Source organism: Paenibacillus sp. GbtcB18, from assembly GCF_019091125.1.
Taxonomy (GTDB): domain Bacteria; phylum Bacillota; class Bacilli; order Paenibacillales; family NBRC-103111; genus Paenibacillus_F; species Paenibacillus_F chitinolyticus.
The window spans coordinates 230,686-692,058 of the sequence record NZ_JAGXJX010000002.1 but is presented as its reverse complement, the minus strand read 5'-3'; the positions used below and the strand labels follow the sequence as shown (position 1 = coordinate 692,058).

General features: G+C 54.3%; 419 protein-coding genes, 4 tRNA genes, 1 other RNA gene, 3 pseudogenes and 2 other annotated features (2 of these 429 cut by a window edge). Of the genes and pseudogenes, 358 read left to right on the top strand and 69 right to left on the bottom strand.

All coding sequences use genetic code 11. The features are described 5' to 3' along the window. The 10 genes from alaS to KVT34_RS08385 all read left to right on the top strand — a co-directional run. A protein-coding gene (gene alaS / locus KVT34_RS08430) for an alanine--tRNA ligase (protein ID WP_217558134.1) crosses the window boundary here: on the top strand, positions 1 to 461 show its 3' portion. 2,167 nt of this gene lie to the left of the window's left edge; only the last 461 of its 2,628 coding nucleotides appear in the window; its start codon lies off the left edge, out of view; the stop codon is at positions 459 to 461. A gap of 114 nt (positions 462 to 575) precedes the next feature. Further along, entirely contained in the window at positions 576 to 836 is a 261-nt protein-coding gene (locus KVT34_RS08425; RefSeq protein WP_009676594.1) for an IreB family regulatory phosphoprotein, read from the top strand. Positions 837 to 888: 52 nt separating this feature from the next. Further along, positions 889 to 1,299: a Holliday junction resolvase RuvX gene (gene ruvX / locus KVT34_RS08420; RefSeq protein WP_217558133.1), complete on the top strand. Its 411-nt coding sequence runs from the start codon at positions 889 to 891 to the stop codon at positions 1,297 to 1,299. 12 nt (positions 1,300 to 1,311) lie between these two features. Then, on the top strand, positions 1,312 to 1,614 hold the full coding sequence (locus KVT34_RS08415; RefSeq protein ID WP_009676589.1) for a DUF1292 domain-containing protein: 303 nt from the start codon (positions 1,312 to 1,314) through the stop codon (positions 1,612 to 1,614). Beyond that, positions 1,611 to 1,907, top strand: a complete 297-nt coding sequence (locus KVT34_RS08410) for a DUF1292 domain-containing protein (protein WP_009676585.1) — start codon at positions 1,611 to 1,613, stop codon at positions 1,905 to 1,907. The genes KVT34_RS08415 and KVT34_RS08410 overlap by 4 nt, the downstream gene beginning before the upstream one ends. A gap of 84 nt (positions 1,908 to 1,991) precedes the next feature. After that, a complete protein-coding gene (gene mltG / locus KVT34_RS08405) occupies positions 1,992 to 3,071 on the top strand; it encodes an endolytic transglycosylase MltG (RefSeq protein WP_217558132.1) in 1,080 nt (359 codons plus the stop codon). A gap of 13 nt (positions 3,072 to 3,084) precedes the next feature. Continuing rightward, positions 3,085 to 4,017: a peptidase U32 family protein gene (locus KVT34_RS08400; RefSeq protein ID WP_217558131.1), complete on the top strand. Its 933-nt coding sequence runs from the start codon at positions 3,085 to 3,087 to the stop codon at positions 4,015 to 4,017. 11 nt (positions 4,018 to 4,028) lie between these two features. Continuing rightward, positions 4,029 to 5,315, top strand: a complete 1,287-nt coding sequence (locus tag KVT34_RS08395) for a peptidase U32 family protein (RefSeq protein ID WP_217558130.1) — start codon at positions 4,029 to 4,031, stop codon at positions 5,313 to 5,315. A 215-nt stretch (positions 5,316 to 5,530) separates the two neighbouring features. After that, positions 5,531 to 7,678 carry a methyl-accepting chemotaxis protein gene (locus tag KVT34_RS08390; RefSeq protein ID WP_217558129.1) on the top strand — a complete coding sequence of 716 codons (2,148 nt, stop codon included), beginning with the start codon at positions 5,531 to 5,533 and terminating at the stop codon, positions 7,676 to 7,678. Positions 7,679 to 7,813: 135 nt separating this feature from the next. After that, on the top strand, positions 7,814 to 9,769 hold the full coding sequence (locus tag KVT34_RS08385) for a peptidoglycan D,D-transpeptidase FtsI family protein (protein WP_217558128.1): 1,956 nt from the start codon (positions 7,814 to 7,816) through the stop codon (positions 9,767 to 9,769). Here KVT34_RS08385 and KVT34_RS08380 read toward each other — a convergent pair. Continuing rightward, on the bottom strand, positions 9,757 to 11,061 hold the full coding sequence (locus KVT34_RS08380) for an ATP-binding protein (RefSeq protein WP_217558127.1): 1,305 nt from the start codon (positions 11,059 to 11,061) through the stop codon (positions 9,757 to 9,759). The two genes, KVT34_RS08385 and KVT34_RS08380, sit on opposite strands and share 13 nt — an antisense overlap. A 294-nt stretch (positions 11,062 to 11,355) precedes the next feature. Between KVT34_RS08380 and KVT34_RS08375 the strand changes: the two genes are divergently transcribed. Beyond that, positions 11,356 to 12,180, top strand: a complete 825-nt coding sequence (locus KVT34_RS08375) for a lipoate--protein ligase family protein (RefSeq protein ID WP_217558126.1) — start codon at positions 11,356 to 11,358, stop codon at positions 12,178 to 12,180. Between the two features lie 92 nt (positions 12,181 to 12,272). Here the strand turns inward: KVT34_RS08375 and KVT34_RS08370 are convergent, their stop codons facing one another. Continuing rightward, entirely contained in the window at positions 12,273 to 13,001 is a 729-nt protein-coding gene (locus tag KVT34_RS08370; RefSeq protein ID WP_217558125.1) for an alpha/beta hydrolase, read from the bottom strand. Between the two features lie 229 nt (positions 13,002 to 13,230). Here KVT34_RS08370 and pdhA point away from each other — a divergent pair, with 229 nt between their 5' ends. The 5 genes from pdhA to KVT34_RS08345 all read left to right on the top strand — a co-directional run bounded on the left by pdhA (position 13,231) and on the right by KVT34_RS08345 (position 19,468). Continuing rightward, positions 13,231 to 14,298 (top strand): pyruvate dehydrogenase (acetyl-transferring) E1 component subunit alpha, encoded by a 1,068-nt coding sequence (pdhA, locus tag KVT34_RS08365; protein ID WP_217558124.1) that lies wholly within the window; start codon positions 13,231 to 13,233, stop codon positions 14,296 to 14,298. 139 nt (positions 14,299 to 14,437) lie between these two features. Continuing rightward, complete coding sequence (locus KVT34_RS08360; RefSeq protein ID WP_217558123.1) at positions 14,438 to 15,418, top strand: alpha-ketoacid dehydrogenase subunit beta; 981 nt, start codon at positions 14,438 to 14,440, stop codon at positions 15,416 to 15,418. 51 nt (positions 15,419 to 15,469) lie between these two features. After that, positions 15,470 to 16,813, top strand: a complete 1,344-nt coding sequence (locus KVT34_RS08355; RefSeq protein ID WP_217558121.1) for a dihydrolipoamide acetyltransferase family protein — start codon at positions 15,470 to 15,472, stop codon at positions 16,811 to 16,813. Between the two features lie 4 nt (positions 16,814 to 16,817). Next, positions 16,818 to 18,233 carry a dihydrolipoyl dehydrogenase gene (lpdA, locus tag KVT34_RS08350; RefSeq protein WP_217558120.1) on the top strand — a complete coding sequence of 472 codons (1,416 nt, stop codon included), beginning with the start codon at positions 16,818 to 16,820 and terminating at the stop codon, positions 18,231 to 18,233. Between the two features lie 206 nt (positions 18,234 to 18,439). Further along, complete coding sequence (locus tag KVT34_RS08345) at positions 18,440 to 19,468, top strand: diguanylate cyclase (protein ID WP_309244080.1); 1,029 nt, start codon at positions 18,440 to 18,442, stop codon at positions 19,466 to 19,468. Between the two features lie 114 nt (positions 19,469 to 19,582). Here KVT34_RS08345 and KVT34_RS08340 read toward each other — a convergent pair whose 3' ends face one another. Genes KVT34_RS08340 through KVT34_RS08330 form a run of 3 tightly spaced genes read right to left on the bottom strand, consistent with a single transcriptional unit; the run spans position 19,583 to position 22,773 of the window. After that, a complete protein-coding gene (locus KVT34_RS08340) occupies positions 19,583 to 20,965 on the bottom strand; it encodes an ABC transporter substrate-binding protein (RefSeq protein WP_217558119.1) in 1,383 nt (460 codons plus the stop codon). 45 nt (positions 20,966 to 21,010) lie between these two features. Continuing rightward, on the bottom strand, positions 21,011 to 21,832 hold the full coding sequence (locus tag KVT34_RS08335) for a carbohydrate ABC transporter permease (RefSeq protein WP_217558118.1): 822 nt from the start codon (positions 21,830 to 21,832) through the stop codon (positions 21,011 to 21,013). After that, complete coding sequence (locus KVT34_RS08330; RefSeq protein ID WP_217558117.1) at positions 21,829 to 22,773, bottom strand: carbohydrate ABC transporter permease; 945 nt, start codon at positions 22,771 to 22,773, stop codon at positions 21,829 to 21,831. Before KVT34_RS08330 ends, KVT34_RS08335 begins: the two co-directional genes overlap by 4 nt. A 364-nt stretch (positions 22,774 to 23,137) precedes the next feature. Here KVT34_RS08330 and KVT34_RS08325 point away from each other — a divergent pair, with 364 nt between their 5' ends. The 7 genes from KVT34_RS08325 to KVT34_RS08295 all read left to right on the top strand — a co-directional run bounded on the left by KVT34_RS08325 (position 23,138) and on the right by KVT34_RS08295 (position 31,876). Further along, complete coding sequence (locus KVT34_RS08325) at positions 23,138 to 24,469, top strand: ABC transporter substrate-binding protein (protein ID WP_217558116.1); 1,332 nt, start codon at positions 23,138 to 23,140, stop codon at positions 24,467 to 24,469. A 103-nt stretch (positions 24,470 to 24,572) separates the two neighbouring features. Further along, positions 24,573 to 25,460 carry a carbohydrate ABC transporter permease gene (locus KVT34_RS08320; RefSeq protein ID WP_217558115.1) on the top strand — a complete coding sequence of 296 codons (888 nt, stop codon included), beginning with the start codon at positions 24,573 to 24,575 and terminating at the stop codon, positions 25,458 to 25,460. Position 25,461: 1 nt separating this feature from the next. Further along, the gene (locus KVT34_RS08315; protein ID WP_217558113.1) at positions 25,462 to 26,304 is read left to right on the top strand and encodes a carbohydrate ABC transporter permease; all 843 of its coding nucleotides are present in this window, start codon (positions 25,462 to 25,464) and stop codon (positions 26,302 to 26,304) included. Between the two features lie 11 nt (positions 26,305 to 26,315). After that, the gene (locus tag KVT34_RS08310) at positions 26,316 to 28,103 is read left to right on the top strand and encodes a cache domain-containing sensor histidine kinase (RefSeq protein WP_309244073.1); all 1,788 of its coding nucleotides are present in this window, start codon (positions 26,316 to 26,318) and stop codon (positions 28,101 to 28,103) included. Beyond that, a complete protein-coding gene (locus KVT34_RS08305) occupies positions 28,073 to 29,698 on the top strand; it encodes a response regulator (protein ID WP_217558112.1) in 1,626 nt (541 codons plus the stop codon). The genes KVT34_RS08310 and KVT34_RS08305 overlap by 31 nt, the downstream gene beginning before the upstream one ends. Positions 29,699 to 29,721: 23 nt before the next feature. Beyond that, on the top strand, positions 29,722 to 31,359 hold the full coding sequence (gene nagZ / locus KVT34_RS08300) for a beta-N-acetylhexosaminidase (protein ID WP_217558111.1): 1,638 nt from the start codon (positions 29,722 to 29,724) through the stop codon (positions 31,357 to 31,359). Between the two features lie 238 nt (positions 31,360 to 31,597). Continuing rightward, the gene (locus KVT34_RS08295) at positions 31,598 to 31,876 is read left to right on the top strand and encodes a hypothetical protein (RefSeq protein ID WP_217558110.1); all 279 of its coding nucleotides are present in this window, start codon (positions 31,598 to 31,600) and stop codon (positions 31,874 to 31,876) included. A 21-nt stretch (positions 31,877 to 31,897) separates the two neighbouring features. Here the strand turns inward: KVT34_RS08295 and sda are convergent, their stop codons facing one another. Continuing rightward, a complete protein-coding gene (gene sda / locus KVT34_RS32715) occupies positions 31,898 to 32,035 on the bottom strand; it encodes a sporulation histidine kinase inhibitor Sda (RefSeq protein ID WP_009673311.1) in 138 nt (45 codons plus the stop codon). 401 nt (positions 32,036 to 32,436) lie between these two features. Here sda and KVT34_RS08285 point away from each other — a divergent pair, with 401 nt between their 5' ends. The 3 genes from KVT34_RS08285 to KVT34_RS08275 all read left to right on the top strand — a co-directional run bounded on the left by KVT34_RS08285 (position 32,437) and on the right by KVT34_RS08275 (position 35,604). After that, positions 32,437 to 33,210, top strand: coding sequence for a sporulation protein (locus KVT34_RS08285; protein WP_217558109.1), 774 nt, complete (start codon positions 32,437 to 32,439; stop codon positions 33,208 to 33,210). A gap of 351 nt (positions 33,211 to 33,561) precedes the next feature. Continuing rightward, positions 33,562 to 34,113 carry a cysteine hydrolase family protein gene (locus KVT34_RS08280; protein WP_217558108.1) on the top strand — a complete coding sequence of 184 codons (552 nt, stop codon included), beginning with the start codon at positions 33,562 to 33,564 and terminating at the stop codon, positions 34,111 to 34,113. Positions 34,114 to 34,155: 42 nt separating this feature from the next. Next, positions 34,156 to 35,604 (top strand): nicotinate phosphoribosyltransferase, encoded by a 1,449-nt coding sequence (locus tag KVT34_RS08275; protein WP_217558107.1) that lies wholly within the window; start codon positions 34,156 to 34,158, stop codon positions 35,602 to 35,604. A gap of 110 nt (positions 35,605 to 35,714) precedes the next feature. On the opposite strand, the gene KVT34_RS08270 is transcribed toward KVT34_RS08275, so the two are convergent. Next, on the bottom strand, positions 35,715 to 37,040 hold the full coding sequence (locus tag KVT34_RS08270; protein WP_217558105.1) for an MFS transporter: 1,326 nt from the start codon (positions 37,038 to 37,040) through the stop codon (positions 35,715 to 35,717). A 237-nt stretch (positions 37,041 to 37,277) separates the two neighbouring features. Here KVT34_RS08270 and KVT34_RS08265 point away from each other — a divergent pair, with 237 nt between their 5' ends. The 3 genes and pseudogenes from KVT34_RS08265 to KVT34_RS31715 form a co-directional block, all read left to right on the top strand. Then, a complete protein-coding gene (locus KVT34_RS08265) occupies positions 37,278 to 38,039 on the top strand; it encodes an NAD-dependent protein deacylase (RefSeq protein ID WP_217558104.1) in 762 nt (253 codons plus the stop codon). Between the two features lie 143 nt (positions 38,040 to 38,182). After that, positions 38,183 to 39,802 (top strand): phosphodiester glycosidase family protein, encoded by a 1,620-nt coding sequence (locus tag KVT34_RS08260; RefSeq protein ID WP_217558103.1) that lies wholly within the window; start codon positions 38,183 to 38,185, stop codon positions 39,800 to 39,802. Between the two features lie 226 nt (positions 39,803 to 40,028). Next, positions 40,029 to 40,109: pseudogene (locus KVT34_RS31715) on the top strand (histidine phosphatase family protein); the annotation flags it as partial. A 91-nt stretch (positions 40,110 to 40,200) separates the two neighbouring features. Here the strand turns inward: KVT34_RS31715 and namA are convergent. The 4 genes from namA to KVT34_RS08240 form a co-directional block, all read right to left on the bottom strand. Further along, positions 40,201 to 41,211 carry an NADPH dehydrogenase NamA gene (gene namA, locus KVT34_RS08255; RefSeq protein ID WP_217558102.1) on the bottom strand — a complete coding sequence of 337 codons (1,011 nt, stop codon included), beginning with the start codon at positions 41,209 to 41,211 and terminating at the stop codon, positions 40,201 to 40,203. Positions 41,212 to 41,299: 88 nt separating this feature from the next. Beyond that, the gene (locus KVT34_RS08250; protein ID WP_217558101.1) at positions 41,300 to 42,046 is read right to left on the bottom strand and encodes an amino acid ABC transporter ATP-binding protein; all 747 of its coding nucleotides are present in this window, start codon (positions 42,044 to 42,046) and stop codon (positions 41,300 to 41,302) included. 9 nt (positions 42,047 to 42,055) lie between these two features. Beyond that, positions 42,056 to 42,733 (bottom strand): amino acid ABC transporter permease, encoded by a 678-nt coding sequence (locus KVT34_RS08245; protein ID WP_217558100.1) that lies wholly within the window; start codon positions 42,731 to 42,733, stop codon positions 42,056 to 42,058. A 31-nt stretch (positions 42,734 to 42,764) separates the two neighbouring features. Then, positions 42,765 to 43,607, bottom strand: coding sequence for an amino acid ABC transporter substrate-binding protein (locus tag KVT34_RS08240; RefSeq protein ID WP_217558099.1), 843 nt, complete (start codon positions 43,605 to 43,607; stop codon positions 42,765 to 42,767). A 102-nt stretch (positions 43,608 to 43,709) separates the two neighbouring features. On the opposite strand from KVT34_RS08240, the gene KVT34_RS08235 reads away from it, so the two are divergent. From KVT34_RS08235 to KVT34_RS08185, 11 genes are all read left to right on the top strand, one after another. Then, entirely contained in the window at positions 43,710 to 44,111 is a 402-nt protein-coding gene (locus KVT34_RS08235) for a YvaD family protein (protein WP_217558098.1), read from the top strand. 378 nt (positions 44,112 to 44,489) lie between these two features. Beyond that, complete coding sequence (locus KVT34_RS08230) at positions 44,490 to 45,506, top strand: NAD-dependent epimerase/dehydratase family protein (protein WP_217558097.1); 1,017 nt, start codon at positions 44,490 to 44,492, stop codon at positions 45,504 to 45,506. A 2-nt stretch (positions 45,507 to 45,508) separates the two neighbouring features. Further along, complete coding sequence (locus KVT34_RS08225; protein ID WP_217558095.1) at positions 45,509 to 46,579, top strand: dihydrodipicolinate synthase family protein; 1,071 nt, start codon at positions 45,509 to 45,511, stop codon at positions 46,577 to 46,579. Between the two features lie 339 nt (positions 46,580 to 46,918). Continuing rightward, complete coding sequence (gene sdaAB / locus KVT34_RS08220; protein ID WP_217558094.1) at positions 46,919 to 47,599, top strand: L-serine ammonia-lyase, iron-sulfur-dependent subunit beta; 681 nt, start codon at positions 46,919 to 46,921, stop codon at positions 47,597 to 47,599. Continuing rightward, positions 47,596 to 48,483: an L-serine ammonia-lyase, iron-sulfur-dependent, subunit alpha gene (gene sdaAA / locus KVT34_RS08215; RefSeq protein WP_217558093.1), complete on the top strand. Its 888-nt coding sequence runs from the start codon at positions 47,596 to 47,598 to the stop codon at positions 48,481 to 48,483. The genes sdaAB and sdaAA overlap by 4 nt, the downstream gene beginning before the upstream one ends. Before the next feature lie 495 nt (positions 48,484 to 48,978). Next, positions 48,979 to 49,908: an ADP-ribosylglycohydrolase family protein gene (locus tag KVT34_RS08210; protein WP_217558092.1), complete on the top strand. Its 930-nt coding sequence runs from the start codon at positions 48,979 to 48,981 to the stop codon at positions 49,906 to 49,908. 81 nt (positions 49,909 to 49,989) lie between these two features. Then, positions 49,990 to 50,604 (top strand): hypothetical protein, encoded by a 615-nt coding sequence (locus tag KVT34_RS08205; protein WP_217558091.1) that lies wholly within the window; start codon positions 49,990 to 49,992, stop codon positions 50,602 to 50,604. A 30-nt stretch (positions 50,605 to 50,634) separates the two neighbouring features. Further along, positions 50,635 to 50,820, top strand: coding sequence for a hypothetical protein (locus KVT34_RS08200; protein WP_217558090.1), 186 nt, complete (start codon positions 50,635 to 50,637; stop codon positions 50,818 to 50,820). After that, positions 50,810 to 51,160: an immunity 51 family protein gene (locus KVT34_RS08195; protein WP_217558089.1), complete on the top strand. Its 351-nt coding sequence runs from the start codon at positions 50,810 to 50,812 to the stop codon at positions 51,158 to 51,160. Before KVT34_RS08200 ends, KVT34_RS08195 begins: the two co-directional genes overlap by 11 nt. Before the next feature lie 225 nt (positions 51,161 to 51,385). After that, entirely contained in the window at positions 51,386 to 52,066 is a 681-nt protein-coding gene (locus KVT34_RS08190; RefSeq protein ID WP_217558087.1) for a hypothetical protein, read from the top strand. A gap of 158 nt (positions 52,067 to 52,224) precedes the next feature. Then, positions 52,225 to 52,650 carry an SRPBCC family protein gene (locus tag KVT34_RS08185; RefSeq protein WP_217558086.1) on the top strand — a complete coding sequence of 142 codons (426 nt, stop codon included), beginning with the start codon at positions 52,225 to 52,227 and terminating at the stop codon, positions 52,648 to 52,650. Between the two features lie 94 nt (positions 52,651 to 52,744). Here KVT34_RS08185 and KVT34_RS08180 read toward each other — a convergent pair whose 3' ends face one another. Further along, positions 52,745 to 53,347: a copper amine oxidase N-terminal domain-containing protein gene (locus KVT34_RS08180; protein ID WP_217558085.1), complete on the bottom strand. Its 603-nt coding sequence runs from the start codon at positions 53,345 to 53,347 to the stop codon at positions 52,745 to 52,747. A gap of 504 nt (positions 53,348 to 53,851) precedes the next feature. Between KVT34_RS08180 and KVT34_RS08175 the strand changes: the two genes are divergently transcribed. Both KVT34_RS08175 and KVT34_RS08170 read left to right on the top strand, forming a co-directional pair. Beyond that, positions 53,852 to 54,442: a hypothetical protein gene (locus KVT34_RS08175; protein WP_217558084.1), complete on the top strand. Its 591-nt coding sequence runs from the start codon at positions 53,852 to 53,854 to the stop codon at positions 54,440 to 54,442. After that, complete coding sequence (locus KVT34_RS08170; RefSeq protein ID WP_217558083.1) at positions 54,435 to 55,037, top strand: hypothetical protein; 603 nt, start codon at positions 54,435 to 54,437, stop codon at positions 55,035 to 55,037. The genes KVT34_RS08175 and KVT34_RS08170 overlap by 8 nt, the downstream gene beginning before the upstream one ends. A gap of 1,113 nt (positions 55,038 to 56,150) precedes the next feature. On the opposite strand, the gene KVT34_RS08165 is transcribed toward KVT34_RS08170, so the two are convergent. Together KVT34_RS08165 and KVT34_RS08160 are read right to left on the bottom strand one after the other, a co-directional pair. Next, positions 56,151 to 56,918 carry a restriction endonuclease gene (locus KVT34_RS08165; protein ID WP_217558082.1) on the bottom strand — a complete coding sequence of 256 codons (768 nt, stop codon included), beginning with the start codon at positions 56,916 to 56,918 and terminating at the stop codon, positions 56,151 to 56,153. Then, positions 56,908 to 57,447, bottom strand: coding sequence for a hypothetical protein (locus tag KVT34_RS08160; RefSeq protein WP_217558081.1), 540 nt, complete (start codon positions 57,445 to 57,447; stop codon positions 56,908 to 56,910). The genes KVT34_RS08165 and KVT34_RS08160 overlap by 11 nt, the downstream gene beginning before the upstream one ends. A gap of 549 nt (positions 57,448 to 57,996) precedes the next feature. Here KVT34_RS08160 and sigK point away from each other — a divergent pair. From sigK to KVT34_RS08115, 9 genes are all read left to right on the top strand, one after another. Beyond that, complete coding sequence (sigK, locus tag KVT34_RS08155) at positions 57,997 to 58,698, top strand: RNA polymerase sporulation sigma factor SigK (RefSeq protein ID WP_009673339.1); 702 nt, start codon at positions 57,997 to 57,999, stop codon at positions 58,696 to 58,698. A 117-nt stretch (positions 58,699 to 58,815) separates the two neighbouring features. After that, a complete protein-coding gene (locus KVT34_RS08150; RefSeq protein WP_217558080.1) occupies positions 58,816 to 59,235 on the top strand; it encodes a helix-turn-helix domain-containing protein in 420 nt (139 codons plus the stop codon). 154 nt (positions 59,236 to 59,389) lie between these two features. Next, positions 59,390 to 59,803 (top strand): DUF2569 family protein, encoded by a 414-nt coding sequence (locus KVT34_RS08145; protein ID WP_309244079.1) that lies wholly within the window; start codon positions 59,390 to 59,392, stop codon positions 59,801 to 59,803. Positions 59,804 to 59,992: 189 nt separating this feature from the next. Beyond that, positions 59,993 to 61,429: an exonuclease/endonuclease/phosphatase family protein gene (locus KVT34_RS08140; protein WP_217558079.1), complete on the top strand. Its 1,437-nt coding sequence runs from the start codon at positions 59,993 to 59,995 to the stop codon at positions 61,427 to 61,429. A 72-nt stretch (positions 61,430 to 61,501) separates the two neighbouring features. Further along, positions 61,502 to 66,295, top strand: a complete 4,794-nt coding sequence (locus KVT34_RS08135) for a DUF6603 domain-containing protein (protein WP_217558078.1) — start codon at positions 61,502 to 61,504, stop codon at positions 66,293 to 66,295. Positions 66,296 to 66,309: 14 nt separating this feature from the next. Beyond that, positions 66,310 to 68,652, top strand: a complete 2,343-nt coding sequence (locus KVT34_RS08130; protein ID WP_217558077.1) for a hypothetical protein — start codon at positions 66,310 to 66,312, stop codon at positions 68,650 to 68,652. Positions 68,653 to 68,666: 14 nt separating this feature from the next. Further along, positions 68,667 to 72,632: a hypothetical protein gene (locus tag KVT34_RS08125; RefSeq protein WP_217558076.1), complete on the top strand. Its 3,966-nt coding sequence runs from the start codon at positions 68,667 to 68,669 to the stop codon at positions 72,630 to 72,632. A gap of 37 nt (positions 72,633 to 72,669) precedes the next feature. Further along, on the top strand, positions 72,670 to 74,319 hold the full coding sequence (locus KVT34_RS08120) for a DEAD/DEAH box helicase family protein (protein WP_217558075.1): 1,650 nt from the start codon (positions 72,670 to 72,672) through the stop codon (positions 74,317 to 74,319). A 279-nt stretch (positions 74,320 to 74,598) separates the two neighbouring features. Then, a complete protein-coding gene (locus KVT34_RS08115) occupies positions 74,599 to 76,692 on the top strand; it encodes a methyl-accepting chemotaxis protein (RefSeq protein WP_254634645.1) in 2,094 nt (697 codons plus the stop codon). A gap of 420 nt (positions 76,693 to 77,112) precedes the next feature. Here the strand turns inward: KVT34_RS08115 and KVT34_RS08110 are convergent, their stop codons facing one another. The 4 genes from KVT34_RS08110 to KVT34_RS08095 are packed head-to-tail and all read right to left on the bottom strand — an operon-like array spanning position 77,113 to position 79,143. Beyond that, positions 77,113 to 77,361 (bottom strand): sensor histidine kinase, encoded by a 249-nt coding sequence (locus KVT34_RS08110; RefSeq protein WP_217558074.1) that lies wholly within the window; start codon positions 77,359 to 77,361, stop codon positions 77,113 to 77,115. After that, complete coding sequence (locus tag KVT34_RS08105) at positions 77,358 to 77,663, bottom strand: sensor histidine kinase (protein WP_217558073.1); 306 nt, start codon at positions 77,661 to 77,663, stop codon at positions 77,358 to 77,360. Before KVT34_RS08105 ends, KVT34_RS08110 begins: the two co-directional genes overlap by 4 nt. A 52-nt stretch (positions 77,664 to 77,715) precedes the next feature. Beyond that, complete coding sequence (locus KVT34_RS08100) at positions 77,716 to 78,129, bottom strand: hypothetical protein (protein WP_217558072.1); 414 nt, start codon at positions 78,127 to 78,129, stop codon at positions 77,716 to 77,718. A gap of 12 nt (positions 78,130 to 78,141) precedes the next feature. Next, positions 78,142 to 79,143 carry a S1 family peptidase gene (locus KVT34_RS08095; RefSeq protein ID WP_217558070.1) on the bottom strand — a complete coding sequence of 334 codons (1,002 nt, stop codon included), beginning with the start codon at positions 79,141 to 79,143 and terminating at the stop codon, positions 78,142 to 78,144. 824 nt (positions 79,144 to 79,967) lie between these two features. Here KVT34_RS08095 and KVT34_RS08090 point away from each other — a divergent pair. The 12 genes from KVT34_RS08090 (at position 79,968) to KVT34_RS08035 (ending at position 90,513) form a co-directional block, all read left to right on the top strand. Beyond that, positions 79,968 to 80,699 (top strand): metallophosphoesterase family protein, encoded by a 732-nt coding sequence (locus KVT34_RS08090; RefSeq protein WP_217558069.1) that lies wholly within the window; start codon positions 79,968 to 79,970, stop codon positions 80,697 to 80,699. An 18-nt stretch (positions 80,700 to 80,717) separates the two neighbouring features. Next, positions 80,718 to 81,248 (top strand): HXXEE domain-containing protein, encoded by a 531-nt coding sequence (locus KVT34_RS08085; RefSeq protein ID WP_217558068.1) that lies wholly within the window; start codon positions 80,718 to 80,720, stop codon positions 81,246 to 81,248. 70 nt (positions 81,249 to 81,318) lie between these two features. Next, on the top strand, positions 81,319 to 81,669 hold the full coding sequence (locus KVT34_RS08080) for a VOC family protein (RefSeq protein ID WP_217558067.1): 351 nt from the start codon (positions 81,319 to 81,321) through the stop codon (positions 81,667 to 81,669). 69 nt (positions 81,670 to 81,738) lie between these two features. Then, positions 81,739 to 82,479, top strand: coding sequence for a YdcF family protein (locus KVT34_RS08075; RefSeq protein ID WP_217558066.1), 741 nt, complete (start codon positions 81,739 to 81,741; stop codon positions 82,477 to 82,479). A gap of 26 nt (positions 82,480 to 82,505) precedes the next feature. Then, positions 82,506 to 83,555, top strand: a complete 1,050-nt coding sequence (locus KVT34_RS08070; RefSeq protein ID WP_217558065.1) for a hypothetical protein — start codon at positions 82,506 to 82,508, stop codon at positions 83,553 to 83,555. Between the two features lie 22 nt (positions 83,556 to 83,577). Further along, positions 83,578 to 83,934 carry a glyoxalase superfamily protein gene (locus KVT34_RS08065; protein WP_217558064.1) on the top strand — a complete coding sequence of 119 codons (357 nt, stop codon included), beginning with the start codon at positions 83,578 to 83,580 and terminating at the stop codon, positions 83,932 to 83,934. 103 nt (positions 83,935 to 84,037) lie between these two features. Then, positions 84,038 to 85,117 (top strand): DUF418 domain-containing protein, encoded by a 1,080-nt coding sequence (locus KVT34_RS08060; protein ID WP_217558062.1) that lies wholly within the window; start codon positions 84,038 to 84,040, stop codon positions 85,115 to 85,117. Positions 85,118 to 85,197: 80 nt separating this feature from the next. Continuing rightward, positions 85,198 to 85,875 carry a cysteine hydrolase family protein gene (locus KVT34_RS08055; protein ID WP_217558061.1) on the top strand — a complete coding sequence of 226 codons (678 nt, stop codon included), beginning with the start codon at positions 85,198 to 85,200 and terminating at the stop codon, positions 85,873 to 85,875. A gap of 285 nt (positions 85,876 to 86,160) precedes the next feature. Continuing rightward, the gene (locus tag KVT34_RS08050; RefSeq protein ID WP_217558060.1) at positions 86,161 to 86,742 is read left to right on the top strand and encodes a DJ-1/PfpI family protein; all 582 of its coding nucleotides are present in this window, start codon (positions 86,161 to 86,163) and stop codon (positions 86,740 to 86,742) included. A gap of 141 nt (positions 86,743 to 86,883) precedes the next feature. After that, complete coding sequence (locus KVT34_RS08045; RefSeq protein ID WP_217558059.1) at positions 86,884 to 87,603, top strand: stalk domain-containing protein; 720 nt, start codon at positions 86,884 to 86,886, stop codon at positions 87,601 to 87,603. 316 nt (positions 87,604 to 87,919) lie between these two features. Further along, the gene (locus tag KVT34_RS08040; RefSeq protein ID WP_217558058.1) at positions 87,920 to 90,136 is read left to right on the top strand and encodes an NPCBM/NEW2 domain-containing protein; all 2,217 of its coding nucleotides are present in this window, start codon (positions 87,920 to 87,922) and stop codon (positions 90,134 to 90,136) included. A 200-nt stretch (positions 90,137 to 90,336) separates the two neighbouring features. Beyond that, the gene (locus tag KVT34_RS08035) at positions 90,337 to 90,513 is read left to right on the top strand and encodes a YHYH domain-containing protein (protein ID WP_309244072.1); all 177 of its coding nucleotides are present in this window, start codon (positions 90,337 to 90,339) and stop codon (positions 90,511 to 90,513) included. 175 nt (positions 90,514 to 90,688) lie between these two features. Here KVT34_RS08035 and KVT34_RS08030 read toward each other — a convergent pair whose 3' ends face one another. Together KVT34_RS08030 and KVT34_RS08025 are read right to left on the bottom strand one after the other, a co-directional pair. Continuing rightward, the gene (locus tag KVT34_RS08030; RefSeq protein ID WP_217558056.1) at positions 90,689 to 91,057 is read right to left on the bottom strand and encodes a hypothetical protein; all 369 of its coding nucleotides are present in this window, start codon (positions 91,055 to 91,057) and stop codon (positions 90,689 to 90,691) included. Between the two features lie 203 nt (positions 91,058 to 91,260). Beyond that, the gene (locus tag KVT34_RS08025; protein ID WP_217558055.1) at positions 91,261 to 91,647 is read right to left on the bottom strand and encodes a hypothetical protein; all 387 of its coding nucleotides are present in this window, start codon (positions 91,645 to 91,647) and stop codon (positions 91,261 to 91,263) included. A gap of 238 nt (positions 91,648 to 91,885) precedes the next feature. Between KVT34_RS08025 and KVT34_RS08020 the strand changes: the two genes are divergently transcribed. From KVT34_RS08020 to KVT34_RS07970, 11 genes are all read left to right on the top strand, one after another. After that, positions 91,886 to 92,914: a serine hydrolase domain-containing protein gene (locus KVT34_RS08020; protein ID WP_217558054.1), complete on the top strand. Its 1,029-nt coding sequence runs from the start codon at positions 91,886 to 91,888 to the stop codon at positions 92,912 to 92,914. Between the two features lie 85 nt (positions 92,915 to 92,999). Further along, entirely contained in the window at positions 93,000 to 93,449 is a 450-nt protein-coding gene (locus tag KVT34_RS08015; protein ID WP_217558053.1) for a transporter, read from the top strand. A 176-nt stretch (positions 93,450 to 93,625) separates the two neighbouring features. Further along, on the top strand, positions 93,626 to 94,639 hold the full coding sequence (locus KVT34_RS08010; RefSeq protein ID WP_217558052.1) for a phosphotransferase enzyme family protein: 1,014 nt from the start codon (positions 93,626 to 93,628) through the stop codon (positions 94,637 to 94,639). 66 nt (positions 94,640 to 94,705) lie between these two features. Continuing rightward, positions 94,706 to 95,215, top strand: coding sequence for a GNAT family N-acetyltransferase (locus KVT34_RS08005; RefSeq protein WP_217558051.1), 510 nt, complete (start codon positions 94,706 to 94,708; stop codon positions 95,213 to 95,215). A gap of 11 nt (positions 95,216 to 95,226) precedes the next feature. Continuing rightward, positions 95,227 to 95,706, top strand: coding sequence for a GNAT family N-acetyltransferase (locus KVT34_RS08000; protein WP_217558050.1), 480 nt, complete (start codon positions 95,227 to 95,229; stop codon positions 95,704 to 95,706). Positions 95,707 to 95,743: 37 nt separating this feature from the next. Then, positions 95,744 to 96,226, top strand: a complete 483-nt coding sequence (locus KVT34_RS07995) for a tetratricopeptide repeat protein (RefSeq protein WP_217558049.1) — start codon at positions 95,744 to 95,746, stop codon at positions 96,224 to 96,226. A 48-nt stretch (positions 96,227 to 96,274) separates the two neighbouring features. Further along, on the top strand, positions 96,275 to 96,478 hold the full coding sequence (locus tag KVT34_RS07990) for a hypothetical protein (RefSeq protein WP_217558048.1): 204 nt from the start codon (positions 96,275 to 96,277) through the stop codon (positions 96,476 to 96,478). 151 nt (positions 96,479 to 96,629) lie between these two features. After that, positions 96,630 to 97,151, top strand: a complete 522-nt coding sequence (locus KVT34_RS07985; RefSeq protein WP_217558046.1) for a DinB family protein — start codon at positions 96,630 to 96,632, stop codon at positions 97,149 to 97,151. Positions 97,152 to 97,333: 182 nt separating this feature from the next. Continuing rightward, the gene (locus tag KVT34_RS07980; protein WP_217558045.1) at positions 97,334 to 97,732 is read left to right on the top strand and encodes a hypothetical protein; all 399 of its coding nucleotides are present in this window, start codon (positions 97,334 to 97,336) and stop codon (positions 97,730 to 97,732) included. Between the two features lie 30 nt (positions 97,733 to 97,762). Beyond that, positions 97,763 to 98,335, top strand: coding sequence for a histidine phosphatase family protein (locus tag KVT34_RS07975; RefSeq protein ID WP_217558044.1), 573 nt, complete (start codon positions 97,763 to 97,765; stop codon positions 98,333 to 98,335). Positions 98,336 to 98,372: 37 nt separating this feature from the next. Next, a complete protein-coding gene (locus KVT34_RS07970) occupies positions 98,373 to 98,942 on the top strand; it encodes a GNAT family N-acetyltransferase (RefSeq protein WP_217558043.1) in 570 nt (189 codons plus the stop codon). A 187-nt stretch (positions 98,943 to 99,129) separates the two neighbouring features. On the opposite strand, the gene KVT34_RS07965 is transcribed toward KVT34_RS07970, so the two are convergent. Continuing rightward, positions 99,130 to 99,969, bottom strand: a complete 840-nt coding sequence (locus KVT34_RS07965) for a helix-turn-helix domain-containing protein (protein ID WP_217558042.1) — start codon at positions 99,967 to 99,969, stop codon at positions 99,130 to 99,132. Positions 99,970 to 100,196: 227 nt separating this feature from the next. Between KVT34_RS07965 and KVT34_RS07960 the strand changes: the two genes are divergently transcribed. From KVT34_RS07960 to KVT34_RS07855, 23 genes and pseudogenes are all read left to right on the top strand, one after another. Then, positions 100,197 to 101,828, top strand: a complete 1,632-nt coding sequence (locus KVT34_RS07960) for an alkaline phosphatase (protein ID WP_217558041.1) — start codon at positions 100,197 to 100,199, stop codon at positions 101,826 to 101,828. A 234-nt stretch (positions 101,829 to 102,062) separates the two neighbouring features. Further along, entirely contained in the window at positions 102,063 to 104,807 is a 2,745-nt protein-coding gene (locus tag KVT34_RS07955; RefSeq protein WP_217558040.1) for a hypothetical protein, read from the top strand. A 183-nt stretch (positions 104,808 to 104,990) separates the two neighbouring features. Then, complete coding sequence (locus KVT34_RS07950; RefSeq protein ID WP_217558038.1) at positions 104,991 to 105,320, top strand: DUF962 domain-containing protein; 330 nt, start codon at positions 104,991 to 104,993, stop codon at positions 105,318 to 105,320. 44 nt (positions 105,321 to 105,364) lie between these two features. After that, complete coding sequence (locus KVT34_RS07945) at positions 105,365 to 105,787, top strand: GNAT family N-acetyltransferase (RefSeq protein WP_483311430.1); 423 nt, start codon at positions 105,365 to 105,367, stop codon at positions 105,785 to 105,787. Further along, on the top strand, positions 105,781 to 106,305 hold the full coding sequence (locus KVT34_RS07940) for a GrpB family protein (RefSeq protein ID WP_217558036.1): 525 nt from the start codon (positions 105,781 to 105,783) through the stop codon (positions 106,303 to 106,305). Before KVT34_RS07945 ends, KVT34_RS07940 begins: the two co-directional genes overlap by 7 nt. Positions 106,306 to 106,539: 234 nt before the next feature. Further along, a complete protein-coding gene (locus KVT34_RS07935) occupies positions 106,540 to 107,136 on the top strand; it encodes a DUF1572 family protein (protein WP_217558035.1) in 597 nt (198 codons plus the stop codon). Positions 107,137 to 107,195: 59 nt separating this feature from the next. Beyond that, positions 107,196 to 107,972, top strand: coding sequence for a GNAT family N-acetyltransferase (locus KVT34_RS07930; protein ID WP_217558034.1), 777 nt, complete (start codon positions 107,196 to 107,198; stop codon positions 107,970 to 107,972). Between the two features lie 45 nt (positions 107,973 to 108,017). Further along, entirely contained in the window at positions 108,018 to 108,704 is a 687-nt protein-coding gene (locus KVT34_RS07925) for a DUF1361 domain-containing protein (protein WP_217558033.1), read from the top strand. Positions 108,705 to 108,753: 49 nt separating this feature from the next. Beyond that, positions 108,754 to 109,323, top strand: a complete 570-nt coding sequence (locus KVT34_RS07920) for a hypothetical protein (protein ID WP_217558032.1) — start codon at positions 108,754 to 108,756, stop codon at positions 109,321 to 109,323. A 66-nt stretch (positions 109,324 to 109,389) separates the two neighbouring features. Next, the gene (locus KVT34_RS07915; RefSeq protein ID WP_217558031.1) at positions 109,390 to 109,800 is read left to right on the top strand and encodes a RidA family protein; all 411 of its coding nucleotides are present in this window, start codon (positions 109,390 to 109,392) and stop codon (positions 109,798 to 109,800) included. Positions 109,801 to 109,916: 116 nt separating this feature from the next. After that, entirely contained in the window at positions 109,917 to 110,366 is a 450-nt protein-coding gene (locus KVT34_RS07910) for a hypothetical protein (RefSeq protein WP_217558030.1), read from the top strand. A gap of 148 nt (positions 110,367 to 110,514) precedes the next feature. Next, entirely contained in the window at positions 110,515 to 111,009 is a 495-nt protein-coding gene (locus tag KVT34_RS07905) for a GNAT family N-acetyltransferase (RefSeq protein ID WP_217558029.1), read from the top strand. 76 nt (positions 111,010 to 111,085) lie between these two features. Further along, the gene (locus tag KVT34_RS07900) at positions 111,086 to 111,775 is read left to right on the top strand and encodes a VOC family protein (protein ID WP_217558028.1); all 690 of its coding nucleotides are present in this window, start codon (positions 111,086 to 111,088) and stop codon (positions 111,773 to 111,775) included. Positions 111,776 to 111,929: 154 nt separating this feature from the next. Then, a pseudogene (locus tag KVT34_RS32580) lies at positions 111,930 to 112,253 on the top strand (alcohol dehydrogenase catalytic domain-containing protein); the annotation flags it as partial. A gap of 57 nt (positions 112,254 to 112,310) precedes the next feature. After that, a complete protein-coding gene (locus tag KVT34_RS32575; protein WP_309244078.1) occupies positions 112,311 to 112,919 on the top strand; it encodes a zinc-binding dehydrogenase in 609 nt (202 codons plus the stop codon). Positions 112,920 to 112,989: 70 nt separating this feature from the next. Further along, positions 112,990 to 113,538, top strand: a complete 549-nt coding sequence (locus KVT34_RS07890) for an SGNH/GDSL hydrolase family protein (RefSeq protein WP_217558027.1) — start codon at positions 112,990 to 112,992, stop codon at positions 113,536 to 113,538. Between the two features lie 137 nt (positions 113,539 to 113,675). Then, positions 113,676 to 115,031, top strand: a complete 1,356-nt coding sequence (locus KVT34_RS07885) for a TrkH family potassium uptake protein (protein WP_217558026.1) — start codon at positions 113,676 to 113,678, stop codon at positions 115,029 to 115,031. Between the two features lie 251 nt (positions 115,032 to 115,282). Then, positions 115,283 to 116,232: pseudogene (locus tag KVT34_RS07880) on the top strand (amidohydrolase family protein). Continuing rightward, positions 116,229 to 117,638, top strand: coding sequence for a sugar ABC transporter substrate-binding protein (locus tag KVT34_RS07875; protein ID WP_217558025.1), 1,410 nt, complete (start codon positions 116,229 to 116,231; stop codon positions 117,636 to 117,638). Before KVT34_RS07880 ends, KVT34_RS07875 begins: the two are co-directional and overlap by 4 nt. Further along, complete coding sequence (locus tag KVT34_RS07870; protein ID WP_217558023.1) at positions 117,635 to 118,504, top strand: carbohydrate ABC transporter permease; 870 nt, start codon at positions 117,635 to 117,637, stop codon at positions 118,502 to 118,504. Before KVT34_RS07875 ends, KVT34_RS07870 begins: the two co-directional genes overlap by 4 nt. A 13-nt stretch (positions 118,505 to 118,517) precedes the next feature. Continuing rightward, complete coding sequence (locus tag KVT34_RS07865) at positions 118,518 to 119,417, top strand: carbohydrate ABC transporter permease (RefSeq protein WP_217558022.1); 900 nt, start codon at positions 118,518 to 118,520, stop codon at positions 119,415 to 119,417. A 35-nt stretch (positions 119,418 to 119,452) separates the two neighbouring features. Next, on the top strand, positions 119,453 to 119,821 hold the full coding sequence (locus tag KVT34_RS07860; protein ID WP_254634644.1) for a hypothetical protein: 369 nt from the start codon (positions 119,453 to 119,455) through the stop codon (positions 119,819 to 119,821). A gap of 199 nt (positions 119,822 to 120,020) precedes the next feature. Continuing rightward, positions 120,021 to 121,007, top strand: coding sequence for a cation diffusion facilitator family transporter (locus tag KVT34_RS07855; RefSeq protein WP_217558021.1), 987 nt, complete (start codon positions 120,021 to 120,023; stop codon positions 121,005 to 121,007). Positions 121,008 to 121,112: 105 nt separating this feature from the next. On the opposite strand, the gene KVT34_RS07850 is transcribed toward KVT34_RS07855, so the two are convergent. Then, the gene (locus KVT34_RS07850) at positions 121,113 to 126,824 is read right to left on the bottom strand and encodes a beta strand repeat-containing protein (protein WP_217558020.1); all 5,712 of its coding nucleotides are present in this window, start codon (positions 126,822 to 126,824) and stop codon (positions 121,113 to 121,115) included. 420 nt (positions 126,825 to 127,244) lie between these two features. Between KVT34_RS07850 and KVT34_RS07845 the strand changes: the two genes are divergently transcribed. The 18 genes from KVT34_RS07845 (at position 127,245) to leuS (ending at position 144,289) form a co-directional block, all read left to right on the top strand. Further along, complete coding sequence (locus KVT34_RS07845) at positions 127,245 to 128,120, top strand: DUF421 domain-containing protein (RefSeq protein WP_217558019.1); 876 nt, start codon at positions 127,245 to 127,247, stop codon at positions 128,118 to 128,120. Positions 128,121 to 128,138: 18 nt separating this feature from the next. Further along, positions 128,139 to 128,615 carry a stage V sporulation protein AC gene (gene spoVAC / locus KVT34_RS07840; RefSeq protein ID WP_217558018.1) on the top strand — a complete coding sequence of 159 codons (477 nt, stop codon included), beginning with the start codon at positions 128,139 to 128,141 and terminating at the stop codon, positions 128,613 to 128,615. Then, positions 128,615 to 129,631 carry a stage V sporulation protein AD gene (spoVAD, locus tag KVT34_RS07835; protein ID WP_217558530.1) on the top strand — a complete coding sequence of 339 codons (1,017 nt, stop codon included), beginning with the start codon at positions 128,615 to 128,617 and terminating at the stop codon, positions 129,629 to 129,631. Before spoVAC ends, spoVAD begins: the two co-directional genes overlap by 1 nt. A 2-nt stretch (positions 129,632 to 129,633) precedes the next feature. Beyond that, complete coding sequence (spoVAE, locus tag KVT34_RS07830; protein ID WP_042230191.1) at positions 129,634 to 129,984, top strand: stage V sporulation protein AE; 351 nt, start codon at positions 129,634 to 129,636, stop codon at positions 129,982 to 129,984. 305 nt (positions 129,985 to 130,289) lie between these two features. Next, positions 130,290 to 131,255, top strand: a complete 966-nt coding sequence (locus tag KVT34_RS07825) for an AAA family ATPase (protein WP_009675380.1) — start codon at positions 130,290 to 130,292, stop codon at positions 131,253 to 131,255. Beyond that, positions 131,252 to 132,499, top strand: coding sequence for a DUF58 domain-containing protein (locus tag KVT34_RS07820; RefSeq protein WP_217558017.1), 1,248 nt, complete (start codon positions 131,252 to 131,254; stop codon positions 132,497 to 132,499). Before KVT34_RS07825 ends, KVT34_RS07820 begins: the two co-directional genes overlap by 4 nt. Next, a complete protein-coding gene (locus KVT34_RS07815; RefSeq protein WP_217558016.1) occupies positions 132,492 to 134,759 on the top strand; it encodes a DUF4129 domain-containing transglutaminase family protein in 2,268 nt (755 codons plus the stop codon). The genes KVT34_RS07820 and KVT34_RS07815 overlap by 8 nt, the downstream gene beginning before the upstream one ends. 265 nt (positions 134,760 to 135,024) lie before the next feature. Further along, positions 135,025 to 135,525, top strand: a complete 501-nt coding sequence (locus tag KVT34_RS07810) for a YqeG family HAD IIIA-type phosphatase (RefSeq protein ID WP_036739818.1) — start codon at positions 135,025 to 135,027, stop codon at positions 135,523 to 135,525. Between the two features lie 87 nt (positions 135,526 to 135,612). Then, on the top strand, positions 135,613 to 136,728 hold the full coding sequence (gene yqeH / locus KVT34_RS07805) for a ribosome biogenesis GTPase YqeH (protein ID WP_217558015.1): 1,116 nt from the start codon (positions 135,613 to 135,615) through the stop codon (positions 136,726 to 136,728). An 86-nt stretch (positions 136,729 to 136,814) separates the two neighbouring features. Continuing rightward, positions 136,815 to 137,684, top strand: coding sequence for a shikimate dehydrogenase (aroE, locus tag KVT34_RS07800; protein ID WP_217558013.1), 870 nt, complete (start codon positions 136,815 to 136,817; stop codon positions 137,682 to 137,684). 14 nt (positions 137,685 to 137,698) lie between these two features. After that, the gene (gene yhbY, locus KVT34_RS07795; protein ID WP_042230182.1) at positions 137,699 to 137,995 is read left to right on the top strand and encodes a ribosome assembly RNA-binding protein YhbY; all 297 of its coding nucleotides are present in this window, start codon (positions 137,699 to 137,701) and stop codon (positions 137,993 to 137,995) included. Between the two features lie 118 nt (positions 137,996 to 138,113). Then, entirely contained in the window at positions 138,114 to 138,701 is a 588-nt protein-coding gene (nadD, locus tag KVT34_RS07790; protein ID WP_217558012.1) for a nicotinate-nucleotide adenylyltransferase, read from the top strand. After that, the gene (gene yqeK, locus KVT34_RS07785) at positions 138,691 to 139,257 is read left to right on the top strand and encodes a bis(5'-nucleosyl)-tetraphosphatase (symmetrical) YqeK (RefSeq protein ID WP_217558011.1); all 567 of its coding nucleotides are present in this window, start codon (positions 138,691 to 138,693) and stop codon (positions 139,255 to 139,257) included. Before nadD ends, yqeK begins: the two co-directional genes overlap by 11 nt. Positions 139,258 to 139,390: 133 nt before the next feature. Next, the gene (rsfS, locus tag KVT34_RS07780) at positions 139,391 to 139,738 is read left to right on the top strand and encodes a ribosome silencing factor (protein WP_042230178.1); all 348 of its coding nucleotides are present in this window, start codon (positions 139,391 to 139,393) and stop codon (positions 139,736 to 139,738) included. After that, on the top strand, positions 139,735 to 140,619 hold the full coding sequence (locus KVT34_RS07775) for a CvfB family protein (protein ID WP_217558010.1): 885 nt from the start codon (positions 139,735 to 139,737) through the stop codon (positions 140,617 to 140,619). Before rsfS ends, KVT34_RS07775 begins: the two co-directional genes overlap by 4 nt. A gap of 1 nt (position 140,620) precedes the next feature. Then, positions 140,621 to 141,409, top strand: coding sequence for a class I SAM-dependent DNA methyltransferase (locus tag KVT34_RS07770; RefSeq protein ID WP_217558009.1), 789 nt, complete (start codon positions 140,621 to 140,623; stop codon positions 141,407 to 141,409). Positions 141,410 to 141,546: 137 nt separating this feature from the next. Continuing rightward, a complete protein-coding gene (locus tag KVT34_RS32345) occupies positions 141,547 to 141,678 on the top strand; it encodes a hypothetical protein (RefSeq protein WP_255246841.1) in 132 nt (43 codons plus the stop codon). 163 nt (positions 141,679 to 141,841) lie between these two features. Then, positions 141,842 to 144,289 (top strand): leucine--tRNA ligase, encoded by a 2,448-nt coding sequence (gene leuS / locus KVT34_RS07765; RefSeq protein WP_217558008.1) that lies wholly within the window; start codon positions 141,842 to 141,844, stop codon positions 144,287 to 144,289. A gap of 306 nt (positions 144,290 to 144,595) precedes the next feature. Here leuS and comER read toward each other — a convergent pair whose 3' ends face one another. Further along, positions 144,596 to 145,426 (bottom strand): late competence protein ComER, encoded by an 831-nt coding sequence (gene comER / locus KVT34_RS07760; RefSeq protein WP_217558007.1) that lies wholly within the window; start codon positions 145,424 to 145,426, stop codon positions 144,596 to 144,598. Positions 145,427 to 145,665: 239 nt separating this feature from the next. On the opposite strand from comER, the gene KVT34_RS07755 reads away from it, so the two are divergent. The 7 genes from KVT34_RS07755 to holA all read left to right on the top strand — a co-directional run bounded on the left by KVT34_RS07755 (position 145,666) and on the right by holA (position 155,186). Then, a complete protein-coding gene (locus KVT34_RS07755; RefSeq protein WP_217558005.1) occupies positions 145,666 to 146,373 on the top strand; it encodes a ComEA family DNA-binding protein in 708 nt (235 codons plus the stop codon). A gap of 165 nt (positions 146,374 to 146,538) precedes the next feature. Beyond that, positions 146,539 to 147,831, top strand: a complete 1,293-nt coding sequence (locus KVT34_RS07750; RefSeq protein WP_217558004.1) for a homocysteine synthase — start codon at positions 146,539 to 146,541, stop codon at positions 147,829 to 147,831. 8 nt (positions 147,832 to 147,839) lie between these two features. Continuing rightward, positions 147,840 to 148,352 (top strand): deoxycytidylate deaminase, encoded by a 513-nt coding sequence (locus KVT34_RS07745; RefSeq protein WP_217558003.1) that lies wholly within the window; start codon positions 147,840 to 147,842, stop codon positions 148,350 to 148,352. Between the two features lie 357 nt (positions 148,353 to 148,709). Further along, entirely contained in the window at positions 148,710 to 151,538 is a 2,829-nt protein-coding gene (locus tag KVT34_RS07740; protein ID WP_217558002.1) for a ComEC/Rec2 family competence protein, read from the top strand. 578 nt (positions 151,539 to 152,116) lie between these two features. Next, entirely contained in the window at positions 152,117 to 152,650 is a 534-nt protein-coding gene (locus tag KVT34_RS07735; protein ID WP_254634720.1) for an RNA polymerase sigma factor, read from the top strand. Next, a complete protein-coding gene (locus tag KVT34_RS07730) occupies positions 152,647 to 153,843 on the top strand; it encodes a zf-HC2 domain-containing protein (protein ID WP_217558001.1) in 1,197 nt (398 codons plus the stop codon). Before KVT34_RS07735 ends, KVT34_RS07730 begins: the two co-directional genes overlap by 4 nt. Positions 153,844 to 154,166: 323 nt before the next feature. After that, positions 154,167 to 155,186, top strand: a complete 1,020-nt coding sequence (holA, locus tag KVT34_RS07725) for a DNA polymerase III subunit delta (RefSeq protein WP_217558000.1) — start codon at positions 154,167 to 154,169, stop codon at positions 155,184 to 155,186. Positions 155,187 to 155,482: 296 nt separating this feature from the next. On the opposite strand, the gene rpsT is transcribed toward holA, so the two are convergent. Then, a complete protein-coding gene (gene rpsT / locus KVT34_RS07720) occupies positions 155,483 to 155,755 on the bottom strand; it encodes a 30S ribosomal protein S20 (RefSeq protein ID WP_042230156.1) in 273 nt (90 codons plus the stop codon). 204 nt (positions 155,756 to 155,959) lie between these two features. Here rpsT and gpr point away from each other — a divergent pair, with 204 nt between their 5' ends. From gpr to KVT34_RS07620, 20 genes are all read left to right on the top strand, one after another. After that, entirely contained in the window at positions 155,960 to 156,961 is a 1,002-nt protein-coding gene (gene gpr / locus KVT34_RS07715) for a GPR endopeptidase (protein ID WP_009675370.1), read from the top strand. Positions 156,962 to 157,149: 188 nt separating this feature from the next. After that, positions 157,150 to 158,361: a stage II sporulation protein P gene (spoIIP, locus tag KVT34_RS07710; protein ID WP_217557999.1), complete on the top strand. Its 1,212-nt coding sequence runs from the start codon at positions 157,150 to 157,152 to the stop codon at positions 158,359 to 158,361. Between the two features lie 87 nt (positions 158,362 to 158,448). Further along, positions 158,449 to 158,961 (top strand): hypothetical protein, encoded by a 513-nt coding sequence (locus KVT34_RS07705; protein ID WP_217557998.1) that lies wholly within the window; start codon positions 158,449 to 158,451, stop codon positions 158,959 to 158,961. Between the two features lie 91 nt (positions 158,962 to 159,052). Continuing rightward, positions 159,053 to 160,870, top strand: coding sequence for a translation elongation factor 4 (lepA, locus tag KVT34_RS07700; protein WP_217557997.1), 1,818 nt, complete (start codon positions 159,053 to 159,055; stop codon positions 160,868 to 160,870). Positions 160,871 to 160,999: 129 nt separating this feature from the next. Then, the gene (hemW, locus tag KVT34_RS07695; protein ID WP_217557995.1) at positions 161,000 to 162,151 is read left to right on the top strand and encodes a radical SAM family heme chaperone HemW; all 1,152 of its coding nucleotides are present in this window, start codon (positions 161,000 to 161,002) and stop codon (positions 162,149 to 162,151) included. Between the two features lie 200 nt (positions 162,152 to 162,351). After that, positions 162,352 to 162,813 (top strand): N-acetyltransferase, encoded by a 462-nt coding sequence (locus tag KVT34_RS07690; RefSeq protein ID WP_217557994.1) that lies wholly within the window; start codon positions 162,352 to 162,354, stop codon positions 162,811 to 162,813. Between the two features lie 137 nt (positions 162,814 to 162,950). Next, on the top strand, positions 162,951 to 163,976 hold the full coding sequence (gene hrcA / locus KVT34_RS07685; protein ID WP_042230147.1) for a heat-inducible transcriptional repressor HrcA: 1,026 nt from the start codon (positions 162,951 to 162,953) through the stop codon (positions 163,974 to 163,976). A 117-nt stretch (positions 163,977 to 164,093) separates the two neighbouring features. Beyond that, the gene (gene grpE / locus KVT34_RS07680; RefSeq protein WP_217557993.1) at positions 164,094 to 164,669 is read left to right on the top strand and encodes a nucleotide exchange factor GrpE; all 576 of its coding nucleotides are present in this window, start codon (positions 164,094 to 164,096) and stop codon (positions 164,667 to 164,669) included. Between the two features lie 67 nt (positions 164,670 to 164,736). Then, on the top strand, positions 164,737 to 166,581 hold the full coding sequence (dnaK, locus tag KVT34_RS07675; RefSeq protein WP_217557992.1) for a molecular chaperone DnaK: 1,845 nt from the start codon (positions 164,737 to 164,739) through the stop codon (positions 166,579 to 166,581). A 129-nt stretch (positions 166,582 to 166,710) separates the two neighbouring features. After that, positions 166,711 to 167,835 (top strand): molecular chaperone DnaJ, encoded by a 1,125-nt coding sequence (gene dnaJ, locus KVT34_RS07670; RefSeq protein ID WP_217557991.1) that lies wholly within the window; start codon positions 166,711 to 166,713, stop codon positions 167,833 to 167,835. 204 nt (positions 167,836 to 168,039) lie between these two features. Then, positions 168,040 to 169,383 (top strand): APC family permease, encoded by a 1,344-nt coding sequence (locus KVT34_RS07665; RefSeq protein WP_302695072.1) that lies wholly within the window; start codon positions 168,040 to 168,042, stop codon positions 169,381 to 169,383. Positions 169,384 to 169,521: 138 nt separating this feature from the next. After that, positions 169,522 to 169,695, top strand: coding sequence for a YfhD family protein (locus KVT34_RS07660; protein ID WP_217557990.1), 174 nt, complete (start codon positions 169,522 to 169,524; stop codon positions 169,693 to 169,695). Continuing rightward, complete coding sequence (locus KVT34_RS07655) at positions 169,692 to 170,063, top strand: hypothetical protein (RefSeq protein ID WP_217557989.1); 372 nt, start codon at positions 169,692 to 169,694, stop codon at positions 170,061 to 170,063. Before KVT34_RS07660 ends, KVT34_RS07655 begins: the two co-directional genes overlap by 4 nt. Positions 170,064 to 170,551: 488 nt before the next feature. Next, the gene (prmA, locus tag KVT34_RS07650) at positions 170,552 to 171,526 is read left to right on the top strand and encodes a 50S ribosomal protein L11 methyltransferase (RefSeq protein ID WP_217557988.1); all 975 of its coding nucleotides are present in this window, start codon (positions 170,552 to 170,554) and stop codon (positions 171,524 to 171,526) included. A 9-nt stretch (positions 171,527 to 171,535) separates the two neighbouring features. Continuing rightward, positions 171,536 to 172,240: a site-2 protease family protein gene (locus KVT34_RS07645; protein WP_217557987.1), complete on the top strand. Its 705-nt coding sequence runs from the start codon at positions 171,536 to 171,538 to the stop codon at positions 172,238 to 172,240. Positions 172,241 to 172,416: 176 nt separating this feature from the next. Further along, positions 172,417 to 173,247, top strand: coding sequence for a 16S rRNA (uracil(1498)-N(3))-methyltransferase (locus KVT34_RS07640; protein WP_217557985.1), 831 nt, complete (start codon positions 172,417 to 172,419; stop codon positions 173,245 to 173,247). A gap of 4 nt (positions 173,248 to 173,251) precedes the next feature. Next, on the top strand, positions 173,252 to 174,613 hold the full coding sequence (gene mtaB, locus KVT34_RS07635) for a tRNA (N(6)-L-threonylcarbamoyladenosine(37)-C(2))-methylthiotransferase MtaB (RefSeq protein WP_217557984.1): 1,362 nt from the start codon (positions 173,252 to 173,254) through the stop codon (positions 174,611 to 174,613). Positions 174,614 to 174,914: 301 nt separating this feature from the next. Then, positions 174,915 to 176,132, top strand: coding sequence for an LLM class flavin-dependent oxidoreductase (locus tag KVT34_RS07630; RefSeq protein ID WP_217557983.1), 1,218 nt, complete (start codon positions 174,915 to 174,917; stop codon positions 176,130 to 176,132). A gap of 67 nt (positions 176,133 to 176,199) precedes the next feature. Next, the gene (locus KVT34_RS07625; protein WP_217557982.1) at positions 176,200 to 177,273 is read left to right on the top strand and encodes an aliphatic sulfonate ABC transporter substrate-binding protein; all 1,074 of its coding nucleotides are present in this window, start codon (positions 176,200 to 176,202) and stop codon (positions 177,271 to 177,273) included. A 239-nt stretch (positions 177,274 to 177,512) separates the two neighbouring features. Further along, positions 177,513 to 179,978 (top strand): PBP1A family penicillin-binding protein, encoded by a 2,466-nt coding sequence (locus tag KVT34_RS07620; RefSeq protein WP_217557981.1) that lies wholly within the window; start codon positions 177,513 to 177,515, stop codon positions 179,976 to 179,978. A 187-nt stretch (positions 179,979 to 180,165) separates the two neighbouring features. On the opposite strand, the gene KVT34_RS07615 is transcribed toward KVT34_RS07620, so the two are convergent. Then, positions 180,166 to 181,143 (bottom strand): peptidoglycan-binding protein, encoded by a 978-nt coding sequence (locus KVT34_RS07615; protein ID WP_009675408.1) that lies wholly within the window; start codon positions 181,141 to 181,143, stop codon positions 180,166 to 180,168. 277 nt (positions 181,144 to 181,420) lie between these two features. Here KVT34_RS07615 and KVT34_RS07610 point away from each other — a divergent pair, with 277 nt between their 5' ends. Together KVT34_RS07610 and deoC are read left to right on the top strand one after the other, a co-directional pair. Further along, entirely contained in the window at positions 181,421 to 181,864 is a 444-nt protein-coding gene (locus tag KVT34_RS07610; RefSeq protein ID WP_217557980.1) for an NUDIX hydrolase, read from the top strand. Beyond that, entirely contained in the window at positions 181,861 to 182,538 is a 678-nt protein-coding gene (gene deoC / locus KVT34_RS07605) for a deoxyribose-phosphate aldolase (RefSeq protein ID WP_217557979.1), read from the top strand. The genes KVT34_RS07610 and deoC overlap by 4 nt, the downstream gene beginning before the upstream one ends. On the opposite strand, the gene KVT34_RS07600 is transcribed toward deoC, so the two are convergent. Beyond that, positions 182,504 to 183,772 (bottom strand): Na/Pi cotransporter family protein, encoded by a 1,269-nt coding sequence (locus KVT34_RS07600; RefSeq protein ID WP_217557977.1) that lies wholly within the window; start codon positions 183,770 to 183,772, stop codon positions 182,504 to 182,506. The two genes, deoC and KVT34_RS07600, sit on opposite strands and share 35 nt — an antisense overlap. Before the next feature lie 163 nt (positions 183,773 to 183,935). On the opposite strand from KVT34_RS07600, the gene KVT34_RS07595 reads away from it, so the two are divergent. From KVT34_RS07595 to KVT34_RS07580, 4 genes are read left to right on the top strand one after another with little or no spacing between them, the layout of a single operon-like run. Beyond that, on the top strand, positions 183,936 to 185,300 hold the full coding sequence (locus KVT34_RS07595) for a class I SAM-dependent rRNA methyltransferase (protein WP_217557976.1): 1,365 nt from the start codon (positions 183,936 to 183,938) through the stop codon (positions 185,298 to 185,300). A 46-nt stretch (positions 185,301 to 185,346) separates the two neighbouring features. Next, on the top strand, positions 185,347 to 185,517 hold the full coding sequence (locus KVT34_RS31710) for a hypothetical protein (RefSeq protein WP_254634642.1): 171 nt from the start codon (positions 185,347 to 185,349) through the stop codon (positions 185,515 to 185,517). A 44-nt stretch (positions 185,518 to 185,561) separates the two neighbouring features. Then, positions 185,562 to 186,011 carry a NucA/NucB deoxyribonuclease domain-containing protein gene (locus tag KVT34_RS07585; protein ID WP_217557975.1) on the top strand — a complete coding sequence of 150 codons (450 nt, stop codon included), beginning with the start codon at positions 185,562 to 185,564 and terminating at the stop codon, positions 186,009 to 186,011. A 54-nt stretch (positions 186,012 to 186,065) separates the two neighbouring features. Then, positions 186,066 to 186,341, top strand: a complete 276-nt coding sequence (locus KVT34_RS07580; RefSeq protein WP_217557974.1) for a hypothetical protein — start codon at positions 186,066 to 186,068, stop codon at positions 186,339 to 186,341. 65 nt (positions 186,342 to 186,406) lie between these two features. Here the strand turns inward: KVT34_RS07580 and KVT34_RS07575 are convergent, their stop codons facing one another. Further along, entirely contained in the window at positions 186,407 to 186,760 is a 354-nt protein-coding gene (locus KVT34_RS07575; protein ID WP_217557973.1) for a hypothetical protein, read from the bottom strand. A gap of 122 nt (positions 186,761 to 186,882) precedes the next feature. Between KVT34_RS07575 and KVT34_RS07570 the strand changes: the two genes are divergently transcribed. The 10 genes from KVT34_RS07570 to KVT34_RS07525 all read left to right on the top strand — a co-directional run bounded on the left by KVT34_RS07570 (position 186,883) and on the right by KVT34_RS07525 (position 205,992). After that, on the top strand, positions 186,883 to 187,806 hold the full coding sequence (locus KVT34_RS07570) for an AEC family transporter (protein ID WP_217557972.1): 924 nt from the start codon (positions 186,883 to 186,885) through the stop codon (positions 187,804 to 187,806). Between the two features lie 63 nt (positions 187,807 to 187,869). Beyond that, on the top strand, positions 187,870 to 188,304 hold the full coding sequence (locus tag KVT34_RS07565; RefSeq protein ID WP_217557971.1) for a GNAT family N-acetyltransferase: 435 nt from the start codon (positions 187,870 to 187,872) through the stop codon (positions 188,302 to 188,304). 222 nt (positions 188,305 to 188,526) lie between these two features. Then, positions 188,527 to 188,745: a spore germination protein gene (locus KVT34_RS07560; RefSeq protein ID WP_217557969.1), complete on the top strand. Its 219-nt coding sequence runs from the start codon at positions 188,527 to 188,529 to the stop codon at positions 188,743 to 188,745. Between the two features lie 122 nt (positions 188,746 to 188,867). Next, positions 188,868 to 192,452: a helicase-exonuclease AddAB subunit AddB gene (gene addB / locus KVT34_RS07555; RefSeq protein WP_217557967.1), complete on the top strand. Its 3,585-nt coding sequence runs from the start codon at positions 188,868 to 188,870 to the stop codon at positions 192,450 to 192,452. Continuing rightward, entirely contained in the window at positions 192,449 to 197,026 is a 4,578-nt protein-coding gene (addA, locus tag KVT34_RS07550) for a helicase-exonuclease AddAB subunit AddA (protein ID WP_217557966.1), read from the top strand. Before addB ends, addA begins: the two co-directional genes overlap by 4 nt. A gap of 80 nt (positions 197,027 to 197,106) precedes the next feature. Then, positions 197,107 to 198,294, top strand: coding sequence for an exonuclease SbcCD subunit D (locus tag KVT34_RS07545; RefSeq protein WP_217557965.1), 1,188 nt, complete (start codon positions 197,107 to 197,109; stop codon positions 198,292 to 198,294). Positions 198,295 to 198,309: 15 nt separating this feature from the next. Continuing rightward, entirely contained in the window at positions 198,310 to 201,927 is a 3,618-nt protein-coding gene (locus KVT34_RS07540; protein ID WP_217557964.1) for an AAA family ATPase, read from the top strand. 332 nt (positions 201,928 to 202,259) lie between these two features. Then, entirely contained in the window at positions 202,260 to 204,695 is a 2,436-nt protein-coding gene (gene nirB / locus KVT34_RS07535) for a nitrite reductase large subunit NirB (protein WP_217557963.1), read from the top strand. 55 nt (positions 204,696 to 204,750) lie between these two features. Continuing rightward, entirely contained in the window at positions 204,751 to 205,086 is a 336-nt protein-coding gene (gene nirD, locus KVT34_RS07530; protein ID WP_217557962.1) for a nitrite reductase small subunit NirD, read from the top strand. Between the two features lie 111 nt (positions 205,087 to 205,197). Then, positions 205,198 to 205,992, top strand: coding sequence for a formate/nitrite transporter family protein (locus KVT34_RS07525; RefSeq protein ID WP_217557961.1), 795 nt, complete (start codon positions 205,198 to 205,200; stop codon positions 205,990 to 205,992). 365 nt (positions 205,993 to 206,357) lie between these two features. Here KVT34_RS07525 and KVT34_RS07520 read toward each other — a convergent pair whose 3' ends face one another. Then, on the bottom strand, positions 206,358 to 207,083 hold the full coding sequence (locus KVT34_RS07520; protein ID WP_217557959.1) for a Crp/Fnr family transcriptional regulator: 726 nt from the start codon (positions 207,081 to 207,083) through the stop codon (positions 206,358 to 206,360). Positions 207,084 to 207,294: 211 nt separating this feature from the next. Next, entirely contained in the window at positions 207,295 to 207,822 is a 528-nt protein-coding gene (locus KVT34_RS07515; RefSeq protein ID WP_217557958.1) for a hemerythrin domain-containing protein, read from the bottom strand. Positions 207,823 to 207,987: 165 nt separating this feature from the next. On the opposite strand from KVT34_RS07515, the gene adhE reads away from it, so the two are divergent. From adhE to rnpB, 34 genes are all read left to right on the top strand, one after another. Beyond that, positions 207,988 to 210,597, top strand: a complete 2,610-nt coding sequence (adhE, locus tag KVT34_RS07510; protein WP_217557957.1) for a bifunctional acetaldehyde-CoA/alcohol dehydrogenase — start codon at positions 207,988 to 207,990, stop codon at positions 210,595 to 210,597. Between the two features lie 197 nt (positions 210,598 to 210,794). Then, positions 210,795 to 213,065 carry a formate C-acetyltransferase gene (gene pflB / locus KVT34_RS07505; RefSeq protein WP_217558528.1) on the top strand — a complete coding sequence of 757 codons (2,271 nt, stop codon included), beginning with the start codon at positions 210,795 to 210,797 and terminating at the stop codon, positions 213,063 to 213,065. A 39-nt stretch (positions 213,066 to 213,104) separates the two neighbouring features. Continuing rightward, positions 213,105 to 213,863: a pyruvate formate-lyase-activating protein gene (pflA, locus tag KVT34_RS07500; protein WP_217557956.1), complete on the top strand. Its 759-nt coding sequence runs from the start codon at positions 213,105 to 213,107 to the stop codon at positions 213,861 to 213,863. A gap of 327 nt (positions 213,864 to 214,190) precedes the next feature. Beyond that, positions 214,191 to 215,135, top strand: coding sequence for a polysaccharide deacetylase family protein (locus KVT34_RS07495; protein WP_254634641.1), 945 nt, complete (start codon positions 214,191 to 214,193; stop codon positions 215,133 to 215,135). Positions 215,136 to 215,310: 175 nt separating this feature from the next. Continuing rightward, complete coding sequence (locus tag KVT34_RS07490) at positions 215,311 to 216,720, top strand: hypothetical protein (RefSeq protein ID WP_217557954.1); 1,410 nt, start codon at positions 215,311 to 215,313, stop codon at positions 216,718 to 216,720. A 20-nt stretch (positions 216,721 to 216,740) separates the two neighbouring features. Next, positions 216,741 to 217,457 (top strand): response regulator transcription factor, encoded by a 717-nt coding sequence (locus KVT34_RS07485; protein ID WP_009675036.1) that lies wholly within the window; start codon positions 216,741 to 216,743, stop codon positions 217,455 to 217,457. Further along, a complete protein-coding gene (locus KVT34_RS07480; protein WP_217557953.1) occupies positions 217,438 to 218,844 on the top strand; it encodes a HAMP domain-containing sensor histidine kinase in 1,407 nt (468 codons plus the stop codon). The genes KVT34_RS07485 and KVT34_RS07480 overlap by 20 nt, the downstream gene beginning before the upstream one ends. A 281-nt stretch (positions 218,845 to 219,125) precedes the next feature. Next, on the top strand, positions 219,126 to 220,202 hold the full coding sequence (gene rsgA / locus KVT34_RS07475; protein WP_217557951.1) for a ribosome small subunit-dependent GTPase A: 1,077 nt from the start codon (positions 219,126 to 219,128) through the stop codon (positions 220,200 to 220,202). A 132-nt stretch (positions 220,203 to 220,334) separates the two neighbouring features. Continuing rightward, positions 220,335 to 220,655: a hypothetical protein gene (locus tag KVT34_RS07470; protein WP_217557950.1), complete on the top strand. Its 321-nt coding sequence runs from the start codon at positions 220,335 to 220,337 to the stop codon at positions 220,653 to 220,655. Between the two features lie 173 nt (positions 220,656 to 220,828). Next, positions 220,829 to 221,176, top strand: coding sequence for a histidine triad nucleotide-binding protein (locus KVT34_RS07465; RefSeq protein ID WP_009675046.1), 348 nt, complete (start codon positions 220,829 to 220,831; stop codon positions 221,174 to 221,176). A gap of 122 nt (positions 221,177 to 221,298) precedes the next feature. After that, positions 221,299 to 221,472, top strand: a complete 174-nt coding sequence (rpsU, locus tag KVT34_RS07460) for a 30S ribosomal protein S21 (protein ID WP_024094532.1) — start codon at positions 221,299 to 221,301, stop codon at positions 221,470 to 221,472. Between the two features lie 16 nt (positions 221,473 to 221,488). Then, the gene (locus KVT34_RS07455; protein WP_217557949.1) at positions 221,489 to 221,929 is read left to right on the top strand and encodes a GatB/YqeY domain-containing protein; all 441 of its coding nucleotides are present in this window, start codon (positions 221,489 to 221,491) and stop codon (positions 221,927 to 221,929) included. A 211-nt stretch (positions 221,930 to 222,140) separates the two neighbouring features. Then, entirely contained in the window at positions 222,141 to 222,911 is a 771-nt protein-coding gene (locus tag KVT34_RS07450) for an NfeD family protein (protein WP_217557948.1), read from the top strand. A gap of 52 nt (positions 222,912 to 222,963) precedes the next feature. After that, the gene (gene floA, locus KVT34_RS07445; protein WP_217557947.1) at positions 222,964 to 223,947 is read left to right on the top strand and encodes a flotillin-like protein FloA; all 984 of its coding nucleotides are present in this window, start codon (positions 222,964 to 222,966) and stop codon (positions 223,945 to 223,947) included. A 141-nt stretch (positions 223,948 to 224,088) separates the two neighbouring features. Continuing rightward, on the top strand, positions 224,089 to 224,583 hold the full coding sequence (locus tag KVT34_RS07440; RefSeq protein WP_217557946.1) for a hypothetical protein: 495 nt from the start codon (positions 224,089 to 224,091) through the stop codon (positions 224,581 to 224,583). Between the two features lie 316 nt (positions 224,584 to 224,899). After that, a complete protein-coding gene (gene yqfC, locus KVT34_RS07435) occupies positions 224,900 to 225,178 on the top strand; it encodes a sporulation protein YqfC (protein ID WP_042230050.1) in 279 nt (92 codons plus the stop codon). 25 nt (positions 225,179 to 225,203) lie between these two features. Beyond that, positions 225,204 to 226,394 (top strand): sporulation protein YqfD, encoded by a 1,191-nt coding sequence (gene yqfD / locus KVT34_RS07430; RefSeq protein ID WP_217557945.1) that lies wholly within the window; start codon positions 225,204 to 225,206, stop codon positions 226,392 to 226,394. A 6-nt stretch (positions 226,395 to 226,400) separates the two neighbouring features. Beyond that, on the top strand, positions 226,401 to 227,372 hold the full coding sequence (locus tag KVT34_RS07425; RefSeq protein ID WP_042230044.1) for a PhoH family protein: 972 nt from the start codon (positions 226,401 to 226,403) through the stop codon (positions 227,370 to 227,372). Positions 227,373 to 227,414: 42 nt separating this feature from the next. After that, the gene (locus KVT34_RS07420) at positions 227,415 to 229,631 is read left to right on the top strand and encodes an HD family phosphohydrolase (protein WP_217557943.1); all 2,217 of its coding nucleotides are present in this window, start codon (positions 227,415 to 227,417) and stop codon (positions 229,629 to 229,631) included. A gap of 33 nt (positions 229,632 to 229,664) precedes the next feature. Then, the gene (ybeY, locus tag KVT34_RS07415; protein ID WP_217557942.1) at positions 229,665 to 230,201 is read left to right on the top strand and encodes an rRNA maturation RNase YbeY; all 537 of its coding nucleotides are present in this window, start codon (positions 229,665 to 229,667) and stop codon (positions 230,199 to 230,201) included. Further along, positions 230,198 to 230,899 (top strand): diacylglycerol kinase family protein, encoded by a 702-nt coding sequence (locus tag KVT34_RS07410; protein WP_217557941.1) that lies wholly within the window; start codon positions 230,198 to 230,200, stop codon positions 230,897 to 230,899. The genes ybeY and KVT34_RS07410 overlap by 4 nt, the downstream gene beginning before the upstream one ends. A 62-nt stretch (positions 230,900 to 230,961) precedes the next feature. Continuing rightward, the gene (locus KVT34_RS07405; protein ID WP_217557940.1) at positions 230,962 to 231,366 is read left to right on the top strand and encodes a cytidine deaminase; all 405 of its coding nucleotides are present in this window, start codon (positions 230,962 to 230,964) and stop codon (positions 231,364 to 231,366) included. A gap of 17 nt (positions 231,367 to 231,383) precedes the next feature. Further along, positions 231,384 to 232,283 carry a GTPase Era gene (gene era / locus KVT34_RS07400; RefSeq protein ID WP_042230034.1) on the top strand — a complete coding sequence of 300 codons (900 nt, stop codon included), beginning with the start codon at positions 231,384 to 231,386 and terminating at the stop codon, positions 232,281 to 232,283. A gap of 110 nt (positions 232,284 to 232,393) precedes the next feature. Next, positions 232,394 to 232,540, top strand: a complete 147-nt coding sequence (locus KVT34_RS07395) for a YqzL family protein (protein ID WP_009671644.1) — start codon at positions 232,394 to 232,396, stop codon at positions 232,538 to 232,540. Positions 232,541 to 232,589: 49 nt separating this feature from the next. Next, positions 232,590 to 233,336 (top strand): DNA repair protein RecO, encoded by a 747-nt coding sequence (gene recO, locus KVT34_RS07390; protein ID WP_217557939.1) that lies wholly within the window; start codon positions 232,590 to 232,592, stop codon positions 233,334 to 233,336. A 228-nt stretch (positions 233,337 to 233,564) separates the two neighbouring features. Continuing rightward, positions 233,565 to 234,392, top strand: coding sequence for a pyruvate, water dikinase regulatory protein (locus KVT34_RS07385; protein WP_009671643.1), 828 nt, complete (start codon positions 233,565 to 233,567; stop codon positions 234,390 to 234,392). Between the two features lie 103 nt (positions 234,393 to 234,495). Continuing rightward, the gene (locus KVT34_RS07380) at positions 234,496 to 234,939 is read left to right on the top strand and encodes a YaiI/YqxD family protein (protein ID WP_009671649.1); all 444 of its coding nucleotides are present in this window, start codon (positions 234,496 to 234,498) and stop codon (positions 234,937 to 234,939) included. Positions 234,940 to 235,000: 61 nt separating this feature from the next. Beyond that, positions 235,001 to 236,827: a DNA primase gene (gene dnaG, locus KVT34_RS07375; protein ID WP_217557938.1), complete on the top strand. Its 1,827-nt coding sequence runs from the start codon at positions 235,001 to 235,003 to the stop codon at positions 236,825 to 236,827. A gap of 39 nt (positions 236,828 to 236,866) precedes the next feature. Beyond that, positions 236,867 to 237,991: an RNA polymerase sigma factor RpoD gene (gene rpoD, locus KVT34_RS07370; protein ID WP_009671652.1), complete on the top strand. Its 1,125-nt coding sequence runs from the start codon at positions 236,867 to 236,869 to the stop codon at positions 237,989 to 237,991. A gap of 59 nt (positions 237,992 to 238,050) precedes the next feature. Beyond that, a complete protein-coding gene (locus KVT34_RS07365; protein ID WP_217557937.1) occupies positions 238,051 to 239,037 on the top strand; it encodes an alpha/beta hydrolase in 987 nt (328 codons plus the stop codon). An 82-nt stretch (positions 239,038 to 239,119) separates the two neighbouring features. Continuing rightward, positions 239,120 to 239,947, top strand: coding sequence for a hypothetical protein (locus KVT34_RS07360; protein ID WP_217557935.1), 828 nt, complete (start codon positions 239,120 to 239,122; stop codon positions 239,945 to 239,947). Positions 239,948 to 239,950: 3 nt separating this feature from the next. After that, complete coding sequence (locus tag KVT34_RS07355) at positions 239,951 to 240,709, top strand: tRNA (adenine(22)-N(1))-methyltransferase (RefSeq protein WP_217557933.1); 759 nt, start codon at positions 239,951 to 239,953, stop codon at positions 240,707 to 240,709. After that, entirely contained in the window at positions 240,685 to 241,800 is a 1,116-nt protein-coding gene (locus KVT34_RS07350; RefSeq protein WP_217557932.1) for a Nif3-like dinuclear metal center hexameric protein, read from the top strand. Before KVT34_RS07355 ends, KVT34_RS07350 begins: the two co-directional genes overlap by 25 nt. A 79-nt stretch (positions 241,801 to 241,879) precedes the next feature. Continuing rightward, an RNA gene (rnpB, locus tag KVT34_RS07345) (RNase P RNA component class A) lies at positions 241,880 to 242,295 on the top strand. A 118-nt stretch (positions 242,296 to 242,413) separates the two neighbouring features. Here rnpB and KVT34_RS07340 read toward each other — a convergent pair. Further along, on the bottom strand, positions 242,414 to 244,492 hold the full coding sequence (locus tag KVT34_RS07340) for a S8 family serine peptidase (RefSeq protein WP_254634640.1): 2,079 nt from the start codon (positions 244,490 to 244,492) through the stop codon (positions 242,414 to 242,416). 192 nt (positions 244,493 to 244,684) lie between these two features. On the opposite strand from KVT34_RS07340, the gene KVT34_RS07335 reads away from it, so the two are divergent. The 10 genes from KVT34_RS07335 to KVT34_RS07290 all read left to right on the top strand — a co-directional run bounded on the left by KVT34_RS07335 (position 244,685) and on the right by KVT34_RS07290 (position 253,232). Then, positions 244,685 to 245,185: a YpuI family protein gene (locus tag KVT34_RS07335; RefSeq protein ID WP_042230013.1), complete on the top strand. Its 501-nt coding sequence runs from the start codon at positions 244,685 to 244,687 to the stop codon at positions 245,183 to 245,185. 179 nt (positions 245,186 to 245,364) lie between these two features. Continuing rightward, entirely contained in the window at positions 245,365 to 245,574 is a 210-nt protein-coding gene (locus KVT34_RS07330) for a DUF1540 domain-containing protein (RefSeq protein ID WP_016423477.1), read from the top strand. 44 nt (positions 245,575 to 245,618) lie between these two features. Next, positions 245,619 to 246,035: a DUF4190 domain-containing protein gene (locus KVT34_RS07325; protein ID WP_217557931.1), complete on the top strand. Its 417-nt coding sequence runs from the start codon at positions 245,619 to 245,621 to the stop codon at positions 246,033 to 246,035. Positions 246,036 to 246,176: 141 nt separating this feature from the next. Then, a complete protein-coding gene (locus KVT34_RS07320) occupies positions 246,177 to 247,100 on the top strand; it encodes an ABC transporter ATP-binding protein (protein ID WP_217557930.1) in 924 nt (307 codons plus the stop codon). Beyond that, positions 247,097 to 247,870 carry an ABC transporter permease gene (locus tag KVT34_RS07315; RefSeq protein ID WP_217557929.1) on the top strand — a complete coding sequence of 258 codons (774 nt, stop codon included), beginning with the start codon at positions 247,097 to 247,099 and terminating at the stop codon, positions 247,868 to 247,870. The genes KVT34_RS07320 and KVT34_RS07315 overlap by 4 nt, the downstream gene beginning before the upstream one ends. Before the next feature lie 123 nt (positions 247,871 to 247,993). Then, positions 247,994 to 248,779: a lytic transglycosylase domain-containing protein gene (locus KVT34_RS32340; RefSeq protein ID WP_217557928.1), complete on the top strand. Its 786-nt coding sequence runs from the start codon at positions 247,994 to 247,996 to the stop codon at positions 248,777 to 248,779. Between the two features lie 229 nt (positions 248,780 to 249,008). Continuing rightward, the gene (locus KVT34_RS07305) at positions 249,009 to 250,175 is read left to right on the top strand and encodes a cysteine desulfurase family protein (RefSeq protein WP_217557927.1); all 1,167 of its coding nucleotides are present in this window, start codon (positions 249,009 to 249,011) and stop codon (positions 250,173 to 250,175) included. Positions 250,176 to 250,177: 2 nt separating this feature from the next. After that, positions 250,178 to 251,395, top strand: coding sequence for a tRNA uracil 4-sulfurtransferase ThiI (thiI, locus tag KVT34_RS07300; protein WP_217557926.1), 1,218 nt, complete (start codon positions 250,178 to 250,180; stop codon positions 251,393 to 251,395). A 138-nt stretch (positions 251,396 to 251,533) separates the two neighbouring features. Beyond that, on the top strand, positions 251,534 to 252,205 hold the full coding sequence (locus KVT34_RS07295) for a TerC family protein (RefSeq protein ID WP_217557925.1): 672 nt from the start codon (positions 251,534 to 251,536) through the stop codon (positions 252,203 to 252,205). Positions 252,206 to 252,407: 202 nt separating this feature from the next. Continuing rightward, positions 252,408 to 253,232 carry an IucA/IucC family C-terminal-domain containing protein gene (locus KVT34_RS07290; RefSeq protein WP_217557924.1) on the top strand — a complete coding sequence of 275 codons (825 nt, stop codon included), beginning with the start codon at positions 252,408 to 252,410 and terminating at the stop codon, positions 253,230 to 253,232. Between the two features lie 308 nt (positions 253,233 to 253,540). Here the strand turns inward: KVT34_RS07290 and KVT34_RS07285 are convergent, their stop codons facing one another. Beyond that, positions 253,541 to 254,749: an MFS transporter gene (locus KVT34_RS07285; protein WP_217557923.1), complete on the bottom strand. Its 1,209-nt coding sequence runs from the start codon at positions 254,747 to 254,749 to the stop codon at positions 253,541 to 253,543. A gap of 162 nt (positions 254,750 to 254,911) precedes the next feature. Here KVT34_RS07285 and KVT34_RS07280 point away from each other — a divergent pair, with 162 nt between their 5' ends. The 10 genes from KVT34_RS07280 (at position 254,912) to KVT34_RS07235 (ending at position 265,579) form a co-directional block, all read left to right on the top strand. Beyond that, positions 254,912 to 256,645 carry an alkaline phosphatase gene (locus KVT34_RS07280; protein ID WP_483311429.1) on the top strand — a complete coding sequence of 578 codons (1,734 nt, stop codon included), beginning with the start codon at positions 254,912 to 254,914 and terminating at the stop codon, positions 256,643 to 256,645. A gap of 83 nt (positions 256,646 to 256,728) precedes the next feature. After that, the gene (locus tag KVT34_RS07275) at positions 256,729 to 257,505 is read left to right on the top strand and encodes an ABC transporter ATP-binding protein (protein WP_217557921.1); all 777 of its coding nucleotides are present in this window, start codon (positions 256,729 to 256,731) and stop codon (positions 257,503 to 257,505) included. Beyond that, positions 257,502 to 258,794, top strand: coding sequence for an ABC transporter permease (locus tag KVT34_RS07270; RefSeq protein ID WP_217557919.1), 1,293 nt, complete (start codon positions 257,502 to 257,504; stop codon positions 258,792 to 258,794). Before KVT34_RS07275 ends, KVT34_RS07270 begins: the two co-directional genes overlap by 4 nt. Positions 258,795 to 258,874: 80 nt before the next feature. Then, positions 258,875 to 259,720 carry a hypothetical protein gene (locus KVT34_RS07265; protein WP_254634639.1) on the top strand — a complete coding sequence of 282 codons (846 nt, stop codon included), beginning with the start codon at positions 258,875 to 258,877 and terminating at the stop codon, positions 259,718 to 259,720. A 228-nt stretch (positions 259,721 to 259,948) separates the two neighbouring features. Continuing rightward, positions 259,949 to 260,434 carry a hypothetical protein gene (locus KVT34_RS07260; protein ID WP_217557918.1) on the top strand — a complete coding sequence of 162 codons (486 nt, stop codon included), beginning with the start codon at positions 259,949 to 259,951 and terminating at the stop codon, positions 260,432 to 260,434. 359 nt (positions 260,435 to 260,793) lie between these two features. Further along, a complete protein-coding gene (typA, locus tag KVT34_RS07255; protein WP_217557917.1) occupies positions 260,794 to 262,635 on the top strand; it encodes a translational GTPase TypA in 1,842 nt (613 codons plus the stop codon). Between the two features lie 101 nt (positions 262,636 to 262,736). Next, entirely contained in the window at positions 262,737 to 263,033 is a 297-nt protein-coding gene (locus tag KVT34_RS07250) for a YlaH-like family protein (protein WP_217557916.1), read from the top strand. A gap of 45 nt (positions 263,034 to 263,078) precedes the next feature. Next, positions 263,079 to 263,354, top strand: a complete 276-nt coding sequence (locus KVT34_RS07245) for a hypothetical protein (protein ID WP_217557915.1) — start codon at positions 263,079 to 263,081, stop codon at positions 263,352 to 263,354. Between the two features lie 213 nt (positions 263,355 to 263,567). Then, on the top strand, positions 263,568 to 264,020 hold the full coding sequence (locus tag KVT34_RS07240; protein WP_042232411.1) for a pyridoxamine 5'-phosphate oxidase family protein: 453 nt from the start codon (positions 263,568 to 263,570) through the stop codon (positions 264,018 to 264,020). A 227-nt stretch (positions 264,021 to 264,247) separates the two neighbouring features. After that, positions 264,248 to 265,579 (top strand): PhoH family protein, encoded by a 1,332-nt coding sequence (locus KVT34_RS07235; RefSeq protein ID WP_217557914.1) that lies wholly within the window; start codon positions 264,248 to 264,250, stop codon positions 265,577 to 265,579. 80 nt (positions 265,580 to 265,659) lie between these two features. On the opposite strand, the gene KVT34_RS07230 is transcribed toward KVT34_RS07235, so the two are convergent. The 3 genes from KVT34_RS07230 to KVT34_RS07220 all read right to left on the bottom strand — a co-directional run bounded on the left by KVT34_RS07230 (position 265,660) and on the right by KVT34_RS07220 (position 268,505). Next, positions 265,660 to 266,247 (bottom strand): hypothetical protein, encoded by a 588-nt coding sequence (locus tag KVT34_RS07230; protein WP_309244071.1) that lies wholly within the window; start codon positions 266,245 to 266,247, stop codon positions 265,660 to 265,662. A 71-nt stretch (positions 266,248 to 266,318) separates the two neighbouring features. Continuing rightward, positions 266,319 to 267,416 carry a coiled-coil domain-containing protein gene (locus tag KVT34_RS07225; RefSeq protein ID WP_217557913.1) on the bottom strand — a complete coding sequence of 366 codons (1,098 nt, stop codon included), beginning with the start codon at positions 267,414 to 267,416 and terminating at the stop codon, positions 266,319 to 266,321. A 60-nt stretch (positions 267,417 to 267,476) separates the two neighbouring features. Continuing rightward, positions 267,477 to 268,505 (bottom strand): hypothetical protein, encoded by a 1,029-nt coding sequence (locus tag KVT34_RS07220; protein ID WP_254634638.1) that lies wholly within the window; start codon positions 268,503 to 268,505, stop codon positions 267,477 to 267,479. 91 nt (positions 268,506 to 268,596) lie between these two features. Here KVT34_RS07220 and KVT34_RS07215 point away from each other — a divergent pair, with 91 nt between their 5' ends. Next, on the top strand, positions 268,597 to 269,775 hold the full coding sequence (locus tag KVT34_RS07215; protein WP_217557912.1) for a class I SAM-dependent methyltransferase: 1,179 nt from the start codon (positions 268,597 to 268,599) through the stop codon (positions 269,773 to 269,775). A 112-nt stretch (positions 269,776 to 269,887) separates the two neighbouring features. Here the strand turns inward: KVT34_RS07215 and KVT34_RS07210 are convergent, their stop codons facing one another. Next, entirely contained in the window at positions 269,888 to 270,118 is a 231-nt protein-coding gene (locus KVT34_RS07210; RefSeq protein ID WP_009671348.1) for a DUF2626 domain-containing protein, read from the bottom strand. A 376-nt stretch (positions 270,119 to 270,494) separates the two neighbouring features. Here KVT34_RS07210 and KVT34_RS07205 point away from each other — a divergent pair, with 376 nt between their 5' ends. From KVT34_RS07205 to KVT34_RS07170, 8 genes are all read left to right on the top strand, one after another. Further along, the gene (locus tag KVT34_RS07205; protein WP_217557911.1) at positions 270,495 to 271,142 is read left to right on the top strand and encodes an RsfA family transcriptional regulator; all 648 of its coding nucleotides are present in this window, start codon (positions 270,495 to 270,497) and stop codon (positions 271,140 to 271,142) included. A gap of 162 nt (positions 271,143 to 271,304) precedes the next feature. Continuing rightward, positions 271,305 to 272,267: a ketopantoate reductase family protein gene (locus KVT34_RS07200; protein WP_217557909.1), complete on the top strand. Its 963-nt coding sequence runs from the start codon at positions 271,305 to 271,307 to the stop codon at positions 272,265 to 272,267. Next, the gene (locus KVT34_RS07195; RefSeq protein ID WP_217558522.1) at positions 272,267 to 272,668 is read left to right on the top strand and encodes a DUF3397 domain-containing protein; all 402 of its coding nucleotides are present in this window, start codon (positions 272,267 to 272,269) and stop codon (positions 272,666 to 272,668) included. The genes KVT34_RS07200 and KVT34_RS07195 overlap by 1 nt, the downstream gene beginning before the upstream one ends. 417 nt (positions 272,669 to 273,085) lie before the next feature. Then, positions 273,086 to 274,762, top strand: coding sequence for a peptide ABC transporter substrate-binding protein (locus KVT34_RS07190; RefSeq protein WP_217557908.1), 1,677 nt, complete (start codon positions 273,086 to 273,088; stop codon positions 274,760 to 274,762). Between the two features lie 108 nt (positions 274,763 to 274,870). After that, a complete protein-coding gene (locus KVT34_RS07185) occupies positions 274,871 to 275,803 on the top strand; it encodes an ABC transporter permease (RefSeq protein ID WP_217557907.1) in 933 nt (310 codons plus the stop codon). A 3-nt stretch (positions 275,804 to 275,806) separates the two neighbouring features. Next, positions 275,807 to 276,742 (top strand): ABC transporter permease, encoded by a 936-nt coding sequence (locus KVT34_RS07180; protein WP_254634637.1) that lies wholly within the window; start codon positions 275,807 to 275,809, stop codon positions 276,740 to 276,742. 14 nt (positions 276,743 to 276,756) lie between these two features. Beyond that, positions 276,757 to 277,803 carry an ABC transporter ATP-binding protein gene (locus KVT34_RS07175; RefSeq protein ID WP_217557905.1) on the top strand — a complete coding sequence of 349 codons (1,047 nt, stop codon included), beginning with the start codon at positions 276,757 to 276,759 and terminating at the stop codon, positions 277,801 to 277,803. Beyond that, entirely contained in the window at positions 277,796 to 278,752 is a 957-nt protein-coding gene (locus KVT34_RS07170; RefSeq protein WP_217557903.1) for an ABC transporter ATP-binding protein, read from the top strand. The genes KVT34_RS07175 and KVT34_RS07170 overlap by 8 nt, the downstream gene beginning before the upstream one ends. A 111-nt stretch (positions 278,753 to 278,863) precedes the next feature. Here the strand turns inward: KVT34_RS07170 and KVT34_RS07165 are convergent, their stop codons facing one another. Continuing rightward, on the bottom strand, positions 278,864 to 280,153 hold the full coding sequence (locus KVT34_RS07165) for an MFS transporter (RefSeq protein WP_217557901.1): 1,290 nt from the start codon (positions 280,151 to 280,153) through the stop codon (positions 278,864 to 278,866). Positions 280,154 to 280,422: 269 nt separating this feature from the next. On the opposite strand from KVT34_RS07165, the gene bshC reads away from it, so the two are divergent. The 31 genes from bshC (at position 280,423) to KVT34_RS07010 (ending at position 316,526) form a co-directional block, all read left to right on the top strand. Beyond that, positions 280,423 to 282,057, top strand: a complete 1,635-nt coding sequence (bshC, locus tag KVT34_RS07160) for a bacillithiol biosynthesis cysteine-adding enzyme BshC (protein WP_217557899.1) — start codon at positions 280,423 to 280,425, stop codon at positions 282,055 to 282,057. A gap of 51 nt (positions 282,058 to 282,108) precedes the next feature. Beyond that, positions 282,109 to 283,371: an adenosylhomocysteinase gene (locus KVT34_RS07155; protein WP_217557896.1), complete on the top strand. Its 1,263-nt coding sequence runs from the start codon at positions 282,109 to 282,111 to the stop codon at positions 283,369 to 283,371. A gap of 195 nt (positions 283,372 to 283,566) precedes the next feature. Beyond that, positions 283,567 to 284,700, top strand: a complete 1,134-nt coding sequence (locus KVT34_RS07150; RefSeq protein WP_217557894.1) for a DUF4349 domain-containing protein — start codon at positions 283,567 to 283,569, stop codon at positions 284,698 to 284,700. A gap of 184 nt (positions 284,701 to 284,884) precedes the next feature. Beyond that, complete coding sequence (mraZ, locus tag KVT34_RS07145; RefSeq protein WP_009671842.1) at positions 284,885 to 285,322, top strand: division/cell wall cluster transcriptional repressor MraZ; 438 nt, start codon at positions 284,885 to 284,887, stop codon at positions 285,320 to 285,322. Positions 285,323 to 285,366: 44 nt separating this feature from the next. Continuing rightward, positions 285,367 to 286,317 (top strand): 16S rRNA (cytosine(1402)-N(4))-methyltransferase RsmH, encoded by a 951-nt coding sequence (rsmH, locus tag KVT34_RS07140; RefSeq protein ID WP_217557892.1) that lies wholly within the window; start codon positions 285,367 to 285,369, stop codon positions 286,315 to 286,317. Positions 286,318 to 286,330: 13 nt separating this feature from the next. Further along, positions 286,331 to 286,753: a cell division protein FtsL gene (gene ftsL, locus KVT34_RS07135; RefSeq protein ID WP_217557890.1), complete on the top strand. Its 423-nt coding sequence runs from the start codon at positions 286,331 to 286,333 to the stop codon at positions 286,751 to 286,753. 35 nt (positions 286,754 to 286,788) lie between these two features. Next, positions 286,789 to 289,119 (top strand): penicillin-binding transpeptidase domain-containing protein, encoded by a 2,331-nt coding sequence (locus tag KVT34_RS07130; protein WP_217557888.1) that lies wholly within the window; start codon positions 286,789 to 286,791, stop codon positions 289,117 to 289,119. Between the two features lie 85 nt (positions 289,120 to 289,204). Beyond that, positions 289,205 to 291,157: a stage V sporulation protein D gene (locus tag KVT34_RS07125; RefSeq protein WP_217557886.1), complete on the top strand. Its 1,953-nt coding sequence runs from the start codon at positions 289,205 to 289,207 to the stop codon at positions 291,155 to 291,157. A gap of 100 nt (positions 291,158 to 291,257) precedes the next feature. Beyond that, the gene (locus tag KVT34_RS07120) at positions 291,258 to 292,745 is read left to right on the top strand and encodes a UDP-N-acetylmuramoyl-L-alanyl-D-glutamate--2,6-diaminopimelate ligase (protein ID WP_217557883.1); all 1,488 of its coding nucleotides are present in this window, start codon (positions 291,258 to 291,260) and stop codon (positions 292,743 to 292,745) included. Then, complete coding sequence (locus KVT34_RS07115) at positions 292,742 to 294,166, top strand: UDP-N-acetylmuramoyl-tripeptide--D-alanyl-D-alanine ligase (RefSeq protein ID WP_217557881.1); 1,425 nt, start codon at positions 292,742 to 292,744, stop codon at positions 294,164 to 294,166. The genes KVT34_RS07120 and KVT34_RS07115 overlap by 4 nt, the downstream gene beginning before the upstream one ends. Before the next feature lie 175 nt (positions 294,167 to 294,341). Continuing rightward, positions 294,342 to 295,304, top strand: a complete 963-nt coding sequence (mraY, locus tag KVT34_RS07110; RefSeq protein WP_217557879.1) for a phospho-N-acetylmuramoyl-pentapeptide-transferase — start codon at positions 294,342 to 294,344, stop codon at positions 295,302 to 295,304. 3 nt (positions 295,305 to 295,307) lie between these two features. Beyond that, positions 295,308 to 296,696, top strand: coding sequence for a UDP-N-acetylmuramoyl-L-alanine--D-glutamate ligase (murD, locus tag KVT34_RS07105; RefSeq protein WP_217557877.1), 1,389 nt, complete (start codon positions 295,308 to 295,310; stop codon positions 296,694 to 296,696). 109 nt (positions 296,697 to 296,805) lie between these two features. Further along, a complete protein-coding gene (spoVE, locus tag KVT34_RS07100; RefSeq protein WP_103993618.1) occupies positions 296,806 to 297,903 on the top strand; it encodes a stage V sporulation protein E in 1,098 nt (365 codons plus the stop codon). 5 nt (positions 297,904 to 297,908) lie between these two features. Then, complete coding sequence (gene murG / locus KVT34_RS07095) at positions 297,909 to 299,039, top strand: undecaprenyldiphospho-muramoylpentapeptide beta-N-acetylglucosaminyltransferase (protein ID WP_217557875.1); 1,131 nt, start codon at positions 297,909 to 297,911, stop codon at positions 299,037 to 299,039. 209 nt (positions 299,040 to 299,248) lie between these two features. Next, the gene (murB, locus tag KVT34_RS07090; protein ID WP_042232464.1) at positions 299,249 to 300,154 is read left to right on the top strand and encodes a UDP-N-acetylmuramate dehydrogenase; all 906 of its coding nucleotides are present in this window, start codon (positions 299,249 to 299,251) and stop codon (positions 300,152 to 300,154) included. A gap of 15 nt (positions 300,155 to 300,169) precedes the next feature. Continuing rightward, on the top strand, positions 300,170 to 301,456 hold the full coding sequence (gene murA / locus KVT34_RS07085) for a UDP-N-acetylglucosamine 1-carboxyvinyltransferase (protein ID WP_217557873.1): 1,287 nt from the start codon (positions 300,170 to 300,172) through the stop codon (positions 301,454 to 301,456). A gap of 93 nt (positions 301,457 to 301,549) precedes the next feature. Beyond that, positions 301,550 to 302,410 carry a cell division protein FtsQ/DivIB gene (locus tag KVT34_RS07080; protein WP_254634636.1) on the top strand — a complete coding sequence of 287 codons (861 nt, stop codon included), beginning with the start codon at positions 301,550 to 301,552 and terminating at the stop codon, positions 302,408 to 302,410. Between the two features lie 459 nt (positions 302,411 to 302,869). Then, positions 302,870 to 304,123, top strand: coding sequence for a cell division protein FtsA (ftsA, locus tag KVT34_RS07075; RefSeq protein ID WP_009671845.1), 1,254 nt, complete (start codon positions 302,870 to 302,872; stop codon positions 304,121 to 304,123). A gap of 222 nt (positions 304,124 to 304,345) precedes the next feature. Further along, entirely contained in the window at positions 304,346 to 305,494 is a 1,149-nt protein-coding gene (gene ftsZ / locus KVT34_RS07070) for a cell division protein FtsZ (RefSeq protein ID WP_217557871.1), read from the top strand. A gap of 204 nt (positions 305,495 to 305,698) precedes the next feature. Beyond that, a complete protein-coding gene (gene spoIIGA, locus KVT34_RS07065; RefSeq protein ID WP_217557868.1) occupies positions 305,699 to 306,622 on the top strand; it encodes a sigma-E processing peptidase SpoIIGA in 924 nt (307 codons plus the stop codon). Between the two features lie 29 nt (positions 306,623 to 306,651). Continuing rightward, a complete protein-coding gene (gene sigE, locus KVT34_RS07060; RefSeq protein ID WP_217557866.1) occupies positions 306,652 to 307,374 on the top strand; it encodes an RNA polymerase sporulation sigma factor SigE in 723 nt (240 codons plus the stop codon). A 271-nt stretch (positions 307,375 to 307,645) separates the two neighbouring features. Continuing rightward, entirely contained in the window at positions 307,646 to 308,428 is a 783-nt protein-coding gene (gene sigG / locus KVT34_RS07055) for an RNA polymerase sporulation sigma factor SigG (RefSeq protein WP_009671832.1), read from the top strand. Between the two features lie 188 nt (positions 308,429 to 308,616). Further along, complete coding sequence (locus KVT34_RS07050) at positions 308,617 to 308,913, top strand: YlmC/YmxH family sporulation protein (protein WP_042232476.1); 297 nt, start codon at positions 308,617 to 308,619, stop codon at positions 308,911 to 308,913. Between the two features lie 196 nt (positions 308,914 to 309,109). After that, positions 309,110 to 309,964, top strand: coding sequence for a peptidoglycan editing factor PgeF (gene pgeF / locus KVT34_RS07045; protein WP_217557864.1), 855 nt, complete (start codon positions 309,110 to 309,112; stop codon positions 309,962 to 309,964). A 48-nt stretch (positions 309,965 to 310,012) separates the two neighbouring features. After that, positions 310,013 to 310,696: a YggS family pyridoxal phosphate-dependent enzyme gene (locus KVT34_RS07040; RefSeq protein WP_217557862.1), complete on the top strand. Its 684-nt coding sequence runs from the start codon at positions 310,013 to 310,015 to the stop codon at positions 310,694 to 310,696. A 36-nt stretch (positions 310,697 to 310,732) separates the two neighbouring features. After that, on the top strand, positions 310,733 to 311,158 hold the full coding sequence (locus KVT34_RS07035) for a cell division protein SepF (RefSeq protein WP_009671786.1): 426 nt from the start codon (positions 310,733 to 310,735) through the stop codon (positions 311,156 to 311,158). A gap of 30 nt (positions 311,159 to 311,188) precedes the next feature. Further along, a complete protein-coding gene (locus KVT34_RS07030; RefSeq protein WP_042232483.1) occupies positions 311,189 to 311,464 on the top strand; it encodes a YggT family protein in 276 nt (91 codons plus the stop codon). Next, the gene (locus KVT34_RS07025) at positions 311,464 to 312,243 is read left to right on the top strand and encodes a YlmH family RNA-binding protein (protein ID WP_217557860.1); all 780 of its coding nucleotides are present in this window, start codon (positions 311,464 to 311,466) and stop codon (positions 312,241 to 312,243) included. The genes KVT34_RS07030 and KVT34_RS07025 overlap by 1 nt, the downstream gene beginning before the upstream one ends. A 109-nt stretch (positions 312,244 to 312,352) precedes the next feature. Then, positions 312,353 to 312,838, top strand: a complete 486-nt coding sequence (locus KVT34_RS07020; protein WP_009671797.1) for a DivIVA domain-containing protein — start codon at positions 312,353 to 312,355, stop codon at positions 312,836 to 312,838. A 70-nt stretch (positions 312,839 to 312,908) separates the two neighbouring features. Beyond that, positions 312,909 to 313,190 (top strand) — a binding site (T-box leader). Positions 313,191 to 313,277: 87 nt separating this feature from the next. Further along, positions 313,278 to 316,040, top strand: a complete 2,763-nt coding sequence (ileS, locus tag KVT34_RS07015) for an isoleucine--tRNA ligase (protein WP_217557858.1) — start codon at positions 313,278 to 313,280, stop codon at positions 316,038 to 316,040. A 69-nt stretch (positions 316,041 to 316,109) separates the two neighbouring features. Next, positions 316,110 to 316,526: a DUF5665 domain-containing protein gene (locus KVT34_RS07010; protein WP_217557856.1), complete on the top strand. Its 417-nt coding sequence runs from the start codon at positions 316,110 to 316,112 to the stop codon at positions 316,524 to 316,526. A gap of 37 nt (positions 316,527 to 316,563) precedes the next feature. Here KVT34_RS07010 and KVT34_RS07005 read toward each other — a convergent pair whose 3' ends face one another. Continuing rightward, a complete protein-coding gene (locus tag KVT34_RS07005) occupies positions 316,564 to 317,301 on the bottom strand; it encodes a TraR/DksA C4-type zinc finger protein (RefSeq protein WP_217557855.1) in 738 nt (245 codons plus the stop codon). A gap of 141 nt (positions 317,302 to 317,442) precedes the next feature. Here KVT34_RS07005 and lspA point away from each other — a divergent pair, with 141 nt between their 5' ends. The 3 genes from lspA (at position 317,443) to KVT34_RS06990 (ending at position 320,143) form a co-directional block, all read left to right on the top strand. Next, the gene (lspA, locus tag KVT34_RS07000; RefSeq protein WP_103993634.1) at positions 317,443 to 317,940 is read left to right on the top strand and encodes a signal peptidase II; all 498 of its coding nucleotides are present in this window, start codon (positions 317,443 to 317,445) and stop codon (positions 317,938 to 317,940) included. After that, positions 317,937 to 318,902 carry an RluA family pseudouridine synthase gene (locus KVT34_RS06995; RefSeq protein WP_217557853.1) on the top strand — a complete coding sequence of 322 codons (966 nt, stop codon included), beginning with the start codon at positions 317,937 to 317,939 and terminating at the stop codon, positions 318,900 to 318,902. Before lspA ends, KVT34_RS06995 begins: the two co-directional genes overlap by 4 nt. 77 nt (positions 318,903 to 318,979) lie before the next feature. Then, entirely contained in the window at positions 318,980 to 320,143 is a 1,164-nt protein-coding gene (locus tag KVT34_RS06990; protein WP_217557851.1) for an aminotransferase A, read from the top strand. A gap of 76 nt (positions 320,144 to 320,219) precedes the next feature. On the opposite strand, the gene KVT34_RS06985 is transcribed toward KVT34_RS06990, so the two are convergent. Together KVT34_RS06985 and dapD are read right to left on the bottom strand one after the other, a co-directional pair. After that, complete coding sequence (locus tag KVT34_RS06985; protein ID WP_217557849.1) at positions 320,220 to 321,485, bottom strand: N-acetyldiaminopimelate deacetylase; 1,266 nt, start codon at positions 321,483 to 321,485, stop codon at positions 320,220 to 320,222. Between the two features lie 175 nt (positions 321,486 to 321,660). After that, positions 321,661 to 322,371, bottom strand: a complete 711-nt coding sequence (gene dapD, locus KVT34_RS06980; RefSeq protein ID WP_042232501.1) for a 2,3,4,5-tetrahydropyridine-2,6-dicarboxylate N-acetyltransferase — start codon at positions 322,369 to 322,371, stop codon at positions 321,661 to 321,663. Between the two features lie 423 nt (positions 322,372 to 322,794). Here dapD and pyrR point away from each other — a divergent pair, with 423 nt between their 5' ends. The 7 genes from pyrR (at position 322,795) to pyrE (ending at position 331,636) form a co-directional block, all read left to right on the top strand. Next, complete coding sequence (pyrR, locus tag KVT34_RS06975) at positions 322,795 to 323,346, top strand: bifunctional pyr operon transcriptional regulator/uracil phosphoribosyltransferase PyrR (RefSeq protein WP_217557847.1); 552 nt, start codon at positions 322,795 to 322,797, stop codon at positions 323,344 to 323,346. Further along, positions 323,343 to 324,254 (top strand): aspartate carbamoyltransferase catalytic subunit, encoded by a 912-nt coding sequence (locus KVT34_RS06970; RefSeq protein WP_217557845.1) that lies wholly within the window; start codon positions 323,343 to 323,345, stop codon positions 324,252 to 324,254. The genes pyrR and KVT34_RS06970 overlap by 4 nt, the downstream gene beginning before the upstream one ends. Positions 324,255 to 324,382: 128 nt before the next feature. Next, positions 324,383 to 325,675: a dihydroorotase gene (locus tag KVT34_RS06965; RefSeq protein ID WP_217557842.1), complete on the top strand. Its 1,293-nt coding sequence runs from the start codon at positions 324,383 to 324,385 to the stop codon at positions 325,673 to 325,675. A 35-nt stretch (positions 325,676 to 325,710) separates the two neighbouring features. Beyond that, positions 325,711 to 326,889, top strand: coding sequence for a glutamine-hydrolyzing carbamoyl-phosphate synthase small subunit (gene carA, locus KVT34_RS06960; protein WP_217557840.1), 1,179 nt, complete (start codon positions 325,711 to 325,713; stop codon positions 326,887 to 326,889). After that, positions 326,876 to 330,085, top strand: coding sequence for a carbamoyl-phosphate synthase large subunit (gene carB / locus KVT34_RS06955; RefSeq protein ID WP_217557838.1), 3,210 nt, complete (start codon positions 326,876 to 326,878; stop codon positions 330,083 to 330,085). Before carA ends, carB begins: the two co-directional genes overlap by 14 nt. A gap of 120 nt (positions 330,086 to 330,205) precedes the next feature. Beyond that, complete coding sequence (gene pyrF, locus KVT34_RS06950; protein ID WP_217557836.1) at positions 330,206 to 330,940, top strand: orotidine-5'-phosphate decarboxylase; 735 nt, start codon at positions 330,206 to 330,208, stop codon at positions 330,938 to 330,940. Between the two features lie 54 nt (positions 330,941 to 330,994). Next, on the top strand, positions 330,995 to 331,636 hold the full coding sequence (pyrE, locus tag KVT34_RS06945) for an orotate phosphoribosyltransferase (RefSeq protein WP_217557834.1): 642 nt from the start codon (positions 330,995 to 330,997) through the stop codon (positions 331,634 to 331,636). A 393-nt stretch (positions 331,637 to 332,029) separates the two neighbouring features. Here pyrE and KVT34_RS06940 read toward each other — a convergent pair whose 3' ends face one another. After that, positions 332,030 to 332,539, bottom strand: a complete 510-nt coding sequence (locus tag KVT34_RS06940; protein WP_217557832.1) for a GNAT family N-acetyltransferase — start codon at positions 332,537 to 332,539, stop codon at positions 332,030 to 332,032. A 68-nt stretch (positions 332,540 to 332,607) separates the two neighbouring features. Then, the gene (locus KVT34_RS06935; protein WP_217557830.1) at positions 332,608 to 333,978 is read right to left on the bottom strand and encodes a dipeptidase; all 1,371 of its coding nucleotides are present in this window, start codon (positions 333,976 to 333,978) and stop codon (positions 332,608 to 332,610) included. Positions 333,979 to 334,242: 264 nt separating this feature from the next. Between KVT34_RS06935 and KVT34_RS06930 the strand changes: the two genes are divergently transcribed. The 4 genes from KVT34_RS06930 to KVT34_RS06915 all read left to right on the top strand — a co-directional run bounded on the left by KVT34_RS06930 (position 334,243) and on the right by KVT34_RS06915 (position 342,884). Next, complete coding sequence (locus tag KVT34_RS06930) at positions 334,243 to 336,375, top strand: hypothetical protein (protein WP_217557828.1); 2,133 nt, start codon at positions 334,243 to 334,245, stop codon at positions 336,373 to 336,375. A gap of 275 nt (positions 336,376 to 336,650) precedes the next feature. Beyond that, entirely contained in the window at positions 336,651 to 339,758 is a 3,108-nt protein-coding gene (locus KVT34_RS06925) for an efflux RND transporter permease subunit (protein ID WP_217557826.1), read from the top strand. Positions 339,759 to 339,789: 31 nt separating this feature from the next. Continuing rightward, positions 339,790 to 341,058, top strand: coding sequence for an efflux RND transporter periplasmic adaptor subunit (locus KVT34_RS06920; protein WP_217557823.1), 1,269 nt, complete (start codon positions 339,790 to 339,792; stop codon positions 341,056 to 341,058). Between the two features lie 26 nt (positions 341,059 to 341,084). Further along, a complete protein-coding gene (locus KVT34_RS06915) occupies positions 341,085 to 342,884 on the top strand; it encodes a hypothetical protein (RefSeq protein ID WP_217557820.1) in 1,800 nt (599 codons plus the stop codon). A gap of 123 nt (positions 342,885 to 343,007) precedes the next feature. On the opposite strand, the gene KVT34_RS06910 is transcribed toward KVT34_RS06915, so the two are convergent. Then, on the bottom strand, positions 343,008 to 343,520 hold the full coding sequence (locus tag KVT34_RS06910; RefSeq protein WP_217557817.1) for a 2'-5' RNA ligase family protein: 513 nt from the start codon (positions 343,518 to 343,520) through the stop codon (positions 343,008 to 343,010). Positions 343,521 to 343,684: 164 nt separating this feature from the next. On the opposite strand from KVT34_RS06910, the gene KVT34_RS06905 reads away from it, so the two are divergent. From KVT34_RS06905 to KVT34_RS06880, 6 genes are all read left to right on the top strand, one after another. Then, entirely contained in the window at positions 343,685 to 344,221 is a 537-nt protein-coding gene (locus tag KVT34_RS06905) for a phosphatidylglycerophosphatase A family protein (RefSeq protein WP_217557816.1), read from the top strand. A gap of 121 nt (positions 344,222 to 344,342) precedes the next feature. Further along, positions 344,343 to 344,510 carry a hypothetical protein gene (locus KVT34_RS06900; protein ID WP_009671780.1) on the top strand — a complete coding sequence of 56 codons (168 nt, stop codon included), beginning with the start codon at positions 344,343 to 344,345 and terminating at the stop codon, positions 344,508 to 344,510. A 74-nt stretch (positions 344,511 to 344,584) separates the two neighbouring features. Continuing rightward, positions 344,585 to 344,658 (top strand) — tRNA-Met (locus KVT34_RS06895). A gap of 47 nt (positions 344,659 to 344,705) precedes the next feature. Continuing rightward, positions 344,706 to 344,779 (top strand) — tRNA-Ile (locus KVT34_RS06890). Between the two features lie 6 nt (positions 344,780 to 344,785). Further along, positions 344,786 to 344,871: transfer RNA gene (locus KVT34_RS06885), tRNA-Leu, on the top strand. 160 nt (positions 344,872 to 345,031) lie between these two features. Then, positions 345,032 to 345,973, top strand: coding sequence for a lysophospholipase (locus tag KVT34_RS06880; RefSeq protein WP_217557814.1), 942 nt, complete (start codon positions 345,032 to 345,034; stop codon positions 345,971 to 345,973). Between the two features lie 173 nt (positions 345,974 to 346,146). Here KVT34_RS06880 and KVT34_RS06875 read toward each other — a convergent pair whose 3' ends face one another. Then, the gene (locus KVT34_RS06875) at positions 346,147 to 346,326 is read right to left on the bottom strand and encodes a hypothetical protein (RefSeq protein WP_217557812.1); all 180 of its coding nucleotides are present in this window, start codon (positions 346,324 to 346,326) and stop codon (positions 346,147 to 346,149) included. Positions 346,327 to 346,756: 430 nt separating this feature from the next. Between KVT34_RS06875 and KVT34_RS32335 the strand changes: the two genes are divergently transcribed. Beyond that, positions 346,757 to 346,888, top strand: a complete 132-nt coding sequence (locus KVT34_RS32335; RefSeq protein WP_302695070.1) for a hypothetical protein — start codon at positions 346,757 to 346,759, stop codon at positions 346,886 to 346,888. A 1,921-nt stretch (positions 346,889 to 348,809) separates the two neighbouring features. Here the strand turns inward: KVT34_RS32335 and KVT34_RS06870 are convergent. Beyond that, a tRNA-Val gene (locus tag KVT34_RS06870) sits at positions 348,810 to 348,882 on the bottom strand. Between the two features lie 209 nt (positions 348,883 to 349,091). Here KVT34_RS06870 and KVT34_RS06865 point away from each other — a divergent pair. Continuing rightward, positions 349,092 to 349,487, top strand: a complete 396-nt coding sequence (locus KVT34_RS06865; RefSeq protein WP_217557810.1) for a hypothetical protein — start codon at positions 349,092 to 349,094, stop codon at positions 349,485 to 349,487. A 167-nt stretch (positions 349,488 to 349,654) separates the two neighbouring features. Next, positions 349,655 to 349,855 (top strand): DUF4177 domain-containing protein, encoded by a 201-nt coding sequence (locus KVT34_RS06860; protein WP_217557809.1) that lies wholly within the window; start codon positions 349,655 to 349,657, stop codon positions 349,853 to 349,855. A 101-nt stretch (positions 349,856 to 349,956) separates the two neighbouring features. Here the strand turns inward: KVT34_RS06860 and KVT34_RS06855 are convergent, their stop codons facing one another. Continuing rightward, entirely contained in the window at positions 349,957 to 350,154 is a 198-nt protein-coding gene (locus tag KVT34_RS06855; protein WP_217557807.1) for a hypothetical protein, read from the bottom strand. 211 nt (positions 350,155 to 350,365) lie between these two features. Here KVT34_RS06855 and KVT34_RS06850 point away from each other — a divergent pair, with 211 nt between their 5' ends. The 6 genes from KVT34_RS06850 (at position 350,366) to KVT34_RS06825 (ending at position 354,895) form a co-directional block, all read left to right on the top strand. Then, a complete protein-coding gene (locus KVT34_RS06850) occupies positions 350,366 to 350,608 on the top strand; it encodes a hypothetical protein (RefSeq protein ID WP_217557805.1) in 243 nt (80 codons plus the stop codon). A gap of 206 nt (positions 350,609 to 350,814) precedes the next feature. Beyond that, entirely contained in the window at positions 350,815 to 351,201 is a 387-nt protein-coding gene (locus KVT34_RS06845; RefSeq protein WP_217557803.1) for a VOC family protein, read from the top strand. A gap of 286 nt (positions 351,202 to 351,487) precedes the next feature. Beyond that, the gene (gene glpK, locus KVT34_RS06840; protein ID WP_217557800.1) at positions 351,488 to 352,978 is read left to right on the top strand and encodes a glycerol kinase GlpK; all 1,491 of its coding nucleotides are present in this window, start codon (positions 351,488 to 351,490) and stop codon (positions 352,976 to 352,978) included. A gap of 249 nt (positions 352,979 to 353,227) precedes the next feature. Beyond that, a complete protein-coding gene (locus KVT34_RS06835; protein WP_217557798.1) occupies positions 353,228 to 353,869 on the top strand; it encodes a superoxide dismutase family protein in 642 nt (213 codons plus the stop codon). A gap of 29 nt (positions 353,870 to 353,898) precedes the next feature. After that, positions 353,899 to 354,522 (top strand): hypothetical protein, encoded by a 624-nt coding sequence (locus tag KVT34_RS06830; RefSeq protein ID WP_217557796.1) that lies wholly within the window; start codon positions 353,899 to 353,901, stop codon positions 354,520 to 354,522. A 190-nt stretch (positions 354,523 to 354,712) separates the two neighbouring features. Then, positions 354,713 to 354,895: a hypothetical protein gene (locus KVT34_RS06825; RefSeq protein WP_217557795.1), complete on the top strand. Its 183-nt coding sequence runs from the start codon at positions 354,713 to 354,715 to the stop codon at positions 354,893 to 354,895. A 153-nt stretch (positions 354,896 to 355,048) separates the two neighbouring features. Here the strand turns inward: KVT34_RS06825 and KVT34_RS06820 are convergent, their stop codons facing one another. Then, entirely contained in the window at positions 355,049 to 355,462 is a 414-nt protein-coding gene (locus KVT34_RS06820; RefSeq protein ID WP_217557793.1) for a CBS domain-containing protein, read from the bottom strand. 220 nt (positions 355,463 to 355,682) lie between these two features. Between KVT34_RS06820 and KVT34_RS06815 the strand changes: the two genes are divergently transcribed. Beyond that, the gene (locus tag KVT34_RS06815; RefSeq protein WP_217557791.1) at positions 355,683 to 356,120 is read left to right on the top strand and encodes a GNAT family N-acetyltransferase; all 438 of its coding nucleotides are present in this window, start codon (positions 355,683 to 355,685) and stop codon (positions 356,118 to 356,120) included. A 3-nt stretch (positions 356,121 to 356,123) separates the two neighbouring features. Here the strand turns inward: KVT34_RS06815 and KVT34_RS06810 are convergent, their stop codons facing one another. Then, positions 356,124 to 357,755 carry an ATP-binding protein gene (locus KVT34_RS06810; RefSeq protein WP_217557788.1) on the bottom strand — a complete coding sequence of 544 codons (1,632 nt, stop codon included), beginning with the start codon at positions 357,753 to 357,755 and terminating at the stop codon, positions 356,124 to 356,126. A 166-nt stretch (positions 357,756 to 357,921) separates the two neighbouring features. Continuing rightward, a complete protein-coding gene (locus KVT34_RS06805) occupies positions 357,922 to 358,665 on the bottom strand; it encodes an MBL fold metallo-hydrolase (protein WP_217557786.1) in 744 nt (247 codons plus the stop codon). Positions 358,666 to 358,865: 200 nt separating this feature from the next. Between KVT34_RS06805 and KVT34_RS06800 the strand changes: the two genes are divergently transcribed. Beyond that, positions 358,866 to 359,333 (top strand): CcdC family protein, encoded by a 468-nt coding sequence (locus KVT34_RS06800; RefSeq protein WP_042232568.1) that lies wholly within the window; start codon positions 358,866 to 358,868, stop codon positions 359,331 to 359,333. A 32-nt stretch (positions 359,334 to 359,365) separates the two neighbouring features. Here KVT34_RS06800 and KVT34_RS06795 read toward each other — a convergent pair whose 3' ends face one another. After that, positions 359,366 to 359,539, bottom strand: coding sequence for an aspartyl-phosphate phosphatase Spo0E family protein (locus KVT34_RS06795; protein ID WP_009671838.1), 174 nt, complete (start codon positions 359,537 to 359,539; stop codon positions 359,366 to 359,368). Positions 359,540 to 359,612: 73 nt separating this feature from the next. Here KVT34_RS06795 and KVT34_RS06790 point away from each other — a divergent pair, with 73 nt between their 5' ends. Then, positions 359,613 to 360,578 carry an alpha/beta hydrolase gene (locus KVT34_RS06790; protein WP_309244070.1) on the top strand — a complete coding sequence of 322 codons (966 nt, stop codon included), beginning with the start codon at positions 359,613 to 359,615 and terminating at the stop codon, positions 360,576 to 360,578. Between the two features lie 155 nt (positions 360,579 to 360,733). After that, on the top strand, positions 360,734 to 361,051 hold the full coding sequence (locus tag KVT34_RS06785) for a DUF1292 domain-containing protein (RefSeq protein WP_016423469.1): 318 nt from the start codon (positions 360,734 to 360,736) through the stop codon (positions 361,049 to 361,051). 102 nt (positions 361,052 to 361,153) lie between these two features. On the opposite strand, the gene KVT34_RS06780 is transcribed toward KVT34_RS06785, so the two are convergent. After that, a complete protein-coding gene (locus KVT34_RS06780) occupies positions 361,154 to 361,573 on the bottom strand; it encodes a DUF1885 family protein (protein WP_217557783.1) in 420 nt (139 codons plus the stop codon). 83 nt (positions 361,574 to 361,656) lie between these two features. Next, entirely contained in the window at positions 361,657 to 363,126 is a 1,470-nt protein-coding gene (locus tag KVT34_RS06775; RefSeq protein ID WP_217557782.1) for an aminotransferase class I/II-fold pyridoxal phosphate-dependent enzyme, read from the bottom strand. 185 nt (positions 363,127 to 363,311) lie between these two features. Between KVT34_RS06775 and KVT34_RS06770 the strand changes: the two genes are divergently transcribed. Both KVT34_RS06770 and KVT34_RS06765 read left to right on the top strand, forming a co-directional pair. Next, positions 363,312 to 364,688: an MFS transporter gene (locus KVT34_RS06770; RefSeq protein WP_254634635.1), complete on the top strand. Its 1,377-nt coding sequence runs from the start codon at positions 363,312 to 363,314 to the stop codon at positions 364,686 to 364,688. Positions 364,689 to 365,000: 312 nt separating this feature from the next. Then, positions 365,001 to 366,053 carry a right-handed parallel beta-helix repeat-containing protein gene (locus KVT34_RS06765; RefSeq protein ID WP_217557778.1) on the top strand — a complete coding sequence of 351 codons (1,053 nt, stop codon included), beginning with the start codon at positions 365,001 to 365,003 and terminating at the stop codon, positions 366,051 to 366,053. Between the two features lie 100 nt (positions 366,054 to 366,153). Here KVT34_RS06765 and KVT34_RS06760 read toward each other — a convergent pair whose 3' ends face one another. Together KVT34_RS06760 and KVT34_RS06755 are read right to left on the bottom strand one after the other, a co-directional pair. After that, positions 366,154 to 366,879 (bottom strand): hypothetical protein, encoded by a 726-nt coding sequence (locus KVT34_RS06760; RefSeq protein WP_217557776.1) that lies wholly within the window; start codon positions 366,877 to 366,879, stop codon positions 366,154 to 366,156. A gap of 153 nt (positions 366,880 to 367,032) precedes the next feature. Continuing rightward, a complete protein-coding gene (locus KVT34_RS06755; RefSeq protein WP_217557774.1) occupies positions 367,033 to 367,683 on the bottom strand; it encodes a YktB family protein in 651 nt (216 codons plus the stop codon). A 155-nt stretch (positions 367,684 to 367,838) separates the two neighbouring features. On the opposite strand from KVT34_RS06755, the gene KVT34_RS06750 reads away from it, so the two are divergent. The 13 genes from KVT34_RS06750 to gndA all read left to right on the top strand — a co-directional run bounded on the left by KVT34_RS06750 (position 367,839) and on the right by gndA (position 382,448). After that, on the top strand, positions 367,839 to 368,678 hold the full coding sequence (locus tag KVT34_RS06750) for a stalk domain-containing protein (RefSeq protein WP_217557772.1): 840 nt from the start codon (positions 367,839 to 367,841) through the stop codon (positions 368,676 to 368,678). Between the two features lie 424 nt (positions 368,679 to 369,102). Next, complete coding sequence (locus KVT34_RS06745) at positions 369,103 to 369,699, top strand: hypothetical protein (protein WP_217557770.1); 597 nt, start codon at positions 369,103 to 369,105, stop codon at positions 369,697 to 369,699. 195 nt (positions 369,700 to 369,894) lie between these two features. Beyond that, complete coding sequence (locus KVT34_RS06740; RefSeq protein ID WP_217557768.1) at positions 369,895 to 371,394, top strand: serine/threonine-protein kinase; 1,500 nt, start codon at positions 369,895 to 369,897, stop codon at positions 371,392 to 371,394. Between the two features lie 16 nt (positions 371,395 to 371,410). Beyond that, entirely contained in the window at positions 371,411 to 372,496 is a 1,086-nt protein-coding gene (locus tag KVT34_RS06735; RefSeq protein WP_217557766.1) for an SAF domain-containing protein, read from the top strand. 31 nt (positions 372,497 to 372,527) lie between these two features. Next, positions 372,528 to 373,235, top strand: a complete 708-nt coding sequence (locus KVT34_RS06730) for a hypothetical protein (protein ID WP_217557764.1) — start codon at positions 372,528 to 372,530, stop codon at positions 373,233 to 373,235. Next, positions 373,232 to 374,062, top strand: coding sequence for a CpaE/TadZ family protein (locus KVT34_RS06725; protein ID WP_217557762.1), 831 nt, complete (start codon positions 373,232 to 373,234; stop codon positions 374,060 to 374,062). Before KVT34_RS06730 ends, KVT34_RS06725 begins: the two co-directional genes overlap by 4 nt. Positions 374,063 to 374,068: 6 nt before the next feature. Then, entirely contained in the window at positions 374,069 to 375,973 is a 1,905-nt protein-coding gene (locus KVT34_RS06720) for an ATPase, T2SS/T4P/T4SS family (RefSeq protein WP_217557760.1), read from the top strand. Then, positions 375,960 to 378,041, top strand: a complete 2,082-nt coding sequence (locus KVT34_RS06715) for a hypothetical protein (protein WP_217557757.1) — start codon at positions 375,960 to 375,962, stop codon at positions 378,039 to 378,041. The genes KVT34_RS06720 and KVT34_RS06715 overlap by 14 nt, the downstream gene beginning before the upstream one ends. Before the next feature lie 21 nt (positions 378,042 to 378,062). Further along, positions 378,063 to 378,542: a hypothetical protein gene (locus tag KVT34_RS06710; protein ID WP_009672600.1), complete on the top strand. Its 480-nt coding sequence runs from the start codon at positions 378,063 to 378,065 to the stop codon at positions 378,540 to 378,542. An 8-nt stretch (positions 378,543 to 378,550) separates the two neighbouring features. Further along, positions 378,551 to 378,937 carry a hypothetical protein gene (locus KVT34_RS06705; RefSeq protein ID WP_217557754.1) on the top strand — a complete coding sequence of 129 codons (387 nt, stop codon included), beginning with the start codon at positions 378,551 to 378,553 and terminating at the stop codon, positions 378,935 to 378,937. A 29-nt stretch (positions 378,938 to 378,966) separates the two neighbouring features. Further along, positions 378,967 to 379,506, top strand: coding sequence for a hypothetical protein (locus KVT34_RS06700; protein WP_217557752.1), 540 nt, complete (start codon positions 378,967 to 378,969; stop codon positions 379,504 to 379,506). Continuing rightward, entirely contained in the window at positions 379,493 to 380,476 is a 984-nt protein-coding gene (locus tag KVT34_RS06695; protein WP_217557750.1) for a hypothetical protein, read from the top strand. The genes KVT34_RS06700 and KVT34_RS06695 overlap by 14 nt, the downstream gene beginning before the upstream one ends. A gap of 559 nt (positions 380,477 to 381,035) precedes the next feature. Next, the gene (gene gndA / locus KVT34_RS06690) at positions 381,036 to 382,448 is read left to right on the top strand and encodes an NADP-dependent phosphogluconate dehydrogenase (protein ID WP_042232609.1); all 1,413 of its coding nucleotides are present in this window, start codon (positions 381,036 to 381,038) and stop codon (positions 382,446 to 382,448) included. A gap of 104 nt (positions 382,449 to 382,552) precedes the next feature. Here the strand turns inward: gndA and KVT34_RS06685 are convergent, their stop codons facing one another. Next, positions 382,553 to 382,879, bottom strand: coding sequence for a hypothetical protein (locus KVT34_RS06685; RefSeq protein WP_309244069.1), 327 nt, complete (start codon positions 382,877 to 382,879; stop codon positions 382,553 to 382,555). A 186-nt stretch (positions 382,880 to 383,065) separates the two neighbouring features. Here KVT34_RS06685 and KVT34_RS06680 point away from each other — a divergent pair, with 186 nt between their 5' ends. Then, positions 383,066 to 383,614, top strand: a complete 549-nt coding sequence (locus KVT34_RS06680) for a shikimate kinase (protein WP_217557746.1) — start codon at positions 383,066 to 383,068, stop codon at positions 383,612 to 383,614. 25 nt (positions 383,615 to 383,639) lie between these two features. Here the strand turns inward: KVT34_RS06680 and KVT34_RS06675 are convergent, their stop codons facing one another. Then, on the bottom strand, positions 383,640 to 383,933 hold the full coding sequence (locus KVT34_RS06675) for a rhodanese-like domain-containing protein (protein WP_009672581.1): 294 nt from the start codon (positions 383,931 to 383,933) through the stop codon (positions 383,640 to 383,642). A 130-nt stretch (positions 383,934 to 384,063) separates the two neighbouring features. Between KVT34_RS06675 and crcB the strand changes: the two genes are divergently transcribed. The 12 genes from crcB to KVT34_RS06615 all read left to right on the top strand — a co-directional run bounded on the left by crcB (position 384,064) and on the right by KVT34_RS06615 (position 395,348). Beyond that, positions 384,064 to 384,441, top strand: coding sequence for a fluoride efflux transporter CrcB (crcB, locus tag KVT34_RS06670; RefSeq protein WP_217557744.1), 378 nt, complete (start codon positions 384,064 to 384,066; stop codon positions 384,439 to 384,441). Further along, positions 384,438 to 384,797 carry a fluoride efflux transporter FluC gene (locus KVT34_RS06665; RefSeq protein ID WP_042232618.1) on the top strand — a complete coding sequence of 120 codons (360 nt, stop codon included), beginning with the start codon at positions 384,438 to 384,440 and terminating at the stop codon, positions 384,795 to 384,797. Before crcB ends, KVT34_RS06665 begins: the two co-directional genes overlap by 4 nt. A gap of 57 nt (positions 384,798 to 384,854) precedes the next feature. Next, positions 384,855 to 386,153: a 3-phosphoshikimate 1-carboxyvinyltransferase gene (gene aroA, locus KVT34_RS06660; RefSeq protein ID WP_217558519.1), complete on the top strand. Its 1,299-nt coding sequence runs from the start codon at positions 384,855 to 384,857 to the stop codon at positions 386,151 to 386,153. Positions 386,154 to 386,187: 34 nt separating this feature from the next. Further along, the gene (locus KVT34_RS06655) at positions 386,188 to 386,982 is read left to right on the top strand and encodes a C39 family peptidase (protein ID WP_217558518.1); all 795 of its coding nucleotides are present in this window, start codon (positions 386,188 to 386,190) and stop codon (positions 386,980 to 386,982) included. A 52-nt stretch (positions 386,983 to 387,034) separates the two neighbouring features. After that, positions 387,035 to 387,460 (top strand): CoA-binding protein, encoded by a 426-nt coding sequence (locus KVT34_RS06650; protein WP_217557742.1) that lies wholly within the window; start codon positions 387,035 to 387,037, stop codon positions 387,458 to 387,460. 196 nt (positions 387,461 to 387,656) lie between these two features. Beyond that, positions 387,657 to 388,409 carry a hypothetical protein gene (locus KVT34_RS06645; RefSeq protein ID WP_217557740.1) on the top strand — a complete coding sequence of 251 codons (753 nt, stop codon included), beginning with the start codon at positions 387,657 to 387,659 and terminating at the stop codon, positions 388,407 to 388,409. 137 nt (positions 388,410 to 388,546) lie between these two features. Further along, positions 388,547 to 390,439, top strand: coding sequence for a glucose PTS transporter subunit IIA (locus tag KVT34_RS06640; RefSeq protein ID WP_217557736.1), 1,893 nt, complete (start codon positions 388,547 to 388,549; stop codon positions 390,437 to 390,439). After that, positions 390,432 to 392,162 (top strand): phosphoenolpyruvate--protein phosphotransferase, encoded by a 1,731-nt coding sequence (ptsP, locus tag KVT34_RS06635; protein ID WP_042232629.1) that lies wholly within the window; start codon positions 390,432 to 390,434, stop codon positions 392,160 to 392,162. Before KVT34_RS06640 ends, ptsP begins: the two co-directional genes overlap by 8 nt. Positions 392,163 to 392,193: 31 nt before the next feature. Next, complete coding sequence (locus KVT34_RS06630; RefSeq protein ID WP_217557734.1) at positions 392,194 to 392,739, top strand: type 1 glutamine amidotransferase domain-containing protein; 546 nt, start codon at positions 392,194 to 392,196, stop codon at positions 392,737 to 392,739. Between the two features lie 164 nt (positions 392,740 to 392,903). Beyond that, entirely contained in the window at positions 392,904 to 393,353 is a 450-nt protein-coding gene (locus KVT34_RS06625; protein ID WP_254634633.1) for a hypothetical protein, read from the top strand. Between the two features lie 237 nt (positions 393,354 to 393,590). Beyond that, positions 393,591 to 394,610 carry a catabolite control protein A gene (gene ccpA, locus KVT34_RS06620; RefSeq protein ID WP_009672618.1) on the top strand — a complete coding sequence of 340 codons (1,020 nt, stop codon included), beginning with the start codon at positions 393,591 to 393,593 and terminating at the stop codon, positions 394,608 to 394,610. A 39-nt stretch (positions 394,611 to 394,649) separates the two neighbouring features. Continuing rightward, on the top strand, positions 394,650 to 395,348 hold the full coding sequence (locus KVT34_RS06615) for a 5'-methylthioadenosine/adenosylhomocysteine nucleosidase (protein WP_217557733.1): 699 nt from the start codon (positions 394,650 to 394,652) through the stop codon (positions 395,346 to 395,348). A gap of 159 nt (positions 395,349 to 395,507) precedes the next feature. On the opposite strand, the gene KVT34_RS06610 is transcribed toward KVT34_RS06615, so the two are convergent. Further along, entirely contained in the window at positions 395,508 to 396,686 is a 1,179-nt protein-coding gene (locus KVT34_RS06610; protein ID WP_217557731.1) for an acetoin utilization protein AcuC, read from the bottom strand. Positions 396,687 to 396,723: 37 nt separating this feature from the next. Then, the gene (locus KVT34_RS06605; RefSeq protein ID WP_217557729.1) at positions 396,724 to 397,362 is read right to left on the bottom strand and encodes a GNAT family N-acetyltransferase; all 639 of its coding nucleotides are present in this window, start codon (positions 397,360 to 397,362) and stop codon (positions 396,724 to 396,726) included. A 207-nt stretch (positions 397,363 to 397,569) separates the two neighbouring features. Here KVT34_RS06605 and acsA point away from each other — a divergent pair, with 207 nt between their 5' ends. Both acsA and KVT34_RS06595 read left to right on the top strand, forming a co-directional pair. Further along, positions 397,570 to 399,294, top strand: coding sequence for an acetate--CoA ligase (gene acsA, locus KVT34_RS06600; protein ID WP_217557727.1), 1,725 nt, complete (start codon positions 397,570 to 397,572; stop codon positions 399,292 to 399,294). A 118-nt stretch (positions 399,295 to 399,412) separates the two neighbouring features. Further along, entirely contained in the window at positions 399,413 to 399,955 is a 543-nt protein-coding gene (locus tag KVT34_RS06595) for a 2'-5' RNA ligase family protein (RefSeq protein ID WP_217557725.1), read from the top strand. A gap of 84 nt (positions 399,956 to 400,039) precedes the next feature. On the opposite strand, the gene KVT34_RS06590 is transcribed toward KVT34_RS06595, so the two are convergent. Continuing rightward, positions 400,040 to 403,120 (bottom strand): transglycosylase domain-containing protein, encoded by a 3,081-nt coding sequence (locus tag KVT34_RS06590; protein WP_217557722.1) that lies wholly within the window; start codon positions 403,118 to 403,120, stop codon positions 400,040 to 400,042. Positions 403,121 to 403,263: 143 nt separating this feature from the next. Then, positions 403,264 to 403,580 (top strand) — a binding site (T-box leader). Positions 403,581 to 403,640: 60 nt separating this feature from the next. On the opposite strand from KVT34_RS06590, the gene tyrS reads away from it, so the two are divergent. Next, complete coding sequence (tyrS, locus tag KVT34_RS06585) at positions 403,641 to 404,906, top strand: tyrosine--tRNA ligase (RefSeq protein ID WP_483311428.1); 1,266 nt, start codon at positions 403,641 to 403,643, stop codon at positions 404,904 to 404,906. 97 nt (positions 404,907 to 405,003) lie between these two features. On the opposite strand, the gene rpsD is transcribed toward tyrS, so the two are convergent. Further along, positions 405,004 to 405,609 carry a 30S ribosomal protein S4 gene (gene rpsD / locus KVT34_RS06580; protein ID WP_217557720.1) on the bottom strand — a complete coding sequence of 202 codons (606 nt, stop codon included), beginning with the start codon at positions 405,607 to 405,609 and terminating at the stop codon, positions 405,004 to 405,006. Positions 405,610 to 405,926: 317 nt separating this feature from the next. On the opposite strand from rpsD, the gene KVT34_RS06575 reads away from it, so the two are divergent. The 5 genes from KVT34_RS06575 (at position 405,927) to KVT34_RS06555 (ending at position 410,784) form a co-directional block, all read left to right on the top strand. After that, the gene (locus KVT34_RS06575; RefSeq protein ID WP_217557718.1) at positions 405,927 to 407,942 is read left to right on the top strand and encodes a diguanylate cyclase; all 2,016 of its coding nucleotides are present in this window, start codon (positions 405,927 to 405,929) and stop codon (positions 407,940 to 407,942) included. Between the two features lie 193 nt (positions 407,943 to 408,135). Then, positions 408,136 to 408,840: a TVP38/TMEM64 family protein gene (locus KVT34_RS06570; RefSeq protein ID WP_217557716.1), complete on the top strand. Its 705-nt coding sequence runs from the start codon at positions 408,136 to 408,138 to the stop codon at positions 408,838 to 408,840. Positions 408,841 to 408,887: 47 nt separating this feature from the next. After that, entirely contained in the window at positions 408,888 to 410,003 is a 1,116-nt protein-coding gene (locus KVT34_RS06565) for an aminopeptidase (protein WP_217557714.1), read from the top strand. Positions 410,004 to 410,106: 103 nt separating this feature from the next. Next, positions 410,107 to 410,355, top strand: a complete 249-nt coding sequence (locus KVT34_RS06560; protein WP_042232655.1) for an HPr family phosphocarrier protein — start codon at positions 410,107 to 410,109, stop codon at positions 410,353 to 410,355. A 144-nt stretch (positions 410,356 to 410,499) separates the two neighbouring features. Further along, complete coding sequence (locus tag KVT34_RS06555) at positions 410,500 to 410,784, top strand: Fpa/YlaN family protein (RefSeq protein WP_042232658.1); 285 nt, start codon at positions 410,500 to 410,502, stop codon at positions 410,782 to 410,784. Between the two features lie 48 nt (positions 410,785 to 410,832). Here the strand turns inward: KVT34_RS06555 and cax are convergent, their stop codons facing one another. After that, complete coding sequence (cax, locus tag KVT34_RS06550) at positions 410,833 to 411,876, bottom strand: calcium/proton exchanger (RefSeq protein WP_217557712.1); 1,044 nt, start codon at positions 411,874 to 411,876, stop codon at positions 410,833 to 410,835. 197 nt (positions 411,877 to 412,073) lie between these two features. Between cax and KVT34_RS06545 the strand changes: the two genes are divergently transcribed. Beyond that, positions 412,074 to 412,460: an Asp23/Gls24 family envelope stress response protein gene (locus KVT34_RS06545; RefSeq protein ID WP_217557710.1), complete on the top strand. Its 387-nt coding sequence runs from the start codon at positions 412,074 to 412,076 to the stop codon at positions 412,458 to 412,460. Positions 412,461 to 412,573: 113 nt separating this feature from the next. Here KVT34_RS06545 and ftsW read toward each other — a convergent pair whose 3' ends face one another. Further along, positions 412,574 to 413,758: a putative lipid II flippase FtsW gene (gene ftsW, locus KVT34_RS06540; RefSeq protein WP_217557708.1), complete on the bottom strand. Its 1,185-nt coding sequence runs from the start codon at positions 413,756 to 413,758 to the stop codon at positions 412,574 to 412,576. A gap of 12 nt (positions 413,759 to 413,770) precedes the next feature. Beyond that, a complete protein-coding gene (locus tag KVT34_RS06535) occupies positions 413,771 to 414,115 on the bottom strand; it encodes a YugN family protein (protein ID WP_009672640.1) in 345 nt (114 codons plus the stop codon). Positions 414,116 to 414,251: 136 nt separating this feature from the next. Here KVT34_RS06535 and KVT34_RS06530 point away from each other — a divergent pair, with 136 nt between their 5' ends. Together KVT34_RS06530 and KVT34_RS06525 are read left to right on the top strand one after the other, a co-directional pair. Next, positions 414,252 to 415,490, top strand: a complete 1,239-nt coding sequence (locus KVT34_RS06530; protein WP_217557706.1) for a M20 family metallopeptidase — start codon at positions 414,252 to 414,254, stop codon at positions 415,488 to 415,490. 50 nt (positions 415,491 to 415,540) lie between these two features. Beyond that, positions 415,541 to 415,975, top strand: coding sequence for a CBS domain-containing protein (locus KVT34_RS06525; protein ID WP_217557704.1), 435 nt, complete (start codon positions 415,541 to 415,543; stop codon positions 415,973 to 415,975). A 63-nt stretch (positions 415,976 to 416,038) separates the two neighbouring features. Here KVT34_RS06525 and KVT34_RS06520 read toward each other — a convergent pair whose 3' ends face one another. After that, the gene (locus KVT34_RS06520; RefSeq protein ID WP_217557702.1) at positions 416,039 to 416,809 is read right to left on the bottom strand and encodes a thermonuclease family protein; all 771 of its coding nucleotides are present in this window, start codon (positions 416,807 to 416,809) and stop codon (positions 416,039 to 416,041) included. Positions 416,810 to 416,981: 172 nt separating this feature from the next. Between KVT34_RS06520 and KVT34_RS06515 the strand changes: the two genes are divergently transcribed. The 3 genes from KVT34_RS06515 (at position 416,982) to KVT34_RS06505 (ending at position 421,325) form a co-directional block, all read left to right on the top strand. Next, on the top strand, positions 416,982 to 418,667 hold the full coding sequence (locus KVT34_RS06515; protein WP_217557700.1) for a DNA repair helicase XPB: 1,686 nt from the start codon (positions 416,982 to 416,984) through the stop codon (positions 418,665 to 418,667). Next, on the top strand, positions 418,642 to 420,654 hold the full coding sequence (locus tag KVT34_RS06510) for a helicase-associated domain-containing protein (RefSeq protein ID WP_217557697.1): 2,013 nt from the start codon (positions 418,642 to 418,644) through the stop codon (positions 420,652 to 420,654). The genes KVT34_RS06515 and KVT34_RS06510 overlap by 26 nt, the downstream gene beginning before the upstream one ends. A 218-nt stretch (positions 420,655 to 420,872) precedes the next feature. After that, positions 420,873 to 421,325: a YlbF/YmcA family competence regulator gene (locus KVT34_RS06505; protein WP_217557694.1), complete on the top strand. Its 453-nt coding sequence runs from the start codon at positions 420,873 to 420,875 to the stop codon at positions 421,323 to 421,325. Between the two features lie 157 nt (positions 421,326 to 421,482). On the opposite strand, the gene KVT34_RS06500 is transcribed toward KVT34_RS06505, so the two are convergent. Then, positions 421,483 to 422,493, bottom strand: a complete 1,011-nt coding sequence (locus tag KVT34_RS06500; RefSeq protein WP_217557691.1) for an asparaginase — start codon at positions 422,491 to 422,493, stop codon at positions 421,483 to 421,485. 73 nt (positions 422,494 to 422,566) lie between these two features. Between KVT34_RS06500 and KVT34_RS06495 the strand changes: the two genes are divergently transcribed. The 7 genes from KVT34_RS06495 (at position 422,567) to KVT34_RS06465 (ending at position 428,726) form a co-directional block, all read left to right on the top strand. Further along, positions 422,567 to 422,830 (top strand): YlbG family protein, encoded by a 264-nt coding sequence (locus KVT34_RS06495; RefSeq protein ID WP_009672616.1) that lies wholly within the window; start codon positions 422,567 to 422,569, stop codon positions 422,828 to 422,830. 298 nt (positions 422,831 to 423,128) lie between these two features. Further along, on the top strand, positions 423,129 to 423,566 hold the full coding sequence (locus KVT34_RS06490) for a hypothetical protein (RefSeq protein WP_042232685.1): 438 nt from the start codon (positions 423,129 to 423,131) through the stop codon (positions 423,564 to 423,566). A gap of 114 nt (positions 423,567 to 423,680) precedes the next feature. Continuing rightward, positions 423,681 to 424,592, top strand: a complete 912-nt coding sequence (locus KVT34_RS06485) for a selenium metabolism-associated LysR family transcriptional regulator (RefSeq protein ID WP_217557689.1) — start codon at positions 423,681 to 423,683, stop codon at positions 424,590 to 424,592. 69 nt (positions 424,593 to 424,661) lie between these two features. Continuing rightward, positions 424,662 to 425,519 carry a PHP domain-containing protein gene (locus tag KVT34_RS06480; protein ID WP_217557687.1) on the top strand — a complete coding sequence of 286 codons (858 nt, stop codon included), beginning with the start codon at positions 424,662 to 424,664 and terminating at the stop codon, positions 425,517 to 425,519. Then, entirely contained in the window at positions 425,506 to 426,387 is an 882-nt protein-coding gene (gene galU, locus KVT34_RS06475) for a UTP--glucose-1-phosphate uridylyltransferase GalU (RefSeq protein WP_217557686.1), read from the top strand. Before KVT34_RS06480 ends, galU begins: the two co-directional genes overlap by 14 nt. Positions 426,388 to 426,402: 15 nt before the next feature. Beyond that, positions 426,403 to 427,719, top strand: coding sequence for a UDP-glucose dehydrogenase family protein (locus KVT34_RS06470; protein WP_217557685.1), 1,317 nt, complete (start codon positions 426,403 to 426,405; stop codon positions 427,717 to 427,719). Between the two features lie 74 nt (positions 427,720 to 427,793). Continuing rightward, entirely contained in the window at positions 427,794 to 428,726 is a 933-nt protein-coding gene (locus KVT34_RS06465) for a MerR family transcriptional regulator (protein WP_217557683.1), read from the top strand. 101 nt (positions 428,727 to 428,827) lie between these two features. Here KVT34_RS06465 and KVT34_RS06460 read toward each other — a convergent pair whose 3' ends face one another. After that, a complete protein-coding gene (locus KVT34_RS06460) occupies positions 428,828 to 430,585 on the bottom strand; it encodes an Rqc2 family fibronectin-binding protein (protein ID WP_217557681.1) in 1,758 nt (585 codons plus the stop codon). Positions 430,586 to 430,759: 174 nt separating this feature from the next. On the opposite strand from KVT34_RS06460, the gene KVT34_RS06455 reads away from it, so the two are divergent. From KVT34_RS06455 to spoVM, 18 genes are all read left to right on the top strand, one after another. Beyond that, positions 430,760 to 433,540, top strand: coding sequence for a calcium-translocating P-type ATPase, SERCA-type (locus tag KVT34_RS06455; protein WP_217557678.1), 2,781 nt, complete (start codon positions 430,760 to 430,762; stop codon positions 433,538 to 433,540). 160 nt (positions 433,541 to 433,700) lie between these two features. Next, a complete protein-coding gene (gene dapF / locus KVT34_RS06450; RefSeq protein WP_217557676.1) occupies positions 433,701 to 434,537 on the top strand; it encodes a diaminopimelate epimerase in 837 nt (278 codons plus the stop codon). A 109-nt stretch (positions 434,538 to 434,646) separates the two neighbouring features. Further along, entirely contained in the window at positions 434,647 to 436,539 is a 1,893-nt protein-coding gene (locus KVT34_RS06445) for a bifunctional homocysteine S-methyltransferase/methylenetetrahydrofolate reductase (RefSeq protein ID WP_217557675.1), read from the top strand. 32 nt (positions 436,540 to 436,571) lie between these two features. Beyond that, positions 436,572 to 437,456: a YicC/YloC family endoribonuclease gene (locus KVT34_RS06440; protein WP_217557673.1), complete on the top strand. Its 885-nt coding sequence runs from the start codon at positions 436,572 to 436,574 to the stop codon at positions 437,454 to 437,456. A gap of 31 nt (positions 437,457 to 437,487) precedes the next feature. Continuing rightward, positions 437,488 to 437,748 carry an extracellular matrix/biofilm regulator RemA gene (gene remA, locus KVT34_RS06435; RefSeq protein WP_009672664.1) on the top strand — a complete coding sequence of 87 codons (261 nt, stop codon included), beginning with the start codon at positions 437,488 to 437,490 and terminating at the stop codon, positions 437,746 to 437,748. Continuing rightward, entirely contained in the window at positions 437,738 to 438,370 is a 633-nt protein-coding gene (gene gmk / locus KVT34_RS06430; protein ID WP_217557672.1) for a guanylate kinase, read from the top strand. Before remA ends, gmk begins: the two co-directional genes overlap by 11 nt. 9 nt (positions 438,371 to 438,379) lie before the next feature. Beyond that, the gene (rpoZ, locus tag KVT34_RS06425) at positions 438,380 to 438,595 is read left to right on the top strand and encodes a DNA-directed RNA polymerase subunit omega (protein WP_042232842.1); all 216 of its coding nucleotides are present in this window, start codon (positions 438,380 to 438,382) and stop codon (positions 438,593 to 438,595) included. A gap of 165 nt (positions 438,596 to 438,760) precedes the next feature. Then, positions 438,761 to 440,038, top strand: coding sequence for a bifunctional phosphopantothenoylcysteine decarboxylase/phosphopantothenate--cysteine ligase CoaBC (gene coaBC / locus KVT34_RS06420; RefSeq protein ID WP_217557669.1), 1,278 nt, complete (start codon positions 438,761 to 438,763; stop codon positions 440,036 to 440,038). Further along, the gene (gene priA / locus KVT34_RS06415) at positions 440,023 to 442,599 is read left to right on the top strand and encodes a primosomal protein N' (protein WP_217557667.1); all 2,577 of its coding nucleotides are present in this window, start codon (positions 440,023 to 440,025) and stop codon (positions 442,597 to 442,599) included. Before coaBC ends, priA begins: the two co-directional genes overlap by 16 nt. Before the next feature lie 168 nt (positions 442,600 to 442,767). Then, complete coding sequence (gene def / locus KVT34_RS06410; RefSeq protein ID WP_042232709.1) at positions 442,768 to 443,250, top strand: peptide deformylase; 483 nt, start codon at positions 442,768 to 442,770, stop codon at positions 443,248 to 443,250. A 2-nt stretch (positions 443,251 to 443,252) separates the two neighbouring features. Further along, a complete protein-coding gene (fmt, locus tag KVT34_RS06405; RefSeq protein ID WP_217557665.1) occupies positions 443,253 to 444,224 on the top strand; it encodes a methionyl-tRNA formyltransferase in 972 nt (323 codons plus the stop codon). Between the two features lie 141 nt (positions 444,225 to 444,365). Next, positions 444,366 to 445,850: a 16S rRNA (cytosine(967)-C(5))-methyltransferase RsmB gene (gene rsmB / locus KVT34_RS06400; protein WP_217558515.1), complete on the top strand. Its 1,485-nt coding sequence runs from the start codon at positions 444,366 to 444,368 to the stop codon at positions 445,848 to 445,850. Between the two features lie 292 nt (positions 445,851 to 446,142). Further along, positions 446,143 to 447,210 carry a dual-specificity RNA methyltransferase RlmN gene (rlmN, locus tag KVT34_RS06395; protein WP_372007836.1) on the top strand — a complete coding sequence of 356 codons (1,068 nt, stop codon included), beginning with the start codon at positions 446,143 to 446,145 and terminating at the stop codon, positions 447,208 to 447,210. A gap of 15 nt (positions 447,211 to 447,225) precedes the next feature. Then, the gene (locus KVT34_RS06390) at positions 447,226 to 447,987 is read left to right on the top strand and encodes a Stp1/IreP family PP2C-type Ser/Thr phosphatase (RefSeq protein WP_217557663.1); all 762 of its coding nucleotides are present in this window, start codon (positions 447,226 to 447,228) and stop codon (positions 447,985 to 447,987) included. Next, entirely contained in the window at positions 447,984 to 450,149 is a 2,166-nt protein-coding gene (gene pknB / locus KVT34_RS06385) for a Stk1 family PASTA domain-containing Ser/Thr kinase (protein WP_217557660.1), read from the top strand. Before KVT34_RS06390 ends, pknB begins: the two co-directional genes overlap by 4 nt. Before the next feature lie 39 nt (positions 450,150 to 450,188). Next, positions 450,189 to 451,184 (top strand): ribosome small subunit-dependent GTPase A, encoded by a 996-nt coding sequence (gene rsgA, locus KVT34_RS06380; RefSeq protein WP_217557658.1) that lies wholly within the window; start codon positions 450,189 to 450,191, stop codon positions 451,182 to 451,184. 1 nt (position 451,185) lies between these two features. Then, positions 451,186 to 451,848, top strand: coding sequence for a ribulose-phosphate 3-epimerase (gene rpe, locus KVT34_RS06375; RefSeq protein ID WP_217557656.1), 663 nt, complete (start codon positions 451,186 to 451,188; stop codon positions 451,846 to 451,848). A 258-nt stretch (positions 451,849 to 452,106) separates the two neighbouring features. Beyond that, positions 452,107 to 452,187, top strand: a complete 81-nt coding sequence (spoVM, locus tag KVT34_RS06370) for a stage V sporulation protein SpoVM (RefSeq protein ID WP_036739476.1) — start codon at positions 452,107 to 452,109, stop codon at positions 452,185 to 452,187. 82 nt (positions 452,188 to 452,269) lie between these two features. Here the strand turns inward: spoVM and rpmB are convergent, their stop codons facing one another. Further along, positions 452,270 to 452,458 (bottom strand): 50S ribosomal protein L28, encoded by a 189-nt coding sequence (rpmB, locus tag KVT34_RS06365; RefSeq protein WP_009672666.1) that lies wholly within the window; start codon positions 452,456 to 452,458, stop codon positions 452,270 to 452,272. A gap of 283 nt (positions 452,459 to 452,741) precedes the next feature. On the opposite strand from rpmB, the gene KVT34_RS06360 reads away from it, so the two are divergent. From KVT34_RS06360 to KVT34_RS06340, 5 genes are all read left to right on the top strand, one after another. Next, the gene (locus KVT34_RS06360; RefSeq protein WP_009672588.1) at positions 452,742 to 453,101 is read left to right on the top strand and encodes an Asp23/Gls24 family envelope stress response protein; all 360 of its coding nucleotides are present in this window, start codon (positions 452,742 to 452,744) and stop codon (positions 453,099 to 453,101) included. Positions 453,102 to 453,119: 18 nt separating this feature from the next. Further along, positions 453,120 to 454,889, top strand: coding sequence for a DAK2 domain-containing protein (locus KVT34_RS06355; protein ID WP_217557654.1), 1,770 nt, complete (start codon positions 453,120 to 453,122; stop codon positions 454,887 to 454,889). A 15-nt stretch (positions 454,890 to 454,904) separates the two neighbouring features. Beyond that, on the top strand, positions 454,905 to 455,759 hold the full coding sequence (locus tag KVT34_RS06350) for a DegV family protein (RefSeq protein ID WP_217557652.1): 855 nt from the start codon (positions 454,905 to 454,907) through the stop codon (positions 455,757 to 455,759). Position 455,760: 1 nt separating this feature from the next. Then, the gene (recG, locus tag KVT34_RS06345) at positions 455,761 to 457,806 is read left to right on the top strand and encodes an ATP-dependent DNA helicase RecG (RefSeq protein WP_217557650.1); all 2,046 of its coding nucleotides are present in this window, start codon (positions 455,761 to 455,763) and stop codon (positions 457,804 to 457,806) included. Positions 457,807 to 458,132: 326 nt separating this feature from the next. Then, positions 458,133 to 458,420, top strand: coding sequence for a stage VI sporulation protein F (locus KVT34_RS06340; protein ID WP_042232734.1), 288 nt, complete (start codon positions 458,133 to 458,135; stop codon positions 458,418 to 458,420). A gap of 216 nt (positions 458,421 to 458,636) precedes the next feature. Here the strand turns inward: KVT34_RS06340 and KVT34_RS06335 are convergent, their stop codons facing one another. The 3 genes from KVT34_RS06335 to KVT34_RS06325 form a co-directional block, all read right to left on the bottom strand. Continuing rightward, positions 458,637 to 458,996: a YolD-like family protein gene (locus KVT34_RS06335; protein WP_217557648.1), complete on the bottom strand. Its 360-nt coding sequence runs from the start codon at positions 458,994 to 458,996 to the stop codon at positions 458,637 to 458,639. Next, on the bottom strand, positions 458,993 to 460,240 hold the full coding sequence (locus tag KVT34_RS06330; protein ID WP_217557646.1) for a DNA polymerase IV: 1,248 nt from the start codon (positions 460,238 to 460,240) through the stop codon (positions 458,993 to 458,995). The genes KVT34_RS06335 and KVT34_RS06330 overlap by 4 nt, the downstream gene beginning before the upstream one ends. A gap of 97 nt (positions 460,241 to 460,337) precedes the next feature. Then, positions 460,338 to 460,742: a YhjD family protein gene (locus tag KVT34_RS06325; RefSeq protein WP_217557644.1), complete on the bottom strand. Its 405-nt coding sequence runs from the start codon at positions 460,740 to 460,742 to the stop codon at positions 460,338 to 460,340. A gap of 210 nt (positions 460,743 to 460,952) precedes the next feature. On the opposite strand from KVT34_RS06325, the gene KVT34_RS06320 reads away from it, so the two are divergent. Continuing rightward, on the top strand, positions 460,953 to 461,373 hold the 5' end (the start) of the coding sequence (locus tag KVT34_RS06320; protein WP_217557642.1) for an HD domain-containing phosphohydrolase. It continues 1,121 nt past the right edge of the window; 421 of the gene's 1,542 nt are visible here — the first part of the coding sequence; the start codon lies at positions 460,953 to 460,955; its stop codon lies off the right edge, out of view.

Genomic DNA, 461,373 nt, shown 5'->3' with positions numbered 1-461,373 from the left:
CCGCGGACGTGCCGAAGCGTCTGGACTCTACGCTCCAGCAGATGAAAGAGCTGGCGCGCGAGAACGAATCGCTCCGGGCCAAACTGGGCCGCATTGAAGCGGGCGCGCTGGAAGGCCGCCTGAAAGAAGTGGCGGGCGTATCGGTCCTGGCCGCCCAGGTGAGCGCATCCGATATGGATTCCCTGCGGGGCATCGTGGATGAAACGAAAGCGAAGCTGGGCTCGGCCGTGATCGTGCTCGGCGCCGTCGCGGGCGACAAAGTCAACCTGGTTGCCGCGGTTACGCCGGATCTGATCGCCAAAGGGCTTCATGCCGGCAAGCTGATCAAAGAAACCGCGGCGAAATGCGGCGGTGGCGGCGGCGGACGTCCCGATATGGCCCAGGCCGGAGGCAAGGACCCGTCCAAACTCCAGGAGGCGCTGGACGGCGTCGAAGCGCTTGTGACCGGACAGATTTCTTAAATTTTCCTGCGGGAACAGGAATTTTCCGTCCCGCAGAGAATATATGACAATAGTGGGATTAGCAGCATTTGCAACCGATAGAGTTTGAAAAAGCAAACATTGGAGGTGCCTTTCATGGATTTTATGGATAAAACGGTGAAATTCAATGTCAAAGCCGATGAGATCGAAACATCCCCCAAAGAAGTGCTATTAACTGTCTATGACGCTCTGCAGGAGAAAGGCTACAATCCGATCAATCAAATCGTCGGTTACTTGCTTTCAGGGGATCCGGCTTACATTCCCCGGCACAATAACGCCCGGAGCCTGATTCGCAAACGGGAACGCGACGAACTGATCGAAGAATTGGTGCGCTCTTATCTCAAGGAGCATAAATAAACGGGCCTGCGCCGATTCCCGGCAGACGGGTCCGGCTTAGGAGTTCACACGTATGAGAACGATGGGCCTAGACTATGGCGACAAAACAATCGGCGTAGCCGTCAGCGATCTTCTCGGGCTTACCGCCCAGGGAATCGAGGTTATACGCAGAGCCAGTCCGCAACACGATTTAGACCAACTGCGGCGGTTAATTGGGGAGTACGAAGTAACGGAGATCGTGGTCGGCCTCCCCAAAAATATGAACGGCTCGATCGGGCCGCGCGGCGAGCTTTCTCAGGAATTCGCCGCACAGTTGACCGAGACGTTTAACCTGCCCGTCCGCATGTGGGACGAACGATTGACTACGGTATCCGCGACCCGCACTCTTTTGGAGGCGGACGTTAGCCGGAAGAAGCGCAAGCAGGTGGTCGATAAGATCGCCGCTGTGCTGATTCTGCAGGGATATATGGACTCTAAACGATGAGGTGATGGAACCATGGCTAAAGAAGAGGATTTTCAGCAAGAGGAAGCGGAAATTATTTATATCCCCGATGATGAGGGCAACGAGGAAGAATTCGAAGTCGTCATGAAATTCGAAGTGGATGGTTCCGACAAAAAGTACATGATGGTCGTGCCGGTTGAAGGCGACGAGGAATCCGACGAAGTGTACGCATTTCGTTACGAGGAAGACGAGAACGGCGACGATCTGAAGCTTTACACCATCGAGGACGAGGAAGAATGGAATATCGTTGAAGAAACGTTTAATACACTAATCGCCGAAGAGGAAGAAGAAGCATGAGTGTAAAACAGACGAACGAGTTGCGGAGTTCTTTCGGAGATGATATTATTTTATTCGACGAACAGGACGAATCCACCGTCTTTCGCATCTTGACGGAGATTCTCCACGAAGACCGCCACTACGCCGTTCTGCAATCGGAAGAGATGAAGAAAGAAGGCGAAGTGTCCGTGTTCCGGGTATCCCGGGATTCGGAAGGCACACTGGAGCTGGAAACCATCGAAGATGACGAAGAATGGGAAACCGTCTCCGAATTGTACGACGAACTCACGTTTCCGGAACACGACGAACCTTAAGAAATCTAAAGCAAACCAGAGCGGAGTCAAATCCGCTCTTTTTCATGCAGATGATTGACCAAGATGACTATTGTGGAGGAACTTATGCATCGTCCTAAATCACGAATAAAACGCTGGATGACCGGGCTGCTGGTGATTGTTCTGCTCTTGGCCGGCTGTGCCGCGGCCGCGGCTTATTATATACGGGGAGAACTTCAGCCGACCTCGGCTTCCGGTCAGGAAAAGAAGGTCGAGATCGTATCCGGCGACGGCATGAAAAATATCGCTTCCAAGCTTGAGCGGGAAGGTCTTATCCGCAACGCCTCCGTTTTTATGTATTACTTGAAATGGAAAAACGAAGGCGGCCGTTTCCAGGCCGGCGAGTATGCGATGAAGCCCGGGATCGGAACGGACGAAATCATTGCGATGCTGAACAACGGGCAGACGGTAAAAGCGAACCGCCTGACTATTCCCGAAGGATACACGGTCACGCAGATTGCCGACAAAGTCGGACAGCATGATGGGATGGAAGCGTCCGCCTTCGTTAAGGCGACGGAAGCGTACAAGCCGACGGCAGGGGAAGAGCTGCTTGCCGGAATTCCGGCGGATACCAAGCTCAAACATAGGCTGGAAGGGTATCTGTTCCCGGATACGTACGATATCCCCAAGGATGCCACCGAGCAGAAAATGATCACCCTTATGGTTGATCAGCTGGACAAGCGGCTGCAAAGCCTTCCCGCGGATTGGAAGGACAAGCTGAAGGCAAGCGGGCTGACCTTCCATCAGATGATGACGATCGCTTCCCTGATCGAGCGTGAAGTGGTTGTGGACGAGGAACGTCCGCTCGTGGCGAGCGTCATTTACAACCGGCTGAAAATCAAACAGCCGCTGCAGATCGACGCGACCGTGCAGTATGCGCTGGGCAAGCAGAAAGAAAGACTGCTCGAAAGCGATCTGAAGATCGAAAGCCCTTATAATACGTATAAAAATCCCGGACTGCCTCCGGGTCCAATCGCGAGTCCGAGCCTGGCCTCTATCAAGGCGGCGCTATATCCGGCGGAGTCGAAATACTTTTATTACGTAACGAAAAAAGACGGAAGCCAGGGACATTTGTTCGGGGAAACCTATGCGCAGCATCTGGCCAACATCGAAAAGAGCAAGCAAACCGAGAAAAACGCGAAATAAGAAGGTGACGAGGTTGATTCCAAAACCCGAGCTGCTTATAACGGCAGGAACAGTAGAGGAAGCGAAGCGATTCATAGAAGCCGGGGCGGACGCCGTACTGATCGGCGAAGCGGCATTCGGCATGCGCCTTCCGGGCGATGTGACGATTCAAGATCTGGAGGAACTGGTTCCTTACGTTCATGCTAAAGGCGCTAAAGTCTATGCGGCTGTGAACAATGTTTTTGATAATGAAGCGCTGCCTGAAGTTGAGAACTATCTTGCGGCCATCTCCGCTATCGGTGTGGACGGAGCCGTGTATGGAGATCCCGCCGTACTGCGGATGGTGAACAAAGCGGAATTGAAGCTCCCGCTTCACTGGAATGCGGAAATGACGACGACGAACTATGCTACCGCGAATTATTGGGCGTCCCGCGGAGCCGCGCGCGCGGTTCTGGCCAGGGAACTGAACCTTGAGGAAACACTTGAATTCAAGCGCCACGCCAAGCTGGAAGTTCAGGTTCAAGTGCACGGACTGACGAATATTTACCATTCCCGCCGCAGTCTGGTCGCCAATTACGTGGAGCATCTGGGGAAAGATGCAAGCAGTGTCGACCGCTCCATGGATAACGGGCTTTTTCTGATTGAGCAGGAACGCCAGGAGGAGCGCTATCCGATTTATGAGGACAGCAACGGCACTCACGTGATGAGCTCCGACGATATTTGCATGCTGGAAGATCTTCATGAGCTGCTCAAGGGAAACATAGACAGCCTTAAGATTGAAGGACTTCTGAAATCCGCCGAATATAATGAAACCGTGGTAAGGGCATACCGTCAAGTGATTGATGCCTACTGTGCGGATCCCGATTCTTACAAATTCAACGACGAAATGCTGGAGCCTATCCGACGCCTGCAGGATCCGGGCAGGGAATTGTCTTTCGGCTTTTTCTACAAAGAACAAGTATATTGAGGTGAACCACCATGAGTATTGCCGCAGCTGTTAACGAGCGTGCGCGCGGCAGACGCGTTCGTCTGGACAAGCCCGAACTGCTTGCCCCGGCGGGGAGTCTGGAGAAGCTTAAGTTTGCCGTACATTACGGTGCCGATGCCGTGTATATCGGCGGCCAGAAGTACGGTCTGCGCTCCAACGCCGACAACTTTACTTTCGAAGAGATGCGCGAAGGCGTCGAATTCGCTAACCGGTACGGCGCCAAAGTTTTCGTGGCGACGAATATTTATGCCCATAACGAAGATATCGAGGGAATTGAAGATTATTTGAGGGAACTGCAGGAAGCCGGAATTTCGGCTATCATCGCAGCCGACCCGATTATTATGGACACCGCCAGACGCGTGGCTCCCAAGCTTGAGGTGCATCTCAGCACCCAGCAGTCGGTCATGAACTGGCAGACGGTGCAGTTCTGGAAAGAAGAAGGCATCGAGCGGGTAGTTCTCGCCCGGGAAGTGAGCATGGGCGATATTGACGAGATCAAACGGCATGTCGATATCGAAATCGAAGCGTTTATTCACGGAGCGATGTGCAGCTCCTATTCCGGGCGCTGCGTGCTGTCCAATCATTTTACGGACCGCGACTCCAACCGGGGAGGGTGCTGCCAGTCCTGCCGGTGGAAGTACGATCTGTACGCGAAGGGAGCACCTCTGTCCGATCCGCTTGCACCCGATTTTCCCCTTTACGGGGAAGAGGAAGATGCGTTTATGATGAGCGCCAAGGATTTATGCATGATCGAGCATATTCCCGATATGATCGAGTCCGGCGTGGACAGTTTCAAAATCGAAGGCAGAATGAAAAGCATCCATTACGTGGCCACGGTCGTAAATGCTTACCGCCAGGCCATCGACAGCTATTTTGAAAATCCGGCGGCCTACGAGGTTAAACCGCTTTGGCGCGACGAGATCAATAAAGCGGCGAACCGACCGCTGAATACCGGATTTTTCTACGAAGCGCCGGGTCCCGAAGATCATATTTTCGGACCGGAGGACAAGGCGGCGAGCTACGATTTCGTCGGCGTGGTTATGGAGTATGACGAAAAGACGGGAACCGCCGTCATTCAGCAGCGCAATTACTTCAAACCGGGTGCGGAAGTGGAGTTTTTCGGTCCGGGAGGCACGCACTTCAAGCAGCGGGTAGATGTCATTCGAGACGAGGAAGGCGCCGAGCTCGATGCGGCTCGTCATCCTCTCCAGCTTATCCGCATTCAAACCGAACAGCCGGTTAAACCGCTGGATATGATGCGCAAACGTACCCGTTAAAGGAATTTAATACCGACTGGCTTAAGCCGGGCGGTATTTTTTTTTATTTCTAGGTCTGTGTAATCAAAAAAAGATGAATTTATAGGAAAAATGGCACAAATCAAAGAGGATAAACACAAATCGTCGTCGAACATTAAAACAAAAGTAGAAAATATTGGAGATATTTATTTTTTGCGTAAGACTTTCTTCCTAAAAAAAAGTGGATGGTGGTGCCCATGAACAAAAGACTTACACAGACAGCAACCCAGCTAAGAGAGCGTTTTCAAAAGAAACAAGCTCTGTCAGGGGGCGCTCCGAAGCCGGGAGGACCGGGCGGTTTTATTTCTTCTTCTATGGGGCTCAGCAATCCGGCGAAATCCGTAGGCATGAAACTGTTTCTTATTTTCATCGTCAGTATTTTATTTTTTGTTCTGACCGTCGGAATTACCTCGTACCAGCTTTCGAAAAGCGTCGTGCGCGGCAAAGTGAGCGAAGCGTCGAGGCAGACCATGATCCAGGCGAGCCAGAAGCTCGATCTGCTTTTCGGCGGCTTTGAAGATTTAACGATGCAGATGATGCTCGACGCCGATTTGCAGCGCCTGCTTGAAACACGCAACGAGGTTAAAGAAGGTACGTACGAGCAGCTCGAAGTCACTCGTAAAATTACGGAAAAAGTGAATTCTTATTTATTTTCCAACAAATCGATCAAAAGCATGACGCTGTTAAAAACAGACGGTCATATGATCAACTCCAACGGAGCTTCCTTGAACGCTACGACGGAAGAAATTACAAAAACGGACTGGTTCCAGGTGATTTCCAAAACCAGCGGGCAGCCCCTGTGGCTGGACACGAAACCGAAAGGTTATTTCAGCGGGGAACCGAGTGTCGCAATGGGCCGCTACCTGAACTCGACGAGCACTTCCACACCGATCGCGATGCTTCTGATGGAAATTCCTACATCGATTCTGGACAAAGAGCTCGGACTTATCCAGCTCGGCGATGACAGCACGATGTACATTTCGGATGCGTCCAACAAATTGATTTATGCGAAGGATCAGGAACTTCTCGCAAAACCGTCTCCGGTTACGATCAGTGAGGAGCAGCAGAAGACGGCTTCCGGCGACTTCCTCTCATCGGATAAACAGACACAGAACGTATATTCGAAGTTTGCCGGTACCGGTTGGTTCCTCGTAGGAAGCATGCCGGTCGGAGAATTGGTTAAAGACGCGAACGTGATCTTTAATCTGACGCTGGTAATGGCCCTTGTGGCGGCCGTTATCGCCGCTTTAATCGGCATTTTCGTGGCGAGAATGATCGGCAGGCCGCTGTCCGGACTGGCCGGGCTAATGAAGCAGGGTGCCCAGGGCAACCTGAAGGTGCGGGCGAATCTTAAGGGCCGGGACGAGATCGGCATGCTTGGAGAAAATTTCGATATGATGATGGAGCAGATTACGACGCTGGTCCGCCAGACGAACGAATCCGCCCAGGAGGTGCTGAACACGGCCTCCGAAGTCGCGAACGCCTCCAAGATTACGGCGACTTCCGCCAAAGAAATCGCAGTGGCGACCGACGAGATCTCGGGAGGAGCCGCAGGGCTCGCCTCCGAGTCCGAACGCGGGAACGAGCTGACGCATCATATCGGCGAGAAAATGAAGCAGGTGATGTCCGCCAACCTCGAAATGGGTACGGCAGCCTCCGGCGTCAGAAGCTCGGGCGAGCAGGGCACGAAGTACATGGAAGAGCTGATGGACAAAACCGGCCAGACGGAAGTGATGACCCGCTCCATGGTGGAGAAGGTCGACAACCTGAAAGAGAGCACCCGATCCATCCGCAAAATATTGGAAATGCTGCACAATCTGACGAAGCAGACGAATATCCTCTCCCTGAATGCAACGATCGAAGCTGCGAGAGCCGGAGCGGCAGGCAAAGGATTTATGGTGGTCGCCGATGAAATCCGCAAACTGGCGGATCAGTCCAAGCAGTCTATCGACGTTGTGGCTCAGATTACGGAAACGATTCAGCGCGAAATCGACGAGACCGTCCACGTGCTTCATCAAGCCTACCCGCTTTTCAATCAGCAAATCGGTGCCGTGAAAGAAGCGGACGGGATTTTCGCCCAGGTCCAGAATCACATGAGCGAATTTATCGAACGGTTGAACGCGGTGACGGAATCGATAAGCGAGCTTGATCAGTCGCAAGCCGTCCTGTCCGATGCGATGACGAATGTGAGTGCCGTGGCGGAGGAATCGCTGGCGACCTCCGAGGAAGTGGCTTCCCTCAGTTCCGAGCAGCTCAGCATCAGTCAGAATCTGGTGAAGCTGTCCGACAGACTGGAGAACCTCTCGAATTCCCTGAAAGACACGCTGTCTAAGTTTACATTATAATCCCGAAGAGCGCCTCGTTTCCGGAAAGCCGGAAGGAGGCGTTTTTCTTTTTTTCATCCCTGAATGGAAGGTTTGGGCGCATTCCCCCTTGTCTATACTGGAATCAAAAGAAGCGGACACGGGAGCGGTGAATGTATGGGCAAAGATTTACCCGGTACTGCCGGAAAAGAAAAGGCAGACGCCCGGGCGGGAATCTCGCTTGTGGAAAGTGGCATCGACGGTGGTAAGACCATCCATAGCATCCAAACGGACCCGCGCCGCAAACTCCTGCTGCTGCTCGGGTTGACCGGTATTCTGGCACTCTTGGCCGCGCGGTTATTTTGGATCCAGGTGCTAAGGCCCCACCGGTTTTCGTCTTATGAAGTAGATCTGGTCAAAAACTCCGTTTTACAGCGTCAGAAAAGCATTGTGCTCGATACGGGAAGAGGAGACATCTACGACCGGAATCTGAAGCCTCTGACCGGCAAAACAATCCGGACGGCCATTATTTTTCCGGTCCATCCCGATTACACGGGCTCGGCGGAACAGCTTCGGAAGGTCGGCGAAGCTTTCGGGGTGACGGCGGACGACTGGAAGTCTTTTGTAAAACAGGTGAAGGAGCCGTTTTTATGGACGGGAAGCCTGACGGCTCCTGGCAAGGGGAAGAACGGGGGCCAATCAGCTTCTTCGGAGTCCGGCGAGTCCGTGAAAGATCCGCTGGAATTAACGTCTTCCCAAATCGCTCTGCTTGAGGCGAGCGGGCTTTCTTACGTGCAGGTGACGGATTACAAAACCCGCTATCCGGATCATCCCGCCGCAGCGCAGGTGATCGGCTACATCGGGCAGAACCCGGAGCGGATCTCCGGCCTGTACGCCCGCGCACTTGCGGCCGGACATTTGACGCTCACCAGTGAGATTGGGGTGTCGGGTCTTGAGAAAACGTTCGAGTCCCGGCTGCGGGGCATCGGCGAACGTACTTTATCCGTGTTTACGGATGCGGGTAAACGGCCGCTGGACGCTCTAAACGCCAGACTGATTTCACCGGATCAGTCCCGTTATCCCCTGCAGTTGATGACTACACTGGATTCGGGTATTCAGCGGAGCATCGAAGAACGGATGACGAGACGGGGAATTACAAAAGGGGCGGTCGTCGTCCTGGATGCCGCCAATGCGGATATCGTGGCGATGGCTTCCAAACCGTCATTTCATCCGGGGGAGATCAACGCGATAGATGGAGACTGGGCCAATCTGGGTGTCAAAGCTGCCGTGCCGGGATCGATTTTCAAAACGGTTGTAGCCGCAGCAGCGCTCGAGAAAGGCGTTGTTAAGCCGGAGGAGACATTTGACTGCCACGGGGCATGGGGAAAATACGGGTTTACCTGCTGGAAGAAGGAAGGTCACGGAAAGCTTACGTTCGAAGAAGGATTTGCCCAATCGTGCAATATCGTTTTCGGCGAAGTGATGCGGCGTCTGGATTCGGACGAACTGGAAACGTATACGCGGAATCTGGGGCTGCTGACTCCCGTCGGATGGAAAGGGAGCCTCACGGGAGGGGCCCCGGTCGCTCAGCTCGACGGTGAGGAAGGCGGTCAGCTCTTCGGCGCCCAAACGCCGAGAGACGATGAAGGAGTCCGGCTGCAGACCGCCATCGGCCAGAGGGACGTCCAAGTGACGCCCCTTCAGGCGGCGAACCTTGTCGTAACCGTTCTGCACCGGGGAAAAGCGCGTTCTCCGCGCCTCGTGAAAGAAGTCCGGTTCCGGGACGGACTGACCCTGGACTCGTTTCCGCCGAAATTTCTCCCGGGAGCGAAGGAAGTTCTCTCTCCTAGGACGACAAGTGATCTCCTACGGGAGATGAGACTCGTCGTGCGGAGAGGAACGGCCGGACAGTTGGCTGCGGCGAAGTGGCCGCTGGCCGGAAAGACGGGCACGGCGCAGGTCCAGTCGGGAACTCAAGAAACCGTTAACCAGTGGTTTATCGGTTACGGTCCCGTCGATGCTCCAAAGTATGCCGTAGCTGTCGTCATCCGCGAAGCTGCGCCGGAAGCGCCTTCAGAAGCCGTTCCGCTGGCGCGTGAGATCATGGACATGCTGGCGGATCAGCCGAACTGATCCTGCGCGGAAGCGAGCTGGGGCGGTTTCGCCGCTTGGGGGAGTGTGACAAGCACGCGGGTTCCCCGGCCGGGTACGCTCGTCACCTGCACCTTTCCGCCGAAGGTTTCGATGATGCGGAACGCCACCATGACGCTGAGTCCGGTTCCCTTTTGCTTCGTGGAATAAAAAGGGGAGCCGAGGCGGGCGATTTCTTCCGCGTTCATCCCGATCCCGGTATCTTCGATGGAGATGCAGACGCTTTTCGGTTCGGGATAAGCCTCTATTCGTAAACGTCCGCCTTCCGGCATCGCTTCGATTCCGTTCCGTGACAGATTCACGAGGCATTGGATCAATTTTTCCGCGTTTGCCGTGATCCACAGAGACGGAGGAGCGTGCGTTTCCAGCTGAACCTTGCTGCCGCCGGCGTATCCTTGAATGCGCTGGACCAGGTTGACTAAGATGCCGCTTACGGATACCGGCTCGGTTATTTCGGCTTGTGGCTTGGCGAAGGCGAGATAGCTTGTAATGATTTGCTGGACGCGGTCCATTTCTTCAATCGCCATCGAGGTATACATTTTTTTCTTTTCTTCGTTGACTTCCGTTTGGGATAAAATTTGCAGAAAACCTCTGGCAACCGTCATCGGATTACGGATTTCATGCGCCACGGAAGCGGCCAACTCGCTGAGGACGCTCAGCTTTTCCGCCCGCTGCGATTCCATGCGGTTGATTCGGCTCTCCCGGATAAATTGAGACAAATAGATGATAATAGCCATCGAAATACCGTGCAATACAATAGAGAACGCATGAAAGGAAAAAAAATCGGACGGAAGAGGCAGTTGGTTCTTGCGGTGGAAAAAGACTTGAAAAGCCATAAACGTAAAACCCAAACCGGCGGATAGAAGGACGGGACATAAAAAAGCGGAGAATCGGCCGCCTGTTTTGTGAAATTTGATGTACAACCCCGCAAAACAGGTGCAAATCAGCAAAAACACCGCATCTGTCGGTAGTAAGGCCGGGAAAACGAATCCGCGCAGAAGCAGAAGGCTGGCCGAAACGGATAAGGCCGGAAGAAGTCCTCCGTGCAGAAAGCTGCTGACGAGGGGGAGCATAAACAAGCTTTGCTTGATCCCGCTGCCGGAGCTGTAGGGATAAGTCGCGAGTACGAGTGCAGCGAGAATGCTAACGAGCGTCATCATAGGTTTATACGATTTTTTGCTTAACGGATTGCTTTCATCGAAGAAAGGGGACACGATGACAGGTGAACACGCTATCACGACGTTAAACAATACCTCATGAAAACTGATCGACATACGGTTCGCCTACTATCTTTTAGGGTTTTGGAGGAAATCAGTCCCGTATTTCAGATAAGATCAGGACAGTCTGCCTAGGCATTATTTTCCACAATTGTTCAGCTGTGTATTACTTCGATAGAGTTATACAAATTTCCTACTTGGAAAATGCCACTCCTCACATCCTGATAGAAGAAAATGAACCCGTCCTTGCGGCAGACGCCGGTTTTCCCCTACAATAAACAAATAAACGGCTAAAAAGACGTGCCGAACCGCATCAGAGGATGGACCGATAGTCAGAAGGAGAATTGCCGAATGGAATCATTGCCGTTATTACCCGAAAAGATTACACTCATTGACCGCTCCGGGGACCTGGAGGCGGATTTGTTGTTTCCGTTTGCCCTCGAAGAGCTGCTCATCCGCAAAGTGGGAGAAGGAGCCGACCCCATCGTTCATTTGTGGAGGCATCCCCAAGGTCTGGTACTCGGGCTCCGGGACAGCCGGCTGCCTCATGCCCCCCAAGCGGCGGACAGAATAGCCGGGGAGGGAAGAGCGGTGATTGTGCGCAATTCCGGGGGAGCGGGCGTGCCGCTGGACCCGGGAGTAGTGAATGTAACGTTGATTACACCCAAACCTGTGGGCAAAATAGATTTTCACGATGATTTCGAAACCATGTACCGTTTTCTGGGCGGTGTCCTGGCAGACTGGAATACGGGCGTCGCCAAAGGGGAAATCGCCGGCTCCTACTGCCCCGGCGATTTCGATTTGAGCGTCGGCGGCCGCAAGTTCTGCGGCATCGCCCAGCGCAGGCAGTCACGCGCGCTGTCGGTGCAGGCTTTCGTCGTCGTCGAGGGCACCGGGGCGGAGAAAGCCGCCGTGGCGCGCTCGTTCTACGACGAAGCGGGGCAGGGCGCGGCGCCGGACAGCTACCCGGACGTGGAGCCCGGGCGCATGACGAGCCTCGCCGAGTACGCGGGCGCCGGGCTCACTTCGCCCGCGTTCTGCCGCTTGACGGGCGAATGGCTCGCCCGTCAGTCGCAGGTGCGTGCAGCGGAATACCGGGAATTCGCTGCGGACGAAGACATCGCGGCGATGATGCGCACGATGCGGGAGCGCTACGGCTTCAAGGCCGCGGACTAGAGCTTCGCCGGCGCAGTCGCCCGTACACAACAAAAAACCTCCGTGTCCACGTAATTTCATGGACATGGAGGTTTTTTTGTTCGTTCGGACGGTTAGCCGAAAAATTTTTCTAAAATCGCGGGAAGCTCTTTCTGCCAGAAGCCCCACACGTGCTTACCGGGCTTTTCTTCATAGAAGAGCCGGACATTTTTTTGTTCGAGAAGAGCTTTCGAGAGGCGGTTCGCCTCCACGAAGTCAAAGGTGCCGCGCTCGGTCTTAACCTCTTCCTCGTCCAGGCCGATCAGCATATACAGCTCCAGCCAGGAAAGATCCCCTTCGGACTGCAGCCGGCTGCGGGTCGGTTCCAAAAATGCGCCGGACAGGGATATAACTCTCGCGAAGAGGTGAGGATAAGTTAGGGCAAGATGCAGAGAAACCGTGCCTCCGAGGGAGTCTCCGGCCAAAATGCGTTCGCTTTTATCCGCACGCACGGCATACTTCGATTCAACGAAGGGGAGCATCTCTTCCGCAAAAAAACGGATGTAGGCTTCATGATTTTCGCCGTCCGGGGAGTACTCCGAGGTCCGGATTTTGACGTTCACATCGACGCCGACGATAATGGCCGGCTCCCAGCCGTGGTCGAGAATGCCGGCGGTCATGGTGGTCGCTATCCGGCCGAAGTTAAAAAATTCTTCTCCATCCTGACAGTAAATGACCGGGTACGACAGCACTTCGTTGTAACCCGGAGGCAGGAAAATGCGCAAGGAACGTGTCGAATCAAGGTGTTTGGAGCTGATCTCCTCTTTTACAATGGTTCGTTTATACAGTCTGGAATCGGTCATAACGAGCGTCCTTTCTTTACTCCTTTAAAGGGGAGGTTGTATTATAATAGTGTAAAGGTTTTGTTGATCTGTATTATATATATAAAGCAACTGTACTATCCCGAATCGATATACGGGCGTTATTACAGCAAGTTACCTGTTGATATTCCATACGAAACAGGTTTATAATAATTAGTATAACAGAAAGTCTTTTTCATGGCATGAAAATCATAGATGAGGTGACAATCACATGAGCAAGCCGTTGTATGAAGTAAGTTCCGAGCAAGTACAGCCCTTGACGATTATCGGGCCCGACGGAACCGTGGTTAACGAAGAGAAAATGCCGAAACTTAGTGACGATCAGTTGAAAGAACTGATGCGCCGCATGGTATTTACACGCGTTTGGGACGAACGCGCGATCAATCTGGGACGTCAAGGACGTCTTGGCTTCTACGCACCGGTTTCCGGACAGGAAGCTTCGATGATCGGCAGCGAATTCGCGTTAAACAAAGAAGACTTCATTTGCCCGGGCTACCGTGATATGCCGCAAATCGTATGGCACGGCCTGCCGATGTACCAGGCGTTCCTGTACTCCCGCGGCCACCAGCACGGCGGTCAAGTGCCTGAGGATGTGAACGTCCTGATGCCGCAAATCATCATCGGCGCTCAAATCCTGCACGCTACCGGCATCGGTATGGCGTTCAAGAAGAAAGGCGAGAAGCGCGTTGCCATTACGTACACCGGCGACGGCGGAAGCTCCGAGGGCGATTTCTACGAAGGCCTTAACTTCGGCGGAGCGTTCAAGCTTCCGGTTATTTACATGGTACAGAACAACGGTTACGCGATCACGACTCCGTTTTCCAAGCAGACCGGCGCTCAATCCATCGCTCACAAGGCGCTGGCAGCGGGTATCCGCGGCGTGCAGGTTGACGGCATGGACGTTCTGGCCGTTTACGCAGCCGTATCCGAAGCGGCCGAAATCGCCCGCAACGGCGGAGGCCCTACTCTGATCGAATCCCTTACTTACCGTTTCAAGCCGCACTCCATGGCGGACGATACGACGAAATACCGTACGAAGGACGAAGAAGGCGAATGGGCGCCTAAGGATCCGATCGTACGCTTCCGTACTTACTTGACGCAGAAGGGCCTCTGGAGCGAAGAAGAAGAGGCGAAAGTAAAAGAAGAAGCGAAAGCGACTGTAGCGGAGCAAATCAAAAAAGCCGAGCAAACCGAGAAAATGACGGTAGCGGGCCTGATCGATTCCATGTTCGAAACGACTCCGAAGCACCTGGAAGAGCAAAAAGCGCAGTTCTCCTAAGCGAAACTGCGGACGCACCAGACTTAACCAGCAGACGGTCAGCGGCCTCTTTGGACGGCCGCCAGCCCTTTTTACACTAAATATTCCGGTCTAAGGCCGTGTTCTCTATAGAAGAACGATATGGGAGGCAGTAGATGTCATGGCACAAATGACGATGATTCAGGCGATTCAAGACGCTATGCGCGTAGAGCTTGCAAGAGATAAGAACGTTGTGTTGTTCGGTGAAGACGTAGGCCACGTGGGCGGCGTGTTCCGTGCAACGGAAGGACTCCAGAAAGAATTCGGCGAGGATCGGGTATTCGATACTCCGCTGGCCGAATCCGCTATCGGCGGTCTGGCGGTAGGGATGGCGACTCAGGGCTTCCGTCCGGTCGCGGAAATCCAGTTCGTGGGCTTCATTTACGAAGCGCTGGACCAAATGGCTGTACAGGCAGCCCGTATGCGCTACCGTTCCGGCGGCAGCTACCAGGCTCCGATCGTATTCCGTACGCCTTTCGGCGGCGGCGTTAAGGCAGCCGAGCTTCACACGGACTCCCTGGAAGGTTTGATGATCCAGACACCGGGTATTAAAGTAGTAATTCCTTCTAACCCGTACGATGCGAAAGGCCTTATGATCGCGGCGATCCGCGACAATGATCCGGTGTTCTTCATGGAGCACCTGAACTTGTACCGTTCTTTCCGTCAGGAAGTTCCGGAAGGCGAGTACACGGTAGAGCTGGGCAAAGCGAACGTCGTTCGCGAAGGTTCCCACGCTACGATCATCACTTATGGCGCCATGGTTCACACGTCCCTGAAAGCGGCGGAAGAGATCGAGAAAACCCGCGGCGTGAAAGTGGAAGTTATCGACGTCCGTACCCTGATGCCTTTGGACATCGACACCATTGTCGAATCCATCAAGAAAACCAACCGTGCCATCGTGGTGCAGGAAGCACAGAAAACATCGGGTGCTGCTGCCGAAATCATCGCACAAATCAACGAAAAGGCTATTCTGCATCTGGAAGCGCCGGTTCTCCGCGTTGCCGCTCCGGATACGGTTTATCCGTTTGCTCAAATCGAAGATCAGTGGCTTCCGACACCTGCCCGCATTATCGACGGGCTGAACCAAGTGCTGGATTTCTAATCCTGCCTGCGGCTCCACGATTTTACTACTCAATATAGGAGGTTGTTCTTCTTGGCACGTTTTGAATATAAGTTCCCGGAACTTGGCGAAGGCATTCATGAAGGCGAGATTGTCAAAGTCAATGTTAAAGCGGGCGACAAGGTTGATGACGATACGATTCTGATGGAAGTTCAGAACGACAAAGCGGTCGTGGAAGTTCCTTGCCCGGTTAACGGCCAGATTCAGGAAGTGCTGATCAAGGAAGGCCAGGTTTGCCACGTCGGCGAAGTGGTCATGATCATTGATGCGGAAGGCGAGATTCCGGAATCGGAAACCTCCGCCGCGGCTCCTTCACCGGAAGCGGCTGCTCCGGCTCCTTCCAATGCGCCGTCGACCGAGCTTCCTAAGAAGGAAGATCAAGGCGCTCCGACAGCTCCGGCTCCGGAAGAAGCGAAAAAATCCGAAGGCGGCAAGCCGTCGGCTGCTCCTAAAGACATTCTCGCTACGCCTAGCGTCCGCAAATTTGCGCGCGAGAAAGGCATCAACATCGCGGAAGTGTCCGGCACAGGCAAGAACGGCCGCATTACCCGCGAAGACATTGAAGGCTTCGTTTCCGGCGGCGGCACATCCGCAACCGCGGCACAAGCCGATCAGTCCGCTCAGGAGAAAGCGGCTCCTTCCAAGGCGGCCTCCGCACCTGCGGCACAAGGCGAGCTGGAAGAAGAGCGCATTCCGTTCAAAGGCATCCGCAAAGTGATCGCCAATGCTATGGTGAAATCCAAGCACACGGCTCCTCACGTGACGCTGCTGGACGAAGTCGACGTGACGCAGCTCGTGGCGCTCCGTACCAAAGCGAAGCCGCTTGCCGAGAAGAAAGGCGTTAAGCTTACTTACCTGCCGTTCATCGTTAAAGCGCTCGTGGCAGCCTGCCGCCAATTCCCGGTCATGAACGCCATGATCGACGAAGAAAAGCAGGAAATCGTGTACAAGAAATACTTCAACGTCGGTATCGCAACCGATACGGACAACGGACTTCTCGTACCTGTCATTCATCACGCGGACCGTCAAAATATCTGGATGATTGCGGATTCCATCCGTGATCTGGCTACACGCGGCCGCGACGGAAAGCTGACTCCGCATGAAATGAAAGGCGGCACAGTCACGATTACCAACATCGGCTCCGCCGGCGGCATGTTCTTTACTCCGGTGATCAACTATCCGGAAGTTGCTATCCTCGGCACCGGCCGCATTTCCGAGAAGCCGGTCGTGAAGAATGGCGAAATCGTCATTGCTCCGGTAATGGCTCTGTCTCTCAGCTTCGACCACCGTCTCGTTGACGGCGCAACAGCTCAAAATTTCATGAACTATATCAAGCAGCTGCTTAACGATCCCGAGCTGCTCGTGATGGAGGTATAAAGCGATGGTAGTAGGAGATGCTTCTTTAGATATTGACGTTCTGGTAATTGGTGCGGGTCCCGGCGGCTATGTGGCTGCCATCCGCGCTGCACAGCTTGGCAAAAGTGTTCTGATCGTAGATAAATCCGAGTGGGGCGGCGTCTGCTTGAACCGCGGCTGTATCCCTTCCAAGGCTCTTATTTCCGCAGCGCACCAATACGAAGCGGCCCAGCATTCCGAAGTAATGGGAGTAAGCGTAGAGAATGTTAAGCTGGACTACGCGAAAACCCAAGAGTGGAAAGCTTCCGTTGTGAAAAAGCTGACCAGCGGCGTTGCCGGTCTGCTCAAAGGCAACAAAGTGCAAATGTTCCAGGGCGAAGCCATGTTCATCAACGAAAACGAAGCACGTGTTTTCAATGAGCAGGAAGCTCCGCGTTACCGCTTTAAGCACTGCATCATTGCGACCGGTTCCCGTCCGATCGAGCTGAAGCCGTTCCCGTTCGGCGGACGTATTCTTTCCTCGACGGAAGCTCTGGAATTGAAAGAAATTCCGAAGAGCATGGTCGTGATCGGCGGCGGATACATCGGTATCGAGCTGGGTCAAACCTTCGCGAAATTCGGAACGAAAGTAACGGTACTTGAAGGTTCCGATACGGTTCTTCCGGGCTTCGAGAAAGAAATGTCCCGCCTGGTTGCCAAAAACCTGAGCAAGCTGAACGTGGAAGTGTTCACGGAAGCTCTTGCTCAAAGCTCCGAGCAAACCGAGAACGACGTAACGGTAAGGTTCACGGTTAAAGGCGAAGAGAAGAAAGTAACCGCCGACTACGTACTCGTAACCGTCGGACGTCGTCCGAACACGGACGGCGAGCTTGGCCTCGACCTGATCAACGTGAAACTGACCGACCGCGGTCTGATTGAAGTTGACGAGCAGGGCCGCACGAACATTCCGCACATCTTCGCTATCGGCGATATCGTTCCAGGCCTGGCTCTGGCGCACAAAGCTTCTTACGAAGGTAAAGTGGCGGCGGAAGCCATTGCCGGACAGCCTAGCGTTGTCGATTACAAGGCCATCCCGGCCGTAGTGTTCTCCGATCCGGAAATCGCTTCGGTAGGCCTTAACGAAACCGAAGCCAAAGAGAAAGGCATGAACGTTTCCGTAGGCAAGTTCCCTTATGCCGCTAACGGCCGTGCTCTTTCCCTGAACGCAACCGAAGGTTTCGTTAAAATCGTAGCGAACAAGGATACCGGTCTTGTTGTCGGTTCCCAAATCGTAGGTCCGGAAGCATCGAACCTGATTGCCGAAATCGGCCTGGCGATCGAAATGGGAGCTACGCTCGAAGATATCGCGCTTACGATCCATGCTCACCCGACGCTTGGCGAGATCGTAGCTGAAGCCGCCGAAGGCGCGCTTGGCCACCCGATCCATATGCTTGGCAAGTAACATCCATGATTTCTTCTTAAAATAGACACAATTAGACATGCGCCGGAGATAATTCTCTGACGCATGTCTTTTTTTACAGGAATTTGAACTAGGCCCGCAGTATTAAAAAAGCAACAAATAATAGGTACACTGGCTTATCAAGTCGAGTCAAACCTCTATGGAGGTGCCTCTACATCGTAAAGGAACTCATCGTCAATTTTGCTCTCCTGCTTGCTTTTCTGTTCGCCGTTAGTCAGCTCTACAAAGATGAACGGCTGGATTTCACGCAGCCATGGACGCGTATAAAAACCGGTCTGGCAACAGGGGCGTTCGGAATCGTCTTAATGTATTTCAGCATTCCGATCGCCCCCCAGACCATTGTTGACTTTCGGGGGTACGCCGTCTTGCTGGCCGTACATTTCGGAGGCATTTATTCGGGCTTTATCGCCGCCGTTCTCATTGCCGCGGCGCGCATCGCCTTGTTCGGCGGTCCCAACTTGTCCGCCTTCATCGGCGCGGCGAATGTGCTTTTTATCGCTCTTGCCGGAGGCCTCGTGTTAAGAAGTACGGACAAGCGGTACTGGTCTCGCTGGACGAGAATGATGGCGGTCGTCCTGGTCACGACCGGAGCCGCTATATTTTCCGCCATAGGCACAACGAGCCTGCCGATGATGCCGGTTATTCTCGGCACATTGGCGGTAGGCGGATTTTTTATCGGATACATGGTCGATTACATTGTTAGAGCCCATCAGCTTTTTCTGCTGATGAAAGAAGCGTCGCATGTCGATTTTTTGACGGGCCTGAACAATCACCGTACCTTCGACAGGCTCTTTAACGAGCTTGTTCAAGCGGCGGATCGTAAACAGGAGGAGCTGTCCCTGCTGACGCTGGATATCGATTATTTTAAAAAAATCAACGATACGTACGGTCATCCTGCAGGGGATGCGGTTCTCCAGCAGATTGGGGGGCTGCTGAGAGATTCATCCCGCAGGATGGATGAAGTGTGCCGGACCGGAGGGGAAGAATTTGCCGTCCTGCTTCCGGACTGCGGCCGGAAAGAAGCTCTGCACTATGCGGAGCAGATCCGTTCCAGAGTAGAGCGCCATTTTTTCCTGCTCGGAGAAGGCAAGGCGATCCGCCTGACGATCTCGATCGGGGCGGCTACTTTTCCGCAGGTTTCCCCCGATCTTCTGATCGAGGAAGCGGATAAAGCGCTGTACCGCGCCAAGCACAACGGGCGCAATCAAGTTGCCTGAGCGACGCACGGATGCAAGAACACAAAAAGAGCACGGCCCCGCGGGGCTGTGCTCTTTTTTGCCGGGACCGCAGGTTCAACTTGTTATCCTGTCCGCTTCTATCCCGCTTTTAAATTATTTAACTGTCTGATTGTACTTGCCGATCTTTTCCGTAATCGACTTGGCGGCTTCATCCAGAGCGGCCTGAGGCGTTTTTTTGCCGTTCAGGGCTTCTTCAATGGCTCCCTCCACGATTTGTCTGGCTTCCGGGAAAACGCCCATTACAGCGCCTTGTGTGGCCGTGTTGGCCTTGCTTCCGTGCAGCTGGTCGACCGCTGTTTTAAACTGCGGGTATTTAACGAGGTTATCTTTCACGATTTGCTCGTCATAGGCTTTTTTCGTGATCGGGAAGTAGCCGGTATTCACATGCCAGTAAGCTTGGGATTGCGGGGAAGTCAGGAATTTGATGAACTCCCAAGCTCCTTTCTGCTCGGCTTCCGATTTGTTGTTCGTAATATAAAGGCTGGCGCCGCCTACGACAACTCCGCCTTCTGCGGCGTCCGCCGGTTTCGGCAGGGGAGCCGTGCCTACCTGGAACTTGCCTTCCGCCGTGGAAACGATGCCTTTCAGGGAGGCGGTGGAATCGAGCATCATGGCGATTTGACCCGCCGCGAAAGCTTTTTTGGTATCGTCGGTTTTACGTCCGAGGTTAAGCGCGGTTTTGTTGTCGATCATGGATTTCCACCACGTTAAAGCTTTGAGGCCCGCTTCTTTGTTTACATAGGATTCCGTCGCGGGAGCCGTGCGTCCGTTGCCGTTGTTGACATATTCAGCTCCTTGTTTGGCGAAAAACTGCTCCATAAACCAGCCGTAAATGGCGAACGAAGCGCCTGCTTTACCGTCCTTGGAAAGAGCCTGTGCCGCTTTGGTGATTTCATCGAACGTGACGGGAGGCTTCTCCGGGTCGAGACCGGCGGCTTTGAACATATCTTTGTTGTAGTAGAGGATCGGGTTAGACGTGTTGAAAGGCATGGAATTCAGCTTGCCGCCGATGGTGTAGTACTGGGTAATGTTTTCTTCCAGTTGGGAGAGATCGTATTTATCGGCATCGATGAACTTTTGTACGGGCGTAATGGCTTTCGAGTCGATCATATAACGGCTTCCGATTTCATAAACCTGAATAAGCGACGGTCCGCTTTTGGAATCCATGGACGCTTTCATTTTGTTCAGGCTCTCGTCATAAGTTCCCTGGAAAATGCCTTCTACCTGAACATCTTTCTGGGAAGCGTTAAAGTCGGAAATCAGCTTATCCGTCACGGTTCCGAGCTCGCCGCTCATGGAATGCCAGAAGGTGATTTTTACCGGCGAGGCTGTGTTTTCTTTTGCGGAAGAACCCGTTGTTTCTTTGTTGGAAGATTGAGCGGTTTCGTTTGCGCCACCGCAAGCCTGCATGAGCAGAGCGGAAGCCAGAAGCATAGCCGTTACGGAAGTGCGGCGGGACGGTTTGTACGAAAACATGTGGAATGTCTCTCCTTTTTATCAATCAAAATGGTGGATAAACGGTTAGCCTTTGACGGCCCCTACCGTGAGGCCGCGGACGAGCTGCTTAAGCCCGAGCACGAGCAGAAGCAGAGAAGGAAGAAGAACGAGCGCGACTCCGGCGAGCACCAGGTTCCATGACGTGAACTCTTCGAACTGGAGCATGGAGATGCCGATTTGCACGGTGCGTTTCGCGGGATCGTTCGTGACGAGCAGCGGCCAGAGATAGCTGTTCCAGGCGCTGAGGAAACTATATACGCCCAGGGTAGCCAGACCGGGCTTTGACAGCGGGAACGCGATGGAGAAAAAGCATCGGATATGTCCGCAGCCGTCGATCTTGGCGGCTTCGAACAGCTCGCCCGGAAGCTGCATGAAAAACTGGCGCAGCATAAACGTGCCGAACCCCGTCGCAAGGAATGGGACGACAAGCGCCGCATAAGTATCGGTCCATCCCCAGCTGCGGATCGTCAGGTAGTTGGGAATCATCGTCACTTCCCAGGGGATCATCATGGTGCTCAGAAACAGTAGGAACACGAATTTTTTGCCCGGAAAACGGACGAAAGCGAATGCATAAGCCGCCAGGCTTGCCGTAAACAACTGCCCCGCCATAATAAGCAGAGAGACGGTAAAACTATTGGTCAGAAAAGCCCCGATCGGCACTAGCTCCATCACCTTCTTCAGATTGCCCAAGTACAGGCTTTCGGGAAGCAGGGGCGGAGGAAATCGGCCGGCTTCTCCGGCTGTCATAAACGTGGACGCATACGTAAAGAACAGCGGGTAGAGAACGAGTGCGGCAGCCGCGGTCAGAAATACGTAGACAGCCGTTTTTTGTAAGGACCGGATCATGAGTAGTGCACTTTCCTTTCCAGAACGCCGAACTGCACGAAGGTGAAGAACAGGACGATCACGAATAAAAGTATGGCCTGTGCGCTGCCGGAGCCGAAGCGGAAGTTGACAAACGCCTCCTGGTAAAGGGAATAAACCATGACATTGGTCGTATCCATGGGACCGCCTTTGGTTAAAATCTGGATTTGGCCAAAAGACTGAAACGCCCCGATCAGGGAAACCACGCCGACAAAGAACAAGGTGGGGGAGACGAGGGGGAGGACGATTCTAAAGAACGTCCGCATCGGACCCGCGCCGTCGATTTTGGCGCTGTCGTACATATCCTCCGGCACGCTCTGCAGCCCGCTGAGCAGGACGATATAGGCGAAGCCGAGATTCATCCACACGGTCATCAGCGAGACCGAGATGAGCGCCCAGCTCGGGTCGGAAAGCCAAGCGACCGGCGCCTGTCCGAGCAGGCCGAGCCAGTAGTTGAGCATACCGGCGGTCGGATGGAAGAGCAGGGCCCAGATCACGGAAGCGGTGCCGACCGATAGGGCCATGGGCAGGGAAAAAATGAACTGGTAGACTCTCTTTCCCTTCAGCCCCCTGTGTGTCAGTGCGGCAAGGAGCAGAGCCGCGGCGATCGTTGTCGGGATCGTCAGCAGAGCGAACTGGGCCGTAACGCCCAGGCTATGATAAAATTTCTCCGAGGTAAGCAGTTCCCGGTAGTTCTCGAAGCCGACATATTCGGCAATTTTCCCCCGGAGATTCGTACTGTGCACGCTTAAATACAAGGACTGGAAGAACGGGTAAAACAAAAAAATCCCGAACCCTGCGAGTGACGGCAGCAGGAACAAATAGCCGACCCCCGCTTCCCGGATGCGGTTCCACCAGGAGGCGGTCCGGATGCCCCTCGCGTTTCCGACCGGGATTGGCAATGATTCATCGACGGTATTCATCGATTTTTTATCCCCCTCTCTTTCAGAGTTAAGTGTACGTACGGACTATTTTGCTCAGATCAATTGGGCTTGAAGGTTTTGTAAAACCGGCCGGGCAGCGCTAAACCTGTCGAATCAAGGAGGGGAATAAGACAGGAGCAAGGAGGAAGACCCATAGGTTCAGTTGGATTACTTCCTTATAAAATGTAAAACGAATCATTAATTTCCATAAATAGGATCAAGGACTAAGGGCCCACTATTTTCACCCTCAAGTGAGAGGATTTTATCCCTGTATTGTTGAAATGAGGACCTGCCGTAAGAAGGTCAACGTCCCTATAATCAAACTTGTAAGACACAAATTCAAACGTTTTGGGGAGGTCTACAAATGAAAAAGAAACTGGCGACAATCATGGCCGTAGCCGTGGGACTGACAACCGTTCTTTCCGCTTGCGGCAAAGATGGAGGAAATACTGGAGCAACAACAACTCCGGGTGGAAGCGCTGCTCCGAAAGAATTTACCGTTTCTTTCCGTCATACGCAAATCAAAGACACAGCCAAGAAAAGAAAGGCTATGTTCGAAGATGCGCTTAAAGAAGTGGAAGCTAACGTTCCCGGCCTGAAATTCGAGTCCGAGGGCGTGGACGAAGTTGTTAACCGCGATACGAAGCTGAAAGCCGAGATGGCAGCCGGTAACCCTCCAAAAATTTTCGAACTTTTCGGCGGTACGGATACAAAGAACTATGCGAAAACAAACAACCTGCTTGACCTGACTCCGATCCTTGACGAGCTTGGCCTTAAAGACAAATTCGTTGACCTTTCCGAGTTCACGCTTGACGGCAAAGTTTACGGTCTTCCGATCGCGGGTTACCTGGAAGGCATGTTCTACAACAAGAAAATCTTCAAAGATAACGGCGTAGAAGTTCCGAAAACTTACGAAGAGTTCCTGAAGGCTTGCGAAACGTTCAAATCCAAAGGCATCACGCCGATGGCGCTTGGCGGTAACGAAGCTTGGGTACTGAACATGCTGCCTAACACCCTGTATGTACGCGTCGGCGGTCAATCTGTCGTAGACGGCCTGCAACCCGGCCAAAGCAAGTGGACCGACGAAGCTTTCGTCAAAGGCCACACGATGTTTAAAGACCTGATTGACAAAGGCTACTTCAACAAAGACGCTCTTGCGCTGAAATATTCCCAAACTCAAGACCGTTTCGCTAACGGCGAAACCGCTATGATCTTCGACGGCGGCTGGGCGAACCAGAAGTACTCCAACCCGGATCAATCCAAAATGGCTGCTGACCTCGGCTTCTTCAACTTCCCAACTGTAGAAGGCGGCAAAGGTAACGATTTGATCAACGGTTCGTACTCCAACGGCTTCGGTTTCTCCGCTAAGCTGAACGAGAACGAGAAAAAAGTAGTAAAAGAATTCATCAAAGTCTTCTTTACTGAAAAATATCAACTTCGTCAGCTGAAAGAAGAAGGATTCTTCCCTTCCATGAAGCTTAGCTCCACTGGCGACAAGCCGATCATTGCCGAAATGCTGAAAGCTTCCGAAGGCAAGAAAACATTCCCGGCTTTCGACTCCCTGATCCAGCCTAAAGTGAAGCTTGATCTTGAATCCGGAATCCAAGCTTTCGTCGGCGGCAAAAAATCCGTTCAGGACCTGCTGGCTGATGTTCAAAAATCCCAAGAAGCAGAAAACAAAAAGACTGCAAAGTAAGATTAGTAACGTAATCTAAAATAAGCAGATAAAAAAATAACGGGTATCACACCGAGTGGTGGTACCCGTTCTTATTCGCATAGTGTGAAGGATGGAGGCTGCTATGAACAAGGTTTATCGAAATCCTCTAGCATACCTGGTGTTCATTATTCCAACCCTGTTTTTCTACTTGACATTTTATATGTTCCCGCTTCTTACAACATTCAGATACGGGTTTACTAGCTGGGATGGTCTGACTGCACCTGTTTTTAACGGATTGGATAATTTTAAAGAAGCATTTACCGATGAGTATTTCTGGATCTCTGTCAAAAACAACCTTTACTTTATTTTGTTTTCCGTCTTTATTCAAGTTCCGGTAATTGTCATTTTTTCAGTGTTAATTTCGGAAGTCAGAAAATTACGCGGTTTTTATAAAACGACCGTTTTCTTGCCGAGTATTTTGTCGACTGCCGTCGTGGGGGTACTTTGGACTGTTGTCGTATTTGACCCGACAGTAGGTTTGCTGAACAAGCTGCTTGAGTCTATCGGGCTGGATAAATTGATCCATCTGTGGCTGGCTGACGAAAGCACAGCTATGCTTTCCATTCTTCTGACGAATGCTTGGCAGTGGACCGGATTTTACATCGTTCTCGTCCTGGCTGCAATCTTCGGAATTTCCAAAGAAGTCTACGAGGCTGCCGAAATCGATGGAGCCACCGGGTTTCAGCGTGCGCTTCTCATTACGGTTCCTTTGATCCGTCCGATCCTCGCGGTTATCGTCCTGTTGTCTATCACGGGTGCGATGAAAGCGATGGATATCGTCATGGTTATGACCAAAGGCGGACCGTACGGAAGCACGGAAGTTATGGCCTCTTACATGTATAAAGTGGGTATGACGACAGGAAATTACGGTTACGCGAATACAATTGCGATCCTGATCTTCGTCTTCACCTTGATTATTACGCTGCTCAGCAACCTGCTTACAAAAAAATTAGAGGATGTGGAGAACTGATATGTCCAAATTGAAAAATGGATTTCTCCATGCCTTTCTTTTGCTATACGTTTTTGTAACCTTATATCCTTTGTTCTGGGGTTTTCAAAACTCATTCAAAAGGCATGTTGATATTGTCGCGAGTCCTTTCGCTTTAATCAAAAACTTCACGCTGGATAACTATGCGAACGCATGGACCAGCGCGAACATCGGCCGGTATTTCGTCAATAGCTTATACATTTCCGTTGTGGCCAGTGTCGTGACGATTGTGCTCGCAAGCATGACGGCTTACGCGCTGACGCGGATGTACTTCCCGAAAATGAATAAAATCGTGACCGGGGTATTTCTTCTGGCCATTATGATTCCGGCGGGTTCTCTGCTCATTCCGCTGTACCGTTTCATTTTGAACGTTACAAACGACCTGCATATTCCGCTGTACGATACACACCTTGCGTTGATCCTGCCTTACATCGCATTCGGTTTGTCTCTCTCCATCATCATTATTATGGCGTTCATCAAATCTCTTCCGAGAGAGCTTGAAGAAGCCGGAGTTATGGACGGACTGACGATTTACGGACTGTTCTGGAAAATCGTTTTGCCGCTCATGACGCCTGCCATCGTCACCGTGTTTATCATCAACTTCCTCGGTCACTGGAACGAGTACGTTCTCGCTAACGTGATGCTGTCCAAAGAGGCGCTGAGAACACTGCCTGTAGCGATGGCGGCGATGAACAACGGAATGGCGATGAACTACGGCGCTCTCCTGGCGGCGACTATGTTTAGTATCGTGCCGGTCGTTGTCATCTATGCTATACTACAAGAAAAGATTATCGAAGGCTTGGCTGCAGGTAGCGTCAAGGGTTAAGTTGAAAGGAAATGGGAGTAATGATGAATTTGCGGAAAAAAGTATTTCTAGCTTTCATGGGATTCATCATTATTCCCTTATTGTCTATTTCGATTTTCACTTATAAGATTTTTCAAGATATTACCCAAGAGAAATATATGGAACAATCCGAGCTGACGATCAAGTCGATCGGGCGTAACATTGCAAGCCTTTTTAAGGAAGCTAACTATTATTCGGATTATTGGATGCTGGGGGACAATTTACAGTCCCAGCTCGTTGAGTTAAACGAGAGCCCGCCGTCCGACGAACAACTGAATAATGTAACGAATAGCTTAAGAAAAATATTTCTTACCTATGAGCCGCTTGGGACTTTTTCCGTATACAATTTATATGGAGAAAATTACTCAAGCGGTGTTATTCCATTTGCGCCGATTCCTTTTAAAACGTTAAAAGACCATCCGATTTATGAAGAAGTCAAAAATTTGAATGGATTTCCCCGGTGGATCGGGCCCTATGAAAATCCCGAATTGACCGGTGATAACAATTTGTTTAGCCAGGTCCGCACAGTCAATTATTATGAAACTCCCGGTTCAGGTAGAATCGGAACTATGTTTCTTCAATTTGACTTCAAAGAAATGGATAAAATTTTCAATTTCTATAATCAAAAGAACAGCCACTTCCTTTTAGTAAACGAGCAAGGGGTTATTTTGTACGACAATCGCAAGCTTACAAATGGCTCCAATTTAAATAAATTTTTATCTCAAAAAGTGGATTTGACGGAGTCGTATGCCACGAGCAGAGTCAAATTCGACGGCATAGAGAGTTTGGTAACCGTATATGATATAGGGCTGGAAAAATACGGAACCCCCAAGTGGGCGCTCGTATCCGTTACTCCTTGGGATTATTTGTCCGGCGAAATGTCCGTTATTCTGAAATGGGTCGGAACGATCATGTTCCTGTTCCTCATATCCGCCCTTCTCTTTAACTTGTTGTTCGTCAACCGGTATATCCGGGCCATCATCCGGATCGTCAGTTCGATGAAGCAGGTGGAGCGGGGAGACTTGGATGTCCGGGTTAAGGTACAGGGCAACGACGAAATGACCATCCTCTCCAGAGGCTTTAACAGCCTGGTGTCCCGTATCCACGACCTCGTGGAAGAGGTCAAGCAGGAGCAGGAGCATAAGAACAAAGCGGAGCTTTCCTTGCTGCAGGCGCAGATCAAGCCACACTTCTTGTTTAATACGCTGGAGTCGATTAATGCGCTTGCCGTACAAAATCAAGGGAAAAAGGTCAGCCAGCTCGTCTACAGGCTGGGCACGATCTTACGGATTTCGTTCCACCATAAGGAAGAAATCGCGCTCGGTTTGGAAATCGACTATTTGAAAAATTACATGGAAATTCAGAAGTATCGTTTCGAAGAATTGTTTGATTTCGAGATTCACCTTCCGAGAGAGCTGGAAAATCACTCTATTCTTAAACTGACGCTGCAGCCGCTTGTTGAAAACAGTATTCAGCACGGATTCGAAGGGATTACGTACCAGGGGATTATTACCATTCGCGTTGAAGACGGCGGGGATCACATTATTTTGTGGGTTGAAGATAATGGCATCGGCATCCCCGAGGACGTTCTTGTCAGGTTCCAATACCGGAAAAAGAATCCTAGCCTCGATACGAATGAGCCAAGGGTAGGATTAGGTGTACTCAATGTAGCCGACCGTCTGCGGATTCATTACGGAGAGGGCTACGGGCTCTATATTTGCAGTGAGCCGAATAAAGGGACACGGATCAAATGTATCATTCCCAAAACGACAGCAAGGTGATGAAGATGAACTTAAAAGCTTTATTGGTGGACGATGAAATCAATATTTTGCGCAACCTGCAAACCGTCATACCGTGGGAGAAGCACGATATCGAAGTCGTTGCACTCGCATCGAACGGAGTCAAGGCTCTGGAGATGGTTCAGGAGCACCAGCCGGACCTTATCCTTAGCGATATCCGCATGCCTTTGATGGACGGAATCGCACTGCTGGAGCAGGTTAACAAGCTGGAAAGGGATATCCAGGTTATTCTGCTGACAGGCTTTCAGGAATTTGAATATGCGCGGTCGGCGTTAAAATACGGGGCCAAGGATTATATTCTGAAGCCGATCAACTACGAAGAGCTGGAAGCGGTCGTGGAGCGGGTCGCTTTTGATATCCGGGAGAAGCGCAAGGCGGAGCTGGATGAGCAGAAAAGATGGAGCCGGGTCAGGCACTTGGCGTACGAGAAATTTTTATTCGATATTTTGCTTGATTATACGAACGTGACGACCCGGCATTTTTTCGAGGATGAAAACAGTCTGGAAGAGACGGAGTTTACCCTTCTGCTCATTGACCTGGACAATTATTCGCAGCTTTCCCGTTCATGGAACGAGAAAGAGCGCAAGCTCAAAAACTTCGCTGTCCGCAATGTGCTGCAGGACGCGCTGGAGCCGTACGAGCTTCTATACTCGGTCCTGCAAACCCGGGAAGGGGAATGGTGCGTGCTTATCCGTCATCAGCGGGAAACGCCATTCAATCTGGGGACGGCGAGAGGATGGAGCGATGCCCTTCAGTTGGCGGTGAAGCAGCACGTTAAACTGACGGTCAGCCTGGGCATTTATCCCGAGCACATGTCCGTTCTCCAGCTTGCAGACGCTTACAAAAAACTTCAGCGCGCGCTTCAGCTATCACCAAACGTCGAACAGATTCTACTCCTGGAAGAAGTGAATCCCGGCCGGAACGAATGGAACAACTCCATGTGGGAGCTGGTCGAAGAAATCGTATCCAGCTTGAAGCGGCGGGATAAAGCACAGATGGAGCAAACCTTCGAAAAGCTCAATCAGAGCCTGCGGGTTATTTCCGAGCATTCCTATGTGCGTGTGGAGCAGATTTTGCACTTCCTGGTCCTCCATCTCATCCGGGAGATGCGGGAGATCAACATCATGTCCGATGAGGAAGAACGGGGCCTCTGGTCCAACCTGGAGCGCAGTGTCGGAGTCAAGGATCTGCTTGCGACGATCCATCAGCTTATTCAAGATTGCATGAATGCGGGGATGAACCGTAAGCCGAGCGAGCTGCTGATGGTCAACGCCAAAGAATACATTGCCAAGAACTTGTCCAACGATTTCGGCGTAGAGGAAATTGCCGATCATCTAGGGATCAGCTGCAGCTACTTCAGTCTGCTCTTTAAGCAGCACTTCGGGGAGACCTTCCTGGAAAATTTGACTCGTCAGCGGATCGAATTGGCCAAGTCTCTTCTTCGCATGAGCGACAAGAGCATTACCCAGATTGGCAAGCAGGTGGGTTATGCGGAACGCCGGTATTTTACCCGGGTGTTCTATAAGTTTACCGGCATGACGCCTTCCGAATACCGTGAACAGATTACAAACGCTTAAATTACCGATAGGGGATGAAAAGAATGAAACAACGGTCAGAAATGAGCCTCCGGCAAAAAATCGGACAAATGATGATGTGCGGTTTTTCCACATCGAATGAGTTCGACTCGGCGATGAAACCCAATAAGAAAATTATCGACTTGATTCAGAAGCACGAAATCGGCGGCGTTATCCTGTTCCGCCGCAACTTGGACAATCCGAAGCAGGTGAGCGAGCTCAATCACGAACTGCAAATGTTTGCCAAGGACTCGGCGGGAGGCCCCCTTCTGATCAGCATCGACCAGGAAGGCGGCATGGTCGCCCGTATCCACGAAGGTATCGCCTGTATGCCGGGCAGCATGGCAATCGGGGCGACAAGAGACGCCCAGGCGGCTTATGAAACAGCGCGGATCAGCGGTGTGGAACTGCGCGCGATGGGCATCAATCTGAATTTCGCGCCGTGTCTCGACATCAACAACAATCCGATGAACCCGGTGATTGGTGTCCGTTCTTTCGGCGAAACCGCGGAAATCGTCGGCGAGCTGGGAGCTGCGGCCGTGAAGGGCTACCAGGCGGCGGGCGTGGCTCCGACGATCAAGCATTTCCCGGGGCACGGGGACACGCACTCGGACTCCCATCATGCGCTGCCCATGATTCCCCACGACCTGGAGCGTCTGCGGAAGCTGGAGTTCGCTCCGTTCGTAAAAGCGATTCAAGAAGGAGCCGAAGTACTGATGTCGGCGCACGTTATTTTTCCGGCGCTGGAGCCCGATGGCCTGCCTTCGACTTTGTCCAAGCGGGTGTTGACCGATTTGCTGCGCGGAGAGCTCGGTTACAATGGCGTCATCGTGACAGACTGTCTGGAGATGAAAGCGATCGCAGACCATTACGGGACGGCTGAAGGAGCGGTAATGGCGGTGGAGGCGGGCACCGATTTGCTGCTGGTCAGCCATACTTACGATACCCAGGTTCAAACGATTGAACGTCTCGTGGAAGCGGTAGAATCCGGCCGCATCAGCGAAGAACGGATCAACGAGTCGGTGGACCGCATCCTCGCGTTGAAACGCGGCCTGAACATTACGGTGGGCAATAAGGCTGGCGATATCTCGTCTGTGGGATCCCCCGAGCATATCGAGCTTGTGCGCGAAACCTATAAGAAAAGCGTAACGCTCGTTAAGGACGAAGGGCAGCTTCCGCTCGCCAATGACAAAAGAACGTTTGTCATCTGGACGGAAGTCCGGGAATGGACGCAAATCGACGAAGTGGTGGAGCAGAAGGAGACTCTCGGAGCTTTCCTGGCGGAAACCGTTCATGAGGTAACGGAAGAAAGAATCCACACGAATCCTTCGGAAGAAGAAGTGGAGCGTGTACTGAAGGCAAGTCAAGGCTACGACCAGGTTATCGTGGTCACCTATAATGCAAGCTTTTCGCCCAACCAGGTGCGTATCCTAAAAGAACTGGCGGCCAGAGACAGCAAGCTCGTCGTTGTGGCGGGACGCAATCCGTTTGACTTGAAAGAGTTTCCGGAAGTGAAAACTTTCCTGGCGAGCTACGAAAACCGTCCTTATGCCATGAACGCGGTTGCCGGGGTATTGACCGGCCAGTTCCCGGCCGGCGGCAAGCTGCCCGTTACGGTAACGCCTGAATACGCGTACGGCTGGTCTGCTTCTCCCCGGAGCTAACCGGAGAATAATCGAAAAGCCCCGTAAGTTAACTTCCGTTAGCTTGCAGGGCTTTTTTTGCCGTACGTTTTTATTGGGTATTTTTTTTAATATGTACTTGTAAAACGGCAATTTCCTCTTTTACCACAGCCGCTCCATTAACGTATGAAATGTGAATCTCGGCGCATATAGTGATAATGGTCTTCGCATAAGCCGAAGACCCGGCGCTCGTCATTTTTCGTTATTAAGGAGGAGAGGTATGGGATCGAATAGGTTGGCCGGCATACGCAAATTTATTACCAATGAAAAAGAAAGGACATTATCGAATATCCGAAATGGAACGATCGGTAAAGAACAGGCAACCGGAAGCCTCAATACCTTGTATCAATTGGCTGCAGATATTCAGGATATTCACTATATGAAGGAAATAAGCAGTACGATTGCGCTGCTTCGTTCCGCTTCCGACAATTGGCAAAGACAGGGAGCCTTACTCAGTCAAACGATAGATTCTGCGGTGTATCGGCCCGGTATAAAATAAACGAGGCCGGCAAGCCGCCGATTAATATAAATTGCGGCGTCTAATCTCAGAGGCAAGTTGTTGAAGAAATTCGGCACCCAACTTCATTTGTAGGGCTTGTACGAAACAATCAAGCAGCTGATAATCACTAAGCAGCTCTACAGCTGATTTTTTTAACATGACATTCATCCTTTATGAATAAAATGGTAAACGTGGGTACAATCCTATAATAAAAGATTCAAATCGTTTCGTCAGCGCAAATTGATTACGCAATTGCGCGTTTATCATTACACTTTCATGCACATTATTCTTCCAAAAAACAATAAAAATGACCTGTTCCTTTCCATCTGATAGAGGCTTTCGTCCTACTGTTAAATGAAGGAAGGTCCCGAAACAGGGTAGAAGGTCCGAGATTTCAGTAAAAAAGCAAGTGAAACCGGCTTTTCCGCAGGCTCCGGCTCCTTTCGCAAGGAGCCTTTTTTTTGCGTGCGGCCCGAATTGTTCCGAAGACATGATGGTTCAAATCGTGTATAATTTCCTCAAAAGATTTCTATTTTTTAGCAGGTCCAGGAGGATGAAGAATGACGTTTTTCCAACGGATGCTGGCCAGTATCGGTTTTGGCGCCGCTCAAGTGGATACACGCCTCAGCAAGAATGCCTATTACCCGGGTGAAGAGGTCGAAGGTGTCGTTCACATCCGCGGCGGCCAGGTCGAACAACGCATCGAGGAAATTTATGTTTCGCTGGTCACCGAATACAAGCGCGAAGTCAATAACAGCCGTGTGAAGGAAACGAGAGAAATTGCCAAATACCTCGTCTCGGACCCGTTCACGCTCGGACCGAACGAAGAGATGGAGGTGCCGTTCCGGTTCAGGCTGGCCGAACATACGCCGCTTACGCTGGGGCATACTCAGGTCTGGTTCTCAACGGGGCTCGATATTGCCAGCGCAATCGACCCGAGCGACTCCGACCGGATTGAAGTCATTCCCTCCCCGGAGATGCAGGTCGTGTTCGACGCCGCGGACCGGCTCGGCTTCCGGCTCCGGGAGGCGGAGGTGAAGCAGTCGCCGAGGTTCGGCGGTCGGATCGGCCTGCTGCAGGAATTCGAATTCGTCCCGGCGGGCCGTTTCCGCGGCGATCTGGATGAGCTGGAAATCAGCTTCCTGCCGGCAGCGGAAGGTCTGGAACTGCTGATACAGATCGACCGCAAAGCAAGAGGCTTAGCGGGCTTTATCGCAGAGGCTGTGGACGCGGATGAAACGCTCCTCCGGCTCCGTATTCATCCGGCAGATCTGGGCAAAGGCTCCTCCTACATGGCCGGTCTGCTTGCCGAATTGATTCAAGATCATTTGTAAAACACTCAGGAGGGCGGGTATTGGTTCGTGTCTAATTAATACGGAGCTCTTCCGCATGACAGCAATGTACGGGAACGGCAGCGGCAGCGGGAGTTCTTGTTTTTGCCGTGCCGGGGGCTGCTGCTATCATGGACGGAGACTTATCTGGAACAGAAATTCGGAGCTGCTTAAGGGAAAACAGCCCAAAAAAGAAGGCAGCGAAGGATAAGAGAATCAGGACTGCCGCATGTCTGGCGCAGCGGTCTTTTTTGTTGTCTGGAAAGGGCGGAGCCCGTTTGATTTTAGAGGGGCGCAGTGATATGATCGTTACAAACTTTTAAGCCTAAGATTCGGGGAAGGGGTTGTCGGGTTATGAAAGCTTTGATCGTCATTGATTATACGTATGATTTTGTCGAAGGCAAGCTTCCGGTAGGGGATCCCGCCATTGCCATAGAGGAGAGAATTACGGCGCTCACGGAGGAATTTCTGGAAGAGGGCGGATTTGTCGTCATGGCCGTCGATTTCCATCGTTTGAACGAGCCTTTTCATCCGGAAACGAAGCTGTTCCCCCCTCACAATATAGAGGGCACGAGCGGACGCGAGCTGTACGGCCGTTTAAACACCCTTTACCGGGAAAAGGAAGGCCAGATCTTGTGGCTGGATAAAACGCGTTACAGCGCGTTCTGCGGTACGGATCTGGAGCTGCAGCTGCGTGCGCGCGGAATCCGGGAAGTTCATCTGGCCGGCGTCTGCACGGATATTTGCGTCCTGCATACGGCCGTGGATGCGTATAACAAGGCTTTCGAGCTGATCGTCCACGAGGATGCCGTGGCCAGCTTTAACCCGGACGGGCACACGTTTGCCCTTAACCATTTCCGTACTTCGCTGGGCGCTCAAGTCGTGAGAGGCAGCGAACCGGTCTAACAGCAGGACTACTACATTGTCAGGAACAGGTGAGACGAATTCATGAGCAGCATACCGAATTTAACCTTACATACGGATAAGTATCAGATCAACATGATGTACGCCCACTGGAAGAACGGTTCCCACCGCCAGAAAGCGGTATTCGAAGCGTTCTTCCGGAAGCTTCCTTTCGGGAACGGATACGCGGTCTTTGCGGGTCTGCAGCGTCTCATCGACTATGTGCACCGTCTTAATTTCGACGAGCCGGCTCTGCGCTATTTGAGCGAGCAGGAAGAGAATTACGACGAAGGATTTCTGGAAGAATTAAAAGCGTTCCGCTTCGGCGGGTCGATCTACTCGATGGAGGAAGGAACCATCGTTTTTGCGAACGAGCCGCTTGTACGGGTGGAAGGCACGATTTTTGAAACCCAACTGATTGAAACGGCACTGCTAAATTTCATCAACTACCAGACGCTGATCGCGACGAAAGCTTCCCGCATCAAGAATGTGTCTCCGGACGACACGTTCCTGGAATTCGGCACGCGCCGGGCCCAGGAAGCGGACGCCGCGGTATGGGGAGCGCGGGCCTCTTATATCGCCGGCTTCGACGCCACCTCGAACGTGCTGGCCGGCATGATGTTCGGCATCCCTTCCAAAGGGACTCACGCCCATTCCTGGGTGCAGGGACACGCTACGGAGCAGGAAGCGTTCGATACATTCGCCGAGGCGCTGCCGAACCAGGTTACGCTGCTTGTGGACACGTACAATACCCTCAAAAGCGGCGTTCCTCATGCGATCCGGACGGCGAAAAAGATGGAAGAGCAGGGGAAACGGATGCAGGCGATCCGTCTGGACAGCGGCGACCTTGCCTATCTGTCCATTAAGGCCCGTAAAATGCTCGACGAAGCGGGCCTGGAGTACGTGAAAATCGTGGCGTCCAACGACCTCGACGAGAACACGATTTTGAACCTGAAGGCGCAGGGAGCCCGGATCGACACGTGGGGCGTAGGCACCCAGTTAATTACCGCGGCCGACCAGCCTTCGCTCGGCGGCGTTTACAAGCTTGTGGCGATCGAGGAAAACGGCGTCATGGTGCCGAAGATCAAAATCTCCGGTAATCCCGAGAAAGTATCCACGCCGGGCTGGAAGGATGTTTACCGGATTATCGGCTCCGATACGGGCAAAGCTATCGCGGATTACATCGTGCTGCATGACGAGACGGATGTCCAAGAGGGCAGGAAGATCAAGCTTTTCGACCCCGTTCATCCGTATATTTATAAATATGTGGACGAGTATGAGGCGGTCAAGCTGCTGAAACCCGTCTTTGAAGACGGCAAGCAGGTATACGAGGTGCCTTCTCTGGAAGAAATGAGAACCCATCACCGGAAGCAGCTCGACCTGTTCTGGCCTGAATATCTCCGCAAACTGAATCCGGAGAAGTATGCGGTCGATCTCAGCACCAAGACGTGGGAAATGAAAATGAAAATGATTGAAAACTTCAATTTCGGCTGATTGATCAAAAAGCCCCGTACCGGGAGACGAATGCTTCGTCCGCCGGTATGGGGCTGCTTTTTGCATGCGGGGAGAAAGTCGAACGGAGAGACGGCCGGGCTTTCTGCCGGTCAAACCGTTTCGTGCCGTTCCGGGATGCGTTTATGCACTATGAGGCCGATGACGACCATAACCAGAAGGGAACCGAGCGCGACCCGGCTGGCCAAGGTGCCCTGATCCTGGAGCAGGAAGGTAATCGTCCCGTAAAGGAGGGGGCCCACAATCGAGGACACTTTGCCGGAGAAGGCGAAGAGGCCGAAGAACTGGCCGCGTTTGTCCGGGGGCGAGAGCTCCACGATCAAGGTACGCGAGGTCACCCACATGGAGCCCATGGAAATCCCGTAGATGACGCCGGCCGCCCAGAACATAGGCTCGTTGACGGCTGTCGTTCCCAGACCGATGGCGACGATCAGCAGCAGGGCGACATAGACTACCGCGCGCTTGGCTCCGTATTTCCGGGTCAGGTAACCGAAGACGAAGGAACCGAATATGCTCGAAACGGTCGCCACGAGATACAAGATGAGAAACCTGACCGTTGAAAAACCGACCACGGTTTTGGCGTACACGGCCATCACGGAGATGGCGGTCTGCAGGGCATCGTTGAAAAAGAAGTAGGCCACCATGAAAAGAAAAATAGGCCGGTATTTCTTCATTTCTTTGAAAGTTGCCGCAATTTCCTTATAGCCGCTTAAAAATCCGGTCTGTACGCGGGAACGGGGTGCGGTAGCCGCCTCTTTGTAGAAGAGGATAAGCGGCAGCGCAAAAAGCAGATAAAGCAGCGCGCTGGGCAGGAAGGTCTGCTCATACTGCTGCCCGCTTGCCAGCGGGTAAACGGAGAGCCCGATCAGGGTACCGATATAGCCGAGCGCGACGCCGAACCCCGAGATGAGAGGAATTTCCCTGGAATTTCCCAGATCGGAAATCATCGCGTCATAGAACACGACCGACGAGCTGAAAAAGAACTTGGCGATGACGAAAAAAAACAGGACGCCCGCCACGGCAAGGGGAAGCCCCAAAAACGAGGTGCTGCTGTGCCAGTTGGCGGATAATGCCATGAGCAGCGTAAATCCTATCGCGAGCAGTGTAAACGGGACCATAAGGCTTTTTTTGCGGCCGGTGCGGTCCATCCAGACGCCGTACAGCGGACTGAGCAGGACGATGAGCAGGCCCGAGAGGGCGTTGGTATACGTAATGAACGTGCTGGCCACCTGATCCATCCGCGCATCGCCGCCGATCACCTGGGTCAAGTAAAACGGGAAGAACAACGTGACGATGTTGGAGGAGAAAATTGTGTTGGCGACATCGTTTAATCCCCAGGAGAGAACGGGCCTGGACAGAAAAAGCTTGCGTCCTTTCGCAGGGAGGGGCGCCGGTGTGACCGGGTTCGATTGAGACATGAGGCACCTTCCTTTTCACGGGTTAAAAAATGTTAGCGCTGGTTTAAATCGGATTTTTTTCTTGTACACACTTATTCGCCCGGCTTTACCGGAATTCCTCTCCTTTTACCTAATATTTGCAATCGCTTTCTGAAAGGTGCTTGAAATAAGGTACAATGGGGAGGAACCTTTTTGCAAAATTCGGGGGCGGGCGAAAGGCCGGGCTTCTACTTATTCCAAATTCAGGGAGGGCTCAAAATGAGCGATCTGCCATCGTTTGAAACCCATACGGAGAATCTCCGCCGTTTGATCGATGAAAGCGAGCGCATCGTGTTTTTCGGCGGCGCGGGTACTTCCACGGAAAGCGGGATTCCCGATTTCCGTTCTTCAAGCGGCTTATACAACAGCGGGGCGGAGTACGACTATCCGCCGGAAGTGATGCTGAGCCGCAGCTTTTTTATCCGCGAGCCGGAGAAGTTCTACGCCTTCTACAGGGGCGAGATGCTTCACCCGGCGGCCAGGCCGAATCCGGCCCATCTGGCGCTTGCGGAACTGGAGCGCAGCGGCAAGCTTACCGCCGTCATCACACAGAATATCGACGGACTCCATCAGCTTGCCGGAAGCAAGCACGTTCTGGAGCTGCACGGCTCCGTGCTCCGGAACAAATGCCTCTCCTGCGGCGAGGGCTACGGACTGGATGCGATCATGGAAAGCATCGAGACGGTGCCCCACTGCACGGTGTGCGGAGGCATCATCAAGCCGGACGTCGTCCTCTACGAGGAAGGGCTGGATGCGCATGTGCTGGGGAAAGCGGCGGCTCAAATCGCCGCGGCCGATTTGCTGATCGTCGGCGGCACCTCGCTGACGGTTCAGCCTGCCGCAGGCATGGTAGGCCGGTTCCGCGGCGGCCGTCTGGTCCTGATCAACCTGGACCCGACCCCATACGATTCGCACGCTTCCTGTATTATCCGGGAGCCGATCGGAGAAGTACTGGCGCCTTTTGCGGAAAAAAGGGCATAAAGGGCTTTTTCGAGAAGAGAAGGACTGATTCGGGAAGGAATCCGGCGGGGCGGGCAGCGAATTTCTTTCGACAGGCGCGAAACGCGGTTCGACGGTTGAACCGGACGGAGCCGGATTCCAAAAGTCAAAGGAGACATGACAGCATGAGACGCGGTCTGGATATAGCAGGATACGCTTTCTCCCGGTTGGGTAAACGGGGGAGTTTAACGGAAGGCGCCGGCAAGCGGAAAGCGCAATCGGATGCTGCAGGAGCGAAGGCTTTGAATGAGGGCGGTGGCCGCAAGGGTCACGGGACGCATGCGATGTACGCCAGAGCCAAGGGAGCTTTGCGTACGGGAGCGGCGGCGCTGCTGATCGGCGGCATTCTGTTCGCGGCGGGCCCTGCCCGTCAAGCTCTTGCCGACGATGCGGTCACAAGCGGCAGCAGGCAAATAAACGCGGGCGGGAAAAGCTTCTCCGTCAAGTGGGTGCGCGTCGATGTGACGGACCCTTATCTCGAGGTTGTGCCCGTTACGGCCTCGCGCGGCATCGGGTATGACGAGAGCTTCTCGTCCATGATCGCCAGGACGGGGGCGGTCGCCGCGGTGAACGGGACTTTTTTCAATGCGTATGAAAAAGACGCTTCGATCCGTTACCCGAACGGCCTTATGCTGAAAGACGGGGAGCTGCTGCATTCCGGGGAGAACCAGTCCCTGGTTGTCGATGCGGACAAGACGGTAGACATCCGGAAGCTGAAAATGTCCTATACGATTACGGCGACTCACGGGGGCAAGGATTATACGTTTTCTCCATGGGGGACCAATAAAGATTACGGCGATTCCCAGCCTGACCAGGTCGTCTGGTTTACGCCCGAATACAAAGCAGCCGTGAGCAAGAGCGGAACGACGAAAGTGGTGGTGCGGGACGGCGTCATCACGGCCATTACCGGCGATGCCGTGTACGTACCGTACGACGGGTACGTTTGTCTGATCGGAAACAGCTCGAACAACAAGAACAACCTGCTTCCTCACCTCCATGTGGGCGATACCATCCAAACGAAGCTGGATGTGACGGAGAACGGCCAGCGCGTTCAAGGAGCGGAGTTGTGGCAGAGCGCCACGGGGGTCGGCCCCAAGCTCGTGACCGGCGGCAAGGTGGATATCGACCCTGCCCGGGACGGCTTCACCGATCCGAAAATCACGAAGCAGGCCGCTATGCGCAGCTTTGTGGGTGCGGATGCCCAAGGCAGACTCGTTATGGGGACGGTTAACGGCGCAACGATGAACGATCTCGCACAGATTGCGCTTTCGATGGGCTTGACCGATGCCATGAACATGGACGGCGGGGCCAGTTCGGGGCTGTACGCCAACGGAAGCATGCTGACGGCCCCCGGACGGGCTCTGAGCAACGCGCTTGTGGTGAAGAGACACGCGACCCCGCAGGTGCAGGTTGCGGTGAACGGCCAGTTGTCCGCAGGCTTCAAAGGATTTATCGGCGGCGAGACGACGATGGTCCCCATGCGCCCTTTGCTGAACGCGATGAATACCGAATACAAGTGGGACAACGCGGCGCATTCCCTGACCTTGAAGAAGGGGGACGTCGAGATGGTCATGACCGTCGGCAGCTATTATATCCGCGTCAACGGCACGGATTACTGGGTGCCTGCCGCGCCGCAGCTGCTGGATAATTATTTGTATGTCCCTTTGCGTTTCACGGCCGAGAAGATCGGGGCGGAGGTCAAGTGGAATCAGAGCTTGTACCGGGCCGACATTGTACTGCCGTGAGGCTGTAAGATGGGGTCCCTGCCGGGAGGCGGGGGCTTTTTTGTGCTCGATTGGCATGAGTGGGTAGGTGTGGGAGTGGAGGTGGGTAATTTTTCATGGCCTCTTGGAAAGCAAGGCCTGAATCAGATGAGCATCGGGAAATTTGGCAAGGACTTTGAAATAATACGGTTTAATTATTGACAATAGCCCTATGGATGGATACTAAGCTGATTGGTTGGTGACCTAGTTGATAACAAATCTATATTTTGTACGGCACGCTCATTCTACTTATTCTCCCGATGAATTAAATAGACCCTTATCAGAACGTTGTCCGTTGCACAGCAATGCTTGCACACAAAAAAAGCCGGGCCCGGCAGACGGACTCTTCATGAGTCCGGTGCCGGCCGGCTTGAGCCGCGTTACCAGGCGCGCGTGTACTGCTTCGGGGCAAACGCGGGCTCGAATTCGAGCTCGCGCGCTGCCGTGCGGGGCCAGTACGGATCTCTCAGCAGCTCGCGGCCGATGAAGATGAGATCGGCCTGTCCGCGCTCCAGAATATCCTCGGCCTGCTTGCCGCTAGTAATAAGACCCACCGCCCCTGTCGGAATGACGGCCGTGTTCTTGATCTGGTCGGCCAGGGATACCTGATAGCCCGGATAGACGTCGATCTTGGCGGGAACGACGCCGCCGGAGGAGCAGTCGATGAGATCGACGCCCTGCTCCTTCATGAGGGAGGCGAAGAACGCGTAATCCTGAATGCTGTTCCCGTTCGGGTCGTACTCATCCGCGGAGACACGGACGAAGAGCGGTCCGTCCCACTGCTCCTTAACGGCGTTGATGATCTCCTGCAGGAAGCGGTAGCGGTTCTGCCTGCTTCCCCCGTATTCATCCGTCCGGTGATTGGAGAGGGGCGAGAGGAATTCGTTGATAAGGTAGCCGTGAGCGCCGTGAATTTCAATCACGTCGAACCCGGCGGCTTTCGCTCTCCGGGCCGCGTCGGCAAATGCCCGGACGGTCTCGGAAATCTGCGCCGCCGTCATTTCCTCCGGCGTCTTGCCGCCGGGAAAAGGGATGGCGGACGGAGCGACGATCGGCCCGTCCAGCTCCGCTTTGCGTCCGGCGTGCGCGATCTGGATGCCCGCCTTCGATCCGTGGCTGCGGATCAGCCCGACCAGCTCGCGCAGCCCCTCGACATGGTCGTCACTCCAGATGCCCAGATCCTGCGGAGAGATGCGGCCCTGCTCCGTCACGGCGGAGGCTTCCAGGATGAGCAGGCCGGTGCCGCCGACCGCTCTGGAAGCGTAATGGGTCCGGTGCCATTCGGTCACTTTGCCGTCCCGGTTTTCGCAGGAATACATGCACATCGGCGACATGACGATCCGGTTGGGAAGGGTAACGTTCCCGATAGTAAACGGTTCGAACAATTTCATGGAAAATCCCGCCTTTCCGACAAATTTATGTACGCTGCTCGTTCCATTATACTCCTCACCCCATACTCCGATCAAAAAACGGCGAGGACTAGCCTCCGGAAATGCGATGCAAAAAGCGCCGGGTCCGCTCTTGGGACGGCGAGTCCAGCACCTGCGCCGGAGTTCCTTCCTCGACGATGACCCCGCCGTCCACGAAGACGATGCGGTCGGCCACGTCGCGGGCGAACTTCATCTCGTGGGTGACGATGACCATTGTCATTCCTTCGCGGGCGAGCTGCCGGATGACCTCAAGGACATCTCCCACGAGCTCCGGATCAAGCGCCGAGGTCGGCTCGTCGAACAGCAGGACGAGCGGGTTCATCGCCATGGCGCGGGCGATCCCGACACGCTGCTGCTGGCCCCCGGACAACTGGTGGGGGTACAGCCCGGCTTTATCGGCAAGCCCGACCTTGGCGAGCAGTTCCTGCGCCCTGTCCCGCGCCTCGGCGGCCCGCTTCCCCTGTACCGTGACGGGCCCCTCCATGACGTTGGCCAGCGCGGTCATGTGGGGGAACAGCTCGTACGACTGGAACACCATGCCCGTCTGCCTGCGCAGGGTCAGGATGTCCTGGGAGAACGGCTTCCTGCCGCCGGTAAAGTCCAGCCCGGCATCGCCGATCCGAAGCTTTCCGGCGTCCGGCACCTCCAGGAGATTGATGCAACGGAGAAGCGTCGTTTTGCCGGAGCCCGACGGCCCGATGACGACGACGGTCTCGCCCCGGGCGACGTTCAGGCTGATGCCGCGAAGCACTTCCTGGGACTGAAACTGTTTTTTCAGGTGGGAGAGTTCGATCATAAGAGCCTCCTATCTGGCGGCGTAACGGTCGAAGCGCCGTTCCAGCCGCCGCTGGGCGTACGTGAGTACCGTGCTGAACACCAAATACAGAAGAGCCGCCTCGCAGTAGAGCAGCATGGGCTCGTAATACATCGCCGTCCTCTGCTGGGCAATCTGGAACAGCTCCGTCAGCGTAATCGTAGCCGCAAGCGACGTGTCCTTCACCAGAGAGATGAAGGAATTGGACAACGGGGGGACCGAAACCCTTGCGGCCTGGGGCAAAACAATCCGGCGCAGAGCCTGCCGGTGGGTCATCCCGATGGAATAGGCGGCCTCCCACTGTCCCCGCGAAATGGACAAAATGGCGGCGCGGATGACTTCGGAGTTATAAGCGCCCACACTCAGTGTAAAAGCCAGCACGGCGGCCGGGAACGCATCAATGGTCCAGCCCAGGCTGGGCAGGCCGTAATAGATGATGAACAGCTGCACGAGAAGCGGGGTCCCCCGGATGATCCAAACATAGAAAGCCGCGATCCCCGCCAAGAGCCTCCAGCGCGAAAGCCTCGCCAAGGCGGTCCCGAACGCGAGGACTAGACCGAGCGCAAAGGAGATCAGCGTCAAGGTGACCGTGTACTGCAGTCCCGCTTTCAGCATCGGCCAAAGCGATTCCATAAAAATGTGAAGCAGCCGTTCGCTGCGCTCGGACATACGATTTCAACCCCGTTTCGTCATGTGCTTGTTACTTGGACACGTCCGTTCCGAACCATTTGTTCGAAATGCTCAGGTAAGTGCCGTCCTTTTTCATGGAAGACAGCGCTTCGTTGACGGCTTTAACCAGATCGTTGTTGTTTTTATTAAAGAGGAAAGCGCTCTGGGACGCTTCCGTCGTTTCCGCAACGACCTTGATCGGCGCATCGGGCTTCTGTTTTTTGAAATCGAGGTAGGACAGGTTGTCGTTGATGGTCGCATCGATCCGTTTGGAAATGAGCAGCTCGATCGCCTGGTTGAACCCTTCGATCGCGACGATCTCCGCTCCGTTCTTCTTGGCGATATCCGCGAGGTTGCTGGTGAGCGACTGTCCGGATTTTTTGCCTTTCAGGTCCGCGAGTTTCGTAATGTCCTTGTTGTCTTCGCGCACGATAAGAACCGCTTTGGAGACGATGTACGGATCGGAGAAATCATACTTTTCTTTGCGGTCTTCGCGGATGGACACCTCATTGGCTACGAGGTCGAAACGTTTGGCATCCAGCCCGGCGAGCATGCCGTTCCAGTTCGTTTCCTGAAACTCCGCCTGGACGCCGAGTCTTTTCGCCACTTCTTCCGCGAGTTCCACGTCGAATCCCGTCAGTTTGCCGGATTTATCGTGGAATGTGAAAGGAGCGTAGGTGCCTTCCGTGCCGATGCGGATTTTTCCGGCGGATTTGATCGCGTCCAGTGTGCCCGCACCGGCGGAAGGAGTGGCGGCTCCGGGCGAGGGCGAAGGAGATGGCGCGGGGGTAGCGGTTTTGCCGCACCCGCCGAGCAGCAGGGTACAGGCGAATACGGCGGTCAGAGCGATGCCGCCTTTGCGGAAAGAGTTCATTTGTCAGGGCCTCCAGTAACTTGTTATATTTTGTATAGGTTTCCTTAACCGCTCGGAATTATGAATGAGATTCCCAAAAGTTTTCGTCACGGAGGTTGTATCATGAAAGGGCTGAAGCCGTTTTTTTTCGTTACGGACATCGGATTTATCGTGTACTGGCTGGTTACGTTTTTCCATCTGCTCCCGGATAGCGCGTTGTTCAAAGATTACGACAATCCCGTTATCGTCGCGTGGAACTGGTCGTTCTTTCCTCTGGATCTTCTTATTTCGTTTACGGGGCTGCTCAGTATCTATCTTCAACGGAACAAAAGGGCGGCATGGCGAAGCTGGGCGCTCGTATCTCTGGTCCTGACGTTCTGCTCGGGGCTGCAGGCGATCGCATTCTGGGGATTCAGCGGCGATTTCGACGCGGCCTGGTGGGCCTTCAACTTGTATTTAATGATCTATCCGCTGTTCTTTCTGCGGTACTTTATCGCGCGGGAGCCATCTTCGGCTTCGGCGTAATCGGGCAAGGGAAAAAGAGGACAAGGCAAAGCCCCCGGTTTTACGCCGGAGGGCTTTTTTGCTGTCATCAGAAGTTCATCTCGTGGGTTATCGTCTATTTAGACCGACTAGAGAGGTTTGTCTCTAATTCATCCGTCCAAGCAGAAGAAGCGCAGCGGCGAAAAAATAGACAAAGTAATCAAAAACTTTTTGAAATAATTTGATGAATTTGTAATTAATAATTGTTTATAGTCTTTTTCGACTTCCTTAAGATATTCTTGACGCGTATCCGATTTAGAGACAAATTATCGTATTTATAAGACGATTTAAAGACCTTGTCTTTATATAATCCGGCATGAAATACTGGAACTATCTTGGGAAGCAGAAAGGGAGACCTATATGAAAACCGTTCAAGAACTGGAAGCGAAACTGGCGCAGCCCTCTGAGGCGCTTATCAACGATATGGCCAATCTGGAGGGGGATATTATGCTCCTCGGGATCGGGGGTAAGATGGGGCCGAGCTTGGCTAGGCTGGCGATGAACGCCATTAAAGAAGCGGGCGTGGACAAAAAAGTATACGGGGCTTCCCGGTTCTCATCCGGCGGGTTGCGAGAAGAGCTTGAGGGAGATGGGGTCAAGACGTTTGCAGTGGACCTTCTTGACGACGAACAGCTCCGTGGACTGCCGGACGTGAAAAATATCATCTACATGGCGGGCAACAAATTCGGAACGACAGGCAACGAGCATTTTACCTGGGCGATGAATTCGTATTTACCGGGACGCGTAGCCGAGAAATACCGGGATTCGAGAATCGTCGTGTTTTCAACGGGGAACGTTTATCCGATCACACCGGTTCACCAAGGTGGCGCCACGGAGAGCACACCGCCCGCATCCGTCGGGGAATACGGTCAGTCCAGTCTGGGACGGGAGCGGGTGTTCACGTACTTTTCGCACAAATATAACATTCCGATGGCGATCTACCGGCTGAATTACGCCATTGATATGCGCTATGGAGTGCTGCTCGAAATCGCCAAATCCGTCAAATCGGGCAAGCCGATCGACATTACGATGGGGCACGCGAACGTGATCTGGCAGGGAGACGCGAACGAAATCGCCATCCGCTGTCTGAATCATTGCAGTACGCCTCCTGAGGTGTTTAACGTCACGGGGCCCGAGACGCTTTCGCTGCGCTGGGTCGCAAATGAATTCGGCAGCAGGCTAGGCGTGGAGCCGGTCTTTGAAGGAAGCGAGTCGGATACGGCGCTGCTGAGCAATTCGTCGAAGGCAAGCCGGACGTTCGGCTATCCGAAAGTGTCCGTTCTGCAAATGATCGACTGGATTGCGGAGTGGGTGGAGGCGGACGGCCATACGTGGAACAAACCGACCCATTTTCAGGAGAGAGAGGGGAAATTCTGATCATGGCAGCCCGTAAAAACTTAAGCCCCGACATGCTGGCCGCGCTGCATGACGGCGTGGCGATTCCGGCCCATCCTCTCGCGCTCGACGAGAATAGGCAGTTCGATGAAAAGCACCAGCGGGCGCTGACCCGCTACTATATCGCATCGGGAGCCGGCGGAATCGCCGTCGGCGTCCACTCCACCCAGTTCGAAATCCGCGACGAGGAGGTCGGACTGCTGGAACCGGTTTTGCGGCTTGCTGCGGAGGAAGTGGAAAAAGCGGACCTCCGGCGTCCTTTTTTCAAAATCGCGGGAATCTGCGGCCCCACGGAGCAGGCGGTCAGGGAAGCGGAGCTGGCCGTAAAGCTCGGCTATGATATCGGATTGCTGAGCATGGGCGGCTTGACAGGATACGACGAAGCTCAAATTCTGGAGCGGACCCGCGCTGTCGCCGAGCTTATTCCGGTGTTCGGATTTTACCTCCAGCCTTCTGTCGGCGGACGAATTTTCAGCTTCGATTTCTGGAGGCAGTTTGCGGACATTCCGGGCGTCGTGGCGATCAAAATGGCGCCGTTCAACCGCTACCAAACGATTGACGTCGTACGGGCGGTCTGCTGCTCGGAGCGCAGGGACGAAATAGCGCTGTATACGGGCAACGACGACAACATTGTCACGGATTTGCTGACGACTTACCGGTTTCAGGTGAACGGGCAGCCGGTAGAGAAAAAAATCGTCGGCGGCTTGCTGGGGCACTGGGCCGTCTGGACGCATAAAGCGGTGGAGCTGCTGGAAGCGGTCAAAAAAGTCAGAGACAACCGCGATATTCCGGCGGAATGGCTGACGCGCAACCTTGAGGTGACGGACGCGAACGCGGCGTTTTTCGATCCGGCTCATCATTTCGAGGGCTGTATTCCGGGCATCCACGAAGTGCTGCGCAGGCAGGGGCTTTTGCAGGGCCGCTGGTGCCTCAACCCGAGCGAAGAACTCTCTCCGGGGCAAATGGAGGAAATCGACCGCGTATACCGGGATTATCCCCATTTGAACGACGACGAGTTCGTAAAGGCGCACCTCAGTGAGTGGCTTGCGGACTAATCGTTTATGGAACTCGTGAGTATGCGGGCGCAATCCAAGACAAGCTTCCGATAGCTGTTTGTTGGCCGTTTTATCTCATTCGGCCCTTTATGGCGCCGTTCTTCCGGCAGTCTGCCGACAGTTCTGCTATCCGTTCCGCCACCCGTTCTGCCGACAGCTAAACCCCGCTTTGAAAATGTGCGGCCCGTTACAAGATCCGGCAGTTGAATAGAGACGAGAATCGCAATAGAATAGGAATTAGGTGCTGGTCAATTAATTAGGGAGATCAGCCCGGCCGAGCGGAAAAGCGTGTAAACGCTGCCGCCCTGCTAAAATGATTAGGACAGGGAGGAATACTGGGTGCGGTTCAAAGATGTTTTTTCGATTATCGGTCCTTCGATGATCGGCCCATCGAGCTCCCATACGGCCGGAGCCATCCGTCTCGGGCGGGTGGCCAGGCAGCTATTCGGTCAGCAGCCGGACAAAGCCGAGCTGACTTTCTACGGGTCTTTTGCCGATACGTACCGCGGCCACGGGACAGATTTGGCGATTGTCGGCGGCCTGCTCGACTATGAGACGGACAACAGCCGGATTCCGGATTCACTGGAGGATGCGGAAGCGGCGGGAGTCGAAATCGTTTTTCATACGAGCAAAGGACTGACCGTTCATCCGAATACAGCGAAAATCGTTCTCTATGCCGGCGGCCAGGAATTGAGCATGGTCGGCGCGTCGATAGGCGGAGGCAATATCGAAATTCTCGGAATTAACCAATTCGATCTTAAGTTCACGGGAGAATTCCCGACGCTGGTCGTTTCTCATCATGACCGGCCCGGAATGATCGCCGATATTACCGCTATTTTGCAGAAACACAATGTCAATATCGGCTATATGGATCTGGACCGCAAAGGCCGCGACGGCGATGCCATGACGGTGATTGAAGCGGATTCCGTGATTACGGATGACCTGATCGGAGAGATTTTGCGGCTGAGCGAGGTAGACGGAGTGAAGATCGTGGATCTGAAGGAAAGAGGGCAATCATGAGATTTCGGACGCTTAAAGAACTGGCGGATATTTGCACGGCCGAGAACAAATCGATTTCCGAGTTTATGCTGGAGGAACAGGCTAAGGAATCCGGCCGCAGCACGGAGCAGGAATTCGGCAAGATGGCCGCTTACTACAAGATCATGAAGGAAGCGGTACAAAAAGGCCTCACCGAGGACACGACGTCCCGCAGCGGACTGACCGGCATGGACGCCCAGCGCGTCATGAGCTACATGTCCGGCTCCGTTCCGTCCGTGGGCGAGGAAGCGTGCCGGGCGATGGCCTACGCGCTTGCGGTGTCCGAAGTGAACGCGTCCATGGGCCGCGTCATCGCGACTCCGACCGCAGGCTCCTGCGGCATCATCCCCGGCGTGTTCGTCAGCGCCCAGCAGCGGTTCGGCTGGGAGGACGACCACCTCGTGATGGGCCTGTTCAGCGCCGGCGCCATCGGCTACATCATCGCGAACAACTCGTTCGTGTCCGGCGCCGAGGGAGGCTGCCAGGCCGAGGTCGGTTCCGCCATCGGCATGGCGGCGGGCGCGATGGTCGAGCTGCGCGGCGGAACGCCCGCGCAGGCGGTGCACGCCGTCGGCCTGGCGCTGAAAAACACGCTCGGGCTCATCTGCGATCCCGTCGGCGGCCTCGTGGAGATTCCGTGCATCGTCCGTAACGGCTTCGGCGCCGTCAATGCGCTGGCCGCCGCGGACATGGCCCTTGCCGGCGTGCGCAGCGCGATTCCGTCCGACGAAGTCATCCAGGTGATGTACGAGGCCGGGTCCGCTATGCCCGAGAAGTACAGGGAAACGGCCAAGGGCGGTTTGGCCCAGACGCCGACGGGCAAGAAAATGATGCAGGAGCTGAAGCTCAGCCGCAAACGTACTTAGAGGTTGTGAGCGGGTGAAAGAGCCGTTGCGATACATGCTCGTTTGGGCAGGGGCCATCTCCGACTAGAGGGGATGAAAGTAGTACGCCTCGCGCATGGTGAAGCATTGTAATGCAGCGCCTCACCGTGCGCCGGAGGCTTGCATGGTGCGAAAAAGACACGTCCGGACTGCCGGACGTGTCTTTTTTTGATACGTGCGGAAGCCAGGGGGAAGGCGCAGAGCATCACGGAAGGGACGAGGCCGAGAATGAGCATCGTCATGTGGACCTCTCACTGTGGCACCGCGCGCAGCTCCCGGCGCGCCGTGTAGCGCCGCAAGACGGCGGGCACCTGCGACGGAACTGCGAGCGATGTGCCACAAGACGGCGGGCACTGGCATCGAACTGCGCGCGATGCGCCGCAATGCACAGCGGGCTTGTTTTAAAGCGGAGAAAGGAGATCGGCCGTCCGCTGAAGAATTTTTATACATACAACTAAGCTGGGAGGCTGAAACGTTATGGAATTTACCCTGGATCGATTTCACGGCTGCCTGGCCGGCCTCGCCGTCGGCGATGCGCTGGGAACGGCGGTGGAGTTCAGCAAACCGGGGACGTTCGAGCCCCTTCGGGACATGGTCGGCGGGGGCGTGTTCGGCCTGAAACCGGGTCAGTGGACCGACGATACGTCCATGGCGCTGTGTCTGGCCGAAAGTCTGCTGGCAGCGGGCGGCTTCGATCCCGTTGATCAGATGAATCGGTATGTAAGCTGGTTCAGAGAAGGATATATGAGCAGCACGGGCACGTGCTTCGACATCGGAAACGCGACGCGGGAAGCGCTGCTGCTCTTCGAGCGCACCGGAGAGCCCTTCTGCGGCTCGCTCGACCCGTATTCCGCCGGCAACGGCTCCATTATGAGGCTGGCTCCCGTGCCGATGTTCTATGCCGCCGATCCGGCTGCGGCCGTGGGCTTCGCGGTGCAGAGCTCTCGCACGACCCACGGGACGGCGGAGTGCCTGCAGGCGTGCGGGCTGCTCGCCTGCTACCTCCTCGCGGGCCTGCACGGCCGGAGCAAAGCGGAGCTTCTTGCGCCGGATGCTTACCGCGAATGGATGGAGGCGGCGGGACTGGAGCTGTCCGGCGGCCTCGCCGAGATTCTTGCGGGTTCTTACCGGCGCAAGGAACCTCCGGCGATCAAAGGCTCCGGCTATGTCGTCCAGTCGCTGGAAGCCGCTTTGTGGGCTTTTGACAAGTCCTCAAGTTTTGAGGAAGGGGCGCTTCTGGCCGTAAATCTGGGCGACGACGCGGATACGACAGGAGCCGTTTACGGGCAGATTGCCGGGGCTTACTACGGCTATGGCGGCATACCCGAGTCGTGGCGGGAGAAGCTGGCGATGCGCGGGAAGATTGAGGAGATAGCGCGAAATCTGCACGGTTTGCAGCGTGCTTAATGCTTGTTGAATCATGTGTGGTGTCAGAATTAACTGCAACGCAGAAGGTGGTATAAAGGAAAATGGGGATGATAGAACGATATGGACACTAAAAAAAATATTGAAAATATCAGCCTATTAAAAGAGAAAATATCTGATTGGCATAAATTGAGTGACGAAGAGCTTTTTCTTGCTGTAAAAGAGTTTGAGAAAACGCCCAGGTTAGAGGTTTCCATTTATTATCAAGATTTATTTAAGGATCCGAAATTTTCTAACACCCTTCTTGATATCTATAATAAACATAAGGATAATACTAAACTTGTGGTTCTGCTTGTTTCAGCAATTGGGAATATGATTCAGAGATATGAGCTTCCGGAAACGAAGGAAATTTACGAATTCATGCTGGAAAACTCCGATAAAAGCAAGATAGGACCTTATGTCGCAATATTCCTGCCTAGATTGAAGAATTTCGAAAATTACGATAAAAAATGGGAATATTTTATGAATATTAAAAAAATGTCACCCAAAAAAGTAGCCGAAAGTTCTTTTGAAACTATAATGGATTTGTATTTAGAAGAAATTCCGGAACCATATAAAAATGAGGCCCTACAATATTTCAATAAAAAAGCAGAAGAGTCTAACAATGAATACGGTAAACAATACTATGAGGATATCGTTAATAAAATCAAGAATTGCGAAACCTTGCAGACAGAGTGACAAGCATGACAAGCCGACCGAGCATCTATAATGATTGCTCATAAATATACGACAGATGCTAATTTGTTGTTAGAAAAAAGAAAAATACAAGAATGGAAACAGGTTTTTAATGATTGGTTTGCACGCTGTGAAAGCAAAATACCTGCTAAATATAGAGAGGGTATAAAAGAAAATGGCGATGAACTTTTCAAGGAGTTAGAACAATATGGACACTAATAATTTTGAAGAAACCATTAAACCCTTCTTCTGGGTAGCCCATGAAAGTAGTTTTTCTGTATGTTTGAACGCGGGAAGCTATAAACCGGAAATTTTTGAAACAAGAGAAGATGAAGGCTTTGAGGGAAATGGTTATGATTGGGGATCTTTAGCACAAGTTTTTTTAGATGAAAGAAAACCGCATCTGGCAGAAGCTATCGGATTTGATCCTGAAGCAGGAATGTTTTGTGCCTATTCTTCAAATCCTGAAAGCTTAAAAGAATTTATTGTAGACTTTAAAAAAGCCTGTGAAGATGATGCTGTAATAAAGGATTTATTTTCAAGAGCAGAGCTGGATTAATACTTATCTAATACAAAAAGCGCGAGTCTCGGCTTCGGGAGAACTCGGAGCGTCACACCGATATCCATTGAATTTGGTAAGCTAAAAAAGAAGCCGGGAAGGCTTCTTTTTCTTTTTTACGGCGGGCGGAATGTGCAGCGAAAAAGTGCAAAATTTTCCCTCTAAAACGAACCGGATTCTGCTATACTAAAAGTCTTGAAACTACACGGGAGGCTGTATTTTTTTATGTGGAATTCGATTGGCATGTTAAGTTTACTCGGTTGTGTCGTTTTGTTCGTATGGGCCGTTGTCGCCGTTATCCGGAAGAACGGAAAAGCCAAAAATATTTTTATGGGGTCCGGGGCCTGTTTCGTGCTGATGATCGTGGGCGCGGTAAATGCGGGACCCGAGAAGCCCTTAAACGTGCCGGTGTCGACGCCGGTGGGAGCAAAAGCTCCGACTGCGGACCAGACCCCCGTTGTAACGCCTGAGCAGGGGACGCAGACGCAGCAGGGCGGCACATCTACCGACGATAACCGGGAAGACGATGCCGATACGGACACCACGGTCATCGTACCGTATAAGACGGTAAAGCCGACCGTGACGCCCAGGCCGACCGTGACACCCAAGCCGACGGCAAAAATATCGCCCTCACCGTCCGCTTCCCCAACGGTTAAACCGGCGGCAACGAACACGTCAAAACCGACGGCGTCGCCAACGGTCAAACCTGGGACCACGCTGTCGCCCAAGCCGACCACAACTCCACCGCCTAAGCCTGGGGTTTCCGCTTCACCGAAACCGACTGTAGCGCCCCAGCCGACACCACGACCGGAAACCGCGAAGCCGACTCCGACGCCGGCGGCCAAACCGTCTACACCTTCGCCGCCTTCCACACCGAAACCGACTCCGAAAACGTCGAAAGGATGAGGACGGATCGGGGGCTCTCTTTTATAGAGTAGGCTTTTAATCTATTTTTCGTATGAATCATCGGTAATAGTGGGTGTTTTTTGAATTATCATTTTCCATTTGCACAGTGGTATAATTATCGATAGTACAAAATCTATTATAGTGGGGCGGTAATTAGAATGGAAACCGGCGATAAAGTAACAATCACAGTAGAAGCTACAGTTCATGCTCCCGTTGAAAAAGTGTGGGAATATTGGACAGAACCACAGCATATAACGAAATGGTCTTTTGCTTCTGATGACTGGCATGCCCCGAAAGCCGAAAACGATTTAAGGGTTGGCGGAAAATTTCTCACAAGAATGGAAGCGAAAGATGGAAGTTTTGGATTTGAATTCGGTGGAGAATATGACGAGATCAGAATAAACGAATTGATTTCTTACACGCTTGGAGATGGAAGAAACGTTACGATCACGTTTATTGGTCAAGAAAATAACACCAAGGTAATTGAAACTTTTGAAGCGGAAGCCGCCAATTCCGTTGAGATGCAGAAAGCGGGATGGCAGGCGATTCTGGATAATTTCAAAAAATATAGTGAATCTGTTTAAAGAAAATTAAAAATTCGTTCAAAGCAACGGAATCGTTTGTAAGAATATAGAAGAAAGGGGTCCTCAACCGAGGATCCCTTTTTTAATACTTGTTTTATGAATCCAGCTCGCTCTCTTCTTCTATATCCTCTCTAATAAGGGTATCGAAAAACTGAGTTTCCGTTAGTTTACCGTTATAAAAAGCACGAGCATTCTCTGTAGTTCCGGCTACGGATTGATTAAGCATATCAGCGAAAATAAAATCAGTAGTTCCCAGAGTGATTGCTTGCTTTGCTATTTCCTTGACTGCCTCATTATATTTATTTTCGTTCCCCATAAAGAATAGACCCTCATAGATAGCAATGAATTCCGTGTGGCCGGATCCATCCGTATGGTAATCAACCGAATGAATATTGTAGTTCTTTAAATGTCTCGCTACCTCATCCAGGCTTTTAAAAGTCGGCGATGATTCTATTTCCGCCGTATAAGTATTCTGATCCCACTTCACTTCTGCCCCCAGCGCCTCAGAAACGGCTCTCACAGGAAGCATGGTGGTCCCGTCCAAATTGATTCCAGGTACTTCGCTTTTGACTTCATTGCCGTTAACCGTGACCTTGACGATGGCATTTCCTTTGTAAACTCCATTGATGCTGGATGCAGATACGACCCCTGCGAACACACTAAACACAGCGACAAGCATGATAATTTTCTTTTTCATCTTCTATCTCCATTCTAAAAGTAGGTACAAACCCCATTTAGCATATATTTCCAGTGTTCGAAATGGGGGTATTTTGTCGAATTAGTGGTTTGTCAGTTCAATATCGTCCAAAGTTAATAAGAATTCCTTTCCTAATGGCGCCGAGCTGTGGAAATAAACATTTTCTCATTCATGAAATCATCCGTGAGGGGGCAAAATGGAGATTTGGAGCTTAGCTGTACTACTGTATAATCGAGATACTACTGACAGTAACATAGCGTAAGAAATTTACATTAAACAAAAAGCCGCTCGTCAAAGGGTCTTTTTTATGGGTTGTATTAGGCTGACTTTCTTTTACTCAGATGTACATACAGTATATAGAATATGTAAGTGAGGGGCTGTTCTTATATCTTGCGAATAAAAGCTTAAGAATACACAAAATGTGACATTTAAAAGAGGACTTAGTCTCTATCCAGAGAAATTTTTACATGGTAAAATTAACCTGAAGGGCGAGTTGGTGTTTACATGAGTGTTGAAGAAGAAATATTTGTGACGTGGACAAAGTTGGATCACTATTTAAATGAGCATCCCCAACGGGCTGATCTAATGACTGACATACTTAAAACGTATATCATCTTAGGTGACACCAACAGGAGTTTTGGGAATAAGTTTAATGAAATTACGGGTTTAGATATTGGTGATGATTTAGAGGTAGCTCTGGCATTGAATGAAATATCGTATAATGTTTTTAGTATTAGGGAATTTAAGAACGAACCTTTTTTTAGATTTTTGGTAGGCATGTTTGGCGAATTTTTTATGAATATGGTAAACCGGTTTGCCGATCCATACGCTATTTCATCAATATATTCAACTCGAAATACTATTAGATTAACTAGAAATGACAAAGAACACTTTGATTTAACATTGTCTACAAACACATTACTATTTTCGGTGTCTCGAATGTTGAGAATACTCCAAACAACTTATGAGGAAAATGATTCAGAGTCAGTTTTTGATTTTTGCAACAAAATGATTATGAATCTCAATGATATAAAAAGTACAATTCGTCCTGAACTTACCGATAATGATTCTCTAGGAGAAGTAAGAAATGAATAAGGCGGATCTGGTCATTAAATATTTTAATTACTTTAAAGAACACACACAAACTGAAGATAACATATTCGATGAGGATGCCTTAATTCAAAATATAAACTCTAGACAAAGAAGATTACAATTTAACGATACTCCCTTTATTAATGATTCAACACCGAGTATTTACGAACTAAGAAGTGTGGTAAATGAATTAAAAGAAGCAATTCAGCAAATGGCATCATATATTGAAGGTGGTGGCGGTAGCATGGATGATATAAAAAAATTAACACAAACTGTTTCTGACATAGATAAGCGGCTAGTTAAAACTGAAACTCATGTTGATTCGATTGTAAGTACTTTAAGTCGTTTGGAAGCCAAAATAGATGCATTGCCATCAAAGGATTATGTCAGTAAGCTTGTTACAGATATTTACGTATCAATTGAAGGTACTAAAACGCTAATTGAAGGAAATAAGACGTTAATTGAGGGGAACAAAACTTTAATAGAAGGAACTAAGACTTTAATTGAAAAAAAACACTCGACAATAATTAAATGGGTAGTGGGCACTGGGCTTGTTGCAGTTGGTGCGATATTTACTATAATGAAATATTTCAAGTAAAAAAGACCCTCTATTGTGAGGGTCTTTATCATTTTTTAATCAAACTTTGTGTAAGAAACCATCACATCTTCAATTCCCATATATAGACAACTGTTTTATAATCAATTTGAGACATAGAAAGGAGGAGTGAGGATTGACAGAAATTCATCTGTTACCCAGTAATCTAACGCTTGCTGACTACTTGCCGAGTTTATACCCAATCTTTTTGGGCGTGGGTATAATGTTAATTGCAGTGTTTGGCAGAAAATTGTGGAATTATTTAAGCAATCAGTTCTAATAAAAAAGACCCTTCACCTAATGAGGGTCTTTTTTTATTAATACTTTGTATTATGGATTAAATTTTATGGTACATTGGTAATAACAAATGCGGCGCTACTGTTACCAGAAACCATGACCTCTTCGGTCGTGCGGAAATCCTTTTAGGATAAGGAACAGGGCGCTGCTTTTTTTTGCTTTGTATTATGGATTAAAATTCTAAATGGAGCCTTGTTGTAAATAAATGTCGACTGGAATAATATTCATTGTTATAATAATTTTGCGGTCCTTGGCCTTTGCAGTGAGAAGGGAGGATCGATGGTACCGTTACTAGCGTTAATTTTTACGGTTATGTTTGGCGTTTTAGGTCTTGTAGTACAACTGCTCATCGCACTCATTAACAAGAAATAACCTTTCTACACAGTAACTATTCTATCCGACTGAAGTAACGTCAGACTACATAATTTAGGTTTCGGGGCAGACTAGTCATCTGCTAGGCCATACATACTGTTCTATTCCGAAAGGGGACCGTGTGGTTAACGTTATGGATTAGGCATGAAATTACGAAAGTAGATACAAAAGAGGGACCGTACTGGCAGGTACGTGTCCCTCTTTTGTAATCAAATACTGGTTGTTGCGCGCGAGGATCAATGATCCTAATACTTGAAACTGTTTACTTGCGAGGATCAAAGATCCAATTCTTGAAACTATGTACGATAGTCAGTCGTACAGCTAGAAGGTGTCGATTCGCATGGCGCGTTATCAACGTGTTTCTACGGTTAATTCTATTTTACAGGAATTTACTTGGTAAAACAACGGTTTTATCGTATTTACAATACGGTTTTTCGTTACTTTTTATTATGGATTAAAATATCCTTTAGGCAATTGTTTCTTCACTACGTGACCTTTACTACAAATTCTGTCCTCGCCGTTTCTAATGAAAAATGAAACAATGTCCCCGCACTCCAAACACATTTGATCAAATTCAACTTCCTTTTCAGAATCAGGAATCGCCTCGGTGAGCATCTTGGAGAGAGTAGAGAAGCTGATGCAAGAAATATTGTACTTCTTTCCATATTCATAGGCACTATCGGTAAAATAACAAGTGGCAACAAAGATGCCCTTGTATGCTTTCTCTTCCGTCATCGCGGCGAATAGTTTTTGTAATAATGGCCTGCCGATTTTCTTGTCCGGTCCATATTTTTTACACTCAATCAAGTACTTCTTACCATTTTTCCAAGCTATAATGTCTTTTCCTCCATCGTTAACGTATGGGGTCAACTGAACATCATAACCTAATTTTTTATATAGGTTTGCAATAGCTTGTTCAAACTCGCGGGGAGTGAGTGAATAAAAATCTTCAGCTCGCTCTTTTCGTAATTGGTGTATTCTTCGTGCTTCCTGATCTTGAAGTTCTATTGCTCGTTGAAGAATTTCGGCTTTTAATTTCTCTTCTTCTTCTCGTCTAAGTGCATTGGAACATTCGATACATCTTCTTTTTCTATAACCGTTAAAAACTTGATGCTCACAGAACCTATCCAGGTAAAAATAATCAGCTGCTTTATATACGATAATAAAAAGTATAAAGATGATCGCCAATGAGATTATCGTAGAGTCATTTATCATGTTGGGTGCTCTTTTGATTTAAGTTGTTCAATAGATCATTATATACCGGAAAAACTGTGTTATGGCGCATGTAATCTACTTCTTCAATTTGTTTCTCTAAATGATAAAGAATTCGATTTGTTTTGGGGCTATCGCAAGTCTGCAGTATACGTTTGTAGTTATAAAGCGTATAAACAAATTCTTCTGGGTTATCAATCGGTTGGTAGATATACTTCGTTGTACCGTCTTCGGTTATAGTTGCATTCCTGTAAAGACCTCTTTTGCCCTCTAGAACACTATAACGTGACAAGAATTTAGAAACTTCATCCCCAATATCATCAGCTAACAATAACGGGTTAGTTTTTGAACCAGGCGGAATGACTGAAGCAATTGTGAAGACGATGAAAAAGATAATAACATAGCCGGCAGCTTCTAATGCGTCATTAGACAACGTGCCTTCATTCCCTGCATACCAATTACGAAGATAAAAAAAGATAAAGCATATTAAAAACATTTTTAAGAGTATGAACATAGGTGATTTAGTAAACATCCATTGCATCCCTTTCATTACCAAATACCTTTATTAGATCATATTTTTTGTAGGTATTGTGTCGTTTCATGTCGCTAGATATTTATGAATATTGGGTACGCTTTCCTAGTTGCTGCGTCTGTTTTGTTATATTATTAGAGTATCAATCAAGTCAAGTAAGAAGCAAGCACTCATATTCTTTTTGATATCCTTGATCTTTTCGCATTCTTCTCATTGTCCTTCAAGATTTACAGTTTCCATTTTGCTTACCTGATTTCTTTTTAATCTACAAGGTTCAATTAGGACTTATAAATTTATGAGACCGCCTCACGACTTTCTAATTGAGGAAAACATCATCCTCGGTCAGCCACAGCCGGCGAGTTCCTGCACAACTCCTTCCAAGTAGACAAGGAAGGGAATGAATTCACCTTTTTATCGCTGTTCATTCCTTGAATCCCCCTCACCAATTCCGCCCGTACAGGCACAATTAGGCACCTGCCCTCATACAATGAGAAGACCGCAGCCGTTAATCCATGGTTGGTACGGGAATTGGAGCAGGAGGTGTCCTCTTTGCCAGGATTGTTTAGCGCCATTGCTTTTTTCATCAAAGAACTGACACTGCTGGTATCGTACGTCAAGAACAACGCGTTCCCGCAGCCCCTCACTGAGGCGGAAGAAAGCAAGTACTTGCAAAAAATGGCGGAAGGCGATGCCCACGCCCGCAATTTGCTCATCGAACATAATCTTCGGCTTGTTGCACATATCGTCAAGAAGTTTGACAACACCGGCGAGGATCTGGAAGACCTCATTTCGATCGGGACGATCGGCCTCATCAAAGCGATCGAGAGCTTTTCCCCGACCAAAGGAACCAAGCTGGCGACTTTCGCGGCAAGATGTATAGAGAATGAGATCCTGATGCACTTGCGTTCTCTGAAAAAGACACGAAAAGACGTTTCTCTACACGATCCGATAGGAACCGACAAGGAAGGAAACGAAATCACCCTCATAGATATCCTAGGCACGGAAGCGGATGACGTTGTCGACAAGGTGCAGCTCAAGATCGAGAAAAGCAAGATTTACCGCAACCTAGATATTTTGGACGAACGCGAAAAAGAAGTGGTGGTCGGACGGTTCGGGCTGGAGCACGGCGGGGAAGAGCGGACCCAGCGGGAAATCGCGAAAGAACTGGGAATCTCCCGGAGTTATGTTTCACGCATCGAAAAACGCGCGCTGATGAAGCTGTATCACGAGTTTTACAAAGCGAAGCGGTGAACCGGACTTTTCTGCAAAGAATGATCCCCTCGTGATGAGGGTTTTTTTATGTTTCGCTTGTAAAACATGTAGCACATAGTGTGCTATATGAGAAAAGAGGTTGGGAGGCGTTCCAGATTGACGACTTTAGGAGAAGTACTAAAAAATCTTCGCGGTAAAGAAAGCCTGAGAGAGGCTGGGCAGCGTGCCGGTGTCAGTCACAGCTATTTGCGCTATGTCGAGAAAGGGGTCGATCCCAGAACCGGTGCCGCATTGAGACCTTCTCCGGAAACGTTAAAGCGTCTGGCCAAAGCATACACTTATCCCTATCAGCAACTGATGAATATGGCGGGGTACTCGGGTACGGAAGCCGGTGAACCGGAAAAGAACTACCTCTACCTTTTTGACCAGGAAACGCTGGAGCGTTTTGATGAACTGAGCGAGGGAGATAAGCTGTTTATCGTATCGCAGTTCGAAAGTTCCGTTAAGTACTTTTACAACAACCATCTTGCTTCAAAAGAAACAGCTTCCGCTAACACTGCCGTGGAACGTACCTAAATCATCTGTCAACATAAGATCTTCAGCATGCCTGCGCTCCATACCCTATTTTGAAAGACCTTGCATGAGGTCTTTTTTTTCTTTAGCATTTTCGACAAAATAACCCCATATTCAATGGCTGCAAAATATGCTTGAATGAACGAGGAAGTAATTTATAGGAAAAGAGCGGATCGGAATATTTATCTACGCCGCCTATAGCTTGGTCGATTATGTATGGCCCATGTATGAGTCGGGGGAAGTTGCCGCTTATTTCAGCGACTATCCGGCTTTGGCCGCGGCTGTTTTGGTGGAGACGGTTTCGCATCTGTTCTATGCGGTATGTCCATTGGTTCTCGGCTACTTATGCTTCAAACAAAAACGGCTTTTTAAAACGATGTCCATCGCTTACCTGCTGCTAAGTTTAGTGCTTTCTACCGTTGCTTATTTCGCTTACTTGTCCGTTTCCGAATTGGCTTCCGATTTTGTGGATGGGGCCTTGAGAGATTTGATAAAAAGCGGGATCATCTGTCTGATTTGGACTTTGTATTTTGTAAAATCGGAACGTGTTAGAAATACGTATGTCGCTTGACGTTTAACGAGATTATCCAAGGTTATGCCCTGTCTACACGATGACCCTTGACAATTTGTCAGGGGTTTTACTTCTTCACAAAATTCAGCTCCTTTACAGGAGGAAAATGGCAATTATAGTAGAAATGTATAAGTGATCCAATTCCTTGTTTCTATTTTGAAGCGGGATTCAAGACGGGAGGCATGGGCAGTGCCAGGTTCACTCAAACTTTTATCGTGGAACATCCAAAAATTCGGGGAGGACAAGATGGACGACACGTCGTTTATCGAGTACGTCGCCCGGGTCATTCAACTGACCGAAGCGGATGTCGTCGGAATCATGGAGCTGGTCGGCTGGCTCGGCAACGAGATCCGGGACACGCTCGTCACTTGCCTCAACAACCTGGAGAAGAAAAAGAACAACGGCAAGGGCAGCGGAATCACCTGGACGGGAGAAGCCAGTGAAATGACGCCGGCGCGACCCAATGAGCAGTATGTGTTTTTATGGAAAAGCGGGCTGTTCAGCAGGCAGGCCAGCCTTCTATGGAACGTTGTCGGTGAGAACATGTTCGACACTTATTTCAAAACCTACAAAGTGAGCAAAAGCAATCAGGAGTTGTTTTGGAAAAGTCTCTTTAAGAACGGTTGGCTCGATGCGGCCTTTATGATTCCTTACAAAAAGTTCGAGCTGATGCTGAAAGATTACAAAAAGTTGGATTTAACGAAGAAAGCCCCCACGATCGCGTTGACCGACGCCCAGAAAAAAGACATCGTCGATCTGCTCCTGGCCGATTCGCCGGAAGCGTTCCCGCTTCGCGGTTCCCGCCCGCCTTTCGTGCTTCGCGCCCTGACGAGCGGAACGAATGTCGACCTTACCCTCGTCCTTTACCATGCACCCGGACCCGGAGACAGCCTGCCGATTATCGCCAGCAACCAGTTGAACCCCACCATCGAGAACGCGGCCGTCGGCGTCATTATGGGCGATTTTAACGTGAGCGCGACGGACGCGGCCAAGCAATGGGCGCTCAATTATTTTGACATGAGCCTCGGTAGACTCCAATATGTGCGCGATGCCCAGAACGCTTACATCCTTGCGCATCCTTTTCAGCGTATTACCGGCCCCGATTTCCCTAAACCCGCCAGCAATCCGGCCTTGTCTACCGTACTCAATTACGGAAAAAGGCTGTGGAGCAGCAAAACGAGTCTCACTTCAACGCTTGTGAATCCTTCCACCACAGTTGCAAGTCCCACCAATATCGAAAGTGTGCTGTCCAGTGAGTATGATAAATTTTTCGTAAAAGCCCCCAAAGCTGATCCTTCGGCGGCCTTTGTGGTCAATCTGATGGACGTGATGATACCCAAAAGCGTACAAACCGGCGTTCAGCTGGATGGCACTCCTATTATGGTGACGCGGTCTACCACGACGGCTTCTTATTCTTTGGAACTGGGAACTCTGGCCCAGACAATCTACAACAACTGGTGGGACCGGCAAAACGCGAAGAAGCGCAAATCGAAAGCGCTTACCGATATGCTTAACGCCGCGCCTAAACTGACCGGACCACCGTCTTCCATGTTCGAAGCGCATTATGTGTACCATCATGCCATCAGCGATCATTTGCCGATCCGGATGGAGCTTCAATATGTGTGAGGCTCGCGGGCAACGAAGCTTGCGCTGCAGGGTGTTTTTGAACTTGCGTAAAAAAGAGAAGGAGGAGTACGCGTGAGCTTTCTGTCCGATCTTCAAACTATGTACGAAGCGGGAAGCCGGACGCTTACGCTGGATACGGCTAAGCTGGGCCCGACGGGCGAGACGCTCCGGCAGTTGACGGGAAGCGGCGCGCTGACCGTAACCGGGGTACAGGAGGCTCCTGCGGAAACGGGGGGGATCATTACTTTTGCAGGCGCGGGTCTTCAGCTGGCCGGCAGCCCGCCGAGGATATTTTTCCCGCCGAACAAGACGGTTTCGGTTCACGGCGCCGTTTACGGGGCGGATTCGGAACCGGTGCTCGTGCTCTCGGTTTCGGTAACGCCGGACTGGCGCTTCGGAGATGCGCTGCCTTGGCTGACGAACACGTTCTGGCAGGGTCTGGCGCTTAAGTCCGGTACGGACGGGAAATCTCCGCGATGGCTGATCGCCGCCGGGAAGGCCGCGGAACCGGAACTGGGCCTTGAATTGAACGGCGCCGTTTATTTCTATGGCGCGCTCGACGAAACAAAAGGACTGCTGCAGGAAGCGGATTGGGTGATCGGCGAAGGCCCGCTCGCGTTCGGTCCCGCGGTTTTGCGGGACGTGGGGGCCCCGGGGTTGTCGCTTGCTCTGAAGCTGCCGGATGATGGCGGCGGGTTATCCGGGCTTTTTCAGGCGATGAAAGTGCCCGTCGACGCCAGGCTCGTCCATGACCCTGCGGCAGCGGGAGCGCCGTCCGGGCTGGAAATCACCGCGACGATTCAGTGGAACGGGAAGCCGGCGCGGATCATCTCGCTCATTCCGCCCGCGGGTGGAGGAATTGCCGAGCTTTCCCTGGAAGGCCCGGTGGATCTTCCTTCCCCTGACGACATCGCTCATTGGTTCGGCGGCGTCAGCATCACGGAGTATCTTCCTCCGTCGTTCGAAAACATGCTGGCGTCCGTCAAGATCGGGCGTCTGGCGCTCGGTATAGGCCTTGGCTCCAGAAGCGTGGAGTACGTGAAGGCGTCGCTTATCGCACTGGACGACAAGATGCTTACCATCGTCCCCAAGTGGGTCGAAATCGGCGATATCGAGGCGGCCGTCGCCGTCCGGAACCCGTTCGATCACCCGAGCGCTTCCTACAAAATGTCCGGCATTCTGGACATCGGGGGCGTCGATCTGCTCGTTTCGGCGAATTTGGTTCCCTCGCCAAGGATTCCCGATCTGTCGGTCGTCGTGCGGATGGAACCGTGGAGCGAAATCGACCTCACGATGATCGCCGCCAAATTCGGCCTGCCGACGGGCGCGTACAAAATAGCGGTGGAGGAGTTCCAGATGGGCGGCTCCACGGCCGGAACGTACTTTATCCGGGCCGGATTGGCCCAACATCCGCTCGGAACGGGCCCGAACACGTTTGTGATGAACAATCTCGTGTTCGAACTGGATTACGACGGCCAGCCGAGCTTCAGCCTGGAGGGGACGATGACCATCGCCGGAGTGGATGCTCATCTGTCGCTCGCGGCCGGTTCCGGCGGCACCGCTGCGGGTGGCTGGGACATCCGGGTGGAGGCGGGGAAAGAGAACCCGATCCCAATGGGGGAATTGCTGGACGATCTCGCCGCCAAATTCAATGTGGGCATTCCTGCTCCCATACGCAGTATGACGCTCAAAAACGTGGAGCTGACGTACGCTTCCTCCGCTTCCCGGAACAGCTTCTTTTTTACCGTGGAAAGCGATTTTAAAGTCGACTCCGTGCCCGTTGCCGTTACGCTAAGCATTCGCGTCGATTCGAAGCGGGACGGAGCGGGCGAGCCGGACCAAGCCAGGTATGAGGCTTTGTTCGGCGGTCAAATCGTCATCGGTACGCTGGAGTTCGACCTGTTGTTCGACCGGCAGGACCTGACGTCGCAAACCTTTATCGCGACGTACAGCCGGAAAAGCGGATCACCTCCCGCCGTTTCCATCCGCGATCTGGTCGCTTCCCTGTCACCGGAGCTGGCGGCGGAAATCCCGCAGAGCCTGGCGATCGATCTTCGGGATGTGAAATTCGTTTTTTATAAAGACGCAAAAGAGGGCAAGTTTGCGCTTGGGCTTGACCTTGACGCGCATGTAAGCTTGACTGATCTGCCCCTTATCGGCAAAGAGCTTCCCGCCGACGATACGATTGCCGTTCAGCAATTGCAGATTTTGTATGCATCCGCTCCATTCACGCCGGTCCAGGCGGCGCAGATCAACAAGCTGCTGCCGGAATCGGTTCATCCGCTGCCGTCGGGAGTGGAGGCGGGGCTGACCGCGGGCGCGGATCTTCGTTTCGGCGGGACGCCGCAAACGTTGTCTTTCGCGCTTATACCGGGGGGAGGGCAGAAACCGCCCGCTCTCCGGGAACCTTTGGCCGCAGAAGCGTCCGGACGGCCGGACCTCGCAAGCTCGGACGCCCTTTCGCAGCCCCCGGCATCCGAGGCGGTGTCCGCTCCGTCCGGCGACCCGCCTGTCCGGGCTGTCTCGTCCGTATCCTCCGCATCCTCGGCCAAGTGGTTCCTTGTGCAGAAAACGTTCGGCCCCGTCGCGATAAACCGCCTCGGTATCGGTTACGCGGACGGGACCCTCTGGTTTATGCTGGACGGCGCTTTAACCTTATCCGGCTTAACGATCAGCCTGACGGGGATGGGCTTCGGCTCTCCGCTTGATCGTTTCGAGCTTAAATTCCAATTGCTCGGCATAGGCGTGGATTACGTTCAGGCGCCTCTGGAGATCGGCGGGAGCTTTATGGAAGTCGTGCCTCCGCCGGCGGGCACCCGGTTTATGTATGACGGTGCCGCCACGATCCGGACGGCCGATTTTGCCCTGGAAGCGCTCGGCTCGTACGCGCAAATGCTCGATGGACAGCCGTCCCTGTTCGTGTTCGCGAATGTGGATACGCCGCTTGGCGGTCCGCCCGCACTGTTTGTTACGGGTTTGTCTGCCGGTTTCGGCTATAACCGGGACGTGGATATGCCCGCGCCGGAGGAAGTGTTTGAGTTCCCGCTGCTTGCCTTGACCAGGGACACAGGCCCCAAACTGTCGATGAACGAAGTGATGGCGCAGTTGGAAGGAACTCAAGAATACGCGCCTGGCAAGAGAAAGGCATGGATCCGTCCTCAAACCGGCGAGTACTGGCTGGCCGTGGGCGTCGATTTCTGGTCATACGAGCTGCTTCATACCCGCGCCCTGCTTATCGCGAAATTCGGCAGGGAGCTGGAGCTTGCCCTGCTCGGGCTTTCCTCCATTCGTCTTCCCCAGGCGGGAAGCGCCATGTACGCTTATGCGGAGCTGCAGCTGGAAGCGGACTGGAAGCCGTCCGCTGGTTTCTTCGGGTTGACAGCCCTTTTAACTCCGAATTCTTTCCTGCTCGATCCGAACTGTCATTTGACGGGAGGCTTTGCCTTCTATCTGTGGTACGAAGGGGAGAAGGAAGGACAGTTCGTCGTCACCTTCGGCGGCTACCATCCGAGCTTCAAGCCTCCGTCTTACTACCCGGCCGTGCCGCGGATCGGCTTCAATTGGGCGGTCAGCGATAAGGTGAATATTCGCGGCGAAGCTTATTTCGCCCTGACTCCGGCAGCCGTTATGGCCGGCGGGGGGTTGGAAGTTCTTTTTCATGACGGCGACTTAAAAGCCTGGTTCACCGCCCGCGCGGATCTGCTGATTACCTTCCATCCGTTCCATTTCGAGGCGGATATCAGCGTGAGCATCGGCGCTTCGTACCGTCTGGACCTGCTGTTCGTAACCAAAACGATCAGTGTCGAGCTGGGAGCCTCTCTAGAGCTGTGGGGACCGCCGACGGGCGGAAAAGCTCACGTGCACTGGTGGATCATCTCGTTCACGGTCGGCTTCGGTGCCGACCGTTCGGACGGGGACGAAAGCCCGATCGAGTGGAACCAGTTCAAATCGCTGCTCCCTTCCCTGGAAGACGTTTGCAAAATTACGGCCGTGACCGGTTTGACAGGCTCTCTTTCTCCCGGCGGTCCGGATGCGGCTTTGAAGTCAGGCGGGGAAGGTGCAGCGGGGAGCGGGCAGGAGCATACAGCGGTGCCGCCGGTCGAGACGTCTCAATCGTCCGAATCGTCTCACCCGACCGCAGGGTCCCAGACATCCAGACCGCCTTCCCCGTCCCAGTCCCAACCTGGGCCGGATATTTGGCTGGTTCGCGCGGGCTCCTTCAGCTTTACGACACAGACGGCGATTCCGGCCAGTCATTTCACGGCGGGCCAAGCGATGAGCCCCGTGACGGACCCGAAATACCCCGAAGCCTATCCCGTACAAATCCGGACGATGAACAAAACGAACGTCTCGTCCGAGCATCACCTGACGGTCGAAAAAGACGGCTCGGATCACGACATTTCGGGATGGCAGCTCGTTCCGTATTACCGGAACATGCCGACGGCGCTGTGGGGAGAGCCGCTGAAGGACGCGGACGGCCGTTTTATGCGCAATCCGCAAGTGCCGGGCAGCGATACCACGCGGAATACTCCCGCGGGCTTAACCGTTACCCCTCCCGGGTCCAAGCTCGGCTATTCGGCGGCAGGGCTGCCAATGGAGCTGCTCGCTTACGATGACGTGGTGCCGCAGGGGCGGCTTCCGTTCGAGCCGGGGGGAGCCGTAAATTCCGATTATGTTCCCGTTCCGTCAGATACGACGCCGGGGGACATCGCGGGAATTATGGGGTCTTCCGCCGCCAATCGGGCCGCCATTTTTGCGGTACTACAAGACTTGCAGGCCTATAGCGGCACGAATGGACCTTTGCCTCGTCTTGCCGAAGAAGCGGGAGACCTCTTTGCCGATTCCCCCATGCAGGTGAAGCCGTGAAAGGAGCGGAAAACATGAGTGACGAACCCCAGCAGGGTCAAATCCGGTTTTATGATTATGATTTACCCGGCTTGCCGGCCGGAAATTACAAGGTGACCGTGAAGCAGTCCGTGAAGGATATCGGAATGACTGCTCAGGAACAGGCTCTTCTGACGGCCGAGCAGCCCTTTATCGTCCACGCCCCGCAGTTTACGATCGACCCTTCGGAGATACACAGCCTGGTGCCACCCGCAGGTAGCACCGGCAAATTTGCCGACGAGCTTCCGCACCTGGTGCTGAATACACGGGTTCTGCCGTGGGAGCGTGAAATGAGCGGGCCGAACATCCCCTGGCTGGCCCTGCTTCTTTTCCAGGAAGGGGAGCTTCTGGCTGGCCCTGCGGACCGGACGGATGCCGAGACGCTGGCCATCCGTTCGACGGCCGGCGAATTTATGGGGCTGAAAAACAGCCCCGACGTATATGTCCCCCCGGCTCTGGTCCGGGAGGCGGACGTAACCGACGGCCAGACCTGTTTTTACATTCAAATGGATGCCGGGGTGTTCCAGGCGATCACTCCCCAACTGAATGAACTGCCTTATTTGACGCACGTGCGGCAATTAGATACGCAGGATAAGGCAGCCGGACACGAGGAGGACGGATGGTACAGCGTCGTGACGGGGAACCGGTTTCCTTACGCCCAGGAGTCCGATGAAGGCGGCACGAAAAACATTGTTCATCTCGTATCGCTGGAAAAATTCGACGATCTTCTGCAGCCCGGCGCAAAACCGCCTAAAAATAAAATCGCCCTGTTGTCTCTGGCCAGGTGGACGTTCCGCTGCCGTCCCGACAGCAAGGAAGATTTCGCGGGTCTTATGCATCGCCTGGTGGCTGAGGAAATGTCCGGATCCGCGTATGATCCAGACCTTCTGCTGCTCCGGCTGCCTCAAGGTGCAGCGGACGGGGGAAAGGAGCCGCCGGGCGACGCGGCCAGTGCCGAAGCGAGGAAGCGGCTGCGCAGCGGTTACGTGCCCCTTCCGTTTCATATCCGGAGCGGGGAGGATACCTTCGCCTGGTACAGGGGGCCGCTCGCTCCGGTCCGGCCGGCTCCCTTCCAGCCCGCGGAGCCGCTGCGCACGGCGGACGCGGCCTTGATTTACGACAAGGCGAACGGCTTGTTTGACGCCTCTTTGGCGGCCGCCTGGCAGATCGGACGCAGTCTCGCCTTGTCCGACGCCACGTTCGGCTCGCTGCTCCTGGATTACCGCCGCCGCTGTCACCGGCTGACGGATCTGCTGTATCACCGGCTGGAGGCGTTGGGGCTGACGGACGCCCCCGATTTGAAGGAGCTGGCGCAATCCGGCTTGATGCGGGAGGCGCTGCTCGACGCGGTGAAGGAGGATTTGCTGGAGCAAATCCCGGAGCCGCCTCTCTCGGGTTTGCCGCAGGACGACCCGCCCCGGAATCTTTCCGCGCGCCGGAAGCTGTCCCAGGCAAACTCCGGCATGAGTCCCGTCGCCGCGCTCCAGCAATTTTTGGCCGGGGATGAGGTTAAAGAGGCGGTCGCGGAGCTGACGAAGGACGATCTGGAGCCGATTGCGGTGTGGCTTGCCCACAAGCTTCTGCTGTACGACGTACCGTTCTATTACCTGGTGCCGGAAGAGCGAATGCTGCCGTCCGAATCCATCCGTTTTTTTTACTTGGATTCGAACTGGCTGGACGCCATGCTGGATGGGATGCTGGCGGTCGCGATACATTCCAGCCGTGATTCGTTTACGTACGGGATGACCAAAGGAACGATCCGGGCCGCAGCCGAAGCGGCCGTGCAGACCGTTCGCACCCGTCCCGGAGATGAACGGAGCGCGGCGTCGGACGGGGAAGCCCTGCCGTTGGCCGGTTTCCTGCTCCGGTCCGCTGCGGTCTCCGGATGGCCGGGACTTGCGGTGCGCGCTTTCGACGCCGGGGGCCTCCCGCTCGGGATCGCCCGTCTGGAGAGGCTTTCGTCCAGTGTGCTGATCGCCTTATTCCGCGGCATTCCGGACCGGATTGAGCTCAGCGAGCCTCAGGAAGGGTTCCAGTTCGGCCTGAACGAGGAAGGGGAGATCAATTTGCGCAGCGTGCTTCAGGACCGTTCCGGCTCTCCCTTCGGTTCGGAATTGAATGTGCATTTGCCGGTTCGTGACCGTCATTTGAGACCGGGACGCATTTTGGACCTGAGGCCCGGAGAGGCGGACGGACTTGTGCAGCAGTCGGCCGATGCGATCAAGCAAGCGCTGAAATTGGAACAATTGACGCTGCACCCTTCCGATTTCGCCCTGCAGATGGTTAAATCTCCGGAGCGGATCGTGTTTCAACCGGGCATGACAGTCGAACCGCAGTAGAGTGGAGGTAAATCATGGATAATTCAACCTTATTGGTTCCCATCGAGGTCAGTGCTCTTGCGGTAAACGCGTATGTTTGGGCCAACCAGCCTTTCCGGCGCTGGGAGCACAATTATAACCAGGTCAAAAGCTTCGGAAGTTCCGAACCCGATCCGACGGACCGGGGCGGGGGCTTCGCGGGAAATCCGGACGATCACACGGGCGTTTACGTACACTGGACGCTTCCCGATGCGTTAAAACACGGTGTTCAGGACCCTGTCACACGGCGAGTGGAATTCCCTCTGGTCCCGAACCGCTGGCTCATTGTGCGCTTCGCCGGAACTTCCGCCGGACGCGTATCCAAAGCGTATCTCGTGGAAAGCGACGCCCCCGGCGGAACCGGTTCCGCGGCTTATGTTTTTGATCCGGCCGTTATAGAAGCGTGGAAAGGAAGCAAAGACCCCGTGCGCCGGGAGGCCGGCGGGCGGTTAGGCGGCAGCGGCGCGCAAATCGCGGATGTGCTCGGACAAGTATTCGATCTGAGCGGCTGGACGGAAAAAGGCATCGAGCAGCTGTTCGTTAAAGCGGTCGCTCCGGGCAATCCGCTTTTCAGCGCGTTTCAAAGCCACTGCAGCCAGGTGTTTTCCTTCCGGGACCCGCTGGATGATGCCGAGCCGGAGTGCGCGGTCAGTTATTTGGTGACCGGCTGGTATTCCAATCATGCGGAAGATCCCCTGCAAAAATGCCAAAGTGCCAAGCCTTCCGGAAGCTCTCCTGCCGACGCTTATAAGCGGCAGCTTGCCGCGTTCTCGTGGACGGTCCCGGATAGTGCTTCCGCGGGCAAAGGGCCGGCAGGCGACGCTGCCCCCGGCGATGCTTCCGCCGGAGACGGCAAGGCCGCGCCGGACGGCGACGTCCCGCAGACCAGCTTGTACCATGGAATGGTGCTTGGCGTGAAGTGGAGCCGCGCGGGCGCGCTGCCGACGGTCAAGGACAAATACAAAGATCCCGGCGGCAAAGGGATACATGTGGCCGTCGGCAATACGTCGGCCGATGCCTTTAAAGCGATGATCGAGCGCCAGCTGAACGATCGCGCCAAGAACGGCGACGCCAAAGCGCAGCAGCTGCTTGCGAAGATGCCCAACGCGGCCGGACTGCTCGAAGCGTTTCAGTACGATATGCTGCATCTGCTCGACCAGCCGAGCTGCTGGGATCTTCTTGATCTCCGCATCCGGCAGGAATGGTTCGGCTCGAAGCCGGGCGGATACCGGTGGACGGTCGTGGATGCGGAGTCCGACCGGCCGGAAAGCCTCGGAGAACGTCCGCCGGAACAATGGCTAACGGCGCTGAACGGCACGCAGGCCGCGCTGGACGACAAGCTGAATGAGTGGAAAGCCGCCCGGAGGCGGCTCTACGACACGTGGTGGAAGCGGGGGAAATACGAATCCTATCCGGTATTCGCGCGGCCGGACGGTTTGACGGAAGATCAATTCGCCAAGGCGCTCTCCGCCGAAAACGATCCGTCCTACGATCCGTCCAAGCCTGAGGGGCCGGACAACATCCCCAGCCTGCCGAGGAAGATCATGGATCTCTTCAGCGAGATCGGCTCATTGGCCGGCCAAGGTGTGCCCCGCCCGGCGGAAGGGGACGGCCGGACTCCGGAAGAGGCGCTGGCGGCCGGGATCGAAGCTTTCGAGCGGACGAAGCGTGCCCAAGGGGAGCTGGACGCCGACCGGAAGCTTAAGCCGGTGGCAGGCCCACGCTACTGGCGGGCCGGCGACCCCGTCGTCTTCATCAGCGGGGCGGGCAGTACGGGCCGGATCAGCGGGCCCGACCGGCCGTTGCCCTGCCGCTTGCCGGCGCAAATCGTCGGCGGGATCGTGAGCGGCGCCGACAGCGTGACGGCGGATGAGCTGGCGGCCGCACTGCCCAAGCTCCCGCTGACTCCGCCGGAGCTGGCCTCCGCTCTTCAGGGCGATTACATCCCGCCGGGCATTGCCTTGCAGCTTGCCGGGGCTGTCGGATTGCTGCTGGCCGAGTTTTTCCTGCTCGATCCGGACAACGCTCCGGCCATTTCCGCGAGCAATCCCGCGGTTACCCGGGAAATAATTGCGGAGCACGATCCCGCCCACTTTCAAGGCGTGCTTCCCGCTTTCGTTCCGGGAGGCTGGCAGCAGCCCTGGAATCCGCTCCTGCTGAAATGGGTGGCGGACTGGTACCCGATCGGGCATGCGAACTGGACGTTCGACGGAACCGATTACCGGTACGACGGCAAAGCCTCCGGTTCGAACGACCGGCAGATCGGAGGAGATATTTTGCTGACGCCGCAGACAAGCTTTATTTTCCGGGACCGGTTGAAAAAACTTGTCCGTACCAGTTCAAGCTCAGTGGAAGATCCGGACGAAGCGCTGTTGAATCAGCTCGACGACTTAATCGCGGATATCGACGGATGGGATTTTATCTCGCAAACGCTTGGCGGTTTCGGCAGCCAACTGGCTGTACGCGATACGCGTGTAAACCGCTCGCCCGATCCCGGATTGACCTTTACGTTCAAGGACGGCGGGCAAAAAACGCTAGCGGATCTCATCGGCGACGACTATCACGATCTTCCCTACATCCGCTCGACGGGGGACGCGATTGGCTTTCAGGGAGTGCGGCAGGGACAGTTCGCCTTCGCCTACTTAGCCGTGTACGATGCGTTCGGTCAAGTGCTTGAGGTGATCGGCGATTCGGGGCTCAGCCGCTCCGACGTGTTCGAGCCGATTTTGTCGGAAGGGCTTGTACCGGACACGCCGATCGAGGCGCAGAATGCCCAGCGGTTCATCCAGCTGCCGCCGAGGCCGAACCAGCATGTCCGCCTCGAATTCCGCCTTGTGGACGCGCGGGATGCGGCGAGGTTTGCCGATATTGACAGCGCTGCGAACCCCGTTGCGGGCTGGCTGCTCCCGAATCATCTCAACGGCTCGGTATCCGTATACGACGCGCAGGGCGGCGCTGTCGGGGATGTCGGCCTGATCACCGGAAGAGATGGCGTCAAGCGGGTTCATCTGTTCTATACGCCGACGGGAGCTTACGGCAATTTTGCGGATATCGAGAAGCGGGCGCCCGAGCTGGCCAAAATGCTGCAAAGCTTGACGGCTGCGGACAAAGATGCTTTCGGCCGCTTTCTTGAAGTGATCGATGCCTCCTTGTGGACGATCGATCCTCTTGCCTCAAGCAGTGACCGGAACGTGTCGGTTCTGGCCGGAAGGCCGCTCGCGCTCGTGCGGGCCAATCTGAAGCTGGCGCTGGACGGCCCGGCCGCGAGGGCTGCGGGATGGGCGGCCACCTTCAACCCTCCGCCATCCGATTTTACCGGGAACGATTACGAGGTGAGACTGGGCGACACGGAAATCCGGAAAGACGGCTTGATCGGCTATTTTCTGGACGGCGTTTACGACCGGTTTAACAGCGTCCATCCGCCGGAAGCGGGAGAGGAAGCGGCCGATTATGTCCGGCCGATCGGCCCCGGCAATTACTTCTCGCTGCGGTTCGACGGCACCCGACAGGCCGAAGTGATGCTGCTGCTGGATCCGCGCGCTTCGGTTCACGCGGTCACGGGCATCGTTCCGGTACAGGCTCTGGAGCTGCCGGCCCGTTTTACCGATCCCGCGCTGAGCGCGTTAAACCTCCAATTCCGGACGGGGCCGCTCCTGACCGTGCTTCAGTCGGCCCCGGATAAGACGGCCGAGGGGGAGAGCGGGCCGGCCGGTGTTATCACGATCCCCGTTCCCTCGGATAACGGAGGAAGGTGGGAATGGCTGGAGCCGCAATCCCGGGAAGGCGGCCCGCCCGCTTTTCTGACGTATGCTTTGACCGAAATCGACCAGCAGGCCCGGTTGAACTCCCGGTCCCTGTCGCTGCGCGAAGGCACGCTGCAATTCCGGAGCGGGCCCGCTCAAGAGACCGGAACCGAACCTTCGAAGCCCGGCAAGAGAGACACATCCGAATCCGAAAGCTAGACCGTAAAAGTATTTTATCCTATGGAGGTTTCAAACGATGAGTAGAGCTGATCTTCCCGTACTTTTAAATTACAGTGTATTGACGTCACCGAGTCCCCTGCAGGCGAGTACGCAGACTTCTTCCGCCTCCGGCACTATAACGCTAGTCGTGGCCCCTCCCTCCGGCAAGGAAGTTTATTGTCAGGAAATCGATCTGTATATCCCCTCGGGGGCGCTAAGCCGGAAGGATATCTTTTATCCGGGAGTCAATACGGATAAGTGGCAGTACGCGGTCGGAAAGATCGTCGAAGGCGCCGAGGTGGGGCTGGCCGTCGGTATATCCTACATCCCGCTTAAATTTACGGCCAAGTCTTCGCAGGATTACTTGATCAACTACCCGCTGATCTTGACGGTCGGCGTCGGCTCGGTCTCCGCCGCTCTCGGCGACATCCGCAACCTGCACATTCTGGAGACGTCTTCTTCATTCTCCGGAGATTATCAGCAGCGCGACCTGCCGTTCAGTTTGACGATCGGACTTCCGGAATTTTACGTACGTAATTTTGTGGCGGGCGCTTACGACAGCTCCAAACCGGACATCGTGCCTGGCGGCAGCTTCGCAAACGGCCAGGCGTTCAAGCTGAGCTGGGAAGGCAACGCCAGCCAGTATCAGATCGTCACAACGGCAGGCTCCGCTCCGCTGTACAGCGGAACCGATAATTCTTTCGTCGTGACGAAGGGCCTTAGTCAGACGACGACCTTCATTCTCATCGCAAGCCGGACCGATGGGGTACGCGGCGAAACGCTGTATGTGTACGAGGCGGTGACCGTACACATCACGAATCCGGACGAGACGCCGAACACGTTATCCGCAGCGGGAAACATAACGACGGCCGCCGGATTGAACGGCAAAACGCTCCAGGTGTCGGGTTCCGCTTCATTGAAAGGCGGCGCGGAAGTAACCGGTCAGATAAACGCCAACGGTGCGTTGAACGTAACCGGCCCGCTGAACGTAACCGGAACCTCAACGTTGTCCGGAGGGACGGTTACAGGCCCGTTTACGGTGCAGGGCGCCGCCTCGCTGGGAAGCTCGTCCGTACAGGGCGCACTATCCGTCGGCGGCGCGTCAACCTTGTCCGACACTACGGTTAAAGGAGCTTTAAGCGCTGCGGGCAGCGTGGGGATGATCGGCTACTACAAGCGGATCGGCACCGGTACGCATGTGGCGGGAACGGACGGATTTGTGATCGGTTACGTTTACCTCCCCTGGAAGCAGGTTTTATCGGTGGGCTGGATTTACGGAGGGACCGACGGATATATGATACAGGCCACCGGCGGGAATACGGGGGGCTTTACCAGCGACTGGACAAAGTACAATTACTCCAATCCGAACAGCTTTATGTTTCCGGTCCGGAGGGGAGCAAGCTACTGGGTCGGCGAAACCTTTTTCAAAGACAATCAGGCGAATCCGACTACGGTCTATTATTTTGTTCCATCAGGAAGCGGTTCGAGCGGGGGAGAGGCGACGGTACAAATCTCCAATGAAATTCCCGATGGTATCGTTCTGCCGCACGGCGGCCTGGAGAAGACGAACGGCGCGGAACGGGCCGAACGGGCGGAGTACTTGACTCGGCTGCTGGAGGAAATTTTGGAGAAACCAATTGGGGAAGATAAGAAGAAAGCACTGCTCGACGTGCTCGGAACCCTTTAGCAAAACGGATCATTAGCCTTCTATTCTCGTATAAGAAGAGCAACCCAAGTTTGAATGCCTTTCGAAGTAAATCCGACATTTCCATAAAAACCGTCGAATAAAAACAGCCTCTTTGCGGAGAGGTTGTTTTTTATTTCTTTTGTCCTATTGAAAATAGTTCAAAAGGAACAATTTCTTTTGAATATATGTCGAATTGAATAAATTTAATATTAACTTTTTGTCTGTTTTTGTCGATAAAATAGGTATCTATTTGGCATACGCCGCTATATGAGGGGGAGCATGATGTTAAAAAGCAAGACAAAACGAATACGAGGCATATTCGGCAAAATCAACCTAACCGGCTTATTCGCCAAGATCATGCTGATATCGGTTGCTTGTATGATCATTCCGATGTTAATCGCGTTGTGGTATGCAAGCAGCACATCGGCCGATTCGCTTGAAGGTGAAGCGAGAAAGTCCATGATGAACATCGTTTCGGAGAAGGTGAACCAGATGGATATGGCCTTCACCAACTTATCGTTAAGTTCTTCGATGATCGCGAACAATCCTTTTTTGGTCAACACATTCAAGGAAATTAAGAAAACCGGCAATCCGAAATCGGAAAACGCCGCCACGGCATCCGCTTATCTCGGCAAGCTCATCACGGACGCGAACGGCTTGTACGAAAATATTTATGCCGCGTACAACAGCGCGATCGTATCGGACGGCATCGGCGGACAATCCGTCGGCATGGATATCGGCGTGGCCGATCTCGACAAGTCCCTCCTGGAAGGGATGAAGAAAGGGCCCGTCTTGTTCGGCCCCGTTCAATCTCCCGTAACCGGAGGACCGATTATGGCGCTGCTGACGCACATTCCGGACGGAAGTACCGATGCGATGCCTTCCATCGTAGGTACGGCGGTTGATCTGACCAAGTTGTCGGCGAATATCGTCCGGTCCACGGAGGAGGGCAACGTTAAAACGTTTATGATTAATGTGGCAGGAGTTCTCGTCGCTTCCGAAGACGGCAAAGAAGTGTTGAAATATGATATGACCAAAGCGGAAGGAGACGTTCCCGCTTTTTTCAAGGAGATAAGCGCCAACAAGAAGGGAATCGGGTATTTCACGCTGAACGGACAGAAGCAAATCGCTTCCTACGCTAAATCGTCCCTGCAGGATATGTTCGTTGTTTCCTTTAAGCCGGTCGATGAGTATATGCATGATGTTGCGGCCCTGAAAAAAGGTCTGGTCTTCGTCATCATCGGAAGTATTCTCGTGTTTGCGGCTATTCTCGTACTGCTTTCGTACCGGATTACGACGCCGATTAAAGTGGCGACCGGGCACTTGAAAGTCATCGCGGGCGGAGACTTTTCGCATCCGGTTCCGCAGAAATATATGAAGTCCAAGGATGAGACGGGCGTTTTGATGCAGTCCATGCATACGATGCAGGCCTCGATCAGCGATACGATCCGCACCGTTGTGGAAGAGTCGGATAAGCTCGGCAGTTCGGTAACGGCGGTGAGCAGCCATTTGACAGATCTGAACGGCCAAATCCAGAACGTGTCCGGCACGACGCAGCAAATGGCCGCCGCCATGGAAGAAACGGCCGCATCGACGGAAGAAATGAACCATTCGTCCTCGAGCATCCGCCAGTCCGTCGACCGGATCGCGGACAAAGCGAAACAAGGCGAAGAGGCTTCGAAGGAAGTCAGCAAGCGGGCGGAAGTTTTGCGCGAAACCGCGGTCGCATCGTCCGAGCGGGCCGTTGAGATCGGCCGGCAAATGCGGGAGAGCGTAGAGAGCGCCATCGAGCAGTCCAGAGCCGTCGAGCAGATCCAGGTACTGGCGAACTCCATTCTGGAGATTACGGCTCAAACCAATCTCCTGGCCTTGAACGCCAATATCGAGGCGGCGAGAGCGGGGGAGGCGGGCAGAGGCTTTGCCGTTGTGGCCGGAGAAATCCGCAAGCTGGCCGAGGTATCCGGACACTCCGCGAACAAAATTCGCGAAGTCGTTCAAATCGTCACCTCTTCGGTGCAGAATTTGAAAGCGAACTCCGAAAGCATGCTCACCTTTATTGATACGACCGTCATCAACGATTACAACGCGATGGTCGAAACGGGTCAGCAGTACTACCAGGACGCGGAATTTTACGAAAAATTGCTGGGCGACTTCAACGCGACCGCGCATGAGCTGAGCCGGGCGATCGAGGATATGGCGCTCATGATCAACGAAGTTTCGATTGCCAACAACGAGTCTGCCGCCGGAACGGGAAGTATTTCGGACCAAGCGAGCGTTGCGATGGACAGTTCGGACAAAGTGCTGAACATCGTGGAAGGAACACGGGAAAGCGCCGAGCAGTTGAAGCAAACGATTGCCAATTTCAAAATATGACGGGAGGGCCGGAACAGCCCTTCGCACCACACGCAAAAAAAGCCTGCCGCTCCCGGCAGGCTTTTTGCATGTGGGTCGCCCCAAGGAGCGGGCAGAGGAGGGGGCTATCGGCAGCAGAGACTCGCGGGGGCCTGCCCGGCGTCCCAAGCGTCAGGCATGCCGGGATATCCCCGGCAGCATAAGGCATGGGCTACGGGCGTATCGCATTCGCACGGGCATACGTCATTCGCATGCGGTACAGGCTTGAGCTGCGGGCACCCGCCACGGCCCAACGACTCACCGATCCGCCCACGACCCACTGGCCTATCGGCCCCACGGCCCGCCCGCCGCGCATTCCCGGCTCGGCAGCCGGATGCTGGCGACCGTGCCTTCGCCGGAAGTACTTTCCACCGTCAGCCCGTACGGTTCGCCGAAGTAGAACTAGATGCGGTCGTGCACGTTCTTGATCCCGATGCGCGGCTGTTGCAGTGTATCCGAAGGCTGCTTTAGCCGTTCGCGCAGCTTGACCAGCTCGCCGGCTTCCATACCCGCGCCGTCATCCCGGATCGTGATAGTCATCTCGTGCCCGGCAAGCAAGGAACCGATCTCCAGAAGCCACGGGCTGGATTTACGCTCCAGCCCGTGAACGAGGGCATTTTCGATCAGCGGTTGGAGCGAGAAGTGCATCACTTAGACGGATTCGCTTCCCGTTGCGAGATTTTCAACGTACCGGATTTTATCGCCGAACCGTATCTGATCGAACTCTTCCCGCAGGGAGATGGTCTCTTGCCGGTCTGAATATGAATTCGGAACAGCTTGCCGAGGATGCCGACCATTTCCGAAATGTCCCGCTGGCCGTTGATAATGGCTTTCATCTGGACCGTTTCAAGGGCGTTGGCGAGGAAATGGGGATTGATCTGGCTTTTAAGCGCCTCGTACTGGGCGATTTTCTGCTGGGCTTTGGGAAGAGCGCTCGATATAATTTTGTACAACAAACAAATACGCTGATCATGTGAGAAAAACATGATCAGCGTATTTGTCATTTTATTTAAGTATGACACCATATTTTTCGAATAGTTCCGTTGCCATGACTTTGGAGGAATCTTCGGGCATGTATATGAAGTCTAAATTATGATTGAAGGCAAAGCGCAGATCCTGGAAAAAGTTAATGACAAGAGCATTGCCGGAAGTTTCTGTAATGCTAATTTTAAATGCAGGTCCTATTGCGGTTTTGTCTTTTTTGTTACTAGTCAAAACTCCTGATTTACAAATCTTTACTAGGGACTTGATATCTTCTTGACTCATTTCTTTTTCTATTCCAGAAGCGTTAATAACTGCAGTCTTAATCATGTCTTCACTAGGAAAAGTTAACTCGTCTTTCTTTGTTTCTTGGCAACCAACAATTACAAATACAGTGAGCAATAGAAGAAATAGCTGCAGATATTTATAAATTTTCATATCGGACCCACTTTAATTTAGTTTTATTTGAAAATCATTACCGAATAAAGAGGGGACATAGGAGATTTTTGCGGCATAGGTAAAAGTTCCAACACCCGATATAACTCCTAACAATGTCTCTCCACTCCAAACAGTACCTCCGCTGTCACCGGGCTTAGCTAATGTTTCGCCTGATTTAAAGGAATCTAATTGAGCTACGTCTTTATACGTATATCCATCCGTATATTTTGCATCACGACTCACTGATCCAACCAATCCACACGTATAATCTGTGGTAATGCCTGCCTTACATATATTTTGGAATTCATAAAAATTGCCTGTAGAATTGAAGTTAGCATCATATCCACTTGTACCATTTTTCAGAACGTAATTTGACAATGTTCTTGCGGTGTCAGTAATTCTAACTAAGCCGAGATCGATGCCGTAACGGTCACCATGTGAGTTGCGCGCGTCAAAATGTTGTACACCCACAAAATTTTCCGACAAATTTTCGAATTGCCATACTGCCCCTCCGTTATTTTTGACACAATGACCAGCGGTAATTATGAACCGTACTCCATTTTTTGTGCCTGTAGCAGCAGTTGAGCAATCACCAGAACTTGAACTAATTCCTATACCCCCTCCCAGCGTGTTCCATTTTTTAAAACGTGCAGCAGAACCGGAAGGTTGCGGGATAACGAATTTTTCATCTATTTCAAATTCAATATCTTTACCGTATTTTAATTGAACTAATTTCTTTAAATTCTCCGGGAACTTTTGTGCGGTTAAAATGACCTTATTTTTTGAAGTGCTGATGCCCGTTGAAATAATTATGGCGCCTTGGGCTTCGTACACTGGCCATTGAAGTCTGATGTCTTCTTTAATAGTTTCTAAATCTTTATAAGAATTTTTTACTCTTACTACTTTAACTTTTGGCATTGTTTCTTTTAAGCTCGCTACAAAGTCATCTGAATTTTTATCCTGCTTGGCTAAAGCGATAACAAAAGTGGGTTCTGTTTCTTGGCTGTTTTCCAAATAAATAGATCCGTAATCTTCTTTTGCTTAGCATGTACATAAAATAATAACTATTGAACTGGAAAAAGAAAGAGAATAAACATATTAATTACAATTCTGGACTTTAGGTGTAGTTTTAATAGGTCAAAATATGACCCCGTAAAGTAAAGAGTAAGGGATCGTACTGCCAGCTTGCGGTCGTGAACTTTCCCGACCTTGGGGATCGAAAAAGCCGCGTCTTGTTTGCCAATCCGGCCAGATTTTGTTCACCCGCTTTAATCTGGACTGGGTTAAAAATCCGTAAGCCTGCCGTGGAGGTACGACCAGTTCATAAAAGCGGCTAAAGCCGTGACGGACCCCGGCAAGCAGGTTTACGGGCTACGGAACCTGGGTGTGGAACACGAAGAACGAAACGAAGATGAGATGGGCGCCCACACATCCATGTAGCCTGGAGTCCGGCGGTTGATTACAGCTATGCGGCGCTAAACCGTGGGCAGGGAAGCCGCGCACGCCGCTGCGGAAGAAGAACGGTTACGGCTGACCTCTGGCATGTACACCGTATTCTACCGAAAGACACCCTCCGGCCCGGTCTGAGGAACGAAGACGGGGAACCTGCTTCTCCGATCCGCAAAGTGGTGTTTCAAAATCCGTACAACCTTATTTGAAGAAGCCTGAACGAAGAGACTGCGATGAGTCATCATTGCAGTCTTTTTTTCGTCTATTTCGTCTAAGGAGTGAAGATTGTTTAGGAGGGAAAAGAAGGAAGCTGCCTCGGGCGGATCGAAAGTAAATACGACCCAATACAGAGAGCAGGTTAACCTGCCGGACTTACGGAGGACAAACGTGTGGACAAAATAGCGATCCTGTCAGACATTCACGGAAACATACCGGCGCTGGAAGCCGTGCTGGAGGATATCCGGCGCAAAGACATCTCGAGAATCTTTTGCCTGGGCGACCTGATCGGTAAAGGACCGCATGCCGATCAGGCGGTCGATCTGATTCGGAGCCACTGCGAAGAGGTAGTCAGCGGGAACTGGGACGATTTCATCACCCGGGAAACGGAGATCGAGGACCTGAAGTGGCATCAGAACGTGCTCGGGAAAGAACGACTGGAATACTTGGCGGGGCTGCCTTTTTCGCTCGAATTTTATATGAGCGGCAAATACGTCCGGCTGTTCCATGCCTCGCCCCGCAGCCTGTACGAGCGCGTGCAGCCGTGGGACGAGCCGGAGAAGCGGCTTTCCCTCTTCGAATCGTCGGAAAAATGCCGGGAGCGGATTCCCGCCGATATCGTCGGTTACGGCGATATCCATAACGCGTATCTCCAGCATTTGTACGGCAAAGTGCTGTTCAATGTAGGAAGCGTCGGAAATCCGCTCGATCTGACCCAGGCGTCCTACGTCGTTCTGGAGGGCAGCATCGATTGCCGGACGCCGGCCCCTCTTGAAATCCGGTTCGTAAGAGTTCCTTACGACATCGAGCGCTCAATCAGCCAGGCCGTGGAGTCGGGAATGCCGGCGCTGGATGCTTATATCAAAGAGCTTCGTACCGCGAGATACCGGGGCATCAAAGACTAGAATAAACAGGGGGAGCCTATGTTCTTCGATGATTATTTTTCGCTGAACGCGGTCGTCTGGCTGTTCCTCGCGGCGTTTATGATTCACGATTTCGAAGAAATCATTTTTGTGGAGTCTTGGATGAACAGAAACTACGAGAGGGTCCGGCCGTTAATCCCGAGAGCGGGACAAAAATGGTTCAAGGACATGTCGAACGTGAAATCCTCGCAGTTTGCCGTGGCCGTGTTTGTTGAATTTATTCTTTTTGTCCCGGTTACGTATTTGGCGGCCGAGAAGGGAATTTGGGCCTTGTTTATCGGGTTCAATGCGCTCCTGTTCGTACATGTATTTACCCATCTGGGACAGTCGATCCTGCTGAGATCCTACACACCGGGCGTGGTGACTGCCGTCGCCGTAAGCCTGCCCTATTCGGTTTATTTCTTTTACAGGCTGCTCCGGGACGGAGCGGCAACTTGGCAGGACCTGCTAACCTATGCGCCGCTGGGGCTGCTTTTGGTGCCGATCGTGCTGGCCGGGCACAAGCTCGGAAAGAAAGTCGTGCCGGATTAAGAACGGGATACGGCTTCAAGTAAGCTGCCGCCATCTCAAATCAAATGCCGGATCGAATAGGAGGAACGAAATGAGCAGTCCTATCCAAAATAAGATTCTCACCGTCTTTATCCCGGTAAGCGATATTGAACAAGCGGCGAGCTGGTACTGCAAAATACTGGGCCTCCCTGCGGACGGCGAAGTGCTGTTCGGCCACCTGTATATCCTGCCGATGCAGGGGGCGGGAATTGTGCTCGACAGTAAAATCTACTCGCCGGAGGCGGTATTTAAAGCGCCGGTGGTTCAGTTCGCGACAGACGATATCGAACAGTCCTATGCCTACATGAAAAGCCTTGGCGTCCGGCTGGTCACGGAAATCGAGAACGGGCACTGGTTTAACTTTACGGACCCGGACGGGAATCTGCTTATGGTATGCAAGTAAACGTAATCGGAACAGATTTCGTCCGAAAATCGCCGGTTACCGGCGGGGAAGATTGAGGAGAACCGCGACATGAAGAGATGGTCTGGAATCAGGAAAGCGAAAGTGGCGGACGTGTTGTTGGTTCTGACAATTTTAAGCTCTCCTTTTTTGTTTAGAGGACGGTTCGGGATGATGCTTTTTGGCATCATAGTCGTTCTTCTCCTGATCATCAGGAGGATTGATTTTAGCAAGCGCGTGAGGCTGCGAAAAACGCTGTGGGCGGGCTCGCTGCTGATCGCCCTTTCTTTTGCGGTCGTGGAATCGTTGGTGCTCTCGCAAATGGGCGCCAACGAAGCCGAATCCTCGGGAGCGGACACCGTCGTTATATTGGGATCGGGCCTGAAAGGATACGAAGTGTCGCTTACGCTTCAGCAGAGACTAGATGCGGGGCTCGCTTACGTTTCCGGGAAGAAAGACATCACCGTGGTCGTTTCGGGCGGTCAAGGCCCGGGCGAGAATGTGCCCGAAGCGGTGGCTATGAAGGACTACCTGGTGAAGAAGGGGATCGCGGAGAACCGGATTCTTCTCGAAAGCAGATCGACAAGCACCCTTGAGAATTTGAGGTTTACCAAAACCGTTTTGAAAGAAAAGGGCATCAACGAACCGAAGATTCTCATCGTCACAAGCGACTATCACATGTATCGGGCCAAGCTGCTGGCGAAACGGGAAGGTTATGAAGCGTACGGCCTTTCGAGCCCGTCACCGGCGCACCTCAAACCGATTAATATGATCCGGGAATACTTCGCCATGATCAAGACATGGGTAAGCTGATCCGGAGAAAGGAGGCGGGACAACAGGTGTTCGAAGTCAAAACAAAGAAGCTCGGTTTACGGCTGGATGAACGTATAATGGATACGAAGCCTTTGTTAAAGTCGATGAAATTCATCGTTGTCACGGAAAAAGGGAATCTTTATACGCTGGATACCGTATCGGATTCCATTGAACAGATTTGTTCCGTCCAGTGCCCGGAAATAAATTTCGAGGAACGCGTGACACTTGCGGTTTCCGTTCAAGAGGAATTCATTTCGGTCGTCAACACTTATGGGAAAAACGGAGTAATTGTGGACATAATACAAAAAAAGATTCTCCGTCCGTTTGAAAGAGACGACTATCATTTCGAACAGTCCATATTTCCCGCGGTTTTTCTGGAAGACAACAATCGGACCCTGTTTGTGCAGGGTACAAAATGGAACCGGCTGGACATTACCGATGTACGTACCGGAGAATCTGTAGTCCCCAGACCGGATCCTTATTGTAGTACCGATGAAGACGATTCTAGTGAAGCGGAGCATCGCCTGGATTATTTTCATGGACAACTGCTTGTATCGCCCGGGGGCGACTGGATAGCGGATAACGGCTGGATATGGCATCCTACCGGTTCCGTTACCGCGTGGAACGTTCAGAAATGGGTAAAGGAAAATGTTTGGGAATCGGAAGACGGGGAAAGCAGAACGACGCTTTGGTGGGGCAAGTACGACTGGAACGAGCCTATTTGCTGGATGGGGGAAACAAAAATCGGAATCATCGGACGTTACGATCCCGACTTCTTGGCGGAAGAGGAAGAAACGCCGCTTTCCGAAGATTATCTTATAAGAGTTATGGATGTCCGCGACGGGAAGGAGTCGATTTCCTTTAAGATTGCTTTTGGCGACCTGTATTATGATGACTATTTGTACTGCACATCCGCTGAGAGCGGCTTTAGAATTTACGATTCCGGTACGGGAGAAGAATTGTACGCCAATTCGGACTTATCCGCATCGGCCTATCATCCCGGAAGCAGACAATTTCTGAGTTTCATCGACCGGGAAATCACCGTTTTTTCGGTTACGAAACGTCGTTCTGAATAACACTTGCGGAGGTGCCAGTGAAATGACCTTAACGGGAATCACTCCTATTTTGCGCATATTCGATGAAAAGAAAGCCAAACAGTTTTATGTGGAATTTCTGGAGTTCACGGTGGATTGGGAACACCGGTTCGAGCCCGGCATGCCTTTATACGTGCAGATTTCCCGGGATGAAATCGTTCTTCACCTCAGCGAGCATCACGGAGATTGCAGCCCCGGGACGGCGCTCCGGATTGCGGTTTCCGGCGTAGAAGATTTGCAGAAGACGCTGATCGGCAAAAATTATCCCTACGCCAGGCCCGGGATCGTACGTACGCCCTGGGAAACAAAAGAATGCACGGTAACCGACCCTTTCGGGAATAAACTAATTTTCTTCGAATAAGTAAACAGGCCGCGCATTAAAAAACGTCCGGTTGCAGACCGGTCTTTTTTTGGTTATTATTTTACTTACCGGTAGGTAAAATAATAACCTGGAGGATTTTATTATGATGGTCGTGAAAAAAGAAGCGCGAGTTTTCGGGCTGGATTTGGCCCGGGCTTTATCCATCTTCGGGATGATTGTGGTGAACTACAAAATCGCGATGATGGCGGACGGAAGCGGGCCCTCGTGGCTGGCCGGATTCGCCGGCTTGTTCGAGGGGAGAGCCTCCGCGGTATTTGTCGTGCTGGCGGGGATCGGCATTTCCCTCATGACCCGGAAAGCTCGGCGGGGTGACGAGCCCGAGCTGGCAAAGCAGAAACTCGTCCTCCGCAAAAGGTCGGCGTATCTGCTTGCGCTCGGACTGTTTCTGCTGGCATTGGGATGGACGGCGGATATTTTGCACTACTATGCCTTGTTTTTGTTTGCGGCATCGTTTCTGATCCGTTCATCCGACCGCTTCCTTGCGGGTGCGGCCGTTACCGCCGCATTGGCGGGTCAATGCGCACAGCTCGCGCTGAATTATGGGGCGGGCTGGGATGCCGCTTTTCATGCCTACACCGATTTTTGGACGGTCGGCGGCTTTATCCGGAATCTGTTCTTTAACGGGTTCCATCCCGCGCTTCCCTGGTTTGCTTTTTTTCTGATGGGGATGCTAATCGGCCGTCTGGACCTTACCGATCCGTCTGTGCGCGCCAAGCTGGTGACCGTCTCCCTGATCGTGTTCGCCGCATGCGAACTGATCTCACGGCTCGCCATGAAACTGAGTTCTGCTGCCATTGGAGAAGCGGGGGGGCGCTATCTTTTTGAGACGAAGCCTATGCCGCCCAATTTGCTCTATATGATTTCCGCGACGAGCACGGCGGTGCTGGTAATCTTTGCGTGCATCTACGTGATGGAAAAATTGCCGGGAAGGCGTATGCTCACGGCTCTTGTCCATACCGGACAAATGGCGCTGAGCCACTATATATTGCACGTCGTCGCGGGCCTCGGACTTCTGGAGGCGCTTGGGGTGCTGGAAAACGGCTCCCTGCCTTTCTCCGTTGCGTATTCGATCGGTTATTTTGCCGCTGCGGTCGGGGCGAGTCTTCTTTGGAGGCGCAAATTTAAGAGAGGACCGCTGGAAGCCTTAATGAGAAAGCTGTAAGCGGTGAACGTACTTTTTGTTAGACGAAGGACGGAAGCGAATGTATAATTGTGGAAAAAGAATCGGGGAGACGAGTAAGAATGAATCCGTATATCCAGCCGAATTTGGTAACATCCGCGTTGTTGACGATCGACACGCAAAACGATTTCAGCCTGCCCGGAGCTCCGGCCGAAATTCCGGGTACGAGCGAGGTGCTGCCCGTCATGGGCCGCATCCTCGAACAATGCCGGGCCCATGGCATCCCGGTTATCCACGTGATCCGGATTTACGAACGGGACGGCTCCAATGCGGATCTGTGCCGCAAAGAAATGATCGAGGCCGGGGCGGCTATCGCAGCGCCGGGGACTTGGGGCGCGGATCTCGCGAATGCGATAAAACCGCCCCATGCGGAGGAGCTGCGGTTCGAGGCGCTGCTCGGCGGAGAGATCCAAGCGATCGGCGAGCGGGAGTGGGTCCTATACAAATCCCGCTGGGGAGCTTTTTATAACACGCGATTGGAAGATTTCCTGAAGGAGCGGGGCATCGACACCCTAATTTTCACGGGCTGTAATTTCCCAAACTGTCCCAGAACGAGCATGTACGAGGCGAGCGAGCGCGACTTTAAAGCGATCATGGTGGAAGATGCCGTTTCCGGCGTGTATGAGAAGGGGAAGGAGGAAATCCGAAATATCGGAATTTCGATTTATGATTCGGCTTCCTTAATCAAAGACATGAATCAAGCTTTCGCACAAAGTCAGGACCTTCCGACGGGGCGTTGAACATTCGAACTATAGTAAAAAAACAGGGCCATCCTTCCACAGATGGCCCTTCAGCTTGATTAGACTACCAGTTAAAACGATTGTATAATTGTGGGAAATAGGAAATAAAAAGCAGGATCAGCACCTTTATTGGCGTACGGCGACGAAACTTGCGGAAGACTGCTTTTAAAAGAAGAAAACATTCGATCTTAATCATTTAAATACTGAAATGTTCCGGTAAGCTTGCATAAAACAAATAACGGAACCACTAAGCTCAAACGAATTTTTCCGTCAGGAGGTTTAGGAATGAAAATCGCATTTATCGTGTTTGACGGGATCACTTTTCTGGATTTTATCGGCTTCTACGATGTGGTCAACCGGCTTCACCTATTCGATAAGACGAAAGGAACGACATGGGATATTTGTGCGCTTGCGCCGGAGGTAAAGGACGAGCAGGGCTTGACGATTCGTGCCGGCAATATAAAACCGGACCTGTCAGAATATGACTTGCTGTTTGTTCCGGGCGGTCTGGGGACGAGAAAGCTCAGGTTCCAAACGGAGTTCGTGGATTGGCTGAGGCAGGGACTGGAAGTCAAACACGTGGTTTCGGTGTGCACGGGTTCGCTTTTGCTTGGGGCGGCCGGATTTCTGGAGAACCGGAAAGCAACCACGCATCCGAAAGCCTATGAGCTGCTGGAACCGTACTGCAAGGAAGTGGTCCGGACCAGGATTGTCAAGGACGGCCATGTCGTCACGGGCGGAGGGGTATCGGCTTCCATTGATATAGGTCTCTATGTGGTCGAAATGCTCGCCGGGCGGGAAGCAGCGGATCAAGTGAAGGAACAGATCGACTACCCATACGAGCGAATCGGGATGGTAGAAGTTTAAGAAGGTGTTGTTTAAAGACCAGATTTAGACAACTGATTTTACAATTTTGTTAATAATATACAACGCAGTTATGCTACACTTATTTCTGGAATGTTTAAGGAAATGGTTATTTCAGAAAACCAAGGAGAAGGAGAGAAAAGGATGAAAAAGAAGTACATGACTCTATTGGGCGCATGCGGATTAGCCGCCGTGTTGGGGGCAACGAGTTACGCCTCCGGCGGAATAGAGAAAATCGAAGCTTATCTGAACCCGGATATCAAGTTTACGCTCAACAATGAAGCCTGGACCGCGAAGAACGGGGAAGGGAAAGCGCTGGCCCCGGTCATTATCGACGGCACTTCCTACGTTCCGGCCAAAGCGGTCGTGGAGGCGATGGGTGGACAAGTTCAATGGAACAATGATACGAAAACGATCGCGATCACATCTGTTCCCGGCAAAGAAACTCCTGTTCCTACACCGCAATCCGGCGAGACGGACAGAGACAAGCAGATCGCGCAAAAAATTGCCGAGATCAAAGAGAAACTGAAGCCGGGTCTGACCCGGGAAGAAGTGGCTGCCAGGCTCCAGGTAAAACTTGAAGATGCCACTGACAACGGCGATGTTGAAAACGGCAGCGATTCTTTCTCCAAAGTGTATTATTTCAAAGAGGCCGGATACGAGCGTCCCGAAGGAACACCGGACCACGTAATCGATTACGAAGGCTTGAACAACAAAAAGGTCGGAGCGAGTTTATTTATCGGCTGGAAAAAAGATAAGCTGCACTTTTATTCCATTTCCTACGTGAACCCGGCCGATAAGAAGGTACATTTATTTGTGGTGGGTCTCGACGGGACATCGGAAGACAGTCCTGCCGCCAACTAGAAGAGCTCGGCAGGCTCCGCAGGCTGTAGAGGACTACCGTTATGTGTGGTGCTCATCCTCTTTTGTTTATAAGGATTCCAACATCTGTATCTCTGAAAGAAACTCACAGCTTATGTTGTGAGTTTTTTTATTTTTGAAAGAAGAATAAAGAGGAGATTGAAGAAATAGAGATAAATGGTGTTATTTTACAAATGGTAAAAAGTGGAACGTAATCGCGTTCTATTAGTCTGAAATCTATTTAATACCTACCAAGATGGATATGCCGGCATTTAAATGCTGGCTATGCATACATTTAATTTATTTTGGGAGGGATTTGATGAGAAAATTTAAGAAGTCACTTCAGATTTTATCTCTAATGGTGGTAACAGCAGCAACAGTGGTAGTACCTGTCTCGCCATCCGGGGTACTGGCCCAATCTTCAGAGGCAGCCGTCACACAGCAAAGTAATCTTGTTGTTCAGCGAAATTTTGAAGTAAAAGCCCTTGGAGATATATGGGCGGAAGGCGAGCGTGAGCGTAGAGCGAAGGGGTATGCAGATGCCCGAAAAATATTTCAGCCAACAGGTCTATATGCAAAAGCCAATGAACAAATTGAGATTGAAGTCTCAGGTGACAAACCAATTACAGCGGTTATTGGGACACATCGTCATGATAAAGAGTGGGCGATCAGGTATCCGTTAAAAGCAGGTAAAAACATCATTTCCTCACCAAATGGCGGTTTGTTGTCTTTTGATAACAGCAACAATGAAGGTAGTATTCATGTAAATGTAGTGAGCGGGGGCAGTCCTGTTCCGTTCTTTGTATTAGGCAAGAATACAAAAGCGGATTGGCAGGCAATGATGAGTGCTTATCCTAATGCACCTTCTGTTGTTCTTCAATCAGAAAAAGCTCTCTTAGTCTTCACATATGCTTCTGCTAAAGACCATATCTTGAATCAAGATCCGGTTCCTGTTTTACAGACTTATGATAAGTTAATTGGAGCACAGGATAAAATCTCTGGATTATCAGATTCTGATTCTGATCCTAGACATCGTTTAGATAAACATTTGATTGGCTTTATTGAATCACCATTTGACACAGGATCGTATTATGCAATGGCAACTTGGGATGGGGCGATTATGCCTACAAGGAATGGGGCAAATGCGGATGCTTTAAACCTTACAAGAATGGGTTGGGGTCAGTATCATGAGGCAGGTCATTTGAGACAACAAGGACCTTGGACTTGGGGTGATTTGGGTGAGGTGACAGTAAATCTATATTCTATAGTTGCTAAGAAGGCCCTTAAACCTACTGAGCCTGCAAGGTCACAAGGCGAGTACTTAGCCGCTTTCACGTTTGTAGATCAGCCAACCAAGAATTTTAAAGACTCTGATTCAAAATTAGAAATGTTGTGGCAACTTAATCTTGCTTTTGGGGATAACTTCTACCCGGATTTACATCGCTTATATCGTGAGACGGCAATAACTGATCTGCCAACTACGGATGATCAGAAAAAACAGGCATTTATTCTAAACACTTCAAAAGTAGCTCACTATGACTTGACGCCTTTCTTTGATAAATGGGGTTTACCTGCAACAAATGAAACAAAAAATAAGATTAATTCATTGAATTTACCTCTTCTGACAGCACCGATTTGGTATGGGTCAGAGTATAACATCATTAAACCGACTGATGGAATAGATAAGGTAAAAGGTATTGGGGGTATCATTGCGGCAACAACGAACAGCCAAGAGACTTCAGGTGAAAATAATGCGGCAGCATATGCATTTGACGGAGATCCAAATACTTTGTGGCACAGCGAATGGAGTAAACCCAATCAGTTTCCTTACAACATTACAGCAAAGTACCTAAATCCCTCAACATTCACCAAACTAACCTATCTGCCGCGACAAACTCAAGAAAATGGCATTATTACAAAATATAGAATCCTAACTAGTCTTGATGGGGTATCCTTCACTGAGGTTGCCACAGGCACTTGGGCAAAAGATAAATCAGAGAAGACAGTAACTTTCCCACCCACGCTTGCTAAATATGTTCGACTTGAAGTACCTCAAGGTGGTGGAACAAATGGTTTTGCATCTGCAAGTGAAATTAAAATCTTTGAAACAGCGCAACCAGTTACAACGTATCTCAGCGATATGGATTGGTTTTCTGCCACAATAGGTTGGGGAACCATCCGAAAAGATCGTAGTGTTGATGGAAATACACTTAAGTTAAATGACAAGGCCTATACAAAAGGTTTGGGCACACATGCTAACAGTGAAATTGTCTACAAACTGGATGGGAAGTACACATCCTTTTCCGCGCTAGTTGGGGTAGATAGTGAGGTAGGTTCTTTAAGTGCAGTGGAGTTCCAAGTTCTTGTAGACAATCAAGTTGTATTCTCTAGCGGTAAAATGAATAAAACTACAGAGGCAAAAGAGGTAAACGTTAATCTTTCCGGAAAGAATGAGCTAAAACTTAAAGTAACAGATGGTGGAGATGGTGTTGATAATGACCACGCCGATTGGGTAAATGCTCGTCTTATCAAATAGTATAGTAAAGTTAAAGCGCGTTAAAAAGAGAGGGGTCATTCCCTCTCTTTAGTTTTAGGAATGATTGACAAACTGAACGCTGGGGCGGTATACATTCTAAAGAATTGATAAATTGTGGGGTCAAATCGTATCCCGATTTTTGAAACTGGTTTAGAATGGGATAGAATTCCAATAAGCCCTGCAAATAGGGTGTACCTAAGGTGAGAACATTGAAAAAAACGGTTATTTTTATCGTCGCTCTTGTAGTCGTTATGGCTACATCCGCTTCGGCTTACGCGCATCCCGGAAGATTGGACAAAAACGGGGGCCACAACTGCTCCGCGAAATCTAAACAAAAAGGGTTATGCAGCGGGTATCATTACCACAAAAAGAAATAGCAGGCCCATTTGTGTAGAAACCTAACCGGTTTCCGTGAAGGCCAACCCATTAAGTAAGCAACGAAAAGAAACCAAACAAGCCGGCACCGTAAAGGGGCCGGCTTGTTTGGTTAGACTGCCGAGACTATCACGACAGTATGAGCGCTCTTCCAATGGAAGAGCGCTCGCGTGTGTATTACTCGTAGTTTTGAATGGTGCCGGATACCGGAAAATACTTTCCGCTCGTAATGTGCAACTTGAACTTGCAGTTGGATGGCATTGCCACAAGTTCATCAATTGAACCGCCGTCAGCCGGGATATAGAGAGCAGGGCCATATGTAATCTCCGATCCTGAACAAGCTTGTTCATAGAAGCCCCAGCCACCGCCGGATGAATTAAATTTTATTCTGCCGAATTGACCTTGACCGTTAATATATGAGGTTTTGGCGTCATATCCTCCGCTCGTGGCGTAAGCGGTACTTTCTTCGTTGGCTGCATATGCAGTGGTTGCAGTCATAACTAAGATCAATGCAGTAAGTCCGTAGATACGAAATACTTTTTTCATAAAAAAACCTCCTAATGGGATATTATTGGAATACGATTAAATTTTACATATATTAGGATATTTCTTCAATGAGTCTAATTATCCATTTTATGGGTTTGAAAATTTCTCGAAAAATACCATAAAAGCGCTTGGAGCTTTGTCAACAATGTTTCTCGTCAGCCTGAAGACCATCAAATGAAGGGCCTCTTTTATTGAAAACAATATTAATAATTCCGGATAAAACCTTGGCCAGTATTGCCGCCGGCGTCTAATGTTAATTTATATTCACAAGAGGAATTCATATAGATGGAAGCTTCACCATCTGAACTTGGAAGTGTGATACCGTGATAAAGAGTTTTCTTTTCAAACCAGTCTGGTTTTCCGCATCTCTCCCAAACGGTGCCATGTACCCCGGTGTTGCCTTCCCATAGTAATACACCTACTTTGCCGTAAGCATCTCGTCCGGAAATAATTTTGCTTACCGCATATTGGTTAGGCTGATAGTTCCTAAATGTGTCAGAATCTTTTGCAGGCAAAGCGAATGCGAATGAAGCGGCACTTGTGGTAGTGAGGCAGAGAGCGAAGAACGAAGAGAGCAGTTTCTTTTTCATGGTAAAACCTCCTAATAGGAATTTAGATTACAAGTTTAGTATAAGGGGAATTAATTTCCAAAACAATACAAAACAGTAAAAATTAAACAAAAAATTAAACGAGATTTAAACTTCCTCTCAAACTAAAAAGCTTCTCCGCGTGGAGAGCGACAATGTTCCTAGTTGCCGCAATCGTTTTGTTATATGATCGGAGCATCAATCAAGCAAGAGGCTGAAAAGTCCGGGAAGGAGATGAACCGTGGACAACGAACAGAGTCTTGAACTTCACCGCAGCGATGCATTTTCTCCGCTGAATCAATATGTGCTTGGCGTGCAGGAAAAGATTGCGGCATCGGCCGCCGCCGTCTATGTGCTGCATCGCGGAACCGTCGTTAACGAATGGTACTCGGGCACACACGGCTTCTCTCCAGGCAGTCGTGCGGTCGGGCCGGATTCCCGATTTAATGTCGCTTCGGTAAGAAAAACCTTCCTGGGCTTCGCTGTCTCTCTGGCCCTTTACGAGGGACGGATCGGCGGCCTGGATGATCCGGTTTCGGACTATTTGGCCGATCCCGACGGCGCCTTGCTGGCGGGCACGACGATCCGGCATCTGCTCACCCACACGCACGGTCTTGCGAGTCCGCAAAAGCGGGTATTTCCTCCGGGGACAGGCTGGGCCTACAACAATGTGGGCGTCAATCTGCTGATCCGCATGATCGGAGAAGTGTTCGAAAAGCCTCTTGCGCAGCTATTGAACGAAAAGGTATTCCGTCCCGGCGGATTCACGGAAACGGGTTGGCGCAAACACCAAACGGACGGACTCGTTTGGCTGAATGAAGCTTATTCAAGTGAAGAAGGCACAGACATAAACCTGTTCGTCAGCGCCAGAGAGCTGGCTTCCTGGGGGCAGCTTCATCTGTCCAAGGGCATGTGGAACGGGATACAGCTGATCCCTCGTCCGGTATGGGAGCAGACCGCCAAAATCATCAGTCCGGAAGGGCTCGGGGATGCTCTGCCGCGAAACGGATTTTTCTGGTTCGTGCAGGACCGGCCGCGATCCTTGACGGAACTGGGGCACGAGCTTCCTGCGGGTTCGTATCAATCTCTCGGAAGTACGGGCTGTGCCTGTCTCGTTATTCCCGAGAAGGAAGCCGTCGCGGTTCGGATGTATAACCAGACAGGACCGAATCCGGGCGGCTACAGCTACCTGGATGACATACGGACGTTCGGAAACACCGTATATGGCTGCCTGAATGATATGAACCTGCAGGCAGACCGATCTCCGTAAATTTTAATCCGCTTCCGCCCAGTCCCCGGCATTCGTCCCGGCATACAGTATAGGAGCCTACTTAAGGAAGAGGAGTGAATGCAGCATGGGATTTTTCTTCCCTCAAGGATCGTTTACACAGCCGCAAGGAAGTCAGGGGACTCAAGACGTCCAGAGATCGTTCGGTACGCCGGGACCGTTCTTTCCGTCACCGGGAGGCGGACCGGGTCAAGGGCCGTTCTTCCCGTTTCCGGGACAGCAGGGGCCGGGCATGCCGCCTCCTCCGGGATTCCCGGGGGGCAGCACCGGCCAGCAGGCGCCGACGGCGCCCCCTCCGCAGTTCGAGCCGCAGGTGGCTCCCTTTGCGGTTGACCCGGGCGGCATCGTCGGCTGTCTGTTCCGCAACACGTTCATCTGGTTGAACGACGGCACGCGGTTCTGGTACTTCCCGACTTTTGTCGGCCGCACTTCGATAGCCGGCTTCCGGTGGACGGGATTCAGTTGGATCTTTTTTGGAATCGATCTGCGGCGGATCAGCTCGTACACTTGTTTCTAAAACTAAGCGGGCCGCTCAGACTATAGGTACAATGGAGAAGGATATGCGAACTTTTACCGGTTCGGATATCCTTTTTTTTATGATCCGGAAAGAGGAAGGCGAATGTGCACATCGAAGGTATATAAGACATATATGGAAGGGACATACAGAAGAACCGATGGAAAGGGAGAACAGTCATGAATGAAAAGATTCCCTTGTCCGCTATTCTGTCCGCTTACCCGGTCCGCGAACCGTCCATACGGTTTATCCGGCACAACGAAAACATGACCTACCGGGTAACGGACGGCACCACGGGGCAATCGTACCTGCTCCGGATACATAAACCGGTTACGGACAAGCTGCACGGCCTGCAGCATTCCCGGGAAGGGCTGCATGCGGAAATGCAGTGGCTGGCGGATCTTGGCGCCGCTGCGGAAGTGCGGGTGCAGAAACCGGTCGCAAGCCATGAGGGCGAGTGGGTAACGTCTGTGAACCTTGATGCGGAATCCGAAACCCAGGCCGAAGCCCGATCCGGCATTTTTTGTACCCTTCTCGAATGGATCGAAGGCCGGGATGTCGGGCAGGGAGAGTCATTTTCGCGCGAGACGGTTAACGGGCTCGGCCGGCAGCTTGGTGCGATGCACCGCTTCTCGCAAACATACCCCGGGGCTGCCATAATGAAGAGACCCCGGTATGCGGGTGCGGAACAGAATGAGGAGATGCTTGCGCGGATCCGGTCGGGGCTGTCCATGGACCTTTTCAGGGAAGAGGATCTTGAGATCGTCGGGCGAACGTTTACGCGCATAGCGGACAAGCTTGAACGGCACAGCCGGTCCGAAAGTTCCTGGGGACTGATTCACGCCGATATTAATAAAGGCAATCTGATCGTGACGGATCAGGGCTTGTCGCTCATTGATTTCTGTCTGTTCGGACACGGGTATTACGGATATGATCTGGCGGGCTGCGCGCTCACCATGAAAACGGAATTAAGGGATTCCGTGCTGGAGGGTTACTCGCTTGTCCGGCCCGGCGCCGTTACGGAGCGGCTCGATCTGTTGGAAGGGTTTATGCTTCTGTCGATTTTCGGTTTTTATTCGTTTCACCTGCATAATCCCGACAAGCATCCGTGGATGAAAGAGAGGATGCCCGCTTTTTGCAAAAACTACTGCGTTCCTTTTCTAGAGGACCGTAGCCTTTTTTATACCATGTAGAACAACGGACATACGCATGCATCACGCCTAAATATACGGCCTTAGGCCGCAAGGAGGTTCACGACTATGACACATGGAGTGACGATTCATGAGCTGGAATCAATGGACGCGGGCGTTCTGAACGATTTGACCGAGCTGCTGATCCGGGTAGTGGAGGATGGAGCTTCGATCGGATTTTTGCCGCCGGTAAGCTGGGAGGACGCGAATACTTACTGGAAAAAAGTGATAGAGCCCGGCGTATTGGCCTGGAACGCCGTATGCGACGGCAAAATCGTCGGGACTGTCCAGCTTCACTTGGCGATGAAAAGAAATGCCACGCACCGGGCGGAAGTCGTCAAGCTGATGGTTCATCCCGAATACCGCAGAAAGGGCGTCGCTCATATGCTGATGCAGGCTTTGGAGAAAACGGCGGCGGAAGAGGGAAGGTCGCTTCTGGTGCTGGATACCCGTGAAGGGGACGCGTCCAACAAGCTGTACAAGTCTTTCGGGTATGTGGAGGCGGGCCGCATCCCGCATTTCGCCAAATCGTCGGACGGAAGCCTGCACACGACGATCTTTTATTACAAGCTGATCTAGGAGACGCCTACATGACCGAACATGATGCTTTTGTAACAATCAGCGGGGACGTGGTCTACAGACAAGCGGTTGTCTCCGACGCTCCCGGTATGGCCCGGCTGTCCGCTCAGCTTGGCTATCCCGCCGGCGAAAACCGGCTTGCGGAGAGGCTCGGTCACATCCTGACTCTGCCCGATCACGTCATCCTCACGGCGGAATACGAAGGAGGGGTCATCGGCTGGATTCACGCCCATGCCCGCTGTCTGCTTGAGTCCGAGCCCTTCGCCGAAATCGCGGGATTAATCGTGGACCGCAAATTTAGGGGGCAGGGGATCGGGCGGACACTCGTAAAACGATGCGGGGAGTGGACAAGCTCCGCCTCGCTCGGCAGGCTGCGCGTCAGGATGAACGTAAACCGGCAGGAGGCGGTTTCGTTCTATGAGCAAATGGGATTCGAGCCGGTCAAAACCCAGCGCGTTTTCGATAAAAGCATCCGGCCCCGGCTTAAATAGCCGGCTTGTTCAAACCACAACCGGGAGGAAGAGAACCATGACTAAGCTGGAAGAAGCCGTCCGGCTGAGAGAAGCGGGACGGCATGCGGAAGCGAAGACTTTGCTGCTGGATCTTGTCCGGGAAGAGCCGCTCGTTCCGTCCAATTGGTACCAGTGCGCCTGGATTCATGACGCCATGGGACTGGAAAAGGAAGCCGCGCCTTTCTACGCGAAGGCGCTGGAGCTTGGCCTCGCGGACGAGGAGAGACGGGGCGCCTGGCTCGGTCTCGGCAGCACTTACCGGACGCTGGGCGAATACGAATCGGCCCGGACGTGCTTTCGTCAGGCAATCCGGGAATACCCGGAAGCCCGGGAATTTCAGGTTTTTTACGCGATGACGCTGTATAACCTGGGGGAACACGCGCAGGCCATGGAGCTTATGCTCCGTCAGTTGGGCGAAACGAGCGGGGACGAAGGAATCGCTTCTTACAAAAAAGCCATTCTTTTTTATGCCGACAAATTAGATCGGGTTTGGAAGTGAATCGCTGATTGAAATAGAAGAAGCATACAACAGAAAGAAGTTGGCAGCTTGGCGAACAACGTGATCAATAGCGTTCTTGTTGTCGTGCTGGCCATCGTTTCTTTTTTTACCGGGGAAGTCGTCACGTTCATTATGCTCGGGTTTATTCTGATGAGCCTGATCACGATTACGGCCTATTTGCGCAAAATATACGAGACGCTGAGCCGCATGGCTTCGGAGAAGGACCGGCCACCCGGACCACCCGGGGAATAAAAGGCGCGAGCCCCGACATCGGACCGTTCCTGCGGAATTATAGGCGGCAGCGAAACAAATGCCGCAGATTTGCGTACGATCCTAGTACAGGTGCACGGCTGCCGATTTGTCAAACATTTGATCAAGCCGGAGTTCAAAAAGGAGTGAGTTCATGCTTATAAAACCGCCGCTTGAGGAATATCCGGCGTACTACGAAACGTACGTTAAGCTGGTTCAGGAGGGCAATCTTGCCGAAATTCTAGTCGAACAGCTTCAAACCACGACCGAATTGATACAGTCCCTTACGGAAGAAACCGGGGACCACAAGTACGCTCCGGGCAAGTGGAGCATCAAGGAAGTATTGGGCCACGTGGCCGATACGGAACGGATCATGGCCTACCGCATGCTCTGCATCGCGAGAGGGGATCAGACGCCGCTTCCGGGTTATGACGAGAATGAGTATATGGCCGGGGCGTCTTTCGCGGCAAGCGGCCTGTCCGACATTCTCAAGGATTACTCCGCCGTCCGCTGCTCCACGCTTACATTACTGCGCGGCATTACGGAGGAAGCCTGGCTCCGGACCGGAACGGCCAATAACGGCCTCATGTCCGCCAGAGCGCTCGCCGCGATCATAGCCGGACACGAGCGGCATCATATTCACATTATTCAAGAGAGATACCTGAATACCGTGTAAGCTTACCCGCGGCAGGATTACTTCATCGCACGAATGAAGGGCTTCCGGGCAAAGACCAGACGACTAAACCTAAGACAAGGCCGGTTTTCTCGTCTTTTTTTATTCCCGGCAAGTAGGATGAAAGGTATAGGCCGGAAGCGCGGGATGACTCATGAATACGACGAACAGAAGGAGGCGGCGAAATGTACAGCATCAAATCGCCGGGAGGTTCCCTTTTTCCTTATTACTATAAAGGGGGCGAGATTCACTGCTTAAAGTACGGAAGCTTCTTCCAAGACGAAGTGCGACTGTTCAGGCTGATGCTGGAGGAAGAACAGTTTATCGGGCAGAGGAGCCAGGAACTGAGAATTTGGGTCGATTTCTATGAAACGCGGCTGAGCGATGACGTTATCGCGGCTTTTGTTGACCATGTCGGCCGTCTTAACGCGCATATTTACAAGCTGACCCTCGTGGGCTGTTCCTTCGGAAGCAAGCTCAAATTAAAGAAAAGGCTGAACAGGCTCGATCCGCCGCTAAAACGCCCTGTCTCGTTTTTCAGCGATCCCGAGGTTGCGAAGACATGGCTGGTCCGGGAAGGATAGTTTTTTCGAATGATGAAAGGAAGCGGTACCATGACGACAATCGGATTTATAAGGCACGGGAGCACACATTGGAACAAAGAAGGAAGAGCGCAGGGAAGCTCGGATATTCCGCTCGATGAAGACGGGCTGGCCGAAGCGGCAAAGCTGGCGGAACGGATCGGGTCGGAGAAGTGGGACTTTATATATTCGAGCCATTTACTCCGCGCCAAGCAGACGGCGGACAGAATCGGCGGCCGGGCCGGAATTCCGGTGTGGAGCGATGAAAGAATCCGTGAAGCGGGCGGGGGAGAAATCGAGGGGACGACCGAACAGGAACGTATCGCGAAGTGGGGTGCGGGCTGGAGAGAGCTTGATTTGGGCATAGAAAAGCCGGAAAGCGTCATAGCCCGGGGCCGCTCTTTTCTGGATGAGGTTTTGAGCAGGCACAAGGGGAAGCGGATACTGATCGTCAGCCACGGCTCTTTTATCCGGACGATGCTGAACCATTTGCTGCCGGGTTCCGAGTACGACGGACATTTAACGAACACATCGGTCACGACTTTAGTTCTGGAAGACCGTGACTGGACTTGCGGATTATACAACTGTACGAAGCATCTGGAATAAAGAGGACAGAAGCAATGGATACCGAAAGGGTGGGGGCATGAATATTTTAGTCAAGCCGCTCGACAACGAGGAGCTTAAAGAGATCTGGATGCAGGCTTTCCGCAAGCACGGGCTGCACCGGGAGGCCGCCTACTACGATCAGTGCCTTCATGAAAATGTGCTGGGTACCCGCGTCACCCTGCTCGCTTTTGTGGAAGAGACGCTGGTCGGCTGCGGCCATTTGAAGGTGGAATCGGAGTATGCGTATTTCCGGGACCGGCGGATTCCCGAAATCAATGATTTGAATGTTTTTCCCGACTACCGCCGCAGCGGAATCGGAACCAAACTGCTGGAGCGGTTCGAAGCGCTGGCAAGCGAAGATTTTCACCAGATCGGGCTGGGAGTCGGACTGTACAAAGACTACGGGGCGGCGCAGAGGATCTACTGCAGGAGAGGCTACGTCCCGGACGGCAACGGCCTGATGTCGGGCAACCGGGAGGCGGCCGCCGGTGAGATGGTCCGCGTGGACGATGATCTCCTCCTGTATCTGGTCAAGGACCTGCGGCTGGATTCGTTCTATAATCTGCACGCCAGCAAGGCGGAAATCCAGCCTTTTTTGAATCACTGATTATTTCCGGAAAAGCGGTCCGCCCGTCGCCGCATGGCTCCGTCTTTGCGATCCGCCGACATCCTCGGCGGACTATGGGCCGCATCCGCCCGGAAACCGCCGCCCGTGGGCAACGGGCCCGCTCCAATCCGCCGCTAGCCCGGCGGATTATTTGCGTTTCGCGCCGCATGGGCGCCCGTCTCGCCGCTCACGGCTGCCTGCGGCGGTATCGGACGGGGGAGCAGCCGGTCATCTGCTTGAAGGTGCGGCCGAAATGGGTCAGGCTGTCAAAACCGACGCGCTCGCAGATTTCAAGCACCTTCCAGCTCGTTTCCCTGAGCAGGGCGCACGCTTTTTTGATCCGGACGTTATTGATGTATTCGATCGCGGTATAGCCGGTCACTTCCTTAAAGGTGCGGCTGAGGTGGGAAGGGCTGATTTCGAACGTATGCGACAGATCTTCCAGTGTAAGCCGCTCGTAAAAGCGGTTGTTGATGTACTCCACGAGGGCGTAAATTTTTTTGTGGGTGGGCGATGCGCCGCTCCCCGCCTGCTCCCGGTCCGCTTCGCGCACCTTGCGGTTCATAAACAGCAGCAGCTCCATCAGCAGCACCTTCTGATACTGCTCGAACCCGATCTGCTTGCGGACGCCTTCGTGCAGCATTTTATGAAAAAGCTCCTCCGCAAAGGTCTGCTCATATCCGGAAAGGTGGACGGCATGGAAGTCCGCAGAGAAAAAGGACAGAAGCTCCCCGCCGTCTTGCAGACGGAAAAAATCGTGAAGAAACTCCTCTTTGAACAGCAGCGTAACCCGCTCGAAGACGGCGTCGCCCGCGTTGACCAACTGATGCGGCACATTGGCGTTGATGAACAGAAGTACGCCGCCTACGACCTGGTATGTTTTGTCCCCGATAAAATAATACAATTGTCCGGATACGAGATACATCATTTCGAAAGCATCGTGGGTGTGGCGCGACGGCATACTCGTGTAAGCGAGCTCCTTGCGGCTGATATGCAGAGAATCGCAGTCATAGCAGACGTTTTTCAAAATAAATTCCTCCTCGCCCCTCGGGTGTCCCATTCAGTTTAGCGCGTCCTCCGGCTTTTTTTTAACCCCTTCGGTCTAAATCACATAAAAAAACAAAAATAGAACGGAAAAAGAACCGCAAAATAAGGTGGCTTTTTCTTCTTGTTGGAAGATATGTGCAGAAAACGGAACGGAATTCGCTTATAATGAAAGAGTGAATTACTACATAACGGTTCAGGAGGTAAAAAATGGCTAAAAAAATACTTGGGATGCTTCTGACTTCGGCTCTGGTGTGCGGCAGTCTGGGGGCCGGTACGGGACATGCGCAGTCAGGCCGCGCTTTGCCGGCGGAGAAGAAAGAAGTCAAAAACGTGATTTTATTTATTACGGACGGCATGAGCTTGTCGGACGTGAATTTGACGAGATGGGTCCAGGGCGGCAAGCCTTTGGAGATGGACGCTTATTTCAAAGGGCTCGTCCGGACGTACGCGTCGGATTCGCTGACGACGGACTCGGCCGCGGGCGCGTCGGCTTACGCGACCGGTCATAAAGTGAAGAGCGAGACGGTATCCATCTCGCCGGACAAGGTCACGATGCCCTTCATCGACAAGCCGAGCGAACGGGAAGCGGCCAAGCCTCTGCCGACTCTCCTGGAAGCGGCCCGTCTGAAGGGCAAGGGCACGGGGCTTGTGTTCACGTGCGAGCTTACGGACGCTACGCCGGCAGTCTTCGCCAGCCACGCGGAAAGCCGGGACAACGCTCATTCCATCGCGGAGCAGATGGTGTACAGCGGCGTGGATCTCGTGCTGGGAGGCGGATCGGGTTATCTCGTGCCGGGCGATAAAGAAATCAACCGCAAGGACGGGGAAGACCTCACCAAAGTGCTGAAAGCAAACGGCTACGAATATGCGACGAGCCGAATTGATCTGCTCAGTTCGCAGACGAACAAGATTTGGGGCCTTTTTAACGAGGGGGCGCTCGACGCCGATCTTGACCTGGACCCGCAGAAACAGCCTACCCTGGCGGAAATGACGACGATCGCGGCCAACAAGCTTTCTTCCAACGAAAACGGCTTTTTCCTCATGGTAGAAGCGAGCCAGATCGACTGGTTCGGACACGACAACGACCCGGTCGGCATCGTTACCGAGACGCAGGCTTTTGACCGTGCCCTGAAAGCGGCGATTGACTTTGCCAAGAAAGACGGAAACACCGCCGTTATTTCGGTATCCGATCATGCCACGGGCGGACTCAATATGACCAACTATGACACGATGAAGGATCTTGAGCCTATCTTTACGAAGGCCAAACATACGAGCTACGGGCTGGAAGGCAGAATTAACGAGTCCAACTACAAGAAGATGCTTGAGGAGGAATACGGGCTCTCCGATCTGACGAAGGAAGAAGAGGAAGCCGTCAAGAAAGGACTGAAAGACAATCTCTCCCCGGTTATCGGAGGCATACTGGGTGAGCGGGCAGGCGTTTCGTTCTCCACGGGAGATCATACCTCGGAAGAGGTCGGACTGTTCGCTTATCACCCGAATGATTTTCTTCCTACAGATTATGCCGGAAGCGGCGTGGTCGAGAACACCGACGTCGGCAAATACCTCCAACTGATTCTGGGACTGGACCTGCCCGCGCTGGAAAACAAGCTGTTCCTTCCGGCAAGCGACCTGGAGGCCAAGGGAGCCAAAGTGACCGTAGACAAATCGGATAAGGAAAACCCGGTCGTCGTGGTGACGAAAGGAACGAAGACGATTAAGCTCCCGGTGGACAAAAATATCGCTTTGACGGACGGCAAAACGATCAAGCTTAGCACGCCGACCCTGCTGATCAAAAATAAAGTTTGGGTGTCCGGCGACGCGGCGGCTTTGATTCAATAAACGGGCACAGTTAGTTGATGATAATCGGCCTTTTAGGTCGATTATTTTTTTGTTTAGAGAGAGAGTTATATAAGAGGTGATTTCTGAAATAATAGCGCCATATCTCTATTTCGTGCGGTATCCGGAAGCTATTCACGCCTGAAGAGCACGTTTATTTTCCCTCCAAAATGGTATAGTACAAAAGATCGTTGCCATAGGAATAAAAAGGGAATTTATTCTATGGAGGTGCTATCGTTGCCGTTTGATCCAAATCTTCAGATTTTTAAATCGGAAACATCGACGCAAAGCTGGGGGAATATAAAAGGCCAGGGCATTCTGACGGCTAAAAGCGAACAGCGCAGAGGAGTGGACTATGCACTAGGTGCCGAGTTCAGGAAACAAATCAATGAACTTCTCAACAAATGGGCCCAGTTGAAAATACTTGTCGAAGCTAAAGTTTCTGCAACTGCGCAGGTTAAAATCCAAACACCACTCGATTTGTTTGACGAAGCAGGCTTCGCCGCCAGGCTGCAAATTGTTTTGGAGGCGGCAGTCGCCGCCGGGCTGAATATGAATCTAACCATGGGACAGCTGGCGGAAATTTTGAAAGCAAGACCTGAGGGGAAGGGCTTGTCGGGTCAATTATTAGAACTTTTATTAAATGAAACCAAACTTGAGGCCGCATTATTCGGTCAATATGCAATTGGCTTCATGGCATACGCCAATTTTGTCACGGTTGGTTCTTTGCATAAAAACGAAGAATTTCCGGAGCCAAGCTTTCAGTTCTTGTATGAAGCAGGCATGGGCTTTATCGTTGGGGGAGGATACCGGAGCTATATCCATATGAAAATGCCCGATCCAAGGCATTTGGTACAGATTTTCAGTGATCTATTGATCGATGGGGTAGTCAATAAGGTCATCACTACACAGCAAGATCAGGCTCTTATGTTGGGTTCGATGCTTAAAATTGCCGTAAAAGCGTCCTATGAGGTCAGTGATCGGTTGAGTAACGAAACGAATCCAAATAAGGATGAAATAGCCCGAAAAGTACTCCTAATCATATGGGACCAATTTCAAAAAGTCGTTTTCCTGCAAATGGGCTTGTTCTACCGGGCACAAGTTGTTGACTTGCTGAATCGGTCCAATCTTCCAAGTGACGAGTCTGCTGCACTCGTCCAAAAGCTTCAAGCTGTCAAAGCGAACCAATTTCCAACCTATTCGGATGAACTATTCCGTTCATTGTCTTTGCTTATCACTTCTATTCAGGATGAACATACAAAAAGGGAATTTGTCGAGGCATTGTCTGTCCTATGGGTTTCCTCTTATTTTATTGCATTTCCTTATGAATCATCACCAACAGACGATTTTCATTCATTTACGGGTTCGTTGCCTTTCCAATTTCATCCTGAAATTAAAAATTGGATCAATACCAGTCTAAAAAGAGATAAGGACGCTAATTTAAACGTGGAAGAGATCTTGGGATTCTTGCTGGATAGGCCGGTGGCAAGTGCTGTTCAAGGAACTGAAAACCTCCGGCATGTCGGAAGAATCCTTTCACCTGCACTTGGGAACGACTTGCATCTGGTTATTCAAAAGCTTTTTCATCCGCAAGAAGTGATGGCCTCAATCGGAAGTTTTCAATCGATTCTTAGTGCCATAAGCCAATCGTTCGACGATTATGTGGATCGGGAAATCAGCGGCAGATCTGCGGCGATTTCAAATACCTTATCTGATGAACAGGAAATTGCTCTCTTGTTTAACCGTGCACTTGTTCCGTCCATTCAAATCGTTTCGGATATTTTGCTCCCGGAGACAGTCAACGGGTTTCAAAATTTTGACCGGAAAACGATGTTGGAAGTACTCTCCAGTCCGCTCTTAACGATGCTTGGCAGAAGTGTCGTTCATATTGTAAGTACCTTATCCTCCATCGTAAATAATCGGATTGAAGGCATTTTGAGAGACGGAGTACAAAATGTAACCAACGCTCTGAAGCCACTCGGTGTTCAAGAGATCGTTAAAAAACCGCTTGAGGAAGCCGCCAAAGCGATTGCGGATCTAGTGGCTCCCTTACCTGCGAATGTACAGAACGAACTTTTCGACAGAACCGCTAATTTGATGTCCCCGATCGAAGGTAATGCCGTGGATTATGCGAAACGATTGAAAAATGATGTTCTATACATGCCTCAAGGAGACGAGATCGAGGAAATCGTCAACCTTCTGCTTCAACACCTTTGGGGAAAAATGACTGATTTTGCAGGTAAGATCATTCCGGCTTTGTTTCAGGCTTTAATCGATGATCTGTTAAAAAAGATCGATGATTTTCTAAAAGCGCTTGCGGCACGCCTTGAGAAAATTATTAATGACATTAAGAAAATCGTTGCGGATAAGATAGCAGCTCAGCTTGTTGACCCCTTCATTGATGTTGCCAAGACGAAGGCTGTTAACACATTGAACTTTAATGTCTTAGATGTTATTGGAGCGGGTGAGGTCAAAGAAGCCTTTTTTAACGCATTGAAAGGAGCTGTACAAAAAGCTGTCGGGCCCCTATTACCTGTCGTTTTACTGCCATTCGAAGAATTAAAAATAGCTCCGCTCAAGGTTGTTGAGGTATTTAAAGGGGTAACTGATTTTTCTTTTGATCATTTTCAACGTCTGTTTACTAACCATCTTTTTGACGAGATTCAAAAGCAGGTTGGCAAATCACTCCGCATGAAAAAAATAGGTATTGATCTCGAAGTACCCGTCTCCTTCAAAATCGATTTGCCTGACCCTCTACCAGATATTACGAAGTCTCATACGTTCAGGCTTTATGATTTGAATTTGCCTTCTTCTACAGTTCTGGATTTAATCATGAAGGTTATCCGCGACAATTTCCGACTGAGCGACGATCAATCCTATTACCAGCTTGTGAGTGCGATTTGGCAGGTTCTCAAGCTGCAGGAGCAGATTGTTCAGCTTCAGCAGGAGAAGCTTCAGGCCATGCAGAAATACGTTGGCTAACTACATACACCCTAAAATTAATTGAAATCCGCACCCGCTGCGGATTTTTCTTTTTGCCGCTAATCGTGCGTAGGACAGGCGGGGAAGGAAAATATACCCTAACGGGACCGTTCAATGGTAAAGTAGAAAGACAGATGCGGAAACAGCAGCGGAGAACAACCGGAAACGGAGGACAGTCGCGGGATGGGCATGGGGCGCATTAGACGGGATATGAAGGGTTATTTGGAAGAGCACCGGAATCCGGTTAACCGGACGCTGCATTATTTTGCGTTCCTGGCCGCATTTCTGGCTTGGATCTTTCTGTGGATCGACATCCGGCTTACCTTGGCGCTTGCCGTCCTGCATTATGCGTTAGCCTGGACCGGACACTTTTATTTCGAAGGCAACAAGCCGGCGTCTTTCCGCTATCCGCTGGTCGGTTTTTATGCGGGGTTTCTCTGGTTTTTTCTGAGGACGGCGGAAGTCGTGACGCGGACCGATCTAGTCGACGCGTGGGTGAGCAAGTCCGAATGAGAATGGACGCGGCCGCCGTATGGAAAATCACGGCCGATTGAGGAGTGAAACCATTGAACATTGTGTATTCGGACGAAATTCCTTCGGGTGAAGACATCTATGATCTGTATGAGCAATTCGGCTGGAACGAATTCCTTAAGCTGTCGGCACGGCAGCTCCACGATACGATGCGGGGAAGCTGGTATGTGGCGAGCGCTTATGATGGGGGCCGCCTGATCGGCACGGGAAGAGTCGTGTCGGACGGCGTGATGACCGCGTTTCTATGCGGCCTCGCTGTCCATCCAGACTATCAGAAGAAGGGAATCGGAAGCGAGCTGTTGAAGCGGCTTATGCAGCGGTGCATCAGTTGTCAATTACATATGGAGCTTTTTTGCTCGGAATCGACAATCGGTTATTACGAACGGTTCGGTTTCGAGGTGTTTGCCAGCGGCATGAAATACCGGAAGGAGGGACAGTCCCCGTGTTGAATAAAACGAAAGAAGTCCGGATAGTTCCTTATGACCCGGCGTGGAAAACCGCTTTCGAGAGCATGCGGGCCGAACTCGAACGGCACATCGGCGACCTCCTTCTCGCCATTGAACATGTCGGCAGTACGTCGGTGGAAGGCTTGGGAGCCAAACCGATCCTGGACATCGATGTCGTCATGGACAGCTACGAAGTGTTTCCCGCCATCGTGGAGCGTCTCGGGGAAGCGGGCTTCCGGCACGAGGGCAATTTGGGCGTGGAGGGCCGGGAAGCGTTCAAACGGACTTACGAGGACGGTTTCATGGCTTATCATCTCTACGTGTGTCCCAAGGACGGGCGCGGCTATTTGGAGCATATCGCTTTTCGCGATTATTTGCGTGCCCATCCTGAGGCACGGGAGAGGTATCAGCGGCTTAAGGAAGATTTGGCTGCCGAATTCCGCTATGATAGAGATACATACTGTGAGAGGAAAACGGGTTTTGTCCGGGACATTTTAAACAAGACCCTTTACAAGGATTAAAACAGCCGGGCATCATTTGCATCCAAGGAGCCGACGGGGGAGACCGTGGAGGCGGACGACGATGGAGACGTTTATACAGAGGTTGTCTGTCTATTATTATGGGTATAGTGGTTCTTATGGTTTTCGCTTTTGTTTGCCGGAGGGACGGTTACGATTCCGTGGAACACCGTGATTCCGCCGGTCGTGCCGGCTTTCTGGGCCGCGTCGAAAAAATAAATAACCGGGGTGACCGAAATGAGTGCGAATCAGACTTATCTGGAAAGTGTGCGCAAACAATTTCTCTACTACAAAACACTCGGGGAGAAAGCGATGGACCAGCTGGAGCCGGAGCAGTTGTTTACGGCTTACAACGAAGACACGAACAGTATTGCGGCGATAGTGGCTCATTTAGGCGGGAATATGCTTTCCCGCTGGACCGATTTTCTTACGACGGACGGGGAGAAAGAGTGGCGCGACCGCGACGCCGAATTCGGGCACAGCCTTTTGGACAAAGAGCAGCTTCTGGACAAATGGAACGAAGGCTGGAACTGCCTATTCCATGCCCTGGATTCCTTGAGTCCCGATCAGTTGGAACAGATCATTTATATCCGCAACGAAGGCCATACCGTGATCGAAGCCATTAACCGGCAGCTGGCCCATTATCCTTACCACGTTGGGCAGATCGTCTATGCGGCCAAGCTGCTCAAAAAAGAAGAATGGAACAGCTTGTCCATTCCGAGAAACAAATCCGCGCAATTCAACAGCGAAAAATTCGCCGAACAGAAATCGGTCCGGAATTTTACCGATGAAGAGATGAAAAGATTGTCCGCCAACACGGACAGCATGCAATAGAACGGCTCCGGCAACCGGAGCGGCATCACGACGGACACAGACTGGAGACATTCAAGGCCATGCATACGATGACAAAAGTAAACGCCGCCATAAGGCCGCATCTGACAAAACTGTTTGAAGAGGTCCGCCGGGTGGACGTCTGTATAGACAGCGTGCTGGAAGGCCAGGCCGGCGGAGAGATCCGGATCTACGTCGATTCCTTGACGAATCCTTCGAGCGTGCAGATCAATCAGGGGAGCTTCGCTTATTTTGCCGGTGATTCCGCATGCCCCTCCGCGGGGCAATGGCTGGAAGAGCTTCCCGCCCACTGCTATATCATGCCTTCCTCCCCAGGCTGGGTGCAGCGTGCACGGCACATTCACGGCGCCAAGCTGATCCGCGGCGAACGGTACATGTTTTCCCCGGAGTCGCTGCGGCCCGGCCCTTTGAAGGAGCTGACGGAGCATCCGGATTACAAAGTGGAGAAGATCACGCCGGAGCTGGCCCGGGATATGTTCGGCGACCCGCTCCAGCATTATCACTTCGTGAATTACGACACGGCGGAACAATTTATGGAGACCGGGTTCGGCTACTGCATCCGCGCGGAAGGCGAAGTCGCGGCCGCTTGCACGACCGCGATGGTATGCCGTACGGGCGTGGAAATCGGCATTATGACACATCCGGACTACCGGAAGTTCGGCCTGGCGACCCGGGTTGCGGCCGCATTTCTGCTGCACTGCCTGGAGCACGATCTGTATCCGAGCTGGGATGCGGCAAATTTGAAGTCCAAGGGGCTTGCGGAGAAATTGGGGCTGACCTACGCCGGATCTTACGAGGTTTTCTCCCTGCAGGATTAGGCGGAGGAGAGTACCGCCGTTGTCCCCGCGGAAGAAGGAGCATGAATGATACACCTGTCTGCGTGGAAATCGGCCGCGTTTATGGCGGCTCTGTCGGCACTTACGCTGCTGGTCTATTCCGTTTTCCGGAACAAGACGTACTTCGATTTTTTGACTTGGAATTTATTTCTGGCGTGGGTTCCGTTCGTGTTCTCGTTTATCGCTTATGAGATCGGGCGCGGGGCACAAAGCCGGACGAGAGCCGCTATCATCGTATTTCTGGGGGCAGGCTGGCTGCTGTTCTATCCGAACGCTCCTTATATCGTGACGGATCTGGTTCATTTAACCGCGATGAAGGGGCTTTATGCCTCCGGTCAAGGAACGTTTGCGTTCCGGTACTGGTACGATCTGCTCGTTCTCGTATTATTTGCGTGGAACGGTCTGCTGCTCTGCGTCTATTCCCTATATCAGATTCATTCGCTTATCCGGCTTGCCGCAGGTTCCCTGCTTGCCTGGAGCTTTGTGGCGGCGGCAGCGCTGCTCGGCGGATACGGCGTACTGTTGGGCAGAGTATACCGGCTAAACAGTTGGGACGTGCTGAGAGATGTAAGCCTAATTAAACGGATCGCCCTGGAGAGCCTTCATGCGCCGGCGATGCTTTTCTGCCTGTTGTTCGGCCTTATGATCGGGATTGTTTATGTGTCGTTTTATTTTGTTCTTCATCAGGCGGTACGGGCGGCTAAGCGTGCATAAGAAGCTCCCATAGGCAGCTTGTTCAGAGCGGAGAGGAGAGGAGAATCTCATGCTATTTTCGAAAAAAGACCCGGCCGATCCAAGGACGGACTTCGAGCGGGATCTGCTGCGTCAGGCAAGGCGTCTGACTCCGGGAGAACCGCCGCCGCCCTGGTGTCTGCAGACGGTTATTGAGGCTGCGGGAGTAACGGCCGGCGGCTGGGACGGGGACGGCCGGATCGTCCTGATCGGCAGCGGCTACAGCATTACGGATGCCTATACCGGGCAGCGCCTTGTCAGAGAACGCGACGAGGCGAAGACCGAACAGCATTTACTCGCCGGCGGGTTAAAATTCGCCGTGCCGGAGACGGGGGAAGAGATCGGCGTCTTCGGGCTGGACGGGGGAGACGGCATTCAGATGAACGCCGAAGGCTGGAGGCTGGAGGTCATTTACCCGTGGTGGCCGAGAGCTTCCGTGATCCTGGAGAATGTATTCTCCGGGGAGTACCGGTATTTGGCCGGAGCTGTTATGCTGGAGATTCCACGGCTCGACGGCTGGCTGAAGGGCGGTTTTTCACCGTCCGGAGAAGCGTTTATGGTGCTCGGGTCGGGCGGAGCGGCCGTTTTTGCCAAGCGTTAAATGCCGGTCCGCGAAAGAATAAAGAACGGACGGCAATCAGATTTATCGGAGAGGAAGAGAGAAACCATGACCAAAAGAAAAAATATCTCATCCGGTTCGCCGTGGGAGCCTGTTGTCGGCTACAGCAGAGCGGTTAGGATCGGCAATATCGTGGAAGTAGCGGGAACGACCGCCATGAAAGATGGAGCCGTTGTAGGCATTGGAGATGCGTATGCCCAGACCCAATGCGCACTGGGCATTATTGAAGAGGCGCTTAACAAGGCGGGAGCCAAACTGGCCGACGTCGTAAGGACGCGCATGTTCGTAACGGATATCGGCCGGTGGGAAGAGATCGGCAAAGCCCACGGGGAATTCTTCAAAGATATTCGTCCGGCATCCACGATGGTGGAGGTGCGCGCCTTAATCGACCCCGAGCTGCTGGTGGAGATCGAAGTTCAGGCCATTGTGAAGGAAACCTCTTCCGGTTTCGGAGATTGACCGCCTCAGGGCCTCCTTCTTTCTAGAGGGGGGCCTTTTTTAGTTGCGGAGTGGATAGACCCCCATGGTATAATCAGGAAAATAACGGCTGTGCGGCAAAAGGGATTTGAACAGGCGTGAACGTTTTTCTCAAATTGAACGGAATCAGCGCGGGATATGCGTGTGTCTGTTTCGTGTTCGGGCAATGTCTGCTTTACGGAATGAGCGTCGTCAAGCCTCTAGGTGTGTCCCACTCCGCTTCGTTGAAGATTGTGGTCGGGGGTGCGTTCTTTTTAGCCGCTTTGCTCACTTTGCTGTGTATGCGGATGACCAAGATATGGATGAAAGGGCGGATGCTTGCCTTCTGGGCGGTAGTTCTGTGGTTTCCTTACTGGATTTTGTTCAGTGCCGTTATGGCAGCTTTGTTTCCAGGTGAGGATCATGTCTACGTGATTTACGTGATGACGCTAATATTAACGCCCTTTTACCCGATTTTCACCGCTACAGCGATCGGAATCAGCGCACTATGGTATCAATCCTCTGAAAAAAAGCTGAACCGGCGTACAGGCGGTACTAACACTCCGTAACTGCCCAGGCAAGATCAGCCCCGTAATCAGCGCCAATGCCGTCTTTTGCATAAGTAAGCCAATGATCGGCCGGAATTGTACCGAAGCTGCTGCAATAGGCACGTCTGGGTGCTGCCGCAAATCCATAATTAACGGGAGGCATTCACTTATGATCCGAATTTGTACCGAACAAGATATCCGCGCTATTTACGACATTATTAACGATGCGGCCGCCGCCTACAAAGGCATTATACCGGCCGACCGGTTTCACGAGCCTTACATGACGATCGAGGAACTGCAGAGCGAAATCGATAGTGGCGTAGTGTTCTGGGGGTATGAGGATGGCGGGCGTCTGATCGGGGTGATGGGCATCCAAGACAAAGGCGACGTTTCCCTCATCCGGCACGCCTACGTGAGGACGGACCAGCGCAAAGGAGGCATCGGCAGCCGGCTGCTGGCTTATTTGACGAACCTGACGGAGAAACCGTTCCTGATCGGTACGTGGGCAGACGCTTCCTGGGCGATCGCCTTTTATCTCAAAAACGGCTTCTCTCTCGTGCCCGAGGCGGAGAAGGAGCGGCTGCTGCGCACGTACTGGACCATACCGGACCGGCAGATCGAAACGTCCGTCGTGCTCGGCGACCGCAGACGCGAAGCGGTTTAGGGGAAGAAGAAGGGCTTGAATCTCTCTCGGTCAGGGGCCTTCCGGGCCCGAGGATGAATTATAAGGAGTGAACAGCATGAAAATAGTAGAACTTACCCTCCATGCTTTGAATCTATCCGAATTAAAACAATTTTACGGGGAGCGGCTGGGACTGCCGGTGACCGGAGAGACCGACGCCTCCTTTTCATTCCGTGCCGGGAACACGAACGTGACGTTCGTCCGCACGGCTCAGGATGACGATAGCTTCTATCACTTCGCCTTTAACATCCCGGAGAATAAGATCGAAGAAGCGGCCGGCTGGCTCCGGGACAGGGTGGAACTTCTCGGCGAGGAGGGAGACCCTGTCGTTCATTTCGAAAGCTGGAACGCGCATGCCGTATATTTCAAAGACCCGGCCGGCAATATTGTCGAGCTGATCGCCCGGCATAATCTTGATAATGCGTCGCAGAAACCGTTCAGCGAGGAAGATTTTCTGTGCGTCAGCGAAATCGGAATGCCGGTGGACGATGTGTCGGCCGCTTTGCGGGCTTTGAAGCGGGAAGCGGGCCTGGAGGCCTGGATGACACCGAGCGATACGTTCGCGCCGGTCGGCGACGAGCACGGGCTTTTTATCGTGGTGAAGAAAGGCCGGGTCTGGTTCGCGGGCGAGAGAAGCTCGCAACCCCACCCGCTGGCCGTCCGAACGGACGCGGGTCCGGTGCGCCTGGACGAACGGGAAGGAATCTCGTTCGGAGAGCCCGGGGAGAGCACGCCGGAAAGGCCGTAAACCGGGGCGGCAGTTGGCGGAGGAACGGTACCGGGTTGACGGCCCGGGCGCTGCACGGGGCAGGAAGCCCGTCCGCACGTTGGCCGCAGATCCGTCCACTGTACGCCGCCTCTGGTCCGGCTTCGGAAAAATTGACATCACGGGAGAGAACAGCGTGCTTAACAAAAGCGTCTATTACGACCGGTTCGGCCCTCCGGCTGAAGTGCTGGAGATCCGCCGCACCCCCGTCGTCCCGCCCGGACCGGGCGAGATCCGGGTGCGGATGCTGGCCCGGCCCATCAATCCGTCGGACTTGATCCCCGTGCGCGGAGCCTATGCCCACCGGATCGCCCTCCCTGCGGTGCCCGGCTACGAAGGCGTGGGCATCGTCGAGGAGACGGGCCCTTCCGTGCCGCCGGAGCTGCTCGGCAGACGGGTTCTCCCGCTGCGTGGCGAAGGAACCTGGCAGGAATCGGTCCTCGCGCCCGCCGGGCTGGCCATTCCGGTTCCGCAAGGCATTCCCGACGAGACGGCCGCCCAGCTCTACATCAACCCGGTGACCGCCTGGGCGGTTTGCGGGACGCTTCGCCTGAAGTACGGCGATACGCTCGTCGTCAACGCCGGCGGCTCGGCGATCGGCCGCGTGTTCGCGCAGCTGGCGGCGGTTTTCAACTATGAGCTTATTGCGGTTACCCGCAGCGCGGCTCATACGGAGGAGCTGCTGCGGCTCGGCGCGGCTCACGTCATCGTCACCGGCGGCAAGCCGCTTCGCGAGGCGGTGCTGTCCAAGACAGGCGGCCGGGGAGCGACAGCGGCCGTGGACAGCATAGGCGGCCCGGACGGAGCTGCTCTCGCCGGCTGCGTGCGTCCCGGCGGCACTGTGTTCAGCATCGGGCTGCTGTCGGGGGGGCCGGCGGATTGGGCGGCGTTGTCCCGGCGGCACCGGGTGGACGCCCGGCCGTTCTGGCTCCGGCAGTGGATTCGCCACGCTTCCCCGGCGGATTGGTTTGGGGCGTTCGAGGAGATTATGGATCTTGTCCGGGACGGAAGGCTGAGCCTGATGAAGATCGCCGCCGTCTACGGACTGGACGAGGTGCATGCCGCCGTGGCGGCTTTCGAGTCCGGGCGGGCCGGGAAGATCTTGCTGACAGGCGGGCGCGGATGAAGGCCCGGCGGGGAACAACGGCTGTGTGCCGCTGCATGTTCATCATGGAATAACAGGAGGCTGCGCGAAGATGAAGAAAGTAATGCTGCTGGGGGATTCGATCCGGATCGGCTATCAGCCGCTGGTGAGGGCCGCGTTAGAGGGACAGGCCGAGGTTGTGGGACCGGAGGAAAACGGCCGTTTTGCCAAGCATACGCTCTGGGGGGCAAACTTGTGGATCAGAGATCTCGGGACGCCGGATATTATCCATTGGAACAACGGGCTTTGGGATCTTCACCATGAGGCGCCCATGGTCGAGGCACTGACCTCCCTGGATGAATACATTGTGACGCTCGGACGAATTCTCAATGAGCTGCAGAGAACGGGAGCGGCGGTTATTTTTGCGACGACTACGCCCGTTCCGGTCGATGCCATAGGCAGAAGCAATGCGGAAATAGACGCATACAATGCGGCCGCAGCGAAGCTGATGCGGCATCACGGCGTGGAAATCAACGACTTAAACGCCGTCGTCAAACGCGATCTGCAAAGCTTTATCTGCGAAGATAATCTGCACCTCAGCGAAGCGGGCAACCGGGCCTGCGCCGATAGAGTGATAGAGGCCGTCCGCAAATACATATGAGAAGGAAGAAATAGACGAGCGCGTGCTTGTGAAGGGCTTCGTCCCTTAATCTCGGGAAAGCTCACCGATCGGGTGGCTTTCCTTTTCTTTTTTGGGTAGGATAGAGGGGAATGTGTTGTGAGAAGGAGATTAGGAACATGGGTAAAAAACGAAGGATTCTGATCCGCTTTACGCCTCCGCAAATTTTGGCGCTCGGAATCCTGGCTATTATTTTAATAGGATCGGTGCTGCTTTCGCTGCCTGCCGCCTCCTCCACCGGAGAGCCGATCTCTTACTTGGACGCTTTTTTTATGTCGACTTCGGCCGCATGTGTGACGGGGCTTTCCGTGCTGAACGCAGGCGTGCATTTTTCGCTGTTCGGCCAGATCGTCATCCTTATGCTGGTTCAGGTGGGCGGTCTCGGATTTATGACGATGGCGACCTTGATCGCGCTCGTGCTTCGCAAGCGGATTACCCTCAAGGAGCGGCTTCTTTTGCAGGAAGCGATGAATCAAGGGTCCGTGGAGGGCATCGTGCGGCTGATCCGCAAGGTGCTGACCTATGCGCTTGCCATTGAGTTGGCGGGAGCGGTTCTCCTGACGGTACGCTGGGCTTTCGACATGCCCTTCGGACAAGCGGTTTACTTTGGCGTGTTTCATAGTATTTCCATTTTCAACAACGCCGGCTTCGATTTGTTCAGCAGTCTGCCCGGAGCGCAGGGAAGCCTGATGGCTTATGTGAACGATCCTTACGTGAATATCGTAGTTATCGGGCTTATGATTCTGGGGGGGATCGGATTTATCGTCATAGCGGACTTGCTTGACTTCAAGCGGACCCGGAAGCTGACGCTTCACTCCAAAGTTGTGCTTACGACAACGGGCCTGCTGATTCTGCTGGGTTCCTTCGTGGTTTTTATTTTCGAATACACGAACCCGCTGACGATGCAGCCGCTTAGTCTTCCGGGCAAAATCTTCGCCGCTTTCTTCCAGTCGGCAACGACCCGGTCGACGGGTGTAAATACGCTCGATATCGAATCGTTCCGCCAGGCAACCCAGTTCTTCGTTATTATTCTTATGTTTATCGGGGCGGCGCCCGGGTCAGCGGGCGGAGGGATCAAAATCACGACGTTCGCGATTCTCCTAGGCGCTGTCATTACGATGGTCCGGGGCAAGGAGGATATCGTGTTTTTCCGCAAAAGACTCCCGGAGGAACGCATCTATAAAGCGACGACGCTGACGCTGATGTCCCTTATTCTGGTCGTGGCGGGTACGATGATTCTGTCGGTTCTGCAGGACGGTCCTTTTATCAAAATCTTGTTCGAGGTCACGTCCGCTTTCGGTACGGCGGGCATTTCCCTGGGGCTGACGCCGGAACTTACTTCCCCGAGCAAGGTGCTGATGGCGATCCTGATGTTTGTCGGCCGGCTGGGTCCGCTTACACTTGCCTACGCGCTGACACCGAAGGGGACGAAAGAGCTGTACCGCTACCCGGAAGGAAAAATTACGATCGGGTAAGGTGCCGCGTCTTCGCCGGAATCTGAAAAAAGGGTTTGACAGTTTTTCGGCGGCGTTTTATAATTCCTAGTATTCTCATTGGATAAAAGAATAATTTGTTGACCAGACCACTGGAGACACTATTTCGCTTAATGCGGATAGTGTCTTTTTTAGTTGGCGGGCACTTGTCCGGCGAAGGAATCCTGATTCCTTCAGGGGATGAATGGTGCCTGAGGATTCAGGGAGAACAGCAGGAGAAGGAGGAAGGGACCATGTTCAAAGACGGGTTCAAAGTCTTCGATATTCACGGACACTTGCCTTACGCGCAGCAGTTTGTCAAACACGATGCCGTGATCGACGGCGCCCAGGCCGCACGGGGAGAGCGGATGCGGCTCACCTGGGATTTTCCGTCGGGACCGGATACCGGTCCCGACGCCGGGCGGCCGGTTATCGACCGCTGGGCCGATGAGCTCGACAAGTACGGAATCGGGGGATTGAATTTTCTTACCGCCAGGGGAAACGACGATCTAAAGGAGCAAATTTCCAAGTATCCCGGCAAATTTACGGGCTTCGCCCATCATTCCATCGAAGCGCCGGATGCGGTGGAGGAGCTGCAGCGGGCCGTAGACGAACTGGGGCTCCGGGGTTACAAATTATTCGGCCCGCTTATCCAGACGTCGCTGGACGATCCGTCGCTCCGGCCGGTTTGGAGCTTCCTGGCGGAGCGCAAGCTGCCCGTACTGATCCACTTCGGGCTTCTGGGGCATACGGGCGGCATCGTGCAGCACCGGAACATCAATCCCTTGGCCATTTTTAACGTGGCCCGGGAGTTTACGGACATCCCGATCCTCATACCGCACTTCGGAGCGGGCTACTACCAGGAGCTGCTGCACCTATGCTGGGGATGCCCGAACGTGATCGTCGACACGTCCGGCTCCAACCAGTGGATGCGGTGGGCGCCCTACGACCTGACGCTGGAAACCCTCTTCCGCAAAACCGTGGAGCTGATCGGTCCCGAACGCGTCGTGTACGGATCGGATTCCAGCGGCTTTCCCGCGGGTACGTCTACCGCTACTTGCAGGATCAGGTCCGCGTATGCAGGGAACTGCGCTTCCATGAAACGGACATACAGAGCATTTTCGGCAATAACGCGAGAAGGCTGCTCCGTCTTCCGGAAACGGCCGCTAGCGTTCAAGAACATAAAGGGGTTGAAATCTTATGAGCAGCAAATTGGAAAAAGACAACGAAAAAACAGAGAAACGCCAAAAAGGCAAGCCGCAGCCCGCGCTTTTCCGTCTTGCGGCGTTAACGCTGGCCGCCGCGCTGAGCGCGGGTTTGATGGCCGGCTGCTCGGGGAGCAAGTCCGCTTCCGGGGACGGCGTCAAAGACGCATCCGGGCAGCAATCCGGGAACGCGGGCAAGGACGAGAAAGTCACGATCGAGTACTGGCAGTACCAGTATCCGGTCAAGGTGGATCTCATCAATTCGCTTATTAAAGAATTCGAGAAGACGCACCCGAACATTACCGTCAAACAAACCAATTTTCCTTACGACCAGTATAACGAAAAGGTGGCGACACTGATCCCGGCCGGCAAAGGACCGGACGTAATCAACCTGTACTACGGCTGGCTTCCGAAATACACGGCATCGGGTTATTTGCAGCCTTTGCCGAAGGAATTGTTCCCGGATTCGAAGATTAAAGAAGAATTTTTCCCGTTCGTCGAAGCGGCTAAAATCGGCGGCAGCTACTATGCGATTCCGACGGCCGTCCGGACGCTGGGGCTGTACTACAACAAGGATTTGTTTGCAAAAGCGGGTCTGGACCCGGCTAAACCTCCCGCGACATGGGAGGAACTCGTGGACTATTCGAAGAAGTTGACCGAGAAGGACGCCAAAGGCGAATTTGTCGTCGAAGGCATGGCCTGGCAGCCCAATTCCCAACTGCATCACTGGTACCGGGATGCGCTTGTGTATCAGGCCGGCGGCAAAGATATCAGCGAAGACCGGAAGCGCGTCTTATGGAACGAGACTCCTGCAGGACTCCAGGCGTTCAAGTATCTGCTTGATTTTGCCACCGTACATAAAGTCGGAACAAAAGATTTTTACAACGATGATATTACCGCGTTCAAAGGCGGCCATGCGGCGATGAATATCGACGGCTCGTTCCAGCTCGGCGGACTCAAGAAGGATGCGCCGAATCTGAATTTCGCCGTGGCTCCGCTGCCCGCGTACAAAGGAAAAGCCACGCAAGCATCTTTCTGGGCCAACGGAATCACCAAGAACGCCAAAGGGAAAAAGCTTGAGGCGGCAACCGAATTCCTCAAGTTTTTGACGAGCAAAGAGGTGCAGGAGCAGTGGGTGGAAAAAGTCGGCGAGCTGCCGGCATCCAAAGCCGTCGCCCTTCAGGATAAGTACGCCAAGGACGAGAAAATCGGCCCGTTCATCCGCCAGCTCGGCGATGCCAACGCCCACTTCTTCGTGGATGAAAAGCTGGAGCGGGACTATTTCGTGCAGGCCGCGGACAGCGTCGTGCTGAACAAAGTTCCCGCCGAGAAAGCTTTCGAGGAACTGGTGGCCAAAACCCAGAAGCTCTACGACGACTATTGGGCGAAGCAGGCTAAAAAATGAAGCGGCAGCGGCTCTTTTTCGTCTACGCCTGCCTGCTCGTGCCGCTGCTGTTTTTCATCGGCGTCCGGATCGTCCCCATCGTGTATTCCTTTCTGGTCGGCTTCCGCGAATGGGACCTGCTGTCGGAGGAGAAGCCGTTCGTCGGTTTCTCCAACTACGTTGCTTTATACCATGACCCGGTATTCCTGACTTCGCTCCGAAATACGGTTACTTACGTCCTGATCGGGGTACCCGGGCAGCTTGCGGCCGGGCTTGCCGTTGCTCTGCTTCTTCGTCGGATTATCCGGTTCAAAGCTTTTTTCCGGACGGTATACTTCCTGCCCTACGTCACCAGCGTCGTAGCCGTGAGCTGGGTGTTCCGCTGGATCTTCATGAAGAACGGCATCGTTAACGGCCTTTTGCTCCAATTGGGCCTGCCGTCCCAACTGTTCCTGGGCTCGCCGGACCAGGCTATTTTTATCGTCACCGCCGCTATGATCTGGCAGAACCTCGGCTTTCAAATGCTGATTTTTCTCACGGGACTGGAAAATATCCCGAAAGAATACGAGGAAGCGGCCGCGATTGACGGGGCGGGTGCGTGGCGGCGGTTCCTGCATGTGACGCTGCCCCTGCTGAACCCGGTCCTGCTGTTTTCCGTCATTATTGCAAGTATTTCGTACCTGCAATCTTTCACCCAGATTTTGAATATGACGTCGGGGGGCGGGCCGCTTAACTCTACGAAATCCGTCGTGGTGTATATTTACGAGCTCGCGTTCAAGCAGTTCAATATGGGGCAGGCGACCGCAGCGACCGTCGTCTTGTTCCTCCTTATTCTTCTCTTGTCCCTATTGCAGCTTAAAACGTTGAACCGAAAAGTCGAGTACTAAAAGGAGAACGGCCATGAGCAAATATGATTGGGCCGCGGAGCATGCCGGATTCCGGAGGCGGGGCAGCGAACAAGCAGTTAAACGTACAGCCCGGTATCGTATCCGTGCGTCCGCCTTTTTCGCTTATTTTCTTCTGGGCGCGGGCGCGATCGTGATGCTGTTTCCTTTCCTATGGATGATCGCGACCACGCTAAAAACGCCGCAGGATGTGTTTTCTCTGAGCCTGATTCCGCCGGAGGCCACCTTGGACAACGTCCGGACGCTTTTCGCGGAGACGCTGTATGCGACCTGGATCGTCAATAGTCTGGTCGTTGCCGTCATTACGACGGTCTCCGTCTGCTTTTTCGATACGGTGGTCGGCTACATTCTGGCGAAATTTACGTTTCCGGGTAAAACCGTCATTTTCGTCGGCATCCTAAGCACGCTGATGGTCCCGACCGAAATGCTGATCCTCCCCTGGTATCTGCTTGCCGCCAAGCTGGAGCTGGTCGACACTTACCTGGGTGTTCTTTTCCCGGGCCTCATTTCCGCGTTCGGCATCTTTCTTATGAAGCAATTCATGGAATCCATTCCGCGCGATCTGCTCGATGCGGCCCGTATCGACGGGATGGGCGAGTGGGGAATTCTGCTCCGCGTGGTCGTGCCGCTGGTCAAGCCGGCGCTGGCCACGCTGTGCATTTTAACCTTTCTGGGCAGCTGGAACGCGTTTATCTGGCCGCTGATCGTCACGCAGACGCCGGAGCATCTGACGATCCCCGTCGGGCTTGCGTTCTTCTCCAGCGAATCGGGCGACAGCGGAAGCTGGACGCTCATCATGGCGGGAGCCGCTATCTCTATCCTGCCTCTGCTTGCGGTGTTTCTGCTGTTTCAGAAGCAGATTATCCGCGGCATCGCCATGACCGGCTTTAAATAAGCCGGGTAAGGAGGGGCGGAAGGAGCGGGAGTAGCATGTCCGGCAGTCGGGAAACCTATCATCGGAACCTTTTCCGCGAGGATAGCGACGACGATGACGAGGAGGAATGCGCAGTGAACAAGCAGACCGAGAGCGGCAGGCAAGCGCCGACGCCGGCAAAGGCCGGACCCGGAGCCGAAGGCTTAACGGATTCCCGCGGCGGTGAAGTCCGCCAGTCCGCTTTTGAAGACGTGACGACAGGCGGCAAGTCCGCCGACGATACGATTCCGCTCAAAATATTCGAGGATGTCAGCGCCCACGAGCGGATCGGGCTGCGGGCCGACGATTCGGCGGCCGACAGCGAAGTGGATCTGGATCCGTCAGGCGCGATCCAATCCAAAGAAAGACAGAACGTCTGGAGCTGACCGGTCCGGACGCGCGAATCCCCTTTCTATTGCGCGACTGAAGGCAAGGATGACTTGCCCGATGCGTGCAAACGAAAGGGGATTTTTCGGGTTGGAAATGAAACCGCTCTTACCCGTCCCGCGTATGGATGATTTGGCGGAATGGTTTCGTGGTAACCTATCCCTAAACAACCTTTTACTTAGGAGGATTTATTTTCTTATGAGCCCGGATGCTGAACGCACGAATTGGCTGGAATTGATCAAGAAAGGCAATATGTCTTCGGCTACGGCGGCCTTGGGCAATACGATAATTGCCATCGTAAAAGGTATCGCCGCATCGCTCACGGGCAGCGGTGCCATGTTCGCGTCCACCATGCACTCCATTGCGGATGCCGTCAATCAGATGTTCGTATTTACCGGAAGCGTACTTGCGGAGAAAAAGGCGACCCGCCGATTTCCGACGGGTTTCGGACGCGTCATCAATATCTTCTGCATGATTGCGGTTCTCGTCGTCACCTTCATGGCCTACGAAACGATAAGAGAAGGGCTGCACCTGCTGCAGTATCCGGCCGAATCGCACGGATTTTGGCTGAATCTTTCGGTTCTGATCCTGTCGATCGCAATTGACGGCTTCGTGCTGGTCAAGGCGATGAAGGAGGTCATCAAGGAGTCCAGGGCGGATGCGTCCGGTTTTGGAATCGTCAAGGCTTCCTTCAAGCATGTGAAACGTGCGGCGCCTCCGACGCGGCTCGTCTTCTACGAAGATTTGGTTGCGACCACGGGTGCTCTGCTGGCACTTATTGCGGTGGTAGTTACTTCGCTTACGAATTTCAGTGCCCTTGACGGATTGATGACTGTCCTGATCGGGTTGCTTATGATATTCGTCGCATTCCGCGTCGGCTACGACAATATGGTCGGCCTAATCGGCGTATCCGCGCCTCCGGACGTGGAGGACAAGGTGTCCGCCCTTATCTTTTCCGAATCGCTGGTGACGGACATTTATCAGCTGCGCGTTCTACAGGAAGGCCGGTACTACCATGTGGAGGGCTTGATCGAACTGAAACCGGGCCTGACGCTTGCCGAAGCGGACGATATCAAATTCCGTGTGCGCGACAAGCTGCTGGGAGATCCCGATATCGCGGACGTTACCCTGGGGATTCTCGAAGACAACGGCGTGAAAGACTGGGTGCCCGCCGCCGACCGGTAACCGGTAACGGCCTCCGATCGAATCGTTTAAACCTTTTAAACCGTGGAAAAGATCACCAAAAAATCCCGGCCGGAGAAATCCGGCGGGGATTTTTTGGTGATTCGTTTATTCTTCCGTATCGTCTTCCAGGACGACGTTTAGAACGGTCGTTTCATTTGCGGCGATGATCAGTGTGCGCACGGCCGGTTGTTTGTCTTCGAGCGTATAGTGCGCGGAATAGAAACCGGGGGCCAGGTTAGTGGCCGTATACACGCCATTGGTACTGGTCGTCACGCTTCTCAGGAAGAGCCCGGATGGATCGAAGAGCTGAACGAACACGTTGGCTAAGAGCCGTCCGCTCCTGTCCGTTACCGTGCCCGTCAAAGTGCCGAACAAAGGGTTCAGCGCCACGGCTACAGGGGGAGGCGGAGTTCCGGCAGCCAGGGAGACCGCGGCCGACCTGGAGCCGAAGAGCTCGCTCGATACGGTGACCGTGTAACTTCCCGGGCGCAGGCCGCCCAGCAGGAACAGACCCGTTCCGTCGGCTAGCGTCCGGACGACCGGCGTTAAATTCTCGTTCACGATCTGGACGGAAGCGCCCGGAACCGGATTGCCGGTCGATTCGTCCAGAACGGCACCCGTAACGGCAAACGGCGAGTTCCCCGGAGAGAGAACGACATTCGGGGTAAAGCCGGGGACCACCGTTACCACCTGCTGGCTGTACGACAGGCCGGGCTTCTGCGCGATGACCGTGTAGTCCCCCGCGGCTATTCCGTCAGCCGTGAACTGCCCGGACGGGTCCGTGGGGACCGTCACGACCGGCGTGTTCCGGTCGTCGTAGACGTCCACCGCCGGAGGAGGCGGAAACACGGGAACGGTTGGCGGCGTCACGACTGTCCCGTTCAAATCGTTTGACGTCGGAGACAGCCGGGCGCTTACGCCCGTATTTTGTCCGGGGGCGGCAGAAAAGGCGTCCGTCTGCTGGCCGAAGCCCGCTAGGCTGAACACGACCGTGTAATTGCCGGCCGCAAGGCCGCCCAGTGTATAACGGCCGGCCGCGTCAGTCGTCGTATCCGTCAAGACGGTGCCGTACGTGTTGAGCTGGCGGACTTCCACAAGGACACCGGCAAGCGGTCTGGCGCCGGCGGCGCTAGTCACCGTGCCGGATAGAGAAGCAGGCAGCGGACTCAAGGCAAAGCTATAGTCGGTGTTCCGTCCGGGCGCCACCGGAGCACCGCCGTTTTGCGAGCCGAAACCGGCCGCTTCGGCTGTCACTTTATAATCTCCGGAACTGAGATTATTGAAGAGATAAAACCCGCTGCTGTCGGTTTGAACCGTATTAACCGGCACACCGGCCGCATCTTCGATCCGGACGTCCGCTCCCCTCAGAGGGGCCGAAGTAACACGGTCGATGACGAAGCCGCTGACACTGCCGGGTGACGGCTCCAGCGGGACGGTGACGGCCGTCGTCTGCTCGGGACGGAGCACGACACCGAGGGAGGTGCTGCCGAAATCTTCACCGGTAACGCTCAGCGTATAGGCACCGGCGGTTACGTTGTCGATCGTAAAATTTCCGCTTAGTTCGGCAACCGATTGATCGACCGTCTGGCCGGCCGCATTCAGCAGAGTGACCATGCTTCCGGGTACGGGAGCGAATCCGTTCCGGTTAATGATATTGCCGGTCAGGAGCGAATTTTGCAGGGTCAAAACGAGCGTAACGGTGTCCGCCGAACCGGCAGTAACCTTGACGAGCACGGAGGCGGAAGCGAAGCCCGGAGCGGATGCCGTAAGGACATAGCTGCCGGGAGCCAGTTCCGGCGTTGTAAAGCGCCCGTCTGCGTCGGCCAAGTAAGCGAACAGGAGAATCCCCGCTTCGTTGAAGATCTTGACCTGGGTTTCCGAACCGGTCAGGATAGCGCCCGAGAGGTCCGTTACGCTGCCCGTCACTACGCCGCTTAGGGGCCGGAGAGCCAGGCTTGCTGCGGTTTCCCGATCGCTGACTACGACGGCTCCGGCCGTACCTGCCGCGAATCCCTTCGCTTCCGCCACCACGGTATAAGCACCCGGAGAAAGACCGCTTACGAAGAAATTTCCGAATAGGGAACTCGTAGCTGTCGCAATAAGAAGGTTGCTCACGTCGGCGCTGCGGATCAATACAGTCGCGGAAGGAAGCGGGCTTCCGTCCGAAGCGTTCGTGATTTGACCGCTGACGGACCCTGGATCGGGGACGAGGCGGATGTCGATTCCCGTCAAATCCACACCGGGAAGGGATGCGACGCCGAGGACTACGGTCGAGAATCCGGGAGCCGAAGCCACAAGAAAATGATTGCCTGCGGGAATGTTGTCGACGACATAAGCGCCGCTTGCATCGGCATAACCCGTTCCCAGCAAGGTTTCATTCCCGTCCAAAACCCGGATGACCGCCGTATCCACAGGGCTGCCCGCGGTATCTGTGATGCGGCCCGTGAGCACCGACAACAGCGGCGATAGAGTAAGCGTCACGCTTGATTCCTGTCCGGCTTCCACGACTGCGCCCGCTTTCGCGACGGCGTAGCCCGGCGGTGTTGCCGTCACGATATAGGCCCCCGGTGCGAGGGAGTCGAATCGGAATGTTCCGTCCCCCGCGGTCACCAGCTCTTCTGCGATCAGCAAATTGTTCCGGTCGTAAATTTGGATCACGGTCCCGTCCACGGCGGGGAAGATCGCACCGTTGACCGATCCTGGAAGCGGGAGAAGACTGAGACCGGTAGTCGTCGTTTGACCGGAGCTCACAATGGCCCCGATGCTGCCCTGCTGAAAACCCGTTTGGGAGGCGGTGACGATGTACGTGTCGGGTGCCAGGCCCTCTGCCCTGAAATAACCGCTGCTGTCGGTAAGAACGGTAGCGATCAGCGTCCCCGTATAGTTGCTGATCCGGATGGAGGCGCCGGAAATGCCCGTGTCCGTCCCGGCGGCTGTTACCGTTCCGCTGATCTGTCCGGGGCTCGGAATCAGACCCGCGCGGATCGTCGTTGTCTGTCCGGCGGCGATCAGGAAGCTGACGAGATTCGTCTGAAAGTCGGTGGAGGACACGATCGCCGTATAACTGCCGGGTGCCAGGTTAGGAGCCGTAAATGTGCCGAACTGGTCCGTAAACAAACTCTGGATCACAAGTCCGTTCGTGTCCACAATGCGTACCGCAACGGGAATATCCGCGAGGAGCTGGTTAGTGGAGGCATTGTATACCGTTCCGGCAACAACTCCCGGTAAAGGCTCCAGGTTAAAGGAAACGGTGGTCGTCTGTCCGGCGGTCGTACTGAAACCTTTAATCTGAGTCTGGAGCCCGTCGGCAAAAACGGCAGCCGTATAAGTTCCCGGCGCCAGCTCCTCCAGTACGAAAGTGCCGTCGGCGGAAGTAATCGTCCGCCCGATCACACTGTTGTCCGACTGACGCACCACGAGGACCGCTCCCTGTACGGGCGACGTCCCCGCTGTAACGGTTCCCGTTAAAGTGCCGGGCTGAGGAGTCAGGGCGAAATCGACCTCGACAATTTGTCCGGGCTGGATAAAGGCACCGATCAGTTGGCGCTGGTAACCCGGTGTTTCGGCTCGGACCATGTAGGAACCGGGAGCGAGTCCGTGAATGTCGAACCGCCCGTTCTGGTCGGTATTCAGCGTGGCGACGACAAAACTGTTCATGAAAATGTGGATTACCGCATTTTCCAAAGGGTTCCCGTTCAGGTCCGTCACAATTCCGGTAACGGAACCGGCCAACTGCTGCAGCGCGATATCCAGCACGCTTTGGGCGCCGGGCGCAATCGAAACACCTGTCGTCTGGCTGGCATACGCGGTTTCGCTGAATGTGACCGTATAATTGACCGGCTGCAGACTGTTGATGACGTAAGTTCCACCGGCATCGGTTACCGCGGTTGCCGCGGTTATCCCTTCTATCGTGACGACACGGACGATGGCGCCGGTTAGCGGTACACCGGACAAAGCGTCCGTTACCTGGCCGGTAAGCGTGCCCGGCGCGGGGTTTAAGCCGATATTGACGGTTGCCGTCTGACCCGCACGGACCGCTGCTCCGGCAATATCCGTCGTGAAGGAGGGCTCGCTTGCGCGGATGCGGTAATTGCCCGGCGCGAGGCTGTTTATCGCATACGAACCGTCCGCGGCGCTGACAGCGTTAGCGATCTGCTGGCCTCGTTCGTTCAACGCTTCCACGAGCGCTCCGGCAAGTGGAGCTCCCGACCCCGAGACGGTGATCACTCCGCTTACGGTACCCGGCAGAGCCGCGAGGTTAAACGAAGCGGATACGCTTTGCGCCGGCTGAAGCTGCAGGGTATCCACCTGGGATTGGAAGCCATTCGCGGTCGCGATTACGGTATACGTTCCGGCGGGAACCGAGAGCTGGTATTGTCCCGCCGCGTCGGCAGTCGTTTCGGTGACGATGGCGCCGAACGGGGATTTGACGCGGATACCGGCTCCGGGAAGAACGTTTCCCGCTTGATCGGCAACGCTGCCGCTCAGAGCGGCCGGCTGCGGCCGCAGGGTGATGTCCAGCGGAGTGACGGTCCCGGCTTTAACCGTTACAGGTACGGTTTGGGCAGCGAAACCGGCAAAAGAAACCGTGAGAGCGTAAGTTCCCGGTGCCAGATTGGAAAAACCGTACGCCCCTCCGGTTCCGCTCGTTTGGTTGACGGGCGCCTGATTCTGGGCGTTTGTAAGCTGCAAGGCGGCGCCGGCAAGGGGCAGTGCGGTCATCCCGTTGTATACGGTGCCGGTGACGCCTCCCGCCGTTACGACCGCAATAGAGTTTGCTGCCGGTCCGGCTGCTATCGTCTGTCCGGTCAGACTGTCGAATCCGGTTCCCGCGGCTGTATTCAGGATGCGGCTGCCGTTTCCGGCGGTCAGGAAAGCTCCCTGCACGGTGAAAGTCAGCGTCACGGTCTGACCGGGCGCAATATTTCCCGCGTTCCAACTGATTGTGCTGCTCAGCGGATTCACTGTGGAGAGGCCCTGTGTAACGCCGGAGACGGTCAGGGAGGACACCGTGTCGAGTCCGAACACATCGGTAACCAGCACGGCGTTGGCCTGGCTTTTCCCCTGGTTCGATATCGCGAGGGTTCCCGTATAGGAGCCTACCTGTCCGGCCTGGACGCTTGATCCCGGGGTAGAAGTCAAGGTTTTGGTCAGGACGAGTCTGGCTTGCGCGTTAAACCCTTGGGGCGCAACAGGGTCGCTGAACCCCGAGGTGAACGTGCTGCCTACGGGAATCAGAAAATCCTTGTTGAAATTGTTATTGTTCGCGGAGCTGAAAAAAATAAACTGGAGAGGCGTCTGGCTCGTAATCCCGAGCGCTCCGAACAGAACGGAAGCCGGTATGAAAAAGTCGAGAAAATAATTTTCATTTCCGCCGAAACGGGACCCGTCTCCGGTCGGTTTCACCCGCGCCAGATCGAAATTGATAATCGGGCGCGTATAGGCCGGCGTCCCTTTTCCGTCAATGCCTTCGGCCGGGTCGTTAAAGGTGTTCGGCACTTTAATTTTATTTTCGATGAGATCGATACTGGCATTCTGGCCGTTGACGGCAAGAACCCATTCGTAAGTGGCGGGATCGCCGTCGGTATTGAAAAGAACCCCCCAGGCAAAGTTATCGAACCCGGTTTTGGCGCGGGGGTCTCCGTTCAGCCTCAAACGGAAATAGACATAAGTCGTGTCGTATGAAACATAAGCGGCGGGAAACTGGGCATTCCCGACGATATCCGTGCTGGCCGGACTCACATCCGCAACCGGATCGCTTACGGGAACGCCGTTTAAAGTCACCGGGAAAAATTGACTGTCGTTGGGAAAAGACAAGAGGAAATTCCTCCTTCTGATTTTTGGATGTCCGCCTTTTATCTTATGTACGTCTGTGTGTTTGCGCTGGGGAAAAGCCTCCTTTTCTTATAAAATAGGCGGATCGGCCTTCACCTTTCGAACAATCATTTGCTTGACTGGACGCATATAATGGGGTATTCCTGAATATTCCATGTTCGAAATCTCGCTTGAAGGAGAAACGGCTGTGAACCTGAACTTGCTGATTGTAGTACTCGTTTTGTTTGTACTGCTTGTGGCGATTTTGTTTCTTATCTGATAACGGATCACCTGAAAACGGCTTCTGCGAAGAAGGCCGTTTTCTTGTTTTTCCAAGGCCTTCCTTTCATACCTATGCCCTTTGCGGACATGCTAAAGAGAGTCATGCAATCAACTGCTCTGGTTAAGAGAGGAGGCTAAGCCGTGGAAGGTATTGGTGTCATTGTGCTGCGGTCGCTCGGTGCGATCGCCATGCTTTTTGCCATCACCCGTATTTTGGGCAAGAAGCAAATTTCCCAGCTTTCTTTTTTTGAATATGTAACGGGTATCACCCTTGGAGAATTGGCAGGCTTCTTGTCGACCGATATTGAAGCCCATTACTTGCACGGAGTGGTCGCGCTCGGGATTTGGTTTGTGGTTCCTTTTCTCCTTGAACTCACGACGCTGAAAAGCAAATGGCTCCGCCATTTTTTTGAAGGAAAAGGAACGGTCGTCATCCGTAACGGACGTGTTCTGGAACATCATTTGAAGAAGGAGCGGTACACGGCCGACGAACTGATGGAACAGCTCCGCACGAAGAGTGTTTTTCAGGTGGCGGACGTCGAATTCGCCATGCTGGAAGCGAGCGGGGAACTCAGCGTCCTGCTCAAAAAAGAAAAGCAGCCGCTTACGCCCGGCGACCTGGGGCTGAAGATGGGCCCGGACAAGCTTCCCCACACGGTCATTGTGGACGGGGTTGTGGACGAGAGCGAACTGGCAGCCTCCTCGCTTACAAGGGAATGGTTAAATAAACAATTGGCTAAAATAAACGCGACCGCGGATAATGTTTTTCTCGCTCAGATAGGCGATCAGAATAAGCTGTACGTCGATTTGTACGATGATTCAAAAGGAATCAGCCTGGAGAAGCCCCAGGTGGAACTGATCTCCACACTCCGCCAGTGTACGGCAGATCTCGATTCATTTGCGAATTCCGCTACCGATCTCAACGCCCGGATTAAGTACGAGCAGACGGCTTCGGCCCTGCGGGATGCGCTAAAGCAGCTGTCCGGCGGCGGGAAAAGTACAAACGGAACGGAATAAGAAGAGGGGGACAGGCAAGTGGCCAATCAGAAAAAGAAAAACGCGACATTAACCCAGCAGCAGTACCAGGCTATCGCGAAAAAAAACGAACCGAAGAGACCGGTCGTCGCCAACTGTATCCGCGCCTTCGTTGTGGGCGGTTTTATATGCATTATCGGTCAGGCGCTTATGATGCTGTTTGAGAAAGTGTTCGGCTTCAGCAAGGAAGCCGCTTCGAACCCTACGGTGTCAGTCCTGATTCTCATTTCCGTTATCCTGACCTGCCTCGGCGTGTACGACAAAATCGCCCAGTGGGCCGGGGCGGGAACGGCCGTGCCGGTAACGGGCTTCGCCAACTCGATGTGTTCGGCTGCCATTGAGCACCGTAGCGAAGGACTCGTTCTCGGCACCGCCAGCAATATGTTCAAGCTGGCCGGCTCCGTTATCGTGTTCGGCGTGGTGGCCGCCTTCTTCGTCGGCATTTTCACTCTGATCTTTGGAGGCGGGGCACATTGATTATTCGAAAAGGTCAATCCTGGGAGTTCCGGAAGCCTCCGGTTCTGATCTCCACCGCCACGGTTGTCGGGCCGGATGAGGGCGAGGGGCCCCTCGCCCTCGATTTCGATCTCATTCACCACGACAACACCTTAAAGCAGAAGAGCTGGGAAAAAGCCGAGAAGGCGCTTATGGAAGACGCGGCCAATCTCGCGATCAAGAAAGCCGGTCTGCAGAAGGATCAGATTCAGTTCTACGTCGGCGGCGACCTCATGAACCAGATTATTTCCAGCAGCTTCGCCGCCCGGACGCTGGCCATTCCTTACCTGGGCGTCTTCGGCGCTTGTTCCACCTCGATGGAAAGCCTGGCCGTGTCTTCGCTGATCGTAGCCTCGGGAGGAGGAGACTACGTCCTGAGCGGCACGTGCAGCCACAACTGCACCGTGGAGAAGCAGTTCCGTTATCCGACGGAATACGGCTCCCAGAAGCCCCCCACGGCCCAGTATACGGTAACAGGCGCGGGAGCAACCGTCGTGGCCGAGAAAGGCACGGGGCCCGTCGTTACGTCCGCCACGATCGGCAAGGTGATCGACATGGGGATTACGGACCCGTTCAACATGGGCGCCGCGATGGCGCCGGCGGCAGCCGATACGATCACCGCTCATTTCCGGGACTTAAAGCGATCCCCCGACTATTACGATCTTATCGTAACGGGCGACCTCGCCACCGTAGGCTTTCAGATCGTGAACGAGCTGCTGAAGGAGCAGCGGATCGCGATGAACAGCACCACGTTCAGCGATTGCGGCCTCATGATCTACGACATCGAGAAGCAGGGCGTGCAAGCGGGAGGCAGCGGCTGCGGCTGCTCGGCCGTCGTCACTTACGGCCACCTGCTGAAAAGAATGGAGCAGGGCGACATTCGCCGCCTGCTGGTCGTCGCCACCGGCGCCCTGTTGTCCCCGCTGTCGTATCAGCAGGGGGAATCGATTCCCTGCATAGCGCATGCCGTTGCGATAGAAAGACAGGAGGGACTCTAATCATGCAGTTTTTATGGGCATTTCTCGTCGGCGGGGCCATCTGCGTCATCGGTCAGCTGCTGCTTGATCTGGGCAAACTGACACCGGCTCATACGATGACGACGCTCGTTGTGGCCGGAGCGATCCTTGACGGCTTCGGGCTGTACGAGCCTCTCGTCCGTTTTGCGGGAGCCGGCGCCAGCGTACCTATCACCAGCTTCGGCAACGCGTTGGTGCACGGCGCCATCAAAGAAATCCAGACAAGCGGCTGGATCGGCATCGTAACGGGGATTTTCAAAGTCACGAGCGCCGGTATTTCGGCGGCGATCATCTTCTCGTTTCTCGCCGCATTGTTTGTTCGTCCCAAAGGCTGAAACGAAAGCCGAAATCGACACTCCGTTTTTCTGGAAACGGGGTGTTTTTTCGTTGTTTGGGAGTTGCCGTTTCCTCTCTCATCTCTCTGTCATCCGCCTGTCATTCATTCGTAATCCTGCCGTCACTGCACCGTCATCCTCCCGTAACAAAACTCGGAGACGTTTGCTCCTTTTAGCTTCTTTTCCACCAACTGTCGGTTTTTTAATAAATTTAGAAGGGGTTTTGTTGTACTCGCTTTCTACTTTCCTGTAATATAAAAAATAGGACTTCAAACCCTTTTTATCCGAAGGAGGATTCGTACCGAATGGCTGCTGTGTCCCAACCTCATATGAGTGAGATTTCCAGAATCAGATCCAATTTGGATTCATGTATATTAGGCAAAAGCGAAGAAATCATGCTGCTGTTAACCGCACTTCTTGCCGGCGGTCACGTACTTCTCGAAGATGTGCCCGGGACGGGGAAGACGGTTCTCGTCAAATCCCTCGCCCGCTCCATACAAGGCCAATTCCGCCGGATTCAGTGCAATCCGGACCTGCTGCCGACGGATATTACCGGCGTTTCGATCTATCATCCGAAGAATGAAGCTTTCTTTTTCCGCCCCGGTCCCGTTATGGCCAACATTCTGCTTGTCGATGAAATCAACCGCGCCACTACCAAAACCCAGTCGGCTCTCCTGGAAGCGATGGAAGAGCATCACGTGACGGTAGACGGCGAGATGTACCCGCTTCCGCGTCCGTTTATGCTTCTTGCGACCCAGAATCCGATCGACTTCGAAGGCACGTATCTGCTCCCGGAAGCCCAGCTTGACCGGTTTATGATCAAATTCAGCCTGGGGTACCCCGACAGCGCGACGGAGCTTCAAATGATCGCTTCGCAAAGCAAGGAGCACCCCATGGAACAGCTGCATGAAGTTGTCGGTGCGGAACAGATTCTCAGCATGCAGGAAGAAGTGCGATCGGTCTACCTCGACGAAGGCATCGCGAAGTATCTGGTGGATATTACACGCAGCACCCGCGAGCATCCGGCCGTTGAGCTGGGAGCCAGCCCGCGCGCTACGCTGGCCCTCGTGCAGGCTTCGAAGGCTTACGCGTACTTGAACGGCCGCGACTATGTCCTCCCGGACGATGTGAAATATTTGGCCCCTTATGTTCTGGGGCACAGGATTATTCTTTCTTCGGAAGCCCGGATGGAAGGAGAAACCTCCCGTTCCGTCTTCGCTTCGATACTGGCGCATACGAAAGTGCCCGTCAGGCTGGAGAAAGCGAAATGAGGCTTTTCAAACCTACCGCGGCTCAGAGGGGAAGACAGGCTACCCTGATTTTATCCTTCCTGTTCTTTGCCAGCCTGATGTTCCTGCTCTTTCAGGGCGGTAAGCTCGCATCCACGCTGTTTGCAGTCGTATGCCTGCTCTCCGCTTATCTGGTTCTCGGCAAATGGAGCGGCATCCGCCGGACGCAGGCGGTGCGTGAAATATCGGCGGCGGACGGAACCGGTAAGGTTCAGGCGGGGCAGTCCCTGCAGATCAAGCTTAAAATCCAGGTTCCCGGCGTATGGCCCATCCCGTACCTGCTCATCGAAGACGAGCTGGTGCGAAGCAGCGGGGAGCGAACCGTAATGAAAGGTTCCGTGGTCTTGAACTGGATGCGCAGAGGAGAGTTCGTTTACAAAACGCCGCCCTTGCGCCGGGGCCATTATTCCCTGGAACGCGCGGAGTTCGCGACGGAAGACGTCTTCGGGCTCTACGAGCACAAAGGCAGCGTTCACCTGCCGTACGGCTTTGTCGTGATGCCCCAAATGATCGAGATCCGCCACTGGGCGCAGTTTTCCCAATCCCCGCGAGGGGCAAGGCATCACTCCGTAACCGCTAGGATGCAGCGGGAAACGACGCAGATCAACGGCGTGAGGGAGTACATTCACGGGGACAGGCTTTCACGGGTCCACTGGAACGCCACGGCGCGTACGGGCACGTGGAAGTCGAAGGAATTCGAGCGGGAAACGCTCCCGAAGATGGTCATCGTACTCGACCGGAGCAAGCAGAATTACGGCAGTCCCGCCGAATTCGAACTGGCGGTTTCCGTCGCCGCTTCCCTGCTGCATTTCGGCACCCGGAGGAACATTGCGGTAGGGCTCGTTTCCTCCGGCCGCGAATCCCTGATGGCCGTGCCCAAGACGGGTGGCCGCCATGAGGACGCCCTGATGGATCACCTGGTGGAAGTGGAGCCGGATGGCTTCCGTCCGCTGCAGCAGGCGGTCAACAACGCGGACGGCATGTTCTCGCCGGGAGCTTTGGTGGTGTATATCACGCCGGCGAAGAACTCCGATCTCCTGTCGCTGCTCCACTGGTCCGACAAACAGCGCATGCTCGCCTGTCACCTGTGCATCTGCGGCGCCAAAGGGAGCCCTGCGGACGTGTGGGTTCGCCGCCTGCAGAGCCTCGGTTTTATGGGCTACGGCGTGCACACGCTGGCGGAGCTGCCGGCTGTGCTGGGAGGAGGGACGAAGATCTATGCGTAGCATCTGGAACGTGATCCGGTTTATGGCCGGCGAAGACGGAACGAAGAAATGGATGGCCCTCTTCGTCCTGCTGTTTTTATTCCAGTTCACCGGATGGATTTCCCGCGAGGACGGATTGTGGCTGCCCGAAACTCTGAAAGCCGTAAACTGGACGCTGATTACCGTCTGCGCGACGTTCTTCATCCCGCGGATTCACCATCTGGTCAGGGAACTTTTGCAGATCGTCCTGGTATTGGTCGTTCACGCGGTTGTGCTCCAATACCGGTTTGTCCCCATGTCTCAGATGGGCGGTCCGATGGAGTGGTTTCAGGCCAACGTTTCGCAATTATTCCCTTATTTATGGTTCGGACTGGCCGCCTGGTGGGTGTTCCTGATGGCCATGTGGGCGTCCCGGTCGAAACTGTGGATTTCTTTTATCGTCATTTTGGCCATTTTGTTTTTCGGGGTCCGCGATTCGTTCAGCACCCTGCAGTTATGGCCGCAGGTTGCGGCGGTTATATTTAGCGGATTGTGCATGCTAGTCGTGCGTCATTTATCCCAGCTCAAAAATAAAGCGCCCGAGAGCTGGAAGCGGCTCTCGGACAATCCCGGCCCGCTGATCGTGCCGGTCGTGCTGATTATCGCCCTAACGCTCACCCTGGGTGCGCTCGTACCGGCGGTCGATCCGGTTCTCACCGATCCGTATACGGCCTGGCGGCAGTATAACGGCGAGGCGGTGACCTTCCTGCCGAGCAGCGACGATTCCGGACGGACGATGGTGCAGGACCCCAACGATCCGCTGCTGAAATCGTCGGGTTACAGCCGCAACGACGCGCAGCTCGGCGGACAGTTCCAATACGATTACACGCCCGTTTTCACAGTCGACACGACGAGCCGCACGTATTACCGCGGGGAAACCCGGGCGCTTTACACCGGCAGCGGCTGGGAAGCGAGTCCGGCGGACAGACGTGCCCGCCAGACCTCGGTAGATTCGAGCGGCAAACTTCCCGCGGATACCGGCATCGACACGTCCAAGCTGAAGACCGAAGAAGTGAAGCAGACGGTCAAAATGCGCAGCAACGAAGTATACCCGGTGCTGTTCGGGGCTTATCCGATGTCGAAGGTCGACATTCAGGAGGAAGGTTCCGACGGCACACGCACCGATCCGGCGCAGCTGGGATCTCTCCGGTGGTCCGCTCGTCAGGCGGAGCTGCGGTTTAACGCGAAATCGAACTACCCGAAGCAGTACGAGCTCGTATCCAACATCCCGCTGCTCGATTTAAGCGGGCTCAAGAAAGTCGATATGAGCAGGCTGAACCGGTCCGAATGGAACGATTATCTCCAGCTTCCCGACCGGCTGCCCGAGAGGGTAACGGAGCTTGCCAAAGAAGTGACGAAGGAAGCTCCGAGCGCCTACGAGAAAGTGCATGAGCTGGAGCTTTACTTGTCCAGCAAGTATCCGTATACGAACACCCCCGACGTATCCAAGGGGAAAAGCAAAGATTTCGTCGACCGCTTCCTGTTCGAAATCCAGGAAGGCTACTGCGACTACTATTCGTCGGCGATGGTCGTGATGACCCGGTCGCTCGGCATTCCGGCCCGCTGGGTCAAAGGCTACGCATCGGGTTCTTCCGATAACAGCCGTCCGGCCGGTATCGGAAACCTGAGGGGCGGCATGTCCGATCCCGACGCCGAGGGCACCTACACCGTCCGCAATTCAGATGCCCACTCCTGGGTGGAGGTATATTTCGAGGGCTACGGCTGGCTGCCGTTCGAGCCGACCGCCGGATTTTCGCTGCCGCAGTCATATGCGCCCGAAACGTCGACATCCACCGAGATGCCGACTCCGGCGCCGGCCGAGACGAAGACGGCCCAGGCTCAGTCCGGCGCGGCCCCTTGGGTCCGTTACGTGCTGTATACACTCAGCGGCCTCGTTCTGCTCACGGCTGCCGTCGTAACGGCTATCCGGCTGAGCGGCGGCAAGAAACTGCTGCCCCTGCTTGGACGTGATCCCAAAGCGGTCAATTACGCGCAGGGGGTTATCCAGGAGGTCAACCGGCTTCTGCGGTACGGAAGGCGCAAAGGGTACGAACGGTTCGAGCATGAAACGTTCCGGGAAGCCGCTTCCCGCTGGATGACCCAGAGCTACTGGCTGGCCGGCGAACTTTCGCCGGTTCTCGCGATGTTCGAGAAGGCCAAGTACAGCCGGTCGTCCGTGACCGAGCAGGATCTGGAGGCCGTCCAGGGCCATGTGAAACGACTGCGCGAGCAGATGAAATAAGACCGGCACGCACCGATGGGCCGGATTCACAGCATAAGCTGCAGGCTGTTTTCCGATAACCGGAAGACGGCCTTTCTTTTTTCCGGCAGAGAGAATTTCGGGCCGGCTTTCGCAGGTGAATGGAACGGGCGGCCGCAAGGGAATGCTGAGAATACGGGATTTTCCCGTACGGGCACGCCCTGAAACGCTTCCTTTTTCTTTTTGCAAGGAATTGGGCATGTATGGTATAGTTCCTATAGATTCGAAAGAGGTTGGGGTGACGCTGTTGTTTAAAAAACTGGTGCCGAAACAATTCGTGCAGACGATTTACGATATCAATCTGGAGGAGCTTTGGCAGAGCGGAATCCGCGGAATCATCACGGATCTCGACAACACGCTTGTCGGTGCCAAGGTGGCCGATGCGACACCGGAGCTGGTGAATTGGCTCGGGCATGTGAAGCAGCTCGGTTTCAAGGTCGTCATCGTATCGAACAACCAGGAAACAAGGGTATCCACATTTGCCCTGCCGCTGTCTATCCCGTTCATTCATGCCGCGCGCAAACCGACGAACACGGCCTTTCGCAAAGCATTGGCACTGATGGATACAACTGCAGAGCAGACGGTTGTGATCGGTGATCAGATGCTGACAGACGTGCTGGGAGGGAACCGGCTCGGTTTATATACGATTCTTGTTGCGCCTATCTCCATCCATGATGAAGGTTTCTTTACACGAATCAACCGGCGCATCGAGAAGCTGGCCAACAATTACATCTCGAAGAATAAATAAAGCTTTCCTTCACGGGAAAGCTTCACTTTGCTTGCGGGGGAACAACGCTTAGCGGAAAGCTCCCGCCGTTTATTTTAAGGAGGATTCATGACTCAGGAAGAAGTTATTCATTGCGGAGGCTGCGGTGTCAAGCTTCAGCTCGAAGATCCTCATGCGCTCGGGTACATCCCGGCGCAGGCTCTCGAGAAAGAACCGGTTATTTGCCAGCGCTGTTTCCGCATCAAGAATTATAATGAAGCGTCGAGCATTACGCTCAACCAGGACGATTTTCTGAAACTGCTCGGGCACGTGGGGCACAAAGAAGCGCTCGTCATCAATATCGTCGATATTTTCGATTTCGAGGGCAGTTTGATCAGCGGTCTGGCCCGTTTCGTCGGAGGCAACCCGATCATACTGGTCGTCAACAAAATCGACCTGCTACCGAAAGTGACCAACTGGAACCGGATCGTGAACTGGGTCCGCAAGCAGGCGAAGGAACAAGGATTGAAGGTTGTGGAGGTTGTTCTGTGCAGCGCCAAGAAGAACATGGGATTCGACCGGGTTCTTCAGGCGGTGGACGAACACCGGAACGGCAAAGACGTCTACGTCGTCGGAGCGACTAACGTGGGCAAGTCCACGCTCATCAACCGGCTTATTTCCGATTACAGCGATCTGGATTCGGAGCTGACCACCTCCCAATATCCGGGCACGACGCTCGATATGGTGGAGATTCCGCTGGATGACGGACATTTCATCATCGATACGCCGGGAATCGTGTACAAGCACCGCCTGACGGAGCTTGTTTCCAAGAAAGACCTGGGGAAGCTGATGCCGGGCAAGCCGCTCAAACCGATGGTGTATCAATTGAACGAAGGACAAACTCTGTTTTTCGGGTCGTTGGCCCGGTTCGATTTTGTCCGCGGCGAGCGCCAGTCGTTTACGATTTACTCTTCTGGCGCCATACCCATCCATCGCACGAAGCTGGAAAAAGCGGACGAGCTGTACGCGAACCACAAAGGGACTTTGCTTACCCCGCCTGTGGTGAAAGATCTGGAAGAGCTTCCGCCTCTCGTTAAACAAACGATTCACATTTCGAAAGGTAAAAAGCTCGATGTTCTGATCTCCGGCCTCGGCTGGATCAAAATTAACAGCGAAGCGGGCGCGGAACTGGCCGTTCATGTCCCGAAAGGCGTTAAGATCGTCCAGCGCGATTCGCTTATTTAAACCGGACCGGCCCTGGCATGCCGGGCGTTTAATGTTTTGGCAGGCAGGTCTGGCACCTAAACGATTGCACGGGGGAGAAACCGACCATGGGTAACAAGCCGTCTTTGGACAGCGGTACGATTTTGTACGGAGTATTCGGAGATCCGGTGCGGCACTCCCGCTCTCCGATTATGATGAACCGGGCCTTCGGCGAAACGGGGATCAACGGAGCGTATGCCGCGTTTCACGTGCTGCCGGAGCAGCTGGAGAAGGCCGTTGCCGGTATCCGAGCGCTCGGTTACGGCGGAGTCAACGTGACGATCCCGCATAAAGTCAACGTGATGAAGTATCTCGACGAGATCGATGCGGATGCGCAGGCCCTCGGCGCCGTGAACACCGTCGTCAACCGCGACGGTAAACTGATCGGCTACAACACGGACGGAATCGGGTATGTCCGTTCGCTTAAAGAAGAGACGGGCATAGATCTCCGCGGCAAAAAAGTGCTGCTGATCGGAGCGGGCGGAGCGGCCCGGGGGATTTCATATGCCCTTGCGAAGGAAGGTCCTTCGTTTATCGCCATCGCCAACCGGACGGCGGAGAAAGCTCAGGAGCTCGCCTCTACCGTTCGCGCCGAAACAAGCGCTGTCGGCATGGGGCTTCACGAATTAGGAAACATTATCAGTGACGCGGATCTGATCATCAACTCGACTTCATCGGGCATGTACCCGAATATCGAAGAGATGCCTTTGGATCTGGACGGTCATTCTCTCCGGGAAGGCGCGGTTGTCAGCGATCTCGTTTACAACCCGCTGGAAACCCGTTTTTTGAAAGAAGCTAAAGCAAAAGGCGCCGTCATTCACGGCGGACTCGGCATGTTTATTTACCAGGGGGCCTACGCGTTCGAATACTGGACCGGCGTCCCTGCGCCTGCAGCGGCGATGCGGCAGGCCGTAGAGCAATCATTTATCGGGAATTGAGGGAATCAGAAGTTATGCTAACAGGAAAACAAAAGAGACATCTGCGCTCACTGGCGCACCATTTGAATCCGGTCTTTCAAGTAGGAAAAGGCGGAGTAAACGAGCATCTGATCCAGCACATCGTGGAAGCGATCGAGGTTCGGGAATTGATGAAAATCTCGGTGCTCAACAACTATGAGGCGGACTGCAAGGAAGTTGCCAGAGAACTGGCGGAAGGCGCGGGCGCCGAGGTGGTTCAGGTTATCGGACGTACGATCGTCCTCTATAAAGAATCGCGCGATAACAAACAGATCGAACTGCCGAAGTCCTAGACTGATCAGGGGTTTGTTTCAGTAAGATACCGGGCATGAGCGGCCGGTTTTATAACGGCTTGCAACCAGCTTTCGGATCTGTGGAAAATAACGGCGGACCGCCGGAGGAGGTGGCGACATGCGGATAGGAATCATGGGCGGGACCTTCGATCCTGTGCATACCGGCCACCTGGTGGCGGGGGAATGCGCGCGTGCCGCCTGCGGGCTGGACGAAGTATGGTTTATGCCCGCCAACGTGCCGCCGCATAAACCGAACGCCCCCAAGGCTTCGGCTGAGCAGCGCTGGGAGATGGTGTGCCGCGCCGTGTCGGACAATCCCGCTTTCCGGCCGTTCGATCATGAGCTCCGAAAAGGCGGGGTTTCGTACTCCGTCGATACGATCCGGGAACTGAAAGCCGGGTACCCGGAGCACGAATTTCATTATATTATCGGGGCCGACATGGTCGAGTATCTCCCCAAATGGCGCGAAATCGGAGAGATCATGAAAATGATCGGCTTCATCGGTCTTCAAAGGCCGGGCTTCGAGCTTCAACCGGAGGCGCTTCCGGCGTTCATCCGGCCGGGCGTCCGTCTGGCTCCGATGCCGCTGCTGGACATTTCCTCCACGGATATCCGGACCCGGAGGCGGGAAGGCCGTTCCGTCCGCTATCTCGTCACGGCTCCCGTACACGATTATATCGAAGGGATGGGTTTGTATGAATCGTGAAGAGATGATGAAGACTGTAAAAGAGGAAATGCCCGAAAAACGGTGGCGGCATACACTCGGCGTCATGGAAACGGCCGTTATCCTGGCCCGGAGATTCGGCGCGGATGAGGAGAAGGCGGAACGGGCCGCGATTTTGCACGATGTGTGCAAATACTGGCCCGTTGAGAAGCAGGCCGACGCGATTCGCGAGAGCGGATTTCAGACGGACGTTCTTTCCTACGATAAAGAACTTTGGCATGCTCATGCCGGGGCTTGGATCGCTTCCGCCCGGTTCGGCGTGAAGGACGAGGATGTGCTGAACGCGATCCGCTATCATACATCCGGTAGGGAAAACATGTCCATCCTGGAGAAGGTCGTCTGTCTGGCCGATTATATGGAACCCGGAAGGGATTTTCCCGGCGTGGACAAGATCCGCGAGCTGGCGGATACGAGTCTGGAACGGGCTTTGCTGGCCGGATTGGACTCTACGCTTTCGTTCCTTTTGCAGAAGGGAAGACGCGTTTACCCGCTCACCGTGCTTACGCGCAACCGTTTAATCCTCGATTTAGACGTGTAATATTGGGTGATAAGAGCATTTGATTAACGGAATGAACGAACCGAATGATAACGAACGGAATTAAATAGAGGGTGTACATGCTGGTTAACGTGAACGATTTTCGATCCCGTCCAGCAAGAAGGAGGATGATGGAATGACAGTAAATCCGGAACAGTTGATGAATCTGGTTGTGGATGCGGCAGAAGACAAGAAAGCCATTAACGTGGTGGCTCTGGACCTTCAGGAAATTTCCCTGGTGGCCGATTATTTCGTGATTTGCAACGGTAACTCGGAGACGCAGGTGCAGGCTATCGCTACGGAAATCCGTAAAAAAGCGGATGAGCACGGTGTAACCGTCCGCGGCCTGGAAGGCTTTGATACCGCACGCTGGGTGCTTGTGGATCTGGGAGACGTCGTGGTCCACGTGTTCCACCGGGACGACCGGGAATACTACAACATTGAGCGTCTCTGGTCCGACGCAAGGGTTGTGGAACGCGTATGAGTCTGGAAGCGGGAACTCTCGTCACGCTTGATGTAACGAGAGAAGTATCGCCGTACGGTTACTTCGTAACCGACGGGGAACGGGAAGTTCTGCTCCCGTATGCGGAAACGAACAGGAAACTGAAAGCCGGCCAGCAGGCCGAAGTTTTCATATATTACGATTCGGAAGACCGTATGGCCGCGACGATGAACCGGCCGATGCTGCTTCTCGGAGAATTGGCGCTGCTTGAGGTCGTGGACCTGCATCCGCGCTTTGGAGCCTTTCTGGAAATGGGCATCGGCCGGAATCTTCTGCTGCCGTTCAAGGAAATGCCGGAGCTTCACGAACTTCGCCCTCAAGTAGGGGACAAAGTATTCGTGACGATGGATCATGACCGCCAGGGAAGATTGGTTGCACGCCTTGCCGGTGAAGATGTTCTCTCCGAACAATGTTTTCCGGCCCCGCAGGCCTGGAGAAACCAGTGGCTGAACGCGCGCGTGTACAAACCTCTGCAAATGGGCACGTTCGTCGTCTGCGACGGAGGCGTCGTCGGCTTCGGAGTCATCGGACTGATCCCCTCGACGGAGCGTTCTCGCCTTCTCAGAGTCGGGGAGGAAGTCAGCGTAAGGGTTACGTACATCCGTGAAGACGGACGCGTGAATCTGTCGATGCGGCAGCCGAAGGAAAAAGGACGGGACGAAGACGCCGAGCGGGTTCTGGCGGTTCTCCGCGAACGTCCGGGCGGCGCCATGCCTTATTCGGACCAGACCGAGGCGGATTTGATCAAATCCAAGTTCGGCATCAGCAAGTCCGCTTTCAAACGCGCGCTTGGCAAGCTGATGAAGGATGGCCTGGTGTACCAGGAGGAAAACTGGACGTATCTCAAGCAAGAGGAGAACTGATATGTCGTATCGTGATTTTGCTTATACGTACGACCGGTTGATGGAAGACATGCCTTACGAGGCGTGGATTTCTTATGCCCGGCAGGCTTGGGAGTCTTACGGCATCCGTCCGGAAACCGTTGTCGATCTCGGCTGCGGTACGGGAAACATTGCCGTCCCCCTTGCGAAGCTCGGCTGCAAAGTCGTCGGAATCGACTTGTCCGACGACATGCTGGCCGTTGCCCGGCATAAAGCCGAAGAAGCGGCCGCGAGCGGAGCGAAACCGGACATCCTGTGGCTGCAGCAGGACATGCGCGACTGGGAGCTGCCGGAGCCGGCCGACACCGTCATCTCCTTCTGCGACTGCTTCAATTATCTCCTCGAGGAAGAGGAGATAATTGAAGCTCTGGAGCAGGCGTACCGGGGGCTGCGGGGCGGCGGCGTACTGCTGTTCGATGTCCACGGCCCGGCCCAGTTCGAGGAGTACGCTTCCCTGCAGCCTTTCGTCTTCGACGAAGAGGATGTGGCGTACCTGTGGACCTGCGAGCTCGACGAGGAACGCACGGAAATCGAGCATGCGCTGACGATTTTCGTCCGTGAGGACGCTTCGTCCGCTCGCGGCGGGGAGCCGCTTTTCCGGCGCATCGAAGAGACTCACAGACAGCGTGCGTACGATCCGCGCTGGCTGAAGGAAAGGCTGGAGGCGGCGGGCTTCGAGGGCATCCGGATTTCCGCCGATTTCGACTGGAATGCGGAGTTTTCGCCGGATTCCCGCAGACTTTTTTACGCGGCCCGCAAGCCTCTTGCCTAAAAACAGCGCTTTACTTGACAAAGAGCTTCAATATTGCCTATAATCATTACAAATTTGTGTAATCGCACCAGCTATGAAGAGGATCAACCCTTTGCACGCATGTTTCCAGAGAACCGGCGGTCGGTGGAAGCCGGTACATGATGAAGGCGAGCTCACCTCCGAGCCGGAAGGCGAACCGCAGTACGGCCGTTTCCTTGCAGCTGTGCCTGTCATCCGGCAGGAAGCCGGACGGAAGCGAAGATGTACTGCCCAGTAACCGGACCGTCTAGCCCGCGTTAAGGGACTTGAGTGAACAACCGGCAAAGCATGCCGTTTGTTAACTAGGGTGGTACCACGGGGAATATACAACCTCTCGTCCCTAGCCGTAAGAGCTAGAGACGGGAGGTTTTTTGGTTGCGATGATAGATGATAACGTCAGGAGGACCTACACACATGGCACATGAAAAAGAACAGCAGGGCTATAACCCTCAGGTAATCGAGCCTAAATGGCAGAAATACTGGGACGACAACCAAACCTTCCGGACATCGGAAGAAGCGGGTAAACCGAAATTTTACGCGCTCGATATGTTTCCGTATCCGTCCGGCGCAGGACTTCACGTAGGCCACCCGGAAGGGTACACGGCTACCGATATCGTTTCCCGCTTTAAGCGCATGCGCGGCTTTAACGTCCTCCATCCGATGGGTTGGGACGCCTTCGGTCTGCCGGCCGAACAGTACGCGCTCGACACAGGCAATGACCCGCGCGAGTTTACGAAGCAGAATATCGAGAATTTCCGCCGCCAGATCAAATCGCTGGGCTTCTCGTACGATTGGGAGCGCGAAATTTCCACGACGGATCCCGAGTACTACAAGTGGACCCAATGGATTTTTATCCAGCTGTACAAAAAAGGCCTCGCTTACGTGGACGAAGTTCCCGTGAACTGGTGTCCCGCGCTCGGAACCGTTTTGGCCAACGAGGAAGTGATCGACGGCAAAAGCGAACGCGGAAACCATCCTGTCATCCGGAAGCCGATGCGCCAGTGGGTGCTGCGGATTACCGAGTACGCCGAACGCCTTCTGGAAGACCTCGAGGAGCTGGACTGGTCCGAAAGCATCAAGGATATGCAGCGCAACTGGATCGGCAAATCCAAAGGGGCGGAAGTCACTTTCGCTATCGACGGGCATGAAGGAGACAGCCTGACGGTCTTTACGACGCGTCCGGATACGCTTTTCGGAGCGACCTACTGCGTCCTGGCTCCGGAGCATGAGCTGGTTGCCAAGATTACGGCGTCCGGGCAGGAAGCCGACGTGAAAGCGTACCAGGAGAAAGCCGCACGCAAAAGCGACCTGGAGCGTACGGACCTGGCCAAGGAAAAGTCCGGAGTGTTTACCGGCGCTTATGCCGTTAACCCCGTGAACGGCGCCAAGCTGCCGATCTGGATCGCGGACTACGTGCTGGCCGGTTACGGAACAGGCGCCATCATGGCTGTACCGGGACACGACGAACGTGACTGGGAATTCGCCAAGCAGTACGACCTGCCGATCATCGAAGTCGTACAGGGCGGCAACGTGCAGGAAGCCGCTTATGACGGCGAAGGTCCGCACGTGAACTCCGGCTTTATCGACGGAATGGGCAAGGAAGAGGCTATTGCGTCCATGATCGCTTGGCTGGAGGAGAACGGCAAGGGCAAGGGCAAAGTAACGTACCGCCTGCGTGACTGGCTGTTCAGCCGTCAGCGCTACTGGGGCGAACCGATTCCGATTCTCCATCTCGAAGACGGAACGATGAAAACCGTGCCCGAAGACCAGCTTCCGCTTCTGCTTCCGCAAGTCGAGCACATCAAGCCGTCCGGAACCGGCGAATCTCCGCTTGCCAACGTGGAAGAATGGGTAAACACGGTCGATCCCGAAACGGGCATGAAAGCCCGCCGCGAGACGAATACGATGCCGCAATGGGCGGGAAGCTGCTGGTACTACCTGCGCTTTATCGATCCGCGCAACAACGATGCAATCTGCTCCCCCGAGAAGCAGAAGGAATGGCTGCCGGTCGATCTGTATATCGGCGGAGCGGAACATGCGGTTCTTCACCTGCTTTACGCGCGCTTCTGGCATAAAGTGCTTTACGATCTCGGCGTGGTCCAAACGAAGGAGCCGTTCCACAAGCTCGTCAACCAAGGGATGATTCTTGGCGAGAACATGGAGAAAATGTCCAAATCCCGCGGCAACGTTGTGAATCCCGACGATATCGTCAATGAATTCGGTGCCGATACCCTGCGCATGTACGAAATGTTCATGGGGCCGCTTGAAGCGACGAAGCCTTGGAACACCAACGGCGTGGAAGGCTCCTACCGCTTCCTAAACCGCGTATGGCGTCTGTTCGTGGACGAGAACGGGGCATTGAGCAGTAAAATTTCCGAGGACGAAAAGGCCGGCGGAGACGCGTTCAAACGCACATGGCACCGTACGGTGAAGAAAATAACGGAAGATTTCGAAGCGCTCCGTTTCAATACCGCTATCAGCCAGTTGATGATTTTTGTCAATGAGGCTTATAAGACAGAAGCTTTGCCGAAAACAGCCGTGAAGCATTTTGTCCAAATGCTTTCTCCGCTCGCTCCGCATATTGCCGAAGAACTGTGGCAAAAGCTCGGCGGAACCGGTTCTATCACGTATGAAGCGTGGCCGGTTTACGATGAGGCCTGGACAGTGGACGACGAGGTGGAGATTGTCGTTCAAGTGAACGGCAAAATCGCCGATCGCGTAAAAGTCGCCAAAGATCTCGACGAAGCGGGCATGCAGGAGCTCGCGCTTGGCCTGGATAAAGTAAAAGAGCTGAGCGCCGGCAAAACCGTCCGCAAAATCATTGCCGTGAAAGGCAAGCTCGTCAACATTGTAGTCGGATAAACAACCCGACATTTAGGGGACCCGGCAGGTCCGCTCCCGTGAGGGAAACGGGAACTGCCGTCGGCCCTCCGGACAGCCCGAAACGGCGGAGCCGCCTTTCTTTTTCAGAAAAGCGGTCTTCGCCGTCGGACGGCCCCGGGAAACCGATTATGGTTCAACTTTACTTCGCATTTATTCGCTTCAACCGTTCCGCATCAGTCAATTAACCCCGATCTGCCAAGCGCTCTTTCCTACAAGCTTTTAAGTCTGATTGCCCGCTAATCCTACTGTTTTATCCCTCTCTATTTTACCGCTTTTTTCCACCCTCTATTGTTTTTTTGTCGTAAACACCGCTTCCACCTTTTCCAGATCCTCTTCGTATTTCGCATGCGTGATCCCGATTAACCGTTCAAACATGCCGTCCAGATCTTGCTCCATCAATTGTAATCCCTCTGCCGTAATTCCTCCCGGAACCCGCACCTTTTTTTGAAGAGAAACCGGATCGAACCCGCCCGTCGTCAGAAGCTTGCCCGTGCCGAGCGTCATTTCGGAAGTAAGAATCGTTGCTTCTTCGGGAGATATCCCTGTCTCCTTCACTGCGGCTTCGATATATTTTTGGAGAAAAAAGGACAGGAAGGCCGGTGCGCAGCTCGATAAATCGGAACTGATCCGGGTGTATGCCTCGGAGACTCTGACAGGTGTGGAAATGTGAGTCAGAAGATTTTCAATCCATTCCTTATCCTCAGGGTACATGCGCTCTCCGTGAATACACAGAGTAGATCCGCAGAGAACGTAATTGGTGATGCTTGGTATAATCTTCGTTACCTTGCAGGGAAGCTGATCTTCCAGATGCTTGAGCAGGACCGGGCTCGTAATGGATACGACGATTTGAGCCGGCTCCAGGACCGGTCGGATTTCGTCAATGACTTCCATATAATCAAGGGGCTTCACGCATAAAAAAACGACATCACGGCCCGCTGCGGCTTCCGCATTGCTGGAGGCGGCGGTTAGTCCGGCGTAGGTTTCCGCCAACCGTTGTACTTTGCCGGGAGTGCGGTTTGCGGCGCAGATTTGCTCTGGATTGAGCGCTCCCGAATGGATGAGCGCTTCGATCAGAATACTTCCCATGCTGCCTGTACCGATAAATCCCGCTTTCATCGACAACCCTCCTCATGAAATAGTCGGACAGGTCTCCTTCCGGCAATAGGACCGGTGCCGTATACCGGAACGGATTCAGTACACCCGACTCATTAAAGAAGCGGGCGCCGACAAGTTTACCTTTTTATGCAGAGACAAAAAACTCAGGAACGTTTTCTTAACGGTATGAACATTCTCACACAATTATGCCGGTTTCCTGTGTGTAAAATCGTTTATTCAAAAAATCAAAGGAGTGTTTCATGTTGAACTGGAATTTTCAGAGTTGGAAAAGCCGCGGCGTTCTTGCGGGCATTACTGTCGTAATCGCGGCAGGATTGGGAATCTGGCTGCTAGTGAGCCCGCGAGGCACCGTACCGCAAGGGTTTACCGCGTTGAACGCGGCTATGGAGCAAACGATAGAAGCGACCAAACCGGCACGGCCTTCGGAGAAACCTGCGTCATCGCCTGCGAAGGCGGAGGCGAAGGAAGAGACCGGCGCCGGGAGTAAGCAAGCGGGGACGGAGGAATCCGCGGCAGGCGCGGCTGGAGGCGGCCTGGGGCAGGCCCCGGACTCAGCCGGGAAAGAGGCGGTTGCCGATGACAAACCTGCGCAGGGGGATCAACGGCAGCCCGTCAGCGGAGGAAACGGACCGGCTTCAGGGCTGCAGGAATCCGGGAAACTCGGGAGCGGGGCGGCCGTTCCGATTCCGGAAACAAGTGCGGGAGGAGGAACGAAAGGGTCCACAGCAGACAAAAAAATCCCGGCGGGTCCCAAAATCGATATTAATACAGCCAACCTGCAGCAATTGATGGAACTGCCGGGAATCGGGGAAAGCAAAGGAAAGGCGATCCTTGCTTACCGGGAACAGCATGGGAAGTTCAGAAGGGTCGAGCAGCTGCTGGATATAAAGGGAATCGGGGAAAAAATGCTCGCGAAGATGAAGCCTTACCTGCAAATTAATCCTTGAGGGGGATTTTGGAAAGCGATAAGAAGAAAAGAAGAGCATGCGTAAATGTCGGAATTGAGAAAATCTACTAAACTTTCTTTCATTTTAGGAGGAAATATGAGAAAATAGGCCCAATCATACAGATTCATTCATTGCCACGTAAATGCGATAAAGGAGGAAAGAACCATGTCCGAACAACGTCCTTATGCTTTGGAAACCTTGGCCGTACACGCCGGCCAGCAAATCGATCCAACCACGCTTTCCCGCGCGGTGCCTATTTATCAGACGACCTCTTACGGGTTCCGCGACGCGGACCACGCAGCAGATCTGTTCGCTCTGAAGGAATTCGGCAACATTTATACCCGCATCATGAACCCGACGAGCGATGTTTTCGAGCAGCGGATAACCGCGCTTGAAGGGGGAGCGGGGGCTCTCGCGACCGCATCCGGTCAAGCAGCCATTACATACTCGATCCTCAACATAGCCGGAGCCGGTGACGAGATCGTATCGGCGTCCAGCTTGTACGGAGGAACCTATAATTTGTTCTCGACCACCCTGGCGAAGCTTGGCATCCAGGTGAAATTCGTCGATCCTTCGGATCCGGAAAACTTCCGTAAAGCGATTACGGATAAAACAAAAGCTTTGTACGCCGAAACGGTAGGCAACCCGAGAGGGGACCTGCTCGATATCGAAGCCGTAGCCGCGATTGCGCATGAGAACGGCATACCGTTGATCGTTGACAATACGTTCCCGACGCCTTACCTGCTTCGCCCGATTGAGCACGGTGCCGACATCGTCGTGCATTCCGCGACGAAGTTTATCGGCGGACACGGGACTTCCATCGGCGGTGTGATCGTAGACGGAGGCAAATTCGACTGGAAAGCCAGCGGCAAGTTCCCCGGTCTTACGGAACCGGACCCGAGCTACCACGGCGTCGTTTACGCCGATGCCGTTGGGCCGATCGCTTATATCATCAAGGCGCGTGTCCAGCTTCTCCGCGATATGGGGGCATCCATTTCGCCGTTTAACTCCTTCATGCTTCTGCAAGGCCTGGAGACGCTTCATCTCCGTATGGAGCGTCACAGCTCCAATGCTCTTGCGGTGGCGCGTTTCCTCGAAGCCCATGAAGCGGTCGAATGGGTCAGCTACGCCGGTCTGGAGAGCCACAGCTCTTACAAACTGGCGCAAAAATATTTGCCTAAAGGCCAGGGGGCTATCCTGACCTTCGGTATTAAAGGCGGGTTGGAAGCCGGCCGCAAAGTGATCGAACAGGTTAAGCTGTTCTCTCATCTTGCCAACGTGGGCGATTCCAAATCCCTGATCATTCATCCGGCAAGCACGACTCATCAGCAGCTTAGCGAGGAAGAACAGTTGAGCGCGGGAGTAACGCCGGGCATGATCCGTCTGTCTATCGGTACGGAAGCGATCGACGATATCCTGCATGACCTGGAGCAGGCCATTCTGGCCAGCCAGCAGTAGGTGCGGCGATGACGGGGCGCAAAGACTGGGACACTTACTTCATGGATATCGCCTATATGGCTTCCACGCGCTCGCAGTGCAGCCGCCGGCATGTCGGGGCCGTGCTCGTGCAGGGCAAGAAGCTTCTCGGCACGGCATACAACGGGGCACCCATGGGAGTTCCGGACTGCTCCGAGGAAGGATGCATGCTTGTCGAGGAGTACGAACTGCACGTCGCAGACGGTAAGGAAGAAATGATCCGCAAGCAGCGCTGTATCCGTACGATTCATGCGGAGCAGAACCTTCTGCTGTTTACCGACCGCGAAGACCGAGAGGGTTCCAGCGTCTACGTGACGGACCAGCCGTGCTGGACCTGCTCGAATATGCTGGCCAACAGCGGGGTGAGGGAGATCGTGTTTCACCGCCCGTATCCGAAGGACAGTGAAAAGGTGAACACCTTGATGGCTGCGAGGGGAATCGCCTTCCGCCAAATACAGGGATACGAGCCGCCCGAGGGAACGGACCACCGGATTGTCAACTGAACGAGTTTGGCGAACGGATCGTTGTCTGTGGGATGCGTTCCCCGGCAAGCTGTTAGACTGAACGGAATACATCTAGCGTGAGGAAGAACCTCCGCCGCTCCAGTAGAGCGACGGGGGTTATTTTTGTTGTCCGGTAGAGTAAAAGGACTCGGGTTGTGGCCGCCGCATGAGGGATGCGATTACTTAGTGCGGATGGGAAGGATCAGCGATTACGCGGTTTCCCTGTCTAAGCAGGAGCGGAATGATCTGGAGTCTTGGCCGCCCGGAATCCAGAAGACTCAAAAGACTAAAAGACTAAAAGACTAAAAAACTAAAAAACGAATGAGCTTATCACGCATACAGGGAGAGATATGACAAATGCGTTTAAACCGTAATGACATAGTAGGTTTGGCGGTTTTGTGGGTCATCGGCTATGCCGCGGCCATATACGCGTCCAAACCGTGGATGACCGCCTGGAGCGGCGCAGCTTTCGCCGCCGCGGCCGCGGGTGTCATGGCGCTTCGTCTGCCGAAGCGCCGATGGATCGCTGCGGCGCTTGTCGCCGCCGCAGCCTGCTGCTATTACGCCGATACGGACCGGCGTAACAGCACCGCTCTGCCCGCCGCAGCCGCGGCTGCCGCCCACGGCAGCCAGGTGAGCGTGGCGGGCACGCTGGCCTCGCCTGTCGCCGTCGACGGCGACAGAGCCTCCTTCGAGCTGCGCGTCTCGCAGCTCGGAGAGAGCGGCAGCGAAGCGGTCGCTGCCGCAGGAGCTCCGCCGGAGGAGCGGGTGCAGGTGTCCCTGCGCCTGCTGAGTCCGGCGGAGCAGACCGCCGCCGCAGCCTGGCGGCGGGGAGACCGGCTCGCCATGCAGGGCGAGCTGCAGGAGCCCGCTGCCGCGCGGAATTTCGGCGGATTCGACTACCGCAGCTATTTACGCCAGCAGGGCAAACACTGGCTGCTGGTCGTCAAAGGCGCCCAGCAGGTACAGCACGGTCCGCCGGCGCCTATATCCGCCGCTCTCACGAGTCCGCGGCTGGCGGCCGATCGCCTCCTGCGGACGACGGATGCCCTCCGCGGCTATCTGGGAAGCCGCATCGACGAGATTTTCACGCCCGAGCAGGCGGGCTTTATGAAAGGCATGCTCATCGGATTAACCGATGATATGGACCCCGGCCGGTACGGCCAATTTTCGAATCTCGGGCTGACTCATATTCTCGCGATTTCGGGGCTGAACGTGGCCGTTTTTCTGGGCGTTCTGATCTGGGTACTGAAAAGGCTGGGGCTGCCCAAAGAAACGTATCTGCTCGTTGCCGTCTTTCTGCTGCCTTTCTACATCCTTCTGACGGGAGCTTCTCCGTCCATTGTGCGGGCGGGTCTGATGACGATGATCGGTCTTCTCGCCGTCCGTAAAAACCGGATAAAAGATATATTGCAAATCGCCTGCCTCGTGGGGTTGGGGCTTTTGATCTGGAATCCCTATTATTTGCTGGACGTCAGCTTTCAGCTTTCTTTTCTGGTGACGATCGGATTGATCGTCGGCGTTCCCCGCGTTACCGCCCTTTTGCCCCTTAAGAACGGCATACTCCGCAATACTGCCGCCATTACACTTGTGTCCCAGCTTGTTTCATTTCCTGTCTCCATTTATTATTTCAATCAATTTTCACTGCTTTCCTGGCTCGCTAACGCGGCCCTCGTGCCGATTTTCAGCCTGCTCATTTTCCCGGCGGGTTTGATTGCGACATGTCTAGGACTGGTGTATGTTCCGCTCGGCCGTTTGGGTGCTTGGGTCACCGAAATGGGGACCGGATTTGTTTTCCGCATCGTCGAATGGCTGGATCAGTGGGAGGGATTCCGGACGATCTGGCCGTCCCCTTCGGTTTTTTGGATTGCGGTTTACTATCTTCTGCTTGCCGGCATTTGTGTGGGCCTCGAACGTTTGGTGCGGAGCCGCCATGTTCAAAATGAGGACGGCATTCCACAGCTTGATGTGCCTGCCCCCGGACGTAGTAAGTTTATCCGGTACGGAACGTCTTCAGCAGCCGTAATCGCGCTGGGTCTCAGCTGGTTCGGGCTTCTTTATTACGGCTACACGCCCGATCGCTGGAGCTCGGAGGCCTACGTGGATATGATTGACGTCGGACAGGGAGACAGCATCCTTATACGGACACCGGCGCATAAGTATATACTGGTAGACGGGGGAGGAACCGTATCTTTTCGCAAGCCCGGAGAGGAATGGAAGCTGCGCAGAGACCCTTACGAGGTAGGAAGGAAAACGCTGGTCCCCCTTCTGAAAAAAAGAGGTGTCCACAAACTCGATGCCGTTATCCTGACCCACGAAGATGCCGATCACAGCGGGGGACTCCAGGCTGTCCTGGAGGATATTCCGGTGGAGGCGTTCATTTTCAACGGCACCTACAAGTCCGGTCCCCAAGTAGAGAAGCTTTTCCGTACCGTTATCGATAAAAAAATACCGCTTATTTCCGCCGCTTACGGAAAAACACTCGAGATGGACAACCGGACACGGCTCGATTTTCTTGCCCCGCTGCCGGAGAACGGGCAGCTTACCGCGGGTAGGGACTCGTCCCCTGACGCATCCGGATCCGGACAACCTGCAATTCCCGATCAGCGCACGGCCGGAAAAACCGGAGCCGGGCTTGCGCCGCCAGCCGCACAGGATAATTCCGGCTCCACCGATAACCCCATTGTTCTGGAAAAGGAGCAGAACGGCGTTTCCGTCGTTTTTCTGATGGAAATGGAAGGGACGAGGTGGCTTTTTACCGGGGATATGGATGTGAAAGCGGAGCGCCGTGTCATGGAGCTTCTGCAATCGCGGAACTCCGTTCCAGGAATGCACGGAACGAAACTTCCGCAGTCCGGCACCGGCGCAAAAGAACCGGATGGTACGGAAGACGGTACTCCGCAGACTCCCGGAATCGATGTTCTTAAAGTGGCTCACCACGGCAGCAAAACGTCAACCGGAAGCGACTGGCTCGGCTACTGGAAGCCGCGGACCGCGCTTATTTCCGCAGGGGTCAAAAATATGTACAAGCATCCTTCGCCGGACGTTGTCGCAAGACTGGAAAGAAACGATATCCGGGTCCTCCGGACGGATTTACTGGGGGAGATCCAGTTGCTGCTAAAAAACGGGGAGATTTACGTCCGTTCGGTATTGTCCGGTAAGCCTGCGGTTTCGGGGGATAGTTGATCGGCGTGCCCCTAAACAGCGACGGATGTGCGCGCTCCCGTGAGAGTTTGGGATTCCGCACTGCGCAAGGCTCCCGGCGCACGGTGTTTGGCGTTACAGGGAGTGCGGCTAATACGCGCAAGCTGCACATTATACGGTGCATGACGGGGTGCTGGCGGTTTTTCATTAGCGTATGGCTGATAAGCCGTTATGCGCTGCCGCACTGCGTGCAGAGCTTTTTCCCGGTGCGAATGGAACGCGTGCCCGAATTCGCGGGGTATTGGAACTTTTTTACGGGCGGCAGGCCATTTTAAGATTGTTTTCAGCGGAAAGAAACATTTTAGCAACAATCTTGTGCTATTGTTAAGGGACGGAGTTTTTTAATGCGAAAAGGTTCGACCGGGAGTTGGGAATTGTTCGCTTATTACGCGTACTTTCCCCATTTTGTTAATAATCTCCGGCTTAAGTGTACCTGCGGAAAAATTTTTGATATTCTTATAGAATGAAAGTCCTAAATTTGATGATAAGTTGCAACATTCATGTACATAAATGCGTCTGTATAGTTGCAAGAGAGGGGGATTCTTGTGGTAGCGCCCGAAATGGTAAAAGCGGCACAATCGGGTGACCGGGAAGCGCTAGTTACCTTATTAAGACAAATTGAAACCCATGTCTACCGCACGGCTTATTACCTGCTGGGTAATGAGCAGGATGCCCTCGATGCCTCGCAAGAAGCGCTTATTCGTATTTATACGAAAATCCAGTCTTATGAAGAGAAGGCTCTTTTTAAAACGTGGGTTCAGCGTATTGTGACCAATATCTGCATCGACAAATTCCGCAAGACGAAGCCGACCGTATCCATTGAAGAACACGAACTTACGTTCACTACCCCCAAGGACGTTGAGGACGAAGTGATGATCGGTTACTTGGCGCAGGATATTCAAGAGGCTATCGAGAAACTGCCCGAGCACCACCGATCGGTCGTTGTTTTGCGGTATTTGCAGGATTTCTCCTATCACGAGATTGCGGATTGCCTGGGGCTTCCGCTGAACACGGTTAAATCCTATCTTTTTCGGGCGAGACAGCAGCTTCAAGGGTTACTTCATGAATATCAGAAAGGAGGTGTTCGGGGATGAATTGCAAAGAGGTGAAAGAGCTGATGCAGAGAGATCTCGACGGAGATTTGAACGATCTGGAGCGGCAGCGTCTCAATCAGCACGTCCAGGAATGTTCGGAATGTGGCGCCATGCTGCAGCGGCTGCGCCTGCTGTCCAAGGAATTGGAGAACCTTCCGAAAATCATGCCGCCATTCAGTATCGTCGATTCGATTCTTCCGCAGCTTGAACGGCTGGATGAAGAAAAGTCCAACCGGCGCGAAGAAGCCGCAGGTCTGTCTCCCGCAGTCGGCCGTTCCCCGCGTTCCCCGGAACAGCTTCCTTGGACTCGCCGCATAACCGCGCATGTCTCCTGGAAAACAGTCAGTGGCGTTGTGGCTGCCGGCTTTGTACTCGGGTTTTTCGCGTTCAACATGGACCGTCCGGCTCAATCGGGTCCGGCAGGCATGTTTTCGGCCTTGACCGGAACAAACACGGAAAACGCAGATACGGGGGCAAAATCGGTGCAGCCTGCCATCATTCCGAATGAGAACGGATCGGGCAAGCAAAGCGGCGGTACGGCGACGGCGCCACCTGCGTCCCATACGCCCGCAGATTCCAAAAGCACCGGCAAGTCTCAGACGGATTCAAACGGCGAAGGGAATCAGACGGATCGCACCGCATCGACCGGAGATGCAGACAAGGGAAGCGGTGCGGTACAGCAGAAATCAGGTGCCGATTCTCCGAAAGAAGAAGGGTCCCGCAAGGAACAGCCGGGAACGACTTCTACCCCGCCGCCGAATAAACAGCCGGTGACTTCTGCGAACGAAGGCAAGGCCCCGGTCGGTACCGACAATCCGACAGTGGACCGTGGGGTATCTCCAAGCCCCGGCGATACGTCCGGCGGTACTTCGGGATCGGGAGACGGACAGACGGGCGGCAAGATCGCCACGACCGATCCGGACAAGAAAGATGTCCACACGTTCACTGCCGCAGGTACCGGAGGAACGTCTCCCGACGGCAAGCTGAGCGCGAAGATCGAAGAGCGCAAGCTTACGATTGTCAAAACGGACGGAACTTCCGTTTACGTATCCGCCAAGCAGTGGAAAGAGACCGATACGCTGCGGCTTGTCGGCTGGAACGGAAACGACGAGTTCGTTTACGAAGTAAGCAGCGGCAACACGAAGCAGGAGTATATCGTCTCCTTGAAAACAAAGCAGGAGCGTGCCAAATAAGGCATGCTTCTTTTTGTGTCTGACACGCACCTTTGGCGGCTTAGCGCGTATGCTGTATTAACAATCGGTCAAAGAGAAATTATCGCAAAGCTGAGGAGAATGACAGGAGAAAACGCGGGTTTACTGTCACTCGGTCAAGAGTTTCTAGAGCTCTTCTCCGGTGTTTAAATAGATGCTGCTCGTACGGGTAATATGCGGTGGCAGCGTATTCTCTTTCTGCTCAGGCAAAGGGATTACGGCAAGACGGTGGGATTCCGTTTTGACGTAATCCCTTTGTCATTGGTAAGATGAGAGCAGGGATTTATGCAGAGGGGAACGAACGAATGGATTACAAACAAGCGATGAAAAGCATAGATGAACAAAAATTCGCTCCGGTGTACGTCACCTATGGAAGCGAATCTTATCTGATCGAGCAGTTTATCCGGAAACTTACCGACAAAATGATCGAACCGGAACATCTCGATTTTGCGGTAAGCAAATACGATTTGAATGAGGTTCCGGTGCAGAACGTCATTGCCGACGCCGAGACGCTGCCTTTTATGGTGCCGCGCAAACTGATTATCGCCGGGAATGCCCAATTTCTCACAGGCAGCAGGGACAGCGGCAAGGTCGACCACCAACTGGACCGTTTAACGGAATATTTAGGGGCTCCCGTCGATTTTACCGTCCTTGTTTTTACGGTTTCCGTGGACAAGCTCGACGAGAGGAAAAAGCTGGTGAAGCAGCTCAAAGAAAAAAAGGCGCTCGTGCCCTGCCTTCCGCTGACGGCCGAAGAGCTGCAAGCCTGGGTGCGCCGGCAGGCGAAACGGGAATCCTTCGAGCTTGCGGACGGAGTCGTCGACCAGCTCGTACTGTACACGGGCGGGCACCTTCAGTCGCTGGCCGCGGAGATCGAGAAAATTTCTCTCAACGTCGGGCGGGGAGGAACAGCGACCCCCGAGCTGATTGATTCTCTCGTGGTTCGCAGCACGGAGCAGAATGTGTTCATTCTGATCGAACAGGTGGTCCAGCTGCGGCTGGACCGGGCGTTTGCGCTCCTGGAGGAGCTCCTTAAGCAGAAAGAGGAGCCGATCAAGATCGTGATGCTGATGGCCCGTCAATTTCGGATCATGCTCCAGGTGAAGGAACTCTCCAAGCAGAGCTATTCGCACCAGCAAATCGGAGGGCAGCTTGGCCTGCACCCGTACGCCGTGAAGATAGCGGAGGGACAAGCCCGGGCTTACGATGCCGAGAAGCTGGGCCGGATCGTGTCGCAGTTGGCCGATCTCGATTTTAAAATGAAGAGCGGCGGCATCGACAAGGTACTCGGCCTCGAACTCTTTCTTCTCGGCCTGGCGGCTTAAGCCGAGCGGAGAAGCCGGCCGGAAGCGGAGCTTGCCCGGCACGAAGAGGGGATATGGGGCCGGGCAAGCTCCACACGGCGGTGCCAAAATCCAAGAGCCGATTCCCCGGGACCGGCCGCTTAGGCCGATCTTTTGGTACGGCGGGATCATCAGCGGGACGCGGGTACTCGCGTACGGCAGTCCAGCCCCGTATAGGTTGCGTTCCTTTGCGGACGGTCAGATTCGCTATGTACGCAAAAAAAGACCGGAGCCAGGGGCTCCGGTCTTTTTTATCACCTATGTGTAGGTCCTGCTTATTAGCCTTGTGCGGAAAGAGCGTTGAGCTTCTTCGCTAAACGGGACTTTTTACGGCTAGCTGCATTTTTATGGATTAATCCTTTAGAAGCTGCTTTGTCCAATTTTTTGGTAGCGTTGATCAGAGCTTCTTTAGCGGAATCTACGTTATTGCTGGCAACCGTTGTTTCGAAAGCTTTAACAGCTGTACGAAGAGCGGACTTCGCGGAAGCGTTGCGCAGGCGACGTTTTTCACTTACTTTCACTCTTTTGATCGCGGATTTGATGTTTGGCATTGACATTCACCTCCTACTTCAGGTACACAATCGAACGTTTTCCATGATTGTTGACAACTCTAAGTATTTTAACACGCTGACTTTTAAAAATCAATAGCTGACGGGGAGGCTTTCGGCACACGCTCTCAGGGAACTTAGATCGGTATAAATTAGGGTCCGTGTCCGCAAACTAGGGCCATACAGAATGGACAGGAGGAGATCTTAATGGCGGATCTTAGCGCGTATACGGTCCGGACCGATCTTGCGCTCGAGGCGAGAGAACTGGCGTCCGAAGCAAGGAAAAGCCCCGAAATACCGGGAGTGGTCTCGGATATATGGGAAGACGGCGGCATGCGCATTACCCAGATTCAGGTTTTAAACGATGAAGGAGCGCAGGCCATCGGCAAGATGCCGGGTCAGTATATGACGATCGAAGTGCCTGATTTGAGAAAAAAAGATACGCAGCTCCAAGACCGTGTAGCTACAAAGTTCGCCCAGGTGTTTGAGCAGTATTTGCAAAAAGCGGGGATCGGCAAAGATTCCAAGGTGCTCATCGTCGGGCTGGGCAACTGGAACGTGACTCCCGATGCGCTCGGTCCGCTCGTGGTTGAAAACATCCTTGTCACGCGGCACTATTTCGAATTGATGCCGGGCCAGGTCAGCCCCGGCTACCGTCCCGTCAGCGCGGTTGCTCCGGGCGTACTGGGGACGACAGGCATTGAGAGCAGCGAAATCGTCGAAGGGATTGTCGAGAAGTCGAGACCGGATCTTGTGATCGCCGTGGACGCTCTTGCTTCGCGCGCGCTGGAGAGGGTGAATACGACGATCCAGATCGCAGACACCGGGATCAATCCCGGTTCGGGGATCGGCAACAAACGCCGCGGTTTGACCCTGGAGACACTTGGCGTGCCGGTCATCGCAATCGGCGTTCCGACAGTCGTGTATGCATCCACGATCGTAAATTCGTGCATCGACATGATGCAGCATCATTTCCGCACCCAGACGTCCAATACGCATGAGATTCTCGGCATGCTGGACGATTTGCCGGAACAAGAACGGCTGTCGCTTGTCCGCGAGGTGCTGAATCCGCTCGGGCACGATCTTCTCGTCACTCCGAAGGAAATTGACGAATTTATCGAAGATATCGCGAATATCATCGCTTCCGGGCTGAATGCGGCTCTGCACGAGGCGGTAGATTCGGCGAACGTTGCCGCCTATACGCATTAAGCGGCGGCGTCTTGCGGCCGGTTCCTCAGGGAACCGGTTTTTTTGCGCGCGGGGCGGCGGATTTTTTTCAGAGAGAGTTCTAGTGAAAGAGTGAAGTTCATAGATTGGGAGTAGATAGATTCGCCGCCGCGAGGCGCGAGCTGCCTAAATCCGGACATGTACAAGCCCATTCGCTAGGAGGAATCCCCATGAAAAGGAATGCCGTCACCTTCAATCTCAGCAAAATCCGCCAAACGTTCCAGAGCGCCGGAGTCATCGGAAAGACCACGATATCGCTCAGTTTGTTTACCCTCTGCCTGTTTATCCTGCTTGGGGTCGGGAGCATACTGCAATCGAGGCTGTCCACATCTCCCGTTTCATCCATGAAGGGGCTGGCGGCTTCGGTCTCCAATCAGTTTTTTCTCGACATGCTCGGATTGGAAGTCCCTCATTTGAGGAACGACAGTCGTAAATTCACTTTTTCCCAGCAAAATATGATGAGCTTTGCGGTCCGGTTCCTGACCGATGTGAATCCCGGCGATCCGAAAAGTCTGATTGCCCAGGAGGTCCCCGGCCTGAAAGCGGACAAGAGCACCGTGCTGCGCTCGGGCAAAGACGGAGATGCAAGCGGTCCGGTCGAATACACACCCGCGGAAGGAGCGGTCAACGGGACAACCGGAGGCACGGCCCCGGAAGCATCTTCCGCCCCGTCACCCGCGCCAAGCCAGGCACCCGCGGATCAGAAGCCCAAAGGACCGGGCCGGAACATCGCTTTTATTTATCAGTCTCACAGCAACGAATCGTTCCTCCCCGAGCTCAAAGGCATCACCGATCCGGATAAAGCCTACGATGCCAAAACGAACGTGACCATGGTCGGCAAGAAACTGGCGGAAGCGTTGGAAAAAGAAGGGGTAGGGGCCGTTCATTCCGATGCTATATACCCGAATACCATTAAAGATTTCAAATATGCCTACTCTTATAAATATTCGCTCCAGACGCTGGAAGCCGCCGCGAACGCACATCCGGACCTGAAGTTTTTCTTTGATATCCACCGCGATTCCCAGGAACGCAAACGCACGACGGTTACGCTGAACGGCAAAGACTACGCGCAGGTGTATTTTATTCTGGGAGGAGACAATCCCAAGTGGAAAGAAAACGAGGCTTTTGCGGGGAAAATCCACGAGGCGCTGGAAGCGAAGGCGCCCGGCGTTTCCAAAGGCATTCACGCCAAGACAGGCCATGAGGTAAACGGGGTCTACAATCAGAACTTCTCGCCGAACAGCGTGCTGATTGAAGTGGGCGGTCCTTACAACTCTCTGGAGGAGTGCTACCGGACGGTGGAGCTGCTGGCAAAAGCGGTATCGGAAGTGATTCTCGATGCGGAAAAAGTAACGGCTCCCGCGCAAGGCAAAAAGTCGTAAGCCGCCGGCCGGTTAAGGCTGGAAGCGGAACGGACAAGGGAATGCTCCATTCAAGTGAAATTTAAATCAAGAACTGGAGGGATCATCATGCCGCGCTGGTACTGGAAGCTGTTCGTATACGGAATTATTCTTTGCTTCTGCATCATGTTCGGGGTGGACCTGGCCTCGCGCGGCATGAACCGCATCGAGGGCCCGGGAGGCGGCTCCGGGGGAGCGGCGCGAACGGGCGGGAGCGGTCCCGCCACATCCGGCTCCCTGCCGGAGGAGACGACGATCCGGACCGGAGGCGGCCGGAGCGGGGAGCGGCAGCCCGCCGCACCGAACGGGGCGCCGGGAACCGGGGCAGCCGCGCCAGAGCAGACGGCAGGCTCCGATGCGGCGGCCGGCAGCGCCGGGTCCGCCCGGGCGGCGGAAAGCGCGAACCCGCCCGCGGAAAAGCCGGCTCCGCCGAAACCGACGCCCCGTCCGCTCGGGACGGGAGATCCGCTTGAAGCCGGATCGATGAACCACCTCGGCAACAAGCTGGGAGATTTGCTGCAAATGACCGCGCAAAGCGGAATGGACGGCGTGGTTTCGATGTTCGAATGGGTCGTCAAATAAGGTAAAACGCCCCATAACGGTTTAGCATTGCCGCAGCCCCGCCGGACTGATATAATAAAAGGTACTGTATGTAACTGTGTGGGGGTTAGGCATGACTGACATTCGGCAAAGACAAAAGCAAATTCGAAACTTTTCGATTATCGCACATATTGATCACGGTAAATCTACGCTCGCGGACCGCATCCTTGAATTCACAGGAGCTCTTTCGTCCCGTGAAATGCAGGAACAGGTTCTCGACCAGATGGACCTTGAGCGGGAACGCGGTATCACCATCAAGCTTCAGGCGGTACGCCTGAACTACAAGGCCGATGACGGTCAGGAATATATCCTGAACCTGATCGACACTCCCGGACACGTCGACTTTACGTACGAGGTTTCGCGGAGTATGGCGGCCTGCGAAGGCGCGCTGCTCGTTGTGGACGCGGCCCAGGGGATTGAAGCCCAGACGCTGGCCAACGTATATCTGGCCCTGGACAACAATCTGGAGATTCTCCCGGTCATCAACAAGATCGACCTGCCGAGTGCCGATCCGGAACGCGTCAAGCAGGAAGTGGAAGACGTGATCGGGCTGGATGCGAGCGACGCGGTTCTGGCTTCCGCCAAAGCCGGTATCGGCATCAAGGAAATTCTGGAGCAGGTGTGCCAGAAGGTACCCGCCCCGCAGGGCGATCCGGACGAGCCGCTCAAAGCGCTCATCTTCGATTCTCACTACGACCCGTACAAGGGCGTTATCGTGTACGTGCGTGTCGTGGACGGCGCTATCAAGGCCGGCACGAAAATCAAGTTCATGGCGACGGGCAAAGTCTTCGACGTGATCGAAGTCGGCGCCTTCAAGCCGCGCATGTCCATCGTGGACGAGCTGAACGTCGGCGATGTCGGCTTTATCGTGGCCGGGATCAAGAACGTCGGCGACACGCGCGTCGGGGATACGGTCACGAACGCGCTCAAACCGGCGGCGGAACCGCTGCCCGGCTACCGCAAAATCAATCCGATGGTATTCTGCGGGCTGTACCCGATCGAAACATCGGATTACAACGATCTGCGCGAAGCGCTCGAGAAGCTGGAGCTTAACGACGCGTCGCTCACTTATGAGCCGGAGACGTCCTCCGCGCTCGGCTTCGGTTTCCGTTGCGGATTCCTGGGCCTTCTCCATATGGAGATCATCCAGGAACGCATCGAGCGCGAATTCAACATTCCGCTGATTACGACGGCGCCAAGCGTTATTTACCGCATCACGATGACGAACGGCGAGATTATGGAGATCGACAACCCGTCGAACTATCCGGACCCGCAGCGCATCGACTTCATTGAGGAGCCTTACGTGAAGGCGTCGGTCATCGTGCCGAACGACTTTGTCGGCGCGATCATGGAACTGTGCCAAGGCAAGCGCGGCGAGTTCATCAACATGGAGTACCTGGATACGAACCGGGTAACGCTGTCTTACGACATTCCGCTTGCGGAAATCGTGTATGACTTCTTCGATCTGCTGAAATCCCGGACGAAGGGTTACGCCTCGTTCGATTATGAAATTTCCGGGTACAAGAAATCCAACCTGGTCAAAATGGACATTATGCTCAACGGCGAGCAGGTGGATGCCCTGTCTTTCATCGTTCACCGGGACGGCGCCTACAACCGGGGCCGAATTATTTGCGAAAAGCTCAAAGAGCTTATCCCGCGGCAAATGTTCGAAGTGCCGATTCAGGCTGCCATCGGACAGAAAATCATTTCGCGCGAAACCGTCAAGGCGATGCGGAAGAACGTTCTGGCCAAATGTTACGGCGGCGACATCTCGCGGAAACGGAAACTGCTGGAGAAGCAGAAGGAAGGCAAGAAGCGGATGAAGCAGGTCGGCAGCGTGGAAGTGCCGCAGGAAGCGTTCATGGCGGTACTTCGTATCGACGACAATTAATTTGAGTGTATGACCGAGAAATAGGAGCCGCGCGCTCCTATTTTTATTGCCTTCGATCTTTTCCGCTTTTCATAGTACAATGAAGGAACGGCTTCATGCCGGACCCTTTTTGGAAAGGAACTACCCGCAATGAACACACGTTATACCGCCCCCGAGGCGGTTTATATTCATATCCCTTTTTGCACGAACAAATGCTTTTACTGCGATTTCAATTCTTATGTCCTTAAAGGACAGCCCGTCATGGACTATCTCGATGCCCTTGAGCGTGAGATGGAGCGTACGGTGCAGGCGCAGCCGCCCGGAAAAATCGCGACGATCTTCGTGGGAGGAGGCACGCCGACGGTTCTGCTGCCGGATCAGATGGCGCATTTTCTGAAACTGGTGAGAACATATTTCCCGGATCAACATGAGACTCTGGAATTTTCCATGGAGGCCAACCCCGGGACAACGGACCTCGAAAAGCTGACAGCGATGAAAGAAGGCGGCGTCAACCGCATTTCATTCGGTGTCCAGTCGTTCGACAACGGCCTGCTGGAGACGATCGGCCGCATTCATAACACGGACGACGTTTACCGGAGCTTGGAAAATGCGGCGAAGGCGGGCTTCGACAACATGTCGATCGACTTGATGTTCGGGCTGCCTAACCAGACGCCGGAAATGATGGAGAAGACCCTGGACGCGGCACTGGCCCTCGATCTCAAGCATTATTCGATCTACAGCTTGAAGGTGGAAGAGAACACTTTGTTCCACACGATGTACCACAAAAATCAGCTTCCGCTCCCGAGCGAGGACGACGAGCTGGACATGTACCTGCTCATTATGCGCCGTTTGAAAGAAGCGGGCTACGGGCAGTATGAAATCAGCAATTTCGCGCGCCTCGGTTACGAAAGCCGGCACAACACGACGTACTGGCGCAATCAGCCTTATTACGGCCTTGGCGCGGGGGCTCACGGCTATGTCGAAGGACACCGTCATGTGAATGTCAAAGGCGTTCAGCCTTATATTGACCGGACGAAAGAGGGCCTCCCGCATCTGGAAAGATTCCCTGTGACGGAACAGGAGGCGATGGAGGACTTCATGATGGTGGGCCTGCGTCTCTTGGAAGGAATCAGCGAAGACGATTTTACCGCTCAATTCGGTGTTCCGGTGGAGGAGAAATTCGGGAAGATTCTGGATGACCTGATTAGACGGGGGCTTCTGGAACGCACCGGAAACAAGATCCGTTTGTCGGAACAAGGAATTTTGTTCGGCAACGACGTGTTTGCTTCCTTCCTCGAATAGCGGCAGGAAAGAGCGTGGCTGCGCTCGTCCTTTACAGATCAACATCCCTTCAAAATTTTACAAAAATCCACTTGTGCGATTATGCATGCTGATGTATATTTATTCAATATACCTATTCCGCATAACAAATTGTACAAGTGGTTTTTTTGTTTTATTTTTATTTTTCATATATTTTCAGCAGGCGAATGGTGGGATGCGAGATGACAGTGGCTTGCCGCAGAGCAACGGAAGACGATATAGAAGAACTCGTACATATTATACAAGGATATGCACGCCAGGGGATTATGCTCCCCCGAGACCGCGAGATGGTGCGGCAGCATTTGGATACTTTTATAGTGGCGGAAGACGAAGGCGCGCTGATCGGCTGCGGGTCGCTGACGAGACTCGGCGAGAATCTGGTGGAAATCCGCTCGCTGGGCGTTTCCGAGGATTACAAGGGGCAGGGCGTCGGTACCAAGCTGGTGGACTCCTTGCTGGAGGAGGCGCAGCGCCTGTCCGTTACGAAGGTAATGGCCCTCACATACGAAGTGAAATTTTTTCAGAAAAACGGCTTTAGAATCGTGCCGAAACATATCTTTCCGGAAAAAGTGTGGACCGATTGCATCCACTGTAAAAAACAGTACTGCTGCGACGAGATTGCGGTACTCCGGGAGTTGGATTGAACTTGACAACAGGCCGAAAGGTCTGTTATTTTTGTAATAGGAATTAGCACTCGTTAAGGTTGAGTGCTAACGAAGCGGATCGTGCCTGTGGGGCACATTCATGCGGCGGTCTACCCATATGCAAAGGAGGAGTTACTATGTTGACGGAGCGTCAGCGGATGATTTTGAATGCCATTGTAGATGATTATATCCGTTCCGCGGAGCCGATCGGTTCCCGAAGCATTTCCAAACGGGGCGATGTCGGATTCAGTCCGGCCACGATCCGCAACGAAATGTCGGATCTCGAAGAATTGGGCTTTCTGGAGCAGCCGCATACGTCAGCAGGCCGTATTCCTTCTCATAAAGGGTACCGTTATTACGTAGATCACCTGGTGCGGCACGGTACACTGGACGCTCACGAGCTGGAGACAGTGAAGCTTTTCTTCGCGGAGAAGGTCCAGGAGATGGAAGAAGTCATCCAGCATACGGCGAATATGCTGTCCGGTTTGACCAATTACACATCGATTGTGCTGGGCCCCGAGGTTTTTACCAATACGCTGAAACATCTGCAGATTATTCCGCTGAACGACAAGACCGCCGTTGCGATTATCGTGACGAATACGGGGCATGTCGAGAATAAAACCGTTGCGATCCCCCCGGGATTGCCGATGAACGAAATCGAGAAGGTCGTCAATTTGTTGAACGCGCGCCTTCAAGGGGTACCGCTGCTGCAGTTCAAGTCGAAGCTGTATACGGAAGTGGCCGGCGAGCTGAACAAGTATGCCGTGGGCTATCACGAGCTTCTGACGATGGTCGAGAGCGTGCTTGAGAATGACGAGAAAGACCGCATTTTCCTAGGCGGCACGACCAATATGCTGACACAGCCGGAATTTAAAGATGTGGATAAAGTTAAAAATATTTTGGATCTGCTGGAGCAAACTCCGGTTTTATTCAAATTAGTGACTTCCTCGCCTACAGGACTCCAAATCAAGATCGGTTCGGAGAACAGTCTGGCCGCCATGAACGATTGCAGCCTGATTACGGCGACCTATTCGTATGACGATCAGCCGCTTGGAACGATCGGGATACTCGGGCCTACGCGAATGGAATATGCCAAAGTGATCCGGCTTCTCGAGCATTTGTCCGCCAATATGGAAGTTCTTCTGTCAAGGTGGTACAAATAAAGAGACCGGTTTACAATGAGATTTTACACGAAGTTTAAGCGGGAACAGCTGGGGCAAACTTAAACGTGGCCGGCAGGCGCCGGCCCGTCCACTCTTTCAAGGAGGTGAACACGACAAGTGAGTACCGAAGAAACAAAGAACATCAACCCGGATACGAACGCCGCGGAAGCAGAAAAAGCTACATATGACGCGGAACAAGCAGAAGCTGCCGAAGCAGCGGCTCCTGAAGCGGAAGGCGCGACGAACGCGGAGCTGGATGAGCTTCGTAAAGCGGCCGAGGATAGCCAGCAGCGTTTGCTGCGCGCTCAGGCCGATTTCGACAATTTCCGCCGCCGCACACGCCAGGAGAAAGAAGAGTTTGCGAAATACGCTTCTCTTAAGCTGATCGAACAAATGCTGCCGGTCATCGATAATTTCGACCGTGCGCTGGTTTCCAGCCGCGAGACGCAGGATTTCGAAGCTCTTACCAAAGGGATCGAAATGGTGTACAGACAGCTCGAACAGGTGATGACCCAGGAGGGTCTGACGCCGATCGAAGCGGTAGGCCAACCCTTTAACCCGGAATTTCACCAGGCGATCATGCAGGTGGAATCGGATGAGCATGAAGAAGGCATCGTTGTGGAAGAAGTCCAGAAGGGCTACATGCTGAAGGATAAAGTAATTCGTCCTTCGATGGTTAAAGTCAGCATGTAAGCCGGAAGGGCTTAAGACCCGGCGAATTCATATATACGCACCCCTAATAAGGAGGAAATAGATTATTATGAGCAAAGTAATCGGTATTGACTTAGGAACCACCAACTCCTGCGTAGCCGTAATGGAAGGCGGCGAAGCCGTCGTTATCCCTAACGCCGAAGGAAACCGCACCACTCCATCCGTAGTGGGCTTCAAGAAAGACGGAGAGCGTGTTGTGGGCGAGACGGCAAAACGCCAGTCCATCACGAATCCGGACCGTACGATTATCTCCATCAAGCGTCACATCGGTACAAACCACAAGGAATCCATTGACGGCAAGGACTACACGCCTCAAGAGATTTCCGCGATCATTCTGCAAAAGTTGAAAGCCGACGCGGAGGCTTACCTGGGCTCTCCGGTAACGCAAGCGGTCATCACGGTTCCCGCTTATTTCAACGACAGCCAGCGTCAAGCGACTAAAGACGCGGGTAAAATCGCCGGTCTTGAAGTGCTCCGTATCGTCAACGAGCCTACCGCGGCCGCACTTGCTTACGGTCTGGAGAAATCCGAAGATCAGACGATCCTCGTGTATGACCTGGGCGGCGGTACGTTTGACGTATCTATCCTTGAACTCGGCGACGGTTTCTTCGAAGTTAAAGCGACAAGCGGCGACAACAAGCTGGGCGGCGACGACTTCGACCAAGTCATCATCGACCACCTGACGGCTGAATTCAAGAAAGAGCACGGCATCGACCTGAGCAAGGACAAAGCGGCTGTACAGCGTTTGAAAGATGCGGCCGAGAAAGCCAAGAAAGAGCTTTCCAGCGTCCTGACAACGACCGTTTCCCTGCCGTTCATTACCGTTGTCGACGGAGTGCCTCAGCACTTGGAGCTTAACCTGACCCGCGCCAAGTTCGAAGAGCTTTCCGCTTCTCTGGTTGAAAGAACACTGGGCCCGACTCGCCAGGCTCTGAGCGATGCAGGCTTGTCCCCAAGCCAAATCGACAAAGTCGTACTGGTCGGCGGATCGACTCGTATTCCGGCTGTTGTCGAAGAAATCAAAAAGCTCATCGGTAAAGATCCTCACAAAGGCGTTAACCCGGATGAAGTCGTTGCTCTGGGCGCTGCCGTTCAAGCAGGCGTTCTTACCGGCGACGTTAAAGACGTGGTCCTTCTGGACGTAACTCCGCTGTCCCTCGGTATCGAAACGGCCGGCGGCGTGTTCACCAAAATGATCGACCGCAACACAACGATTCCTACGAGCAAATCGCAAGTGTACACCACTTACGCGGACAACCAGACGAGCGTGGAAATTCACGTTCTGCAAGGCGAGCGCACGATGGCTAACGATAACAAGACACTCGGACGCTTTATGCTGGGAGACATTCCTCCGGCTCCGCGCGGCGTTCCGCAAGTCGAAGTTACCTTCGATATCGACGCGAACGGGATCGTTAATGTGTCCGCTCTCGATAAAGGTACAGGCAAGAGCCAGAAGATCACGATCACTTCTTCCAGCGGCCTGAGCGACGAAGAAATCGATAAAATGATGAAGGATGCGGAAGCGCACGCCGAAGAAGACCGCAACCGCAAAGAACTCGTCGAAGTCCGCAACCAGGCTGACCAGCTTGTTTACAGCACGGACAAAACGATCAAGGAACTGGGCGACAAAGTAGACCAGGCCGAGATCGACAAAGCGAACGCGGCGAAGGAAAAAGTGAAGCAGGCGCTCGAAGGCAACGACCTGGCTGCAATCAAAGCGGCTACGGAAGAGCTGACCGAAGTGGTCCAGCAGCTTTCCGTGAAGCTGTATGAGCAGGCTGCCCAGCAGCAGGGAGCGGGCGACGCGGCAGGCGAAGCGTCCGACGCCGGCAAGAAAGACAACGTAGTCGATGCGGATTACGAAGTAGTTGACGAGGACAAAGACAAGAAATAAGGGAATTTCACACCGGGAACTGTCTGACACAAAGAGAAGTCAAAGCCGTCCGAAAACGGCTTTGACTTTCCCTATGTTTCGACATGACCGTCCGGTTGGGGTTGCCGTTAAAGCAGCGGGGGTGGAGCGATGAGTAAACGGGACTATTACGAAGTACTGGGCGTCGGCAAGGACGCGTCCGCGGAAGATGTCAAAAAAGCGTACCGGAAGCTGGCGCGCCAGTATCATCCGGACGTAAATAAGGCAGACGATGCCGAAACGAAGTTCAAAGAGGCCAAAGAAGCGTACGACGTATTGAGCGACGATCAGAAGCGTTCGACGTATGACCGTTTCGGGCATGTCGATCCGAATCAGGGAATGGGCGGCGGAGGTATGGGCGGCGCCGATTTCGGAGGATTCGGGGACATCTTCGACATGTTCTTCGGGGGCGGAGGCGGCGGCCGACGCAATCCGAACGCGCCTCAGCGCGGAAACGATCTGCAGTATAACCTGCAAATCGAATTCAAGGAAGCGGTATTCGGCAAGGAGCTTGACCTGCAGATTCCGCGCACGGAAAACTGCGACAAGTGCTCGGGTTCGGGCGCCAAACCGGGCACACACCCGGAGACTTGTACCACCTGTCAAGGTTCGGGCCAGCAGGAAGTGGTTCAGAATACGCCGTTCGGCCGTATCGTGAACCGCCGTCCTTGCTCGACCTGTAACGGCCAGGGCAAAATTATCCGTCACAAGTGCGGAGAGTGCGGCGGCTCCGGAAAGGTCAAGAAACAGCGTAAGATACACATCAAAATCCCGGCCGGCGTAGACGACGGCGCTCAGCTGCGCGTCAGCGGTGAGGGCGAAAGCGGTACGCGCGGAGGCCCGGCGGGTGATCTGTACGTCGTTATTCACGTAAAAGCGCACGAATATTTCGAGCGCAGAGACGACGATATTTATCTGGATATGCCGCTGACCTTCGTTCAGGCGGCGCTCGGCGCGGAAGTGGAAGTGCCGACGCTGACGGAGAAAGTGAAGCTCAAGATTCCCGCGGGCACCGATACGGGAACGTATTTCCGCCTGCGCGGCAAAGGCGTACCGAAGCTTCGCGGCTACGGACAGGGCGACCAGCACGTGCGCGTCGTGATCGTAACGCCGAAAAACATGACCGAAGAGCAAAAGGATCTGCTCCGCGAGTTCGCGAAAGTAAGCGGGGAAGATACGAAAGAGCACGAGGAGTCCTTCTTTGACCGGATGCGCAAAGCGTTCCGCGGAGATTGATTTCCTGGACAGAATACCGCATGGCGCATGCCTGCGAAGCAAGCACCTTTCCCTGGCGGAGAGGTGCTTTTTCTTGTGCGAATGGTTAAAATTTCGGGCTGGAACATCATGCAATTTCCTGTATAATAATTCGTTGTGCCCTTATAGAGGCGCTCCGGCACGGGAGCGCGGACGGCAATTTTCAACGCAAAAGGAGAATCTTACTTGAAATCCAACATGGAATTGCAGCGGACGCTGAAGCTTTGGCATATCGTGGTCATCGGCCTCGGATATATGGCTCCTATGGCGGTGTTCGATACATACGGAATCGTTTCGGAGGAAACGGGAGGGCACGTCCCGGCCGCATATGCGCTGACTCTGCTGGCGATTCTTTTCACCGCGTCCAGTTACGGCAAAATGGTGAGAGTTTACCCGACGGCCGGCTCCGCTTACGCATACGCGCGGAATACGATTCATCCGTATGCGGGCTTCCTGGTCGGTTGGGCGGCGCTGCTGGATTACTTATTCCTGCCCATGATCAACGCTCTGCTGACCGGCATTTATTTGTCCGCGGTTTTCCCGGAAATTCCCGCCTGGATCTGGATCGTCGGTTTTGTGCTCTTTATTACGGCGCTGAACCTGCTGAAGGTGAAAATAACGGCTTCGGTCAACACGTTTCTCGTGCTTTTCCAGATCGTCGTTGTCGTCCTGTTCGCGGCACTCGCCGTAAAAGGTCTCATGAACGGGCAGGGAGTCGGAGAGGTGTTTACCGCCCAGCCTTTCTACGCCCCGGATATGTCCATCCCGGCCCTGCTCGTTGGCGCCTCGATTCTATGCTTCGCCTTTCTCGGATTCGATGCGGTATCGACGTTGACCGAAGAAACGGTAGATCCGGAAAAGAACACGCCGCGGGCCATCATTCTCGTCGCGATGATCGGCGGACTCCTGTTTATGACGGCTTCCTACTTTACCCAGTCGCTGTTCCCGGACGTTTCCGTGTTCGAAGATCCGGAGGGGGCTTCGCCGGAAATCGCCCTGTTTATCGGGGGCAAGGTGTTTCAGCTCGTGTTCCTGGCCGCGGCGCTTTCGTCCACACTGGCTTCGGGCCTCGTTTCGCTGACCAGCGTTACCCGGCTTTTGTACGCCATGGGCCGCGACAGCTATTTGCCGAAGAAATTTTTCGGATATGTGCATCCCAAAACGGGGACGCCGGTCTATAATGTCCTGTTTATCGGCTGTATATCGCTGATCGCGTTAAAGCTCGATCTCGTGACGGCTACCTCGTTTATTAACTTCGGGGCGCTGATTGCGTTCACGTTTGTGAACCTTTCCGTCATTATCCATTATATTTTCAAAAAGAAGCAGAGAAGCTTCGGCGATTATATGCGGTATCTGGTCGCCCCTCTGATCGGAGCGGGATTTGTGGCGTACATCTGGACGCATTTGGACCGTCATTCGATGACGCTGGGGTTGGTCTGGACGGCTGTCGGCGTTGTATATCTGATTTATCTGGTTGCGGTCGCGAAACGGGACGTGAAAAAAATCCAAATGGACGATTCCGGCAGTTAATGAAAGCTGGCGGACACATCCAAAGAAATCCGGCTCAAACGGTAGGACGATAGGCCCGAGCGAGCATGTTGCCAGCCGCATAAAAAAAGCCTCTGTAAAGCATGCTAATTTCTAGCTTGCATAAGGAGGCGCAAAACGATGAGTGAAAACCGGAACGAACACGAAGAAATCTCCGAGCAGATTTCGCAGCTGATTCCGATCGGCAAAAACGAAGATGTGGAGTTCAGCTCGGAAGAAGCCGACGCGGAGGATCTGGAAGCCCTGCAGCGCGCGAATGCCGCAGACAGACGTCAGGAGCGGCAGGGTCCATGAGCGAGAAGAGCATACTCGCGACTTTCCGCTCCCCTGAGGAAGCCCAAGGGGCGGAAGCCAAGCTGAAAGCGCTGCGGGTGATCGACATGCAGATCGCCAGATTCGACCGCTTTCAGGGAGAAGACGTTCAGCGGCAGATGAATCCGCTGACCGGGGATTTCGCCAGCCTCGGCAACTTGACGCAGAGTGCCGAGTGGTATTCGCACGACGCCGGCATTCTCGCGGCGGCGGACCCTACCGCCAGCGGAATGAGCGACGGCGGCTCGGGGATGCCGACCGGCCGCGATATTTTGCTGACGGTCGTGGTGGACGAGAGCACGCATCACCAGGCGATGCGTGTGATCCGCGAATGCGGGGGCGAGATCTGACGTCCGGCCTGTAACCGGGCCGGACGCCGCGAGCGCTTCCCCGCACAGCGGCCAGCCGTGGCCGAGTACGCGGCGTATGGCGGCAAAGCCCGCGGCGCCACGCGCCGTCTGCGCTACAGCGAGGCAGGCCGTCCCGCATCCGCAGCGCGGCTGGTTGTCCCGCGTCCGCCGCGCGACTGGCCGCTCGCATGCCGTGTGCGGCGCTTCGATGGGCGTCGGCTCAAGAGCGGACCGGTCAGCGCGGATAACGCGCAACCGACGTGCGCCCCGGTGAAATCGCACGGCCGATCAGCCGGAAGCCCACCGGCAGCGGCAAAAGCTCTCACCTCCGGTTTCACAGCGGAGAGTGAGAGCTTTTTTGCATGCTCCGCGTGAGCCGGTATCGCGGCCGGTGCCGACGGTTTTACCGGACTTGTAAAGTATAGTACAATAACAAGATATGTGAGCGGATAAGCAAGGCTAAAATCCGCAAGGGGGAACAAGTTGCGATGCGTTGGCATGAAATTACGGTAAACACGACGGAACAAGCCGTTGAAATGATTTCTAATTTTCTTCATGAATTTGGAGCCGGAGGGGTTTCCATCGAAGAATCCGGCACGTTGAATAAGAAACGGGATACTTCGCTCGGACAGTGGTACGAGCTGCCTTTTAACGATATTCCGGAAGGCCGCGCCGTTATCAAAGGGTACTTCGTCGAAGGAACCGAGCTGGAATCCATTATGACTACGCTCAAGCAGTCGGTCGAAGGGCTGGCCGAATTCGGCATCGATACGGGGAATCCGTCTTACGAGCTGCGCGAGGTGGACGACGAAGACTGGGCGAACGCCTGGAAGCAGTACTTTAAACCTGTCCGCATTACGGAACGTTTAACGATCAAACCGACATGGGAAGAATATACGGCATCGGAAGGCGAGATTATTTTGGAGCTCGATCCGGGAATGGCTTTCGGAACGGGAACCCATGCCACGACGTCGTTGTGCCTCAAGACTCTTGAAGAGGTCATCCAGGGCGGCGAAGATGTGATCGATGTGGGCACGGGCTCCGGCATCCTGTCGATCGCTGCGGCCAAGCTCGGAGCCCGGCGCGTTCTTGCCGTCGACCTTGACCCGGTTGCGGTTTCGAGCGCAAGCGAGAACTCCAAGCTCAACGGCCTGGAGGATCAGATTCACGTGAAGCTGAGCGATCTCCTGGGCGTTTTCAAAGAAAGCGAAGCGGGCGGGGGCGAGGATCTCGGCGTGAAACTCCCCGTTCAGGTGGTCGTCGCGAACATTTTGGCGGAAATTATTCTGCTCTTCATTGACGATGTATACAAAGTGTTGGCGCCGGGCGGCTGCTATGTCGTGTCCGGGGTCATTGTAAGCAAGCAGAAGGATGTGGAAAACGGCCTTCTCGCCGCAGGCTTCGAAGTCGAGGACGTGCGCCGCGACGGAGAGTGGGTCGTGCTGATCGCGCGGAAACGGTAGGCGGGCGGCATGGGGGATTTCAACGCCATTTTACAGCTGCTGCCGTTCACGCTGCTCGTACTCATCATCGCCTTTACGGTGCATGAGTTCGCGCACGCCTACTCGGCTTACAAATTCGGGGACCCTACCGCTTACAAGGAGGGCCGGGTGACGTTGAATCCCCGCGTTCACCTCGATGTGCTGGGGACGCTGCTGTTCGTCATCGCCGGGTTCGGCTGGGCGAAACCCGTTCCCGTCCGGCGCTCGAATTTCAAAAAGCCCCGCCTTATGGGCGTCATCGTCAGCTTCGCCGGGCCTTTCAGCAATCTGGTGCTCGGTTTTCTCGGCCTTATCGTGTTCTATGTGCTGCTGAATTACACGGGAATCGTGGGCTGGTCCGCCGGCGTTCAGAAGGCTGTGCTTATTTTTATGATTCTGTTCGTGAAAATGAACGTGCTGCTGTTCATCTTGAACTTGCTTCCGGTTCCTCCGCTCGACGGATACCGGATTCTGGAGGATGTGCTTCCGGTCGCCGGGCGCGAAAAGCTCAGGCAATATGAGCAGTGGGGAATGCTTGTCCTGCTGCTGGTTGCGTTTGTCCCGCCGTTGTACCGGGTGACGCTGGGGCCGATTTTCTCGCTGCAGTACGATATCATTTACGCGTTTAACGATCTGATCGGTTCGCTGTTCGGCCAGCGGCTGCCTATCGACCAGTTTTTCAGACTGATCGGATAAAAGGTGCTGCGCTGCTCCACGGACGGGGCAGGCCTATCTCATAAATGGTGCAGAAGGCCGGGCAGCCCCGGCCGGTTTTGTGAAAATTTGTGCCAGCGGTAGCTTTTGAGACCAGAACATTGTAAGATGAAATGTACGCGATTTTTAGCATTTTCGACAAAGAAAGAGTGGCCGCAATGCAAAGATATTTCATCCCAGCCGGAGATTTCGGCGCGGATTCCGTCGCGATTACAGGCGACGATGCCCATCATCTCGTGCGCGTCATGCGCGCCGAAGAGGGCGACCGCTGCATTTGCAGCGACGGCGTCAGCCGTGAAGCGATCGTTGAAATTACGGCGGTCGACAAAAACCGCGTCGAAGCGAAAATCGTCGAGACGCTGGAAATGAGCGCGGAGCCTGCCGTCGAGGTATGGATCGCGCAAAGTCTGCCGAAGGGCGACAAGATGGAGACGGTCATCCAGAAGGGGACCGAAATCGGAGCCGCGCGTTTTCTGCCGTTCGTGTCCGATCGGACCGTCGTCCAGTACGATGCGAAGAAAGAAGCCAAGCGCGCCGAGCGCTGGAATAAAATAGCCAAGGAAGCGGCGGAGCAGGCGCACCGGAACCGGATTCCGGTCATCGAGCCCGTGCTTTCGTGGAAAGCTCTTTTGAAGCTGGTTTCCGAAGCCGCGGACGGCGCCTGGATCTGTTACGAGAAAGAAGACGGATTCGGCATCGGAACGGCGATCCGCCGTTATTTCGGATCACGGGACAGCCGGACGGCCGAAATCGGAGCTTCGCGGACAGCGGCGGCGGGAGCAGGTGCGGACGGCCCAGCGGACGGCAAGCCGTCGAAGCTGCTGCTTCTTGTAGGCCCCGAAGGCGGATTCACCGAGCAGGAGATCCGCGAGGCCGAGGCGGCGGGCTGCGTGTCCGTGTCGCTCGGACGGAGAATTTTACGCACGGAGACGGCCGCTATGGTCGGGCTTGCGTGCATCCTATACGAATCCGGAGAGATGGGAGGATAACATCATGTCAACTGTGGCATTTCACACCTTGGGGTGTAAAGTTAACTTTTACGATACCGAAGCGATCTGGCAGAAGTTCAAAGGCGAAGGGTATGAACAGGTCGATTTTGAACAGACGGCGGACGTTTACGTGATCAATACGTGTACCGTTACGAATACCGGCGACAAGAAAAGCCGCCAGATGATCCGCCGTGCCATTCGGCGCAATCCGGAGGCCGTCGTGGCCGTGACGGGTTGCTACGCGCAGACTTCGCCGGCCGAAATCATGGCGATTCCGGGCGTCGATCTCGTCATCGGGACGCAGGACCGCGACAAAATCATTTCCCTGGTGAAGCAGTTCCAGCAGGAGCGCCAGCCGATCAACGCCGTGCGTAATATCATGAAAACGCGCCAGTTCGAGGAACTGGACGTACCGGATTTTGCCGACCGCACCCGCGCGTTTCTGAAAATCCAGGAAGGCTGCAACAATTTCTGCACCTTCTGCATCATTCCGTGGTCGCGCGGCCTTATGCGCAGCCGGGAGCCCGAGAGCGTCGTCAAGCAGGCGCACATGCTCGTTGACGCGGGCTACAAAGAAATCGTGCTGACGGGCATTCACACCGGCGGCTACGGCGAAGATATGGAAGATTACAGCTTGGCCCGCCTCTTGTGGGACCTGGACAAGGTAGACGGTTTGAACCGCATCCGGATCTCCTCGATCGAAGCGAGCCAGATTACGGACGAAGTATTGGAAGTGCTCGGCGCCTCCGATAAAATGTGCCGTCATCTGCACATTCCGCTCCAGGCCGGCAACGACCAGGTTTTGGCACGGATGCGCCGCAAATATACGACCGCCGAATACGGCCGGAAAATCGAGCTGATCCATAAAGCGCTGCCGGGCGCGGCCATCACGACGGACATCATCGTCGGCTTCCCGGGCGAAACGGACGAAATGTTCCGCGAAGGTTATGCCTTTATGGAACAAATGAAGTTCGCCGAAATGCACGTATTCCCGTATTCCAAACGGACGGGAACGCCCGCCGCGCGGATGCTGGACCAAATCGACGAAGAGATCAAGAACGCACGCGTTCACGAGCTGATCGACTTGTCGGAGAGAATGCAGCTGGAGTACGCCAAGCAATATGTGGGCAAACAGCTGGAAGTCATTCCGGAGCGCGCCTACAAAGGAGCCGCCGAAGACAGCGGTCTGCTGATGGGCTACAGCGACAACTATATGCAGATGGTATTCGAGGCGCCGGAAGAGATGATCGGCCGGGTATGTACGGTCGAAGTGCAGGAAGCCGGCGTGAACGAATCCAAAGGCAAGCTGATTCGCGTGGCGGAAGAGCAGTCCGCGCCCGCGAACCGGATCAAAGCGATTGTCTGAGAAACGTTTTATACCGGGTTGACAGACCCTGGGCACGGTGTTAAGATGGGGTACAATTCCATTGATTCCCATCTACCGGACAGCCGGAGACATAAGCGAGAGCTTATTGTTTCCGGCTTTTTTGCGTAGCCGAAAGGAGTGGAGCGTAGGGACCGCGGGAAGAAGAGGCGGCGTTTTTTAAGGATGGGGGGTCTGAATGAGGAAGGAGTCTAGTGGCTAAACACACTTTTTATTCCGACTAAAAACATGTGAAAAGTTTAATATTCAGGGTGTGAAATACGAATATGAAGGAGCGTGAAGCATGGGAAACGCAGTTTCGGAAGTGGAATTTGGCTGGTTTATTCCGACCACGGGTGACGGCAAATATATCGGAGTCGAGCCGGAAAGGGAATCATCCGCCGACTATATGATTCAAGTGGCGCAAACGGCGGAGGAAGCGGGCTTTACGTTCGCCCTTATTCCGACGGGTGGATCGTGCCTGGATGCCTGGATTGTCGGCTCCATCGTCGCTTCGCATACGAAGACGCTTAAGCCTCTGGTGGCGATGAGGCCGGGACTGATCGCGCCCGTGCTTGCCGCCAGGATGGCCGCCACGCTCGACGTTCTGTCGGGCGGCCGGGCGCTGATCAACGTCGTAACGGGCGGATCTCCGTCCGACTTGTCGGCTGCGGGAGATCCGCTCGCGGGGGATCATGACGAGCGGTATGTGCGTACCCGGGAATTTCTGCATATCGTCCGCAGCGTGTGGACGCGCTCGAACGACGGCGGGGAGAAATTTCTCGCCGGCGGCGGGTACAAGTACGGCGATTCGGAGAAGGTCGAATTCAGCGGGAAGTATTACCGGCTCGAAGGAGGGGCGGCGCTTCCTCTGCCCGTGCAGAAGCCTTATCCGCCTCTTTATTTCGGGGGCAGCTCCGAAGCCGGGAAGCGGACGGCCGTCGAAACCTCGGACGTCTACCTGATGTGGGCGGAGCCTCTTGACTGGATACGGGAGCAGATCCGGGAAGTGGAGGAGATCCGGGCCGAAGTGAAGGCGTCCACCGGGAAAGAGCGCGAGCTCCGCTACGGGCTGCGTGCGCAGGTGGTCGTCCGTGAAACGGAGGAGGAAGCCTGGAAAGACGCGTGGGAGATTATTTCCAAAGTGGACGACAGCGCGATCGAATGGTCCAGCCACCGCTTTAAGGAAACGGATGCGACCAATCAACAGAGGCAGAACTCGCTGCGGGAAAGCTCCCGGGCAAACGGATATGTGATCGGCCCGAATTTGTGGGCGGGCATTTCCATCGTGCGCGGAGGCGGCGCCATGACGTTCGTCGGCAGCGCCGAGCAGGTGGCGGATCGTCTGCTGGAATTTACGGCTATCGGCATTTCTTCGTTTATTCTTTCGGGGTATCCGAATCTGGAAGAAGCCCGGATTACGGGAGATTTGCTGCTGCCGGTTTTTAAAAGAAAGCTGGCGGAGCGCGGAGCCGCAGCGGACCTTGCTTTTTCAGGACATGAGGAGAAGATTGAGGTATAGATTGCGTCGTAGGCTGACTCGGGGTGGCCGCATAGGAGACTCGAACCGGAACGAAAGGGGAGAAAGAATGAAAGCTGCACGTGAAACGGCTCCGGCGGCGGATAAGGAAAAGCGTCGATACAGGTGGGCGATACCCTTTGCGTTCCTGATGATTCTGCTGCTTTCGGGCTGCATCGGCAAAGGGGAGCAAGCGTTAACGGAAGGGGCGGCCCCCGCCGGACAAAACGGGAAAGACAAAGTGACGGTGAGCATCGGAATCCAGCAGAGCCTGGGACCGCTGCTGATCGCCCGGGAGAAGAAATGGTTCGAGGAAGCATTCGCGAAAGCGGGGGCGGAGGTCAAGTGGCAGGAGTTTCAGAGCGGCCCTCCCCATTTCGAGTCCATTACGGCCGGACGGCTCGACTTCGGGATCGTCGGAAACGGGCCTGTCATTGCCGCCCAGGCGGGCAAGGTGGAGTTTAAAGAAATCGCCGTAAGCGGCGACGGGAAGAAAGGGAACGCGATTCTCGTTCCGAAAGGCAGTCCGCTCCAAACGGTGCGGGATCTCAAAGGCAAAAAAATCGCCGTGGCCAAAGGCAGCAGCGGCTGGATTTTCCTGTACAGGGCAATCGTCCAAGCCGGTTTAAAGCCTGACGACATTAAAATCGTCCAGCTTCAGCCTGATGAGGCGAGGCCCGCATTCCAGACGGGGGCGGTGGATGCCTGGGCGGTCTGGGAGCCGTTTATAACGAGCGAAGTCGTGACGGGAGGCGCATCGGTGCTGGCGGACGGAAAGCAGCTCGATCTGCTCGGACCGGGCTTTATCGTCGCGCGCAGCGAGTTTACCCGGGAACACCCGGAGTTGACGGTGCTTTTCCTGAAAACGTACGAGGAAGCCAGGCTGTGGCTGACGGAACATCAGGAGGAGGCGGTCGGTATTTTGGCCAAGGCCAAAAAGCTGGACCCCGAGATTGTGCGGAAAGTGCTGAGCAACCTCGAACCGCTGAACGCGGTCATTACGCCGGAATTTGTGGAGGCGCAGCAGTCGACGGCGGATTTTATGCTCTCCCAAGACGCGATCAAGCAGAAAATCGACGTGACCAAGGTGGTGGATAATTCTTTTATCGAGCAGGCGCTGAAGCAGGCTGCCGCAGGCAAATAACGGCTGGCGGAGCACAGGGCGCATCAAAGCAGGTTGGCTGTACAAGTTTTTCGGAGAGCGGTCGCACACTTTTTTTATCGGATAGGAAAATAGAGAAAAAAGAAGCTGCGGATCGGCTGCCTGCAGAGGCGGGGGTCCGTTTTTTCATGGGCAAAAACGCGCCGTGTGTTTAAAACTCGTTTTCCCGGTGGTAATAGGTAGCAGGCATGTTACATACACAGCTGGATGGAGGGGGACGCATGGCCGACACCGAGCAGACGGATAAGCCCGGAAAAAAGGACCGAACGACACCGAAGAAGAAGAGAACAGCGCGTAAAATCGCCGGTTTTGTCGTTCTGGGAGCATTAGTCGTTGTACTTGGTGCAGGAGCGTGGGCAGCGAAGACGGGAATCGAGATGTACCGGCAGACGGATCTTTCGAAGCTGGCGCAGGAACCGCCGATGCCGCTGCGGATTTACGATGTGAATAAGGAGCTGATTACGGAGCTGACCAATTCCAGAATGGAATATGTTCCGTATTCGGCGTTTCCGAAAGCGCTCACGGATGCGATTGTTGCGGTGGAAGATTCCCGGTTTTACGAACATGACGGGATTGATTACAAGGGTCTGAGCCGCGCGTTGTTTACAAATGTGAAGAACGGGGAGGTTGTGCAGGGAGGGAGTACGATTACCCAGCAGCTTGCCAAAGTGAAGCTTTTCAGCTCGGAGCAGACGCTTGAGCGCAAAATAAATGAAGCGGTGGCTGCGCTTAAGATTGAAAACAATTACGGCAAAGAGCAGATTTTGGAGCTGTATCTCAATTATATTTACTACGGGCGCGGCGCCTGGGGGATTGAGCGGGCTTCGCAGATCTATTTCGGTAAAAAGACACAGGAGCTTACGCTGGCGGAGGCGGCGCTGCTTGCGGGGCTGCCCAAGTCGCCGAATGCGTATTCGCCGCTTAACAATCCCGATAAAGCGAAAGAGCGCCGGGACCTCGTGCTCGGCATGATGGCGTCGCAGGGGAAAATTACGGCCGAGGAACGCGACCTTGCCCAGAACGAACCCATTAAGCTGACGGAGAATACGTCTCTTTCGGCAAGCAACAAGTACCCCACTTACGTGGATTATGTCATTCAGGAGACGCTGGATAAAACGAAAATGTCCGAGCAGGAAATTTTATCGGCGGGGCTGGAAATTTACACGAATTTGGACCCGAAAGTGCAGGATGCGGCGGAAGCCGTTTACTGGGACAAGAAAAATTTCCCCGGAGACAAAGGCGGGTTGCAGAGCTCCGTCGTCGTTCTGGATGCGAAGACGGGCGCGGTTAAAGGGCTGGTCGGTTCCCGCAGCGAAACGAAGGAGTTCCGGGCGTTTAATTACGCGACGCAGCTTCAGCGCCAGCCGGGCTCGACGATCAAGCCCCTGGTCGTGTACACGCCGGCGCTGCTGGCCGGCTTCAAGCCCGGCGATCTGATCAACGATGTGGAAACGGAATTCGCCGGAGGCTACAAGCCGAACAATTACGGCCACCGGTTCCACGGCTGGGTGACGATGGAGGAAGCCCTGGCCCAGTCCTATAATGTGCCCGCCGTGGCGATGATGAAGGAAGTGGGCATCGAGAAGGCGCTGGCCTTCGGACGCAAAGCCGGTCTTCCGCTGGAAGACGACGACCGGGTTTACGGCCTTGCCCTTGGCGGCATGAAATACGGCACTTCTCCGCTAGTTATGGCGCAGGCTTACACGATGTATGCGAATGGCGGCAGCCTGGCTCACGCTTACGCGGTTACCCAGGTGAAAGACCGAAACGGCAACGTCATCCTGGAGCAGAAAACGAAAACGGAGCGGGTGATCGATGCCGATACGGCCTACACGATGTCGGAAATGCTCCAGAAGGTTATTACGGAGGGCTCGGGCCGCAACGCAAGGCTTAACCGCGATGTGGCGGGCAAAACGGGAACGACGCAGCTTCCTGATGTGGCCGAGTTCCGCACTTCATCCGGGGGCGTTATCGACGGCTCCAAGGATGCGTGGTTTGTCGGCTATACGCCGGAACTGGTGACGGCCGTGTGGGTCGGTTACCCGGTGACGAACCGCGAGCATTACCTGACGACAGGCGGCGATAAGCTTCCGGCCGCCATTTTCCAGAAAATCATGAGTCAGGCGCTCAAGGGACAGCCGGTCACCGCTTTCAAAGCTCCCCGAGGCTACCGCCTTGCCGGAGGTAAAATCCAGCGGATCAACGGGGAGAGCGGCAAAGCTTACGCCGCCGTTGATTCGGGAGAGCGCCGAAGCGGAAGCCACACGCGGACGGAGGACTCTACGGCGGGGGAACCGCCCGTGACTCCGCCGCCATCGCCGTCGCCGTATCAAACGCCGGCGGATGGGACGATCACCGCTCCCGGAGGGGAAGCGACCCCGGCGGCGGGTACCGGAAGCCCGCCGCCCAAGGACGGGACGGGAAGCGTGAAGCCCCCCGTCGCGGGCAAAGAGCCGCCGGAAGGTACAGAGAAGCCTTCAGGGGAGACGACCCCGCCGCCATCGCCGGGAGTAAAGCCGCCGAAGGGCGAGACTGCGCCTACGGCCTCCGCGCAGCCGACTGCGAAGCCTCCGGCGCCGGCGAAGCAGGAGGAAGGCGGCACTGCGGGGTCCGGGGTGAGCGCCTCCCGGCAGAGCCCCGTCCCTTCGTCTTCGCCGGCGGGTGACGAGGCAGCGGTCGGCAACTGAACCGGCGGGTGCTTGGCCGGAGACGGGGAAGGGACGCGTGCGTTCCGGTTCGGACCCGCACGATAAGCTTGCCGTAAAACGAGAACGAACACCGAGGAGCTTAAGAAGAACTGGAAAAGCCCGCTCACCTTAATAGGGAGCGGGCTTTTTTTATAAATAAATAGGAAAAATCATATGAGTCCGGAATTTACTGTCTTAATTTAGACCAAGTAGCGGAACCGACGATTCCGTCCGAAGTAAGCGAGTTAGCCGTCTGGAATTTCTTCACGGCCGTATCCGTTCCGCTGCCGAAAATTCCGTCGGCCGTGACCGTGTAGCCTTTTTTGGTCAGCAGACGCTGAAGAACTTTCACTTCGTCGCCGGAGCTGCCCGAGCGGAGTACGGTCGTCGTGGTGGAAAGCGTGTCCAGCTTGGCGTTGGTCGCCACGCCTACGATTCCGTCGGAAACCAGGCCGTGCGCGGACTGGAACTGTTTCACCGCGGTATCCGTGCCGCTGCCGAAGATGCCGTCCGTGGAAACCGTGTAGCCGACTTTGTTAAGCTGCTGCTGCAGTTCCGTTACTTCCGGACCTTGGTCTCCGAGCCTGAGCACGCCGTCGTCCGGTGTCGTGGATCCGCCGGCAACAATATGGTGAACGCCGTCGGTCGTCGGAAGCGGGAAGCTGAGGCCGGCCTGCGCCGCCACGTCTTTCAGCTGGCTGTTGACGAACGTTCTGCCGTTCAGGGCGTTGCCCGCCGAGTCCTTTACGATGGCGTCGAACGCGATGCCGCGAGTGTGCGGAGCGGTATTGCTGGGTTTCGCGACTTCCGTGCCGAGTCCGTGCGCCGCTTTTTCCGCCGCCACGCAGGACGATTTGGAAGCATTCTGCACGATTTCATACAAATGCCGCTGATACTGGTACGGACGGTAAGCCGAGTTGAAGGTGATCGTCCAGTTTTTCTGCTTCAGCAGGCTGACGTACTTGTCCCGTTTTTGAATCAGGACGGGGTCTACATTGTCCCAGATTACTTTCTCTCCGTTTTCCATTCTGATTGCGAGAGGGTCCGTCATATTGGACAAATACCCTCCACACGTCTCGGTTGCGGATGCGGAGTTGGCTATCATCAGGGAAGAGAACATGAGGCCCGTACATGTGACTGCGATCATTGATTTTTTACCTAACATAAGTTACCTCCTGTAAAATGTAAATTTGGGCAACATACCCAACTATAATTAAACAAAATAAATGATTTTTAAGCAATATATTCCAGATTAAGATTTTATAAACATAATTTTATAAGTCTCTAATCTAAAGAAAGTCTCTAAATTTTCCACTAACCGGAAAGCTTCGAAAATCTCATACAAAAAAAGAAGCGCAGCTGCCTTCTTTCCGTTGCTTGTCTCCCTGTTTATTCGTTAGAATGTAAAGAATGACCCCGGCTCAGGCCGGAGGCTGGAAAGGATGGTTCCGATGAAGGAGATTTCGGGAGGCGGCGTAGTGTTCCGCAAGCAGGAGGGACGCACGGAGGTGCAGCTGATTCAGGACCGTTTCGGGAAAATGACGCTGCCCAAAGGAAAGATGGAGCCGGGCGAAACGATAGAGGAGACGGCGCTGCGGGAAATCGCGGAGGAAACGGGCATTGCGGGCCGGATCGTGGAACCGCTGGATGTGATCTCATACCGTTACGAGCATTCGGAGCATGGCACCGTGGATAAGGAAGTTCATTATTATCTGGTGGAAGCGGTCGGAGGCGATCTGCAGGCTCAGATAGAAGAAATCAGCGGAGTGGAATGGATGAGTCCGGAAACCGCTTGGAAGAAGCAGGCGGAATCGGGATACGATAACAACGACGGGGTTGTGCTTGCGGCTTTGCAAAAACTCGGATACGAGGTGAGGCTCGTATGACAGGGATTAGCGATCTGGCGTCTTATATCGATCATACGCTCTTAAAGCCGGAAGCGCAGAGCGGCGCTATCCGTAAGCTTTGCGGAGAAGCGAAGGAGTTCGGCTTCTACAGCGTGTGCGTGAACAGCGGATGGGTGCCCCTGTGCAGAGAGGAGCTTAAGGGCACCGCGGTGAAAGTATGCGCGGTTGTCGGTTTTCCTCTCGGCGCGTCTCTGCCGGAGGTCAAAGCTTTCGAAGCGGCAAAAGCGGCGGAGTCCGGAGCGGAAGAGATTGATATGGTTCTGGCGGTGGGCAGCCTTCTGGAAGGAAACGCCGAAGCGGTGCGGGACGATATCCGGCAAGTCGTGGATGCCGTGAAAGGCCGGGCGATCGTGAAGGTGATTCTGGAGACGGGATTTCTGAGCGACGAGCAGATTGTACTTGCCTGCCGTCTTGCCGAAGAAGCCGGCGCCGCTTTCGTGAAAACTTCTACCGGGTTCGGACCCGGAGGAGCGACTGCCGAGCACGTGCGTCTCATGCGGCAATCCGTATCCGCAGCCGTTCGTGTCAAAGCTTCCGGCGGTGTCCGTGATCTGGAAACGGCCCGCAGCATGATAGAAGCCGGAGCGCAGCGTCTGGGCACAAGTTCCGGCGTCGCTCTTATGTCCGGGGCTGCAGGTTCTTCTTCCTACTGAAAGGGAGGTAGCAGAACGGCAGCGCAATAAGTGAACTGGCCACGTTAAAAAGAGTTTGGGCGCGGGCGATTTGCGCCGACGGATCGGCGGTCATCCAGGACGAGACCTCTTGAAGCAGGCCGATCATCGGGAAGAAGAGCACCGTGCCTCCCACGTTGAGCAAAATATGCGACCAGGCTACGAACACGCCAGCCCGCGTGCCCCCGATGCTGGCGAGCCAGGCGGTTACGCACGTCCCGACATTGGAGCCCAGGGTGACGGCGATGCCGAGTTCAGGCGATATGACTCCGCTTGCCGCAAAGCCCATGGCCATCACGATGACCGCGCTGGAGCTGTGGATCAGAGCGGCGACGGCCGCGCCGGCGATGACGCCCCACAGCAGGCTGACCCGGGCCTGCTCGAGAAACCAGGCGAACAGGCCCTGATGCTGAAGGGCCGGGCCGATGCTCTGCATGATCCGGATGCCGATCAGCACGAGGGCGAAGCCGGCCGCGGCCAGCGCGGCATAGCGGACGGCGTGCAGCCAGCCGCGTCCGGCGGGCGGTTCCTGCGCAGGGCCTTGGTTGCCGGCCTGCCTCGAATCCGGACGGAAATCATCATGCGCGTGGGAGGAACCGGGCGCCTCCGTGCGGACCGGCGGACGGGCGCGGTCCGGCGCCGGGCGAGAACCGGCTGCGGGGCCGTCGTCTGTACACGCCGAGCCGGCAGGCCGCCCCGCCCGGGTGCCGCCGCTTCGAAAAGCCGGCGCCGGAGTAACGGCGGGGCCCGTCTTTGCGTCGCCGGGAGCGAAGCCCCCGGGCCTGCTGCCGGCGACGGCTGCCCCGCCCGCGCCCGCTTGACGCCGGCCGGGACCCGGCAGCCAGCTGGCGAGCCACACGGCGCTGGACGCCAGCAGCAGCGGCAGCGCGGCTGCGCCGAGGTTCAGCCCGATCAGCTCGGTCGTCAGGCACGTGCCGATGTTCGTGCCGAGAATGATGCCGAGCGTTCTCGGAAAAGTCAGGACGCCGGCGTTGACCAGGCCGATCGAGATCACCGTGACGGCGCTGCTGCTTTGGAGCAGCGCCGTCAGCGCGGTTCCGGTGACGAGGCCGTGGGCCGGCGTCCGGGTGGCGGTTTCGAGAAACCGGTATATATGGGGCCCGGCCAGCTGGTTTAAGGCCAGCTCCATCATTTTCATCCCGAATAAGAAGACAGACAGCCCTGCGAGTAGGGGGAGAGCCAGTGATAGCCACATAGGTCCTGCTCCTTTAATCGTTATTCCGCGTAGAACGGGGTTGTCTTAGCAGTATATGAGCGGGCGGCGGAGGGCATGACAAGCACCCCGCTCGCCCCGATTGATTTGATGTGCTTCCCGTCCAGGCAGGACGGGGGTTTTGGCAGGAGGAAGGAGCCTTACAATGGCAGCAATCGTTTTACAGAAAAAAAGAAAAAAACGGCTTGAACAGGGCCATCCCTGGATTTTCGCAAGCGAAATCGAACGCGTGGAAGGCGAGCCCGTTCCCGGACAGGTCGTGGAAGTGCGGACCCATGCCGGGCAGCCGCTCGCGTCGGCTTACTACAATCCGAAGTCCCAGATTACCGGACGGGTAGTCAGTTATAAACCGCTTGAAGCGATGACGAAGGAGTTTTTTGTCGAGCGTTTCGAACGCTGCGCCAGACACCGGGCACGGTTTTTGCACGATTCGGATTCTTACCGTCTCGTGTACGGGGAAGCGGATTTTCTGCCCGGGCTTACCGTCGATAAATTTGCGGACGTCCTCGTGGTGCAGATTTTGACGCTCGGCATGGATGTGTGCCGGGAAGCGATCACGGCGGCTTTGGTGGAAGTGTTCGCGCCTCAGGGCATTTACGAGCGCAGCGACGTGCCGGTGAGAGAGCTGGAGGGTCTGACGCAGACCACGGGTGCGCTTTATGGGGAATGTCCGCGTTACGTCCGCATTCTCGAGAACGGTCTTCATATCGAAGTCGATATCGAGCAGGGACAGAAGACGGGCTATTTCTTCGACCAGAGGGAAAACCGCGCGGCAACCGAGCCGCTTATGAAGGGCTGGGGAGCCGAAAGCGGCATCGCCGTCCGCGAGGTGGACCACGAGGGACAGATGCGGCGGCTGCCGGTTAACGCGAACGGCAAAGTCGTCACGTTTCCGTACTGGGACGGGGCCACGGTGCTCGAATGTTTCTCGCATACCGGCAGCTTTACGCTGCATGCGTGCAAATACGGGGCGAAGAAAGTGACCTGCCTGGACATTTCCGAGCATGCGGTGGAGAGCGCACGTACGAACGTCAAGCTGAACGGATTCGAAGACCGGGTCGAGTTCGTCGTGGCCGACGCTTTCGAATACCTGCGCAGACAGGTGAAGGGAGTCGAGGAACGGCGCCAGAGAGCGCTGGCCGGACAAGGCGCGAAGGTCGACACCTCCAAACCCGTCGGGGAAGGACGGACGTGGGACGTTGTCATTCTCGATCCGCCGGCCTTTGCGAAGACGCGCAGCGCCGTCGAGGGCGCCTGCCGCGGCTACAAGGACATTAACCTGCACGGGATGAAGCTGGTCAACGAAGGCGGCTATCTGGTGACGGCTTCCTGCTCGTACCACATGGCGCCGGAGCTGTTCCTGGAGACTGTCCATGCGGCTGCCGTCGATGCCGGGAAGATACTCCGGCTGGTCGAATTCCGCGCCGCGGGCAAAGATCATCCGCGCCTGCTCGGGGTCGACGAAGGAAATTATCTGAAGTTTGCCATTTTTGAAGTACGGAGCCGCTGACCGCGGTCTCCGGCTTTTTTTATTCCGGCATCCGGCGGGTTTTGAAATGAACGCCGCCCAGTGGGCGCATTTTATCGCCATCCACGAGACGCCCACGTCAATCAGCTCAAAAGAATCCGCGCAGCCAACCGCCGATAAGCGGCGGCTGACGGGATTAAACCGCGCGGGGCGAAGCCCTGCGGCGGTTTTTTTGCGTCCGGAAAGCGCGTTTGTATGATACAATGGCAAGGATAGCCACTACATAGAATACGGATGGACACCATGAACAAAAAACGAAAAAAGAACAAGAAAGCGGCCTCGATTTTTCTTTTTCTGCTGATTGTACTCGTTTCGGTCGTCGCTAAAAGCCTCGGTTTGTTCGACGGCGAGACGGGCAAGAGCACTTCTGCCGATCAGACGATCTATTTCCCGAGCGACAAGTATCCCGAAACCGCCAAGCACATTAAAGATGCGATTGCAAAAGGAGCTTCGTCCGTCTGCACGATCGACCGGAAGGGAGCCGAGGAGAACCGCAGGCAGTCCCTGGCCGGTGTCGCGACCAAAAAGAATTACGACCGCGACGAATGGCCGATGGCAATGTGCGCGGAAGGCGGCAAGGGAGCGGATATCGCTTACATCAAACCTTCGGACAACCGGGGGGCCGGATCTTGGATCGGCAATCAGCTAGATAAACTTCCCGATGGAACGCGGGTCGAGATCGTGGTAAAGTGAAGAGTCGGAATATCATTGACGGATTTCAATTTGCACACAGGGGAGTTAATGAAGATGGGTAAAAGAAAGAACGCAGATAGCGAGTCGCTGGACAAGCTGGATTATCGGGTTAAGGTCCTTTTGAAAGAATGGGCCGGACTAAGCGGCTTTTACGGATATAAATCCATGAGCCTGGACGAGATTTTAGAGCTGGTGAATACGGACGGCTGGGAAACGAAAGTCGATAAATCGGATCCCTCGGTCAGAAGAGTGATAATGGTCAAAGAAGATACGGTCCGGAAGGCGAAATTTTTTCTCGATGACAAGGGAAGAGCGCTGAAGGCCGACTAAAAACAGCGAAAACAAAAAACAACCACTGAGAATGATCAGTGGTTGCTGCGTTTTCACATGCCTGTTTAAAAGGAGGGATAAAGACTGACGGGACCCAGGCTGCCGTAGCTGCCTTGGAACTCTCCTTTAATAACGTACGTTCCCGGGGATAAGTAACCTACGGAAATTTCTACCGGGCTTGCCACGGCCGGACCGATAGCTACGTTTTTGGAGTAGAGGGGGCTGAGTTGTCCGTTCGGGCTCTTCGAATAAACCGTTATCTGAACGACCTCGTTCGTTGTGCTCCACAGTCCTATGCTCGCTTTGTGCGGCGCGGCTTGGCTGACGTACAGGTCTTGGGAGACGGCCGTATAGGCTGCCGACGCGTTGGCGGAAAAGGCAAAAAAAGCGGCAAAGATCAGGACGACGATTTTTTTCATTCGTTTACCTCCTTTCTCGCTTATAAGGGAACCGATTTCGATTGTACTTGTCCATTTTACCATATATAGGTTTGGTTGTCTGATATTTCTTTCCCGACTAACTGACGAGAAGTGATGAAAGCATGACCTATTTTATACATATCTTTCTCAACAATATCGTGCCGCTGGCGGTAATGATTCTGATCGGTGCGGCGATGTTCCGTGCGTTCCGACTGGATATCAAGACGTTGTCGAAGTTGAATTTTTACGTATTTGCTCCTGCGCTGGTTTTCGTTAAGCTGTACGAATCGGAGTTATCCGTGGCGATTCTCGGTCAGGTGCTTTTGTTCTTCCTGCTGTTTTTTACGGCCATTTCCGTGATGACCGAATTGTTCGTGCGCATCCGCAGGTACAAGGGCGGAATGAAAGGAGCCATGCGCAACAGCATTATTTTTTACAACAGCGCCAATTACGCGATTCCGCTCAATCAGATGGTATTTGTCGGGGATGCGTTCACCTTGTCCGTGCAGATGATCGTGATGATGATGCAGAATCTGCTGCCCAATACGCTCGGTGTTTACAACGTTAACGCCCATAAGAGCAGTTGGAAAGATATATTGAAAACGGTCGCTTACCTGCCGACGATTTACATGATTCCGCTCGCTTTCGTTCTGCGGCATTATCAGATCGCGGTGCCCCAGCCGCTTAGTATTCCGCTGCATTATATCGCGGACGGCTTTATGGCGACGGCTCTGCTTACCCTGGGCGTCCAGCTCGGCGGCATGAAGTGGGCTTTCCGGTTCTCCGACGTGCTCTGGTCGAATTTCCTGCGGCTGTGCATGGGCCCGCTGATCGGTCTGGGCGTCGTCTGGCTGCTGGGACTTCACGGCGTGATGGCGCAGGCGCTTGTCTTGTCCTGCGCCGTGCCGACTTCCCTCAGCAGTGTTCTGCTGGCGGTCGAGTACGACAACGAGCCGGAGTTTTCTTCGCAGGCCGTGTTTATGTCTACCGTGCTCAGCATGTTCACGGTCACGCTTGTCATCTACCTCCTGCCTTACATCGGGTAAGCGGATGGGCCTTATATACAGAATGTTATGGCATGATTCGGACTACAAAATGGAGGGATTTCCATGCTCAAAAATATAAAATCGCAAACGGACCAGGAAAAAGTCAGAGAACTGCTCGGCTATGCGGTGTTTCCGGACCCTGAATCCGTGGAAGATGCGGTGCGGTTCTACGGGCAGGCACCGGAGCGCGAGCTGTACGGATACGAATCGGAAGGAGACCTTATCGGGCTGGTCGGATTTTCGGCGGATGCGGAAGGAACTTTGACGATCCACCACTTGGCCGTGCATCCGGAGTGCAGAGGGGCCGGTTACGGCCGGGGACAGATCCTGGAGCTAATCCAGCTGAAAAAGCCCCGGGAAATCGTGGCGGAGACGGACGAGGACGCCGTCGATTTTTACCGCAGCATCGGCTTTACGATAAGTTCGCTGGGAGAGAAATACCCCGGCACGGAAAGATTCGTCTGCCGCTATGAGGCAGAGGCGGAAGAGGAAGAGTAAGCGAAAGCGAAAGTGTTCCTTACGGGAAACGGGACGCGTGCCTAACGTTTCTCCCGGCAAACGTAATGAGAAGGGCGGTCCTCGGACCGCCTTTTTTGGTGCAAAAAAAACCTATCCGTCAAAGCGCCTCTCCATCCGGAAGGGAATAAAGCGGGAAAGTGACACTTGGGCCCTCTTATACATAGAATGAAACACGGTCAGTCTGGTTTGGAGGGGGTTCGGATGGTGGGTTCAATTATCGGGAGTATCAAAATCAACAGTGTTTCTAACAGTTCCAACGTTCAAATCGGAAATGCCGCTTGTATCGTGATGTCAAGCAACAACAAAATGAGCGGCGGAGCCGCAGCGTTTTCGCCGGGTGACAGCTTCGGAAGTTTAACCAACAATCCTAACAACGTGACGTCTGAACCGAACGTGGGCACGCGGGCTTTGAACGGCTAAAAATGAAAATAGTCCCATGCCCGCCGCTTGCCTCCCCTCTCGCAACTTATGTTACAATAGAGCGATAGAGAACATAGATTCCCCACGGGGACAAGTAACATGGCGAAAGGGGCGTACCCGACATGCCCGTACGTTTTATAACCGGCCGTGCAGGGAGCGGCAAAAGCAAGCTCTGCATGGATGAAATCATAGAGAACTTGAAACAGCGGCCGGAGGGGCCGCCTTTGATTCTGATCGTACCCGAGCAGGCGACTTTTCAGACGGAGCTGGCGCTTGTCGATCATCCCGATGTGGGCGGAACGATACGCGCGCAGGTGCTCAGCTTCCGCCGTCTGGCCTGGAGGGTGATGCAGGAGAGAGGCGGAACGGCCCGCCAGCCTATCGACGACGTAGGGAAGAAGCTTCTTCTGCACAAGCTTTTGCATAAGAGGAAAGGCGATCTGCGTTTTTACCGGTCGGTGTACGAGCAGACAGGCTTCGTCGACCGGCTGAACGATCTGTTCGCGGAGTGGAGGCGCTACTGTGTGACGGGAGAGAGTCTCCGCGAACATGTGGACATGTACGACGATTTTCTCGGCAGCAAAAAGCAGCTCCTGCGGGATAAAATGCGGGATCTCCAATTGATTTACGGGGCTTTCGAACACGAAATTTCGCTCCGGTATCTCGACGGGGAAGGAACGCTGGCCAAACTGGCCGAGGAGCTCGGACAGTCGTCGCTTGTTCGGGACGCGCAGATTTGGATCGACGGGTTCCACGGTTTTACGCCCCAGGAGCTGATGGTGGTAAAGGGGCTTTTTGAGCACGGAGCCGTGACCACGGTGTCGCTCTGCGTGAACCGGCCTTATTATGCCGGAGAGATTCCGGACGAGCTGGATCTGTTCCACCCGACGGCGCGTACGATGGTGCAGCTCCAGGAGCTGGTGGATGCCGTAGGCGCCGGGCCGGCTGAGACCGTGACCGTTCAGCCTGTTCTGTCGCCCCGGTTCGCCGCCAGTCCGATGCTCGCCCATCTGGAGAACTCGTTTGAGCAGCGCATCGGCCGGTACGGCAGCCCGTATCTTCCGGCCGGACCCGGCGAACGGGAGCAGCTTTCGCTTTACGCCGCCGTCAACCGCAGGGCCGAAGCCGAAGGTGTAGCCCGGGAAATGACGAGGCTGGCCCGCGAACAGGGAGTCCGCTGGCGGGATATGGCCGTGATGGTCCGCAACATGGCGGACTACGAGGATCTGCTGGAGACCGCTTTTACCGATTACGGGATTCCTCACTTTTTTGACCAGAAAAGAACGGTGCTGCATCACCCTCTTGCGGAATTCATCCGCTCGGCTTTGGAAACGGTGCTGCATAACTGGGGCTACGATGCGGTATTCCGCTGCGTAAAAACAGACCTTCTCCTGCCTTGGAACGGGGACGCCGAAGAAGCGGGAGCGAAGACGCTGACAGAGCAGAGGGCGGCGATGGACCGCCTCGAAAATTACGTGCTCTCCTACGGAATCCAGGGGAACAGGTGGACCGACGGCAAGCCGTGGACTCACCGCAGCAGGGCCTCGCTGGAAGACGAAGAGACGGCGGCGAATGAGGCGGAGGAGCGTTATCTGCAGGAAATTCAGCAGACCCGGGAATGGGTGGCGGAGCCGCTGCTCGCTTTCCAGAAAAATCTCAAGCGGGCCAAAACGGTCCAGTCGAGAACGCAGGCACTGTACGAGCTTCTGGAAGTCGTGCATGCGCCGGAGCGGCTGGAACAGTGGTATGCGGAGGCGGCTGCAAACGGCCGGCCGGAGAAAGCCCGGGAGCACAGCCAGATCTGGGGCAGCCTGATGGATCTGCTCGATCAGCTGGTCGAGCTGATGGGCGACGAAGAAATATCGGCCGAGCTGTACGGCGAGCTGCTGGAAACCGGGCTGGAGAGCATCAAGCTCGGCCTCGTTCCTCCGGCGCTCGACCAGGTGCTCGTCGGCAGTATGGACCGTACCCGTTCCATGAAAATCCGGTACGCCTTCATACTCGGCGTCAGCGACGGGGTCATTCCGGCGTCGCCGACGGAAGACGGCGTTCTGGCCGAAGCGGAACGCGAGCTGCTGCTTCAGACGGGGCTGCCGATGGCGGACGGAAACCGACGGAGGCTGCTGGACGAGTCTTTCCTGATTTACTCTTCACTGGCCGTTCCGAGCCGCCGGTTGTCCTTGTCTTACCCGCTTGCCGATGAAGAAGGCAAATCGCTGCTTCCCTCGGAACTGATCCGCCAGGTGAAGGGACTGTTTCCCGAGCTGCGCGAGGTTCAGTGGATGGGCGAGCCTTCGCCGCTTATGTCCGCAGAGGAACAGCTTTCCTATATGCAAAACCCCTCGCGGGCGATGTCTTACCTCGGCGTCCAGCTGAAGCAGTGGATGAGAGGAGCGGCCATCGGCGATTTGTGGTGGGGCACATACAACTATTTTGCGGGAGAGCCGGAGTGGAAGGGCAGCATGAACCGCCTCGTTCAAGGGCTGCTTTATGCCAACCGGGAGGACAGGCTGCCACGGGAAACGAGCCGTCTTCTGTACGGCCGTCATCTCCGTGCGAGCGTATCCCGGATGGAGCGCTATGTCGCGTGCCCGTTCGCTCACTTCCTGACACACGGCCTCAAACTCAAAGAGCGCCGGGTGTTCCGTCTGGAAGCTCCGGATATCGGGCAGCTGTTTCACGGCGCGCTCAACTTGTTCGTGCGCGGTCTGCAGGAGGACAAAGTCGATTGGGCGAGCCTGAGCACGGAAGAAACCTACCGGCGGACATCCGACGTCGTCGACCGGCTTGCGCCACGGCTCCAAGGCGAAATTCTCCTGAGCTCCAAGCGGTACCGGTATATTTCCCACAAGCTGAAGCAGGTTGTGGGCAAAGCGGCCGTCATGCTGGGCGAGCACGCGAAGCGCAGCCTGTTTTCACCGGTGGGGCTCGAAATCGATTTCGGGCCGGGGGGCATGCTGCCTTCTCTGACGTTCCAGCTCGACAACGGATGCACGATGGAAATTATCGGACGGATCGACAGAGTGGACCAGGCCCGGGGAGACAGCGGTCTGCTGCTTCGCGTGATCGATTACAAGTCAAGCCCGACTGCGCTGGATTTGTCCAGCGTCTACTACGGTTTGTCTCTTCAGATGCTCACGTATCTGGACGTGATCTTAACTCATGCGCCCCAGTGGCTCGGCATGAGCGCCACACCGGCAGGGGTGCTGTATTTTCATGTGCACAATCCCCTGCTTCAGTTCACGAACGGCATGACTGTCCAGGACGTAGAGAAAGAACTGCGTAAGCGGTACAAGATGAAAGGACTCCTTATGGCCGATCCGGAAGTCGTGAAAATGATGGACAGCGACCTTGCGGGCGCAGCGGGCCACTCCCAGTTGGTACCGGCCGCCTTGTCCAAGGATGGAGGCTTTTATAAATCGTCCTCCGTCGCTTCGGAAGAGCAGTGGGATACCCTGCGCGGTTATGTGCGGGACCGGATCCGCGATATCGGCACGGAGATTACGGAGGGACGGGTGGATATCACCCCTTACCGCACGGGCAATAAAACGGCTTGCCAGCACTGTTCTTACAAGGCGGTGTGCCAATTTGATCCCGCGCTGGACGGCAACGAGCCCAAACATCTGGCCAAAATCGGACGCGACCGCGTCTGGGCCGAACTGACCAGGAAAGAGACGGGAAGCGGAAAGGAGGAGCAAGACCGATGACAACGACACCTAGAATGAAACCTTCGGGAACCACCTGGACGGATGAGCAGTGGGACGCCATCGCCCTGCGGGGGCAAAACATGCTTGTGGCCGCAGCGGCCGGCTCGGGGAAAACGGCCGTACTGGTCGAGCGGATTATCCGCCGCATTTCCGACGAGTCTTCTCCCCTGGATGTGGACCGTCTGCTGGTCGCGACCTTTACGAAGGCGGCCGCAGCCGAAATGAAGCAGAGAATACGCGAGGCGCTGGAAAAAGAGCTGACGTCAAACCCGGACTCTCAGCACTTGAAGCGGCAGCTTGCCCTGATGGGGCGGGCTTCCGTGACGACCCTTCATTCCTTCTGTCTGGAAGTTATCCGCAGACACTACAGCCTGATTCGGCTCGACCCCGGGTTCCGCATCGCCAACGAGACGGAAGCGGAGCTGATGCGGCACGACCAGCTCGAAGAAATGATGGAGCAGTATTACGGGGAAAGCGGGGAAGACAGCCCGTTCTGGCGGCTGGTCGATACGTTCGGCGGCGAGCGCAGCGACGTTCCCCTCCATCTGCTGATTCAGAAGCTGTACGACGAGTCGCGCAGTCATCCGTGGCCGGAACATTGGCTGCGTGAGATGGCGCTGATGTTCGGACCGAAGAACTACGAACTGATCACGGGCAGCGGTTCTTCCGGTGAGGATGAAATGACGGCCGCCTTGGCGGAAGTAAGCGAAGGCTATGCGGAAGCGGCTGCGGCTTCGGCTGTTGTCAGAACTGTGGAGGAAACCGCTTCGGTAAATGCGGCGGAACCTGCGATAAACCCGGAAGCGGAACGGACGAGTCCGGCCGATTCAAGCGACAAGGAAGCGATCGCAGGAATATATCCGGCAAATACACCGGAGGATACCGGAAGTGCCGATTTCGTCCTTACGGCGGAGAATGCGGATAAGGCCCCAGAAGCCGGGAATGAAGGCGAAGGCGCGCCGGCGGAGTTCTGGCTCAAGGGCCTCACCGACGATGTCCGTCTGGAACTCCGGGGGACCGCCGAGCTCTTGAGGCAGGCTCACGAAATTACCGGGCAGCCGGGCGGCCCGCTTCCTTACGCGACAGCCGTACAGGATGATCTGACCATGGTCGAGGGACTTACGGACATAGCCGAGAACTATCCGTGGGACATTCTGTTCAGTGCGTTTCAGTCCGTGTCTTTCGGGAAGCTCAAACCGTGCAAGAAAGACGAAGTGGACCCGCAGCTCCAGGAGCAGGTGAAACAACTGCGGAGCCGGGCCAAGGAACGCATCACTTCCCTTCAGGAAGAATTGTTCGGGCGGCCGCCGGAGCGGTTTCTGGAGGAAACGCGGGAAATGGCGCCCGTCATTCACGCGCTGGTCGATCTCGTCATCGACTTCGGGGGGCGCTACAGCAAGGCCAAGGCCGCCAAAGGTCTCGTTGATTTCGCCGACCTGGAGCATTTCTGCCTGCGCATTCTGCGCGCCGAAGAGTCTGAGCCGGATCGCCTGATCCCTTCGCGGGCGGCGCTCGAATACAGGGAGCAGTTCGCGGAGGTGCTGCTTGACGAGTACCAGGACACGAACCGCGTCCAGGAAGCCATCGTCGAACTGATCGCCGAACCGCTCCCGGGCAACCGATTTATGGTCGGCGACGTGAAGCAGAGCATTTACCGCTTCCGGCTGGCGGAGCCCGGGCTTTTTCTGGAGAAGTACAAGAGCTTCACCGGAGACGGCAGCGGTCCGGGAAGACGGATCGACCTGGCCCGGAACTTTAGAAGCCGGGCGGAGGTAGTCGATGCCGTCAACTTTATTTTCCGGCAGATCATGAATGAGGGCGTCGGCGACATTGCTTACGACGAGCGGGCGGAGCTGGTGAACGGCGCGTCTTATCCGGCGGCCGAAGGCCAGGACCTGTCCGTTGAAATGATGCTCATCGACCGTGCGGCAGCCGGACAGGCGTCTGACGGAGAAGAGACCGATGCGGAGGAGGCGGCCGGGGAGATTTCAGCCGAGGAGCAGGAGGGCGAGCTGGGCGGCATCCTGGAAGGCCAGGAGCTGGAAACCGCTCAGATGGAAGCCCGGGCGATTGCCCGCAAAATACAGGCCATGCTCGATCCGCTGGACGGACAGCCTTACCTCGTGTACGATAAACGGTCCGGCTCCATGAGACCCGCCACGTACCGGGATATGGTCATTCTGCTGCGCGCTACCCAGCAGTGGTCGCCGATTTTTATTGAAGAATTAAGGCAGCTTGGCATTCCGGCTTACGCCGATTTGAATACCGGGTATTTTACGGCGACGGAAGTCGAAGTCATGCTCGCGCTGCTGAAAGTGATAGACAACCCGTATCAGGACGTTCCGCTTGCGGGTGTCCTCCGTTCGCCGATCGTCGGCTTGACGGCGGATGAACTGGCTTCCCTGCGCATTTCCGGCAAAAATATCCCGTTCTACGAGGCGGTCCGGGCTTACGCCCAAGGAATCCGCCCCCTGGGCGGCGCGGAGGGCGGAAGCGATTTACAGGAGGCCGGGGAGTGGAAGCCGGATGAGGAACTCCGCGGCAAAATCACGGATTTTCTGCGACGGCTGGAAGAGTGGCGGAGCGAAGCCCGGCAGGGAGCGCTCGCCCGTCTCATCTGGAAGGTGTACGGGGACACCGGCTACTTCGACTTCGTTGGAGCGATGCCCGGAGGGCAGCAACGCCAGGCGAACCTCAGGGCGCTTTATGACCGGGCGAGGCAGTACGAGAACACTTCGCTGCGCGGGCTTTTCCGGTTTCTCCGCTTTATCGAGCGGATGAAGGACACCGGTGGCGATCTCGGTACCGCCCGGGCGCTGGGCGAGCAGGAGGACGTCGTGCGGATCATGTCCATCCACAAGAGTAAAGGGCTCGAGTTTCCGGTCGTTTTCGTGGCCGGACTCGGCAAAATGTTCAACCAGCGCGATCTGCTCGACCCGTTCCTGATCCATAAGGAACTGGGCTTCGGTCCGCGCTTTGTGGATACGAAGCTGCGGGTCGGCTATCCGACCCTACCGCAGCTTGCGATCCGGCGCCGGATGCGCATTGAGACGCTTGCCGAGGAACTGCGCGTCCTGTATGTGGCGCTCACTCGGGCACGGGAGAAGCTGTTCCTGCTCGGCACGGTCCGCTCGCTGGACAAGCAGCTCCAAGGCTGGGGCAGGCACCTGGAGAGCGACAACTGGCCGCTTCCGGACGACGAAGTCGCGCGTGCGCGCAGCTACCTGGACTGGCTGGGACCCGCACTCATGCGGCACCGGGATGCGTCTTTGTGGAGAGAGAAAGCCGGTCTTCAGGAACACAGTCCTCCGGCGTTGGCGGCAGACGGCTCCAAGTGGAGCTTCGAAGTGATTGCGCCCGAGGAGCTGGCGGCCATGGGGAAAGCCGACGAATCCGTCACGATTCAGGCGGACCGCCTGGAGGCGCTGAAACACTTGAACAAGGTGCCGACTTTTACCGGGGAGTGGGACGTTGCGCTTGCGAAGTCGCTGTCGTGGACGTATCCGTTTGCCCAGGCGACCGCTTATTTTTCGAAAACGTCCGTTCATGAAGAAATTCCGTCGGCCGAGCTGATGCCGAGCCCGGGGAGCGGGCTCATTTTGCCCACCCGGCTGCTGAAAATGGCGGGGGCGGCGGAAGCTTCCCGGCTGAACGCGGAGCATTTTCCCGGCACGCCTGCTTCTCCGGGCGATACGGAAGGAATTCGCAGCGGAGGGAATCCGGTTTTTGATCTGACGACTTTTATGGACAGCCCCGCGCTCGTGCAGGAAGAACAAGAGCCGGAAAAGACGCAGGACGCACTGGACGCAGAAGACACGCAAAAGGCAGAAAACGTACAGGACCCGGAAGTAGGGTCACAGGGCACACAAGACGCAGGGGACACACAGGAATCGCAAACGGCGCAAGGCACGCAAGGAGCGCGCGGGCCGGTTGATCCCCCTGATGAAGCGGGCGGGGAAGTTCCGTCCGGTGCTTCCGTACCCGGTACACCTTCGGCGGGTTCCTCGGCAAGAACGTCGCTTCTAAGGCGTCCCCGTTTTATGGAAGAGAAGAAATTGACCCCTGCGGAGCGGGGAACCGTTTTTCACGCCGTCATGCAGCATATGCCGCTGAAGGAAGTGACGCCGCAAGCGGTGGAAGTTGTTATCCGTGACATGATCGACAAGGAACTGCTTACCCCCGCTCAAGCAAGAGCGGTGGATACGGAAATCCTTGCGGGCTTTTTCCGGACGCAGATCGGTCTGAAGCTTGCCGCCGCTACCCGGGTATGGCGTGAAGTGCCTTTCAGCTTGGGGCTTCCCGCCGGTCGTGTCTACCCGAAAGCGGATGCGTCGACCCGCGAGGAGACGGTGCTTGTGCAGGGGGTGATCGACTGCCTGTTCGAATCGGACGGCAATCTGATTATGCTCGATTACAAGACGGACCGTGTCAAAGGCGTCGGCCTCGAAGCGCTTCGCGAAAGATACAAGATCCAGCTCGGCTTGTACGGACAGGCAGTGGAAAAAATCTGGAAGCGCAAGCTGGCGGGAACCTACCTGTTTTTCTTTGACGGCGGGCACGTGGTGGAAATTTAAACGGAAGAGGCCGGACCAAAACCGCTTGATTAAGGCGGGCCGGCCGTTTTTACAGATACAATCAGATTTGGGGGATAGGTATGCGCATACTGCACACCGGTGACTGGCACTTGGGGAGAACCCTGGAAGGGCGGAGCCGGTTTGAGGAACAGGTTGCTTTCGTGGACGAACTCGTCCGTATTGTCAGAGAAGGGAGTATCGATCTCGTGCTGCTGGCGGGAGATGTGTACGACACCGTCAATCCGCCTGCCGCTGCGGAGCAGCTTTTTTACGACGCTCTGTCCAGGCTGGCCGAGGACGGCCGCAGGGAAGTTGTCGTCATTTCCGGCAACCACGATCATCCGGACCGTCTGGGGGCGTCTTCCCCACTTGCCAAGGCGCAGGGAATCTCTCTGATCGGGCTGCCGAAAGCGGGCCTGATGGAGATCGGAATTCCGAGAACCGGCGAGACGGCCAAACTGTTTGCGCTGCCGTATCCGTCCGAGTCGCGGCTGGGCGAGCTGCTCAGCGACGACGCCGGCGAAGAAGTGCTCAGGAGAGCTTACTCTGAACGGGTAGGCGAGCTGGTCAAGGCTCAAACGGCGGGCTTTCGTCCCGATACCGTAAACCTGATCATGAGCCACATTTACGTGCTCGGGGGAAAAGAAAGCGAATCGGAGCGTCCGATTCAGGTCGGCGGAGCGTACACGGTCGATACATCGGCACTCGATGTCGGCGCGCAGTATGTGGCGCTCGGCCACCTGCATCGTCCGCAGACGCTTAAAGCGCAGAGCCCCATCCGCTACTGCGGTTCCCCGCTTGCCTACAGCTTTTCCGAAGCGGGCCAGGCCAAGTCGCTGACCGTGCTGGACGTCAAACCGGGAGAACCGGCCTCGATTGAAGAAATCTATTTGACATCCGGCCGCCCGCTGGTGAACTGGAAAGCAAAGGAAGGACTGGCGGAGGTGCACCGCTGGCTGGATGAAGGGCGGGACGCAAACGCGTGGATCGACCTGGAAATCCACATTGCGGAAGCGATGTCGCTGCACGACATTCAAACCCTGCGCAAGGCGCACAGCGGGTTTATCCATATCAAACCGGTCTATCCGCAGCAGCAGCCGGCCGAGGAAGAAGCGGCCGCACTGTCCAGCGCGGGTCTGCCGGTGGACGAGCTGTTCCGCCGGTTCTACGAACGGCAGACGGGCGGGGCGAAGCCCGAGCCCGAGCTCGTGCAGCTCTTTATGGAGCTGCTGCAGGATCATTCGGACGGCCCGGAGCAGGCCGAATAAAGGGAGGCGAAACGTATGCGTCCGATACGGCTGCAAATGTCCGGTCTGCAAAGCTACCGGGAATCACAGGAAATAGATTTTACGCAATTGTGCGATGCCGGGGTGTTCGGTATTTTCGGACCGACGGGAAGCGGGAAATCGTCCATTCTGGACGCCCTGACGCTGGCGCTTTACGGCAAAGTCGAACGGGCCTCCGGCGGTACCCAGGGGATCATGAACCATGCCGAGAATACGCTGGCAGTCTCGTTTACTTTCGAACTCAGCCATCCGACGGGCGCCGTCCGGTACCGGGTGGACCGTCAGTTCAAGAGAGGCTCGGACGTCTCGGTTACGAATACCGTAAGCCGTTTTGTCCGCCTGAGCGGGGAGGAGCCGGTCGTACTGGCCGATAAATCGACGGATGTAACCAACCGGGTCCACCAGGTGCTCGGGTTGTCCATGCAGGATTTTACCCGCGCCGTGGTGCTTCCTCAGGGGAAATTCGCCGAATTTCTTTCGCTGACCGGCAAAGACCGGCGGCAGATGCTTCAGCGGCTGTTCCACCTTGAAGCTTACGGCGATCATCTCAGCGCGCGCGTAAGCGGACGGCTGAAAGAAGCCGACGGCCTGCTTAAACAGATCGCCGCCGAGCAGCAGGGACTTGGAGACGCATCCGAAGAAGCGCTGGCCCAGGCCGGCGAGAGGCTGAAAGAGGCGGCTGAGTATGCCGTCGTCCAGCGCAAGCTTTTTCAGCAGGCATCCGCTCGCTACGAGGAGATGAAGCAGATTGTAAGCGTGCAAAAGGATGAGCGGCAGACGGAGCTGGAACTCCGTAAAACCGAGGAAGAAGAGCCGGGAATCCGTCAGCGCGAAGATAACCTGAAGCGCGCGGAGGAAGCGGAGAAGCTGCGTCCTTATGTCGAGCACGCGGAAGCTTCGGCGAAAGCAGAGGCGGAGCACCGGGGGCGGATCGCTCAGGCAAAGGACCGCTCCAGCCAAGCCGAAGTGAAATTAGACACGGCTTTGCAGGCGTCCGAGCAGGCCCGGCAGGAGCTGGCCGGAAGCGAAGAGCCGCTGCTGATCCGGCTGGAGCATTTGAACCAGGCACTGGATCAGGAGCGTCAGCTTGCCGACCTTCACAAGCAGTGCGAAGGTCTCAAAACGAGCGAGGAACAACTGCTTTCGCAGCTTTCCGCGGTGAAAGAAGCATTCCGCAAGGAGCGGGAGACGAAGGAAAAGGCGCTGGGCAAGCAGGCGGAGCTGAAAGAAACACTGAAAAGCGTAGAGGTCGGCTACGAGCAGCGCAGCCTTCTCCAAGAAGCGTGTGACGCCAAAAGGGAGCTGGACATGCAGATGCGCCAGCTTCAGGAGCTGCGGCAGGAGACCGGCGTCAGACGCCGGTCGATGGAGGCCGGAGAGCGCGAGCTGGCGGTCCGTGCCGGGGAACTGACCGCTTGGACGGAACAGTTTGCCCGCTGGCTCGGTGAACTCGGCGCGGGCAGGACGGAAGCTCTGCAGCTGCGTCAACGGCTGGCGAAGCAGGAAGAAGCGGCGGCCGCAGTACTTCAGATCCGCAAACGGGAAGATCGCGAGCGCGAGCTGCGGAATCTGGCCGGGAAGCTGGCACACGAACTGCACGAAGGGCAGCCCTGCCCCGTATGCGGCGCTGTGGAGCATCCGGCTCCATACCGCGAAGAAGAAGAGGAGGCGGAGAAGGCTTCCCCCAGCGCAGAGGAATGCGAAACGCTCCTTCGCGCCATCCGGGAAGCCGGAATGGAGACGGACCGTCACGTTTTCGGCCTTGATAGTCTCGCCAAGCGGGCGCTTGAGCATGAGCGCGCCGGAACGGATCAGGCAAGCAAGCCTACCGCCGAATCCGCTTCCGGGGACGAGACCGACCATGCGGACGTCGAAGCGGCTCTCATGCTGGCGGAAGCGGCTGCGGCGGTTGGGGCGGATCTGGAGCTGCCGCTTGATAAGCTCACGGTAGGTACCGCGGATCTGACAGACGGCAAAGACGGCATATCGGCTGCGTCCGCAGAGGCGGCAGAATGCCTCGCCGCCACCGCTCGTATCCTGCAAGGCGAAGCCGGAATCTCTGAGGGCGAAGCGCTGCGGAATCTGGCCGCTTTCGAAGGGCCCCAAGCGGAGACCGCTCGTGTAGGCCGTTTGGCGGCAGAGCTCGAAGCGGGCTTCCAAGCCCTCCTGAAACGGCTGAAGCCGCTTGAAACCGGCATGCAGGCCGCCGAGGCGGAGCTGCGTTCGCAGCGCGCGGCCCTTCAGACCGACGAAGCCAAAGCGCAGGCTTTGGAGCAGAGCATCCGCGGCCGGGAAGACGCCTGGCGGAAGCGGTTCGGCGCCCGGGGCCTGGAGCTGGACACCGTGGAGGCTCGCCTGAAGCAGCTGGGCGAGCAGGAGCGCCAGGCGGAGGAGCTGCGCGGCCGCATCGAGAAGAGCATCCCGTTCATCGACGGGGTGCTCGCGAAGATCGAGCAGCTCCGCACCGAGGCGGCGGAGCTCGACAAAACCGCCCTGCAGCTCGCGACCAAGCTGCAGGGGCTGTCCCAGCTCGCCGCCGAGAAGGCGCAGCAGCTGCACGAGCGCGTCGGCGGGGAGCCGGTGCCGCGCCAGATCGCGGCGGCTCAGGCCGAGCTCGATGCGCTGCGCACCCGCGCGGAGCAAACCCGGCTCGCGCACGAGCAGGCCCGCCGCGAGCAGCAGGAGGCGGCCCGGGCGCTCAGCGCGGCCGAACAGGCCGCCGCATCCGCGGCCGGGCAGCTCGCAGAGGCGCGGGAGCGGCTGGACCGCGCGCTGAAGGCGTCCTCCTTCGCGGATGCCGACGCCGTACGGAGCGCGTACGTCGCCGAAGCGCAGCGCGCCGAGTGGAGCGCGGAGGCGCGGCGTCACCGCGAGCGCGAGCAGACGCTCCGCTCCCGGCTCGCTCAGCTGCGGGAGCAGCTTGCCGGGCGGACGGTCGGCGAAGAAGACTGGACCGGCATGCTGCACGAGCTGCGCGAAGCCCAGGAGCGCGACGAGGCCGCGCTCGCGGTCCGCGCCAAGGCGGAACGCGACTGCGAGGAGCTGCAGGCGAAGCACGAGCAGTGGCGCCGGCTGGAAGAGCGGCGCAGCGCGCAGCAGACCTTGCACGGCCGTCTGGCGAAGCTGCAGTCCGTGCTGAAAGCGAACGCCTTCGTCGAATTCCTCGCGGAGGAGCAGCTGATGCAGGTGAGCCGTGCCGCTTCGCAGCGGCTCGGGCAGCTCACCCGGCAGCGCTACGCGATTGAGGTGGACTCCGGCGGCGGCTTCGTGATCCGCGACGACGGATCCGGCGGGGTGAAGCGCCCGGTCGGCACGCTGTCCGGCGGCGAAACGTTCCTGACGTCGCTCGCGCTCGCGCTTGCCTTGTCGGCGCAGATCCAGCTCAAGGGCGAGGTGCCCCTGGAGTTTTTCTTCCTGGACGAAGGGTTCGGCACCCTCGACCAGGATCTGCTGGATATGGTGGTCACCTCTCTTGAGAAGCTCCATATGGACCGGCTAGCGGTCGGCGTTATCTCGCACGTGCCGGAGCTGAGGGCCCGGCTGCCGCGCAAGCTGATCGTCGAACCGGCCGAACCGTCCGGGCGCGGCAGCCGGGTAAGGCTGGAGCTGCTCTAAGGCCGGAGATCCTTAAACGGCCGCACCGCGAGGCCTGCCTGCGTTTTCAGGCCCGCGGGAACGCCCCTTTTTCATATAAACGCGATAACGGTATTCTGGTTTGTCCAAGAAACCGGCCAAGAAAGCACATTCCCCGTTTAACGGTGCGAGTGTGCTTTTTTTTGTAGGGTGGCCGGATCTGTTCACATTTCCTTCAAGTGATGATCACATCTGTTTCCTGTCCTGTGACTTTTCTCACATCTGACCGATACCGAAGACGTTTATACTAAGTATGTGCTTAATTTCACAAGTGGAACTTTTCAAAGAGCGACCAAGGTAGGGGGCGTTAGGTAATGAATCGCAGAAAATTGGTGCTTATCGGAAACGGAATGGCTGGAGTGGGTGTGATCGAGCAGATTTTAAAAATCAACACCGGCTTGTTTGATATAACGATTGTGGGGAGCGAGCCTCACCCGAATTACAACCGGATTCAGCTCTCTTATGTGCTTGAGGGCAGCAAAACGACGGATGAAATCGTCCTGAACGATTGGAACTGGTACCGGGAAAACGGCATTGAGCTTCTGACGGGGACGACAGCGACTGCGCTGGATACGACGGCCAAAACGGTTACGACCGACCGCGGGGATGTTCTTCCTTATGACGTGCTGATTTTGGCGACGGGCTCGAAGCCGTTCATTTTGCCGGTTCCGGGTGCGGATAAAGAGGGAGTCGTCGGTTTCCGCGACATTGCGGATTGCGAAGCGATGACGGAAGCGGCCCGGACTTATCGAAAAGCGGCCGTCATCGGCGGCGGTCTTCTCGGACTCGAAGCGGCCAAGGGCCTTTCGAAGCTGGGCATGGAAGTGACGGTCGTTCATCTGATGGACGATCTGATGGAACGCCAGCTGGACCCGGCTGCTTCGGGGATGCTGCGGGCGGAGCTGGAACGCCAGGGACTGCGTTTCGCGATGGGGAAACAGACGAAGGAGCTCACCGGCGGCGTGCGCGTCGAAGGGCTGTCGTTTACGGACGGAACCGTGCTGGAAACGGACTTTGTCGTCATGGCGGCGGGAATTAAGCCGAACAGCGCTCTGGGCGCGGCCGGAGGCCTGGAGGTCAACCGCGGAATCGTCGTGGACGATTTCATGCGGACCTCGGCGCCGGACGTGTATGCCGTCGGCGAATGCTGCGAGCACCGCGGCGTGTGTTACGGGCTTGTCGCCCCGCTTTTTGAACAGGGCAGCGTGCTCGCCAAGCATTTGTGCGGGACGCAGACGGCTCCTTACGAGGGAACGGTGCTGGCCACCAAGCTGAAAATATCGGGGGTGGACGTATTCTCGGCCGGCGAGTTTCTGGATCAACCGGATCTTACGATCGTCAAAATGCAGGATGACTGGAGAGGCGTTTATAAAAAAGTGCTCGTCCGCGGCAGCCGGATCGTAGGCGGCGTGCTGTTCGGCGATGTCAGCCAGGCGACCCAGCTTCAGCAGTGGATACGAAGCGGCCGCGAAATGACCGAAGATGTGCACGCCGCCCTGATGGGAACTACCGCAGGAGAGGAAAGCGGCGGCGGGGCGGAGCTTCTGGCCGACGATGATATCGTATGCGGCTGCAACGGGGTGACGAAAGGAACCATCGTGGAGGCAGTCCGCGAACAGGGTCTTAAGACAGTCGACGAAGTGAAAGCCTGCACCGGAGCTTGCCGCTCGTGCGGAGGCTGCAAGCCGCTTGTCGAGCAGATTCTGGCCGGCGTGCTGGGAGACGGCTACGAAGCGGGCGCAGCGGCCCATGGCATCTGCGGCTGCACGCAGCTCGGCCGGGATGAAATTGTCGCCGCCATGCGTGAGCGGAAGCTGACGACGACCCGGGAGACCATGGCCGCTCTCCAATGGAGCAACCCCGAGGGCTGCTCGAAGTGCCGGCCTGCGCTCAACTACTACTTGACGATGCTGTGGCCGGAAACCTACGTGGACGAGAAAGAATCGAGATTCGTCAACGAGCGTCTGCATGCGAACATCAACAAGGACGGCACGTATACGGTCGTACCGCGGATGTACGGCGGCTTAAGCTCGGCGGAAGAGCTGAAACGGATCGGCGATGTCGCCGTGAAATATAACGTCCGTGCCGTCAAAATGACCGGCGGGCAGCGGATCGACCTGATGGGCGTCCGCAAGGAAGATCTGCCGAAAGTCTGGGAAGAGCTTGGTATGCCATCGGGCTACGCGTACGCAAAAGCGCTCCGGACGGTCAAAACGTGCGTAGGCTCGACCTTCTGCCGGTTCGGCACCCAGGATTCGATGGGGATGGGTCAACTGCTGGAGAAGAAATTCGAACGGATCGACATGCCCGCCAAGTTTAAAATGGCCGTGAACGGCTGTCCGCGCAACTGTGCCGAATCGTGCACCAAGGATATCGGAATCGTCGGCAATGACGGCGGCTGGGAGATTTACATCGGCGGTAATGGGGGAATCAAACCGCGGCTTGCCGATCTTGCGGTAAAGGTGAAGACGGATGAGGAACTTCTGGAGATTACTTCGTCGCTGATCCAGTTTTACCGGGAAACCGCGAATTACTTGGAAAGAACATCGGATTGGGTTGAGCGGCTGGGATTGGCTTATATCCAAAACCAAGCGATCACGGATGAAGCGAACCGGCGGGAGCTTGTAAACCGCATGGAGATCGCCCTGACCCGCGCCCACGATCCTTGGCAAAAAGTGATCGGCGACCGCCAGCTCCGTCAGGAACTGTATGAAGGCGTCAATGTGCCGGTAGGGCCGCCGGCGGAATAAAGCGGATCTGACATACAGGGGCTGCCGAGCAGCCCCCCAAAAGGAGGAGAAATCGATGAACCAACAGCTTCAGGAAAAACCGGAAACCTACGTTTGCATCGGCAGACAGGGTGATTTTCCGGCCCGGCTGGGAAAGACCGTTTTCGTGGGAGAAGAAGAAATCGCCGTGTTTCATTTGACGGACGGCCGTCTCTTCGCACTCCAGAACCGGAGTCCTCACCGCAAAGGGGGGCCTCTCTGCGAAGGGATGGTATCGGGGGACCTGCTTTACGATCCTCTGTATGACTGGAAAATCAACCTGCTGGACGGTAAAGTGCAGGCGCCGGATACGGGACAGGTGAAAACTTATCCGGTGAAACTCGACGGGGGGCATGTCTGGATCGGGCTGTAATGCCCCTTCAGGCCGTAGTTCCGCCCTGCCGGCTTGTACGTACAAGAGGCTTGCACGGAACATCCTTCGTCCGGATTAACACGCTTTCAACCCGCGAGGAGATGACGCATAATGTTTACTGAAACCGTGGAAAAAATGGCCGCCGCGGCCGCGCAGAAAAAGAACTTTCTCTCCGAAAGTCTTCTTCGCTACCTGACGGCGGCCGGTCTGGCTGGCGCTTACGTGGGACTCGGTATCGTCCTTATCTTTTCCGTAGGGGCCCCGCTATTTGCCGCAAAGTCGCCGGTTACGACAACGGTTATGGGCCTGTCGTTCGGAGTCGCGCTCACACTGGTGATTTTTGCAGGATCGGAGCTTTTTACGGGGAATAACATGTATTTCACTATCGGGACGCTTTCGCGCAAAGTCACGTGGAAGGATACGCTCGTCAACTGGTTCTGGTGCTACCTGGGAAACCTGACGGGGGCCATGGTCCTCGTTCTGCTCGTCGTCGGTGCCGGGGTGTTTGCCAATATTAAGCCGGATCACTTGTTAATGACCATCGCCGCCAAAAAAATGAACATGGACACCACGCAGTTGTTTTTCCGGGGCATTCTTTGTAACTGGTTCGTCTGCCTGGCGATCTGGACTTCGATGAGAGCCAAGGAGGACACGGCGAAGCTGATCCTCATCTTCTGGATGCTGTACGGGTTTATCGCATCGGGATATGAGCACAGCGTGGCGAATATGACCGTGCTCGGGCTGGCCCTGATTCTCCCGCATCCCGAAACGGTTACCCTGGCCGGCTGGTTCCACAACATGATCCCGGTAACGCTGGGAAACATTGTCGGCGGGGCCGTGTTTGTCGGGCTGCTGTATTACTTCATTTCGCCTGCGAAACGGGCGGACGGAAAGCTGAAAGCTTAGGGCGCAGGCATAACAGCCCTGCAAGCGCAGAAAACTCCCTGATTCCAATCGGGGAGTTTTTTTTTTGCGGCCCGCCGCCGCGTGACAGGGGGCGTTCATCCCGCTTAGGGGATGGCCTTTCGCCGCCATGCGCCCGCGCTTGCGATTGCGCCTTGCCGTGTCGGACCACGCCTCCGGGCTCTCCGTCCCCATGCTTCCGCTATCCGCCCGCACCATGTCATGCCGGACCACGCCTCCGGGATTCCCACGCCCAGGCTACCCCGTGCCGGCAGAGTTTGGCCCCGCTCGCGGGGGCGCCCGGATAGTTCAGCGCCGCACGACACGGGGAGCCGCCTCGTCCGGCCCAAATAAAAAAAGTGTGCCGGTTACATCCGGCACACTTCTATGGGGCAGTTTTCGCAGTGGCAAATGCCCCTTAAATAATTCAGGTCGCGAATGACGATATAGCCGTTGTCCATTTCAATGGCCTGGGCTTTGCGCAGGTCGCTGAACATGCGGTTCACGCTTTCGCGGGTGGAGCCGATCATATCCGACAGCTCCGAGTGGGTGAGCTTCTTCGTAATGCGGATCGTCCCGTCTTCTTCGGGCCGGCCGTACGTGTTCGACAAGCGGATGATAGTGGAGCACAGGGCTCCGGGTTTTCCGTACAGCATCATATCGCGGTATTTCGTCTGCGTCATCCGGTGGCTGAGCCCCATCCAGCGCATAAATTCCAGAGCGAATTCGCCGCTCTGCCAGATCAGCATTTCCACGTCTTTCTTGTGCGCCACGCCGATCAGGGTTTCTTCCAGCACTTCCGCGCTGTACCAATGCTTCGTGTCGTCATAGGGATCGATCATGCCGATCAGATCGCCCTGCTGGTATAAGTAAAGCACGAGATCCTTGCCTTCGTCCGTAGACTTCGTAGCGCGTACCCGGCCGTTTTTTATAAAATAAAGCTTGTCAGCCGTATCGCCTTCCCAAAACAAGTAGGCGCCGGGTTGGAGCTTCTGCTCATGCATAATATCCGTCAGCTTCTGCAAATTTTCCGTCTTAAAGGCAGCCGTGTTGCGGGGATTCGTATAGTAAACGGGATTTGTGCCGGTGTTCATGATGGCTTCCCTCCTCTTTGACTTCTACTTCCAGTATACCGGATATGACGTAGATCATATATGACAAAAATCACATTTTCCATACAATGTTGTTACCACGCCTGTCCGTATACAACGCAAACCTTCCGTTTTCAGGAAAAAGGACGCAAAAAACCGGAGTTCCGTCTGCATTCGGCGGCTCCGGTTTCTTTTGTTCGGGAAAAGCGGCTTTCTACGAATAAAACTGTTCGATATCGGTCAGCATCTGCTCGGCTAGAGGGAATACCCATTCTTTTTCTTTCCGCATATGCTCAAGAAGAATGAAGCACGACTGGAGCACGTGGGATACCGAACGTTTGGCGCAAAGGGGATCGAGAGTATGACTGTCTTCTTTGAATGCCTGAAAGAACAGGCGCAGATTGTGGACGGCCATGTTGTATTCCTGCTTCATCACGGCGGTAGGGCCCATTTTGTCGCCCGTGTACAAATCAACGATCGGGAAAAGCGTTTCCTGCTCATCCTGCTGATACTGCTGGAAAAACTTCAGGAACCGTTCGGCGCGCACCTTCAGCTGGTTTAAATCGGTTTTGAGCGAATCCCGGCTTCCGGCCGTTCCGATTCCGCGTGCGAGCATTTGCAGCTCCAGCAGATCGGCCTCAAGAAATTCATGCTGCTGCTTCAAATAATATAGGGCGTCGGACAACTGGCTGCCTGGGTCCATTGCGGCATACGGCAGACGTTCCACGGTTATTGTGCTCATCGTCATTTCCTCCTGTCGGGTCCTGCGGATGATGGTAAAGCGCGCGCGTGTTTCTTGTCTTCACCATAAGGCTAAGCCGCTCTTTTTGTCTGTGAGAAATGTCATAGTGAAAAAATTCACAAACTCCTATAATGAAGGTGTAGAAAGAACAGAGGAGGCGGAGAGATGGCTGTACAGGAAAATGAGACCGTAAAACCCGCAGCTGCGGCGGCCAAAGAACAGGTAGACCGGCTGGTGCAGAACGCGAAGAAAGCGCAGGCCGCTTTTGAAGGCTTGGACCAGTCCCAGGTCGACCGCATCGTACAGGAAATGGCGCTGGCCGGCGTAGACCGGCATATGTACCTCGCCAAGCTTGCGGTGGAAGAAACGGGGCGCGGCGTATATGAAGACAAGATCATCAAGAACTTGTTCGCGACCGAGTATATCCATAATTCCGTGAAGTACGACAAAACGGTCGGCGTGATCGACGACGATCCGACGACCGGCCTTACGTCCATCGCCGAACCGGTCGGAATTATCGCCGGCGTCACCCCGGTAACGAATCCGACCTCGACGACGATGTTTAAGGCGTTGATCGCGATGAAGACGCGGAACCCGATTATTTTCGCCTTCCATCCGTCCGCGCAGAAATGCAGCTCCGAAGCGGCCCGCGTTCTATACGAAGCGGCGGTGAGCCACGGGGCGCCGAAAGATTGCATCCAGTGGGTGGAGAAGCCTTCCATGGAAGCGACGCACGAGCTTATGCACCACGAGGGAGTGGCCCTGATTCTGGCTACCGGCGGCTCGGGCATGGTCAAATCCGCCTACAGCGCCGGTAAACCCGCTCTCGGCGTCGGCCCGGGCAACGTGCCGTGCTTCATCGAGAGAACCGCGGACCTGCGCCAGGCAGTCACGGATCTGATTCTCTCGAAGACGTTTGACAACGGCATGATCTGCGCATCCGAGCAGGCCGTTATCCTGGACGAAGCGATCGCGGCGGAGGCCAAGGCGATGCTGAAGGCGCAGGGCTGCCATTTCCTGAGCGCCAAGGAAACGAAGAAGCTGTCCCAGTTCGGCATGAACGCCGGATGCGCCGTGAACGCGGCGATTGTGGGCCAGCCGGCGGCACGCATCGCCGAAATGGCGGGGTTCGAGGTTCCCGCCGGGACGAAGATCCTGATCGCCGAGCTGGACGGCGTCGGTCCGGCCTACCCGCTGTCCGCCGAGAAGCTGAGCCCCGTGCTCGCCTGCTACACGGCCGCCAGCGCTCAAGCGGGCATCGCCCGGGCCGCGGAGATCGCGGCATTCGGCGGACTCGGCCACACTTCGGTCATCCATTCGAACGACGAAAGAGTGATCGCCGCTTTCGCCAAGGAGCTGCCGACCTGCCGCATTATCGTAAACGCGCCTTCGACCCATGGGGCGATCGGGGATATCTACAACGCGAATATCCCCTCGCTGACGCTAGGCTGCGGCTCGTACGGCCGCAATTCCACTTCTTCGAACGTGACGGCGGTCAACCTGATCAACGTCAAAAAAGTCGCACACCGGACGGTGAATATGCAGTGGTTTAAAGTACCCGAGAAAATTTATTTCGAGAGAAACGCCACCCAGTACCTGGCGAAAATGCCGGACATCACCCGTGTTTTGATCGTGACCGACCCGATGATGGTGAAGCTCGGCTACGTGGAACGCGTGGAACATTATTTGCGCCAGCGCCGGATGCCGGTAGCCATCGAAGTTTTCAGCGATGTGGAACCGGACCCTTCGGTCGACACCGTGGATCGCGGTACGGACATGATGAACGCCTTCCAGCCGGACTGCATCGTGGCGCTAGGCGGAGGGTCGCCGATGGATGCGGCCAAAGCGATGTGGCTGTTCTACGAGTATCCCGACGTCACGTTCCATTCGCTGAAGCAGAAGTTCATGGACATCCGCAAGCGGACGTTCAAATATCCGAAGCTCGGCCAGAAAGCGAAGTTCGTTGCCATTCCGACGACTTCGGGAACCGGTTCGGAAGTGACATCGTTCGCCGTCATCACGGATAAAAAGAACGGCCACACGAAATATCCGCTCGCCGATTACGAGCTTACGCCGGATGTGGCCATCGTCGATCCCGAGTTCGTTTACTCGCTTCCGAAAACAGCCGTGGCCGATACCGGCATGGATGTGCTCACACACGCGATCGAAGCTTACGTCTCCGTCATGGCGAACGACTATACGGACGGGCTCTGCCTGCAGGCTATCAAGCTCGTGTTCCGCAACCTGGAGCAGTCCCATGCGACGGCCGACAAGCTGGCCAGGGAGAAAATGCACAATGCGTCCACGATCGCCGGCATGGCCTTTGCGAACGCCTTCCTGGGCATCAACCACAGCCTGGCTCACAAGTGGGGCGGGCAGTACGGAACGGCGCACGGACGGACCAACGCCATCCTGATGCCGTACGTCATCCGGTATAACGCGACCAAGCCGTCGAAATACGCGTCGTTCCCGAAATACTCGCACTACTGCGCCGACGAGCGTTACGCCGAAATCGCCCGGTTCCTGGGGCTTCCCGCCGCCACCACGGAGGAAGGCGTCAAGAGCCTCATCGACGCCATCCGCGAGCTGAATCAGAAGCTGGGCATCCCCGCTTCGTTCAAAGAACTCGGATTCGACGCCGACGATTTCGAAAGCCGTGTGGAGTACCTGGCGGATAAAGCTTTCGAAGACCAATGCACGACCGCGAATCCGAAAATGCCGCTCGTCAGCGAGCTGGCCGAAGTGTACCGGGACGCTTTCTACGGCAGAATCTGAGCAAGCGGACCGGAACTTACCTGCTGCCCGAATAAGCGTGAAGCAGCGTTAAGGCAGCCGGTGCGGTGAAACGGGCACAAGGACGCAAAGACAGTGACAATGACGGCGCGTGCAGGATCGTTTGCGCCGCAAGCGAAATCAGCTTTGCCGGGCGGCCGCTCCGCGGCCCGTCCGTTCATTCCAAGGAGGGAACAAAAATGGCTATCGAAGAGCGCGAGATGCGCATGAAGTCTGCTGAAGAGGGAGTATACCGCGGGTTCCGTAAAGGAAAGTGGCAGCACGGGATCGACGTCCGTGACTTTATCGAGCTTAACCTGACGCCTTATGAGGGAGACGAGGCTTTTCTTGCCCCTCCGACGGAAGATACGAAGGCGTTGTGGGAAGTCGTCAAGGACCTGACCCGGCGCGAAAGAGAGCATGGAGGCGTGCTCGATGTGGACGTGAACACCGTGTCCACGATCGTTTCCCACGCACCGGGCTATCTCGACAAAGACAAGGAACGCGTAGTCGGGCTCCAGACGGATGAGCCGTTCAAACGCTCCGTGCAGCCGTTCGGCGGCATCCGGATGATGGAGGACGCCTGCGAAGCATACGGCTTCAAGCTGCCGCAGGACATGGTCCGGTTGTTCACCGATATCCGCAAGACGCATAACCAGGGCGTGTTCGACGCCTACACCAGCGACATGCGGGCCGCCAGAAAAGCCGGCATCATCACGGGCTTGCCGGACGCTTACGGGCGCGGACGGATCATCGGGGATTATCGGCGGGTAGCGCTGTACGGCATCGACGCCCTCGTGGCCGACAAGAAGAAGGATCTCCTTCTTCTCGAAGTGGATGCGATCACGGAGGATGTCATCCGTGCCCGCGAGGAGCTGTCCGAGCAGATCCGGGCGCTCGGCGAGCTGAAGAAGATGGCCGCCGACCACGGTTTTGACATCACGAGGCCGGCCTCCGATGCCCGCGAAGCGTTCCAGTGGCTGTACTTCGCCTACCTGGCGGCGATCAAGGAACAGAACGGCGCGGCGATGAGTCTGGGACGGGTGTCCTCTTTCCTCGATATTTATATCGAAAGAGACCTCCGCGAAGGAACCTTGACCGAAACGCAGGCGCAGGAGCTGGTCGACCATTTCGTCATGAAGCTGCGGATTGTCAAATTCCTGCGTACGCCGGATTATAACGAGCTGTTCAGCGGCGACCCCACCTGGGTGACCGAGTCCATCGGCGGCATGTCCCTGTCGGGCCGGACCCGCGTGACGAAGAACTCCATGCGGTTCCTTCATACGCTGTATAACCTGGGTCCCGCTCCCGAGCCCAACCTGACGGTACTCTGGTCCGAACAGCTTCCGGAGGCGTTCAAGAAGTACTGCGCCAAAGTCTCGATCGAAACGAGTTCCATCCAGTACGAGAACGACGACCTGATGCGTCCTTTCTACGGCGACGATTACGGAATCGCCTGCTGCGTATCCGCCATGAGGATCGGCAAGCAGATGCAGTTCTTCGGAGCGCGGGCCAATCTGGCCAAAGCTCTCCTGTATGCCATTAACGGGGGCGTGGACGAAAAACTCGGGGTCCAGATCGGACCCGAAAGCGTGCCGATTACGTCCGATGTGCTCGATTACGACGAGGTTATGCATAAATTCAAGGGTGTCATGGAATGGCTGGCGAAGCTGTATATGAACACGCTGAACGTGATTCACTATATGCACGACAAATACTGTTACGAGCGGATCGAAATGGCGCTGCACGACCGGGAAATCGTCCGTACGATGGCCTGCGGCATCGCAGGATTGTCCGTAGTCGCCGACTCGCTGAGCGCGATCAAATACGCCCAAGTGCGCCCGGTCCGCAACGAGAAAGGAATCGCCGTCGATTTCGAAATCGAAGGGGATTACCCGATGTACGGCAACAACGACGACCGCGTCGATTCCATCGCCGTTTCTCTCGTCGAAGCGTTCATGGGTATGATCCGCAAGCACAAACCTTACCGGGATGCGGTTCCGACCCAGTCGGTCCTGACCATTACGTCCAACGTCGTTTACGGCAAAAAAACCGGCTCCACGCCAGACGGGCGCAAAGCGGGCGAACCGTTTGCGCCAGGGGCGAACCCGATGCACGGACGCGACCGCAAAGGCGCGCTGGCCTCGCTCGGCTCCGTCGCCAAACTGCCTTACGAGCACAGTCTGGACGGCATCTCGAACACGTTCTCGATCGTGCCCAAAGCGCTCGGCAAAGAGCCGGAGACGCGTAAGGATAATCTCGTCCATATGCTGGACGGATACTTCGAAAGCGGAGCGCACCATCTCAACGTGAACGTATTCGACCGGCAGCAGCTTCTGGACGCGATGGAGCATCCCGAGCAGTATCCGCAGCTCACCATCCGGGTTTCGGGCTATGCGGTCAACTTTATCAAACTCACCCGCGAGCAGCAGCTCGACGTTATTAACCGGACGTTCCACGGCGCCATGTAAAAGGGACCGGGGCACGCCGAAGCAAAGGACGTGTTAGTCATGAAAGGCAGAATCCATTCCATCGAAACGTTCGGCACGGTAGACGGCCCCGGTATCCGGTTTGTTCTCTTCATGCAGGGATGCGCCCTGCAGTGCGGCTACTGCCACAACCCCGATACGTGGGACACCTGCGGAGGACGTACGGTGACCGTCGATGAAATCCTCAGCGAAATGGAGCCTTATCTTCCATACTACCGGAAGTCAGGCGGGGGAATCACCGTAACGGGAGGAGAGCCGACGCTGCAGGCGGCGTTTGTCGCGGAGCTTTTCAAAGCGTGCAAGGAACGCTTCGGCGTGAACACGGCGCTTGACTCTTCGGGCTTTTGCGAAGTGGGCCACGAGCATGTCCGCGAGCTTTTTGAAGAAACGGACCTCGTTCTGCTTGATCTGAAAATGATGGACCGCGACAAGCATATCGCGCTGACGAGCCAGCCCAACGACAAGATCCTGCGCACGGCGCGCTGGCTTTCCGATCACGGCAGGCCGATGTGGATCCGGCGGGTGCTCGTTCCCGGAATGACGGATACGGAAGACGAACTGGAGCGGTTCGGTTCATTTCTGGCCGGTCTGGCGACCGTGGAAAAATTCGAGCTTCTTCCTTATCACGAGATGGGGGCTTACAAGTGGGATCTCCTCAAAAGAGACTATCCGCTTAAAGACGCCCGCACGCCGACGGAAGAAGAAGTGGCGAGAGCGTATGAGCTTATCGAGCGTGCGCGAAGCCAAAACGTTTCGCAGCCGACCTGCCAGTCTCTCTAAAAATTGGTCTTTACAGGAAATAAAACTTCCACTATATTTAAGCTTTCGGCCCCTGTGCCGGAAGCTTTTTTCGTCATGCTTGTACATTTTTTTACAAATGGAACGGCAGCGTAACGGCTTCTTTGTTTAAATGTAATGGTTTCGTAACTACTTGTGTCGAAAGATGGAGTACACTTAGGATAAGGTAATACGTTGAAGGGAACGGACCCGGGGAAGTCAGGAGAGGACGCCTTGCCGCGTCTGTCGTTCCTATGTGTTGGAAATCATAGACAGGCTGGTAGGTTCATAGACATCAGCCGACGAAACAAATGGGAGATGGAAGGAATCATGAAAAAAAGAAAAGTATTCAGACTGCGCTATGTCCTTATGATAGCGCTGGGGTTGTTTATTGCATACAATGTCAGCCATGCATTGTTGACCAAAGAAACGGCTACCGGCCCCTCCAGTGGAGAGACGGCGGCTACGCCAAGTCCGACTCCGGTCCCGACCGCGAATGAACCGGAGAAGAAGCCGGAGAAGAGTGCGCATCCCGATCCTACACCGACGCCCGATCCGACTCGGAAGCCGGACCCTACGCCCGATCCTACGGCCACGCCCGATCCTACGCCGACGCCGCAGACAACGAAAGCCCCGCAGGGCGGCGGGACGGCAAACACGGCTTCGCCGATTTATTCGGTTTCGACCAAAAATAAACTCGTTGCGCTTACGTTCGACGACGGTCCGGACCTGCACTGGACGCCGCAGGTTTTGGAAGTGCTTAGCAAGTACAATGCGAAAGCGACGTTCTTCCTGGTCGGTCGCCAGGTCGATAAATATCCCGATATGGTGAAGCGGATCGTGGACGAGGGCCACGCGGTCGGCAACCATACCTGGAGTCACGCGCAGCTGCCTAAGCTGACCCCCGAGCAGGCCCGCGAACAGATGACGAGCACGGACGAGGCGCTGAAGAAGGCGCTCGGCAAGGGAACCTATCTGTTCCGTGCCCCGTACGGCGCCGTCAACGATAACGTCAAAGCGGTAGCGGCCCAGCAGGGGCAGCTGATCATCGGCTGGTCGATCGACACGAAAGACTGGGCCGGTAATACGCCGGATCAGATTATGAACAATGTGAAACAGCATATTCATCCCGGCAGCATCATTCTGCAGCACAGCTTCGGCGGCAAAGGCGGGGACCTCAGCAATACCGTGGAGGCCACCCGCAGAATTTGCGAATATCTGCAGGCGCAGGGTTACCAGTTTGTTACAGTGCCGGAATTGTTGGCTGCGAAATAATGGAGTGTCCCGGTACCGGCTTAGCGAAAGGCTGCCGAACCGGCGGAAGCGAGCCGTCCATGCCGTATTTGCCGGCATCGGACGGTTTTTTCGTTCGCGTCCATGCAGAATTTTCAGGTCCTGCTTCCGGGGCGACTTTGCTATAATGGAACCAGCACTAGAAAAGGGGAATGTCATGAAGAGAAGAATCAAATGGATACCGCGACCCGCAGCGGCCCTGCTGACGGCCGGGCTCTCCATGCTGCTGCTCAGTGGCTGCCAGCTCATATCTTCTTCTCCAGCCGCTTTGCTGAAGGCTCCGGCTATGAGCTCGAGCCTGTATCAGCTCAAAGAGGCGGTGACCCACTATCTGCCTCCGGGCGCGGTGCTCAACACGCCGCTCAAGCTGCCCGACAACTCGGCGGCCGGCCCGATTTACCAGGTGGACCTTAACGGGGACAACCAGAAGGAAGCCGTCGCCTTTTACAGGTTGCAGAAGAACGAGTTTGAACTGGGGGCCCTCATTCTCGAACAAGTCAACGAAGAATGGCGGAAGGTCACCGATATCCATGAGCTGGGCAGAGAAATCGACCGCGTCGACTTCGTGGACGTTACGGGAGACGGGGCTCCGGAAATGCTCGTGGGCTGGAGTGCCGGAGAGGCGGTTAACCTCAACAAGGAATTGTTCGTTTATTCCATGAAAGGTTCGGTGGTAAGCCAGATGGAGAAAATTCCGTACACCGAGATCGCGATCGGCGATCTGACCGGCGACGGAGTGCCTGAGGTGGCCGCCCTGCTTCTCGACCGCGACAAGCTGGACGCTTCCGCTTCTCTATACTCGTTTAAGAACGGGGAGAAGAAGCTGATGCAGAAGCTGCCTATGGACGGCGGCGTCAACGGCTACTACCAGGTCGTGATCGGCAAAGCGACAGACTCGCAGAACGGAATTTTCGTGGACGCAGGGCTTGGCGCCAATACGTCCTATACGTCTCTCCTGGTCTGGAACAACGGCAAACTGAAAGACGTTTTCAGCGTCAAGGACGAACAGGGGAACGTTCAAACCTTCAAGGAATACAAAGGAAGGTCCCAGGACGTCAACGGAGACGGTATTATGGAGATCGAGCTGCTTAAGATCCCTCCTTTTATCGAAAACAGCAATCCGACCGATATGCCCTGGATCCACCAGTGGTATCAATGGGACGGCGCGAACGGGCTCAAATGGGTGCACGAAAATTACTACGACAACAATGTCACGTACCGGTTTGATTTTCCCGAATCGTGGAGAGGCAAAATTACGCTGGAACGGTCCAAAAGCGATCGTGCCGACGGGTACACGACTTTTTATTATTTAAGCGCGAACCGCAAGGAAAAAGCCGAGCTGCTGACCATCCGGTATTATCCGACGGAGCAGTGGGAGAACATGAAGAACGAGCTGCAGAAGAAGGAAATCGACTTCGTGGAGCTTGATACGTCTTACGGGCGCAAAACCGTAGCGTTTTTGCCGGAGAAGCCGACGAACCTGTCCGTCAAATCCTTGCAGGAATATAACCAGATGAAACTCGGATTGAAAGATATACAGGAGCGGCTGAAGCCGGTCTATTATTAAAGAAGGGGAGGGAGACCGGAATGAGAGTACTGATTTTGGAAGATGAAGAATCGATCCGCGGATTTATCCGGATCAATCTTAAACGCAACGATATTGATGTTACGGAGGCGGCGACGGGCGAGGAAGCCCTCCAGCTTGTAAAGGATGAAGGCCCTTTTCACATCGCCATTCTGGACGTTATGCTCCCGACTCAATTATCGGGATTCGACGTATGCGCGCAGCTGCGGAAAATGTACCCGAAAATGGGCATCATCATGCTGACCGCGAAATCGCAGGATACGGACAAAGCCGAAGGTCTGGAGATCGGAGCGGACGATTACGTCACGAAGCCGTTCAGCCCGGTGGAGCTCATCGCGAGAATCAAGGCTCTGTACCGAAGGCTGGAAATTCCTGAGCAGGAGTCGGCCAAACAAAGCCTGAGCTCCGGCATCTTTACGCTGCAATTGAAGGAACGGAAACTGTTTAAGGGACGGACCGAAATCGATATCACGCCGACCGAGTTCGCCATTCTGAAGCTGTTCATGGAACAGCCCGACCAGGGAATTTCCCGGGATGAAATTTTGGATGCCGTATGGGGCAAGCATTTTGTCGGCGATTTGAAAATCGTGGACGTCAACATCCGCCGTATCCGCCAAAAAATCGAGGTAGATCCGTCGCACCCTGCACATATCGAAACCGTTTGGGGTTATGGGTACCTCTGGAAGAAGGAATCCGCCCTTGAGCAGCATAAGGAGTAAAGTTGTCTGGAATTTTCTGCTGATCATCGTATTTATTGTGCTGCTTCTCGGAGGCTTGTTTCTGGGGACCATCTATCAATATTATTACGGAAGCGCCCTTCAGGCCTTAAGTGAACGCGCCAAATTCACAGTCGACTACAACAACCGCTACAATTCGCTTTCTCCTCTTCAGGAGAGGGCCCGCAACATTTTAAAAGAGCTTGCGAAGGACGAAATCAGCCGGGTCGAGGTCGTGGACCTTGAGGGGAATCTGATCCGGGATTCGTACGGGTTTACCTCCAAACGGAAAATCGATACGTCGGACGTCCAGTCCGCTCTGCTCGGAGAGCCCGGCAAGTGGATCGGGTTGAACACCGACACCAAAGAGAGGATCATGGCGCTTTCCTATCCCCTCAAGAACGGGGATCGCGTCGTCGGCGTCCTGCGCTACACGACTTCGATCGAGCAGGTAGACCGGATGGTTATGAGGACAGCCTGGATCATCATCGGCATCGGCGTGGCCGTCATTCTCGTATCGCTGGCGGTCAGTCTGCTTCTCGCCAACCGGATCGTGAGACCTATCCGCGAAGTCACGGATGTCGCCCAGAGCATGGCCCAGGGGGACTTCCACAACAAGGCCGTCAAACGGCATGACGACGAGGTCGGACATCTGGCGGATACGCTCAATTACATGGCGGATGAAATTCTCCGCAACGACCGATTGAAGAACGAATTTATTTCCTCCATCTCCCACGAATTGCGGACGCCGTTGACATCGATTAAAGGCTGGAGCGAGACGCTGGTTTCGGGTGACCTGAACGAGAAGGAAGAAACGCTTACGGGTCTTTCCGTCATTTCCAAAGAAACGGACCGTCTGATCGGGCTGGTCGAAGATCTCCTCGATTTCTCCAAGCTCCAGTCCGGCAATATGAAAATGCACCGCGAACCGGTGGACGTCAACCGCCTCGTGAAGGACATTTACCAGCAGTTTGCGGGGAACTGCCAGCGGCGTAGAATGGAGCTGCAAATTTCCCTTGCGGAGAACAGCCTCTACGTTTTCGGAGATCAGAACCGGCTCAAACAGGTGTTGATCAACTTGCTTGACAATGCGATGAAATTCACGCAGGAAAACGGGGTGATCCGCATCATGACCCGCGTGGAAGGCAGTCTCGTGCAGCTGATCGTGGAAGATGAGGGCGAAGGGATTTCTCCGGAAGCGGTGAAGTATGTGACAGAGAAGTTTTACAAGGCCGACAACCGGCAGCCGGGCAGCGGCCTAGGTCTGTCGATTTGCCAGGAAATCGCCCAACTGCACGGAGGTACGCTGCAGGTCACGAGCGAGCTCGGCCAGGGAACGACCGTAACCGTCGAGCTGCCGCGTATGCCGGAAGAGGAGAAGGTCCTGTAAACGGAATACCGCACGGCCTGCCATGAATGTTGGGCGTTCAGTCCGACGGGAAATCGCTTCAGCCGGCGGCTTTTGACAGCCTATTTGCAGCTTGCCTTTTCCCGTCACGTGGTGAGGCGTTACATAACGCTCAACTGAGAGACCCGATGGAAATTTCGTCGGGTCTTTTTTGCGTTTGCGGCTGAGATGTAAAAAACAGCTATGAATGATTGTTTCCCGGTTAATTCGGTCCTTTTCCTGCTAGACTGGGAATCAGATAGGATGAAAGGTGTGTTCACGGATTGAATTTAACTGAATTAGGCTGGAACGAAGAGCTCCGGCAAGCTTTGACGGGTATGTCGGCGGAAGGTCTCACGGCAGGCCGCGTCGCGCTTGAACATAAGAGAATGTACAGGGTCAAAACCGAATCCGGCGAAGTGCTCGCCGAGGTGTCGGGCAGTATGCGCTATCAGGCACGCAGCCGGGGAGATTATCCCGCAGTCGGTGACTGGGTGGCTGTAAGCGTGCGCGAAGAAGAGGGCCGCGCCACTATTCACGGGGTCCTGCCGAGAAAAAGCATGTTCGTCCGCAAAGTGGCGGGCAACGTGACCGAAGAGCAGATTGTCGCCGCGAACGTCGATGTCATCTTCCTCGTTAACGCGCTCAATGCGGATTATAATCTCCGCCGGCTGGAGCGCTACCTCGTCATGGCATGGGAGAGCGGCGCCTCTCCCGTCATCATCCTCAGCAAGGCGGACCTGTGCGCCTCGCCCGAGGAAGTGGCCCTCCGGGTCGCCGAGACGGAGGCCATAGCGCCGGGCGTGCCGGTCCATGCCGTCAGCTCGCTCCTCGGCGAAGGGGTGGAGGGCCTCCGCGCCGCTTACCTCGGCATCGGCCGGACGGCCGCAGTCGCCGGGTCCTCCGGAGCGGGGAAGTCCACGCTCATCAACGCGCTGCTGGGCCGCGAGGCGATGGACACCGGCGCGATTCGGGAGGACGACGCCCGGGGCCGCCATACGACGACCCACCGCGAGCTTCTTCTGCTCCCCGGCGGGGGCGTGCTGATCGATACGCCCGGCATGCGAGAGCTTCAGCTGTGGGAGGCGGACAGCGGGCTCAGCCAATCGTTCGACGATGTCGAGACGCTGGCGGCCTCCTGCCGCTTCCCGGACTGCCGCCACAGCAGCGAACCGGGCTGCGCCGTGAGAGGCGCCATAGAAGACGGGACGCTGGACCGGGCGCGCTATGACAGCTACGTCAAGCTCCAGAAGGAGCTGGCCTTCCTGGCCCGCAAGGAAAGCAAATCCCTCCAAACTGCGGAGAAGGACAAGTGGAAGAAAATCCACAAGGAGATGAGGCGCAAGCCTTCCAATCCATAAAAGCGGCGGAGCCGTGTTTCGGGCGCGAGTGCGGACCCGGCTCCGCAGATTCGCCTCCCCTTCAACATAAAAGCGCGAAACAGTGGCCTTTTGCCCAGCCGTGCATACGTTGAAGACAGGAGGTGTTCGTTGATGCAGAAACACGAAGCGAAGTCCTTGTGTCAGCAGCATAAATACCGGTATGTTCTCATCCAGCTGACCGACGGTACGGTGCATGACGGAATTATAGAAAACTTCGACGATGATTATGTATACCTGGCCATTCCCGTGGGCGGCAGAGCGGGCGGTGAAAACGAGACACGGGCGTTCGGCTGGGGATACCCGTATTACGGCTACCCTTACTACGGCTATTTCCCGTATGGCGGGTACCCTTATTATCCGCGGCGCCGCTTTTACCCGGGGATCTTCCCTCTGGTGGCTCTTACGGCCCTTTCGCTGCTTCCGTATTATTGATGCAAACCCCATAACCGCTTGGGAGGGACAGACGCCTTCCGGCGGTTTACTTTTTTCCGGAACGGCGCTAACTTTTTATTTTCTTTTTGACCCGTTATTCAGTATGATAAATAATATACATACCAACCTATGCACACGAGCATGTACGATTCGATAAAGGAGGAGACGAAACAGTGGATTGCTTATTCTGCAAAATCAGAGACGGACAAATTCCTTCCAAGCAGGTATACGAGGACGAGCAGGTTCTGGCTTTTCACGATATCCAGCCGGCCGCTCCGGTTCATATCCTGATCATTCCGAAGAAGCATATCGCCTCGATGAAAGACGCGGGAGAAGAAGACTGGGCGCTGATCGGTTCGGTTCATAAGGCCGCACAGCAAATCGCCCGGGATTTCGGCATCGAAGAGAGCGGCTACCGGCTCATCAACAATTGCGGTCCCGACAGCGGACAAGTGGTTTTCCACATCCATTACCACCTGCTCGGCGGCACGAATTTGGGTCCTCTAGTAGCCCAAAGATAATTCATAGAATTTATTGTCATAGGAGTAAAGCTTTTAGGTTGACACCTAGAAACGTTTTCCCCTATAATGAAGTTTGATGAACCGCTTTGATTGGACGGTCTGTTCGGAGGGAGGGAAAACTGGTGTCAGAAACTCGAGTTCGCAAGAATGAAACCATAGATGCTGCACTTCGCCGCTTTAAGCGTTCCATTGCTAAGGATGGCGTATTGGCGGAGATTAAAAAGCGCAAGCACTACGAGAAGCCGAGCGTTAAGCGCAAAAAGAAATCTGAGGCTGCTCGTAAGAGAAAGTTCTAGGAGGCAACCCAAGTTCATGAGCTTAAGCGAACGTTTGAACGATGATATGAAGCAAGCGATGAAGAGTCAAGACAAGTTTACACTCTCCGTAATCCGTATGGTAAAAGCATCTATCAAGAATATCGAGATAGACCAGCGACGAACCTTAGATGACAATGAAGTGCTTGATGTTCTGAATCGCGAAGTCAAACAACGCAAAGATTCCCTCCAAGAATTTAAAAACGCCGGCCGGGACGATTTGGCCGACAGCCTGCACGCTGAGATCGACATTCTAATGAAGTACCTGCCGCAGCAGTTAACAGAGGAAGAAGTAAGCGCAATTGTAAAGCAGACCATCCAAGAAGTTGGCGCTTCCTCCAAAGCGGATATGGGAAAAGTAATGGCGGCGCTCATGCCGAAAGTTAAAGGTCGGGCTGATGGGAAATTAGTTAACCAACTGGTGCAACAAAACCTGTAATAAACCGACGGGGTCGGAAGCAGTGATGCTTCCGGCCTTTTTTCATAGTCGGAAACAATAAAACGATGGAGGCTGCTGCGCAAACAAGCTAAGCGATTGCCCCGGTTTGTCAGCGGAATCTGCCGCCAACTTATGAACGTTTAGTGAAACGTTTTTCATTCCGTTACGTAAAAAAGACTATAAGACAGTTACAGGGTTAGGAGGAGAAGCCATGATCAGCTTACGGAGGACATTTCTGGGCTGCGCTACGGTCCTCGGATCAATCGGCTGCCTGCCCGGTTTGGCGGCGGCATCAGCCGGAACTGCGGCGCAGCAGGGCGTTACGAGTGCGCTTGGCGGATTCCTGACACATCCGGCCGTTGCCGCGATCCTGCTTCTGATCGGGATTGTCGGAATCGGGCTCGAGCTGCTTTTCTGGACGTTCGGTCTTCTCGGATCCATCGGGGTTATCGGCTTCGGGCTGTATTTCCTCGGCAATTATCTTGTCGGGGGAGCGGGGTCCGGAGATATCGGACTGTTCGTTTTGGGCGTGCTGCTTCTGCTGCTTGAGCTGGTCATCCCGAGCTTCGGCATACTCGGTATAGCCGGTAGTATCTCCTTGTTCAGCGGAGTGATTCTAGCGGCCGACAACCCTCAGACAGCGGCGCTTTTGCTTGTCATCGCTTTCGTTGCGGCGGCTGTTCTTCTTTTTATCGCCGTCAAGAAGTTTCCCGCGAGGGGAGTATGGAACCGTTTTATCCTCAAGGAGGAGCTGACAACCGAACAAGGCTTCGTGTCCAGTTCGTTCAAGCTGCATCTTATGGGGCAGACGGGAACTTCGCTTACGCCGCTTCGTCCGTCGGGTACAGCCCAATTCGGAGAAGACCGGGTGGACGTGGTAACGGAAGGCGGATTTATTCCTGCCGGCCGTCTGGTTAAGGTCGTTCTCGTGGAAGGCAGCAGAGTTGTGGTGCATGAAGAAGAAGCCGGCGCAGAAAAATAAGGTACAGCCGGCAGAGCGCCATTTAATTTCGTAAAGGGAGGTTTTTTGACACATGGAATCTTATTTTTATCTGTTAATTGCCGCAGTAGTTCTGATTTTGTTAATGGTATTTTTCACGTTCGTTCCGGTTATGCTTTGGATTTCCGCTCTGGCATCGGGGGTACGTATCAGTATTTTGACGCTGGTTGCGATGAGGTTGCGGCGCGTTATTCCGAGCCGGATCGTGAATCCGCTCATTAAAGCGACGAAAGCCGGGCTGGGACTGAACATTAACCAGTTGGAAAGCCACTATCTGGCGGGCGGTAACGTTGACCGCGTTGTCAACGCCCTGATCGCGGCACACCGCGCGGATATCCAACTGCCGTTCGAACGGGCGGCTGCCATCGATCTGGCCGGTCGTGACGTGCTCCAGGCCGTTCAAATGAGCGTAAACCCGCGTGTCATCGAGACGCCGACCGTTTCCGCGGTTGCTAAAGACGGGATCGAAGTGAAAGTTATCGCCCGGGTAACGGTTCGGGCGAATATCGACCGCCTCGTCGGGGGTGCCGGAGAAGAAACGATTATTGCCCGTGTCGGCGAGGGGATCGTTACGACTGTCGGATCCAGCGGCTCTCATAAGGACGTTCTCGAAAATCCGGATATGATTTCCCGGACCGTACTGGGTAAAGGTCTTGATGCAGGTACCGCTTTTGAGATCCTGTCTATTGATATCGCGGATGTCGACGTAGGCAAGAACATCGGGGCGCACCTTCAAACCGAGCAGGCCGAAGCCGACAAGCGGATCGCGCAGGCCAAAGCGGAAGAACGCCGCGCCATGGCCGTTGCCCAGGAACAGGAAATGAAAGCCCGCGTCGTGGAAATGAGAGCAAAAGTCGTCGAGGCCGAATCCGAGGTGCCTCAGGCAATGGCGGACGCTATGCGTAACGGAAAGCTCGGCGTAATGGACTATATGAATTATAAAAATATCGATGCCGATACGCACATGCGCAGTTCCATCGGCAAAATGTCGGAAGAGGGCAAAGAAGGCAAAGAATAAAGGGGGCTAAACATCTCCGGGCTTTGCCTGGCAGATGGTCGGGTTCTACCCCGTCTCGGAGGGAATCGGCATCCCTTTATTAGTTGCTTCACCGAAGGTTACCCGGGCATCTCATGTTGAGACTGCCCAGGGGAAGGGGGCGTGATGATGGAGCGTCTGATCGAACTGATCGCAAACAATTTCTTTTTCGTTATAATGATCGGGATTTTCCTGGTTTCCATGCTGTCGGGCAAGCGCAAAAAGACCGGCAATCCAAACCGGATGCCGGATTTCAGCGGCCAGGGCCTTCCTCGCCGTCCGGCTGCATCTACCCGGCCTGCGTCCGGGAGCGGCCGGGAGCCCGACCGGCGCGGTGATTGGTCCGCCGAAGATGCGGCGGCCGATTGGACCGCGGCCGAGCCTGCAGCGGCCGGTCGCGGGCGCAGCGGCGGCTTTGCCGCCAGCGATGCCCGCGGAAGCTCCGCTGTGCGGGCGGAGACGCCGCGCAAGCGTGAAACGCGCGCCGTGCGCGAAGAGACTGCCGGCAGCGGGGGCCCCGCTGCCGGTGTCGACCTGCACCCGCGCCAGGCGGTGCAGGGGGTTATCTGGGCCGAAATACTCGGCCCGCCACGGGCTAAAAAGCCGTTCCGCCGGTAATACCGGACGGAACGGCTTTTTTTGTGCCTGAGCGAGCCGTGCCGCCCCACTGGCGTCCCAAAGACCGTAGAATGCCCGTAGAGGCATTCTACGGTCTTTTCCATTCTATTACTCATCAGAAAAATAGTAGTCTCCCAAGGGTGTTTGGAGGCGTCTTGCGCGTGGGAATCTTCCTCTGTCGCTTCGGGACGAAACACCGCTCATAAATCACGCACGGCCCGCATAGATTGGAAAAAGCAGCGTCTATACAAGAAGCGCCTGAATTTGCGCCTGCGTGCTGAAAGCATGGGGCAAAGGCTGGGAGGGACGAGAGAGAATGCGCCGGCTCACGCAAAAGTGGAAGCAAATGACTGCTAATATGCTCGACCTTCCGCAGGATGTCGTACAAGATATTCCCCGGATCACGATGATCGGCAACGTCCAGCTTTATGTGGAGAATCACTGCGGGGTTTTGCATTTTTCCAGCGAGATGCTGCGTCTGCAGCTTACACGGGGGAAGCTTGAAGTGAGCGGGAAGGAATTGGTGATCCGCGCCATTTTAACGGAAGAAGTACTTATCGAGGGTATTATCGCGGATATCAGATATATGCCATAACGGGTCCGGAAAGGGGAGTTTCGGCGTGCAATCGGCGGTGTTAAAGTGGATACAAGGATATGTGAAGATCGAAGTGAAGGGCGAGAGAGCGGCGGAGTTTATCAACCGTGCACTTTCCAAAGGGCTTTCGTTATGGGACATAAGGGTGTCGGGAGACAAGCTGGTCGAGCTCTGCCTGCCTTGCCGGGATGCGCTGCGTCTCCGGCCGCTTTTGAAAGAGACAGGCTGCCGGATGCATCCGCTAAAGCGCGAGGGATTGCCCTTCGCTGCCCGGAAATTGGCCAAGCGTAAAACTTTTTTGGCCGGCGGCGTCGCTTTTATCGCATCCCTTTTCATTCTGTCCTCATTCGTATGGTCGATTAAGGTGGAAGGCAATGTAAAGATCGGGACTCAAACCATCCTGGATGCCGCCCGCAAAGAGGGGCTGTACCTACATCAATGGAAATACCGGATGGGCGATTCCGAGAAGCTTTCGTTCGGCCTGCAAACCCATCTGCCCGGCACATCGTGGGTCGGGGTGGAGATTAAGGGCACTCAGGTTACGATTAAAATCGTCGAAGCGGACAAGCCGGAAGAAAAACCGCTCGTCAGCCCTCGCAATCTTGTGGCGTCCAAACACGCTGTCGTGACGGAAATCCAGGCGAAAAGAGGCCGTCCGCTCGTCCAGCCCAATGCCTACGTCCGCAAAGGGGACGTGCTTATTTCCGGTACGCTTGGCGACGAAGCGAATCAGAAGATCGTCGTAGCGGACGGATACGTGAAAGGCATGGTCTGGTACACCTCCAAAATAGAGGTGCCGATTGTCCAAACGTACGAAACGTATACGGGCGAGTCGAAGACGCGGAATTATCTCGTGTTCGGCTCCAAAGGGCTCCAGGTAAGCGGCTACGGAAAGCTTCCATTCGAACACTATCAGACGATTCCGGAGCAGAAAATGCTCCAGTGGCGCTCTTTTAGGCTGCCTGTCGGTTGGCTGAGCGAGAAGCTTATGGCTTCCGAAACAGTAGAGCGGAAACTGGACCCGGCGGAAGCGAAAGCCATCGGTCTGGAGCGGGCCCGGGCCGATCTTATGAGCGAAGCGGGGAAGGACGCGCGCATCGTAACCGAAAAAATTTTGCATGAAAAATCAGAGAATGGTAAAGTTTATATGGAAGTGCATTTTGAAGTGGAAGAATTTATCATGGAAGAGCAACCTATCGTACAGCAAGGAGAATGAGGCCTTTTGGGAGAAAACGCTAAGACTATTAAAGTAGCACTTGCAGATACTTCGGTAGCGCAGGCCGTATTCGGTCCGCAGGACCGCTTTCTGCATCTGATCGAGCAGGAAACGAACGCGCGTATTTTTACCCGGGACGCGGAGCTTACGATTCAGGGGGATGCGGAGGAAGTCCGCAAGCTGGAACATTTATTCGAGGTGCTGCTGGAGCTGGTCCGCAACCAGTATCCGCTTTCGGAACGCGATGTGCTGTATGCCGTCGAGCTAGCCAAGCAAATGAAAGCGGATCAACTGCTGGAGCTTTTCAAAGGGGAGATTACGACCACCCACAAAGGAAAGCCCATTCGCGTTAAAACGATCGGACAAAAACAGTACGTCTCCACCATACAGAAGAAAGACATCGTGTTTGGAATCGGACCGGCAGGTACGGGGAAAACGTACCTGGCGGTTGTTCTTGCCGTTACGGCTTTGAAGGAAGGCAAGGTCAAACGGATCGTTCTGACCCGGCCCGCGGTTGAAGCGGGAGAGAGCCTAGGCTTCCTGCCGGGAGACCTCCAGGAAAAGGTTGACCCCTATTTACGTCCGTTGTATGATGCTCTTAACGATGTTCTGGGCCCCGAGCAGGTCGTGAAATCGCTGGAGCGGGGGCTTATCGAGATCGCGCCGCTCGCTTATATGCGCGGCCGTACGCTTGACGATTCCTTCATTATTTTGGATGAAGCGCAGAATACGACCCCGGAACAAATGAAAATGTTCCTGACCCGTCTAGGATTCGGTTCCAAAATGGTTGTAACGGGTGACGTGACGCAGATCGACCTTCCCCGCGGCAAAACGTCGGGCCTGATCGAAGCGCAGCGCATTCTGAACGGCATTGAAGAAATCGGATTCATTACATTTGCGGAGCAGGATGTCGTCCGTCATTCCTTAGTTCAAAGAATCATCGTCGCTTATAATGAGGACTCGCTAATATCGGGTTGAGTTACAGGGAACGAAGAGGCAAGAGAGGGATGACCTTCCATCATGAAAAAAGAAGTTGCGGTACAAGATATGCAAGCCAACACGAAGCTAAGCGGCTGGAAAACGAGTTTTCCGGTTCGCTTGCTTCTGCTTTTCGCGCTTATGCTCATTATCTGCATGAGTTTGTTTTCCAGGCTTATTCCACAGACATTTGACATCAAATTGGGCGCGGTTGCGGAAAAGAACATCTATGCCCCTTTTCAGATCGAGAACTCTGTGGCGACCGAGAAAGCGAAGGAAGACGCGGCCAAGAAACTTCAGCCTGTCTATAAAATCGTGAATCTTCGGAACGAAGCGATGATCGATGCGATTTACGACCGGATTTTGCAGATCAATGGGGATCCCGACGTAAAGTTCGAAGATAAGGTAAGCGTCTACCGGACCGTTATTCCGGCGATTATTTCGGATACGGAAAAAATGGCGATCCGGACGATCGGCGAAAATAATTTCGGTAACGATACGCTTATCGATGAAATCAATTCCAAAGTCAGCGACCAAAAATACCGGATTCCGGAAGAAATTTATTACAAATTTCCGCGCTTGACCAAGGAAGATGTAGCTGCGATGGCGCCCATTACCCGGGAAATTGTTTCCAAGCTGATGAGCGACCAGATTTCGGATGCCCAGACGGCCCGGGCGAAAGTAGCCGAGCTTGTCAATTCGTCCGACTTGTCCAAAAATACGCTGCGCGAACTGGTTCAAGAGATTGCCAGAGTCGTCATCACGCCGAATAAATTTTTGGATCAGAAAGCGACGGACGATGCCAGAGGCGAAGTCCGCGAGAACGTCAAACCCGTTTATATCAATCAGGGGGACATTATCGTCAACGAAGGCGACGTCATTACCGATGAGATCTATAAACGTCTGAAAGCGGCCGAGCTGCTGAAGGAGAAAGCGAACTATTGGCCTCACGTCGGACTCGTGCTGCTGGGCCTGCTGTTCGTTGCGATGATCTATCTGTTCGTTAGGCAGAGTACGCTGCCGATACGGACGAACAATTCGCAGCTTCTGATGTTCGTTCTTATTTTCGCCATTAACATGATCGGCATGAAAGTGGTGGCTCTAGGGCAAAATCCGGAATATCCGTTCATCGGATATTTGGCACCGGCAGCTATCGGCAGCATGCTCATTACGATTCTGCTGAATCCGCAGCTCGCTTTTATCGCCAGTGTCCTGTTCAGCATTATGTCCAGCATTATTTTCAACATGCACGGGACTCAGCTGTTCGATTACAGATACGGGCTGGTCACACTCGTCACGTGCTTCGCTTCGGTCTTCGTTATTCAGAAGGCCAGCCAGCGCTCTTCCATTCTGAAAGCGGGAATTCTCATCTCGTTTATCGGCATGATTACGATCGTTTCGCTGATGCTTCTCGACAATGTGACGCGCCAAGACATGCTTTACTCGCTGTCTTTTTCGGCCGCGAGCGGAATTCTTACCGCCGTGTTTGTAATCGGGCTCCTGCCGTTTTTCGAGACGGCGTTCGGGATCTTATCCCCGCTCAAGCTCGTGGAGCTCTCGAACCCGAATCATCCGCTGCTGCGCAAGCTGCTGACGGAGACACCCGGGACGTATCACCACAGCATCATGGTCGGCAATCTCGCGGAATCGGCGGCCGAATCCATCGGAGCGGACGGTCTGCTGTGCCGGGTCGGTTCTTACTACCATGACATCGGCAAAACGAAGCGGCCGAGCTATTTTATCGAAAATCAGACGAATATCGAAAATCCGCACGATCGTATCGATCCCGCGCTAAGCAAAAGCATTATTACCGCCCACGCCCGTGACGGGGTGGAGATGCTTAAGGAATATAACATTCCGAAGCCGATTCGCGATATCGCGGAGCAGCACCACGGAACGACGCTGCTCACGTTCTTTTATCACAAAGCAAGGAAGCTGGCCGAAGAAGAAGGTCGTGAGGTGCGGGAGGAAGATTTCCGTTACGAAGGTCCCAAAGCGCAGTGCAAGGAAGCGGCCGTGGTCGGAATCGCCGATTGCGTGGAGGCGGCGGTTCGTTCCCTTCGCAATCCGACCATCGAGCAGATCGATACGATGGTCCGCAAAATCATTAAATCCCGTCTGGATGACGGCCAGTTTAACGATTGCGATTTGACGCTGAAAGAACTGGACACCATCGCGAAGACGCTGAACGAATCTCTGCTGGGTATTTTTCACTCCAGGATCGAATATCCGAGTGAACTTCCCGCCAAAGCGAAATAACCATTTGACCTATACATCTAGGAGGAATTAAACGTGGCCCTGATTTTAGCCTGGAACGACGAGCAGGACATCCTGCCGATCTCCCCTAAATTCGCCGAGAAGCTGGAAGAGCTTCTGAAGCTTGCAGGAGAAGAGGAAGGCGTGGAGGACGGAGAAGTCGCCCTTACGTTTGTAGACGACGAGACGATTCACGAGCTGAATCGTACGTACCGGAACATCGACCGTCCGACGGACGTTCTGTCTTTTGCGATGCTGGAGCAAGGGGAGGACGAGCCTGCTATTCTCTACGGCGAGGAAGAGCCGGATGAAGATACGGCAGAAGGCGATGCCCACGCTGACGGGGACGGGGAAGAAAGCTTTGAGGAGCCGCTCGGCGATATCGTCATCTCGGTTCCCCGGGCCGCTGCTCAGGCCGAAGAGTACGGCCATTCCGTGGAGCGTGAACTCGGATTTTTATTCGTTCACGGATTTTTGCATCTGATCGGATACGATCACGACAACGAGGAGGCCGAACGGGAAATGTTCGCGAAGCAGGAACAGATCCTGCAGAAAGCGGGGCTTACCCGTTGAGTTCCTTTCAGCGTTTTTTGCGGGGCTTCCGCTTCGCTTACGAAGGAATTAAATACGCTTTTGATACTCAGCGCAACATGAAATTTCATTTCGTTGTTGCCTTTCTTGTATTTCTGGCTGCCGTTATTTTGGGACTGCCGCATTGGGACGTGCTTTTCCTGCTGCTGGCAGTCGTTCTTGTCATCATGACCGAACTTATTAACACGGCGGTGGAAAAAGCAGTGGATCTGGCGATGCCCGAGCTGCATCCGCTGGCGAAGATCGCGAAGGATACGGCGGCCGGGGCCGTTCTCGTGGCTGCCCTGTTCGCGGTCGTCGTCGGCATGGTCGTGTTCTACGGACCGGCGGACCGGTTGCTTCGCAAAGCGCAGGAGGCGGCCGCAGCCAACATGCCGGGCATGGTATGGACGCTTATCGCGCTCGTCGCTCTTGTCACGATTGTAATCGAGACAAGGTTCAGCGATCGCGGGAAGCTGGTCCGTCCCAGTCTGCTGGCGGCGGTTCTGGCGGCGCTTGCGACCTTGATCGCGGTGATCGCCGGCCAGACGATCGTGACGCTGCTCTCCGGCACGCTTGCGGCGCTTGCCCTGATGGTTTTGGCCGAGCGGAAGCACCGGGAGCTGTCGTCCCTGCTGCTCGGTTCCGTTATCGGAGCGGCCGTCACCCTTCTTGCCTGGTTGTGGAGAGGCTGGGGGTAGATGTCTGACCGGCCGGCCTGAATGGTTACATTACGTGGGTTAACGGAAAGGAAAGATGCCTTGTGAAACCGGAAGAACTGCTCGAACATGCGCGGCAGGCACGCCTGAAAGCCTACATCCCATACTCGAACTTCGGGGTGGGAGCCGCCCTGCTGGATAAAGACGGCCATGTCCATCACGGCTGTAATATCGAAAATGCGGCTTACGGGCCGACGAATTGCGCCGAACGCACCGCTGTTTTCCGTGCCGTCGCAGACGGGCACAAGCCGGGCTCTTTCCAAGCGATCGCGGTTATCGGCGATACGGAAGGACCGATTTCACCGTGCGGGGTATGCCGGCAGGTTTTAATCGAACTCTGCGGACCGGACATGCCCGTTATTTTAGGTAACTTAAGCGGCGATTATACCGTAACGACAACGGGTGAACTGCTGCCCGGCGCGTTTACGTCGAAAGATTTGCAGGACTAGGAGGAAGTAATTACAGCATGAACAAAGAAAAATTCAAATCCGGATTCGTTTCGATTATCGGGCGCCCCAACGTAGGGAAATCCACCCTGATGAACCAGGTAATCGGTCAGAAGATCGCGATTATGTCCGATAAACCGCAGACCACGCGCAACAAAATTCACGGCGTGTATACGACCGACAATTCCCAAATTGTATTTTTGGACACGCCGGGTATTCACAAACCGTCTTCCAAGCTGGGCGATTACATGATGAAAGTTGCCCACAGCACCTTGGGGGAAGTCGATGCCATTCTGTTTCTTGCCGACGTTTCGGAAGGAATCGGCGGCGGTGACCGCTATATCATCGAACAATTGAAGAACGTTAAAACACCGGTCATTCTGGTCCTGAACAAAATCGACCAAGTGCATCCCGAAGAATTGCTGCCGATCATTACAACCTATAAAGATCTGTACGAATTCGCGGAAATCGTACCGGTTTCGGCTCTGCTCGGCAACAATGTGAACACGATGCTGGAGCAGGTCGTTAAATATTTGCCGGAAGGCCCGCAGTACTATCCCGCGGATCAGATAACCGACCATCCCGAGCAGTTTGTTTGCGCGGAGCTTGTCCGCGAGAAGATCCTCCATATGACAAGGGAAGAAATTCCCCATTCCATTGCGGTAGCGATCGAGGATATGAAGGTCGAAAAAAACGGCGTGGTTCATATTTCAGCCGTCATTTACGTAGAGCGTGATTCGCAGAAGGGCATTATTATCGGCAAGCAGGGCTCGCTGCTGAAAGAAATCGGCAAGCAGGCGAGACATGATATCGAAGCGCTGCTCGGCTCCAAAACGTTCCTTGAGTTGTGGGTGAAAGTCAAAAAAGACTGGCGCAATCAGGAACGCGTGCTGCGGGATCTGGGCTTCCGAAACGAATAGCCGCAAGGCTTTCCCCGCCGTTCCATTAATTGCCGGGCATAGACTGCTTCAACGGGTACATCCTAAGGGTAATCATCAACACGAACATCTTACGGAGAGGATGATCCAGAATGAGAGATTTTACCTGGCACTATTTTTGGTCGACGGGGGAAGTGGACGCTTACCTGCTGTACAAAGATTTAGCGTCTGATCCCGAACTTGCAGGAGAAGAACTGATGCAGCAAGAGCAGGAAGCCGTGCATTCGGTCGAAGCCTGAGAACACATGGAGACTGATCCGGCGTTTCCGGAAAGGAAGCGCATAAGAGATGCTGCACCGGGTACAAGGAATTGTTCTCCGTAGCGTCGATTACGGGGAAGGAAATAAAATCATTACGCTTTATACCCGTGAACTGGGTAAAGTAGGGGTGGTCGCGCGCGGAGTGAAGAAGGTGAAAAGCCGGCTCGGCGCCGTCACCCAGCTGTTCACGTATGGGGATTACGTTTTTTATAGACAGGGGAAGCTTGGAACGCTTAACCATGGGGAGATCATAGAACCCCATCACAAATTGAGAGAAGATCTGTATAAATCTGCGTATGCCTCTTACCTGGTTGAAATGGTTGACCGGATGCTGGGAGAGGAGGACCGCAGTTTATTCTTGTTCGATCAGTTGGAAGCGGGACTCATGGCCATCGAGCAGGAGAAGGATATGCAGATCGTCGCGCATGTTTTCGAGCTTAAGATGCTGGCAGCCTCCGGGTATACGCCGGTTCTCGATAAATGCGCGTCATGCGGGCGCACGGAGGAACTTGTCGCTTTCAGCGCAGCGGCGGGCGGCGCAATGTGCAGCCGATGCAAGCACCTCGACCCTTATGCCGCGGCCGTGACGGAAAGTACGCTGAAGCTTATGAGGCTTTTACAGCAGGTGGATCTTAGTCGGCTCGGCAATGTTAACGTAAAACCCTCTACGAAATCCCAGCTGAAGCACAGCATGAGACTGTATATGGACGCCCACGTGGATATCCGCTGGAAAGCCAGAAGCTTTTTGGACCAGATGGATAAATACAATATGTAAGTTTATAGGTTTGACAAATGTAAGCTGGTTCCTTATAGTAAGTGATTGGAAGCAGTAACTGGTTCGGATAACTGGAAGAACAGAGTACTACAATGTTGCCGTGGTGACAAACCGCCGGGACCTTAGGGTCGTACGTGGCGGCCGCTTTGATTTTCGAAGCTACCACGGTCCTTTTGTCTTCGTTTCCGCTTAAGTATTCCCGAATAGCTACAGGGAGGAAGAACTTACATGAATCCTTCAAACAATCCGGTTATCGTTTACGTGGTATCGGATGCGATCGGAGAGACGGGAGAATCTGTCGTCAATGCCGTCGCGCTGCAATTTTATCCCGCCCCGATCGTGATCGAGCGGGTTCCTTTTGTGCATGATACCGAGGAAATCGACCGCCTTCTCGCTAAAGTCGCCCGTCAGCAGGGAATCATCGCGTTTACGCTGGTCATTCCCGAGCTTCGCGATTATTTGACCCAGAAAGCGGAACAAGCGGGTTTCGCTTACGTCGATTTGCTGGGACCGCTTATTCAGACGTTTGAAAAAGCGTTTAACCGCAAGGCCCGCCATCAGCCGGGAGGAAATCATCCCCTGGATGAGGATTATTTCAAAAAAATGGAGGCGATCGAGTTCGCCGTCAAATACGACGACGGCCGCGATTTCAGCGGGATCGTCAAAGCGGATATCGTCCTCGTCGGCGTATCCCGAACGTCGAAAACTCCTCTTTCCATGTACCTGGCGCACAAAAAATACAAAGTCGCCAATGTCCCCCTCGTTCCGGAAATGCAGCCGCCCGATGTGCTTTTCAAAGTGCCTAAAAATAAGGTGATCGGCCTGCTTATCGACCCGGACAAGCTCAACGCTATCCGCCGGGAACGGCTGCGCACTCTCGGACTCGCGTCTAATGCAACTTATGCCAAAACGGAACGTATTAAACAAGAGCTGGAATTCGCGGGAACGGTGCTTTCCCGGATCGGATGCCATGTCATCGACGTATCCAACCGCGCCGTCGAAGAAACGGCCAGCCTCGTTCTCGAACAAATTCGGCGTCATCCTCATTTATCCTGAACATGCAGGATTTTTCGAGAGATGAGCGTATATACTAGTACAGCAGGACTATTAGCTGGTATCGGGGGCATTATCCATTCAACATTCATCCTTTCAAATTGTTGTGGATGCGGATGCGTGTCCGGTTAAACCCGAGATCATCCGGGCGGCCGCGCAGTATTCGGTTCACGTGCTTATGGTGGCTTCGTTCGACCACCGGCTGAAAGGGCAGGAAGGGATCGAGGTGATCCAGGTCGACCGTTCGGACCAGTCCGTCGATTTGTTTATCGCCAATCATATCCGGCGCGGAGATATCCTGGTTACGCAGGATTTCGGTCTGGCCGCCATCGGTCTGGGCAAAGGGGCGGTATGCCTCTCGAACCGCGGGCAGGAATATACCGACCGGACCATTGATTTTCTTCTTGACCGTCGTCATACACAAGGGAAACTGCGCCGTGGAGGCAAGCATTCCAAAGGACCAAAGCCTTTTACGGATGAGGATCGGGAATTTTTTCTACATGGTTTGACAAAAGTTTTACTTCGTTTGCAGGAGAATAGGCCTGTTTAGCGAATACGTATAGTTGTTTACCGCACATGAAGCTTTTTTATAAGGATTGAAGGTGGGGGAAATGGGTTACGGACGCATTCCGGATGAAGTGATCGAAGCTGTTCTGCAGCGTCATGACATTGCCGATGTGATAGGAAAATACGTCCATTTGACCAAACAGGGCCACTACCTGAAGGGGCTTTGTCCGTTTCACTCGGAAAAATCGCCCTCGTTTACGGTGACGCCCGAGAAACAGATTTACCACTGCTTCGGATGCGGAGCGGGGGGCAACATGTTTCAGTTTCTCCGGGAAATCGAAGGCTACACGTTTGCCGAAGCCGTCCGGCACCTGGCGGAGGAAGCGGATATCCCCGTTACGTGGGAGGATTCAATATCCGCGGACAACCCGCAGCAGAAGGACCGGTCCCAAATGCTGGAGGCCAACGAGAAAGCGGCCAAACTGTACCGTTATATTCTAATGAATACCGATCAAGGCAAGAACGCACTCGATTATGTGCGCAACCGGCAGATGTCGGATAAATTGATCGACACTTTTCAGATCGGATATGCTCCCGCCATGTGGGATACGCTTGTACAGCAGCTTCAGAAAGCGGGCTACGATCTTCCGCTGATGGAACGGGGAGGGCTAGTTTCGGCCCGTTCCGAGGGAGACGGTTATATCGACAAGTTCAGGGACAGAGTGATTTTCCCGATCTGGGACGCGCAGGGCAAAGTCATTGCCTTCGGCGGCCGGGCTCTCGGGGATGTGCAGCCTAAGTACTTGAACAGTCCTGAGACGATGCTCTTCAACAAAAGCCGTGTGCTGTATAATTTTCACCAGGCACGTCCACAAATCCGGAAAACGAATACCATGGTATTGTTTGAAGGCTATATGGATGTGGTAAAAGCTTGGGAAGCTGGGGTGAGAAACGGTGTCGGTACGATGGGTACCGCGCTTACCCCCGAGCATGCGGAACTGATCCGGCGCAACGCCGGACGGGTCGTGATCTGTTACGACGGAGATTCGGCCGGACAGAATGCGGCTTACAAGGCAATCCCCCTGCTTGAACAAGCAGGCTGCGAAGTGAAAGTGGCTATGCTTCCGGATGCCAAAGATCCGGATGAATACATTACCGCATACGGCTCCGAGAGATTTGTACGGGAAATCATTGATTACGCCGTACCCTCGATCAAATACAGGCTGCACTACATTCGCCGGCATTTCCGTTTGCAGGAGGAAGGCGATCGGATACGCTACCAGCAAACGGCTTTGAAGATGATTGCGGACTTGAGCTCGATCGAACGGGAGCATTATCTGAAACAGCTCGCCGGGGAGTTTGAGACCTCTTACGAGTCGCTCAAGCAAGATTTGGCCAACCTCCGGATGAAATCGGAAAAAAACCGGACAGTCAGGGATAATATCGACGTTCCGTGGAATAATGGTAGGCATAATAGGAAAGAAACGCCAAAAGCGCCGCTTTATCCGGCTTATCATAACGCGGAACGGCAGCTTCTAGCCGTCATGATGCACGATCGGGATGTTAGCGCCTATGTGGAAGAACGGTTAGGCGACGAATTTAACGTGGATGCTCATGCCGTTCTGGCGGCTTATTTATATGCTTTTTACGCCCAAAATTCCACACCGAGCGTGAGCCGTTATATGGCGATGATTCAGGACGACAAGCTTGAAAATCTGGCGAGTTCCATCGCGATGATGGGCGCGCACCACGGTGTGAACGAAGTCGTCATCGACGATTTCATCAAAGAAATCAAAAAATATCCGAAGCAGCAGGAAATATCCAGAAAAAAAGAAGAAATGATCCGTGCGGAACGCTCAGGGGATCCTTTGCGGGCTGCGCAAATTCTTAGTGAAATTATTGCCCTAGAGAAACAGCTTAAATTTTCGTAACGCAGGTTCCGGATAATCTAGGGAGGAGGGAGTTGGATTATGGCGAACGATCAACATACTGAGATCGAAACCGAGTTGACCCTGGAGCAGGTAAAGGAGCAGCTTATCGAGTTAGGCAAGAAGCGCTCCTCGCTCACTTATAAAGACATCACAGAACGGCTGGCTCCTTATGATCAAGATCCGGAACAGATTGACGAGTTTTTCGAACAATTGTCCGAAATGGGAATTGACGTGGGGAACGAGTCCGATGAGGACGAAGGAAGAATGCGTCCGGAGGGCGATCAAGAGAACGACGAATTCAGCTTTGAAGATGATCTGACTCTCCCGCCGGGCATTAAAATCAATGACCCGGTGCGGATGTATTTGAAAGAGATCGGGCGTGTTCCCCTTCTTTCGGCAGAGAATGAAGTGGATCTGGCGAAAAGAATCGAGCAGGGCGACGAGGAAGCGAAGCGCCGTCTGGCCGAAGCGAACCTCCGTCTCGTCGTCAGCATCGCCAAACGCTACGTTGGACGGGGCATGCTGTTTCTGGATCTGATCCAGGAAGGAAACATGGGTCTGATCAAAGCGGTGGAGAAATTCGACCATACCAAAGGGTATAAATTCAGTACGTATGCCACCTGGTGGATTCGTCAAGCCATTACGCGCGCCATTGCCGATCAGGCGAGAACGATCCGGATTCCGGTTCATATGGTGGAAACCATCAACAAGCTGATCCGGGTATCCCGCCAACTGCTGCAGGAATTGGGGCGCGAACCGACGCCGGAAGAAATCGCGAAGGAAATGGAACTGAGCACGGATAAAGTCCGCGAAATCATGAAGATCGCACAGGAACCGGTATCTCTGGAAACTCCGATCGGTGAAGAAGACGATTCCCATCTGGGAGACTTTATTGAAGATCAGGAAGCGCTGGCACCGGCGGATGCGGCGGCTTACGAACTTCTTAAAGAACAGCTTGAAGATGTTCTCGATACGCTGACCGAGCGTGAAGAAAACGTGCTTCGTCTTCGCTTCGGTCTGGATGACGGGCGTACCCGGACTCTGGAAGAAGTGGGCAAAGTTTTCGGGGTTACCCGTGAACGGATTCGTCAGATCGAAGCCAAAGCGCTTCGCAAGCTGAGGCACCCGAGCCGCAGCAAACGGTTAAAAGATTTCCTAGAATAGAATCCGAATGCCCGCCTCCGGCGGGTTTCTTTTTTTCAAATAGAAGGAGGAAGGTTGAAATGTCAAAGACCCTGTTGATCGGTTTGTGCATACTTGCGGTTCTTGCTGTGGTTTTGACAGCGGCAGCCTTCTATATGTTCGGGCTGGGAATACGCCGCAGCAGCAAAGAATTTCTTCAGAGCAGCCCGGATCTTGCGGGTCACATGGAAGAAATCGCGGTAGACCCGTCCCCGGCTTCGGCGGATAACTGGCTTGCCCGTCAGACGCTGGAGCAGGTATCTATTCAATCGGCGGACGGCCTTCGTCTAAACGGCTGGTATCTGGAGGCCGAGCGGCCTTCGGACGTAACGGCGCTGCTCGCGCACGGGTATTCCGGGCAGGGCAGGGACATGGCCAGCTTCGCTCAAATTCACCATGAGCTCGGGTATAACGTGCTGATGCCGGACAACCGCGGGCACGGACAGAGTGAAGGGGAGTATATCGGCTTCGGCTGGACGGACCGATTGGATTACGTTAACTGGGTCCGGTATATTTTGCAGCGGAGCGGCGAAAACGCCCGGATTCTGCTCCACGGCGTATCCATGGGCGGAGCTACCGTGCTGATGGCAAGCGGCGAAAGGCTGCCGGAGCAGGTGAAGGGAATCATCGCGGATTGTTCCTATACGTCCGTCAAAGACATCCTGAGCTACCAGCTCAAGCGGATGTTTAAGCTCCCCGCGTTTCCGCTTATTCCATTGACCAGCCTGATCTGCAAATTAAAAGCGGGCTATTTTTTCGGGGAAGCTTCGGCGCTGCGTCAGGTAAAACGTACGGAAAAGCCGATTCTGTTTATACATGGAGAAGCGGATACGTTCGTTCCGTTTTTTATGGTGCACGGCTTGTATAAGGCGGCTCCCGCGGGCAAAGATCTGTTCATGGTGCCCCGTGCGGGACACGGGCTTGCTTTTATGACGGACAAGGACGGCTACCGGAGCAGGGTGACCGATTTCGCCAAGCAATGCCTGGAAGAAAAGCAAAAGGTCTTGCAGGCACGGTCGGAAGCTTGAATCCGCAAATGCGGAATCAGCGGATTTCCTTCTCAAATTCGGAAGGCGGCGAACCGATAAAGTTCTTGGGAAGGTGAAGCTAATGGATGACGAGAAACGAACGGCTATTATTAAAGAAATCGAACACTGGCGGAGATCTAAGCTTCTGCCCGCGCAGTACTGCGACTTTCTGCTCAATTTGTACATGGAAACGGGTGCGGACCATTCCAGAAGGGTTTTGGGCATATCGACCAAATCCATCCGGGCCAGCCACTGGAAATTCTGGGTTGCAGCCGTCGTAATTATTATTGCTCTATCACTAACGCTCCTCAATTTTAACTCTTTTGGAATTTCTTTGCAAATTGGCGTTTCGGCCGTATTTGTTGTATCTTGGTATATAATCGGCTTTCGGCAAAAAGAAGAACAGCCTTTCAGGGCCCAGCTTTCGACGGGCATCGCTTCGGCGTCCCTGATCGGTTTCGGAGTCTGGATTCTTTATGGAAACGGCTTGACCGCGCAGTTGTACATCGGGTCCTTCGTAGCTCTTTGCGGCCTCGTCTGGCTGCTTGTCGGCCTTCTCGGGCGGATTCCGCTGCTTCAATACTGCGGATGGCTGGCACTGCTTATTACGTACGGATTCGTACTAAGCCAGCGTCTGGAGCCCGCTACCTGGTACAAGCTGCAGCTTGCCTGGCTTCCGCTCTCTTTTATCCTCATGTGGATCGGGTGGCTCATTCAGCACCGCTGGAAGAAACCGGGCCTGGTTCTGCTGCTCGCGGGAGCGACCGTATGGATCGCGCCCGAGCTGTTCGGACTGGCCTGGGGCACCTCGGCGCAGCAGCTTCTTCAGCTATCGCTTGCCGGTAAAGTGGCGGCGGCGGGAATCGCGTTGTTTGCCTATCGTAAAAATTGGACGGAATGGGTTGCTTAAAATATGGTGAAATTGTCTCAACGTTTATTGGAAATTGCGAAAAAAGTCCCTCAAGGGGCAAAACTTGCGGATATCGGATCCGACCATGCCCTGCTGCCGACCTTTCTGGTGCAGCAGGGCACTGTTCCGTCTGCGGTTGCGGGCGAAGTGAACCGCGGTCCGGCGGATGCGGCGCAGCGCCAGGTCCGCGATGCCAATCTGAGCGGGCAGATCGAAGTCCGGCTCGGGGACGGCCTTTCCGTGCTGCGGCCGGGCGAGGTGGATGCGGTGACAATCGCCGGAATGGGCGGTGCTTTGATAGCGTCCATTCTGGATGCCGGCGAGGACAAGCTAACAGGCGTGTCCACGCTGATTTTGCAGCCGAACGTAGGCGAGGACATTGTCCGTAGATGGCTGCGCAGTCACGGCTGGCACCTGGCCGGCGAGACCATTCTCGAGGAGGACGGCAAAATTTATGAGATTTTGACAGCCGTTCGGATGAAACCGGAGGATGAGGGAGACGCCGCGTTATATGAGGATCGCCTTCTTGACGGACTTCGGGTAACGGGAGACACACTCCTGCAGATGGGACCCTACCTGATCCAGAATCCTCCGCCGGTCTGGTTTGCGAAGTGGGAGTATGAACTCGATAAACTGGCCATGATCCGCAGACAGCTCGACCGTTCGGTTTCCGGAAATGCGGAAGAGAAGCGGTCCGGGCTGGAGGCGGAAATCTCGCGTATCAAGGAGGTCTTGGAATGTTTGCGAAAGGACAAACCGTAATTCAATTGTTCGAAAAGCTGGCGCCCAAGCACTACGCCGTGCCTGACGATAAAATCGGCCTGCAGCTCGGTACGCTGCAGAAGGAAATCAAAAAAATCCTCGTGGCGCTGGACGTAACCGACGAGGTTGTGGATGAAGCGATCCGAACGGGGACGGATCTGATTATCGCGCATCATGCGATCATTTTCAGACCTCTGGCCCACCTGCAGACGGACACGCCGGCCGGAAGGCTGTACGAGAAGCTCATCAAGAACGATATCGCGGTCTATATCGCGCATACGAATCTGGATGTGGCGGAAGGAGGCATCAACGACCTGATGGCCGAAGCTCTAGGCTTAAAGGACCTGGTGCCTCTGGACGAGGTTCACACGGAGAAGCTCAGCAAGCTGGTCGTTTTCGTGCCGGAAAGTCATCACGAGAAGGTGCTTCAGGCGCTGTTCCAGGCCGGAGCGGGCTGGATCGGCGACTACAGCCACTGCTCGTTCAACATTTCCGGCACGGGGACGTTTATGCCCCGCGAGGGCACGAAGCCCTTCCTGGGCGAGCAGGGCAAGCTGGAGCGCGCGGATGAGGTGCGCGTGGAGACGATCGTGCCCGCGGGTATCCAGCGGGCGGTGGTGCAGGCGCTGCTGAAGGCGCATCCATACGAAGAGGTCGCTTACGACCTCTATCCGATGGACCTCAAAGGCCGTACGTTCGGCCTTGGACGCGCCGGCAAGCTGCCGGAGCCTCGTACGCTGCGCGAGCTTGTCGAAGCCGCGAAGCAGGCTTTCGACGTGCCGACGGTGCGCGTCGTCGGCGATCTGGACCGCACCGTCCGCAAGGCGGCGGTGCTGGGAGGCTCCGGCGGCCGGTATGTGCGCAGCGCGATGTTTGCGGGAGCAGATGTCCTCGTGACCGGGGACATCGACTACCACACCGCGCACGACGCGCTGGCCGCCGGCATGTGCCTGATCGACGTGGGGCATAACGTCGAGAAAATCATGAAGCGCGCGGTGGCGGATTACATGAACCGCGCGCTTGCGGAAAAGAAATACGAAACGGTCGCGGCGGCATCGGAACCGAGTACGGAACCGTTCCAATTTGTTTAAAAACGCGAATTGGCTGCATTCCCAATCATTCGTTGTTGAATTCGGCGCCGATAACCTGTATACTAGCAAATGTTCTCGGAAAGTTTGACAGACAATCGCTGGTGATGCTTGCATCACGAGAGGAAAGTCCGGGCTCCATAGGGCAGGGTGCTGGATAACGTCCAGTCAGCGCGAGCTGAAGGATAGTGCCACAGAAATGGACCGCCGATGGCGTCGCAAGACGCACAGGCAAGGGTGGAACCGTGGTGTAAGAGACCACGAGGGGTACTGGTGACTTTACCCCTGGTAAACCCCACTTGGAGCAAGACCTAATGGGACGCGGTCTGCAGGCTTTGCCTGACAGACAGCCTTAGCCCGAGGCGCGTCCGGGTTGGTCGCTTGAGCTGTATAGCAATGTATGGCCTAGATAGATGATTGTCACTTCAATGGTGGGAGGGTATCGTAGCCCGCTGCACCACCGGAAGTACAGAACCCGGCTTACGGCAAGCTTTCCATCCTTACGACATCGAAAAACCGCCCGTTATCTTCGGATAACGAGGCGGTTTTTGAGTTGTGCGCAGAGACGCGTATTTTTTCTGCGTATTTTAAAATGTACCCAGGCCGGACAGCATCGTTAAGGGGCTACGTGCGCCGGTTTCGTTCCGGGAAGGCCGGCCTGTACGGGGCCCCGGCCAAGGGCGGCTTCCACGGCTTTGTCCACATTGATGAGGCCGTACCCGAAGGAAGCGTCGCGGCCTTTGTCTCCGATATCCGTAGCGGTCTGGCGCATCAGCTCCATCACTTCGGTATTCTTGAGGGACGGATTCGCCGAACGGAGCAGGGCCGCCAGAGCCGTCACATGCGGGCAGGCCATGGAAGTGCCGGAAAGCGCCGCATATTGGTTCTGCGGGTAGGTACTGGCGATGCTGACACCCGGAGCGGCGACGTCGATATAGTCTCCGTAATTGGAGAAAGACGCCCGCCCGTTGCTGGAATCCGTGGCGGCGACCGCGAACACTTCAGGATAAGCTGCCGGATAGCCCGGCCGTTCCGTGTTGTCGTTGCCGCTGGCGGCGATCAGTACCACGTCGCGGTCGTACGCGTATTTGATGGCATCGTGCAGGAAATCCGAGCTGGCATAGTTGCCGAGACTAAGGTTAATCACCTTGGCACCGTGGTCTGTAGCCCAGATGATTCCCTGGGCAACGGCATACGTGCTGCCGACTCCGCTGCTGTCCAGAGCTTTGACCGGCATAATTTTGTTATACCAGGTCATACCGGCTACTCCCAATCCGTTATTAACCTGCGCGCCGATAATTCCGGCTACGTGCGTGCCGTGTCCGACATCATCCATCGGCTGCGCGGTCGGATCTAGGACGTTGTAGCCTTCGATGAGTTGACCTTTCAAGTCCTCATGGTTGACGTCGGCTCCCGTATCCACGATCGCCACCTTGACATCCTGAGTGCCTTTGTTGAAATTCCAGCCTCTCAGCGTATTCGTGATTGGAAGGTTCCACTGATATTTGTTGAAAAGAACGTCATTGGGAATGACGTCCGGCTGCTCGGCCGCCTGCTCCCCGGCCCCGGAGCGACCCCGTCCCGAATTATCGTTTCGGCTGCCGGGCCACCAGTCAAAAAACCAGCTTAGCGGTTTGGTGCCGCGGGACAAGTCATTCGTTTCGTAAATATAATGGGGCTCCGCAAAGCGAACATCCTGGCGTTTGCGGAAATAATCCATTAGCTGCTTGGCTTCGAGGCTGCGGGCGGTAATAATATACGTATTTCCGATAAGCTTGACCTTGGTGGCGCCGATTTCGGTCCGGATACGGGATAGCTCGGCTTCGTGCAGAGGACGGTTAAACTGGACCACGACGTCATGGCGCTCGTAATGGCTCGTGCCTTCATGATCGTCGGGATGAGTCACCCGTTTGCTGCGCAGCGTATCGGTATCTACGCTTTCGATTTTCCAGCGGCTTTTATCGGAATGGAAAGATTGCAGCCGGAGATTTTTGCGCTGATGATTGGAAACCTCCTGCAAAATATGCTGGCGTACGACGGCGACGACTGAGCTTTTCTTGTCGGGAGCGGGCACGTTCAGGACAAAATACGGTTTATCCGCTACCGTGAAATTAGGCGACTGATAAGCCTTTCCTTGTAAGGCCGATTTTTTTGCTTCCTCGATATAAGGCTGGGCGCTCTTGGCAAGTTCTTTGGACAGTTTGCCGGAGACGATTTCGCCGGAGGAAGCGGAAGGCGAGGTGCCCGCACCGGACGGAGCCGAAGACGCGCCTGAAGGCCCTGGGACGCCGGCATTGCCGGAATTTCCTGCGGCACCCGCAACAGGATCGGACGGAACCGGGGTTCCCCTTGGAGCGGCCGGAGAGGAACTGCCCGTGGCTCCACTGGTTTGCACGGGTATCCAGCTCAGGCTAATCATGTGGCCGTGCTTGCTCTGCATTTCACGCATCGTTTCTTTGATCTGCTTGGGATCGGCGTGGTTCAAGGAAGCATACATCTGGTTAACATGGAGCAGGCACTGGTTCCGGCACAATTGGTCGGTTACGGCGACATCCTGTTCCAGAACCGATTGTTTATATTTCAGCTCGGCTTCCGGCTGTACGGGCCTGGCTTCGGGTTTCGTCTGACAGGCGCTTGTTACGACAAGCAGGCTGCCGAGTATCATGCCGCCTAAGGCGGCAGTAGGGCGTCGCATGGGTCGGAGGCCTCCTTTCCTTCGTCTGATCTACATAAAAGTAGGGTGGGAAAGGGGCGCATTTTTTATACCGAAACCGGACATTTCCACTCAAGAATCGGGTACCTTTTCCAGAGAAAGTGTGATACTATATGGATGGGCTGAGCCGGGTGCGAGTTCCCGCTCTGTTAACTAGAGGAGGTCATAACCGTAATGGCAATGGATAATGTTAAGAAGGCGTGCGAGACAACGAGAAAGAAACTGAAGGAAGCGGCGGACCGTATCGAGTCGTTTCTGAACACCTACTCTCTTCCGCAGTTGAATGCAGAGTCCGATCCCGAAATGGAAGATTTTTACCGCGGCTATTTGCAGGATACTCGTCACCTGCTCGTTTTTTGTGAGGTGGCTTACGAGAAGCTCGGAGTCAGCTTGCGCAGACCGACCTTTAATGTGGATTTTACCGAAAAAGTGCTGTATGAAGTGTATCACAACTGTATCAGCCCTTTCTTTTACCCGAAGAACGAGTGCTATTCCGAAGACGGCCGTTACGCGTATACCGGACAGGATGCCATTCGTTTCCGCAAAAAACCGAATCGTGAAGTACGCGATCTGACGATCGAATTGTCCAAGATTTTCGAAGAGCTCCGTGAAGAATTGTCTTACTATGAAAATGACTACATTACCCAGCGCCGTATGCAGGGCGAACGGGTTTAAAATAAGAGATACGAAGCCTCCGCGCGCGGGGGCTTTTTTGTTTGCGATCATGATGGTTTCACGATGAGGGTCATGGCTGCGGTCAGGGTTGCGATCAAGTCCGTTTGTCAGGTTGTGACAGGACTCCTTGCGGATATCCCCATAGCCTTCGTGAGACCCTATGCTTGGGGGTGATCGATATGCCAGAAGTCAAATGCGCCGTTTCGAACTGTGCCTACTGGGGACAAGGGAACAACTGCCGCGCGGATATCATTATGATCGAAGTGGACGAGCATGCGAATGCCGACCTGTCTTCCGAATTTGCCGGTGAAGAATTTGATACGCGTCATAAGGATCAGGCTGCGGACCGTGCCAATACGTGCTGTCACACGTTCAAAGAGAAGAAGTAACAGCACACTCGGAATTCCTCAACAACAAGAGGAGGTCTTCATGTATGACTCACCACAAAAATCGCAAGAAGCGGGAGCACACGCGGGAACATTCTCAAAAGCTTGACCCGGCCGAAGCGAATTCTTCTGCGGGGCAGGAGCACACCGGGCGTTCGGGCCGTGAGGAATATGCGGGCGAACTGGCCCCGGGGCTTGCGGGACGCAATGTGGAAGACGCAGGCGCCCGAAGCAGGGAGAATGCCGACTCGGATGCGTGGGTAAGCGCCCGTGCGCTCGGAATAATGGCGCTCGTGTCGTCCGTTCTTTCTTTTTTTCTGCTCCCGTTTGTACTCGGTCCCCTTGGGGCGATTCTCGGGTACATGGCGTTGGCGGACGGAAGCAGGAGAGCCGGCGGCTGGGCAATCGCGATCGGACTGATCAGTTTTTTTTCCAATTTGTTTTTCGTCCCGTTTGTGATCTAGCGAACGGCGGAAAAGGGCCTCCGGGCCCTTTTTTTATAGGGGTCATAGAAGAAATGGGGCGGACGAAATTAGACGAAACCCCTTTAAACCGTTATAATTTGCTCAGACATGCTATGCTGGATAGGATTGGAGGATAATCCAATGGAAACCGAACACGCTATGGAACTGGTAGGCGTATCGAAAACGATAGGCGGCAAACCGATTATCAAGGACTTGTCCTTTTCCGTCCGGCGGGGGGAAATTTGCGGTTTTCTGGGACCGAACGGTTCCGGTAAAACGACGACGATCCGCATGATGGTCGGCTTGATGTCTATGAGCGCGGGCGAAATCCGGATTGCGGGCTTTCCCGTAAGGACGCGTCGTTCCGAAGCGCTTGCCCATGTGGGCGCTATTGTCGAGAACCCCGAGCTGTACCCGTATATGTCGGGCCATAAAAATCTCGTCCACTTTGCCCGGATGGCGGCCGGACCCGTACCGGCGGGACGGATGGAGGAAATCGTGGAGCTGGTCGGGCTGACCGACGCGATTCACGACAAAGTCAAAACGTACTCGCTCGGCATGCGGCAGAGGCTGGGAATCGCCCAGGCGCTTCTTCACCGGCCGACGGTGCTTATTCTGGATGAGCCGACTAACGGTCTTGATCCGGGCGGCATACGGGAACTCCGCGATTATTTGCGCAATTTGGCCAAAACGGAATCGATTGCGATTCTAATCTCTTCTCACCTCCTGGCGGAGGTCGAGCTGATCTGCGACCGTGCCTTGATCATCCAGGAAGGCCGGCTTGTCGGCGAACGTATCGTTCGCGGCGGAGCGACTGCAGAGGACGAGCTGGTGCTAGTCGAATTCGAACTGAAGGGAATCGAGGCGGGAGAGCACACGGCCGGGGAATACGGGCTGCTGCGGCGCGAGAACGGGCTGTATACGGCCAATTTGTCCAAGTCGGCGATTCCTGAAATCGTGTCCCGGCTCGTCGGGCAGGGGATAGACGTGTATCAGGTGGCCATCCGCAAGCCGACGCTTGAAGACACCTTCCTCCAACTGACGAAAGGAGAGGACAGCCGATGAAATTCCTTTCGCTCGTACAAAATGAAATCATGAAAATCACAAGCAAAAAATCGACTTGGATTTTCTATATCTTTCTGCTGCTGCTCAGTCTGTTTGTCGGTCTTCCCATTAAACTGTGGATTCCCGGTTTTTCGGACGGCCACAATTATATCAGCTTTGCCGGCACCGTTTTTTTGGTCTGCTCGCTGTTTGTAACCTTGTTTGCCCTCGTTCTTGGGGCGCAGACGGTGACGGAAGAGTACAAGGACGGAACGATCAAGCAGCTGCTGATCCGCCCGGCCAGCCGGACAGCCATTCTGCTGTCAAAGTATATCGCCTGCGTAATTATGGTGCTCATCGCTTACGCGGTTCTTTTTCTGAGTTCCGTAGCGGTCGGGGCCGCATTGTTCGGGACGGCCGAGCTGCCTAACGAGCATTTTATCGTGCTGTCCAGCTCGTATTGGTATTCGCTGCCGGACATGCTCTTTATGTTCACGCTCGCCTTCTTTATCGCGACGGTATTCCGCAGCAGCGCGCTGGCGATTACGGTGGCCATTGTGATGAATCTGGCGGGTTCGGCGTTTGCCGCCCTGCAGTACAACTGGGCACGGTACCTCATCTTCAACAATACGAACTGGAAGATCTATGATCCCGATCCTCTGATCAATCAGAGTACGCCGCCTCCTTTCCCGGGAATGACCCTTGGATTTTCCCTGACGATCTATGTGCTGCATCTGGTCATTCTTCTGGGCGTCACGATCCTGGTTTTCCGGAAAAGAGACGTGGCCTGACCGGGTAATTCCGGTTATGGAGCCGGATTTTCGGCGAATTTGGCAAAAGGGTTCAAAACGGGCCGCATTGTGCCGATATAAGGTTTATAATTTGCTTAGGGGCTTACAAACGGGGATGAGAAAATGGTATCTATTGATCCGCGATTAATGAAAGAGCTTTTAAAACTGGAGATGCTGAACAAATCGACGCTGTTTTCCGGCGCCGGCGGAGGAGTGTCGGGGGCTTCCGAACCGGGCGAGGAATTCAGCTCGCTCCTTAACACGCTTCTCATGCAGCAAAGCGGCCTGTCCGCCGATCCGGCCGGGGAGAATGCACTCGGCATTCTGCCGCTGGAAGCGCTGCAGGGCACGTGGACGGGCTCGGCTGGCGCGGTTCCTGTTGCCGCCGGCACAGGCTTAAGCGTTCAGCGGCAGGCGAAGGCGCTCCGGTCCTACGAAACGGCCGCCGGAGCCGTACAAGCTTCTTTGCCCGCTTCCGCACGCGAAGCGGCTTACGACGCTTACATCGTTCAAGCAAGCGAGCGTACGGGCGTAGATCCCGCCCTGATTAAAGCGGTGATCCGCCAGGAGTCCTGCTTTAACCCGAATACGGTTTCGAGAGCGGGAGCGAAGGGGCTCATGCAACTGATGGACGGCACGGCAAACGGACTGGGCGTCACGAACGCTTTCGATCCGGAGCAGAATATCCAAGGCGGAGCGCAGTACTTGTCCTACCAGCTTAAGCGTTTCGACGGAAATGTCGGCGTCGCTCTGGCGGCCTATAACGCGGGACCCGGCCGGGTCAACAAGCTGGGTATCAAAAACGATTCCGATTTACTAGAGAAAATGCATCTGCTGCCGAACGAAACCCAGCAGTATGTGAAAAAGGTTATGAATGCCAAGGAACGGTACGACCGGGAGTTTACTTAAGTCTAAATAACGTTGGAAAGAAGCGGTTTCTCCGGCTGGAGAGGCCGCTTCTTTCTGTTTTTTTCAGAATGTCCGGCAAGGTGCGGAAGCAATCTTGGAAATGGCAATCGGCTTACGTCGAAGATAAGGCGGCTTGTGTTCGGGGTGGTTTTGCGATTTAATGAGGAATATGCACGTGACAGGCACAACCCTTAACGCGATCTTTTTCTATTAGAAAGGACAGAGATAGATGCTTTATTTGGATAACGCGGCAACAACCCAGCCTTACAAGGAAGTGGCGCAGACGGTTGCGGACGTGATGCTCCAGCATTTCGGCAATCCGTCTTCGATTCATAAATTCGGTCTGGACGCCGAGAAACTAGTGAAAAAGAGCCGCGAGGTGATTGCCTCCGCTCTTAAGGCCCGGCCGGAAGAAATTATTTTTACGTCGGGAGGGACGGAGAGCAGCAATCTGGCCATCAAAGGAGCGGCTTACCGGTACCGCAGCCGGGGCCGTCATCTGATTACAACAGCGGTCGAGCACGCTTCCGTAACGGAGGCTTTCCGTCAATTGCAGGCGGAAGGTTTTGAGGTGACGGTGCTTCCCGTAGACGAAACGGGCCAAGTCCGTCTGGAGGATGTGAAAGCGGCCGTCACCGGGGAAACCATTCTCGTCAGCATCATGCATGTGAACAACGAGATGGGGCGGATACAGCCGGTCGGGGAGATCGGCCGGTGGCTGCGCGAGAAGCAGACCGTGCTGTTTCATGTGGACGCCGTACAGGGAGTAGCTAAGCTGCCCCTTTCTCCGGACGAACTGGGCATCGACCTGATGAGCGCGTCTGCCCACAAGTTCAAAGGTCCCAAAGGAGCAGGCTTCCTCTATAAGCGGACGGGCATCGACCTCCAGGCTCAGCTTGTCGGGGGAGGCCAGGAGCAGGGAATACGCTCGGGCACCGAGAACGTGCCCTTGATAGTCGGGATGGCCAAGGCGCTTCGGATCGCCACCGATAATCTGGCGGAAGACATCCGGCGTAAGCGGGCTTTCCGCACAATTGCGGTCGAAGGGATTCTCGGGCTTCCCGAATTGACTTTGACAGGCTCCGGCGATGAGGAAGACATGGCGCCTCATATCGTTCATTTTACGTACCCGGGCATGAATTCCGAAGTTGTCGTACATGCTTTGGAGCAGCGCGGCATATATATATCAACGAAGTCGGCTTGTTCATCGGGTGAGCCGGAGCCCAGCAAAGTGCTGCTCTCCATGGGGCTGGACCGGGCGCATGCTTCAAGCGGCCTGCGGGTGAGCTGGACCGAAGAGCATTCGGAAGCGGATGCCCGCCGGTTCGTAGAAGCGCTCCGCGGCGTAATCGCCGATCTCGTCCCGGTGTCTGAGCGGACGAAAGGGGGACGCTGATCATGATGTCTCCTTTAAAGCCTGATCTGCTGCTCGTCCGTTTCGGAGAAATGATGCTGAAGGGCAAAAACCGCTCGCGCTTTGAAAAAAAGGTCGTCAGCCAGCTCCGCGGCGTTCTTGCGTCCTTTGCCCAAGTCAAGCTGGTGACCGAATACGGCCGGGTGTATATCCAGCTCTCCGATGCTTCCGCCGAAGATGTAGGCAAAGCCGTTTCGAAAGTGTTCGGTATTGAAACCTACAGCCCCGTGTACACGGCTCCATCCGACAGCGAAGCGATTCAAGCGGTGGCGGTCGCGCTTATGAAGAAAGTCGTGAAGCGTCCGCAGACGTTTAAAGTGGAAGTCAAGCGCGTGGATAAAAGCTTTCCGTTCGATACGCTGGAAATGAACCGGATCGTCGGCGGCGCCGTGCTCCGGGCTTGTCCGGAGCTCAGCGTAGATGTGCGCAGCCCCGAAACGACACTCCGGGTGGAGCTTCGGGAGAAAGGGGCGCTGCTGTTCGTGGAGACCTTCGAGGGAGCGGGCGGTTACCCGCTCGGCACGAACGGCAAAGCCGTGCTCCTGCTCTCCGGCGGGATCGACAGCCCGGTGGCGGGCTGGCAGGCGATGCGCCGGGGGCTTGAGCTCGAAGCTGTGCATTTCCACAGCTTCCCGTATACGAGCGAGCGGGCCAAGGAGAAGGTGATCGAGCTGGCCCGCAAGCTGTCCGCGTACAGCGGCGGAAGCATCAAGCTGCACCTCGTGTCTTTCACCGAGGTGCAGACGTCGATTTATGCCGCGTACAAGGACAATCTGCTCGTCACCATTCTCCGCCGCGCCATGTACCGCATCGCGGAGACGATTGCGGAGCGGGAGAAGGCGCTGGCGCTGGTGACGGGAGAAAGTCTCGGACAGGTGGCGAGCCAGACGCTGCCGAGCTTGAATGCGATCGGCCGGGCCGTATCGCTTCCTGTTCTGCAGCCTTTGATTGCGACGGACAAGAAGGAGATCATCCGCATGGCCGAGCAGATCGATACGTACACGTTATCGATTCAGCCTTATGAAGACTGCTGCACGCTGTTCCTGCCGCCGTCGCCGAGCACCAACCCGAACCTCCGGGTCATCGAGGCGATCGAAAGAGGCCTTCCGCAGCTCGATGAATGGATTCTGCGGGCTGCGCAGGAGGCGGAAACCGTCGTCGTGACTCCCGAGGATCAGTCGGAGGAGGACGCCTATTTCTGATTCCTTCTGTCGCGGACGGTAGAGGAGAAGGATCCGGGAATGTAAGGCGGCGGCCGGCTGGGGGCAGCTTTAAGCTCTGGGTCTGGGCGGCTTTGCTTTGACTGCAAGTGGAGCCTGAAGCGGAAGGGGAGAAGCGGTGTGCTCGAACAGCTGGGACTGTTTCTGCAAATCATGCTGATCAACATCGTACTCAGTGGAGACAACGCCGTCGTCATCGCGATGGCAAGCAAAAATCTGCCGGCCGCGCAGCGCAGGCAGGCCGTCTGGTGGGGAGCGTTCGGCGCGATCGCCCTGCGGCTCATTTTGACCATTATCGCCGTGGGCGTTCTGAAAATCCCCTTTATCCAGGCGGCAGGCTCGGTATTCCTGCTCTGGATTGCCGTGAAGCTGCTGATGGACAACGATGCCCATTCGTCCGTCCCGCAGGCCAGCACCCTGTCGAAGGCGGTCTGGACGATCATCGCGGCCGATTTCGTCATGAGTTTGGACAATGTGCTGGCGATTGCCGCCGCTGCCGGGAATAATCTGACCATTCTGATCCTGGGGATCGGCCTGAGCATCCCCATCATCATCTGGGGAAGCGCCGTTGTCGTGGAGCTTCTGGAAAAGATGCCGGTACTCATTTACATGGGGGCGGCCGTTCTGGGTTTTACCGCCGGAGAGATGTTCCTCAGCGATGCGAAGCTGAGCGGCTGGCTTCTCGGGGAATGGCCGCATTGGCCGGTTCCGTGGCTGGGGGCCGTTCTGGTCGTAGGCATCGGTCTCTTGAAAAAATGGCTGCTTCCGGCCAAAAGAAAAACCGTGTTCTGACACGGCATCGCAGTCCGGCCTGCTTTTCTAAGGCGTCTGCGGAGTCTGATCATTCTATCGGCCGGTCCTTTGGGGCCGGTCTTTTCATGCGGGATGCGATATGGTAAGATGGACACAATTGATAACGGTTCTCATTTTCATGAAAATAGTGAAGACAAGGCACTGCCGACCCGGCAGGCTGATTTTACAGGCGGTGAGAGAAATGCAGACGGAAAACAGTCACGTATGGACGGAAGATCCGGCAAAATTCCGGGAATTTTATGCCAAACAGTTTCGTGTCCTTCTAGGCGGAGAGAAACTCCTTGAGAATACGACCGGAGGAAGCGATTTTTTGCAGGAAGGCTTGGAGGAAATAATCGGGCATTACAAGGACGTATATAAAAGCGAACACCTTCGCGCAATCGGCGCCACTCTATCGAGCTACCTGAGCCTGATTCCGGCCGCTTTTCTTCACGCCATGTCGCACCATAACATCGCATTGCCGCTGGATCCGGCTTCAACGTCCATCCAGTATGACGGAGAATCGTTCTACCTACATCTGCAGGGAAGCCCCTCAACCTTTTTGGTGCCGGAACTTTCGCGGGAAGAGAGGCGGGCACAATTGGTCGGCAGCCTGTTCGATTTTTACATGAAGCCTGTTTTTCAGCGGCTCCGGGAACTGACCGGGATAGATAAACACTCCCAGTGGTCGTACGCGGCATTAACCCTGCAAAGAAACTATGATACTTGGATGGATAAGGCTTCCACGGAAGAACTTAAATATCTTCTCCGGGAAGACTATGAATATGTCGTCGGGGGCTCGGACCCCGTCTGGTTCGAACGTTCGGGAGTCCGGGACCGGCATCCGCTGGATCTTCCTTTCAAGCTTGTGCCCGACGTTTATAACGAAGGCAAAACGGTGCGCATGAAATACCGCTGCTGTCTGTATTACAAACTGACGGGCACCTACTGTTACACATGTCCGGCCATTACGGAAGAACATCGCTCCCGCCGAGCGGAAGAAATTATTTCGGCCCGAAGCAAGTAGACTGCGGGCAAGCCTGCTGCATTTGCATCCCGGCCGCTGAACCCGCCTCGCGCACCAAAAACCGCCGTTACTCCCGGAGTAGCGGCGGTTTTTATTTGGGCTCGAGTAATCTGGCAAGCTTGCAGCTTGCGGTGAACGTAGCGTCAGCTTGCGGTGAACGTAGCGCACATGGTGGACGGACGGCATGTGACCTCGCATCGTGGACCGGGGCCCTGCCTGCGCGGGATTGTGAGGTGTTTTGTTTTTGCGCGGCGTGCGTCCGGTGCCGGGTGTCTGGGTTAAGCTGCCTTGAGCCGCCTTGAGCTGCTTTAAGCCGCTTTAAGCTGCGCGCTTTTGCGCCGTGTCAGCAGCAGATAGACGCTGTAAATGACGATCAGCAGCACGATCAGCAGAACGGACCAGCGGTAGGCGGCCCCGTAGCTGCCGACAAGGGAAGCGAAGGCGCCGAGCAGGATCGAGCCGGTCCCGATGCCCAGATCGTTGGCGGAGTAGAACGTGCCGTTGGCCGCTCCCCTCCTGGACGGCGCCGTCCGGTCGATCGTCCACGCCAGCAGGGCCGGCTGCACGGAGCCGAACCCCGCGCCGAAGACAGCCGCGGCTGCGGCAAGCGACGAGGCGGAATGGGCGTAGGAGAGCAGCCACAGACCCGCGCCGGTAAAGAAGGCGCCCGGAAACAGCACCCACGCGGGCCCCTTGCGGTCATAGACCAGTCCCGTCAGCGGACGGGTGATCAGCAGCATCGCCGCATTGCAGACGAAGAACCAGCCGACGTTGCCGATACCGGCTTCTTTACCGAACAGGGTGAGGAAAGTGACGATTCCGCCGTAGCAGACGGCCGTACAAAACAGCAGAAGGGAAGGAAGCAGCGCCCCCGGTTCGATCAGCCCCTTGCGGAACCCGCGCCAGGAGAAGGGGCCGGAAGAGGCGAGTGTTTTTTTACGCTCCGAACGGATAAAAAGGGAGAGCAGCAAAGCCGAGAAAGCGAGGACGGTGGAGAAAATGAACAACGGGTGAAAACCGTACTCCGCGGCGATCCAGAGGCCCGTCAAGGGGGCCAAGGCCATTGCCATCGTATTGGACAATCCGTAAATGCCCATCCCTTCGCCCCGGCGCTCGGAAGGGACGATATCCGAAATCACCGTCCCGAGCGAGGTGGTGGAAATTCCCCAGCCGATTCCGTGAATAAAACGGAGCGCGAGCAGCATAGCGACAACGGCGGCTGTCGAATAACCGAGCACGGCCAGCCCGCACAGGGCGAGCCCCGCGGAAAGCACATGCCTCCTGCCGATCATGTCCAGCGCTTTGCCCGCGAACGGGCGAGTCAGCAGAGAGGCGACGGTAAAAGTGCCCATGGCAAGCCCGATCTGGGCCTGCCCTCCGCCGATGCCGGCCGCATAAAGCGGAATGGTCGGGATGAGCAGCTGAAAACTGAAAAATAAAAGCAGGTTCGAAAGGGAGGTCACCGCAAAGTCTCGGGTCCAGAGCGGTTTTTTCTTGGATTTCCGGTTCGTAGCCATCTCCGTTCTCCTGTCCTTCTGGTTACCGGTAGTATCCCCTTTTTACATCGGCTTAATAGTATCCCCTTAATTTAACAAACTTGCGCGCTTTCTTTTAACTGTCGGAAATAATAAAGCCGTACGATGAAACTTGTTGGGAACTTAAAGTCGGAGGGGATTCTTTTGAAAAAGATCATTCATCGTTCGATGATTGCCGGAACGGCAATCGCACTTCTTCCACTCACACTGGCAAGCGGCGCACTGGCCGCAGGAACAACGGCAGCAGAGAAAGAACAGAAGGCGGCATCCAAGAATGTGATCGTGCTGATCGGCGACGGAATGGGACCGGCCCAGGTGTCGGCCGGACGTACGTTTTCCAAAAATAAGCTGGGCAAAGATCATTTGGAGCTAGACTCCTACTTCGTCGGACAAGCCACTACATATGCGGACCGTGGGGAAGACGGCGGCACAATCGTTTCCGGTGAAGTGACCGACTCCGCTTCGGCGGGAACGGCTTTCGCAACGGGCAATAAAACATACAACGCCGCGATCAGCGTTTCGAACGAAGATGTGTCCAAGCCGTTCGCTTCCGTGATCGAAGCTTCCGAGCTGGCGGGCAAAGCGACGGGACTCGTCACCACCGCTCGTATCACTCACGCTACACCGGCCGTATACGCTTCTCACGTGCGCAACCGCGACAACGAGAGCGCCATCGCGTCCCAATATTTGAACGACGGAAATGTGGACGTGCTGTTCGGCGGCGGCAAGCAGTTTTTCTTGAGCAAGGAAGAGAAGGGCAAGCGGACGGACAAAACGATCATTCCGGACTTCGAAAAAGAAGGCTACAAAGTCGTGTACGACAAGCAGGGGCTGGCATCGCTGGACGGCAAAACCGGAAAAGCGCTCGGCCTGTTCGGAAACTCCCACGTGGATTATGTGCTGGACCGCACGAATACCGTCCCTAATCTCGCGGAAATGACCAGCAAAGCGATCGACATTCTTTCAGCGAATCCGAAAGGGTTTACGATGATGGTGGAAGGCGGACGCATCGACCATGCGGGACATGCGAACGATCTGCCGTCCGTCGTGCAGGAAATGCTCGATTTCGACGCGGCCGTTAAAGTGGCCATGGATTTTGCGAAAAAAGACGGCAACACATCCGTCGTCGTAACGGCGGATCACGAAACCGGCGGCCTGTCGCTTTCCCGCGACAATATTTATGAGATCAACGTGGACGCTTGGGACGACCAGCAAAAATCGTCGGAACTGATCGGCGGAGAACTTAAAAACGCCAAAACCGTCGAGGACGTAAAAGCACTCGTAGCCAAATATACCGGCCATACGGATCTGACCGACGATGAAGCGAAATTCATTCTCGCCGGAGACGGCTCTTCGTACAAGCAGGAAGGCGCATTTAACGCCGTGATGTCCAAGCGCTATCTCGTAGGCTGGTCGGGACACGGACATTCCGCTGTCGACGTGGGCGTATGGGCGTACGGTCCTATCGCCGAGAAGGTCAAAGGCCAGATCGACAACACCGAGATCGCACGCGCCGTAGCTTCCGTGGCGGGTATCGATCTGAAAGCGGCGACAGACAAGCTGCAAAGCGAATATGTGTACCCGAAATTCAAAGTGACCCGCGAAGGTGCGGTTCTTTATCCGGCCAGAGCGCTGGCTGAAACGCTGGGCGCCCAAGTGAAATGGAACGGAGATTCTCGCGAAGTCGTTCTGAGCGCGGGCGGCACCAATCTTTCCGTAAATATCGATACACAGGCAGCGGCCTTGAACGGCCAGGCAAGCGGCTTCCAAGCGAACATCGACAACAACGTGCTCTATCTTCCGCTGGAAGCATTCAACAAGCTTACGGGCAAAAACTTGACATGGGACGCGCTCTCCGAGCGGATCAAGCTGAAATAATCGGCCGGGGCGGAGCAGTGCCGGCATCATCCGACGGACAGGGGCATAAGCTCCTGTCCGTTTTCAATGGAGGCTGATACAAGATGATTAAGCTTACAGGCGTTAAAAAACAGTTCCGGCTGCCCGGCGAAGGGAAGCTCCCCATTTTATCCGTTCCGGAATGGGAGGTGGAGGAAGGTGAGCAACTTGCGTTAATCGGCCCCAGCGGGAGCGGCAAAAGTACGCTGCTCCATCTACTCTGCGGCGTACTCGCTCCGGACGAAGGGCAGATAACTGTCGACGATGTGCCTCTTCATGCCGAATCCCAGGCCCAGCGCGACCGCTTCCGTTCCGAGAAGGTCGGAATCATCTTTCAGGATTTTCACCTCATGTCCTCGCTGACGGCCAGGCAGAACGCGGAGCTGGCCCTGCCCGTGAAAATGCCTAAATCCCGCAAACGGGAACTCACAGCGGAATGGTTCGAACGCGTCGGGCTGGCCGACCGGATGAACCATCTGCCCGGTCAGCTGTCCCGCGGACAGCAGCAGAGGGTGGCGATGATCCGGGCCCTGATCCGCTGCCCGAAAATCGTGCTGGCCGATGAGCCGACGGGAAGCCTGGACCGGGAAACGGCCGAGGACGTGATGCGGCTTCTCCTTGAGCTTACCGCGTCCTCGAATGCGACGCTGCTGGTCGTAACCCATGATCTTGAGCTGGCGGCCGGTTTTCGGACGCGGACGCATATCGGGGAGCTTAACGAGTGGTACACGCCGAAGGGAGCGGTCCGTTCGGCAGGCGGGCCTGGCCGTGACTCTATTTTGCAAGGGAATATGGCTGAACCTTCGGGGACGTCCGGCTGGAAAGGGGAGAAGCTGGGATGAGTGTATTTCAGGTTATCTGGCGCAATGCGCTTCACCGTAAAACGTTATCGATCTTAACGATGATTTCGGTCGCCTTGACGGCCGCTTTGCTGCTCTTCGTGCTGATGTGGAACGAAGGCGTGGAGAAAGGCGCCGAGAAAGGATACGGTCCTTTCGAGATTACGGTGGGCGCGGAGGGGAGCAAGACCCAGCTTGCGATGAGCACCTATTATCACATCGGGGCGCCGACCGGGAATATTCCGAACGCCATATACGAGCAGGTGAAGAAAGAAGCCGAGGCGGAGGAAGTTTTCGCCATAACGACGGGAGATAATCTGAACGGGTATCCCATAGTCGGTGTAGATGCCGGGTATTTCGCCGTCCGGTACGGAGATAAACAGCTCGCGTCGGGAAGCCTGTACGCCGGGCTAGGCGAAGCGGTTATCGGCTCGCATGCCGCCCGCACGCTCGGCTTGAAAGCGGGTGATACGTTCAAGGGCGGGCACGGCCTCGTCCATTCCGCCGAAGCGGCGGGAGAGCATGCGGAGGAGCACCATGAGAAAGAGAGCGGGGAGCGTGCGGGCGCGGGCCATGAGGGCGCACAAGGCGATCACAATGAGCATGAGGGGCATGACGAGCACGACGGGCATGAAGCTTTCTCGTACAAAGTCGTCGGCATCCTGCCGCCCCTGCACTCTCCCGACGATCGTGCCGTGTTCACGACACTGGACTACGCCTGGGCGGTCCACGGGGAAGAGGCGCAGCACGACCGCGAAGTGACGGCGCTCATGGTGAAGCCGAAATCGCTTCTCGGCGCCCAAGCGCTCAAAAACAAATACGACGCAATGACGGGCCTTCAGGCCATGTATACCGGCAAGGCCGTAGCGGATGTCGTCAATGTGGTGGATAAAGGAACCCAGGTCGTGCAGATCGTTACGTACCTTTGCGTCCTTCTGGCCGCTTTGACTCTGCTGCTGTCTTTGCTGGCGGCGGCAAGCGAACGCCGCAAAGATGTCGCGCTGCTTCGCCTGATCGGCAAGCCGGGACGATACGTGTGGACGGCGCTTGTCGGCGAAGGCGTTTTTCTGACCGCGGGAGGCCTGCTTATCGGCCTTCTGCTCGGCCATAGCGCCGGAGCGGCCGGAAGCTCTCTGCTGTTTGACTTCGCGGGAATCCAGATCGATCCGTGGTCGCTTGCGCCCGGCGAGCTGCTTCTGGCGGGAGGAGCCGTTCTGCTCGGCATAGCCGCTTCGGCGATTCCGGCTTGGCAGGTTTACCGGGTGGACCCCCTGTATCTGTTCCGTTCCTGAACCGGCAGCAAGCAGCGCCGCAGACAGGCTGTCCGTAAAGGCCGGACAGCAATCCCATTCAAATATATAGGAGGAGATTCATGATGAACTATACCCGCACGGTCTTGACGATTCTCGCCGCCGCGCTCCTGACCGCCGCTTGCGGCAAAGAAGAGGCGCCGAAGCCTGCCGCGCAGTCGTTCGGCTCCGCAACCGCCGCGCAGACGCCGGCAGACGCCGCCGCATCCCCGGCCGCGGCAGCGTCTCCCGCGGGAAGCGCCGCCCCGGAGGCGACGCCCGCCCCGACCGGCGCAGGCGTCCAGCAGCCGGCTTCCGCCGATGCGGACGGAGCGGCCGCCCCGTCCGCATCGCCCGGCACGGCCCCGCGGCAGAGTCCCGCGGCGGGCGCGGCAGCCGCAAGCGGCTCCGTGCAGCCGGCAGCGGCCCCCTCCGGCGGCACGGCCGCCGGGACCGCTCCTGCGGCAAGCGCGCCGCCGCAGAAGAATGCGTCCGCCGGGACCGGCGCCGCGGACAAGACCTCGGCCGCCGCGAAGCCGTCGGCGGCCCCGGCCAAATCTTCGTCCCCCGTGCTGAAGTGGACGGAGTTCTTCGACGACGAGAAGCAGGCGACGCCGTCGAACAAATTCTGGGATCTCAACGGGAAAAGCGTAGAGATCCGGGGGTTTATGGGCGAAGTCCTGTCCTTCGACAAGCACTGGTTTCTGCTCATTCCCGCGCCCGGGGCGGAATGCCCTTTTGACAACGGGGACGAGACGTACTGGAACAAGATTATGATCGTATTCGTGCCGAAGGAGACGAAGCTGCGCTACACGTCAGGTCCCCTTAAAATCAAGGGCAGACTCGACGTGGGCATTAAAGTCGACGAGTCCGGCTACAAAACGATGTTTCGGCTCTACGACGCCTCTTTTGAATCGATAAAAGAATAGCTTGGCCGCATTTCCGCCCGAGGATTGGCTCTAGCCAGCATTTCCCGTTTGCGATAAACTGGAAATAAAAAGCGTGTCGATACCGGGCGGAATTGTCCGCGGACGCGGAGGATCGGGCTGCCGGACTTCCAAGATACGGAGATGGCGATAAGGAAACCTCCCCGCTATTCCGGCAATCCGCAGATCCGCAAGCCGCCAAGGTATCGTCCGAATACAGGGGGATCGCAGATGTCGAACAAACCGTTATCTATGGGAATCATTCTTGTCGGGGTGGCTCTAGTTCTGCTGCTCGGAAAAATCGGCTTTTTCACGTTCATCGGAGCGCTTTTGTGGCCGCTTGTGCTGCTCGTGCTGCCCGGCCTTGTGCTGCACGCTCTCGTCTTCAACCGGACATTACCGTCCGCGGCGGTTTTTCCGGGCGGCGTTCTCGTTACGTACGGCATCCTCTTTTTTCTGTGCAGCCTGTTCGGCTGGGGACTCATGTCCATTCTATGGCCGGGGTTCATTTTCGGGATCGCGGTCGGGCTCTATGAACTCGTTTATTTCGAAAAGAGCCGGGATAACGGACTGCGGATGATTGCCATCGGACTCGCGCTCGTCTCCGTCGTGCTGCTGCTCTTCAACCTGGTGTTTACGGTGAGCATCTACGTGTTTATCGTACTTCTGCTGGCGGCCGGCGCCGTACTGATCGTATCGGGTAAAAGAATCTGGTAGCATGTAAAGAGCGGAAAGAGGAGAATAAAACCTCTTTTGCTGCCGAAAAATCTTGCTTTTAGAAGTTCAATCGCGTATAATCGGAACGTTGTAGCGTCGGAATGCATCCGGCGCTTATTTTGAAACAGATCCCGGTCGGGTGCTTCTGCGGTTCTCGCAACTGTCCCGGCAGACCGCCCGGTTTACAAAGCTGTCAAAGCTGTCAAAGCAGTCCCAGACAGGCATGTTCCCCGGAACGGCCGAAGCTCCGGCTTGCGGCTTTCCGCGTCACATACGGTACCACAACGTTTTTGCCAAGTTTCATGGCTTTGCCTATTCAATAAAAGCGCTTTGCGCCCAAGGAGAGAGGACCTACCTTTATGTTTCCCAGAGAAAAAATCCGCAACATCGCGATCATTGCACACGTTGACCACGGTAAAACCACGCTAGTCGATAAGCTGCTTCAACAGTCCGGTACATTCCGCGATAACGAAGCCGTTCAGGAACGCGCCATGGATTCCGGCGATTTGGAACGGGAACGCGGCATTACCATCCTTGCCAAAAATACGGCTATTAACTATAAAGACCACTTGATCAACATCATGGATACTCCCGGACACGCCGATTTCGGCGGAGAAGTGGAACGGATTATGAAAATGGTTGACGGTGTTCTTCTGGTCGTCGATGCTTTTGAAGGAACGATGCCCCAAACGAAGTTCGTGCTTCGTAAAGCACTCGAGCAGAACCTGACTCCGGTTGTCGTCGTGAACAAAATCGACCGTCCGAACGCTCGCCCGCTCGAAGTTATTGATGAAGTGCTGGATCTGTTCATCGAACTGGGCGCCAATGACGATCAACTGGAATTCCCAGTTGTTTACGCATCCGCCCTGCAGGGCACGTCCAGCTTGGATCACGATAATCAAGGCGAGAATATGCTGGCTCTTTACGAGACGATCGTCAGCCATATCCCGCATCCGACGGAAAGTGTGGACGAGCCTCTTCAATTCCTCGTTACCCTGATGGACTTCAACGAATACCTCGGAAGAATCGGGATCGGCCGTGTGAACCGCGGTATCATCAAGCAAGGGCAGACCGTGGCCGTTATGACCCGCGAAGGCGGAATGAAGCAGGCGCGCATCGAGAAACTGTTCGGTTTCCAAGGCTTGAAGCGTGTTGAAATCGAGCAGGCGGGCGCCGGTGACATTATCGCGATCGCCGGTATTAAGGACATTAACATCGGCGAGACGATTGCCGATCCGGCTAACCCGGAAGCCCTGCCGGTTCTGAAAATCGACGAGCCTACACTGCAGATGACGTTTATCGTCAACAACAGTCCTTTTGCAGGCCGCGAAGGCAAATGGGTGACATCCCGCAAGCTTCGCGAGCGTCTGTTCAACGAGCTGGAAACGGACGTTTCCCTGCGCGTGGAAGAAACCGACAGCCCGGATATGTTTATCGTATCGGGACGCGGTGAGCTTCACCTCGGCATTCTTATCGAAAATATGCGCCGTGAAGGCTTCGAACTTCAAGTTTCCAAGCCGGAAGTCATTATCCGTCACATCGACGGTCAGAAAATGGAGCCGATCGAGCGTCTTCTGATCGACGTACCGGAAGACAGCATGGGCGCCGTAATGGAAAGCCTCGGAACGCGCAAAGCCGAAATGGTGAACATGGTGAACCACGGCAACGGCAACGTTCGTCTGGAGTTCCTGATCCCGGCCCGCGGCTTGATCGGTTACCGGACGAACTTCCTGACGCTGACACGCGGTTACGGCATCATGAACCATGCTTTCGACAGCTACGGCCCTTATGCCGGTGCGGGTGTCGGCGGCCGTCACGAAGGCGTGCTGGTTTCCATGGAGAACGGTGTAGCTACCACATACGGTCTGATGTCGATCGAAGACCGCGGTACGCTCTTCGTAACGCCGGCTACTGAAGTGTACGAAGGCATGATCGTTGGCGAGCATACGCGCGATAACGATATCGTCGTTAACATTTGTAAAGAAAAACAGCTTAACAACATCCGTTCCGCAGGGAAAGACGATACCGTTAAGCTGAAAGTTCCGAGAATCTACTCTCTGGAGCAGGCTCTTGAATATTTGAACGATGACGAGTATTGCGAAATCACGCCGAAATCGGTCCGTCTTCGCAAGAAGATTTTGAACAAGAACGAGCGTGAACGCGCGGAAAAGCAACGCAAAACCGCTGACGCCAACGCGTAATAACTGAATCCATCTTTTCCACGAAGGGAAATAAGCGGGAATTTGTGTTCCTTCGCCTTATTTCCCTTCTTTTTTAACTATACAAAGGGGGTTGCAGCGTAATGTACCAATGGTTTGCCGAAAATTTTTGGCTGACGTGCCTCATTATCTTCATCATGATGTCCTTCGTGTATAACAAAGTTTTCCGGACACGCAGACTGCCGGTATTGAAAGCGCTGATCGTTTACGTCCTGCTTGCGCTGGGTTCGTTTATGCTTACGTTTTTCCAAGTGCTCGGGCCGCAAATTCCGATTGTCCCTTCGCTTGCCGTTGCGATTTTGCTTATGCTGATTTTGCGGATCCGTTATTTTGTCGAGGGACGGCGCAAGAAGAAAGATTCCGGACCAACAGGACAGTAAGGATATGCTGGCTGACATCTGATTACAAACCGGGGGGCGAATTCTATGACGCTTCAGGACGCTTTGTTCAACTGGCTGCAAATCCGCATTGTGGCCGATGCAAGACCTCTTGACGAGGCGGCAGGGAAAACGATCGACTTCTTTGAAGAGATTTTGCGGGAAGATCATGGTGTAAGCGAATTTGAGAAGACCGAGGCGGATGAGTACCGTCTGCGGATCGACTATGTGCGGCAGGGGGAGAAGTATTCCGTCTTTTTCGACCGTGAGCATGCCGAGCGCCTGCTTGCCGATATCGGTTCCAACCCCAAATATAACGAATAACGGGCGGTCTTTTCATGCCGGGATAGACAGGGGTGACATATCTTCCTTGTGAAGACGAATACAATGGTTGTATCTGTCGCTAAAGGAGTGTGAATCCGTGTCTGACCGCTGCTGTACATAGCGTGAAGCTTTTTCCATATGATATAATGAAATCAGGCGGGCCTTGGTTCGCTAACAGCACTTATTTAAAATGATGCAGGAGGCGCTGCAGGCATGGCGGAAGAAATTACAGCTCTCTCGGAACAATTGATTGCGGAATTTCAAAAGGAAAAGCTCGTCCTGCTGCATACGATCGACTCGGAAACGGGAGCACCTACGGCTAATGCCATTTCGTGGGTATATGCGCCGGACCCGGGAAGAATACGCTTTGCTGTTGACAAGCGCTCCCGTCTGATTGCTAACTTGGAGAAGAACCCGTCGGCTACCGTTACGATGATTGCCGCGGGGACTGTACACGCTATTTACGCGGAAGCCGCGCCCGCGGCCGAAGTTCTTGAAGGGGTTCCCTTCAAGCTGGCCTGCTATGATCTGAATATCCGTGCCGTTCGCGACGCGATGTTCTACGGCGCCCGTATTTCCGTTGACCCTGAATTCGAGAAAACGTATGACAAACGTGCAGCCGACAAGCTGGACGGACAAGTATTTGAAGCGATGAAAAAAGCCTAGGCACTCTTGTGCCCGGGCTTTTTGTCACTTTGGCGCTTTGTCTGAAAATGCCGTTTTCTGCGGAATCGGCGTATGCGGGCGAACGACGGAAAGACACTGAGAGCTGGCGTAACCGCTGTAACCGCCGGGTACCGATCCGCAGAAAGGATGTAAACCTGTAGCTTTTCCCCAGGGGCCGTATCGTGGTAACCCCGTAAACATTACAGATTCGGGAGGGAATTTCGGGAATGAAAAAAATTTTCGTGCTCGATACCAACGTACTGCTGCAGGATCCCAACGCGATGTTTTCTTTTGAAGATAACGAAGTCATCATTCCGGCCGTGGTGCTGGAAGAGATCGATTCCAAGAAGCGCAATGCCGACGAAATCGGACGCAACGCCCGGATGGTATCCAGACTGCTGGACGCGATGCGGGCACGGGGACGGCTGCATGACGGAATTACGCTCGACAGCGGAGGCAGCCTGAAAGTGGAGCTTAATCACAAGAGCTTCAATAAAATGCAAGAAGTCTTCGCCGAGGTGACGAACGATAACCGGATTATAGCGGTGGCGCTTAATTACCGGACGGAGGAACAGACGAAATCCGAGCCGCGGCCCGTCATCCTGGTCAGTAAAGATACACTCGTCCGTATCAAGGCGGATGTGCTCGGTCTGACTGCACAGGACTACTTGAGCGACCGTGTCGTTTCCGATCACGAAATGTACGCGGGCTGCACGACGCTTCATGTCCATCCGTCCGTCATCGACGAGTTTTACTCGTTCCGGTTCCTGAGCGTGCCTACGCTGAATCTGGGCTACCGGCTGAACCCGCACGAATTCGTTATTCTCCGGGATGAGCTGGGCACCTCGAAATCGGCGCTGCTCAAAACGTCGTCCGACGGCAAAAAGCTGGAACCGCTCTTCATGTCGAATGAGCCGGTATGGGGAATAGCCGCCCGCAACGCTCAGCAGCGGATGGCACTGGAACTGCTTCTGAACGACGACGTTTCCTTCGTCACTCTTTCGGGCAAGGCCGGCACCGGCAAAACCTTGCTGACGCTGGCAGCGGGGCTGCTCAAAGTGGAAGACGAGCGTAAATACAAAAAATTGACGATCGCGCGTCCTGTCGTTCCCATGGGGAAAGATATCGGCTACCTGCCGGGTGAGAAGGACGAGAAGCTCCGGCCTTGGATGCAGCCGATCTACGATAACCTGGAATTTCTCTTCGATACGAAAAAAGCGGGCGATATCGAGAAAATACTCGCCGGGCTCGGCAGTATTCAGGTGGAGGCCCTGACTTATATCCGCGGACGCTCCATACCGGGACAGTTCATTATTATCGATGAAGCGCAGAATCTCTCCAAGCATGAAGTGAAAACGATCGTATCCCGGGTAGGCGAAGGCAGCAAAATCGTTCTGCTGGGTGATCCCGGCCAGATCGATCATCCTTACCTGGACGCGGCCAGCAACGGTTTGACTTATGCGGTCGAGAGATTCAAGCAGGAAGAAATCAGTGGGCACGTAACACTGGAAAAAGGCGAGCGCTCTCACCTCGCCCAATTGGCGGCCGATTTGCTGTAGCGCACGAAAAAGCGGCGGGCATACAGCCCCGCCGCTTTTTCGTTATGCCTGCCGGAGGTTTCCGGTACGGCATTTATCAGTCAAGAGATGATAAATTCCACCGTGCAGCCGTAAGCCCGAGCCGTCCGGTCCATCAATTCGTCATGCTGGCGGTCAACCACGAAGTGAAGACCGTCCGCTTCGTGAAACCGGGCGATCACGTATTCGTCCATTTGCCGCTGGGCCAGCTCCGGCTCGGCTTCGGATGCGGTTTTCATGGGAGCATCCGTGTCTTGTACAGCGCCCGTTCCGAGGCGGAAGACGGCGATGCCGGGTTCGTACAAGTAGAGGTGTCCGGCGCCGCTCTCAAAACCGTAATCCGAAAAATGTCCCGTCCGTTCCGCATGGGGAGGAAGCAGTACGAGATTCATCGGCTCGGCTTCGTAACCGTGCCGGCTGACCAGCTCCTTAGCTTGCCTTAGCTCCTCCTCACGGTTAAAAACAAAGACTTCTTTATCCTGATCGAATAGTTCGACCATCTCTCTAAGTTCGGGATCAAACGGGGCGGAGTCTGCCGCCGATCCGTTTTGGGCGAAATCCACGATTAGTGCGGGTTTGAGCTGCATAATCAGTTCCTCGCTTTCGTATCCGGCGCATTCACGTTCACCCGATGAAGACCCTTCTTCCACGGACCTCACCGGCCTTTCGGGCAATAAACACTGGCCCTGCAAGGCGGCGGATCACGGCGGACGGAATCGGTTTACCAGTTTAGCCCGAGCTTGATGGCCAAAAGCCCGTCTTCCAGCGTAATTTGTTCCACGGAAACGAAGGAGAACAGCTTCTTGGGATAAATGCGCAGATTAAATTCCTTTTCCAGTGACTTACCCGTTGTATCGGGCAGTTTAAACCCGTTAAACACTAATTCCTGCACGCGGAAGGCGATGACGGGTTGGTCGCCGTCTTTTTCCATTTCATAGGTGCCTTTAATGGAGACGTCCATATCGTCTTTGGTGCCGAAGGCCATAACGCCGTCCGGTTTGAACTGGAACGTAAGATCGTCGAACTTGCCGTCTTTGCTGCGCAGGAAAGCGTTAAGCTGATGATCGGTCATTTGAAACTTGCCGCCGCCCTGTTCCAGGGTCAAATGGCTGTCTTTGCCCCCCGGTGTAAGCAGTTCCGGGAAATAATCCATCACGCCGGCCAGCGAACGGAAATAAGTGCGGAACAATGGCAGTCCTTCTTGTTCCCAGCGCCCGTTGAGTTCCTGGATCAGAGCGAGAATCAGTTCGCTTCTTCCGCTGGCGTCAAGTTCCCGGTTCAGCTCGGACTGAAGAGCGAGAATCCGCTCCTTTTGCTTAAGATAGTTTTCTTTGGTTTTCTGCAAATCGGTGCGTTGATTCGCCAATTTCGTTTTCATGGCGCCCAGCTCGCGGTAAGCGTCTTGATGAGCCGTCAGCGAACGGTGATCATGATCGAGGATGATGTCCAAATACTCGTACGTTTTGAGCAGATCCGGCAGCGAGCGGACCGACAGCAGGACGGACCAGAGCGATTCACGCTCGCCGGCATAATAGGAACGGATGACCTTACCCGCCCGTTTTTTCGCATCTTTAACGACGATTTCCTGGGCGGCGATCTTTTTCTCCGTATCGGTCAGCTGCCCGCCAAGCTTGACGTCTTCCTCTACGAGACGGGCGATTTCACGGTCAATTTCATGGACCGTCAGCCCTTTCTGCAGAAGGGCTTCGGTTTCTTTCTTTTCCGCTTCCGTCCTGTTTTCCGCATAAATCGGAACGAAAAGGAGGCTTGTCCCGATCAGAAGGGCGCAGAAGGTGAGGGAGAATTTTTTCAAAATCATGTGGCGACCCCTTTAATTCCGAAATTATCCCATTCTATGAGAACGGGTTCAAAAAAATACTTACCTCCCGCAGGCGGAAAGTAAGCAGCATGCTCTATTGTTTGCCGGCTCTGCCAAGACTCTTGAGAACTTCATCGATAGACTTGGTTTGCCGGGGCAGCGGCTTCCGAAATTCCGGTGTTTGGTTAACGGCATCGAAAGACTGCTGGAAAGAGAAAGTCTGGGCCGATGCGGAAGATTTATTCCCTCCGGGGCCGGTAAACTTAAATTCCATATCGAGCTTTCGTAAAAAACCTTCCTTATCGACAAGGACCGTCCATTTACCAGGGCGGATAACTTAAACGAGCTTGCCGAACGCCCGAATTCGGCGGCCTGCGCTTCGGAAATAAGCCCGTTTGATTTCAGCGCTTCCAGAAAACGGGGGAGCTTCTCCTGTACCTTCTTATTCCAGGCGCCTGCGTTCATACGGGTTACGGAGGCCGTGTACGACTGGGCTGCCGAACCGTCCGTCAGCTTGACTTCCCCGTCATGCTCAAACCAGGCTTCGTCGGCTCCTTCCTGCAGAAGCTTGGACAAATCGGAATAAAGCCGGGAGAGATGCTCCAGCGTGGGAGAAGCCGCGGTTTTCGGAACCGTGCCCGTCTTATCTCCTGCGGAAGCCGGAGAGTCCGGCGGCAGCCCCAGCCGTGTCACGAAATATTCGTTATCCGGGTTAAGAAGTGGCATATGGAAAAACAATTTGTTATCTTGGAAAAGAAGAGGGACCGTCAGTTCGGCCGAACCGCTCCGCGAAGCTGCCTTGAGATCGGATTCCCATCGGACCGGATTTAAGGAAGCGGCGCCTTTCCATTCCAGCTTGCTGTCCTTGAGAAACGAAAACAGCTGCCCCGGCACTGTGGACGAATCTCCTGCCGGAAGCCCGTCCAGATGAAGATCGGCCCCGCCCGCGAAAGCGAAAGCGTTCATCTCCGCCTGCTTGTGCAGGGCGCCTTTGACGGCGGCCCTGGCAGCTTCGCGCTCCGAACAGCCGGATATGAGAACGGCGGGAATGGCAATGGCTATAGAAAGTGAAATGAATGCTTTGAACATGCTGGGAATCCCCTTCCTTTTCTACCTTTTCTATTATATCTATTCAGGTTCTATTTGTCTTTATCCCTACAATTTTCCTGGAGGCGAGAAAATGAGCGGATTTAGCGGTCATCGGGGCATTCCTTCGGGAGCCGGAGAAGCCGCGGCGGATGCCGGCCACCCGGAAATCGTCGAGATTTTGAAAAGAAAAATAGAAGAAGAGGGACCTCTTCCTTTTCAGGATTATATGACGATTTGTCTGTATCACCCGGAGTTTGGCTATTACCGCCGCGAAGAGGCCAAAATCGGACGGGACGGGGATTTTTACACGAGCTCCAATCTGGGAAGCGTGATGGGAGAGATCGTCGCGGGCGAGCTGCTGGCTTATGCCGGAAGCGTGCCTTCCGGCAGGCCCGTCGAATTCGTCGAATTCGGCGGAGGCACGGGCCGGCTGGCCCGGCACGTGCTGGACGCGCTGCGCAGCCGCAGCCCGGAGCAGTACGCGTCCGTTTCGATCACGGCGATCGAATCGAGCGCGTACCACCGCGCCCTGCAGCGGGAGACGCTGCGGGAGCATGCGGACCGCCTCCGGTTCCTGACGGAGGCGGAGTGGCTCGCCGAGCCGGCCGGCGGCGGAGTGTTCGCCGTCGCCAACGAGCTGGCGGACGCGATGCCGGTGCACCGCGTCCGCTGCCGGGACGGCCGGCTCGAATTCGGTGCGGTCGGATGGGACGACCGCACGGGATTTACCGAGCGGTGGTTGCCGCTCGGAGCAGACCACCCGGCCGCGCTGCATCTCGGCCGCGAGGGGATCCGCCTGGCCGACGGGCAGCAGGCGGAAGTGAATCTTGGCGCGGGGGAGTGGATCTCCCGCGCCGCGGGGCGCATCCGCAGCGGACGGCTGCTGCTGGTGGACTACGGCGATACCGCCGGAGAGCTCTATGCGTCCCACCGGATGAACGGGACGCTGATGTGCTACCGGCGGCATATCGCCGACGACAATCCTTACGCCGCCGCGGGGCGTAAGGATATCACCGCGCACGTCGATTTCACGGTGTGCATGCGGGCGGCCCGGGCGGCGGGATGGACCGTCGCCCGGTACGAGACGCAGCGCGAGTTCCTCGTGCGCGGCGGCATTCTCGGCCGGCTCGTGGAGCATGCCGGCCGGGATCCGTTCAGCCCGGAAGCGAAGGCGAACCGGGCGATCCGGCAGCTGCTCATCAGTGACGGAATGAGCGAGCTGTTCAAGGTGCTGACGCTTGAGCGCGAAGACAGCCGAATCCGCGATTGAAGCAAAACCGGTTTAGCGATGAGCGGACGCGAATGTCTTCAAATCCAACGAAAAAAAGGTGATCCGCGAGTTCAATCGCGAATCACCTTTTTTGCTCAAGCGCCGTATGTAATTAGAGAGGCATTTTGAACACGGACCAGTACGTGAATCCGGTAAACGAAATAACCATATAGCCCCAGAACAATACGATGTATGTACGTTCCGACAGCTTCAGATAGCCAAGTAGTACGAATACGACGGTTTGAAAAAAGAACAACATGGACATGGGATACATTTCTCCCGCCAGACTCATCAGGGCGATCACCAGAGTCCAGAAACCCAGAACTCGGAACATGCGATCCATGAAAACTTCCCCCTCTCCTACCACGATGCGAAATAATCTAATCTTCATTATACCCAGCATACCCTGTAGTGTAAACATCCAATCGTCTACCTTTGTTAAAAAGTTGTGACAAGCATTGCCAATTCCGGAGGAAGCTCCCTCGATTGTCTCTTAACCGGTCTTCTTTTAGGTATGAGTGTCATAAAAATTGGAAATACCAAATAGTATCAAATAGATTCTATGAAATCTGCCAGGGGCATAGAGATATTACGAGCGGAACCGTTCAAGGATAAATCTCCTGCCCGGCTTATGAACGGTCCGGCCGATTGGGCATGAAAGTCGAATGCGCGGTAGGACGTGATCTATTTTGGACACTAGGTTAGGAGGATTGTAAAACATGACGGCAATCAGGCAGGATGCTTGGAGCGACGAAGATGATTTGATGCTGGCGGAGGTAACGCTGCGCCATATCCGGGAAGGCAGCACTCAACTGGCCGCGTTTGAAGAAGTGGGGGAGCGTATCGGGCGGACGGCCGCGGCATGCGGGTTTCGGTGGAACAGCTTCGTGCGCAAGAAATACGAGGCCGCCATTTCCATTGCGAAATCCCAGCGGCAGAAAAGGGCGCAGCTCAAAAAGCACGCGGCCGTTTCTACTATTTCCGGGGGAGCCTCGCTAGCCGTTCTGGACGTTCTGGACCCGTCGGGCCGTGAAGTGACGGAAGAGGCGCTTTCCATTGATGCGGTAATCCGGTTCCTGCGGCAGTGGAAGCAGACTTATCAGGATCTGATGCGCCATATCAAACAGATGGAGCGCTCTTTGAACGAGAAGGAAGAGGAACTATCCAAATACCGCAGAGAGAACGAGCAGCTCAACAAGCAGGTCAATGAAGTTGAAACCGATTACCGGGTTGTCAACGATGATTATAAGGCACTTATCCAAATTATGGACCGTGCCCGGAAAATGGCCTTTTTAGTAGAAGAAGAGGAAGAGAGCAAGCCGAGGTTCAAAATGGACGCAAACGGTAATTTAGAGAGAATAGATTAAAAATCTTCCTGGGAATCCTTCCGGTATACTGCCGGGGGGATTTATTTTTTTGAAGCGTCAAGAAGGATTCCGCCGGCCTTGCGGTGAATGGCTGAAAAATGGCGAATCATGTAAGCAAGGAATAAGGAGTAGAAAGCAAAATAAGATAAAGGAGTGGGGGCCATGCTGGTAGAAGTCGTCGGAGGCGGCTCGCTGGGACTGCTGTTTGCGGCTAAGCTGGCGGCAACCGGCTGCCGGGTAAACCTGGTAACGAGAAGCAGGGAACAGGCGGAAGCCGTAAACAAGAAAGGAATCCGTGTGGAAGGCTGGACGGAGTTAACGGCTGAAGTCCCCGCACTCGCTTTTTCGGATGCCGTGAGCGGTTTGAATTCCGCGGATCGATCCGAGGCAAGATTTATTCTTCTGGCAGTAAAACAGACGGCTTTTACGAAGGAATTGGCGTCTTATCTGATTACTTCCATGGAGAAAGGCGCGGGGCTTGTTTCGCTGCAGAACGGCATCGGCCACTGGGAGAAGCTGGACAGCGAGAAAGCCCGTCCCTTCATGATCCAGGCCGTGACCACGGAGGGGGCAAGACGTTTGTCGCAATCGGAAGTGGCCCATACGGGCCGCGGCTGGATACGAATCGGCCATATTCATGCCAAGGAAACGGAACCGTATATAGAGAAGGCGCCGCAAATAAATTTGAAAACGGTTCAAGATTGTTTAAAGCAAGCAGGATTTGACGTTTTTGTGTCGAAGAGTATAGAGCGCCATATATGGAGCAAGCTTTTGATCAATGCGGTGATTAATCCGCTGACGGCTCTGCTCCGTGTTCCTAACGGGAAGCTGCCTGAGACTTCGGACTCACTGCTGCTGATGAGGAGACTCTTCGAGGAAGGAAGGGATTTGGCGCTTACACAGCACGTAACGGTTGAAGAATCTTTATGGGACGAAATCCTGGAGGTTTGCCGGAAGACGGCCGTCAACCGATCTTCGATGCTGCAGGATATCGCGGCGGGCAGGACGACGGAAATTGAGGCGATCACGGGTGGTCTGCTCGGAAAAGCGGAGCGGGCCGGGATGTCTATGCCCACTCATGAAACCGTATACCGGCTGATTAAAGCTGCGGAGCAAAGTGGGTGATGATGGGATTGGATTCATTCATAGACGGATTGTCCAGCATATATGCGGTACTCGCAATGCTCCCTTTTCTTTCCTTTGTGCTGATATGGATAATCGTATATATTGTAACCAAAGAAAAGAAAAAATCCACCCGGATTACTATGGATCTCACGACCTTCCTGCTGCTCGGATCCGTCGCATCACTGTGGAACTCTTTGTTCTCAAGCTCGTTCGGATTGTGGTTTCTTCTGCTGGTCATTCTTATCGTTTTCGGGTTTATAGGCGGATACCAGAACGACAGGAAAGGGAAGATGGAACTGGGAAAATCGCTGCGCATCGTATGGCGGCTCAGTTTTATGGGACTTTCTCTTCTGTATGTCATGTTTATGGTGGTTCGCATGGGGACGGCTGTTCTCGGATAGCGGTCTTCCTTTTTCGACATGAATTGACCGCAGTTCAACTAATTGCCGAATTAACGCTCTAAAGCAGCGCTGGCGCAGGCTAGGCGCGGTTCGGAAGTCTCAAATACTCGTACCTATGTAGAAAATTACAAGTAGATTTTATTGACCTTTGGTTGTATAATAGGTAATTAGTAACAGTTTAGCCTTTACAGCTTTTTAACATTTTTGCAAGAGAAAGTTCTTTTTCTAAAAAAGATTCTGGACTTCCTGACAAACTGTGTTATAAAATGTAACATGTAAAGGCCAAAGGCCGATATTGTCGCTTTAGCTCGGAGAAGTGCCTCAATTAGGGGAAGCGGTGTCATTGGAAAATTCGAAATTTTCCGTCAAACACCTTTAACCATAAGATTTATTATTAAAGGGAGGAATAATTACCGTATGAAAGCTAAAAAGTGGGTTTCCACAGCGGTTGCACTGACGCTTGTCGGCAGTATCGCAGCAGGTTGTGGCAGTGACGACAAGGCAGCAACGGGGGAGAATGGCGGTACAGACAAAGCAAATGCCGCTAAGCAAGAACTTCGCATTAACTTCAATGCTGAGCCACCGGTTCTAGACAGCTCCAAAGGTACTACAAACGCAGCATTTACGATGCTGAACGCACTGAATGAAGGCCTCTACCGTCTCGACAAAGACGGCAAACCGCAGCCTGGACTTGCAGCTGCCAAACCGGAAATTTCCAAAGACGGTCTCGTTTACACCATTAAGCTCCGTGACGCGAAATGGGCAGACGGTCAGCCGGTCAAAGCAAGCGATTTCGTTTATTCCTTCCAACGTACTCTCGATCCGAGCACCAAAGCGCAATACAACTTCATGACTGCCTGGATTAAAGGCGGAAATGACATCATCAAAGCAAAGCCTGAAGAAGTAGAAGCTAAGAAAAAAGCTCTCGGCGTTAAAGCGATTGATGATAAAACACTCGAAATTACACTGGAAAAGCCGGTTACCTTCTTCGAAGATCTCCTTGCTTTCCCGATTTTCTTCCCGCAACGTGAAGATCTGGTTACCAAAAACGGTGAAAAATACGGCGGCGACGCTGACAAAATTATCGGTGCAGGTCCGTTCGTTCTGAAACAATGGAACCATGACCAAAACCTCGTATTCGAGAAAAACCCGAACTACTGGGATGCTGCCAACGTAAAACTGGAGAAACTGACGGTTAACATCGTAACGGAACCTAGTACTTCATTAAATTTGTACGAAACTGAAGAAACAGATGTTACTAATTTGAATGGTGATCAATTCAAAGCTAAATCTCAAACGGACAAAGAAAACATCAAAGTGAAAAATGAACTGACTTCGATGTATTTCATGTTTAATGAGAAAAACAAAGTGTTGGCTAATGCGAACATTCGTAAAGCTCTGACCTTTGCTATTGACCGTCAAGCATTCGTTGACACGATCCTTCCTAACGGAACAACTCCGGCAAGAGGGCTTGTGGCGGATGGTACGCAGGACGGCAACAAAAACGAATTCCGTAAATCCGCCGGCGAAACGCTTCCGAAGGCAGATCCGGCCAAAGCGAAAGAATACTTGGCAGCTGGTCTGAAAGAACTCGGCATCGACAAACTGCCTGAGCTGAAGCTCCTCGGCGACGAGCAAGGTTCCGGGAAGAAGACCATTGAGTTTCTGATGGGCGAGTGGGAGAAAAACCTCGGTTACAAAGCAGTCGGAGAGCCAGTTCCGCACAAACTGCGTGTAGAACGTCAAAACAAAGGCGACTATGATATCGTTCTCGCACTTTGGGGCGCTGATTACAACGATCCGATGACTTTCCTCGATATGTGGGTTACGGGCAGCGAGTTCAACAACGTTTATTACAGCAACCCTACCTATGATGAGAAAGTCAAAGCCGCTGACAAAGAAGCAGATCCTGCTAAACGTTCTCAACTGCTAGTAGACGCAGAGAAAATCCTGATGGAAGATATGGCTGTAGGACCTCTCTATTCCCGTAAAGTTCCTTACCTTGTTCGCAATACAGTACAAGGTCTGATCCTGCCGAACTACGGCATGGAGTGGGATGTTAAAGGGGTAACAATTACGGAAGCGAAGAAGTAGTTCTTTATTCCGCAGCTAGCTTAATATAATAAGCAGCTAAAGTCAGAAGGGGACGCACCTCGCGGGACGTCCCCTTCCGGCTTCATTTTTCCAAAAGGAGGACCCTATGTGTTCAGATATATCCTACAGCGGCTGTTCTATGCCATCATTACACTTTGGCTCGTCATCACGGTCACCTTCGTTCTGATGAAGCTGCTTCCGGGCGACCCGTTCGGAGAAGCTGTACTGAAGATGTCCAAAGAAAACTATCAGATTCTGCTAGCACAATACGGGCTCGATAAGCCGCAATGGCAGCAGTACCTGCTCTACCTGAAACATGTTATACAAGGTGATTTGGGGGTATCCTTCCAATTCCCGGCTCGTGATGTAACAAGCATGATCAGTTCCGGTTTCAAACCGTCTTTTGAACTTGGTGTCTATTCCATTTGTGTCGCACTTGTATTCGGTTTGCTGCTCGGTATCATCGCCGCGCTCAACCATAACAAATGGCAGGACCGCACGGCTATCTTTATCGCGGTTATCGGTGTATCCATTCCATCGTTCGTTCTCGGACCGCTTCTTGCTTACTATATCGGCAACAAACTGGGCTGGCTGCCCGCCGCATTGTGGAAAGGTCCGTCCTACAAAGTTTTACCGACCCTGGCGCTTTCGTTCGGTACGCTTGCCAACGTGGCCAGAATGATGCGTACGTCCATGCTGGATGTATTGAATCAGGATTATATCAAAACTGCGAAAGCAAAAGGTTTGGCGAGTCACACGGTTGTATGGCGTCACACGATTCGTAATGCCATTATGCCGGTTGTCACCATTATCGGACCGGTTTTTGCGGGATTGATTACCGGTACGCTTGTTGTGGAACAGGTTTTCTCCGTTCCGGGATTAGGTAAGCAATTGGTTAATGCGATCTACTCTAATGACTATACCGTTATTTCAGGTATGACCATTTTCTACTCTGCGATTCTAATTATCGTAATTCTTATTACCGACATCCTCTATGGTTATATTGACCCGAGAATTCGTCTGGGGAAAGGCGGGAAGTAAACTATGCAGAATCCAGGACAATCGACTGTAAACGCATCCGGTAAATTTGCGCCCTTGATTAAGGACGAACATTTACAGGAGCAAATCGTCCGCCCGTCGCTGACCTACTGGAAGGATGCTTGGCGTCGACTTAAGAAAAATCGACTGGCTATGGCCGGCTTGTTTATACTCATTCTTCTGACTATCGTATCAATCTTAGCCCCGTTCATATCGCAATTTGAGTATAGTGCGACGAACCCGTCCATCGCCAACCAGAAGCCGAATTCCGTGCACTGGTTCGGTACGGACGATCTGGGCCGCGATTTGTGGACCCGCGTATGGTGGGGAACTCGTATCTCCCTGTTTATCGGGATTGTGGCTGCTGTCATTGACTTGATCGTCGGTGTTATCTACGGAGGTATTTCCGGCTACTACGGCGGCAAAGTTGATTCCGTCATGCAGCGCTTTATTGAAATTATTTATTCCATTCCGTTCCTGCTGATCGCCATCCTCCTTATGATGGTGCTAAAGCCGGGCATTACGTCCATTATCATCGCCTATTCGATCACCGGCTGGGTTCCGATGGCGCGGCTCGTGCGCGGTCAGGTCCTTCAGCTGAAGGAACAGGAGTACGTTCTAGCTTCCCGCACGCTGGGCGCCAGAACGGGCCGTATTATTCTACGCCACCTTGTTCCGAACGCGCTTGGTATTATCGTGGTTCAAATCACGTTCGTAGTTCCTTCGGCGATATTCGCGGAAGCCTTCCTGGGCTTCATCGGTATCGGGATCCGTCCGCCGCTCGCGTCGCTCGGATCCCTTCTGTCGGACGGAGCAGCTTCCATGCGTTACTATCCGTTCCGCCTGCTGTTCCCGACAGCCGTATTCAGTCTTATTCTGCTAAGCTTCAACGTGCTCGGTGACGGTCTTCGTGACGCGCTCGATCCGAAGATGCGTAAGTAAAGGGAGGGAGTACCTTGAGTAAGCCCAAAGAAAATATTTTGGAAGTAAAAGATTTGAAGGTCTCCTTTAACACCTACGCAGGTGAAGTTCAGGCGGTTCGCGGTGTCACATTCGATCTTAGAAAAGGCGAAGTGCTTGCAATCGTAGGGGAGTCGGGCTGCGGTAAATCCGTAACCTCCCAAACGCTCATGCGTCTGATTCCTTCACCTCCCGGCGTTATTAAAGGAGGGTCCATCCTTTTTGACGGTAAAAAAGGCAAGGTGGACATCACCAAGCTTTCCAATAAACAAATGGAATCCGTTCGCGGTTCCGAAATGGGTATGATTTTCCAGGACCCGATGACATCGCTCAATCCGACCATGACCGTGGGCAGACAGATCAGCGAAAGCTTGATCAAGCACCAGGGCATGACGAAGGAGCAGGCGCGTCAGCGTTCGATGGAACTTCTTCGCCTCGTCGGTCTCTCCAACGTGGAAGGCCGTATCAAGCAGTACCCGCACGAGTTTTCGGGCGGTATGCGTCAGCGGGTTATGATCGCCATCGCCTTGGCCTGCAACCCGAAGCTGCTCATCGCGGATGAGCCTACAACGGCTCTCGACGTTACCGTACAAGCCCAAATCATCGATTTGATGAGAGAACTGTCCGTAAAAACGGGTTCCTCCATCATCCTGATTACGCATGACCTTGGCGTCGTTGCCGAAATGGCTGAACGCGTGGTCGTGATGTACGCGGGTAAAATTGTGGAGAAAGGGACCGTAGACGAAATTTTCTACGATCCGAGACATCCTTACACATGGGGACTTCTGAAATCCGTTCCCCGTCTCGACACGCGGGCGGACGAAGAGCTTATCCCGATTCCGGGAACGCCGCCGGACTTGTTCGCTCCGCCGAAAGGCTGCGCGTTCGCGGCACGCTGTCCATACGCCATGAAAGTGTGCGTAGAGGAAGATCCGGAACACACCCAGCTTTCGGCCGAGCACAGCGCAGCCTGCTGGCTGCTCCATCCGGATGCGCCTAAAGTCGAGCGTCCCGTTGAAGTAGGAGGGAAGCAGCATGTCTGATCAAACGATCTTATCCATCCGTAATATGAAGAAGCATTTCGACCTCGGCCAGGGCAAAATCCTGAAAGCGGTCGATAACTTCTCGATCGATATCAAACGCGGTGAAACTTTCGGTCTGGTCGGTGAATCCGGCTGCGGTAAATCCACGGCAGGACGCACGATTATCCGCCTCTACGAGGCGACGGACGGCGAAGTTATTTTTAACGGCGAGAACGTTCATAAACTGAGCGGCCGCAAAATGCGCGAATTTCACCGGAACATGCAAATGGTGTTCCAGGATCCGTATGCCTCGCTTAACCCGAGAATGACGGTAGGCAACATCATCGCGGAAGGTCTCGACATCCACGGTGTCGCTTCCGGCAGCAAACGCCGCGAGCGCGTAGTCGAATTGCTCGAGGCGGTAGGCCTTAACGCCGAGCATGCCGGCCGCTTCCCGCACGAATTTTCCGGCGGTCAGCGTCAGCGTATCGGGATTGCCCGCGCACTCGCAATCGAACCGCAGTTCATTATTGCGGACGAGCCGATTTCGGCACTTGACGTGTCCGTACAGGCGCAGGTCGTCAACCTGTTCAAGAAGCTGCAAAAAGACCGGGGGCTGACTTACCTGTTTATCGCGCATGACCTTGCGATGGTAAAACACATCTCCGATCGTATCGGCGTTATGTACCTCGGGAATCTGGTGGAAGTCACCACTTCCAAAGAGCTTTATGCCAAGCCGCTTCACCCGTACACCGAATCTCTGCTTTCCGCGATTCCGATTCCGGATCCGGAAATCGAGCGCAAGCGAGAACGTATCATCCTGAAAGGCGAAGTTCCGAGCCCGCTCAACCCGCCTAGCGGATGTCCTTTCCGGACCCGTTGCCCTAAAGCTATGGATCAATGCGCGGTGACGATGCCTCCGATGAAAGAAGTGGAGCCGGGGCATTTCGTGTCCTGCCACCTGTACTAATCCTTTATCGTTTCATCATAGAACCGCCCGTCCGCACTCCGGTCCTGGAGATGCGAGACGGGCGGTTTTTTTTATCGTGCTGCCGCATATATCTATGGCATACGTAACCTTTCAGCTCGATACGGACGCGGCCGCTTGTACCGGATTCTCTTGAGAATCTTTCGTAGCGGTTTCTTCCGCGGCAGCCTGTTTGGGAAGCTTGAGAGTGTAGAAGACGGCTACGACAAGCATAAGCACGCCCAGTACAATGTAAATCCAGTCCAGCGAGATCAATCGCGGGTAGAGCAGGGCGATAAGTCCGAGCGCAAGCGACTGTGCCCCCATCATGAGCGGATCGATCCACGCGTTTACCCTTCCCATCATTTTGCCGTCCACAATTTGCGGCATCCAGCCGCCGAAAGCTATATTGGCAGGTGCTATTAAAATTCCCGTAACGAAGAAGCCAAGCAGAAACAGCCAGATGTCATTGACGTAATTGATTCCGATCACCAAAAGTCCGCTGGAGACGACGCTGCCTATGATCATGACGTGCGGCTTTATTTTTTTGGCCAAAACGGTCCCGAGAGCGCTGCCGACCAGCACCCCGACGCCCAGGCAAACGGATAAGAGCGAAGCGAATTTCTCATACTCATCGGCTGCGAGTTTGTATTTCAGCGAGAACAGGGGAAGAACGGTAAAGCCGCCGTTAACAAATCCGAAGAGGATAAAGCCGGTAATGATCGACAGCAAGAGAGGCTTCCTCCAGATATACCGCATGCCTTCCGCAAAGTCTCCCCAAACGGTTTTAAAGCTCATATCCCGCCATTTTCCGGGTCCGTTAGGCTGCTGTACCTTCTCTTCAAAGCTGCAGGAACGGATAAGGAGAGCCGAGAGAATAAACCCCAATCCGTCGATTATGACGGCGCCTTCCACTCCGATCCAGTGATACGCCAAAGCGCCGAGGGCCGTTCCGAAGAGCATGAACAAGCCGAACACCGTCTGGTTCAAACCGGCGGCCTGCATATACTGTTCCTTGGATAAGATGCCCTGCACAAGGCCGGTTTCGGCCGGGGCGAAAAATTTCGCGACCGCGCTCCGAAGGAACAGAATCAGGAACGTGAGCGGCAAAATTTCCAGAAAAAGCGAGAGGAAGAGCAGAACGGTCAGTCCGATTCGGATATAATTGGAATATAAGCAAATGGACTTTCGGTTCATCCGGTCGGCCGCAACTCCGACGATAAAGAACACGAACAAGGTCGGCAGGGAATACATCATCTCCGCCAGCGTCATATAGAAGGGTTGGGAACTGAAGCGATCGAGCAGGAAGAAGGCAAACGCCATGTTTCCGATCATGGTGCCGAGCTGCGAAAAAAAGCTGGCGGTGAACAGTTTGACAAACATTCGGTTTTGGAACACATTCATCGATATCGTTCCTTTCTATTTTCGAGCGGTATGTACTATATTCATAATAGAAGATATTGGCAGAATAGGAAAGAGGCCCGCGAATGAACCGCTGCTGCAGCTTGAGATGGGAAGGGATCTAAGTCTGTAGACGGGGAGAGGGAACGGCATTTTTTGTACCTGATATAAAAAAATTAGCAACTTCCATTTTGACGTCAAGGTCATTGCCGTGTACAATCAATTAAGAGTAAAAATCCGACAGTGGTTACGGGGGAGGCGGCTGCAGAGAGATGCCGTGGAAAGCTTATCAATGGAAGAAGAGCCAACCTTTAACCGAGGATTACATCCATCATTTCGACCGTGTGTCGGCATTGTTTGATTATAATCCATGGGATAAAGGAAGTTTGCAACGCCGCGCCGAAGCGGTCCGCCATACGGAAGGAAACCGGGCGGACCGGAAGCGTCTGGCCGAGGTGCTGCTTGAATATAACCGCCGTATAGGCAACCGGGAGACGGCGCTCCGTGCGGCCGCCGGACTGGCCGAGGAGAATTCGCTTACCGTAGTGGGAGGCCAGCAGGCCGGCTTGTTCGGGGGACCGCTGCTTGTCATCTATAAAGCGATTACCGTTCTTATCGCCGCAAGGCAAGCTCAGGCGGAACTGGGTACGCCGGTCTTGCCGGTATTCTGGATCGCCGGAGAGGATCACGACTTCGATGAGGTCGACCACATCCAGGTGCAGCGTCCGGAACTGGACGTACATAAGCTGTCGATCCGGCGTCCGTGGAATTTGCGGACATCGGTCAGCCGCTGGCAGGCGGACGAACTGATTTGGGAAGACGCGTTCCGACGGCTGGATGAGTCGCTGCCGGACAGCCCGCATAAGACGGAGCTGCTGAGCCGCCTGCGTTCGTCGATGAACGGTCTGGCCACGCTCAGCGACACGTTCGCCGGCTGGATGGCCGCGCTGTTCGGCGACAGCGGGCTCGTCCTCCTCGACGCGGACGATCCCGCCCTGCGCAAGCTGGAGTCGCCGATGTTCACGCGCCTCATCGGCGCTAACGAGCTTCTCGCGGACGCGCTGATGAGCGGCCGCCGCGAACTTGAGGCGCTCGGCTACACGCCTCAAGTGGACGTGACGGACGAACAGTCTCATCTGTTCGTCATCGAGCCTGACGGCGAGCGGGTCCTGCTGCAGCGCAGCGGGGAAGGCTTCGCCGACAAGAAAGACCTGCGCGCCTACAGCAGGGAAGATCTGCTGGCCCTCGCGGAGAGGGAACCGGAACGCCTCAGCAACGGCGTTCTTTCCCGCCCGCTCATGCAGGAGTTCCTGCTTCCGGTGCTGGGCACCGTGCTCGGTCCCGCGGAGGTGGCCTACTGGGCGATGACGCGGGACGCGTTCGCGCTGCACGGCATGACGATGCCGATTCTCCTGCCGCGGCTGGAGTTCACGCTCGTCGAAGATGCCGTAACGAAATGGATGGACCGGTACGACCTGTCCATGGATGACGTTACGGAGGGCATTGAAGAGCGTAGAGAAGCGTGGCTCCGCGCGCAGAGCCCTTTTCCGGTCGGGGAACGGTTCGAAGAAGCGCGCGAGCGCGTGAAAGAGGCATATACCCCTCTCGTGGACTCGCTTGCCGCTATCGAAGCGGGACTGCCGGAGCTGGGGCATACTAACCTGGATAAGATCCTTCACCAAATCGATTACCTGGAACGCAAGGCGGAGCAGGCGCTTATCCGCCGGCATGAGACGGCCTTATCCCAGTGGAAGCGCATTGAGCTGGCTCTGATGCCGCTGGGCAAACCGCAGGAGCGGGTATATAACGTATGCGCCTATTTGAACCGATATGGGGATAAATGGCTTAGCGAGCTGCTGGACGCGGATTTGCCGATGGACGGGGGCCACTACCTGGTTTATATTTAACTAGACAGCCTATATAGAAGAAGATTTTAGCAATCGAGGAGGAATAGTTGAATGAACGCAGTAGAACGCAGCATCGTAGCGGATCAATCCCTGGCGCCCGAAGGGCATTTGAAAATCGATTGGGTTAAAGCGCATATGCCGGTATTAAACCGTATCCGCGAGCAGTTCGAGAAAGAGCAGCCGTTCCGCGGACTTAAAGTAGCCATTTCTCTTCACCTGGAAGCGAAAACCGCCTATCTGGCGAAAGTCGTTCAAGCGGGCGGAGCGGAAGTGACGATCACGGGCAGCAACCCGCTGTCCACGCAGGACGATGTTTGCGCGGCTTTGGCGGAAGACGGCATCACGGTGTTCGCCAAGTATAATCCGGATCCGAAGGAATACAAAGAGCTCATGATCAAAACGCTCGAAACGAAGCCGGATCTGATTATTGACGACGGCGGCGATCTGGTAACTATTCTTCACTCGGAGCGCAGAGATTTGCTGGCGGGCGTGCGCGGCGGAGCGGAAGAAACGACGACCGGCATTCTGCGCTTGAAGGCGCTTGACAAGGAAGGCCGTCTGGAATTCCCGATGGTGGCCGTGAACGACGCGTTTTGCAAGTACTTGTTCGACAACCGTTACGGAACCGGACAATCCGTATTCGACGGAATCAACCGTACGACCAACCTGGTAGTCGCCGGCAAAACCGTTGTCGTGGTCGGCTACGGCTGGTGCGGCAAAGGCGTTGCGATGCGTGCCAAAGGTCTGGGCGCTCAAGTCGTCGTTACGGAGATCGACGCGATTAAAGCGGTTGAGGCTTATATGGACGGCTTTACCGTTCTTCCTATGTCCGAAGCGGCTAAAATCGGCGATTATTTCGTGACGGTGACGGGCAACCGCGATGTGATCCGCGGCGAGCATTTCGAAGTGATGAAGGACGGTGCGATTTTGTCCAATGCGGGGCACTTCGATGTCGAGGTCAACAAACCCGAACTGGCAGCCCAGTCTTCTTCCGTGCGTACGGTACGCCGTAACATCGAAGAATACCAGCTGAAAGACGGACGTAAAATTTATCTCCTGGCGGAAGGACGTCTGGTTAACCTGGCGGCGGGAGACGGCCATCCGGCGGAGATTATGGATATGACCTTCGCGCTTCAAGCGTTATCGCTCAAGTACGTGAACGACCGTTACGAAGATATCGGTAAAACCGTCGTGAATGTTCCTTATGAGCTTGACGAGCAGGTAGCGCGTTACAAGCTGGAGTCGCTAGGCATTTCCATCGACCGGCTTTCCGATGAACAGAAGGCTTATCTGCAAAGCTGGCAGGAGCATTAATTTATTGAATAGTTAAAAATCGCTTCTTGTTTCCGGTGTAGAACCGGAAGCGGGAGGCGTTTTTTTGTTGGCTGGACTTGCGGTAGCAGATGGCTCCAAGGAGCGGAAAATTTCTCCGTCTGATTTGCAACTTCCCCGATAAGAATGCGTCAAAAAGTGTGAATAGAAAAATATGGAATAACCATAGGGGGTCTTATGAAACACAACCATCATCCGGTAAGGGGAAGGAAGCGGGAGAGTGACGGAGACGGCAAACGGGACAGCTTTAGAATAGCAAGGCGGGGATTGATCGTCGCACTGCTTGTAGGTGTAAGCTTGACGGGGTGCAGCGCTGCCGATAAGGGGATTTCAACGGCTGACCAGAAATCGGGAGCTTCTTCAACTGCGTCTATGGACACAGAAATGTTGAAGAAAGAAGGCGCGTCCAAACAAGCCGATGGGAATAGCGCCTCCCCGGCACCGGCCGCCGTTAATCCGTCCGCAGCTCCGGCAGCCGCAGACGGATTTGACCGCAAGGTGATCTACAAGGGAAATCTCGTAGCCGAAGTGGAGGATTATGCCAAAGCGCAAAGGGCTTTGCGTGAGCTCGTGACAGCGAGCGGTGCGTATATCCTGCAGTTTACCGAAGACAACACCGCCTCCGAAATAGGCGGCACGTTTACGATCAAAGTCGCAGCGGGAGGTTTTTCTTCGCTTCTCGACGGCATCGAGAAAATCAGCCCCACCCGGCAAAGAAATATAACGGGTCAGGACGTGACGGAGGAGTACGTGGACCTGACTTCCCGGCTTAAAGCGAAGGAGATCGTGGAGGCCAGATTGCTCGCGTTTATGGAAAAAGCGACGAAGTCGGACGAGCTGCTCGCTTTTTCCGCGGAGCTTGGCAAAGTCCAGGAAGAGATTGAACGGATCAAAGGCCGGATGCGTTATCTGGATCAAAACGTACAGTACTCGACGGTGGAGCTGAAGCTGGTTCAGCCGAAGGAAGGGGTTCTTTTAAAAGGGGGCGGAACGCCTTTCGGCAAGCAGATCGGAAGTACATTTACCAAAAGCATTGACTTTATTTTTTCGCTTTTGAAAGGCCTCGTCATTTTTGTAACGGCCTTGCTTCCTGTCGCGGCCATCGCTCTGGTTATCGGACTGCCGATTTATTTCGGGGTCCGGTCGAGAAACAGACGCATAATGAAGCAAGTAGAAGCGCAGAAGCTTGCGCAAGCTTCCGAATCGCGGCAGCCCGAATCATCGTTTCATGAAAAAGGCATGGCGATGGAAGACAATGCAGACCCGGTTCGGCATGAGGAATCCACAGCTACGGAAAAAGAGAAACCATAAAATTATCCACAGTCTGGTGCGCTGCACCGGACTTTTTTGTTTTTTTAGCGGACTTATCCACAAAATGAGAAAAATTAATTTTGACGATTTATGCTTATGAGAAGGATTTTCCGTGTAAATGAAGAAGTAAACATACTGAAGTGGAGAAAAGTGGCGCAAAGTGGGGCGAAAGGGGTGAGGGTCAATGTTTATGGGGGAATACCAGCATAACATTGACGAGAAGGGCCGGCTTATTATTCCGGCTAAGTTTCGCGAAGCCCTCGGAGTATCCTTTGTCGTCACCCGCGGTTTGGACCAATGTTTGTTTGTGTACCCTAAGTCTGAATGGAGCGTTCTGGAACAGAAGCTGAAAGCACTGCCGCTTATGAAAGCCGATGCGCGCGCTTTTACGCGTTTTTTCTTTTCCGGGGCTACGGAAAGCGAGCTGGACAAGCAGGGAAGGGTCAATATTCCGAACAACCTGGTGGAGCATGCCAAACTCGAGAAAGACTGCGTTGTGCTCGGCGTTTCCAATCGAGTCGAGATTTGGAGCAAGTCGGTTTGGGAAAGCTATTTTGAGCAGTCGGAACAGTCTTTTAACGAAATTGCCGAGAAGCTGGTTGATTTCGATTTTGACTTATAACATCACGAGTAAGCTCTGCGAGTTACTTAGGGAGGGAAATGGGTTTGTTTCATCACATCACCGTTTTAAAAGAAGAAGCAGTTGACGGTCTACACATACAACCTGACGGCGTATACGTGGATTGTACGCTGGGAGGAGCGGGGCACAGTTCCTTAATCGCCTCCAGGCTGGGTCCGGAAGGACTTCTGATCGCCCTGGATCAGGACGATGCGGCGCTTGCGAACGCCGAACACATACTCGCGCCCTATCGGGACCGGGTCAAAATTGTCAAAACGAACTTTCGACGTATTGAAGAAGTGCTCCGGGAGGAGCCGAGAGCGTTCCGCGACGGGGTCCCGCAGGTAAACGGAATTTTGTTTGACCTTGGAGTTTCCTCGCCTCAGCTGGATGAGGCGGAACGAGGGTTTAGCTACCACCAGGAAGCTGAATTGGATATGCGCATGGACCGCAGTACGGAGCTTACCGCCAAAATTATCGTAAACGAGTGGCCGGAAGCCGAAATCGCCCGCATCTTGTTCGTATACGGGGAGGAGAAATTTTCCCGCCGTATAGCAGGCGCTATCGTAAGAGCAAGGGCGGACGGTCCGATTGAAACGACGAGTCAACTGGTCGAGCTGATTAAGGAAGGCATCCCCGCAGCCGCGCGTAGAACAGGCGGACATCCCGCCAAAAGAAGCTTCCAGGCTTTGCGGATTGCCGTTAACGACGAACTCGGGGCTTTCGAGGACGCGCTGCATCAATCGGTGCGGTGCCTGGCTCCCGGCGGGCGGGTTTCCGTCATCACGTTCCATTCGCTTGAGGATCGTATATGCAAACAAATTTTTAGCAGCTATGTGGGAAGGTGCACCTGCCCTCCGGATTTCCCCATGTGCGTATGCGGAAACACCGGTGTGGTGAAGCTTGTGAACCGGAAGCCGATTACAGCAGGTTCTGCTGAACTCGAACACAATACTAGAGCCAGATCAGCCAAATTACGAATCGCAGAAAAGCTGTAATCAGGAGGAACTTATGCCCGGATATATCCAAGGAAATTTAGCCGAGAAGTCGACAGCAACCAGTCAACGCGTGACCGTTCGGGAAACGAAGAAAGTGATTGTCAAAAACAAGCCGCTGCCTGTCGGAGAGAAGCTCATGTATTTGCTTTTGGTTATAGTCTGCGTGCTCGTTGCGACCGGAATCGTATGGCGTTACACAACTATTTATCAGATCAACAGCGAGATTAAGACGACCAAGACTGACATTACAACGCTCAAAGCGGAAAACGATGCCAACCAGCAGGAAGTTCAGAAGTTGAAAGATCCGGAAAGACTCGAAGCCATCGCGAAGGAAAAAGGGTTAAAGCCAGCCGGTGACAATCAGGTCAGACAAGTGACGCCTGGCTCGGGTCAAGCCTCCATAGATAAGAAAAGTTCCGTCGCGGCGGGTCGTTAGCGGGCAGGCAATTTCGATTTGAGGTGAGGACGTACATGGTTAAGAAAATGAAAATGCGCTCACTACTAATTGGAGGGTTTTTTACCCTTCTTTTTATTGTTTTTTTAGGCCGGATTTTATGGATCCAGGGAGTCAGCGCCAGCAAACTTCTTAATGAAGCGGAGAAAAGGTGGGAAACCGACCGGGTCGTACCGGCGGAGCGGGGGAAGATTCTCGACCGGGAAGGCCGGATTTTGGCGGAAGAAGTTCCGGCCTACTCGGTTTCGCTGAATCCGAAAGTGATCTATCAGACAGGGCTTGCGGACGATATTACGGCCGGGCTGACGGAGATTTTAAAAGACAACTCGGATTCTCCAAACCTGTCCGATAAAATCAAAGGCCTGGCTACGAAGAAAAGAGCGGTAGACCCTGCGGCTGTCCAGTCAAATGGAGCCGCAGCCGCCGACGATAAGAAAGACAACAAAAAAGACGCTAAAAAAGAACCGAAGCCGGAGGACGCGTATCTCGTCAATGTCGAGGTCAATAACGAAGGCAAAAACATCGACAAGGCGAAAGCCGATCAAGTGCAGCAGCTCGTTAAGAAACTCCAGCAGCAATTGAATGACAAAGATAAAAAGAAATACGGTACGCAGGCCGATGTGGGCATTTATCTTACGACCGGGAAGAAGCGTTATTACCCGGGCAATTCTTTGGCCGCGCATATTCTCGGGTATACAAACCGTGAAGGCAAGGCGAGCATGGGCATCGAAGCGCAGTTGGACGAGCAGCTCAAAGGTACGCCGGGCTCGCTCAGCTATAACAGCGACAAAAACGGTGTCGAGCTCGTTCAGAGCAAATCCGTGTATGTGCCACCCGTAAACGGGAATTACGTCAAGCTGACGATTGACAAAAACATTCAATACTACATGGAGAATGCTCTCTCCAAAGTTATGGATCAATGGCACCCGAAAAGTTTGATGGCGATTGCAGCCGACCCGAAGACAATGGAAATTTTGGGGATGGCGAGCTACCCGAATTACAACCCGAATGAATTTTGGAAGGGCGGGGACCAGACCAATCACAACGTCCAGTCCCAGTACGAGCCGGGTTCCACGTTTAAGCTGGTTACGCTGGCGGCTGCGGTGGAGGAGGGGGTTTTTAATCCCGGAGCTACTTTTAAATCGGGTTCCGTCCAAGTTCCCGGCCGAAAACCCGTTTATGATCATAACAGAATCGGATGGGGGCCTATTACGTACTTAGAGGGACTGAAAAGATCCAGTAACGTGGCTTTTGTCAACTTGGGTTATAAAATGCTCGGTGTCGAGCGTTTGAAGGATTATATCGACCGGTTCGGTTTCGGTAAAAAGACAGGCATTGATTTGTACGGCGAGGTTGCCGGACAGACGAATCTTGCCTACGAGGTCGACTATGCGGCGGCCACGTATGGACAAGCATTGACGGCAACGGCCATTCAGGAAGCGGCGGCGTACGGAGCGATCGCAAACGGCGGCAAGCTGATGTGGCCGCATGTCGTGAAAGAAATTATCGACCCGAAGACCCAGCAGCCTATTCAGAAAATAGAGCCTAAAGTCGTCGGACAGCCGGTTAGCGCCGCGACGGCTAAAAAAGTCGGCGAATATTTGGAACAGGTCGTAGCGGATCAAGTGAAGGGAACCGGTAAAGACGCTTACATCGAAGGCTACCGGATCGCGGGCAAAACCGGTACCGCCAACAAAGTCGTACCGGGACAAAAAGGATATGCCGCGAACAAGTGGGTCATTTCTTTTGCGGGTTTTGCGCCGGTGGAAGATCCGCAGTTCGTTCTCATTATCATCGCCGACGAACCTGAGCTCGGAAATAACTACCTGCTCGGCCACTATGTGGCGGCTCCGGCTTTCAAAGAAATCATGCAAAATTCCCTCCGTTACTTGCGCATCCCGTCCAGCAAGCAGCAGGCTCAGGTTACGCCGGTCCAGACGTCCACGCAGAAAGCCGTGGATTTCGGCAACATGACGGCGGCCCAGGCGAAAGCCGCGGCGGAACGCGCCGGAGTGGACATTGAAACCGTAGGCCAGGGCGCCAAGGTGGTAGCCCAGTATCCGAAAGCCGGCACCGAGATCGGCCCTTACCAGCGGGTATACCTTGCCATGCAAGCTCCCGCGGAAATCGCGGTACCGGATATGAAAGGCAAGGCGCTGCGGGACGCGCTCGAGCTCTGTGCGCTGCTCGGCATCCGCACCGCCAGTACCGGCGAAGGCTACGTCGTCTCCCAGGCTTTGCAAGGCGAAGGAAGCGACCGCGTGCTCACGCTGCAGCTCCAGCCTCTGGGAGGAGAAGTCGTAACGCCGCCGGAAGAGAAGCAGGCCGTTCCGGAAAAGTCCGAATAAGTCGGACGTGCCTGTTCTATCCCCTGCTTGTTCGGAATAGTCATGAGAAGAACGGTCATGACTTGTCTGGAAGGGGAGCGAATCCATGCGAGTGTCCAGCTTTACCGTGCGGCGCCGGTTGTTTGCCGCACTCATTTTGGGAACGGTCTTATTTGCCGCTCTGATCATCCGGCTGGCGTATGTGCAGCTTTGGCTCGGCCCGGGTTTATCGGCTAAAGCGGAAGACTCCTGGCGGCGGGAGATTCCTTTTATGGCCAATCGCGGCGAGATATGGGACCGCAACGGAGAGAAACTGGCGTATAATATCAGCACGCCGTCCATAATGGCCATTCCGGTCCAGCTTAAAGATCCGAATGCAACGGCGGCCAAGCTTGCGGAAGTTTTGCAGGCGCCCGTCGATTCGATTTACAAGCAGATTACGAAGCGGGAACGCATTAACGAGATCAAGCCCGCCGGACGGAAAATTACGCTGGAGAAGGCGCAGGAGATTAAAGCCCTGAACCTGCCCGGTATCGTGGTAGCCGGCGATAACCGCCGCTATTACCCGTTCGGCAGCCTCGCGGCGCATATTCTCGGTTTCACGGGAACGTACAACCAGGGGCTTACGGGTGTAGAAAGCAAGTACGACAAGCTGCTAACGGGTATCAAAGGCAATGTCTCTTATCTGGCAGACGCTGCCAATCGCAAAATGCCGGGTTCCACCGAACAGTATAGTGAGCCGAAAGACGGTCTGAACCTGCAGCTGACGATCGATCAACACTTGCAGGCGGTGCTTGAACGGGAGCTGGACCAGGCGATGGTGAAATACCAGCCGAAGCATGCCATTGCCATTATGATGGACCCGAACAACGGGGAAATTCTCGCCATGGGAAGCCGGCCGACTTATGAGCCCGGTAATTTCGGGAAATACCCGGCGGAGACGTATAACCGGAATCTTCCGATCTGGATGACGTACGAGCCCGGCTCGACGTTTAAGATCATTACGCTGGCGGCCGCACTGGAAGAGAAGAAGGTCGATCTGAAAAACGAAAGGTTTCATGATCCGGGCGCTATCGAAGTAGGCGGAGCGAGGCTGCGCTGCTGGAAGCGCGGCGGGCACGGAAGCGAATCGTTCCTGGAAGTCGTGGAAAACTCCTGCAATCCTGGTTTTGTGGTTCTGGGACAACGCCTGGGCAAGGAAACCCTTTTCGACTATATCAAGCGTTTCGGCTTCGGAAGAAAAACCGGAATCGACCTTGGCGGAGAAGAGAACGGAATTATGTTCAAACCTTCGCAAGTGGGTCCGGTCGAGCTTGCGACGACCGCTTTCGGACAGGGGGTATCCGTTACGCCGATTCAGCAGATCACAGCCGTTTCGGCGGCGATTAACGGGGGTAAGTTATTCAGGCCGCATGTCGCCAAATCATGGATAGAGTCCGAAACGGGGCGAGTGGTCGAAACGGTCAAACCGGAGCTGGTGGATACGGTAATCTCGGAAGCGACGTCGAAGCAAGTCCGTGAGGCACTGGAAAGCGTCGTGGCGAAAGGGACCGGCGGTAATGCGTTCATTGACGGCTACAGGGTCGGGGGCAAGACGGGGACCGCCCAGAAAGTCGTAAACGGCCGTTATTCGCCGAATGAGCACATCGTATCCTTTATCGGGTTCGCTCCGGCCGATAATCCCAAGGTGGTTGTCTATGCCGCGGTCGATGATCCTCAAGGCATTCAGTTCGGGGGATTGATTGCCGCTCCGCTTGTCAAGAACATCATGCAGGATGCGCTCCGGTACATGAAGGTGGAGCCGGACAAAAACCAGTTGACCAAAAAATATAAATATGGCGAAACGCCGATTGTAGAAGTGCCCGATCTGGTGGGAGCCACCGTTCAGGATATCTACGAAGACCTGAACTCCGATTTCCTGATTGCCAAGTCCGGCACGGGAAATACGGTGATCAGCCAGGCGCCGAAGCCGGGGACGAGAGTAGACCGGGGTTCAACAATTCGTGTATACTTATCTAATCCGCCGGAAGGCGCTATGGACAAAAAAGAGGGGCGCTGATTGTTTCGGCGCTTCTTTCTTGTCAGGCTTTTGTCCATACTGATAGAAAGAACACATAGAATAGCAAATGAAACGTGCCAATGGTGGGAGGCGATTTGACATGGAGCTGAAGGAATTGGCTTCTCAGCTTTTAATTTGTCAACTCATAGGTGAAGAGACAACAGAAATATCAGGCATCGCTACCGATTCCCGTCAAGTACGTCCCGGTGATTTATTCGTCTGTGTGCCCGGATTCGTGTCCGACGGCCACGACTTCGCTCCGAAGGCGATAGAGCTCGGGGCGGCAGCGCTTGTGACGGAACGGAAACTGGAGCTTGATGTTCCGCAGTTGATCGTAAAGGACGCCAGATACGCGATGTCGGTTTTATCGGCCTGCGTTTACGGATACCCGAGCCGGAAGATGAAAGTGATCGGCATTACGGGGACGAACGGCAAAACGACGACAAGTTTTCTGGTCGAACATATTTTACGTGACCAGGGCTTCCGGACGGGGCTCATGGGAACGATTTCCGCCAAGATCGGTTCGGAGTTTATTCCGATGGAACGCACGACGATGGAAGCGTCGGATTTGCAGAGGACCTTCCGGCTTATGGCGGACGAAGGAACCGACTATTGTGTCATGGAAGTGTCTTCCCATGCGCTTGATTTGGGCCGGGTCAAAGGAGTCCGTTTCCGCGGAGGCGTTTTTACAAACCTGACGCAGGATCATCTGGATTATCACGAAACGATGGATAAATACGAGGCGGCCAAAGGACTTCTGTTTTCACGCATGGGGAACGAGTTTACAGGAGATGCCGGAGATAAACAGTATGCGGTTTTAAACGCGGATGACCCTTCGACGGAGCGTCTGGCCAAATTGACCGCGGCTGAAGTCATTACATACGGAGTCAACCGGGATTGCGACGTCAAAGCGGCCAACATAAGCATTACGGCCAAAGGGACGGAATTCGACGTGGTTTCCTTTGCGGGAACGGAGCCGATGCGCATGAAGCTCGTAGGTTTGTTTAACGTTTATAATGCGCTGGCAGCCATTTCCGTATCCCTTGCCGAAGGGCTCTCTCTGTCCCAAATCAAGGAAAGCCTCGCCAGCATGCCCGGGGTGGACGGCCGTATGGAGATTGTCGATGAAGGCCAGGAATTTCTCGTTCTGGTGGATTACGCCCATACGCCGGACGGTCTCCGTAACGCGCTCGGTTCGATACGGGAATTCGCGCAGGGCCGGATCAAATGTGTGTTCGGATGCGGGGGTGACCGCGACCGGACGAAGCGTCCTCTCATGGGAAAAGTGACGGGGGAGCTGAGCGACGATGTGTACGTGACCTCGGACAATCCGCGGACGGAAGATCCCGGCGCGATCCTGCTCGACATCGTTCCGGGACTGGTCGAAGCGGGCGTCGACGAGAGCCGGTATAAGCTTCTGGTCGACAGACCGGAAGCGATCCAAAAGGCTATTGAAGAGGCAGGCCCTCAGGATGTAGTATTGATAGCGGGAAAAGGACATGAAACCTACCAGGATATCGCCGGAGTCAAGCATGATTTCGATGACAGGCTTATAGCCCGTGCCGCATTAAGGAGGTTGAAGTCATGAGAAAACTTCCATTATCGACTATAGCCGAGCTGGCCGGTGCGAAGCTGCTGATTCCGCCGGGATCGGATAACGGCGCCGGCGGAATCGTGATTGACGCGGTGTCCACGGATACGCGTACGATCGCGCCCGGAAGTTTGTTCGTTCCCCTTGTCGGAGAACGCTTTGACGGGCACGAATTTGTGCCGGATGCCGCCGCCAAAGGCGCTTCAGCCGCTTTGTGGCTGGAAAGCCGGCAGGAAGGCCGTCCGGAAGGACTGCCGCTTCTTCTGGTTGACGATACGCTGACCGCCCTGCAGAAGCTTGCGCACGCGTACCGGAAAACCTTGAACGTTAAAGTGGTCGGCATTACGGGCAGCAACGGGAAAACGACCACCAAGGATATGATGGGGGCCGTTCTAGGCACGGTATACAACGTACACAGAACTAAAGGCAACTTGAACAATCACATCGGTCTTCCGCTTACGCTTCTCCAGCTTGACGATACGACGGAAGTGGCCGTGGTCGAAATGGGGATGAGCGGCCGGGGAGAAATCGAGCTGCTCTCCGAGATTGCCGAGCCGGATATCGCGGTCATTACGATGATCGGTGACGCTCATCTGCTGCAGCTCGGCTCCCGCGAAGAGATTGCCCGCGCGAAGACGGAGATTCTCAGCGGTCTGAAAGACGGCGGAACCTACGTGTTCCACGGGGATGAGCCGCTGCTGCCGCTTGTGCTGCCGGAAATGAAGCAGCCGGCCCGTATGAGCCAGATCCGCTTCGGACGCGGCCATACGAACGATTTGTACCCGACTCTTATCCAAATGGACGGAGAAGGCACCCATTTTTCGATCAACCCGCGCGATACGGAAAGCGACAAGGATGCGCAGAAGTACTACATCCCGCTTCTTGGCGAGCACAATGTCGACAACGCTTTGGCGGCTATCGCCGTAGGCACCGCGCTGGGAGTTCCCGATGCGGACATACGCAGAGGACTGGCCGGCATGCAGATGACCGGCATGAGGATCGAGAAGCGTCAGACCCCCGGTGGAGTGACCGTGCTTAACGACGCTTACAACGCTTCGCCAAGCTCCATGAAGGCTTCCATCCGGCTCGTCGAGCAGTTGGAGGGATATCCGCGCAAATATGTGGTCCTTGCCGACATGCTGGAGCTGGGCGAGGACGAAACCCGGTATCACCGGGAAATCGGCTCCCTTCTGTCACCGGACGCTTTGGCGGGCGTATATGCCTACGGCTCGCTCGGCAGACATATCGCGGAAGCGGCCGGAGAGTCGTTCGGGCCGGAACGCGTCCGCTGGTTCGAGGACAAAGCGGAATTAACCGCAGCGCTCCACGCCGCATTGAAATCCGGGGATCTCGTTCTGATCAAAGGGTCCCGGGGGATGAAGCTGGAGGAAGTGGCGGAGGCGCTCTTGGCAAAATAGGCGCTATCGCCGCAACCTGGCGGCGTCTGCCGCCGTCAAAGAAGCATAAGAGCAAACTCATCCGGCTTGGACGGCAGCTGCTGAATCGGCAGGCCTCACCCGCTTGCCGTGTCTATACCCGAATCGAAACACGGAGCAGCTTTCCGGCAGGAGAGCTTGTAGGAGGATATCAAACGTGGAGTTAAAAGTGATCTTATTCACGATGGGAGTCGCATTTCTGCTTGCTCTTATCATGGGCCCTCTGTTCATTCCGCTTCTTCGGAGACTGAAGTTCGGACAGACCATTCGTACGGAAGGCCCGCAAAGCCATCAGAAAAAACAAGGAACGCCGACCATGGGCGGCATTATCATATTGATCGCGCTCGCGATAGCGGCGCTCCGGTTTTCCGACAGCAACATCGAGCTTTGGATTCTGCTGATCGCGTCGCTCGGATACGGGCTCGTCGGTTTTCTCGATGACTATATCAAAATTGTGTTCAAGCGCTCTCTCGGCCTCACAGCCAAGCAGAAACTAATCGGCCAACTGGTCGTATCCGCCGTAGTCTGCGTGCTGCTTGTTACGTCCAATCACAGCACGACTTTGTTCGTGCCGGTGCTGGATGTCTCCTTCGACACAGGCTGGCTTTATTTCCCGCTGATGACGATTCTGATGCTTGGCGCATCCAACGCGGTTAACTTTACGGACGGACTTGACGGGCTGCTTGCAGGCACGAGCGCGATCGCGTTCGGCGCTTTTACGATCATCGCGATGAACAATACTCAACCGGAAGCGGCTATCTTTTCTGCAGCTATGGTAGGAGGCGTTCTCGGATTTCTTGTGTTCAACGCGCATCCGGCGAAAGTATTCATGGGCGATACCGGCTCGCTGGGAATCGGCGGAGGTCTGGTTGCGGTGGCGATCATGACCAAAGCGGAGCTCCTGCTTGCGGTTGTCGGCGGCGTTTTTCTGATTGAGATCTTATCGGTTGTCATCCAGGTTATTTCGTTTAAAACAACAGGCAAACGCGTCTTTAGAATGAGCCCGATTCACCATCACTTTGAACTGGTCGGCTGGTCCGAGTGGCGGGTTGTCACCACGTTCTGGGCAGCGGGTCTTGTTTTGGCGGCACTGGGACTATACATGAATGAGGTGTTGTAGCAAATGAAGCATCCGAGTGAGTACCGGGGGAAGAAAGTGGTCGTACTCGGCCTGGCCCGCAGCGGGGTTGCGGCGGCCAAGTTTTTTCATGAAATGGGAGCGGACGTAACGGTCAATGACCGGAAAACGCGTGAAACGAGTCCCGAGGCCGACGAATTGGAAGCCTTGGGAATTTCTGTTGTGTGCGGGGGGCACCCGCCTGAACTTGTGGGAGAAGATACGGCACTGATCGTCAAAAATCCCGGCATCCCTTACGAGGCACCGCCGGTCGTCCAGGCTGCGGAGCTCGGAATCGAAGTGGTGACGGAAGTGGAAGTGGCGTACCATATCTGTGCGGCTCCGATGATCGGGATTACGGGAAGCAACGGCAAAACCACGACGACGACGCTCATCGGCCTGATGTTTGAAGCGGGCAAGCTGAACCCGATCGTTGCGGGCAACATCGGCCGGGCTTTGACGGAGGCGGCGGCGGAAGCGAAACCGTCCGATTGGATGGTCGTAGAGCTGAGCAGCTTTCAGCTTAAAGGCACGAGGGAGTTCAGGCCGAAAATCGCCTGCCTGCTCAACGTGTACGAAACTCATCTGGATTATCACGGCTCCATGGAAGACTATGTGGCCTCGAAAGCCAAGCTGTTTGCGAATCAGAAGCAGGATGATGTTGCGGTGCTGAACGCCGATGTCGAGGTATGCAGGAAGCTGGCCGGTGAAGTATCTTCGGAAGTCCTTTTGTTTTCCCGGCAGCGGGAGCTGGACAAAGGGGTTTATCTCTCCGGGGACGGCGTGCTGACTTACCGGGATGCAGAGGGCGGTACATACCCGATTTTACCTGCCAAAGAGCTGGGCATTCGCGGTTCTCATAACATCGAGAACGCCCTTGCGGCATCCGCAATCGCCTTGATCGCAGGCGTATCGGTCGAGGCGATCGCAGACGTCCTGCGGACATTCCGCGGCGTGGAACACCGTCTCGAATTCGTGGGTGAATTCGGCGGTGTGGCTTATTACAACGATTCGAAAGCGACGAATCCCGCCGCTACGACGAAGACTGTCGAATCGTTTGAACAGAAGGTCATTCTGATCGCAGGCGGCTTGGACCGCGGTTCGGACTACAAAGAAATGCTTCCGCTGCTTGCTTCGCGCGTGAAAGCCGTCGTAACGTTCGGCGAGACGAGGGAGAAAATAAACCGCGTTGCCCGTGAAGCCGGATTGGCCGCCGTCGAAACGGTCGATACTGCTAACAGCACGGAAGCGATCGGCGAGGCCGTTCAGGCTGCGAGCAAGCTGGCAGGGGAAGGGGACATCGTTCTGCTCTCTCCGGCATGCGCCAGCTGGGATATGTTTGCTTCTTACGAGGAACGGGGACGCATGTTTAAGGAGTCCGTGCATAATCTGTAAGGAACGGGTAGTCAAGCCTCCTTCGTCCGCTTCCGGATTGCGGCATCGTCAGTCAGCTTAGTTTTCAGGCTGTAGGCACCCGATATTCTTATTCGTAAGAGGTGTCCCTATGGCTAAAGCGCGTTCCGCTCCGGATGTATGGATTTTGGTTTCGACCCTGCTCATTTTGACGATCGGCGTAATTATGGTGTACAGTGCCAGCGGAGTGCTGGCCTTCCGTGAATTTGGCGATTGGTTTTATTATTTGAAAAGGCAGCTGCTTTTCGCGGTGCTCGGTATCGTGGCCATGTTTTTTACGATGAACACGGACTACTGGGTGTGGAAAAAGTACGCGAAGGTCGGCCTGCTCATTTGTTTCGGCCTTCTGCTGGCGGTTCTGATCCCGGGGATCGGCGTGGTTCGCGGGGGCGCCCGGAGCTGGCTCGGAATCGGGTCGTTCGGGATTCAGCCTTCCGAATTTATGAAAATCGGCATGATTGTTTTTCTGGCCAAGCTTTTGTCCGACAGGCAGTCCCAGATCACGCTGTTTACGAAGGGGCTGCTGCCTCCTCTGGGGCTTGTGGGACTGGCCTTCGGCTTGATCATGCTCCAGCCGGATCTTGGCACCGGGGCGGTTCTGGTCGGCGCTTCCCTGCTCGTGATCTATACGGCGGGGGCCCGCATTCTTCATTTATCCTATCTTGCCATGGCCGGTGTCGCAGGCTTCGTCGGTCTGATTATTGCGGCCCCATACCGGCTGCAGCGGATTACGGCTTTTATGGACCCGTGGTCCGACCCGCTGGGAGCGGGCTATCAGTCCATCCAGTCGCTGTACGCGATCGGACCGGGCGGGCTGGCGGGGCTGGGGCTCGGAATGAGCAGGCAGAAGTACAGCTATCTGCCCGAGCCCCAGACGGATTTTATCTTCTCGATCATCGCCGAGGAGCTCGGTTTTATCGGCGGTGCGGCCGTACTGATCCTGTTCACGATTCTCGTATGGAGAGGGATGCGCACCGCTATTACAGCACCAGACACGTTCGGCAGCCTGGTTGCCGTCGGTATTGTGGGAATGATCGCCGTTCAGGTGATTATTAACATCGGCGTCGTGATCGGAATGTTTCCGGTTACGGGGATCACGCTTCCGCTTATAAGCGCGGGAGGTTCGTCCCTTACCCTGATGCTGACGTCGATCGGCGTGCTGCTCAACATATCCCGCTATTCGAGGTGAAACGAATGCGTATCGTATTCAGCGGGGGAGGAACCGGCGGGCATGTTTACCCGGCTTTGGCCATTGGGGAACAGTGCCTGCAGGACCACCCCGATTCGAAATTTTTATACATCGGCACAAGCTCCGGCCTGGAGCGTGACATTGTCGCGCGTTCCGGGCTGGATATGCCTTTTGAAGCCGTAGAAATTACAGGGTTCCGGCGTAAGCTGGCGTCCCTGGATAATGTCAAAACCGTGCTGCGCTTTCTGCGCGGTGTGGGCCGTGCCAAAAGCTTTCTCAGGGAATTCAAGCCCGATGCGGTGGTAGGGACGGGGGGATACGTCTGCGGCCCGGTCCTGTATGCGGCCGCCAAACTGGGCATTCCTACGCTCGTGCATGAACAGAATGCCATCGCGGGACTTACGAACCGTTTTCTAAGCCGCTACGTGTCTACGGTAGCCGTCAGTTTCCGGGGAACGGAAGGAATCTTCCCTCAGGCCAAAAAAGTCGTCTACACGGGCAATCCGCGCGCGACTTCCATGGTAAATGCGGATGCGGCCCGCGGGTTCTCCTCGCTCGGATTAACGCCGGACGCGAGACTCGTTGTCGTTGTGGGAGGGAGCCGGGGAGCCAAAGCCATTAACGAAGCGATGGTGGAACTGGCCCCGCTTGTACATGAGCTGCCCGGCGTGCAGTTTGTATTCGGAACGGGCCAGCCCTATTTCGAATCAACCGCGCAGCGGATTCAGGAGGCGACGGGTTCGGTTCCGGCTAATCTTCAAGTCCTTCCGTATATTCATAACATGCCGGAGGTTTTGGCGGCGTCCAAGCTTGTCGTGAACCGTGCCGGAGCGTCTACTATGGCGGAGATTACCGCCCTTGGAATTCCTTCCATCTTAATTCCGTCACCAAACGTGACGAACAACCATCAGGAGCATAACGCCCGCTCTCTTTCCGACGAGGGCGGCTCGGTAACGCTGCTTGAGAAAGATTTAAGCGGCCGGGTTCTTTTCGATCAGATCGGCAAAATCATGGAAGATTCCGTCCGCTGGGAACATATGGCGAAGCAATCCGCGAAGATGGGCCAGCGGGATTCCGCCGCACTTGTCGTCCGGGAGCTGGAACAGATTGTATCCGCCCGGCAGCGGAGGCGTTAAAAGGCCGCAGGATCAAGCTTTTACGGGGAACTAGATGGGCCATTGTCACACTCTATCCGATTTAACATAAACTACACTATAACCGTGGCAGACACCTAAGGCAAAGCCGCCCGTACCGACTCCCGCTCTTGCCGGTAACGATTACCGGGAACCGAAGAATGCCGGGAAAGGGGCTTTTCAACCTTGAGTTCTGTGAAGGAGGTTTTCCCATGCACCAGTTAATTACAGACTTGCAGGCGGCTCAGGTGGGTGAGGTCCTGAAGAACGAGAAGCTGGCACCGTACACAACCTGGAAAATCGGCGGTCCTGCCGATCTACTCGTTATCCCGCAGGATAAACAGAAGCTGGTTGAGACGATCCGGCTGCTCGGGCAGCATAAGGTTCCCTGGACAGTCGTCGGGCGCGGATCCAACCTGCTTGTGGGGGATAAGGGAATCCGGGGCGTTGTCATCAAATTAAGCCGGGCACTGGAAACGCTGCGTTTCGACGGCAGCACCGTCTACGCGGGAGGAGCCTACTCGTTTATCAAATTATCCGTCATGACCGGCAAGGAAGGATTAACGGGTCTCGAATTCGCCGGAGGTATTCCGGGGTCGGTGGGAGGCGCCGTTTACATGAACGCGGGGGCTCATGGTTCTGATGTGTCACGCATTCTTAAACAGGCTGAAGTGCTGCTGGACACAGGGGAATTGATCATCATGCAGAACAGCGACCTGCAGTATGCTTACCGGCATTCGGTGCTGCATACGCTGCCGGGCATCGTAACGGAAGCGGTCTTCGAGCTGCAGCCGGGCGACCGGAAGGAGATCGCGGGTGCAATGGCGGCGTACAAGGACCGCCGGCTCAGAACGCAGCCGCTGCAGCTCGCCTGCGCAGGCAGCGTGTTCCGCAATCCGCCGGGCAATCATGCCGCCAAGCTGATCGAAGAAGCAGGCCTGAAAGGCACGCGGGTAGGCGGTGCGGAGATTTCTCCGCTGCATGCCAATTTCATTGTGAATACCGGAGATGCATCGGCCGAGGATGTTCTGGCCCTCATTGCTTTGGCGCAGAAGACTGTACGGGAGAAATCCGGTGTGGAGCTGCAGCCTGAGGTACTGGTGGTGGGCGAGAGGTAATTCGGAGGTGAGACATTGGAGAAGTTGGTAATCGAAGGCGGCATTCCCCTATCGGGAGCCGTTCGGATCCAAGGTGCCAAAAATGCGGCGCTTCCTATTCTTGCAGCCAGCATAATGGCGTCTGGAACCCACACGCTGCGCAATGTCCCGAAGCTGCTCGACATTGAAGTCATGCTCGGCATACTCCGTTCCCTGGGGTGCGGCGCCGAGCACAAAGAGGACACGGTTGTGCTGGACACAACCGGTTTGAACAGCACGCACGTTCCGGAAGAACTGATGAAGCAGATGCGTTCGTCTATTTTTCTGATGGGTCCGCTGCTTTCGCGTTTCGGAACCGTCCAGGTTTATCAGCCCGGCGGCTGTGCGATCGGTGAACGGAAGATCGATCTGCATCTGAGAGGGCTGCAGGCGCTCGGAGTTACGATCGAGGAAACCGGCAGTACGATTATTTGTAAAGCCGAGGATCTCAAGGGTGCCGATATAACGCTTGATTTTCCAAGCGTGGGGGCCACCGAGAACATCATGATGGCTGCCGTTCTAGCCGACGGGATCACAACCATCTCCAACGCCGCACGGGAGCCTGAAATCCAGGACCTCCAAAACTTCCTGAACGCGATGGGAGCGGACATAATCGGAGCGGGGACCGATACTATCACTATACGTGGCGTCCGCTCCTTACATGCCTGCACGTACCGGATCATTCCGGACCGTATCGTTGCCGGCACCTTTATGGTGGCGGCGGCCGCAACGAAAGGCAGCGTAACGCTGGAAGGAGTATGTCCCCAGCATCTGAATGCCGCCATTCATGTGCTGAGGCGCGCAGGTGTTCAAATTACGGTGCACGATGATATAATAAATGTGCACGCTCCAACAAGACCGCGGGCGGTCGAGCGTATCGTTACAGCACCTCATCCGTCTTTTCCGACAGACTTGCAGTCGCAAGTTATGGTGCTTCTTTCCCTAGCAGATGGAATCAGTATAATGAAAGAAACGATTTTTGAGAGCCGATTTAAGCATGTGGATGAACTCACCCGGATGGGAGCGGACATTCGCGTGGATTTCAACTCGGCGTTTATACGCGGTGTACCGAGGCTCTACGGGGCTACGGTCGAGGCTACCGATCTCCGTGCCGGCGCCGCGCTTGTCATAGCGGGGCTGGCCGCTCACGGCACTACGGTCGTGGAACAAATCCACCATGTCGACAGAGGGTACGACCGGATCGAAGAAATGCTCACCCGGCTGGGTGCGCGCATTCGCCGGCAGGCTCCCGTACCGGATCAAGCTCCGGTCACCGGTGAATAATGCAGTGCCTCTAGTCCCTTCCTGCTTACAGGAGGGGATAAGAGGGTTTAACACGTTCACAAGGTTATGCAAAAGGAAGCGGGGGTGTTAGGCTTGCCAGAAGAGAATAAAGTTCCGGTGCTGCCGAACCCTAAACCGAGAAGGACGCGCGCCAACCGGAAGCTGCTTACGCTCTTGTTCCTGTTTTTCGTAACGATTCTCGCCGTTCTCTTTTTTCGCTCGTCCTTGAGCCGGGTCAGTGAAATCAAGATCGCAGGCAACGAACTGCTTTCTTCCGAAGAAATCGGACAAGCCGCCGCCGTCCGGAAGGGCGATCATTTTTTTGCGGTCGGGTCAGAGAGCGTACGCGGGAGGGTTGCGGCCCTCCGTATGGTTCAGTCCGTTGAAGTTTCCAAGCATTTTCCGGGACAAATCAGCATCGTGGTGCACGAGTATCCGCGCGTTGCGTTCCAGTTCGGGGCGGACGGCGTGAAGCAGGCGGTGCTTGCCGACGGTTCCGTCGTTCCCGTAGTCAAAGAGGACATGCCGGTGGACAAACCCATTCTGACCGGATGGAAAGAGAACGATCCCAACCGCATCGCTCTTTGCAAAGCGCTGGCCGCCATTCCGGCCGGGTACTTATCGGACATTTCGGAGATACGCCCGGACCCGTCGGAAGCCTACAAGGACAAGATTAAGATGTACACCCGTACCAAGTTCGAAGTCGTGACGACAGTCGGTTATCTGCCGAATAAAATTATGAATTTGTCCGCTTACATCACGAGCATGCAGGGAAGCGAAGTGAACTCCGGCATTCTGATGCTGCTGGAAACAGACGATCACTTGCCGCTGGATACGAGCGCCGCCGGAAACAAAGGCAAAGCCGGAACCGGCTCAACCAAAAAGTCCGATCCCACTCCGAAACCGGGCGGAAGCGTGAAACCGACTTCCACTCCCCAAAAGGATACCCGCTAATCCGATACGGGCGGTAAGGAAGACAAAACGGACGCTGCCGGAACAACGAAGGGATCACCTGCTCCTAACTTAGAAGGGAATTCCGCCGGACAGGTCTCCTTATTTAAAGGAAGGGATTGGTAACAGGCGCCGTTACGCCCTGTAATCTACGAGACTTTCAAGGGAGGAATCGATAGGGAAGTTGCGAGCTTTTCGAACGGCAGAAAGCCCGGATGAAAGGCGCTAGATTCATGAATTTTTCAGGGTTTTCTCAGGAAAATATTACTACCCACCCTATTAAATTAGTGTTAGAATTGATTTTATGGTATTCTATTTTTATCGGTTTAGAAGGCAAAAAAAGAGGAAATACAGCGTTCACAAAAAAAATACGCAAATAAAGAGGGAAAACAGCCGTCATGTTGAATAAGTAGAAAGCAGACGGGCTGTGCCCTGATTTCATTTAACAGGAGGTGCCAAAGCTTGAGCAACAATGACATCATTGTTAGTTTAGACATCGGTACATCCAAAGTTCGTGCTATTATTGGGGAAGTCGTAAACGGAACCATTAATATAATAGGGGTAGGATCAGCCGACTCGGAAGGCATCCGCAAAGGTGCCATCGTCGATATCGACCAGACCGTTCAATCGATCCGATCCGCGATCGATCATGCCGAACGTATGGTGGGCATACAAATTTCTGATGTTTACGTCGGGATTACGGGAAACCACATCGCGCTTCAGGACAGCCACGGGGTTGTGGCCGTATCCAATGAAGACCGCGAGATCGGCGAAGAAGACATCGAACGAGTTATACAAGCGGCTAGAGTCATAGCGCTGCCTCCTGAGCGCGAAATTATCGGAGTAGTACCTAACCAATACTTAGTGGACGGCCAAGAAGGCATACACGAACCAAGAGGAATGATCGGGGTCAGACTTGAAGTCGAATCCACGATTATTACCGGAGCCAAAACAGGCATACATAACCTGCTTCGCGTTGTTGAGAAATCCGGACTTAAGGTGGCAGGACTCATATTGATGTCTCTGGCTTCCGGACAGCTTGCGCTTTCCAAGGATGAGAAGTCGATAGGAACCGTATTGGTCGATATCGGAGCAGGTTCGACAACGATTGCCGTTTTCGATCAAGGTAATCTTGTTGCAACATCCACGCTGCCTATCGGCGGCGATTTCATTACCAATGACATATCAATCGGGCTCCGCACCCAAATGGATATTGCGGAAAAAATCAAGCTTAAATACGGCTGCGCGACGATTCAAGATTCCGCGCCGGATCAGGTGTTTAAAGTCAACCGGATCGGCAGTCAGGTGGATAAGGAATTTTCCCAGGTCGATCTGGCGAATATCATTGAACCTCGTGTTCAGGAAATTTTCCACCTGATTCGCGCAGAAGCCAGCCGGTTAGGATACAGTGATCCCGCCGGAGGTTATGTCCTCACGGGAGGTACCGTATCACTGCCGGGGACTCTTGTCATTGCACAGGAAGAGCTGGCTGCTCCCGTACGTATCGCAGTGCCCGATTACATCGGTGTCCGCGACCCGGCTTATACGAGCGGAGTAGGGATCATCCAGTTTGTTTGCAAGTTTTTGCGTAACCGCCCGGTTACGGCGCCCAAGAAGCAAACGGCCAACAAACCTGCCAGTGTCAAAACACCCCAGACTGAAGCGAGCCCTGGCTGGTTCGACAAAGTCAAAAATTTCCTTAAGGAATTTATCTAACGGGACGAGCTCTGCTGTTTCTGAATGCATCTTTCCCGGTTATGGATACAAGTGTCCCGTCACTGGCTCTGCAGCCTGCAACCAGGCGGGCACGCGCACAGACACGCTTCAGAACCATGTTCGGGCTATGTGCGAACTCTTGCGATTACCGTGCCGACAGGCGCGTTACCCATTTTGAGCTTACAGCTCACGGAAAGTTAAGTTAGGGGGACATTGACTGCTATGTTTGAATTTGATCTGGATATGGAACAATTGGCCCAGATAAAAGTCATCGGTGTGGGCGGCGGCGGCAGTAATGCAGTTAACCGGATGATCGAAAATGGAGTGCAGGGTGTCGAGTTCATTACGGTCAACACCGATGCGCAGGCACTTCATCTGGCCAAATCGGAGCACAAGCTCCAAATTGGTGATAAATTAACGCGCGGCTTGGGAGCCGGCGCCAACCCCGATGTGGGGAAGAAAGCCGCTGAAGAATCACGTGATTTAATCATGAACACGCTCAAAGGCGCGGATATGGTATTCGTAACCGCAGGTATGGGCGGAGGAACCGGTACGGGCGCCGCTCCGGTTATCGCGGAAATCGCGAAAGAGTGCGGCGCGCTGACGGTGGGTGTCGTAACCCGCCCGTTCACGTTCGAAGGACGCAAACGCGCCGCCCAGGCTGAACAGGGCATCGCAGCGCTCAAAGAAAAAGTGGACACGCTGATCGTTATTCCAAACGACCGTCTCCTTGAGATTGTAGACAAGAAGACGCCTATGCTGGAAGCTTTCCGCGAGGCGGATAACGTTCTTCGTCAAGGGGTACAGGGGATTTCCGACCTTATCGCCGTGCCGGGTCTTATCAACCTCGACTTTGCCGACGTAAAAACCATTATGACCGAGCGGGGTTCGGCTCTTATGGGCATCGGTATCGCGACAGGCGAGAACCGTGCCGCCGAGGCCGCCAAGAAAGCCATTATGAGTCCGCTGCTTGAAACCTCCATCGAGGGTGCTCGCGGGGTTTTGATGAACATCACGGGCGGTACAAATCTTAGCCTCTACGAAGTAAACGAAGCTGCAGACATCGTTGCTTCGGCTTCCGACATTGAGGTGAATATGATCTTCGGTGCGGTTATCAACGAGAATCTCAAAGAAGAGATTATGGTTACCGTTATCGCTACCGGATTCCAGGACAAGCCGCAACAGCAGCAGCCTCCTCAGCCGAATAACCGCCGCCAAGGCGGCGTGCAGTCGCCGCAACAGCAGCAGCAGGAGACACCTGCCGAAACTCAGCAGCGTGTGAACAATTTGCGGCCGTTCGGCGGTCAACCGGGAGACCTGGAAGTCCCGACGTTCCTGCGCAACCGCGGACGTAACAATCTCGACAAATAATTCCGTTAACGGAATGGCACAGGTGGAGAGCGGCAAGCTGAGCCCTCCCGGAAAAGCCGTCACAACTGACCTAAGGTCAGTTGTGACGGCTTTTTTCTTTTCCCCACTATGCGACAAAAATAGTTGGCGGACTCCGGCACGTTTAGACAGACTTTGAATTCGTCTTTTAATATACTAATCTCATCCGCTTGGGGGTGAGGAAAATTGGTCGTATACGCGGATCTGATTTTCCTGGTGAATGTCGTCATGGATGCCGCCGTTTTACTGGTGACCGCGCGGACGCGACGTTTGTCTTTCAAACCTTGGAAACTGGCGGTGTCCTCTGCGCTGGGCGGATCTTATGTACTGCTCATGTTCGTACCTTCCTTGTCGTTCTTGTTTACTTTTGCGGCAAAGATCATCATGTCTCTTTGCATGGTATGGATTGCTTTCGGCTATGGCAGCTTGCAGCGCTTTTTGCGCAACACGGGCACCTTCTATGTAGTCAACTTTGTGGCGGCGGGGGGCGTTTTCGGCCTGAACTACGTGTTTCAAACATCGGGCGATGTGATGAACGGGCTTCTGTTCAGCCAAACGGGTGCGGCGAGGTTCAGTATCCGGATCGAGACTTGGGCAGTCATCGTGTTAGGAGCAGGTTCTTTGGTGCTGCACAGACTGGTGATGGCGGGAGTGAAGAAGAAGGAAGAACTGGCCGTCCATCTGGCGGAAGTAAGTGTGATCGTGGACGGTGCGGATTTCCGGTGTACAGGCTTGATCGATACGGGCAACCAGCTCTACGATCCGCTGACACGGACTCCGGTGATGGTCATGGAGGCTTCGCAGCTTGGGAGTATGCTGCCGGAATCGTGGCTGAAACGAATCCGCGCAGCCGAGGTGGAACAGATTATCACGGCGATCGGTACGGAAGAAGACTTTGTATGGCAGGACCGTCTGCGATTGGTGCCTTACCGGGGAGTAAACCGAAATACGCAGTTCATGCTGGCGATTAAACCCGACAAGGTGGTCATCACGTACAGCAGCGGTCAAGTGGAAACGACGAAAGTACTTGTAGGACTGGACGGAGGTCAACTCTCCGGTGACGGGGCGTATCATGCCATTATTCATCCGACGCTGGTTGCTGCCGGCTAAAGAAAGGTTATGAGTGGGAGGAAGCGGTTATGCGGGTCAAATGGAAATTGCAGATGCTAATTTTTTATTACAAGATTCTTATCTTTTTTGGTCTGAAAGGTGAAGAAATTTATTACATAGGAGGAAGCGAAGCACTGCCTCCTCCGCTAACGCGGGAAGAAGAGGAATATTTGCTTGGAAAACTGCCCTCCGGGGACGCGGCCATCCGTGCCATGCTGATTGAACGCAACCTCCGGCTGGTTGTCTATATAGCCCGTAAATTTGAAAATACGGGCATCAACATCGAGGATCTGGTTTCCATAGGAGCGATCGGTCTTATTAAAGCGGTCAATACGTTCGACCCCGAGAAAAAAATCAAGTTGGCGACTTATGCGTCGCGCTGTATCGAGAATGAAATTCTCATGTATCTCCGCCGCAACAGCAAAATACGGACAGAAGTGTCGTTCGACGAACCGCTGAATATCGATTGGGACGGAAACGAGCTGTTATTGTCCGATGTGCTGGGCACCGAGAACGATACCATCTATCGCAACATCGAAGAGCAGGTAGACCGCAAGCTGCTGCATAAAGCGCTCGATAAGCTGACGGACCGGGAGCGAACGATCATGGAGCTCCGTTTCGGCCTCCAGGACGGTGAGGAGAAAACGCAGAAGGACGTTGCGGACCAGCTCGGCATTTCCCAGTCCTATATTTCCCGGCTGGAGAAAAGGATCATCAAACGGCTGCGCAAAGAGTTTAATAAAATGGTTTAATCCAAAGCCTATCACCTGTGTGGTAGGCTTTTTAGTGTGAGATTTCGATACGATTTTAATGAGGTACCGGATAATGTCCCCGAACGGGAGACGTATCCGCCTTCTTTTAAAAAAATTATCGGAAACTGAAAGCGAATACGGGCCAACAGCGGCAGGAGAGAGCAAGCATCCGGGCACTTGTCAAGGGGGGAGACACGCTCTTCACGGCGCATAAAAACACGGGTCGCGGAGATAATTAACAGTAATGTTTCTCCTTGGGAGGTAAATCACCGTGACCCGAAATAAAGTCGAAATATGTGGTGTCGATACCGCCAAACTTCCTGTTCTGACGAATGTGGAAATGCGTGAGCTGTTCACCAATCTGCAGACGAAGAACGACCGATCCGCAAGAGAGAAACTGGTCAATGGCAACCTGCGACTGGTACTCAGCGTGATTCAGCGTTTCAACAACCGCGGCGAGTTCGTCGACGACCTTTTTCAAGTGGGCTGCATCGGCCTGATGAAAGCGATCGATAACTTCGATCTGGGCCAGAACGTGAAGTTTTCAACGTATGCGGTGCCGATGATCATCGGAGAAATACGCAGATATCTGCGGGATAACAATCCGATCCGTGTCTCCCGTTCTTTGCGGGATATTGCTTACAAAGCGCTTCAGGTCCGCGACAGTTTAACGAACAAAAATTCCCGCGAACCGACGATTTACGAAATTTCCGAAGTGCTGAACGTTCCGAAAGAAGATGTCGTGTTCGCGCTTGACGCGATACAAGACCCCGTTTCCCTGTTTGAGCCGATTTACCACGACGGTGGAGACCCGATCTATGTGATGGATCAGATCAGCGATGAACGCAACAAAGACATGTCGTGGATCGAAGGAATCGCGTTGAGAGAAGCGATGAGAAAGCTCGGCTCCCGCGAAAAAATGATTTTGTCGATGCGCTTTTTCGAAGGCAAAACCCAGATGGAAGTCGCCGATGAAATCGGAATTTCGCAGGCGCAGGTTTCAAGGCTGGAGAAATCGGCGATCACCCAGATGCAGAAACATGTCAAAAGCTGATTGATCTCCGCCTGCCCGATTTACTTGCACGCATATCTATCGAAAGCCCGGATTCCGGGCTTTTTGTTATGCCCGCTTTTCCGGTTGGACCCCGGGAGGCCCTTTTCTTGGTTTTTCAGGACATTTTGGCCGTGTCCCTCATATACTAGAACAAACGGGCGAATAACCTGAAAGCGTGGGGTAAGCAGATGAAAATATCCGACTTTCAAACGAAAGACGTTATTAATATTGTGGATGGCAAGAAACTGGGCCAGATCAGCGATTTGGAGCTTGAACTCCGCCAGGGCCGGATCGATTCCATTGTCGTTCCGAACAGCAGCAAGTTTTTCGGTTTGTTTGGGGGAGGAACGGATCTTATCATACCCTGGAAAAATATCGTCAAAATCGGAGCCGACGTCGTTCTGGTCAAACTGGAGGAAGCGAAAACTTACCGGGCTGTCGAGGAGAGCGATTCCGCTGATTATAACCGCAGCCCTCGCGGGTAATAGAAGTGGATATGAGGATGGGCGTAATTTCGGGCGCTTCATTATAAGGCATCGGTTCTAAAAATCGGCTATAAAACGAAGACGCCCTTTTTTCATAATTGCCGCACCGCCAATTTTTGTCGTCTTATGACCGATATGGTAAACTTGAACAAGCAGAAAAGGCCGCTGTAGGCCGTGGATACGGAGGGGACAAGCAGTGGAACCGTTTGTACGCAAGAAATCAAATTCCGATGAACCGGAGCTTTTTGTGCTGGAAAAACTTCAGGAACGTTTTCCTTTCGTTCAGGCCGGATTTACATCACGTCACGGAGGAGTGAGCTCGGCTCCTTTCGATTCGTTTAACCTGGGCTTGCACGTAAACGATGCGGACGAGGATGTCGTCGAGAACCGGAAGAGACTTGCCGCAGCGCTCGGAGTGCCCTTTGAAGCGCTCACGTTCGGCGAACAGGTGCACGGCAAAGAAGTAGCGGTTATCGAAAAGAAGCAGATGGGAAGCGGACGCATTTCGCGTGCCGATGCGATTCAGGACAAGGACGCTTTTATTACGGCTGAAAAAGGAATCATGCTCTGCGCCTTATACGCGGACTGCGTTCCGCTTTATCTGATCGATCCGGTGAACAGGGTCGTAGGAGTCGCTCACGCCGGCTGGAAAGGAACGGTCCAGAATATCGGCGCGGCGGCGCTTGCTTCGATGACCCGCTCCTTTGGAAGCCGGCCGGAAGACGTGTACGCCGTAATCGGGCCTTCCATAGGCGGCTGTTGTTACGAAGTGGATGATTTTGTCGCGGGACGCGTTTACGAGAGCCATCTGGATACCGGCATTTCCAAAAAACAGACGGAAACTGTCGTTATCCCCCGTAAAGAAGGCAAATATCAGTTGAATTTGCAGGAATGCAACCGACAATTTCTTGAGAAAGCAGGAATTTTGTCGTCGCATATAGAAGTAACAGAGTTATGTACGAGCTGTTCGACCGATCTGTTCTTTTCCCATCGTAAAGAAGGGGGTTCGACCGGGCGTATGGCAGCCTGGATTGGCCTCAGAAACGACTGATCCGGCCCGACAACATACAGACAGCATGGAGGGAGTGAACCGCTGCTGATGAATTTGCAGGCGCGTATTGAAGATGTGCACCACCGCATTGAGGCGGCTTGCCGGCGGTCCGGCCGCAGCCCTGAAGACATAAACGTGATCGCGGTTACGAAATATGTATCTCTGGAAGCCACGCGCGAAGCTCTTGACCATGGGTTAACACAGGTGGGAGAAAACCGCTGGCAGGATGCCAAAGAAAAATGGGAAACGCTCGGAGACCGGGGCGACTGGCATTTTATCGGGCATTTGCAAACGAACAAGGTGAAGGACATTATAGGAAAATTCGCGTATATCCATTCGCTGGATCGTGCTTCGCTGGCCAAAGAACTGGAGAAAGAGGCCGCCAAGCGGGATCTTTTCGTCAAATGTTTTATACAAGTGAACGTATCCGGCGAGGAATCCAAATACGGACTGCCCCCGGAAGAGCTGGAATCCTTCGCGAAGGATTTGAAGCAATACCCCCATCTTCAGATCGTCGGCTTGATGACGATGGCCCCGCTGGAGGCCGAGGCGGAAGCGACCCGGCCCGTATTCAGGAAGCTGCGCGAGCTGAGGGACGCGCTCAACGCCGAGCGGATTCTGCCGGAACCTTTGCGGCATTTGTCCATGGGGATGTCGGGAGATTTTGATGTGGCGATCGAAGAGGGCGCAACTTGGGTGCGTTTAGGTACCGTACTTGTCGGAAAGTCTTGAATGAATACCATCTTTTCCACAGAGGAGGAGCGTCGGATGGGCGTTATGAATAAATTTATGAATTTTATCGGACTTCAGGAAGAAGAAGAGGTCGTAGAACGGGAAAGAATTGTAGAAACTCCGGAAGAACCTGAAACCCCGGTGCAGGAACAACGTACGAAACAGAGTAAAAATAACATTGTGAGCATTCATTCGCAGAAAAACAGCCGTGTTGTGCTTCACGAACCTCATTCTTTCGACGATTCCCAGGAGATCGCGGATCATCTGCGTTCCCGCCGGACCGTCGTCGTGAATTTGCAGCGGGTTCGTCCCGAACAAGCGGTACGTATTTTCGATTTCCTGAACGGGACCGTTTATGCGCTGAACGGATCGATCTCTAAGATCGGACCGAATATTTTCCTGTGCGCCCCGGATTCCGTAGAAATTCAGGGATCGATCTCGGATTTTTTGCATGAAGCTTAGCATTGGACAAAAAGGTTGAGGTGAAAGCGGTTGGTCATGAACATTTACGGGTTAATCGATACATTGGCCCAAATTTACTTTTATATGATTTTCGGTTACGTGCTGCTTTCCTGGTTCCCGAATGCACGCGAGAGCTTTATAGGCGAACTGCTGGCGAAACTCGTGGAGCCCTATCTGAGCGCATTCCGCCGCTTTATCCCGCCGATCGGCCCTCTTGATATTTCTCCGATCGTTGCCATGGGCGTATTCTGGCTCGTCGTCGCAGGTCTCAAAGTCGTGGTCGGCTACATCGTGGGGATATTCTAGTGGCCAAAGAAATTTACGGGCATTTCCATCCCGATGAGCACGCTTTCGTGGACCGGGCCCAGGAGTGGGTCGAGAACGCCGCCCATCACAAAGTGAAGCGGACGGACTTTCTCGATCCCCGGCAAGCTTTTATCCTCCGTACACTGGTTAACCGCAATCCCGACGTGAACTGCAGATTGGATGGCGGGTACCCGGATGCAGAGCGCCAGAGAGCGATTCTCGGGCCGGATTACTTGGATCTCTCGGGCGAAGATATGGGGCTGAGAGTTCTGTCCGTAGAATCCGGCGACAGCAAGTTCCAGGCGCTTAGTCACGGCGATTATATGGGAGCGATTTTGGCGCTCGGCATGAAAAGGGACAAGGTAGGGGATATTAACGTATCCGAACAGGGCTGCCATTTCGTCGTGGCGGAAGAAGCGGCCGATTATCTTCATCTAAATCTCAGCCAAGTGCATCGCGTGCATGTGACGACCGAGATTCTGCCCATCGATAAGTTGAAACCGTCCGCCGTTAAACTCGAGGAGATGTCGCTGTCCGTAGCTTCTCTTCGTCTGGATGGAATTGTAAGCGATGTATTCCGATTAAGCCGGGCCAAAGTTCTCATTCCGATCGGGGCCGGCAAATGCAAAGTGAACTGGAAGCCCGAAGAGAATCCGAGCGTCCCCCTGCAGGAGGGCGACGTCGTTTCTTTACAGGGCTTTGGGCGTTTTCGTGTCCTGGAAATAGAAGGAGTGACGAAGAAAGGCAGAACCCGCATGAAAGTAGGCAAATACGTTTAACCTATTTTTAAGTGCGAGGAATGAAGGAATTTTCGTTTTTTCGTCGAAATTCTATTTCTTAACTGAACCGTACAAACTCTCCACCGGTTAACATTCTAGGAGGTGCACCATGCCCTTAACACCACTCGATATACATAACAAAGAATTTGCGCGCTCTTTCCGCGGCTATGACGAAGATGACGTGAACGAATTTCTGGACCAGGTCATCAAGGACTACGAGGCCGTTATCCGTGAAAACAAGGAGCTCCAAAACCAAATTCTGGCGCTGCAGGAACGGCTGGATCACTTCTCCAATATTGAAGAAACGTTGAGCAAAACGATTATTGTCGCGCAGGAAGCCGCCGACGAGGTGAAGAACAACGCGAAGAAAGAAGCGCAGCTTGTACTCAAGGAAGCGGAGAAGAACGCCGACCGGATTATCAACGAATCGTTGACGCGTTCCCGTAAAGTTTCGATGGAAACCGAAGAGCTGAAGAAGCAGGCGAGCATTTACCGCACACGCTTCCGCACTCTGCTCGAAGCGCAGCTGGAACTCCTTCAGGATGAAGGCTGGAAGACGCTCGATCACGACAAGGTGCTTGAACTCGAGAAGTAATCGGCTTCCAAGAACGGGTTTCATTGACTACCAGACCCGGATTCGATATACTTCGGGTAACTGAATCTTTCGTAAAGCGATGACTGGGCCAAGTATTCCGTACAGCAGTGTCAGCGAGTTAGGGTGGGTGTGAGCCTAATCTCTGCAGCGGACGAAAATCCCCCAGGAGCGTCTCTTGAAAAGCGAAGTAGGGAGCATCGGGTAATTCCGTTATCGATTCGTCGAGTGAGACTGACAACCGGTCGTCATTTCTTTTTTTCATACGGGAATCGGATTTCTGTGTGTGGGGATGGCAACGGCCCGGAACGGTCTAACAAGGGTGGTACCGCGAGCTTAACTTCTCGTCCCTTTTGGGATGGAGAAGTTTTTTGCATTTTAGAGAGCTAGAGGAAATTGTCCCGCAAGGGATCAGCGTACTAAGACTAGGGAGTGAATGGATTTGGATTACGGAAAAACATTACAACTGCTGAAAACGGACTTTCCGATGAGAGGTAATCTGCCCCAGGCGGAGCCTAAAATGCAGGCGCATTGGGCAGAAAACGACATCTACGCGAAAGTTCAGGAAAGCCGCAAAGGGCGGGAGAAGTTCATTTTGCATGACGGACCTCCGTACGCCAACGGCGACATTCATATCGGCCATGCGCTGAATAAGATTCTTAAGGATATCATCGTCCGCTTCAAAACGATGCAGGGCTATGATGCGCCGTATGTTCCGGGCTGGGACACGCACGGACTGCCGATCGAGCAGGCTATCGCCAACAGCGGCAAAGTGGACCGCAAAAAGATGTCCGTTGCCGAATTCCGCAAATACTGCGAAGAATACGCACTGCAGTGGGTGGAGCGGCAGAAGGAACAGTTCAAGCGTCTCGGAATTCGCGGAGACTGGGATCATCCTTACATCACGCTGCAGCCGGAATATGAAGCCGAGCAAATCCGGCTTTTCGGTGAAATGGTCAAAAAAGGCTATATCTACAAAGGCCTGAAGCCGGTGTACTGGTCTCCTTCATCGGAGAGCGCTCTGGCTGAAGCCGAGATCGAATACAAAGAAAAAACGTCTCCGTCCATCTATGTCGCTTTCGATGTGGCGGACGGCAAAGGCAAGCTTCCTCAGGATGCGGCTTTCGTCATTTGGACGACAACTCCGTGGACGCTTCCTGCGAATCTGGGCATTTCCGTTCACCCGGACTTTACGTACGCTGTCGTGGAAGTGAGCGGCAACAAATACGTGCTGGCCGAAGGTTTGCTGGAATCGGCTGCGAAAGCAATCGGCTGGACCGACTATAGCATCGTATCCACGGTGAAAGGAAGCGAGCTGGAGAACGTCACCTGCAAGCATCCGTTTTACGACCGGGAGTCGCTTGTTATGCTGGGCGAGCACGTTACGCTGGAAGCCGGTACAGGCTGCGTTCATACCGCTCCCGGTCACGGTGAGGACGACTTTATCGTCGGGCAAAAATACAAAATCGGCGTCCTTTGTCCGGTGGACGATCAAGGACATTTCACGGCGGAAGCGCCGGGACTGGAAGGCGTTTTCTACGAAAAAGGAAACAAAACGATTCTGGAATGGCTGGAAAACAGCGGTCATCTGCTGCACGCTTCCTCCATCAATCACCAATACGCGCATGACTGGCGTACGAAAAAGCCGGTTATTTACCGGGCGACGGAGCAGTGGTTTGCTTCCATCGATAAATTCCGCGATGACATGCTGGAAGAAATCAAAAAAATCAAATGGACGCCTACTTGGGGCGAGATCCGTCTTCACAACATGATTGCGGACCGCGGAGACTGGTGTATTTCCCGCCAGCGGGTGTGGGGCGTACCGATTCCGATTTTCTACTGCCGCAGCTGCAATCATCCGATCGTTAACGATCAAACCATCGAGCATGTGGCCAAGTTGTTCGAAAAAGAAGGTTCCAACGCGTGGTTCACGCTGTCGGAGAAGGAGCTTCTTCCGGAAGGCCTTTCCTGTCCGGAATGCGGCCATGGCGAGTTCCGCAAAGAAACGGACATCATGGACGTCTGGTTCGATTCGGGTTCCTCCCATGCGGGAGTGCTGGCCAAGCGTCCCGAACTGCAGTGGCCGGCCGATCTGTATCTGGAAGGTTCCGACCAGTACCGCGGCTGGTACAACTCCTCCCTGATCACGGGTGTGGCGGTCAAAGGCCAGTCCCCTTACAAGGGAATTTTGAGCCACGGCTTTACCTTGGACGGAGAAGGCCGCAAAATGTCCAAGTCGCTCGGCAACACGGTCGATCCGACTCAAGTGTGCAACAAGCTTGGCGCCGACATTTTGCGTCTGTGGGTATCTTCGGTGGATTATCAGTCCGACGTGCGGATTTCCGACAACATCCTGAGCCAGATTACGGAAGTGTACCGTAAAATCCGCAATACGCTCCGTTTCCTGCTTGGCAATTTGAGCCATTTCGATCCGGTGAAGGACCGTGTGGATTTCGCTCAAATGAGCGAACTGGACCGGTATGCGGTTATCCGCCTCAACAGAATGACGGAAAAAGTAACGAAAGCCTATGACGCCTACGAATTCCACGTCGTCTATCAGGCGGTTCATCACTTCTGCGCCGTGGAGATGAGCTCGTTTTACCTAGATATCATCAAAGACCGCCTGTACGCGGACGCGGCCGACGATTCCGCCCGCAAAGCTTCGCAGACGGTTCTCTACGACGCCCTGCTTGCCATCACGAAGCTCATTGCGCCGATCCTGCCGCATACGGCCGACGAAGTGTGGAAATACATCCCGGGCGTGGAGCTGAACAGCGTACAGATCAGCGAACTGCCGGAGATCCGCACGGATGTGTACAACCAGGAACTGGAACGGAAGTGGGACGGCTTCCTGAATATCCGCGACGAAGTGCTTAAAGCGCTGGAAGAAGCGCGCCAGAACAAAACAATCGGCAACTCGCTGAGTGCCGCGGTTGATTTGTATCCGAACGAAGCGGCGTACGAGCTGCTCAGCGGTTTTGACAAGCTTGATACGCTCTTCATCGTTTCGGCCGCAACCCTGCACAATCCGTCCGAGCAAGCGCCAGAAGGAAGCTATGAGGCTCAGGATCTTGCCGTGCAGGTGTCCGTCGCCGAGGGAGAGAAATGCGAACGCTGCTGGATAGTCACACCTGAAGTTGGGCAGAACAAAGAACACCCGACTCTGTGCGCCAGATGTGCGGAAGTAGTTTCCCACCTCGAATAACGCAGCCCAGGTAATGGAATTCGCCGCCGTGTGGAGATAGGGGAAACCAAATCTGCAGGAGCGATTTTCATGGATAACCTGAACGAAGAACGGAACAAACGAAACGCCCCCGTCCGGTCTCCGGAGGAACATGCGGAGCCCGAGCATCCGGATTTGCCGGCCAATGCCGCCCTTACGGGTGATGAGGAAAAACGGCTCATTCATCATATCCATGAAAAAGTAAGCGAAATAGCGGCCAATATCGAACGGACGCAAATTGCCGATTACGTGACGCTGATGAACAAGCCCCGCAGACTCATTTTCGCCAATCTTATAGCGGGAATTTCCAGAGGAGTGGGGCTCGGTCTCGGCATTACCGTATTCGCCGGTACCATTCTTTACGCACTAAAAGCTCTGGGCGCTTTGAACCTGCCTATTATCGGCACTTACATTGCGGACCTCGTGGAGTATGTCCAGTTTCAGCTGGAAGGGCGCCGGTTTTATTAACCGGGCGCGTTACAAAGGAAAACGCAGAGCCGCTTGTTCAGCTCTGCGTTTCTTCCGATGTATAATCCGGCTCAAGAAGAGGATCTCCTTCTTGATTATCCATATAAGAGCGATACGCTTTGTTGCGAATAACGGATACATGATTGCCGTAAATATCGGTGGCAAGAAAGCTTTCGAACGGTTCCACATAGCCGTCAAGCTCGTCAGCCTCAATGTACATGGCATTATATTCGCCTACGTTCGGATCTTCCGCCATGGCGGGAGAGTTGGAACTACCCCAGCTTTCCACGATCTGCCAGGCGTCTTCGCCGTCAAACTGATTTTGGTCCGACCGTTCGTCCAGACTGGTCCGTCCGAAAGGAGGGGCAAGAAATTCCTCTTCCACCGGTCTTCTGTCGGATGCGTGCCGGTTAGGCACATGCTCCAGGCAGTACTGGGTTGTCGGAATTGCGCTTAGCCGCTCGTAGGGAATGGTTCTGCCGCACTCGATGCAAATCCCGTAGGTGCCCGCAGCCAGCCTTTCCAGCGCGAGATTGACCTGATCGAGATGACGTTCGGCATTTTCAAGCAGAGCAATGTCTTTTTCCCGCTCGAACATTTCCGTTCCCAGATCGGCGGGATGGTTGTCGTATGTGGACAGCTCTCCGGTGTTCTCGCCCATAGCCTGGGACATCCCGAAGTGTTCGTCGAGCTCCAACTGCTCTTTAAGTTCTTTTTTTTCAAGTAGAAGCTGCTGTCTGAGTTGATCCATTTGGTTGGAAGTCAGTATACGCATGGGGTTACATCTCCCTTCGGAAGGTGGCCTGCAGCAATAGGGTTTACGAAGGCTCCCTTTTTTAGTGTGGAAAATGAAAGCACCGCAGCCAAACGTTTAACGGACGATACGCGACAAGCCGTCGTCAGAGGAGGAATCCGGTTGTATTATTATTTACTTGCACTTATCGTCTTTTTGATTGATCAGGGGACCAAATGGCTCGTGGTTAAAAACATTCCGCTGCACGACTCCATTCCGGTGATCGGCGAGTTTTTCCAGCTGACCTCGCATCGCAACCGCGGCGCGGCCTTCGGAATTTTGCAAGACCAGCGCTGGTTCTTCATCCTGATTACCCTGGTGATCGTAGCGGGAGTCGTTTTGTATCTCAACAGGACCCGGAAAGCCGGGCAGAAGCTGATGTCGCTGGCGCTCGCTCTGCTTTTGGGTGGCGCGGTCGGAAATTTCCTGGACCGTCTTCTTTTCGGCGAGGTTGTCGATTTCCTTCAACTGCATTTTCAGTTTTCCTTTTTCGGCAAAGCGGTCGACTACATTTACCCGATCTTTAACATAGCGGACTCCGCGATCGTTATCGGCGTCATTCTGATTTTTATCGATTCGATCATCAGTTGGAAAAATGAAAAAAGAGGGACGGCATCATGAGCGAACAAAACAACTATGAGTTGGAACAAAACGGAATGGATGAAACGGAAAGCGAACCCACGCGCTGGCAGGTCGAGGCCGAGCAGAACGGCGAGAGAATCGACAAGCTTCTGTCCGATGCTTTGGACGGAGTGTCGCGTACGCAAATCCAGCAGTGGATTAAAGACGGCCATGCCCGTGTAGACGGCCGGAACGTAAAGCCTAACTACAAGCTGTCCGAAGGTCAGGTCGTCGATCTTGCCATTCCGGATCCCGAACCGCTGGATATCGCCGCGGAAAACATCCCACTGGATGTCGTTTACGAAGACGGAGACGTTATCGTGATCAACAAGCCGCGCGGACTCGTGGTGCATCCGGCTCCGGGTCATTACAGCGGTACGCTGGTAAATGCGCTGATGCATCACTGCAAAGACTTGTCGGGCATCAACGGGGTTATGAGACCCGGCATCGTTCACCGCATCGACAAGGACACTTCCGGACTTTTGATGGTCGCCAAAAACGATCAGGCGCATGCAAGTCTGGCCGAGCAGCTTAAGGAGCACAGCGTGACCCGCAAATATGTGGCGCTTGTCCACGGGAATTTGCAGCACGACCACGGAACGATCGACGCGCCGATCGGCCGGGACAGCTATGACCGCAAGCTGTACACCGTGACGGACAAAAACTCCAAACATGCGGTCACGCATTTTGCCGTATTGGAGCGGTTTGACGGCTATACGCTGGTAGAGCTTAAACTTGAAACGGGCCGGACTCATCAGATCCGCGTTCATCTCAAGTTCATTGGTCACCCGCTCGTCGGAGACCCGTCCTACGGCCGCAGCAAGGGGATGACCATGGACGGTCAAGCGCTTCACGCGCAGATTCTCGGTTTTACCCATCCGCGGACAGGAGAACGGCTTGAATTCCAGGCGCCGATTCCGGAGGATATGGCGGGTCTTTTACACCGTCTGCGCAATCTGTAAGCACAATCGGGGACAGGCGGAAGCCGGTCCCTCTTTTTTAAAACTAAGCGAACCTTTGGAGAGGGGAAGCACTCGGTATGCAACCAATCATTAATCCGCAGGTAAAAGAGATTCAAATTTCGGGTATCCGTAAAATTGCGAATAAAGTCGCGGCAATGCCGGATGCACTGGCTTTAACGATGGGACAGCCGGATTTTCCGACGCCCGCCCATATTGTGGAAGCCGCGCAAAAAGCGCTCCAGGCAGGCCGGACGGTGTACACGCCCAATGCCGGACTTCCGGAGCTTAGAAAAGCCGCGGCGGACTTCGTGGGCTCCAAATACGGGCTGTCCTACGACGGGGGCAGCGAGGTCATCGTGACAACGGGGGCAAGCGAGGCGCTCGATATCACGCTAAGGACCATTTTGACGCCGGGGGCGGAAGTTATTTTGCCGGGACCGATTTATCCGGGCTACGAGCCGCTGATCCGGCTGTGCGGCGGAGTGCCCGTTTATGTGGACACGCGGCCTTACGAGTTCAAAATGACCGCAGCCGCACTGGAGCCTCATTTGACGGAGCGGACACGCTGCGTCGTGCTCGGCTATCCGAGTAATCCGACGGGGCAGATCATGACAAAGGCGGAACTGGCCGAGCTGGCAGCTCTTCTGGGAAGCCGGAACCTCTATGTCATTTCCGACGAGATATACAGCGAGCTGGTGTACGGGGCCGAGCACGCTTCGATTGCCGCCCTGCCAGGCATGAGAGAGAAGACGATCGTAATCAATGGCTTGTCGAAATCCCATTCCATGACCGGCTGGCGGATCGGCTTTACGTTTGCCCCGGAAGCTTTGACCCAGCACATGGTTAAGGTTCATCAGTACAATGTCACCTGCGCAAGTTCCATCTCGCAGTATGCGGCTGTCGAGGCGCTCACCACGGGCCGTGACGATGCTCTTCCGATGCGCCAGGCCTATGAGAACAGGCTTGAGCACGTGTACGGCCGGCTCCAGGCGATGGGACTGGAGGCCGTTAAACCGCAGGGCGCTTTCTACCTGTTCCCGTCAATTGCCCGGTTCGGGCTGGGCTCGGAACAGTTCGCTTACAGGCTGCTGGAAGAGCAGCGGGTCGCGGTCGTTCCGGGAGACGCGTTTTCACCGCTGGGCCAAGGTTACATCCGGCTGTCGTACGCGTATTCGCAGGAGGTGCTCGACGGAGCGCTGGACCGGCTGGAAGCCTTCATCCGCAAACTGGACCGGAGCTGATCTCCGCCGCGTGCCTATAAAAAAATCCCCTTTATCCGACCCGCTGCCTGGCAGTGGGGAGATAAAGGGGATTTTTTTAACCGGACTGTGCGGATTTCCAGCGGAGGTAGCTGTCCACCGTCCGGATGGCGACACCGATTGCTCTTTCATCGGGTTCAATGCGGGCGTGATGGAGGCCGTAAGGCGTTTCGGCGCCCAGCCAGAACATAAAGCCCGGGATTTTCTCCAGGAAATAACCGAAATCTTCCCCCGTCATCGCCTCTGTACATTCATACAGACGGACGGGGATCTGCGGCTCCGACCAGGAGGAAGGGCTGCCTGCTTGCGCTTGGCCAGCTTCGGCAGATTCCGAGCCGTTAACGGTGCCGGCTGCGGATTTGTCAGCTAAGGAACCGTCGGAAACGCCGGCTCCAGGAGCCGTATCCGTTTTTTGCAGCCAGTCCATAAATTCCAGCGTCAGCGTTTCGTTGTTATACACTTGAAGATAATTGGAGCCCCAATCAATGGCCGCGGTGCAGTCGTATGAAGATTCGATACCGCGAACGATTCCTTCGATTCTCGCTTTAATCAGCTGCATGGATTCGGCGGAGAGCGTGCGGATCGTGCCTTCCAGCCGGGCGTTCTCGGCGATGATGTTCTGCTTGGTGCCCGCACTCATTTTGCCGATCGTGACGACGGCCGAGTCGAGAGGATTGATGTTGCGCGACACTATCGTGTGAAGCTGTCCGACAAGCTGGGAGGCGGCGACCACCATGTCGTTGGAGAGATGCGGATACGCCGCGTGGCCTCCCTTGCCCTTAAGGTCGATAAACAGCTCGGACGTGTTGGCGAACAAGATCCCGGGTTTAACCGCGATGGTACCGACCGGATATTCCGGCGCGATATGAAGGCCGACCATCTGCTCCGGCATCCAGTCGCTCAGTTCGGCGGAGGCCAGCATAGGAAGCGCTCCTCCGGGACCTTCTTCCGCGGGCTGGAACACGACGACGAGGTCGTCTTTCATCGGACGCTGAGCGAACTGCGTCACAAGGCCGGCGCCGATGGACATGTGTACGTCATGCCCGCAGGCATGCATATATCCGGGATGCTCGGACTGAAACGGATAGCCGGTTTCTTCCGGAATCGGCAGGCCGTCCATATCGGCCCGGTATCCGAAGCGTTTGGAAGGATTCGTCCCTTTGATATACACCAGAATGCCGGTGCGCCACGTGCGGATTTCCATCCGCTCCTGGGGCAGAGTCTGCAAATAATCGAGCAGCATGCGCTGGGTTTTAAATTCCTGGAAACCCGGCTCGGGTATCCGGTGAAGCTGGCGCCGCAGTTCAATAAACGGGCTGGTCACGGTCGTTCTCTCCTTCTTTCGTTTGAATGTACATCCGCAGGATTGAAAAAGGGCCCGGCGCCGGAAGCGCTGGGCCAAACAGCAGCGGCAGTCCGCCTGCCTTCAGGTAGGGAGCGCGCATGCCGGTGTTGTTCTTTTTATGTACAAGCGGAAGGTGAGCGGAAAACCCGCCGGTTTACAGCTCGCGAAGCTCTTTCAAAATTTCCGTTTTGGATTTCGTTTTGTCGTCGACTTTCTTGATGACACGTGCAGGCGTACCGGCTACAACCGTGAATTCGGGAACATCTTCCACTACAACGGCTCCCGCGGCCACGACGGAACCTTGACCGATGCGTACGCCTTCGAGAATAACGGCGTTAGCGCCGATGAGAACATCGTCTTCGACTACGCAAGGCTGTGCGGAAGGAGGTTCGATCACTCCGGCTACAACCGCTCCGGCACCGATGTGGCACATGTTGCCGATTTGAGCGCGTCCGCCGAGGATGGCGTTCATGTCGATCATCGTGCCTTCGCCGATGGAAGCGCCGATATTGATAACCGCGCCCATCATAATAACGGCGTTGTTGCCGATGGAGACTTTGTCGCGGATGATGGAGCCGGGCTCGATACGCGCGTTAATGCCTTTCAGGTCAAGAAGAGGAATGGCGGAGTTGCGGCGGTCGGACTCGACCACATAATCTTCTATGTTCTGCTGATTGGATTCGATAATGGCCTGGATATCCGTCCACTCGCCGAACAGGACACCGCTTTTGCCGGAAATGAAGGATTGGATGCCCGTTCCGAAATCAACGGCTTCCAGGTTTCCTTTTACATATACTTTCACGGGTGTCTTCTTTTGGCTGGTCTTAATAAACTGGATAATTTCTTCGGTATTCATCTGTGTCATACTTCCACTCCTCCTGGGGTACGTTATCCTTATCATCATAGCAGATGAAAAGCGCTTACGCGATAGATTGTCCGAAAAAACGACAGGATACGCAGGTCAGAGTCAAAATAACGGGGGAAAACAGACGGAGAAGTGCGTAAAAGCATGTTATTTTACGGTTGACTTCTTTTGTCGAAAGTGGGATAATGGGCTTCAAGTGAATAGGGTACCTTTAAAATCAGTCCAGAGAGGCTGGCAAGGTCAACGTTTAAGCAGGAGCAGACTCCGGGGGAGAGCGAATTGCGGCGATTAGCTGCAACTTCCTCCGGTTCCAAGCACCCGTCTGTTTCTGCACATGCGCTAACCTTCTTGCCTTCGGAGCAAGGAGGTTTTTTTATGGCCGAAATTCGAGAAACACGTACCCGACAGAAGGAGGCAGTCGACATGAGCGAACATATGCATGTGCTGCTGGATGAAATGGCAGTAAGAAGGGCTCTGACCCGGATTGCTCACGAAATACTGGAGAAAAACAAAGGGGTCGGCAACTGTATGCTGATCGGCATCCGTACCCGGGGCATCTACCTCGCCCAGCGGGTGGCGGAGAGGATTCAGGAAATCGAAGGCGTACCGGTTCCGGTCGGCGAAATCGACATCACGTCCTACCGCGACGACCGGGTGAAAGTGCGGTCCGTGGATACGGTTACCGGCGGGGGCAATCTGAACATTCAGAGCAAGAAAGTCATCCTGTTCGACGATGTGCTCTTTACGGGACGCACGGTTCGGGCTGCGCTGGACGCTCTGATTGACCTCGGAAGACCCGAGATGATCCAGCTTGCCGTACTCGTAGACCGGGGACACAGGGAGCTGCCTATCCGGCCCGATTATGTGGGCAAGAACGTGCCGACTTCCAAACTGGAGAAAATCGAAGTTCACCTGACAGAAGTAGACAAACACGACCGTGTGGTCATTATACAGCAGCAGAGGGGGAACGAATGATGGGAGCCGTCAAAACACGCACAGCGAACCACTTCATCGGACTGAAAGGAGTCAGCGCTCCGGAAATCAAAGGGATTCTGGACCGGGCGGATTTCTGGGAAAATCATCCCGATAAAGTGACGAACCGGTTGAAGGGGACCTTTGTTTCGAATCTTTTCTTTGAAAACAGCACGCGGACCCGTTTTTCCTTCGAAATGGCAGAGAAAAGACTGGGAGCGGAAGTGCTGAATTTCTCCGCGGCGGAATCGAGCGTACAGAAAGGCGAGTCGATTTACGACACGGTCCGGACCCTCGAATCGATGGGAATCGACGCGGGAGTCATCCGGCTGAAGCCGGTCGGTCTGCTGGCCGAGCTCGCGGAGAAAATCAGCGTCCCTCTGATCAATGCCGGGGACGGAAACAACGAGCATCCCACGCAGGCGCTGCTCGACCTGTACACCATGCGCAGCCACTTCGGCGAATTGAAGGGGCTCACCGTATCCATCGTCGGAGACATTCTGCACAGCCGCGTGGCCCGCTCCAATCTGTGGGCGCTCCGAGAGATGGGAGCTACCGTCAAGTTCTGCGCGCCGGCCAACATGCAGGCGCCCGAGCTGTCCGCTTACGCTCCATACGTATCGATGGAAGAAGCGCTGCAGGCTGACGTGGTCATGATGCTTCGGGTCCAGCTGGAACGGCACGAGAAGGGCATGATCTCTTCGGCGGAAGAATACCGCGCCAAGTACGGGCTAACGATGAACCGGCTGCAGCAGATGCCGGCGCACGCGATCATCATGCATCCGGCTCCGGTCAACCGGAACGTGGAGCTTGACGACGAGCTGGTGGAACACGCCCGCTCCAAGATTTTTACCCAGATTCATAACGGCGTGCCTATCCGCATGGCTGTAATCGAACGGACACTCAGCTAAAGCGGGCCGGCAGGGAACGGCAAGAGCAGCCGGCAAACGGAAACGGCTTGGACAAGTTGAACATATAACTCAGCAGCGGAAACATCGAGAGCAAATAAGGGCTTTTTTATAGAGGAGAGGAAAACGGCATGGGAATATGGATCTTAAACGGAAAATTGCTGGACGCCTCCGGTAAGGAAACGACGGGGCATGTGCTGGTGGAAAACGGAAAAATCGCGGCGATCACTGCCGGTCAGGAGCAGCCGAACACAACCGGACATGAGGTTATAGAAGCGGCGGGCAAGCTGGTTTCTCCGGGCTTTATCGATATGCACGTGCATTTGCGCGAACCGGGTTTCGAACACAAAGAAACGATAGCAAGCGGAACGCGGTCGGCAGCACGGGGCGGTTACACCACGATCGCCTGCATGCCGAATACGAAGCCGGTTATCGATACCGTCGAAACGGTAAAGCTCATCCAAGGAAAAGCGGAAAACGAAGGAAACGGCGTGAAAGTTCTTCCTTACGGATGCATCAGCCGCAACCAGCTCGGCCGCGAACTTACCGATTTCGAAGCCTTGAAAGACGCCGGAGTCGTGGCGTTTACGGATGACGGAGTCGGGGTGCAGAGCGCCCAGATGATGAAAGACGCGATGAAGCGGGCGGCTGAACTCGGCATGCCGATCGTCGCTCACTGCGAGGACGAGACGCTGGTAGTCGGAGCGCCGGTTTCCGAAGGGACGTTCGCCGATAAGAACGGGCTTAAAGGAATTCCGAACGAGTCGGAGGCGATCCATGTAGGCCGCGATATCCTGCTGGCGGAAGCGACGGGCGTTCACTACCACGTCTGCCATGTGAGCACGGAGCAGTCCGTACGGCTGATTCGGCTGGGCAAACAAATCGGCGTGAAGGTGACGGCGGAAGTTTGCCCGCATCACCTGCTTCTTTCCGAAGAAGATATTCCGGGCATGGATGCCAACTGGAAAATGAACCCGCCCCTGCGTTCCAAACGGGACGTGGAAGCGGTGATCGAGGCGCTGGAGGACGGCACAATCGATATCATCGTGACCGATCACGCGCCGCACAGCGAGGAAGAGAAAGCCAAGGGCATGCAGCTTGCGCCTTTCGGGATCGTAGGCTTCGAAACGGCCTTTCCGCTCTTGTACACAAAGTTTGTCGCGACAGGCAAATGGTCGCTGGGTTTCCTGATCGAACGGATGACTTCCAAACCGGCCGAAGTGTTCGGACTGAAATCCGGACGGCTGCAGGTTGGAAGCGATGCGGACCTTACCCTGGTCGATCTGGAAACCGAAAAAGAAGTGGATCCGGCGGCATTTTTGTCCAAGAGCCGCAACACGCCGTTCACGGGCTGGAAGCTGAAAGGCTGGCCGGTGCTGACGATGGTAGGCGGCAAAATCGCCTGGACGGAAACAAACGAATAGACAACACGAAACATATAGAGAAGGAGCTGAGGGGCATGAAGGCAAAGGCAAGACTGCTGCTGGAAGATGGAACGCTTTTTACGGGTAAATCGTTCGGAGCCGAAGGGGATTCGGTCGGCGAGGTTGTATTCAATACAGGAATTACGGGGTACCAGGAGGTACTGTCCGACCCGTCCTACTGCGGACAAATCGTGACGATGACTTATCCGCTGATCGGAAACTACGGCATTTCGCGGGATGACTTCGAGTCCGTGAGACCGTTTGTCCACGGGTTCGTCGTACGCCGGCACGAAGAGGCGCCGAGCAACTGGCGCGCCCAGTACACCTTGGGCAACCTGCTCAAAGAATACGGCATCATCGGTATCAGCGATATCGACACGCGCATGCTGACCCGTAAAATCCGTCATCACGGCGTTATGAAAGGCCTGCTGACCACTTCTGACCGCTCGGTTGAAGAATTGAAAGAAATGATGCAGACGACTCCGCTTATGACCACGCAAGTATCGACGGTATCGACGCCGCATGTATTCAGCGCGCCAGGCAACCGTGAGCGTGTAGTCCTTGTGGACTTCGGAGCGAAGAGCGGAATTGTCCGCGATCTGACGAAGCGCGGCTGCGACGTGGTTGTGGTGCCTCAGGATTCGACAGCGGAGCAAATTATGCGCCTTGCGCCGGACGGTGTCCTGCTTTCCAACGGCCCTGGGGACCCTAAAGACGTTCCTCATGCGGTTGAAACGGTCCGTCAGCTTCTGGGCCAAGTGCCTGTCTTCGGAATCTGTCTCGGTCATCAGCTGTTCGCCCTGGCCTGCGGCGCGGACACCGAGAAACTGAAATTCGGACATCGCGGCGGCAACCATCCGGTGAAAGATCTCATTTCCGGACGCTGCTACATCACTTCCCAGAACCACGGCTATACCGTTAAAGAAGAATCCATCGCCGGTACGGACTTGACCGTTACTCATATCAACAACAACGACCGTACGATCGAAGGCCTTAAACATAACCAATATCCGGCATTTTCGGTTCAATATCACCCTGAAGCGGCTCCGGGACCATTCGATTCGAGCTACCTGTTCGACGATTTCCTGACCATGATCCGCGCGCATCAAACCGATAACCCGCAGGCTCCGCGTCAAGCGCAAATGCTTGCCGCCTGGAAAGCCGAGCAGTCTGACAACACGTCGAAAGGAGAACTTCACTATGCCCAAAAATGAGAAGCTCAAAAAAATTCTGGTGATTGGATCCGGACCGATTGTCATCGGCCAAGCTGCGGAGTTTGACTATGCCGGCACACAAGCGTGCCAGGCTCTTAAAGAAGAAGGAATGGAAGTTGTCCTGATCAACAGCAATCCGGCAACAATCATGACCGATACAAACATGGCCGACAAAGTATACATCGAGCCGATTACGCTTGATTTCGTTACCCAGATTATCCGCCAGGAGCGTCCGGACGGACTTCTTCCGACACTCGGGGGACAAACGGGCCTGAACATGGCGGTTGAGCTTGCGCGTGCAGGCGTCCTGGAACAGGAGAACGTTAAACTGCTCGGCACACAGCTTACGGCTATCGAGAAGGCCGAAGATCGCGACTTGTTCCGCGATTTGATGCGCGAGCTGGAGCAGCCGGTACCGGACAGCACCATCGTAACGACTGTTCCGGAAGCCGTGGACTTCGCAAACGAAATCGGCTACCCGATTATCGTGCGTCCGGCCTACACGCTAGGCGGTACGGGCGGCGGGATCTGCCACAGCGAGGAAGAACTCGTGGAAACCGTGGCATCGGGTATCCGCTACAGCCCGATTTCCCAGTGTCTCGTCGAGAAAAGCATCGCGGGCATGAAAGAAGTCGAGTACGAAGTCATGCGCGACGCCAACGATAACTGCATCGTCGTCTGCAACATGGAAAACTTCGACCCGGTCGGCGTTCACACGGGTGACAGCATCGTCGTAGCTCCGAGCCAGACGCTTTCGGACCGCGAGTACCAGATGCTCCGCTCGGCATCGCTAAAAATCATCCGCGCGCTGAACATCGAAGGCGGGTGTAACGTTCAGTTCGCCCTGGATCCGTTCAGCTTCCAATATTATGTTATCGAAGTAAATCCACGCGTAAGCCGCTCTTCGGCGCTCGCTTCCAAAGCGACGGGTTACCCGATCGCGAAGATGGCGGCCAAAATCGCAATCGGCTACACGCTGGATGAGCTCGTTAACCCGGTTACCGGCCAAACATACGCCTGCTTCGAGCCGACGCTTGATTACATCGTGTCCAAAATTCCGCGCTGGCCGTTCGATAAATTCATCAACGCCAACCGTAAACTTGGAACGCAAATGAAAGCGACGGGCGAAGTGATGGCGATCGGCCGTACGTTCGAAGAGTCGATCCACAAAGCGATCCGCTCTCTGGAAATCGGCGTACACCGCTTGTTCCTGAAAGAAACGGATCTGCTGGATCAAGAAACTCTTGAGCTCCGCCTGCAGAAGCCGGACGACGAGCGTATCTTCCTGCTCGCCGAAGCTTTCCGCCGCGGCTACACGATCGAACAGCTTCAAGACTTGACCAAAATCGACTGGTGGTTCCTGCACAAGCTGGACGGCATGATCCGGTATGAGCAGGAAATCGCCTCCGAAGAGCTGGACAACGAAGTGCTGTACGATGCCAAGCGCATGGGCTTTACGGATCGTGCCATCGCCGAAATCCGCAGTCTCGCCGGCCGCAGCACCTTCACAAAAGAAGCGGATATCCGCGAATACCGCCTGAATCAGAACATCAAACCGGTCTATAAAATGGTCGACACCTGCGCAGCAGAGTTCGAAGCGACTACACCGTACTACTACTCCACCTATGAGATGGAAGACGAAGTACTGGAAACCGAGAAACAAAAGGTTGTCGTACTCGGCTCCGGACCTATCCGGATCGGTCAGGGTATCGAGTTCGATTACTCTACCGTCCATGCGGTATGGGCCATCCAGGCTGCCGGATACGAAGCGGTCATTATCAATAATAACCCGGAGACGGTTTCCACCGACTTTAACACATCGGATCGTCTGTACTTCGAGCCGCTCTTCTTCGAAGATGTCATGAACGTTATCGAACGCGAGAAGCCGATTGGCGTCATCGTTCAATTCGGAGGTCAGACGGCGATCAATCTGGCGGCTCCGCTCTCCAAAGCGGGCGTACGCATTCTGGGCAGCGACCTGGAAAGCATCGATAAAGCCGAGGACCGCAAAAAGTTCGAAGCTCTGCTCCGCAAGCTCGATATCGCACAGCCGCCGGGCGGCACGGTTACTTCCGTGGATCAAGCGGTTGGAACGGCTGCGCAGTTCGGTTACCCGGTGCTTGTCCGTCCTTCCTACGTACTTGGCGGGCGCGCTATGGAAATCGTTTACTCCGATGAAGAACTTCTCAGCTACATGGAGTACGCGGTGAAAATCAACCCGGAACATCCGGTCCTGATCGACCGCTATATGCTCGGCAAAGAAGTGGAAGTCGACGCGATCTGCGATAAAGAAACGGTACTCATTCCGGGTATCATGGAACATGTAGAGCGTGCAGGAGTTCACTCCGGCGACTCTATCGCGGTCTATCCGCCGCAGTCCCTTTCGGACGCGATCAAAAACCAGATTATCGATATCACGACGAAAATCGGGCTGGAACTTCAAGTGGTCGGTTTGGTCAACATCCAGTTCGTTATCCATAACGAGCAGGTATATGTGATCGAAGTGAATCCGCGCTCCTCGCGTACGGTTCCTTTCCTTAGCAAGGTGACCAATATCCCGATGGCCAACGTGGCTACACGGGTGATCATGGGCCAGAAGCTTACCGAAATGGGCTACCAAAGCGGCCTTTGGCCGGAAGACAACTTCGTATCGGTCAAAGTTCCGGTGTTCTCCTTCGCCAAACTGCGCCGCGTAGATACGACCCTCGGTCCGGAGATGAAATCGACGGGCGAGGTAATGGGACGCGACGTCAACTTTGCGAAAGCTCTTTACAAGGGTCTGATCGGCGCAGGGATGAAAATTCCGGCCGCGGGAGCCATCATCGCGACTGTCGCGGACAAAGACAAGGAAGAAGCCGTGGAAATTTTCGGCGGATTCCAGCGCCTCGGATACAAAATCATCGCGACCGGCGGTACAGCTCAGGTGCTCGAAGCCGCAGGCGTTCCGGTTACGACCGTGAACAAGCTGAGCGAAGGCTCGCCGAACATTCTGGATCTGATCCGCAGCGGGGAAGCGCACTTTGTCGTCAACACGTTGACGAAGGGCAAAACGCCTCAGCGCGACGGATTCCGCATCCGCCGCGAAGCGGTGGAAAACGGCGTCGTCTGCATGACCTCGCTCGACACGGTCCGTGCCCTGCTTCATATGCTCGAAGCGATCAACTTCTCGTCCCGCTCTATGCCGGTATACGCGTAAGCGGACGGGTTCAAATCAAATCAGGGGATGTGCGCACAACCGGCCTGCCAAGGCCGTGAGCGTAACATCCCCTCCTTATGAACGCAGGAATAAACAAGCCATTGAGGAGGAGAATGCCGGATGGAAACCGTAAGAGCACAATCTGCCGGACGGATCATGGTAGCGCTCGATTTTGCGTCGGCAGCCGAAGCGGATACGCTCATTCAGGAACTTCGGGGAATTCCGTGTTACATGAAAGTGGGGATGCAGCTGTTTTACGCGGCAGGGCCCCGTTTCGTAGCGCGTTTGAAGGACGAGGGCTACAACGTATTTCTGGATGTGAAAATGCATGATATTCCGAACACGGTCAAAGGCGGATCCGAAAGCGTGACGCGCCTTGGAGTGGATATGTTCAACGTCCATGCCGCCGGAGGCATCAAGATGATGGAAGGCGCTTTGGAGGGTGTGGACAAGGCTCTTGGCGGAGGCGCGGCGAAGCGTCCTCAGGTCATTGCGGTTACACAGCTGACCAGCACCAGCCAAATGATGCTGAACGAGGAAATCGGCATTGCCGGCCGGGTAGAGGATGCAGTCGTCCGTTACGCGCGTCTGGCTCGTCAAGCGGGTCTGCATGGCGTCGTCGCGTCACCGCTGGAAGTGTCCGCCGTCAAGGAAGCGTGCGGCGCCGAGTTTATCACGGTGACTCCGGGAATCCGGCCCGCAGGGGCCGCATTGGGCGACCAGAGCCGGGTCATGACGCCTGCCGAAGCTTTCGCGGCCGGAACCGATTATGTGGTAATCGGCCGTCCGATAACGGCCGCACCGGACCCGCGCCAGGCGCTGGAACAGATTTTGGATTCGCTGGAGATAAGATAAACCTCTCCTTATATAAACGCAAAACTCTTATACCCAGGAACGGAGTGATTGGATATGAACACAGCGCAATCGACAGAACGTGAGATAGCGGCTTCCCTGCTTAAAATCGGAGCGGTAGCTTTGCGTCCGCACGAGCCTTTTACCTGGACATCCGGAATCAAATCGCCGATCTACTGCGATAACCGTCTGACGATGTCGCACCCCGAAATCCGCGATGCCATCGCAGAAGCGTTTGCGGCAAAAATCCGCTCGGAATACCCGCAGGCCGAAGTAGTCGCAGGCACGGCGACGGCCGGTATACCGCACGCGGCATGGGTAGCCCAGAAGCTCGGGCTTCCGATGATTTACGTGAGGGACAAGGCCAAGGGCCACGGCAAGCAAAATCAGATCGAAGGCGCTCTGGCGGCAGGACAGAAGGTCATCGTGATCGAGGATCTGATTTCGACGGGCGGAAGCTCGCTCAAAGCGGCGCTGGCCGTCAATGAAGCCGGCGGTCAGGCACTGGGTGTGCTGGCTATCTTCTCCTACCAGCTCGACAAAGGCATCCGGGCGTTCGCCGAAGCCGGCATTCCATTGGATACGCTGACCAACTATTCCAGGCTTCTTGAAGTAGCCGTGGAACAAGGGGCCATCGCCCAGAATGATCTGGAGCTGCTTCGCTCCTGGCGCGAAGACCCGGCTTCCTACGGCGTGTAAAACGGTAAGGCCGGCAGCGCGGACAGGACGAGACGGGACCGAACCGGAAATAGGATTGAACCCCGGTCCGTAAGCATTTGCCTGCATACACCGGAACAAGGGCGGCATACGCTGAGGCGTTGCCGGGAATCCGGGATAGGTGTTTCCTGAAGCAAGAGGAACACTACCCGGCGACCGCCGTCATGCGACGATACGGCGCATTGGGGGCTGCCCGCGGTGCGAAATCTGATCAAAACAAATAGACCTCCACCCGCCATATTGCGGCGATGGAGGTCTATTTGTTTTGGAAGGGTTGCGTCCTTGCTCACCGCGAAACCTTAGCCGGTTTCGCGGTTGACAGGCGTCGTGGAAGGGCGCCCCGTTCCTTGAGCGCACCGGTTTCGACTGCCGGCTTCAGCCTACGCGTTTGCCCATAATGATCAGATCCCGCTCGATTCCGTCCAGCTCCGCGATCCGCGGAAGCTCCGCCCATTTGGCAAAACCGTAACGGTCGAAGAGGGCCAGGCTGTGCGCGTTATGCCCGAAAATAAAGCCGAGTACGGTTTTAATGCCGAGCTCCGGACAGGCGGCGATGGCTTTTTCCAGAAGATAACGCCCCAGACCGCGGCCGCGGCACTCCTCGTCGAGGTAAATGCTTACCTCGGCGGTGCCGTTATAGGCAGGACGGCCGTAGAAAGACTGGAAGCTCAGCCAGCCCCAGATCTTGCCGTCTTGTTCCAGCACCCAAATCGGGCGGGTTTCCGGATTGTGCTCGGCAAACCAGTTTTCCCGGCTTTGGACGGTCACCGGTTCAAGGTCGGCCGTGACCATTCTACCCGGAATGGTTGAATTGTAAATGTGCACGATGGCGGGAAGATCCGCCGGAACAGCGTCTCTGAGCTTGTACGTATCCTGTTGCTGCATACCTGATCCTCCGTTTTCGAGTGCGATGATTTAATTTTATCATGGTTAACGGAGCTAGGCCGCATTTTTTATTGATTTGCTAACTTTTCCCAGAAGCCGCAAACGGCCTGCAAGCCCTTGTCGAAGTTATCCAAATCGAAATGCTCGTTGGGAGCGTGGAGATTTTCGTCCGGAAGCCCGAAGCCCATCATAACGACGGGAGCCTGAAGCAGGCGCTCGAAAACGTCCACAATCGGGATAGAGCCGCCGCCCCGGGTGAGCGCTGTTTTCTCTCCGTAGGCCTCTTCAAGCGCCGCAGCTGCTGCCACCATAACCGGATGGTCGGCCGGCGTCAGGAAAGGGTTGCCCTTCAGCACTCTTTTAACCGAAGCCTTCAAACCGGCCGGCGTGTGGGCCGCGACATGACGCTCGATCAGCTCGAAAATTTCTTCGGGACGCTGATCCGCAACGAGCCGGCAGGCAATTTTGGCGGACGCGCGCGCCGGGACGATCGGTTTAATGCCTTCACCGGCAAAACCGCCGCTTATTCCCGTTACTTCCAAAGTCGGCCGCGCCGTCGTACGTTCGGTGAACGTATAGCCTTTCTCGCCAAAGAGCTCGGAGAGACCGAGGTCCTCCCGGATCTTCCCTTCATCCTGCGAGACGCGGGCCAGTTCGCCGCGTTCCTGCTCCGTCAATTGGATGACACGGTCGTAAAAGCCTTCAACCGCGACACGGCCATCTTCGTCATGGAAGGAATCCACCAGGCCTGCGAGCGCATGAACGGCATTCGGCACGCCGCCGCCGTACAAACCGGAGTGGAGATCGTTTCTGGCCGCGAGCATTTCAATCTCGACGCCGGCGACCCCGCGAAGCCCGTAAAGCAGAGCGGGTTTGCCTCTCTCCAGCATCGGGCTATCCGAAATAACGATTGCGTCCGCTTTGAGCTTCTCCGCATGCTTTTCCACGAACGGAGCGAGGGAAGGACTCGTAATTTCTTCTTCGCCTTCGAGAATAAATTTGATGTTCAGCGGAAGGCTTCCGACCGCTTTAAGGAACGTTTCCGCCGCTTTGACGTGGATCCAGAGCTGAGCTTTGTCGTCCGTCGCTCCGCGCGCGTAAATTTTGCCGTCCCGGATGACGGGTTCGAACGGTTCCGAATGCCATTCGTCCAAGGGGTCGGCAGGCTGGACGTCGTAATGGCCGTAGACGAGAACGGTCGGTTTGCCGGGCGCATGAAGCCAGTCCCCGTACACAATGGGAAGTCCTGCCGTCGGCATGATCTCCACATTTTCCAGACCGGCATGAGTCAGGGCACCGGACAGCCATTCTGCGCAGCGGTGAACGTCTTTCTTGTGCTCGGACAATGTGCTGATGCTCGGAATTCGAAGCAGCTCTTTCAATTCTTCCAGATGGCGTTCTCTATGCTGGGACGCATAAGGTTCGGTTTTGGCTTTCATGGTGATAGGACTCCTTTTTTTGACAATGGGTTAAAAAAGCTTATCCTCATAACTTCCCCATTTTCACTTGAAATCCTGCAACTTTTTTGGAATAACGAAAGGTACCGCCGGAACTTAAGCAGGAAAAATAATTTTTTGGCCTAAAAAGAAACTTCTTGGGGATTCAATCGTCTTACTAAGTGGAAACAGGATGGAAATCTTTTCATCCCGGCTCTGGCAACAGGCTTGTCGGCCGTATTTAAATCATGGGTTGAGGTGGAAAATATGCGTAACAAAATGGCAGCCCGTGCGACCGCATTGGCGCTGATTCTAACATTAAGCACAGGGGGAGTGCTTGCGGCAACTCCCGCAGCTGCAGCTTCCGGACAAGCTGCTCTGGGCTCTGTAGCGGCTGGCGCTTCCGGTTCGTTCGAGCTTCAGAATATCCAGCTGCTGCCGGATCAGAACGGCAATATCGTCACGTTCACGGTCGGCGTCCATAACAAAAGCGCTGGAGATTTAGCGCTTGTGGACTACTGGGTCCGTCTCAAAAGCAAAACGGGCCATACATACACGGTGCGCTTGATGCCCCAGGATAAAGTCGTGAATAAGATCGGGGCCCATTCTTCGGGACAGGTATCTTACTACGCCAAAGTCGGCAGCGGCGAGAAGCTCCAGGATCTGCAGGTGCAGTTTATCAAATGGGATTTCAGCCAGCCCAACTCCGAGCGTGTTCTCGGACAAATTTCCGTGCCGGCTTCTTACACGGGTGTGACGCCAACGGGACAGAATGCCGACTTCCAGGTGGGAAGCAGCGAACTGCGCGCCTCTACGGAGAAGTTTACAAACGGAAAGAACGAGAAATATTACTTGCCCGCGATAAGCCTGCAGCTTGAAAATATCGGAGGTGCGGCGGTTACCCTGCCGGAAGTCCAGTTTTCGGTTCGAACGCCCGAAGGACTTTTGTATCCGCTGGATGCGAAGAACGCCAAGGACTTGAAAATTAGCCCGAAGGAAACGAAAACCGTTCAACTGTCGGGGGCTATTCCGCTTAAAGCCGGAGAGAAAGGCTGGGAGCTTGTCATCACCCGGATCCATCCCGAGCTGAAATTCAACACGCTGCTGGCGGCTTACCAGCTTCCGGCCGTCAGTAAACCCGCCGGCGGCGAGGCCGGCAAGGAAACGCAGTTTATGAACAAGTCGGGGCTCTACACGGCCAAGCTGGGAGGCATCTACCGTCTTCCGTGGGAAGATCAGGATATTTTGACCGCCAACGTCACGTTGTCGAACAAAGGGGAACAGCCGCTTCCGATTCCGGATATGACGGCTTACTTCCTGCTGGATAATGCCGTGAAAGTGGAGGCTAAACTGGTTCGTACGGGCAAAGTGATCGGCATCGACCCGGGCTCCTCTCTTTCTGTCGAGGCGCTCGGTAAAATCCCGTATACGTATGCGTTTAAGGAAGTCAAGCTGGTCATCCAGGAAAAAGAAAGCGACACGCAGGTGAACGATTTGCTGGAGCTTACCGCGAAACCCGATCTGCAGCAGCTGCCTTTTGTAGGGTTGGGCGCGAAATATGCCCGGGAAGAAATCGGCCGCAAAGCGCAGTATACGGTTGCCGAAATCAATTCCTATGAGGGCTTGACCGGGAGCATCGTTTCGGCCGAGCTGGAGATCGAAAATGCGGAGAAACGGTTTGCGCCCGTCACCGGTCTAGTCGCCCATTTTCAGTTGAAGGACGGCACCGTATTCCCGGCTTCCGTATCGGATATCAAGAAAACGGTAGCGCCTGGCGGCAAAGCGAGACTGAACGTTTGGGCAGCTCTGCCTAAAGGCACGGATATGGAGACTGTCCGTCTGCTGATCGGTGATTCCGTAACGCTGGAAACCGGAGAAGGCAAGCAGGGAGACGGTCAGCAGACCGTAAAAACCGATGCTTACGTAAGGCCCGTAACGTTCGCACTGCCCAAAGAGAACAAGGACGTCAAGGACAAACTGAAGGACATCGCGCTGTTCCCGTACACGGTTTCGATGAGCCGGATCAACACATCAATCAGCAACGATGTGCTGACGCTGAAATTCAATTATGACATCCGCAAGCAGCTTTTAACCGAAACGGCGCCGGAAGGGCATAAGCTCGTTCTCGTATTTGAGGACTATAAAGGCAATAAATCGTTCGAGAAAGCGTATGAGCTGAAAAATTGGGAGCCGCGCGACGGTAAATCGGCCGAGCAGGTGACAGATAACGAGCTGAGGATCGGCAAGAAAGAAAACTTCACGATTCAGATTCAGGACGCTGACTTGATCTATAAGCAGAGGTTTCTGGATAAGTACCATCTCAGCGTGTATCATGAATTCCAGGGACAGCGTAAGCTGCTGGCCAAGCAAAGCATCGACTGGTTTGCTTATTCGGACTAATTTTATTGAGAATAGCGGGTTTTACAGCAAAAGTTCCATCTCCGGATGGAACTTTTTTCATGATTATCCGTAGTTCTTGAAGTGGACACCTCTTTTTTGTCGTCAAAACGGGTAGGAGGCAGCGTGAGGGGAAGAACGTGTAGAGAAAAAAGTCATTGAAAAAAAATAAAGCCAGTTTATATTTTTTTAACCTTTACCGTTTATGATGGGGAAAGAATGGGTATAGCTGCCAATTTCAAGAGAGATTGTTCAATCGGTGCGGAGGAGTAGAGTGGATGAACAAAATGACTAGTTTTTCAATGAAAAACGTGGCGGCGCTTTTTATTATTATGCTGCTGGTATTTGCAGGCGGCATTTTCGCCACGACTAAACTGAAGGTGGAAAGCATGCCGGATATTTCGTTTCCGATCGTGGTCATTTCCACCCAGTACACGGCACCGCCGAAAGATGTGCTTGACCAGGTTACAAAGCCGCTGGAGAAAGCGGTCGCCGGTTTTGACGGCATCAAGAATTTATCGTCTACGTCTAGCGATAATTATTCGCAAATTACAATCGAACTCGAGCAGGACATCAAGCCTAAGAATGCCAAGCAGGATCTTGAGGCACTGGTTTCGAACGTTAAGCTGCCGCAGCAGGCTGAGAAGCCTAAGGTGCTGACGGAAGGATTCTCATCCCAACCGGTTTATTACTTGGCGGTATACGGCAATGACGGGATGAATCAGGCGGAGCTTGATAAAATTTACAAAGACACGATTCTGCCGGGCTTTAACACGATCAAAGGCATTGACCATGTCGACTCCGTCGGCAATCAGGAAGCGACTCTTTCCATTAAGCTCAATGAAAACACGATCAACAGCTATGGATTGACGCCGACGGATGTCTCGAACAGCATCCGGGCCGCCTTGTCCGCAAGTCCTGCAGGAACCGTTGAATTCAACGGTACGACCCAGATGGTGCGGGTGACGGGACAGATCGACACGATTTACAGCCTTGACAACCTGACGCTGACAACACCGAAAGGCAGTGTGCTTCAGCTTAAGGATCTCGGCAAAATCGAAGCCATCAGCGAATCCCAGTTTATAACCCGTCTGGACGGCAAACCGGCTATCGGGGTGCAGCTGTACAAAACGAAGTCGGCCAACGCGGTAAACTTCGCGGACGAAGCCGACGCTTTGATGGCAAAATGGGAACAAACCATGCCGGGCGTAAAATTCAAATCCGTCTATAATTCGGCGGTGGAAATCAAAAAATCGATCCACGGTATGGTGCAGGAAGGCGGCATGGGCGCCCTTCTCGCCTCGGTTATGATTTTGCTTTTCCTTAGAAATATTCGGATGACCCTCATCGTTTTGGTCTCGATTCCATTATCCATTCTAATTACGCTTTTGATGATGGTGCCGCTTAATATTTCACTCAATATCATGACACTCGGCGGTATGGCTATTGCGGTCGGACGCGTCGTGGATGATAGTATCGTTGTTATCGAAAATATTTACAGCCAGCTTCAGAAAGCCCAGGAACGCGGAGAGTCCGTCATCAAGCTGGCGACCGCTCAAGTAGCTGCGGCAATTACCTCTTCAACGATTACAACCGTCGGGGTATTCGGCCCGATTGCATTCGTAAGCGGAGTTATCGGCGAAGTGTTCCGTCCGTTCGCCCTTACGCTGGTCGTTGCGCTTCTATCCTCGCTTCTCGTAGCGCTAACCGTCATTCCGATGCTGGCGAAGCTATTGGTGCTGAAAAGCAAAAAACTCGGCAACCACGACGAGAATCATGTCGGCAAATTTGCGCTTGTTTACAAAAGAGCATTGGAGTGGTCCCTGAACAACCGGATCAAGACACTTTTGTTCTCGGGAATTCTCTTCATTGCCTCGCTGGTGTTGATCGTACCGCAGCTTGCCGTATCGTTCATGCCGGAGGATCAGTCGGCCCGGCAGATGATTTTCCAGATTAAGATGCCGAACGACACATCGATCGAGACGATGGATGAAAAGTCCAAGCAGCTCGAGCAGATGATGAGGGAAGCGAAAGACGCTTCGGGCAATCCGCAGTTTACATACAACGAGACAATGGTGGGCTACGCATTCAGCAAGGATGTAACTCCTTACCGGGCGATGATGTTTACCGAAGCGAACGAAAACAGCAACGCCGAGCAGGTCTTCAAAGCTTACAAAGAGAAAATCTTATATGAACTTCCCAAAGGCTCCGAGGTCGACGGTTCACTGATTGCCGCGGGCGCCGGCGGAAGCAGCACGGATTTCTCTTACTCCCTGAAAGGCGACGACATGATGTATCTGAAGCAGGCGGCCGCCCAGGTTAAAGAGAAAATGAAAGAATTCCCCGAGTTGTACGAAGTCAAGGACAGCCTCAGCGATTCCAAGACGGAAGTCGAAGTCACGGTCGACCAGAACAAAGCGCGTTTGTACGGACTGAGCTCCGCCCAGGTGCTTGAAATGGTTAACTCTTGGATCGGAGTCAGCAAACTCGGGGACTTGAAGTTTGACAACGTTACTTATGAGACCAAAGTGGAGCTTGATCCCCAGTATAAAAATACGGTGAATAAAATCGGCACGTTCCTGCTGAAAACACCGACGGGTCAGACGGTTCAACTAAATGAAATCGCCAAGATCACGCAGATTGATGCTCCTACAGGCATCACCCGTGAAAATCAGATTCAGACGCTGAAAGTAACGGCCAAGATCAATAGTGCGGATAAAGGCGGAGTCAGCGGCAAAGTGGCTGCAGCATTGAATGCGCTGGAGCTTCCTCCCGGCGTAAGCCGTGAGGTGAAAGGGGTATCCGACGATATCTCTTCCGGGTTCTCGGAAATGTTCGCTGCCATGGGCGCGTCCATCTTTATCGTCTATCTGGTCATGGTTCTCGCATTCGGGAACGCCAGCGCTCCTTTTGCCATTCTGTTCTCGCTGCCGCTGGCGGTTATCGGCGGGTTGTTCGGCCTCCTGGTCACGGGAGAATCGCTCAATATTACTTCTCTCATCGGATTCCTGATGCTGATCGGAATCGTCGTGACGAACGCGATCGTCCTGATCGACCGGGTACAGCAGCTGCGCGAGCAGGGAGTCGGGGTCAGGGAATCCCTTATCAGTGCGGGGATGACTCGTCTTCGTCCCATCATTATGACCGCGGGAGCGACTGTGTTTGCGCTTATGCCGCTTGCGCTCGGTATGTCTAAAGGGACCATTATTTCCAAAGGATTGGCGGTCGTCGTTATCGGCGGGCTTGTCACTTCTACAGTACTTACACTAGTTGTCGTACCTATTATTTATGAATTGATTGAATCCTTTAAACGCAGAAGTTCGAACGCGTTCCACCGTAAACCAAAGAAAAATAAGGTGGATGCGGTCCCTGCGGCAAAATCCTGAGTCAAGCAAAGAGAAGAGGAGAGTACAACTGATGAAACGTCCTTTAGCTACGATCGTAAAGCAGAGCACGAAACTGGTAGGCATTGTCGCCCTTACTACGGCCTTGGCCGTCGGCTGTTCGAACAAACCGCTGGCTGGTCCGCAGGACACCACACAGGGCCAGGAATCTCAGATTAAGACCGTAAAAACCGTCAAGGTGACGAAAGAGAAAATATCGGATCCGCTTGAGCAAGTTGCCAATGTCATCTCTTCCGTTCAATTGGAAGTGATTTCGAAAACAGGCGGAGACGTCCAGCAGGTTTACAAAAAGAGAGGCGACATGGTCAAAAAGGGAGAGCTTCTATTCCGCATTGACCCTTCCGATCTGCAGCTGCAGAAGGAACAGGGGCAGCTCGGCATCAAGAGCGCTCAGGCCCAGTTGAAGCAGGCTAAGGAAGAGCTGGCCAACGCGAAAACTGACCTTGAAAACAACATCGTAAAAGCGGAGCAGGGAATTCGGGATGCCGAGAAGAATTTTAATAAAATGCGCAACGATTACGATGAGGGCACCATAACGAAAATCCAGCTGGAGCAGGAAGAAACAAAGCTCAACAGCCTCAAGCTTGATCTGAGCACCCTAAAGCAGAAACGCAAAACGCTGGACAATACGGATTCGCTCGCCGCTGCTCAAGTAGCGATCGAAACGTCCGGTCTGTCTGTCAAAAAAGCGGAACGCGAACTGGAAAATACGGAAGTGAAAGCACCTGTAAGCGGAGTGCTTACGGACTTCCCGGTTGAAGCGGGGATGACGATCGGGCAGGGATTTAAAGGCGGAGTCATCCAGCAGTTGAATCCGATCTTGATCAAAGCCGATTTGACGGAAGAAGCCGTTAATCTGGTGCGCGACAAGAAAGAGCTGAATTTCTATGTGCCGGGCACGACGGAATTAACGAAAGCGCCGATTAAGTATATTTCCGATGTGCTGGATTCACAGACGAAAGCTTACACACTGGAGCTGGAAGTTTCAAACGCGGACCAAAAGCTGAAGCCTGGACAGAAAGTTCAGATTCAGCTCACCGATGAGGCGGAGCAGACGGTGGCGGCCATTCCCACGCTTAGCATCGTGAGAGAAGGCAGCGAATCATTTGTCTTCGTTCTGAACGGGGATACCGTTGAGAAACGAAAAGTCCAGCTCGGTCGTTTGAAAGAAACGATGCAGGAAGTGATTTCCGGCGTAAGCGAAAACGAACAGATCGTCGTTTCCGGTCAGCATCAGCTGAAAGATAAAGAAAAAGTCACGACAGCAGCCGCAGCTAACTAACAAAGGTACACATGGAGGAGAATACCGTGAAGAGCCAATGGAAAACTACCGTATCGTCCGTCTTTCTGTCCGCCGCTCTGCTCGCAAGCGCCGTTCCGGCACTTGCGGCAGAACCGGGGAAACCAGCACCCGCACAAGCATCGGCTTCAGCGCCGACCGCTTATAAATTAACGAACGATCTGCAAGTCGAAATGAAAAGTATCTTAAACGAAAAAACAGCGGACGGAACCCGTCTGGGCGCCGTTGTCCGCATGAAAAACACCAGTTCGAAAGTTGTACGCGTACCCGAGTACGAAGTGCGCATGAAAACGAAAGACGGCGTGGAATTCCGCTTGCAGGCAAGTCTGGGAAGCCCGCGCTCCATTCAGCCCAAATCCCAGGTTGAGCTTAGCTACCTGGCTACGGTTGACAGCGGAGAAGGCGTTGAACTGAGCGAGCTTCGCTGGATAGACATCGATGTTTATGTGTATCCGAAAAAAGAAACGCTCCAGCTCAGCGTACCTGTGAGCGATCTTGTATGGAACGGAACGGAAACGTCCGAAATTCCTTCCGCTTCCGTGAAGAAATGGGGAGAAGCTTTCACCATTCCTTCCTTGCAAACGCCGCTGGAATTCAAAACAACGAATATTAGCCGCGATACGATCGGCACGAAAACGAACTCGGTCGTTCAGGTGCTCGTAACGAATCCGTCGACTAAGCGTCAGACTCTTCCGAATATTGCCCTGGAAGGCAAAAGCGGCCTGCAGACGTATGACAGCAACCGAGCTGAAACCTCGCTTGCCCTGGAGCCGGGCGAGAAGAAATATATCCATTTTGTCATTCCTACGGAACTGAATACAGAGCTGGAAGCTCTTAATGTGGTCACCGCGGAAAAATATATTGACGCGCAGGAAAAACCGGTTACGTATAACGTAGGCCGCGTTCATATCATGCTGCCGGCCAAGCAGACCGATGCCCTGCCGATTCATGGAGCGTATGCTTTCGGTGACGCCATGAAGATGGATCCGCTCAACCAGTTGGTTCACCCGAATATGGATGTTTCCCTCGTGGAGCTGCACATGCAGCAAAACGACGAGGATGGTTTTAATACCGCTATCGCCAAATTTAAGCTGACGAACAAATCCGGCGGGCCGCTTAACGTTCCTGCGTTTGCGACCGATCTTGTCAGCAGCGACGGCTATACGTACAACGGGAACAGACAGGGAACGACGACTCTGCGCGTACTTCCTAACGCCTCCTATGTCGTAACTTACTCTTACATTCTTCCGGCTTCCGAGACGGGTGAAGGACTGAAACTTGCCTTGTATGAAACTCACGGAGCATCCGCGGCGGCAGGAGCACAAGCTTCCGGAGCCAAGTCGCAAGAGGCGCAGGCGAGTGCGGCAGAGGCCGGTGCATCGTATAAATCCCTTCTGACGGCCTATAGCGTTAAACTTCAGCCGCAGCCGGAATCCAAGGATGAACTGAAATTGTATCCTTTGACGGTGAAAGTGAATAACTGGGAAATTTCGGCGATGTTTAACCAGCAGCAGAACTACAATTATCGCCTGAAGTTTTCACTAGATATCGAACAGGAAAAGGACGTACTCATTGACCGTACGTTCTCCCAGCTTCAGTTTGACTTGTATGATAGCGGCGGTACCCTTATAAACTCGGTCAAAAGTCCGTTTGTGGGGGAAAACAAATTGCAAAAAGGCTCCAACACCATTAATTTTAGTGCGGATACCATGCAGTTGTCTTACCCGGTAATGATCAAAGTCTACGAATCCTTCGTCAATGATAAAGGCGAGACGGCGAAGCGTCTTCTGACGACGTTTAAACAATAGTTGATAAGCTGGGCACCCGCATCAGACGGAGCCGTGCGAGTCATGGCGGCTCTTTCCGCCACAGATCACTTAAAAAAGGCCTTTCCGGTTAATCCGGAAGGCCTTTTTCTATTAAAGCGTTGGTTACCCCTGGAGCGGGAATGAGCGGATAACGGACCATTCGCCGTTTTCCTGTTTCCCGAGCAGTTGAAAACTGTCTACATGGAACGAAAAGTCAACCGGCGTATTTTTTACACTGGCCAGTACGTCGTGCAGCTCATCGGCTCCCAATTTCTGTCCGATAGTCAGATGGGGATGATAGTTGTAAGCTTTTTCCGTATCCACGAGAGGGCCCGTACAGAGCTTGTCGTGAAGCTCGATGACCGGTTCCACTTGTTCCAGCGCCAGGTAGATAACGTTGTTAACCGGAAAATAAGAGCTGAACCGGTTGAACGTAATCTGGAATGGGGACACGGTACGGCTCAGATCTTCCAAATGACTGATGGCAGCCTGAAGCTGCTCTTCGGACCATTCTTCTTTCTCACGAACCGTAATGTGGGGCGAAATCACCCTATAATAAGGATCGAACCTTTTTCTATAACTGTTGGCAAATTCGTTAATTTCTGCGGTTGGAAGAATGGCGATGCCGTACATCATATGGAATCCCTCCCTAAATTATGGTCGACTAATTCTTATTATACCGTGTTTGTATCCCACTCACAATTTCATTTTAAGACGATTCATTGTCCGCGTGCGTCCGTACCCGAAAATGCGTGAAGTCATATACTGATCATATCGTGAAAGTTTAAGGGGAGAAGACCGTGAAACGACAAGTTCACAGCCGGGAAATTAAAAAGGTCGTTATGCAAAGGCTTGCAGACCGGGGAGCGAGTCTGGAAGACATCGCAGAGATCGTATACGCCATGCAGGCGCCCTATCATCCCGGTTTATCGATGGATACGTGCATGAAGTCCATTCAGGCCGTATTGGGCAAAAGAGAGCTTCAGCACGCGATTCTGGTCGGAACCGAGCTGGATATGCTGGCAGAGCAGAAAAAGCTTACAGAACCGCTTCAAACCATTCTGGACACGGACGAGAGTTTATTCGGGTGCGACGAAACGCTTGCGATCGGTTCCGTTTTCGGCTACGGCAGTATTGCCATCACGACCTTCGGCTATCTGGACAAAGAAAAGACCGGCTTGATCAAACGACTGGATACGAAGAGCGGTGACGCCGTGCATACTTTCCTGGACGATCTTGTAGCCGCCATAGCCTCGGCCGCATCGGGAAGAATCGCCCATAAAAGCAGGGATGAGATAGAACGGGAAGCAGCGGATGGAGATAACGAATATGCGTAAGTTGCGCACTTCGCTGCTTTTTTATGAAAAATTCCGCTGACCGTGTTGGCCTACAAATAAGCGACTGTCTTTTTGGATATGCTATTTCTAGGCCAATAACATCATCAACGGAGTGAGGACCATGCAGTGGGTATATTGGGTAAAGCTGTACGACAGTAAGTTTCAGGCAGGTGTCCTTGCCAAGCGGATGGAGGAAGACTGGTGGATTTACGGCTACGAATGCCCGTCCGAAGTTGAAGTTTTCAAATCCAAAAAAGGACGTTTCGGTGTCCGTTACTCGGTTTACTAAAAAAAGGTATTGACTTAACCGTACTTTGTATTGTATATTTATTTTTGTCGCTATACGACATTGGTAGTTACTGACGCGGGGTGGAGCAGCCCGGTAGCTCGTCGGGCTCATAACCCGAAGGCCGCAGGTTCAAATCCTGCCCCCGCAATTAATCAAATTTTTTTTGCCTGTTTTTAGCCATACATAACATAATCCGGGCCCTTAGCTCAGTTGGTTAGAGCGGTCGGCTCATAACCGATTGGTCGGGGGTTCGAGTCCCTCAGGGCCCATTGTAAGCCGGAGTGGCGGAATTGGCAGACGCACAGGACTTAAAATCCTGCGGTAGGTGACTATCGTACCGGTTCGAGTCCGGTCTTCGGCATCTAGGCAACAACGAGGTAAGAACAGAAAACTCCCTTCTTTCACTTATGCGCATCGCAGAATGAGACAAGGGAGTTTTTTGCAGTTTATTTTTTCCTGTTAAGAAATGCCTATAAAGCGGGTAAGGGTATAATAAAACAAATAAGCGGGGAGGCGATACCATGGCGATACCATTTGAGATTGTAATGGATCAAAGCAATGTCATTCGCGGAGATTTTTATCCGGCGTCTTCTATAGCAAGGGGCATTCTCATTGTCTCGCACGGGTTTAAGGGTTTTAAGAACTGGGGAATGTTCCCTTACGCGGCTTCGAAACTGGCCCGGGATGTGGATGTCATTACGTTTGATTTTACACATAACGGAGTGGGAGAAGACGGGCAGTCATTCAGTGAACTGGAGAAATTTGCGAAAAATACGTACAGTTGCGAATTGGACGACTTGTCGACCTTGATCTCCGTACTGACGGACGAGTGGGACTTTAAAAACAAGCTGCTGGAATCGGATCGCTCGAAGCCCGTAGTTTTTTATCCTCATCACAGCAGGGGGATCAATCTTTCGAACGAGGAGCATCAGCATAGGGGCTCCGCCAACCCGGTCAATAAGCTTCCCATCTTTTTGCTCGGTCACAGCCGCGGAGCGGGCGTAAGTTTGATCTACGCGCTGGATCATCCCACGGAGATTGCAGGGGTCGTCAGCTGGAACGGAATTACGATGGTGGACATTTTCGACGAAGCTTGCAAAGAGCAGATGCGCAGCGAAGGACGCGCCTATATCGCGAATGCGAGGACCAAGCAGCAGATGCCGCTCGATAAGGTCATCCTGGACGATTTGGAGGCCCGCAAGGATGACTTCAACATCCTGGAACGGATGCGGGGGGCGATATTTCCGGTCGTGCTCATACAGGGCGAGGAAGATCACGCCAACTTGAGGGCAGGCTCGGAGAAACTCGTCGAGAACCAGCCGAAAGTCCAGTGGATCCAAATTCCCGGCGCTAACCATACGTTCAATACGGTCCATCCGTTTGCGGGCTCTTCCGCGGAGCTGGAACAGGCAATTGAACATACACTGCAATTTTTAAAAAGCAGAGTGGTGCCGACGGAATAAACCGAAATTCAGAGGTCCCGGGAGGGACCTTTTTTAATTGGGGGATAGGTTGTGCGTTCTAGACGGCGAAAAAACCCTTACAGAGTAAGGGTTTTTCTAGTAGGACCTGAGTCGGGCGAACCCATGCCCCTCGCTCTGTCAAGACAGAGGAACGATAAGAATGTGGGAAGAACTCAGTCCAACGTATCGAAGACGGCATTCATAAAATATGCGACCTCTAGTTCTGCCTCATTAGCGTTGAAACCAACAAACATTAAAAAGTTTTTGTATCGATTATAAATATCCGGATCATCGTCAGTACGACGGTGCTGGCGGTCATAGATCAAAAAATTATTAGTCATATTACTATACATGAGTAACACCTCCGGTTTTATTATATAAAACAGAATTTGGTATGTATAGTTAATTTTAGGCTTACTAGAGAAATACATGGGAGGGAAGCAGGAATGTCTACGATGGGCACTGTTATCTTTGTTCCGCCCAAACGGAAATTGACGATTTCACCGAGGATGAAGACGATCATGAAGGCATTGAATATACGGTCAATAGTGACGGGACGGCTGAAGTTGATTCGGAGCAGTTGATCATAGATGATGTGCCGGTTAGGGCTGATGAATCAGACGTAGGGCAGCCTGAAATTGACCAAATCGAGTCACAATTACCATACTGCCGGATGATATCGACCCGATAGAAAAACTTATTGCTCTAGGCGAGGCTCCTGCAATCGAAGGCAACAAAATCGACTTCGGTGACGTGCTGCGGCGGAAATATCGTGGTGAGAAGATGGCTGACATCGCGGAGAGCTTGAGACTGGCACCGATCACGCTGCAAAGCAAGCTGAAAGCACAAAAAAACGCCGCAGCCAAGGCGATTGAGCCAGTAGCTACGGTAATAGATGGAGAGCTTCCTTTTTAACTGCGGCCCTTCGGGGCCTTTGATCTCAGGAATAACCTTTTGCTACTCTTCCAGCAATCTTTCCCGCATTAGATGTGAACTTCATTAATCGGCCGACTACAATTAAGTGTTTATGACAGATAACCGAAAATCGACTCTGGTTAGGATCCTCCTTGATCATTTTTTCGGAAAAATTGATGATTTTGTTACCAGCATACGTCAAGATTAGGCACATAAAAGTGAGCAGGAAACTTAGTAGAAAAGTTGCTAACAATTACACCACTCCTTTGGATTGGACTTATCTATATCAACGCAGATGTATAAAAATGGTTTCCATACAGGATAAAGCTCCCTATAGGGCATCTAAATAAAGGACGGTGGGCAGGATGAAAAAGGAACTCGGACAATTTTTACACCAAGGTGTAGTAATTAAAAAATGTCCTAATTGTTTGGGTGAAATTACGCCAGAAATGACAAAAAATACGTATGAAAAAGAATGATGCAATATTAAGAAATTTCTCATTTAAGATCGTGTCGTTCCAGAAGGGTACACGGGGCTTGAGTTGCATTGGTAAATTCCCCTCAACGTGGTTGGATCTACTGGATACGTTGAGGGGCTAAGTGGTGAAAATCAAACTAAGGAATTCCTATACAACCACCACAAGACTTTTCAGGGCCTACCGGATAATGATATCCACCAGGTGTTACACAACCGTCGCGACAAATTAGAAGAACTCCAGCACAATATAATTTGTAGTAATTATTAATCCTTTCGTCATTTCCATTACAATCTGCCAAATAAACGGGGTAATGTTGAGACGAGAAAGAAAGCGAATCCACGATCCAATTTGTTATTGTACTTAGTGGGATTGTAATAGGTTGGTATGATAAGCGCCCTGATTGATCACGAAATAAAGTACACCCATAAATATTATAGTTATCTGAATACCAAACATACACCCATCCTGTTCCGGTTGAGGACCAAAAATAAACAAAATGTCTAATCATATTTTTTGCGTCAGCTGGTGAACAAATCTGTGTTGAATAAGGTGGAGTAGGCTGATGAGTTGGTGGCATACCAATTCCAGAACATGGAGAAACATTCACGACATCTTGAAATTGATTATAGGGATACGATGGGGATGTTAAAGGGCCCTTTGGGTATTGGTATTGCGGCATAAATGAAGGGCAAGGACTGCTTCCATACCATACAGCGGTTACATTGTTATCAACACCGTATTTGAGACAATCATATTCAGTGTTAAAGGATTTACACTCTTTAGTTCCATTCCGTTTTGTTATTTCACAATTACCCATTAAAAACCATCACCTCCAAATTTTATATTAAAGTTTATTCGGGTTGCTTGCCTATATTTCGAAAAATCGTATTCAATTTACAACCAGAAATAGTCTTAGCATGAACTAAGGGAGGAAATCTTCCCATAGCCATTAGATTATGATACCCATTAAACGATTAAAAACTTCGTCAGAAAGATGCCTCATTAATTGGTTGATGAATGCAAACGCGGTATAGTTCCATTAGAGGAAGAGCCTTTTATAAAATTGCTCTGTATCTGATCGATTCCAAGGTCATTAAGCCGGAGTCCTGTGTGACTTTCCGATGACCCTGCGCCCAAAGCACATTAAGGATATTTTGGGCATGAGCGAGAAAAAGATGTATGAGTTTTTAGCAAAGCCACCTTTTCACGTAGCGAGAGCTGGACGAGAAATTGATATAAGCAAATTGGTTTTCAGAAGCTGGAGGAGCAAAAATTGATGTTTTTGATAACAGTGAAAGCGAGGGAGCATAACTCTTGCTTTTCGTATCAGACACTTATTCGTATCAAATTCGTATCATAAGCTAATTTGGGTGCTTTTTATTAAAATAATTTAACTCCGTAAACGGCGAAAAACCCTTACCGGAGTAAGGGTTTTTCTAGTATGACCTGAGCCGGGCTCGAACCGACGACCCCCACCCTGTCAAGATGGTGCTCTCCCAGCTGAGCTATCAAGTCATGTTTGTAAAAATCTTCAGTTGTCTTAGTGACAAGTAGTATAATATCAAGAATTTAAACCACTGTCAACAACTTTTTATAAAACAGTTATAATAAGCTTAAGGAAAAAGACAAACGACTGCGGGGGATGTTATGAACGTTTTAAACGGTTATTCGAATTACACCTCCATGTACGGGAAGATGAAAGATTTCCGGGAGGGAGGTGTCAAATGAAACGGATCATTTCCTCACGGCTGGCAGGGAATCTCCTGCTGCTGCTGAATACGGGCATGCTTTTGGTGCATGTTCTGATTCTGCTTAAAGTCATCCCTTCTCATTTTATTTGGGGCGGGCGCATTAGCGGGGAATCCGAGCTCGTTGCTCTGGAAAGTGTGTCTGTTGTCATCCAGATCGTATTTATCGCCTTAATCGCTTTAAAAACGGGATATTTGCTGCCCGGCAAGTTGAAACGAACGGCTCGGATAGGGATGTGGCTGCTGTTCGTTTTCATGGTTCTGAACACGGCCGGCAATCTGGCTTCCATCTCGGGTCCGGAAAAGCTGTTTATGACGCCGCTGACCGTCGCACTCGCTTTTCTATCACTTAGGCTGGCGATAGAGACATAACACCGGGCCCAGTCCCGGCAGTTGTCCGAAAGAAAGTAGGCGGTTCTCCGGGCAGGGGATCCGTATTTGACGGGCACGAAGTGTTTCCTGAACTTTCCGGTTCCTTTATAATCAGGGAAGGGCGGTCAAGATTAGGCCCGATTTATGCAGAGAAGGGAAGAGGAAGGATGGAACGCTGGGAATACCAGACGCTTAAATTTTTTACAAAAGGTTTTTTTGTGGGCGGAAAATTAGACCTGGACGAATTTGATCAGGACCTGAATAAAATGGGGGCTCAAGGCTGGGAATTGATTTCCTGTTTTGACACAAGCCAGCACCAAGGATCTTCCAAAGAAGTGATCTGTGTATTTAAAAGAAAGCTATTTTAACATGCTCCTACGTTTATCCCCAAAAGCCCTCCTGCCGCTTTAAAACGGTCTTGGAGGGCTTTTTCAAAACCGGAAGACATGTCAGTTGAAAGCTCGGCCGGTTAACGTTTATCCGCCGGTTTGTCGGAGGAAGGATCAGTCGGATGCTCGCCGGAGAGATTGTCCATAATCTCCTCCACGATATCGCTCACGGGATCGGTTGCGGCTTTGTCCTCACGGTCCGGAGGGGTGTTGATGCCGCCCGCTGTATTCGAAGTTTCATTATATATGCCGACATCATCGTTCGATCGCTTATTCATGTAAGAAAACTCCCTTCGCTATAAAATAGACGCGCGGTTTTCGCCGTGACAAGCCGGGTAGCCGGTTTCGTCTCTTTAAGTTAACCGTTCCGAAGCTAATTTAAACCACCTTAAACAAATTATCTAAATTTTCAGACAACTATATTGCAATAAATGATAAGGTATTTTATAATGAAAACAGAAGGAAGAACAAGAGAAAGGGTGAGAAACCATGATAATGATAGTCTGGATCATCATAATCGGATTTATTGTCCTTAAATTGGCTACAAGTGCTTATAATACGCCTAAGAATCGTAAAAACAAGCACCACTATTCCGATTCCGGCAGCAGCGGTTATACGGATTCCGGTTGGAGTTTCTGGGGAGGCGGTTCGGGTTCCGATTGCGATAGCGGAAGCGGAGGAGGAAGCGATTGTTCCGGAGGGGGAGACGGGGGAGGCGGCGGTGGCGATTGAAGCGCACCGGGCGCTTTTTTTAATGTCTGCGGACTTTTACAGGAAAATCAAATAGCTCATGAGGTAATCCCGTTTTAATGAAGAAGCGGTTTTTTTGCGCTGCGTAAAAATAACTAAGAAAATCAGGAGGAAAACTTGCTTCGTCTATTGTTTTGTCCCAAAATAAGGACAGAAAGAAGTTTATCCTACCGAGAGGGGAAGAAGAGATGGCGGTTACAAAATTGGAACACGTGGGTGTAATGGTTACCGATATCGCGAAGTCGATATCATTTTACGAATCGGTCGTAGGATTGAAACTGAAAGATACCGTGACCAACGGGGCGATGAGGCTGGCGTTCCTTGGCTTTGATGTAAAAGGCGAAACGGAAGTCGAGTTAATCGAAGGATACGGCGGAAGCTTAACCGAAGAGGGCCGGGTCCATCATCTGGCTTTTACGGTTGACGATATCGAAGCGGAATTTGAACGTGTCCGCAAGACGGATGTCGTGATGATCGATACGGAAATCACAACGCTGCCGAACGGATCGCGTTATTTCTTTTTTCACGGTCCGGACGGCGAATGGGTGGAATTTTTTCAAAGCACGAGAGCTTGATTTTCCATTCCTGACCTGACCTCATTCATTCCGAGCGTTTTAAGAAAATCCGGTAAGTCGCCCGGATGTTGACAGCGTTTGTATTCCGCGTTATGCTACAAGAAAGTTAATAACTGTGACGGAGACTATGGAGATTCATACGAAGCATCGGATGCTGCACATCCGGTTGGTTTGTCGTGGATCTCTTTTTTTGCGGCTTTTGGCCGAAGGTCTCCCCAGCTTTGCGAATAATGCGGCCGAAGGCCGACAAATGGCTGTTCTGACAGCGGTAGGGAGGATCGGACTTATGTCATCTTATATTATGTCTATCGATCAGGGGACCACAAGTTCACGGGCGATTCTGTTTAATCACGAAGGTCAAATCGTCCATACCGCTCAGCAGGAATTCCCCCAGTATTTCCCCCAGCCGGGATGGGTCGAGCATAACGCCAACGAAATTTGGGCTTCGGTTCTGGCCGTCGTTGCAACCTGTCTGATTGAATCCGGTGTAAAGCCGGAGCAGGTGGCGGGCATCGGCATCACCAACCAACGCGAAACCGCCGTCGTCTGGGATAAAAGAACAGGCGAACCCGTGTATAATGCCATCGTCTGGCAGTCCAGACAAACCCAGCCTATCTGCGACGAACTCAAGCAGCGGGGACTGGAAGAGAAGTTTCGTGATAAAACGGGACTTCTGCTGGACGCTTATTTTTCCGGGACTAAGGTGAAATGGATTCTCGATCATGTGGAGGGTGCCAGAGAGAAGGCGGAACGCGGAGAGCTGCTTTTCGGCACGATCGACACGTGGCTCATCTGGAGGCTGACCGTAGGAGAAGCCCACGTGACGGATTATACCAACGCATCGCGGACTCTGATGTTTAACATCCACGAATTGCGCTGGGACGAAGAGCTGCTGGAGCTGCTGACGATTCCGGCGGCCATGCTGCCCGAAGTCCGTTCCTCCTCGGAAGTATACGCCTATACGAGCGAATCCCATTTCTTCGGCGCGAAAGTGCCGGTAGCGGGCGTCGCGGGTGACCAGCAGGCGGCTTTGTTCGGGCAGGCCTGTTTTGACAAAGGCATGGCCAAAAATACATACGGGACCGGCTGTTTTATGCTTATGAATACCGGAGAACAGGCCGTTACATCCAGCCACGGGCTGCTGACGACGATTGCCTGGGGATTGGACGGCAAAGTCCAATATGCTCTCGAAGGGAGCATATTCGTTGCCGGCTCGGCTATCCAGTGGCTCCGTGACGGGCTGCGCATGATCAAGACGGCCAAAGACACCGAGACCTACGCGGCGCGCGTAGAATCGACGGACGGCGTTTACGTGGTCCCTGCTTTTGTGGGGCTGGGAACTCCCTACTGGGACAGCGACGTGAAAGGAGCGGTTTTCGGGCTGACGCGCGGCACGACCAAGGAACATTTTATCCGGGCGACTCTTGAAGCGCTAGCCTATCAGACGAAGGACGTGCTCGCGGCGATGGAGGCGGACGCCCAGACGAAGCTGAAGAAGCTGCGCGTGGACGGCGGGGCCGTGTCCAACGGCTTCCTGCTTCAGTTCCAGAGCGATATGCTGGGCGTGCCGGTCGAGAAGCCGCTTATCAACGAAACGACCGCGCTCGGGGCCGCTTATTTGGCGGGCCTGGCCGTCGGGTACTGGAAAGACTGCGCCGAAATCGCCGCGCAGTGGTCGGTCGGCGGCACGTTTGAACCGGAAATGCCGGCGCCGCGCAGCGAACAGCTGTACAGCGGCTGGCAGAAAGCGGTGCATGCCGCCATGGCTTTTAAGTAAGCTCCCGGTCTTGGCTTTTCTTACTCCATACAATAGGTCCTCCGGAGGTTGCGTCACAATATCCGACACCGGAGAGGCCTATTTGTGCTGCCCCGGAAAAGCGGCCGGGCTTCCGAACAAGGACGAATTTCCTGTTTTTTACCAGCTTGGTTTGATTCGGAAGACAAACCGGGTAAGAAAAAGGAAGCTGCCGCGTTTAGGCAGAGACATGTTGGCATATCCTAAATTATCGGATCAGGAGGTTTCATAATGCGAAAACCAATTCTGTCCCTGCTTCTCTCTGCAGCCGCCCTAATGACGATGACCGGCTGCGGCAGCGGCAACAACAAAAACGCGGGACCGAACTCCACCGTTACCCCGGAAACGCTGCCTACCGCCGCAACAGCGCCTTCCGCTTCGCCGGGCGCTACACCTTCCGCCTCGCCGTCATCTTCGTCCGAAGTCGAGATTGAGCTTAAGAACGGAGAGGGAAGCGTGGTAGGCACGGCACGGTTTACCCAAGAGAACAAAGGGGTCCGCATCCGGGTTCAGGCTACGAAACTTGCTCCCGGAGAACATGGCCTCCATGTTCATGAAAGCGGCGTCTGCGCCGGGCCGGATTTCAAGACGGCAGGGGGACATTTTAACCCGAACTCCAACATGCACGGGATGGAAAATCCCCAAGGGCCTCACGCGGGGGACCTGCCGAATCTGAAAGCGGAGGCAAACGGAGAAGCCAAGCTGGATACGGTATCGGAAGCTTTTACTCTGGAGAAGGACAAGCCGAATTCGTTGTTGAAGCAGGGAGGAACATCGCTGGTCATCCATGAAAAGCAGGATGATATGAAGTCCGATCCGGCCGGAAATTCGGGTAACCGCATCGCGTGCGGCACGATATCCGAAGGCAAATAGGCGATTAAGCTGGATGGAGGCAAGCAGGCATGATCAAGACCCAGGAACTCAAGCAGCAGATGGACGATCTGTCTAAGCAGAACGATATGCTTCTTGTGGAATTTGAACAATTAAAAAAAATGATTATGAACGGCGGATCTCAAAACTCCGGCGATAGCTCGGGCGGTTCGGCCCGTTCGGACGGCGGCCAGTATGAATCGGGCCAAAGTACGGACGACGGGCAGCAGCAAAGTCAGGATCACAACCAGAATCAAGGCCAGTCGAGAGACGGAGGCAGCCAGTCCGCCAGACGCAGCGCTTCTTCGGGTAACAGGCAGCAGTCCCAGGGCGGTCAAAACCAGCAGGATTCTTCGTCCGGCAGCGGAAATCAGCAAGCCCAAGGCTCTTCCCAGCAGCAAAACGGGAGCTCCGGCAATAACGGAAGCTCTGCCGCCGTTTCAGAAATGGCTAATGATCTCTACGTCATCAAAAATATGGTCGAACAGTTGGAGAGAAAAACGTCCCAATACGTTTCCGAACAGACGAACCAGTCCCTATCGGAGAAGGATGTTGTTAATCTGGTCTTGTATCTGATGAACGGCATGATCGACTGGACCAGTGAATTTGTGGGAAAAAACCAGTCTTCTTCGGGTTCGTCGGGACCGTTGCAATAGCGTGAAAGCCGTGAGAACGGCTTTTTTTTTACCTGAAAAATGGGAAAATCATTGATTCATTCTTTAGAGAATTCGACAAGATACACTTATTTACAGTTATCGGAAGTCCATATAAAGTAATGATAGTGTTGTTTACTCGCAGGGGCTTGACCCGCAAGAACCGGACTATTAGAGAGGATGAGCAGGGAGTATGAGAAACATCGATATTCGAGTCATGAGCAAGCAGCTTGGATTTGGTACCGAATCCTTGGAGTCTTGGCTGACCAAAGATCGGCAGCAGGAAGCGGAAAAACAGCCGGCTTACCGTCCGGAAAGCCTTCGTCCTTGTTACGAGACCAGGCCGTCGGATGAGTTAGTCTCTCTTTCTCTTTAACACGGATGTCAGCAGGATTCGGACCTCAACCTTCTTACTCTGCCACCTTCCTTCCTACAAACGCCCCCCGTCTTAGTACATATCCGACTCCATACCAAAAAAAGCCTCTCCGGAAAGGAGAGGCCGCGAACATCTTCATCCCGCAGCTTGCCGCTAAACGGGTGCCTGGAACATTTGCTTGGCACAGTATTCGATAATGTCACTGCGGCGCACAATTCCGATGAAATTACCTGCGTCATCCACGACCGGCACAAAGTTCTGCACCTTGGCAAGATCAATGAGATCTTCCATGTTCGCATGAATGTGTACCGGTTTATTTCTCATCCGGAGGGGGACTTCCTTGAGCGTATGCCGATGGGCGTTATCGAACGTGATGCCCGGAGAATTTTTCAAAAACCAGAGGAGATCGCCCTCGGTTACCGTTCCCATATATTTTCCATCCTCCGTAAGGATGGGAACCGCCGTATAGCGGTGATATTCCATTCTTTCCAAGGTTTGTCTCAGTGTGGCGTCAATCGTCGTTGTGATGACTTCGAGTTTGGGTAAAAGAAAAAAGGCAATATTCATGAATAATACTCCTTTGCGTAATAAGCGCAATTTATCATTTCTCACGATCTATTATACTATATCGGGGAGTCAGAAACGAATCCGTGGAAGTAGAAGTTTGGAGCAACAGCGGATAAGCCTATAAGAGACTCCGGCCGATCGGGGGCGTTCCGTCTGGACAAGGGTGCGCGGATAAGCTATCATATCTCGTATCGTGTGGACGAAAGGGGAACAAGGGCAGATGGAAATTATTCGCGTTACGACGGACGAACAACTTAAAGAGTGTCTGAGCGTCCGCAAAGAAGTCTTCGTTAATGAGCAGAAAGTGCCGCTGGAACTTGAAATAGACGAGCTGGACGCCTCTCACCAAAGCGGTCATCATTTTCTGATCCGTGAGGGAGGAAAGGCGATCGCGGCTGCCAGATGGAAGCCTTATGAAGAAAACCGGGCGAAATTGCAGCGTATCGCGGTCGTCAAGTCGAGCCGGGGAACCGGCCTCGGGTCCGTACTCGTGCAAGCGATGGAAGCCCACGCCAAAGAACTCGGCTATACGGGAGCGGTTCTGGATGCGCAGTGCCAAGCCGAGCCTTTTTACAAAAAAATCGGGTACGAAACGATTCCCGGGGAGCCGTTCGATGACGCCGGTATCCTTCACGTAAGAATGGTTAAATCTTTATAAACCTCACACCGCGTCCTTGCGCCGGTTAAGCGGATAGCAGGGAGACGATTCCGGTTCGGCAAGGGGAAAGGTCATAATGAACGTCGTGCCTCTGCCGATAAAGCTTTCCACTTCGATCGTACCGTTGTGATCCTGCACAATTTTATGGCAGATGGACAGGCCCAGTCCCGTTCCGCTGTCTTTGGTCGTGAAAAAGGGATTGAAGATCTGGTCCAACTGTTCCGCAGGAATTCCGCTGCCTTGATCTTCGATTTCAAGTACAGCATGGTGATCGCGCTCATATAGGCGGATCGCCATTTTTTTATTGTCTTCCATAGATTCATACGCGTTTTTAAAGAGATTAATGAGCAGCTGCACCATTTTATCCGGGTCCATCCAAATATTCGCCGGTTTTTCCGGTGGATCATACACGATTTCATGACCCAGCCGGGACATCTCGGATAAGGTCAGCGAGATGACGCGCTGTATACAAACCTGCATCGACAGTACTCTGAACTGTACGGCGTGAGGCTTGGAGAACTGGAGAAATTCTGCGGTCAGCTCGCTCATTCTGCTGATTTCGTCCATGATCAAAGGATACCAGGTTTCGATGTTGTAACCGTTCGATTTCGAGATCTGGAGGAACCCTTTGATTGTGGTCAGGGGATTCCTGATTTCATGCGCCATGCCGGAAGCGAGTTCGCCGACGATTCTAAGCTTTTCCGAGCGAAGCATATGTTCCTCGCGCTTCAGCCACATTTCCCGCTTCATGCTGAACAGGCTGTTTTCCGCAACCAGCACGAGATCGTCCTTTGAAGAACCGTCATCGGGCAGCACCGCGATACCGTAAGTGATTTGAATCCCCGTCAATTTGGGGAGTTCGGATCCGAGCTGCTGATCGACGTAGGCCCGCATCGTTTCTTTGTCCTCATACGTAACAGCTACCGCGAACTCGTCTCCTCCGTACCTGGAAATAAAAGCCGCCTGTGAAAATTTAATTTTCAGCAGATCCGCGATCTGCTTCAGGATCTGGTTGCCCGCTTGAAACCCCTGCGTTTTGTTCATCGCCTTCAGGTCCGTGCAGTCAATCAGGATAAACAGCAGCCGGTTTTCCTTGTCGACTAGGTTATGGAGCATCGCGTGGCACGCTTCGAAATTGGGCAATCCGGTCAAAAAGTCATGGGTCATCAACTGATTTCTTTCCCCGGCTAATTTGTCTCGTTGTCTAAATGTGTTGAATACCGTCAAAGCGAGTCCCATAAAGATGGTGAAATTGCTTAAGTAGAGAAGAACCATCCAGTGCGGCGGATAAACGGAGAAGGCGGGAGCGGTGATCAGCGCGATAACGGCAAAGGTGACGAGATTGAGCGTAACGAGCATCCAGACGGTTTTCCGGGACTTGGATTCGTAAACTTCCGAGGCGAGCAGGAGCAAGTAAAGGGTGAAGCACCAATCGGTTTGGCTGCTCCAGTGAAACAGCGTAAGCAGAACCAGTTTGACGGCTGAAAAGGTGAGGGAGGATCCCTTAAGGCCGAGGACGGCGGCAGCGAGGAACAGCAGGCTGAGCGGGTGCCATCCGCTAACGGACAGACCGAGCTTCCACGAAGCGATGCTGATGACCGAGGCATAGAGGATAACGAACCATTTGTAAATCACACAATCCACCCCACTTGAAAAAGGCCGTGCCGCGCGGCGGAGCGAGTGAACAGGGCAGGGCCCACAAGCGCGGAAGGCCAAAGTTTTGGATTAGTACTTTAGTCCTGACTTCGTTAAAAACACGAAAACCAGGCAGGTCACCTGGTTTCTTAAAACGGATGCGGCTTTATAAAGTGTAAATTTGATGCTGCTTGATAAAGGACATTTTTCCCGTTCTGCCGACAAAAGCCGGCATATTGTCCCCATAGTGCATAAGCCGAATCCTGGATTGGACCGATTCGGGGAGCGTGAGCAGCTCTTGGAGCGTGGCGTGAACGACGCCGGGCCCTTCCAACTGACAGTCGTGGAAAATATGGCGGCAGTCTCTTTGCCCGACGACTTCGTTTAAAATCAGCTCGGGCTGAAAAATCATATCGGCACTGTAGAAAATGGTGTCGTTAACGAATAGGGAGAAGCTGGGCTTGCCGGCGATATGAGGCGTCCGGATAATTTCGATACGGAATCCCGTATGAATTTCAGAAGGCCGGCCTTCTTCGAGCAGTTCGACGTCGAAATAATCCGCCAAGCGGTTTAAATTTTCTCCGGTGTTCTCCATTCCGCCCTTCAAGGTATGTTCCCAGACAGGGGCCTCCAGCGCCGCGGGCAGCAGCAGTCTGAGCTTTCGCCCGTATACGTAACGCATTTGCAGGGCCAGTTCTTCAAGCCCGCCGACGTGATCGGAGTGAAGATGCGTAATCAGGACAGCGTCCAGTTCATCCGGCTTCATATTCAGCTCATGCAGAGCGCGCGGTGCCGTATTCCCGGCATCGACCAGGAGAGTAAAACCGCTGCAAGTCCAAAGTGCATTGTTGTTATAATATTTCTTGGCAAACGCACTGCCGGTTCCGATCATTTGCAGCTGCAAGCTCACAGAATAAGCCTCCGATCTGTAGAGTGACGTACTATCCACACTCTAGCACGGAAAAAGTTGGATTTCAACCGCTTTCATCTGTCAAATCCATGCGACATTCAAGTAAAACGGCTTCTTCCCGAAGCCAAGGAGTGGTATAATAAAGGATGAAAGAACTGCAGTGATGTGAGGGAAGGAAGGGATAGAAGTTGGCTTTCTCGTTGGGTTCGAATTTACACGCGATTTCCCTGTTCGGAACGCTTGGTATGGCGCTTCTCGTAATTGCCATCCGGATGAAAGCGTCCAAGCGGCCTATAAACGCGATGAAAATATTAATGCCGCCAATCGGCATGAGCACGGGGTTTCTTATGTTCGTCGCTCCGTTGACTAGAATACCGGTTACTTGGGGATTGATCGCTTTTGCGGTGGGAGCGGTCGTGTTCGCCTATCCGTTAATTCGGACATCCGGATTTTCCAAGCAGGGCGATCATGTGTATCTTCATCGTTCGAAAGCGTTTTTAATCATTTTGGTCGTCCTGCTTGCCATCCGCTTGTTTCTTCATTCGTACGTGGAGGAATACGTTACCGTGTACCAGACGGCTTCCGTGTTCTTTATCCTGGCATTCGGAATGCTGCTTCCTTGGCGGGTGGCCATGTACGTGCAGTACCGCAAACTGATGAACAGCTGAGTTCGGCGAGCCGCTTTACGGCCTGAATAAGGTTAGGAGGCGGCCCGTTTTTTCATTTGTTCCACGATGAGGCCATCCAACTGTTGGCTGACTTCGACGACGCGAGGATGATTCAATTCGTATTTGTATTGCGCGGCCATATAAGTCAGGACGCTTTTGAGATATTCGATTTCCAGGTCAAGTGATCGGTTCATGGTTTTGAGCACGAGATCTCCTCCTGCAGGATCGGAATTTATAAAGCCGCGCGACTGAGGCTGCAGACTAGATAGGGTACGGAGAGTGAACGCATTGATATGGATCGTGTGGGGCGTCGTTCTGCTCCTTGTTGCCGGTTTACTTGCTTCGGTCGGCATTGCCGCTTATGTGGGCTGGCAGTTGACGCATCCGAAAAGACAGCCTGTCGACGACTCGCCCGCGAATTACGGGCTTGTTTTCGAAGAGGTGGACATAGCGAGCCGTACGCGAGACATTCTGCTCAGCGGCTGGCATCTGCCTCCTCCCGATACGGCGGTCAGGCCGAACCCGATGACCGTCATTATGTCCCACGGGTACGCCGGAAACCGGCTCGAACGCGGGCTTCCGTCACTCGCGTTAGCGCGGGATCTCATTACAGCGGGTTACCGTGTGATTATGTTCGACTTCCGGAATTCCGGGAAGTCCCAGGGAAGCATGACCTCCGTCGGCTATTACGAAAAGCACGATCTCCTCGGCGTCATCGACTGGGTAACGGAAACATACCCGCATGAAGCCGTAAGTCTGATCGGGTTCTCGATGGGAGCGACGACTTCCCTTCTGGCGGCGGCCGAACATGAGAAAGTTGCCGGGGTGGTGGCGGACAGTCCGTTTCATCATCTCAAAAAATATTTGAAAAGCAATTTGCCGGTATGGTCGGGTCTTCCGAACATCCCGTTTACTCCGCTTATCTTGCTTCTTTTTCCGCCGCTGCTTAAAATCGATCCCGAGGGAGTCGATGCGGTTAAGGCGGTTGAAGCGATCTATCCGAGGCCCGTTCTTTTTATACACAGCAGCGGAGACCGCGCTATTCCCCAAACTTCATCCGAAGAAATGTGGAGGCGCCATCCCGATGCGTTCGATTTCTGGCGGACGGCCGGAGCGCCCCATGTGGGCTCTTACCATTTAGAATCGGCAGAATACGCCCGTCGTGTTATAGCGTTTTTGGAGAAAACGGTTACTGAAAAGACGATACATTCCCGTGAAGTCGTTATATCCTGTAATTCCCATTAACCTCAATTCATTCCTTTTGAATCGGGTTGTCGACAATTTTGCAAAGCATGGATTTATAAGGAAAAATCCTGTGCGGACGGGCGTTTGACCTGTTTCGCTTTCCGTGATACGATACCATCGAAAGATGCAAATTTAAAACGAAACGAGGTTCTACAATGAGCGATCACAAACACGATCATGATCAGGATTGCGGCTGCGGACACGATCACGACCATGAGCATGAAGAAAGCGTGTTTATTGTAACGGACGAAGAAGGCAAAGAGCATGAAATGGTCATGGTGTACACGTTTGACTCTCAGGATCAGCTGTATGCGGTACTGCTGGACAGAAACGATCCCGAAGCGGACGGTGTTATCTTCCGTATAGAAGAAGAGAACGATGACGCCTACCTGGTGAACATCGAAGATGAAGCTGAATGGGAACGCGTCGTAGCGGTCTACAATCAGATTATCGCGGAAGAAAACCGCGAATAGGTTCCGTATCCGGCATACATACGTACGGCAAGCGTGCGTACGATAAAAAATCCCTTTTCCTGTATAAGGAGAAGGGATTTCTGCATTTCTCGTTAAAGTTTGTTATTTGCGGGGATTGAAGTACATCGTACGGCCGTTGAACAGGTCCAGCCGGGCCTTCCAGTGGCGGGCCAAATATTTCCCGAGTTCGTTCGCCTTGGACTTATCCCCGTGTGTTGCGGTATCCGGAAGAACGATCTGGACGTAATGCTGAAGGCTGTCTTCCTGGGCTTCGCTTCCGACACCGAGCACGATGCTGCGGTAACGGGGCGTGGTTCCTTTTAAATAGAACCATTTGCCTTCCCCTTCGGGTTTCGTCTCCACCGTATAGGGAAAGCCGGCCGAATCGTACTCCCAGCCTAGTTGGGCGCCGGTTTTCGAAAGCTGCTCGCGGTAATGCTCGAGCTGGCTCTTCAGTTCGTCCAGGGTGGGGGAAGTCATGGTCGAGCCTGTGACAAAACGGATAAATGCGCTTTGACTCATTGCTTGGCACCTCCAAAACTGCAATCCCCCACATCATAGCATCCGTGGACAATTTTGACAATCTTGCGCTGCTTGGAGCAGAATTAGAAAATCGGCTGCGTTTCCACGATGACTTTGATAAACTGGCAGCTGCGGTCTTCCGGTCCTTTAACAGGCAGCCCGACTTCCACGTGTTCCACGATATAGTCGATGTTTTCCTGCGAGATGACTTCGCCCGGCAGCAGGATCGGAATACCCGGCGGGTACACGTAAATGAATTCGGCAATGATTCTTCCCGCCGATTCCTTGAGCGGAACCACTTCCGTATCGCCATAGAAGGCGTCGCGGGGGATCAGGGAAAGCTGCGGTATTTCCGGGATGATCACGATCAGGTCGTCCTCGGCATTGCCGGTGTAGTGCTTGGCGGACAATTCGCGCAGCGCCTGCAGAAGCACGTCGATGTTATCGGAGGTGTCGCCCGGCGTGACAAGACAAAGAATATTGTACATGTCGCTCATCTCAACCTCGATGTTGTAACGGTCTCTGAGCCAGTTCTCCACATCGTAACCGGTCAGTCCGAGATGACGGATATGAACCGTCACTTTGGTTGCGTCGTAAGCGTAGGTGGCTTCCGTGCCGAGAATTTCTTCCCCGAATGAATACAGGCCGGGGATCTTGTTGATTTCGCTCCGCGCATATTCGGCCAGGGCGATCGTGCGCTCAGCCAGTTCATGGCCGTTCAGGGCCAGATGGCGGCGGGCGGTATCCAGTGAAGCGAGCAGGATATAAGAAGTCGATGTCGTCGTCATCATACTCATGATCGTCTGAATGCGCTTCGGGTTTACGCGGCTTCCCTGCACATTCAGCACGGAGCTTTGCGTTAAAGAGCCGCCGAGCTTATGTACGCTAGTAGCTGCCATATCGGCACCGGCTTCCATTGCGGACATCGGAAGTTTATCATGGAAATGGATAAGCACTCCGTGCGCCTCGTCAACGAGAACGGGAATATCGTAACTGTGAACGAGATCGACAATCTCTTTCAAGTGCGTGCATACGCCGTAGTAGGTAGGGTTGATTACCATAACCCCTTTGGCGTCCGGATGCTTCTCCAGGGCGCGGCGCACGGACTTGGTCGTAATTCCGTGGTCGATCCCGAGGTTCGCGTCGCGAGCGGGCGATACGAAGACCGGTTTGATGCCGGCGAAAATGATAGCGGCCATTACGGATTTATGCACATTCCGCGGTACGATGATTTTGTCTCCTTGACCGGCTACCGACATGATCATGGTCATGATGGCACCGCTCGTGCCTTGGACGGAGAAGAAGGTATGTTCTGCGCCAAAAGCCTGCGCGGCAAGTTTCTGGGCTTCTTCGATAACGCCTGTGGGCTGGTGAAGGTCATCAAGCGGAGCAATATTAATCAAATCGATGGACAGTGCGTTTTCGCCGAGAAATTCCCGGTACTCAGGGTCCATCCCGACTCCTTTTTTGTGACCTGGAATATGGAACTGGATCGGATTTTTCTCCGCATGCGTGCGCAAGGCCGAGAATAGGGGTGTGCGATGTTGATCCATCCGGCAACCCTTCCCTTCTGTGTGGAATTTCTGCGAATCGCTGATACGAATCACGAGATTGAACAAACAAAATAGAGTATAACAAAAACGGACGGGCATGCAAGTATATTTTTTGAAAATAGTTTGTCCATCGTAGGGAAAACCTAACAAAAGAACGCTGCAAGAAAGGGGCTGGAGATAGCGTGATGAATCTGGCCGGTTGGAAAAACAAGGCGGGGGCGGCCGCGCCCTTTGTCGTACAACTGCTGGTTATTATGTTTGTGGTGGAATTCGTGAAGGGGGCGCTCCTTCTAACGATTCTTCCTGTTTATATGAAAACGGTCCTGGGCGCGACGGCATTCGTCGTAGGCTGGTCCCTGGCCGCCCAGTACATCGGGGACAACGTGTTCCGCACGCCGGTCGGATGGCTGATCGACAAAGCCGGCTACCGGTTGTCCATGCTGATCGGCATTCTGCTCTCGGCGAGTTCCGTGCTGATCATGGCGACCTTCACGCATCACGCCTGGATGGTAGCGGCATGCGCCATGCTGGGGATCGGCACGGCTCCGTTGTGGCCGGCCGTCATTGCGGGAACGACCGAGGTCGCGGGAGACAAGGCGAAAGGAACGATCATGAGCGTGGTCTACATGGCATGGCTCAGCGGTACGGGCCTCGGGCCGGTCGTGATCAATTTCTTTATTCACGGGTCCAATTACGGCCCGGCTTACCGGCTGCTGCTCATTTCCATGGGCGTTGTACTCCTGATCGCCCTGTTTCTGCCGCGCAAACCGCTGCTGCGCGAAGACGGGGAAGAGAGCCGGCATGCTCCGGCCGGCGCCGCATTCCCGGCGGGCGTGGCGATGGAAGCGGGCGCCGATCCCCTCGGGGAGGCCGTCACCGCAGCCGGAGGAGGCGCGGCGGCTGCGGCTGCCATGCCGGCCGCCGGAAAGAAGCCGCTCGGGGAGCGCGTGAAGCTTTACTTCGGAGAAGTCCGCGCCTCGCTGCGGGAAATGAACGTCAGCGTGCTGCTGTTTCCGGCGATGTTCATCCAGACGTTCGCGCTGGGAGTTCTGACGCCTATCCTTACGCTGTACGCCCGCGAAGTTCTGCATCTTTCGCCGGGTCAATACAGCATGCTGCTCATTGTCGGGGGAGGAGCGGCAGTGGCACTGCTCGTTCCGGTGGGAAAACTCGTGGACCGCAAGGGCATTAAAGGACTGCTGACCGCCGGGCTTATTTTCAGTTCGGTCTCCCTGCTGGCGCTCGGATTTATTAGGCAGCTTTCGGCCGTTTACGTAGTCGTGGGGCTGCTCGGAATCGGTTATGCGCTTATCATTCCGTCCTGGAATGCTTTGATCGCGTCCTGTGTGCCCAAGGAGAAGAGAGGCGCCGTCTGGGGCTTTTTCCTGACTATTGAAGGGCTTGGCATGATTGTGGGTCCCATCGTTTCGGGTAAGCTGTGGGATGCGTTCGGCCCGTCCGTGCCCTTTACGGTAAGCGGATCGGTGCTGCTGCTTCTGCTTGCGCTCCAGTGGAGAATTTTAGCGAAGAGCCGTGGGAATGCCGCGTACCGGACAGGCTGAACCGGCTTGGACCGCTGCTTGGGGCTCCTTCGCCGGAGCGCTCTTCCGAAAGTCCCGCATACGCTGCGGGACTTTTTTTTATAGAGAGATAAGCCGGTTCCCGAGGGCAAGCCCGTGATGATCCGGTTCGGGAGGAGGGTTATAAATCGGAGCCGATCATGTAAATATCGTAAGAAAACCCATCCAGTACCAGAGGGGCGCTGTGCTATACTGAAAGCAGATCGAAGAGGGGAGGCGGGAAAAGAAGGGGTTGAAACGCCAAAAATTAAAGCGCTTTAATTTTATTTGCTCAATTAAAAGGAGGCTATTGTGATGAAAACCAGGTTAACCCCGCAAAGGCTGCTGCGTAAAAGTCTGCTGTCGGCCGCCCTGCTCGGCGCCGCGTTTGCGCCCGCCATGTATGCCGCCGCGCCCCTTGAATCCGGGGCTTTGGCGGATCAAACAGCCGCCGGCATAGAAGAACAGGCGGCCGGCTCGCTCCGCACCGTATCGTGTTCGTCCGTTTCGTGCCTCCAGAACGCCTTGAAAAACGCGCTGCCCGGGGACCGCATCCTGCTTGCTCCGGGTACGTACAAGGGGACGTTCTCCTCGGCCGTCAACGGCACTAAAGCGAACCCGATTACGATTGAGAGCCGTGACCCGGCCAATCAGACCCTCCTGTCCGGCACGTCAGCGGGAGGCGGATACTGCCTGAAAATTACGGGCGACAACTGGGTGATCAAAAATCTCAAGTTTACGAACGCCCAGAAAGGCATTATTTTGGACCATTCGAACGATACGTTAATTTCCGGGGTCGAAGTGTACGGCATCGGCTATGAAGGTGTGCACTTCCGTGACGGCAGCTCGCGGGGCATTCTCGAAAATTCGTATATTCACGACACGGGTACCGTAAATAAAGGATTCGGAGAAGGCGTATACGTAGGGTCCGCCGAAGGATCCGGCTATAACCAGACCGTAAACGATACGATTATCCGGGGCGTGCGCATCGGGCCCAATGTGACTGCCGAGCATATCGACATCAAGGAAAGAACGAGCGGAACGCTTGTCGAGAACTGTATATTCAACGGTACGGGCATCAGCGGCGAAAACTACGCGGACAGCTTTATCGACGTCAAAGGCAACAATGCCGTAATCCGCAACAACACGGGATGGAGAAACGGCAACACTGTGATTACCGACGCTTTTCAGCTTCATCAGATTGTGGCGGGCTGGGGCGTGAACAATGATTTCTCGGGCAACACCGTCAACCTGGATCAATCTTCGGCTTATGTCATTAACGCTTCACAAGGGACGGAAGCCAAGGCGCACGACAATGTCAGGAATCCGGCGGGGAACATGTACAAGGGCAATGTGACGACCTATTAAGAAACGTGAAACGGCAAAAAGGAGTGCCTCCTGCAGGCACTCCCTTTTATCGTATGGGGCTGAAGCGGCCGGTCCGTTCGTATACGGGGCGGGCAAAAACTCAGGATTCCCGCGCCGGAACGCGCTGCTCGACGTATTTTTCAAGGTCCGGAGCGAGCAGGGCCTGGATGCGGCTGATAAGCTGGCTTTTCGTAATGCCTTTGCTTTCGGCGATCTGCTGGAGCGATTTGCCCTGCCGGAGCTCGCGGTGGAGCTCTTCTTTGCTGATGCCGATGGCCTGGGCGAGTTTTTCCTGATCCGGCTTGAGGCTGTGACGCATTTTTCCGTGCTGGTGACGGTTATGGTGGTCCAGCAGCGCCTTATCCTGCAGCATCCGCTTTAGGTGCTCCGCCATTTTCTGTTTCAGGGCGGCCGCGCGTTCCGCGTCAAGGCGTCCTTCTTTGACCGCCTGATCGATCTTTGAATCGCGGATCGCAAGCAGCTTTGCCGTCAGCTCCTTTTCGCTGATTCCTTTATCTTTGGCCACGTCGGAAAGGCTTTTGCCTTTGTTCAGCGATTCTTTCAAAGAAGTGACGGTGGTGCCGAGAATAGAGGCGGCTTCCTCAAGAATCGGGAGACCGGAGACGCTGCCGTCTTTCGGATTATGTGAGTCCTGGCGTCCGGGCACACCCGGGGACGGGGTTGGCAGACTGAGGACGGCTTCGTCGGGCAGTTCCTCCGGAGAGCCGAAGGCGGCGGCCTGTCTGGCGCCGAGGGATACCGAACCGAGCAGAAAGGCGAGTGCCAGCGTACCGGCCCATTTTTTCTTGGACGGCTGTAAAAACATAGGAAGAACCTCCTCGTAGATCGGATGTCCTTCCTAGTATTTCCCATACGGGAGCGGATTATTTGCGGGCCGCGTTTCTTTTTCAAATGACCGGCGGGTTCACACTTTGTGCGGAATTGCCGATATAGGAGATAGGACCGTCAAGCCGGCGGCTTATCCCCGGGCCGTCCGGTAGAAAGGCATCAGGGACTCGAACGTTTCCTTCGCCATCCGGGTGAATGCATCGCCCTTTTGCAAAATGGGATCCTGCTGATCAACATGCCGTCCGACGAGAAACTCGGCTTTTTTCACATCCCGGAAGCGGACAAGAGCGTCGCCGAACGATTCGGCCGTCAGGTCGCCGGCGGGCACGCTGCGTTTTTGCATATGATCGAACGACAATACATAATGCTCCGGGATGCTCCGGTACAGCTCGTCTTGGCTTGCGAGAAGACGTCCGGCGATCGCCTGCTTGTCCGGCACCTCGTAGATCAGGGCGAACCAGATGAAAACGTGATCGTCGAACAAGCCGATCTGGAAGTGCGGGTGCTGCTTATATCCGCGTTTATTGGCGGCGATTGCCAGCCAGGTGTCTTTGGGCGGGTTTACGGTGCGCCGGGCGTGCTTCGCGATATGCAGATGCATTTCGGTTCCGGCATGCAGGGCGATATCTTCGCACAGGGTTTCGCCGAGTATTTTGAATTTCGGCTGAATGCGTTCCTGGATCGCCTTCATGCGCTCGTCCAGACCTTCAATCGCAAACGTTTCGAAATCGGATGAATCAAACCCCCGGAAAGCGGGGCGAATGGTTGTGGAGTTGGACATGGGACCTCCTGGCATGAATGCTCGTTAAAATTTAAGTAAGGCAGATGAAGCGTGCTTACGTAGTTTACTATACCATAAACGCTTGACAAGGCCATAACGGGGAAGACGCGGCCCGGTAACAGCCGCAATATTCAATCGAAAAGGAGAAAGAACACATGCATATGCCGAGCAAAAAAATGATAGCCGCGGCAGCCGGAGTGCTGATGAGCGTTTCGTTCGCGGCAGGCGTTTACGCCGATGACTGGATTCAGAAGGTGACGGCTTATGTCCGCAGCGATTTTAAGGTAGTCGTGAACGGGACACCGGCCAATTTGAGCAGCCCGGTTCTTATTTACGACAACAACAGCTATCTGCCGCTCAAGGAAATCGCTTCGCGCCTTAACGCGAACGTAAACTGGCAGGATTCCAACCAGACGATCTACGTGAATACCCGGTTGTATCCGCAGCAGCCTGAAACGGGCGATGTCGTATACGACGAGATCATACTGGAAAATCCGACCGCATACATCATGAAATATTTAGGCGGGGATTATCCGGTGCTCGTGACGCTCAGCAAAGGGATGTACTACCGGCAGAGCGACGTTCAGAAGATGGGCATGGATACAAAGGGGCTTCGCAAAGCCAAAGAAAAGTACACCGGAGAGATCTACATCAACGAGACGGAACTCCGGAAAGTTTGGAAAGAAAATCCGATCCTCACATACGGGGAGGAAATGCCTCCGATTATTGCCGGGGAGAAGGATGATTTCAAAATCCGCGCCCTTCGGGGATACGTGAAAGACATGTCGAACTACAAAATCGGCGATACGTACTACTTCCACAATCCGATTTTTATCGAGAAGCTTGAAGAGGCCAATACGTACCGGTATCTGCTGACGGAAAACGGCCAGTATTATCAGGTTATCCTGAAACTGACCGAGATGCAGAAAGATCTTTATATCGTAGGCAGCTCTTCCAAACAACTGCTGGGCAAAACCGCCGTAGACCCGTATTGAGGACGAGAACGGATTCACCGGCCGGAGCATAAGATTAAGGCCTTGCCTGCTTCCAGTAGAAGATGGCTGCCGAAGCGTCTTTGGCCGATGTGCGGCTGCCTCTCGCGATTTTGGGGCTTATGGCGGTCGTGCTGCTCCCGTCGGTTCGGCCATCTTGCAGCCGAGTGAGAACAAGGCAAGAATGTAGGCGGCAATTGGTTTAATTCAAATTTAAACATGATACGCGGCATACCCGAAAAAGACGTTCTTTTCCCGACAATAAAAATTGATGGGAAAAGAGCGTTATTTTTGTTCGGAATTCGGGTAAAAAATTGTCAATATCCAAGTTGCGAAAACATATGAATCATAATAAGATAAAGTAAACTTAGAGTTGTCTGAAATTTCTGTCAAAGCAGCCAATCGAAGTCTTCGGGAGGGGATTGCCGTGAGCAAAAATCACGAAGTCGAATACTGCAATCTGGAATTAAGATTCGACCGCCGGCTCATCCGGCAGTTTATTAAAGCCTTGATTCAAGAGGGATATTCCCTTTATTGGAACGAAAACGACCACCAGTTTGTCATTTCTATCCGCTCCGGAAGAAAACTAGTCAAGCTGAAATTCGAACGCATAGGCGAACGGTATAAAATCGTCGGCAACTATTCTTTTAAAGATGAGAAGCTTGCCGAAATGATGGAAAAACTGATTGGAGACACACGGGGGCATGCAGTCGTCAAGCGGTTCAAAGACCGTCAGATCCTGATCGAAAACATCATGTTCGGCGAAATCATCCGTATGGTCGAAATTTCGGGAATCGAACATAAGGTGCTGTTTCAGAAAGAACCTGTCGTTACATTCGAGGAAATGCTTCTAGCTTTCCGCTCCAGGCGTATCGAGGAACGGATTCCCGTCCTGAGGCTGGAGCTTGACTATGAGCTGGCCGTGCTGAACGAAGCGATTCAGAAGGGCGACGTCCAAGCTGTCGTCGATTCCAAGGAGAAGTTGACCGAACTGCGCCAAGAGATGATTCTGCTTGAAGTGTAACATTCCACAACGGTCGTTTATCCGAAATATAGGGTTTATGGAAAATACTGTTGTAAGAACAGTCCGGGTATGCTATCTTAAAAAAGAACAGAATGAACCGGTGCGGAAGAACCGCCCATGAGTGTGCTTAAGAGCATGCCGTGGGCGGTTTTTTGTGCTACGCCGGGAAAAACAGGAAAAGGAGAGACGGTAGCGGTGAAACCCGATCGAGGCCGGCTGTATGCGGGAGATATTCTTGGCAGCCGTTACAGAATCGTTTCAACCGTCGGCAAAGGCGGCATGGGAACCGTGTATCTGGCCGAGGATTTGAAACTGAAAGGAAAGCGCTGGGCGGTCAAGGAGATTCTTCAGCAGGTGCAGGATTATCAGCGGTTCGTAGACGAAGCGGAAATGCTGATCCGCCTTCATCATGCTCATTTGCCGGGCATTGTTGATTATTTCCCCCCGGACGATGAAGGCTTCAGCTACCTGGTGATGGATTATATCGCAGGGGAGACACTGGCCGAGCGATTTAGCCGCACGGGCGGACAAGTGGAGGTTGCGGCTGCGGTGAATTACGCGCTGCAGCTGTGCGATCTGTTCCACTACCTCCATGATGAGCTTCCGGTTCCGATGATCTATCGCGATCTGAAGCCTTCCAACATTATGATCGACGGCCAGGAACAAGTCAGGCTGATCGATTTCGGTATTGCCCGGCATTTCAAAAGCGGCAGACAAGCGGATACGGTCCAGATAGGAACCGTCGGTTTTGCCGCCCCGGAGCAGTTTCAGCAGCTTCAAACCGACCGCAGGACCGATCTGTATTCGCTGGGCGCGGTACTGTACTACCTTCTGAGCGGAGGGAGGTATCCGCATTCCTCTGGCGTCCCGCTCGCCCGGTTGAATGAGGAAATCCCGCACAGCTTGTCCGTCATCATCGAGAAGCTGCTGGAGCACGATCCGGACCACCGCTATCCGAACGCAAGAGAGCTGCGGGAAGCGCTGAGCGAGGTTTACGCGGCTTTGCGCGTCGGGGAGGGGCCACCCGCCCGTTCCGGCGGGTTTCTCGGCCCGGTCGTGATCGCGGTCTGCGGGACGGGACGCGGCGTGGGCTGCACGCATACGGCCGTTCTGCTGGCCCATTTCCTTGCGCGTAAACGCCGCACCGTGGTCTTGGCCGAGGCGAACGCGTCGGGCCATTTCAGCCGCATTGAGGCCGTGTACGAGGGCTCGGACGAATCCCTTTACGGCAGCGCCGCATTCGACTTGCGGGGAGTGCGGTATGCGAAAGCGGGCGACGGGCTGGACATGATCGGCACCTTGTCCGGATCGTACGATTTTGTCGTTCTGGATCTCGGAAGCTACGACGAAACGGAATGGTTCGGGGAGTTTATGCGCGCCGCCGTCCAGGTCGTCGTCGGTACGGGCTGTGAATGGAAGCGCCGGGACATCGCAGCGTTCTTCCGCAGCCATCCCGTACCGGAGCCGGCCAAGTGCAGCTTGTTTGTGCCGCTTGCGTCCGCACAGATGCTGAGGGATATCCGCCGTATGCTGCCGGACGTGCGGCTGATCGGCTTGCCGGCGCATGCAGACCCGTTCTGCCATCAGCAGGAGACGGCCGAGCTGCTGGACGGATGGCTGGGGCTCCCGGAACCGCGTACACAGGTGGCCGGCTCGGTTATGCGCCGATGGTTCCGCGCGCGAGCGCCGAAATAACGAAAGGAGAGAGAACGTGTCCATTATCCGCCAGCGAACGAAACATCTGATCTACTCGGGCCTGATAGGTGCCTTGACCGCAGGACTTCTTGCTTCGGGGGGATTTGTTTATACGGGACTTCAGCATCGTAAAAAAATCACCGATCTGGAGTATCGTTACCAGGCCAACCTCTCGGAGGCTAAATCTTTATCGGCCAAGACCGAAAGAAGGAAGGTAGTTGTGTTAACCCGGGATATCGAAGCGGGAACAAGGCTTGGAGACGAAGACATTAAGTATCTGGAAATGAATGCGGCCGATGCGCCTGTTGGATCGGATCTTGATCTGCGGCAGGTCACCGGCAGGACGTTCAAGCTTGCAGGCGTTAAAAATACGCCTGTACTGGCTTCCATGCTGTATGAGGAAGGCATGCTGGCCAAAGATGTCCGTCAGGAGGAGTTCAACGTAATCGGGCTGCCGAGTCTGCTGAAGAAAGACGATTTCGTCGATGTGCGCATCAGCTTTCCGACCGGTCAGGATTATATCGTACTGGCCAAGAAAAGAGTGGACAATGTCTCGGAAGGCACGGTGTGGCTTAAGCTCAGTGAGAGGGAGATTCTCGATATGTCGAGCGCCGTCGTCGATGCCTATCTTCATGGAGCGAAGCTCTATTCGCTTCCTTATGTGGATCCCCAGATGCAGGACAAAGCCGAACCTACTTACCCGGTCAACGCCAAGGTGCTTGAGCTGATCCGCACGGACCCGAATGTGCTGGAGACGGCTAAGCTGGAACTGATGAAAAGTATGAGGCTACTGCTGGACAAAGATCTGCAGAATATGGACGATGCTTCGAAGCAGAAAATAAACGCCGGTATAAGCTCCGGCCGAACAGGCGGTAACCCGGCCGGAATTGGCGCCGTTCAGGGAGAGGAGACCCCTTCGGTTGTAGGGCCTTCTAACCGGCCGTCCGCAAAACCTGAGGTGAGCGCGAAACCGCACGGCTTCTCGCCCGGTACAAGCGGATCACCCGAGAAAATACCGACGGAAAACGCCGGACCCGAAACGCCTCCCTCTGAAATCAGAGAGAGGCAGGAAGATATTTTCCGGGAAGCGGTACAGCCATGATCCGCCCGGCTCATAGAGGGGAGATACACCGATGAAGCTGCTTTGCGTTGGAGCGAAGGAACACAGTGACCTGCTGCTCGGCATTTGCCGATTGGCGGCAGTGGGGGGAAGACGCGTACTGCTTATAGACGGAACGTCATCCCGCAGGCTAAGCTGCCTCGTCGCCCCCGGATCTGAACCTGAACTGGTTCAGTATGATGAAATTGATGTGGCCTGTCATTTCACCAGCTTGGATGCAGCCTTGGAGCATGCCGCAGCCAGCGGATCGGTTTTGGAAGAATACGACATCGTGATGGTGGATACGGACCGGGCTGACTTTCCGGGGGCCGCAGGCGCTTATCCGTTCGAGGGTCTCTTCCTGACAACGGCCTACGATAAATATACGATGCGGAGAACGGCGGAACTGATCTGTTCATTGAATGATGTCTGCCAGGTGAACACCCTCACAAGTACGGTTATCATACGGGATGCGGTGGAATGCGGTATTGACGAAGCGTATGTGGATAAGGTGCTGGCTCCGCTGCCGTTCATAACGCCTGACGAATATCACAAGCTGCCGTTCGATGAAGTGGATCTAGCCGTACGCATAGACAGTGAGTATCAGGGTAAGGTCGGAATCAGGCGTATGTCCAGAGCGTACAGGAATGTGCTGCTGGCCGTTACGAACGAAATAACCGGAGAGGACAGAGCTGTTCTCAAACGGATGATCAAACAAGCCATGAGGAGGAAAACAGGATGAGTCAGGTGGCGTTTTGGGCGCCCGTACGGGGGCATGGAGCTGCAACATCGAATGTGCTGGCGGTCTCTACGATGATCGCGCTCGATTATTACGCGCGGATTATGATTACGCATACGAAAAGAACAAGAACGGCGCTGGAAAACGCCTTCGGTCGGCCTTCTTCGGACGGCAATCTGTTGTCGTTCAGCGAGTACGGGCTGGATGCGCTGGAGCGACTGCTTCAAAGTGATAAGATGACGCCCGAGACGATCCAAGATTACACAAAACCGATCGTCAAGGACAGGCTGGACCTGCTTCCCGGTTCGAGGAAGCCGCTTGCGGACCCGGATTGTTTCCGGGAAGAAACACTGCCGTACATCGTAAACAGTGCCAGCCGTTACTATGACCTTACCTTTGTTGACGTCGGAGACGGGTATAAGGAAGACTGCACGGAGGTTATTTTGCGTAATTCGGATCTGATCGTCGTTAATCTCAGTCAGAACCTTGAACTGCTGGAGCGCTATTTCAACAAGGAACTCTGGACGGAATCTCTGCAAAATAAACCGCTTCTTCTCGTGTTGGGCGATTATGACGAAAACTCCCGTTTTAATGCCGTTAATCTGGCCCGGAAATTCAAATGGAGGCAGCCGATCTATACCGTTCCGCACTGCACCGGTTATTTGGATGCCTGCGGCGATAAAAACGTGCTTGAGTTTTTTTTGAGGAGCCGAAATGCGGGCCCGCGTCACTCTTCGTACGCATTCATTACGGAGATTAGGAAGCTGACCAAGGCTCTTCTTGACCGGCTGGGCCTGGATTCGAAGCTTATGCAGGAAAGGGGAGCCTAGCCCTCCATGCCCACGGACAGGTTAAATCTCGCTTTGATACTCATAGTGACAGTTTTTGCGGTGATGTGGTTCTTTGCCAAAACGGGAGGCTGGCGCGTCAGAACTTCCGCTTCGCAAACCGCAAAAAATTACTCCATTGAGGCAATGACCGCCTTCATTAAAGAAGCTTTTGCCGAGATAACGGCCGGCGGGGGCAGCGAACTCCGGTTGTCCGAGGAGGAGTACCGGCGCAGCCGGAACAAAAGACTTCAGCTGAAAAGGGCTCTGAAGGGCTGCGGACACGGCGATCTGAAGGACAAACGATACGTAAAATCCGTCATGACGGACCTGCTGACCGGCGTTAACGGACTTGGCGAAACAACGATTCACCACTCTCTGCCTTTTCATAAGCCCGAGCAGCTCACGGCACAGGACCGGTTTGACATTCTGCTTCATCTGTATCGGAAAAAATACGGTTACGATGGCCTTCATGAATTAATCCGGAAGCATAAGCTGGATGCCGTTAAACATGTGATTGAAGACGGCCGCACGCCTTCTTATATCGTAACGGCGGAGGAGATTGCGCATGTATTCCGCAAGGAAGCCGGGCTGTTGTCGTTTCAGGATAAGCTGGAAATCGTCGTGCAGCGAATCTATCAGCATTACAAAGGCTTCGGCGTGATCGATACCATCCGCGAGATGCGCATCGACGGTGTATCGGGAGGAGTTTCTGGTGCGCTTCCGGACAATACCGGGCATCGCGGATCTCCGCTTGCGGAAAGAGAGGCTGAAGGAAATCACCGGCATAAGAAAGAAAGCACGGCTAACGATAGCGTTTGGATTTTCTACCGGGGAAAACCTATCCACTTTTCGTTCCTAAGTTTCGGCAGCAGCGAAGAGCTGCGGCGGGTCTGTCAAAATATTTACAAATATAATTATCCGGGTCAGCTTTCCGAAACGAACGGCTATAAAGTGAACGATATGAAGGACGGATCCCGTGTCGTTGTGGTCCGGCCTCCCTTTTCGGAATCCTGGGCGTTTTTCGTCCGCAAGTTCGATCTGCCCAACGCTATGCTGGATCAGCTTGTCCAAGGGGGCAATGCCGGGCTGGCTGTGGAACTCATTCGTCATCTTGTCAAAGGATGCCGGATAACGGCCGTGACGGGTGCGCAGGGCAGCGGGAAAACAACCCTGCTCATGGCTATGGTCCAATCCATCTCCGCGACCTTGACGCTTCGCGTACAGGAAATGGCGTACGAATTGCATCTGAGGAATTTATACCCGCAGCGCAACATCTTAAGTTTCCGGGAGACGGATCACATTACGGGGCAGCAGGGTCTCGACGTACAGAAAAAAACGGACGGAGCCGTGCATATCCTGGGGGAAGTGGCGACCGACACGGTTGCCGCCTGGATGATACAAATGGCCCAGGTAGCCAGCTTGTTCACCCTTTTTACCCATCATGCCAAAACGTTTGCCAGCCTGATCGACTCGCTTCGCAACTCCTTGCTCAAAACGGGAATGTTCCAAGATGAAGTCATGGCTGAAAAGCAGGTTATCCGCGTGATTCATTTTGACATTCATCTGCGCAAAAGTGCCGACGGAACGCGTTTTATAGAACGGATAACGGAATGCGTTCCTCTGGATAGCGATTCATATCCGAGCGAAAAAGCGGGCATGACCGACAAGGATACAGTTGAACTCCCCGGCTTTCTGGACGATGCCTCCGAATTTTTTCGGAGGACAACGGACCGCAAACTTTACGAACAACGAAACATTGTGGAATACCGGGACGGTGCCTACCGGGTTTGCCGGCCGATCAGTCTCCGCAACACCGAGGAAATGCTGGATCATATGACACCCGCGGACGCCCGCGCATTCGAAAGATTTTTGGAAACGCATTGGGGAGGCGATGTTATTGCCGCTTCGTGATTGGCTGCTTTCGATCGCTTTATTCAGCGGGGGCGCCGCATGCGTAATTTGGCTTCTGTACGTATACGCTGTTAAAAGACGGGCCAAGCTGAGCGGTTACGGGGAGGACGAGCTTCAAAAGCTGCTCTCTCCTTTAAAAGGAAACGGAAGAAAACAGATCGAACGGCTGTACGGAAAATGCTACGAAGTTATGAGCAATATCCCCGGATTTTCCCGTTATACACAGCGTATACGCCGGAGGATTGCTCCCTTATACTCTTACGACGAGAGTATGATTCGAATGGAAACCGGGCGGATTACGCTGTTTGCTTTCCTGAACGGCTGGCTCACAGCGGGTTTTGTTGTTCTTTTTTACCCGGATATCTCTTACATGCTCATGATTTTACTCGGAAGTCTTGTTCTCCACGGTATCCTCATCGATACGCTCGTCCACCGGGCCGAAGACCGGCTGCTCCGACAAATGACCGAATTTTTATCGGATGTCCGGCACTTTTATCACCAGCACGGGATGGTGGACGAGGCGGTTTATGACGCCGCTCAGATCGCGCCCAGGCAGCTGTCGCTCCATGCGGAATCGGTGTACGGCACTTTGACCTCCGACCATCCGGAGCCCAGTCTGGAAATCTACTATGAGCATGCGCCAAACCGTTTTTTGAAAAGCTTTGCGGGCGTCTCCTTTTTAGTCAGGGAATTCGGAGACAAGCTGCTTCCGCATGGCTCCATGTATCTGCATGCCCTCAGCAAAATCACTTCTGAAATCCGCCTTGAAATACTCCGTAAAGAAAAACTCCATTACCTCTTAAAAGGACTTTCCGTTATTGCAATCTCCCCGATTATGGCTGCCAAACCCATTGAAGCGTGGGCGCGGCATAATTTCCCGGCTATGGATGAATTTTATACGGGCGCCGCGGGATTTGCCGTCAAAACAGGCATTTTCGTGCTGATCATCGTCTGCTTTGTGCTCCTCAGAAAGCTTCAGGATACTGCGGAGGAAACAGGCAACCGCAGAACAGGCCGGAAACCGCCCGAGCAAAAATGGCTGGGTAACCGGCTTGTCAACGCAGTCACGCAGAGATTTGTCCCTGCAGTGCATTCCATGGAAAGGGGCAGGCTGCAAAAGCTTATCAGGGAAGCCAATTCCCCCTTGCTGCTTGAATGGCTTACCCTCCGCCGCCTGCTTACGGGGCTCGCTTGTTTTCTTCTCGTGATGGGGATGTTTCTGATTATGCAAAGACTTACCTTGCAGCAGGTTTACTTTTCGCCGACGCGTAATCAAGCGATGTTCGGGAGTCTTTCTCCGCATGAAAAACGGAAAGCGCTGGAAGTCACGGCCTTTGACCGGAACGTCATTCAGAAATTGGAGCGGTCCGGCAGAGAGCTTCGTGAAATGATAGCCGAAGAAATGCGGCAGCAGGGATTCCAGCCCGATCCTAACGTCCTCAACACCGCGGGCGAACGGATTAAGGCAAAACTGGACAGTATTGCGGAGGCACATTTAAGTTGGCGGGAGCTCTTGTTCTGTTTTATTTCCGGTTGGGCGGGCTACCACAGTCCGGTTTGGCTGCTGCACATGCAGAAACGAATGCGCAGGATGGAAATGAAAAACGAGGTGGACCAGTTTTATACGCTGTTGACCATCCTCGCTCATTTCGAACGAATGTCCGTCGAACACATACTGGAATGGCTGGAACGTTTTGCAGTCTTGTTTCAGTCTCCGCTGTCCGCATGTCTGCTCGATTACGAAGCGGGGGCGGATGAGGCGCTGGAAAAGCTGAAGGAGGAATCCGCCTATACGCCCTTTGTCCGTCTGGTTGAACGGCTCCAGGCTGCCGTTAACCATATTCCGGTCAAGCAGGCGTTTGACGACCTGGAAGCGGAGCAGCAGTATCACTTCGAGCGGCGCAAGCAGGACTATGAGCGGATGATCGAAACCAAAGCCGGCTGGGGGCGCTGGATCGGTTTTGCTCCCATGTATGCGCTTGTTTTCCTCTACCTGGTCATTCCGCTCGTTTATATGAGCATGCAGCAGATGAATTTGTATTATCAGCAGATCGGTAAAATTTCTTAAGGATAAAGGAGCTGGATTACAATGGGAAATGCACAGAAAGCACTCATCATGGCGGCAGGTTTTTTTCTGGCCATCGCTCTGATTACGATTGCGGTGGTGATGTTTATTTCGGCACAGGATGCCACGAAAGCGGCGCAGAACAATTTTTCGGATATTCAGACGGAGCTTTCCCAGACGGCTTTTACCGTGTACGACAACACCGTGGTTTCGGGGAGTCAGGTTGTAAACGCGCTGCGTAAATTTGCCGACAAGGAGCAGTTCGGGATTCAGGTTCAAACGGGCAAAAATCCGGTCGGCTCCTGGTATACGAACAAGATCGATACCACGTCGCCGTCTAGCAGCAATTACGGTACGGTAATCGCCTCGATATCCAGGGATGCTGTTGCGAACGCAACCTTGGAGTCTCATATGGACTACGTGAATCCGAGCGGTAAATTCAAAGCGCACATCATTAAGGATAAAAGCAATGTGATCCGTGCGATTGAATTTATGCAGCAATAGACGAAGCGATGAATCATGCGACTCGCTCCATGCTGATTGCCGGTGTTTCGGTCTGCATGTTCGTCTCTGCTTTAGTCACGGGCATGATACTGCTCCAAAACGTAAGGGGAGCCATTGCGGATACTTATTTATCCCGGAAGCTTCTCGATTACAATCAATACCCCGCAAATGCCAAGCTCGGAGCGGTTTCGGTAAAAGGATCCGATCTGAGCATGTCCATTTATTTAAACGCCGGAGAACCTTATGACATTGTGGTAAACGGCAAACGCTATCCGGGCGGTCGGCAGAAAGAAGAAACGGACCCTGCCGGCATAGATCCCGCTGCAGCGTATCGTTATTATGCGGTGCGTGATACCGGAGGAACGTTAAAACGAATCGTATATACGACGCCTTGAATTGTCTGGCGTAAACGGGGAGGGAACAGGTGGATACGCTCAGCAAGGCTTTTGTCCTCATTTTAGCGGTTTTGCTGCTGTACATTTATCCGCTGTCGGATTCGGCGGCCAGAGAGGATGATCTGTCTCGGGTGATCGCGTTCGAGACGATGACACGTTTTGTCGACAACGTGCGCGATAAAGGATTGCTGACGCCGGCTATGTACGAACAGTTTCAAAAGGAGCTCACAACCTCCGGCCAGGCGTTTGATGTTAGGATGGAACATAAGCACAAACGGTATGTGCCCGTATATGACGAGCAGGGGCGGTTCGCGGAGAAATATACGGTGGAGGACGAAGCCTTCTATAACGCCCAGATTCTTCCTGTTCTGTTTCCCGAAAACTCGCTACCGCCGGACCATGCGGATCGTACCTACAAACTTGGCGCCGGTGATTATTTCACGGTGACCGTGCGCAGCCTGAGCCGTACACCGGCAGTTGTCTGGCAGGACGCTTTAAACGGGACGAATACGCCCGGCGGGCAGCTTTATATGCCGTACGGGGGGATGGTCCGCAATGAAGACAGCTAAACTGGCCATTTTCTTTGTTCTCATTTATGTGCCCTTCGCATGGATAAACAAATTCGATGCAAAAGCCCAGTTTCAAATGCTGTTTCTGGAGACGAAGTACGATGCGGCTGTAAATGCGGCCGTCCAGGACGGCGCGGCGGCTCTTTCCGTCAATGAGAAGCAGGGGGAAGAGGTTCGGTACGAATCCTCGAAGAAGGTCAGGGTCAACCGAAAAGAGGCTGTTGATAGCTTTTATAAAACCTTCTATTCGAATTTCGGCGTGTCGGAGAATGCGGCGGGCCAGCAGGTTCTTGATTCTTATCTTTCCGCTCTCCTCGTTGTCGGCTACGACGGTTGTTACTCCTACACATTCGAATCTTATACAGGGGAAGACGGGTTTGAGCGGAGCCGGAGACTGGAAGGGCCGAAAAGGCCGTACGTTTACCAGGACCCGACAGGAGAGGTTATAGCTTTTACGCTGGACGAATACGTAACGGTGAAAAATGCTGCGGGAACCGGTTGGATAGAAGGGTTCCGGAGCGAGATCCAGGCTAAAACACAAACAGCGCTTTTAAAGCCCGGGGCACGCTTTGACGAAGTCAGGAGAGGTGCGATTATAAACACGATCCAGCGCGAGCTCGAAAATGCGATCCTGGAGCACAATATTCAGACACGCCGTTTGGGAGCTGCCTATACGTTCACGCTGCCCCTTCTGTCGGACGAGGAATGGAGCAATACGATTGACGATGTGGGGATGCTCGCTTTTGTACAGGGCATTCCGATCGGATACCGGACCTATAACAATTACGCGCTGGGAGGGGCAAGGATCGTGAAGCGGCCCGTGTTTTATGGATACAGGCAAAACAACCTTCCTTATTTCACGAGCAGCCGTTGTCCGCGTCCCCAGCAGATTTTGGAAACCTTCTCGAGTCCCAAAGCCGCTGCTGCAGCCGGTTATTACCCGAAAGAATGCAACAACGGACGGACATAAAACACTCGATTTCGCGACGGAACAAAGAAAGCGCTCTACCGAAAAAGATTGTCCGATAAAATTGACATCCGATCCGCGGAACGTTTATCATCAAGTCAACGATGAGTTCGATGCGGCTTCCGCACATTTGTGATGCCACGTTTCATTTATGACTGCAGTGATTTAACGTCATAATGCGGTTCACGGCGGAATCAGCATGTTGGGCGGTTTGACTGATCTGTGCTATCGGGGCGTTCGGTCCATGTTAAGAACTGGAACATGCGGCAAGTGGAATCAGGCGCAGATGCTTTGGGAAATCTACGGGAATGTGGAAAACACCGGGCAATGTGCTTTTTTTCACACAAATTTTCGTCTGTTCTTAAACGTGTATCGCCCCGAATTTGACAGCAAACGCAAGCCCGGAAGCTTTGCCTCGAGCCGGGAGCAGCGGTTCTTGCATGATCCGTAACGGAAAATGCGCCGTTTGTTCCCGAGCGGGTCGAATCCATCCTTCGGCAGCCGTTCTGACATCAAGTGGGAGCGGTGACGATCTAATACAAGAGGAAAGGGTGTTTGATTCATGTCCAAACAGCAAATTGGTGTAATCGGTCTTGCGGTCATGGGTAAAAACCTGGCGCTTAACATCGAGAGCCGCGGCTTTACCGTTTCCGTTTTTAACCGCTCGCCTGAGAAAACGAAAGAACTTCTTGAAGAGGCAACCGGACGTAACCTGGTCGGTACTTTCAGCATGGAAGAATTCGTACAGTCGCTCGAAACTCCGCGCAAAATTTTAATTATGGTCAAAGCCGGACAAGCGACCGATGCTACCATTGAACAACTCGTTCCGCTTCTGTCCGAGGGAGATATCCTGATCGACGGCGGTAACGCCTACTTCCCGGATACCCAGCGCCGCAACAAAGAGCTGGAAGCTCGCGGCATCCGCTTTATCGGTACGGGTGTTTCCGGCGGCGAAGAGGGCGCGCTTAAAGGCCCGTCCATCATGCCTGGCGGACAGAAAGACGCATACAAGCTCGTGGAACCGATCCTAACGGCGATTTCCGCCAAAGTGAACGGCGATCCATGCTGTACGTATATCGGTCCGGACGGCGCCGGCCACTACGTTAAAATGGTACATAACGGCATCGAATACGGCGATATGCAGCTGATTTGCGAAGCTTATCAACTGCTTAAAGACGTGCTGAACGTCAGCACGGAAGAACTGCACGAAATTTTCACGGAGTGGAACAAAGGCGAGCTGGACAGCTACCTGATCGAAATCACCCGTGATATTTTCACGAAATACGACGAAGAAACCGGCAAGCCGATGGTCGACGTTATCCTCGATTCCGCAGGCCAGAAGGGCACGGGCAAGTGGACCAGCCAAAGCTCCCTGGATCTGGGCGTGCCGCTTTCCATCATTACGGAATCCGTATTCTCCCGCTTCCTGTCCGCCATGAAAGAAGAGCGGGTAGCTGCAAGCAAAGTACTAAACGGCCCGGCGGTGAAGCCGTTTGAAGGCAACCGTGAAGAGTTCATCGAAGCGGTCCGTAAAGCCCTGTACGCGAGCAAAATCGCTTCGTATGCACAAGGCTTCGCTCAAATGCGGGCCGCATCCGAAGAGTACAACTGGAATCTGAGTTATGGCGAAATCGCCATGATTTTCCGCGGCGGATGCATTATCCGTGCCCGTTTCCTGCAAAACATTAAGGATGCGTACGACCGCGATCCGGAACTCCGCAACCTGCTGCTGGACGATTACTTCAAAAACATCGTGGAAAACTATCAGGATGCTTGGAGAAACGTCGTTTCCGTAGCGGTAACGCGCGGTATCCCGGCACCGGCTTTCGCCTCTGCGCTGGCTTATTACGACAGCTACCGCACAGAGCGCCTGCCGGCCAACCTTCTGCAAGCCCAGCGCGATTATTTCGGCGCACACACGTTCCAGCGTGTGGATAAAGAAGGTACCTTCCACTACAACTGGCTCGACAGCTAAAAACGGTAGCCGAACCGGCTCCGTTTCGCTTACCGGACATGGCGTCCGTTTCGCTGACATCCGATCGGATACGGCATCGTCCGTGCCTCCTAATCGTTTGCCGGCTAGGAATCCCGCTCCGAAGGGGGTTCATTCTCGAAGAGACCGTACGAAGCTTCTTTCAGACAGCTTTTGATACGGTCTGCTTCCTGATCGAAGGCGCTTCTGCGATGGACAAGCATCATGGAAACTTCGGCGAAAGATTCAAAGTTTTTCAATAGACGCGGCTGAGTGAGTTCCTTTAACCGGGAATCCTGCTCAGCCATTTTTTTGCGTATAAATTCGAGCGCCCAGACTACGTCATCTCTGCATAGCATGTACGAGGGCTGAAGCATCTGACTCAGCCGGCCGGAAGTATTCCGGCTGGGGTCGGGAATCCTTGGATGAGGCATCAATCGGACATCGCTCCTTGTAATCTACTGATCCTTCTACGGATTGCGTATGTATTCTCATTTTTGCTGTCTTTGAAAAGGTTTATTCACTATACCATATGAAATTGATGCAATTTGTATTCATCCGGGGCTTTTGCTGTGATATGATAGTGGAAAGTTTAAACCGAGAGAGGATCGACGGGCACGATGAGCACACAACCGAGATCAAATATAGTGCTGATTGGGTTTATGGGCACTGGTAAAACGACTGTCGGGTTAAAGTTGGCTGATCGGCTGGGTTGGCCTATGATAGATACCGATGAGGAAATTGTAAAAAAAGCCGGAATGTCTATTCCGGAATTGTTCGCCACGCACGGGGAAGCTCATTTCCGGACTTTGGAGCGCGAGGTCGTCCGGGAGACGCTGGCCGGCAGCCATCGCGTGATTTCAACGGGAGGCGGTGCCGTACTGGCGGAGGAGAACAGGGCGTGCATGAGCGAGCGGGGCTTTGTCGCGGCTTTGTCCGCAAGTCTGGAAACCATCGTGGAGCGGGTTAAAAACGACTCCAACCGGCCTTTGCTGCAGGGAAGCGGACTGGAGGAAAAGGTTCGTACGATGCTCCAGGAACGTCAAGATGCGTACAGGTTTGCCGACCTTACAATCGATACGTCACCGCTTGCCGCGGACGACATAGCCGAACACATCTTTAACGCCTGGACCAAAGAAAGACTGAAGCGGGAAGAATTTTCAGGCTGACCGGGCCGCTCGTCCGGCGGCGGGCTTAAAGCTGTTCCCAGGCGAGCATTCCGCCCTCCATGTTTTTCAAATTCGCAAAGCCTTGGGACTCCAGGAAATCGTAGGCTTTCCCGCTCCGGTTGCCGCTGCGGCAGACCAGAATGACTTCGCCTTCTTTAGGAATTTCGTGAAGACGGGTGTGAATCTCCATCAAGGGAATCGATTTGGCACCGGCAATTTGACCGGCCGCGACTTCTTCGGGCTCGCGTACGTCTATAACGCACAGCGGCTCACCCGCCGCAAGTCGGGCTTTCAATTCCGAGGGTTGAATCTTATTCATATAAAAGCACCTCCTGTAATCTCGTTTTCCCTGTAACTATACAAAACCCGGAAGCGCGGAGTCAAACCGTCTCCGTGCTTCCCTTAGACTATCTTCAAAGCAAATACGGGACAGAATAGGTGGTTTGCCTATGAAAAGTTGGATCATCGGAACAGCCGGCGTGTTCGGAGCCCTGTCCCGTTACGGCTTATCCGTTCTTTGGAACGAAGGAACCGGTTCCTTCCCGTGGGGCACGCTAGCTTGTAACATGATCGGCTGCATGCTGCTCGGTTATTTCAGCGAGGCTCTGCTTCCGAAATGGCCGCAGGAGCTGCGTACTGCCGTTATGACTGGCTTTATCGGCGCTTTCACGACTTTCTCCACCTTTAGTATGGAAACGGTCCGGATGCTTCAGGATCATCGGATGCCCCTAGCCTTGCTGTACATTGGCGTCAGTCTGTTCGGAGGGCTCCTTGCCGTCAGTTTGGGCACGGCTGCCGCGCACCGCAGGAAGGAGAAAGCCATATGAACGCGGGCTGGATGAATGTGCTGCTGGTAGGGGCCGGAGGATTCGTCGGCTCCATCGCCAGATACAAGTTAGCCGGCTGGGTTCAGAGCCGTACGGCTTCTCCGTTTCCGTTCGGCACACTGGCCGTCAACCTCACGGGTTGTTTTTTTCTGGGGTGGCTGTTCGGGCATGTGACGAATGCCGCCTTGCTTATCGGGCTGGGAACAGGCTTTACCGGCGCCTTTACGACGTTTTCCACTTTAAAGCTGGACAGCTGGAAGCTGAGAAAGAAAAAGCTTTTTAATCTGGATATGATCTATCTGGCCGTAAGCTATCTGGCCGGAATCGGCCTAGCTTTTGCCGGCTTCTACATATAAACATAAGGCCCTACGCGGACCACTCATCGACCAAAGGAGAGAACTACCATGAATTCCATGAAAGCCATTGTAAAAGCGACACCGAACCTTCAGGGAGAAATTCAAGCGCTGTCTTCCAAAAACTATACGACTCGTTACCTCCTTCTTGCGGCACTGGCCGACGGTACGAGTACGATCCACTACCCGGCTCACAGTGAAGACAGTGACGCCATGCGCCGCTGTATCCGGGATTTGGGCGCGGTTATCGAAGAGGACGAGCATAAGATGGTTATTAAGGGATTCGGCAAACACCCTCTCCCTATCAAAGAATTAAACGTCGGCAATGCGGGAGCGGTTCTCCGTTTTCTGATGTCTACGGCAGCCCTCTGCCAAAGTGAAGTTACTTTCATTAATCAGTATCCGGAATCGCTCGGCAAGCGGCCGCATATGGATCTCATTGATACGCTGAAACAAATGAACGTTCAGGTCGAACATAATGAAGGCCGTCTGCCGATAACTATTAAAGGGGGACAACCCCGCGGAGGCAAAATTACCGTGTCGGGCAGCGTAAGCTCGCAATTTTTGAGCTCCCTTCTCTTTTTGACTCCTCTGCTCCAAGAAGACAGTGAAATCGAAGTGCTTCACGATTTGAAGTCCAAAGTGATTGTCGGACAAACACTGGAAGTGCTCGAACAAGCAGGGATTCGCGTGGAAGCCAGCGAAGATCTTATGCATTACCGGATTCCCGGGAATCAATCTTATCGTGCGCAGGAGTATGTCGTGCAGGGAGATTACCCCGGATCCGCGGCGATCTTGGCGGCTGCGGCCGTCACCGACTCGGATGTTACCGTTCATCGTCTCGACGAGAACAGCCGTCAGGGCGAGAAAGCCTGCGTGGACGTTCTCCGCGCGATGGGCGTCTCGCTGACTCACAAGGATGGAATCGTGCGCGTACAAGGTACGGGCAAACTTAAAGCCGGCGAATTCGACGGCGATCATTTTACCGATGCGGTGCTTGCTATGGTAGCGGCCGCGGTGTTCGCGGAAGGCACCTCGCGTTTTTACAACGTGGAGAATCTCCGCTACAAAGAGTGCGACCGGATTACGGATTTCCTGAACGAGCTGCGCAAAGCCGGAGCCGACGTGGAAGAGCGTCAAAGCGAAATCATTGTCCACGGCCGGCCGGAAGGGCTTGAAGGCGGCGTGGAAATCAACGCGCATTATGACCATCGCGTCATTATGGCCCTTTCCGTGGCAGGGCTGAGGAGCAAGCAGGGGCTTGTTATCCGTGACGCCCACCATGTGGCCAAATCTTATCCGCAGTTTTTCGATCATATGATTTCACTCGGAGCGCACATCGAATTAACGAACGAATGAATGGGTGAATAGGATGCGCATTATTTGGAGGGGCATGAAAGTAACGTTCGGTTTCTTTCTGATCCTCGGGTTATTGTTCTCAGGCGGTTTCATGTCTGTGATGCTATATGCCAAAATAAGCGGGCAAGACGTTCAGACTGTCATGGCCATGGACGCGAAACTTGAAAAACAGCCTCCGCCTGAACCGGAGCAGCCTTCGGGGACGGAACAGGTTCAAGAACAGCCGAAAACGAAGGCCATGATCGATGCGCCCGTTCTCGCGCAGAAACCGGAGCTGCCGTCGGGCTGTGAAATTACTTCGATTGCCATGATGCTTCATTATAAAGGCATCAAACTGGATAAGATGCAGCTGTACGACGAAATGCCGAAGGACCCGACTCCTATCGTCTGGAACAAAGACGGGACCATTGCCTCGTGGGGCCACCCGAACATTGGTTACGTGGGAGACGGCACCGGGAAGTCCAAAGGCTTCGGCATCTACCACAAGGCGCTGTTTCCGCTGTTGAAGTCGTATATTCCTTCTGCCGTAGATTTAACGGGCGAATCCTTTGACGTGTATGAAAAACAAATCGCGAACGGTCGCCCGGTTGTCGTTTGGACGACCATCGGTTTCACGATGCCGACCCGCTGGTCCGAATGGAATACCTCGATCGGTCCGATACGCGCGACATTTTCCGAGCATGCGGTATTGATGGTCGGGTACGACGAGACGTCCGTTTACGTGAACGATCCGTGGACGGGCAGCAAAAATGTCCGGCTGGATAAAAAGCTGTTCATCGACATCTGGGAAGCAATGGGCAAGCAGGGCTTGTCCTATACGGCTGATTAAGAACAGACAACGGACGACGCCGGTTTTTTAAATAAAGAAAGGGAGTGTTCCTATGCCTTTTGAAAATCCGTCCAGAGACGAAATCAAAACCTTGCTGGCTTCAGCGGGCCCCATTGCCGTTGTAGGTTTGTCTGATAACCCGGAAAGGGTGTCGCACATGGTATCGGCAGCCATGAAATCCCGCGGGTACGAGATTATTCCGGTTAATCCGAATGCGGATGTCATTTTGGGCGATAAAAGCTATGCCAGCCTATCCGATATTCCCGGTCATGTGGATATCGTCAATGTGTTCCGCAGAAGCGACCAGGTTGTGCCAATCGCGGAGGAAGCGGTACGCAAGGGAGCCAAAGTTCTTTGGCTGCAGCAGGGCGTGTATAACGAAGAAGCGGCGGAGATTGCACAACGCGGCGGCTTGACGGTCGTAATGGACCGCTGCATCAAAGTGGAAGATGCGATTTTGAATCCGAGAGGCAACTGAACCGGTACGGTACGGCCGCTAAAAATATCATTACCCGATTAAGGCGCAAGCTTTAGTCGGGTTTTATTTTTTCTGAAAAAAATATTTCGGGGAGGCTTCATAATTTCAGCGGCTCCTGCAAACAATAGGGGAGGCTTCAGAACAAGGAAAGACTTGTCTGGAAGACTCATTAATTTCCTTAAAGGAGGAACTCCGCATGTACAACCAGTATCAAAATCAAGCTGGTATCGGCTCCCAGTCCCAATACCAAAACAAGTTCCAGCCGACGGGTTATGTTCAATCTTCGTACGGTCAGAACCAGTACCAAAATTCCCAGCAATACGGCAGCTACCAAAACCCGCAATCGTTCCACACGGCTAACTACCGCGGCAACCAACCGGGTCATGACAGCTACCTGCACTCGGATTCCCAAACTCCGGCCCAGCATCAAGGTTTCGGACAAGTTTCCCAGGGCTTGACTCAATCCTTTGGTTCCCAAGCTTACGGCAGCCAAGGAAACCAATCCTACACGAGCCAGCAACAAAGCTACGGACAATACGCTGCCCCGCAGTCTTACCACACGGCTAACTACCGTGGCGATCAGCCGGGACACGACAACTACCTGCGCTCGGATTCCCAGTCTCCGGCCCAACAAGGCTACGGCCAAGCTTCTTACGGGCTGAGCCAATCTGTTGTCGGCCAAGGCTACGGCTCCCAAAATTACGGTTCCCAATCCTACGGTCAATCCTATGGCCAAGGCTACGGTACGCAAAGCTACAGCCAATCCGCCTCTCCGCAGTCTTACCATACGGCTAACTACCGCGGCGACCAGCCGGGTCATGACAGCTACCTGCACTCGGATTCCCAAACTCCGGCTCAGCAGCAGTTCGGCGGTCTTTCCAGCAGTGTAGGTTCCGCTCAAACCGGCCGTTTCAACACGGGCAACCCGTACACGACAGGAACGTTTTAATTAAAGGCTGACGATGGCTTACAGCATCGTCATGCCGCTTTATGCCGACAAGCGGGTCTTCGGACCCGCTTATTTGTTTTTGACAAAAAGTGCGGCAGCCATTAGGATCGAAATAGAGAGAGGAGGCAGGGCTTAAGTTGAACTGGATGGGAAATTTGCAGCAATTCGGGCGTTCTTTAATGCTTCCGATGATTACGCTCCCTGTTGCCGCAGTACTTATAAGACTGGGAATCCTGCCATGGGATAGTTTGGGGGCGGCATGGCTCGGCGATATGATGCTGCTTGCGGGTCATACCATTTTTACCTATTTGCCGCTCGTATTTGCGGTGGGCGTTGCTCTCGGTTTGACGGAGAATGCGGGTATTGCCGGACTTTCCGCACTGATGAGCTACTTTTTATTCACCGTATTGACCCAGCATCAGCTGGGCGAAACGTTTCAACTGGGGGTCGCGGGAGGAATCCTGATCGGTCTGCTGTCGGCGGTCGCGTACCACCGGTGCAAGCGGATCCAGCTTCCCGAATACGTACAGTTTTTCGGAGGACCGCGGATGGTTCCGCTTATTATGGGAGTCGTTACGCTCGTCCTGTCCATCCTGATGATCAAGCTGGGCCCCGTCCTGGAGAACGGGATGGAGCAGTTGACGGCATGGGTTCTCAGCCTCGGCGGATTCGGTGCTTTCTTGTACGGCATCGCGCACCGTCTTCTTGTGCCTTCCGGGCTTCATTATATTCTGAACAATTTCTTCTGGTTTCAACTGGGCGCTTACAAAGAACCGAACGGTGATATGGTTTACGGCGATCTGCCCCGCTTCTTCGCGGGTGATCCGACGGCCGGGGCCTACATGGCCGGACTGTATCCGATTATGATGTTCGCGCTTCCCGCCATTGCTTTCGCCATTATCCACGAAGCCCGGGAAGATTTGAAGCCTCATGTCCGAGTGACTTTTATGACGGCGGCGCTGACTTCTTTCCTGACCGGCGTCACGGAGCCGATTGAGTTTGCCTTTCTGTTCGTCGCTCCTTACTTGTTCGTGATTCATGCCATTTTATCCGGCTTTGCCATGTGGATCGCGTATGCGCTGAATATTTCGCATGGCTTCTCTTATTCCGCCGGAGCTATCGATTTTGTCATTAACGAGCATTTGTCGCGCAACGGATGGATGCTTATTCCGATCGGACTCGTGTTCGGAGCGGTATACTATGTCATGTTCAGGTACGCCATCCGGCGTTACCGCATTCCGACCCCGGGCCGTGAGGAAGGTTCATCGCTCGAAGAATGGGCGGGCGACATCCCTTACCGGGCGCCGCTTATCGTCCAAGCGCTTGGAGGCAAGGGGAATATCAAAAAAATCGAAGCCTGCATCACACGGCTGAGATTGACGCTTGAATCCGACCGCCTCATGGATATTGCCGCACTGAAGCACCTTGGAGCGGCCGGAGTCATCCGCTTGGGCGGGGGCAACGTGCAGGTCGTTTTCGGTACATTCTCCGAATTGATCCGGGAAGAAATCATGAAGCTGCTGCGCAAAGACATCCAGCTTGTGCTCTTCAGTTCCCCGATGGCGGGAAGAATGATTCCGCTGGAGGACGTTCCGGACCGCATTTTCGCGGGGAAAATTGTCGGCAACGGGGTTGCTTTCATACCGGATAAAGGGGAACTGCTGTCGCCGGTAGCCGGTAAAATCATGCACGTTTATCCGACAATGCATGCGCTCGGGATTCAGACAGAGGAAGGACTTGAAGTTCTGCTGCACATCGGCATCGACACATCCACATTAACCGGAAATTTCTTCGAGGCTCAGGTACAGCCCGGAGACGAGGTGGAGGCGGGGCAACTGCTGATCCGTTTTAACTACAGTCAGTTGAAGAAGCATGCCAAATCGCTGGCCACCCCTATGGTGATTACCAATTCGGACCGTGTCAAATCATGGAGTTTCGCCCCCTATAAATCCGTTAAAAAAGGGCAGGCGTCCGTGATGTCCGTTGTGCTGAAAAAACCGGAACAGAGCGGAGGGACTTCAAATGTTTAAAGGGATAGGAGCTTCATCGGGGATCGCCATGGGTCCCGCTTACGTGATCCCCGCCTGGGATTGGGAGTTCCCGGATAAGATGGTGGACGCCACCGATTTGTCGTTTGAGTTCGAACGGCTGTATGACGGGATCCGTTCGTCCAAAGACGAATTGGAACATATCAAACAAGAGATCCGGGACGTCCTGGGCCAGGAGCAATCGTACATTTTCGACGCTCATCTGGCGATTTTGGAAGATCCCGTGTTTATGAACGAAATTCAGGGGATCATCAGCCGGCAGTACAAAGCCGCAGAGGTGGCCGTCAAAGAAGTGATCGACAAATTCGTCGAAATGTTCGACGTATTGGACGATGACTATATGAAAGAACGGGCCATGGACATTAAAGACGTAGGGAACCGTCTTCTGAAGCATCTGTTGGGCAGCGGGGACGATACTCCGCCGCCGACGGATCATTCCTACGTACTCGTGGCGAAGGAGCTTACCCCTTCCCAACTGGTGCATTTGGACCCGGCCCGCGTGCTGGGCATCGTCACGATGATGGGCGGACTGACCTCGCATACGTCGATTATGAGCCGCGCGATGGGAATCCCGTTCGTGCTGGGGCTGGAAGGCAAGCTTATCCGGCCTATTCAGAACGGCGACTTGATGATTGTGGACGGCGAGGAAGGGATCGTCTACGTGAACCCGGACAGCGGCACCGTGGAGCTGTACGAGTCGCGCAAGACGGATTGGCTCATGCACCGCGAGCGGCTGCAGGAAATCGCCCACGTCCCGTCCATGACGCAGGACCGCAAACAGGTCCGGCTGGCGGCGAATATCAGCTCGATCAAAGAAATCGACCAAGTGCTCAAAAACGGCGCCGTCGGAGTCGGTTTATTCCGCTCGGAATTTCTCTACATGGACCGCGACTCACTGCCGGATGAAGAGGAGCAGACCGAGGTGTATAAGCAGGCGGCGGTGAAGCTGGACGGCAGGCCGCTCATCATCCGCACGCTGGATATCGGCGGAGACAAGAAGCTGGATTATCTTCCGCTTCAGGTGGAGGAGAATCCTGCGCTGGGATGCCGGGCTATCCGGATCTCGCTGGATCGCCGCGAGCTGTTCAAAACCCAGCTTCGCGCGATTTTGCGGGCCTCGCACTTTGGTCAAGTAAAGCTGATGTATCCGATGATCTCGTCGCTGGGCGAGCTTAGAGAGGCTAACGCTCTGCTGGCGGAAGCCAAGCAGGAACTGAAAAGCCGGGGCAAGCCGTTTAACCCCGACATTGAGGTCGGCTTGACGATCGAAGTGCCGGGGGCGGCCCTGATTGCCGACGTTCTGGCCAAAGAAGTCGATTTCTTCAGCATCGGAACTAACGATCTGATCCAGTTCGTTTTGGCGGTGGACCGGATGAACGACAGCATCGCCCATTTGTACAATCCGTATCATCCCGCCGTAATCCGGCTGCTGAAGCTGACCATTGATGCGGCCAAGGCGGCCGGTATACCCGTTGCCGTATGCGGGGAGTTCGCCGGAGATATCCGCGCGCTTCCTCTTTGGCTGGGGCTGGGTATCGAGGAGCTGAGCATGTCCGTCCAGCTTATTCTTCCGATCAAGCACCGTCTGCTGACGAGCAATCACGCCGAGTGCGAACGCCTGCTTCAGGAAGTCCTGCAGTGCGGCACCAGCGAAGAGATCGAGCAGGTGCTCCGGCAGGCGGATTCCCGGTCGAGCGCTTCTTAACCTATTCTCACGAAACCAGGAGGGATTTACTATGACCGTACAGGATTTGAAAGGCCAGCGCATACTGGCGTTTGTCGATGAGGAGTTCGAGGATCTGGAAATGTGGTACCCCGTTCTTCGTTTGCGGGAAGCGGGAGCAATCGTCGATATCGCAGGGCCCAAAGCCCGCGAAATTTATCACGGCAAATACGGCGTGCCGATTACGGCGGACGTCGCCTTCGGAGACGTATGCGCGGCCGATTATGACGGGCTTTACGTGCCTGGCGGCTGGGCGCCCGATAAACTGCGCAGATATGCCGACGTTCTGCGGTTTACCCGCGAAATTCATGAGGCGCAAAAACCGATTGCGCAGATTTGTCACGCGGGCTGGGTTTTGATTTCGGCCAAAATCGTGGAAGGCTATACGATGACTTCTACGCCGGGCATCCGGGATGATCTTGAAAACGCCGGAGCGATCTGGGTGGACGAGGAAGCCGTGGTCGACCGCAATATCGTTTCGGGGCGGCGTCCTCCGGATCTGCCCGCTTTTATGAAAGCTTTTATCGAAGTATTGATTCAGAAAAAGGCTTCAAACTAACGGTTGGCACAGAGATAACGCTGTCTTCAAAAATAAATGAATTTTTCAAAAAAAGGTAATATGTGACAGGTTCCGAAAAGCAGGAATATCATTCACCCGGATAGAAGTAGCTAAGTAAGACGAAGACAGCAAGTTTCAATCGGCTGCTAGAGGAGTGAGTGATTATGATGCAAAAAGGGTACTGCTGCGGACAACCGATTCATTTATGCCTGAGAACCGTCGTGTTTAAACAAAAGGTAGAGATTGAAAACGTACCCATCTACTCATGCGAAGCATGCGGCAAAAGCGTTGTTTATTCGAGCGTAAAACCTAAAGTTACGGAATTGATCGATACGCTCGGCCCGAAACCGGAAAAGCAGATCCTGCGGTTCGAAGACGTATCCGAAATCGCCTGCCTCATTGTCCGGCTCGCCTGTTCCTCCGAGGACGGGTACGGATTTAAGCAGGCCGTTGAGGAAAGGGTCAATGAACTGCTGGATCTGCTGCTTCTGGCTACCTCTGTCGGGGATATGGGCTGGGTGGGAGAGCTCCGCAGCAGGTTGGCTCAAATCAGCGAGCATATGCTGTCGGACGACCGGCTGCAGGAAGCTTTTGCGGATAGGACCAGCCGCTGATTGCAGGCAGTGATCTTCCTTACAGCCCATCCGCCGGATGCTTGGATAGGATTGAAGTTGATTACTTAGCCAACTTGAACGATGAGGGTTCCCGCGAAAGCGGGTATGAACATCGCCGAGTTGGCTTTCATGCGTATTTTTTGCTACTATTAGGTGTGAAAGTGTTTTAATTGCGAAAAGGGAAATAATGTCGTATGATAGTCTGTAATATGGCAAGGACGACGAATATTTGAATAAATGGAGAGAGTGACCGTGACCGTTACTATTTATGACGTAGCAAGAGAAGCAGGAGTATCGATGGCCACGGTTTCGCGTGTCGTCAACAATAACCCGAACGTGAAGCCGCAGACTAGGAAGAAAGTATTCGAAGCAATCGAACGGCTCGGTTATCGCCCCAATGCTGTTGCCCGGGGTCTTGCATCGAAGAAAACAACGACAGTCGGCGTGGTTATCCCCGATATTTCAAACTCGATTTTTGCGGAAGTGGCGCGCGGAATCGAAGACATTGCGAATATGTATCATTACAATATTATTTTGAGCAACGCCGACAAGAAGAAAGAGAAAGAAATCCGCGTCATCAACACGCTGCTGGAGAAGCAGGTGGACGGGCTTCTCTTTATGGGCGGCGTCGTGACGGAAGATCATATCAATGCGTTCCGGACCTCTTCCGTTCCGGTTGTGCTCTGCGGTACGGCCGACGAGCAGAACGTAATGCCGTCCGTCGATATCGATCACGAGAAAGCGGCTTACGATGCCGTGCAGCTTCTGATCGAGAGCGGCCACCGTACGATCGCCATGATCTCCGGACCTCTTCAAGACCCGGCTAACGGCTTTGCGCGCTACCAGGGCTACAAGAAGGCGTTGGAGCATGCAGGCATCGAAGTGAACGAGGATTATGTAAGACTGGGCAATTACCGGTATGAATCGGGAATCGATGCGACGGATTATTTCTTGAAACTGCCGACGCGCCCGACCGCTATTTTCTCGGCGACGGACGAAATGGCGATCGGCGCCATTCACAAAATCCAGGACGAAGGGCTTTCCGTACCGAAGGATATTTCCGTAATGAGTATCGATAATATCCGGATGGCTTCTATGGTGCGTCCTCAATTAACGACGGTGGCGCAGCCTATGTACGATATCGGCGCGGTGTCCATGCGTCTGCTTACGAAATTGATGAACAAGGAAACGATGGAACTTACTCAAGTCGTTCTCCCGCATGAAATCATTAAGCGCAGCTCAGTGGCTCCTCGTTGAGCCGCTTTTTGTTGAGCGGAAAGTAGAGGCTACATTAGGATGATAAATAAAATCGGTCTGATCGGCGCCATGAATGAAGAAATCGAACTGCTTGTCGGCGGGATGAGCGGCGTAAGCGAAACGAACAAAGCCGGCATTACATACAGGGAAGGCCAGTTTGAAGGCAAATCCGTTGTGGTTTGCAAATCGGGAGTAGGCAAAGTGAACGCCGCCGTCTGCACGCAAATTCTGATTGACAGCTTCGGTGTTGATGCCGTACTGTTTACAGGCGTTGCCGGAGCGCTCGATCCGGAGCTGAATATTGGCGATATCGTCATCTCCACAACCTGTATGCAGCATGACATGGATGTGACCCCCCTTGGCTTCCAGCGCGGAGTCATTCCTTACGAGGAAGTTTCGGTCTTCAAGGCGGACCCTCAGCTGGTGAAATTGGCGGATGAGGCAAGCCGGGAGCTGTTCCAGGGAAGAACGAAGCAAGGACTCGTCCTGTCCGGGGACCAATTCGTCGCTTCGCGCGATAAAGTGGCAGAGCTTCACCAGGAGCTCGGCGGGACCTGTACGGAGATGGAAGGTGCGGCCGTGGCGCAGGTTTGTTCCATGAACAAAGTTCCGTTCGTCGTGATCCGGTCCATGTCCGATAAAGCGGACGGGTCGGCGCACGTTAATTTCGCGGAATTTACCAAGCAGGCTTCCGAAAATTCGCACCGGATCATTGAACATATGGTGCGCTCGTTATAATGGACGGATAGGCAAATGAAAAAGGCTGGCCGGTTTTAAACCGGTCAGTCTTTTTTGTTCCAACGGATTTGAAAGAAATTTCGTCCGGCATGCACACAGCAGCGGAGTTATCACCCATGGACGGAAGCGATCTCCATAAAAAGACCGTGGAAATCGCTCTCACTTCAAATAAAGCAGAGCGATCTCCACGGTCTTCTTGTTCTTCTCGGTAATAATTTCCCTGCGCGGGATCGGTTCCCAATCCGCCACGTTATCTAGCCAAGTGGCGGGGAGCTTGACGGGGCTTCCGGGCTGCTGCTCGGCAACCCACGCCGCCGGCAGGGGAAGGAGCGGGTTGTTCTCCAGCTCCCGTAGCAGCGGGTGCCCGGTCATGACCAGCCAGACCAGACTCCAGGCACGCGGAACGACCCGGTAGATGTCGTAGCCTCCGCCGCCGAGCGCAACCCAGCGGCCGTCACACCACTTGTCGGCCAGCTCGCGGATTAGCTCGGGCATTCTTTTGTAGATCCGCATGGAACAGTGTACATGGGCCAGCGGATCAAGGGCATGCGCGTCGCAACCGTGCTGCGACACGATGATATCGGGCTTGAAACGCTCAATCAGCGGCACCAGAACCGCTTCAAAGCTTTCAAGCCAGGAATCGTCTTCGGTGTACGGCTCCACCGGAACATTCACGCAGGTGCCGAACGCTTCGCCCTCGCCCCGCTCCGTCACATCCCCCGTCCCGGGGAATAAATATTTCCCGGTTTCGTGGATGGAGAACGTGCATACGCGCGGGTCGGTGTAAAAGCTCCATTGAACGCCGTCGCCATGGTGGACATCCGTGTCGATGTACAGAACCCTCGCGTTGTAATGCTCGGTAAGATGGGCAATGGCGGCGGAAGCGTCGTTATAGACGCAGAAGCCGGCTCCCTTGCTCTGCAGAGCGTGGTGCAGGCCGCCGCCCAGATGGAACGCGCGCTTCGCTCTGCCTGACATTACGGTATCGGTAGCCGTAATGGAGCCGCCGACCACCATCGAAGTGACGTCATGCATCCAGGCAAAATAGGGCGTGTCCTCCGTGTCCAACCCGTACTTGGCCGCGCTGTTTACCCAATCCAGCGAAGGGGAGAGTTCGCTAAGCGCTTTCACGGCATCGATATAAGCGGGTTGATGGACGCGGAGAAGCTCGTCATCCGTGGCAACGCGGGGAGTGACGATTTCGGAGTCGTTCAGAGCTCCGGCCTTTCTGAGAAGGTCAATCGTGAGCAGCAGTCTTTTCGGATTAAAAGGATGTTCCTCGTTGAACTTATAGGTCGTTTCATGCTCGTTAAATATAAAAACAGATTCGTTCTTCATCTCGAGCTGTTCCTCCCGTAATCCAGGAAATGGTTCTTTAGTACATGAACCGTTGTTGAAAGCGAATGCGGTCGAACTGCTCGACGGAAGCCAGGGGAACTTTGCTTCCGATGCGAACCATCAGGCAGTTGGCCGGGTGCGAACATATTTCCGGATCGTCGGTGGCAAACCACACCATATCTACGCATTTCATCAGGTTTTCCATCATTTTTCGGTAATCCCACACACTGAGCCCGCTGCTTTCCAGGTCCCAATGCCAATAATATTCGGTCGTGAACGTAATGACGTTCTCCAACTGACCGTCCGTAAAAGCAAGCCGGATCATCTTCTTTCCGAGTCCGAGAGCCCGGTAGCTGTTGGCGACTTCGATCGCCCCGAGTTCAATCAAGTCGGGCATATTGCCTTGTGACCAGCGTTCGATTTCATCGGGATAATGGAAGGTGACATAGCCTACAATCCAGTCCCCGGTACGGGCGATAATAATGCGGCCCTCGGGCAGCTCCGCGATTTCGATCAGGGCTTCGTGCTGGTCTTTCGGCTTGCGGAAAGCGTCCAGATCGGCATGCATCTGAAGGCCGCGCAGGTGATCAGGGGATACGGGACCCTCCACAGTGATCTCCGCATCCAGGCCAGGCGGCAAGAAAGAGTGCGAATGATAAATTTTTTTATGGTCCATGAGAGGGAGTCTCCTTAAAAGCGGCGTCGGTAACGCAGTTCTCTCTATACTCTCTTATATCACATTTTTCGGCAAATTGAAAAGCAATAGGCAAACATAACCTGCTGTGATATAATGTACATGGTGAAAAGTACGCTTTTCTTCCTGTCAGGCACAAAGCATTCAAAAAAAGATTGAAAGCGTTTCAATTGTCGGGAGGTAGGAGAAATGAACCAATTAAAAGGTGAAGTAGTAGATGCAGTTTCACAAAACGGTAACCTAGGCGATTACGAAAAAGCCCGGGAATCGTTCAATTGGGAAAAGATAGAATCCAATTTTTCCTGGTTCGATACAGGTAAAGTGAACATGGCTTACGAAGCGATCGACCGCCATGCCGAATCTTCCAGAAAAGACAAAGTCGCCCTCTATTATAGCGATCAGAAGAGAGACGAGTCCTATACCTTCTCTCAATTGAAAACGACATCCAATCAATTCGGGAACGTGCTCCGCAAGCTTGGTGTGAATAAGGGAGACCGTTTCTTTATTTTCATGCCGCGTACTCCGGAACTGTATATGGCGCTTCTCGGGGCCATCAAGATCGGTGCGGTAGTCGGACCGCTCTTCGAAGCATTCATGGAAATGGCGGTACGCGACCGTCTGCATGACAGCGAAGCTGTCGCCATTATTACGACACCGGCACTCGTGCACCGTATTCCAACGGCCGAGCTGCCTAATCTGAAGCATGTTATTGTCGTTGGCGAAGATCTTGAACTGCAGGAAGGCCAAGTGGATTTCCACAAGGAAATGGCGCAGGCGTCCGAAGAACTCGACATCGAATGGGTAGACCGTGAAGACGGATTGATTCTGCATTACACATCCGGTTCGACAGGCAAGCCTAAAGGCGTTTTTCATGTGCACAACGCCATGGTTCAGCATTACTACACGGGCAATATTGTCCTTGATCTTAAAGAAGACGATGTGTACTGGTGTACGGCCGATCCAGGCTGGGTTACCGGCACATCTTACGGTATTTTCGCCCCTTGGCTTAACGGAGCTACGAACGTAATCCGCGGCGGACGTTTCAGTCCGCAGGACTGGTATAATACGATTCAGAAATACGGAGTGACCGTCTGGTACAGCGCTCCGACCGCTTTCCGCATGCTGATGGGTGCCGGAGACGATGTCGTTAACCAGTTTGATCTGTCCTCGCTCCGTCATGTACTCAGCGTAGGGGAGCCTCTTAACCCGGAAGTCGTCCGCTGGGGACTGAAAGTATATGGCCAGCGTATCCACGACACCTGGTGGATGACCGAAACAGGCGGCCAGCTCATTTGTAACTACCCGAGCATGCCGATCAAGCCGGGCTCCATGGGACGTCCGATTCCAGGGGTGGAAGCCGCGATTATCGATGACAGCGGCAATGTTCTGCCGCCAAACCGGATGGGTAACCTCGCGGTCAAAACGCCTTGGCCGTCCATGATGCGCAAAATTTGGAACAACCCTGCGAAGTACGAAGAGTATTTCAGAATAACCGGCTGGTATATATCCGGGGACTCCGCTTACATGGATGAGGATGGCTACTTCTGGTTCCAGGGCCGTATCGACGACGTTATTAACACGGCAGGCGAGCGGGTAGGCCCGTTTGAGGTGGAAAGTAAACTGGTCGAGCATCCGGCCGTTGCGGAAGCGGGTGTTATCGGCAAGCCGGATCCGATGCGCGGCGAGATTATCAAAGCGTTCATCGCGCTTCGCGAAGGGTTCGAGCCATCCGATGAACTTAAAGCGGACATCGCCAAGTTTGTAAAAGAAGGTTTGTCTGCGCATGCATCTCCTCGCGAGATCGAGTTTAAAGACAAACTTCCTAAAACGCGCAGCGGTAAAATCATGCGCCGCGTGCTCAAAGCTTGGGAACTTAACCTGCCGACAGGCGACCTGTCTACGATTGAAGATTAAAAGAGGAAAGAGCGGCCTGACGGCCGCTTTTTTTTGCTCTAAGCTTTCTTTAATTTTAACTATTAGCTGGTTGGTCGTAAAATAGTCAAATAGTGATAGAAGGTGAGTTAAAGAAATTATGTATGCAGTTATCGGTTTGTTTGATGAACAGACAGAGCTTCTTATTAAAACGATTTGGAGAGAACTCCAAGAAAGATCGATTTCTTTCTATGCGGAAGAAATTGTAGATAGAAGACCTCATATGACAATTGCCAATCATAACAACCTGGATAAACTTGAGTTCGTAAATGAAATGGACAAATTTTATGAGGATAAACCAGTTGTTCATTTTCTCCTAAATTCGGTTGGTTCTTTTCTAAACTCAGGGGCACTGTATTTTGCTCCGGCAGTTACGGAACAATTAACGAACCTTCATTCTACTCATCATCAGCACTTCGGTAAGTTTAACGACATACCGGATTCCCTATATGCTCCTGGTAACTGGACACCGCATTGTACAATAGCCAATAGATTATCCGAGCAAAAACTAGAAGAAGCATTTAAATACTGTTTAAAGAGAACGGCTAACATAACCGGTCATATAGCTGAAATTGCACTTATCGAGTTGGTTGATAAAAGGAATGTTCCAGTGATTTACTCTAAAAGATTAATATTGGTTTAAAGAAAAGCCCGGAGCTGCCAAGCAATCAAGCTTAGCAGCCTCGCGGGCTTTTCTTGTAACATTTATCCGGCGTGGTCAACGGATTTAGCGAGCCGCATATTTTACCGCGGAAGACAGGCGGGACTCTCCGGCATCGTTCACGGCCGACACTTTGTAATACCCGTCGTGTTTTACGGACGAGATTGCGTATTCGGCAGAGAGCGCGGCATCGATCTTTTTGTAACTTCCATCCGCTTTCTCGGCATAATAGACATTGTAGCGTTTAACTTTATCTTTGGAAGAATTCTCGTTCCATTGCAGCCTTAATCCGCTGCCGCTGCTTTTCGCGGTCAGTCCTGTAGGAGAGGACGGCGTCTGCTTGGATTCCGACTCCTGGTCGGAACCGCCGTTCCCTCCGTTTTGGCTGCCTCCGTCTCCCGGAACTAATCCGGAGTCGATAGAGGAGCCGGAACCCGTCGAAGTAGCTTTTCCGGGAGCGGATTCCCGTCCGGCTACATCAACCGCCGTGACATAGTAGGATTGGGCGGATGAGGGGTTGACGCTATCCGTAAACTTGCTGTCGCTTCCGGTCATGACGACCTTGCCTGTCTGCCGGATATAAGGACCGCCGTTGTCGGAACGATACAGCCGGTAGCCGACTACATCGTTGTTCCCGCTTGGCTGGAACGTGATGACCACGGAGCCGCCCGATTTGGTTGCCGCCACCCTCGAAGGGGGATTCGGATCGCTTCCGTCATCCTTACGCGGATCGATCTCGGAAGGCGCGTCCTCGTCGTAGTCTTTCGGTTTGTAGAAGCTGAGCGGACGGCGGTTTTTGGCCGGAAGTTTGTTAAGAACCGCAGAAAGCTCTTTCAGTAGGGAATTAACTGACTTCTCGCGGACAATAACAACCTTCGATTTTACCATATCGCCGGGAGTCTGATCTTGCGCAATATAGTTAATGCCGTTGTATTCGATTGTACTCATGGATTTCATCGAGTTATCGACGGTTTTAGGAATGTATTTACGGTTAAACCAATCCGTCACCACGTGTCCGGACTGCCGGTTCAAATCGCTCGGAAGTTTGCCCGACACGTCGGAAACGGTCGCCTGAACGACCGTGGAAGGCCGATTAAACGAGGTGTCCGGGAACAGCTCGGGTTTCTTCTCGACGGCGGCGTTCATAATGAGCGACCACATGTTCATGGCGCGCTGAGTCCCGGCTTTGCTGAGCTTATTCACCGGAAGCTCGTAACCCGCCCACACACCGACCGTAATGTTGGGAGTATACCCCATGAACCAGGCGTCGGCATCGTCCTGCGTAGAACCGGTTTTACCGACTACCGGTATTTTGCCGTAAAATTTAAAGCTTTTCTTGATACTTGTCGCCGTTCCTTCGGTAATAACGGTTCTCATCATGTCCGTAATCAGGTAGGCTGTCTCCTCGGAGAAGACACGCGTCGGCTTCATTTCGTGCTCATAAATCACTTTGCCGGTCGAATCCGTAATTTTCCGGATCATATACGCTTCGTTGTAAAGTCCTTTGTTGGACATGGCCGCATAAGCGCCGGTCATATCCTTGACGGTCACGCCGTATTTAAGACCGCCGATTACGCCCGTTTGAGCGTTATAATCGTCTTTTTCAATCGTGGTAATCCCCAGTTTCTTGGCGAACGCCCAAGCTTCCTTAATTCCGACGGTGTCCGTGAACAGCTTGATCGCCGGGATGTTGTAGGATTGGTTCAACGCCTTGCGGGCAGTGATCAGTCCGCTGTACTTGTGGTTCCAGTTCTCGGGAATGTGATAGCCTCTCGCTCCGTCTTTCAAAATTACGGGCGAATCGTCGATAACGCTGGCCGGCTGGAGTTTGCCGGATTCCATGGCGGGAATGTAGGCCGCAATCGGCTTCATCGTGGAACCCGGCTGCCTGACGGCCTGGACCGCGTTGTTCATCTGCGATTTGTTGAAATCGCGTCCTTCGATCATCCCGAGAACGGCGCCCGTTTTGCTGTCCATCATGACCGCTCCGACTTGTTCCTCGCCTTTTTTGGAATCGGTCGGGGAATAGTTCTTCGCTTCTTTGCCGATCGTCTGCATGGAGTCATAGATCGTTTTGTCTATGCTCGTGTAAATCTGATAGCCGCCGCGCAGAAGCTGGGTATGCATAGCTTTGGATGCTTCGCTGTAAGCGGCCGCGTCTTTTTCGGGATCAAGGTCCGGATGCTCCTGCTTAAGAAGCAGATTGACGGCTTCCTTCTCGGCTTCAATCATGAGATAGGGGTAGCTGGCATATGCTTTTTGCTGGCGCTTGGCAAGAGAAGCTTCAATATCGAAGGCGAGCGCCTCGTTGTACTGCGCTTCGTTTATTTTGTTTTCCTCACGCATCCGCTTCAGCACAAGCTTCTGGCGTGCAATCGCGTTTTTGAGTCCCGTCGGATTGGGCGCGCCGCTGCTCGTGTATGCCGAGTAGTTGCTCGGCTGCTGGGGAAGGCCGGCAAGGTATGCGGCCTGGGCGACATTCAGCTGATTCAGTTCGTCGATATTGAAGATGCCTTTGGCGGCCGCTTTAATGCCGAACAGGTTGTAACCCGTAGCCCCGTTTCCGTAAGGAATTTTATTTAAATAGGCCAGCAGAATCTCATCTTTGGATAAAAGTCTTTCCATCCTCAAGGAGAGCAGGATTTCTTTGGCTTTACGCCCGGTATCCCGGTCCAATGTCAGAAAAACGCGTCTGGTCAGCTGCTGGGTGATCGTACTTCCGCCGGTTTGTACGTCTTCGTTCAGCAGTTTCTGCGTTACGGCACGGGATAAACCTTTTATGTCAACCCCGTTGTGTTTGTAAAAATCGTTATCTTCAATCGCGAGCACCGCATCGAGAACGACTTGAGGAATTTCCGCCAATTCGGCAAGCCGCCTGTCTTCTTCCGTACGAAGCTGTCCGATGACGGCATCGTCGTTAAAGTAGACAAAGCCCGTGATGGCGTTCTCTTCGATTTTTTTGCGCATTTCCTCTTTATTCCGGACGGGCTCGTTTTTGACAAGCGCGCTTACGTAACCGAAAGCGGCGGCTCCTCCCATAATTCCGACAACAAGAAATGCCACAAACAACCACTTAACCGTATGAAAGGTGACTTTAAGCGTCTTTCGGACTCCCGGATTTTGTAAAAAAGAAAGTTTTTTTGCCATTTTACCAGGATTCCTCCTTTAATAACCGCCTCAATTATAGCACAAAGCCAAAATCTTGAATACCGCCGTGACTTTGGTCCTAAGGACGCGGATTGACACCGTTTGTTTCTTTATGATATAAATTTAGGGAACTGGATATTAATCAAAATGCGTCGATGGACTTCAGTAGCGGGAAGATGCAGGGAACAGAGAGCCGATGGCGGGTGTGAATCGGTGCCGGTCTCCTCAGCGAAATACCGTCCGGAGCAGGGATTGTGAACACGAGAGCAGCCGGCCGTACGAACGGAACGGCTTGACGACCGCCGTCTGGACAGGATCGGGCGGAAGTTTCTTTCAGTAGCTTTCTTCCGGGATGTTTCCCGTTATCCGAATGGAGTGAAAGCGCCTGCCCGGGCCTTATGCCGGTGAAGGTGCTTTAATTAGGGTGGTACCGCGAGTTTAAAGCCTTCTCGTCCCTTGTGGACAGGAAGGCTTTTTGTTATGCAGCGAAAACTTCAGCAATGAGAGGGATGGAAGCAAGATGACGATGAAAGATGTATGGGAAAAGTTGTCGGCCGAGCAGAAGGTCGAAGCGGAGCGCCAGGTTGAGATTCTGCGCCGCGGAGCGGTTGAAATTGTGCCGGAGGAAGAATTGAAGCTGAAAATCGCCGAGTCCCTTGCGGACAACCGGCCGCTCAAAATCAAGCTGGGTCTGGACCCTTCCGCGCCCGATATTCATGTGGGCCACACCGTTGTGCTTCACAAGCTCCGGCAGTTCCAGGAACTGGGGCACCATGTGCAGCTTCTGATCGGAGACTTCACGGGCCGTATCGGCGATCCTACGGGAAAATCCGAGACGCGCAAGCAGCTGACGGAAGAAGACGTGAAGCGCAATGCGGAGACGTACAAAAAGCAGATCTTCAAGATTCTCGATCCCGAGCAGACGACCGTTTGCTACAACTCGGAATGGCTCAGCCCCCTGACTTTTGCCGATGTGGTGGAGCTGTCCGCCAAATTGACGGTTGCCCGCGTGCTGGAGCGCGACGATTTCTCCAAACGCTACACCTCCGGTCAGCCTATCCACGTGCACGAGTTTTTCTACCCGCTTATGCAGGGCTATGATTCCGTTGCGCTGAAATGCGACGTGGAGCTTGGGGGCACGGACCAGAAATTCAATCTGCTTATGGGGCGTACCCTGCAGAAGGAGTACGGCGTACCGGCCCAGGTCGCAATCATGATGCCGCTGCTTGAAGGACTCGACGGCGTAAATAAGATGAGCAAAAGCCTCGGTAACTACATCGGGATCGATGAAGCGCCTAACGAGATTTACGGCAAAGCGATGTCTGTTCCCGACGAGCTTATGCTGAAGTACTACGAGCTGGCGACGGATCTGAGCCATGACGAGCTCAGCGCGCTCCGTGCGGGAATCGAAGACGGAAGCGTTCATCCCCGCGACGCCAAAATGCGGCTGGCCGCTACGTTTGTGCGCATGTACCACGGCGAGGAAGCCGCAAGTGAAGCGGAGCGCCACTTCGTGACGGTATTCCAGCAGCGTGCGCTGCCGGACGACATCGAGGAAGTCGAGCTTGCCGCCGGAGAGCTTGAAGAAGGCGGAATCCGCCTGGTGAAGCTGCTCGTAACGCTGGGCCTGCAGGCGACCAACGGAGAAGCGAAGCGCAGCATTCAGCAGGGCGGTGTCCGCTTGAACGAAGAGAAAGTAACCGACCCGAACGCGTCCGTAGAAGTGAAGGACGGCGATATTCTTCAAGTAGGCAAGCGTAAATTCGCGAAAATTAAATTAACATAATGCGCACGATAAATGCTTCCCCTCACAACCGGGGGGAAGCGCAAAAAAGCCCCGATCCGGAGATCGGGGCTTTTTTGCGGTCGAACCTGACGGTTGACTAGGAAAGACGGTTGTAGAACTCGACGATTTGCTTCTCGTCGATCTCTTGCGGAAGCTCGGAACGCTCCGGCAGACGAACGTATTTACCTTCCAGAGCCGCTTCGTTGAATTCAACGTAAGCCGGGAGGTAGTTACGGTTAGCCAGTGCTTCTTTGATTACGGAGAGACCGCGGCTTCTTTCACGAAGACCGATCACGTCGCCGGTTTTAACCGAGTAGGAAGCGATGTCGACTTTTTTGCCGTTTACAGTCACGTGACCGTGAGCAACAAGCTGACGCGCGCCTGCACGGGAGTTGGAGAAGCCAAGACGGAATACGAGGTTGTCCAAACGGCTTTCAAGAAGCTGCATGAACGTTTCGCCCGTAATACCTTTTTGCTTTGCAGCAAAGCTGTAAAGGTTGCGGAACTGCTTCTCGTGTACGCCGTACATGAGGCGAAGCTTTTGTTTCTCTTGAAGCTGCATGCCGTAGTTGCTCAGCTTCTTGCGTTGTCCCGGGCCGTGTTGACCTGGAGGAAACGGACGCTTGAGTTCTTTGCCGCTGCCGCTCAGAGAAATACCGAGACGACGGCTAAGTTTAAATTTAGGACCTGTATAACGTGACATATGGATGTTACCCCTCTTCAAATGTTATTTTGGATAGATGGGCAGATCACGTGATAGTTTCGCCGGCGGACGCGAAGGGCGTCCTCTGAGAAGCTTGTTCAGCCGCAGGCTAATCAGCAGCGAAGCTATAGAGGGTGAGTCACGAAAATCTCCCGACAACCTTTTGTACTCGACTATTTATTTTATGCAAAAAAAGGACTTATGTCAAGCGCAGAACTCCGTATAAACTCTTGGAAAAGATAGTGCATAACTACTAAAAATTTAGTATCATTAGGAGTATACTTCTTAATTATTCGGAAGTGGAAAAGGAGTTGTCTATGAGCGACAAACTTCACCACCCCTTACCGTACTATCCCGTCGAAAACGCGAAAAAGCTTGATGAATCAAGCCTGGAGCCCTATGTTCTTCATCTTGACAGGCAGGGCGGATCTCTGTCGCAGCGCGACGAACTCCATCAGCTTTTCAAAAATTGGATAGGTCGGTCGGCTCGGTATTTGCGTAGTTTTAATGGTTCTTTGGAACTATTTGATTCTTTCGGCCAAATTATCGAATTTTATACCGCGGAAAATTTTTTGCATCCTCTATACCGGGACGGAACAGCATGGACGGAGGAGCTGCTCGAACGAACCGCTTTCTCGCAGTGTAAGCGCCACCAGAGACTGGTTACCGTCGACGATTCCACATATAACGAAGGGGCGCTGCGCGGCTGTGTGACCTGTGCCGCTCCGCTGTACAACCCGTCGGGAGAATGTATCGGAACGATCGGCATCCTCTCCGGACCTGTTCAGGATCACGCCCTGCTGGAGGCGATGCTCGAGTCTCAGATCCTGTCGCTGCAGCAGTTCAGCATGAGCGGACATTCCGCCCGCACGGCGCTCTCCTTGTCGGGGCAGATCAACCGCAACGAGCGGGAGCTGCGCAAATGGGAGATGCTGTTCGAGATGACGAACAAACTGCATGCGCAGATCGACGTTAATGCCGTTCTTACGGTCGTAATCGATTGCATCCAGGAACTGTACCCGTTCGTCATGCTGGATTTGCTGCTTTCGCAGGACCATCATAACGGAGCTCTTCCATTCAAGCTTCTCCGCTACCAGAGCGGCGAGGAAGACATCTGCGCCAAGGCGTTTTTGGAAGGCGAGCTGTTCGTGTACGAAGAAAATTTGGGAGACGGAATCCGCCGCCGGGAGATTGCGGCACCTCTTTCGGGAAATCAGGGTGTATACGGAGTTCTTCATCTTAAATATACGTGCGATACGGTCGATCCGGCGGAGCTCTCCTTTATAACTTTGCTTGCGGACGCGGCCGGCACGGCGTTCGAGAATGCGAAGCTCTACGAGCATTCCAATCTGCTGGTCAACGAGCTGCGGCTCATCAACGATATGACCCAAAAGCTGACCCAAAGCTTGAGTCTTCACGAAATTTTTGATTTCGCCTGCGGAGAACTTACGGATATCTTCAAAGGAGAATTCTGTTGTATTCTTCAGAAGGAAGAAGAGAAGGAGCGGCTTGTCGTCAAAGCGAGCAACTTCATTCGGCTGCATTACGAGCATCTTGAACCCGGGACAGGCTACTCGGGGCTCGTTTACGACCGGAAGGAAGCCATCATCGTGTCGGATTACGACCCGAGATTCCACGTTTCGTCGAAACTGATGGAATTGTCGAAATCGAAATCGTTGATGGCGGCCCCGATTCTTGGAGGGGGAGAAGTGCTCGGCGTCATCCTGGTCGCCCACCGCGAGCCCCATTATTTCTCCTACGATAACTTCAAACTGCTTCAGGCGCTTTGCAGCCATATCGGCCTGGCCATCACGAACGCGACTTTGCATGCCGAGCTCCAGCGTCTAGTCATTATGGATCAGCTGACCGGCTTGTATGCGCGTCATTATTTGAACAACCAGGTACAGGAGATGCAGAAGAAAGATTTCTGCGGATCTCTTATCGTCGTGGATATCGATTATTTTAAACAAGTGAACGATACGTACGGCCACCAGGTCGGAGACCAGATTCTCATGCAGGTCAGCGGGATTCTGGCTTCAAGTATCCGCGACACGGACATCGCTGCCCGCTGGGGCGGTGAAGAGCTGGCTGTTTATTTACCGAAAGTCGGAAAACAGCAGGCTCTCCGCGTCGCCGAAAGAATCCGGGAAAGAGTCATGAACGAGACGCGTCCGGGAGTGACCGTGTCCTGCGGGGTTTCGGACTGGTTCTGGGAAGATGATAAAATCAGCGTGGAATCCCTGTTTTACAAAGCCGATATGGCCTTGTACCAAGCCAAGCACGATGGCCGAAATCAAATCGTTATGGATCAAAGCCGCTCCTTCACCTCGTGAGGAGCGCTTTTTTTATGCCAGCAGGGACGGAATCTAGTTGATCGTGGTCGCTTGTTCTTGCGTTTGTTACCAATAAGGACGCTTCGTGCGGCTCTTCCGCCGGTTAAAAGGTGACATATCGGGTAATAATGGGCCTCGCGGTTTACATCATCCCAGAAAATGTTACAATAAAAATGTCAGGAGGATGGCGAGTTTGAAATGGCTTACATTTATTCGTACCAAACGATTTATTTATGGATTGACGATCGTGCTGGTTATCATTGCCGTTCTTTCGATTCTCTATAGAAAATCGGATTGGAGACATATGGGCGCGTCTATGGAGCAATTGACTCCATGGCTTATTTCGCTTGGCGTGCTGGGCAAAACTCTGGGTATAGCTTTGGTCTTTCTTCAAACCCTGTTTCCCTTCGTACCGTTCGTGATCATAGCGGGCGCCAACGTCGCGCTGTTCGGAATCAAGTGGGGTTTTGTGGTGAATTACGTCATGTCGGTGCTCAGTAGTGTGACGGCGTTTATTATCGCCCGCTATTTTGCCCATGACTGGGTCGAAAGAAAACTGAGCTCCAAACCTCTTGTACAGCAGTTTAACAAGAAAATGGAACATCACGGTTTTTTGTACATCCTGATGGGGAGGCTAATTCCCGTCATTCCATCATCAGCCATCAGCTTTGGAGCCGGTGTTACTTCGGTAACGTTCCGCCAGTTCGTACTGGGAACGACGATCGGTAAAATTCCGATGGTGCTGCTGGAGTCCCTGATTGCCCATGATTTGTTTCATTTCAAAGCGTATAAGGGCCGATTATTCGTTCTGCTTGCCATTTTTGTTATTCTGATGGTACTCGGCAGTCTATTTAAAAAACGGCTGGATGCCCGGAAGCAGGACAAACCGTCCTCGTAATCCGGGAAATATAGAACCGGCACTCATTTAAGGAGGCAATGAAGTTCATGCGTGACCCGAGAATTCAACAGCTTGCGGCCAATTTGGTCCAATATTCGCTTGATGTCAAGCCAGGAGAAAATGTGTGGATCGAGATGTACGGTTCCGAACGGGAACTCGTCCGCTGCCTGATCGAAGAAGTTTATGCCCGCGGAGGCAAGCCTTACGTAGATCTGATCGACCGGCGTGTACTCGGTTCCCTGATTAAATCCGCAACGAAGGAACAGATGCAGGAATGGGGCGAAGCCGATCTTGCCCGCATGAAAAGAATGGACGGTTACATAGGAGTAAGAGCGGGAGAGAACGTGAACGAATGGGCGGATGTGCCCGAAGAACAGATGAAACTGTACAGCCTCTACTATCAGAAGCCGGTTCATCTGGAGCAGAGAATCAAGCATACCCGCTGGGTGGTGCTTCGCTATCCGAACGCTTCCATGGCCCAACTGGCCAGCATGAGCACGGATGCTTTCGAAGATTTCTATTTCGACGTGTGCAATCTCGACTACGGCAACATGGATGCGGCGATGGATCCGCTGAAGGCTTTGATGGAGCGGACCGATAAGGTGCGGCTGGTCGCGCCGGGTACCGATCTGACTTTTTCGATCAAAGGAATTCCCGCAATCAAATGCTCGGGTCAAAATAACATTCCGGACGGGGAATGCTTCACGGCGCCTGTCCGCGATTCCGTAAACGGGACGATTACGTTCAATACGCCTTCGATTCAGTCGGGTGTTACGTTCGACAACATCTCGTTCCGCTTCGAGAACGGCAAGATTGTGGAAGCGACAAGCAGCGACACGGCGCGCATTAACGAAGTTCTCGATATGGATGAAGGCGCCCGTTATATCGGAGAGTTCAGTCTGGGCTTTAACCCTTATATCCAGCATCCGATGAAAGACATTTTATTTGATGAGAAAATTGACGGAAGCTTGCACTTCACCCCTGGACAAGCCTACGAAGAAGCGGACAACGGCAACCGTTCCTCTCTGCACTGGGATCTCGTTCTGATTCAGCGTCCCGAGTACGGCGGCGGAGAAGTGTGGTTTGACGACGTGCTGATCCGCAAAGACGGACGGTTTGTGATTCCCGAACTCGAGGGCCTTAATCCCGAAAATCTGAAATAAGCCCTTTTAGAACGTGCAATGGAAAAAGTTGTTGCGTGTAAGGGGTTTCATCGTGTAACATGGAACTAAATGACGACGTTGAACCGTATAGGAGGAATGCTTCATGCCAAGTGCCAACAATGCAGCGATTGTGGAAATTTCCCAGACTGCGAATCAGTTCAGATCTTCCATCGTACTGCAGTACGATAATAAGTATATTGACGTTAAAAGCATTCTGGGTCTGTTCACGACGCTTCTGAGCTCCGGCAGCTATGAGCTTCATGTTCACGGAGCGGATGCGGATGAAGCCAAGAAAGCAATGGCTGAAGTATTCGCCAAGCATCAGCTGGCCATTCAAATCGTGGAAGACTAATCCGAGAAATAAGGGCGTCCCGCATGCGGGGCGCTTTTTTATATGGTTTGAAAAGGAAGGCAAAGGCCCTTTCTCTTGTAACTTGGCTTATTTTCGTCTATATTAGACTTAAGGCGTAGGAATCTGTACAGGGGGGAAAGAAGTATGTCTTCATCGGATTTGCTGGTGAGTTTGAACCAGAAAGCTCTTAATCTTCTTGAAGAAGATGCATATAAAATCGAAAAGCTGATCGAAATTCAAATGGAAAACTTGACGACACGTCAATGCCCTTTGTACGAAGAGGTGCTCGATACACAAATGTACGGGTATTCGCGGGAAATCGATTTCGCAATCCGTGCAGGACTTATTCCCGCCAATGTCGGCAAGGAACTGCTGAATAAGCTGGAGCGTAATTTGGCGAAGTTGTATGAAGCCTTAAATAAAAAGTAACCCACACCAGGCGGGTTACTTTTTTTGTTGATTCCATAAGGAAGCTCACTAGACGAGGAAGAAGACTACACCGAGAATCAGATAAACCGCCAGCAGAAGGACCCCTTCATACCAGTTGGAGGAACCGTCCTGGGAGATAGATTTCGAGATAATAACGGCTACCCCGATGGCAACCAGCTCGTAAGTGGTGAAGACGATGTCCATTGTATTTCCCATGAAGAAGCTTGAGAAAATAAGAACGGGAGCTACGAATAAAGCAATCTGGAGCGAACTCCCGACCGCGATCTCTACGGCGGCTCCTATTTTATTCTTCAGAGCCATCATAACCGCGGCGCTGTGTTCGGCCGCATTTCCGATAATCGCAATAAGGAAGGCGCCGACGAACAGTTCGGAGAGTCCGAATTGGGAAGTGAATTCTTCCAGCGTTCCGACGAGCCATTCACTTTCGAAGCCTACCATAACCGTAGCGAGCAGAAGGAAGAGGATCGACGTCCTTTTGGACCAGGCCGGTTCGCTGTGTTCGACAACTTGATCGGAAAGCTCCTTCTTGTGCGTCACCATCGAGAAAATGAGCCACAGAATGTAGGCTGCGATCAGGACACCGGCCACGATCAGACTCATCTGGGTCGTTTCTTTCTGGGTCAGACTCTTTGCAAACACCGCGGGAATGAATAACGCGATCACGGCAAGCGTCATCAAAGAGGCATTGTGCGAGGCCAGCTTGATGTTGAAATTTTGTTCTTTAAACTTCAGGCCGCCCGCCAGCACGCTCGCTCCAAGAACGAGTAGAAGATTACCGATAATGGCTCCCGTTAAACTGGCTTTTACGACATCGAACATGCCGTCTTTGACGAGAAAGAAGGCAATGATAAGCTCCGCCGCATTTCCGAAAGTCGCATTCAGGAATCCGCCCATCCGGTCACCGGCGTAGTGGGCGACGCTTTCGGTCGCTTTTCCCAGGAATCCGGCCACAAACAGGATAGCCAGACACGAGATAGCGAACTGGATTGTCGTGCCCCAGTGCATATAATGCGCGACGGCACTAAGTGCGAATGTGACAATTAAACCGATGTTAAACAGGTTCTTTCTCAAAAGCTATCCCTCCGCTTAAGGTTAAGTATCTTACAGGTATGTACGCTTTAAATAATATACCCACAAACGGCAATGTTGTAAAATAGGATTTCCGCGCGTAGGAAAAGTCCGCTTCCTTCCGGCTGTGACGCATTCGGTTGCTTTCTCATTTGCCAGCAATTACAATAGGGATAACGATTGGTGAAGGAGTGGTTCGGATGGTCGAAGAAATTCAAACGGGTAACATACGCATTTCGGACGATGTGGTGGCTACAATTGCCGGCCTCGCCGCTTTGGAAACACCGGGAATCGCCGCGATGTCCGGCGGAATATCAGAAGGATTCGCCAAACGTCTGAGCGGAAAAAATGTTCAGCGCGGTGTCTCTGTAGAGGTCGGACAAGTGGAAGCTGCCGTCGATCTCCGGGTCATCGTCCTTTACGGAAGCAAGATCCAGGATGTATGCAGAGAACTGCAGCTTAACGTGCGCGAAGCGGTGGAGAACATGACGGGACTCCGGATCGTGGAGGTAAACGTCAAAGTGGAAGGCGTTTCTTTCAAGGAAGACGAGACCGCCTCGCTTGACGATCCGACTCGCGTGAAATAATCCGATTCAGGTCCCGCTGCCGGGTAGCGTACATACCAAAAAAGGATGCCCTGGGGGCATCCTTTTTTTTGTCGCGCTCGCACAGACTATCGGATCAGGGGGAGAAAGCGCTGCTAGCGGTATACCCGCGTAGTCTGCGTAACCTTCTCGACCTTCTCCTTCTTCTCCAGCCGGTTCTGCTCGCGGGAAAGGCTGAGCATGATCCCCATGCTGATCAGCGTGACCATCATGGACGATCCCCCGTAGGAGATGAGCGGGAGCGTAACCCCGGTCATCGGCAGCGTTCCTGTTACCCCGCCGATGTTGATGATGGCCGTAACTCCGATCATGGTCATAATGCCGACGCCGGTCAGCATTCCGAACCGGTCCGGACACCGGACGGCAATGACGAGTCCGCGCCACAGGAAGATGATGTAGACCAGCAGGAAAAGTATGCTGCCGATCATGCCGAGCTCTTCGCCGATAATGGCGAAAATAAAGTCCGTATAGGGCTCGGGCAGATAGAGTTTCTGAATGCTCTGCCCGAAACCGGCGCCGGTAATTCCGCCATGCCCGAAAGCGTAAAGAGACTGCATGACCTGAAAACCGCTGTCCAGCACATCGTCTTTGGGGTTCAAGTAAGCAGTGAACCGTTTCATCCTTAGACCGACATGATCGGAAGCGGATTTAAAATTAAACAGAAAATAGAGGCCGAGAAACACCGTAGCGGCCAGCCCGCCCGCCACCCCGAGGGAAAACAGATGCTTCACACGGGCGCCTCCCACGAAGATCACCACGCTGGCGCAAAGGATAAGAATAGCGGCCGAACCGACGTCCGGCTGGAGTAGAATCCAGAAGGCGATAAAAGCCGTAATGAGAACAGCCGGCAGAAGGCCTTTTTTCATATCCTGTATATTGTCGCCCTTCTTGCTGATGAGCTGTGCCAGGTAAACGATTACAGCGAGCTTGGCAAACTCGGCGGGCTGGAGGCTGAACGATTTTCCGAGCGGGAGCCAGCTTCTGGAGCCGTTAATTCCTTTGAAGAAAAGGACGGCTACCAGCATGGCAACTACCACAAGAAAGCCGGGCTTGACCCAGTTTTTCAGTTTGCTGTACCGGATATTCATGCAGAACAGCATACCGAAAGTTCCGACTACGGCAAATAAAATTTGTCTGGTCGCAAAATACCAAGGGTTGCTGAATTTGGTCGATGCGTATACCGAGCTGGAACTGAAAACCATCACGATGCCGAAGCAGACCAGCGCGAAGGTTAGGAAAAGAAGCAGAAAATCTGGCGTTCCTCTGCGAGGGGTACTCAAGAGAGTCTCCTGTTACGCCAACAGCTGCTGAAGTTGGGACAGCTTCTGCTTCGCTTTGTTCAAGATCGCGTCCGGAATCGGGGATTCGTAGTCGAGACCGTGCGGGAATGTAGCTCTGCCTATGTATGCTTCTTCGATGTACAGAATCGCGTAAGGAGATTCCAGTTTGCCGGATTCGGCACGTGTGTTTACACGCAGGTAGTAGTCGGATTTCGTCGTCGGGTCTTCCATTTTCAAATCATAAGTTGCACGGGTATATTCCCACTGCCCACGTACAAAACCGAGTTTGGTCGTTACTTCGTCGAGGTGGGCAAGATCGCTTTTTAGGCCTTTAAACCCTTTGGTTTCAATAATCAATTCAGACGCCTCCAATTTCTATGCATTCTTTAACCATGATAGTATGTTTCCCTACGTCTTGCAAGTAAGAGCAAACCAGGAATCGTGTAAAATTGTTGTCGGTTTGGCGGTGAAAGACGTGGGAGGATTTGGTACAATGAAAGGAAGAATCGTATCAAACACGGGGGCGGGTGATACCTTGATCATACAGGGTGAGGAACTGGATAAAGAATGGGAAGCGATGTACGAGACGATGGTGTCCTGGAGAAGGCATCTGCATCAGCATCCGGAGCTCTCTTATAAGGAAGTCAATACGGCGGCTTTCGTAGCGGAAAAGCTTACCGGGTGGGGGCTCGATGTGCGCACGGGGATGGGCGGTTACGGGCTGATCGCCGATCTTCAGGGCAGCGCTCCCGGACCTACGGTCGCTCTCCGGGCCGATATGGACGCACTGCCGATACAGGACGAAAAACAGTGCGACTACGCATCGAAGGTGCCCGGCATCATGCATGCCTGCGGACACGATGCGCACACATCCACTCTGCTTGCCGCCGCGAAAATATGGAGCACGAAAAAAGAACGGCTGAAGGGCAGAATCCGGTTTATTTTTCAGCATGCGGAGGAAGTTACGCCCGGCGGGGCCGCTTCCATGATCGAAGCGGGCGCCCTTGAAGGGGTGGACGTCGTATACGGTGTACATTTGTGGACACCTCTACCGGTTGGGTCAGTCGGATCGAACCCGGGAGCGATGATGGCCGCAGCCGATGAGTTTCATTTTGAAATCCGGGGCAAGGGCGGCCACGGAGGAATGCCTCATCAAGCGATTGATAGCGTTGTCATCGGCTCGCACGCGGTTGTGAATTTGCAGACCATCGTCAGCCGGACAGTGAGCCCTATCGAGTCCTGCGTGGTCACGATCGGTTCCATAAACGGCGGAACCAATTTCAATGTCATTGCGGAAACCTGCAAAATGAAAGGGACGACCCGTACGTTCGATTCCGCTTTGAGGCTGCAGGTGAAAGAAAGGGTCGAAGAAATCGTAGCTTCGACCTGCAAGATGTACGGAGCCGAATCGGTCATGGACTACCGGCTGGGATATCCGCCGCTGGTCAATCACCCCGGCGAGTTCGAACGGTTCCGGGAAGTCGCCTCCGGCATGCTTCCGGAAGACCGCGTTCTTACGATCGAGCCGGTGATGGCTGCGGAAGATTTCGCGTACTACCTTCAGCAAGTGCCGGGCTGCTTTATTTTCGTGGGAGCCGGGAACGCGCAGACGGGTGCGGACTATCCCCATCATCATCCGAAGTTCGATCTGGATGAGAGGGCGATGCTGACCGCCGGCAAACTCCTGTCGCGAATGGCTCTGCATGTTTTGGACGAAACGGGGACACGCTAATTCCAGCCCTAACATAACTTGCCGTTATGCAAGTGAAGGAGGAATTCTTCGTGCCTACAGTCCGAGAGGTCATGTCGACCGACTGCGTAACCGTAACGCTGCAGGATAACGTATATGAAATCGCGCTTAAAATGAAACAGCACGATATCGGATTCATTCCCGTCGTGGAAGGAAACAAGCTGATCGGCGTTGTAACCGACCGGGATCTGGTCGTACGCGGCTATGCCGAGAAACACAGCGGTTCCACGGCCGTTAAGCAGGTCATTTCCGAGAATTTGACGACGATCTCGCCCGAAACGGATGTCCAGGAAGCGGCCAAAGTGATGGCCCAGCACCAGGTGCGACGGCTTCCGGTCGTCGAGGACGGCAATTTGGTCGGCGTAATCGCGATCGGAGACCTTGCGGTCCGGGATAAGCTGGAAGACGAGGCGGGAGAAGCGCTGAGCCGTATTTCGGAAGGGCGGAGCACGTCCTCGAACAAATGAATGCTGCTTGTCAGCCTAAAAAAGACGCACCGGCATCCGGTGCGTCTTTTCGGGCTATTTAGGTTATCCGGCTTTACGGTAGCCGGCCTTCTTGGCGTCGTTCTCCGTACAGAACATCGCTTCCGCCTGTGTCTGCTCATAGGATGAGCTGCCCGGAACGTGATAAATTTTTTCTTTCTTCGAATTGATATTTCCTTTGATTTGAGGATCGGGGCAGGCCGCCGTTTGATTCGCATTTTCCGGATTTTTGCCGGAACCGCCATTTGGGGAGTCACCGGTTTTGGCGGGAGATGAAGCATCCTTGGCGCCCCAAAGGCCCTTGTTCTTGGAGCGGGCTTCCCGCTCTGCTTTTACAAAACGATCGGAGAACATCACGTTGGGCTGAATGGTCATCACGTTGGCATACCCCTCCTGGAGGAGAAGTTCGTTATACATGACGGACTCCCCTTCAATAAAGACGTAACGGAGCAGCCGGCCGTATTTATCGGTATCTCCGGCATCGTTGAACAGGTAGACGGTTGCTCCGGTCAACCGTTTTTTCGTATAGTCGGACGCTTCCTTGCCGTAAGGTTCGACAGGGCTGTTCGGCTTGACGGTTTCAGGCGTATTGCACCCGATCAGCCGCACTTTGTTTCCGTTTTCCAGCTCGAACGTATCGCCGTCCACTACTCTTTTGACCTTGGCTGTCGTCATTTTTTGCGTTTTCAGCTCGGGATACCGGGCAAGGACGGTTTCTTTAAATGATCCGGAATCCGTTTTTGGTTGGGCGGACCCGCAGGCGGCAAGAAAAAGGGCGGCAAAAATTAATAGAAGAAGGGCTTTTTTTGTGTTCATGAGATCCATTCCTTGTTGTGAGTTTGAATGCTCCTTTTTGAAAAAAGGAACCTCGTCATTATACAATGCTCCGAAACGGAGCACAAATGATCCGGCAACGTTTATTTCTCGGAAGTTCCTTTCATACTAGGAATAGTGAAGAGAGAATTCGGATAAAAAGGGAGGCCTCGCCGTGAATCCGGCATCTGACAATGCGCTTATCGTTCAACAGGACCTTACTGTGCTGGCGGAAGCGGATCATGAGCGTTTCGAGTCGATCCGTGCGGAGTTGGCGCTTTTTGCGGATCTGGTTAAAAGTCCGAAGCATCTGCATACCTACAAAATAACCCCCCTGTCCCTGTGGAATGCGGCGGCTTCGGGTCTGCGCGGCGGCGATATTATCCGTTTTCTGAAGCAGGAATCGAAATACGGTATTTCCCGCCGCATGGAGGATGAACTTCTCTCTATTCTGGGCCGGTACGGACGGCTTCGGCTCATTTCCGACAAGGGGAAGCTGTATCTCCAATCCTTAGACACGGAGCTGCTGGCCAGACTGGGCGGTTTGAAAGAGCTGCAGCGGTATTTCGACCGGGAAGACGCGGGTCCCTTGGAAGCCGTGCAAAGTTCCGCACTCGCAGTCTGGCCGGACATGAGGGGCGTCATGAAACAGGAACTGATGCGGCTCGGATATCCGGTCATTGATCTGGCGGGTTATCACGCGGGAGAAGAGCTTCCGGCGGAGCTTAAGGGAGTGGAGTTGAGAGACTACCAGCGCCAAGCGGTAGAGTGCTTTCATCCGGACGGAGGCAGCGGAGTACTCGTTCTGCCCTGCGGAGCGGGAAAAACGGTCATCGGCATCGCCGCGTTGACAAAACTAAGCTGCGCGACGCTGATTTTGACCACGAATGTGACATCCGTCCGCCAATGGATCAAAGAAATCCTGGCTAAGACCAGTCTGGACGATTCACGCGTCGGCGAATACAGCGGGGACGTCAAGCTGGTTAGACCCGTCACCATCGCGACATATCAAATTCTTACACACCGGCGTGAAAAAGGCGGCGAACAAGCCCATATGGAGCTGTTCAACAGCCGAGACTGGGGGCTCATTATTTATGACGAGGTGCATCTTCTACCCGCTCCCGTTTTCCGGGCGACCGCGGATATCCAGGCGACCCGGCGGCTCGGATTGACGGCAACCCTCGTGCGCGAGGACGGACGGGAGGAGGATGTTTTTTCCTTGATCGGCCCCAAACTGTTCGATATGCCCTGGAAGCGGCTGGAGCTGGAAGGATGGATCGCGCGGGTAACCTGCACGGAGGTCGGCGTGGAAATGGAGACCGGTGAGCTGCAAAACTATTACGAAGCGGACAAAAGAAGCCGGTTCCGCATAGCCGGGGAAAACTCCCGCAAATTTCCGGCGTTAACGCGTCTCCTGGCCCGTCATGACGGAGAAGCGATTCTCATTATCGGCCAATATTTGGACCAGTTGAAAAAAGTGGCCCGGAAATTAACGATTCCGCTTATTACCGGGGAAATGCCGCAGGCGGACCGGCAGCGGCTCTATGAAGCTTTTAACTCCGGGCTTGTCCGGATTCTCGCCGTTTCGAAAGTAGCTAATTTCGCCGTCGATCTTCCGGACGCTTCTGTCGCTATCCAGCTTTCGGGAAGCTACGGCTCCAGACAGGAAGAGGCTCAGCGCCTCGGGCGCATACTCCGGCCCAAGAAGGGGAGAAACGAAGCCTTCTTCTACACCTTGGTCAGCAGAGGGACGAGTGAGCAGGAGTATGCGCTTAAGCGGCGGATTTTTCTGCTCGAACAAGGGTACGAGTACAGGATAGAGGAGGGCGGGAGCGATGAACTATGCGCAAATACTCGATAAAATGCCGCCGGCCGCTTCCAGGCAGCTGCTCGGACAAGATTGGATAAAAAGCGCGGCGGCGCACGGTATAGAGGCCTGGGAAGCTTTCGGAAATGAGGACGTGCTCAGAAAGCTCCGGGCAGCTCTGCAGCCCGATGAGGAGAAGCTGCTTCGGCTGATCGTCGTCCATTTCGGCAGCCGGCCTTTTACACCGGCCGAACTTGAGAAGGAAACGGCGGACTGGGCGGCGGCTTTGGTTAAAACGGCCCTCACGGGTCTGCGCAGACGCGGGCTGATCGCGGCGTTCCGCAAATCGTGGGGCGACCGGCTGTTCCTGCTTCCGCAGGACGGTCTGCGGGGGTGGCAGGCCGTGTTTTTCGGCCCCGGCTGTGATGTAGTCGGGCACGGGGACGGAGCGGGCAGCCGGCACAATGCCGGCAGCGACGATAACGCCAGGCTGCGGCAGCTTTACGAGCAGGGCGATAAGCCCCGGCAGGGACTGGCGCTGGACTTGTTTCTCCTGCTCAATTATGCGGATCTGCACGAGCTGCCGCTTACACAGCGCGGAGCTTTGCACAAGCGCCACGTACAGAGAATGACGGCGCTTCTCGGCTTTGACGAAACCGATCTGGCCGGCTGCGGGCTCCAGTTCGCGCATGCCGATACCTATCCGGTATCGCTGGCGGCAGCCTTGGATTTTTTGCAGCGGCTGGGGCTTCTGTACCGGAGCGGGGACCGGCTCCTTCTGCACAAGCCACGGCTTCGTGACTGGCTCGCGACGGACGAAACGCGTCAATCGGAGAGGTTGTACCGGCTTTGGACGGAACACCGTTTTCCCGAAGACGTGGATCTGCAGCACGCGGTATGCCTGCTCGACAAGCTCACGGCCGGCAAAAAAATACGGCTTAGCCGCTTGGCGGCAGAGCTGAACAGGCGGCAAACGCTGGCCGGAGGAGAGGAGGAGGGAGCGCGTTTTTCCCTCCGGTTGGTTCAGAAATGGCTTCAGCCTCTGCGGGCGTTCGGGTGGCTCGATTGGGAGCCGGAAGACAGCGGCGACGTATCGGTTAGCTGGCTTTATCCCGTACGGTATGAACAGAGAGCGAATGAGGAGCGGAAAACGGCGAAACCTTCCGCCTTTTTGTATGTACAGCCGGATTTCGAGGTGATGATCCCGCCGGAATGCCCGTTTACGGTACGCTGGGAAATCGCCCGTTTCGCCGAGCTCGTGAAAAGCGACCGCATGGCCGTGTACCGTCTGACCAAAGAAAGCGTCCAAAGAGGGGCGGATCACGGAACTCCGCCGGAACAGGCCTTGGAGCTTCTCGAAAGTCATGCCCGCCACGGTGTGCCGGAAACCGTCCGGCTTACGATCGCCGCATGGGGGGAGCAGTACGGCCGGGTCGTGCTCGGCGGCGTGACTCTTCTGCGCTGCGCGGACGCGCAGCTGGCGGAACAAGTCTCGCGACATCCCAAGATCGGGAAGCTGCTGCTTGAGAAAATCGGGGACTCCGATTTTATCGTTCCGGCAGACAAAATGACTGAAATGATGAAGCTGCTGGACGCGGCGGGCTTTTCTCCCCGGCAGGCGGCTGATTTTCAGAACGAAGAGGAAGTGCCGGACCCGGATGGAGATCCCGAAACTGAAACGGTTAAAGGAATCGTGTACGATCAGGACCCCGTCCAGTATCTGGAACTGGAGACCCGCCTGCCTTCCGCAGAGGAAATGTATCCCGGAATGCGGGATATTCCTGCGGTCTGGTATCGGGAAAGCAGGGAATACCATGCGTCCACTATTTTTAAAATCGTTCGGCAGGCGGTTGCCTGGGGAGCCCCTGTTTTAGCCGAGGTTGAAAGCGGTGCAGCGGCGGTATGGATTCCGCGCAAGGCCGTGGAACGGGGAGAAGAGCTGACCATCGAACTGTCGGACGGCGCAGGCGGAAACAGAACGGTTCAAGCCGGTCGGATCAGCCGTATCCGTATCCTTTTGCCCGGAATAAACGGAACGTAAATTTGTTAAACTTGATTTATGGAAAATTATGTAATATAATGTGCCTTGTGCGAATCATTTCTTTATTTTCAAACACCAAGAGACCTGTAAACGATCTTTTTTCTCTGAGGAATCTCCAACAAAAGTCATCCCGTATGCTTTTAAAAATGGAGAAAGTCCTAGGGAACTGTGATATGATAGGGGGAGTACGCAGGAAACACAAAAGGAAGTGATCGATTGTGAGTGTGGCGGAAGCCAAGACGATGGATATGTCGTCCATTCTTATGGGTGCATACCAGGTGGGCGATCTCATTAACAACTCTGCCGAAGTGGCGGATTATCTATATTGGAAGCAGGCGGTGGAACAGGATTTCGAGGCGCAGAGGCTCGTGAGAGAGTTCAACAAAGCCAAAGATTTGTTCGAGGAATGCGAGCGTTTCGGCCATTTCCATCCCGATTACCATGCCGCGCTGGACAAAGTCCAAGCCGTGCAGTCCCTGCTTGAGCAGGTGGAGAGCATAAACAGGTTCAAGGAAGCGGAGGAACGGCTGGATCAGCTGCTGTATACCATATCGAAGACTATCGCGACTGCCGTATCCGATACGATCAAAGTTCCCGGCGGGCTCGACACCGGATCTGGCGGAGGCTGCTCCAGCTGTGGATCCGGCGGGAGCTGCTCCAGCTGCGGTTAACCTCCGCAGGGGACCGGACAAGCAGAACCGGGGGCCCGGCGCCCCTCAAGGTATCCGCACCGACAGCCTTGACAATCCGAACGTCTCTTGACGGTAACGAGAATATTGATTTAAAAAAGCCGTGCCTGCGGATTATTCCCGCGGACACGGCTGCTGTTTAAATAAGCTTGAAGTCGGCTTGAATGGAGCCTACGACGGTGCCCTGCCAGTTCGTGACCTTCGGTTCACGAAATTCCGCAAGGGCTTCCATCTCGCCCGGATGAAGCAGTCCGAGCTGGACAAGCGCTTCGAACATCGCGCAGTAAAGCGCTCTCTGGGCGCCGTCCTCGATTTTCAGGACAAGCCCGAGTCCTTCATCGGGCACGGTGACGGCGAAGAGCCCTTCGGCGCCCATCTTCCCGATGATTCTGCCGCCGGTCGCCTCGGCCAGCCGCGTGTCGAAGCGGTCGCTTCCCGCGAGGTAGGATGGCTCCCGCCGGATGGCCGCAATAATGCGGCGGCAGGCGTCCGCGCGCTCGGCGGAGAGGCCGTCGGGCTTGCCGAGACGCGCATAAGCGAGCGCGAGGCGGTCGATGGCCAGCCCGAACACGGGCACGCCGCAGCCGTCTACGCCCAGAGGAATTTCCTCGGGGGCAAGGCCCGCCATTTCGGCGACGGCCTGGAGCATCTGGAGCTGCACGGGATGCTCGGGCGACATGTAATGCTCGGTGCTGACGCCGAGCTTAGCCGCCAGAGAGAGCATGCCGGAGTGCTTGCCGGAGCAGTTGTTGTGCAGGGGCGTGGGGGCTTCCCCCTCCTGGCGCATCTGCCGCGAAGTCGGCTTGTGGAACGGATAGTGCGATCCGCATTGCAGATCGTCCGCTGCCGCGCCCGCTTTGGCCAGAATGGAGCGCGCCGCGCGGACATGCCGGTCTTCCCCGTTATGGGAAGCGCAGATCAGGGCGATTTCGGCGTCCGTGAAGCCGAAGTCGGAAGCGGCGCCCGATTCGAGAACGGGCAGCGCCTGGATCAGCTTAGCGGTGGAACGCGCGAATGTAACCGCATGAGGATCGCCCAGGCTGTGAAGCAGGCGGCCCGTATGATCGACGGCAGCGATATGGCCGCGGTGAATACTTTCAGTGATTGGCCCGCGAATGACGCGGGCAATGACAGCCGAAGAAGCCGACATTTAGGATCATCTCCAACCCGTAGAATAGAATCAGTTTATCAGAAGCCAAACCTGTCTAAAGGAGTCAAACGACATGATAACGGAGCGAACCGGACTTATCATATGGGTGACTGATTTGAAAGCCGCCAAAAACTTGGAGCGCTTCGGATCGGTACACTACATGTCCAAGAAAATGCACTATGTGGTGCTGTATATTCATGCCAGCCGGTATGACGAAACCGTACGCCAACTTCAGAAACTGGCTTACGTACGCAAGGTGGAACGTTCTTACCGCGGTGAAATCAAAACCGAGTACGAAAGCCACGGACCGGACAAATCAAAATTTTACACACTGTAGAGCAAAAGCGCAAATCTGTTTTTCCGAAAAAGCCGATTATTTGACCGTTGGTCATTCCTTGCCGGCGCTGCGCTGGGAACGCAATTTGAAATCTTATTTCATCCTCCTTACAGTTTATGAGAAGATTGATTTTTTTGTTAATTTTGAATTTTCTACAGTTGTGTGACATTTTTTCTTGTACCGCGCCATATTTATAAATTAAGTGAGCGTTTTTATTTGGAAATATTTAAATATTGAGTTACAATGGTGAAAACCAGTAGGTATAAAGGCCTAAACGCTTGGAGAGGAGTTGTGATTCATGAGGGACAAAACAATGGACCGCTGGAGCACGTACGAACCTTTTTATGTTAACCTGAACGACAAAAAAATTGCGGACATTGTGATCACGAATCACGCTCGTCTCCGCTGGACGGACCGGGTCGAAAGCGAGAAAACCGGCTTTGAGGACATATGCGATTTTTTATGGGATAAACTGAAAGACGGACGCATCGCTTCGTATTACAAGAACGAACAGGACGTGTATCTCGTGGACGACGATCTGGTGATGGTCGCCGAGTTTTCCGTCATTGAGAACGAAACCGATATTGCGGGTAACCCGCTGCATAAAATGATTATCGTGACTTTCCTCGGCAGAATGTCGGAGACCATCGAGCTGCGCGATCTGAAATCGTACTACTCGTGGCTCCGCCACTCCCGCCGTATGACGCTGATCAAGAACAGCCGTAAACGGCGCTAACTCCGGCAGATGGAGCTTTACGGTACGGCGAAGAGCATGCCTGCATTTTGCAGCATGCTCTTTTTTCCGTCTTATAAATGCTATAATAAATGCGGAGAAAGGGCGGCGATGACGATGGCTCTGAATTTTCACCAGCTTCATATTTTTTACACGGTAGCCGAAAAAGGCAGCTTCTCGCACGCCGCGCAGGCGCTTCATATGACGCAGCCCGCGGTCACGATGCAGGTACAGTCCCTGGAGGATCATTTCGGAATCAAGCTGTTTCACCGCTCTACCAAAAAAATCGAATTGACGGAAGCGGGAAGGACGCTGATTCCCTACGCCCGCAAGTGCGTGGATCTCATCCGGGAAACCGAGAACGCCATGACAGGCTTTTCGGCCATGGCCGAAGGACGGCTGCAGCTCGGAGCCTCGCTGACGATGGGGGAATACATCCTGCCCCGCCTGCTGGGACCCTTCCGCAAAGAATACCCGAATATTTCGGTTGCGATGAAAGTCATGAATACGACGCAAATTTTGGACGAAATTTTTGCCCATCAGCTGACGTTCGGCCTTGTCGAGGCTCCTATCCAGCATCCTGATGTCCACACTGAAGCCATTTTGAGCGATGAGCTGAAGCTGATTGTCCCTGCGGGGCATCCGCTGGCGGAGATGGAGACGATCCGGATGGAGGACGTTTTCCGATACCCGTTCGTCCTTAGGGAAGAAGGCTCGGGAACCCGGCGGGTAATGGAAGAGGAGCTGGAGCGGACGGGCATCGCATGCAGCGGAATGGACATTGTCATGGAACTGGGCAGCACGGGAGCCATCAAATCGGCGGTAGAAGCCGGTCTCGGCATTTCCATTTTGTCGCAGTCGTCGGTTAAACATGAGGTCCGGCTTGGTATATTAAAGGTAAAGGAAATCGAAGGCGTATCTTTTTCGCGCAGTTTTTACGCGATTTATTTGAATTCGACCCTTCTGCCGTTGTCGGCTGTCAGCTTTTTGAATTTTATGCGGCGGGACGATTTGGTCAAATGGCTTTAGAAACGGGCGTTACATCCCTATAGAGATGACCGGATACATTTTGCCGGAGAAAAAGGAGGGGCACCATCTATGACTCAATGGGCCGATTTACATACGCACACGACGGCGTCGGACGGAACGCAGGCGCCCGAGGACAACGTCCGGCTGGCTAAGGAAGCCGGGCTTGCGGCCGTAGCGATAACCGATCACGATACGGTTTCCGGCGTCAGGGCGGCGCAGCTTGAAGGCAGGCGGATCGGGATCGAAGTCGTTCCCGGCGTCGAAATCAGCACGGTGGCCGGCGGGCAGGATATCCATGTGCTCGGTTACTACATCGATACGGAGTCGGACAGCTTTCTGAAGCGTCTGGAGGAGCTCCGGAATACGCGCAACAAGCGCAACGAGATGATGCTGGAGCGTCTGAACGAGCTGGGTCTTGCCGTTTCGATGGAGGAAGTCGTCAAACACCTGGAGGCCGGCAAAAGCGAAGAGGACACGATCGGCCGTCCTCATATCGCAAACGTTCTGCTCGCCAAAGGCTATGTAAGCTCGATGAACGAAGCGTTCGAGAAATATCTGGGCAAAGGCGGAGCCGCCTATATCAATCCGCCGCGCATCCGTCCCGGTACGGCCATCGACTGGATTAGAGAGGCCGGCGGAGTCGCCGTGCTTGCCCATCCGGGTCTTTACGGCGATGAAGACATCGTGCGGGAACTTATCGCATATGGTTTAGATGGCATCGAAGTCAGCCACGCCGATCATACGCCGGAGCAGGAAGCCCATTACGGGCGCCTGGCCCGTGAGCACGGGCTGATCGCAACGGCGGGCTCGGATTTCCATGGCGTTCGCGCCGGCCAGGTCTTTCACGCTCCGCTCGGTTCCAAGCGCACTTCGCTGGAAACAGTGCGGAGACTTCAGGAACGGAGGAACAACCGTGAAAATTCGTAAAGCGATCATTCCCGCGGCCGGTCTCGGAACGCGGTTTCTGCCCGCCACCAAGGCGCAGCCTAAGGAAATGCTGCCGCTGGTGGATAAACCGGCCATTCAATACATAGTCGAAGAAGCCATCGAATCCGGGATCGAGGATATTCTAATCGTCACGGGACGTAACAAGCGCGCGATCGAAGATCATTTCGACAAATCGGTCGAACTGGAAATGATGCTTGAGGAGAAGGGGAACGATGAGCTTCTTTCCCTGGTCCGTACGGTCAGCAACCTGGCCGATGTGCACTATATCCGTCAAAAGCAGCCGCTCGGTCTGGGCCACGCGATTTACTGCGCCCGCAAGTTTATCGGAAACGAACCGTTTGCGGTGCTTCTCGGAGACGATATCCTTCGTTCGTCTAAACCCGCTCTGCGCCAGATGATGGACGTGTTCGAGGAGACTCAGACGTCCGTGATCGGCGTCCGCGAAGTTCCCTGGGAAGATGTGAGCAAATACGGAATTGTCGCACCCTCGGACGAAATTACAGCTTATAAGAAAATTGCGGACCTCGTGGAGAAACCGGATCGCAGCGATGCGCCTTCCAACCTGGCCGTAATCGGCCGTTATCTGATTATGCCGGAGATTTTCGATATCTTGGAGAAATGCGAGCCCGGACGGGGAGGCGAAATCCAACTGACGGACGCGCTGCGCATTTTGAACGAAAAGCAGCCGATGGTCGCCTATCCGATCGAGGGGAGAAGATACGACGTCGGCGATAAATTCGGCTATATTCAGGCCACCATCGAATTGGCTCTGGAGCGGCAAGGGCTGCAGGAGGAACTGCGCTCGTATTTAACGAACCTCGTCCGTCACGAGTTTCATATCGGATAAGGAGGAGAACCTTGAATGGAGCGCATTGCCGTTATTGGGACGGGATATGTCGGACTCGTTACCGGGTGCTGCTATGCCGAAATCGGGCATGAAGTCATCTGCGTAGACATTGATCCCGATAAAGTCCGCCGTCTCAGCCTTGGCGAAATTCCGATTTACGAACCCGGGCTTGAGGAGCTTGCGGCCTCCAACCAAGCCGCCGGCCGGTTGTCTTTCACGACCGACCTGGCAAGAGCCGTGCAGGACTCGTCCATTATATTTATTGCGGTAGGAACGCCTACGCTCGACAACGGGGAAGTCGACATGCGGCAAGTCCGAGGCGCGGTGGAGACACTGGCGCGGCAGATGAACGATTATAAAATCATCGTCATGAAAAGCACGGTGCCCGTAGGAACGTCCAGGCGCATCCGGCAGTGGGTGGAAGAAGGGCAGCAGCGGCCCGTTCCCTTCTCCGTCGTGTCCAATCCGGAGTTTCTAAGAGAAGGGACGGCCATTCACGACACGTTTCATCCCGACCGGGTCGTGATCGGGTCCGACGATGCGGATGCCTCTCTCCGCGTAGAGAGGCTCCAGGCCCCGTTCGGCGGCGAGGTTGTGCGGACCGACCCCGAGAGTGCCGAACTGATTAAATATGCGTCCAATGCCTTCCTGGCCGCAAAAATTTCATTCATCAACGAGATGGCGAACGTATGCGAGAAAGTAGGCGCGGACGTCAGTCTCGTTGCCCGGGGAATGGGGCTCGATAACCGGATCGGGCCCAAGTTTCTGCAGGCGGGGATCGGTTACGGCGGTTCCTGCTTTCCCAAAGATACGAGAGCCCAGCTGAAAATCGCCCAAAACGCCGATTATGATTTCCGCATTCTGCGGGCGGTCATCGAGGTCAATACGCTTCAGCGCGAGCGGTTTGTGGAGAAGGTAACGGCCGCATTGGGCGGAAATGCGACAGGCCGGAGCATTACGGTATGGGGACTTGCGTTTAAGCCGAACACCGATGACCTCCGCGATGCCCCTGCGCTGGATATTATCCGTTCCCTTCAGGAGCGGGGAGCGATTGTGACGGCGTACGATCCGGCTGCGGCTTCCAAGGCGTCTGCTCTGCTTCCCGGTGTACGCTGCCTGACCGATCCGTATGAGGCCGCGGAAAATGCGGAAGCCGTAGTGATCGCAACCGATTGGGAAGAACTGCGGCGTATCGATTTCGAGAGGCTGCGCAATCTTGTCCGGCAGCCGCTGATTATCGACGGGCGCAACATGTTTGCCCCCGCCGAGATGGCGGAGAAAGGATTTACTTATGTGTCCGTCGGACGCCCCGCATTCCCCGGATCGGTTTAAACCGTTCATTGTATAAGCTTTGTTAATGGTTTATAATTGGGGCATGTTCAAGGTTAGCCGGGGGTACAAGAGACATGAGCCGACTTTATACAATCAAAGAAGCTTCGATGCGTTCCGGACTTTCCACCCAGTTGATCCGCAAATGGGAGGAGCGCTACGGCGCCGTTCAACCGGACCGTTTTCCGAACGGGTATAGAGGCTACACGAATCACGATATAGAAACATTGATATGGCTGAAAAGCAAGGCGGATTCCGGTGTTCCCATCGGTCTCGCCGTTCAGGAAAAACAGCTGCGGCTCGAAAGCTCGGCTTCGACCGAGACAATTTCTCGGACGGAGGCCGAGCTTCCGTTTATCCGCAGCGAACTGAAAGAGTATCAGGAGAAGCTGCTGGGTTTATTTCTTCAGTTGGATCAGGCGGGCGCCCAGCGGTTTTTCGACCGGCTTGCGGCGCTGCACCAAATGGACTTTATTCTGCTTCAAGTTCTGCAGCCGACGCTGATCCGCGTCGGTGAGATGTGGGAACGGGGAGAAATCTCCGAATATCAGGAGCATTTCGGGAGTCATTTTATCCGGGAACGTCTGCTGGCGTTAAAGAACTTATTTTCCATTCCGCCGGACGCCCCCAGATTGATTACCGCCTGTTCCCCTTACGAGCGTCATGAACTGGGGATTCTGTTTCTGGGTTATTTCGCGCTGCAAAACGGCTTTCAGACGTTGTATCTCGGGGCTTCGCCTTCGGAGAAAGGCATCCTCGATTGTCTGGAGCAGAACCGTCCCGCGGCGTTCGCCTTCGGTTCTTCGATGAAGTCGATGCTGGACGAAGCTTATCCGTTCTATGCAAAGCTGGACCGGAGAATCGAGGAACTCGGCAGCCGGACCAAAGTGTTTATCGGCGGAAATGCGGTCGAACGCGATGGGGTGCTTCACGGCACGAAGCATATTTACCTGCTTTCCGGCGATGCGCGGGAATGCGCGCTTAAACTGAAAAAGCTGACAGCCTATTGAGCTGTCAGCTTTTTTTGATCGGTGTCCCGGCGGTGTTACCGCAGTCCGGACCCGGTTGCATGTTGGGATGCAGCAGGCTGCCGGGGTCTGACTGCGATTTTTTAAGCCTTCACGGTTTGCGGCATCTGCTTGATCAACTGATCGTCCGGTGTCACAAACAGCGTTTTCTGCTGTTCGTAAATAACGAATCCCGGCTTGGCGCCGCTTGGCTTATGTACGTTGCGGATGAGAGTGTAATCGACGGGAACCGAGCTCGATTCCTTCGCCTGGCTGAAATAAGCGGCAAGCTGGGCCGCCTCGTGCAGGGTGGCTTCGCCGAAAGACTGGCTGCGGATCACGACGTGCGAACCCGGAATATCCTTCGTATGCAGCCATGTATCTCCGGCGCTCGCAAGCCGGTTCGTCACATAGTCGTTCTGGGTATTGTTCTTGCCGACGTAGATCGGAACGCCTTCGCTCGACGTGAAGCAGGCTACGGACGGCTTATCGGTTTTTTTCTTGCGCTTGCCTTTCGTATGGCGCTCACGCACATAACCCTGCTCCGCAAGCTCATCCCGGATTTCCGCGATATCCCGCATAGAGGCGGAACCGAGCTGCTGCAGAAGCGAGGAGAGGTACTGGATCTCCATCTCGGTCTGGCTCATTTGCTCCTCCACGTAGGCCAGGCTGTTTTTGCTTTTTGTATATCGTTTAAAATAGCGCTGCGCATTCTCCGAAGGCGTAAGCAGGGGGTCGAGCGCTATGCTCTGCTGCGGCTGGGCTTCCTCGTAATAATTGACCACAACCGCTTCCTTATCCCCTTTGCGGATTTGATGCAGATGGGCCGTAAGCAGTTCACCCATAATGCGGAAACGGTCCGCATCTTTCGCTTCTTCCTTCGTTTCCCGCAATTTATCCATTTTCTTGATGTTTTTGGCTTTCTCGTTCTGCAAAAGTTTAACGAGATCGGCGGCACGCTGCTTGACGGTATCACGCTCCGCTTTGTCCCCGAAGTAACTTTCCAGGCACTCGCTCACGGTAGGGAACAAACGGGACTCGCCTTCTATCTGGGTCAGTTCCATGACCGAGAAGAAAAGCTTGCCCGTCTTCGTTTCTTCAACGATAACGGGGGAATACCGCCGCTCGCGCACCGCGTCCGTCACGCTGCGGAAAGACTGCCACAGCGGAGAGAGCGCGTCCTCGCCGTACGGAACGCCGAGCCGGGTTCCGCTGCGGTAGACGATTTCCCGCGCCGCCAGGGGGCTCAGGCCGCTGAAGGAGGCGAGCATTTGCTTCTCCGGCGCGGCGTCTTCCCCGATTCCCGCGCTCATGCTCCGGCGGAACACGGCTTCGCTCGTATCCAGCGGATTCGCTTTGTCCTGGGCCGGAGGCTCCGCGTAGGCGCTGCCGGGCATGACAATGCGATAAGAGCTGATCGCCGGCGTCACGTGGTGAATGCCGTCCAGGATGGTGCCCGTGGAAGGGTCCATAAGAATCAGGTTGCTGTGTCTGCCCATGATCTCCACGACGATGGTTTTCGTGCTCACATCTCCGAGTTCGTCGCGCTGGCGTACACGGAAGTGAACGATCCGCTCCAGCCCGACCTGCTCGATGGAGTCGATGATGCCGCCCTCGCAGTGCTTGCGGAGCAGCATGCAGAACATGGGGGCTTCCTGGGGATTTAAGTACTGCCCTTCCGTCACGTGCATGCGTGGATAGGTGGGGTTCGCGGAGAGAAGAAGTTTAAGCGAACGACCGCGGGCGCGGATCTGCATAACCACGTCACTATCCGTGGGCTGATGTATTTTATTAATCCGGCCTCCTACGCATTCCTGCAGCTCGTGCACGATTGCATGGAGGACCAGTCCGTCTAATGCCATGATGAAAGTCTCCTATCCAAGTTCATTACATTCTATCATGCCATAAATGCGAGGAAATTTTAAGTTCTTTCTTTAGAAGCGCTGTCCAAGCTGGGATATTTTGCGGCTTGTCTGAATACATTTAGCAAGAGAAGCGGGTCTTGCACCTGAAAGTAACCGGGAGGGGAAACGGTGATGAGTCAGAAAGAATGGTACCAGATGACGACGGATGAAGTCCTGCAGACGCAGCGCGTTCATCCGTCCGAAGGTCTGTCATCGGCAGAGGCGGACAACAGACAGACCGAAGCCGGCCGCAATGAACTGTCCGAAGGAAAAAGCGTTTCGCCAGTCACCTTGTTTTTAAACCAGTTCAAAGACTTTATGGTTCTCGTATTGATGGGGGCCACACTCGTATCGGGACTGCTCGGCGAATATTTGGACGCGATAACCATCGTCGCCATTATCATCATGAACGGAATTCTCGGGTTTATACAGGAATTCCGCGCGGAGCGTTCGCTCCGTGCTTTGAAAGAACTTTCGGCGCCGGGAGCCAAGGTCATGCGCGGAGGCGAACTGCAGACGATCCCCGCCCGCGACCTGGTTCCCGGGGATATTATCCTCCTGGAGAGCGGAGACCGGGTTCCCGCGGATATCCGTCTCCTCGAAGCGAACAGCTTCTACGTGGAGGAATCCGCCCTGACGGGCGAGTCCGTTCCGGTCGGAAAAACCGTCGATCCCCTAAGCTCCGACACCGTGACGATCGGCGATCAGCGGAATCTCGCGTTTATGGGAACGATGGTTACGCGGGGCACGGGCAAGGGCGCGGTCGTGCGGATCGGCATGGAGACCGAAATGGGCAAGATCGCCGACCTGATCCAGAATACGGAGACGCTTGAAACCCCGCTGCAGCACCGGCTGGAACAGCTCGGCAAAATCCTGATCATCGTAGCGCTCTGTTTGACGGTCATGGTCGTTGTCGCCGGCATTGTGCACGGACAGCCTCCTTACGCGATGTTCCTCGCGGGTGTCAGTTTGGCCGTAGCGGCTATTCCGGAGGGACTGCCCGCCATCGTTACGATAGCTTTGGCCCTTGGCGTACAGCGCATGATCAAGCGCAAGGCGATTGTCCGCAAGCTGCCCTCCGTCGAAACGCTGGGCTGCGCTTCCGTGATTTGCTCGGACAAGACGGGGACGCTGACCCAGAACAAAATGACGGTGACCCATCTGTGGGTCGGCGGCAGCCTGCTGGAAGTGAGCGGTGACGGGTACACGCCGGAAGGCGAGATTAGCGCCGGCGGCACGCGGGTCAATCCCGCCAAAAATTCGATGCTGCGCCAGTTCTTGCAGGTATCGGCCTTATGCAGCAATGCCGTCCTTTATAAAGAGGAAGCGGAGCCGGTCAAGAAAAAGCGCGCCAAAGACGAACCGCCGGAAACGGTATGGAACGTAAAGGGAGATCCGACGGAAGGCGCTCTTGTCGTATTGGCCGCTAAAGCCGGCGTTACGCACGAAGTCTTGAATCCGCAGTTCGACCGTCTGGCCGAGTTCCCGTTCGACTCCGAAAGAAAGCGGATGTCGGTTATCGTCTCCAGCGGCGGCCGCAAGCTCGTGATGACCAAAGGAGCGCCGGATGTGCTCATGCAGCACTGCTCTTACATTTTATGGGACGACAAGGTGATTCCGTTCACATCCACGCTGAAAGCCAAAGTGATGGCCGCGAACGAAGGAATGGCGCGTTCGGCTCTCCGCGTGCTGGGAACGGCTTACCGGGAGCTGAAGCCGACGGAATCGTGCGAGGATCACGAGGATGCCGAGCGCGGGCTCGTCTTCGTAGGCTTGGCCGGCATGATCGATCCCCCGCGCCGCGAAGTCCGTGAAGCGATGGCCAAATGCCGCAAGGCCGGGATCAAGACGGTGATGATCACGGGCGATCACCTGACGACGGCGGAAGCCATCGCCAAGCAGCTCGGGATGCTCCCGGCCGGGGGGATGTGCATCAGCGGCCACCAGCTCGCGGCTATGGACGACGAAGCGCTCGAAAGCAAAGTAGACGATATCTACGTCTACGCCCGCGTTTCGCCGGAGCATAAGCTCCGCATCGTCAAAGCGCTGCAGGCCAAAGGCCATGTCGTCGCGATGACGGGCGACGGGGTCAACGACGCGCCGGCTATCAAGGCGGCGGATATCGGCATCGCCATGGGCATCAGCGGCACCGACGTGACGAAGGAAGCGTCGTCTCTGGTGCTCAGTGACGATAACTTCGCGACGATCGTGGCGGCTATCGAGGAAGGCCGGGGAATCTACGAGAACATCCGGAAATTCATCCGGTATCTGCTCGCTTCCAACGTCGGGGAAATTTTGACGATGTTCCTTGCCATGATGGCGGGTCTTCCTCTGCCGCTTATCCCGATTCAAATTTTGTGGGTCAACTTGGTGACGGACGGCCTGCCCGCGATGGCGCTGGGCGTCGATCAGGCGGAGAAGGATCTTATGCAGCACAAGCCCCGTTCGGCCAAAGAAAACATATTCGCCCGTCGTTTGGGATGGAAAATTATTTCCAGAGGTTTTCTTATCGGGGTCTGCACGCTCGGCGCTTTCTGGCTCGTGCTTCGGGTAAATCCGGGAGACGCCCAGCATCTCGTCAAGGCGCAAAGCGTTGCCTTCGCGACGCTCGTTATGGCGCAGCTTATCCACGTGTTCGACTGTCGCAGCTCGCGTTCCATTTTTCACCGCAATCCGCTTCAGAACAAATATCTGGTCCTGGCGGTCCTGTCTTCGCTCGTGCTGATGCTGGGCGTGATGTACACACCGCAGCTGCAGCCTATTTTCAAAACCGTTCCGCTCGGCTTCAAAGACTGGATCATCGTGCTGATTGCGGCAGGTATTCCAACCTTCCTGATGGGGCTGGGGAGCGTCATGCAGAATCCTTCCAAGAAAAAAACGGCGAAGTACAGCTCCAAGCCGAGCTTCCGGTAATTCACGCGGGCGGATCGCCCGGGAAGTTTTCGAACCCGTTTAACGGCCGAGGCCGTCACGGGTTTTTCTTTTTTGCGGGAAACTGGCGATAGCCAGAGATATTCTTTTGCGCTATGATAAAGGGAATGACATTATATCGATCTAGCGAGAGGGAATCCTTATGGAATTTACGAAAATGAACGGTCTGGGCAACGATTTTATCGTGCTGTCCGGCTATAAAGAACTTCCTGACAATGTGGCGGAACTCGCTGTCCGCTGGTGCAACCGGTTTTTCGGGATCGGCGCCGACGGGCTGGTGTTCATTCTGCCCTCCGAGAAAGCGGACGTGCAGATGCGCATCATCAATTCGGACGGAAGCGAACCGGAGCAGTGCGGCAACGCCATCCGCTGCGTCGCCAAATATGTATACGACCGGGACCCCGGCAAAAGAGAAGCCATTACGGTCGAAACGCGCGGAGCCGGCGTGCAGCAGGTGCATGTGACAGCGGAGAAGGGCCTCGCCAAAGCGATCCGCGTCGATATGGGAGAGCCTGTGCTTCAAGGTCTCGAAATCCCGACGACCATCGATGCCGAGCGGGTGATTGACCAGCCGATCGAAGCGGGGGGACGGACCTTCACGTTTACGGCGGTTTCGATGGGCAATCCGCACTGTGTCATCGACGTGGAAGACGCGCCGAACTTCGATCTGGCCGCCTGGGGACCTCTGCTGGAGCAGCATCCGCTGTTCCCGAACAAGGCCAACGTCGAGTTTGTGACGGTCCGTTCGAGAGATTACGCGGATATGCGCGTATGGGAAAGGGGAGCGGGGCCGACGCTGGCCTGCGGAACCGGAGCGTGCGCTACGCTCGTCGCTCTCGTTTTGACGGGCAAAACGGATCGCACCGCCACGATTTCGCTTAAAGGCGGCGATCTGCTGATCGAATGGAACGAGGCCGACAACCGGGTGTATATGACCGGCCCTGCCGCTGAGGTTTACAAAGGAAAAGTCGAAGAGTAACGGCCGGCGGCGCGAAGCCGCCGGTTTTACTTTAGAACGTAAAAAGCCTTTAAGTTTGCCGTTCGTTTGTGTTAAAGTATATGTACTATTTTGATGGGGTGGGAAGAACATGAAACCGGAACTCCGCCAGGTGCTTGCGCAGAAGATCCTTATCGGGGACGGAGCGATGGGGACCTACTTATATCAGCAGGGCTTTCCCGTCGGAATTTCCTACGAGGAGCTTAACCTGATTCAGTCCGAAGTGGTTGCCGACGTTCACCGTCGCTATTATGAAGCCGGTGCCCGGCTTATCGAAACGAATACTTTCTCCGCAAATAGGGAAAAATTATCCAAATACGGTCTTGAGCAAGAAGTCGAGGCCATTAACAGGGCCGGCGTCGAGCTGGCCCGCAGTTCGGTCGGTCCGGATGCTTACGTGGTCGGATCGATCGGCCCGATCCGGGCGGGCATGCGCAAGAACGTCCGCACGGCGGATGTCGAGGATGCGCTGCGCGAACAAATTCTCGTGCTGCTCGATACTCAGGTGGACGGGCTGCTGCTGGAGACGTTCTACGATCTTGAGGAGATGCTTATCGCGCTGCGCCTGATCCGTCAGCTCAGTTCGATTCCCGTCATCTGCCAGTTCGCTACCGAAGGAATCAGCACGACGCACGACGGTATTTCCCTGGAGGACGCGTTCCTCCGCCTGAAAGAGGAAGGGGCCGATGTGATCGGATTTAACTGCCGCACGGGTCCCAACGGTATTCTGCGTTCCCTGCAGGGAGTCGCCCAACTGAGCGACATCCCGTTCTCGGTTTTCCCGAACGCGGGTATTCCGGACTACGTGGACGGCCGATATTCGTATGCCGCAACGCCGGAGTATTTTGCCGAAAGCGCGCTGCGCTTTGCCGATTTAGGCGCCAGGATCATCGGCGGCTGCTGCGGAACGACACCGGAGCATATCGCCGCTATGGTCAAGGCTCTTCAGGGCTACGAGCCGAACCGGAGCGAAGTATATGCGGCGGAATCCGTTTCCGCGGGAGAACGGGCCGTCGTGACCGAACCCGCTCCGCAGACGTCCGTCCGGGAGGCGGATGTCGAACCTACTCTGGTCGACATTGTGAAGCAGCGCCATGCGGTTATCGTGGAGCTGGACCCTCCGCGCGACCTCGATATCGGCAAGTTTATGGAAGGGACGAAAGCCCTCCAGGACGTGCATGTGGACGCCATTACGATGGCCGACAATTCGCTGGCCGTGACGCGGATGAGCAATCTTGCGCTCGGCATGCTCGTGAAAGAGCAGCACGGGGCCCGTCCGCTCATTCACATCGCCTGCCGCGACCGCAACAGTATCGGCACGCAGTCCCATCTGATGGGCCTGCACGCGCTGGGGATCGATCACGTGCTCGCCGTGACGGGAGATCCCGCGAGATTCGGCGATCTGCCGGGCGCAAGCTCCGTCTATGACATGACTTCGTTCGAAATGATCCGCATGATCAAACAGCTCAACGAAGGCATCGCTTTTTCGGGCAAGCCGCTCAAGAAGAAAGCCAATTTCATCGTCGGGGCGGCTTTTAATCCGAACGTGAAATATTTGGACAAAGCGGTTCAAAGACTGGAACGGAAGATCGAGTCCGGCGCGGATTATATCATGACTCAGCCCGTCTATGATCCGAAACTGATCGAACGCATACACGAGGCGACCAAGCATCTGGATGTTCCCGTTTTCATAGGCATCATGCCTCTGGCCAGCGGCCGGAATGCGGAGTATTTGCACAACGAGGTTCCGGGCATCCAGCTTTCGGACGAAGTGCGTGCCAGAATGACGGGACTCGAAGGGGAAGCGGGGCGCAAAGAAGGCGTGGCTATCGCCAAAGAACTGCTTGATGCTGCAATGCCTCTGTTTAATGGCATTTATTTCATGACACCGTTCCTTTTTTACGACATGAGCGTGCAGCTTACACAGTATGTCTGGCAAAAAGCAGAGCGCCGTGAATTGCTCTTGTCCCCCCTTTTAAAATGAATTACAATAGGTTAATGGATGTGAGCCCCTATATGATACGAAGTATGACCGGATTCGGACATGCCTCGCTTTCTTCGCAAGGCTACCGGGTGTCGATTGATATCAAAACCGTGAATCACCGCTATTGCGACATCTCTGTGCGTATGCCCAAAGAATGGATGGCCTACGAAGACACCATCAAGAAAACGGTACTCCGCTTCATTAAACGAGGGCGTGCCGATTGCTTTGTGACGATTGAGCGGGACTCCGCTTCTAATAAATCGGTAACAGTCGACTGGGCGCTCGTGGACGGATACATGCAGGCTGCCGAGCAGCTTCGCCAGAAGCATGGCTTAACCGGGGAGCTGCATTTGCCGGATCTCCTCAAACTGCCGGATTTGCTTGCCATTTCCGAGCAGCGTGAGGGGAACGACGATGCGCTCGCCGATCTTTTGGTTGCCTGCACGGAAGGAGCGCTGGCCGAGCTGAACGGCATGAGGGAGAAAGAAGGCTCCCACTTGTCGGAAGATTTGACCGTCCGGCTGACGATGATTGAAGATCTTAACGTCGAAATGAAACGTTACGCCCCTGAAGTCGTCCGGGAATATGCCGTGAAGCTGCGCCAGCGGATTCAAGAGCTGCTGACGGATCAAGTTCCGGCGGATGAACAGCGGCTCGCAGCCGAGATAGCCTTGTTTGCGGATCGCTCCAATGTGGACGAAGAGATGACCCGGCTGCACAGCCACATCAGCCAATTTAGGCAGCTGCTCGGTTCCCGGGAACCTGTCGGTCGCAAGCTCGATTTTCTCATTCAAGAAATGAACCGCGAAGCAAATACCATCGGCTCCAAAGCGGGACACATTGAAGTGTCAGGCAGGGTCATTGAGCTGAAAGCCGAATTGGAGAAAATGAGAGAACAAATACAGAATATCGAGTGAACCGCTGACGGTGTCACGAGGAGGAAACTCAATGGCCATCAAATTGATCAACATCGGGTTCGGTAATATTGTTTCGGCAAACCGTATCATTTCGATCGTAAGCCCCGAATCCGCTCCGATTAAAAGGATCATTCAGGAGGCGCGCGACCGCCATATGCTGATTGACGCGACTTACGGGAGAAGAACCCGTGCCGTCATCATTACGGACAGCGACCATGTGATCCTATCTGCGGTTCAACCGGAGACCGTTGCTCACCGACTTTCTAACAAGGACGATGATCATGACGAGTAATACAAATACACTGGAACGGGATAGAGGAATCCTGATCGTGCTTTCGGGCCCTTCGGGCGTCGGCAAAGGAACCGTGTGTTCCGCGCTTCGCAAGTTGTCGCCGGAGCTGGTCTATTCTGTTTCCGCCACAACCCGCAAGCCTAGAGAAGGCGAAGTGGAGGGTGTCAATTATTTTTTCAAATCGAAAGACCAGTTCGAACAATTAATCGCTTCCGACGAGATGCTGGAATATGCCGAGTATGTGGGCAATTATTACGGCACGCCTCGCCGCTTTGTGGAAGAAACGCTCGCTTCCGGCAAGGACGTTATCCTGGAAATCGAAGTGCAGGGCGCTTTGAAGGTCAAGGAAAAGTTTCCTGAGGCGACTTTTATCTTCTTGATTCCGCCTTCTCTGGCCGAGCTGGAGAACCGTATCGTGACTCGCGGTACGGAAACGAACGACATTATCCGCAGCCGCATGTCCGTGGCTGTCGACGAGATTCGTTTGATGCGGCATTACGATTATGGTATCGTCAATGACGAGGTACACAAAGCTTGCAGCAAAATCCAGGCCATTCTTACGGCTGAACATTGTAAGTGCGACCGGATTTTACCCAGATTGGAACAATGGATCGGAGAGTGAACGACAAGTATGCTGTATCCTTCAATTGATAAACTGCTCGACAAAGTGGATAGCAAATATTCGCTCGTAGTTGCCGCCGCTAAGCGCGCAAGATCTCTTAGAGACGGTACGAACACCCACCTGCAGGATATTAAATCCCACAAGCAGGTTGGAGTGGCCCTGGAAGAATTGTACGGGGATCTTGTGAAGTACGAGAAGATCGAAACCAAAGAAGACGCCGAATAAGAAGCCCAAGCGGCTCGTTCGGCCCAAAGCGGCAGTCCCTGTGACTGCCGTTCTATGTATACAACCGGATGCTGCGATCCTGAAATAAGAACGGATGCAAGTATGCCGGATATCAGGACAACCCATTGCGGTTGTTATTTTTTTCTTGCCGGGAGGGAACTGCCGATGTTATCAGGTAAAACAATCGTAGTCGGCGTATGCGGGGGAATAGCCGCTTATAAGGCGGCTGCGCTTTGCAGCAAGCTGAGTCAGGCAGGGGCGGACGTTCGGGTGATTATGACGGAGTCCGCGGTCCAGTTTATTACGCCGCTCACTTTCCAGTCGCTGACCCGCAAGCCGGTAGCTGTCGATACGTTCGACGAGAAGGAAGCGGCCGTCATCTCCCATATCGACTTGGCCGACCGTGCGGATTTGGTTGTGGTTGCTCCGGCGACGGCCAACATGATTGGGAAAATGGCCCACGGGCTGGCGGACGATATGCTCAGCACGACGCTTCTTGCTACAACAGCCCCGGTCATGGTGGCTCCTGCCATGAACGTGCACATGTACACGCACCCGGCGGTCACGGACAACATGAGAGTGCTGCAGGAGAGGGGCGTCCTGTTTGTGGAGCCCGGAACCGGCCAACTGGCATGCGGTTATGTCGGACAAGGGCGCCTCGCCGAACCCGAAGAAATTTTTGCGCGGATCGCCGCGTATTTTCAGCCGGATACACCGCTTCAAGGCCGGAACGTGCTGGTGACGGCCGGAGGGACGGTCGAACGGATCGATCCCGTGCGTTACATTACCAACGATTCTTCGGGCAAAATGGGCTACGCTATTGCGGAAGCCGCCAAGCGGCTCGGGGCGAACGTTACGCTCGTCAGCGGGCCTTCCGCTCTTCCCGTGCCCGCAGGCGTCGAAAGAATATCCGTCACATCCGCTCTGGATATGTACGACAAGGTTATGGCCCGTTTTGAGAAGACGGATCTCGTTTTCAAAGCGGCTGCGGTCGCCGATTACCGTCCTGCGGAACAACGCGAGCAGAAAATGAAAAAATCCGGGGAAATCCTTACGATTGAGCTTGTTAAAAATCCCGACATCCTTCAAGCTCTTGGAGAAGCCAAGACCCGTCAGTTCGTGGTCGGCTTTGCGGCGGAAACCGAACGGGTGGATGAGTATGCACAGGGTAAGCTTTTGCGTAAAAAATGCGATCTGCTTGTCGCTAACGACGTCTCCATGCAAGGAGCGGGCTTCGGAACGGACACCAATGTGGTGCGTATATTCGATGCCGACGGACTTGTGGAAGCGCCGCCCATGATGACCAAGGCGGCCATAGCCGAACATATCGTCCGGCTGGCGGCCAGCCGTCAGCAGATGCGTCAACAGGGGACGGAGACTTCGGAACCACATGCTGGGGAACCGGGGGCAGACAAAGGGGAAACGCCATGTTCGCCAAAGTGATAGTCGATGTCCCCGCCAAGCAGACGAACCGGGCATTCGATTATTCGGTGCCCCCGTCTCTGCAAGGCTGGGTTGAAGTAGGAAGCCGTGTCGGCGTTCCTTTCGGTCCCCGTGTGCTGCAGGGGTTTGTGGTGGAACTCCACGAAACGACCACGGTCGATCCCAAAAGATTGAAAGCGATCCGTCATGTGCTGGACGCCCCTCCTCCTTTGACGGAGGAACTGGTACAACTGGGACATTGGATGAGCAGCACGTATTTGTGCCACGAGGTAACCGCTCTGCAAGCCATGCTTCCGGGGGCGCTGAAAGCCAAGTACGAACGCTTCGTACAAGCCTCGGAAGCGGGAAGCGCGGGCGGAACGGAGCTTCTGCTTTTGCTGCCGGCTCAGGAGAACATTTTGAATTATTTACGCTCAAAAGGAAAGGCGAAGATGGAAGATCTTCTGGATGCTTTTCCGGAAGACGGCGGGCTGATCCGTCAAATGCTGGACGAGGGTCAGCTTGTCGAAACCCAGGGGCTGAAGGACAGGCTCGCGACGAAGAAAGCTCTGACGGTATTTCCGCCCGGGGCTCACGAAGCTTCGGAAGCCGCGACGGAAGCTCATGCGGCCGGGACGTCCGGCAGCGCTCCGGGATTGGGCGGTTCCGCCGATTTGCTGGCCATCGCAGAAGAACTTCCTGCCCGCTCCCATAAGCAGAAAGAGGTTCTGCGCTACTTGCATGCGAACCCCCGGCCGATCCGCCTGACGGAACTGATGGATAAGCTCCAGGTCGGTGCCGGTACGGTAAAAGGGCTGGCGGACAAAGGCTGGATCGGCCTGCGTGAAGTGGAAGTGATGAGAGACCCGTACGCGAACCGCCATTTTGAAGAAACGAAGCCGCTTCCTCTGACGCGGGAGCAGCAGTCCGTTTATGACGACATCGCCGCCACGCTGGACAGCCGCAGCCATCAGGTTTATCTGCTTCAGGGCGTGACGGGCAGCGGGAAAACGGAAGTGTACCTGCAGGCCATCAGCCGCTGTCTGGAGCAGGGACGGGAAGCGATCGTGCTCGTGCCGGAGATTTCACTGACTCCCCAGATGGTGGAGCGGTTCAAAGGCCGCTTCGGAGACGAGGTCGCCGTGATGCACAGCCGGCTTTCGCTGGGAGAGCGCTACGACGAATGGCGCAAAATTATGAGACGCCAGGTCCGGGTTGTCATCGGGGCCCGTTCGGCCGTGTTCGTCCCGTTCCGGCAGTTGGGTCTGATTATCATTGATGAAGAGCATGAATCTTCTTACAAACAGGAAGAGAGTCCGAAGTATCACGCGCGGGATATCGCCGCCTGGAGAGCCCGTTATAACGGAGCGGCCGTGGTACTGGGATCGGCGACTCCTTCGCTTGAAAGCATTCAGAAAACGAAGGCGGCCCCCGGCGACAAGCCGGAATACAAGCTGCTCAAAATGAAGTCGCGGGTCGCCGGACGCCCTCTGCCGCCCGTGCATATCGTCGATATGCGGGAGGAACTGCGCAGCGGGAACCGGTCCATGTTCAGCCGGCTTCTTCACCGCGGGCTGGAGGAACGGCTCCTGAAGGGAGAACAGACGGTTCTCCTGCTAAACCGCCGGGGCTACGCGACATTCGTCATGTGCAGGACGTGCGGCTATGTAGCCGGCTGTCCGCACTGCGACATCTCGCTGACGTATCACCAGGTATCGCGGACGCTGCGCTGCCATTACTGCGGCTATGCCGAAAGGCAGATGGAGCTGTGTCCCGATTGCGGGTCGGAGCATATCCGGCATTTCGGAACCGGAACCCAGCGGGTCGAGGAAGAGCTCGTGAAGCTCTTTCCCGGCATTCGCGTCATCCGAATGGATGTGGACACTACGACCGAGAAAGGCTCTCACGAAAAGTGGCTGACGATGTTCCGCAACAAACAGGCGGACGTCCTGCTCGGGACCCAGATGGTCGCCAAGGGCCTGGATTTCCCGGATGTCACTCTTGTCGGGGTTATTGCGGCAGACACGGTGCTGAATCTGCCCGATTTCCGTTCCGCCGAACGCACCTTCCAGCTGCTTACACAGGTGGCGGGCCGGGCCGGGCGCCATCAACTGCCCGGCGAAGTGTTCGTCCAGACGTATACGCCGGAGCACTACAGCGTCATTACGGCGAGCCGCCACGATTATGAAGGGTTCGTGGAGGAGGAGCTTCCGCATCGCCGTAAACTCGGCTATCCGCCGTACTGCCGGCTTATTCTCATCACCTTGACTCACGAGCAGGTGCCGCTCCTGGTCCGGACCGCGGAAGCGGTGGCCCAGCGTCTTCGGGAGCTCGGGGCCGCCGAACAGGAGAACGTTTTTGCGTCCGGTACGGGGGAGGACTTTTTTATGAATGTGCTGGGTCCGGTAGCTTCGCCTATTCCGAGGATCAAGGATAGATATCGGTTCCAATGCGTGGTAAAATATCGTGGGGAGGCGTCCGCTTCCCGTATTGTGGCCAAGGTTCTGGATGAATTTGCCGAGAGGACGACGAAAGATAAGCTGACGATCAGCGTGGACGTCGATCCTCAAATGCTCATGTAGTCCGCGTGTTCCGGAACGGAAAGCCCGGTGTAAGACGGAACCGGATGGATGTCCGTGCCGATATGCGTATATAAGCGGCGGGAAACTCATACGGATCTCTTAAACCCATTCAAGGGCTGTAAGGCCCTTACCCTCATAGAATGACTTTAAAGAAAGCAGGTGGATGGAATGGCCATTCGCATGATTGTTAAAGAAGGAGACTCTGTGCTGCGGGAAACCGCCAAACAGGTAACGAAATTTAATTCCAACCTCCATAAGCTGCTCGACGATATGGCGGATACGATGTACGATGCGCCGGGCGTCGGCCTGGCCGCTCCGCAGGTGGGCATTCTCAAGCGTGTCATCGTTATGGACGTGGGAGACGAGAACGGACTGATCGAGATCGTTAATCCGGTCGTTGTCGAACAAAGCGGCGAGCAGATCGGACCGGAAGGCTGCCTGAGTATTCCGGGCCTCGAAGGAGAGGTTAAGCGTCCGTTCAAGGTAAAAGTGAAAGGCCAGGACCGCAACGGCGAAGAGTTCGAGCTTGAAGGCGAAGAGCTGCTGGCCCGCTGCATCATGCACGAAGTGGACCACTTGAACGGTGTCCTGTTCACGGATCTGGCGATCCGTCTGTACCGCCCTGAACTCGAAGAGAAAGAGGAACGCTGACCGTGAAGCTGATTTTTATGGGAACCCCGGATTTTGCGGTTCCTTCCTTAAGGGCGCTTATCGAGGGCGGTTACGAAGTGGCTGCCGTCATAACACAGCCGGATCGGCCGAAAGGGCGCAAGCGCGTGCTGACGCCGCCTCCCGTCAAAGTGGAGGCCGAGAAGCACGGCATCCCGGTGTTTCAACCGGAGAAGCTGCGCACGTCCGACACGGTCGATGAAATCCGGAGAATTTCTCCGGACCTTATCGTGACGGCCGCATACGGCCAGATTCTGCCCAAGGCGGTACTCGATATTCCGCGTTTGGGCTGCATCAATATCCATGCCTCCCTTCTGCCGAAGTACAGGGGGGGCGCTCCGATTCACCATGCGATTATACAGGGCGAGCAGGTGACGGGCGTTACCATCATGTACATGGCGGTAGGGCTGGATACGGGAGATATGATCAGCAAGGTTGAAGTTCCGATCGGGGACGACGATACGACCGGCACGATGTTCGACAAACTTAGCCTGGCGGGAGCGGAGCTGCTTAAGCGTACGCTGCCCGAACTGATCGCGGGTACGGCCCGGGCTGTTCCGCAGGATGATTCCCAAGCGATATATTCGCCGAATATCAACCGCGAAGACGAGAAAATCGACTGGAACCGGTCATCCAAGGATATCTGGAATCTGGTTCGCGGATTAAATCCTTTTCCGGGCGCTTATACAACCTGGAACGGGGAAATCCTGAAAGTATGGGTGTGCAAAAAGCCCGAAGACCTCGCGTCAGGCGCGGATAGAACGTCTGAAGGCTCGACCGGAGCAGGGCTTAAGCCAGGCACGGTTATCGGAGCGGACGAAGACGGGATCGTAGTGGCTACGGGCGACGGAAGCCTGAAACTGCTGAATGTCCAGCCTGCCGGTAAGAAGGCCATGGAAGCGGCTCAGCTTGTACGGGGAAGCTCCATCGTGAAAGGGACCGTTTTGGGTGAATAGCAGACGCGTGGCACGTAATGCGCAGGAATTTTCGGTGAATGACCGACGGTTCCTGCGTTTTTCCGTAAACGATGCATAAGTCCCTGCCAAGCGATGATTCTAAAGCAGGAGCCGCATACGTACGATTTTAATAAGCAAAGGATGTGTGCAAGTCCCGTGAAAAAAAATGTGCCGGATAACCGGAAGGGACAAGCCGGGGGCGATAGAGGTCCGGCAAGCCGTTCTCAGACCGACCGGAGAAACAACCAGGCCGCAAAGCCGAAACGTGAGCATGTAAAAAAATCGGCGCGCGACGCCGCGCTCAGCGTATTGACAGGCGTCGAGGAAGCGGGTTCCTACAGCAACCTCAAGCTGAATCAGATCCTGCGCGAAGCGGATCTCCCGCGTCCGGATGCCGCTCTGGCTACGGAAATTGTGTACGGAACGATCCAGAGACGGAATACAATCGACTATTACTTGGCGAAACTGGTGACCAAGGGGCTCGGCAAGCTCCAGCCCTGGGTACGCAGTCTGCTCCGGATGAGCTTGTATCAGCTTCTGTATCTGGAGCGTGTGCCCGACCACGCGGTTGTCAGCGAAGCCGTTAACATAGCGAAGCGCCGAGGCCATCAAGGCATCTCCGGCATGGTCAACGGCGTGCTGCGCAGCGCTATCCGCCAGCGTGCGGAGCTGACGCTTCCGCAAGGGATGACGGACGCCGAGCGCATTTCGCTCGAGCATTCCCATCCCGAGTGGCTGGTCCGGCGCTGGATCAAGCAGTACGGGGCCGAAGCGTGCGAGCGCATCTGCAAGGCGAACAACGAGCCGCCGCACGTCAGCATCCGCACGAATGAGCGCCGCCAGTGTCATGACGCGCTGCTGGAACAGCTTCGGCTGGGCGGATTTGACGCCGAGCCTTCGGCACTGTCGCCCGCCGGCATCGTCGTATCCTCGGGCGGAAACATGGCGCTGACGCCGGGCTTCGGCCAGGGCGACTACTCCATCCAGGACGAAAGCTCCATGCTCGTTGCCGAAGCGCTTCAGCCGGAGGCGGGCATGACCGTCCTGGACTGCTGCGCCGCTCCGGGCGGCAAAACGGCGCATATCGCCGAGAAGATGGACGACACCGGCACGGTGTGGGCCTGCGACCTGCATCCTCACAAAAAGCGGCTGATCGACGAACAGGCCCAAAGGCTGGGCCTGAAGTCGGTCCGCACCTTGGTGAAGGACGCCAGGGAGCTTGCCGGTGAATTCGAGCCGGCCTCGTTTGACCGCATCCTGCTTGACGCACCCTGTTCGGGCTTCGGCGTCATTCGCCGGAAGCCCGACCTGAAATGGGGCAAGCGGGAGGAGGACATCGCCGGGATCGCGGCCGTCCAGCAGAGCATTCTGGAGGCTGTTCACGGTCTGCTCAAACCCGGCGGGGTGCTTGTCTACAGCACATGTACAATCGAGCGGACGGAAAACGAGGACGCGGTAGCCCGCTTCCTGGAGGCCCATCCGGAGTTTGTCCTTGATCCGATTCCGACAACGGGCTGGCCGGAATCCGCGCCTCTGGAGCAGGCGGCTTCGGGCATGATCTCGATTATGCCGGACCGGTACGGGACGGACGGCTTCTTTATCGCCCGGATGCGGCGCCTCGCGTAAGCTGCGGATAATCAGAAGCGGGACGGGTGAGCGGCAGCCTCGGTTCGGCATCGCGATGTCGTTCGGGGAGGAGGCGCCTTCAGGCTGTTCTCCCTCTGCCGCCCGGATGAATCCGCTAAACGCTCCGGCCGCAGCTCCGCACGTCAGGCGTGGGGCAGTTCCTTCCGCTGCCTTCAATCAAACCAGGCTCGCCCGTCGAGTTAGTGTGTTTAGCCGTGTTTTATGCTAAAATAGGAAGGATTCGGCCGTAAAACCCATTTTTTTATTTGGAAATAAGTTAGGTGTGATTACTGTGAAAAATAAAACCTTGCAAGTAGATAAACCCTTTGTGTACGACTACAGTCTGGAAGACTGGAAGCAGTGGACCGAGGAGAACAAAGAGCCGGCCTTCCGCGCCGGACAGATTTTCGACTGGCTATATGTGAAACGTGTCACGGACTTTGAGGAAATGACGAATTTGTCGAAGGCGCTTCGCGAGAAATTGAAGGCCGGCTTTTCCTTCGTCACGCTGACCGAAATCGCCAAGCAGCAGTCGAAGGACGGAACGGTGAAGTTCCTGTTCGAGCTGGCGGACAAAAACGCGATCGAGACCGTCATCATGAAGCACAGCTACGGCAACAGCGTATGTGTGACGACTCAGGTCGGCTGTCGGATCGGCTGCACGTTCTGCGCCTCCACACTCGGCGGATTGAAGCGTGATTTGCGCGCGGGCGAAATCGTCGCCCAGATTGTCAAAGCGCAGCAGCTCCTCGATGCGACGGGAGAGCGCGTGAGCTCCATCGTCATCATGGGAATCGGCGAACCGTTCGAGAACTACGATGCGATGATGAAGTTTTTAAACATTATGATTCATCCGAAGGGTCTGAATATCGGCCAGCGCCACATCACCGTTTCGACCAGCGGTATCGTGCCGAACATTTACCGGTTTGCGGACGAGGATACGCAGATCAATTTGGCGATTTCCATCCATGCGCCCAATGATGCGCTCCGTTCCAAGCTAATGCCGGTTAACCGCCGGTTCCCGTTCGCCGATCTGATCGAGTCGTGCAAATATTACATGGCTAAAACGGGCCGCCGCATCACGTTTGAGTACGCTCTGATGGGCAACGTCAACGACCAGGCCGAGCATGCCGAGGAACTCGCCGAAGTTCTGAAGGAACTGCCGATGTGCCACGTTAACCTGATTCCGGTCAATTACGTGCAGGAGCGGGATTACGTACGGACGACGCGCGACGATATTTTTAACTTCCAGCGCATTCTGGAACGTAACAAAATCAACGCAACCATACGCCGTGAGCAGGGCAGCGACATTGCCGCCGCCTGCGGACAACTGCGGGCCAAGCATATGGAAGCGAAATAACGGAGTGAAATGCGGATGAAAATGGTGAGTGTGACGGATACCGGCCGGGTCCGGTCCGTAAATGAAGACAGAGCCGTTATTCAGCATGACGTCGGAGGGTATTCCCTGGCCATTGTGGCCGACGGAATGGGCGGTCATCAGGCGGGCGACGTCGCCAGCCAAATGACGATCGATATCATCCGGGAAGAACTCAAATCGCTGAGTTCCTCGATGTCGGTCGAAGAGTGCAAGCTTGCCGTAAAGGAAGCGATTCGTTCGACCAACCGCAAGGTGTTCGAATATGCCTCCGCCAGGGAAGAGCTTCAGGGAATGGGGACGACCGTCGTCGTTCTCCTGGTATCCGGACAGCTGGCCATCCTGGGGCATATCGGAGACAGCCGCGCTTATAAAATTAGCGGGCCCTCTATTCTTCGTTTGACGGAGGATCATTCTCTGGTGAACGAACTTTTGAAGAACGGCCAGCTGACCCCGGACGAAGCGGAGCGCCATCCGCGCCGCAACGTACTTACCCGGGCACTGGGGACGGAGCCGGATGCGCAGCCGGACGTTCAGCATCTGAGCCTGGAGAGCGGAGATATTCTCCTTCTTTGCAGCGACGGACTGAGCGGAATGGTCGATGACCAGACGATCCTGTCGATCGTACGCGGAGAATCCGAATTGGAAGCCATGGCTCAGAGCCTGCTTCAGGCTGCTCTGGATGCGGGCGGAGACGACAACGTCACGATCATTCTTGCATCGGGAGACTCAGGACCCGCTTCGGGAGGGGATCCCGCATGATTGGAACGAAGCTGGGTGGCCGCTATGAAATTCTGGAACGCATAGGCGGGGGAGGAATGGCCCTTGTTTACAAAGGGCTCGATATCCTGCTCCACCGCAAGGTGGCCGTCAAAATGCTCCGCCAGCAGTACGTGAACGACGAGGAGTTCATCCGCCGTTTCCGCCGGGAAGCCCAGGCGGCGGCATCGCTTTCCCATCCCAACGTGGTCAGTATTTACGACGTGGGTCAGGAAGGTGATCTCCATTACATCGTGATGGAGTATATCGAAGGAAAGACGCTGAACGAAATTATCAAAGAGCGGGCCCCGCTGCCTGTCGAGGAAGCGGTTCATTATGCGGCCCAAATCTGCGATGCTCTGGAGCATGCGCATCATAACGGAATTATTCATCGGGACATTAAACCCCATAATATTCTGATCGGAAAAAACGGCCGCGTTAAAGTGACGGATTTCGGAATCGCCCGGGCGGCTACTTCTTCTACGATCACACAGACGGGCTCCGTCGTCGGCTCGGTTCACTATTTCTCGCCGGAGCATGCCAAAGGAACCAATACGGGAGAAAAGTCGGACCTGTATTCACTTGGGATCGTGATGTATCAAATGTTGACGGGCGAGCTTCCGTTTCACGGCGAAAGCCCGATCAGTGTGGCTTTGAAACATTTGCAGGAAGATGCCGAGGATCCAAGACGGATTAATCCGATGATTCCGCAAAGTCTGGAGAACATCATTCTCAAAGCGGTGCGCAAAAAGCCCGATGAGCGGTACCAGTCCGCCCGCGCCATGATGGAGGATCTGGAAACCTGTCTTCAACCCGAACGCCGCAACGAGCCTAAAATAAGCTTCCATCACGACGATCATGACGATGACGAGAACACACTCGTTCTCCCTGCCATCCGTCCTAATCAGCAGGTGCAAATATTCGATGACGAAGATGATGAGGAGGAAGCGGCGGTCCCTGGCAAAACGGAGTCCGCAGCATCCAAAACGTCCCCGCCGCCGAAGAAAAAGAAAAAGACAGGCCTGTGGATCACGATACTCGTCCTGGTCGCTCTGCTGCTGGCCGGCGCCATTTATTACGTGCAGGGGAAAGTAGTCGTTGCCGAGGTTCCGGTCCCTAACGTCAAAACGGATACCCTGCAGAAAGCCCAGGAAAAGCTGACCGCCGCCAAACTCGGTTACGAAGTGGAAGAGGTCGCCGACCCGCAGCCTGCGGGAATCGTTATCGACCAAAATCCGCAGGCGGGGATGAAAGCCAAAGAGCAGACGAAAGTCAAACTCAAGGTCAGCAAAGGGCCTGAATTAAAGAAAATGATTTCGGTGGTCAATCACAACGTGGATGACGCTAAGACTCAACTGATCCAGGGGCTCGGTCTCAAGGAGGATCAAATCTCCATTACGTACCGGTACTCCGAAGACCAGGAAGCGAACACGGTTCTGGAGCAGACCCCGCGCGAAGGCGAAGACCTGAATCCGGCGGCAGCCGCAGTCAAGCTGATCGCGAGCAAAGGCAAAGAAACGATCAAGATGCCGGCTCTTGTCGGCCTGTCGAAGGAAGAAGCCATCAGCCGGATTTCCGTCAGCAAGTTAAAGGTGGGAGCCGTCACCGAAGAGCCCAGCTATAAAGTAGCCAAGGGCAAAGTTATCAAGCAGTTCCCATACGAGCCGGATAACGACGTTCCCGTCGGCCAGGCCATCGGTTTGATCGTAAGCTCCGGTATGCCGCAGGAAGCGGGTCAGATGATTGTCAACGTACCGCTGATTCCTTCGTCAGAAGGAAAGAAATCCACGTTCAAGGTGCTTGTGAGCGACGCCCAGGGCGACAACCGCGAATACCGGACCGAGACCATCTCCTCGCCGTCGGCAGTCGATGTTAAAGTGATCGTGGCGCCGGACAAAAACGCCGTCATTACCGTCAAGGAAGACGACAAGGTCGTAAGCGTCACGACGCGGACCTACCAGGATTTCTTGAACCAGCAGTCCGGCAGTCCCTCGCCTACACCGACTCCTCCGCAGACCGGAGGACAGACTTCGATGCAGCCGTACGGAGGCTCCAAGCTTATTTCCAGCGGCGGAGAAGAGAAGGGCAAAGGCAAGGATAAGGACAAAGACAAGGACAAGGACAAGGACAAGGACAAGGATAAAAACAAAGATAAAGATGACTAGAACCGACATCGGGATTCGAAAAGGAGGACGAGAACCGCAATGCCCCAAGGTTTGATCGTAAAAGCGCTCAGCGGGTACTACTATGTCCTACCGGAGGGAAGCCGGCTCGGCTCCGATTCTCTCGTGCAGTGCAGGGCCAGAGGCGTTTTCAAGAAAAGAGGGATTTCACCGCTGGTCGGCGACCGGGTAAAGTACGAAACGACGGAGAACGGCGAAGGAACGGTGACGGAGATCGACCCGCGGACATCCGAAATGATTCGCCCGCCTATCGCGAACGTGGACACGGCTATGCTCGTCTTCTCGGTTGTGGAGCCGGATCTGAACCTGCAGCTGCTGGATAAGTTTCTCGTCCACATCGAGAATACGGGACTGCATGCCGCTATTTGTTTGACCAAAGCGGATCTGGTTGATCTTGCGGACGACTCTTCCGAAGAGAGTGCCGCTGAAAGTGCGGAAGAGGGCGAAGCTGTTCAAACAACGGCTTCATCCGCTTCCGCCGGCCTTGTCGCCACGCCCGACTGGCTTACCGACGCGGTCGAGCTGTACCGCAAGATCGGTTACCCCGTCATGCTGACGAGCTCGCGGCAGGGTGAAGGCGTCGACCAGGTTGCGGAATACCTGGACGGCAAAATCAGCGTATTCGCCGGGCAGTCAGGGGTCGGCAAATCGTCCATGCTGAATGCGATCGTGGCGGGTCTGGATCTTCAGACCAACGAGATCAGCCACCGGCTGGGCCGGGGGAAGCATACGACGCGTCATGTGGAATTGATTTCGCTCGCCAAGGGCGGATATGTCGCGGACACGCCGGGCTTCAGTCAGCTTGACTTTGTCGAACTGGAAGCCGAAGACCTCGGGTCCTGCTTCCGCGAGTTCCAGTCTTATGCCGAAACATGCAAGTTTCGGGGCTGCCTGCATCTTCACGAACCGGGCTGCAAAGTCCGCGACGCCGTGGAGCAGGGAGAAATCGCCGCAAGCCGCTACGAGCATTATTTACAGTTTTTGCAGGAAATGAAAGAAAAAAAGAGGAGGTACTAAGATGCTGCGCATAGCTCCATCCATTCTGTCCGCCGACTTCGCCAAGCTTGGCGAAGAAATTCGCGAGGTTGAGAAAGCGGGCGCCGACTGGATACATGTAGACGTCATGGACGGTCACTTCGTGCCGAACATCACGCTGGGCCCTCCTATCGTATCCGCGATCCGGCCTCATACGTCCCTGCCGCTCGATGTACACTTGATGATCGAGCAGCCCGAAAGATATATCGCAGACTTTGCCAAAGCGGGCGCAGATTTGATCTCCGTGCATGTGGAGACGTGTCCGCACCTTCACCGCACGCTTCATCAGATCAAGGAGCACGGGGTCAAGGCCGGAGTCGTCCTGAATCCCGCCACTCCTTTGTCCGCTATCGAGCATGTGCTGGAAGAGTATTTGGACCTGGTCCTCATCATGACCGTTAACCCGGGCTTCGGAGGGCAGTCGTTTATACCGGGCATGCTTTCCAAAATCCGCGACCTTCGCGGCAAGCTCCGGGAGCGTGAACTGGATCACGTGGAGATCGAAGTGGACGGCGGGATCAACGAAAAGACCGCGCCGCTGGTCGCCGAGGCAGGCGCCACGATGGCGGTTGCCGGCAATGCGGTGTTCGGCCGCCCCGACCGCGCGGAAGCGATCCGCCTGATCCGCGAATCCGCGGGAAATTAAAGCCCGCCGTAAGCGCCAACCGGCCGCTGCAGAGCGGACGTGTCATAAATCCCCCGGCGGGGGCATACACTTGGTTACGAGAATTTAAGCATTCTTGTAACCTTTTTTTTATGGGATAAAAGGATGTCAGGATGCCCACGCAGCAGGGGGAGTGAAAGCCGCGTTTTCGTTTTCGGGGCAAGCACATTTTCGGGCGTGTGCGAATATACTGGAACCGATGAGAGCGGTTTGCCGGCAATCATGAAGGAGGGGTAGAGGATGAAATTCTACACAGTCAAGCTGCCGAAATTTTTGGGCGGTTTTGTCAAGGCTGTACTTAACACGTTCAGCAAAAATTAATAGCCACAGCCGTTGCGCCTGTTAAAAGGCACGAAAAAAAGCACCTGTTACGGTGCTTTTTGTCTTTTCGCTAAAGCGATTGTTATACGCGTTCTACTTTGCCGGATTTCAGGGCACGGGTGCTGACGTAAACGCGCTTCGGTTTGCCGTCCACCAGGATGCGTACTTTTTGTACGTTAACGCCCCATGTACGCTTGTTTTTGTTGTTCGCGTGGGAAACATGGTTTCCGGACTTCGGGGATTTGCCAGTAATATAGCATTTGCGAGACATGAATGACACCTCCTTATAAGTATACGAAACTGCCAGCATGGCAAGCCTAAACCTAACACACAGCAAGGCAGCTTTTGTTAGCATGTGGCTCGTCGGCCTGTTTAAGTTCAGGGCATCGGTTTGCTTCGTTCTACCGCATTCAATAAACACACTTAAATATAATAGCACAGCGAAAAAGAGATAGTCAACGAATAGGCACCATTTTTGTCATTTATTTATTCCATAGGTTATAGTACAATGAGGATTAGTCCTATTGACCCTTTTTGAAGGAGTTGGTATTTTCATGCCAATCGAGGTAAGCAACGAATTAGGTAAAATTCATGTAACCGATGAAGTGATCGCCGTACTTGCGGGTTCCGCCGCATTGGATTGTTACGGTCTGGTCGGTATGGCTTCGCGCAAACAATTAAAAGATGGCATTGCAGAATTGCTCGGACGGGATAATCTGGGACGTGGTGTGGAAGTTCGCCGCGAACAGGACCGCGTAGAGATTGATCTATACATTATTGTAAGTTACGGAACCAAAATATCCGTGGTGGCGCATAACGTCCAGACCAAAGTGAAGTATGTATTAAATGAAGTAGTGGGTCTGCATGTAGATGAAGTTCACATATTCGTTCAAGGGGTTAGGGTATCCCGGTAATCAGGAAGGAGAATACCATTGAGTAAGCGCTTTAACACAATAAATGGAAATGATTTTATGCAGATGGTGTTTGCTGGAGCTGACAACCTTCGCAGAAATGTGGACAGGGTGAACGGTCTGAACGTTTTCCCGGTCCCTGACGGAGATACCGGAACGAATATGAACCTGACGCTTACGTCGGGTGTAGAAGAACTGAAACGCAAGCCGTCCGCACATATCGGCAAAGCGGCGGAAGCTTTGTCCAAGGGGCTGCTTATGGGCGCACGGGGCAACTCCGGCGTGATTCTGTCCCAGCTTTTCAGAGGATTCGCCAAGTATACGCATGATCTGGAAGAGATCGACGTGCAGCAGTTTGCCGCAGCTCTGCAGCAGGGCGTGGACACCGCATATAAAGCGGTCGTCAAACCCGTGGAGGGCACCGTGCTGACCGTTTCCAAGGAGGCGGCGAAGCATGCCGTTGCCTCGGCAAGACGCTGTGCGGACGTCACGGAGCTTGTGGAAGAGGTGCTGAAGCAGGCGAGCGAAACCCTGTCCAGAACGCCGGACATGCTTCCCGTCCTGAAGCAGGTAGGCGTAGTCGACGCGGGCGGACAGGGCCTGGTCTGCATTTACGAAGGATTCGTTTCCGCGCTGAACGGCGTGCAGCAGGAGGATACGTCCTCCTTTATCGTTGCGGATGCGCCCGTGCTGGGGCAGGCCGCCAAGGACAAGGACATTGCAACGCTTCAGCTCGCCCCCGAGGCCCATCACATGGACCGCACGGGTCCCGCGCAGCTTCATATGTCTACGGATGACATCGAATTCGGCTACTGTACCGAGTTTTTGCTGAAGGTCGTTCCCGGCAAGACGAAAGGCCTCGAATTCAACGAAATTAATTTCCGCAGCCAGCTCGGAAAGCATGGAGATTCGCTGCTGGTCGTGGCGGACGATGAGCTTGTCAAAGTTCATATTCATGCGGAATATCCCGGACAAGTCATGAATCTGGCCATGGAATACGGAGATCTGACCCGGATCAAAATCGAGAACATGCGCGATCAGCATTCGCATATCCTGGAAGAAGCGGCTGAGGTTTACGAGCGTGCCGCCGAAGAGGAAGCGCAGCGTTCGGTGGTGCCGGCCGCCAAAGAACTCAAACCGTACGGATTCGTAGCCGTGGCTCTGGGCCAGGGCATTACGGAGATTTTCACAAGCGTAGGCGTGGATGTCGTTTTGTCCGGCGGACAGACGATGAACCCGAGCACGGAAGACATCGTGAAGGCGACCCGGCAGATCGATGCGGAAACCGTGTTTATTCTGCCCAATAACTCCAATATCATCATGGCCGCGAAGCAGGCGCAGGATCTTGTGGAAGACAAGCGGATTATCGTCATCCCGACGAAGTCGATTCCGCAGGGCTTGGCCTCCATTCTGGCATTCCAGGAAAAAGCCGGCGCCGACGTCAACGAACAAACCATGAACGAAGCGATTCAAGGCGTCCGTTCCGGTCAGGTTACCTTTGCGGTTCGCGATACGTCCATCGACGGCATCGAAATCAAAGAAGGTCATTTTATCGGCATTGAGGACGGCAAAATCGTCGTATCCGAACAGGAGCTTGTCGAAGCGAGCCGGAAGCTTCTGGATCATATGATCCGCGATGCCGAGATCGTGACGATCCTGACGGGCGAGGATGCCGGCGACGAGCAGACGGAGCAGCTTACCGCCTATATCGAAGCTCAATATCCGAACGTGGAGATCGAGCTTCATCCGGGCGGACAGCCGCTGTACGCCTATATATTTTCCGTAGAGTAAGAGAGGGGTTTGCATATGAGCCACGTTCGTATTGTAACGGACAGCACGTCGGATATTCCGCAGGCTACCCGTGAAAAACTCGGTATTGAAATGGTTCCGCTCAAAATCCACCTCGACGGAGAAACCTACCTGGATGCGGTTACCCTGGGTGCGGAGCAGTTTTATCACAAGCTGGTCGCCGCTCACAGCATGCCGACAACCTCTCAGCCTTCGCCCGCGGAGTTTCTTGCGCTCTATGAGAAACTGCTGGCCGAAGATCCCGAGGTCAAAATTTTGTCCATCCATCTGTCGTCGGCCATGAGCGGAACGTACCAGTCCGCCCTGCTGGCCAAGTCGATGCTGGACCAGGAAGACCGCGTACAAGTGATTGATTCCAAATCGGCGTGTTACGGAATCGGCGCCCTTGTCGTGGCCGCCGCAGAAGCGGCCCGGGAAGGCAAAAGCCTGGAAGAATGCGCGGAAATCGTGCGGAAAATCCGCGAATCGTTCGTCATCTACTTCCTTGTCGACACGCTTGAATATTTGCAAAAAGGCGGCAGAATCGGCAAAGCATCCGCTTTGATCGGTTCCCTGCTCAACATTAAGCCGATTCTGTCCGTAGACCCCGAGGGAGAAATCGCTTCGGTGGATAAAGTACGCGGGCAGAAGAAGGCGATGGCCCGGATCATCGAAATGATGCGGCGGGACATTCCCGGCGGAGACATTCACATCAGCGTGGCACACGCGAACAACACGGAATCGGCGGAAGAGCTTTACCGCCTTATCGAGCAGAACTTTACGATCAAGAGCATGCAGTACATCACCATCGGTCCGGTTATCGGAACCCATGCGGGACCGGGAACCGTAGCTGCATTCGTGAGTCCGGCCTGACATGAATCTTAACGAAATTCCGGTTACGGAAGTCCGCGGAATCGGCGGACAGAAGGCCGAAGAACTGCAGGCCCTTGGCATTACCCGTGTTGCTCATCTGCTCGAGTACTACCCGTTCCGCTACGAAGATTACTCCATCCGTGATTTGACCCAGGTCAAGGACGGAGAGAAAATTACCGTGCAGGGCAAGATCATGTCCGAGCCTGTCCTGCAAAGATACGGCCGCAAAAACAGGCTTAGCTGCAAAGTGGTCATTGACCACTTTTTTGTTACCGCCGTCTGGTTTAACCGGCCGTTCCTCAAAGAACAGCTCGTTCCCGGGCGTGAAATTGTCCTGACGGGCAAGTGGGACCAGCGCCGTCACCAGATGACGGTTTCGGATTCCGAATTTCCCGATAGGGGAACTTCCAAGACCGGCACTTTGCAGCCGGTCTATTCCGTTGGAGGCTCCCTTACCCAGCATTTTATGCGTAAGGCGACGGCTCAGGCTCTTACCCAGTACAGCGCCATGATAAGCGAAATCATCCCCGCGGAGCTGCTGCGCAAATACCGCTTGCTGCCCCGCAGAAGAGCCATGGAGATCATCCACCGTCCCGAGGGGACGGAGGACGGGAACGAGGCCCGGCGCCGGATGGTGTACGAGGAGCTGTTCCTGTTTCAGCTCAAAATGCACGCCTTCCGGGCTATTACCCGGAACCGTGCCGACGGGCTCGCGCAGCAGGTGGATCTCCCGAAGGTGCGCGCCTTCGTGCGCGGCCTGCCGTTCACGCTGACGCCCTCGCAGAAGAAGGTCATCGCGGAGATCCTGCAGGACATGCAGGAGCCTTACACGATGAACCGCCTGCTTCAGGGCGATGTCGGAGCGGGCAAGACGGTCGTTGCAGCGGCGGCGCTCTACGCGACGGTAACGGCCGGCTGTCAGGGCGCACTGATGGTGCCGACGGAGATCCTTGCCGAACAGCACAACCGCTCGCTGACGGCCATGTTCGAGCCCTACGGGCTGCAGGTCGCCCTGCTCACCGGAAGCACGACCGCCCGCCAGCGGCGGGAGCTTCTCGCGTCGCTGCAGATGGGCATGCTCGACATTCTGGTCGGCACGCATGCCCTCATCCAGGAAGACGTCTTCTTCCGCAAGCTGGGGCTTGTCGTCACCGACGAGCAGCACCGGTTCGGGGTAAACCAGCGCAGCATTCTGCGGCGCAAAGGAATGAACCCCGACGTGCTGACGATGACGGCGACGCCGATTCCCCGGACGCTGGCGATTACCGCGTTCGGCGATCTTGACGTCTCGACGCTCCGGGAGCTTCCGAAGGGGCGCAAACCGATCAAAACGTATTGGGTGCGTCACGAGATGTTCGACCGGGTGCTCGGCTTTATCCGCCGGGAAGCGGATGAGGGCCGCCAGGCTTACGTGATCTGCCCGCTGATCGAGGAGTCGGAGAAGCTGGACGTGCAGAACGCGATAGACGTACATGTCCAGCTTCAGCAGGCGTTCCCCGATCTGAAGGTCGGGCTGCTTCACGGGCGGATGACCGCGGCCGAGAAGGACGAGATCATGCACCGGTTCAAGGACGGCGAGATCCACACGCTCGTATCGACAACGGTCATCGAGGTCGGTGTGGACGTCCCGAATGCGACACTGATGGTTGTATACGACGCGGACCGGTTCGGCTTGTCGCAGCTGCATCAGCTGCGGGGCCGGGTCGGGCGCGGGGAGCACCAGTCGTTCTGCGTCCTGATAGCCGATCCGAAAACCGAAGTCGGCAAGGAGCGGATGCAGGCGATGACGGATACGACGGACGGCTTCGAAATCGCCCGGCGGGATCTGGAGCTTCGCGGGCCCGGAGATTTCTTCGGCACGAAGCAGAGCGGCCTGCCCGACTTCCGGATCGCCGACATGATGGTCGATTTCGAAACGATGGAGCTGGCCCGTGACGATGCGGCGGAGCTTGTGGCGCGGCAGGAGTTCTGGACGGCGGCGGAGTATATTCCGCTTCGCGACTTTCTCCAGCGGGAGCTTATTTTCGACGGAGATATTATGGATTGATCACGACTCAGACGAAAACCGATCGGCGGCTGCCGGTCGGTTTTTTTGTGCCGCGTGATGCTCTCGGTGTGTCTGTTCCCGGCGTCACATGTGTCATGTGGTTGACTGCTGTTCCCGCCGAAGTCGAATCGTTTCTTTGCCGCGCGAGTCAGCCGGGGTCCTGACGGAGACAGGAGCGGCCAGTGAACGTCCTTTTGAATGAGACTGAGATGAGAGTGCGACCCGCTGCCGGGACGGGCCGTAAGCTTTTCCACCCGCAAAATTCAGGCACATCCGGGCCGCTGCCGACATATGTTAGCAGGGATGGATAACGGGGAGGTGTTCAAGTGAGCTATCAGCAATATGGAATCGATCCGGCTCTGGTCGAACGCGTGAAATGGAAAATGAAAAACCCGGAAATTAAAGAACGCATTAAAAGGCTGCTGGAAGGGGTCACGAAGTACGATTTGCAAAACAGGCAGAAAGTCGCCGCTTTCGTCGCCCAGTTTTCCAAAGTGCTGGGCGAACCGCTTACCCAGGCCCAGTCGTCGTCTCTGATTGATTTTGTCATCGCCCAAAAAATCGACCCCAATAACACGTTCCACTTATTAAAGCTGTGGGGAATGTTCCGTTAAAAAGTGCAGGTTGCCCCTGCAAATGAATAGGCGCGGAAGGTTCCGTTATTTTTCGTGCCCATCTACAAAAAAACCGTCTATTCTTCGATAAAGAAGAAAGACGGTTTTTTTGTTTTTTCATTTTTTTTGCCGTAGATTTGTCCGAAAAGCCCTGCTTTAATCCTGGTATTCCGAGCAGTCATTCGGGATTTTACTTTGTCCCCGGAAACCGGACTTTCAATCGCCGATTCTGAGAATATCGTCAAAAGCGAGCCGGCGCACATTTCCCGGCACTTCAAGATGGATTTCCTGCTTCAGAGGGTCGATGCGCCGGACGATTCCGGTTATCTCCTCGTCCTCGAAAGGACCGTAAACCGTCAGGGTAAGCACTCGCCCCGTCGTTTTCGCTTGGGCCAGAAGACTGCCTATGCGCTGGCGCTCTTCGTCTTCCAGCGACGGGTGAGCTCGTCGGTTCAGTTCCCGCTGGTGGCGCAGGTAGGCTTCTTTGTGCTCGGGCAGCATCATGCGGGACGATTCATACAGGCCGTTTCCCTGAAGCTTCTTGCCTGTCTTGGAACCGGTCGAAGAAGAGTTCACTTGTAATGACCTCCGATCTTATGGGATCTGTCTTTGGCCTGACCGGCCGGAGTAGCGGAAACCGCACGCATAATGGCGGTGCTTCCGAACCGCTGCCGGATCGTATCCGTCGTACGCTCCAGAGCGATTTTGCGCTCCTCGTCTCCGAACATCAGCAGCTGGTACTGATCATCGGGCACGAGGTCTCCCAAGGTGACTCCGACCTTGCGCACGGGCAGGCCGTCCCAGTGCTTGCGGAACAGCAGCTGCGCCGTTTCGTAGACCGTATCGGTGAGCTGTGTCGGGTCCGCCAGCTTCATTTGGCGGTAAAAACCGCTCGGATGGTCGTAATCCGCGCCCTGACAGCCGACGGAGACCACCTGGCCCTGGCAGCCTTTGGCCCGGCAGCGCTGGCATACCAGCTCGGAGAGCTCGAGCAGCACGACTTTGATTTCCTCGGCGGTCGCATAGTCGCGGGGCAGCGTCATCTGATGGCCGACGGCCTTCTGCCCCTCGTGAGTCTGAGGGGTTACCGGAGAAGGATCGATGCCGTTAGCTACCCGCCAGATGACTTCTCCGTTGATTCCCCAGCGGGCGCGCAGACGGGCCGGAGAGGTCCTTGCCAAGTCGCCGACGGTAAGGATGCCCATGCGGTTAAGATGCCGGGTCATCCGGGAGCCGATCAGGTACGTTTTACTGACGGGCAGCTCCCAGAGACTGGCGATTTCGCTTTTGGGCAGCTCGTAGATGCCCTCCCGGTTTTTCTTGGCGAAATTGTCGCAGGCCATTTTGGCGAGCACTTTATTTTCGCTGATGCCGACCCGCGTCCAAACGCCGGTTTCCTGCAGCACCTTTTGCTGGATATCTCTGGCGATTTCGACGGGAGCGCCGAAGAGATGCAGGCTCCCCGTCACATCAAGGTACTGTTCATCAATGCTGAACGGCTCCACGAGATCGGTGTACGTTTGAAGAATGGCCGTAATCTGCATGGAGACTTTAATGTACTCTTCCATGCGGGGGCGGATGACTACGGCTTCGGGACATTTCCGGAGGGCTTCGCCCAGCCTTTCGGCCGTTGTGACGCCGTGCGCTTTAGCGAGGGGGCAGGCTGCCAGAATAATCCCGGAACGGCGGGCGGGATCGCCTGCTACGACGACAGGCTTATCGCGGTATTGGGGATGGGCGGCTTTTTCCACGGATGCGTAAAAAGACTGGCAGTCCGCCAGCATAATTACACGTTTGCCTTGCTCAGGGAAGGCGGTCATCGGTAACACCTGCCATTTTGTCGGAATGAGAAAGTCAATTTGAATAAAGGGAACTTGTGTTCGTGTCTGATTCAAACATACACGAACATTCATTCGGTTAACAACCGGTAATGTTTGCCTGCCCGGTGTTTGCGGTGTCGGGCCCGGCGGCAGGATCCAGGTACACCTCCAGCGCGGTAACGATTTCGGCGCGGATCAGCCGCCACAGCAAAGAAAACCGATGGTGATACCCGCGGCATATGTAAGCGACGTTCAACCCTTCTGTGGTGCGCCTTTCCTCGTAAATCCGGATGCCCCGACGGCGGAACTGCTTGCGCAAAAAAGCCATGTCGGCAGTGACGCGATCTTGGATCAGGCGAAGATGGCCGATCAGCGGTTCCGGAAGTTTGCCGGAGCTTTCCAGCAGCGAAATGTTTTTTTCCAGTACGTCTAACAGAACCGGAAGCAGCACATACCGCTTAACGAGCAACGAATCGTCACGGGTTTGCAAAGGCGGCTGCATGATGTCTCACTCCTTGGGTATGGAAACATACGTTCTTATGTAGTATATTCAGGATACCGAACATATATTCGATTTTCAAGAAGAGAATTATTTGGAATTTTTGAGTGGAATTGGCCGCTTTAGCGCTCCTTTTGCATACAGGGGTAAAAAAGAGATCAGGCACAATAAAAAGAGAGTAATAAGTCATTTGATTGGGAGAGTGGACGCATCTTGCGAACATATACGTACCGGCGGCTTCTGTTGGCTCTGCTTCGCAATTATCTGATCGGCTCCGCCATTGCGGTGCTGGGAGTAGGCAGCGTTCTGATCTATTCCACACTGCGGGCGACGAGCCGCGAAATGTCCGTCATGCTGGTTATCTTAGGTGTTTCGCTCTTTGTGATGATAGTGGCCGAACTGACCGTATTTGCCCGTCAGATGAGACCGGTCCGCACGGTTTTTCTCAAACATAGTCCCGCTCTCGACGAAATAAAAGAAGCTTACATACGTCTTCACCGGCTCCCGGTGCTGGCGGTCAAACGGATTTTCGGACCGCACTTGTTCGGAATGGTTCTGCCTGCCGTCGCACTGGCTGCAGGTGCGATCCGTATGGGGATGCTGGAGATCAGTTATTTTGACCTGACGCTCGCCG

Coding starts and splice junctions, on each gene's coding strand:
- KVT34_RS08055 (WP_217558061.1), top strand. CDS start 85,198: ATGAATCCGTATATCCAGCCGAATTTGGTAACATCCGCGTTGTTGACG.
- KVT34_RS07235 (WP_217557914.1), top strand. CDS start 264,248: ATGAAAAAAATTTTCGTGCTCGATACCAACGTACTGCTGCAGGATCCC.
- KVT34_RS07340 (WP_254634640.1), bottom strand. CDS start 244,492: ATGCGACGCCCTACTGCCGCCTTAGGCGGCATGATACTCGGCAGCCTG.
- KVT34_RS08390 (WP_217558129.1), top strand. CDS start 5,531: ATGAACAAAAGACTTACACAGACAGCAACCCAGCTAAGAGAGCGTTTT.
- KVT34_RS06855 (WP_217557807.1), bottom strand. CDS start 350,154: ATGAATAAGCGATCGAACGATGATGTCGGCATATATAATGAAACTTCG.
- KVT34_RS07865 (WP_217558022.1), top strand. CDS start 118,518: ATGAGCAAATATGATTGGGCCGCGGAGCATGCCGGATTCCGGAGGCGG.
- KVT34_RS06350 (WP_217557652.1), top strand. CDS start 454,905: ATGAGCCACGTTCGTATTGTAACGGACAGCACGTCGGATATTCCGCAG.
- KVT34_RS07205 (WP_217557911.1), top strand. CDS start 270,495: ATGACGGCAATCAGGCAGGATGCTTGGAGCGACGAAGATGATTTGATG.
- deoC (WP_217557979.1), top strand. CDS start 181,861: ATGACAGGGATTAGCGATCTGGCGTCTTATATCGATCATACGCTCTTA.
- KVT34_RS08305 (WP_217558112.1), top strand. CDS start 28,073: ATGTATCATTCCCAAAACGACAGCAAGGTGATGAAGATGAACTTAAAA.
- KVT34_RS07520 (WP_217557959.1), bottom strand. CDS start 207,083: ATGAACACCGGCACAAATCCCGTTTACTATACGAATCCCCGCAACACG.
- KVT34_RS07420 (WP_217557943.1), top strand. CDS start 227,415: ATGAAAAAAGAAGTTGCGGTACAAGATATGCAAGCCAACACGAAGCTA.
- KVT34_RS06695 (WP_217557750.1), top strand. CDS start 379,493: ATGAAGACAGCTAAACTGGCCATTTTCTTTGTTCTCATTTATGTGCCC.
- KVT34_RS06935 (WP_217557830.1), bottom strand. CDS start 333,978: ATGAAAGCCAAAACCGAACCTTATGCGTCCCAGCATAGAGAACGCCAT.
- KVT34_RS06925 (WP_217557826.1), top strand. CDS start 336,651: ATGAACAAAATGACTAGTTTTTCAATGAAAAACGTGGCGGCGCTTTTT.
- floA (WP_217557947.1), top strand. CDS start 222,964: ATGGAATCTTATTTTTATCTGTTAATTGCCGCAGTAGTTCTGATTTTG.
- KVT34_RS08085 (WP_217558068.1), top strand. CDS start 80,718: ATGTTCTTCGATGATTATTTTTCGCTGAACGCGGTCGTCTGGCTGTTC.
- KVT34_RS06835 (WP_217557798.1), top strand. CDS start 353,228: ATGCGAAAACCAATTCTGTCCCTGCTTCTCTCTGCAGCCGCCCTAATG.
- KVT34_RS07220 (WP_254634638.1), bottom strand. CDS start 268,505: ATGTTCAAAGCATTCATTTCACTTTCTATAGCCATTGCCATTCCCGCC.
- KVT34_RS08040 (WP_217558058.1), top strand. CDS start 87,920: ATGAGAAAATTTAAGAAGTCACTTCAGATTTTATCTCTAATGGTGGTA.
- KVT34_RS07935 (WP_217558035.1), top strand. CDS start 106,540: ATGAGTGCGAATCAGACTTATCTGGAAAGTGTGCGCAAACAATTTCTC.
- KVT34_RS06990 (WP_217557851.1), top strand. CDS start 318,980: ATGCAACCAATCATTAATCCGCAGGTAAAAGAGATTCAAATTTCGGGT.
- KVT34_RS08270 (WP_217558105.1), bottom strand. CDS start 37,040: ATGTCTCAATCGAACCCGGTCACACCGGCGCCCCTCCCTGCGAAAGGA.
- KVT34_RS06865 (WP_217557810.1), top strand. CDS start 349,092: ATGAAACGGATCATTTCCTCACGGCTGGCAGGGAATCTCCTGCTGCTG.
- comER (WP_217558007.1), bottom strand. CDS start 145,426: ATGAAAGCGGGATTTATCGGTACAGGCAGCATGGGAAGTATTCTGATC.
- KVT34_RS07210 (WP_009671348.1), bottom strand. CDS start 270,118: ATGGATCGCATGTTCCGAGTTCTGGGTTTCTGGACTCTGGTGATCGCC.
- KVT34_RS08205 (WP_217558091.1), top strand. CDS start 49,990: ATGGACACTAAAAAAAATATTGAAAATATCAGCCTATTAAAAGAGAAA.
- KVT34_RS06850 (WP_217557805.1), top strand. CDS start 350,366: ATGATAATGATAGTCTGGATCATCATAATCGGATTTATTGTCCTTAAA.
- KVT34_RS07355 (WP_217557933.1), top strand. CDS start 239,951: ATGGTGAAATTGTCTCAACGTTTATTGGAAATTGCGAAAAAAGTCCCT.
- KVT34_RS07980 (WP_217558045.1), top strand. CDS start 97,334: ATGTACAGCATCAAATCGCCGGGAGGTTCCCTTTTTCCTTATTACTAT.
- KVT34_RS06510 (WP_217557697.1), top strand. CDS start 418,642: ATGAACTATGCGCAAATACTCGATAAAATGCCGCCGGCCGCTTCCAGG.
- KVT34_RS07775 (WP_217558010.1), top strand. CDS start 139,735: ATGAGTCTGGAAGCGGGAACTCTCGTCACGCTTGATGTAACGAGAGAA.
- KVT34_RS08410 (WP_009676585.1), top strand. CDS start 1,611: ATGAGTGTAAAACAGACGAACGAGTTGCGGAGTTCTTTCGGAGATGAT.
- KVT34_RS08240 (WP_217558099.1), bottom strand. CDS start 43,607: ATGAACTCTTTCCGCAAAGGCGGCATCGCTCTGACCGCCGTATTCGCC.
- KVT34_RS07515 (WP_217557958.1), bottom strand. CDS start 207,822: ATGAGCACAATAACCGTGGAACGTCTGCCGTATGCCGCAATGGACCCA.
- KVT34_RS08235 (WP_217558098.1), top strand. CDS start 43,710: ATGAAAGGGCTGAAGCCGTTTTTTTTCGTTACGGACATCGGATTTATC.
- KVT34_RS08295 (WP_217558110.1), top strand. CDS start 31,598: ATGGGATCGAATAGGTTGGCCGGCATACGCAAATTTATTACCAATGAA.
- recO (WP_217557939.1), top strand. CDS start 232,590: ATGCTGCACCGGGTACAAGGAATTGTTCTCCGTAGCGTCGATTACGGG.
- KVT34_RS07190 (WP_217557908.1), top strand. CDS start 273,086: ATGAAAGCTAAAAAGTGGGTTTCCACAGCGGTTGCACTGACGCTTGTC.
- KVT34_RS07225 (WP_217557913.1), bottom strand. CDS start 267,416: ATGATTTTGAAAAAATTCTCCCTCACCTTCTGCGCCCTTCTGATCGGG.
- KVT34_RS06910 (WP_217557817.1), bottom strand. CDS start 343,520: ATGATGTACGGCATCGCCATTCTTCCAACCGCAGAAATTAACGAATTT.
- nagZ (WP_217558111.1), top strand. CDS start 29,722: ATGAAACAACGGTCAGAAATGAGCCTCCGGCAAAAAATCGGACAAATG.
- KVT34_RS07905 (WP_217558029.1), top strand. CDS start 110,515: ATGATCCGAATTTGTACCGAACAAGATATCCGCGCTATTTACGACATT.
- gpr (WP_009675370.1), top strand. CDS start 155,960: ATGGCGGATCTTAGCGCGTATACGGTCCGGACCGATCTTGCGCTCGAG.
- def (WP_042232709.1), top strand. CDS start 442,768: ATGGCCATTCGCATGATTGTTAAAGAAGGAGACTCTGTGCTGCGGGAA.
- KVT34_RS07595 (WP_217557976.1), top strand. CDS start 183,936: ATGGCAGCAATCGTTTTACAGAAAAAAAGAAAAAAACGGCTTGAACAG.
- KVT34_RS07275 (WP_217557921.1), top strand. CDS start 256,729: ATGATTAAGCTTACAGGCGTTAAAAAACAGTTCCGGCTGCCCGGCGAA.
- KVT34_RS07485 (WP_009675036.1), top strand. CDS start 216,741: ATGAGAGTACTGATTTTGGAAGATGAAGAATCGATCCGCGGATTTATC.
- KVT34_RS06720 (WP_217557760.1), top strand. CDS start 374,069: ATGCCCACGGACAGGTTAAATCTCGCTTTGATACTCATAGTGACAGTT.
- aroA (WP_217558519.1), top strand. CDS start 384,855: ATGAAAGCCATTGTAAAAGCGACACCGAACCTTCAGGGAGAAATTCAA.
- KVT34_RS08045 (WP_217558059.1), top strand. CDS start 86,884: ATGAAAAAGAAGTACATGACTCTATTGGGCGCATGCGGATTAGCCGCC.
- KVT34_RS07825 (WP_009675380.1), top strand. CDS start 130,290: ATGGCTGCTGTGTCCCAACCTCATATGAGTGAGATTTCCAGAATCAGA.
- era (WP_042230034.1), top strand. CDS start 231,384: ATGAACAAAGAAAAATTCAAATCCGGATTCGTTTCGATTATCGGGCGC.
- KVT34_RS07130 (WP_217557888.1), top strand. CDS start 286,789: ATGGTTAAGAAAATGAAAATGCGCTCACTACTAATTGGAGGGTTTTTT.
- mraZ (WP_009671842.1), top strand. CDS start 284,885: ATGTTTATGGGGGAATACCAGCATAACATTGACGAGAAGGGCCGGCTT.
- KVT34_RS06595 (WP_217557725.1), top strand. CDS start 399,413: ATGTATGCAGTTATCGGTTTGTTTGATGAACAGACAGAGCTTCTTATT.
- KVT34_RS08075 (WP_217558066.1), top strand. CDS start 81,739: ATGAAGAGATGGTCTGGAATCAGGAAAGCGAAAGTGGCGGACGTGTTG.
- KVT34_RS08180 (WP_217558085.1), bottom strand. CDS start 53,347: ATGAAAAAGAAAATTATCATGCTTGTCGCTGTGTTTAGTGTGTTCGCA.
- KVT34_RS31710 (WP_254634642.1), top strand. CDS start 185,347: ATGAACGCCGCCCAGTGGGCGCATTTTATCGCCATCCACGAGACGCCC.
- murD (WP_217557877.1), top strand. CDS start 295,308: ATGAAGCATCCGAGTGAGTACCGGGGGAAGAAAGTGGTCGTACTCGGC.
- KVT34_RS07525 (WP_217557961.1), top strand. CDS start 205,198: ATGTTTACTGAAACCGTGGAAAAAATGGCCGCCGCGGCCGCGCAGAAA.
- KVT34_RS07600 (WP_217557977.1), bottom strand. CDS start 183,772: ATGTGGCTATCACTGGCTCTCCCCCTACTCGCAGGGCTGTCTGTCTTC.
- murB (WP_042232464.1), top strand. CDS start 299,249: ATGCACCAGTTAATTACAGACTTGCAGGCGGCTCAGGTGGGTGAGGTC.
- KVT34_RS06930 (WP_217557828.1), top strand. CDS start 334,243: ATGCGTAACAAAATGGCAGCCCGTGCGACCGCATTGGCGCTGATTCTA.
- KVT34_RS08025 (WP_217558055.1), bottom strand. CDS start 91,647: ATGAAAAAGAAACTGCTCTCTTCGTTCTTCGCTCTCTGCCTCACTACC.
- rpoD (WP_009671652.1), top strand. CDS start 236,867: ATGGCGAACGATCAACATACTGAGATCGAAACCGAGTTGACCCTGGAG.
- rsmB (WP_217558515.1), top strand. CDS start 444,366: ATGTGTGCAAGTCCCGTGAAAAAAAATGTGCCGGATAACCGGAAGGGA.
- KVT34_RS06575 (WP_217557718.1), top strand. CDS start 405,927: ATGAGCGACAAACTTCACCACCCCTTACCGTACTATCCCGTCGAAAAC.
- spoVAE (WP_042230191.1), top strand. CDS start 129,634: ATGCAGTTTTTATGGGCATTTCTCGTCGGCGGGGCCATCTGCGTCATC.
- KVT34_RS06630 (WP_217557734.1), top strand. CDS start 392,194: ATGACCGTACAGGATTTGAAAGGCCAGCGCATACTGGCGTTTGTCGAT.
- holA (WP_217558000.1), top strand. CDS start 154,167: ATGGATTACAAACAAGCGATGAAAAGCATAGATGAACAAAAATTCGCT.
- priA (WP_217557667.1), top strand. CDS start 440,023: ATGTTCGCCAAAGTGATAGTCGATGTCCCCGCCAAGCAGACGAACCGG.
- KVT34_RS08250 (WP_217558101.1), bottom strand. CDS start 42,046: ATGATCGAACTCTCCCACCTGAAAAAACAGTTTCAGTCCCAGGAAGTG.
- KVT34_RS07745 (WP_217558003.1), top strand. CDS start 147,840: ATGACGGGGCGCAAAGACTGGGACACTTACTTCATGGATATCGCCTAT.
- sdaAA (WP_217558093.1), top strand. CDS start 47,596: ATGAGATTTCGGACGCTTAAAGAACTGGCGGATATTTGCACGGCCGAG.
- KVT34_RS07975 (WP_217558044.1), top strand. CDS start 97,763: ATGACGACAATCGGATTTATAAGGCACGGGAGCACACATTGGAACAAA.
- KVT34_RS07750 (WP_217558004.1), top strand. CDS start 146,539: ATGTCCGAACAACGTCCTTATGCTTTGGAAACCTTGGCCGTACACGCC.
- yqfC (WP_042230050.1), top strand. CDS start 224,900: ATGCGCCGGCTCACGCAAAAGTGGAAGCAAATGACTGCTAATATGCTC.
- aroE (WP_217558013.1), top strand. CDS start 136,815: ATGGGTAACAAGCCGTCTTTGGACAGCGGTACGATTTTGTACGGAGTA.
- KVT34_RS06845 (WP_217557803.1), top strand. CDS start 350,815: ATGGCGGTTACAAAATTGGAACACGTGGGTGTAATGGTTACCGATATC.
- KVT34_RS07585 (WP_217557975.1), top strand. CDS start 185,562: ATGAACAAAAAACGAAAAAAGAACAAGAAAGCGGCCTCGATTTTTCTT.
- KVT34_RS08425 (WP_009676594.1), top strand. CDS start 576: ATGGATTTTATGGATAAAACGGTGAAATTCAATGTCAAAGCCGATGAG.
- KVT34_RS06825 (WP_217557795.1), top strand. CDS start 354,713: ATGAGAAACATCGATATTCGAGTCATGAGCAAGCAGCTTGGATTTGGT.
- leuS (WP_217558008.1), top strand. CDS start 141,842: ATGGCACATGAAAAAGAACAGCAGGGCTATAACCCTCAGGTAATCGAG.
- KVT34_RS06455 (WP_217557678.1), top strand. CDS start 430,760: ATGAGTCAGAAAGAATGGTACCAGATGACGACGGATGAAGTCCTGCAG.
- KVT34_RS07610 (WP_217557980.1), top strand. CDS start 181,421: ATGGTTCCGATGAAGGAGATTTCGGGAGGCGGCGTAGTGTTCCGCAAG.
- KVT34_RS07200 (WP_217557909.1), top strand. CDS start 271,305: ATGCTGGTAGAAGTCGTCGGAGGCGGCTCGCTGGGACTGCTGTTTGCG.
- addB (WP_217557967.1), top strand. CDS start 188,868: ATGCCCGTACGTTTTATAACCGGCCGTGCAGGGAGCGGCAAAAGCAAG.
- KVT34_RS07195 (WP_217558522.1), top strand. CDS start 272,267: ATGATGGGATTGGATTCATTCATAGACGGATTGTCCAGCATATATGCG.
- KVT34_RS06785 (WP_016423469.1), top strand. CDS start 360,734: ATGAGCGATCACAAACACGATCATGATCAGGATTGCGGCTGCGGACAC.
- KVT34_RS06680 (WP_217557746.1), top strand. CDS start 383,066: ATGAGCACACAACCGAGATCAAATATAGTGCTGATTGGGTTTATGGGC.
- KVT34_RS07920 (WP_217558032.1), top strand. CDS start 108,754: ATGCTATTTTCGAAAAAAGACCCGGCCGATCCAAGGACGGACTTCGAG.
- KVT34_RS06815 (WP_217557791.1), top strand. CDS start 355,683: ATGGAAATTATTCGCGTTACGACGGACGAACAACTTAAAGAGTGTCTG.
- KVT34_RS08385 (WP_217558128.1), top strand. CDS start 7,814: ATGGGCAAAGATTTACCCGGTACTGCCGGAAAAGAAAAGGCAGACGCC.
- nirD (WP_217557962.1), top strand. CDS start 204,751: ATGAACCAACAGCTTCAGGAAAAACCGGAAACCTACGTTTGCATCGGC.
- KVT34_RS06330 (WP_217557646.1), bottom strand. CDS start 460,240: ATGACCGCCTTCCCTGAGCAAGGCAAACGTGTAATTATGCTGGCGGAC.
- KVT34_RS07855 (WP_217558021.1), top strand. CDS start 120,021: ATGAGCCCGGATGCTGAACGCACGAATTGGCTGGAATTGATCAAGAAA.
- KVT34_RS08330 (WP_217558117.1), bottom strand. CDS start 22,773: ATGAATACCGTCGATGAATCATTGCCAATCCCGGTCGGAAACGCGAGG.
- KVT34_RS08320 (WP_217558115.1), top strand. CDS start 24,573: ATGAACAAGGTTTATCGAAATCCTCTAGCATACCTGGTGTTCATTATT.
- KVT34_RS07155 (WP_217557896.1), top strand. CDS start 282,109: ATGAACGCAGTAGAACGCAGCATCGTAGCGGATCAATCCCTGGCGCCC.
- carB (WP_217557838.1), top strand. CDS start 326,876: ATGCCCAAAAATGAGAAGCTCAAAAAAATTCTGGTGATTGGATCCGGA.
- KVT34_RS07320 (WP_217557930.1), top strand. CDS start 246,177: ATGGAAACCGAACACGCTATGGAACTGGTAGGCGTATCGAAAACGATA.
- KVT34_RS32335 (WP_302695070.1), top strand. CDS start 346,757: ATGGCTGACATCGCGGAGAGCTTGAGACTGGCACCGATCACGCTGCAA.
- dapD (WP_042232501.1), bottom strand. CDS start 322,371: ATGACACAGATGAATACCGAAGAAATTATCCAGTTTATTAAGACCAGC.
- KVT34_RS07870 (WP_217558023.1), top strand. CDS start 117,635: ATGAAGCGGCAGCGGCTCTTTTTCGTCTACGCCTGCCTGCTCGTGCCG.
- pknB (WP_217557660.1), top strand. CDS start 447,984: ATGATTGGAACGAAGCTGGGTGGCCGCTATGAAATTCTGGAACGCATA.
- pyrF (WP_217557836.1), top strand. CDS start 330,206: ATGGAAACCGTAAGAGCACAATCTGCCGGACGGATCATGGTAGCGCTC.
- KVT34_RS08005 (WP_217558051.1), top strand. CDS start 94,706: ATGACACATGGAGTGACGATTCATGAGCTGGAATCAATGGACGCGGGC.
- KVT34_RS07985 (WP_217558046.1), top strand. CDS start 96,630: ATGCTTATAAAACCGCCGCTTGAGGAATATCCGGCGTACTACGAAACG.
- KVT34_RS08175 (WP_217558084.1), top strand. CDS start 53,852: ATGAGTGTTGAAGAAGAAATATTTGTGACGTGGACAAAGTTGGATCAC.
- rpsT (WP_042230156.1), bottom strand. CDS start 155,755: ATGCCAAACATCAAATCCGCGATCAAAAGAGTGAAAGTAAGTGAAAAA.
- KVT34_RS08050 (WP_217558060.1), top strand. CDS start 86,161: ATGAAAATCGCATTTATCGTGTTTGACGGGATCACTTTTCTGGATTTT.
- KVT34_RS07125 (WP_217557886.1), top strand. CDS start 289,205: ATGCGAGTGTCCAGCTTTACCGTGCGGCGCCGGTTGTTTGCCGCACTC.
- KVT34_RS07565 (WP_217557971.1), top strand. CDS start 187,870: ATGCTCAAAAATATAAAATCGCAAACGGACCAGGAAAAAGTCAGAGAA.
- murG (WP_217557875.1), top strand. CDS start 297,909: ATGCGTATCGTATTCAGCGGGGGAGGAACCGGCGGGCATGTTTACCCG.
- KVT34_RS06625 (WP_254634633.1), top strand. CDS start 392,904: ATGATGCAAAAAGGGTACTGCTGCGGACAACCGATTCATTTATGCCTG.
- KVT34_RS07900 (WP_217558028.1), top strand. CDS start 111,086: ATGAAAATAGTAGAACTTACCCTCCATGCTTTGAATCTATCCGAATTA.
- KVT34_RS07455 (WP_217557949.1), top strand. CDS start 221,489: ATGAGCTTAAGCGAACGTTTGAACGATGATATGAAGCAAGCGATGAAG.
- KVT34_RS06545 (WP_217557710.1), top strand. CDS start 412,074: ATGGTCGAAGAAATTCAAACGGGTAACATACGCATTTCGGACGATGTG.
- KVT34_RS06565 (WP_217557714.1), top strand. CDS start 408,888: ATGCGTGACCCGAGAATTCAACAGCTTGCGGCCAATTTGGTCCAATAT.
- glpK (WP_217557800.1), top strand. CDS start 351,488: ATGTCATCTTATATTATGTCTATCGATCAGGGGACCACAAGTTCACGG.
- KVT34_RS06995 (WP_217557853.1), top strand. CDS start 317,937: ATGAGCGAACAAAACAACTATGAGTTGGAACAAAACGGAATGGATGAA.
- gmk (WP_217557672.1), top strand. CDS start 437,738: ATGACGAGTAATACAAATACACTGGAACGGGATAGAGGAATCCTGATC.
- KVT34_RS07885 (WP_217558026.1), top strand. CDS start 113,676: ATGGGTAAAAAACGAAGGATTCTGATCCGCTTTACGCCTCCGCAAATT.
- pyrR (WP_217557847.1), top strand. CDS start 322,795: ATGAGCGAACATATGCATGTGCTGCTGGATGAAATGGCAGTAAGAAGG.
- KVT34_RS08315 (WP_217558113.1), top strand. CDS start 25,462: ATGTCCAAATTGAAAAATGGATTTCTCCATGCCTTTCTTTTGCTATAC.
- sda (WP_009673311.1), bottom strand. CDS start 32,035: ATGTTAAAAAAATCAGCTGTAGAGCTGCTTAGTGATTATCAGCTGCTT.
- rpsD (WP_217557720.1), bottom strand. CDS start 405,609: ATGTCACGTTATACAGGTCCTAAATTTAAACTTAGCCGTCGTCTCGGT.
- KVT34_RS07655 (WP_217557989.1), top strand. CDS start 169,692: ATGAGCGAGAAGAGCATACTCGCGACTTTCCGCTCCCCTGAGGAAGCC.
- KVT34_RS08380 (WP_217558127.1), bottom strand. CDS start 11,061: ATGTCGATCAGTTTTCATGAGGTATTGTTTAACGTCGTGATAGCGTGT.
- KVT34_RS08010 (WP_217558052.1), top strand. CDS start 93,626: ATGAATGAAAAGATTCCCTTGTCCGCTATTCTGTCCGCTTACCCGGTC.
- KVT34_RS07770 (WP_217558009.1), top strand. CDS start 140,621: ATGTCGTATCGTGATTTTGCTTATACGTACGACCGGTTGATGGAAGAC.
- KVT34_RS06760 (WP_217557776.1), bottom strand. CDS start 366,879: ATGTTTTTACAGCCGTCCAAGAAAAAATGGGCCGGTACGCTGGCACTC.
- KVT34_RS06730 (WP_217557764.1), top strand. CDS start 372,528: ATGAAGCTGCTTTGCGTTGGAGCGAAGGAACACAGTGACCTGCTGCTC.
- KVT34_RS07270 (WP_217557919.1), top strand. CDS start 257,502: ATGAGTGTATTTCAGGTTATCTGGCGCAATGCGCTTCACCGTAAAACG.
- dapF (WP_217557676.1), top strand. CDS start 433,701: ATGGAATTTACGAAAATGAACGGTCTGGGCAACGATTTTATCGTGCTG.
- KVT34_RS07005 (WP_217557855.1), bottom strand. CDS start 317,301: ATGCGTATACTGACTTCCAACCAAATGGATCAACTCAGACAGCAGCTT.
- KVT34_RS07960 (WP_217558041.1), top strand. CDS start 100,197: ATGGCTAAAAAAATACTTGGGATGCTTCTGACTTCGGCTCTGGTGTGC.
- KVT34_RS08265 (WP_217558104.1), top strand. CDS start 37,278: ATGAGCGATCTGCCATCGTTTGAAACCCATACGGAGAATCTCCGCCGT.
- KVT34_RS08360 (WP_217558123.1), top strand. CDS start 14,438: ATGGCACAAATGACGATGATTCAGGCGATTCAAGACGCTATGCGCGTA.
- KVT34_RS08275 (WP_217558107.1), top strand. CDS start 34,156: ATGAGCAGCATACCGAATTTAACCTTACATACGGATAAGTATCAGATC.
- rpmB (WP_009672666.1), bottom strand. CDS start 452,458: ATGTCTCGCAAATGCTATATTACTGGCAAATCCCCGAAGTCCGGAAAC.
- KVT34_RS06755 (WP_217557774.1), bottom strand. CDS start 367,683: ATGTCCAACTCCACAACCATTCGCCCCGCTTTCCGGGGGTTTGATTCA.
- KVT34_RS07265 (WP_254634639.1), top strand. CDS start 258,875: ATGATGAACTATACCCGCACGGTCTTGACGATTCTCGCCGCCGCGCTC.
- hemW (WP_217557995.1), top strand. CDS start 161,000: ATGAACACACGTTATACCGCCCCCGAGGCGGTTTATATTCATATCCCT.
- hrcA (WP_042230147.1), top strand. CDS start 162,951: ATGTTGACGGAGCGTCAGCGGATGATTTTGAATGCCATTGTAGATGAT.
- KVT34_RS08335 (WP_217558118.1), bottom strand. CDS start 21,832: ATGATCCGGTCCTTACAAAAAACGGCTGTCTACGTATTTCTGACCGCG.
- KVT34_RS07450 (WP_217557948.1), top strand. CDS start 222,141: ATGATCAGCTTACGGAGGACATTTCTGGGCTGCGCTACGGTCCTCGGA.
- KVT34_RS08195 (WP_217558089.1), top strand. CDS start 50,810: ATGGACACTAATAATTTTGAAGAAACCATTAAACCCTTCTTCTGGGTA.
- mtaB (WP_217557984.1), top strand. CDS start 173,252: ATGTCAACTGTGGCATTTCACACCTTGGGGTGTAAAGTTAACTTTTAC.
- KVT34_RS07755 (WP_217558005.1), top strand. CDS start 145,666: ATGTTGAACTGGAATTTTCAGAGTTGGAAAAGCCGCGGCGTTCTTGCG.
- KVT34_RS06490 (WP_042232685.1), top strand. CDS start 423,129: ATGAGGGACAAAACAATGGACCGCTGGAGCACGTACGAACCTTTTTAT.
- KVT34_RS07285 (WP_217557923.1), bottom strand. CDS start 254,749: ATGGCTACGAACCGGAAATCCAAGAAAAAACCGCTCTGGACCCGAGAC.
- KVT34_RS07890 (WP_217558027.1), top strand. CDS start 112,990: ATGAAGAAAGTAATGCTGCTGGGGGATTCGATCCGGATCGGCTATCAG.
- KVT34_RS06920 (WP_217557823.1), top strand. CDS start 339,790: ATGAAACGTCCTTTAGCTACGATCGTAAAGCAGAGCACGAAACTGGTA.
- KVT34_RS07315 (WP_217557929.1), top strand. CDS start 247,097: ATGAAATTCCTTTCGCTCGTACAAAATGAAATCATGAAAATCACAAGC.
- KVT34_RS06675 (WP_009672581.1), bottom strand. CDS start 383,933: ATGAATAAGATTCAACCCTCGGAATTGAAAGCCCGACTTGCGGCGGGT.
- rsgA (WP_217557658.1), top strand. CDS start 450,189: ATGCCCCAAGGTTTGATCGTAAAAGCGCTCAGCGGGTACTACTATGTC.
- rpoZ (WP_042232842.1), top strand. CDS start 438,380: ATGCTGTATCCTTCAATTGATAAACTGCTCGACAAAGTGGATAGCAAA.
- KVT34_RS07615 (WP_009675408.1), bottom strand. CDS start 181,143: ATGTTAGGTAAAAAATCAATGATCGCAGTCACATGTACGGGCCTCATG.
- KVT34_RS08375 (WP_217558126.1), top strand. CDS start 11,356: ATGGAATCATTGCCGTTATTACCCGAAAAGATTACACTCATTGACCGC.
- KVT34_RS07690 (WP_217557994.1), top strand. CDS start 162,352: ATGACAGTGGCTTGCCGCAGAGCAACGGAAGACGATATAGAAGAACTC.
- bshC (WP_217557899.1), top strand. CDS start 280,423: ATGCCGTGGAAAGCTTATCAATGGAAGAAGAGCCAACCTTTAACCGAG.
- KVT34_RS07050 (WP_042232476.1), top strand. CDS start 308,617: ATGAAAATATCCGACTTTCAAACGAAAGACGTTATTAATATTGTGGAT.
- KVT34_RS06665 (WP_042232618.1), top strand. CDS start 384,438: ATGAACGCGGGCTGGATGAATGTGCTGCTGGTAGGGGCCGGAGGATTC.
- KVT34_RS07150 (WP_217557894.1), top strand. CDS start 283,567: ATGAAACACAACCATCATCCGGTAAGGGGAAGGAAGCGGGAGAGTGAC.
- mltG (WP_217558132.1), top strand. CDS start 1,992: ATGCATCGTCCTAAATCACGAATAAAACGCTGGATGACCGGGCTGCTG.
- KVT34_RS07645 (WP_217557987.1), top strand. CDS start 171,536: ATGGGGGATTTCAACGCCATTTTACAGCTGCTGCCGTTCACGCTGCTC.
- KVT34_RS08185 (WP_217558086.1), top strand. CDS start 52,225: ATGGAAACCGGCGATAAAGTAACAATCACAGTAGAAGCTACAGTTCAT.
- yqeK (WP_217558011.1), top strand. CDS start 138,691: ATGAATCGTGAAGAGATGATGAAGACTGTAAAAGAGGAAATGCCCGAA.
- KVT34_RS08230 (WP_217558097.1), top strand. CDS start 44,490: ATGAAAACCGTTCAAGAACTGGAAGCGAAACTGGCGCAGCCCTCTGAG.
- KVT34_RS07575 (WP_217557973.1), bottom strand. CDS start 186,760: ATGAAAAAAATCGTCGTCCTGATCTTTGCCGCTTTTTTTGCCTTTTCC.
- KVT34_RS07330 (WP_016423477.1), top strand. CDS start 245,365: ATGCCAGAAGTCAAATGCGCCGTTTCGAACTGTGCCTACTGGGGACAA.
- KVT34_RS06830 (WP_217557796.1), top strand. CDS start 353,899: ATGATCAAGACCCAGGAACTCAAGCAGCAGATGGACGATCTGTCTAAG.
- KVT34_RS07020 (WP_009671797.1), top strand. CDS start 312,353: ATGCCCTTAACACCACTCGATATACATAACAAAGAATTTGCGCGCTCT.
- KVT34_RS07490 (WP_217557954.1), top strand. CDS start 215,311: ATGAAGAGAAGAATCAAATGGATACCGCGACCCGCAGCGGCCCTGCTG.
- KVT34_RS06705 (WP_217557754.1), top strand. CDS start 378,551: ATGAATCATGCGACTCGCTCCATGCTGATTGCCGGTGTTTCGGTCTGC.
- KVT34_RS06520 (WP_217557702.1), bottom strand. CDS start 416,809: ATGAACACAAAAAAAGCCCTTCTTCTATTAATTTTTGCCGCCCTTTTT.
- nirB (WP_217557963.1), top strand. CDS start 202,260: ATGAATCGCAGAAAATTGGTGCTTATCGGAAACGGAATGGCTGGAGTG.
- KVT34_RS06780 (WP_217557783.1), bottom strand. CDS start 361,573: ATGAGTCAAAGCGCATTTATCCGTTTTGTCACAGGCTCGACCATGACT.
- KVT34_RS08395 (WP_217558130.1), top strand. CDS start 4,029: ATGAGTATTGCCGCAGCTGTTAACGAGCGTGCGCGCGGCAGACGCGTT.
- KVT34_RS07815 (WP_217558016.1), top strand. CDS start 132,492: ATGCGTAGCATCTGGAACGTGATCCGGTTTATGGCCGGCGAAGACGGA.
- spoVE (WP_103993618.1), top strand. CDS start 296,806: ATGGCTAAAGCGCGTTCCGCTCCGGATGTATGGATTTTGGTTTCGACC.
- KVT34_RS32345 (WP_255246841.1), top strand. CDS start 141,547: ATGATGAAGGCGAGCTCACCTCCGAGCCGGAAGGCGAACCGCAGTACG.
- KVT34_RS06480 (WP_217557687.1), top strand. CDS start 424,662: ATGACTCAATGGGCCGATTTACATACGCACACGACGGCGTCGGACGGA.
- acsA (WP_217557727.1), top strand. CDS start 397,570: ATGAACCAATTAAAAGGTGAAGTAGTAGATGCAGTTTCACAAAACGGT.
- gndA (WP_042232609.1), top strand. CDS start 381,036: ATGTCCAAACAGCAAATTGGTGTAATCGGTCTTGCGGTCATGGGTAAA.
- KVT34_RS08130 (WP_217558077.1), top strand. CDS start 66,310: ATGAGTGACGAACCCCAGCAGGGTCAAATCCGGTTTTATGATTATGAT.
- rsfS (WP_042230178.1), top strand. CDS start 139,391: ATGACAGTAAATCCGGAACAGTTGATGAATCTGGTTGTGGATGCGGCA.
- KVT34_RS08280 (WP_217558108.1), top strand. CDS start 33,562: ATGAAAGCTTTGATCGTCATTGATTATACGTATGATTTTGTCGAAGGC.
- KVT34_RS08160 (WP_217558081.1), bottom strand. CDS start 57,447: ATGTTTACTAAATCACCTATGTTCATACTCTTAAAAATGTTTTTAATA.
- KVT34_RS06555 (WP_042232658.1), top strand. CDS start 410,500: ATGTCTTCATCGGATTTGCTGGTGAGTTTGAACCAGAAAGCTCTTAAT.
- sigE (WP_217557866.1), top strand. CDS start 306,652: ATGCGGGTCAAATGGAAATTGCAGATGCTAATTTTTTATTACAAGATT.
- KVT34_RS08165 (WP_217558082.1), bottom strand. CDS start 56,918: ATGATAAATGACTCTACGATAATCTCATTGGCGATCATCTTTATACTT.
- KVT34_RS08210 (WP_217558092.1), top strand. CDS start 48,979: ATGGAATTTACCCTGGATCGATTTCACGGCTGCCTGGCCGGCCTCGCC.
- KVT34_RS08285 (WP_217558109.1), top strand. CDS start 32,437: ATGACGTTTTTCCAACGGATGCTGGCCAGTATCGGTTTTGGCGCCGCT.
- KVT34_RS06590 (WP_217557722.1), bottom strand. CDS start 403,120: ATGGCAAAAAAACTTTCTTTTTTACAAAATCCGGGAGTCCGAAAGACG.
- KVT34_RS07820 (WP_217558017.1), top strand. CDS start 131,252: ATGAGGCTTTTCAAACCTACCGCGGCTCAGAGGGGAAGACAGGCTACC.
- KVT34_RS07705 (WP_217557998.1), top strand. CDS start 158,449: ATGCCGCGCTGGTACTGGAAGCTGTTCGTATACGGAATTATTCTTTGC.
- KVT34_RS07730 (WP_217558001.1), top strand. CDS start 152,647: ATGAATTGCAAAGAGGTGAAAGAGCTGATGCAGAGAGATCTCGACGGA.
- ftsZ (WP_217557871.1), top strand. CDS start 304,346: ATGTTTGAATTTGATCTGGATATGGAACAATTGGCCCAGATAAAAGTC.
- KVT34_RS06940 (WP_217557832.1), bottom strand. CDS start 332,539: ATGCAGCAACAGGATACGTACAAGCTCAGAGACGCTGTTCCGGCGGAT.
- KVT34_RS07010 (WP_217557856.1), top strand. CDS start 316,110: ATGGATAACCTGAACGAAGAACGGAACAAACGAAACGCCCCCGTCCGG.
- KVT34_RS06560 (WP_042232655.1), top strand. CDS start 410,107: ATGCCAAGTGCCAACAATGCAGCGATTGTGGAAATTTCCCAGACTGCG.
- KVT34_RS06440 (WP_217557673.1), top strand. CDS start 436,572: ATGATACGAAGTATGACCGGATTCGGACATGCCTCGCTTTCTTCGCAA.
- KVT34_RS06860 (WP_217557809.1), top strand. CDS start 349,655: ATGGAACGCTGGGAATACCAGACGCTTAAATTTTTTACAAAAGGTTTT.
- KVT34_RS06495 (WP_009672616.1), top strand. CDS start 422,567: ATGATAACGGAGCGAACCGGACTTATCATATGGGTGACTGATTTGAAA.
- KVT34_RS07385 (WP_009671643.1), top strand. CDS start 233,565: ATGAATCCTTCAAACAATCCGGTTATCGTTTACGTGGTATCGGATGCG.
- dnaG (WP_217557938.1), top strand. CDS start 235,001: ATGGGTTACGGACGCATTCCGGATGAAGTGATCGAAGCTGTTCTGCAG.
- KVT34_RS06900 (WP_009671780.1), top strand. CDS start 344,343: ATGCAGTGGGTATATTGGGTAAAGCTGTACGACAGTAAGTTTCAGGCA.
- ruvX (WP_217558133.1), top strand. CDS start 889: ATGAGAACGATGGGCCTAGACTATGGCGACAAAACAATCGGCGTAGCC.
- KVT34_RS07570 (WP_217557972.1), top strand. CDS start 186,883: ATGACCTATTTTATACATATCTTTCTCAACAATATCGTGCCGCTGGCG.
- KVT34_RS07250 (WP_217557916.1), top strand. CDS start 262,737: ATGTACCAATGGTTTGCCGAAAATTTTTGGCTGACGTGCCTCATTATC.
- KVT34_RS08325 (WP_217558116.1), top strand. CDS start 23,138: ATGAAAAAGAAACTGGCGACAATCATGGCCGTAGCCGTGGGACTGACA.
- KVT34_RS07930 (WP_217558034.1), top strand. CDS start 107,196: ATGCATACGATGACAAAAGTAAACGCCGCCATAAGGCCGCATCTGACA.
- ptsP (WP_042232629.1), top strand. CDS start 390,432: ATGTTTAAAGGGATAGGAGCTTCATCGGGGATCGCCATGGGTCCCGCT.
- KVT34_RS07305 (WP_217557927.1), top strand. CDS start 249,009: ATGCTTTATTTGGATAACGCGGCAACAACCCAGCCTTACAAGGAAGTG.
- KVT34_RS08200 (WP_217558090.1), top strand. CDS start 50,635: ATGATTGCTCATAAATATACGACAGATGCTAATTTGTTGTTAGAAAAA.
- KVT34_RS08080 (WP_217558067.1), top strand. CDS start 81,319: ATGAGCAGTCCTATCCAAAATAAGATTCTCACCGTCTTTATCCCGGTA.
- KVT34_RS06465 (WP_217557683.1), top strand. CDS start 427,794: ATGAGCCGACTTTATACAATCAAAGAAGCTTCGATGCGTTCCGGACTT.
- KVT34_RS07580 (WP_217557974.1), top strand. CDS start 186,066: ATGGGTAAAAGAAAGAACGCAGATAGCGAGTCGCTGGACAAGCTGGAT.
- dnaK (WP_217557992.1), top strand. CDS start 164,737: ATGAGCAAAGTAATCGGTATTGACTTAGGAACCACCAACTCCTGCGTA.
- KVT34_RS07215 (WP_217557912.1), top strand. CDS start 268,597: ATGAGCGGATTTAGCGGTCATCGGGGCATTCCTTCGGGAGCCGGAGAA.
- recG (WP_217557650.1), top strand. CDS start 455,761: ATGAATCTTAACGAAATTCCGGTTACGGAAGTCCGCGGAATCGGCGGA.
- KVT34_RS32340 (WP_217557928.1), top strand. CDS start 247,994: ATGGTATCTATTGATCCGCGATTAATGAAAGAGCTTTTAAAACTGGAG.
- KVT34_RS06470 (WP_217557685.1), top strand. CDS start 426,403: ATGGAGCGCATTGCCGTTATTGGGACGGGATATGTCGGACTCGTTACC.
- KVT34_RS08340 (WP_217558119.1), bottom strand. CDS start 20,965: ATGTTTTCGTACAAACCGTCCCGCCGCACTTCCGTAACGGCTATGCTT.
- KVT34_RS06965 (WP_217557842.1), top strand. CDS start 324,383: ATGGGAATATGGATCTTAAACGGAAAATTGCTGGACGCCTCCGGTAAG.
- pflA (WP_217557956.1), top strand. CDS start 213,105: ATGAAAGGCAGAATCCATTCCATCGAAACGTTCGGCACGGTAGACGGC.
- KVT34_RS06875 (WP_217557812.1), bottom strand. CDS start 346,326: ATGTATAGTAATATGACTAATAATTTTTTGATCTATGACCGCCAGCAC.
- KVT34_RS07365 (WP_217557937.1), top strand. CDS start 238,051: ATGTCAAAGACCCTGTTGATCGGTTTGTGCATACTTGCGGTTCTTGCT.
- KVT34_RS08370 (WP_217558125.1), bottom strand. CDS start 13,001: ATGACCGATTCCAGACTGTATAAACGAACCATTGTAAAAGAGGAGATC.
- KVT34_RS06500 (WP_217557691.1), bottom strand. CDS start 422,493: ATGTCGGCTTCTTCGGCTGTCATTGCCCGCGTCATTCGCGGGCCAATC.
- KVT34_RS06615 (WP_217557733.1), top strand. CDS start 394,650: ATGATAAATAAAATCGGTCTGATCGGCGCCATGAATGAAGAAATCGAA.
- KVT34_RS07180 (WP_254634637.1), top strand. CDS start 275,807: ATGCAGAATCCAGGACAATCGACTGTAAACGCATCCGGTAAATTTGCG.
- KVT34_RS06655 (WP_217558518.1), top strand. CDS start 386,188: ATGAAAGTAACGTTCGGTTTCTTTCTGATCCTCGGGTTATTGTTCTCA.
- prmA (WP_217557988.1), top strand. CDS start 170,552: ATGCGTTGGCATGAAATTACGGTAAACACGACGGAACAAGCCGTTGAA.
- lpdA (WP_217558120.1), top strand. CDS start 16,818: ATGGTAGTAGGAGATGCTTCTTTAGATATTGACGTTCTGGTAATTGGT.
- KVT34_RS06820 (WP_217557793.1), bottom strand. CDS start 355,462: ATGAATATTGCCTTTTTTCTTTTACCCAAACTCGAAGTCATCACAACG.
- thiI (WP_217557926.1), top strand. CDS start 250,178: ATGATGTCTCCTTTAAAGCCTGATCTGCTGCTCGTCCGTTTCGGAGAA.
- nadD (WP_217558012.1), top strand. CDS start 138,114: ATGCGGATAGGAATCATGGGCGGGACCTTCGATCCTGTGCATACCGGC.
- KVT34_RS08310 (WP_309244073.1), top strand. CDS start 26,316: ATGGGAGTAATGATGAATTTGCGGAAAAAAGTATTTCTAGCTTTCATG.
- KVT34_RS06685 (WP_309244069.1), bottom strand. CDS start 382,879: ATGCCTCATCCAAGGATTCCCGACCCCAGCCGGAATACTTCCGGCCGG.
- KVT34_RS07925 (WP_217558033.1), top strand. CDS start 108,018: ATGATACACCTGTCTGCGTGGAAATCGGCCGCGTTTATGGCGGCTCTG.
- yqeH (WP_217558015.1), top strand. CDS start 135,613: ATGACTCAGGAAGAAGTTATTCATTGCGGAGGCTGCGGTGTCAAGCTT.
- KVT34_RS07240 (WP_042232411.1), top strand. CDS start 263,568: ATGGCGGAAGAAATTACAGCTCTCTCGGAACAATTGATTGCGGAATTT.
- KVT34_RS08030 (WP_217558056.1), bottom strand. CDS start 91,057: ATGAAAAAAGTATTTCGTATCTACGGACTTACTGCATTGATCTTAGTT.
- KVT34_RS06725 (WP_217557762.1), top strand. CDS start 373,232: ATGAGTCAGGTGGCGTTTTGGGCGCCCGTACGGGGGCATGGAGCTGCA.
- KVT34_RS08170 (WP_217558083.1), top strand. CDS start 54,435: ATGAATAAGGCGGATCTGGTCATTAAATATTTTAATTACTTTAAAGAA.
- KVT34_RS08120 (WP_217558075.1), top strand. CDS start 72,670: ATGAGTAGAGCTGATCTTCCCGTACTTTTAAATTACAGTGTATTGACG.
- carA (WP_217557840.1), top strand. CDS start 325,711: ATGAAGGCAAAGGCAAGACTGCTGCTGGAAGATGGAACGCTTTTTACG.
- pdhA (WP_217558124.1), top strand. CDS start 13,231: ATGAGCAAGCCGTTGTATGAAGTAAGTTCCGAGCAAGTACAGCCCTTG.
- KVT34_RS07630 (WP_217557983.1), top strand. CDS start 174,915: ATGGGAAACGCAGTTTCGGAAGTGGAATTTGGCTGGTTTATTCCGACC.
- KVT34_RS08115 (WP_254634645.1), top strand. CDS start 74,599: ATGATGTTAAAAAGCAAGACAAAACGAATACGAGGCATATTCGGCAAA.
- KVT34_RS06530 (WP_217557706.1), top strand. CDS start 414,252: ATGAAAGGAAGAATCGTATCAAACACGGGGGCGGGTGATACCTTGATC.
- KVT34_RS06710 (WP_009672600.1), top strand. CDS start 378,063: ATGGGAAATGCACAGAAAGCACTCATCATGGCGGCAGGTTTTTTTCTG.
- ftsL (WP_217557890.1), top strand. CDS start 286,331: ATGCCCGGATATATCCAAGGAAATTTAGCCGAGAAGTCGACAGCAACC.
- KVT34_RS06325 (WP_217557644.1), bottom strand. CDS start 460,742: ATGCAGCCGCCTTTGCAAACCCGTGACGATTCGTTGCTCGTTAAGCGG.
- KVT34_RS08260 (WP_217558103.1), top strand. CDS start 38,183: ATGAGACGCGGTCTGGATATAGCAGGATACGCTTTCTCCCGGTTGGGT.
- remA (WP_009672664.1), top strand. CDS start 437,488: ATGGCCATCAAATTGATCAACATCGGGTTCGGTAATATTGTTTCGGCA.
- KVT34_RS07640 (WP_217557985.1), top strand. CDS start 172,417: ATGCAAAGATATTTCATCCCAGCCGGAGATTTCGGCGCGGATTCCGTC.
- KVT34_RS08245 (WP_217558100.1), bottom strand. CDS start 42,733: ATGTCCGAGCGCAGCGAACGGCTGCTTCACATTTTTATGGAATCGCTT.
- KVT34_RS07470 (WP_217557950.1), top strand. CDS start 220,335: ATGCAGAAACACGAAGCGAAGTCCTTGTGTCAGCAGCATAAATACCGG.
- KVT34_RS06645 (WP_217557740.1), top strand. CDS start 387,657: ATGTACAACCAGTATCAAAATCAAGCTGGTATCGGCTCCCAGTCCCAA.
- KVT34_RS07245 (WP_217557915.1), top strand. CDS start 263,079: ATGACGCTTCAGGACGCTTTGTTCAACTGGCTGCAAATCCGCATTGTG.
- KVT34_RS07950 (WP_217558038.1), top strand. CDS start 104,991: ATGGGCATGGGGCGCATTAGACGGGATATGAAGGGTTATTTGGAAGAG.
- ccpA (WP_009672618.1), top strand. CDS start 393,591: ATGGAGAGAGTGACCGTGACCGTTACTATTTATGACGTAGCAAGAGAA.
- namA (WP_217558102.1), bottom strand. CDS start 41,211: ATGAAATTGTTCGAACCGTTTACTATCGGGAACGTTACCCTTCCCAAC.
- KVT34_RS06650 (WP_217557742.1), top strand. CDS start 387,035: ATGCCTTTTGAAAATCCGTCCAGAGACGAAATCAAAACCTTGCTGGCT.
- KVT34_RS07495 (WP_254634641.1), top strand. CDS start 214,191: ATGAAAAAAAGAAAAGTATTCAGACTGCGCTATGTCCTTATGATAGCG.
- KVT34_RS06445 (WP_217557675.1), top strand. CDS start 434,647: ATGAAACCGGAACTCCGCCAGGTGCTTGCGCAGAAGATCCTTATCGGG.
- dnaJ (WP_217557991.1), top strand. CDS start 166,711: ATGAGTAAACGGGACTATTACGAAGTACTGGGCGTCGGCAAGGACGCG.
- KVT34_RS07170 (WP_217557903.1), top strand. CDS start 277,796: ATGTCTGATCAAACGATCTTATCCATCCGTAATATGAAGAAGCATTTC.
- KVT34_RS07620 (WP_217557981.1), top strand. CDS start 177,513: ATGGCCGACACCGAGCAGACGGATAAGCCCGGAAAAAAGGACCGAACG.
- spoVM (WP_036739476.1), top strand. CDS start 452,107: ATGAAATTCTACACAGTCAAGCTGCCGAAATTTTTGGGCGGTTTTGTC.
- typA (WP_217557917.1), top strand. CDS start 260,794: ATGTTTCCCAGAGAAAAAATCCGCAACATCGCGATCATTGCACACGTT.
- KVT34_RS08125 (WP_217558076.1), top strand. CDS start 68,667: ATGGATAATTCAACCTTATTGGTTCCCATCGAGGTCAGTGCTCTTGCG.
- KVT34_RS08065 (WP_217558064.1), top strand. CDS start 83,578: ATGACCTTAACGGGAATCACTCCTATTTTGCGCATATTCGATGAAAAG.
- KVT34_RS08100 (WP_217558072.1), bottom strand. CDS start 78,129: ATGAAAATTTATAAATATCTGCAGCTATTTCTTCTATTGCTCACTGTA.
- KVT34_RS07545 (WP_217557965.1), top strand. CDS start 197,107: ATGCGCATACTGCACACCGGTGACTGGCACTTGGGGAGAACCCTGGAA.
- KVT34_RS07335 (WP_042230013.1), top strand. CDS start 244,685: ATGGCAATGGATAATGTTAAGAAGGCGTGCGAGACAACGAGAAAGAAA.
- KVT34_RS08190 (WP_217558087.1), top strand. CDS start 51,386: ATGTGGAATTCGATTGGCATGTTAAGTTTACTCGGTTGTGTCGTTTTG.
- KVT34_RS06485 (WP_217557689.1), top strand. CDS start 423,681: ATGGCTCTGAATTTTCACCAGCTTCATATTTTTTACACGGTAGCCGAA.
- KVT34_RS07395 (WP_009671644.1), top strand. CDS start 232,394: ATGAGAGATTTTACCTGGCACTATTTTTGGTCGACGGGGGAAGTGGAC.
- KVT34_RS08000 (WP_217558050.1), top strand. CDS start 95,227: ATGACCGAACATGATGCTTTTGTAACAATCAGCGGGGACGTGGTCTAC.
- KVT34_RS08015 (WP_217558053.1), top strand. CDS start 93,000: ATGGGATTTTTCTTCCCTCAAGGATCGTTTACACAGCCGCAAGGAAGT.
- yhbY (WP_042230182.1), top strand. CDS start 137,699: ATGCTAACAGGAAAACAAAAGAGACATCTGCGCTCACTGGCGCACCAT.
- KVT34_RS06460 (WP_217557681.1), bottom strand. CDS start 430,585: ATGGCATTAGACGGACTGGTCCTCCATGCAATCGTGCACGAGCTGCAG.
- KVT34_RS07740 (WP_217558002.1), top strand. CDS start 148,710: ATGCGTTTAAACCGTAATGACATAGTAGGTTTGGCGGTTTTGTGGGTC.
- KVT34_RS07120 (WP_217557883.1), top strand. CDS start 291,258: ATGGAGCTGAAGGAATTGGCTTCTCAGCTTTTAATTTGTCAACTCATA.
- KVT34_RS06610 (WP_217557731.1), bottom strand. CDS start 396,686: ATGAAGAACGAATCTGTTTTTATATTTAACGAGCATGAAACGACCTAT.
- KVT34_RS07350 (WP_217557932.1), top strand. CDS start 240,685: ATGTTTGCGAAAGGACAAACCGTAATTCAATTGTTCGAAAAGCTGGCG.
- adhE (WP_217557957.1), top strand. CDS start 207,988: ATGGCTGTACAGGAAAATGAGACCGTAAAACCCGCAGCTGCGGCGGCC.
- KVT34_RS06880 (WP_217557814.1), top strand. CDS start 345,032: ATGGCGATACCATTTGAGATTGTAATGGATCAAAGCAATGTCATTCGC.
- KVT34_RS06775 (WP_217557782.1), bottom strand. CDS start 363,126: ATGGATCAACATCGCACACCCCTATTCTCGGCCTTGCGCACGCATGCG.
- KVT34_RS06765 (WP_217557778.1), top strand. CDS start 365,001: ATGAAAACCAGGTTAACCCCGCAAAGGCTGCTGCGTAAAAGTCTGCTG.
- KVT34_RS08060 (WP_217558062.1), top strand. CDS start 84,038: ATGATGGTCGTGAAAAAAGAAGCGCGAGTTTTCGGGCTGGATTTGGCC.
- KVT34_RS07625 (WP_217557982.1), top strand. CDS start 176,200: ATGAAAGCTGCACGTGAAACGGCTCCGGCGGCGGATAAGGAAAAGCGT.
- KVT34_RS06770 (WP_254634635.1), top strand. CDS start 363,312: ATGAATCTGGCCGGTTGGAAAAACAAGGCGGGGGCGGCCGCGCCCTTT.
- KVT34_RS06390 (WP_217557663.1), top strand. CDS start 447,226: ATGAAAATGGTGAGTGTGACGGATACCGGCCGGGTCCGGTCCGTAAAT.
- KVT34_RS06750 (WP_217557772.1), top strand. CDS start 367,839: ATGCATATGCCGAGCAAAAAAATGATAGCCGCGGCAGCCGGAGTGCTG.
- KVT34_RS06360 (WP_009672588.1), top strand. CDS start 452,742: ATGCCAATCGAGGTAAGCAACGAATTAGGTAAAATTCATGTAACCGAT.
- KVT34_RS07560 (WP_217557969.1), top strand. CDS start 188,527: ATGGTGGGTTCAATTATCGGGAGTATCAAAATCAACAGTGTTTCTAAC.
- KVT34_RS07735 (WP_254634720.1), top strand. CDS start 152,117: ATGGTAAAAGCGGCACAATCGGGTGACCGGGAAGCGCTAGTTACCTTA.
- KVT34_RS07035 (WP_009671786.1), top strand. CDS start 310,733: ATGGGCGTTATGAATAAATTTATGAATTTTATCGGACTTCAGGAAGAA.
- KVT34_RS07165 (WP_217557901.1), bottom strand. CDS start 280,153: ATGAATGTGTTCCAAAACCGAATGTTTGTCAAACTGTTCACCGCCAGC.
- KVT34_RS06970 (WP_217557845.1), top strand. CDS start 323,343: ATGATGGGAGCCGTCAAAACACGCACAGCGAACCACTTCATCGGACTG.
- KVT34_RS07660 (WP_217557990.1), top strand. CDS start 169,522: ATGAGTGAAAACCGGAACGAACACGAAGAAATCTCCGAGCAGATTTCG.
- KVT34_RS08415 (WP_009676589.1), top strand. CDS start 1,312: ATGGCTAAAGAAGAGGATTTTCAGCAAGAGGAAGCGGAAATTATTTAT.
- KVT34_RS07540 (WP_217557964.1), top strand. CDS start 198,310: ATGCGTCCGATACGGCTGCAAATGTCCGGTCTGCAAAGCTACCGGGAA.
- rpe (WP_217557656.1), top strand. CDS start 451,186: ATGCTGCGCATAGCTCCATCCATTCTGTCCGCCGACTTCGCCAAGCTT.
- spoIIP (WP_217557999.1), top strand. CDS start 157,150: ATGAAAAGGAATGCCGTCACCTTCAATCTCAGCAAAATCCGCCAAACG.
- crcB (WP_217557744.1), top strand. CDS start 384,064: ATGAAAAGTTGGATCATCGGAACAGCCGGCGTGTTCGGAGCCCTGTCC.
- KVT34_RS07325 (WP_217557931.1), top strand. CDS start 245,619: ATGACTCACCACAAAAATCGCAAGAAGCGGGAGCACACGCGGGAACAT.
- KVT34_RS06605 (WP_217557729.1), bottom strand. CDS start 397,362: ATGGACCATAAAAAAATTTATCATTCGCACTCTTTCTTGCCGCCTGGC.
- KVT34_RS08225 (WP_217558095.1), top strand. CDS start 45,509: ATGGCAGCCCGTAAAAACTTAAGCCCCGACATGCTGGCCGCGCTGCAT.
- KVT34_RS07915 (WP_217558031.1), top strand. CDS start 109,390: ATGACCAAAAGAAAAAATATCTCATCCGGTTCGCCGTGGGAGCCTGTT.
- lepA (WP_217557997.1), top strand. CDS start 159,053: ATGACTGACATTCGGCAAAGACAAAAGCAAATTCGAAACTTTTCGATT.
- addA (WP_217557966.1), top strand. CDS start 192,449: ATGACAACGACACCTAGAATGAAACCTTCGGGAACCACCTGGACGGAT.
- KVT34_RS07290 (WP_217557924.1), top strand. CDS start 252,408: ATGCAGACGGAAAACAGTCACGTATGGACGGAAGATCCGGCAAAATTC.
- coaBC (WP_217557669.1), top strand. CDS start 438,761: ATGTTATCAGGTAAAACAATCGTAGTCGGCGTATGCGGGGGAATAGCC.
- tyrS (WP_483311428.1), top strand. CDS start 403,641: ATGACGATGAAAGATGTATGGGAAAAGTTGTCGGCCGAGCAGAAGGTC.
- KVT34_RS07995 (WP_217558049.1), top strand. CDS start 95,744: ATGACTAAGCTGGAAGAAGCCGTCCGGCTGAGAGAAGCGGGACGGCAT.
- KVT34_RS07040 (WP_217557862.1), top strand. CDS start 310,013: ATGAATTTGCAGGCGCGTATTGAAGATGTGCACCACCGCATTGAGGCG.
- KVT34_RS07970 (WP_217558043.1), top strand. CDS start 98,373: ATGAATATTTTAGTCAAGCCGCTCGACAACGAGGAGCTTAAAGAGATC.
- KVT34_RS07860 (WP_254634644.1), top strand. CDS start 119,453: ATGTCCGGCAGTCGGGAAACCTATCATCGGAACCTTTTCCGCGAGGAT.
- pyrE (WP_217557834.1), top strand. CDS start 330,995: ATGAACACAGCGCAATCGACAGAACGTGAGATAGCGGCTTCCCTGCTT.
- KVT34_RS07115 (WP_217557881.1), top strand. CDS start 292,742: ATGAGAAAACTTCCATTATCGACTATAGCCGAGCTGGCCGGTGCGAAG.
- pflB (WP_217558528.1), top strand. CDS start 210,795: ATGGCTATCGAAGAGCGCGAGATGCGCATGAAGTCTGCTGAAGAGGGA.
- KVT34_RS07260 (WP_217557918.1), top strand. CDS start 259,949: ATGTCGAACAAACCGTTATCTATGGGAATCATTCTTGTCGGGGTGGCT.
- KVT34_RS07360 (WP_217557935.1), top strand. CDS start 239,120: ATGGATGACGAGAAACGAACGGCTATTATTAAAGAAATCGAACACTGG.
- KVT34_RS07875 (WP_217558025.1), top strand. CDS start 116,229: ATGAGCAGCAAATTGGAAAAAGACAACGAAAAAACAGAGAAACGCCAA.